The organism is Erythrobacter sp. K21-9 (assembly GCF_055808355.1).
Map to the genome: position 1 here is coordinate 1,773,269 of NZ_CM147866.1, position 450,192 is coordinate 2,223,460.

The window sequence follows — 450,192 nt, forward strand, 5'->3', positions numbered from 1 at the left end:
GAGGATGTCCGGTAAAACCCGAAGCCGCAGGCCGTGCTCCCGCTCTACCCGGGCGATGAAGTCGCGGTAGACGCGCGCAACGCCGGTGAGCGCGCTGTCCTCGTTCGCGTGATAACACCGGCTTGCCCGCGCGAGGTGCCAGACCTCCTTGGTGACGCCGTGCATGTACACTGCGAGGCTGACCCCGCCGTAACACACTAAAGCCAGTCGCAATTCCTTTTGGCGCATGAAATGTTCTGTGCCGGGGATAGCGCGGCTTTGCAATTGCGTTCCGCAAATGTTCCGGATAATGGCGGGTCATGGCGAAGAGCAAGAAGCGGTTTGTGTGTCAGTCCTGCGGCAGTGTCTCGCCGCGCTGGCAGGGGCAGTGTCCCGATTGTGCAGAATGGAACACGCTGGTCGAGGATGCGCCAGCGACGGTTTTTTCGCAGAAGCATGATCTATCGCGCGGCGGGCGGGGGATCGAATTTGTCCCGCTGAACCGGCAGACCGAATTGCCGGTGCGCAAGTCGACCGGCCTTGCCGAATTCGACCGCGCGCTTGGTGGAGGGCTCGTTCCGGGATCTGCTGTGCTTATGGGCGGCGATCCGGGTATCGGCAAATCGACCTTGCTGCTCCAGACGGCGGCAACCATCGCGCGCGGCGGCAACGATGTGGTCTATGTCAGCGGCGAAGAGGCTGCGGGGCAAGTCCGGCTCCGTGCGACAAGGCTGGGAGTGGCCGACGCGCCGATCCGTCTCGCCTCCGAAACCTCGGTGCGAGATATTCTCACGACGCTCGGCAATGGCACTCCGCCGGCCCTGCTGGTTATCGATTCGATCCAGACAATGCATTCGGACACGATCGAGGGTGCCCCCGGCACGGTTAGCCAGGTGCGCGGCTGCGCGCTCGAATTGATCCGTTACGCCAAGGAAAATGGCACCGCGCTTTTCCTCGTCGGACATGTGACCAAGGATGGCAACATCGCTGGCCCGCGTGTGCTGGAACACATGGTCGATGTGGTGATGAGCTTCGAGGGGGAGCGCAGCCACCAGTATCGCATCCTGCGCGCGCTTAAGAACCGCTTTGGCGCGGTCGATGAGATTGGCGTGTTCTCGATGGTGAGCGAGGGGCTGGAGGAAGTCTCGAACCCGTCAATGCTGTTTCTATCGGGGCGCGATCAGCCGCTTGCGGGCAGCGCGGTGTTCCCGGCGCTTGAAGGGACGCGCCCGGTGCTGGTCGAGATACAGGCGCTGATCGTGCGGCTGCAATCGGGCGCGACTCCGCGCCGCGCGGTTGTGGGGTGGGACAATGGCAGGCTCGCAATGCTGCTGGCGGTGCTCGAATCGCGCTGCGGGCTGAATTTCAGCTCGGCGGAGGTTTATCTCAACATCGCAGGCGGATACCGCTTGGCCGACCCCGCTGCCGACCTCGCGGTGGCAGCGGCGTTGATATCGGCGCTCGCCGACAAGCCGCTACCGGACAAGGCGGCGTGGTTCGGAGAGGTTTCGCTGGCCGGCGAAATTCGCCCCGTGGCGCATTCCGATCTGAGGCTGAAGGAAGCGGCGAAACTGGGTTTTACGCGCGGCTACGGCCCGTCCGATGCCAAGACCGGTTCGTCGGCGCTCGAATATCGAGGATTGGGACAACTCGCGAACCTCGTTGACCAGGTGATGGGCAGCGAATAATCCACGCCGCCATGAGTTTGTTCGACATAATCGTGCTTTTGCTCGTCGGCTTTGCAGCAATCGGCGGGTTCATCAGGGGCCTTGTACAGGAAGTTCTGTCACTTGCGGCGTGGATCCTGGCCGCGTTCGCGGTATATTATCTGCACGGGCCGCTAACCGATGCCCTACGCAATCTCTACGATACCGAGCAGACGACACCGATCCTTGCCTTTGCGCTGTTGCTGCTCATTCCCTACGCCGCCATGCGCGTCATCGCGAACAATGTTGGGGAGGCATCCCGCAATTCCATCCTTGGCCCGATCGACCGGGTGCTTGGGTTCGGATTCGGCGCGGTGAAAGGCGTCCTGATAGTGGTTTTCGCGTTTTCCATTGTGGCGATCGGGTTCGATTCAGTGTGGGGATACCAAGGCCGTCCGACATGGATCACGACCGCGCGCACCTATCCCGCAGTCGACACGTTCTCCCGCGAAATGGTCCAGATGATCGCGGAACGCCGGGCGCGTCTGCGCGGCGAAGCGGAAGCGGCGGAAGCAGCAGAAGCAGACAATTCGGGTGAATAGCCCGGTGGCAGATCAGACCGCTACGAAACTATACACCCCCCAATTGCTTGCACTCTCCGCTTCGCTAGCGGAGTACCCGCTTGATCCGGCGCTTCCCCTCAAAGCAGAAGGGCGCTCGCGCACATGCGGATCGTCGATCCTGGTCGCCGTCGCCGCCGGCGACGACGGCGCCATCACACGTATCGGGATGCAGGTTTCCGCCTGCGCCGTTGGCCAAAGCTCTGCAGCTATCCTCGCCCGCTCGGTACGAAGCGAAAGGCGCGAGCGATATCGAAGCGATGATCGCTCAGATCGAACGCTGGCTTGCAGGGGAGGGGGAGCTGCCCGACTGGCCGGGTTTCGATGCTCTCGCGCCAGCGCAGCCGCACACTGGCCGGCACGGCGCGCTCCTGTTGCCGTGGAAGGCGGTGCTGGAGGCGCTTTGCAGCGCGCAGCCCAGCGGCTAGGGCTATCGGCCTGACCGGCCTGGAAAACACGGGCGCAAGGGGTTTTGGGGAATATGGCAGAAGCACAGGCACTGGCCGCGCGCGAACCGACCGACAAGGAAATTCGTCTCGTCATCGGCGCATCGAGCGCGGGCACGATTTTCGAGTGGTACGATTTCTTCATCTACGGAACGCTTGCCTACATCCTCAAGGATGCGTTCTACGATGTCGATAACGACACGCTTGGCCTGCTGCTGGTCTGGTCCACATTCGCCGTCGGCTTTGCCTTCCGCCCGATCGGAGCGATCCTTTTCGGATTCCTTGGCGACAAGCTTGGGCGCAAATACACCTTCCTCGTCACAGTCACACTCATGGGTATCGCGACCGCTGGGGTTGGCTTCATCCCGACGGTCGAAACCATCGGAATAGCCGCGCCGATCATCGTGATACTTCTGCGGGTGATACAGGGCCTTGCGCTGGGCGGCGAATATGGCGGCGCTGCAATCTATGTCGCAGAGCATGCCCCGCCCGAAAAACGCGGTTTCTACACAAGCTTCATTCAAGCCAGCGTTGCGGGCGGTTTCGTGCTGTCGATCATCGTCGTCCTGGCCTGCCGCTTCCTGATCCCGGAAGACGACTTTGTAAGCTGGGGTTGGCGCGTGCCGTTCCTGCTGTCGATCCTGCTGCTCGTCATCTCGCTGTGGATGCGTCTGATGCTGTCCGAAAGCCCGGTCTTTCAGGCGATGAAGGCAGAGGGACAGATTGCAGGCAATCCGTTCGTCGAAAGCTTTACCTATCCCGGCAACAAGAAGCGTATCTTCGTCGCCCTGTTCGGTGTGACCGGTATCCTGACGACGATCTGGTACACAGCGTTCTTTTCCGGAATGAGCTTCCTGCGCGGGCCGATGCATGTCTCTGACCTGACCGTGGAACTGATCCTGCTGATCGCTGGCCTCATTTCGATGAGTTTCTACCTCGTCATAGGCAAATGGTCGGACAAAGTCGGGCGAAAGAAGCCGATCATCATCGGCGCGGTTGCAACCCTGTTTCTGCTGTTCCCGGCGTTCTGGGGGCTTGGCAATCTTGCAAATCCGGGTCTTGCCGATGTAGCCGAGCGGACGCCGATCACGGTCAGCGGGCCTGAATGCGTTACCGATCCGTTCGCCGACCTGTTCGACCGCGAGCAGACCGATTGCGGCAAAGTGCTTGAGACGCTGACCGCCTCGGGCGTGTCCTACACGCTGATCGAAGGCGGCGATTTGGCGCTGGCTGCGGGCAGCGAGGCGGTTGCTCTTGACCCGGCGTGGTTTGAAAGCGGCGCAGCGCGCACCGAAGGCATCCGCGCTGCGCTGAGCGCATATGGATATGACTTTTCCAAACAGCAGCCGAGCACGGCGAACGTTATCGGGATTATCGCAATCCTGCTCGGTCTCGGTATGTTGTCGGCGCTGACCTATGGATCGGTCGCGGCGCTGCTTTCGGAGATGTTTCCGCCGCGCATCCGCTATTCCTCCATGTCGATCCCGTATCACATTGGGGCGGGCTATCTCGGCGGGTTCCTGCCACTGATCGCAGGCGTGATCGTGGCGAGTACGGGCGATATCTATTCGGGTCTTTGGTATACGTGGGGAGTGGTTGCCTTCGGAATTCTAGTCGCATGGTGGGGGCTACCTGACGGTCCGCCGCGAGATTTTGCCGATGAAGTCGCCAGCTGAGGCCGCGATCAACGTTCCGCCGCCCACTCACCGTTTGCGGATCGATACAGAGGCGCTGGCGCATAACTGGCGCGCGCTCGATGCAATGTCGGGCAAGGCGAGCGCAGGTGCAGCGGTCAAGGCGAATTGCTATGGACTGGGCGTGGACATCTGCGTGCCGGTTCTGCGCGATGCGGGGTGCGCACACTTCTTCGTGGCCCATTGGAGCGAAGTTCCCCCCGTGCTCAACCATGTCGAGGCGCATCAGATCGCCGTGCTGCATGGTCCGATCAACGCCGAAGAAGCCGCGTACGCGATTGCGGTCGGTGTGCGTCCGGTAATCAATTCGGTCGCCCAAGCGCGGCGTTGGATCGATGCTGGCGGCGGGCTGTGTCACCTGATGATCGATACCGGGATCAACCGGCTCGGCGTGTCGCTCGATGAGCTTGTGCATGAAGTTGTCCAGTCGCTCGATATCGACCTGCTGATGTCGCATCTCGCTGCGGCTGATGAGGATGGCAATATGAATGCGCGCCAGCTGGCGGCCTTCCGCGACGCTACCCGGAAGGTGCAGCATCGCGGGCTGAGCCTGTCCAACAGTGCGGGCATTGCGCTGGGAGAGGATTTCGCTTTGGACGTGACGCGCCCAGGCCTCGCGCTGTATGGGGGTGTCCCGCGGCAAGAGCTTGCAGGGACAATCCGGCAGGTCGCGTATATCGAGGCAGCGATCATCCAAGTGCGCCGCATCGGTCCGGGCGACAGTGTCGGCTACAATTGCGAGTTCACGACAAGCGCCGACATGCGGGTCGGCACGGTCTCGCTCGGCTATGCCGACGGCTTCCTGCGCGCGCGCGGACCCGGCTTTGCGCTGAAGCACGGCGAGCGGGCGCTTCCGCTGCTGGGCAAGGTTTCGATGGACATGATCGTCGTCGATCTCGCATCCGCACCCGAACTGGGCGAGGGCGACTGGCTCGAAGTGCCGTTCGACTTACCCGATGCTGCGCGGCAAAGCTCTGTTTCTCAATATGAATTGCTTACCGTTTTGGGACAGCGTTTGCGCGGCAACTAACTCTATATTGCACTGCACATTGTGCAGGTGCTAATATGGGATGCATAATTTCACACAGGGATCGACACAGGACCACATGGCCAAGAAAAAAAGCGCCGAAGCGGGTGACAGCATCACCATCAAGAAATACGCCAACCGGCGTCTCTACAACACCAGCTCGTCCAGCTACATCACGCTGGAGGATCTGGCGAAGATGGTACGCGAGAATGTCGATTTCCAGGTGATCGATGCGAAGAGCGGCGATGATATTACGCACCAGATCCTGACCCAGATCATCATGGACGAAGAGGCGAGCGGAGAGCAGATGCTCCCGGTCAGTTTTCTGCGCCAGCTGATCGGCATGTATGGCAATTCGATGCAGACGCTGATGCCGTCCTACCTCGAAGCGAGCATGACGAATTTCCGCCAGAACCAGTCAAAGATCCGCGAAGCGTTTGAAAAGGGCATGTCGGCAAGCCCGCTCGCGGCGATCCATGAAACCAACATGGCGATGATGCGCGCCGCGGCAGAGACCTTCATTCCGGGTCAGAAGAAATCTGCGACCAAGCGCGCGCCGCCCACCGAAAGCCAGCCCGCCGCGTCGCAGGACGAAATCTCGGCCATGCGCGAGCAGATGGCGGCGATGCAAAAGAAGCTCGACGAACTCAGCAAATAGGGCATAGGCCCGGGCCAGCAGCGCACCGGCGCTTCTCCATTACAGCAGGATAACAACCGCACGTGTCCAACATCCGTCACGCCCTCAACGTGAAGCGCGAAGACGACTTCGCGAAATGGTATCAGGAAGTCATCAGCGCCGCCGACCTCGCCGAGGAATCCGGGGTGCGCGGGTGCATGGTGATCAAGCCTTGGGGCTACGGCATCTGGGAGCGTGTCCAGCGCCTGATGGATGACCGGATCAAAGCGGCGGGCGTCCAGAACACTTACTTCCCGATTTTCATCCCGCTCGCCAATTTCGAACGCGAGGCCGCGCATGTCGAAGGTTTTGCAAAGGAAATGGCGGTCGTCACGCATCACCGCCTGATCGCGGACGGGAAGGGCGGGCTGATCCCCGATCCCGAAGCCAAGCTGGAAGAGCCGCTCGTGGTGCGCCCCACCTCCGAAACGATTATCGGCGATGCGATGAGCCGGTGGATTCAGTCATGGCGCGACCTGCCGCTCATGCTCAACCAGTGGGGCAATGTCGTGCGCTGGGAAATGCGCACACGGATGTTCCTGCGCACCAGCGAGTTCCTATGGCAGGAAGGGCATACGGCCCACGCCACGCGGGAAGATGCGCTGGAGGAAACGCACCGCGCGCTCGAGATGTATCGGGCCTGCGTCGAAGAAGACCTCGCCGTGCCTGTAATCGCAGGCGAAAAGCCTGAAAACGAGCGCTTTCCGGGTGCGGATGAAACATGGTCGATCGAGGCGATGATGCAGGATGGCAAGGCGCTTCAGGCCGGGACATCGCACTATCTGGGCACCAATTTCGCCAAGGCGGCGAGCATTCAGTACCAGGACCGCGAAGGCGCGCAGCAGCATTGCCACACGACCAGCTGGGGCACATCGACTCGCCTTATCGGTGGGCTCGTGATGACGCATGGCGACGACGACGGGCTGCGCGTGCCCCGCGCGTTGCACCGCATCAGGTCGTCATCTTGCCGATGCTGCGCGACAAGCCTGAGGACGATGCACTGCTGGCCTATTGCGAAGAACTGCGCGCCGGACTTGCAGCGCACAGCGCGCTTGGCGAGCCTGTGCGCGTGCACCTCGACAAGACGCCGGGTAAAGCCTCGGCCAAGCGCTGGGACTGGGTACGCAAGGGCGCTCCGGTCATTCTCGAAGTCGGGCCGCGCGATATGGAAAACGGCAAGGTTGCTGCAATTCGCCGCGATGCTTTGTGGAACCCACAGAGCGGCAAGCTTGCCACGCAATTCCCTCTGCGCGACGAATTCGTCTCGGGCATCGGCGAGCTGCTCGAAGATATCCAAAAGAGCCTGTTTGTCGAAGCGCGCGACCGCCGCGATGCCAATATCACGCGCGGCGTGACCGATTGGGACGAGGTTGTGAACTTCTACAAGTCGAACGGCAAGTATCCGGGCTGGGTCGAAGTCCAGTGGGCGAAGCCGACCGGCAATGCGCTTGAACAGGTGGTGGAAAAGCTAAAAGGCGAAAAGCTGACCATCCGCAATGTCCCGCGCGAAAGCGAGCCCGCGGACGGATCCTGCATCTTCACCGGCGATCCGGCGAGTGAGCGCATACTCATCGCGCGCGCTTATTAGGCAGCGAACAGGGGGGGCAATATGCTGAGCGCAATCAAATACAACCTGTCGCATCTGACCGATTTTTCCGGACGCGATGGGCGGCAGACGTTCTGGTTCTACGTCCTGTTCCTCGTGGTGGTGCAATACGCAATTGGCCTCGCGCTATCGGTGCCGATGATGGTCAGCGTCATGTCCAAATCCTTCGAAGCCGCATCCAGCGGCGTGGATGAAGCGGCTTTTGCGGCTGACATGATGGCGGGTATGACCGGCTATATCGAGACGCAGATGTGGATCTCCGCAGTCATCGGGATCGTGATGATCGGCCTGATGGCGGCGGCATTTGTTCGTCGGCTGCATGATGCAGGCTTTACCGGCTTGATCGCACTCATCCCGATTGCAACGCAGCTGTTCGCCATGACCTACAGTTTTATCGTCATGGAAGACATATTGGCAGCGTTAGAAAACGGGATGGCCGAAGCCGGGCCTGACATGGGGATGAACTCGCTGGCGATACAGGCGGAAATTGCGCCGCTCAGCATTATTGGCTGGATCGGGTACCTCGTCGTGATCGGTTTCGGGGTACTCAAATCCCAAGACGGCCCCAACGGATATGGCGGCGCCCCCGTAAGCCATTGAGACTTTGGCCAAGCTGCAAGGTGACAGCGGGAGGCCACTCGTCCATAGGCGGCATCCATGGCCAAACAACACCACAAGCGTCCAAGCCAGCGGTACCGCAAGGCATGCCGAGCAAGGCGCAAGTCCTCGAATTCATCCAGTCCTCCGACACGCCCGCAGGCAAGCGTGAAATCGCGAAAGCCTTTGGCCTAAAGGGGCAGGAGAAAATCGCGCTCAAGAAATTGCTCAAGGACATGGCTGAAGAGGGCCTTATCGACGGCAAGAAGACCGCGTATCACCGCATGGGCGGCGTGCCCAAGGTGACCGTGCTGCGCGTCGTTGCGATCGAGGACGGCGAACCGATTGCCGAACCGGACAATTGGTCGCCCGATGCACCGGGCAAACCGCCGCGCATCACATTGAAGGAATTGAAAGGGAAGGGCGGAAAGCGTTCGCCTGCACTCAAGCGCGGGGACCGCGTTCTGGCGCGCACGGAAGAGCGTTCCGAAGAGCAAGGCGGTGGTTGGATCGCGCATCCGATGAAGAAGCTTCCCGCGCGCACCGAGGGCCTGCTCGGAGTCGTCGAGATCGACGGCGGTGGCAAGGCATGGCTCGCGCCGGTGGACAAACGTATCCGCCAATCCACCCCGATCAGCGATGTGGGCGAGGCGGAGGAAGGCCAGCTTGTCCTCGCCGAGCGAACGGGACGGAGCGAACGTTCAGGCGTGAAGGTGGTCGAGGTGATAGGCGACCCGCTCGCGCCCAAGAGCTTCAGCATGATCGCGATAGCCAAGCACGGCATTCCGCATGTCTTCCCCGAAGCCGTCCATGAAGAGGCGCGGCGCGCGGCCGAACTGCCGCTGTCCGAGGACAAGCGCGAGGATCTGCGCCACCTGCCCATCGTCGCCATCGACCCCGCCGATGCGCGCGACCATGACGATGCGATCTGGGCCGAGCCGGATCAGCAGGGCGGCTTCGACGCGCTGATCGCTATTGCCGATGTTTCCTATTACGTCCGGCCCGGGTCGGCGCTGGACAAGGAAGCGAGGAAGCGCGGCAACTCGGTCTATTTCCCAGACCGTGTCGTGCCGATGTTGCCGGAAATCCTGTCCGCTGACGTGTGCTCCTTGCGAGAAGACGAAGACCGCGCAGCGATGGCTTGCCACATCAAGATCGACGCGAGTGGTAATGTCACTGGCTTCCGCTTCACCCGCGCCATTGTCCGTATCCATCACAACATTCCCTACGAAGACGCGCAGGCGGCGGTCGATAAGGGCGATCCGCCCGAGTATCTCGCGAATCTGTGGGCCGCATGGAAATTGCTCGCCGATGCGCGAGCCAAGCGCGATCCGCTGGAGCTGGACCTGCCAGAGCGCCGGGTGATGCTCAACGATGAAGGTCAGATCACCGAGATCGCGGTGCGCGAACGGCTTGATGCGCACCGCGTGGTCGAGGATTTCATGATCGCCGCCAATGTTGCTGCGGCCAAGGCGCTGGAGGCGAAAACCTCTCCCGTTGTTTACCGCGTTCATGAAACGCCGAGCCGGGAAAAACTGGTCGCGCTGCGCGAATATATGGCGACAATGGGCAAGAAACTGGCGCTGGGTCAGGTGGTGACACCAGGCCTCTTCAACCGGATGCTCAAGGACGTCACCGACGAATCCGAAAAAGCGCAGGTGATGGAGGCGGTGCTGCGCAGCCAGACGCAGGCTTATTACGGCCCCGCCAATGCCGGGCATTTCGGTCTGGCGCTGGGATCATACGCGCATTTCACTTCGCCGATTCGGCGGTATGCCGATCTGCTGGTGCACCGCGCGTTGGTCGACGCCTACAGGTTGGAGCAGCCCAAGCCGTCCAACGGGCTTCCCGAGGCGTCTGGCCTTTCCGACAAGGACCGCGCGAGCCTGCAGGAAATCGCCGACGCGATCAGCACGACCGAGCGGCGCGCGATGGAGGCCGAACGAGATACGATCGATCGCTATGTCGCAGCATGGCTATCGGGCCGAGTCGGAGAGACCTTCGACACGCGCATTACGGGCGTGCAGGGGTTCGGTTTCTTCGCAACTATCGTGGGGCTGGGCGGAGACGGCCTTGTGCCGATCTCAACGCTTGGGGATGAGTATTTCCGCCATGACGAAGCCTCGCAGACACTCATCGGTGAGAAATCGGGCACAACCTATTCCTCAGGTGACCGGCTCAAGCTCAAGCTGGCCGAGGCGAATGCGCTGACCGGTGCGCTCAAATTCGTGCCGGTCGATGCGGACGGCAACGCAATCGAGACGCGCGGGCGGCGGCCCGAGGCGAGGAAGCGCGGTCCCGGTGGTCCGAAGAAGGGCAAATACCAGGGCGGAAAGCGCGGGCGGCAGGGCAATATCCGCCATCAGGGGCGGCGGAAATAGCGCTGTAACGGAACGGCGGGGCTAAGCGAACGTAGGTTTATAAAGGAGACCAACATGCTGAAGCCCGGACAGAAAGTTCCCGCCCTCGACCTGCCGCTGACCATCGATGCGCAGTACGACCTTGCCAAGCAATCGCCCGAAAACTTCACGCTTGCCGTGTTCTACCGGGGCAAGCATTGCCCGATCTGCAAGGGCTATCTGAAGGAGCTCGCCGGCAAGCTCGATGAATTCACCCAGCGCGGGATCAACGTCGTCGCCGTCTCGATGGATGCAAAGGACCGCGCGATGGTCGTGCACGAGGAATGGGACACGGGCGATGTTCCGCTCGCCTATGACATGAGCGAGGAAACCGCGCGCGAGTGGGGTCTCTACATCTCGCAAAAGCGCCCCGATAGCGACGAGCCCGAAACCTTCTCCGAGCCCGGCCTGTTCGTGATCCGCCCCGATGGCGAGCTGTATTTTGCCAGCGTGCAGAACGCGCCGTTTACCCGCCCGCCGCTCGATCAGCTGCTGCAAGGCCTCGATTACGTCATGAACAACGATTACCCGACGCGCGGTACGCTGACATAAAGGCGCTAGACCCCGTGGTCGCTCTTCGTCTCGTCGTAATTGGCAGGGATAATGTAGAGCGGGCAAGGGAGCTCGCCCGCATGCGCTGAAAAGTGCAGCACCAAAGGTCCCGGATTGCTTCCCTTCGCCGCGCCAAGGATCAATGCGGCGACTTCCTTGTGCCCTTCGAGGAATTCGCTGACGATCTTCTGGCCGTTTCCGATCTTCACTGAAATCGTCGGCATGATGCCGCTTTCAGCCAGAAGGTTGCCCGCGACGCCGTGCGCCAGCATCTCCGCCCGGTCGCGCGCCTCCTGCTCGATCGTCGCCTGCACCGCTCCGAACGCGCTCACATTCTGCTGACGCACCAGCGCGAGGATATGCACCGCGCCGTCCACCGCGACCGCGCGCCGCGCCGCGTATCGCAGCGCGGCCCGTGCTTCCTCGCTATCGTCTGTTACCACCAGAAACGTGCGCATCGCTGCCCTCCCGAAGCCCGCATGTGCGAGCTATCCTTTCAAATGGTTTCGTATGCAAGGCCTTGCCCCGCGCCTGTGGATTCGTCAGAGACACAAGGCACACGCCGAAAGGGAGATGGACAAGTCCATGGCCGTAGAAATCAAGATGCCCGCATTGTCACCCACGATGGAAGAGGGGACGCTGGCAAAATGGCTGGTGAAGGTCGGGGATACGATCAGCTCGGGCGATATCATGGCCGAGATCGAAACCGACAAGGCGACGATGGAATTCGAAGCCGTCGATGAGGGCGTTCTCGCAGCAATCACCATCGAAGAGGGCACGGAAAACGTGGCCGTCGGCGCGGTCATCGCGATGCTTGCCGAGGAGGGTGAGGATGTCGGCGATGTCAGCGCGCCGTCTGAAAGCTCCGCGCCTGCGCCGAGCCCGTCCTCTGAGCCGGCCTCCGCGGCCAAGGACGCTCCACCCGCGACGCCGACAGCGCGCAAGCTCGCCGAAGCCAATGGCGTCGATCTTGCCCAGATCGAAGGAACCGGACCCAGCGGCAAGATAACCAAGGGCGACGTCGAATCTGCACTGGGAGGCGGCGGCGCTGCATCCGTGACGGGAGCCAGCCCGACACCCGCACCCGCTCCAGCACCTTCTGCGGCATCATCCGGCGAACGTATCATCGCATCGCCGCTCGCCAAGCGGATTGCGGAGCAGAAAGGCATCGACCTCTCTGCCGTCAGCGGCACCGGACCCAATGGCCGCATCGTCAAGTCTGATGTGGAAGGCTTCGATCCTGCCAGCGCGCCCGCACCGGCGCAGGAAATAGCGAAGCCGGCAGCTCCGGCCCGCGCGCCTGCCGAAACTGAATTCGGTGCGCCATACGAGGAGGAGAAGCTCACCAATGTCCGCAAGGTCATCGCCCGCCGTCTGACGGAGAGCAAGCAGACCGTCCCGCATTATTACCTTGCGATGGACATCAACCTCGATCCGCTGATGGCGCTGCGCAAACAGCTCAACGCCTCGCTGGAGGCGGACGGGATCAAGCTGTCCGTGAACGACCTCATCATCAAGGCGCTGGCCCGCGCTCTGATCCGGGTGCCGCAGTGCAATGTCAGCTATCAGGGCGACGTGATGCACAAATATTCGCGCGCCGATATTTCGGTCGCGGTGGCCGCGCCAACCGGCCTTATCACCCCGGTAATCACATCAGCCGACACCAAGGGCCTCGCGCAGATTTCCAGGGAGATGAAGGAGCTCGCAGGCAAGGCGCGCGATGGAAAGCTGCAACCGCATGAATACCAGGGCGGCACGGCCTCGCTTTCCAACCTCGGCATGTTCGGGATCAAGCAGTTCGATGCTGTCATCAACCCGCCGCAAGGCATGATCCTGGCTGTTGGCGCAGGCGAGCAGCGTCCCTATATTGTGGATGGAGCCTTGCAGGCCGCGACCGTCATGACGGCAAGCGGCAGCTTTGACCACCGCGCCATAGACGGGGCGGACGGTGCGCAGCTGATGGAAGCCTTCAAGCAATTGTGCGAAAATCCGATGGGATTGGTGGTTTGACGAAAGACCGAAGTCGGTACTGGTTTGCGAAATTGGCGGCAGCGCTCGCGGTGACTGCCAGTTTGGCCGCTTGCGTGCCGGGCGATGATCGCGACGACACCGCACCGACAGCGCGCGCGATCGAGACCGGTACTCCGCAGCGCCCTGTGCAGATCGGTTTCGATGGGCCGCGCTTCGATGCCTGTGCCGGGTATGGCCGGGTGACCAACCTGAATGCCGATAGCGACCGTGAACTGCCTGTTCGCGCCGCGCCGTCTGGCAGCGCAGAAGAAGTAGATCGCCTCGGCGCTGGACGCGGCGTATCGATGTGCCAGCAAGTCGGCAACTGGATCGGCGTCGTCTACGCGCCAGCAGGTGAAGGCGAGAACCAAGGGCAAGGCGAAGATCGCTGCGGAACCGGATCTCCGGTGCCGAGTGTGCGCGTCTACGAAGGTCCGTGCAAATCGGGCTGGGTGAATGAAAACTTCATCGAGCTGATTGCGAGCTGACATTGGCTGTCGGCATCAAACCGCTCCCCTTGCTCGGCAGATCAATCATCATTGCCTTGGCAGCGGCGCTTGCTGCGTGGGCGCCCTTGGGGGTGTTTAACGCGCTGGACGGCGGGCTCAGCTTTGTGCTCCTGCCAATAGCGCTGCTCGGCAGCTTTGCGCTGGGCCTGCCGGTAGCGCTGCTATGCTTCTATTTTGCAGCGGGTCACATCAGCAAATCGCCGGGCACTCTCTTCATGATGGCAAATCTTGCCGGGATCATGTCGCTTCTGGCCGGATTTGTGGTTGCAGGCGAGATTGGCCTGATTTTCCTTGGTCTGCCGAGCCTCATAGCCGCGAACACCTTTGCGATACTGGGGTGGTTCTGGATCATCAGGCCGATGAAGGATAATCGGGCGCTGCCGGATGAACACTAATCGCTGTCCTACACGGCGGCGTGCTGGCATGGAGCGGGCTATGGCATCACGTCACGATACCTTTGCTCAGCGCCAGTTCAAGGCTTCGAAGGCGGCACGGAAAGTTTTGGCCCAGGACACTGTCTCATGTGTCTCATGGGATGCGGGTAAAAGAGGGGTAATCCAGTAATGTCAGCAAGTTATGACGTCATCGTGCTCGGCTCAGGCCCCGGCGGCTACGTATCGGCAATCCGGTGCGCTCAGCTTGGCCTGAAAACCGCAATTGTCGAGCGCGAGAACCTCGGCGGCATTTGCCTGAATTGGGGCTGCATCCCGACCAAGGCGATGCTGCGCTCGGCCGAGATCAAGCACTACATGGATCAGGCCAGCAGTTACGGCCTGAAGGTAGCGGGCACGATCGAGGCCGATCTGGACGCCATCGTGAAGCGCAGCCGCGGCGTCGCGAAGCAGCTCAACCAGGGCGTCGGCCACCTGATGAAGAAGAACAAGATCACCGTGCACATGGGGGAGGGGACGCTGACCGGCCCGACCTCACTCACGGTGAAGGGTGAAAAGGGTGAGGAGACACTCACCGCCAAGCACGTGATCGTCGCTACCGGAGCGCGCGCGCGCGACCTGCCGTTTGCGCCTGCCGACGGCAAGCGCGTGTGGACCTACCGCCATGCAATGGTCCCGCCGGAAATGCCCAGCAAGCTGCTGGTGATCGGATCGGGCGCAATCGGGATCGAGTTTGCAAGCTTCTACAACGATATGGGCGTCGATGTGACGGTCGTGGAAATGCTCGACCGGATCGTTCCGGTGGAGGATGCGGACGTCTCTACCTTCCTCGAGAAGAACCTCAAGAAACAGGGCATGACCATCATGACCGGCGCGGGCGTCGAAGACCTGAAGGTCGCCAGCAAGAGCGTGACCGCGACGATCAAGGACAAGGCGGGCAAGACCGAGAAAACCGATTTCAGCCATGTCATCGTTGCTATCGGCATTGTGCCGAACACTGAGAACATCGGTATCGACACCCTCGCCGAGATGGACCGCGGCTTCATCCAAATCGATCCGTATGGCCGCACCAAGAGCAAGGGGCTGTGGGCCATCGGCGATTGCACGCCGGGTCCGTGGCTCGCCCACAAGGCCAGCCACGAAGGCGTGACTTGCGCAGAGGCTATAGCGCAGGAGCTTGGCAACAAGGACGCCCACCCGCATCCGCTCAACCGCGATGCGATACCGGGCTGCACCTACTGTCATCCGCAAATCGCGAGCGTCGGCCTGACCGAAGCTAAGGCCAAGGACGCAGGATACGAGGTGAAGGTCGGCAACTTCCCCTTCATCGGCAACGGCAAGGCGATCGCGCTGGGCGAGGCCGAGGGCTTCATCAAGACCGTGTTCGATGCGAAGACCGGCGAGTTACTGGGCGCGCACATGGTCGGGGCCGAAGTCACCGAGCTTATCCAGGGCTACACGGTCGGCAAGACGCTCGAGACGACCGAGGCGGAACTGATGCAGACCGTCTTCCCGCATCCAACGCTATCGGAAATGATGCATGAAAGCGTGCTCGACGCCTATGGCCGCGCGCTGCACTATTGATTGATAGGCGAGGGGGCGAACGCCCTCAGCAGCGGATCAGGCGACCTTGCGGTTCTTGCTGTCGCCCACAGGCTTAGCTGACACCGTTGCGGACGGCCTGCCGAAGTAGAAGCCCTGGAAGCAGTTGCAGCCGAGTGCGCGCATCGCGTCGGCCTGACCGGGCGCTTCGATACCTTCGGCAGTGACGGTCATGTCGAGCGACTGGGCAAGCGATACGATGGCGGTGACGATGGCCTGGCTCTTGACCGAACCTGCCGTGGCCGCCTCGACGAATTCCTGGTCGATCTTGATCATGGAGAAGTGCATCTTCTCGATATAATTGAGCGAGGAATAGCCGCTGCCGAAATCGTCGAGCGCAAACGAGATGCCGATGTCGCTGAGGCTCTTGATGAGCTTTTCGAGGTCCTCGTCCATCTCCAGAACAATGCTCTCGGTCAATTCCAGCACAAGCCGGTCAGGCGAAAGCCCGCTGGCAGCCAGCGCTTCGACGACGGTGCCCAGAAAGCCTCGGTTCTTGAGCTGGAGGCCCGACACATTGACCGCAAGCTTCACGTCTTCAGGCCAGTTCATCGTTTCGACACAAGCGGTGCGCAGCAGCCATTCGCCCAGTCGCTCGATCAGCAGCGCTTCTTCGGCAATCGGAATAAAGTCGTCAGGCAGAATCTCACCGCGCGACGGATGATGCCACCGCATCAGCGCCTCGTAACCCAAGGTATTGGAGCCGGTGCTGTCCACGATGGGCTGGTACGAAACGCCGATTTCACCGCGTTCGAGAGCGTGCTTCAAATCCCGCTCAAGTTGCGCGCGCTCTTCAAGCTGGCCGCGCATTGCCATTCGGTAGGTGACATATGTACCGCGTCCCCGGCCCTTGGCTTCATAAAGCGCGAGGTCGGCATTCGTCATCAGGACACTTGTCGACGAGCCATCGCGGCCAATAGCAGCGATACCGATCGACGCGCCGATCGAGACATCCTTGCCGTCGATCTTGTAGACCTTGCTCACCTCGGCGATGATCGATGAGGCGATCTCGCCTGCCTCTTCCAGTGTGGCCGGATGCCGAAGGAATAGTCCGAATTCGTCTCCGCCAAGGCGCCCGATCACCGCGTCCTCTCCTGCAGCGGAGCGGAAGCGCTTGGCAACCTCGCTCAGGAGGGCATCGCCTGTTGCGTGGCCATAGACATCGTTCACTTGCTTGAAACGGTCGAGGTCGATGAGCATCAGCGCACCGGTCTTTCCATCACGGGCGCATTCTTCACCCTCGCGGTCGAGCAATTCGCGGAAATGGTCGCGGGCGAACAGCCGGGTAAGGCTGTCATGCCGCGTCACATAGGTCAGCTGTTCGTTTGCTTCCTTAATGGCAGCCCGGCTTCGGGATACCGTCCGCAGCACGATCAGCACGATTGTGAATGCGAAAATCACGAGTGCGACCAGCAGGGTAAGGAAGTAGTTATCGTTCTGAGCCGTCGCCAACCGCGCTTCGTTTGCTTCTGATTCAGCGGAAAGCTTGGAAATGCGAAGTTCGCGCGCTTCGGAATCGAACCGTTCGCCCAGCAGCGCATTGTTGGCCTGTGCGGAGAGATCTCGCGCCTGACTGTCCAGGCGGTTGAAGGCAGCCATATGCTCCGCCGCAAGGCGATACTGGGCGCTACCGAAGTATATTTTGTAGGCCGTCTCGTGGAAATCGCGGAAATACGGAGAGGTCTTGGCGAGATCCTGGCTTTGGAATGCGCGTCCCATATAGATTTGGGCTTGTTCGCTCTGGCCGCTCTGATATTCGATCTGCGCTTTCACCCCGTAGACAAACGGCAGCCAGTCCTGCGCTTCGCTATTTGCAAGTCGCAATCCTTGGTTGATGGTCTTTTCTGCCTCCTGAAGCTGACCATCAAGGAATTGAGTCGAGGCGATATTCGTGAGAATCCGCGCCTCAAGCATAGGGCTCAACATCTTGCCGGCCACGTTCAAAGCGAGCCTGAATTCTTCTTCGGCCTCATCGTACCGGCCAAGTTCTTTGAGCGCGTTGCCCCTGTTGTTGTGAGCCGAGAGTGACAGCGCGTTATCTTCTGGAAATGCAGCGGTAGCCTCGCGGTAATACCCCAGGACCCGCTCATAATCCCGGGCATCGGAATAGAGCGAGCCCATATTCTGTAGAACGATCGCACGGCTGCGGTCTTCGCCAAGTGCCTTGTAGCGATCATGGGCCTTCTGGAAGCTGCGTAAGGCCTCGCCGTAATCGCCCTTCGATGCGGCTATGCCGGCGAAGGACCGTAGAAGGTCAGCGTGCAGCTTGTGATTGCGATCAATCCGCGCCACTTCGACAAGTGCTTCTCCGATGATCTTTTCTGCATCGGGAGCGCGGTTGAGACGCATCAAAGCCTCGCCCTGAAGCCATTTGGCAGTGAGCTTGCCGATCTCCGGATTCTTGGCGCTGGTCGCTGCCTCTTTCTCGGCGGCCACCGCTGCATCCAGAGCAGCGGTCGAATCCGCCATCATTTGCGACTTGGCTGCGGCGATACTTTGCTCGAAAGGCGTGGTTTCTTCAGGCGCTTGCGCGCCCACCGACGCAGGGACGGCGATGAAGAGTGCGGACGCAAATATTGCGTATTTAGCTACCGTCCTCTTCATGAAAGTTCCCCAATGTCTTATCTAACCGAGGGGTCAGTCTCGGCGCAGTGCTACGCGTCTACACGGTGAACCTTTGCAAACAGTTTAAAACCGAAGACCGAAATTCGCACCGATCATAAGGCTTTCTTCCTCACCCGCTCCACCGGCGCTCACATAGCGACCGACAACACCGAGCTCCGATCCGGCAGTTACCGGCGTCGCGTAGACAATTTCAGCGGAATATCGGCGCTGGGTCGAAATCCCGATCGTCTGGGTGACCACCCCGCGTTCGCCCGTCAGGCGGTCTACGACCTGCTCACTGCGCAATTCCAGTTCGCCTTGCTCAACGGTCAGCGGCTGTCCGACCGAAACGCGAAGCACGTCGCGGCCATTCATCACACCGCGTTTATTAACTGTGAACTGACCCGCAGTGCTCATGACCTGCCCCGAGCTTGCAAGAAGCTGGCCTTCCGCAGTCTCGGTTCCGGCACCGGTCGCCGAAAGGTCGAACGACAATCCGTCGCCGAAATCAATATTGGCAGAGACCGTTACCGCGTCGGTCTGCGACCCATTGCCAAGCAGTGCGTCAACGGACGTCTGCGCGCCGAGCAGGGCGTCATCTTCACGCAGGCGCGTCCACCGAGCGTTGATCGAGACATTGGCGGTGATTGCCTGTTCGATACCGAAGGTCATTGCCTCGGCTTTACGTGCGCCCAGCTCGCGCTGAACCGAACGTTGCAAGTCGCTGATGCCCTGAAGGTCTTCCCAATCTTCGCGCTGAGCGCTGAAGCCAAAGCTGACCTTCGTCGCTGGCGCCGCATTGTAGCTAGCGCCTGCAAAGAGTTCGCCCGAGGCAAGTCCGAGGATCGGGTTCACGCCGCCTGTGCCCGGATCGTGATCGCTGATGAGGCCGAAGCGGTTACCTGCAAACGCCAGCGCGCCCTGACCATGGCCCAGAGTGAAGGACATATTGCCCTTCGGATTGGTCAGCGTCGCTGCATTGTGGACGGGACGCATGGCGCCTTCGTCGCTGAAACGCGGTTGGATGGCGTCGTAACGCATGGTCCACTGGCCGCTGGTCTCGGCCACGTTGGAGCGAACCTGCGACACCCCGAGGGTTCCGTCGCCATCCTTGTCCAGACCGCCGCTTAGCAGCCAGTTTGCGAACCGATCGCTGACAAAGTCTTGCAGGCGCTGGTATCCATTGCCGAGCGCATTGGTGCGCTTGCCATAGGTGAATGCCGACATCGGGATTGCAAAGTCGCGATGGGTATCGCCGATGTTTTCGTATCCGGTGAAGAACACGTTGCTTGTTTCCCACCAGTCAGGGACGCCGCCACCCAAAAGGTCGTGAGCAAGATAGGTCTTGCCGTACCAATAGCTGCCGCTCTGATAGTAGAGCTTGAAGTTCAAGGTGTTGAAATCGAGCGGCGACTGCGAAGCGGTCACATCGAGCAGACCCCAGCCATAGACCCCATCAGGGCCAGGTGCGCCAAGATCCTTGGCAGAGCGGAAGATAATTTCGGTCGTCTCGTGCGGATTCTGCGCGAGCCACGGCCAACGGTCATGGAGAAGGGAGACCGCGCCAGACACCAGCGGGGCTGAGAATGACGTTCCTGAACGACGGACTACTCCGCCCTGGCCGTCGGAGACGAGGATCATCTCACCCGGAGCCACCACTGTCCGCATGTAGAGTTCGTTGCCCGGTTTGCACACACCGAAATCGAGCAAACAGGCATTGCCGGGGCGGTTGGAGAACGACGAGATTTCGCCATCGAGGCCCAGGGAGCCGACGAAGATCATCGCGACCTCGTCCGCGTCGTTGAACTCGATACTGGTGTTCTGCGTGACGCCATCGTTACCGGCGGCGAATACGAACACGGTGTCGTTGTAGTGGTTGTCGACGTCCGAGCGGTAGAGAAACTGGGCTGTGCCATCAGTGAAGATCCAACCACTTTCGCCGAGCGAGAGGTTGACGACGCTGGCATTGTAATCATCAGCATTGAAGGTCTTCAAGGCGACGAAACCGTCTGCGACTGCACTCCAGCTCGCGCTTCCGCTGTCATCGAATGGGTTATAGGTCGCGATTTTTACGTCCGGCGCGATGCCCATCACGCCTTCGCCATCATGCGCGCCTGCGATCAGGCTTGCGACGCCCGCACCGTGGCCACCGACAGTCGTCTTTCCGCCGCCCGACCAGACAACATTGTCGCCAAGGTCGGAGTCAGCTGCAAAGCTGTCGTCAATCACGCCGATGACAGTCCTGTGCCCGCCGCCCTGGATTTGCGTGACAGCAGGAGTCCAATTGACAGCACCCATCCAGTGATCGACCGCATCGATGCCCGAATACTGGTTCAGGCTGTCATGCCAGTCGAGGAAGAAGGTCGCGCGATCGGCAGCTGAGAAGCCTGCGAACGACACCTTGTCGCTCATGTCGATCCCGTATTTCGAGAGGAATTCGGCTACGAAATCGTCGCGGAAATTGTTTCCGGTTTTCTTTGCATACGATTCGCCAAATTGCGCTTCAGCCGCGTCGATCAGATCTCCGAAAGCGGCGAGGATTTTGTTTGGAGTGCCGTCATATTCGAGGTGATAGCCACCATCTGACCTCTCGTATTTGAGCTGGTTCCAGACGGCATCGGTCGCTGAGATTTGCACCCCTGCGCTCTGCCAATAATCGCCATGTGCCTGAAGGGTCGCGGCATCGAACGCGCCGATGTCGCCATAAAATGCATCGATATTGCCCCAGAAAGCACCGATGTCACCGTAGAACGGGCTGATGTCTCCCCAGAAAGCATCAATGTCACCGTAGAACGGGCTGATGTCGCCCCAGAAAGCATCGATGTCACCGTAGAACGCGATAATGTCACCCCAAAATGCGTCGATGTCACCGTAGCGAGGATCAAGGCTCCGCGTGGTAACAACCCGGTCAACGAAGGCCGGGTTTGCGTCAGCGGTGGGGACCGGCAAGGAAAGCAGCCCATCAGTGGTCATGAGATCAAAGGCTTGTTCAGGCACCTCCAGCTGGTCCGCAGGTGCATCCAAAACCTCACCGGCAGCCTCGCTCACGATACCGGGCATTTCTAGCACGGTGTCGAATTCGATGGTCTGCGCGTCGCTGTTCAATTCAGGCAGGGCGATGGATGCCGCTTCATTCGCCTGCGCCGTGCTGGCGAGCGATATGGCGACGGCAAATGTCGCAGTGCTGATGGACAATGACTTCATGGCTTCAATCCAATGCGGTTGGGCGCAAGTAATGCACCGATCACGCATCGGGTTTAGCGGAGCAGGACCTTGAGTTACGTTTATTGGTACGGTTAATTTAGTAACAAATTTGAAGACTTTATGAATGCGTCTTTAGCGGTTTTCGCGAGACCCGAAGCAGCGCGGAAAGCCGCTTTCAATCCTTAAAATCGGGTAAAACGGACCGATAGCCGGCGGCCATGCCAAATATTACCGACTTAGGAATTTTGGCAAGAAATCGCCCGATGACGTCAGATGATCGGAGGCGATTCGGGTGTCAGAATCTATTCTAGGGAGATTGGCGGACAGGGTGGGATTCGAACCCACGAAGGGCTTGCACCCTTGCCGGTTTTCAAGACCGGTGCATTCAACCGCTCTGCCACCTGTCCGCTCGAGAAGCGCGCTAATCGTATGTCCTGCGCTTGTCACGCCTTTCGGTAAATTTTGTTCAGTACCGCAGCCGCCAAATCGCTGGCGAGGCATTTTGCGCTGGAGCGAAAATATCGGTTGTTGGGAATTCATGAAAAGTGTGAGAAATGAGTGTGATGATTACTCGCACCCTCTTCGCTGCGCTTGCGCTTGTCGCGCTCTCTGCTCCTGCAACCCCGGGTATCGCCCAGAGCCAGGCGGTGGATGGTATTTCATTCGACGCCTACATGGAGCTGCTTAAAGCGCGCGCGCGGGCAGAGGGGGTAAGCGAAGCCACGATCCAGCGCATGACGACCGGTCTGACACCGAATGACCGTGTGATCCGTCTTGATCGCGGTCAGCCCGGCTCGCCCGACCCGGCGCGGCTATCCGGCGCTCGCGCCGTATATCGCTACGCACGTGAACTCGGTTCGCATCGCCGGGGGCAGGGCTGTCTATCGCGAGAACCGCAGGCAACTTCGCGCGGCTGAAGAGAGATACGGCGTACCGGTCGAGATCATTGTCGCCATTTTCGGTCATGAGACGAGCTATGGCCGGATACGCGGTAATTTCGATCTCGCCCGCAGCCTTGCGACCCTCGCATGGGAAGGGCGCCGCAGAGAGCTTTTCTCGGGTGAATTCATAGCTTTGATGAAGGTTGCTGATAAAGGTTATTCAAGGAGCCAATTGGTCGGAAGCTATGCGGGCGCTTTTGGAAACCCGCAATTCCTTCCATCGGTCTACCTGCGCCTTGCCTCGGATGGCGATGGGGATGGCCGTGCAAACATCTTCACCAATCGGGCGGACACCTTTGCATCGATCGCGAATTACTTCCGTGATGCAGGTTGGCGCACGGGGCAGCCGTGGGGTGTGCGGACCTACGTGCCGAGCGGATTCGATGTGGATGCCTACAAGAGCGAACTCGAGGCGCAGGTTTGCCCCCGCGTGCATGAGCGGCACAGCCAGTGGAAGACCGTGCGCGAATGGCGTGAACTCGGCGTCCAGCCGCAGCGTCCTTTACCCGATGATACGCTCGTTTCCCTGTTTCAGCCGGACGGTCCGGGCGCACCGGCATGGCTGCTGACCGGGAATTACCGGGTCATCCTAGAATACAATTGCTCGAATTATTATGCCATGAGCGTGGGGCTGCTCGCCGACGAAATCGTGAAATAAAGGCGTTCCCTGCCTCGCCAAGCTGGCGCGCTGGGGTTATATCGCGCGAGTGATTTTCTCCTCTCTCAGATTGTTCGCGGTACGTGCTGGCGGCGATGTGCCTTTGCCTCGAAGGGAAGCCCGCCTTCGCGCAGGAAAGCGCACCTTTATCGCCGCCATCGGCTGAAGATGCGCCAATCGCCTTGCTTGTCGATGTAAGCTCCGGGCAGGTGCTGCATTCCCGCAATGCCGATCGGCGCTTCATCCCGGCTTCGATCACGAAGACGATGACGATCTTCCTCGCCTTCGAACTGATTGAAGAAGGGCTGCTCAATCCACGCCAGATTGTTACGCTTCAGCCCGATAGCTGGCGTGAGTGGAGCATGAAGGGATCGACGATGTTCCTTCCCGCTGATGCGCGTGTCACCGTCGATGACCTGATCGCCGGGATCGCGAATGTTTCGGCAAATGACGGCTCGATCGCGCTGGCAGAGGCATATGCAGGCTCGGTTGAGGCGTGGACCAATGCGATGAACGCGAAAGCGCGCGAAATCGGCATGGAGAACAGCCATTTCGGAACGCCCAATGGGTGGCCGGATCAGGGGCGAACATTCACCTCCGCCAGCGACCTTGCAATCCTCGCCGAGGCCATGATCCGCCGCCATCCTCAGAAGTTCGCGCGCTATGTCGGGCGGTCAGGCTTCACCTATAACGGCATCACGCAGCCGAACCGCGACCCGCTGCTCGGACGAGTGCAGGGCGCGGACGGCATAAAGACCGGCTTCACCAACGAGGCAGGGTACGGGTTTCTCGGGACCGTGCAGCGCGGTTCGCGGCGGCTAGTGCTCGTGGTTGCTGGATCGCGGCGCAGCGTGATCCGAAACCGCGCCGCTCGGCGATACGTCGAGTGGGGCTTTGGCGCCTTCGACCAAGAGCTGCTGTATGGCGGTGAAAATGTCATCACTTATGTCCGGGTCCAGGGGGGCTCGGCGCGCCGATTGCCTGTCACGGCGGGCCGCGAAGTGTCCGTGAACATGCCCAGCGGCAGCGCTGGCGAGCTTGATGTCCGGATCGTCTATGACGGACCGATCCGCGCCCCTGTCGCCGCGGGCGAACAGGTCGCCATGCTCGAAATCGCGGTTCCAGGAATGGATACCGCCCGCATACCCTTGATGGCGCGTGAGGACGTGGAGCAGGCCGGGTTCTTTGCGCGCATCTACAACGGAATCGCTGGGTGGTTCGGATGAACGAGGCAAGTAAGCGCGGCCAATTCATCGCTTTCGAAGGCGGCGAAGGAGCGGGCAAGTCCACCCAGACAAAATTGCTTGCAGATGCCTTGGCCGCGCGCGGCATTGCCGTCGATGTGACCCGCGAGCCGGGCGGAACAGCAGGCGCGGAGGCAATTCGGCAATTGCTGCTGGACCCGCCGGATAATTCGGACGGCAGAGGCTGGGGCGCAAAAGCGGAGGCCCTTCTGTTCGCAGCCGCACGCGCAGATCATGTCGAGCGCCGGATTCGCCCGGCGGTAGAAGCCGGAACCTGGATAATCTGCGACCGCTTTGTCGATTCAAGCCGTGCGTACCAGGGCGGGGCAGGGGGACTCGGCGATGAGGCCATACTCAAACTGCACGAATTCGGCAGCGACGGGCTCAGACCGGACCTCACGATCCTGTTGGAAGTTGACCCGGCGAAGTTGACCGAGAGATTGGCGATCCGGGACGGGACCGAAACCGATGCCATTGGCGGGCGCAGCTCCTCCTATCACCACAAGGTCGCATCCCGTTTCTCGATGCTTGCCGAGGCTAACCCCGATGGATTTGCACGAATTGATGGCAGCGGAGATGCGGACGCCGTTCACGGTGCAGTGATGGACGCGATCGGCCCGTTGATCGAGGCGTTTGCCGCGTGACCGAATGGCTCAATCACGATGAGGCCTGGAATCAATGGCGCCGCGCTTTGGCGAGCGACCGCATGCACCACGGGTGGATTCTCGCGGGCAAAAGCGGGCTGGGTAAGCGCGATTTCGCCCTTGCTGCAGCGCGTGAGCTGGTGGCCGAGGCCGGCGTGCACCAACCGGAAGGCGGTCACCCCGATATCCTCACCCTGACTCACCTTCCCAAGGACGATAAGGAAGAGAAGAAGCGCGACGAAGGCAAGCAATACCAGACCAAGCGCAACATCTCGGTAGGGCAAATCCGGGGGATGCAGAAACGCCTGACGACCCGGTACGACACTGGGCGCGCGCCGTGCGATCATAATCGATCCGGCGGACGATATGGAGCCAAGCGCGTCGAACGCGCTGCTCAAGAGCCTCGAAGAGCCGCCGCAAGGGACGTTCTTCCTGTTGGTGACGCACCGCCCTTCGCGCCTGCTCCCAACAATCCGGTCACGCTGCCGGTTGCTGCGATTTCCGACCCTCAGCGATGACCAGCTTGCAGATATGCTCAACCAGGACGCGAGCCTTCCCGGCGGCGACGCCCTCCATGCCGCGATCCGCGCAGCAGAAGGGTCGTTCGGTGCCGCCTTTCGCTTTGTCGAACAGGATATGGGGCCGCTTGCCGCTTTGATCGAGCGCCTGCTCACCGAAGGCGACCCGGCCTTTGGCGCGCGCGGAGAGCTTGCGCGCACGATCGGACCCCGCGCCGACAGGGACCGGATACAGGCGGTTCTGGAGCTGGCCCAGGCAATTGTCGCAGACCATGCCCGGCGAGCGCAATCGCCTGTACAATCCAAGGCATTCATCGAGGCTCACGGCGAGCTTGTCGCGCTCGCCGGACAAGCGCCCACCTACAACTTCGATACGGGGCTACTGGCGATGGAGATCGGAACCTTGCTTAGCTCCGCGAGCGCGGCTAGCGAGCACGCCAATGGCTGACCAAGACAACATCCCGTTCTACATCACTACGGCGATAAGCTATCCCAACGGACGGCCGCATATCGGCCATGCGTATGAGGCGATCACAACGGACGTGATGGCGCGGTTCCAGCGGTTGATGGGGCGTGACGTACGCTTCCAGACCGGCACTGACGAGCACGGCCTGAAAATGGCACGCAAGGCAGAGGAACAGGGCCGGAGCGCGCGCGATCTTGCTGACGAAATGTCGAGCTATTTCCAAGAGATGTGTGACGCACTTAACGTTTCATACGACCGCTTTATTCGCACCGTCGAAGATGATCACCACCGCGCGAGCCAGGCCATCTGGCAGCGCATGGAGGCCGCTGGCGATCTCTATCTCGACCGTTACGAAGGTTGGTATTCAGTCCGCGACGAAGCCTATTACGACGAAAGCGAGCTGGTCGAAGGGGAGGGGGCGCAAAACTTTCGCCCCAGGGCACTCCGGTCGAGTGGACAGTCGAGGAAAGCTGGTTTTTCCGGCTGTCGAAATATCAAGGCCGTTTGCTAGACCTCCTGCGCACTCCCGGATTTCTCGAACCTTCAAGCCGCCGCAATGAGATGATCGCCTTTGCCGAGCAGGGCCTGCGGGACTTGTCGGTCAGCCGGACTAGCTTCGATTGGGGCGTTAAAGTGCCGGGCAGCGATGACCACGTCATGTATGTCTGGGTCGACGCTTTGACGAATTACCTGACCGGCCTGGGCTTTCCCGACGATACGCGAGAAATGCGCGATTTCTGGCCGGCCGACCTACACATTATCGGCAAGGATATCGTGCGATTTCACACGATCTACTGGCCCGCATTCCTGATGAGTGCCGATTTGCCTCTGCCGAAAAAGGTTTTCGGGCATGGGTTCCTGCTCAACCGAGGGCAAAAGGAATCCAAGTCGCTTGGCAATGTCACCGATCCGCTGGCACTGGCGGAGACGTTTGGCGTCGATGCCTTGCGCTATTTCCTGCTGCGAGAGGTCGCGTACGGTCAAGACGGCAGCTATTCACCTGAGGCAATCGTAACGCGCGCCAATGCCGAGCTCGCAAATTCGTTTGGCAATCTGGCGCAGCGAACGCTGTCGATGATCGCGAAGAACATGGATGGCAAGCTGGAGCGTTTCGAACCAGCTGCGCCCGATGCAGAACTACTGAATACCGTCCGAACCGCCTGCGCGGACACGCTACCGGACGAATTCCAGAACCTCGCCTTCTCCGTCGGGATCGAGGCATGGCTGCGCGCGGTGTATGCGCGCAACCAATATGTCGACGAGCAGGCTCCGTGGACGCTCAAGAAGACCGATCCCGAGCGCATGAAAGTGGTGCTGCAAACGCTGTTCATAGCGCTGCGTGACCTTGGGATTGCGATCCAGCCGGTCGTTCCGGAAAAATCAGCAAGCCTGCTCGACCAACTCGGCATTCCGGAGACCGGGCGCACTTATGCAGCCATGCAGGACACCGATTGGTATCAGCGCCTTGTGGACACCGACTTCACCGTCGGCAAGCCCACACCGATATTCCCGCGCCTTGAATTGCCCGAAGAAGCCGAGGCCGAATGATGCTGGTCGATAGCCACTGCCACCTCGAATACAAAGGACTGGTCGAGGACCAGCAGGGCGCGCTTGCGCGAGCACGTGAGGCCGGGGTGGGGGCGTTCCTCAACATCTCGACAAAACTAGCCGAATGGCAGCAAGTGGTTGCAACCGCCAACCGCGAGGCGGACGTGTTCGCCAGCGTCGGCATCCATCCACACGAAGCGGACGGTCACGAGGATCTGGGCCGCAGCACATTGCTAACCGCTACCGAGAACCCCAAGGTTATCGGCATCGGCGAAACCGGACTCGACTATTATTACGAGCATTCGAACCGGGACACGCAGGCGAAATTGTTCCGTATGCACATCGATGTCGCGCGCGAGACTGGCCTTCCCGTCATCATCCACACCCGCGATGCAGAGGACGATACCTACCAGATTCTGGCCGAAGAGATGGAGAAGGGCTCGTTTCCGGCCCTGATCCACTGCTTCACCGCTTCGCCAGAGTTTGGGCGAAAGGTGCTTGACCTTGGGCTGACCATTTCGCTTTCGGGTATCGTAACGTTCAAAAACGCCAGGGACTTGCAGGAAACGGCGAAGAATATCCCGGCGGATAGGTTGCTCGTTGAAACCGACAGCCCGTTTCTGGCGCCTGTGCCGCATCGCGGCCGCCCGTGCGAACCGGCTTTCGTTGCCGACACTGCCAGATTTGTCGCGCAACTGCGTGAGACCGACGCCGAGACACTCGCCGAGCAGACCACCGCCAACTTCGCAAAGCTGTTCAGCAAGGCGCCGGTGTGAAGGTCGTCATGCTCGGGTCGGGCACGTCTACTGGCGTTCCGCGTGTCGGAGGCCCTGACGGGACCGGCGACTGGGGTGACTGCGACCCGAATGAGCCGCGCAATCGCCGCACGCGCGTCTCCATTCTGCTTGAAAGCGATGCTGGCGCGCGTTTGCTGATTGACACGTCGAGCGATTGCCGCGCGCAGTTGCTGGCCAACAGGATTCCCTCGATCGATGCGGTGTTCTGGACCCACGATCACGCCGATCATTGCCACGGCATCGATGATTTGCGGGTAATGCGATATGGCCGCGGCGGTCCGATACCCGGTTACGCCTCGACAGAGACCGTGCGGCGGTTGCGCCAGAGGTTCGGTTACGTCTTCGCCGGGCAGGATGGCTATCCGACGATTATCAGTCTCGACACACTTGAGCGGCTGCGGATTGTTGCAGGGTTCGGTGTCGAATGGTGCCAGATGGAGCACGGGCCTGGAGAAACAACGGGTTACCGCTTTGAAACCGATGGCAAGTCTATTGCTTACGCAACTGATTTTAGTGCAATTTCAGAAGAAATGGTAGAATTGTACGACAATGTCGATGTCCTGGTGACCGATTGCCTGCGCCGCGAACCGCATCCCACGCATGCACATTTGGCGATGGCGATCGAGCTTGGTGAGCGATGCGGTGCTAAACGGCTTATTTTGAGCCATCTCGACAAGAGCATGGATTATCAGACGCTTGTCGATGAAGTGCCCGATTTCGTGACCGTGGGCTATGACGGGTTGGAGGTGACTGCATGACGAACATGACGACGATTTCGATTGTGGCGATGCTTGGTTGGTTGATCCTGGCCGCCGGTGCACTTGCATCTTTCAAGCTTGGTTGGGCCAAGATGCTGCAAATGGCTTTGGTGTGGGTCGCAATTTTCGCTGGAGGCTTTGTCATCGCGAGCATCTTCATGTGACGCAAACAGTGCGAACACAAGGCGATCTATTTAACATAATATATATTATCATTCTCTAGGTGACGTATGAGCGAGGGTGCCCCTCACGCCGATAATCTATCTCAAATCGACCGCCTGCTCGCGATCATGGCGCGACTGCGCGATCCTGACGGCGGATGCGAATGGGATCTGGCTCAGGATTTCTCCAGCATCGCCCCGTACACGATCGAGGAAGCCTATGAGGTTGCGGACGCAATCGAGCGTGGCGATATGGCCGAATTGCAGGACGAGCTCGGCGACCTGCTCCTCCAGGTCGTATTCCATGCGCGCATGGCCGAGGAAGCCGGAGCCTTCGAATTCAAAGACGTAGCCAGATCGATCAGCAACAAGATGGAAACGCGCCACCCGCACATATTCGGCGATGAAGGCGGTGCAATGGGCGAAACGCGGTGGGAAAACCTCAAGGAAGCCGAACGTAGCGAAAAAGGCGCAACAAGCGCACTAGACGGCGTGGCACTGGCGCTTCCAGCTCTCATGCGAGCACAAAAGATCCAGAAACGTGCTGCGCGCACCGGTTTCGACTGGCCCGATCCAAGCGGGTCTGAGTCCAAGATCATAGAGGAGATAGAAGAAGTTAAGTCGGCTGGCTCGCAGACAGAGAAGATCGAGGAGGCAGGCGATCTCCTCTTTGCCGTCGTCAATTACGTCCGGGCACATGGAATCTCGGCAGAGGACGCGCTTCGCAGCGCAAACTCGAAGTTCGAACGGCGTTTCCGGGACATGGAAAACCTGGCCGATGGCGGTTTCGCAGAACTCGCTCTGGATGAGCAAGAGAAGCTGTGGCAGGCCGTAAAAGCCTCAGAAAAATAGCGTTTATTAGCTGGTTAAGCTCGCATATTGACCCAATTCCTTCGGATTGAGGCGGACGGTCAGACGGCGCAGCGGACCGTGCTCCCCTTCCCCTGCTTCTTCATCCTCCAACACGTCACCGTGCGCATGGAGCCACGCCAGGCGGCGGCCATCGCTTGCGGGAAGCGTTACAGTGACCTCTTTGGCTTTGACCGTGAGCAATTCGGCGACCTGTTCGGTAAAAGTCTCGATCCCGGCACCGCTCGCGGCCGAAATCAGCACCGCATCCTGCCCGATTGCGGCTTGGCGTAGTTCTGCTTCGCGCTCAGGGCCGAGCAGGTCTGCCTTATTCCAGACTTCAAGAATGGGAATCTCGCTCGTCCCGGTTTCGCGGTCCACTACGTCGAGATCGGCAAGCACGTCCATGACCTGCTTTTTCTGCGCCGCATGAGCCGGATTAGCCATATCGCGGACATGGCAGATGATATCGGCGCCGGTGACTTCTTCCAGAGTTGCCCGAAAAGCCGCGACGAGCTGCGTTGGAAGGTCGGAAATGAAACCCACCGTGTCCGAAAGGATCGCCTTTTCTACTCCTGGAAGGCTGATCGCACGCATGGTCGGGTCGAGCGTCGCGAACAGCAGGTCCTCTGCCATCACGTCTGCTCCGGTCAGCCGATTGAACAGCGTCGATTTTCCGGCATTGGTGTAGCCGACCAGAGCGATGACAGGCCACGGCGCCCTTCCCCGCCGCTCTCGGTGGAGGGTCCGCGTCTTGCGCACTTGTTCCAGTTCGCGGCGCAGACGGCTCATGCGCTGGCGGATCATCCGGCGGTCGGCCTCGATCTGGGTTTCACCAGGTCCGCCAAGGAAACCGAAGCCGCCGCGTTGCCGCTCAAGGTGGGTCCAGCTGCGCACAAGCCGGCTCTGCTGGTAATCTAGGTGAGCGAGTTCGACCTGCAAGCGGCCTTCCGCGGTGGCGGCGCGCTCTCCAAATATCTCGAGGATAAGCCCGGTCCGGTCGATGACTTTGCGCTTCAGCTTTTCTTCGAGATTGCGCTGCTGGATCGGAGACAGCGCACCGTCAACGATAACGAGCTCGCACTCATACTGTTCGCACCAGGTCGCGATCTTCTCGACTTGCCCTGATCCAAACAGGGTGTTCGGCTGCATCTGCCTAACCGCTAGAACCTCCGAGTGACCGATGACCACACCGATAGCGAGCGCGAGGCCCTGCGCCTCTTCAAGCCGCTCGCGTGCGTCCAGATCGTAACGCAGCGTGCGGATGTCAGGGTACAGCACGAGGGCCCGCGCACCGCGGGTCACCTCATCCATCAGGTCATCGTCGAAACTCAGTCTTCTGCCCCGTAATCCTCGGCGAAGGTGTCACTGTCATCGTCATCACTCAGATCAACAGGACTTGCTGGCTGAATGGTGGAGACTGCGTGCTTGTACGCGAGTTGCACCGCCCCGTCACGTTCCAGCAGCATGCAGAAGAGGTCGTAAGCGGCAAGCCGCCCTTGCAGCATCACGCCGTTCACCAGGAACATGGTGACCTGGACATGGCTGTCGCTGACCTTGCTGAGGAATACGTCCTGCAGCAGGCGCTGCTTCTTGTTTCCTGCTCTCGTCTGGAACTGTCCCGCGTCGATCGGTTGGCCGGGCATGATTGTCGAGATCGCGTGTTTGTAGACGAGCTGCGATTGACCGTCGCGCCGCAGGAGGATCGAGAAATTGTCAAACCACGTCACGATGCCTTGCAGCTTGACACCCTTGACCAGGAACATGGTCACTGGGGTCTTGTTCTTGCGTAGCAGGTTTAGGAATGCGTCTTGCAGGTTGCCCTGCCCGCCGCCATTGCCGCTGGCCTGTCCTCCACCTTGCCGGGGAGATTCGCCAGCGCCTTCGGCGCTTGAGGTTGGACGCGGAGAGAGAGTCCGCCCATTCGACATGTATCATGCTCCTGTATTATTGGCGGTACGTTATTACGGTCCGCGGATAAGGCAAATGCCAGCAGCCCACCCACTTGCAATACCTCATTGCCTATCATGGCGATTGGACGAGTTACCGGCAATGCCTGTTTTTTAACCCTTTAGGCAGGTTGCCGGCGCCTCTGCCTACTCCTTCCGAGCGCTTTCGCGTCGTTCCGCCATGCCCAGAAGCTTGAGCTTGCGGTGCAAGGCTGACCTTTCCATGCCGATAAAGGTCGCCGTCTTGGAAATGTTGCCAGAGAAGCGCCGGATCTGGATTGTCAGGTATTCCCGCTCGAAACTCTCGCGCGCCTCACGCAAGGGCACGCCCATCATGGCAGACAGCCCCTGCCCGGACGCGGCCAGTTTGCCGCCGGTGATCTCGACCGGAAGCATGTCGGTTTCGACCACGGTAAGGCGGTCGCGGGGGGTCATGATGATCGTACGCTCGATCACATTGCGCAATTGGCGGACGTTGCCGGGCCAGTCATACGCCTGCAGCGCCGCCATCGCCTCTTCGGAAATGCTCGGCGGAGCAAGGCCCTGATCGTTGGAGTAGCGGGTGAAGAAATGCTCGGCCAGCGCGGGTATATCGTCGCGACGCTCGCTCAGCGACGGGATGGTCACGGGTACCACATTGAGCCGATAGAACAGGTCTTCGCGGAACCGGTTTTCCTCCATTTCGACCGTCAGATCGCGAGTGGTCGAGGAGACGACGCGAACATCGACGCCGATCTGCCGTGTACCGCCGACCCGCACGAAGCTCTGCTCGGTGAGGACGCGGAGGATGCGGGCCTGCGTGGAGAGCGGCATGTCGGCAACTTCGTCGAGATACAGCGTACCTCCGTCTGCCATTTCTAGCAGCCCCGGTCGCACCTGCTTTCCATCAGATTCTTCGCCGAACAATTCCTGTTCGAACCGCTCCGGGGTGATGCGCGCGGAATTGACCAGCACGAAAGCGGCGTCGGCTCGACCACTCCAGGTGTGAAGCAGCCGCGCCGCAACTTCCTTGCCCGCACCCGCCGGCCCTGAGATGAGCACACGGCTGCCGGTGTTGGCGACGCGTTTCAAGGTGGCGCGCACGGCGTTGATCGCAGAGGAGTTGCCGGTAAACTCGGCGCTGCTCCAGCTGCTGTCGCGAAGCCGCGAATTTTCGCGGCGAAGCCGCTCGGTTTCGGTCGCGCGTTCGACCAGCAACAAGAGCCGCTCGGCCTCGAATGGCTTCTCGATGAAGTCCATCGCCCCGCGGCTGACAGCAGAAACCGCTGTGTCGATATTGCCGTGCCCGGAGAAGATGATCACCGGGAGGTCCGGCTCGCGCGTCTTGATCGCGTCGAGGAGTTCGAGCCCGTCCATGTCGCTGCCATGCAGCCACACATCAAGCAGGACGAGGCTGGGCCGCCTTTCGTCGATTGCCGCGAGCGCTCTGGTGCTGTCGGCAGCGGTGCGGCATTCATAACCTTCATCGCCGAGGACACCGGAGACGAGATCGCGGATATCGCGTTCATCGTCGACAATCAGGATTTCGAGCGCCATGCGAGGCTCCTTGGGGCGTTGGTTGGAAAAATGATGGTGAGCGCAGTCATGCCGGTTCGATGTCCGCAATCTGGGGGTCGCGCGCGAAGCGCAAGGTGACGCACGAGCCGCCATTGTCGGTGCTCGCAAAGCTCATATCGCCGCCATGCTCATCGACAATCTTGTTGACGATGGCGAGGCCGAGGCCGGTGCCTTTCTCACGCGTCGTCATATAGGGTTCGGTCAGGCGGTCGCGTTCTTGCGGCAGACCGATGCCGTTGTCTTCGACCGTGATCGAAAGCATGCTGTCGTCGCTGGTCATGGTTACCGCGATGCGTCCGGCATATTCGCCGCGCGTTTCCGCCGCGCGCGCCTCTACCGCCTCGACCGCATTCTTCAGGACGTTGGTCATGGCCTGCCCCAGCTGGTGGCGATCGCAGCGTATGGTGCGCTGGTCGAGTTTCTCTGCTGAAACTTTGAACTCGATCCCCGAATGCGCGACCTCTTGCAGGAACACCGCCTGCCGGACGAGGTCGACCGCGTCTTCGGAGCGGAAAACGGGCTTTGGCAGCCGTGCAAAGGAGGAGAATTCATCGACCATCTTGCGCAGGTCACCGACCTGGCGGACGATCGTGCTCGTGAGTTCGTCGAACAGCTCGCCATCTGCATCTTCGACCTGCTTGCGATAGCGTCGCTTCAGACGCTCGGTCGCAAGCTGAATCGGTGTGAGCGGGTTCTTGATTTCATGCGCGATACGGCGGGCAACGTCCGACCATGCGGCCTGCCGCTGGTCGAGCAATTGGCGCGTTATGTCTTCGAAGGTGATGACGTGACCGCTGCTTCCCGGCGCGACTTTTACCGCAAGTGTCAGCAATTCGGCGTCTTTTGCGTGGCTGACGATAGCGCGTTCCTGGCCCTCCCTGACCATCTGGCAAATCTCGGGCGAGAGCGTATCGAGCGACTTGCCGACAAGATCGCCCGATCCTTCCTGTGCAAGCAGCCCCTGTGCCGATTCGTTCATCAGCAGCACGCGGCTATCTTCATCGACCGAGATCACTCCCGCGCTCACGGACTCGAGCACCGCTTCCATGAATGCGCGGCGATCGTCGATTTGCCGGTTGGCACTCACCAACGCCTCGGTCTGCTTTTCAAGCTGCGCGGTCATGCGGTTGAAGGCGCGGTTGAGCAGGCCAATCTCGTCGGCGCCCTTGCGCCCTTCGACCCGCAGGGCGAAGTTACCCTGCCCCACCTTGCGAGCCGCGCCGACGAGATCGGTCAACGGCTCGACCTGCCGATCTGCAAAGCGCAGCGCGAACCACACGGCGACGCCAACGAGCAAAAGGCTCACCAGCACCAGCGCGATGTTAAAGCGGAGCTGGAGCGTTCCGGATTCATCGGTCAGAGTTTCATACGCCGATGCGACCGCCTGCGCCCGCGTCCACGAATTGAACATCGTCGCCTCGGTATTGCGCGCATTGTAAAGATAAATCCCGCTATCCCGATCGATTGCAGCGAGCGCGGCGATGCGTTCTGGGCTCCCGCGCACCACCACGAATTCTCCCTCGTCCAATTGCGGAAGCACGGATTCGCTGAACTCGATCGGTCGGTTGTCCGCGAGCAACTCATAAGTGGCTGCGGTGCGCAGGCTACCATCATCGAGACGCTGAAGAATTACACTTTCCGATATGTCGCGCGATTGCGCTTGGAAAGCGTAGAAATCAGCGAAATCCTGCTCGGTTATAGGCACGCGTTCGAGGATGACGCGCATGTCGCTGGCCATCGTGATGGTCTCGTCCTGAACCTCACGCTGGTTTGCATCGTAATAACTTTGCGCAAGCTCGTTCGCATTCTCCATCAGGCCGCGAGAATCGTCCGAATACCAGAAATCGACACCCGTCTGGAACAGGAACGCGGCGAAGCCTGAAACGAGCAAGGTCGGCACGGCGGCGACCATCGAAAAGAAGAACACGAGCCGTACATGCAGGCGCGCAGTGCTCCCAGCAGCGCGTTGGAGCGCAAGGCGGCGGCCAATCAGGATCAGCAAGCCCATAGCCGGGACGAGCACCGACATGAGGAGCAGCGACACTTCCATCGGGGACAGGATCTGCCCCTGCTCGGTCCCGCGTGAATAGGCGAGGTAATTGGCAACAATCGCCGCGATCAGCGAAACGACCGCGAGCACTTCGAACCACAGGTAGATATTGGCTCGCCTCGACGAGACGATGAACTGCCGCCACCACCGCGGGAATTGCCGCGGGGATTGAGCCTTGGCTGGTGACGCGGAGCTTGCCATCGTTGCCCACTTACAACGATAGTGTTGCTATTGTGCAAGCCTTAACTGCCCAATGGCCCCCGTTTGTGCGCTAAACCGGTCTTGCAAAGCGATCAGGTTCGATGCCGAGTTCGCCGATGCGTTTACGCAAGGTATTCCGGTTGATCCCAAGCAGCTTTGCAGCGCGCAGCTGGTTGCCGCTGGTTTTGCCCAAAGCATGTTCAATCAGCGGCTTCTCGAATGCCGCGATCGCCTGCGAATACACCGTTCCCGATGCAGGATTTTCCGTGCGAAGCCATGCGTTCAATGCTTGCGAAATTCCGCCTTCTGATGGCTTGCCCTGTTCCGCAATCGGCAGGGCCTCCTCGCCGATGATGTCCGAAAGCGACATTGTGTCGATCACGTCATCGCGAGCCATCAGGACCAGCCGGTAGATCACATTGCGCAGCTCGCGGACATTGCCGCGCCAATTGCGCTGCTCGAGCTTTTCCATCGCACCGGTCGACAATTGCCGCCGCGGTAGCCCGTCTTCGGCAGCCTGCGCCAGGAAATGCTGGGAAAGCACCTCGATATCCTCGCGGCGATCGCGCAAGGGCGGCAGCTCAATCGGGACGACGTTGAGCCGGTAATAGAGGTCTTCGCGGAATGTCCCTGCCGAGATCATAGGCACGAGGTCGCGGTTCGTCGCTGCCACGATGCGTACATCGACCGCGATTTCCTGCCGCCCGCCAACACGGCGGATCCGGCCTGATTGCAGCGCTCGTAATAGTCGGGTCTGCGCCTCTGCAGGCATGTCTCCGATCTCATCGAGGAAGAGCGTTCCGCCATTGGCTTGTTCGAACTTGCCGATGGCCTGCGCAATAGCACCGGTGAATGCGCCCTTTTCGTGACCAAACAGCTCGCTTTCGATAAGATCGGCGGGAATGGCTGCGGTGTTCACGGCGACGAAAGGCCCCGACCGGCGACTGCCAAGCTGGTGTATAGCTTCGGCCACCAGTTCCTTGCCGGTTCCGCTTTCCCCAGTGACGAGCACTGTCAGATCGTTGCGGAGCACCCGCGTGATCATCCGGTAGACGCCTTGCATCGCCTGGCTTCGGCCAACGAGCGGCATTCCGTCATCGCTAGCCTGGTCAGGCAAGTCGGCGACATTGCCCACGTCGCCGCAAGCCTGCTGCACTGCATGGACCAATTCATCGAGGTCAAACGGCTTGGGGAAATATTCGAATGCATCGCTGTCGCTGGCGCGCACTGCTGTATCGAGCGTATTTTGCGCCGACAGCACAATCACCGGCATGTGCGGCGCCGCATCGCGGGCAGTTTCAAGGCTGGCGAGACCGTCGCCATCTTCCAGCATCACGTCGGTCAGCATGACGTCGAATGTATGGTTGGCGAGCCAGCCATCGCGGGCCGCAACGCTTGAACAATGCTCGATTGCGTACCCCTCGTCCTCAAGCGCAGCGACAATTACGGTCGCGATGGCGCTGTCGTCTTCGACCAGCAGGACGCGGCGGGTATTTGTTGCAGACATCAGGACTGGCCTCCGCTGCCCGGGCTTTGAGGCAGGTGCAGGCGAAAATGGGTCAGACCCGCGCGGATGTCGCGTTCGTGACTGATACGGCCATTCATGTCGCGCACCAGTTTACGGACCAGCGCAAGGCCGAGGCCCTGCCCCGATTTCTTCGAAGACACGAACGGTTCGAACATGTGGTCGCGGAGCGCAGCGTCGATCCCGGCCCCATTGTCCGTCACCGTGATTTCAATCGGAAGTCGCACCGCTCGGCCAAGACGGATCGCGCTAAATGCAAGACCGCTGACGAACCGCGTCTGCACGGTCACCTTGCCCGGGTCGTCCGAGCCGGCGACAGCATCGCGCGCATTGGAGACAAGGTTGATCAGCACCTGCTCCAGCGCATCGCGGTTGACCAGGACCGGAGGAAGGGACGGATCGAATTCTTCACGGATTTGCACCTGCGGGCCGTCTGCGGCGCGGACCGTCGCAATGGCGCTGCGAATGGCTTCATGCGGATTGCATGGAGCGGCAGGTTCGCTGGTCGTGCTTCCGAGCTGCTGCATCCTGTCGATCAGGCGCGCAATCCTGTCGACCTCGTCGGTGATCATCCGTGCCAGCTTCTTGTCCTTGAGCGGCAGTTTGCGCGCGGCGAGTTGCCCGGCCCCGCGAATGGCCGAAAGCGGGTTTTTGATCTCGTGCGCGAGAATCGACGGAGCGCCAATCGTGGCGCCCAAGTCGGCATCGTTCGCCGTATCCTCGTGCGAAATCTCGGACAAGGTCACGACACGCCAGCCGGGATGGCTGCTCAGAGGGGACACGGTCAGGTTGACGCGCGTTTCCACTTCACCTGCATGAATGCGGATATCCCGCGCGACGAGAGCCGCATCATTGTTGGCCAATCGCTCCTCGACACGCTCGTCAATTCCGCCAAGGACATCGCTTATCGACTTTGTAGCGAGCCTTTTCGCGCTCTGGCCCAGAAGGTTTTCGGCAGCCTGATTGACTTGCGCGATCGCGCCTTCGCCGTCGATCAGGAGCATGGCGAAAACCAGCCCGGCGATCTGGTCGACCGCGGACGGCTTGTCGCTCATATGAACAGGTAGGTCAGCGCTGCTTGCATCTGGTCCTCCCGCGACCTCGGTTGAGGCCATGTCAGGCAGCCCGGCGGTGCAGAAACGGTTCGTAGAAACGCTCGATCTCGCCCAGCACTTCATCGGGATCGTCGATAAAGTTGGCCTTGTTCCGGAACTCGGCGGAACCGTGCATACCCTTTGTGTACCAGCCAAGATGTTTGCGCGCGATCTTGGTCCCGACATCGCGGCCATAGTGATCGAGCATGCGGTGATAGTGTTCGACCAGCGCGCTGTATTGCTCGTCAAAGCTGGGAGTAGAGATGCTTTCCCCGGTGCGCCACCAATGCATGACCTGGCCAAGCAACCACGGCTTGCCGTAGGCGCCGCGCCCGATCATGAGACCGTCTGCGCCCGATTGCTCAAGCGCTTTCGCAGCATCGTCGATCGTGCAGATGTCGCCGTTGACGATGACCGGGATGGAAACCGCGTCCTTTACCTTGCGGATGAAGGACCAGTCTGCGCTGCCCTTGTACATCTGGTTGCGGGTGCGTCCGTGAACAGTGATCATCTTCACGCCGAGATCCTCGGCAATCCGCGCCATTTCAGGGGCATTGAGGCTCGAGTGATCCCAGCCCATCCGCATCTTCACCGTGACCGGCACATCGACCGCCTTCACGGTCGCTTCCATCAGCTTCGTCGCCAATGGCACTTCGCGCATCAGGGCGGAGCCAGCGAACTGGCCGACGACCTTGCGCACCGGGCAACCGAAATTGATGTCGATGATTGCTGCGCCGTTGCCTTCCTGTAGTTTGGCAGCCTCTGACATACTGTCAGGATCGCAGCCAACCAGTTGCATGGAAACCGGTTCTTCGATTTGGTCCCACGCGGTCTTCTGAATCGACTGGCGCGTTTCGCGGATTGCCGCCTCGCTGGCGACCATTTCGGTAACGTTGAGGCCAGAGCCGTAGCGCCGCACCAAGGTTCGGAACGGCATATCGGTCACGCCCGTCATCGGCGCCAGTAAAACCGGCTCGGCAATTTCGACGGGGCCGATTGCAATCGGCTTGATGGCCGGAGGGGTTGGGAGCGTGGTCATTTCATGTGTGCCTAAATATTGGGCAGCGCATAGTGGATTGCGCATTGTGCGTCCAGACCCTAAGCGCGGGGCCGCTATGGCAGCCCCCACTCCCCTCCCCGCATTCTCCGCGATCATTGTCGCCGCAGGAAAAGGGCTGAGAGCCGGAGGCGGCACACCGAAGCAGTTTCGCGAAACCCGCGGCAAGCCTGTCCTGATGCATTCGGTCGAGGCTCTGAACGCCGCGGGGTGCGAACATATCGTCATCGTCGCTCCGCCGGGCCTGCATGAGGAATCCTTGGTTGCAGCGGGCTGTCCGGGCAATGCCGTAGCTGTGGATGGAGGTGCGACGCGCCAGCAATCGGTCAAGGCCGGGCTTGAGGCTCTCGCTGGCGTATCACCCGAGCGTGTTCTCATCCATGATGCGGCCCGCCCCGATCTGCCGCTTGCCGTGATCGAGCGGCTCATCGCTGCACTTAAAACGCATTCGGGCGCGATCCCGGTCCTCCCAGTGGTCGATAGTCTCGCAATTGCCAGCGCAGCGAATACAATGGCCGGAAAGGCGGACCGCGATGCGCTGCGCAGGGTCCAGACCCCGCAGGCGTTCCGCTATGGCGATATCCTTGCAGCGCACCAGGCGTGGACCACAGAGCCCGATGCGGGAGACGACGCGCAGGTGCTCGCGGCAAGTTCCGGTTCAGTAGCGCTCGTCGACGGTGACGAACAGTTGAGAAAGATCACCTTCGCTGAGGATTTCGCAGACACAATGACAACTCCGCAATTCCGTGTCGGCCAAGGATACGACGTCCACCGTCTGGAAACGGGCGAGGAGCTGTGGCTGTGCGGGATCAAGCTTGAGCATGACAAGGGCCTTGCGGGACATTCGGACGCCGATGTGGCGCTGCATGCGATAACCGACGCGGTGCTCGGTGCGATCGGCGCTGGCGACATTGGCGCGCATTTCCCGCCTGGCGATCCGCAATGGAAGGGCGCGCGTTCGGGCAAGTTCCTCGAACATGCCGTGACACTCGCCGCCGAAGCCGGATACAGGCTAGCCAATATCGATCTCACGATAATTTGCGAGGCGCCAAAGATCGGTCCGCACCGCCCGGCCATGCGGGCAGAGGTCGCGCGGCTCACAGGTCTTGCCGAAAATGCTGTAAGTATAAAAGCAACTACGACCGAAAGGCTGGGCTTTACCGGACGGGAGGAAGGTATCGCTGCACAAGCGATCATCGGCCTGACCGCGGTACGGTTGAAGGAACAGGATATGACCAAGCAGCTACTCCCCGCCGACATTGACGAACTCGCTGCGCAGGTGGTGGCCGAGAACAAGGCTGCTGGCCGCAAAATCGCGCTTGCGGAAAGCTGTACGGGCGGCCTTGTCGCGGCGGCGATTACCGAAATTGCCGGCTCGTCATCCGTGCTCGATCGCGGTTTTGTGACGTATTCCAACGAATCGAAGATGGAATCGCTGGGCGTTGCGCAGGACATTATCGAGACATTCGGAGCGGTTTCGATCGCCTGCGTTTGGGCAATGGCCGAGGGCGCCTTGAAGAACTCCAATGCTGACGTCGCGGTCGCGATCAGCGGCGTTGCAGGGCCGGGCGGCGGGACGCAACTCAAGCCTGTCGGGACGGTCGTGTTTGCGCGTGCCTATCGTAATCAGGACGGCGAGCCCGAGGGCGAACTGAAGCATTTCGATGGCAGCGACGAGGCAGAAACGGGCCTCAGCGAGCGTGCCTCGATCCGCCGTCAGGCAACAATTTGCGCGCTGGACCTGTTACTGCCGTAAAGATCGTTCGCGCGCTGCTCGAATGCGGCGACCATCTTGCGGAATGCACGCTCGAAATATTGTCCTGCAAGCGCCTGAAACACGCGGTTCTTGAACTCGAAATCGACGAAGAAATCGATCTCGCACGCGTGCTCGTCGATGGCGCGGAAGGTCCAGACATTGTCGAGATCTGACAAGGGGCCATCGACATAGTGCACGTCGATCTCGTTCGGGCGATCCTTGGTCACGCGCGAGGTGAATTTCTCGCGAATTGATTTGAACCCGACCACCATGTCGGCGACCATCTCGGTTTGACTGTCCGAGCGGACTCGCGTCGCGATCACCCACGGCAGGAACTCATTGTAACGCTTCACATCTGCGACCAGATCGAACATCTGCTCTGCGCTGTAGGGCAGCCTGCGGGTTTCGCGAATTCCGACCATCAGGCGTCCAGGCGGTCCCTCTTGCGCAGCTTTTCCTCGCGCGCGGCCTTCATCACCGCGAAGTCATCGCCGGCGTGATAGCTCGAGCGGGTGAGCGGGCTCGACGCGACTTGAAGGAACCCCTTGGCCCGCGCGATCGAGCCATAGGCGTTGAATGCTTTCGGTGTGACGAATTCTTCAACAACTGCATGTTTCGGTGTCGGCTGGAGGTATTGCCCCATCGTGATGAAATCGACTTCGGCGCTGCGCATGTCGTCCATCACCTGATGCACTTCGAGCCGCTGTTCGCCCAGGCCAAGCATGATGCCGGACTTGGTGAAGATCAGCGGATTGTGCGCCTTCACCTCTTCGAGCAGGCGAAGCGAGGCGTAGTAGCGCGCACCGGGGCGGATCGTCGGATAGAGGCGCGGGACTGTCTCGAGGTTGTGATTGTAAACATCTGGTCCGGCTTCACAAATTGCTTCCACGGCAGGGCGCATCTTGCCGCGGAAATCGGGAGTGAGGATTTCGATTGTCGTGTCCGGCGTATTGCGGCGCAGGGCCTCGATCACCTTGACGAACTGCCCTGCCCCGCCATCGGGCAGATCATCGCGGTCGACGCTCGTGATGACGATGTGCTTGAGCCCCATCTTGGCTGCAGCAATGGCGGTGTTTTCCGGCTCCATCGGATCAACGGCGCGCGGCATCCCGGTCTTGACGTTGCAGAACGCACAGGCACGCGTGCAGACATCGCCCAGGATCATCACGGTCGCGTGCTTCTGGGTCCAGCACTCACCGATATTCGGGCAGGCCGCTTCCTCGCAGACAGTGTTCAGATTGAGCTCGCGCATCAATCGGCGCGTCTCATGATAACCTTCGCTTACCGGCGCGCGAACACGGATCCAGTCCGGCTTGCGCTGGCGCGGCGGGCGGTTTTCATCCGGCTTGGTCTGCGGAGAGTTCGCAAGATCGTTCATGCGCGATCATTTAGGCGGCCTCAGCCTCTGCCGCAAGCCGCTCAGCAAGACTGCATGATCTATTCGGTGGTAGTCTCGGAGATATCGATGGGAATACGTTCACCGGTGATGGGCTCTGCTGGAGCAAGCTGGTCTTCCTCGCCGGCTTCCAGAGGCCGCATCTCGATTACGAAATCGCGCTCGTCGAGCGACATTACCCCGCCCTTCCCATCCGCGAGTTGCGCTGCGGCGGTGAGGAGGATGCTGACAGGATCGGGATCGATTGCCTCGACGGCGTTTGAAGCGGCTCGGCGTGCGATGCGTTCATCGGAGACGCTGCTGGTGACAGTGAAACGTTCGGTATGATGGCCGTCCATCGCGACCGTTACCTCGCCGCCCTTTGCGCGCAGGAGCGGCAAATAGCAGGGAGTGGTGCAGCTTTGCCCGTAATTCGTGCTTGCGGTCGCGCCCGTTGGGGCCGTCACAACATGAACTGTCTCCGAGGGGGCCAGACCATGTCCTTTGACGAACTGTTTTTGCGCGCATCCCGAAAGCGCGGCACTGACCAGACCCAAAACTGCAAGCGACCGATAATGCATGGAAAGCTCCCCTTTTCAACAGGATACAAAAGCGCCCTCTTGTTTGAACGTAAAATGAATTCCGGAAATACCTGTAAATGTTGACGGGACACGGGAAGCCTCGTTTATAGGCGGCGCCTGGACGCGGTCGTATCCGAGCACCAACCACGCCGGGCTTGCTGAGAGGGGACAGCCTTGTTCGAAACTGCGATCCAGACCTTCACTTCGCCGGTTGTTCTGTTTTTCGTCCTCGGGCTGCTCGCGGCCTTTGTCCGTTCCGATCTCGCCATTCCGGAAGCAATTGCCAAGGCGATGTCGCTTTACCTCATGGCGGCCATCGGCATCAAAGGCGGCGTGGCAGTTGCCAAATCGGGCATCGACGCGACTGTACTTTCCGCTTTGGGGGCCGGAATTGCGGCAGGGTTCCTCCTGCCTTTCTTCGCTTACGCTGTGCTCAAGACCTTCGGGAAGCTGGACCGCATCAATTCCGGCGCGGTCGCGGCGCATTACGGCTCGATCAGCGTCGTTACATTCGTAACAGCGGTGGAAATCCTTACCGGACAGGCGCGCGAACCGGGCGGTTACATGGTCGCGGTCATGGCCGCGATGGAAGCACCCGCCATCCTGTCCGGCCTATTGCTGGCGCGCGGTCTGGGCAGCTCGGATGAAGGCGGGCAGAGCACGGGCGAGATGTTCCATGAGGTGTTCACCAATTCCTCGATTGTCCTGCTGCTTGGTGCATTTGCGATCGGTATGATCGGCGGAGCGGAAGGTTTCGAACCTGTCAGCCCATTCTTCGAGGCCGGGTTCAAGGGCGTGTTGTGCATCTTCCTCCTCGACATGGGCCTGATCGCTGCACGCAGGGTCATGGATTCGCGCTCGATAACCTGGCGCTTGACGGCGATTGCGATCTTTCTTCCGCTGGTGAATGGAGCGGTGGGAACGGCGCTCGGCGTGGGCATCGGCCTCGATGCAGGCTCTGCCGCTGCACTCGGTGTCCTGTGCGCCAGTGCCAGCTATATCGCAGTACCCGCAGCGATGCGCCTCGCCCTGCCCGAGGCTGATCCGGGAATTTACCTCACGATGTCGCTCAGCATCACTTTCCCCTTTAACGTACTCATCAATATCGGCGTTATCAGCGCATTCGCCGTTTACCTGACAGGCAGCGGAGGGATCGCGCCATGATCGAAACAGTCATTCGCAAGCGGATTGAAATCCTCACCGACACGCAGCTTCAAAAGCGCGTGACCAATGCAATCGACAAGGCTGGCATCACAGGCTGGACCATCGTGCCGGTCACCAGCGGCAAGGGGCGCGAGGGACCTTGGCGTGAAGAGCGCGTTATGGGAACGGACAAGGTGTTCGTGCTGACAATAGCTGCGGAAGACAGGGCAATGGCCCTTGCCGAAGATCTCGCTCCCATGCTTACCAAATACGGCTTCATCCTCAGCATGTGGGACGTTGAGGTAATCCGGGGAGAGCGATTCTAGCATCAAGCGCGCTCACCGACCCGAGGGGGAGAACCAGATGCCCGAATTTGCCGAACTTCTGAAAGGCTATCGCCGTTTTCGCAAGGATGTCTATCCGCGTCAGCGCGAGCGTTTCGAACAGACTATCGCCGAAGGACAGCACCCCAAATTGATGGTGATTGGATGCAGCGACAGCCGCGTCGATCCAGCGCAGATTTTCGACGTTGATCCGGGCGAGATTTTCGTTGTTCGCAATGTCGCCGCACTCGTCCCGCCATTCGAGACTACGCCGGGCAAGCACGGTGTCTCGGCAGCGGTCGAGTTCGCGGTGCAAATGCTCGAGGTGAAACAGATCGTGGTCATGGGACACGGGCGGTGCGGCGGGTGCCAGGCGGCACTCAGCCAAAGCCTTGCTGATACACGTCCGGGCGATGGCGGCTTTATCGCTGGCTGGATCAAGCTGCTGGACAAGGCGCGATTGCCGGTCGTTGCAGAGCATGGCAGCGAAGGCAGGGACGCAGAGCTTGCGATGGAGTTCGCTGCGGTGCGCCAGAGTCTTGAGAACCTGCGCACTTTTCCGTGGGTGACCGACAAGGAGCGAACAGGACATCTCAAGCTACGCGGCGCACACTTCTCGATCTCCGAAGGCAAGCTCTATTCCCTCAACGAGCAAAGCGGCGAATTCGAAGTCATAGAATGATGTGGATCGGCGGCTTGCCCCGCCCTCGCCCGCTCTCCATAGAGGCCCGATGTCGACAACCGAACTCAAGAATATCGCCCTGCTGATCGATGCAGACAACACCTCGCCGCAAGGGATCGATCCGGTTCTCACCGTCATGGCCGAACTGGGGCAGGTGAACATCCGCCGCGCCTATGGCAATTTTGCGAAGGATAACCTGTCTCGCTGGGACAAGATCACCAACAAGTTCGGCATTCGCCCTCAGCAGCAATTCGATGTCTCGAAGGGCAAGAACGCGACCGACATGGCGATGACGATCGACGCGATCGACTTACTGTATCAGGGCAAGGTCGATGGTTTCGGGATAATGACCTCCGACAGCGATTTCACGCCGCTGGTTACGCGGCTGCGGCAAGATGGGATCCTGGTCTACGGTTTTGGCGAAAAGAAAACGCCGCCGGCATTTCAGGCGGTCTGCACTCGGTTTCTCTACATCGACGAGCTCATTGCCACCACTTCCGACGACAACGGCAAGCCAAAGGGCAAGCGCGGCTCAAAGGTTGATATGGTCGACCTGAACGAGCTGGTCCTTGCCGCTTACCGAGAGGCAAAGCGCGACGATGCGGGTTTTGCGAAACTGCAGCAGGTCGGGCAGATTGCCGGGAACCGCTCAAGTTTCGATGTGCGCAATTACGGTTTTAACAGCTTGTCGGAACTGTTTGGTTCACTTGAGAATTTCAAGCTCGAGCGCCGCGATGACAACCAGGTGTACGTCAAACGCCTGCATTGATCTGGCAGCGGGCCCATCACGAGCCCGATAGACAAAAAAGGCGCCGGAATTGCTCCCGGCGCCTTTTCGTTGAGATATGTTCAGCGATCAGTTTGTCGCGCCCATCAGCTCGCCAAGGCTGGCGGTGTTCGTTGCCGGAGCGCTCTTTTCATCGGCGTATGCGGTCCAGAGCTGCGCGATCGGAGCGCGCGACCCTTCGACTTTCGCGAGCGTTTCGCGCGCCGCGTCATATTGGCCAAGCGCGATCTGCGCCATGCCAAGGCGGGTCAACGCTTCGCCAGTATCGACGCCAGGCATCGTAAGCGCCTTTTCATAGAAGCGTGCCGCCTTTTCATATTCGCCGTAGCTGTAGAACGCCCCCGCAGCTGCAACGACGGTACGCAGCTGGGCGCCTGCCTTGCTGGCATCGGTTTCGAGAGCAGGCAGATCGGCCCGGTCACTCGCGATCCGGCCATTCGCTGTTGTCAGAGCGTCAGCCACGAAGATGTCGTCCCGGCTCACCGCGTCGCGGGCATATGCCTGGTCGATCACGTCCTTGACCTCTTTCGGAAGGCGGCGCGGGTCGGCAGCTTCTACGTAATAGATGTAGTCCTGCTTGTCCTGCAGCGCATCGACGGTGCGGGACAGGCGCAGCAGATCGAGCATCTGCGACCCTTCAAATGAATTCAGGTTGCGCGTGAGGTTGATCGCATCACGCCAGTTGGTGGCTGAAGGAAAGTCTCCGATCCAGAGCGTCGTGAAATCGTAAACCTGCGGAACGATCTCGTTGTTGTAGGCGACCGTAAGGCCGCGGCGGTACCACTGCTCTTCGACGGGTTGCCCTTGAGCCTTGCGCGATTTGATCGCCTGCTCGAGGAAGCTGAGCCCTTCGACGAATTCGTTTCCTGAGAAATAGCTTTCCGCCATCGCGATCTGCAAGTCGGCAGCCGAGATGTCCGGCGTCGAGAAGTTCGTGTTGATCGCGGCCTGCAGGTACTTACGCGCTTTGGGGTAATCCTGCATCGCGTTGGAAAGCTGATACGCGATGAAGTTGTAGCGGCCCACCTCCTCGATCGGCACCTTGCCGCTCGCCAGCATCATCTCCATGCCCATCAGTTGAAGCGGACGATCGCTCAGCTTGATGCCCGAATTGAAGATCAGACCGCCTGCGGCAATCTTTTCGTCAGCGGTTGTGGCAAGCGGCGCAAGCGCTTCAAGCTGCGGCTTGTAAGCGGCGACATCGGCGCCCTCTGCCTGCAACCCTTCATTGACGGGCTGATAGGCAGCGACGAACGCATCGGAGTAGCCCCCGCCCTCATCTTCCTTGTCTTTCTTCTTCTTGCGCTGTGCGTGCGCTTCGGTTGGGAAGACGGCGGTGGCGACAATTGCCGAACCCGTCGCCATGGCCACAGCCAAGGCGAGATTCGAGGTACGCTTGCGCATATTGAAAAGTGTCATTCGGGGTATCTCCTGCGGGTGTTATACGCCGCGCCTGCTTCGTTTGCGGTTCGCGGTCGGATTAATGCCTGATGCGCTTTGAACCTCTGCGCCCAGATTTGCAATTCTGGGTAGGTGAACCGGGCTGAACGGCCTTTGAATGGCATAATGAATACGAATTCAAACGGCCCACGTTCCCCCTGTCAGGTCAAGCCGGCATATTTGCGCGGCAAGTGTGGAAAAAGGGCTATTTGTTCCGCACATGTTCTCGCTCACGCATGGCGGTTTGGTATGCGAAACCCTACATTGACCGCATATCAAGATAACAATCAGAAACGGCCCTCACCTTGAGCGACGATAACGACACTATCGAGAACCCTCCCGCATCGCCAATAGGCGATTACGAACGCATCGATATCGTCGATGAGATGAAGACCAGCTACCTCGATTACGCCATGAGCGTGATCGTGGCGCGCGCACTTCCCGATGTGCGTGACGGGCTGAAACCGGTGCACCGGCGGATCCTCTATGCCAGCCAGGAAGGCGGCTTCGTCGCTGGCCGGCCCTATCGCAAGAGCGCCAAGATCGTCGGCGACGTGATGGGTAATTATCACCCGCACGGCGACAGCGCTATTTACGACGCGCTGGCCCGGATGACGCAAGATTGGTCGCTGCGCGTGCCGCTGATCGATGGCCAGGGGAATTTCGGGTCGATGGATCCCGACCCTCCCGCCTCGATGCGCTATACCGAGGCCCGGCTTGCACGGGTGGCCAACACGCTGCTCGATGATCTCGACAAGGATACCGTCGATTTCGCCGACAACTACGATGGCAGCACGCAGGAGCCGACGGTCCTTCCGGCGCGCTTCCCGAACCTTCTCGTCAATGGCGCGGGCGGAATTGCGGTCGGCATGGCGACCAACGTGCCGCCGCACAATCTTGGCGAAGTTATCGACGGCTGTCTCGCCTATATCGAAGACCCGACGATCACGACCGAGCAATTGTTCGAGATCATTCCCGGACCCGATTTCCCGACAGCGCCGCTGATCCTCGGCTCGAGCGGCGCGAAAGCCGCCTACACTACCGGGCGCGGTTCGATCCTGATGCGCTGCCGCCACGAAATCGAGGAAAAGCGCGGAGACCGACAGTCCATCGTCCTCACCTCGATCCCGTTCCAGGTCGGCAAGTCCGGCCTCGTCGAAAAGATCGCCGATGCAGCAAAGGAAAAGCGCATCGAGGGCATTTCAGACATCCGCGACGAAAGCTCACGCGAAGGCGTGCGCGTTGTCGTCGACCTGAAGCGCGATGCTTCACCCGAAGTCGTGCTCAACCAGATCTGGCGCTACACTCCGGCGCAGTCGAGCTTTCCGGCGAACATGCTCGCCATTCGCGGCGGACGCCCCGAAACGCTCTCACTGCGCGACATCATACAGAGCTTCATCGCTTTCCGCGAAGAGGTCATCACACGGCGCACCAAGTTCGAGCTGAACAAGGCGCGCGAGCGGGCTCACCTGTTGCTCGGTCTCGTTGTTGCAGTGTCGAACCTCGACGAAGTGGTCGCCATGATCCGCGGTGCGTCCAATCCCGCCGAAGCGCGGAGCAAATTGCTCGCCAAACAATGGCCAATCGGCAATATCGCGCAATATATCCGCCTCGTCGAAGCGATCGAGCCCAATGCCGAGGAAGCGGGCGGAACCTATACTCTGTCCGAGCGGCAGGTGAAGGCGATCCTCGAACTGCGCCTGCACCGCCTGACGGCACTGGGCCGCGACGAGATCGGCGATGAACTGAAAGAGCTTGCGATCCAGATCGAGGAACTGCTCTCGATCCTCGCCGACCGGGCGAAGCTTTACGGACTGATGCGCGAGGAGCTTGAGGAGATCAAGGCGACCTACGCGACCCCGCGTGTCTCGGAGATCGCACCCGCATGGGATGGGCTGGACGACGAAGACCTGATCGAGCGCGACGATATGGTCGTGACGGTTACGCTTGATGGCTACATCAAACGCACGCCGCTCTCGACCTTCCGCGCGCAAAACCGCGGCGGCAAAGGCCGCGCAGGCATGTCGACGAAGGATGCCGACGCGATTTCCGAGATGTTCGTCACGTCGACGCACAATCCGGTGCTGTTCTTCTCGACTGCAGGCAAGGTGTACCGGATCAAGGTCTGGAAACTGCCCGAAGGCGGTCCGACAACACGCGGGCGGCCTATCATTAACATGCTGCCAGCGCTTGACGATGGCGAGACGATCCGCACCGTCCTTCCGCTTCCCGAAGACGAGAGCGAGTGGGGCGCGCTGTCGGTGGTGTTTGCAACGGCCAAGGGCAGTACGCGCCGCAACTCGATGGATGCTTTCACGAACATCCCTTCGAACGGCAAGTTCGCGATGAAATTCGATGAGGACAGCGACGACCAGCTGATCGGCGTCCGGCTTGTCGCGGCGGGCGACGACGTCCTGCTTGCGTCGCGTCAGGGCAAGGCGATCCGCTTTGCAGCCGAGGACGTGCGCGAATTTACTTCCCGCACTTCCACCGGCGTTCGCGGCATGAAACTGGCCGAGGGCGACGAGGTTGTCTCACTTTCCACGCTCGGCGCGACCGGCACCACGCCCGAGGAACGCGAGCAATACCTCAAATTCGCACCGTGGAAGGGCGAGAAAGAAGGCGAGCCGGACCTGACCGAAGAGCGCTACGAAACGCTCAAGGAAAAGGAACAGTTCATCCTCACCGTCTGTTCCAACGGCTATGGCAAGGTGTCGAGCGCCTACGAATATCGGCGGATCGGACGCGGAGGCCAAGGCCTGATCAATATCGACAATATCGCGCGCAATGGTCCTGTCGTTGCAAGCTTCCCAGTGACTACCGGGGAGCAGCTGATGCTGGTGACCGATCAGGCGAAGCTGATCCGCATCGGCCTTGAAAGCCTGCGAGTGATCGGACGCAACAGCGCAGGCGTGCGCCTTTTCGATGTCGGCAAAGGCGAAACCATCGTCAGTGCGGTCAAGATCGACGAAACCGAGGAGCCCGAAAACGAGGCCGAAGAATTGATTGCCGAAGAAATGGTCGAGCGGCGCGGCGGCGGCGATGAGACCTCTCCGGATACAACTGCGCATTCGGACAAGAACATTGACGGTGAGCCGGGCGGCTAAACCGCCCCTCCTCCGCTGCTATCTAGCGGGGTGCTCGCCGCGCAATGTCTGCACAACGCCGGTCGCGATCATCAGCTGGCCCGCATAATAGAGCGGCCAGACCAGCACGTCAGGCAGGACGCCAAGATCGACCGGGCCCATTCGGCTGAAAATCAGCCAGTCGCTCGCGACGAAGAGGACCGCGCCAAGCCCGACGCGGTAGCGCGGAAACCGGCTCGTCCACGCAGCGGCCGCCATCGCGCCTAGGCCGCCGGCATAGCCTGCAATCACAGGATCATTGCTCAGCACATACGATACGCCCGGCACGCCAAACAAAAGGACCAGCGCGAGCATCCGCTGGCTTGGGCTCGTGACTTGCCGCCGATTCCTCATGTAGAGCGCGATCGCGACCAGGTGCGAGGCAAAGAACAGCGCCCCGCCCGCTTCGAATGAAAGCTCCAGCACGGTGTCCGCCGCTGCCGACAAAGCGAGCACCAGCACAAGAATTCCGCCATCGAGGCCGCGCGTGCGCTGAAAGGCGTAAACCGCCAGCAATCCGACCCCTGCGCCCTTGAGAAGAAACAGCCAAAGTTCGCCTATCGGGTTGTTCCACAAGAAGTAATTCGCGCACGAGGCCACCACGCTGGCGAGCAGCCACGGACGGTGTTCAATCAGTGCGCGCTTGGGCATCGCCCGTCCCCCTTCCAAATGCAGGTCTTGCCCTCCGGCTACCACGCAATTACCTCGCGCTCCATGAGCAACAGCAAAACTACCCACGACGTTCACATTATCGGCGGCGGGCTCGCAGGGTCGGAAGCCGCTTGGCAGCTGGCGCGGCGCGGTGTGAAAGTGCGCCTGTCGGAGATGCGCGGGAGCGGAGAGATGACGCCCGCGCACCAGACCGATGGGCTGGCTGAGCTGGTCTGTTCGAACAGTTTCCGCTCGGATGACGATACCAAGAACGCGGTCGGCCTGCTGCACCACGAGATGCGCGAGCTGGACAGTATCGTCATGCGCGCCGGCGAGGTTGCGCGCGTTCCGGCGGGAAGCGCAATGGCGGTGGACCGCGATGTCTTCAGCGCCGAAGTAGAGCGAACTCTGGCCGAGCATCCGAATGTCACTGTTGTGCGCGAGCGTATCGATACGCTGCCGGGCGACGGCCTGACCATCGTTGCGACCGGTCCATTGACCGCACAATCGCTGGCACAGAGCATTGTCGGCGCAACCGGTGAGGAACGGCTCGCCTTCTTCGATGCCATCGCCCCCATCGTGCACCGCGACAGCATCGACATGTCGAAATGCTGGGTGCAATCGCGCTGGAACAAGCGGACCGAAGCCTCGAACGAGGATGGCGATTACATCAACTGCCCAATGACGAAGGAGCAGTATCTCGAATTCCATCAAGGCTTGATCGACTCTGAAAAGTCCGATTTCAAGGAGTGGGAGAAGGACACGCCCTATTTCGATGGCTGCATGCCGATCGAGGTGATGGCCTCGCGCGGGGTCGAAACCTTGCGCTATGGCCCGATGAAGGGCGTCGGGCTGGATAATCCCTACGACACGAATGAAGAACATCCGCAGGGTCGCTGGCCCTATGCCGTGGTGCAGCTGCGGCAGGACAACAAGCTCGGCGCGCTGTGGAACATGGTCGGGTTCCAGACCAAGATGAAATACGGCGCGCAGGTTGAGCTGTTCCGCACGATCCCGGGCCTGGAAAACGCCGAATTCGCCCGGCTTGGCGGCCTGCATCGCAACACCTTCCTCAATTCGCCGCAAGTGCTTGACCGCCAGCTTCGCCTCAAGGCCGCGCCCCATATCCGATTTGCCGGGCAGGTCACCGGCTGCGAAGGCTATGTCGAGAGCGCCGCTATCGGGATGGTCGCAGGGATGATGACTGCAGGCGAACTGGCTGGTCGCGATTGGAGCCCCCTGCCCGCGACGACTGCGCTAGGCGCTCTGCTCAGCCATATCACGGGCGATGCGGAGGCTGCCACGTTCCAGCCCATGAACGTCAATTTCGGCCTGTTCCCGCCGCTTCACGAGGTGAAGAAGAAAGAGCGCAAGGAAGCCTACACCTCGCGCGCCAAGGGCGATCTGACAACCTGGCTTGCAGAGACGGGTGAGGCTGTCCCCGCCTGATTTCAGCAGCGGCAGCTTGGCCGTTTGGGCTTCGGCTCGGGCGCGCTGGTGGCAAATTCTGCCTGTGACAATTCGGCATTCCCATCCGCATCCATCTCGCCGAACCGCGTGACTGTGGTCACCGCCCATTCCTCGAAGGTCAGCAAGTTGTTGCCATCGACGTCGAGCTTGCGAAACCCGTCCGAGCGGCTCGAAAGCATCTCGTTGCGCGTGATCTTGCGGTCGCGGTTGCGATCATACCGGAAAAAACGCTTTTCCTCGCGCGTCAGCTCGCTCGCTTCGGGAGGCGTTGGGCCTTCCATTTCGCCCGGATCGGTGATCGGCAGTAATTCCGGCGGCGGAGCGAGCACCTCAGGTTCGGGAGGCGGAGGCGCGTTTGCCTCGACCCTAGCAGTGCCCTGCCACCAGAATACGCCCACGCCTGCAAATATCAGCCCAAGAAATACACCGAGTATCGTCTGGCGCACCAAGCCCCTCCCTTTTACGAATATTACGCGATTACACGTAATTAGGTACCAAGGATACCCGCTTTCAGAGCGGCCAGAGAAGCGCCTCTGCCTTCCATCAGCGGGCGTCCGCCACGCTTGAGAGCGCGGATCGCCAACGCATCGAGCACGGCAAGACCGCGCAAATTGCGCGGCAGCCTGCCTCCGGCGCCGGAATGGCTGAGCGCGGTGTCGACGATGAGCGCGCGCTCTTCGTCAGCGGTAACACGCGATGCCGCGTCCGCCAGCGCCCAGTGAATGCCCGCCGCTTGGGCGCGCTCTTTATCGGTCTCGCACAGGTCGGGCACCAGAGACAAAAACGCCCCGCCCCTGCCGCGCGCGAAATCGAGCAATTGGCCAGTGCCGAGCTCATCTGCGACGATCAGCACCTCCCACCCATCGACAACATCGACCAGACAGGTCTCGCGGCCGCGCCAGTGCTCTCCTATGGCATAGAGCACGGCATCGCCTGTCGGACGCTCTGCAACCGGACTTCCCAACATGTCGCGCCACCACGCAAGCCGCATCTGCCCGAGCATAGGTTCGGACGTGGCGGACACGATCCGCGCGAGCCGCTGGTCGAAAGCGAAGAGTGTGCCCATAGCGGCGCGCATTTCCGCTGGCGTATAGGCCAGCGCCAGTTCCAGCTCGGGCGACAATTTGTCGTCAGTTTCCTGCATCACGCTGCTGCTCAGGCACTCATTCGCGCCGTCCTGTCAAGAACGGGCAGCGGTTTCCCCGGCCAGCGGCCATTAAAATGCACGTTAACTTCCGGGTAACCATGAGGCTCAACAGAGTGAATACCACAGCTGCGCTACTGCGGTTCGATGCAACCAGGATTGCATTGATTTTATGAGGTTTCGTAAGGGCAAGATCCGCAATTTCGTTACCAAGCTGCGCGAAAACCGCAGCGGTAATGCTTTGATCATGGTGGCCACGGGCCTTCCGGTCCTGATCGGCGGGGCCGGTTTCGCGGTCGATACCGCACAATGGTACATGTGGAAGCGCGAGCTTCAGCACGCTGTCGATCAGGCGGCCTATGCCGGTGCCTACGCACGGGCCAATCCCGACATCGAGAGCACCTATCAAAACCGCGCCCAGCAGGAATACTATGCCAATGTCGCGAAAGTTGCGGGTTTCGATACCTCCCCGCAAATCACCCTCGCCGATTATGCCGGCGGCACTGACAACAGCGTGCTCGTGACTTCTACAGCTTCGAAGGAGCTGCCTTTCAGCAGCTTCCTGACCGGCGGTTCGGCTGCGACAGTTCGTGCAACCGCACAGGCCAGCTTCATGTCTGGCGGCCAATACAACGCTTGCCTGATCTCCCTGCGGGAAGATGGCACCGGAACTGCCATCGGCGGTAATTCGACAGTCAACGCAAAATGCGGTCTGGCCGCGTTGTCATGCTCCGAAAACGGACAAGACGCGATTGTCATCGATTCCAATGCTACGGTCGACACCGACTCAATCGCGGCTTGCGGTACTGTCGATGCAGAGAACAATGAAGACGTGGTCGCCGAAGGCGTCCGAGGTCTGTTCGACGCATACGAAGATTTGGTACCGCCGACAAATGATACGGACCGTGAATACAAGTGCACGGGAAAAGGCAAGAATAAACAAGCTTCTTTGCTGCCGGGTACATATTCGAGCCTGAGCGTGAAATGTCGCAAGGTGTTGAGCAGCGGCATCTACGTGATCGACGGCGGCGCGCTTGACCTCACAGGCAATTACGACGTGACTGGTAACGGGGTGATGTTTGTTCTGAAGAACGGCGCAAACATCAAGCTGGGTGGTTCCAGAAACGGGAACTCTCTCAACCTCACGCCGATGGACGCAGCCGATTTCGCGGGTACACCATACGCGTCTCAGGCTGATGAACTGTCCGATATCCTCGTGTTCGAGCATCGCGATAATAATTCCCAGCAAACGCATATGTTCAACGGCAACCAGAACTCGCTTATCGAAGGCCTGATCTATCTCCCGGATGGCGATATGCGCGTGAATGGTACTGCTGATGTTGCTGCACAATGCTTGCAGAATTCGGCTTACACCATCGATATTCGCGGCGGGGCGTATCTCGAAACTCTCTGCCCTATCGAAGATGTAACGGAAGTCGGTAACACGACCGCTGACGTAAGGCTGGTGGCGTGATCATGAAACAGCTCGTCCAAAAACTGATCGCCGACAATCGGGGGTCGATGGCTATCGAAACCGCGTTTGTTGCTCCGATGCTGATCGTCATGACACTCGGAACGTTCGAAGTGGGCACGATCGTAGCGCGGCAGCACGAATTGCAGTCGGCTGCGAATGAGGCCGAGATCATCATTATTGCCACCAATCGCGGCGTGACGGTCGAGGTTTCCGAGATTGAGGCCATCCTTGAGAATTCCGTTGGAGTGGCCGCCGACAGCCTGACTGTGGGTCAGGAATATCGCTGCGATCTGTCCAACGGCAAGATCAAGGACAAAGGCAACTGCCCAAGCAGCGCTACCGTGTCCGAATATTTCACGGTGTCGCTCACCGATACATACACTCCGACCTGGACCGCATTCGGCGTCGGTAAGGCCATCACCTTCTCTGTCGATCGCTCGGTGCAAATCTGATGATCCAAAAACTACGGACCATCCGACGCGCTTCGTTGCGCACCATTGACCGCGACGACAAGGGCGCCGCCGCCGTCGAATTCGCGCAGCTTGCGCCGATTTTCTTCCTATTGCTGTTTGGCGTACTGCAAGTGGGCGTCTACCTGCAGAACTATAATGCTGTGCAATCGCTCGCCTCTGACGGAGCGCGGTATGTCATGGTGGAATACCAAAAGGAAAATGCATTGACGGATGAACAGATCCGTACCGTTCTGCTGGGTGAGGCTGTGAATGCGCCGTATCTGCTCGATACGGATAAGCTGAACATCACCGTGGACCGCAGCGGCGCAAGTCGCGTGAGCGGTGCAACGGAGATCGACATCACGTTTACATACACGATGACTGATTTTCTTCCGATCGATCTGCCCGGCGGAACCATCCAGTATTCGCGTCCGGTCTGGGTTGTCACCTGACCGCCTGATCTGACCTACAAAAAGGGGCCGCGCCGGTAATGCCAGCGCGGCCCCTTTTTTGTTACCTCGACGGATTGCTTAGACGTAGCAGACCTTCTTCACCGCCTCGACAATGCGCTTCGCATCGATAAGCGCCAGCTTCTCGAGATTTGCGGCGTAGGGTAGCGGCACGTCTTCATTGCACACGCGCGTAACCGGCGCGTCGAGATCGTCGAAGCCTTCTTCCATGCAGATCGCAATGATTTCGCTCGCGATTGAACAGGTCGGCCAGCCCTCTTCCGCAATGACAAGCCGATTGGTCTTGGCGAGGCTGGTGAGCACTGCATCCTTATCCAGCGGACGCAGCGTTCGCAGGTCGATGACCTCCGCATCGATGCCCTCGTCCGCAAGTGCCTCTGCCGCCTCCAGAGCGAAACCGACGCCGATCGAATAGCTGACAATGGTGACGTCGGAGCCTTCGCGCATGGTCCGCGCCTTGCCGATGGGCAGGACATGGTCGTCGAGGTCAGGGACGTCGAAGCTCTTGCCGTAGACCAGCTCGTTTTCAAGGAACACGACCGGGTCTTCGGATCGGATCGCGGCTTTCATCAGGCCCTTCGCATCGGCGCTGTCATAGGGCGCAATGACGATAAGGCCGGGGACACTCGCGTACCACGGACCGTAATTCTGGCTGTGCTGCGCGCCGACGCGGCTTGCTGCGCCATTGGGTCCGCGAAAGACGATTGGACAGCGCATCTGGCCGCCGCTCATGTAATTGGTCTTGGCCGCCGAATTGATGATGTGGTCGATCGCCTGCATCGCGAAGTTGAATGTCATGAACTCGACAATCGGGCGCAGACCGCCCATCGCCGCGCCCGTACCGACACCGGCAAATCCGTATTCGGTAATCGGCGTATCGATCACGCGCTTGGGACCGAACTCGTCGAGCAGACCCTGCGTAACCTTGTAGGCACCCTGGTACTCGGCGACTTCCTCACCCATGACGAATACGCGAGGATCGGCGCGCATTTCCTCAGCCATTCCATCGCGCAGAGCTTCGCGCACCGTGGTGCTGGTAAAGCTGGTGCCCTCGGGGATGTCAGGGTCCGATTTCGGTTCGCTTTTCGGTTTCTCAGGCGCGCTGGTGCCGCCCGGTTCATCGCGGCCCTGATCCTTGCCCTCGCCTGGAACGGGGTCTGCAGGGGCAGGAGTGGGAGCGGGAGCGGCGCTTTCCTCGCCCTCGCCTTCGAGATGCGCAATAACAGTGCCAACCGCGACCTCTTCAGTGCCTTCCGCTATCAGGATCTTCGACAGAACGCCCTCATCGATGGCTTCGAATTCCATCGTAGCCTTGTCGGTTTCGATTTCGGCGATGATATCGCCCGGCTCGATGGCATCGCCTTCGGACTTGAGCCATTTGGCCAGAGTGCCCTCTTCCATGGTTGGCGAAAGCGCCGGCATCTTGAGTTCAATAGCCATGTATCAATACTCCCCCACCAAGACATCGGTGTAGAGTTCGTCGGGGCCAGGCTCGGGAGAATTCTCCGCAAAATCAGCGGATTCGGCGACGGTCTTGCGAATCTCCTTGTCGATGGCTTTCAGCTCATCCTCGCTTTTGCCCGCTTCGATCACGGTCTTTTTCAACCGCTCGATCGGATCATGATGATCGCGCTGGTCCTGCACCTCTTCGCGGGTGCGATACTTCGCGGGATCGGACATCGAATGCCCGCGGTAACGGTAGGTGTTGAGCTCCATCAACACCGGCCCCTTGCCTTCGCGCACGTGCTTGAAAGCGACCTCGGCCGCTGCGCGGACTTCGAGTACATCCATGCCATTCACATCCATGCCGGGAATGCGGAACGCAGTGCCGCGGCGGTGGAAGCGGGTTTCAGCGGACGAGCGCTTCGTCGCGGTCCCCATCGCGTATTGGTTATCCTCGACCACGAAGACGATCGGCAGGTTCCAGAGCGCGGCCATGTTGAACGTCTCGTAAACCTGCCCCTGGTTCGCCGCACCGTCACCGAAATAGGCAAGGCACAGTCCCCCGTCGTCGTTGTACTGATGCGCCAGAGCGAGCCCGCCGCCCAGCGCGACCTGCGCGCCGACAATGCCGTGACCGCCGTAGAATTTGTGCTCGGTGCTGAACATGTGCATCGAGCCGCCTTTCCCCTTGGAAATGCCAGCTTCGCGGCCCGTCAGCTCGGCCATGATGACCTTGGGGTCGATGCCGTAGGCGAGCATGTGGCCGTGATCGCGGTAGCCGGTGATGACGCTGTCCTTGTCCCCGTCCAGCGCGCTTTGCAGGCCGATGGCGACCGCTTCCTGACCGATGTAAAGGTGACAGAACCCGCCGATCAGGCCGAGGCCGTAAAGCTGGCCCGCCTTCTCCTCGAACCGGCGGATGAGCAGCATTTGCCGGTAGAATTCCATTATCTGGTCGATGTCGGTATCGAAGCTTTTGTTCGCGTCGAATTCCTCCTGCAGCGAATGCAAGATGAAATCGGGATCGTCGGTCGGTGCCAGAGGTGTGTTGTCAGCCGATGGTTTCTTTGCGGCGGCTTTCTTGGATGCAGGCTGTTTCGCCAAAGTGCGGTGTCCTCTCATCTGCTGGCGCGCGGCAATAAGAGGCATGCGCGCCGGATTTTCCATGGCCCCTATAGTCAGGTGTGCTGACCGGACGCAACGGAAAGCGCGCCCTTGCAGCTTAGTCGTTACAGGTTTTCCGGGCTCTTCAGGAGGGGATTGCTGGCGCGAATTCGTATGCGCACAAGCGAAGCCGGTGCGGTTACTCGTCCTCGACTGTGATCATGACCTCATCCGCGTGCAACACTCCAAGATTGCGGCGTACAAGCTCACTGGCGAGGTCGGGGTCGGCGGCCTGAGGGTCGAGCAGGTCCACCCGGTTGCGAAGCGCGTCGCGTGTCGCGCGCAATTCCTCGAGATGCGCCTGGCGCTGGTCGAGCGCCTGAACATTCTCGCTCCATGCGAGAAGTCCGGTCGGCCCGGCAATGGCAAACCCGGTCAGGACAAGCAGCGCACAAAGCGCGAAGCCCTGCCGCAAATGTTCCCGTGGTGGTCTACGCATCTCAACTTTCCCCAATGCAAAATCCACAGAATCATAGTTAACGCTCTGTATCAAGTCGAAACATGCTCGCCGGGCCGATTTTCTGGCCGAGCGGCGTCGGAACGAACCGGGCGCATCCCTCGTTATTGGGCCAAAAGCAGGAGGAACCCTCAGACATCATGCTCAACACCTTGCTCGACCAATTGAACGACATGGGCACCCAATTCGTGCGCGCCCTGCCCGGCATTGCCATCGCAGTGGTCATTCTGATCATCACCGCAATCGTCGCCCGGTTCACGGTCAAGATCGCCGACGGACTTATCGGGAAAACCGACATTCGTCCGTCGCTGCGCAACCTCATCGAAACGCTGGTAAAGCTGGCGACCTGGGTCATCGGTCTGATGATTGCCGCCATTGTCGTATTCCCCGAATTGACGCCTGCCAGCCTGATCGCAGGCCTCGGCATCGGCGCAGTCGCCATCGGGTTTGCGTTTCAGGACATCTTCGAAAACTTCCTCGCCGGAGTTCTCATCATGGTGCGCGAAAAGATGCGCATCGGGGACGTAATCGAATGCGAGGACATGATCGGCAAGGTTGAACATATCACCCTGCGCGAAACGCACCTTCGGTCGCTTTCGGGCGAGCTTACCGTCGTACCCAATTCCATCCTGTTCAAGAACCCGGTCGAGATCCTGACCGACAAGGAGCAGCGCCGCCACGATGTCGTAATCGGCGTGTCCTATGACACCGATCTGGACGAGGCAGCCGAAGTCATCCGCAAGGCGGTGTCCGCCGTGGACGAGGTCAACACCGAAAAGGGCCTCGATATCTTTGCGCAGGAATTCAATTCCTCCTCGGTCGATTTCCTCGTGCGCTGGTGGGCTGGCTCAACGCCACGCAGTGGCTGGGAAAGCAAGGACAAGGTCGTGCGCGCCATCAAGCGCGGGCTGGACGATGCCGGGATCGAGATTCCGTTCCCCTACATCACTCACACCTTCAAGGAGCGCATCCCGATGGGCGAAAATCCGGGCGAGCCAAGCACGGGTGGCTGATAGGTTGTTTCGTGCTACTCATCTTCTCATAGGGAGATGAGAATCATGAAAGTCCTGACATCCGACCCCGCCCGCTTCGCAAACCTGCCCGGATATTCCTTCGCGGAAAATTGGGTCACGATAGACTTGGGAGACGGGCATTCCGGCCGGATGCACTACATCGACGAAGGGCCAAGCGACGCGCCGCCCGTCCTGCTGTTTCATGGTGAACCCAGTTGGAGTTTTCTTTATCGCAAGATGATCCCGGTGCTGCTGGACGCTGGCTTTCGCTGCCTCGCGCCCGATCTCATCGGATTCGGCAAGAGCGACAAGCCCGACGATATCGGGTTCTACACATACGACCGCCATATCAGCTGGCTTAAACAATGGCGCGACGCCGTCGTGCCGCAGCCCGCGGCGCTGTTCTGTCAGGATTGGGGCGGGCTGCTGGGCCTGAGAATGGTTGGCGAAGAGCCTGACAAGTTCACCTGCGTCGTCGCCAGCAACACTTTCCTGCCAACTGGCGGGACGCCTTCACCCGCCTTCCTTGCGTGGCGGCATTTCGCCAAGACCTCGCCCGAGTTTCAGATTGGCGAATTGCTCCAGCGTGCCACCGCGACCGAGCGCACACCTGAGGAAGTCGCTGCCTACGACGCTCCCTTTCCCGACGAGCCAAGCAAGGCAGGAGCGCGCGCTTTCCCGGCACTCGTCCCGGTCGAAGACGGTATGGACGGCATCGAACAGAACAAGGCCGCATGGGAAGGTCTGTCCAAATTTGGCAAGCCATTTCTGACGCTGTTCGGAGAAGACGATCCGGTGACCGGCGGCCTTGCACAGCCGCTGATTGATCGGATCAAGGGCGCTGAGGGTATGCCGCATGCCATGCTCTCCACCTGCGGGCACTTTTGCCAGGAGGACCGACCGCAGGAACTGGCTCAGGGCGTGATCGACACCGCGAAAAAGGCTGGCTTCCTCGCTTGAGCAAAGCGGCGATCACCACAGCGCCGATCTACCTTAGCCGGGCGCAGGAATATGCGCTCGCGGTGACCGTCGCGGTGGTGACTGCGAACGCCTATTACATCCATCCTATCATCGGCGAGGTCGCGCGCGATTTCGGCGTTAGCGACGCGCGCATCGGGATTGTCCCTGCGCTCAACCAGTTGGCGCTGGCGCTCGGTATCCTGCTGCTCCTCCCGCTGGGCGACCGGTATTCGAACAAGCGGCTATGCATCGCCTTCGTGACCGCGCAGGCGATCTGCATGCTGGGAATGGCGCTGGCGGAGGGCTTTGCTGCCTTCACCCTCGCCTCGACCCTGCTGGGCTTTGTCACGATTGCACCGTATCTGATCCCCGCTTTCGCCTCCAAGCGGGTTGCGCCCGAACGTCTCGGACAGGTCACTGCGTTGCTGACGGCGGGCGTCATTTTCGGCATCCTCGTTGCGCGCGTCGGTGCGGGCGTCGTGGCCGAGCAATTCGGATGGCGGGCCGTTTACTGGTGCGCCTTTGCCATCATCGCGGGCGTGACGGTCTTTCTGCCGGTAACGATGCGCACTGAAACAGTGGCGACCAAGCAGCCGCAATCGGATTACGGCGCGCTGATCCGCTCGGTCTTCACGCTTGCCGCGCAGCACCGTGACACGATGGTATCTGCGGTCATCCAGGGCCTGAACTTCGGGGCCTTCACCGCCACTTGGCTGGCGCTGGCGCTGCATCTGACCAGCGCTGAACTCGGTTACGGCGTCGACACTGTCGGCTATCTCGCGGGGATCGCCGCAATCAGCATCATTTCGACACCGCGTCTTGGCCAGTGGGCGGATAAGGTGGGCGCACATCGGGCACGCGTCATAGCCGCGATTGTGCAGTTTATCGGTATCGCGCTGTTCTACCCGTTTGGCTTCGATGTCTGGACCCTGCTGGTGCCGCTGGTGATCGTAAACCTTGTAGGGCCGACGATCGACGTGACGGGACGCATGACCTTCCTGTCGCTCGAGCCGCAAATCCGCACCCGGCTCACCACCAGCTATATCGTGCTGATGTTCATCGGAGGCGCGATTGGCAGTATCTTGGGCACGGCGATCTATGATTGGGCCGGATGGGCGGGCACATGCGTGCTGCTGCTCGGAATGTCGGGAACGGTCGTCGCGCTGGCGGTGATCGCGCAGAGGATGTGGGGCGCGTCCCACGCTCATGTAGCGAAGCGATAGCGCAGAAAAGAACGCGCTCATGTAGCGAGGCGATAGCGCCAAAAATCTGGTGACCCCGGCGTGATTCGAACACGCGGCCCCCAGATTAGGAATCTGGTGCTCTATCCGGCTGAGCTACGGGGTCCCGCGACGCCCATAGCATTGGCGGGTTTCAAATCAATTGAGTTTGTCGGGCGGCGCCACCGGAAACGGCAGCGGTGCAACCGGTACGCCTTCGTCCACCAGCGATTTTGCTTCTTCGAGCGTCGCCTGCCCGTGAATCGGCGCTTCGTCACGCTCACCATAGTGCATTTCGCGCGATTGCTCGGCGAAGTCCTTGCCGACGAAGGTGCTGTTCTTGAGCGCTTTTTCCTGGGCTTTGGCGAGGGCTTGCATGGCCTCCTGCACCTCGTGCCGGCATTGGCGTGTTGGACACCGGCCTTGCATCGCCCGCATCGCCAGCATCTCTCGCAGCCTGCGCTGCGCTCTTCGCATTGCTCTTGACCGGGACTGCAGGCGCCATCGGCGCCTTGCTCACGGCTTCGTTGCCACATTCGGGACAGCTCAGCAGGCCGCTCGAACGCTGGTCCTCATAGTCAGAGGCAGAGCCGAACCACCCCTCGAACCGGTGGCCGTGCTCGCAATGGAGATCGAATACAATCATCGTGCCAACCTATTTGGGGATGTCGCGCTTGTTGGCAAGGCTGGGTAGCTGGCGGCGGACATCTTCGATCCGGGTGAGGTCAATCTCGCAAAACGCCAGGCCCGGCTCTTCGCCGCCCATGTCGAGCAGCACTTCGCCCCACGGATCGACGACCAGGCTGTGGCCGTAGGTTTCGCGCCCGTCCTCATGGCTGCCAACCTGAGCGGCGGCGATGACGAAAGCGCTCGCCTCGATGGCGCGGGCACGCTGCATGACATGCCAGTGCGCCGCACCGGTAGGACGGGTGAAGGCGGCGGGAATAGCAATAGCGTCGCATTGTGCCTGCCCCAGCGCCTCGAACAGCGCGGGAAACCTGAGGTCATAGCAAATCGTAAAGCCTAGCCGCCCGAGCGGCGTGTCAGGCTCGACCTGCACCGTCCTGCCCGGCGCATACGCCGCGCTTTCGCGCCAGCTCTCGCCTGTGGCAAGCTCGACATCGAACATGTGGATCTTGTCATACAGCACCGGCTCGCGGCCATTGGCGAAGAAATAGTGCGAACGGTTGACCCACTTCCCGTCCGCCAGCGCGGCAGGCATCGACCCCAGTGCAAGATCGGTCTGACCGCGTGTGGCAAGCTCCGCGAGGCGCTGCTGGAATCCGGCATAATGCTCGCCTGAAATGACAGCGCCAGCGCGCCCCGGTCCCGATCGAGCAGCAGCGACATTTCCGGTGTGAACAGGATATCGGCCCCGCCCGCCTGCGCATCGAGCATGGCTTGCTCGATCACGCCGAAATTGACCTCGGGGTCGATACCCGAAGTCATCTGGAGAACCGCGATTGTCGGCACGAGCGCCGTTACCCTGCAAGCAGGGCGTCGAGCTTGCCCTCGCGTTCGAGCGCGGCGAGTTCGTCCGATCCGCCGACATGCGTATCGCCGATGAAGATCTGCGGGACCGTCATCGCGCCGGGTGCGCGCTCACGCATTTCATCACGCTTGGGACCGCCCATGGTGATGTCGTATTCGTTGAACTCCACCCCCTTGGAAGAAAGCAGGCGCTTTGCACGCACGCAGAACGGGCAGGCAAACTTGCTGTAAACGTCGATTTTCGGAGTTTTCATCGGGTGTCCCTGTACCTCTTGAAAGGCGTATTCCTGGACCCAAATAGAGGGTGTCGCGGTGTTTCGCCAGTCTTGGGAGACATCAGCCGCGGCAAAACCGCAGGCGCTGCATGAGGCAGGTCTGCGAACATGTTCAGATTGCTCAAACAAGAGGATTTGCAAATTATGTCACGTCTCGATTTTACTCCATACCGCCGCAGCACGGTTGGCTTTGATCGCCTGTTCGACCTGCTTGAAAGCCAGGCGCGCACGAATTCCGGCGACAACTACCCGCCTTTCAACATCGCGCGCAGCGGTGAAGACAATTACCGTATCACCTTGGCCGTGGCCGGCTTCCGCCCGCAGGATATCGACATCACTGCACAGCAGAACCTGCTCGTCGTTCAGGGCAAGAAGCGCGATGACGTCGACGCGGGCGGCGAACTGCTGCATGTCGGCATCGCCAATCGCGGCTTCGAACGCCGCTTCGAACTTGCCGATTTCGTGCGCGTTGAAAGCGCCGATCTCGCAGACGGCCTGCTCATCATTGATCTCGTGCGCGAAGTGCCGGATGCGATGAAGCCCAAGAAGATCGCCGTGAATGGCGCACCGGCTCTTACCGCTGTTCCTGACAGCGATGATGAGGGCGATGAGAAGGCGAAAGGCGCCGCCTGATTGGCGGCCAGGCAATTCAGCCTAAACAGAAAATCTAGCCTGAAATATATGGGGGCGGATCGCAATGATCCGCCCCCGCGGCCATAAAGGCCGCCTCGTTGCGATGCTCACCGTCCGGGTCGCAGAAGACGGTCAACTTCGGTCCGAGCTCATTTATTGCAGAGGCAGTTGGACCGGAAGCGCAATCGCGCCCCTGACTCCGATACCTGCCGACCCCTGTTTTTGGCAGATTGGCGATACGAAAAGCCCGCCATCCATATTATGAGAACCTGTTATGGATCAGGGCCTAGTGCGCATTTGCACTATGGCGCAAGGGTAAACTTACTCTCTTGTAAAAACACGACAGTCTTGAATAAGCCCCCGAAAATCCAAAGCTTTTCCGAGCATTCAAAATTTACGTTTCAAAACAGAACCTTGCAATCAAGGCTTGCTGATTTTTCTGGAAAAATGCCGCTAGACGAGCCGTGAATGCGCCAGTGCCGCTTTTATGAATCCCGCAAAGAGCGGATGCGGATCGAAGGGCCGCGACTTCAATTCCGGGTGAAACTGAACGCCGACAAACCATGGATGGTCGGGACGCTCGACGATTTCTGGCAGCAAGCCGTCAGGCGACATACCCGAAAATACCAGACCCTGCTGCTCCAAGGGCTCGATATATTTCGAATTGACCTCATAGCGATGACGGTGACGTTCGGAGATGTCTTCCGCCCCGCCGTAAATCTGCGATACGTGGCTGTTGGCCCCCAGCTTGGCATCATAAGCGCCCAGACGCATTGTCCCGCCAAGGTCGCCGCCCTCTTCGCGCTGTTCCAATCCCTCTTCGCTCATCCATTCGGTAATGATACCGACGACCGGCTCTTGCGTATCGCCGAATTCCGTCGATGAGGCATCGCCATAGCCCGCCGACCGCGCGGCTTCGATGCAGGCCATCTGCATACCCAGGCAGATGCCGAAAAACGGCACCTTTCGTTGTCTTGCAAAGTGGACGCTGGCAATCTTGCCTTCGCTGCCGCGCTCGCCAAAGCCGCCAGGAACGAGGATGCCGTGAAGCGGCTCAAGCTCGGCGATGATCTCGCTCTCGTCACCTTCGAACAATTCGGCGTCGATCCACCTGATATTGACCTTGGCCCGGTTGGCGAGACCGCCGTGAATGAGCGCTTCGTTGAGGCTCTTGTAAGCATCGGGCAGGCCGACATATTTTCCGACGACGCCGATGGTTACTTCGCCTTCGGGATTGAAATATCGGTCGGTGACATCGTTCCACGCGGTCAGATCGGGCTCCGGTGCATCGGTGATACCGAAACCGCGCAGGACCTCTGCATCGAGACCTTCGAGATGGTATTGCAGCGGGACCGAATAGATCGACGGCGCATCGAGCGCGGGGATGACGGCTTCTTTGCGCACGTTGCAGAAATTTGCGATCTTCTGCCGCTCGCCATCGGGCAGCGGATGTTCGGCGCGGCACAGCAGCACGTCGGGCTTGATCCCGAGGCTGGCGAGCTCGCGCACGGAGTGCTGGGTCGGCTTGGTTTTGAGCTCGCCGGCTGCCGCGATGTAAGGCACCAGAGTGACGTGGACGCTGAGCGTCTGCATCGGCTCAAGCTCGTTACGCAGTTGCCGGATCGCTTCCATGAAAGGGAGCGATTCGATATCGCCCACCGTCCCGCCGATCTCGCACAGGATGAAATCGTGATCGTCCTGATCGGCGAGCGCGAACTCCTTGATTGCGTCGGTCACATGCGGAATCACCTGGACGGTCGCGCCGAGGTAATCGCCGCGCCGTTCCTTGGCGATGATGTCGCGGTAGACACGGCCCGACGTGATGTTGTCGCTCTGCCGCGCAGATACGCCTGTAAAGCGCTCATAATGGCCCAGATCGAGGTCGGTTTCGGCTCCGTCATCGGTCACAAAGACCTCGCCATGCTGATACGGGCTCATCGTGCCCGGATCGACATTGAGGTAGGGATCGAATTTCCGAATGCGGACCTTGTACCCGCGCGACTGAAGGAGGGCAGCAAGGCTTGCTGCCATGAGACCTTTGCCGAGCGAGGAAACCACGCCGCCGGTTATGAAAATGTACCGCGCCATGGGAGCCGAGCCTTAAGCGAGCAATTGGATTCGGGGCAAGCAAATAACGGCGCGCAGGCGCTCGCCATCCACAGCCATCGGGGAAAACGTCCGCAAGTCTGCGGGCAGCAGCCTATTCGGCGAGCGGGTCGCCGTCAGCCGGTGCGGCGGGATCGCCAGCAGGCGCGGCAACGCCGCCCCCGGTCGGCTCACCCAAGAGGTCGGGTCCCGCAGGTGCGCCGACATCGCGGTCGAGCGTCGTGCTGATCGCGCTGTTACCGGTCTCGTTCACGGCCACGGCGGCCAGAGCGATCGAGAGAGCCACGAAGGAAACCGCCAGCCACTTGGTCGCGCGCGTCAGGAAATCCGCTGCACCGCGCGCACCGAGCGCGGCATTGGGATTGCCGCCGATACCCAGTCCGCCCCCTTCGCTGCGCTGCATAAGGACGACTCCGACCAGAGCGGCGGCCACGATGGCTTGGAGGACGGTGAGAAAAAGGAACATGGCAAACGGGTCTCGATAGAAAGTGTGGGCGCTATTTAAGGCGCGCGTGGGCCGGCGGCAAGGGCAAGGCGGACAGCCTTACGCCTCGGCGGTTTCTCCGGCGGCAAGGGCAATGCCCATAAAGCTGTCTGCGGTAAGGCTGGCGCCCCCGACGAGAGCCCCGCCAACATCCGCCGTGCCGAGAATTTCCGCTGCGTTTTCAGGATTTACCGAGCCGCCGTAGAGGATGCGGATTTCGCTCCCGGCCTCGTCTCCGTACAGCTCGACCAGCAGCGCGCGGATCTCGCGGTGCATTTCGGCAATGTCGCTTATGGTCGCGGAATTGCCGGTGCCGATCGCCCAGATCGGTTCGTAGGCGATGGTGATGCGCTCATGAAGGTCTTCGAGGCCGTTCGCGCTTTGCGGGAGCGAGGCCTTAAGCTGATCCTTGACGAAGGTGACTGCATCACCCGCCTCGCGCGTCTCTGCGCTTTCGCCGCAGCACAGGATGACGCGCAGTCCGGCGGCAAGCGCTGCCTGTGCCTTGGCATTGACCAGCGCGTTGCTCTCGCCGTGGTTCTCGCGCCGCTCGCTATGGCCGAGGATGACGAACTTCGCACCCGCATCGGCGATCATCGATGCCGAGATATCCCCGGTATGCGCACCTTCCTCTTCATAATGGCAATCCTGCGCGCCAACGCCGATCTGTCCGGCTTCGCGGTGGACAGGGTGGATCAAGGTGTAAGGCGGTGCAATCGCGACCTCGACTTTCATGTGCCGCTGCGCCGCACGATCAATCGCGCGCGCCTCCGACAGCATGGCGCGCATGCCATGCATTTTCCAGTTACCAACGATGTAGGGCCGCTGCGGCATTGAACAATCCTAAGAAATCTCGCTTCGGTGCGAGATCCGAAGGACCCATTTAGGGTCGAGGGGCCGCGTCCGCTACCCGAGTAAAGAGATACAGTCAAAACGTGTCCGAACCTGTTGCCGCGAGGTCGCAGGGCCGATAAAGCGCTGTCCCAACCGTGCCGCCGCGCACTCCACCTTTGCCTCGCCAATGCGGGGGAATTGACCGCCGGGATAAGACCAGACCCATGATTTCGTTCTTCCGCAATTTCTTCCAGTCGAAAATCGGCCTGCCGATCTTTATCGGTTTCCTGATCATCGTGGCGCTCGCCTTTGCCGCGGTCGATATCACGGGCTCGACCTTTGGCGGCGTGTCTGGCGGCGACCGGGTGGCCGTAGTCGGCGATGATCGCATCACGACCTCAGAGCTGGTCAGCACCTCGAATTCGGCAATCCAGACGATCCGCCGGGAAAACCCGACTGTCACCATGCCTGAATTCGTCGAGCAAGGCGGTCTGGAGGAAGTGCTGCGCCAATTGATCGACCGTTATGCGCTGGGCGGTTACGCCGAGCAGAATGGCCTGCGTGCGGGCGAAAACCTCGTAAACAGCGAGATCCTGCAAATCAGCGCTTTCAGAGGAGCCACGGGCGATTTCGACCAGAATGTCTACCAGGCCGCGCTGCGTAATCAGGGTTTGACCGATGCGATCCTGCGGCGCGATCTCGCAGATGGCCTTCTCGCCCAGCAATTGCTGATCCCTGCCCTCGCCGCACCGCAAATGCCGGCCAAGGCTGCAAAGCAATATGCAGCACTGCTGCTTGAACGGCGTCAGGGCGATATTGCATTCATCCCGAGCTTCGCATTCGCGCCCGAAGGCGATCCCACTGATGAGCAGCTTGAAGAGTACTACAGCGAGAACCGCGCCCGCTTCACGCTGCCCGAACGCCGCACGATCCGTTACGCTCTTTTCGGCTCCGACAGCCTCGATGTAGACGTGACGCCGACCCCGGAAGAAATTCGCGCTTTCTACGCAGCCAACGAAGCACGTTTTGCCGCGAGCGAAACGCGGGACGTCTCCTCGTTCCTCGTCCCTACCGAAGATGCAGCGCGCTCGCTCGTGGAGCGCATTCGCGGTGGATTGTCACTGGAAGCGGCGGCGCGTCAGGCCGGCTTCAGCGTCTCGAGCGTCGATGGTCAGACGCGCGAACAGCTTTCGTCCGCCCTCAGCTTTGCAGTAGCGGAAAACGTGTTTGCCGCGGCTGAAGGCGCAATCGCAGAGCCAGCACAGAGCAATCTTGGCTGGTATGTCGCGCGCGTCGACAGTGTCACGCGGACCCCTGCCCGCACCATTGCCCAGGCAACACCCGAGATCACCGAAGAGCTTCGCGTCCAGAAACGTGCCGGAGCGCTTGCGGACCTGAGCGCCCGCATCGAAGAAGAAGTCGACAGCGGAACCGCGCTCGTCGATGTTGCGGATGCATACGGCCTCGAAGTCAGCACCACCCCGCCCGTCCTCGCCGACGTGCCGCATTTTCGGCCAGCAGGGCGGATCGCTCAATCCGGCATTGGCGCGCACGGTCGAAACCGCGTTCCAGATGGATGAGAGTCAGCCGCAACTGGCGGAAATCGTACCCGGGTCGCAGTTCGTGATTTTCGATGTCGCCAGCATCACCGAAGCAGCCGCACCGCCGCTTTCCGAAAACCGCCAGGAGGTCACTCTCGCATGGGGATTTGCCGAAGGTGCGAAAGCCGCTCGCGAAACAGCTGACCGCGTGCTTGAGAAAGTCCGCGCAAATACCGCACTTGGCGAAGCTATTTCGGCTGAGGATGCAAACCTGCCGCCGATTGACCGCATCGACCTCGAACGCCGACAGCTGTTCGCGCGTCAGGATCAGGCTCCGCCACCGCCTCTGGTGCTGCTGTTCAGCATGGCCGAAGGGTCGACCAAGCTTTACGAGGCGCCAAACGACATCGGCTGGTACATCGTCAGTCTCAACGAGATCGCCACCGAAGACATTCCGGAAGACAGCCCGCTGCTTGCGCAGGCTCAGCAGCAGCTTGCCTCGGCTCTCAGCGGTGAATATTCCGACCAGCTGACACGGGCAATCCGCGCGGAACTTGGTGTGGAGCGCAATGAAGACGCCATCGAGGCGGTTCGCCGCCAGCTGGTCGGTGAGACCAACTGACCAATGCGCCACCGCAGCCCCGCGTGACCCTGCCTGCATCCGAATACGCTTCGCTTGAGAATGCAGCCCCTGCTGCCAGCGCTCTGGCCGCTGGCAAGCCTGCCTTGGTGTGGCGGCGAATGGTTGCCGACAGCGATACGCCGGTGGGCGCGGCCCGCCGCCTGATTGTGCCGGGCCGCGGCGATTTCCTGCTCGAATCTGTCGAAGGCGGCGAGGTTCGCGGGCGCTATAGCCTACTGGGTCTCGACCCTGATCTAGTATTCCGGGCAAGCGCAAGCGAAGCGGTGATCAATCGCACTTGGCGCACTAACCGCGATGCCTTCGAGCTATGTGCCGGCGATGCACTCACGGAACTGCGCGCGCTCGCAAATGCGTGCCGCATCGACGTACCCGACGCGCTGCCACCCGCGCTTGCGTGCCTTGTCGGGTATTTCGGCTACGAAACCATCGGCCTCGTCGAGAGCCTGCCGCGCGCGGCGGCGAGCGAGCTGGCCCTGCCCGACATGCTGTTCGTGCGGCCCACGGTCATCCTGGTCTTCGATGGCCTCACCGATGAGCTGTTCTGCGTCGCTCCGCTATGGCCGCAGGACGTCGCCGGATCGGATCCGCAATTGGCCATCGCGGAGGCAGGCGAGCGGATCGACGAGACGATGCGCGCGCTCACCCGGCCTCGCCCTGCGGAACCGCACCTCGGCGTTCACGGCGCGGACCCCGAGCTTTCGCCGGTCATGGCCGAAGAGGATTACAAGGCGATGGTCGCCCGCGCGAAGGATTACATCGTTGCAGGCGACATCTTTCAGGTGGTTCTGGCGCAGCGTTTCACATGCCCGTTCGAGCTTCCGCCGCTGGAGCTTTACCGTGCGCTGCGCCGAGTGAACCCGTCGCCGTTCCTCTATTTCCTTGATCTGCCCGGTTTCGCGATTGTTGGCTCCAGCCCCGAAATCCTGGTGCGAGTGCGCGGCGGCGAGGTCACCATCCGGCCTATTGCCGGCACACGGCCAAGGGGCGCGAGCCAAGTGGAAGACCGCGCCAACGAAGTCAGCCTGCTCGCCGATCCCAAGGAGCTGGCAGAACACCTCATGCTGCTCGATCTGGGGCGCAATGACGTGGGCCGGGTTGCTGCACGGGGCAGCGTGGAGGTGACTGACAGCTTTACCATCGAGCGCTACAGCCATGTGATGCATATCGTCAGCAATGTGGTCGGCGCGCTCTCGGATGAAAAAGACGCACTCGATGCGCTGTTTGCCGGGTTTCCGGCGGGAACAGTCTCAGGGGCGCCGAAGATCCGTGCATGCGAGATCATCGCTGAACTAGAGCCCGAGACACGCGGCGCCTACGCGGGCGGCGTTGGCTATTTCGCACCCGACGGATCGGTCGACAGTTGCATCGTGCTGCGCACTGCCGTCGTGAAGGAGGGGATGATGCACGTTCAGGCAGGCGCGGGAATCGTCGCCGACAGCGATCCAGATTACGAATATGCCGAATGCCGCGCAAAGGCAGGCGCGCTGATCGCAGCAGCCCGCGAGGCTGTACGCGTGGCGCGCGAACCGGGCTTCGGACAGTGACCATGACTATGAAACGCTTCATCATCATCCCCATTGCCGCACTGGCACTCAGCGCTTGCAACCAGCAGCCCGAAGGCGAGCCGGTCATGCGCGCGCAGCTCGATCCAGATGGCGGGGTCACCGAAATCGTCGAAACGCCCGAAGGCCCAGTTGCGGTCCCCGCGCCAGAGGTGGCATCTGCCTGCGCCAGCGTCACCTTCGAGGAGGTGCCGCTCACCCACTGCATCGCCGACCCTGCCGAGCACCGGATTTCGGCTGCGCTTGCCCCTGCGAGCGGCGATGATTTCGGACGTTTCGCCGGCTTCGCAAGGACTCTCGAAGCGGACGCGGTCGAGTTTGCCATGAACGGGGGCATGTATGGCGATGACCTGAGAGCGATCGGATATTTCGTGCAGGACAGCGAGCGCCTCACGCAGCTCAACCGCGCCGATGGTTCGGGCAATTTTCACATGAAGCCCAACGGCGTATTCTTCGGATCGGACGGCGAGTGGCGCGTGCTCGACAGCGATACGTTCTTCCGCACCGTAGGGGATCGAGTCGCAATTCGGCGCGCAATCCGGCCCGATGCTTGTCATAGACGGCGAACTGCATCCGGAATTTCAGGAAAACGGCCCCTCGCGCGCGATCCGCAACGGCGTTGGCGTCGCTGCCGATGGCAAGGCGCATTTCGTGATATCGGACGCGCCTATCAGCTTTGGACAATTCGGGCGGTTCTTCCGTGACGAGCTCGAAACGCCCAACGCACTCTATCTCGACGGAAACGTCTCATCGCTCTGGAACCCGGCCACCGGACGCATGGACAATGGCCGCGTGGGACCGCTGCTGGTGGTGGAGAAGAAGTGATGCACCCCGGCAATATGCAGACCTACGAACGCACGCTCTATCCGGAGATCGAACCCTACGAATCCGGGATGCTGGACGTGGGCGAAGGGCATTCGCTCTATTACGAGCGTTGCGGGACGCCTGGCGCGAAACCGGCGGTGTTCCTCCACGGCGGTCCCGGTGGAGGGATGGCGCCTTCGCACCGGCGTCAGTGGGATCCCGATCTCTATGATGTGCTGCTGTTCGACCAGCGCGGCTGCGGCAAATCGCTGCCCTTTGCCGAAATCGAGCACAACGACACTGCCCGCATTGTCGCCGACATAGAGCGCCTGCGCACAATGTGCGGTCACGATCAATGGCAGGTGTTTGGCGGCAGTTGGGGCGCGACCCTCGCGCTTGCTTACGCGCAGGCTCACCCCGAGCGCACCAGCGAACTCGTCCTTCGCGGCGTGTTTCTCGCGCGCAAGCAGGAGCGCAGCTGGCTCTACGAATACGGCGCCAGCGAGATCATGGCCGAGCAATGGGATCTCGTTCTCCGGCCACATCCCGGCTGGCGAACGCGGCGACCTCGTGTCCGCCTATTACCAGCGGCTGACCAGCGATAACGAAGCCACGCGCCTCACCGCGGCGAAAGAGTGGTCGCTGTGGGAGGGCAGCGTCGCAACATTGCTGCCGAACGAAGCGCTGCTTGAAGAGTTCGCGGACCCATCCAAGGCAGTGCCGTTCGCGCGCATCTGCGCCAAGTTCTTCCTCGAGGACTTCTTTCTCGAGGAATCGCAATTGCTCAAACACGCAGATCGCCTCAAGGGCATTCCCGGCATCATCGTGCAGGGGCGCCACGACATCTGCGCGCCTCCCGGCGCGGCATGGGCGCTCAAGAAGGCGTGGCCCGAAGTCGATCTGCGCATTGTCCACGATGCCGGTCACAGCGCGAATGAGCCGGGTATCATCGACGGTCTGGTCAAAGCGACTGACGAACTCGGGGGCAAGACGCCGTGATACTCGTGATCGACAATTACGACAGCTTCACCTTCAACCTAGTTCACTACCTAATGGAATTGGGTACGGAGGTCCGCGTCGAGCGTAGCGATGCCCTGTCGGCGAGCGAGGCTCTGGCGACGAACGCCAGCGCGTTCCTGATCTCGCCTGGCCCCTGCACTCCGAATGAGGCCGGCATCAGCCTCGATCTCGTGGCGGCCTGCGCCGATGCCGGGAAACCCCTGCTCGGTGTGTGCCTTGGCCACCAGTCGATCGGGCAGCATTTCGGCGGGACAGTTGTGCGCGGCGGGTTGATGCACGGAAAAACCTCCCCGGTCACGCATGACGGCAGCGGCGTGTTCGCAGCCCTCCCCTCGCCCTTCACCGCGACACGCTATCACAGCCTCGAAGTGGTGGACGTGCCCGAAACCCTCGTCGCCAATGCCCATGCACATACCCCCGGCAGCGAGGATGCCAGCGTCATGGGTTTCCGCCACGAATCCCTCCCGATCCACGGCGTGCAGTTTCACCCGGAAAGCATCGCCACAGAGCACGGCCACGCCCTGCTCGCCAACTTCCTTAAGCTGTGCGGGATCGAAGCCCGTCTTCCCGAAAGGCTCGCATGATGAGCACCCTGCCCGACGTATCGACCCCGCTGAGCGAGACCGAGGCGGAGACAGCATTCGCCGCGCTGCTCGATGGCGCCCCCAGTGAGGAAGAGATCGAACACTTCCTGATCGCGCTGTCCGATCGCGGCGAGACCTCCGACGAGATCGCAGGTGCAGCCCGCGCCCTGCGTGCACGCCTGCTGCCGATTGTCGCGCCCGAAAACGCCATCGACGTCTGCGGAACGGGCGGAGACGGCCATCACACGCTCAACGTCTCGACCGCCGTCAGCCTCGTCGTCGCGGCTTGCGGCGCGCCTGTCGCCAAGCACGGGAACCGCGCGGCATCATCGAAGGCGGGCGCTGCCGACACGCTGGAGGCACTCGGCCTCGACATGGATGCCGCCGGACGCACTGCCGAAAAGACGCTGGCCGAAATCGGCATCTGCTTTCTGTTTGCAAAGAACCATCACCCGGCGATGGGGCGTATCCAACCGATCCGCCGGAAAATCGGCAAGCGCACAATCTTCAACCTCATGGGGCCGTTGTCCAATCCGGCAGGGGTCAAAAGCCAGCTGATCGGTATCGCGCGCCCGGCCTATGTCCCGATCTATGCGGGCGCGATGGCCAAGCTGGGAACGGGCCGCTCGCTGATCGTGTCGGGCGACGAGGGGCTCGACGAATTGTCGCTTGCAGGCGGCAATGAAGTTGCTGTCGTGACGGGCAACACGTTCGAGATGCACCGCCTCCATCCCTTTGACGCCGATATCCAGATTTCTCCGATAGAGGCAATCCGCGGCGACGACGCCAAGCACAACGCCGCCGCTTTGAAAGCGCTCTTGATGGGCGCCCCCGGGCCCTACCGTGACGCCGTAGCTTTCAACGCTGCTGGCGCGCTTGCGGTGGCGGGACGCGGCGATGGCTGGCCCGAGCGGGTCGCATTGGCGGTGGAAGCGATTGACAGCGGAGCGGCACTAAGAATGCTCGAACGCTGGATCGAACTGGCGACCTGATTTCATGAACAAGCTTGAAGAAATCTGCGCCGCCAAGCGCGATATCGTGGCCGCCCGCAAGGCGGTCATATCGCTCAGCCAAATGGAGGAGGCCGCCCGTACCCAGACTCGCCCGCGTGGGTTTGAGGATGCGCTGCGCCGCAAGGCCGAAACCGGGTTTGGCCTGATCGCCGAAATCAAGAAAGCGAGTCCTTCCAAGGGCTTGATCCGCGATGATTTCAAACCGGCTGAACATGCGCGCGATTACGAGGCGGGCGGCGCTGCGTGCCTCTCGGTCCTTACCGATGCGCCCTATTTCCAGGGGCACGAGGATTTTCTCATCGCAGCGCGGGCGGCCTGCAAATTGCCGGTGCTGCGCAAGGATTTCATGGTCGATCCGTGGCAATGCCTCGAAGCGCGCACGCTCGGATCGGATGCGATCCTGATCATTGTCGCGGCATTGGAAGACCGCGCGATGGCAGAGATCGAAGCCGCCGCGCTCGAGCACCGGATGGACGTGCTGGTCGAGGTCCATGACGAGGCCGAAATGGAGCGCGCGGGCAAGGTGCTCAAATCGCGCCTGATCGGGGTCAACAACCGCGACCTGAAAACCTTTACGACCTCGCTCGCCACCACCGAGCGGCTCGCCCCCCTGGCCCCGGAAGGCGCTCTACTGGTTGGTGAAAGCGGTATTTCCTCGCACGACGACCTGGAGCGCCTGGCGAAGGCTGGCGTGCGGACATTCCTCGTCGGAGAGAGCCTCATGCGCGCCGGGGATATAACCGCCGCAACCCGCACCCTGATCGAGGGATAGGCGCGCTCCTGACGCTGAACTTAAGCTCAGGCTGTCCTACAGCGGCGTGTTCTGCCATTGTTGCGGCCATGACCTGCATCGCCTCGATCGTACCCCCAAAAGGCATATTTTCGCGACCTCGCTCAGGGACCGGTTTTTACCCCCTGGACACTGTCTCATGTGTCTCATGGACCAGCGGAGGAAACCCATGAACGACCTCACCCATCTCGATGAAAGCGGCGCGGCGCGCATGGTCGATGTTGGCGGGAAAGACGCATCGCAGCGCCTCGCCATCGCTTCGGGCCGAATCGCGATGTCGGCTAAAGCGCTGGAGGCGATCCGCGCGGGCGACGCGCCCAAAGGCGATGTGCTCGGGACTGCGCGGATTGCCGGGATCATGGCTGCCAAGCGCACCGGCGAGCTGATCCCGCTGTGCCATCCTCTGGGGCTCGAGTCGGTTGCGCTGGACTTCGGGTTCGAGGAGCGCGCGATCACAGCGACAGCCACTGCCTCACTCACCGGGAAAACCGGAGTCGAGATGGAGGCGATGGTCGCGGTCTCCACCGCGCTGCTCACGATTTACGATATGGCGAAGGCGATCGACAAAGGCATGGTGATCGGGGACGTCCGCCTCGTCGAAAAGCGCGGCGGTAAATCGGGCACCTGGAAAGCGCAGGGCGAGTGAGCCCGATGCTCTCGCTGGAGGAGGCGCAGGAACGCCTGCTGGCACTCGCACCGCTTGGAACGACGGAACAGGTGCCTGCCGATGCGCTCGGGACGGCACGCTATCTCGCGCAAGACCTCTACGCACGTCGCACACAGCCACCGGTACCGATCTCTCCGCAATGGATGGCTATGCGATATGCGGCGCGGGCCCTTGGTCCAAAGTCGGGGAAAGCCGCGCGGGAACGCCCTTTGGCGGGACGCTGGAGCCGGGGCAATGCACCCGTAGCTCGACCGGGGCGCACATGCCCGCCGGCGCGGACAGGGTGCTGATCCAAGAAAACGCGGTCGTCGATGGGGATTTGGTGAGCCTTGCAGCCGGCGAAGACCTCCCGTCACCGCAGCGCCACGTCCGGAAGAGGGGCTTCGACTTCGTGGATGGTGACCGGGTTCTGGCCGCCGGAACGCTGCTGGGCCCGGCGCAGATCGCACTCGCGCTCGCATCAGGCCAGGGCACACTGCCTGTGCTGACCGCGCCCCGCATTGCCGTGCTCGACAGCGGCGATGAGCTGGTGCGCGACCCAAGACAATGCGGCCCCGACCAGATCCCGGCCAGCAATGGCGCAATGATTGCAGCGATGCTGCACCCGCTGTCCGGCAAGGCTACGAGGCTGGGACCGGTTCCTGACGATGAGACGGCGCTCGCTGCGGCTCTGGCGAAGGCGGAGGATCACGACATCCTGATCACCTCCGGCGGGGCTTCAGTCGGCGATCACGACCTGGTGCAGCAGGCGCTCAAGGACTGGGGCGCGGACCTCGCTTTCTGGAAGGTGGCGATCAAGCCGGGGAAACCGCTGATGGTGGCGACTCGGGGTAAGCAAGTGATCCTCGGCCTGCCCGGCAATCCGGTATCGAGCTACGTGACATGCTTCCTGTTCGCGCTCCCGCTGATACGGGCGGCGATGGGTGCAGCGAGCCCGCTACCCGCCGCGCACCATGTCAGTGCCTCCGAAGCCCTGCCTGCCAACGGTCCGCGCCGCGAGTTCCTGCGCGGCGTCAGCGATGGCGCGCAGGTACGCAGGGCCGCGTCGCAGGATCTCGAGCGCGCTGCTCGCGCTGGCCTCGGCAAACTGCCTGATCGACCGCCCGGCAGGCGCACCGGACATCGCACCGGGCGAGCGCGTGGCCGTCTACAACCTCCAAAATGGCTGAATCCTGCGGGCTTCAAAGCGGGGCGTCGCTTGACAGGATGAATCGAGTTGCCTATTCGTTCCTCATTCGTTCACCATAAAGGCGGACGATGAGCGCTGACAAAGCACCGCCGATGCGGGTGCCTCTTGAAGCGCGTGAGTTTGGCACTGCGGCGTGGTTATCCGCTCCGGGAACGTGCGTATCAGGGAGTAACCCCATGCTGACTGCAAAGCAGCACGAATTGATCCAGTTCATCCAGAAACGCCTGGATGAAACCGGCATATCGCCAAGTTTCGAAGAGATGAAGGACGCGCTCGATCTCAAGAGCAAGTCCGGCGTGCACCGCCTGATTTCCGCTCTGGAAGAACGCGGCTTCATCCGCCGTCTGCCCAATAGGGCGCGGGCGCTTGAGGTGATCAAGCAACCCGAGGACGCTACCCCGACGCCGAGGGCAACGGTATCGGCTAACGATGCAGTAGCGTCCGCTTCGAAAGTGATGAAGAACGCGCCAGAGCCCGCCAATGACGTGATCGAGATCCCGCTTCACGGCAGGATCGCAGCCGGCGCACCGATCGAGGCGCTCGAAGGGCAAAATTCGCTACCCGTCCCGGCAGCCTTGCTTGGACCGGGCGAACACTATGCTCTTGAGGTATCCGGGGATTCGATGATCGAGGCCGGCATCTTCGACGGAGACTTCGCCCTCGTCCGCCGCACCGACAGCGCGCGGGATGGCGAGATCGTCGTCGCCTTGGTACGCGGTGAGGAAGCGACGCTCAAATACCTCCACAAGGAGGGCAGCAGCGTGCGCCTCGACCCGGCCAATGCCAGCTATGATCCGCAGGTCTACGGCGCATCCGAAGTGCAGGTCCAGGGCAAGCTTGCGGGACTGCTGCGGCGTTATCACTGATCGGTAAGCACGGGGGAGCGGCTAGGGCTGCTCCCCGCGCCACCAACCATGCCCGCCCTGCCCTGCGGCAACACTTGAAATGCGCTCGTTCGTCAGGTCGAGCGCAAGCCCGCCGGTCTGGACCAACAAACGCCGGTCGGCTTTTAGCCAACGCGGCTTGCAGGACCTCGGCAGGAACCGGTCGGCGACGACGATGTCAGCCCGCTCGCAAGCGGCTGCCAGTGCGCGCTCTTCCACAAGGTCACGGTTGCGGGCCAGAAGCATCACCCAGTCGCGCCCTCCGCGCTGGATGTTGATGAGGCAGAATTCGCTAGAGCAATCGGCACCGGGCCACCGGACCAACGGGATCGGGGCGCTCGTGACGCTCGCCAATTCGAGCAGGTTGTCCCGCGAGTACGAGGACCGGCTATCTCGAAGCGAGAGCAGCTGACGCCCCCCGACCGGGGTATCGATTGTTATCCCGACATGGCGGCCTTCACGCCCGATCAGAACATCAGGTATCGGTGTGAGGATCAGCTGCATCGTCGCGATTGAAGCGGGCAGCAATCCCCAGAGCCGCGCCTTCCCATTCCAAAGGGCAAGCCAAAGCGCGCCGCCCACAAACAGGGCTATCGTGCTCATCCCCATCTGCGGCATCAGCTTCACCGATCCCGGCTGCGAAGCGGTGAGATGTGCGAGCACCAGCAGCGAATCGAGCGATCGCTGGACAAGCCACCATGCTGGCGCTCCCGCTCCCACGAGATCGAGCGCAAGTGCCAACGCAATCAGCGGCATGGAAATGAACGTCACCAGCGGGATGGCGAATACATTGGCAAACGCTCCGTAGAGCCCGGCGCGATGGAAGTGGAACAGCACTATCGGCATGAGCGCGATCTCGATCAGAAGCCCTGTCAGGAAAAGCATGACCACCCGCCTCCCCGTACGGTTTACCCAAGGTTCCTCGCGCGGTGCCAAAAAGGCTTTCGCAGGTGATGACGAATGGAAGGCAACAATGGCCAGAACGGCAGAAAAGCTCATCTGAAAGCTCGGCCCGACGATGCTCTCCGGCCACAACAGGAGGACGAACATCGCAGCCGCAGCGACCATCCGCAGCGAAAGCGCGTCGCGTCCCAGCGCGAGCGCAATCAGCACGAGCATCGCGGCGGCGCAACTGCGCACAGTCGGCACCTCGGCCCCGGTCAGCAGCGTATACCCAATCCCGGCCAGCGCGCCGACAGCAGCAGCGGCCACCGGCAACCGTACCCTCAACGCCACCGCTGGAAAAAGCGCCAGAAACTTGAGTGCCAGAATGTATGCCGCCGCGATCACCGCACTCACATGCAATCCGCTGATCGAAAGCAAGTGGGTAAGCCCCGCATCGCGCATCGCATCCTCGTCAGCCTCGGCGATGGAGCCCCGATCGCCGCTCGCGAAGGCGGCTGCGATGGTGCCTGCCGATCCGTCGACACGCTCACGAACGTGGGAAGACAGCGCTCGCTGGATAGCGGCAATGCCTCCGGCAGGCGGAGCGGCCTCTACCAACTCGATAGTGCCGACGACGCTGCCCGTTGCAGCAACGCCCTTGAACCACGCCGCTCGCGCAAAATCGTACGCACCGGGAAGCATGGGGCTGGCCGGCGGCATGAGGCGGACACGGGCCCGGATCACTGCACCTTCAATCAACTCTGCCGATCGCCCACTTTCGAGGCCTGGCGTATCTAGCGGTACGTTGATCCGTATCTTCCGGCTTTCCCCGGTTTCGGCGTCTCGCACCGCCAATGTGAGCCTCAGCCGGTTGCGTGAGGGCTGGTCCTCGCGCTCGAGGACATAGCCCTGCACCCGCTCTACCACTGGTCGCTCGATTGGCTCGGCACCGACCATTTCGGACCGCACCCATATCACGGCTATCCCGGCAGCGAACATCAGGCCGCATGCAATCAGAGCGCTGCGCAAATGGCCGCGTTCCTCATCGCCGCGCCACAACGCGATGGCGGCGAGCGCTATCAGCACTCCGGTGACGATAGCGGCGACCCATTGCCACGGTGAATTCAGCCCGAACCAGACAAGAATGCCGGCTCCGAACACCACCGAAAGCCACGGCGCCCGGTCAAACCCGTACCGTCGCGAGAAAACCTTCTGCGGTCTGGGCAAGTTTGCGAGGGATGCTGGACAAGACTGCGCCCCTTTGCCAAGGGCGCTGCATTGCAACATTATCGGCGACCGGGACATTCGATGCTCCGTCGCCCAAAGGCACTAACGGCGCATAGCGCATTGTGCTCCCCTTCGCTCCCGTTGGGTGAATTGAAAAGGAATTTGAACGACATGGCAAGCGAAAGTGCAAATGCCCGCGGCGCAGTGGTCACGCGTTTCGCGCCCTCGCCAACAGGCTTCCTGCATATTGGCGGTGCCCGGACCGCGCTCTTCAACTGGCTGTATGCTCGCCATCATGGTGGACGCGCGCTGCTCAGGATCGAGGATACCGACAAGAAGCGCTCCACGCAGGAAGCGATCGACGCGATCATGGACGGACTGGACTGGCTCGGGCTCGATTATGATGAAGCACCGATCTTTCAGTCGGACCGTGCAGAACGCCATGCCGAGGTCGCGCACAAGCTGCTTGCGGCACGGCCAAGCCTATAAATGTTTCGCGACGCCCGAAGAGCTTGAAACCATGCGCAGCGAGCAGCGCGCAAACAAACAGCCCATGCGCTACGATGGGCGCTGGCGCGACCGGGACCCGTCAGAAGCGCCTGCAAATGCGCCCTTCACCGTACGTTTGAAAACAGCGCAGGAAGGCGAGACGACCATTGCGGACGAGGTCCAGGGCGACGTTTCCGTGCGCAATGAAGAGATCGACGACTACATCATCCTGCGCGCCGACGGCACGCCGACATACATGCTCGCCGCCGTTGTCGACGATCACGACATGGGCGTCACGCATGTCATTCGGGGCGATGACCACCTCAACAACGCGTTTCGCCAACTTCCGATCTATCACGCCATGGACACTATCGAAGGCAGTTGGGCGGAGCCGGTCTACGCGCACATTCCGTTGATCCACGGCTCGGACGGGGCGAAACTGTCCAAGCGTCACGGCGCGCTTGGCGTCGATGCCTATCGCGACGAAATTGGTATCCTGTCCGATGCGCTCTTCAATTACCTGCTACGGCTTGGTTGGGGACACGGCGACCGCGAGGAAATCTCTCGCCAAGAAGCGATTGAATTGTTCGATTTGTCCGGCGTCGGAAAGAGCCCTTCGCGCTTCGACATGAAGAAGCTCGAAAACCTGAACGGACATTACATCCGCGAAGCCGATGATGCGATGTTGGCCGAATTGGTCGCCCCCGAGATCGGGGAAGACGTCGATAGGACGCTGTTGGCAAAGGCTATGCCGGTCCTCAAAACCCGAGCCAGGAATACGCACGAACTTGCTGAAGGAGCGGCGTTTTTGTTTGCTTCGCGACCACTCGCCATGACCGAAAAAGCGGCCAAACTGCTTGATGACGAAGGGCGCGCACGGTTGTCAGCCATTTCGGACGCTCTCTACCGCGAAAAGAACTGGACAATCGAGGCTCTCGAAGCCACTACCAAGTCACTTGCAGAGGAACTTGAATTGGGCCTTGGCAAACTTGCGCAGCCAATGCGCGCTGCGCTCACCGGGACGACCACGTCTCCCGGAATTTTCGACGTTCTGGTCCTTCTTGGACGGGAAGAAGCCCTCGCCCGGCTCGACGCACAAGCTGCGTGAGCGGGTTCAAAGGGCAGGAATAGAGCAGGAGACACATCTTGGCTGATCAAAACGCCAAACTTGATATCGGCGGCGAGACCCACGAATTTCCCGTGCTCCAGGGCAGCACCGGACCCGACGTGGTCGATATCCGCAAACTGTACGGTCAGACCGGCAAGTTCACATTCGACCCGGGCTACAAATCGACCGCAAGCTGCGAAAGCGCGTTGACCTATATCGATGGGCAGGAGGGCGTGCTCCTCCACCGCGGCTATCCGATTGGCCAGCTGGCAGAGAATTCCAGCTTCATGGAGGTTTCCTACCTGCTGCTGAACGGCGAGCTGCCGAGCAACGCAGAGCTGGACGACTTCACCTACACCATCACCCGCCACACGATGCTGCATGACCAACTGCGCCAGTTTTACCAAGGCTTTCGCCGCGATGCGCACCCGATGGCGATCATGTGCGGTGTGGTTGGCGCGCTCTCGGCGTTCTACCATGACAGCACCGACATCTCCGATCCCGAGCACCGCAAGATCAGCTCGCACCGCCTGATCGCCAAGATGCCGACGATTGCCGCTGCCGCGTACAAGTATTCGGTCGGTCAGCCGATGATGCAGCCGGACAACTCGCTGAGCTACACCGGCAACTTCCTGCGCATGACTTTCGGCGTTCCGGCGGAGCCCTATGAGGTCATCCCCGAAGTCGAACGTGCGATGGACCGGATTTTCATCCTCCACGCCGATCACGAGCAGAACGCATCGACCTCGACCGTACGACTTGCCGGCTCATCGGGAGCGAACCCTTTTGCCTGTATCGCTGCCGGTATTGCCTGCCTCTGGGGCCCTGCGCACGGCGGCGCCAACGAAGCGGCGCTCAACATGCTCCGCGAAATCGGCACTCCGGACAAGATTCCGCACTATATCGAGCGGGCCAAGGACAAGAACGATCCATTCCGCCTGATGGGCTTTGGCCACCGCGTCTACAAGAACTACGATCCGCGTGCGACTGTCATGCAGAAGACAGTGCGCGAGGTGTTCGACGCGCTGAAGGTCAAGGATCCGGTCTTCGAAACTGCGCTGCAACTGGAAGAGATCGCTCTGAACGATCCGTATTTCCAGGAGAAGAAGCTGTTCCCGAACGTGGATTTCTATTCCGGCATCATCCTGTCGGCGATCGGCTTCCCCACGACCATGTTTACCGCGCTCTTCGCGCTGGCTCGCACCGTGGGCTGGGTGGCGCAATGGAACGAGATGATCTCCGATCCAGGCCAGGTTATCGTACCGTCCACGTCAGCTTTACACCGGTCCGACCGAGCGCGATTACGTGCCGCTCAGCGACCGGTAAACAAGAGGCGAGGTCAATATGGGGCGGTCCCTGATCAGGCTTGCACTGCAGGCTATCGGGGCCGCCCTGATTGTATCTGGCCTCCTCTGGGCGTTGCAGGGTCTGGGAATCGTCATGTGGCCGGCGGAAAGCTTCATGCTCGCCCGGCGCGAATGGGCGCTGTACGGCGCGATCACCGCCGCCATCGGAGCTGCATTGCTAATGATCTCGCACCGGATGGCTCCGCGCGATTGATGCTCAGTCCTAGGCTGCCGGAAGCGTCAGCGTGAAGGTCGCGCCCTCGCCCGATTTGCCAACCGGCGCTGGTTCGACACCAAGCTCGCCGCTCATCGCGAGCGCAAGACGGCGCGAAATATATAGGCCAAGGCCCGAACCGGCATCCTTTCCCCCGTCACTATCGCGCCCGAGGCGTTCGAATTTCCCGAAAATCTTCGCGGCCTGCTCCGCCGATACGCCGTGCCCCTCGTCGGAGACGGAAACGCTTACCGATCCGTTTTCGGCCTCAGTCGTGGTCACCTTTACGGTGCTACCTTCCGGCGAGTAGGCGATCGCATTGCCGATCAGGTTGATCAGGATTTGCAGGACCCTGCGAAACTCGGCTCGCGCGACAGGACCATTGCCTTCACCTGGAAGGTCGAGTGAAATGGCGCGGGATTGGGCGCGAACACCGAGGATACCCGCTGCCCGCCGCGCCGCGTCGCTCAAATTGACTTTTTCGCTGATGGTCGAGAACCCGGGGCTTTCGACGACTTCGAGATCGGCCAAGTCATCGAGCATGCCCGACAGGTGCTGGCCCGCAGTGGCAATGTTGCCCGCATATTCGCTGTATTCAGACCGAAGCGGCCCCGCCAGCTTCGCGCGAATTGTCTCGGCATTGGCAATGATCCGGGCGATCGGTTGGCGCAGGACCGGCGTCAGCGCACTGCCGATCAGGCTCGAATAGGGGCTACCGCCGCCTTCGCCTGTTGACGAACCGTCTTGGGCCAAGGGCTCATCCGCCACCAGCAGCAGCTCGAAACCACGCGGCGCAGTACCCGCCGGACCAATGGGTAAAAGCCGCGCGCGCCAGGTTCGCTCCGATCCCGGTATCTCGCACTGTGCACCGTCGAGCAGCCGCCAATGCAGCGGCTGTTGATGCGCAACGCCGTGCAGGGTGACATAGTCAGTCCAGACTTTGCCCGGCCTTTGCTCCACCGCTGCGTGGAGTTCCTGTGCATCGACGACTTCTGCCGTGAGCAGCCGCAATTTCTGATCCGCATCGAGGCGCGCGGTAATCTCGGCAGCGGCACGGTCGATGATGTCGAGCCGCTCGGCAACGTCGCGGGTCGAGCCGGTTTCGGCTGCGCTGCGCTGCCAGTTTTCTACGAGCAGCTCGCAGCCCCCGCCTTCGCTTTCATCGAGTGGATGCACCCGCACAAATCCGCTCACGACGTCGGCACCGTCGAAGGCGCTGAATTCGCGCGCGATCTTGAGGCCCATTTCGCGGCCCTGCTGAACGAGGTCGAGCAATTCCGGCACCGCCAGTGGACCCGGTACCACACCGCCGCAATTTTCCTGCAGCTCCGCCAACGCATTATCCGCGCTGAGCAGCCGGTCGCGCTCATCCGTAATACCGCGCGCGGCAAGGGTGGCTTCGGGGCGTTCCATCACCGGTCTAGTCACCCAGCATCACGCGCATTGGAATTGGTAAGCAGGACACTGGCCCGTTCTGGGGCAATCGAGCCGATATCGTTCGGCAATCTCTCGGCAGGCTCGAGCATCACGAACTGGCGCTCGATCCCGTCCGCATCTAGACCGACAGCGCGCAGGCTCAATGCGAGGCGCGCAGCCTGGTGTTCATGGCACGCGAGAATGGCAAGCTCACGCGGCTGCTTGCTAAGCGCAGACAATGCGCTGGTGAAAAGCGCAAATCCGGCATGATCGAGTTCAAGTGCAGCAAGGGCACCGCCGCGCATGGACGAGATCAATCGCGCAAGCAGGCCAACCCGGCTCGCGCCTTCGTCATATTGGGACTTTAGCGATTTGATCGCCGGGGCGAGCGCTGGATCGGCGCGGTCATGCCCTTCCCAGCGTTTCAGAACGGCGTGAAACAGTTCAGCTGGCAATTCCGAAAGCGGCAGATCCATCCGGCGCTGGCTTTGTACGAAGCGCGATTGGGCCGCCAGTGCGTTCATCGCGAGCTCGCCGGTCGCAGCGTGATCGGATGCGATCAATTCCTGGAGCAGCGGGCTAAGTATCGGATCGAGCGAACAGCGATGTTCAAGCCGTTCTGCCAGATGCCCTTCCATCGCAAGAGCATAGCAATAGCTCAGGACGATGCTGTCGCTCGCCAGGCGATCGGAGAGACGGTCAATTTGCTTTGGATCGGCATCCCCTCGCGCCGCCCCTGCCTTGGCCGAAAGCAACTGAGAGGCGAGCGAGGAGAGCATCCCGCGCAGCCGGGCAACGATGGCATCGCTTACAAGCGACTGGCCTGAGCTTGCGAGCATATGGGACAGGACGGGCGGAACTCCGCGCAGGGCGCGGTCACCGCGGCAAAGCTCGTCTTTGAGCATCGCCTCGACCGCGGGCACCCTTGCCGTATCGCCGGAGCGATGATCATTTGCATCTGTCGCAATCTTGCCCATTCGGCCGCCTATACACAGACTTGGTTAAGGCCGCGTTAGCCTAGTCCCGGCTCGAGCGCAGCAGCAACTGCGCCAGTGCCGCCAAACCCAAGATCGCGGTTCCCTCTGCCAAAACCCCCAAAACCGCGCACAAAGCGAGGATCGCGAAGTGCAGCGTGTAATCCTGCCAGAACGCGGCGCGCCTCGCACTCGCAGTATGACTGGCAAGATGCATCATGCCAATGGCGAAGAGTGGCAGCGCAAATAGCGCAAAATGTGTTTCATCGCCGCGCAGCGCGAGAACCAGAGTAGGGATCGCAGCTAACGCACTTAAAGCTTTGTTTGTTAGTGGTAATGTAGGTTTTCCTTCACGGTACCGAACAACGCTTTCCTGAGCGATCCCCAAGAATGGCCGAGCGATGCGGCAAATGCCGCTATGGCAGCGGCAGCGACGCCTGCGGCTGCGAAACCAAAGGCAGCGAGCAATGCTGCGGCGAGGAAAATCACGATTGCAGCCGCCGAGCTTGCGATCCCTCCTTGCACAATCCCCTTGGGCGCAAGCGTTCGGGTCAACCGCGCTGCCAGCGCATCGAACGGTGCCGTCCACGGCACAATCTCGGTTTTTTCCTTGATAAGTGCGCTTTGCCGGTCGGCGATGGACGCCTGATTGCTCGCCAAAAGCCAATCGCCCTCCCTTAATCGGTAGAAAGGCAGCGCAGCTGTCGGCGTGCGCCCCTGCAACGCTATCCGCAGCAACAGCGATAGTATCTCTCCGTCCGGCGGAAGGTCGGCAAGCTTCTGCGCATGGGCCGCTCGCATGGCCAAGACACCGGCCCAGCTGCGATCCGCATCGATGCGCTCGAAGTCCTCCGGATAGACGCTCGCGAGGGCGTGGTCGGATGGCACTGTCACCACGGCCTTTGCAGGGCCATGTGCTGGCAGCAGCAATTCCCTGGTGATCTCTTCGTTCACCAGCAGGCCGTCAGCGAGGACGACCAGCAGATCGTCGGCCCGCAGCAGGGCAACCAATTGCAGCGAGCTGCGTACGGTATGAAATTCGTGCCCGAGCGCCTCTACATGTTGCTGGAGCTCAAGAATTTCGGCTGAGGTGCTGTCGCATAGGCAGATGATCCGCTCACAGCCAAGGCTGCGCACCAATTCTGCCTGCCAAACAATCACGCTGCGCCCGCCCAAGGTTAGCCCCGCGCGCAAGCCACCATCCTCGGTTCGTTTACGGGCCGACAGGACGGCAGTTAGCAACGGACAGACCTTTCGAAACAGATCTGTGAGCTACGCGCTTTCTGGCTCGCGCTTCAAGTCAAGCGAGCGCAATTTGCTGCGATTTTTGCGAGGCTGGGCGCAAATTTCGCCGATCTCAGCTGGAAAACTGACCAAGCACGGTTTCGATTTCACGGATCGCTGCTGGTTCGCCCGGTGCGGAACTGAGTGCCTGCTCTGCAGCAACCAGCAAATCTTCAGCATGAAAACTCGCCGCAAGTCCCTTCAGCCGCATGGCGGCCACGTTCCAGTTACCATCGCAGCGCGAGCGCTTGAGCAGGTCAAGCTGTTTGCTGGCGCTCTCGAAAAATGCTCCGCGAAGTTCGCGAATCAAGGCAGCATCGTCTCCCGCGGCAGCCGCCAAAGTCGCGTCCAGAGCTCCGTTTTCATAAGCCATATTAGGAGCATTAGCCCCTACAAGGTTAAAGCAGGGTTTATCCTGACCCTTCCTGTGGTATCAATTGCCCATGACCGCAGGAAACCACATCATTCGCGCAGTCCGCACCAAAGCCGATGGCAGCGACGTCGAAACCGTTGAAGAGGAGCTCGAAATGGCACCTCCACCGCTTGAGCTGGAAGACGAGATCGCACCGGTTTTTGAAACCTATGATGATGATCTTGTATCGGCTCCGCCTCGGTTCAAATGGCTTGTGCCCGCGATTGCGTCCCTTGTGGTATTTGCCTGGACCGCCCTCTATCTCTGGGCGATGAGGGCGGAATTGCTCGGTGCGGCCAATTCCTCGCCTGCACAGTGGACAAGCTGGATCATCGATTGGTCCGTACCCGTGCTTCTTGTCGGCGTTGCCTGGCTGATCGCGATGCGCAATTCCCGGTCCGAAGCGCGGCGCTTTGCCGACACTGCCGCCATGCTCAGCCATGAAAGCGCTCAGCTGGAACAGCGTCTGCATGTCGTCAATCGCGAGCTGAGCGTGGCGCGCGAATTCCTGGGGTCGCAGTCGCTTGAGCTTGAATCCCTTGGCCGGATCGCAAGCGAAAAGCTTTCCTCGCATGCGGCTGAACTGCAGCAATTAATCCGCGACAATGGCGCACAGGTCGACAGGATCGGCAATGCTAGTGATACCGCGCTCAGCAATATGACCAAGTTGCGCGATGATTTGCCGGTGGTCGCCAATTCGGCGCGAGATGCCTCCAACCAGATCGGCAATGCGGGACGGACCGCGAATGAACAGCTCGACAAGCTGATTGCCGGATTTGAACGCCTGAACGAATTCGGTTCCGCTAGCGAGAACCAGGTCAAGGCGCTTGGCCAGCGGGTCGGAGGCACACTCTCGGGTTTCGAGGCGCAGCTCGCTCAGATCGAAAGCCTTGTTACCGAGCGGTTCGAAACGTTGCAGAATCAAGCGGGCGCCTATCGCAGCGAGATTGCCAGCGCGGAAGAACAGACGCTGGGTGCACTGAATGATCGGATTACCCTGCTTCAGGCAGAAACCAAGGCTGTCTCGGCGACGCTCCGCGAGGCCGAAGTCGAGGCGATGGAGCAACTTCATACGTCGAAAGAACGACTTTACGACCAGGTCGGGAAAACCGTCGAATCGCTCGACGAGCTTGACCAGCAAGCGGTGGCCGCCGCTCGCAAGCGCATCAAGGAATTGAACGAAGAGGCCGGCCGTTTCGACGACCTTCTTGCACAGCGGGATCGGCGTTTCATCGAAGAGATGGAACGGCGCCAGGCAGAATTCGAGACACGCGAAGCTCAGGCCAGTGAACTTCTGGCGCAGCGCCTTGCCGGCCTCGATGAAGCGATTGCCGAACGGCGGGAAGCGCAAACGGCAGAAACCGCCAAGCTTGTCGCGCACAGCCAAGATATGACCGAGCAGCTCGACAACCTGGGCGCCCTGATCGGTCGAGATCAGCGAACAAGGTGATCAGACTCGCATTACGCTGACCGATGGAATGAGCGCCCTCGACAAGCAGCTCGAGGAAAAGCGCACGGCACTCGCCGAAACCGAAGCGCAGCTATCGCGGCTTACCGATGCCGGAGTTCGCCTGCTCGAAATCATCCAGTCGAGCGCTCAGCACAGCCGCGAAGAGCTGCCCGATGCGATCAAGGACGCAGCCAACGACCTCGGCGATGTCGAAAGGCGTGCGGCTGCTCTCAGCGGCGTAATGTTCCGTACCAGCCAGCACGGCAATGATCTCAGTACGTATCTCACGAAAACGCAGGAGACCATCAGCGAGACCGACACATCGATCGATGCACTTCAGGCAAAATTGAGCGAGCAATCCGAGGAAACTTTGGCAAAATTGCAGGGTCTGCGCTCCGGATTCGCCAAGCTGTCGGACGAAGGCCGGACACTCGGCGAAGACACGCAGGACACACTGCGCGAAGCCCTTGCCAGCCTGGAGGCTGCCACCCAATCCGCCTTTGCCGCGCTTGACGAAGGCGCGCGTGAAAAGGTCGGTGCACTGGCTGAGAGCATTAGCGGGGAAGCTGTCGAGGCGCTTGAGCGCTCGCTACGCAACCAAAGCGCCGAGACTGTCGGCAAGCTCGAACAGGCCGCGGCGCATGCGTCAGGTGTCGGGCGCGAAGCGGCGGTGCAACTACGCGACCAGCTCGCAAAAGTGAACGAACTGACGGGCAACCTCGAACAGCGCGTCATGCGGGCGCGCGAACTTGCCGAGGAACAGGTGAACAACGACTTTGCTCGACGAATGGCGCTGATCACCGACAGCCTGAATTCCAATGCCATCGACATCACAGCCGCAATCTCGCACGACGTGACCGATACAGCGTGGGATGCCTATCTGAAGGGTGATCGCGGTATTTTCACGCGCCGCGCCGTGCGCTTGGTCGATAGCGGGGAAGCGCGCGAGATCGCAGAGCTTTACCAGACCGACGAGATCGTTCAAGGCGAACGTCTCTCGTTACATCCACGATTTCGAGAAGATGCTTCGCTCCATGCTCTCCACGCGGGACGGCAATGCCCTGGGTGTCACCGTCTTGGGATCGGACATGGGCAAGCTCTACGTCGTGCTCGCTCAGGCAATCGAGCGTTTCCGCGACTAATCGCGCGGGCCGAGCTGGCTCGGGGGTTCGGGAAGAATGTCGAGCGTATCGACCCCGACCCAGCCATATTCGTAGTTCAGCACGAATGCGCTTGTCAGCAGCGCCGATATAATGGTCGCGCGAATGGCGAGTTTGCCCGGGCGAAAGCTGACCGGTGCGCTTTCGGCCTGACCGGGGACCTTTTTGACCCCTGCCTCGTCAGCGGTGCGTACGCCGAAGGGCAGCATCAGGAATGCGGTGATGACCCAGATCAGGAAATAGATCGCGAGTATCGACGTCCACTGCATCAGCGCCGTCCATCCTTCACCCGGCCCGGCATGATGACGCGCACTTGCGGGCTCTTTCCGGACCAACGGCGTGCAGCGCGGCGCGCAGCGAGACGTGCCGCTTCATGCACTGCCGCAGGGTCCTGCGCGCTTTTGCCTTTCAGCTTGCCGATAGCCTTGAGGATATCCTCCTGCGTTTCCTCGATAAAATCGGGCATGTCTTCATCGAGCGGTAGTCCGATGGCCTCGATCGCGGGCGCTTCGCCCCGGTAGAGGGCGACCACTATCACACCTTCATGCGCGATACGGCGGCGCATCGTCACCGCCTCTCCGTCTGCCGGAGTGATGATATCGCCGTCGAGCACGAGGCGGCCATTGCGAACCTGTGCGAGGCGACCGGGCTCACCCGGAGCGAGCCGAACGATATCCCCGTTCGACTGCACGACATTCTGCGGAATGCCGGCGTCCTTACCTACACGCGCTTGTTCGCGCATGTGGCGAATTTCGCCGTGGACCGGCACGAGCACCTCGGGCTGGAGCCATTCGTACAGCGCCTCCAGCTCCGGGCGGCCCGGATGACCGGAAACGTGGATGCCCGCCTGACGGTCGGTCACCATCGTGATCCCGCGCGCGGCCAGCATGTTCTGGATCTTGCCAATCGCGATCTCGTTACCGGGTATCTGGCGTGACGAGAAAAGCACCACGTCACCGCCGGTCAATTCGATCGGATGGTTCTGGTCGGCAATGCGGGACAAGGCGGCGCGGGGCTCCCCTTGCCCGCCCGTCGCAAGGATCAGAACCTCGCCGCGCGGCAGCCGCATCGCCGCATCGAAATCGACCGTCGGGGGAAAATCCTCAAGGTAACCGTTGTCCTGTGCGACTTCGATTATCCGGTCGAGCGAGCGCCCGGCAACGCAGACCTGCCGCCCGGTTTCGCGCGCAACTTCGCCAAGGGTCTGCAGCCGTGCGACATTGCTTGCGAAGGTCGTGACCAGCGCGCGCTTTCCGCTGTGCCTTGCGACCTCTTCCATCAGGGCCTGATGCACGCCCCCTTCGGAGCCCGACGGGTTCGGGTTGAAGACATTGGTGGAATCGCACACGAGCGCGCGCGCCCTCTTCGCCGATTTCGCGCAATTCTTCTTCGGTTGTTGGCTCACCTATGATGGGATCTTCGTCGAGCTTCCAGTCACCGGTGTGGAAGACGCGTCCATAGGGTGTGTCGATCAGCAGGGCGTTGCCCTCTGCAATCGAGTGCGCCAGCGGGATGTAGGTTACGGAGAACGGACCGATGTCGATTTGACCGTGATCCTCCTCGATGATGTTGAGCTTGACTTTGCCGAGCAGGCCCGCCTCTTCGAGCTTGCGCGCCACAAGGTCGGCCGTGAACGGCGTCGCGTAAAGCGGCACGCCGAGCTCCCCTGCAAAGTACGGGACCGCTCCAATGTGGTCTTCATGCGCGTGCGTCAGCACGATGCCAAGCAGATCGCGGGTGCGATCTTCAATGAATTCCAGATCGGCAAAGACGAGGTCGACCCCGGGATATTCGTTTCCGGAGAAGGTCATACCAAGGTCAACCATCAGCCATTTGCCATCGCAACCATAGAGATTGACGTTCATGCCAATCTCGCCAGAGCCGCCAAGGGCGAGGAAGAGGAGTTCTTTTTCGGGTTTGAAGTTCTTTTTCACTTAGTTTTGTAAATCTTTGTATTTGAGTGATAATCAGCTTGATGCCTGCTCTGCCAGAATGGCGAGCCCCTCTATCGTGAGGTCGGCATCGACATGATCGAAAATCTCGGTCGCATCGTCGAACAAAATGGCTAGCCCGCCAGTTGCGACCACTTTTGCTGGACGGCCGATTTCGGATTTCATCCGCTCGACGATGCCTTCCATCATGGCCACATAGCCCCAGAACACACCTATCAGCATCTGATCCTCGGTGTTGCGCCCGATCACACTCTTGGAGTCGGGAGCGCGGATCGCAATGCGCGGTAGCTTTGCCGTCTTGCCCACCAAAGCATCGAGCGAAAGGTTGATCCCCGGCGCGATCGAGCCGCCCTTGTACGTGCCGTTGAAATCGATCGCCTCGAACTTGGTCGCTGTGCCAAAATCGATAACGATCAGGTCGCCTCCATACTTGCGGTGCGCGGCAAGGATATTCAAGGCCCGGTCCGCGCCCAACGAGCTGGGCTGGTCGACGTCGATCTCGAATTGCCATGCCGTCTTGCCCTCGCCCGCCTTTAGCGGGGTGATGCCAAAATACTTCTGTGCAAGAACGCTGAGGTTGTGATCGGCGCGCGGCACGACCGATGCGAAAACGATCTGCGTGATGTCATCGCGGCTCACCCCTTCGATGGAGAGCAATTGCAGCAGCCACACTGCATATTCGTCGCCCGTGCGGCGCGGATCGCTGGCGATGCGCCACCGCGCCCGCGCATCAAAGCCGCCCTTTCCGTTCGGTTCGAACAGTGCAAAGACGACGTTGGTGTTTCCTACATCGGCGGCAAGCAACATTGCGGCCTCTCCCTAGCTTATGTCACCGGCGCGAATGACACGTTCCGCGCCGTCCGCCAAGCGCAGGCGCAATGCCCCGTCACTTTCATCGAGGCCCGCAAAAGTACCTTCGACGAATTCACCGTCTGCGTCATGCACTTTCACCGGTGTGCCCTGCGCGTGAACCGAGTGCCTCAGGAAACGCTGCAGCATTTCCGGCAAGCTCTGCGCACGCCAGCGCGCAAATTGATCCGCGAATGCGCCGGCCAGCTGGCTTGCGAAAACGTCCGATGGGGGCGGCGACATCACGTCAGCGATTGCAGCGGTCTTTCGCTCGTCAAGCGTGGGTGCCTGCGCCAGGTTTACACCAATCCCGACGATGACCTTGCCAGCGACCATTTCAAGCAGGATGCCCGACAGCTTTCCGCCTTCGAGCAGTACGTCGTTCGGCCATTTCAATTCGAGCTTGCCGGCGCCGCCAAGAACCTCGCGAACGGCGTGAAATACCGACAGCGCGGCCACAAAGGACAGGGTCGCGGGCGGGTGGTCCCCGTCCTTCAATGCGACGATCGTGGATCCCATGAAATTGCCGGCGCCATCGAACCATTCGCGGCCCTGTCGCCCTCTCCCCGCAGACTGCCGCTCCGCAACGAGCCAGGCACCTTTGGGCAAGGTCTCACTATTTCGGACCGCATCGGCGAGGTCGGCATTGGTCGACCCTGTCTCGGGGACGATGGTGATTGGAGACGCCGGGTTCAAACTGCCAGGAACAGCGAAGCCGCCGCCTTGTCGGCCAGATCTGTCAGTGACGGCGTCAGCAGGTAGCCGAGCGGAGAGATGATTGCAGCCGTGAGGAAGAGCAGCACCCAGTGCGCCCCGCCGCTCTTGCCAGTTACGACATCGGCCGGTTCATCGAAGAACATGACCTTCACGAACTTGATATAGTAGAATGCACCGATCACGCTCGCCGCGATGGCGATTGCGCCGAAAGCTATCAGTCCTGCCTCGACAGTCGCCTGGAACACAACGAACTTGCTGTAGAAGCCAAGCAGCGGCGGAATGCCTGCGAGGCTGAACATGAACAGCAGCAGGCACCATGCGATGGCGGGCTGAGTCACCGATAGACCGCGAATGTCGGCAAAGGTCTCGAACAGATCGCCCTCATCGTCACGCAGCATCAGCAGCGCGACGAAGGCTCCGATACTCATCGCAACATAGATGAAAATATAGACAAGCATCGCGCTCGCTCCGGCCGCATTGGCGACCGCGAGGCCGAGCAGGATGAAGCCAACATTGTTGATCGAGGAATAGGCGAGCAGGCGCTTGAGGTTTTCCTGTCCGATCGCGCCCAATGCCCCGAAAATGATCGATGCGAGCGCTGCAAACATGACGATTTGCTGCCACGCCAGTTCTTGCTCGCCGAACACATCGAAAACCACGCGAGCGGTCAGGGCAACAGCCGCGACTTTGGGTGCGGTGGCAAAAAAGGTTGTGACGGGCGTCGGGGCGCCTTCATACACGTCAGGCGTCCACATATGGAACGGCACCGCGGCGATCTTGAAGGCCAGTCCTGCGAGGACGAAGATCAGCCCGAACAGCGCGCCGGTTGCCAGCTCCCCGGTAAGCCCTGCGCGGACAGTCGCGAAATCGGTCCCGCCGGTGAAGCCATAAAGCAGGCTCATTCCGTAAAGCAGAATGCCCGATGCCAGCGCTCCTAGAACGAAGTATTTCAGACCCGCCTCTGCCGAGCGTGTGTTACGTCGCAGGATCGCCGCGAGGACGTAGGATGCAAGACTGTTCAATTCGAGGCCGAGATACAGCGTCATGAAATCGCTTGCCGAAACCATGATGCTCATTCCGAGCACGGCGAACAGGATCAGCACCGGATATTCGGCGCGCAATCCGCGTTCGCTGCCCGCAGCCGCGCTGTTGAAGAAGGCTGGCGCGACCATCAGACAGGCGATGGCTGCGAGATAGATCAGCGCCTTGGCAAAAAGCGCAAAGCTGTCGACGCGCATCAGGCCGCCAAATGCAATCGTCTCTGGTCCGTCGGTCCCGAAATGGAGGCCCGGCACAAGCATGAAGCCCGCACCGAACAGAGCCGTGACAGCAGCAATAGCGACAAAGCGCGCTGCCTTGTCGCCGCCCCACGCGGCCACCATCAGCAAGGCAAGTCCTGCGCCGGTGAGCAGCAATTCAGGCGCGATCAACGCGAAGGAAGCTGGAAAGTCCATCAGTGCTCTCCCCCTTCATAGGCAATCGCATTCGCTGCCTCTACGCGGGGAGCACCATCTGCAAGCTGGCTATCATTTGCCGGAGCGGCTGAGGCGATCCGTGCATCGAGTGCGGCAATGTCCGCGCGCATCGGTGCAAGGAAACTCTCGGGATAGACCCCCATCCAGAGGACAGCGGCGGCAATCGGCGCCATCATCGCCCACTCACGCGGCGAAATGTCAGGCATGGCCGCGGCGTCTTCATTCTTTTGCGCGCCAAACGCGACGCGGCGATAGAGATAGAGCATGTAGGCAGCGCCCAGAATGATGCCGGTGGTGCAAACGAACGCCACCCAGGTCGAGGTCTGGTAGATGCCCGCCAGCGCGAGGAATTCACCGATGAAATTGCTGGTCCCCGGCAGTCCGACACTGGCCATCGTGAACAGCAGGAAGAAAGTCGCATAATACGGCATGTTGATGGAGAGCCCGCCATAGCGGTCGATCTCGCGGGTATGCAGCCGATCGTAGATAACGCCGACGCACAGGAACAGCGCGCCCGAGACGAGCCCATGACCGAGCATGATCATCATTGCTCCCTCAAGACCCTGCACATTGAATGCGAACAGGCCCGCCGTCACCAGCGCCATGTGTGCGACAGAGGAATATGCGATCAGCTTCTTCATATCCTGCTGCACCAGCGCAACGAGCGAGGTGTAGACCACCGCCACCATCGACAGCGCGAAGATCAGCCACGCAAGCTCACCGCTTGCATCCGGGAACATCGGAAGGCTGAAACGGATGAATCCGTAGCCGCCCAGCTTGAGCAGCGCGCCAGCAAGGATCACGGAGCCCGCAGTCGGCGCCTGGACGTGCGCGTCGGGGAGCCAGGTATGCACCGGCCACATCGGCATCTTCACCGCAAAACTCGCGAAAAAAGCGAGGAACAGCCAGAACTGCGCCGCGACCGGGAAATCATATTGCATCAGCGTCGGGATGTCGGACGTGCCCGCCTCGGCCACCATCCAGAACATCGCGATCAGCATCAGGACCGATCCGAGCAGCGTGTAGAGGAAGAATTTGTAGCTCGCGTAAATCCGGTTATCGCCTCCCCACACGCCGATAATCAGGTACATCGGGATCAGGCCAGCCTCGAAGAAGATGTAGAACAGGAACAGGTCCTGCGCCGCGAACACGCCGATCATCAGCACTTCCATGAACAGGAATGCACTCATGTATTCGCCGACACGCTTGGTTATCGAAGTCCAGCTCGCCAGAATGCAGATCGGCATCAGGAATACGCTGAGCATGATCAGCATCAGCGCAATACCGTCGATGCCCAGTGCGTAGGAGAAGCCCGCGAACAGCTCGGCCCGTTCGGTGAACTGCCACTGCGCGCCGCCAATGTCGTAATTGGCCCAGAGCAGCGCGCCCAGCGCAAAGGTCGCCAGCGTCGCCGCGAGTGCAATGCCGCGCGCTGCCCCGCCGCCAATGAACAGGCACAGGATGGCGCCCACGAGAGGCACCAGCATCATCGTGGTGAGGATCGGAAAGCCGTCCATTAGAGGAGAACCCAGGTAATTGCCGCGATCAGGCCAAGCAGCATGATCAGCGCGTAAGTGTAGAGATAGCCTGACTGAATCGTCTTGGCCGCGCCCGAGCTGCGCTCGACCACCCAAGCGATACCGTTGGGGCCAAAGCGGTCGATCGTGCCGATATCGCCCAGTTTCCAGAACTGGCGGCCGAGCCAGAAGGCCGGCTTCACAAAGATGCGGTCATAGAGCTCGTCGAAGTACCACTTGTTGTAGACGAAGCGGTGCAGCCACGGGAACGTGGCGACGAATTTCGCCGGAATCTCCGGCTTTGCGATGTAGGCGAGATATGCTCCCACGAAGCCGGTGATCATGACCATGGTCGCGGTGAGCTTCACCCACAGCGGCACGGCGTGAAGCGCGTGGATAAGGTTCTCGTTGAAGTAGACCGAGCCACCCCAGAACGCACCGTTCACGGCATCGGCTGCCCCGTCGATGAACGGATATTTGTAGACGTAGCCCGCAAAGACCGCGCCGATCATCAGCAGCACCAGCGGGACGAGCATCGACCACGGGCTTTCATGCGGCTTGTACCCGCCGGTCGTGTCCTCGCCTGCATCTTGCGGGGTCTTGTGAACGCTGTGCTGGATGTGCTCGCTCTCGATCCAGCGCGGTTTGCCCCAGAAGGTGAGGAACATCAGACGCCAGCTGTAAAAGCTTGTGAGCAGCGCGGCGACCGCGCCCGCCCAGAAGGCGAACTGCGAAATGCCGGTGCCGCGCGCCCATGCCGCCTCGAGAATTGCGTCTTTCGAGTAGAAGCCTGCAAAACCAAAGACGCCGAGCACACCAACGCCGGTGATCGCGAGCGTGCCCGCCATCATCGCCCAGAAGGTTATCGGGATCCGCTTCCTGAGGTCGCCGTAATACCGCATGTCCTGCTCGTGGTGCATCGCGTGGATGACCGAGCCTGCGCCAAGGAACAGCAGCGCCTTGAAGAATGCGTGGGTGAACAGGTGGAACATGGCGACGCCGTAAGCTCCGACGCCAGCAGCGAAGAACATGTAGCCAAGCTGCGAGCAGGTCGAATAGGCGATCACGCGCTTGATGTCCCACTGCGTCGTCCCGATGGTTGCTGCAAAGAAACAGGTCGCAGCACCCACTACGGTCACAATGGCGAGCGCTGTCGGTGCGGTCTCGAACATTGGCGACAGGCGGCAGACCATGAACACGCCTGCAGTCACCATCGTTGCCGCATGGATCAGCGCGGAGACCGGCGTCGGCCCTTCCATCGCGTCGGGCAACCAGGTGTGGAGGAACAGCTGCGCCGACTTACCCATCGCACCGATGAACAACAGGATGCACAGTATATCCATTGTATAGAGGCGCATTCCGAGGAAGCCGATCGTCGTGCCCGACATCGCAGGCGCGGCCTCGAGGATTTCTGTGATCGAGGTCGTCTGGAACACCAGGAACGTGCCGAAGATACCGAGCATGAAGCCAAGATCGCCCACGCGATTCACCACGAAAGCCTTGATCGCGGCGGCGCTGGCGCTCGGTTTCTTGAACCAGAAGCCGATCAGCAGGTACGAGGCCAGCCCCACCCCTTCCCATCCGAAGAACATCTGGACGAGATTGTCGGCTGTCACGAGCATCAGCATCGCGAAGGTGAAAAGCGAAAGATACGCAAAGAAGCGCGGCTGATCCTCGTCCTCCTCCATGTACCCCCACGAATAGAGGTGCACGAGCGCAGAAACCGAGTTGATGACGACCAGCATCACGGCGGTCAGCGCATCGACGCGCAGCGCCCAGTCGAACGTCATGTCGCCGGACTGCACCCATTTGAGTACGGGCACGACTTCTGCGGTCGCGCCTCCGCCGAGGAAGCCGAGGAAAATAGGCCAGCTCAGCGCAGCCGAGACGAACAGCGCGCCGGTCGTGATCGACTTGGCGAACACGCTGGGCGCGTTCTTGTTGACCAGCCCCGCGATGATCGACGCGAGCAGCGGCAGGAAGACGATAAGGAGGATCTGGGTCTGCACCGGTGCTTATCCCTTCATCCGGTTCACATCGTCGACCGCGATTGTGCCGCGACCTCGGAAATAGATGACGAGGATCGCGAGCCCGATGGCCGCTTCAGCCGCTGCAACAGTCAGCACCAGCATCGCGAAAACTTGGCCAACGAGGTCGTTCATGAACGCGCTGAATGCGACGAGATTGATGTTCACCGCGAGCAGGATAAGTTCGATCGCCATCAGAATGACAATCACGTTCTTGCGATTGAGGAAGATACCCAACACGCCGAGCACGAACAGGATCGCGCCGACGACGAGGTAATGCTCTACGCCGATCATAGCTCGACCCCCTGCCCGGTTTCCGGGTTCTTCATGACGGTTGCCTCTTCGGGACGGCGCGCGATCTGCTTGCCAACATCCTGACGGCCGCGCGCACCCGGCTTGGGCGGTTGGAAGGTCAGGACGATGGCGCCAATCATGGCGACCAGCAGGATGATGCCGGCGATTTCGAACAGCAGGATGTATCGGCCATAGAGCAGGCCGCCGATTGCCTCGATATTACTCTGCCCAACACCTTGAGTTGCGGCGCCATCGGGCGTGCCGAGTTCCAGCCCGCCCGCATTGTACGCGCCGATGCCCAGGAACAGCTCTGCCAGCAGGATCGCGGCAATCGCAATTCCGAGCGGGAAATTCTTGATGAAGCCTGCGCGCATGGCGGCGAAATCGATGTCGAGCATCATGACCACGAACAGGAACAGCACCGCGACCGCCCCCACATAAACGATCACCAGCAGCATCGCGATGAACTCTGCTCCGACGAGCACCATCAGGCCCGCCGCGTTGAAAAAGGCGAGGATCAGCCACAGGACGCTGTGCACCGGGTTGCGCGACATGATGACCATGACCGCGCTTGCGATGACGAGCCCTGCGAACAGGTAGAAGGCTATTGCTTGAATCATGAGTCTGAGATTTTCTGCCCCTAGCGCGCGCCCTTAACGGTAGGGTGCGTCGGCTTCAAGATTGGCCGCGATGGCCCGTTCCCATTTGTCACCATTCGCGAGCAGCTTGGCCTTGTCATAAAGCAGTTCCTCGCGGGTTTCGGTGGCGTATTCGAAGTTCGGTCCCTCGACCACGGCATCGACCGGGCAGGCTTCCTGGCAGAACCCGCAATAGATGCATTTCGTCATGTCGATGTCGTAACGCGTGGTGCGGCGGCTGCCGTCCTCGCGCGGTTCACTCTCGATGGTGATTGCCTGCGCCGGGCAGACAGCCTCGCACAGCTTGCAGGCAATGCAGCGTTCCTCGCCATTGGGATACCGGCGCAGCGCATGCTCGCCGCGAAAACGCGGGGACAGGGGCGATTTCTCGAAGGGATAGTTGATCGTCACCTTGGGCTTGAAGAAATACTTCAAGGTCAGCGCGTGCGCCTTGAGGAATTCCCACAGGGTGAACGATTTGAGGAGCTGGGTTGCGGTGGTCATGAGAAATGCCCTGTGGCCATAAGGTAGCCGGAAATAAGAGCCACAAAGATCAGGCTCATTGGAAGGAACACTTTCCAGCCAAGCCGCATCAGCTGGTCGTAGCGGTACCGCGGCACGGTCGCCCAGATCCAGCTGAACATGAAGAAGAACATGAAGGTCTTGAGCAGGAACCACACAATCCCCGGCACCCAATACAGCGGCGCCCATTCAACAGGCGGCAGCCACCCGCCCATGAATAGCAGCGTGCACAGCGAGCACATCAGCAGGATGTTGGCGTACTCACCAAGCCAGAACAGCGCAAAGCTCATGCTGGAATATTCAGTCTGATACCCGGCGACGAGTTCGGATTCCGCCTCGGTCAGGTCGAACGGCGCGCGTGCGGTCTCTGCCAGCGCCGAGATGAAGAACACCACGAACATCGGGAACAGCAGCGGATTGATGAAGAAGCCATTGATAAAGCCGAGGCCGTGGCCCTTCTGTGCCATCACGATGCCGCTCATGTTGAACGTGCCCGCAAACAGCACGACGCACACCAGCACAAAGCCGATGGAAACCTCGTAGGAGATCATCTGCGCTGCCGCGCGCATGGCGGAGAAGAACGGGTATTTTGAGTTCGAAGCCCACCCGCTCATCACCACGCCGTAGACGCCGAGCGAGCTGATCGCGAGGATGTAGAGCAGGCCGACATTGATGTCCGACACCACTACTCCCGCATCGAACGGGATCACCGCCCACGCGGCAAGCGCTACGGTGAAGGTAATGATCGGCGCGAGCAGGAAGATGCCCTTGTTTGCAGCCGACGGGATGATGGTTTCTTGCAGGAAAACCTTCAAGCCATCAGCAAAACTCTGCAGCAAGCCAAAAGGGCCAACCACATTAGGTCCGCGCCGCATCATGATCGCGCCCAGCACTTTGCGGTCGACATAGATCACCATCGCGACCGAGAACATGACGAGCAGCGAGATCGTGATGATCCCGACCAGCGTAGCTGCGGTCCAGGCCCACTCGTAGGAGAGGCCGAGGTTCTGGAAGAATTCGGTCACTCGCCCGGACCTTTCATCTTGTCGTAGATGGCAATCAGGATCTGAAGCAGAGCGCCGTTGGCCGCGACATAGATTGTTTCCGTGGCAGCGCTATAGAGTGCGACACTCTTCTGGTAGGTCTCGAGGTTCGCAAAGCTTGCGTCAGGATAGGACATCGCTTTGAGCCCCATCCAGGAATTGGCAAGGTTCCACGCGAACAGCAGCGCTGCAAATCCATAGAACACAAAGGGCAATCGCCTGAGAAACTGGGGAAGCTGGCTCATTCCGCAGCCTCCTTGATCTCATCCGCGTGAAGCAGTTCAGCCGAGCATTGCTGCATCACCGCGCTCGCACGGGCTATCGGGTTGGTGAGGTAGAAGTCCGCGATCGGATAGGCGCTGATCGAGCCTTCTGCCTTGGCGCTGCTATCGGCCTTGGGAATCGCGCCGTAATCGGCCAGCCCTTCTTCGCCAAGTGCCGGGACTGCCTTGATCATGGCCGCTTGCAATTCAGCAAAGCTGTCAAAACCCACATTCACGCCCAGCGCATCGGCCAATGCGCGCAGGATCGTCCAGTCCTCGCGCGCATCACCCGGTGCAAAGACTGCCTTTTCGGCAAATTGCGCGCGGCCTTCAGTGTTGACGTATGTGCCGTCTTTTTCGGCATAGCTCGCCGCTGGCAGGATGATATCCGCCATATGCGCGCCTTTATCTCCGTGGTGGCCGATATAGACCTTGAGGCTGTCAGCGAACGGTTCATAATCCATCTCGTCCGCGCCTAGGCTCAGCAGCACTTTGGGAGCCTTTGCAGCGATGTCCGCCATGCCGCCTTCAACGGTAAAATCGAGCATCAGCGAGCCCATTCGCGCTGCGCTCATGTGCAGAACATTGAACCCGTTCCAACCGTCTTTGACGAGGCCAAACTTGTCGGCGAGCTTGAGCGCCGGTGCGAGCGCACCCTTCGCCAGCGCTGCACCGCCAAGGATGACGTACCGGACGCTCCGCATCCTTCATCGCATCGCCCAAAGACTTGGGCGCGCGGTTTAAAACCTTGAGGTCCTCACCAAGGAATTCAGCCGGATAGGTCGTCTCCCATTCCGGACCGACCACGAATACCTTCGCCCCGGCCTTCACAGCCTTGCGAATGCGAGCATTTACGAGCGCGGCTTCCCAGCGGATGTGCGAGCCGACAATCAGGATCGCGTCTGCGGTTTCGATCCCGGCCAGTGTCGAGTTGAAATTGACCGCTGCGATATTGCTGACGTCATATGTCATGCCGGTCTGACGCGCTTCAACCTGAGTGGAGCCGCATGCCTTCAGCAAGGTCTTGGCGGCAAACATCGTCTCGCAATCGACCATGTCGCCCGCGACGGCAGCAATGGACGATTTTTTACCTTCAAGCTGCGCAGCAATGGCGTCAAACGCCTCGTTCCATTGCGCGGCCTGCAACTTGCCGCCCTTGCGCATGAACACCTTGTCGAGGCGGCGCTTGGACAGGCCATCGACCTGATAGCGTCCCTTATCTGACAGCCATTCCTCGTTGACGTCATCATTGATGCGCGGAAGTGCGCGCATGACTTCGCGGCCCTTCGAATGCAGCGAGATGTTCGCGCCCACCGCGTCCGATACGTCGATGCTGAGCGTGCGCTTCAGCTCCCACGGACGCGCTTCGAACGCATAGGGCCGCGACGTCAGAGCGCCGACCGGGCAAAGGTCGATAACGTTGGCCGAAAGCTCGTGTGCAGCCGCCTGTTCGAGATAGGTCGTGATCTGCATGTCCTCGCCGCGATACAGCGCGCCGATTTCGTCCACGCCCGCGATCTCTTCCGAGAAACGCGCGCAGCGGGTGCAGTGGATGCAGCGGGTCATGATCGTCTTGATCAGCGGACCCATATATTTCTCGGTCACCGCGCGCTTGTTCGCGTTATAGCGGGAATCGCCGCGACCATAGGCGACCGCCTGGTCCTGCAAATCGCACTCGCCGCCCTGATCGCAGATCGGGCAATCGAGCGGGTGGTTGATGAGCAGGAATTCCATCACGCCTTCACGGGCCTTTTTGACCATCGGCGTGTCGGTGCGGATTTCCTGATTATCGGCCACGGGCAGCGCGCAGGAGGCCTGCGGCTTTGGCGGCCCCGGCTTCACTTCGACCAGACACATGCGGCAATTGCCCGCGATGGACAGGCGCTCGTGATAGCAGAAACGCGGGATTTCCTTACCTGCAAGCTCACACGCCTGCAGCACTGTGGCGCCTGCCGGGACTTCGATTTCTTCGCCGTCTACGGTGACTTTAGGCATTGGGCACCTCAGATTTCTCGCTACGATCTCGAACGAGCCAAGCAGTCAATGCAAGAGCTACACTAGGCAAAAAAACGAGAACAACTACGGGCACGACGCCAACCAAGTCATTCCGTGTACCTACGGTAAATGCCAAAAAGATCATAAAGACTGTAAGGATAGTTCCTCCGACAGCCCACGCGCCGGCTAAAATGACGCATAAATCGTTTACAAGCTTATTCACTCCGCCGCCTCCGCGAATTTCGCGTTGTGTTCGTGAATGCGTTTCTCGAGCTCGGGGCGGAAGTGGCGGATGAGGCCCTGGATCGGCCATGCCGCCGCATCGCCCAGCGCGCAAATCGTGTGGCCTTCGACCTGCTTGGTCACTTCGTGCAGCATGTCGATTTCCTCGATCGCGGCGTCGCCGGTGCGCAGGCGCTCCATCATGCGCCACATCCACCCGGTGCCTTCACGGCAGGGTGTGCACTGGCCGCAGCTTTCATGCTTGTAGAAATACGAGATGCGGCTGATCGCGCGCACGATATCGGTCGATTTGTCCATCACGATAACCGCTGCCGTGCCGAGGCCCGATCCGAGTTCCTTCAGCCCGTCGAAATCCATCGGCGCGTCCATGATCTCCTTGGCCGGGACAAGGGGAACCGAGGATCCGCCGGGGATCACTGCGAGCAGATTGTCCCAGCCACCGCGAATACCGCCGCAATGCTTCTCGATCAGCTCGCGAAAGGGGATACTCATCTCTTCTTCGACGACGCAGGGCTGCTGAACATGGCCGCTAATCTGGAACAGCTTGGTCCCGTGATTGCCCTCGCGTCCGAAGCCGGCAAACCAGTCGCCGCCGCGCCGCAGGATCGTCGGGACGACCGCAATGCTCTCGACATTGTTGACCGTGGTCGGGCAGCCATAAAGGCCCGCGCCTGCCGGGAAAGGCGGCTTTAGGCGCGGCTGTCCCTTTTTGCCTTCGAGGCTTTCGATCATCGCGGTTTCTTCGCCGCAGATATAAGCGCCCGCGCCGCGGTGCATGAAGACGTCGAAATCGTAGCCCGAACCGCTGGCATTCTTGCCGATCAACCCAGCGTCATAAGCCTCGTCGATGGCCTTTTGCAGCGTTTCCGCCTCGCGGATATATTCGCCGCGAATGTAGATATAAGCGGCGCGTGCGCGCATCGCGAAACCGGCGACGAGCGCGCCTTCGATCAGCTTGTGCGGATCGTGGCGGATGATCTCGCGGTCCTTGCACGAACCCGGTTCGGATTCGTCGGCATTGATGACCAGAAAGCTCGGGCGGCCATCCTTGCTCGACTTAGGCATGAACGACCATTTGAGGCCGGTCGGAAAACCTGCCCCGCCCCGCCCGCGCAGGCCCGACGCCTTCATCTCTTCGATGATCGCGTCTTGACCACGCTCGATCAGCGCCTTGGTGTTGTCCCAATCGCCCCGCGCCTGCGCCGCCTTCAGGCCCCAGTCCTGGAAGCCATAGACGTTTGTGAAGATGCGATCCTTATCGGCCAGCATCACTCGTTTCCTTCTTCCTTGCCAGACGAAGCTGACGCAGACACAATATCTGGCAGAGCAGGCCCGCACCCATGAGGGCGATGCCCGATTCCCTGTCGCCAGTCGCGGCGAGATACGCCCCGGCAAAAAAGCCGGCGAGGCCCGCTACGGCCAGAGCTATTGTCGTGCCGTTCATCACCACTCACCTCGGTAATCGTGGTTGGCATCGACCATTTCCTTGAGCGTGGTCGGGCCGCCCTTGGGCTCGGACGTGCGCCGCCCCGGCTCTTGCGTGCCCACCTTGGGTTGCTCACCCTTGGCCAGCGAGTCGAGCACGGCGTCGAGCCTCTCGACGGTCAGGTCCTCGTAATTGTCGTCGTTGATCTGCACCATCGGCGCGGTCGCGCAATTCCCCATGCATTCGACTTCGGTGAGGGTCCACAGGCCGTCTTCGGAGACTTCGCCCTTCGCCATGCCGCGCGATTTGCATGCAGCGATGATGTCGTCCGAGCCGCGCAGCATGCACGGCGTCGTGCCGCAGACCTGCACATGGAATTTTCCGACAGGCTTCATGTTGTACATGAAGTAGAACGTCGCGACTTCGAGCGCGCGGATCACCGGCATGTCGAGATATTGCGCGACATATTCGATCACCGGCAGCGGCAGCCAGCCCTGCATATCGGTTTCCTCGCCGACCTGCCGCTGCGCAAGGTCGAGCAGCGGCATCACCGCCGATTTCTGGCGTCCTTCAGGATACTTGGCGATGTGCCAGTCCGCCTTGGCGCGGTTTTCCTTCGTCCATTCGAAGGAACCCCAGCGCTCGCGCAGTTCGGGCGTATCGGGTGCGGGAGTACGGTCAGCCATTGCTCGCCGATACCTTTCGATAAAGCGCGTCGCCACTCTTGGCGTGTTCCAGACGTATGCGGCGATGTCCCAATGCTAAAAGAAGAGGCGCGAAAACGAAGACAAAAATTCCGGGAAGCACTTTCAGACTTGCCTCGAAATTTTGGAAGAACGCGATTGCGTATGTAAAACCAAAGAACGCGGCGAAGCCGAAGCCAATAATTTCCCAAGCCGCCTTCGGTTTTCTCGTTTGGTAGCGGCGATGAGCAAATCGCCAAAATGTTTGTCGAAGACTCACCGGTCGCACTCCCCGAACACAACGTCGATCGCGCCCAGGATCGCGGTCGCGTCGGGCAGCATGTGGCCCTTGCTCATGAAGTCCATCGCCTGGAGGTGGCTGAAGGCGGTCGGGCGGATCTTGCAGCGGTATGGCTTGTTGGTGCCATCGCTGACGAGGTAAACACCGAACTCGCCCTTGGGGCTTTCGGTTGCGACGTAGACTTCGCCTTCGGGCACGTGGAAGCCTTCGGTATAAAGCTTGAAGTGGTGGATCAGGCTTTCCATCGACTGCTTCATCTCGCCGCGTTTGGGCGGGACGATCTTGTTGTCGCTGCTGGCAACCGGCCCCTCAGGCATATCGCGCAGGCACTGCTTGATGATCTTGGCGCTTTCGCGCACTTCCTTCACGCGCACCATGAAGCGGTCGTAGCAGTCCGAATTTGTGCCGACCGGGATGTCGAAGTCCATGCGATCATAAACATCGTAAGGCTGCGATTTGCGTAAATCCCACGGAATGCCGGCGGCACGTATCATCGGACCGCTAAAGCCCCATGCGACCGCATCCTCGCGGCTGACCACGGCGATATCCACATTGCGCTGTTTGAAAATGCGGTTGTCCATGACAAGGCTCATCGCGTCGTCGAACAGCTGGAAGAACCGGTTGTCGAGCCAGTCGCCAATATCGACCAGCAGCTTCTCCGGAACGTCCTGGTGCACGCCGCCGGGCCGGAACCAGGCCGAGTGCATCCGCGCACCGGAAGCCCGCTCGAAGAAATTCATGCAATCTTCGCGCAGGTCCATGATCCACAGGTTCGGGGTGAATGCGCCGACGTCAAGCACGTGCGCGCCCATGTTGAGCATGTGGTTGCAGATGCGAGTCAGCTCGGCGAACAACACGCGAAGGTATTGCGCGCGCTCGGGCACTTCGAGGTTCAGCAGCTTCTCGATCGCGAGCACATAGGAGTGCTCCTGACACAGCGGCGAGCAGTAATCGAGGCGGTCGAAATATGGCAGCGCCTGCAAGTAAGTCTTCTGCTCGATCAGCTTTTCCGTGCCGCGATGAAGCAGACCGACATGCGGGTCGATCCGCTCGATGACCTCGCCGTCAAGCTCCATGACCATGCGCAACACGCCGTGCGCCGCAGGATGCTGAGGGCCGAAATTGATCGTGTAATTGGTGATGACATTGCCATCGGTGGTGGGCGATTCTTCGATCTGCATAACGTTTACTCGCCCTCCTCTTTGTCTTGCTTGATCTCCACCTCAACCATATCGGGCGGAACTGCATCGGTGCCCTCTTCGGCCAGTTCCTCGGCCTTTTCGCCCGCGCCGGTGTCGGCAGGCGTTTCGGTCACCTTGGGCTTGTCGACATCGGGAGGGCCATCGGCCTTCTCGTCACCGGGCAGCACGTAGTCGGAACCTTCCCACGGCGAGAGGAAATCGAAGGTGCGCATGTCCTGCGGCAGTTCGACCGGCTCATAGACGACGCGCTTTTCCTCTTCGGAATACCGCAGCTCGGTGTAGCCGGTCATCGGGAAGTCCTTGCGGAAGGGATGTCCTTCGAAGCCGTAATCGGTGAGAATGCGGCGCAAGTCCTTGTTGCCCGCAAACGTCACACCGTACATGTCGAACACTTCGCGCTCGAGCCAGCCCGCGTTCGGCCATAAAGTTGTAACGGTCGGAACCGGTGTCGCTTCATCTGTCGAACATTTGACGATGATGCGGTGGTTCTTGGTCAGCGAAAGCAGCATGTAAACGACTTCGAACCGCTCTGCGCGATCCGGATAGTCGGCGCCTGCGATTTCCATGAGCTGCTGGTATTTATGGTCGTCCCGCAAGGTGCGCAAAACGTCTTCGATGGCGTCGCGCTGCACGGTGAAGATGATCTCGCCATGCTTTTCCTGCGCGTCGACAACCCACACGCTGATGCTCTCGCTAAGCGCGTCGATCACGCCATCGTTCGAGGCGTACTTTGGGGCAGAGTGATGGACGGCCATATTAGCGTTCAATCGTCCCGGCACGGCGGATCTTCCGCTGCAGCTGCATCACTCCATATAGGAGAGCTTCGGCAGTCGGAGGGCATCCCGGCACATAGATATCAACCGGCACGATCCGGTCGCAGCCGCGCACGACGCTGTAGCTGTAGTGATAATAGCCGCCGCCATTGGCGCAGCTTCCCATGCTGATCACGTATTTTGGATCGGACATCTGGTCGTAGACCTTGCGCAGCGCCGGGGCCATCTTGTTGCAGAGCGTGCCCGCGACGATCATCAGGTCCGACTGGCGCGGGGATGCGCGCGGGGCCGCGCCGAAACGCTCCATGTCGTAGCGCGGCATGTTGGCGTGGATCATTTCCACAGCGCAGCGCGCCAGGCCAAAGGTCATCCACCACAAGCTACCGGTGCGCGCCCACTGGAACACGTCCTCGGTCGAAGTGACTAGGAAGCCCTTGTCATTCACCTCTGTCTGGAGCGCGTTGAAATAGTCCGCGTCGGGCTGCTTTACCTCACCGCCGCGTGCGGTAGGCATGTTTGCGGTACCGCCTCGCCCGCGCTGATCGGCACGGTGGGCGGCACGATTATCGTGGGGTTCTGTGAGTTGCTCATTCCCAGTCCAGAGCCCCTTTCTTCCATTCATAGGCAAGACCGACGGCGAGGATAAACAGGAACGTCATCATTCCGATCCAGCCCACCCACTGCGTCTCACCAAGGCTGACCGCCCAGGGAAACAGAAAGGCTGCCTCAAGGTCGAAGATGATGAAGCTGATCGCGACGAGGTAGAACCGGACGTCGAACTGGCTGCGCGCGTCCTCGAACGCGGGAAAGCCGCACTCGTATTCGCTGAGCTTGTCCGCGCCCGGATTGTGCGATCCGGTCAGGCGCGAGACGCCCATCGGCAGGAACACGAACAGGCATGACAAGCCGAAGGCGATGATGATGAAGATCAGTATCGGGAGATACTGGCTGAGGTCGATCACAGCGATTTCCAAGCTAATTTATCCCTAGCGCCCGCGTCTAGGCGTGTCGTTTACAGCGCGCAAGGGTGCGACTCGGGCAAATCAGCGCATAATTGTTGCAGAAAATCGAACGCAACCCGCGCCGCCGGGCTATTCGAGGGGAAGCCGCCTGATTTCGGTCGGAATCGCTGGTTTGTCAGCGACCGGCTCGCCTTTGACATAGCGGTCCCATTGTCCGGTCGCGACGTAATATAGCGCTCCGCCAACAATCGAACCACCCAGAGGCTCGGTCCATTCTGGGTGCGCTTGCTCAAGGATGCGATGGCCCACCACGCGCATTCCATCCTCCGAAAGCTTGAATGCGCTGATCCGCATCGGGCTGGTGCCATTTTGCATCGCGATGAGCTCATTACCATGAAGCCATAACCCATCGACCCCGTCGAGGATCGCCGGGATATCGCTGGCTAGCCGCGATACAACGCGTGTCTCCAGATCGACAATTGCGATGCCATAGCGGTAATCGCTGACATAAAGTTCCGAGCCATCCTCGCTCGGGGCAAGCCCCTGAGGCGAGCGCAGTGTGCCGGGTGCGATCAATGTATCGAGCCGTTCGGCATCGGGCGCGGCGAGGTAAATGCCGCCGCCCAGCGGATCGCTGGCATACACTGTGCCATCCCCTCCCAGCGCGAGATCGGAAAGCGTCACACCCTGCGGCGCGCTCACATACATTGTGTCCTTGTCGGATCTTTGCAAACCGATCAGGCCATTGAAGCGTTTTGTTCCGCCTTCTGACTCGTCGATATTGGATGATGCAAACCAGCCAATCTGGCGCTCCTCGTCCGAGACCACGCCGCTCAGATCATTCGCGCGCGAAATGTCTAGCCGTTCCCAGTTCGTCGAGATCGAGCGAAGCGAATGCGGTCTGCTCGGTAATCGAGGTTACAACGAGAAATCCTTCGGCACCGGGAGAAACGACGCTTTCCACCAGACCCGCGCCCGCCGGAACCTTGGCGATGACTTCGCTTGCTTCGATAACTTCCGCCTCAGCGCGAAGCCGCTCCGCAATACGTCCGGGATCAACGTCTTCCAGCAGCTTGGGGATTTGTTGCTGCGTCACTTCTCCGAAGACATAGCCGCGCTCGTAAAGCCACTCGAGCGTTGCCATGACCTTGTCGGGTTCACCGGCGGCAAGGTAGGGCTGGAGCATCCGCAGCCGCACATTTCCGCTATCGGGAAAGTCACGGGCAAGTTGCTCCAACCCTTCAGGATCGCGGATTTTCCCGGTTTCGGCATCGACCGCGCGCCAAGATGTTACCTCTTCCGGCGCCCTGTCAGTCGCTGCAACCGGCGCTCCAACGGCAAGTGCAAACGGTGACAGGAAGACGGCAAGCTGCGCCTTCATTTCATCATGCCTGCCGCCGCCTTTTCAGTGGCCTTGCCATAGGGCGGCTTGAACCCGCCCAGCTTGGCCACATCGATCTTTGGCTGGTGGTAAACGGCGCGGGCGTGGCTGAATTCGCGGAAGCCTTCGATGGCGTGATAGCTGCCAATGCCCGACGGTCCGACACCGCCGAACGGAAGGTCTTCCATCGAGACATGGAAGATGACGTCATTGGTGGTGACCCCGCCCGAAATGGTGCGGGTGAGCGCGCGCTCCTGTTCATCCTTGTCCTGACCGAAGTAATAAAGGCCCAGCGGACGGTCGTGTTCGTTGACGTAGTCCACCGCCTGATCGACCGCCTTGTAGGTCTTCACTGGCAGGACCGGTCCGAAGATTTCCTCCTGCATCACCTTCATGTCGTCATTGACATTGCGGATGATATTGAGCGGCATCTTGCGCTGGTTCGCGTTCGAGAAATCCTCGTTTCCGGGATTGACCTCGATCACGTCCGCACCCTTGTCCCGCGCATCCTCGACGAGGCCTTGCAGCCGTTCGAAGTGGCGGTCGGACACGATGGAAGCGTAATCGTCGTTTTCCAGCAGCGTCGGATACATGTTCGCAACACCGTTCGAAACACCGGCAACTGCCTCGTCTTCCTTGTCTTCGGGCACATACATGTAGTCGGGCGAAAGGCAGATCTGCCCCGCGTTCATCATCTTGCCCAAAGCAATCCGTTCGCCAGCCCTCTCGAAATCGGCGCTGCGGCCCAGGATGACCGGCGATTTTCCACCAAGTTCGAGCGTGACCGGTACGAGATTTTCCGCCGCCGCCTGCATCACGCGCCGTCCGGTTTCGGTCGAGCCGGTGAAGACGAGGTGATCGAAGGGCAGCGATGAGAATGCGGCTGCGACTTCCGGCCCTCCGGTGACGACGGCAACCTCATCGGGGGTGAAATATTCCTCGACCAGTTCGGCCATCAGCAAACTGGTGCGCTCGGTAAATTCGCTCGGCTTGATCATCGCGCGGTTGCCCGCAGCAAGCACCTGCATCAACGGCGAAAATGCCAGGTTGACCGGGAAATTCCACGGAGAAAGAATGCCGATCACGCCCTTGGGTTCATAGCGAACCTCGGCCTTTGCCCCAAGCAGGCCGAGCGGGAACTGAACCGGGCGCTTCTCGGTCTTGGCCCACTTGTCCATGTTCTTGAGCGCGTGTTTGCCCGCGCCGACCGTCCCGGCAATATCAGTGAGCATGCTCTGTTCGATAGCGCGGTTGCCAAAATCCGCGCTCATCGCCTTGCACAGGTTTTCGGAATGCTCCTTCAGCAGGGCCATCGCCCGCTTGATCCGGTCCTTGCGCATTCCCATCGTCTCGGGACGCGAGGCGGTAAAGGCATCGCGCTGGCGTTTGAGAATTGCTTCGAGCTCATCGCGGCGGTCATCGGCCATTGTTTTTTCTCCCAAAGGGCATGCGTTTTGATTTGCGACCCACCCTTGCGCAATCCAGCGCGCCTGACAAGCGTTAGACCAATTCAGGAGCCAGTCGTGATTGCACTCGCCACAGCGCAGCATTACATCGCTTGGGCAACATTTTCTCTTCTCAGCGAAGGACGCCTTCCATGACCCAATTTTCCGCCGCCGACCCGATCGTGATCCTCTCCTACGCCCGCGCGCCGATTGGCGGTATGCAGGGCGCGCTGTCGGATGTTTCTGCAACCGATCTGGGCGCGACTGCGGTGAAGGCGGCGGTCGAGCGTTCGGGCGTTGAGGGCAAGGACTTCGACCGCGCCTATATGGGCTGCGTGTTGCCCGCAGGACTGGGCCAGGCCCCTGCCCGCCAGGCCGTGATAAAGGGCGGCCTGCCGGAATCGGTCCAGGCCACCACAGTCAACAAGGTTTGCGGCAGCGGAATGCAGACGGTCATCATGGGCGCCGAAGCGCTCGCCAGCGGGACCATCGACATGGTCGTTGCAGGCGGCATGGAAAGCATGACCAACGCGCCGTATCTGCTCAAGAAGCACCGCTCGGGCGCGCGGATCGGACATGACACGGCCTATGACCACATGTTCCTCGACGGGCTTGAAGATGCCTACGAGGAGGGCCGTGCGATGGGTGCCTTCGCGCAGGACACCGCCAACGAATATCAGCTCACCCGCGAAGACATGGACGAATATTCGATCGAATCGCTCCGCCGCGCCAATGCCGCCATTGAAAGCGGCGCATTCGCCGATGAAGTCGTCCCGGTGAGCTACTCGACCCGCAAGGGCGACGTGACGGTGGAAACGGACGAACAGCCCGGTCGCGGCCGCCCGGACAAGATTCCGACCCTGCGCGCCGCCTTTGCCAAGGACGGGACGATCACCGCTGCCACCTCAAGCTCGATCTCTGACGGCGCAGCGGCAGTCGTCCTCACCCGCGAGAGCGTGGCGAAGGAACGCGGCGCCAAGCCGGTGGCGAAGATCGTCGCGATGGCAGCCCATGCCCGCGAGCCGAAGGACTTTACCGTCGCCCCTGTGGGAGCCATCGAAAAGGTGCTCGAGAACGCAGGCTGGAGCGTCGAGGATGTCGATCTGTGGGAAGTGAACGAGGCGTTCGCGTGCGTTTCGATGTTCGCCATGCGCGACATCGGCATTCCGCATGACAAGATCAACGTAAACGGCGGCGCAACGGCGCTGGGCCACCCTATAGGCGCATCGGGCGCGCGCATCATCGTAACTCTGCTCAACGCCCTCAAACATCAGGGCAAGACGCGCGGCGTGGCAAGCCTGTGTATCGGCGGCGGCGAGGCGACGGCTGTGGCCGTGGAGCTGGTATAGGTTGCTGCGAGCGATTGGCGCTGCGGGCGCTGTTGCCCTTTTCGGATGCAGTCCGGAAACTCCAGAAGTTTCGGAAGCATCTGACATGTCGCTTGTGCCGGAAGCGGGAGAAGCCACATTCCAAATGGGTCCAGGTCTGTACGCAATCGGTAATGCCGAAACCGTATACGCCCGGACGCGGCTGAACGCTGATGGCACTTATATCGACATGACCGCCGATGGCGATGAAGTGGGCGGCGGCACATGGACCACGCGCGGCGAGTTCATTTGCTTCGATCCAGTCGGTGATGGCGAGGATCAGGCGGAGCGCTGCTGGACCAATCGCGATCTACGCCCGGATGGAAGCTTCATGACATTCCGCGATGACGGCAGCGAAAGCTACAGGGTCACCCCGATCGGCGAATAGGTGAGCGGGGTTAAGGCTCGCCCGCACCCCAAAGGCGCGTCTGGTCGACCCACCCGGTCCGTCCGGTCACATCTATCTCGCACATGTTTTCGCGGCAGCGCAGCAGCGTACCGACGACGCCGGGCTCGGCTCTCCAGCGTAGCGCGGATGATCGGTCAGCGGTCTCGCGCATGTCGGCAGGGCCATCCCCGATGATAATCGCGCCGCGCGTCGGGGTGAGCTGGCTCGATGCGATCCAGCCCTGCTCGCCCTCGGGATCTTCGACCAAGCGCCAGCTTTCGCGCACCCGCACGACCTTTACCGGCAGTCCCTGCCGCTTGTAGACCCATTCGATCGGGTATTCCTGGCTCGGTCCGACGCGCATATTGACTTCATCGAAGCGGATCGCGGCCCAATACGGAACCTCGCGCGTCTGCGCCTGCGCCGGTGCAGGCACGACCGCGTTGGCGAAAAGAACTGTCACATAAAATGCGGCAAACAAGCGGAGAGCGATCATGCGGCGTTGATAGCGCGCGGTCATGGCCCGCTTCAAGCGTGCAAAAGGTCGTTAGCGCAATATCTTTATTTCCCTGCGTGCCCGCCGCATCTTGACCGCCTGCCCCCTCTCGCCTTAGCCCGCTTTCATGGCCGCAACACACACTCCGCCGCACTTCCCTTCCGGTAAGCCAAAGGTCGTGGTGACCCGCCACCTTATGCCGAGCGTCGAGGCGCGGATGAGCGAGCTTTACGAGGCAACGCTCAACACCGATGATACGCCGATGAGCCGCGATGAGCTGATCGCGGCGATGCAGGATTGCGATGTGCTGGTCCCGACCGTCACCGACCGGATCGACGCCGACATGATCGCAGCGGCAGGCGACCGGCTCAAACTGATCGCAAATTTCGGCGCGGGCACTGAACATATCGACCTCGCCGCCGCCGCGAAGCGCAAAATAATGGTCACGAACACACCGGGCGTGTTCACCGACGACACCGCCGATATAGCGATGGCCGGGATTATCGGAGTGCCGCGCCGCATTCGTGAGGGCACTGCACTCGTGCGCCGAGGCGAGTGGACCGGATGGGCGCCGTCGGGCCTGCTGGGGCGCAAGCTGGGCGGCAAGGTGCTCGGCATTGTCGGGATGGGCCGGATCGGACAGGCGGTCGCACACCGTGCGCGCGCATTCGGGCTCGAGGTCGCGTATTACAACCGAAAGCCGCTGCCGCAAGCGCTCGAACAGATGCTGGGCGCGCGTTATGTCGATGACCTTGATCGGCTTATTTCAGAGGCAGAACATCCTCACCCTCCACTGCCCGCTGACCGAAGATACGCGCGGCCTTATGGATGAACGCCGGTTCGCGCTGATGAAGGACGGCGCAAGCCTGATCAACACCGCGCGCGGCGAGTTGATCGACCAGGAGGCTCTGATTGCGGCGCTCTACGATGGCAAGCTCGCCGGGGCGGGCCTCGACGTCTATCCCGACGAACCCCATGTCGACGAGCGATTGCTAAAGCATCCTAACGTCATGACCCTCCCGCACATAGGCAGCGCCACGAGCCGAAGGCCGCGAGGCATCAGGCGAAAAGGTGATCGCGAATATCCAGTTCTGGACCGACGGGCACAGGCCGCCGGATCAGGTGCTCACAGCGTTGATATAGCGACGATTTGAGGGCGCGAAGCTACGGATTCTCGCAGCAGCTGGCGCGTCATCGTTTCATCGGTAACAACAAATAATGGGGATGGACTGACGCATCCGTAACGATGATGTAATCGGCTTCTGCATAAGGAAGTTTGGGGTCACGAACCCACAGTCCCTCAATGCAAATCTGCCCGTGCTTCGGCACCAGATCATGCTTACCAACGCGAATGCCTACTCGTCCATGGCGCGGCAGGTGCGCGCTTGAATAAAGGACGTCGCCTTCATCGGACAGCTCGCCGCAAACTCTGACAATCTGGTCCCGAAATTCCTCTGGAGAAACGCGTATCGCCCCGATTGTCACTGAGGATGAACCTTGTGCAAGTAAGGCAAAAACTATCGAAAGCATAGCGAGACCATATCATTTAACGCGGCATTGAGCGTCCGCAACTGGGTCGGCAAGGAGCCCCGCAATCCACGGTCAAATTGTGGTGAATGAGTTCCTTCAATGTCAGAGTGTAGTCGGGCGAGCAGGACCAGTCTGCTCCAACCGATAATCCGAGTGTCCGATTATCTCAAAGATTGTCCTGTTGAGGCATGCCCAGGACATGAAAACCGCCATCCACGCGAATGATTTCGCCGGTGGTCCAGGCCCCGGCATCTGAGCACAGATACACCGCCGTCCCACCCACCGCTTCCAGCGTCGCATTGGCGCGCAAGGGTGCGTTCGCCTCGGTATGTTTCCAGGTCCTGCGCGCTCCGCCGATGGCAGAGCCGGCGAGCGTTTTCATCGGACCGGGACTTACGGCGTTGACGCGAATACCTTCGGGACCGAGGTCATCGGCCAGATACCGCACCGCCGCTTCCAGCGCGGCCTTGGCCACACCCATCACGTTGTAGTTCGGAGTGACGCGATTGGAGCCCATGTAGCTCAGCGTCAGCAACGTGCCGCCATGCTCGACCATCATCGGATGCGAGCGGCGCGCCACTTCGATGAAGCTGTACGCGGATATGTCGAGAGAGTTCTTGAAGTTCTCTCTTGACGTATCGAGGATGCGGCCCGTCAGCTCAGCCTTGTCGGAATAAGCGATGGCGTGGATCACGAAATCCAGCCTGCCCCACCGTTCCTGAAGCGCGTCAAACGCAGCGTCCAGCGAGGCGTTGTCGGTGACGTCGACATCGAGCATGAAATCCGAGCCAACGCTTTCCGCCAGCGGACGCAGCCGTTTGCCAAAAGCTTCACCCTGGTAAGTGAAAGCCAGCTCTGCACCCGCCTCGGAGCGCGCTTTTGCGATGCCCCAAGCGATCGACCGGTCATTGGCCACGCCCATAACAAGGCCGCGTTTTCCTGCAAGAACGCCCATTTCAGTCACCTCGCTCTTCGGTACGTTGATCCGCGCTCGCACTCATCCGTGAAATTTGGACAACAGCATCGTGCCATTGGTGCCGCCAAATCCGAAGGAATTGGTCATCACCGTATCAAGACCTGCATTTTCCACGATCTCGGTCGCAATCTCTTCAGGCTTCAGCGCCGGATCGAGGGTTTCGACATTGATCGAGGGAATGATGAAATCATGCTCGAGCGCCAGAAGGCAATAGATCGCCTCCTGCGCACCGGTAGCTCCCTGGCTGTGGCCGGTCATCGACTTGGTGGAGCTGACCGGCGGCGTCGAACCTTCGCCGAACACCCGGCGCACTGCCTCGATCTCGCCGACATCGCCGACCGGCGTCGAAGTGCCGTGGGCGTTGATATAACTGACCTTGCGATCTTTGCTGAGCGACTTGAGAGCCCCTCGCATGGCGCGCTCGCCGCCCTCGCCGGAAGGTGCGACCATGTCGGCGCCATCGGACGTGGCGCAGAAACCGGTGACTTCGGCGTAGATCTTCGCCCCTCGCGCCTGCGCATGTTCGAGGCTTTCAAGCACTACCATCGCGCCGCCGCCGCCGATGACAAAACCATCGCGGTCGGCGTCAAAGGCGCGGGAGGCGCGCGCCGGCGTGTCATTGTATTTGCTCGACATCGCCCCCATCGCGTCGAACAGGCACGACAATGTCCAGTCCAGCTCTTCACCGCCGCCGCCAAACATCACGTCCTGCTGGCCCAGCGCAATCTGCTGCGCCGCCATGCCGATGCAATGCAGCGAGGTGGAGCAGGCCGAGGTGATCGAGAAGTTCATGCCCTTGATCTGGTACGCCGTGGCGAGGTTTGCGCTCACTGTAGAGGACATGCACTTGGGCACGGCAAAGGGCCCGACACGCTTGGTTGCGCCGGTCTTGAGCACCGTCTGGTGCGCCGCCAGCATCGCCGAAGTCGACGGGCCACCCGATCCGGCAATCACCCCGGTCATCGGGTTGACGACGTCTTTCTCCTCAAGCCCGGCATCGGCTATGGCTTGCCCCATGGCGATGTGCGCATAGGCCGCTCCGGGTCCCATGAAGCGCAAGGTGCGCTTGTCCACGTGCTCAGAAACATCCAGATCCACCGCACCCGCAATCTGCGAACGGAACCCGTGTTCGGCCATGTCATCATTGAAAGTGATGCCGGATTTGCCCGCTTTAAGCGATGCCAGCACCTCAGCTGAATTGTTGCCGATCGAGGAAACGATCCCCAGACCTGTAATGACGACGCGACGCATAATCCCCTTTTCCGCCCCAATCCTGTTTCGGTCCCAAGGCCCAATCAGGCCTCGGACAGGGCGACTTTCATATCTTTGACTTGATAGATGACCTCACCATCGGCCTCAACACGGCCATCGGCCACGCCCATGGTCAAACGCCGGGTTTGCACGGCCTTGGTGAAATCGACGTAATAGGTGAGCATCTTGCGGTCAGGCCTGACCATACCGGTAAGCTTGACCTCACCCACGCCCAGAGCATAGCCGCGCCCTTGCCAGCCACGCCAGCCAAGGTTGAAGCCGGTTAGCTGCCACAGGCCGTCAAGACCAAGACAGCCGGGCATGATCGGATTACCGGGAAAGTGGCATTCGAAGAACCAGAGATCAGTCTTGATATCAAACTCTGCGACCACATGCCCCTTGCCATCAGGACCGCCATCGCCGGAAATATCGGTGATCCGGTCCATCATCAGCATCGGCGGCTCTGGCAATTGCGCGTTGCCGGGGCCGAACAATTCGCCGCGCGCGCATTTCAACAGATCATCACGGTCAAAACTGGTTGGATAATCTGTCATCCCCGGCGGTGCTCCTAACGTCTTGGCCATTTGGTCGAGGCAGCGCTAGCAGCCCGCATTGACGAGGAAAAGAGCGCATGGACTTTTGGTTGATAAGTGTGCGGTGCTCGCGGGTGGTTCGGCCACATGGGCAAAGATAAGCGAAGGCTTGATCGAGAGTGCAACGACGTGGCGGTTCACTGCGATCGCTGAAGTTCAAGTTCGCTCATGAGGGACGGGATCTAACCGTTGCTACAGGCTGCAATTTCTCCAGGCTGCGATCGCTCTTCGCCGCGCTCGAAGCGGGCGAAATATCCGCGAATGTCGGGTCGTTCGATGAATTCGACAAGACGGTAGCCGACTGCTTCGAATTCGCAGAACAGCAGCTTGGGCGGGATTCCGTGACGGTCCGTAGGCCGGTCGACATCGACGACGATCACCTGCCCGTCCTCCACGAGTGCGGGCCATAACCGCCACAGGAAGGCGTATGGTTCGGTCACCTCGTGGTACATGTGGACGAGGAATATCCGGTCGAAACTGTCCGCGGGCAATTGCGGATCATCGGCCTCGCCCAATTTGATCGAGATGTTTTCTAGCCGTTCGCGTTCGACCCGGCGGCCAAGACGCTGGAGAGCTTCGCGGCTGATGTCTTGCGCAAGGACGCGGCCATCGCTGCCGACCCGTTCGGCGAGACGGACCGTATAGTACCCCTCGCCCGCGCCAATATCGGCGACGGTCGTGCCTTCCTCGATATTGGCGAGGTCCATGACGACCTGCGCCTCGTTGCGTTCATCGCGCGCGTCTTCGTTGGAGAACTGGTTGGAAACCACCTCGGCGACAGGCCTGTCCGGCAATGGAAATTCGAGCGCGCTATCCGGGCGGTCGGCAGGCGGCGCCAGCTGGTCGCATCCTGCCAGCAGAGGTAAGGCGATGATCAGGGACAGGCCTGCAAGCCGCATCATTCGACGTCCTCGATCTCGACCGTCTCCCCGGTCACGCGCTGGGCGAGCGCGGCGGAAATGAACTCGTCAATCTCGCCGTCGAGCACCTTGTCCGGCGAGCTGGACGTAACGCCGGTGCGAAGGTCTTTGACCATTTGATACGGCTGGAGGACGTAGGAGCGGATCTGGTGCCCCCAGCCAATATCGCTCTTTTCCTGATACTCGCCCGAAGCAGCCGCTTCGCGTTCGGCCATCTCGCGTTCGAACAGGCGCGCTTTCAGCATGTTCATCGCGGTTGCGCGGTTCTTGTGCTGACTGCGGTCGTTCTGACTGGCAACGACGATCCCGGAGGGCTGGTGGGTGATCCGGACGGCGGAATCGGTCGTATTCACGTGCTGGCCGCCTGCGCCGCTCGCGCGGTAGGTATCGACCTTGAGGTCGGACGGGTCGATCTCGATCTCGATATCGTCGTCGATCACCGGGTATACCCAAACGCTGGAGAAACTGGTGTGGCGTTTTGCAGCGCTGTCATAGGGGCTGATGCGGACAAGCCGGTGGACGCCGCTTTCGGTTTTCGAATAGCCGTAGGCTCCCTCGCCCTTGATCAGCAAGGTTGCCGACTTGATCCCGGCCTGATCGCCAGCCTGGTATTCGACCGTTTCGATCTTGAAACCTCGGCGCTCGGCCCAGCGGCCATACATGCGGAACAGCATTTCCGCCCAGTCCTGACTCTCTGTCCCGCCGGCCCCGGCATGGATTTCAAGGTAGGTGTCATTGCCATCGGCTTCGCCTGACAGCAGCGCCTGAACCTTGTCCGCATCGGCGCGGCTTGCGAGCCGATCCAAGGTTTTGAGGCCATCATTGACGACGCCCTCCTCGCCCTCGGCCTCGCCCATCTCGATGAACTCGATCGCATCGGCCATTTCGGCGGAGATTTCGCGCACAGTATTTACCGCCGTCTCCAGCGTCTTCTGTTCACGGCTGATCGCCTGCGCCTCTTTCGGATTGTCCCAAAGGGTCGGGTCCTGGACACGCGCATCCAGCTCGTCGAGGCGGCGCAGGGCGCGCTCCCAATCGAGCGATTGACGTACCAGATCGAGAGCAGCCTCGATCCGGTCGATATTGGCTTGGGCCTCGGCCCGCATACGCTTGTCCTTCAATTCACGTCTTGCCGCACCGCTTAACGCGAGGCGTGCGATTGTAAAGCATGGGCGCCTGTCCGCTCCCCGGCGTCGTCCTATCCGGCGTACATTCTATTTGGAGAGAGCTTTGACCGCCGCAAGGGTGCGCGACACATGCTCGCGGTAATCGCCGCTGGTATAAACATAGGCCACGCGTCCATCGGGCGCGATGACATAGGAGGTGCGGCTCGCAAGCCCGGATGTGCCGAGCGCGACATCATAGGCTTTGATGAGACGTGCGCTTGCTACCCCGACTGCATATGCATCGCGGCATTCTTCGCGGCTGAAGCGCTTGAGGGTGTCGATCGTGTCCGCCGACATTCCGACGACGCTTGCCCCGGCGGCGCGGAATTGCGGCATCGCTTCGGCAAAGGCGTTCGCCTCCAGCGTGCAGCCCTGAGTGAAGGCCTTGGGATAGAAATAGAGTACCACCGGCCCGCTTGCGAGAGCCGCGCGCAATGAGAATCCGAACTCTTCCCCGGCCAGAGCGGCGCGTGTCGTAAAGCTCGGTGCGGCCTCGCCGACAGGCAATTCGGCCGAGGCTGACGAAGCGTAGCCGAGCGCGAGCATTGCTGCGGCGGCGGCGATGGTTTTGATAATGCGTGTCATGCGGTGCCAACCAATCGGTTATGCGCGCGGTTCCTGCCGCGCTCAGTAAATGCCGCCGCGCTCTTCGACGAAGTCGCTAGGCTGCCCGTCATTGGTTTCAACGACGCGGCCCCTTCCGCCTTCGCGTCCTGCCCGGATCAGCTCGAGGATCTCATCGCGTTTTGCAGCGATCTCGTCCTGACGGGTGGAGCGTGACGGCTCCGTGTCGGGCTTGAACGCTTCCCAGATGATGGCAGCTTGGGGATCGTCAGTCGGCCAGCCATCGAACACGCGCTTGCCGGAGCGCCGGTCGATACGGACCATGCGCGCGCCGGGCGGCGCAATCGCAGGCTCGTCGCTCCAGCGGTCCTTCGTTGCCTGCACGAATTGCTTGAAGATGGGTGCCGCGGTGTTTCCGCCCTGCACCCATCCGCCAAGATTACGCGGCGTGTCGTGGCCGATATACACACCGGCGACGAACTCCGGAGACCCGCCCACGAACCAGGCATTGGTAGGGCCGGTGGTAGTCCCGGTCTTGCCGAACAGGGGCAGGTCAAGATCGCGTAGCCGCGTCGCTGTGCCGCGCTGGACGACGCCTTCGAGCATATGGACAACCTGGAATGCGGTGCGCGGATCGAGCGCTTCGCGGCCCATCTGGCCGGGACGCGGCATGGCCTCACCATCCCATTCGCGCATATCGCAGCCCTGACACTGGCGCTTGTCCGCGCGCCATATGACCTTGCCGCGTCGATCCTGAACGTAGTCGATGACGGTCGGTTCATGCAGGCGGCCATGATTGGCGAGCGCGGCATAGGCGTTGACCATCCGCTCGACCGATGTGCTGCCTGACCCGAGTGCCGAAGCATAGAATGGCTGGTGGTCGCCGATATCGACCGCCTTGAAGGTTTCCACGACGTTCTCGATCCCCGCTTCGGATGCGATATGGACCGTCATCAGGTTGCGGCTTTGCTCAAGGCCGAAGCGCATTGGATAGACCCCGCCCCCGCGGCTGCCGCCAAAGTTGGAAAAGCACTTGTTCCCGAGCCGCGCGCCCTGCCAGACGCAAAATTCCTGATCGGGCACTTCGGTCGCGGGCGTCATGCCGTTTGCAAGGCCAGTTGCGTAGACAAACGGCTTGATCGTCGAGCCGGGCTGGCGCTCGGCCTGTGTCGCGCGGTTAAAGTCCGTGAGGCGGTGATCGAACCCGCCCTGCATCGCGAGAATTCGCCCGGTCTGCACCGATTCAACCAGGAACCCTCCCGACACTTCGGGAATGGTCGCAACGCGGTAGCCATTCCCGCTTGGGCGCACAGCGATCACGTCGCCTGCCTTCAGGGCGTTGGGAAGACCTGACAGCGGCTTTTCGTCGCCATTCGAGAAACCGATCGTCGCGCTCGAACCGCTGCGCTGGGTCACAACGCCGACGCGCCAGTCTTCATAGCGGATCGCGAGATAGGAACTGGAAAGCTGCCCTGCCCAATTCCCTTCGCTGACATCGATCGTCGCGATCGGTCCGGTCCACCCGCGATTGCCGTGATAGCGCATCAGGCCGGAGCGAAGTGCGTCGCGCGCAGCCTCCTGCAATTCCGGGTCGAGCGAGGTGCGCACCCACAATCCGCCCGCGTAGACGCTGTTGCTGCCTTCCTCTGCCGTCTCGCCGAATTCGTCGATGAGCTTGCGCCGCACTTCCTCGAGGAAATAGCCGGCATCGACCGAACGTTCGCTGCGCTGCTGCACCAGGCCGAGCGGCATGGCTGCGGCGGCGCTGCGCTCCGCTTCGGTAATGTAGCCGTTCTCTTCCATCTGCGAGAGCACGAAATCGCGGCGAGTCAGCGCGGCGTCTTCCTGTCCCGAGCGCCCATAACGCTCCGGCGCTTTGGGCAGGATCGCGAGGAAGGCCATTTCATGAAGGTCGAGCTCGCCCACATCCTTGTCGAAATAGGCGCGCGAGGCCGCCTGCACGCCGAAACTGCGGCGGCAGAGCGGGATTTCGTTGAGGTACAGCTCGAGGATTTCCTGCTTGCTCAGCACACCCTCGATGCGGGTGGCGAGGATCATTTCCTTGAGCTTGCGCGTGACCGAGTATTCGTCGCCCAGCAGAAGGATCTTCGCCAGCTGCTGAGTGATCGTGGATCCGCCGACCGCGCGGTCGCCCGAGCCATATTTCGTGGCGTAGTCCATTACCGCGTTGGCCGTGCCGGTAAGATCGACCCCGCCGTGGCTGTAAAACGTCTTGTCCTCGGCCGACAGATAGGCGCCGATAAGCCGCTCGGGAAAGTCGGGATATTGCAGCTGAACGCGGCGTTCGCGGGCGTAGGAATGGACGATCTCGCCATCGATCCCGCGCACGACCGTAGGCAGCGGGGTCTCGTAATCGAGCAGGCTTTCGGCATCTGGCAAATCGCTCGCCAGCCACACGAACAGCGCGATCCACGCAAGGACGCCAAAGCCGATCACGACCGCCGCCGCCTTGAACAGCAGGCTGCCGCGCCATTTCTCCGCAAACCACGCCGCCGTCCCGCTCAGGTCGCGGTTCACCCGGTAGCGGAAGTATTGCAGCAGGTCGGTGGTTTCAGCGTCATTCATTTCGCGCGGCAGTTAGCACGGGTCGCAGCATACTTGCCAGCGACTTTGGAGCGGAAGTTTGCGCATCTGACCAAATGGATGCTGAACAGATCATGGATCGCTCCGGCGTGCGAAATAGATCCGGATCGCCTGCGCCAGCACTTCGGCATATTGCTGGCGGCCTTCCTCGGTTGAGAGACGCGCGCGATCGCTTTCGTTGGTCACAAATCCGCTTTCGAACAGCACCGAAGGCACATCGGGCGCGCGCAGCACCGCCAGCGATGCCGAACGCCGCGCGGTGGGGTGGAACGCGATGATGCCCTCGCCTTCGCGGATGATGAGAGAGGCGACCTCTGCCGCCTCTTCCCGCGTGCGCGCCTGCGACAGTTCGACGAGGATGGCGCTGACTTCCTCGCTCTGCCCCTCGATTTCGATGCCATTGACGCGGTCCGCATTGTTCTCGCGAGCGGCAAACAGCGCCGCCGCCTCGCTCGATGCTGCGTTGGAGAGAGTGTAAATGCTCGCGCCCGACACATTGCTGTAATCGCCGCCCGAATCGGCATGGATCGACAGGAAAAGGTCGGCGCCGAGCTGGCGCGCGATTTCTGGGCGATAGTCGAGCGGGACGAGGCTATCCCCATCTCTCGTCATCGCCACACGGATGCCGCCTGCGTCGATCAGGATCGCGCGAACAGCATCGGCGATGGCGAGCACCACGTCCTTTTCGCGGATGTCCTGCCCGACCGCGCCATAATCGCGCCCCCCATGCCCGGCATCGATGACCACGAGCGGGCGCGCCGGGTCGTCCGGCCCCTGCACCTGGGGAAGGCGAAAGTCGGGCGTTTCGGGTTCGACCAGAAAACTGAGGACATAATCACGACCCCATTCAGGCACCGGGATCTTCAAGCCCAATGCATACGCCATCCCCAGCACGAGGGCGGGAACGGCCAGGATCAGCAAAAGGAGCGTTCGAATGCTCATTGCGGAAAGTGCTTAGGATGTTGCGCCATGGCAGTGCAATAGAGTTGCAGGACGAAACCCACGGTGCTAGCACCAGATCACTGAATTATCGGTCGCCTACACGGTAACTTAACCTCTGACGCCGATTTTTCTCCCGCATGGTTCCAACCGGCCATCCGCCAACCGGGACCACTCAACAGGTTGATGCAGTGACGAGACGGATCTCCTCGCAAATGATGTCGCAGCGCGCTTATGGCGCCGGCATTCATGCGAGCTGTAGCGCGGACATCCTCCGCACGTCTTTCTCAGCAGACACGAATATCGCAGGCTCCTCGGCTTTCCGGCGAGATGCGAATGCAACAATCGGCGCGCTCATACAGCGCGTCATTTCATCACATAAATTGCGTCCCTCCCACCGGCTCAAGGCCGCGCGAGCGCCCTTGGCATTGCGAGCGGACGTCTGGAGAATATTTAATGGCAACGCGCATGCTAATCGATGCGCGCCACTCGGAAGAAACCCGGGTGGCGGTGCTCAAGGGAAACCGGATTGAGGAATTCGATTTCGAATCTGCCGAACACAAGCAGATCAAAGGCAATATCTACCTCGCCAAGGTTACTCGGGTAGAACCATCACTACAGGCTGCTTTCGTCGATTTCGGCGGCAATCGGCACGGGTTCCTCGCATTCAGCGAAATCCACCCTGACTATTACCAAATTCCGCAATCCGACCGCGAAGCTCTGCTCGCCGAAGAGGCCGAAGCTGCCGAAGAGGAAGCACGCCTCCGCGACGAGGAAGAAGCCGAAGGCATCGCACCCGGCGAAGAATACGACGCCGAGGACGAAAGCGCCGAAGCGCTTGCGGAAGACCTCGCCGAAGACGGTCTGGAAGAGATCGACACCAGCGAGAAAGAGAAAGTCGCCACCATTGAAGACGGCACGTCGGATGATTCCGACGATGATGATGATGAGGAGGACGACGATGATTCGTCCGACGATGAAAGCTCCGACGACGACAGCGACAACAAGTCCCGCCGCGGACGGGGCCGGGGCCGCGGGCGTCGCCGCCAGGGCGGCAAAGGCCCGAAAGGCAACAAGGGCGGCAAAGGCCGCAGCCGCGCCAAGGAAGTCGACGAGGTTCGCGCCAAGCGCATGGCGCTGCGTCGCCGCTACAAGATCCAGGACGTCATCAATCGCCGCCAGGTCCTGCTGGTGCAGGTCGTAAAGGAAGAGCGCGGAAACAAGGGCGCAGCCCTTACCACCTATCTCAGCCTTGCTGGCCGTTATACCGTGCTGATGCCCAACAGCTCGCATGGCGGCGGGATCAGCCGCAAGATCAATTCCACCAGCGACCGCAAGCGTCTGAAGCAGGTCGTCTCCGACCTCTCGCTGCCCAAGACGATGGGCCTGATCGTTCGCACCGCCGGCCTCAGCCGCACCAAGACCGAGATCAAGAGAGACTTCGATTACCTGGCGCGGCTCTGGGATGAAATTCGGCAGAAGACGCTGTCATCCACCGCGCCCAGCCTCGTCCATTCGGACAGCGACCTGATCAAGCGCGCGATCCGCGACATCTACAATCGCGAGATCGAGGAAGTCATTGTCGAGGGCGAGGAAGGCTACAAATCGGCCAAATCGTTCATGAAGATGCTGATGCCCAGCCATGCACGCCGGGTGAAAGCGTACAGCGATCCGGTTCCGATGTTCCAGCGTTACGGCGCGGAGGATCAGCTGCGGGCGATGTACGATCCGATGGTGCAGCTCAAGTCGGGCGGCTACCTCATCATCAACCCGACCGAAGCACTGGTGTCGATCGACATCAACTCGGGCCGCTCGACCAAAGAGCACGGTATCGAGCAGACTGCTTTGCACACCAACCTCGAGGCGGCGCGTGAAATCGCTCGCCAGCTAAGGTTGCGGGACATGGCAGGGCTCGTCGTGATCGACTTCATCGACATGGAATACAATTCCAATGTCCGCAAAGTTGAAAAGGCGATGAAGGACGCGCTCAAATCCGACCGCGCGCGCATCCAGGTGGGCCGCATCTCCGGCTTTGGCCTGATGGAAATGAGCCGCCAGCGCCTGCGCACCGGCGTGCTGGAGGCGACCACCCGCGAGTGCCCGCATTGCGATGGCACCGGTCTTGTCCGTACGGCTTCGTCTGCCGGTCTTTCGGCGTTACGTCTCATCGAAGACGAAGCGGCCAAGGGCAAAGGCACGATCATCAAGCTTGCGGCCAGCACCGAGGCGGCAGTCTACATGCTCAACGAAAAGCGCGCCGAGCTGGTCGAGATCGAGCAGCGTTACGGCGTCACCATCGAAGTTATCCCCGAAGGCGAGGACGAAGGCGCCAAAATGACCGTGTCGAGCGCAGGTCCGCGCCCGACCGAAGCGCCAAAGTTCGAACCGATCATCGACGAAGATGACGACGAGGACGACATTCCCGAAGAGGACAACTCCGAGGACGATGACGATCAGCCGAAGAAGAAGCGTCGCCGCCGCCGCCGCGGTGGCCGGGGCCGAGGCAAGAAGCGCGACGACAATGGCGCGGAAGGCTCAGAGGACAGCTCCGACGATTCGCAGGATGATAATTCCTCCGGTCGCGGCGAAGCCAACGATGACGACGACGATGGCGAAAAGCCCAAGCGGCGTCGCCGCCGCGGTGGTCGCGGTCGGCGAAAATCGGGCGACGACACCGTAACTGAGGCAGACGCCGAAAATCTCGAAGAGGTTTCCGAGCAGGTCAAGGAAGACATGACCGTCGTTGCCGGACCGGATGATGCGCCCGAGACCGCTGCAGCGATGGCTGCCGATGATGAGGACGCGCCCGCTGAGCCGCCTGCCGAAAAGCCGAAGCGTAAACGGGCTCCGCGCAAGAAGAAGGCGGACGATACCGAGGGCAAGGCCACCGAGGACAAGGCGTCAGAAGACGAGGCTCCGACGGAAGAAAAGCCCAAGCGCAAACGCGCGCCGCGCAAGAAAAAGGCCGAAGAGCCAGCGGCAGACACTGCCGACGCTCCCACCGAAGAAAAGCCGAAACGCAAGTCGCGGGCCAAGCCGAAGGCGGAAGAAACTGCCTCGGCCAAGACAGCCGAAGCGACGCCCGATGCACCTGCCGGGGACGAGTCCGAGGACGCCTCGGCGGGCCCGAGGAAGCGTGGCTGGTGGCAGCGGACTTTCGGCGAATAATGCGCTGATTTGATGGGATAAGGCGCGCAAGGTCCGGGTGATTACATCCCCGCCTTGCGCGCCACTCCCCACTCGTTCCAACCGGCAAATCTAGGGGTCTTCGGCAGGTAGCCCTGCCCCAGTGGCTCCACCTCAAATCCTGCACCGCGAAACGCCGATCCGATCGGGCGCGTCAGGTGGCATCCGCCCGCGATGCGTTTCCATGCAGGCTCGATCCGGGCCTGCCACTTGGCAATTCCGGCGTCGGGCGCGCGTCCGTGCTCCAGAAACAGCGCCTTCCCACCGGGCCGCAAGATGCGCCGCATTTCAGCGAGGACCCGGTTGGGGTCTTCGACCGAGCACAAGGTGAAGGTGCACACCACGCTGTCGAAGGATCGATCGGGAAACGGAATATCCTCGCCGACACCTTGCCTGATATCGGCGGGCCAGCCCTTCGCCTGAGCAGAAGCGCGGGCCTCATCGAGCAGCTTGTCATGCGGATCGATCCCGGCATAGCTGGTGATCGCGTCCTTATCGTAGAATTGCTGGTTGATGCCGCCACCGCATCCCAGTTCGAACACGTCTCCCTGGGCGAGCGGCACCAATTGAGAGCGGCGCTTCATCACCTGTCCCTGACTGCGCGCGCAGGTAACTAGACGCGGCATGATGTGCGCGTCGTACCAAGTTTTCAAACCCATCCCGGCACTCTCCCACGGCCGCCCCACCGGTACGAAGGTCAAGTTTACGTCAAACGGTCCGCGTGCCAAGCCCCAATAATTCCCCGAGCGCGCGCGTAGCCGCTTCGAAATCGGCCAGCATCGTACGGCGCACCTCGGCAATCTCCATCGCCGCAAAGCGGCTGATCATGGGCATGCTGATACCGACTCGCAGCGTCCCTCCCCACCCTTGAGCCGTGCGCACGCACTTTACCGGCTGGCCAAGACGGATACCGTATTCGAGCGCCAGCTTGCGGTGCACGGCCTGCGCGTCGTCAAATGTCTCCATTCCCGGCAGGAGGCTCATGTCGAGCGTGATGAGCGTGCGCATCTCCAGTGGGCGCTCGGCCACCTTCGCTTGCATTCCCGGCGCATGTGGCAGCACCCGCAGCGCGCCCAGAGGTTCGATCAATGCTTCTTGCAGCGCGCTGTCGAACAGATCAAGGATGGCTTCGACCGTCCCGACCGGAATACGCTGGAAACGCTCCAGTTCGAACACCGCTGCCTCAAGCCGCAAGGCCAACGAAGCATTCATGCTATCGGGCAGAGCAGCACGGCCGGGCCAGCGCTCAGGCCATTCGGCGCGGCGAAATATGGTGGCAAACCCGCTCGGCAAATCGGCGGCTTCAGCCATGATGCTCTCGGGAACGAGCGCGAACCCGCTGAACGGCGGGGCACCCATGAATTTCGATCCCGTGAGCAGCACGATGCAATCGCGCGCCGCGTAATCGGAAAGAGCCGTGCTGGTTATGCGCGCCTGGCAGGCGTCGATGACGAAGGTCACCGCGTCGCCGAACTCTCTGCGCATGGCATCGATATCGGACAGCGAGGGCAGGACGAGGCCGGTTTTCGAACCGTGCACACCGTGGACAAGCGCATGCTTTCCCAGCGCCTGCGCCGTGCGGATTTCCGCCTGCATCGAAGCTGTAATCTCGTCGCTGGTCCGCGCTACTCCCTCACCGCAGCGAACCGGCACGTCGACCATGCTGACCGGGCCGCAACCCGCTACGGGTGCGGCAGGCTCGACTTGGTGGCCCAGCGCGGTTTCGTTTGCGAAGTAACAGCCATTGGCCGAGTGGATGCACCCGCTGCCAATCTCGTCGGCGCCCAGCAGGATGTTGTGGACGCCCTTCGGCGCTTTGCTCACGGTCGCAGCCAGACCTGCATATTCAAGGTCGGTGCCGGAGGGTGCGAACACGATTCCCGTGCTATCCGGCAAACCGTAAGCACTGCAGATGCGCCCGCGCAGTCCGTCCAGCGCGGCTTGATATTCGCCCGGAGTGCCAACGGGAGCCAGCGCCAGCAGATGCTCGAAAGCGCCGGACGAAATGTCGCTCACCGTCGATGACGAATATGCGGTCACACTGCGTGGATGCGGCGCGGAGAGGTATTTGTTCAGCCCGGTCGCGGGATCGAGTGTGATGCGCGCATCGCCGCCCGCACACAGCGCCGCGATCAGGCGCGCCTCACGCTCGGCGATTTCGAACCCCGGCAAGGGTCGATCGAGCGCTGCCATAAGATTGATCTCTGAAATGGTCCGTCCATCCTGAAGGGAGCGAAACAAAATTTGCGCTGGCGCGCTTTCAGCGGTCAGCCTATGGCCCGCGCCTTACCAGATCGAGCCGCTTTGACCATGCAAGACACGACCACTTCACCCGATTTGAAGCCACTCCGAATTCCGCAGGAAGCCAAGGAGCGGCTCAACATATTGTTTATTGCCAAGAATGCGCTGTGGGAGGGCGAGATCCACCCTGAGGATGGCAACCACGCGATGTATCACCGCGAGATGCGCGAAGTGCTCGAAGGCCTTGGCCTTAAGCTCACCCTCGCGGAATCGCACGACATCCTGTTCGATCCGCCGAAAGATATCGACTTTGTTTTTCCGCTCCTGAACCGAGCGGGGTTCTTCAACTCGGAAATGCTCGTACCATTGCTATGCGAGCGCGCGGGTATCGCCTATCTCGGCGCGAACCCGATCCTGCGCGGTCTTTCCGATGACAAGCACCTTGCCAAGCGCGCCGCCGCCGATGCGGGCGTGCCCACCGCCCCCTGGGCCGTGTACCGCAAGGGCGCGCCGATCACGGAGGACAAATGTCCGAAGGCCGAGCGCTACGTCATCAAGCCGAACAACTCCTCCGCCAGCTGGGGCGTCGAGGATGCGCATGACTGGGACGGCGTGAAGGCAGCGGTGAAGCGCATTCACGAAGACCCGGCCAATGGCGGGCAGGACGCGATTGTCGAACCCTTCCTCGAAGGGTCCGATGTCGAGGTGCCGGTCGTCACCGTCGATGGCGAGCCGCAAATCCTGCCAATGCTGATCTTCCGGCAGGCCGATCCCTCGCATCTGCGGACCTATTACGAAAAGCGCGACCTCGTGGATCGCAGCCAGAAATACTCGCTCGACCCGTTCGATAACGAGGAAATGGCTGCGCGGATCACCGAGCTGACGGCGAAGGTCTGGGAAGAGTACCGTCCGTTCGATTATGGCCGGTTCGAGTTTCGCGTAAACGAAGCGACAGGTGAAGTGACGTTTCTGGAGCTCAACCTGAACTGCAATCTGTGGTCGCAGAAAGTTTTCGGCGTCGCAGCCAGAATGGCGGGTTGGTCGCAGGAAGACCTGATCGAGACACTGCTGGCCGAGGGGCTGCACAGGCACGGGCTGCTCTAACGGTTATCGCTCGGCTGCGCCTATTCGATACGTCCGTAATCGGGTGGTGAGCGGACTATCATGGTCCCTGGTTCGTGCTCAGTCAGGCCTTCACCAGAATCTAATCACGCTCCACAAAGATATCTAACGGAAGGACCGCAGTTACTCCGAGATTCGGAACATCGACGAGCTGCGCAATCCGCAAATCAACAGCGACGCTCGTGATAATATAGGCTTGCGCCTGATCGTAGCCATACTCTGTCATGATGTAGTCAATCATTGCGGCAAGTGCATTGCGTGCGGCAAGATTGATATCGCCTGACAGGTTGCTCAGCTCCGCCACTTTGGGGGATTCAAGATAGGCCAGGTTCGCGGGAACGCTCCCTTCCTCCTTGAGCGGAAAACCAGTTACTGCGTAGAAGCGCTCCGATGGAATGCCGAGCGCCGACGCTGAACCTTCAAGGTGCGGACCACGAGACAAATCAGGTGGGTTGTCCACAACGCGGGCGGTCACTGTAAGGGTGCCGCCCATCTCGATAGCTGTGCCAGAAACCTCTCCATCGCCCTGAGCATAGTGGAAATCTCCAACCGCCAGGCCGCAGCCATCTACCAGGCATGGCAGATACAATGTCGAGCCCGTGGTGAGATAGCGGATATCCATATTGCCGCCATTCTCGCGTGGGGGAACCGTCCGCAGGCATTCCAGTGGCTTTGTACCCTCGGGTCCGCACAGTTCGGCAGGCTTCGCTTCGACTGGGTCCGGGGGCAGGACGGAACCTCCGGCTTCAAGAAGCTGGTTCTCTCGTTCGAGTATGTCGGCATGGAGGCTTGCGTCCGGCAACGTAGTCATAACGCCGGGGAAACTGGCATTCGGGATCCGTACGCCTGGCAACGCATCGCTCTCCGCGTATCCTTCGTTCAAACGCCAAACGATAAATCGTCCGTCGGTAGCGAATTGATCGCCGCCGAAACCGAAAGGTGTAACATCGGTCCAGCCGACTTCGGCAGGTTCGAGCGCTTCGATAGTGATTGCAAGGACGTCACCGGCCTTTGCTCCGCGAACATGAATTGGCCCGGTGAGCGCATGAGCAATGCCCACACCGTCCCTCGGCCTGTACTTCGCGCTTGACGATACGTCAGGGTCGAGTGTGAGATCGAATGCGTCTCGGGTAACGAACACGATTGATTCGCCTTGATCTGCTTCTGCAATCATTGGAACTTCGGGATGCAGACGGTTCATACACGCAGGATCTTCGGCGCAGCTCACACTGGTATCGCCAACTATGGTTTGAGCAGAAGCAGGTCCCGACATTGCAAACGTGGCAGTGACGCCGAACAATGCGCAGCGAACAAGGTCAATTCTCATAGTGATACCCCCGATGGAAACGCTGCTGGTAGCAAATGCATGCCAGACTGTCATGCAAGCACCGCTCGAGAACGAATTGCTTGGCCGGAAGCGGTCGCCGGCAGAATGTCCGGCACACACTCACGCATTATCAGGCGGGCACAACCTGTCCTGCAAAGTCGAATACCTTCCCGCTGTCCTCGGGCTCGAGACCTGCGAGCACATCGAGCAGGCTGGTAGCCGCCTCACCGGGTTCAGTTAGCTGGCCATCTGGAAGGTTCGACTGGAATGGCTCGGACAGCTCGCTGTCCACTGTGCCGGGGTGCAAGCCGACCACCGCGCCGTGTTTGTGCGTGCGGCCTATTTCCAGCGCGAAATTCTTGATCAGCATGTTGAGCGCAGCCTTCGACGCGCGGTAGGAGTGCCATCCGCCGAGCCCGTTGTCCGAAATCGAGCCGACCCTTGCACTCAGCGCTGCGAACACGAACCGCTCATCACGCGGCAGCAGTGGCAGCACATGCTTGGCGATGATCGCCGGACCGACCGTGTTGAGGGCAAAGACCTCGCCCATCGCTGACGGATCGAGGCGCTTGTACGTCCTCTCCGGGCCAGTGCCATCAGGCAGGGTCAGGACACCACTCGCTATTATCACGCATTGCGGCGGCCTGTCCTTCATCAGCGAGGCCGCCGCCTCGATCGATTCCTCGTCCTTGAGGTCGAACGCGAACGGCCTGAACCCGTTGGTTGACGGCGCGATACCATCGCGCGATCCGGCATAGACATGCTCGCATCCGTTTGCCGACAGCCGCTCGCACAAGGCTCGCCCGATCCCGCCGGTGCTTCCGAATACAGCAGCGGTCTTCGGCCAGCCTTCCGGTGATTTTCCTACATTGCTCATGCAGGATAGAGTGCGGCAATGGTCTCAAGGTTCCGCTTTTTGTCTGCATCGGTGAAGCCACCGGGTGGCGAATGGTTTTTTGCTCCAGGACACTGTCTCATGTGTCTCATGGCCGGGGGTGCTGAAAGATGCTCAACAGCAATCCCAAACGACGCAACACCGGCTCCCTTGCCTCGCGCACGCAAGCCGCTAGATAGGTCCCAAGCAGAAACGGGAATACACTGACATGGCGACCTTCACCCTCCCCAAGAACTCGACGATCCGCAAGGACGGCAAGGTGCACAAGGCCGCCGATGCGGGCCGCGTGAAGTCGTTCAAGGTGTATCGCTACGATCCCGATACGGCCAAGAACCCGCGCTATGACAAGTTCGAGATCGACCTCGACGAATGCGGTCCCATGGTGCTGGACGCGCTGTTCAAGATCAAGAACGAGGTCGATCCCACGCTGACCTTCCGCCGGTCTTGCCGTGAGGGCATCTGCGGTTCGTGCGCGATGAACATGAACGGCAAGAACGGCCTCGCCTGCACCACAGCAATCGAAGACCTGAAAGGCGAGATCCGCATAACGCCGCTGCCGCATATGGACGTGATCAAGGATCTGGTGCCTGACTTCACCCACTTCTACGCGCAATACGCCTCGATCCGCCCGTGGCTGCAAACCGTCAGCCCGACGCCATCGGGCAAGGAGCGGCTTCAGACACCCGAGCAGCGCGAACAGCTTGATGGACTGTATGAATGCATCCTGTGCGCATGCTGCTCGACGGCCTGCCCGTCCTACTGGTGGAATTCGGACAAGTTTCTGGGTCCGGCGATCTTGCTGCAGGCCTACCGCTGGCTCGCCGATAGCCGCGACGAGATGACCGGGGAGCGGCTTGATGCCCTGGAGGACCCCTTCCGGCTGTATCGCTGTCACACGATCATGAACTGCGCCAATGTCTGCCCCAAGGGCCTCAGCCCGGCCAAGGCGATCGCCGAAACGAAGAAGATGATGGCGGAGCGTGCCATTTGAGGTCTTGCGCGGCACTGCTGGGGCTCACGTTGATGGCCACAGTCGCAAGCGCACACCCTGGCGGCGAAGAGCTTCCCTGGAACGCGGACGATCTCTGGGTTTTGGCCGGGCTTGATGAGGAAAAAGGCGAAATGACATTCGTCGCGCTTGGCCGCGTCAGCCGTGCTGGTAACGCGGCCAAAGTGGAGACGCTGAGAGTGCACCGCGATGTCGATGAACGATTTGGCACAGATCAGGCGCACTATCACATGCTAGTCGACTGCCAGACCCGCGACTGGACGCGCCTCTCGTTCAGGGGATATCGGCCCGATGGCAGCGCAGGACGGCTGCTGACTCGCGATATCGGCCCGCGCTCTGCACCGCAGGGCGGCAGCCTGCGCCGCGCTTTCGATTTGGCCTGCACTGCTGAAAACGGCGAAGAGACGACAATTGCAGCGCCCTACGCATTTGCCAGGCAGCAGCTGAGCGCAGAATGATCGATGGGTGAAACAAGGGCACACGATTTCAAGGATGATGTTTTCGATCATCTACCCGATCCGGAAAATCCGGGCTGGCATCATTGGAACCTCAAGGACGATACGCTGTTCAATGGGGCAGTGATGGGCAAGCTTATCACACGCCGTGAAGGCGACAAATGCCGCCTGCGCATGTTCCCGAAGCGGCACCATGAGAATCTCCAGGGCATCATCCACGGTGCCGTGACCTTGGGCTTGATCGACATTTCAATGTTCACGACGATGCATGTGATCGGATCGGGCAATGCGGGGCCTTCGGTGACGTTGGAGCTGTCGACCCAGTTCGTCGGCGCGGGTGATCCCGAAAGGCCGCTCGATGCCGTCACCGAGATCGTGCGCGAAACGGGCCGAATGCTGTTCCTGCGCGGAGAATGCGTCCAGGGCGACGACATCGTAACCAGCTATTCGGGGATCGTGCGCAAGATGAAACCGCGGCCTGTAAAGCTGCCTGAATGAGCGGCCTCCTGGCGCGCTATGAGAAGCTGATCGCTTCGGGTGAATTGCGCGCAGACCCTGATCAGCGCCGCGCCGCCGAGCGGCTCGATATGCTGCAAGGTGAACTTGAAACCGAACCGTCAGGAGGGTTCTTCGGCCAGTTGTTCGGGCGGAAAAAGGAGCGACCGGAGGGCGTCTACATGTGGGGCGGCGTCGGGCGCGGCAAGTCGATGCTGATGGACCTGTTCCACGAGACGTTGGAGATCGAAGAGAAACGCCGCTCGCATTTCCATGCCTTCATGCAGGAGGTCCACGCAGGAATGCGCGATGCGCGCAAGAACATGAGCGGCGATCCAATTCCCCCAGTGGCCGAAAGGATCGCGGCGAATGTAAGGTGCCTCGCCTTCGATGAGATGGTCGTGAACAACTCGGCAGATGCGATGATCATGAGCCGGCTGTTTACGCAGCTGATCTGTAAGCAAGGCGTCTCGGTCGTGACCACGTCCAACCGGCCTCCGAATGACCTCTACAAGGACGGGCTTAACAGGGAACACTTCCTGCCTTTCATCGAGCTGATTGAAAGCGAACTCGATGTCGTCGGACTGAACGGCCCGACCGATTACCGCCTCGACCGGATCGGCGATCTGGCAACGTGGCACACGCCGCTCGGCAATTCGGCGACGCAGAAAGTGCGCGAGGCCTTCTTTCGCCTTACTGACTTCGCTCCCGAAGATGCCGACCATGTCCCGTCCGAAACACTCGCGGTAGGAGCGAACCGGACCATCCACGTGCCCAAATCACTCAAGGGCGTCGGGGTATTCAGTTTCAAGCGGTTATGTGCAGAGGCGCGGGGCGCGCCGGATTACCTTGCAATCGCGCAGGCATATCACACCGTCATCATCGTCGGCATTCCGATCATGGACACGGACAAACGTAACGAAGCAGCCCGCTTCGTTACTCTTATCGACGCGCTCTACGAACACCGGGTCAAGCTGTTCGCCACCGCGGCTGCCCTGCCCGATGAGCTATATGTCAGCGGAGATGGAAGCTTCGAATTCGAGCGCACCGCGAGCCGGCTCAACGAAATGCAGAGCGACGAGTACCTGGCGCTCGGCCACGGCACCGATTACTGAGCGTCAGGCGACCGCGATGCGTTCGGCAAGCCGCGCCTGCGCAGCCACGAGGCGGTTCATGACCTTGAGGTCCTGCTCACGCAGCTGAAGCGCGGTGTCGGCCCACATTTCGGTAATGCGGTTCAATTCGGCGAGTTCGAGCTGCCAGACTTCCTTGATCGCCCGCCGCGAGCCAACCAGACCTGCATGCCGCCGCTCAGACTTCTTGATGAAGTCCCGTGTCGCATTCAATCCATCGCCGGGTTCGGCCAGAGCATGGACGATACCGAGATCGTACATTTGTTCGGCCGTGAAAGTTTCATTGGAGACGATGATCCGGTCCGCCATCGCACTGCCCAGCTTGCGCGACAGCAGCGCATGCGCGCCCATACCCGGATAAAGGCCGAACATGATCTCAGGCAGGCCGAACGTCGCGTGTCGCTCCGCCACGATATAATCGAACGACAACAGCGCCTCGAAACCGCCGCCAAGCGCGGCACCCTGCACGAGGCCGACAGTAAGCATCGGTATTTCGAGCGTGCGGATATTGCGGTCCAGGATGGCGCAGCAGCGATGCCCGTATTCAACCAGTCCGTCGCGATCGCGCTCCCTGATCAAGCGCTGGAAAAGATCTAGATCGCCGCCGAAACAGAAGACGTCGTCGCACCGGCTTCCCAGCACAAGGTATCGCAGCGGAACCTTGTCCTTCCCGAACGCTTCGCCGATCAGCCGCTGCCAGCTTTCGAAGTCGTTGAGCATCGCCGGAGTAAAGCTCGGACCGCCCTTCGGGATTCATGTAGGTCCAAAGCGTTGCGGTCGTATCTTCATACAACACGTCAAGCCCTTGAAGATCGAAAATTGCTGCAGGAATTTCGGAATGTACCGCGCTTTCGGCGTACAATTCCTCATCCGCGGTCAATGGAACCGCCCTACCAGCGCCGCTATCCATAACGCACTACTCCGAGACAACCCTGTTGTGGCCGACTTGTTTTACCCTCACCGGCACTCGAATGGCCTTTTGGCTCCATTAATGACGAAGCTAGGCGAGAGCGGAGTCGCTTGGCAATCAGATATTTACGTAAAATTAGCCATCCGAGTCTCGAAATGGGTCAAACGATGCCAATTTGTCACGCATTGTTGCGTGGGCCTCATTCCGTGATCTGAAGGCGATTGAGCGACTTTTCGAGCATCAATAACTGCCACAGCACACGCGAATTGTCGCTTCGCCCGGAAATATGGTTTTCAGACAATTTCTTCAGCGAATTCGGGTCGAACCACCCGCTCTGGGAGAGTGCAGAGCTGCTCGAAATCGACCTCGCAGTCCCGGCAAGCGGTCCTCGCAACCATTCTGCAATCGGCGTGACAAACCCTTGCTTGGGCCGATAGAGGATATCTCCGGGCAGATACCGCTCCATGCATTTCTTGAGCAGGTATTTGCCGGTGCCGCCCTTCACGCGCATTTTTTCAGGAAGCCTCGCTGCAAATTCGACCAAGCGATGATCGAGGAGCGGTTCGCGTGCCTCGAGGCTCACAGCCATGCTGGTGCGATCGACTTTCGTAAGGATATCGCCCGGCAGCCAAAATTTCAGATCGGAATATTGCGCCCGGTCCAGCCCGCTGCGCGACGGGGCATCGCGCATCAGCGAAATAAGTTCATCTTCCGCGCGGAAACCCGAAAGCCGATTTTGAAATTCCGCAGAATAGAATTCACGCCTGTGATCATGAGCGGTGACCGACAGCGCGCGGGCATATCCCTCGTCCCCGCTCGCAGCGAGAGCGAGAAGCGTGGTCTTGGCGCGCAATGGCCTCGGCGCCCAGTCGGCTTTTGGCCACAGCTGACCCAGCCTCCCAAATATGGCTCCGCGCAATCCTGAAGGCAGAACCGCGCGCAGGCGTTCTTCATTGTGATGGAACACCTGCCGGCGGTAACCGGCAAAGGCTTCGTCGGCGCCGTCTCCCGAAAGCGCCACCGTCACATGCTCGCGCGCAAGCTCGCATACGCGCCAGGTCGGCAGCGCAGACGCGTCGGCGAACGGCTCGTCGAACATGGCGGCGACGTGGTCGATGGCAGAAAAATCGTCCTGGCCGACCGTGCGAGAGGAATGGTTGGTCCCGAACCTGTCCGCCACCGTCTGCGCGTAGCTGGTCTCATCGAGGTCAGCAATATCGAACCCAATCGAGCAGGTGCGAACAGGATCAACGCTCGCCTCGCTCATCAGCGCCACGACGCTCGAGGAATCGACACCGCCCGAAAGAAACGCACCCAGCGGCACATCGGACACCATCCGCGATTGTACCGCTTCGCGCAGGAGGTGGATGAGCTGCGCGGAGAGATCGGCTTCGCTGCCCTTTTCGCGCTCGCTGAAATCGATGTCCCACCACTTCTTGGGAGGCTCGATCCCCCTGCCCTGCTCGAGCAGCAGGAAATGTCCCGCAGGCAGTTTTTCGACACCGGCCAGGATCGAGCGCGTGTCCGGGACGTAACCCCACGCCAGATACGCATCGAGCGCGGCAGGATCGATTTTGCGGCGGAGCAGGGGATGCGCCAGCAGTCCCTTCAATTCCGAGGCAAAGGCGAGACTGCCATCCGAAAGCTGGGCCATGAAGAGCGGCTTCACTCCAAACCGGTCGCGCGCAATGAAAAGCTGCCGCTTGTCGAGATCGTAGAGCGCGAAGACGAACATGCCGTCGAGCTTTTCGAGGCGCGCCGTTCCCCAGCGCTGCCATGCGGCAAGAATGACCTCGGTGTCGCCCTGTGTGCGGAATTGTGCGCCGCCCTGTTCGAGTTCGCGGCGCAATTCGCGGAAATTGTAGATCTCGCCGTTGAAGGCGATCACCGCCCGGCTGTCGGCGGACTGCATTGGCTGGGGCGAGCCCTCAAGGTCGATGATCGACAGCCTGCGGTGCCCCAGACCCACGCCGCGATCCGTCCAGACGCCGGAGCCATCAGGACCGCGGTGCACCAGTGCATCGCACATGCGCTCGACCCGGACAGGATCGACCGGCTTGGGCGTTTCAGCATGAAAGATTCCGGCGATCCCGCACATGATGCGCTGCGCGGCCTGGCCGATTGGCAGAGGGGCGACAATCACCGCGAGCATGGCGGCTGCGAATATCAGCGCGGCCAGCGCACCGGCGACCGCGCCAAGGCTCGCATTTGCGCTCTCGGCCCGCGCCAACCATTGCCACTCCTGAAGGTCTTCGCGGGTCCAGCCGTATTCATCGGGTTCTCGCTCGAAGAACTTCCAGGCACCGGCGATCAGGATTGCCACGACCAGAGCAAAGAATATCCATCCATAAAAGATGTGGTCGAAACCTGCGGCGAATTCGACACCTTGGCTTTGCGCAATGAAAATCGTACCCCACGCGCGCACCCCGTTGGCGAGGATCGGTACGATTATGGCAGCGGCGATAAATGCGGCCCTGCGGCTCCAGCTGCTAAACCGGGTAAAGCACACCAGCACGGCGAGCGTGACCATCGCGATCAGGAACTTCACGCCCGAGCGCGCCTCTGCGACAATGAATAGGCCGACAGGTGTTTCGATATAGATACCATCGACGACAGCCGGAATGCCGCTCGCATGGGTCAGTGCAATGGCAATATCGGCGGTGATCAATTGCAGGGCCGGGATCATCTCGTCGCCAAACGGTACGAGGAAGGCTGCAAATGCGATCGGCAGCGCAAGCATGAGTGAAACGCGCAGGCCAAGGACAGCGACCACTGCGCCCTGCAATGCTCCCACTGCCCCGGCATGTGCGATCAGGTTGATCTCTGTCACACGCCCGATGAGCCACAGTGCAAGTCCCCCGGCTGTCAGAAGCAGGCCCGGCACCCAAGGCTCTGGCGTGACCTTCCCGATCGCATCAAGGCGCAGCCAGACGAGCCAGCCGATGATAGCCGGGACAAGCAGAATGTGTGTGTAGGTGTCGATGTTCCACCATTGGTGAACCATCTCGCCCCATTCGCGCGAGGTGATGACGATCATAGCTGCGGCAACCAGCCCGAGCAGCGTCAGGGTTCCGCGCCAGATTTGCGCGGTTTGCTCAGCGACTGGCTGAGGGTTGAATTCACCGGTGTCCGGGAAAAGCTCAGGCGGCATCGCGCGCCTCGTGGGTCTCGCCCGTAACAAGCCTGTCAAGCGGGGCGAGCGTGGCATCCCATGAATGGTTCGCAAGCACGAAGCGGCGCGCTGCCTTGCCCATCTCGGTCTTAGCGGCTCGAACGTTGAAGAGCGCTTCTGCGCGGCGGCACATAACCGCCGGATCGGCCTGTGCGATCAGCCACTCGGCTCCATCGCGCGCAGCGATGCCGGTCGCGGCTTCCGGTGTCAGGATGACAGGACGCTCCATCGCCATCGCCTCCAGCACCTTGTTCTGCACTCCTCGCGCAATCAACAGCGGCGCGAGAACGCAGTCTGCTGCGGCGAAGAATGGCCTCACATCGGGAACTTCTCCCCATACGGTCAGCCCCGCAGCGTCCCTGTAACCGAGAAGCCTGGCCGTTGGTGAGCGCCCGACGATATGGAATTCGGCAGCCGGAAACCTTGCGCGGATGGCCGGGAAAAAGTTCTCGATTGCCCAGAGAACTGCTTGCTCATTGGGACGGTAGTCCATCTGCCCGGTGAAAAGGAAATGCGGCCCCGGACGTGCGGCCATATCGGGATGCGCCATAACCTGCGCCGGATCGAAGAAAGCTGCATCGATGCCGTTGCCGATCACCTCGACATTTGCACTGGAAGGCGAGTTGATACGGCTGCGAAACAGATCGGCTTCCCCCTCGCTGATCAGGATCGTCGCATCGGCGCGCTGTGCCAGACGCTGTTCCTCGCGGGCAAGCAGCCTCGCTTCGCGCGCATTGAGCCACACTCGCTCGCCCGCCTCGGCATAGCTTTGAAACTTTGCGCTATCGACATCGCACAGGTCGATCAGGACCCGGCCTGCGAATGCTTCAGGTACGTACTGACCCATCTGTCCGGAAAAGATCACAATTGTCTCGATATCGCGCGCGGCTATCGTTTCTTTCACCCATTTCGCGAGACGAGCGCTGCGAAACGCTGTCAAGCTCACGGGCTGGCCTGAAAGGACCGCCTCTGCGCCAGCGAGCACAAGCGGCTTCGTCCGGTCGACGATGATGTGTGACGCAGCGATCTCGTTCAGATCAGCGTTCCCGGCCCTGTCCTCGTCATTCTCTGCAAAACAGCCGACATGGATCCGGTTCATGCTCGCCAGTTTCTTCAGCAGATGATGCGCGCGGATCTTGTCGCCGCGATTGGGCGGGAACGGCACCCGGTGCGCAAGGAACAGGATTTCGCCCACGGCTCTGTCCCTCAAGCGAGCCCGCGCGCGATCCAGGGACCGGCGGCGTTGGCGATTGGCAGGGGCAGCTTCTTCCATATCTCGATCTTGCGGCTGTATCTGTCGCTGGTCGGATCGATATCGCGCGCTTCCCGGCCCGGCGCAGACCACGAAGCATAAGTCAGCGGCTCCGGATCGAAGCCCCAGTTCTTCTTGAAATTGTAGGGGCCACTGCCCGTTTTCGAGCGACCAAAATCGAACCGCCGCATGCCCTTACGCCGGGCGTGGAGCATCAGTTTGTAATACATGAGCTCGTTCGCGCGTTCACCGCGCGCCGCGCGGGTTCCCCCACCCCAGAACGGCATGACCGCGCCATCGTGATAGAACGACAGAACGCTAGCGATCGGCTCATCGCCGCGCGTGACGGTCAGGATGTCGCTCGACCCCGGAAAGCTCTCGATCATCGCTCGGAACAGCGACTTTGGGAAAACCGGAGTGCCGAGGTTGCGAACGCTTTCGCTGTAGACGGCGTAATGCGCTGCGAGGTCTGCGCTATCTGCGCCAATTTGCACTTCGAGACCGTTATTGAGGCCCTTGCGCACTTCGGCGCGGGCCTTGCGCGGGATTGCCAGCAATTCCGCTTCGTCATCGCCTGCAAGCGCGCGTTCGAACCCGCAATGCTTGTGATCCTGCACGTTCCAATCTTCGGGTGCCGGACCGCCTCTCAATTCTATACTTGCGAAGCCGTGCCGTGCGGCGTGGTCCCGGGCTTTCTGTGCGAGTGCAGACGAGGCTTCGGGTGTTTCAGCGCAAATACCCCCACCAACGCCGAACCCGCTTGAAACGAGCGCCTTGCCGAAGATCATGGAGCGCACTTCGGTCAGCGGGAGCCATCCGGTTATGACGCCCAATTGCTCGCTGATGAAACCGCCCGCGCGCTGGCCAGTCCCGGCCTCCACGCCGAGCAGCCAGGCTGGCCTGTGAAACACACTCGCGCCGCGCTCGCATACAAAGGACTCGATGCGGTCAGCGGTTTTTGCGTCCCCCAAGTCTACTTCAACGACCCGGTGTGCGGAATCGACTGGAGCGTTCATGCGGCGATCTCTCCGGGCGGACTGACCGCCGACCAATGCGCCGCCCGCGGCGCCTCCGTCTGGGCAATCTGATCCATCCGGCCCCAATTGAATTCACGAACGAGGTCGCCGAGCTTGCCTGCCATCTTGCCGAGCCCGGTGTAATGCCGCAGCTTCGAGCGCAGCGGCGCACCCTTTACCCGCGGCTGATCCGGATCGATTTCCCAGGGATGAAAGTAGAATATCGCGGGCCGCTGATCGTGCGAATTCACTTGCGCGATCGCCCAGCGCGAAAAGGCGTAAGGCAGCACCCGGAAAAACCCGCCGCCGCCTGCCGCGACCCGCTTTCCGTGCAGGATTGCGGTCGTGACCGGTATCTCGATAAGGCCGGACGATGCGAGCGGGCGAAACGCGAAGCGCGGCGCTTCGGGCCATCCATAGTGGTCGTGAGAGATCGGCGCGACGCTCGATGAGTAGGCATAGCCTTGGTCGGCCAATTCCTCGAAAGCCCACGGGGTGCGGGCATCGATGGAGAAGCTTGGCGCGCGGTACCCGGTCACAGCTTGCCCCGCAGCATCTTCAAGGATGGCCCTCGCCTTGCGGATATCCTCGGCAAATGCCTTGTGGCCAAAATTGAATACGCGGGCATGGTCATAGCCGTGGCTTGCAATTTCATGCCCGGCATCGGCAATACGGCGGATAAGGCCCGGATGACGCTCCGCAATCCAGCCCAGCGTGAAGAAAGTCGCCTTCGCATCGGATTCGGCAAACAGATCGATGATGCGAGAGACATTGGCTTCGACGCGGCGCGTCATACCGTCCCAGTCACCGCGCTCGATCACATTCTCGAACGCGCCAACCTGGAACCAGTCCTCGATATCGACCGAGAGGCCGTTGATGAGATTGCCTTTCGGCATGATCAGGCGGCCTCGCGCGACGTATCGTCCTCGAGCCATTCGATAAGCATGGTCAGGACATGGCGAAGCGATTGCTCCTGCTCTTCCAAGCGCTTCTCGATCCGGTCCACCGCCGCGTTCAAATCGGCCTGAGCGGCGTCGTCCATTACTTCACCGGACACGCCCGGAGCGGAGCCGATCGCCTGCAGCTCTGCGATGGCGGCGGCCAGCTCGGCGGTTCGGTTGTCGCGCTCTGCCAACATGGCAGCGACGTCGCTCGCCGGGACGTGCTCGACAGTGTCGACTGCGGGGGTTGGCGCAGGCTCGGTATCAACCGAGGGCTCGACTTCCGGCTCTGCCGCTCCGTTCTCGGTGTCGGCTGCCATTTCATCGATCACGGCACCGAGCATTTCGGTCGTGATCACGTCGCTCTCTTCAATTGCGCCAAGCAGCATGAGCCGGTTCATCGCCTGATTCACCCGGCGCGGAATGCCGCCCGTATGTTCGAACAGCGCAGGCAGCAGCCCTTCACCGAGCGATGGGCGACCGTCCCAGCCTACATGCGCGAGCCGGTGGGATACGTAATCCTCAAGCTCATCCGCATCGAGCGCTTCGAGATGGTGAGATGCGATGATCCGCTGGCGTAGCTGGTCGAGATCGCCATGCCTTGCGAGAGTGCCGCGAAATTCGGGCTGGCCAAGCAACAGGCTTTGCAGGAGCGGATGCGAACCGAGCTGGAAATTCGACAGCATCCGAAGCTCCTCAAGCGCGGAAATGTCGAGGCACTGGCACTCATCCACGACCAGCAGGCAGCGTCGGCCTTCGCGCGCTTCGTCCTGCAGGAACCGCTCGATTGCGCCCAATGCGCTGGCCTTGTCCTTGCCATCGATATCAAGACCGAATGCCTGCGCGACGACATGGACGATTTCTTCCCCGTCGAGTGCGGAGGTCACGATCTGTGCGACGGTCAGTTCTTGCGGATTGATCCGCTGCATCAGGTATTCGACCAGCGTTGACTTACCCGCGCCGACCTCGCCCGTGATCACGATAAAGCCTTCACCCTGATTGAGGCCATATCCGAGATACGACATCGCCTTCTTGTGCGTCGCGCTCTCGAAGTAGAACTCCGGATCGGGGGTCAGCTGGAAAGGGCGTCCGTTAAAGCCGTAAAATTGCTCGTACATGAGTGTCAGCTCCGTCCGTCAGAAATCATAGCGCAGGCCAAGCAGCGCGGTTGCGGTGGCGAAATCTTCTGCAGTGAATTCGCTATCGAGGTAATCGACCGCGATTGCGGCCCTTGCGGAAAGTTTCTCGGTCAGCGCGCGGTTGTATGCAGCGGCCACACCAAAAGCGGTCGCGTCGCCATTGCCCGCCCCGCTATCGAACCAGTTGATGTAGGCGCTCGCCGCGATAGTGGCGCTTTGGCCAAGCGGGCGGGAAACGCCGCCATTGATGTAATAGCTTTCGTCGACGATGCCGTCCGCGATTTCGAGCACCGTGCCGGGTGCGCCGATGAATTCGCGGCGATCGTATCCGGCGCCAATTGCTGCGCTCAGCCGTCCGATCTGGCGCTGATAGCTGGCGTTCACACCCCGACCGCGGAAGGCTGCGGAACGCACTGACCCGAACGAGTTGATCAGGCCCGATCCGTCATCACCCGTGACCAGACCGCCGAAATCGCCAGTAACCGGATTGCGCTGCGCCTCGAAATTCGCAGGCAGGCTGGCGAGCGCGTTATTCAATTGGCCACCAAAGCCGGTGATGCCATCGTAGACCGAGATATTGAGCGCGCTGCGCTCGTTCGGTGCGTAGCTGAAATTGCCGTAATAGGTGGTGGAATCGTAACGCCTGCCGATAGTTGCCGACAACGATGTGCGCGAACTTGGCCGCCACAACACGCCGACATCCCACAGCAGCCCATCGACATCGAACGCGATCCGGCGCGGTGACGATTTGTCTGTGACAAGCCGTCCGTTGGCGCCGATCACGGGATCGCCATTGGTATCGCGCAAGGCATCGCGGCTCGACACCTCGACATCCTCATATCCGACCCCTCCAACCAAGGCGATTGACGGTGTGACGGGAACAGTCACATCGCCGCGCACGTACAGATCGCGCACACGCTGATCGAGGTTCGATATATCTTCCTGATAGGCTCCGGCGGTCACGGCGAGGCCAACCGGGAGCGGATCGCCCACCCGCGTGGCCGCTCGTACCTGTCCGTTATAGGTCACGCTGTCATCGAAGATGTCGACCGGGTCGCCGTTTGCATCGAACAGGGCATTGTCGGTTTCGAACCGGTTGTATCCGATACGCGCATTACCCGTGATGCCTACCGCACCAACCTGCGTGGCAAGGCTCGGCCCGGCGTAGAGGCTGTAGATCTGGCTCTCGGCATCCTCGCTTACGAGAGGATTCGGTGAGACAGCGCCGCCGCCATCGATCCGTGTCCGGCTTGCAAGGGCCCCTGCTTCCAACGTGACGGCGCGGGGGACCACCGACACGTATCCGCGTGCGATGCCGCTCACGGTGTCGGTATCGACTCTGTCGCCGTAGCCGATATTGCGCTCATACCGCACCGACACCGACGCGCCGCTGTTACGGCCTTGCGCGTTCACATCGACGCCTGCGGCAATCTGGGTGAAAGTAACGACATCGTCGCCCGGAGAAAGTTGGGCCGAAAGGACCTGATTGACCTCGATGTATGGCTGGATGCGGACATTGCGCGGATCGCCCTCACCTTGCTGGGCAAGCGCCGGCACAGCCAGAACGCTGGCGGTCAGTCCGATCAGGTTGGAAAGGACACGCAGTAACATCAGCCGAGCCCGGTCCCGTAATACTCGCCGAAGCGGCGCCCGGTTGGACTGAACCGAATGGCGTTGAGCAGCAGCTTCGTGTTGGGACAGGCCGACAGGAGTTGGCGTGCATCTTCAAGCGCTGCGCGGCTTGTCTCGTCTGCACGAACAACCAGCACCGCCTGGCCGACATGCGCGGCCAGCTCGGCAGCGGGTGAGGCGGCGAGCGCTGGCGGCGTGTCGAAGATGACGAAACGGTTAGGCGCGCCGCGTGTAAGACGGTCCAGGATTTCCCCGGTCCGCGCACTCGCGAGCAGCTCGGCATCGTGCGATCCGGTCGAGCCTGCGGGCAGGACGAAGAGACCATCGATGTCGGTCTTCACTGCCAGCGTCTCCGGACGGACAGCTGGATCGGCAAGCGCGTCCATCAGCCCCTTGTCAGCGTCGATCCCAAGTCGCCCGGCAATGGAAGGCCGGATCACGTCTGCGTCAACCAACAGCACCTCGACATCGCGCTCGACCGCGAGGGCAATAGCGAGGTTGATAGCGCAATAGGTCTTGCCCTCACCCTGATGCGGCGAGCAGATCAGGATGCGCCGCTGCTTGTGTTCATCATGAGCGCGCCCGTCAGCAATCAGGTCGCGCTTTACGATCCGGAATTCTTCCATAAGACCCGTCACAGGCTCCTCCGGCACGATCAGACCGGCATTGTCCAACTGCTCCCGATCGACTTCCTGGTACGGCCCGGTAAGCGCGACAGCGGGCTCAGGCGCGGGAACTCTTGCGACAGGCTTGGCAGTCTCCGGCGCAGGCTCGGTCTCAGGCGCGTCCGCAACTGGCGCATTTTCACGCCTTTTGGGCTCCGGCAAGTCGCCCGGCACTTTCGCGGCGCCAATGGATTCGAGCCCGAAAGTCTTGTTTGCACGCTCCAGCAGTGATGCAGGCTTTGCGTTCTTCCGGTCGATCTTGCTTTGGTCCGTCATGTCCTGCTGCTCCTCACGCGACCGTCCCGACCGACACGATCTCGATCGCCAGCAGGATTACAAAAACACCGACCAACGCAGCGCTGGCCCCGGCGAATTGCTTGAGCCGGCGCTGCTCGATGGCGCGAGCGGCATCGGAAATCGTCAGCGAAATCGTACCGATGACCGGCATATCGAAGGTTCGCTCAAGCTTTTGCGCGGTGGCGAAAGTCGATTTGAGCTGACCCATGCCGTATGCAGCGCCAGCACCCGCGCCAACGCCGACGATCAGCACGCCGAGCAGCAAGAGCGGACGATTGGGCGCGGTCGGTTTGACCGGCACCACGGGCGGATCGATCAGGTCGAACTTGTACTGGCTGGTCTGGTCGACGACATTGCCGCGCGTCCGGATTTCCTCGCGGTCCTGAAGCCGGTCTTCGTAATTCTTGCGCAGCACCTCGTAATCTCGGCTGATCCGGTTGGCTTCAGCCGCGACCTCCGGTTCGGACGCCTGGCTCGCCATCAGCGAGGCGACTTGTGATTGCAGCGCCGCGCGGCGCGCCTGCAGCGATTCCACGCTGGCCTGCCGGTCGGTGCGGATCGCAAGCAGCGATGAATAGGCCGGGTTCGGCGCGCCTCCGGCATTGTCGGGTCCCGCGTCCTCGACCTGCTGGCGCAGGATTGCGACCTGCCTGCTGGTAGAGCGCACATCGGGATGCTCGTCTTTCAGTCCGCGCGCGCGCAGCTCGGCTAGTTGCGACTGGGCCTGCATCAAGGCCGCGCCTGGCCCAACCGAATTCTGCCCGCCGACGATGGTTCGGGGTGTGCTGGCCAGCTGGCCATTGATCGCAGCCAGCGCGCTGGACGCGGCGGCAAGATCAGCATCAATATCGCGCAGCTCAGTGCGCGCCTGCTGTATCTTGGTGGCCAAGGTGGCAGAGCCGCCGACCAGTTCGGGATATTGCGCTTCGAAGGCCAGGCGGCGCTGCTCTAGCCGCTTCCAGCTCGGCTTTACGCTCGTCGAGCTGGTCATCGAGCTCTGCAATCGCCTTGCTGATTTCGGCGCGATTTCCGGAAATGTGCTCTTCGCGGAAGATGTCGAGCAGCTTTTGCACGACATTTCGTGCGAGCACGGCATTTTCCGCGTCGGAGAAATCGCTCTTGCCCACCGTTGCGATGATTTCGAACAAATTGTCCTGCTGGCTGGTAACCTGAACATGGTCTGCCAGGTCGGCAACGGCAGCATCCATCTGCGCCGTCTCGACGACTTCTTCGCCCAGCTTGGTGGAGCTGATCACCTTCTTGAGGTTCTTGGTGCTGACGAGCGTCTGGCGCACGCGCATTATTTCCTCGCGGCCATCGCCTGCAATGCCGAGCTGTTCGGACAGAACGTCGTCCACGTCGACATAGATGCGAGCCCGCGATTCGTAGGAATTCGGCACCATCGACACGGCGAGCCAGCCAAGCAGACATACCCCCCACGCAACGCCGACCGCGATCCAGCGGCGATGCCAGACCGAATAGAGCGCTGTGCGCAATTCTTCGAAGATCTCGTTCATGCGTAGTCAGGGCCGCTTAGAAGCGGCTCTCTGGAATGATGATGACGTCGCCCGGTTTCAGCATGACATTGGCGCTGCTGTCCCCGCGCTTGAGCAAGTCGGCGAGGCGCAGGCGATATTCCTGCTGGTCATTCTCCGCGCCCTCATACCGCAGGAGCTTGGCGCGATTGCCCGCGGCAAATTCGCCAAGCCCGCCGACCGCAATCATCGCATCGAGCACGGTCATGTTGGCGCGGAATGGCAGAGATGCCGGCTGTTCTGTCGAGCCAACGATGCGGATCTGCTGTTCGAATGTGCTCACGAATTCGTTAACGATCACCGATACGATCGGCTGCTCGATATATTGCTCAAGCTCGGTACCGATATCGTTTTGTAGCTGTGTAGGCGTCTTGCCGACCGCGGCCATGTCCCGGACCAGCGGCATGGTGATCCGGCCATCGGGACGGACCTGGATTTTCTCCGCGCTCAACTCGGGATTGCGCCAGACGTGGATGGTGATCTCGTCGAGCGGACCGATAATGTATTCCTCGCTCGGTGCCTCGGGCGCTGCCGTGTAGGTAGCCGGCGGCAGTTCCGGGCCTCCTGCGGTGCAAGCGGCGAGCGCAAATGGTGCAAGTGCTATCCCGGCAAAGCGGGAGAGGGTCGGCGTGTGGTGCATCGATACGTATCCTTGGCCTGGCTCTCGCGAGACCCCGGGAATGGATGCAGGAGCGACCTGAGAATCCCGGACACGCGAATGACCCGTTTCCAGTGCCCGAATTAGGTGAACAATGTGTTAGCCATAGCGTGCGATTTGGTACCCCATCCCGCCTTGGGACAGCGACCTGCCAACCGTTAACGAGCCGCTATACCAGAACCTCTGCCGCAGGTCCGTGACCAAGGAACTCTGCGGGCGAAGCTGTCGCTCCGTAAGCCCCGGCGCAAAACACCGCGACCAGATCGCCAATTTCGGCGCGCGGCAGGTGCGCAAGGTCAGCCAGACGATCCAGCGGCGTGCAAAGGCGGTACCGACGATATTCACGACCTCGCTCGGCTCCGCATCGAAATGAGTGGCGATCGCGACCGGGTAATTGCGCCGGACAACCGTGCCGAAATTGCCTGACGCGGCAAGCTGGTGATGCAGGCCGCCATCTGTGACGAGATAGGTCATCCCGTGGCTTTCCTTGCGGTCGATCACGCGGCACAGATACACGCCCGCTTCGCCCACGAGATAGCGGCCCAGTTCAACGCAAAGCTCGGTTTCGGAAAGGCTTTCGGGAAGGTCGGCGACACGCTCGTGCAGCGCCGCGCCCACCGCAGACAGGTCTAGGGGTTCGTCGCCCGGAAAATACGGAATGCCAAAGCCCCCGCCCATGTTGAGCTTCGGTAAGGGCGATCCGACTTTCTGAGAGATTTCATCACCCAATTTCAGCACGTTGGACTGCGCTTCTATGATCGCATCTGCACTCAGGGCCTGGCTGCCGGTGAAGATATGAAGCCCGCGCCACTGTGCACCTTCGTTGATGAGGAATTTCGCCAGATTGGGCACCTTGTCGGCATCCACGCCGAACGGCTTTGCGCCTCCGCCCATCTTCATGCCAGACCCCTTCAGCTCGAAATCGGGGTTCACGCGCACGGCAATCCGCACCGCCTTGCCAATGCGCTGGCCGATGGCGAGCGCTCGCTCACCCTCGCCCGAAGATCTGCAATTGAGCGTCACCCCGGCAGAAATCGCTGCCTCCAGTTCATCGTCGCGCTTTCCCGGACCGGCAAAGCTGATCCGCGTCGGGTCGATCCCGGCCTGCTGCGCGTACCCAAGCTCTCCGGACGACGCGATGTCGAAGCCATCGACCAGAGGCTCCATATGCTCGAGCACAGCCTGATGCGGATTGGCCTTGATCGCGTAATTGATACCGATCCGCTCGGGCAAGGCCTCTCGCATCTGCCGCACGCGCGCAGTTAGCAAGTCCTTCGAATACACGAACAAGGGCGTCCCGCCTGCCGCAGCGACAAGCTCGCTCGCCGTCCTGCCCGCAACCACAAGCTCCCCGTTCAGCGCAGTGTAAGCGGCAGGGATCGGTCCGACCGGCTTCGACTTCACGCCGCGCCTCCTTCGCTCAGTTCATTCAAGAGCGCCGTGCGGTCGATCTTGCCATTGGGATTGAGCGGCATTGAAGCGCGCCAATGGATTGACTGTGGTTGCATGAAATTGGGAAGCTCCTGCTTGAGCATTTTGGCAAGTCTTGCCCGCTCTTCAGTATCGCTTAACCCGCGAACGACCAGGTGAACAGCGTGGCCCAGCCGCTCGTCCGGCAGCCCGAGGGCCACGGCCTCGACTACCAGATCGGTCGCGATAGCCGCGTCTTCGATTTCCTGCGGGCTGATGCGATTGCCCGCGCTCTTGATCATCGCGTCACGTCGGCCAACAAAATAGAGTAAGCCATCGGCATCGCGCCGAACCCTGTCACCGGACCACACAGCAGTGCCGCCATACTCCGATTGCGCAGGCGCGGGTTTGAAGCGCACCGCCGTTCTCTCGGGATCCTGCCAATACCCCTGCGCCACCAGCGGACCGCAATGGACAAGCTCACCTTCTACGCCGGGAGCAACGACCTCACCGTCATCATCGATTACGAGAATCTCTACGAATGGTATGGCCTGACCCATTGATGTTGGATGGTTTTCAACCAGAGCTGGGTCCAGGAATGTCGAACGGAACGCTTCGGTCAGGCCATACATCGGATAGAGATCCGCCTGCGGAAAAATGCCGTGCAAATCACGCACCAGATCGGTCGTGAGCGCGCCGCCGCTGTTTGTCAGACGCCGCAAAGGAGAGCTCGCCTCGGCAGACCAATCCACTTCGGTAAGCTGCACCCACAGGGGGGAACTGCGGCGAGTGTCGTGATGCGATGCTTTGCGCAGGCCTTCGCAACGTCTCGCGGAAAGAGGAAATCGAGCGGCACGATGGCCCCGCCTGCATACCATGTCGAAAGCAGCTGGTTCTGACCGTAATCGAATGACAGCGGCAGTACTGCAAGGGTCACATCGTCTCGCGCCATCTTCAGATAATGCGCGACGCTCACTGCGCCGAGCCACAGATTGGTATGGCTCAGCATCACACCCTTGGGCCGTCCGGTCGAACCGCTGGTGTAGAGGATAGCTGCCAGATCGCCGGGGTCAGCGCGCGAGGGCCCATGCTCCAGCGCGGCCTCATAAGCCTCGGCGAGCGCCTCGCTTTCCTCGAAAGTGCGGCACTTGGAGGACAAATCGCCGTCTTCCAGCGAAGCGAGCCGCGCCTTCGTGCCGATGACAATCGAAGCGCCACTGTCAGACAGGATATGCGCCGCCTGCGCGCGTTTCAGCAGGGGATTGATCGGAACATGGACCAGTCCCGCCCTCGCCGCTGCAAGGGGCAAGAGGCAGGTCAGCTCGCCCTTGGCCGCCCAGCTGGCCACCCGAGCGCCATGTTCAGGAATTTCGCGGGCAAGCCACCCGGCAAGCCGGTCCACACGCACTCTTAACTCATCGTGGTTAAGCACTTCATCGCGTAGCACCAGCGCGCGGGCATCGCCGTATTCCCCTTCAACCGCCAATTCGGCAAGGTGATCGAGCGGGCGCGGCGTGGGATCAAGCGGGATCTGGGTTGCGGTCATGAATTCCGGTGGAGCACGTTTGTGTGATCGAAGCGAGGTATCACGGCAGCGTTAACGTCTTGCAAGACCTGTCTTTGCAAGCCGAAGCCGTGCGCGGGCAATCACCCTTCTCCCGGCCCGAATGGTTCGAGCTTATCGCCACAACCGGGCAAGAGCCGCTTGTCGTTACCGCCAGCGCGGATGATGTAGTCGCCGCACTCGTTCTCACCGACGATGATGGCCATCTGAAATCGCTGCGCAACTGGTACAGTTTCACCTGGCGCCAGATGGCACCGGAAGGCGGCCGTGGCGATAATTTACTGCGCGCAATTGCGCAGAAACTGAAAGATCGCGCCTACCGGGTTTCCTTCGAGCCTGTCCCCGGTGAGGATGGATCGGCGGACAGACTGGCCGCGGCGTTCAAGGCTGCGGGCTGGCACGTGCGCGCGGAAGAATGCGATACGAACCACATCCTCGATGTGAACGGACGCTCCTTCGCCGAATATTGGGCTTCGCGTCCCGGACCCTTGCGCACAACCCTCGGACGCAAGGCCGGCAAGGTCGCGACGACGATCACCGACACGTTCGATCCCGCCGCGTGGGACGATTATGAGCGCGTCTATGCCGAAAGCTGGAAGCCTGCCGAGGATCACCCGCAGATGCTACGCGATTTCGCCCGCGCCGAGGGCGGCGCAGGTCGCCTGCGGCTGGGCCTTGCCCATGCGGAGGGGAAGCCTGTCGCCGCGCAGTTCTGGACTGCCGAAAACGGGACCGCGTACATCCATAAACTGGCCCACTTGGACAGTCACAAGCACCTCTCTGCCGGCACCACGTTAAGCGCCGCGATGTTCGCGCAAGTCATTGACGTCGACAAGGTATCGCGGATCGATTTCGGCACCGGCGATGAGCGCTACAAAGCGGACTGGATGGAGGCGGCACGGCCACGCTACCGGATTAAAGGGTTCAACCTCTCCAAACCGCGCGGTTGGCTTTCTTTCGCCAAATCCGGCCTGCAGCGCCTGACCCGTTAACGCACGCACGCTTGCGCGCAGGCGGGCGGCTGGCTAAGGCCGCGGCCCTAGAGACAGGCGCGAGGCGTCAACTACGCAGCGCCGGGGCGCGCATTGCTCAAGACGAGGGATGAACTTGATGGGCACCAATCCGGTAAGCACCGATGAGCCTGATGCCGCAGATCAGGCGGCTGAAGTCTCGGGCGCGTCAGGTTTAGGTCCAAGCCGCGCGGCAATCGACACCAAGCTAAAGGCAATCATTGTCGACGTGCTTGGGATCGATGCGGATTTGGCTGAGGAATTTGGCGACCAAACCGGCTTGTTCGGCCACCTCCCCGAGCTGGATTCGATGGCGGTCGCTGGGCTGCTCACCGAAATGGAAGATCGGCTCGGCATCGTGATCGATGACGACGATGTCGATGGCGAAATGCTGGAGACATATGGCGGCCTGCTCGGATTCGCTGAATCCAAGATCGTCGCAGGCTGATCGCTCTGCGCAGGTGACAGGATCGTGATAGGCACCTGGCCCGCGCCCACTATCGGCGGAAAAACAACCGAAGAGCTGTTGTTGTCATTCGATAAGGGTCGATCGGTGCGCCTGCTCGTCATTCCGGCACTCTTCGATGAGGCGAACAAGCTGCGGCGGTTTACAGCCGAAGTCATGCGCCGCCTGGACGAGGCGGGTATCGACTGCTTCCTGCCGGACCTGCCCGGCATGAATGAAAGTCTCGCACCGCTTGAGGCTCAGACGCTTGCATTCTGGCGCGAGGCAGCGGGCGCAGCCGCGCACAGCCTTGCCGCAACCCATGTTCTTTCCATGCGCGGCGGTGCGCTGCTGGCGCCCGATAACCTGCCCGGCTTTCGCTACGCACCTCAGACCGGTGAGAAACAGCTTCGTAACATGCTGCGGGCGCAACTCGTCGGCTCGCGCGAGGCGGGAGCGGATGAAACGAGCACCGCACTGGCGGAGAAGGGCCGAATCTCCGGAATTGCCCTTGCAGGCTGGTCAATCGGCCCTGAAATGTATCGGCAACTCGAACAGGCGGATGCAACGCGCACGGAACAATATGTCGATATCAGCCAGGACATGATCGGCGGCGCAGGGCTTTGGCTGCGCGCGGAGCCGGGCCACAACCCGGAACAAGCCGACGCCTTGGCGATGGCAATCCTTGAAGATCTGGACCGCCCGAAATGAGCAGGTTGCACTTCGATTTCGGATGCGGTCGGCTCAAACTGGCAGGCACGCTCGACACCGCACCCGGCACGACCGGGCTTCTCATCGTGACCGGCGGCAATGAAATCCGCTCCGGCGCGTTTTCGGGGCAATCGCGGCTCGCGGCCCGCATCGCAACAGCGGGCTTTCCGGTGTTCCGCTTCGACCGGCGCGGTGTCGGAGACAGCGAGGGCGAAAATCGCGGATTTCGCAAGAGCGCGCGGGACATCGAGGCCGCGCTTGAAGCGTTCCGGGCTATGGCTCCGCAGATGAACCGGGTGATCGGCTTTGGCAATTGCGACGCTGCCTCGGCTCTGATGCTGTTCGAAGGCAAAGGCTTCGACGGTCTGGTGCTCTCGAACCCGTGGACGTTCGACGCGCAATCCGGACCGAGCGGCAACACCGATAGCCTCCCCCACCGGCGACGATCCGGGCGCGCTATGCCGGGAAGCTGAGAAATCCCCGCGAGCTGGCGCGGCTAGCAAAGGGTGAGGTCGACCTCGGCAAACTCGCGCGCGGCCTGGCAAAGTCGCTCAAGCAAGAGGGAGAAGCGTCCTCCCTGACCAGCGAGATGAAGGCCGGGCTTGCGCAGTTCACCGGGCCATCTCGCATATTGCTCGCCGCGAAAGATCGCACAGCCCAGATGTTCGAGCAGCAATGGGACGCAGGTGATGAGCGGATCATGCGCTGCGAAGGCGCCAATCATGCATATGCCGAGCCCGAGCGCGCCGCATGGCTTGAACATCGCATCCTCGAAGCCCTGCGCGCTTGAGTGTCAGCGCTCGAACAGGCTCACCAGCTCGACATGGGTGGACCAGCGAAACTGGCCGACCGGGCGCAACCTGGCGAGCTTGAAGCCTGCCGCCGATAATTGCGCGGCGTCGCGCGCCCAGCTGGACGGATTGCAGCTGACATAGATCACCCGCGAAAGGTCGCTGGCAGCGATCTCGCCGATCTGCGCGCGCGCGCCAGCTCTCGGAGGATCCAGCAATACCGCATCGAACCGGCTCAGCTCTGCGGCTTGCAGCGGATTGCGGAACAGGTCGCGGTGCATCGCCACGACAGTGCCGCCGGTCCGCGCTGCGGCGGCTTTTGAGGCCAGATGCGATGCCTGATCGGCTTCGACAGCGAGCACCTTGCGCTCCTCGCGCAGCGCGAACGCAAATGTGCCGAGGCCCGAAAACAGGTCGGCTACCATACGCGCATCACCGACCCACTCGGTAGCGTCGGCGATCATCCGCGCCTCGGCATCCGCAGTTGCCTGCAAGAACGCGCCCGTAGGCATCGGGACGGGGATGCCCGAGAGTGTAATCGAGGCAGGCTCAGGCTCCCAGACGGTTTCGGCTCCGTAGCCCTGATCGAGCGACAGGCGCGCCAACCGATGGTCGCGCGCAAAATCCAGCGAAGCTTCGGTCGCCTCCAGCCCTTCCAGCGCGAAGTTTGAAAGGCTGAGGTCGATTCCTTGATCACACAGGACAAGCTGGGCATCGACAGCGCCCTTTTTCGGGCCGTGATCGGCGATGAAGTTGCGTAGAGGCGAAATCAGCTCGGCCAGTTGCGGCGCGATCACATGACATTCGGAAAGATCGACAATCTTGTGCGAGCCAGCCTCGCGAAAACCGAGCGCTGCGCTCTTGTGTGCGCGCATACCGTGCAAGGTTGCGCGGCGCCGTGCTCCGGGCGGAGAAAGGTGTTCCGGCAGCAATTCGCCGACAGCAAGGTCCTGCCCGCGCGCCGCGTTTACGACCCGGTCGCGCACGAAATCTGCAAGCGCCCGTTCGTCAGCGTGTTGTAACTCGCAGCCACCGCATGTCCCGAAATGGCGGCACGGCGGCGCTGTGTGGTGCGCACCTGTCTCGATGATTGTTTTGCCATCGACCAAGTCGCCGGGCAGCGCTCCGCGCACGTGGTTTCCGCTTGCGGTCACTCCATCGCCCTTGGCGGCGAGGCGAACGATTGTTTCTGGCTGCGTCACAGGCAGGCGGCGTAGGCGTTGGCGATCGATTCGGCGAGCTGTGATGCGGTGAAGGGCGCAGTTATTCGGCGCGCAGCAGCACCATGAAGCCACACCGCCTCACTTGCGGCCTCGAACGGTTCGCGCCCGGCAGCCATGCGGCTAACGGCTATTCCGGCCAGCACATCCCCGCTGCCCGCGACCGAAAGCCAGCTCGGCGCGGGCGGCGCCAGCGCGAGCCGCCCATCGGGCGCTGCAATGACGGTGTTTGGCCCCTTGGCGCAGATCACGATGCCGCTCGCCTTGGCAACCGACTTGGCCTGCGCGATACGACCGTCCGCGATGACCGCAAAGGTCCGGCACAGAGCCGCCAATTCTCCATCGTGCGGAGTGGCAAGGATATTGGCGCCTGCATGCAGCAATTCAGGTTTGAGGATAGTGAGGGCGTCAGCATCCAGAACGGTCCGCTGCGATGCACCAAGAGCCTTGGCGAGCCGGTCTCTTGCTTCATCGCCCCTCCCCAGCCCCGGCCCGATCAGAACCGCGGCAATTCGCTCGTCGGCTAGCGCGTCGATGAGTGGAGCGTCGTCGATCACCAGATCGGGATTTGCCGCAGGGTGCGATTGCCCCGAAAAAAGCTTCACATAACCCGCGCCGCCCCGCTGCGCTGCTTGCGCTGCGAGAAGTGATGCACCGGGCATTTCGCCGCCGACTATAGCCGCAAGGCCGCGCGTATATTTGTGCGCATCTGAGGCGGGAACGTCCAGCGATGGCTTGGAGATTAGCTGCGCCGCTTTGTCGGCGGAGCCTACACCGATTGGAACTAGTTGCCTTGTCCCCATTATGCTGCGCGCCGGGAGGAGCCAATGCGCGAACTTCCATGCGCCAAGGGCAAGGGTTGCGTCGAACTGCGGCAACCGTTCATTGAGCATCTCGCCGCTATCGCTCTCGACGCCCGAGGGCAGATCGACCGCTATTCGGATCGAATGGCGCGCCGCCAGATCGCGCAGCAACAGCGAGTGCTCCCCCGAGAGCGGGCGCGACAGGCCCGACCCGAACATGCAGTCTACGAAAACCTCGCCATCGACGCCGCCTCCAGAGGTCGAGACTGCCCCGCCCCATGCCTCACGGGCAGACGCCGCCGCATCCGTAGAGGGAGGCATCGGCGCGACCACCCGGACCGCATTGCCGAATTCGCGCATCCGGCGAGCGATGACATAGCCATCGCCGCCATTGTTGCCGGGTCCGCACAGTACCGTAACAGAGCGTCCCGCGGCGATACGCCTGATCCACTCCGCCGCGCCGCCTGCGGCGATCTCCATTAGCTCGGAGACGGTTGTTCCGGTCTCGAGGATCGCCTCCTCTGCAGCCTGCATCTGGGCGACAGTGAGGATCTGGGCATCACTCATTGCTGCTGCCGCGCACCTTTGCGCGGTCAAGCTGATAGCGTTCGGCAGCAATCGCGAATTCGAACACTTCGTTTTCATCACCGAACGCGAGGGCGTTCACCGGGTCCGCTCCATCTATCGCCTCGATTACCGGACCTCCGGATCCCGCCATGACGACAAAGCGGCGAAAGCCCCCGTCGGGGCGGTAAATGGCAAATTTGTCCGGCCCGATGATTTCGAGCGTACACACATTCGAAAAATCAGCCCCTGGCCCGATAGCGCGCGCAATTGTCTCGCCTTCTGGCTTGCCGCTCTCGGGCCCGCAGCCGGCAAGTGCGGCAATAGCAATCGCCGGCGCGCTAAATATCCGCAAAGACATGGGTCTCGCTCGTCGCGCCCGGATGGGTGAGCGCGCCCTTGCTCGCCGGACCAACATTCTGCGCATAGCGCCACAGAGCGCCCGACTGGTAGTCGTTGGTGCGCGGCTGCCATTCCTTGCGGCGGTCTGCCAGCACAGCGTCATCGACATAGAGATCGATGGTCCCTGCCTCAGCATCGATGCTGATCATGTCGCCGTCCTCGACCAGCGCAATCGGTCCGCCATCGGATGCCTCTGGACCGACATGGCCGATGCAGAAGCCCCGCGTCGCACCCGAAAAGCGCCCGTCGGTGATCAGCGCGACCTTCTCGCCCATCCCCTGCCCGTACAGGGCCGCAGTCGTAGAGAGCATCTCGCGCATTCCGGGACCGCCCTTCGGCCCTTCGTAGCGGATGATGATGACGCAGCCTTCGGCAATGTCGCGGTTCTCGACCGCTTCGAATGCGTCTTCCTCGCAATCGAATACGCGCGCAGGGCCGGTGAATTGGAGCCGCTCCATGCCCGCAACCTTTACAATGGCTCCATCAGGCGCGAGCGAGCCTTTGAGGCCGACGACACCGCCGGTCGGGGTGATCGGTGCCTTCACATCGTAGAACACCTTCTGTTCGGGATTCCACGTGATTTCCTCGATATTTTCACCCAGCGTCTTGCCTGTGACAGTCATGGGTTCGGGATCGAGGAAGCCGCCGTCGAGCAGTGTTTTCATGCCCATGTAGACGCCGCCCGCTTCGTGCATGTCCTTCGCGACGTATTTCCCGCCGGGTTTGAGGTCGGCGATGTAAGGGGTCGATTTGAAAATTTCGGCGACGTCGAACAGGTCGAATTCGATCCCCGCCTCGCTCGCCATCGCGGGCAGGTGCAGCGCCGCATTGGTCGATCCGCCGGTCGCAGCAACAACGCGCGCCGCATTTTCGAACGCGGCCTTGGTGCAGATATCGCGGGGCCTGAGGTTGATCTCGAGCAACTTCATCACCTGACGCCCAGCCGCGCGTGCAATTTCTTCGCGTGATTTATAAGGAGCAGGTGACATGTTGCTGTTCGGCAGAGACAATCCGATAGCTTCGCCTACGCATGCCATGGTGTTGGCGGTGAACTGGCCGCCGCACGCTCCGTGGCCGGGACAGGCTACTTTTTCCAGCTCGATCAATTCCTGAAGCGGGCAATTTCCGGCGGCGTGCTGGCCAACCGCCTCGAACACATCGACCACGGTCACGTCCTTGCCGTGAAAAGTCCCCGGTAGGATCGATCCGCCATAGACGAAGATGCTGGGTACGTTCAGCCGCAGCATCGACATCATCATGCCCGGCAGGCTCTTGTCGCATCCAGCAAAGCCGACCAGCGCGTCATAGCAGTGGCCGCGCACCGAAAGCTCGACCGAATCCGCAATGACCTCGCGGCTGACAAGCGAGCTTTTCATGCCTTGGTGGCCCATCGCGATACCGTCGGTCACGGTGATGGTGTTGAAGCGGCGCGGTGTGCCGCCGCCCTCGATCACGCCTTCGCGGCAGATATTCGCTTGCGGGTCGAGTGTCGTGTTGCACGGCGCGCTGTCATTGCCGGCGCTCGCCACCGCGACGAAGGGACGCGCGATTTCTTCCTCGGTCATCCCCATCGCATAGTAATAGGACCGATGCGGCGCGCGCTCAGGACCGACCGAGACATGCCGGCTGGGCAGTTTGGATTTGTCGAATGGCGAAGACATATTGTTTCCCGTACGCAAAGTTTCGGGAAACAGCACTGCCGCTAGTCGAGCGCGAGCGCAACCCTTCCGCAGACATCCGCGATCATCGCGGCAAAGCGCGATTGCTGAGCACGGGTCATGATGAGGTCCTGCCGCACCTCGATCGCGCAATAATAGCGGTCATGCGCCTCTGCATGGCGGTTCATGGTCGCATTCAATTCCTTGCCCGAATACGGCTCATTATCGCCGACAGTCAGTCCAAGCTCGCCAAACAGGCGGATCGCGTGGCGTGCGGCCCGGTCATCCTCGTTATACAGCAGCGCGATTTCCCATGGCCGCTCATCGCCCCCATTCTGCAATTTCGGCGTAAAGCTGTGGAGCGAGATGATCAGTTCGGGCGCGGATTCCTCAAGCCATTTTTCGAGCGCTTCGTGATAAGGGCGGTAATATTTCGCGAGCCGCGCTTCGACGTCGGCGCCGATATTGCCGGGCACCAGATGGCCGTCGCTTTCGGTCGGGACAACGGCGGGATGGTCTTCCTCGCGGTGCATATCGACGACGAGGCGGCTGACCTGTGCCAAGTGCGCCGGGATGTTGTGACGGCGCGCCATCCGACCAGCTACGCCCGCGACGCCAATGTCATAGGCAACGTGCTGCTCGAGCAATTCGGAAGGGATGCCCAGCGGAATGTCCTCGGGCACGAAGTTGGTGGCATGATCGGCCACACAGACCAAGCCGCCGCGTTTCAGTTCGCCCACCTGGCGGTATGGAATTCCGTCGATCATCGCAGGTTTCCTGTCATCTGCCACCAATGCGGGTGGCTTGCCGCGATCCGGTGCGCAGCGTCATCGCGGGCAACAGCGTCCTCGTATAACGCGAAGCATGTGGCCCCTGATCCCGACATTTCAAACATCCACGGCCCGGTTCGTTCCAACTCGCCGAGGACCTCAGCGATTGCAGGACAGATCGAAATCGCCGGTTCACGCAGGTCGTTGCGGCCTGACTCAGCAATTTGGCGCGCGGTTCCGGACGGCAGCGCGCCGCGATCTTCGCCGTCCCATGCCTTGAACACAGGCCCCGTCGACAGCGGGATCATCGGGTTCACGAGCAGAACCGCCATGCCCGCCATGTCATTCTCGACCTGCTCCAATTCAGTCCCTGTTCCGCGCCCGATCGCCATCTCGCTGCGCGCGCACGAGGGCACATCCGCGCCAAGCTTTTCCGCGCGCTCCTGCCAGTCATCGGGAAGTCCGTGCGCCTGCTCGACAATGCGAAACACCGCTCCCGCATCGGCAGAGCCGCCACCAAGCCCGGCTGCAACAGGGAGGGTCTTTTCCAGCGTGATATCCAGCCCGCCGACACGCGGAAGCGACGTCAGCGCGCGCATCACCAGATTATCGAACGGATCGTCGAGCGCCTGTGCAAACTGTCCGATTGTCGTGAGCGTATCGCGTTCTGCGGGCTTGGCAATGAGCGTGTCGCCTGCATCGACAAACGCAAACAGCGTCTCAAGCTCGTGATAGCCGTCATCGCGCTTCCCGCGAACATGCAGCGCGAGGTTGATCTTCGCGTAAGCGGTTTCGGTTCTACTCACTTGTCGCCGCTTTTCTTTGCGAAATTCCTGAATGGGTCTTTTGCAATCCATCGGGAAATCGCCGCAGCGCCGAAGATAAAACCAACCAATAAAATCACCCGATCAATGCGGGTCAAAACCGATTTTACCTGCTCATTCGCAAATCCAGCAAACAAACAAGCCAGCAGAAATATCGCCCAAGCCAGGGTGGCGCTGATCTGACTGCGAGTAGGCATCCTGGCGTTATGGATCACATATTCGGATAATTAGGCCCGCCGCCGCCTTCGGGCGTGGTCCAATTTATGTTCTGGTTCGGGTCCTTGATGTCGCAGGTCTTGCAGTGGACGCAGTTCTGCGAATTGATCACGAATTTCGGCTCCGCGCCCTCTTCGGTCACCCATTCATAGACACCCGCCGGGCAATAGCGCGTCGAGGGTCCGCCGAAGACTTCAAGCTCGCTGTTCTTTTGCAGCGCCAGGTCCTCGACTTGAAGGTGGTTGGGCTGGTCCTCGGCATGGTTGGTGTAGCTGTAGGCGACATTGGTGAGCCGGTCGAAGCTGATCTCGCCATCGGGCTTGGGATAGTCGATCTTCGGATAAAGATCGGCGCGGCCCGTCATGGTATAATCGCGGTGGTGATCCATGCTGATCGGCAGGCCGATCTTGAGCGTGCGCATCCACATGTCCACGCCGCCAAGCAATGTGCCGAGATCACCGCCATATTTTGCAATCGCCGGCTCTGCATTCTGCACCAGCTTCAGCTCGTCTGCGATCCAGCTGGAGCGCACGGCGCTGTCATAGTCCGAAAGCTCGGTCTTCTCATGGCCCTCTGCGATTGCCGCAGCGATGCTTTCAGCGGCCAGCATACCGCTCTTCATGGCGGTATGACTGCCCTTGATCCGCGGGACATTTACAAATCCTGCCGCGCAGCCGATCAGCGCGCCGCCGGGGAAAGCAAGCTTCGGCACCGACTGCCAACCGCCTTCATTGATTGCGCGCGCGCCGTAGGCAACGCGTTTGCCGCCTTCGAGATATTCGCGGATCGCGGGGTGCTGCTTCCAGCGCTGGAATTCCTGGTAGGGCGAGACCCACGGGTTCTTGTAATCGAGCGCGGTTACGAAACCGAGCGCAACCTGCCCGCCAGCCTGGTGATAGAGGAAGCCGCCGCCCCAGCTATCGCTTTCGGTGAGCGGCCAGCCCTGCGTATGGATCACGCGGCCCGGCTCGTGTTTCTTGGGATCGATGTCCCACAATTCCTTGATGCCGAGGCCGTAGACCTGCGGCTGGCAATTCGCCTCAAGGTCGAACTTCGCCTTCATCTGCTTGGTAAGGTTGCCGCGCGCGCCTTCTGCAAAAAGCGTGTATTTCGCATGGATCTCCATCCCAGGCTGGTAGTCGCCCTTTTGCGAGCCATCAGCAGCGATGCCCATGTCCTGCGTAACGACGCCGCTGACATTGCCATCATCGTCATACATCACATCGCTGGCCGGAAAGCCCGGGAAGACCATCACGCCCAGCCCCTCGGCCTGTTCGCCAAGCCAGCGCGTCATGTTGCCAAGCGACCCAGTGTAGCAACCGTGATTGCTCATCAGCGGCGGCATGATCAGGTGCGGCAGCGAAGTCTTCCCGCCTTTGGTCAGCACCCAGTGCCAGTTATCCGTCACCGGCGTCTCCGCCATCGGGCAATCCATGTCGCGCCAGTCGGGAAACAGCTCGTTAAGCGCCTTGGGATCGACCACCGCGCCGGACAGAATGTGCGCGCCGATTTCGGACCCTTTTTCGAGCACGACAACTTCGAGCTCTTCATTGATCTGTTTCAGCCGGATCGCTGCGGAGAGGCCTGCAGGGCCGCCGCCGACGATAACGACATCGCAAGGCATTGATTCACGTTCGGACATACGCTTTTCTTTTTCCCGGATTGCTCGCGTTTCTCTATGTATTCCACTTGCTAACTGGGGTCTGCGCAGTCAAGACTTGCATTGGATAGGATGGACACCGCACCCCCCTCTTTCACCCGCGATCTGGACGCCGCCATGGACTGGTGGCGCGATGCCGGTGTGGACCTCGATTTCAGCGATGACGCTACGGCTTGGTTGAGCGATGAGGACCAGACGGGCGCGACCGCATCGTCTGAGCCAAAGCCAGCTGGCGGCGCAGGGCCCCGCTCATCGACATCTGCCAAAAATGAGGCACCGGCCTCGCCGGCCACTCCTCGCGCGGACCTGCTTGGCGATTCGCCGCCAGCAACGCTTGAAGAATTTCGCACCTTCTGGATGGAGGCGCCGGGGCTCGACGGGGTCGGGCCGCGCGGCCGTATTCCGCCGCGCGGTGCCAGCGGCGCGGAAGTCATGATCCTGGTGGTCGATCCCGAAGAAGCGGATCGCACGTCACTGCTGAGCGGCCCGCAAGGCCAGCTGCTTGCAAATATGCTTGCAGCGATGGGGATCGGGGAAAGCAGCGCATACATCGCCTCGGCCCTGCCCCGGCACACGCCTATGGCCGATACTGAAGCGATTGCAGCTGGCGGAATGGATGCAGTCACGGCGCTGCACATCCAGCTCGCTGCGCCCAAACGGATCGTGGCGCTTGGCAAGAGTATTCTGCCGCTGATCGGCCACGACCGGGCGCAAGACATTACATCTTTACGCGAAATCAACCATGAGACCTCAAGCGTACCTGCACTGGTGAGCGAAGGCATCGAAAGCATGATGTCGATGCCGCGGCTCAAGGCCCGGTTCTGGCGGAGATGGATTGAATGGTCGCGGCAAAATTGAGAGCGAACTGGCTGAAATCCCTGGGGCTTCTTGTCGGAGGAGCAACAGCGACCGCCCTTCCCGCAGCCGCCTCCGCGCAAAGCCAGAGCATGGCCGCGCATTATTCCCGGCAGGCCGAAAACAGCGCGCAGCTTCCGGCGGTCCTCTCCAACAGCGAACGCGAGCTGTACCGCAATGTCTTCCGTGCCATCGACCGCAAGGAATGGAGCCGCGTCGAGGAACTGCTCGAGGACCAGCAAGGCACCCTGCTCTACCAGGTCGCGCTGGCCGAATACTTCACCCACGCCGACAGCCCGAAAGTCAGTGCCGAGCAGCTTGAAGACTGGTTTGCGCTCGGCATTCACCTTCCGCAGGCAGAGCAGCTTGGCCGTATGGCCGCCAAGCGAGGCCTCGAGGAATTGCCGCAATTGCCGGTTGCACAGCGCTTCAGCCGGCAGCCGGCAGCATCCAAGCGCATTCGTCCGCGTTCGATAATCGATGCCTCGATGTCCTCGCAGACCCGCTCGGCCATTCTCGACCGGATCAAGAATGACGATCCCGCCGGAGCACATGCTCTGCTTGTGGAGATCGACCCTGACTTGAGCGCCGAAGCCCGCGCCGAATGGCGCCAGCGGGTGGCGTGGAGCTATTACATCGAGAACAACGACGCGACCGCACTTGCGCTTGCTCAGACCGTTTCCGAGGGCAGCGGTGCTTGGGTTGCCGAAGGCGAGTGGGTTGCCGGTCTTGCAGCATGGCGGCTTGGCGATTGCGCGCTCGCCGCGACTTCGTTCGCGCAGGCAGCCGCGCGGTCGACCAATGTCGAGCTGACCTCTGCCGCGCACTATTGGGCGCACCGGGCGCTGATCCGTTGCCGCCAGCCCGGCGCGGCGCAGGATCATCTGACCGCTGCTGCCCGGTACGATGAAACGCTCTACGGCCTGCTCGCTTCCGATCAGCTTGGCATCGACCTGCCCCAGGCTGCGACGCCGCAGCCATTCTCCGCAGACGACTGGCGCGCCCTTCAAAGCACTCAGAACGTGCGCGTCTCCGCCGCTCTGGTCGAGATCGGAAGGCCGGGCCTCGCCGATGAAGTGCTGCGTTACCAGGCACGTGTTGGCGCTCCTTCCCAATACCCGGCGCTGTCGCGGTTGGCGCGCGAGCTTGGCCTGCCTTCCACCCAGCTGTTCATGGCGCACAACGCCCCGCGCGGGATGCGCAGCGACCGCGCCTTGCGCTTTCCCGTGGCGCGCTGGCAGCCTGCCACCGGCTGGCGCGTGGACCCGGCGCTTGCCTTTGCCCACGCCTTGCAGGAATCCAACTTTCGCGCCGGCGCCGTCAGCCCGGCGAATGCGCGCGGGCTCATGCAGATCACTCCCATCACCGTCCGCCAGCGCGCCCCGCGTCTCAACATGAGCGCCCGCTACGTCAACTTGAACGACCCGGAGGTGAACCTCGCTTTCGGCCAGCGTAACCTTGAAATGCTGCGCGACACTCCGGCCACGCGCGACAACCTCCTCAAGATCATGGCCGCTTACAATGCCGGCCTAACTCCGATCACCCGCTGGAATTACGAGATCCGCGACCAGAACGATCCGCTGCTCTGGATGGAATCGATCCCGTATTGGGAGACACGCGGCTATGTCTCCATCGTCCTGCGCAATTACTGGATGTACGAGCGCGCGGCGGGCGTTCCCAGCCCGAGCCGCCGGGCGCTCGCGCAAGGGCTCTGGCCAGCCTTTCCCGATATGGCTAGATCGAGGTCTGCCCGTCTGGAACAGTAAAGGATCATCCGCATGGCGATCGACGAGAACAAGACCTTCACGCCGATCAACATCGCGGTCCTGACCGTTTCCGACACCCGCACTGCCGATAATGACACCTCCGGCGATATCTTTGCCGAGAGGATTGTCTCGGCAGGCCACACCCTTTCCGCCCGCGAAATCGTCAAAGACGATGCAAACCTTCTCGCCAAGCAGATCGATAGCTGGATCGACGACCCGCAAATCGACGCCATCGTCAGCACAGGCGGCACCGGCCTGACCGAGCCGCGATGTCACTCCCGAGGCGCTTTCACGCATTGATGGTGCGCGCGACATACCCGGCTTTGGCGAGCTGTTCCGCTGGCTCAGCTTCAAGACCATTGGAACCAGCACGGTCCAGTCACGCGCCTGCGCCGTAGTCGCGCGCGGCACATATATCTTCGCGCTGCCCGGCTCGAACGGCGCGGTGAAAGACGGGTGGGACGGAATCCTTGCCGAGCAGCTCGACAGCCGCAACCGGTACCGTGCAATTTCGTAGAGCTGATGCCGCGCCTGCGCGAAGGGTGACACTTTATCCAACATGTCATGCGTATCCTACACCGTGTTTTCCATATATTTCAGACTGTTGGCCTTGTTGGATACGGGTGACACTTTTCCAACTTTGAGGCTCCTTTTCGGGCGAATTCTCGGCTGCAATCATGCCCCTGCCCTGCCGAGAAACCTGCCTGTAGGAAAGTGAAACCGCCCGCGATTCCAGCGTGACAAGCGCCGCAATGTTCCATATATGTTCCTTCCATGCGCGCACCTCCCAACCCGGATCATCCCGATTACGTGAGCGGTCGAGGAGCCGCTTCGGCTGAAGTCCCAACGCGCTTCGGTCTTGCGAGCCGTGAAACGGATGCGGACTGGCGCGATCATGTCGAGGCTCTCGATGGCCCGCCTGTAAAACTGCGAACCTCCGTGACCGAGGAAAACCCCAAGACCATCCTCAGCTTCAACAAATCGCCCGACGTGCCGTTCGACCGATCAATCAACGCCTATCGCGGTTGCGAGCATGGCTGCGTCTATTGCTTTGCCCGCCCGACTCACGCCTATCACGATCTGTCACCCGGTCTTGATTTCGAGACAAAGCTGTTTGCGAAGCCCGATGCGGCAAGGCTGCTGCGTGAAACACTCGCAAAGCGCAGATACCGCCCCGCACCGATTGCGATGGGGACCAACACCGATCCGTATCAACCGATCGAGCGCGATTACCGGATTACCCGCAAAGTGCTCGAAGTGTGTCTGGAAACGCGCCATCCGGTCACGATCACGACCAAGTCGGACCGGGTGACGCGCGATCTTGACCTGCTGACCGAGATGGCGCGCGCGGATCTTGTTGCGGTGGCGATATCGGTGACGACGTTCGACCCGCTATTGTCGGCCAAGCTTGAGCCGCGCAGCGCCTCGCCTGCCAAGCGTTTGAAGGCGCTGGAGAAACTCGTGGAGGCGGGCGTGCCGGTCCACTGCTCGGTCTCCCCCATCATCCCGGCCATCACCGACGAGTTCATGGAAGGCATCATTGAGCGCGCGGGCGCCATCGGCGTGCGCAGCGCAGGCTGGATACCGCTGCGCCTGCCCCACGAAGTCGCGCCGCTGTTCCGCAAATGGCTGGACGTCCACTACCCCGACCGCGCGAGCAAGGTGATGAGCATCGTGCGCTCGATCCGCGACGGGAAGGACAACGATCCGAACTTCTTCAGCCGTATGAAGCCGAGCGGTGTCTGGGCCGATTTGTTCAGAGCGAGGTTTCGGGTGGCGTGCAAGAAGGCGGGGATTGGAACCGGCAAGCAATCGCCAAAGTTCGCACTGGATTGCTCACAATTCAGACCGCCCGAAGTAGGAGGGCAGATGCGGTTGTTGTAATGTATGAAATGGGGTGGAAAGCTGCCACTCAATCAACAGGCAGGCAATGGCTTCCCGACCTCGAAGTCAACCGATCCATGATGTCCGCCATCTGAGATTCTGAGAGAGTATCTTACTCGCTCGGAAAGAGGCCTTGGAGGCTGCTGCACATCCCAACCCGAAATCTGTTGGCCGTAAGCGATGACTCTTCGTGGCGCCCTATCGTCGAAGTCCTCATACGCTAAGCCCGTTGCCCACATCACGGCCTCTTCGTAGGGTCGGCTGTCAGCAACTCTGACATAGAGTTCGTCAGGGCGCGGTTGATAATCGCGAAGCCACCCATCGATTGGAACTATTCTGAAGCCAACAGCATCGCCGAGTTGGCAAACCTCCACCTCGAAGTTCTCAAGCGTGCAACCGCTCAGCGACGAAGCCACGAACATAGAAAACAGCGCAGAAGATAGGCGAACCACACACCTCTCTTACTAAGTGCCTGCAATGTCCGCAATCGGGTCGACCGCCGACCTCTATCCAAAACTCCCGCCAGCTTCACCCGGCGCGAACCGCATCAGCCGGCTGTCGAGCAGCGCAGCAGTCCGGTTCACCACGGCTCGCTGGTAATCCGCATCCTTGATCATCTCGAAGAAAGCGCCCGCATTGGGATATTGCGCGACGAAGCCATCGTGCCACACCTTTTCGTCCGGCTCCGGACCGGTGACCATTGTCTGGAACGCGCCGCGCCACACGATGGAGCCGCCGACGCGGGCGAAGATCGGGCCGGAGGTCTTGCCGTATTCCTCGTATGCCCGCCGGCTAGGTCCAGCCCTTGCCTGCATGTTCGTGGCCGTGCGGGTATTCGGCGTCTTCGCGATATCGTAGCAGGTTAAGCATGTGGATCGGCTCATCGCGCGGCAGATCCTTGAACGCCTGAAAATTGGCGGGCGAAGGGTCGATATACGCCTTGCTCACGGCCTCACGCCTCAAGCTTGTAGTCGGAGATCCGGTCGCGCAGGTCTTTCTTGGAAATCTTGCCGGTCGCCGTGTGCGGGATGTCGTCGACGAACTCGATCGCGTCGGGCATCCACCATTTGGCGATCTGCGGTTTGAGGTGTTCGAGAATGTCGTCCGCCGAGCAATCCGCGCCTTGCTTCTTCACAACGAACAGCACCGGGCGCTCGTCCCATTTGGGGTGATACATGCCGACGCAGGCCGCTTCGGCGACCGCGTCGTGACCGACAGCGGCGTTTTCAAGCTCGACCGAGCTGATCCACTCGCCGCCCGACTTGATTACATCCTTGGTGCGGTCGGTAAGTTGCAGTGTGCCGTCAGGATGGATGATGCCGACATCGCCGGTGTCGAACCAGCCTTCATTGTTCACCGCGTCCTGTTCGGCCTTGAAGTAGCGCTTGATGATCCACGGTCCGCGAATCTGGAGCGCGCCGGAGGTCTTGCCATCGCGCGGCAATTCGGTCGCCATGTCGTCGAGGTCCACGGTGCGCAGCTCCACGCCGAAGATCGGGCGGCCCTGCATCGCAGTTGTCTCGACCTTTTCCTCGAAGGAAAGCTCGTCCCAGTTCCACGTCGGCCCGCCGACCGTGCCAATGGGCGAGGTTTCGGTCATGCCCCAGGCGTGCTGGACGCGTGTGCCGTTCTTCATCAGCCGCTCGATCATGAATTTCGGGCAGGCCGATCCGCCGATTGTGGCGGCCTTGAGCGGCGGCAGGTCCAGACCTTCGGCATCGCAATACTGGAAGTGTGCAAGCCAGACGGTCGGCACGCCCGCGCTGTCCGTGACCTTTTCGCGCAGCATCAGCTCATGCAGAACTGCGGGGTCATTGACTGCGGAGAACACGAACTTGATCCCCGCCATCGCACCGGCATAGGGCAAGCCCCAGCTCGCCGCGTGGAACATCGGGACCACGGGCAGCATGACGGAGGCGCTGGAGAAATTGAACGCGGCAGGCTGCAATCCGGCGAGCGCGTGCATCATGGTTGAGCGATGCTCGTATTGCACACCCTTGGGATTGCCCGTCGTGCCGGAAGTGTAGCAGATCATGCACGGATCGGTTTCGGGGCCGGTATGCCACTCGTAATCCCCGTCATGCTCCCCGATCCAGTCCTCGAACGCCGGTGCGTGCTCGCCGGAATCGTAGCAGATGTAATGCTCGACAGTGGTCCAGCGGTCCCGCATCTTGTCGACGATCGGCTGGAAGGCCGCGTCGTAGCAGAGCACCTTATCCTCGGCGTGGTTGACGATGTATTCGAGCTGATCCTCGAACAGGCGCGGGTTCACGGTGTGAAGAACTCCGCCCATGCCCGCGACGCCGTACCAGCTGACGAGATGGCGCGAGTGGTTCATGGCGAGGCTCGCGACCTTGTCCCCCGGTTTCAGACCAAGAGCCTTGAGCGCCTGCGCCATTTTCAGCGCATCGCGGCGAATGCCCGCCCAGTCGGTGCGCGTCTCGGTGCCATCGGCCCAGTGAGTCACGATTTCGCGTGTTCCGGCTTCGCGGGCCGCGTGGTCGATCACGCTGGTAATCCGCATCGACCATTCCTGCATCGCGCCAAGCTTGGTTCCGGTCATGGTTCTCTCTCCAATAGCCTGATCAGAATATATCGAGCGCATTCATGCCCATCTGTGCGGGGCTTGGCAATTCTTCTAAACGCCCGAAGCGAGGCAGCAGCTGGCGGGCAGCAAAAAGGGGGCGAAAGTGCCCCCTTTCCCGAATGGTATTGCGGGGCCCGCTAGAGCACGAAATATCCCACGACTTCCCAGCCATCTTCACCGATCAGCATCACAACCGTTTCCAGCGCCAGTTCATCGCGGCTCGGCAAAGTCGGTCTGGAATTGCAGCACCTCGTAGTCCCCTTCGGGCGCATTCGGGAGCGTGCTGGCGCGCTGGACTGTTACGAGCTTTCGTTCGTTGACCGCGCCGAGCGGCTGGCGGACCGGTTGTACAGTCTCGGCCCATTCGGCCTCGCTGACCTGCGATTGGAAGTACGCGCCCGCAGCATCCCAGCTTCCATCCCAGTCGCCTGCATCGACGAATTTCAAAAACCTCTCGGCGCGGGGCAGCGATTCCGCCTCTGCGGGAGCGTCCTGCGATGTGCTGGCGGTGTCCGGCCCAGATGCGACATTCGCCGATGAGGCTCCGTCATTGGACATGTAGACAACGCCGATGATTGCGGCTGCGATTGCGATAGACATGATAAGCATTCCTCCTGCGAGCCATGTCAGGCCAAACGGTCCCTTAGGCTCTGTGTGGTTGAGGTCTGCATTATCCAATTGAGCGCCGCCCGGAGCGATCCCGAAAGATGTGTGCGCAGACTTTTGGGGGTCCGTGCCCTCGGCCATACCCAAAATTCTAGCGGCCTCGCGGCTGCTCGATACACCCAGTTTGCGGCGAGCATTGCGCAACCGGTCGTTGATCGTATGGACCGAAAGATCGAGCTGCGCCGCGCTCGATTTCGCATCGTGCCCCGCGAGCAGCAGGCTCAGCGCCTCCTTCTCCTTATCGGTCAGATCGGCGACGCTTCCGCTCATCAGGCGACAAGTTTGAGATTGGCGCGGCCCCGCAGCGGCGCAAGCTCGACATTCTCGATGCCCTCGATGTCGGCAAGCCGTTCGGCCAGAGCGCCGCTGAGCACGAAATTGCGGCCCAATCGCACCATCGCTTCTTCATCGGAGCCAAGGATCAGGCGCACGAGCACTTCGCCCGGCGATGCGTCACCGGTGGCCAGTTCCAGCTTGAGATCGGTCAGCGCCTGCTCGCTCAGGATATCGGCTCGCAGCAGCATCGGCGTGCTGCCGCTTACCGCTGCCAAGGGGCGCGCGCCGCGCACGGTGAGGCGCGGGGGCTCGCTCGGATTGGGCGAATCGAGCTCGACGTTGAGCAGGACGCAGGTGCCCTCCGCCGCCCAGCGCTCGAATTCGGGGATGAGCGCTTCCTCGAAACACGCCGAGGAAAACTGGCCCGAAGCATCGGAGAAATCCGCGCGAACGAATTCCGCGCCGCGCTTGGTCCGGGCCTTGTTCATGCCCTCGACCATCGCAGCCATCACCGCAGTGCCTTTGCCGCCGGGAGGCGCGCCCGCTTCCATCAGGTTCTGGTAGGTCCGCGCGCCCTGAGCCGAAGCGACCTCGCGGAATTGCTGCACCGGATGAGCGGAGAAGTAGAAGCCGAAATTCTCGCGCTCCTTCGCCATCTGCTCGGTGCGCGGCCATTCTTCCGCCGGTTGCAGGCGCAATTCTTCCTCGGGCGCATTCTCGCCGCCGAACAGGCCGCCCTGCCCGCTGGTCCGCTCCCGCATCGCTGCATCTGCAATCGCCAGCAGCATGTCGGCATTGGCAAACAGCAGCGCGCGGTTTGGTTCGAGCCCGTCCAGCGCCCCGGCACAGATCAGCCCTTCGAGCTGGCGGCGGTTCATCGAGCCTTGCGGGAGCCGTTCGAAGAAGTCCTTGAGGCTTTCAAACCGCCCGCTGGCCTCGCGTTCGGCGACGATGGCTTCCATCGCCTTTTCGCCCACGTTCCTGATGCCCGCGAGCGCATAGCGCACGCCGTATCCGTGATCGGTTTGCTCGACCGTAAATCGCGCTTCGGAGGCGTTGATGTCGGGCGCGAGAACCTCGACTCCGCCTTCGCTTTCCTTGGCTCCGGGCGCTTTGTAGCGTCTCGCATCGTCGACAAAGATGTTGAGCTTTTCCGACTGGTGGAGGTCGAAACACATCGAGGCGGCGAAGAATTCTTCCGGGTAATGCGCCTTCAGCCACGCAGTCTGGTACGCAAGCAGCGCATAGGCAGCGGCGTGCGATTTGTTGAAGCCGTAGCCTGCAAACTTGTCGATCAAGTCGAACAGCTCGTTGGCCTGGCGTTTCTCGATGCCGGAGACGTCCTTACACCCCTCGACAAAGCGGACGCGCTGGACGTCCATTTCCGCCTGAACCTTCTTGCCCATGGCGCGGCGCAGCAGGTCGGCGTCGCCGAGCGAATATCCGGCGAGGATCTGCGCGGCCTGCATCACCTGTTCCTGGTAGACGAAGATGCCGTAGGTTTCGGCCAGAATGCCTTCGAGTTTTTCGTGCGGGTACTCGATTGGCACTTCGCCCGCCTTGCGCTGGCCGAACAGCGGAATGTTGTCCATCGGACCGGGGCGATAGAGCGAGACGAGCGCGATGATGTCGCCGAAATTGGAGGGCTTCACCGCCTTCAGCGTGCGCCGCATCCCTTCGGATTCCAGCTGGAAAACGCCGACCGTGTTACCATCCTGCATGAGGTCATAGACGGCTGTATCGTCGAGCGGCAGCGTGCCGAGGTCGATCTCGATCCCGCGCAATTCGAGCAAATCGGTCGCCTTGCGCAGCACCGACAGCGTCTTCAGCCCGAGAAAGTCGAATTTGACGAGGCCGGAGCTTTCGACATTCTTCATGTCGTACTGCGTCACCGGCATGTCGGATCGCGGATCGCGGTAGAGTGGCACGAGCTGCGCCAGCGGCCGGTCCTCGATCACCACACCTGCGGCGTGAGTGGAGGAGTTGCGCGGCAATCCTTCGAGCTGCATCGCCAGATCGACGAGCCGCTTTACCTCGTTGTCGTTGGTGTATTCGCGCTTGAAATCCGCCGCACCGTTGAGGGCGCGCGGCAGGGTCCACGGATCGGTCGGGTGGTTCGGGACCATCTTGGTCAGGCGGTCCACCTGCCCGTAGCTCATCTGCAGAATACGCCCGCAATCGCGCAGCACCGCGCGCGCTTTCAGCTTACCGAAGGTGATGATCTGCGCGACGTGATCGGCGCCGTATTTCTGCTGCACATAGCGGATGACTTCGCCGCGGCGCGTTTCGCAGAAGTCGATATCGAAGTCGGGCATCGAGACGCGTTCCGGGTTGAGAAACCGCTCGAACAGCAGCCCGAGCTGGATCGGATCGAGATCGGTGATCGTCAGCGCCCAGGCGACAATCGAGCCTGCACCCGATCCGCGCCCCGGCCCCACCGGAATGCCTTGATCCTTCGCCCATTTGATGAAGTCGGCAACGATTAGGAAGTAGCCGGGAAAGCCCATCCCCACGATGATGCCGATTTCGTAGTCGAGCCGGTCGAAATAGACCTTGCGCTCTTCGTCGGTCATTGCGCCGTAGGGGGCCAGTCGCTCCTCGAGCCCCGCGCGCGATTGCTCCGCCAGCATTTTCGCCTCGCCTTCGAGGTCGCCCGCAAGGCTCGGCAGGATCGGATCGCGGTAGGGCGGCGCGTAGGCACAGCGCTGCGCGATGACCAGCGTGTTGGCGACAGCCTCGGGCAGGTCCGCGAACAGCTCCTCCATCATCGCAGCCGATTTGACGAAGCTTTGCGCGTTCGAGCGCGGGCGGTCCTCGTTTTCGACATAGGTCGAATTGGCGATGCACAGCATGGCGTCGTGCGCCTTGTGCATGTGCGGCTCGGCGAAATTGGCGGGGTTTGTCGCGACCAGCGGGATGCCGCGCGCATAGGCCATGTCGATCAGCGCGTCTTCCGCGCGCTCGCACGCCGTGTCGCCGCAGCGTGCCAGCTCGATATAGAGCCTGCCGGGGAAAAGCCGCTGCAGCCTGTCGCACACGGCTTCGGCGGCAGGGACCTGACCCTCCGCGAGCAGCCGGGTCAGCGCACCCTCACCCGCACCGGTCAGCGCAATCAGGCCATCGGTATGCCCCTCTAGATCGCCAAGCGCGACATGCGGATCCAGTTCCAACGGTACCGGTCGAGGTGCGCTTTGGAGACGAGGTGGCACAGATTGTCGTACCCCGCCTCGTCCTGGGCATAGAGCGGCAGGTAATCGACCTGCTTGCCCTCATCGTCACGCGCCACACCGAGCAAGGTGCCGATAATCGGCTGCACACCCTCACCCTTGCACCCGCCCGCAAACATGACCGCGCCGTAGAGTCCATTGCGATCGCAGTTTGCGATGGCAGGAAAGCCCCGCTCCTTGGCCAGCTTCGCAATGCCTTTGGGGTCGATGGCTCCTTCGAGCATCGAGTAGGATGAAAGCACGCGCAGAGGAACAAAGGGAGCGAAAGCCATCATGCAAATTTACGGCTTCACCGCGCGCATTCAAGTTGGCTCATCGAGCGATTGGGGATAAGCTTGGGGGCATCTGGAAACGTCGACTGGAATCCTGGCATGACCGAGATGATCGAAGTTCAGAACGTCAACACTCCCGGCAAGAGCAGCCGGGTAAACGCAGCAAAGTATTCCGACATGCTGACTGCCTTCGAAAAGGCTCTGCCCGGCAGCGCGCCGGGCCTTACGCAATCCGAGGTTCGTGAGGCGGTGAAGCCCTATCTCTCCAACGAGCTTTTTCCCGGCGGAAAGACGTGCGGCTGGTGGGTAAAAACCGTTCAGCTCGATCTCGAGGCCAAGGGCAAGCTCGTGCGCGAAAACACCAAGCCTTTGCGCTGGCACTGGAAGTAGGCCATTTCAGATCAGCTTCGCCACATCCTTGGCGATCAACTTGGGCGTGTCCTGCGGGCCGTAGCGCTTCACGACGTTGCCCTCGCGGTCGATCAGGAATTTGGTGAAGTTCCACTTGATCGAAGTCGAACCCATCAGGCCCTTTTTCTCCGACTTCATCCAGTCGAACAGAGGGGACGCATCGGGGCCGTTTACATCGACCTTTTCCATCAGCGGAAAGGTCACGCCGAAATTGACCTTGCAGAACTCCGCAATCTCGTCGGCATTGCCCGGTTCCTGTCCGCCAAACTGGTTGCAGGGAAAGCCAAGCACTTCGAAATCCTCGTCCTTGAACTGCTGGAACAGCTTTTCGAGGCCGTCATATTGCGGGGTAAAGCCGCATTTGCTCGCCGTGTTGACGACCAGCAGGACCTTGCCCTTCTTGGTGGCGAGGTCGAGCTCTTCGCCCCGGTTGGTGGTGACGGTGAAATCGGCGATATTGGTCATGCGCAGTCCTTGAAGTTCAGGGCGCAGCCTTGCGCCGGTAAGTCAGATCGAAGCTCGTTTGCCACGTCTTGCCATGATCCGTCGAGCCTTCTCCGAATTGCCGCACGCTGCCATCCTCTTGCAGCGAGTAGGTCATGCGGGTGAGAACGTCGGCGCCGCCGGGTCCGACACCGTCCCAGTATCCGGTCAGCACCATGTCGCCTTCAACCGGTCCGCCTGCAAAATCGACACGCTTGCCATCGCTGCCGGTCCAGACCTGCTCCCAGCGTCCCGAGCGGTGATTGAGCATGCTCATACTCGTCCCGCCGCCGCCGCGCAGGGGCATCCAGGTCTCCCGGACAACGCATCCGCTGGCGATCCGCTCGATCCGGCTGTCGGCGACCTTGGTATCGCGGTACGGTGGGATAGACGTCCCACTCGCCCACCCACAAATCGAAGGCAGCGTGCATTTCGCTCGCGCAAGCGGGGGCGGTGGTGTTGGAGCCGGTGCAGCAGCATCGGGCGTAGCGGCGGCTTGCAGCGCGAGAATAAGCGGCGTGATGATCATGGACAGTCCCTCCCTTGGCCTAGTGAGATCCTATCCTGCGCAAAGCGCCGGGGGAGCGGCAATCGTCGAACGACCAACGGTCATCTTTTGCGGGCGTTGGCGTAAGGCTGGCCTAGACCTTTGAGGGAAAGTCGTCCCGTGCGGCGAGTTGAGCAGCCTCGACCGCAGAATATTCCCGGTCGCCGGCCTTCTCGATCACGTATTGCGATCGCTTCTCTTCGGGCAGCATCATGAGGTGGCGGATCATCTCGGCAAATGTACCGCGCCGCAGCGCCTTCATGTCGCCTAATACACCGTCGCCATCGTTGATGCGGTGGATCGCGGCGTGGTCGCCCCACGCAGTTTCCCCGCTTCTTACCGGCGTTCCTTTAAACGTGCTTGGATGGTCTGACATAAAATCCTCCTTTGCCGAATTAACGGTCAAAACGGAGGATGGGTCCGAACTAGCTGAGTACGCCGTCATGCAGACGGACCACACGGTCCATCCGGCTTGCGAGGCGCTCATTGTGTGTCGCAACAAGGGCAGCGCTGCCCTCTCCGCGCACCAGTTCGAGAAATTGCCCAAGCACTGTGTCCGAGGTCGTCTCGTCGAGGTTGCCGGTTGGCTCATCCGCGAGCACGAGGGTCGGCTGGTTGGCGAGCGCCCGGGCGACCGCGACGCGCTGCTGCTCGCCGCCCGACAGCTGGCTGGGCCGGTGCGTCAGGCGGTGACCGAGGCCGAGGCTTGAGAGCAGGATCTGCGCGCGCTCAAGCGCTGCACCGCGCGAGGCGCCGGCAATCATCTGCGGCATGACGACATTCTCGGTCGCGTCGAAATCGGGCAGCAAGTGGTGGAACTGGTAGACAAAGCCGAGATGCTCGCGCCGCAGCCTCGTTCGCTGATCGGTTGGAAGCGTCTCCGCTGCTTCGCCTGCGATGGCGATGGAGCCTTCGAAGCCGCCCTCCAGCAAGCCGACCGCCTGAAGCATGGTCGATTTGCCCGAGCCCGATGGCCCCAGAAGTGCAACGATCTCACCGGGCTGGATATCGAGATCCACGCCGCGCAGCACATCGATGCGCTGGCCGCCCTGCTCGAAGCTGCGCTTCAGTCCGCGCAGAGAGACAATCGGTCCGCCACTATTCATAGCGCAGCACCTGCACCGGATCGGTGTTCGACGCCTTGAGCGCGGGATAGAGCGTCGCGAGGAAACTCAGCACGATGCCGAGCGCGGTGATGCCGATGATTTCCCACGGATCGACCCGGACGGGCAGCGATGTGAGGAACCGGACGCTCGGGTCCCAGATCTCCACACCGGTCAGGAACGCGATCCCGTCCACGATCGGATTGCGGAAATAGAGCAGCAGGAAGCCCAGAATAAGCCCGGTGACCGTCCCGATCGCTCCAATCGTGGTCCCGGTGGTCACGAAAATCTTGAGCAGGCTTCGCCGGGTTGCCCCCATCGTTCGCATGATCGCGATATCGCGGGTCTTGGCGCGGACCAGCATCACGAGGCTCGAAAGGATGTTAAAAGACGCGACCAGCACCATGAAACTCAGGACAAAGAACATCGCAACGCGCTCGACTTCAAGCGCTTCGAACAGGGTCGAGTTGATTTCCTTCCAATCGGCGATCGCCGCACGGTCGACCAGCGCAACCCGCACCGGCTCGAGAATCTCGCCGACATTGTCGGGATCGGTCACCGTGACCTCTATCAGCCCGACCGTATCGCCCAGCAGCAACAACGTTTGCGCGTCCTGCATCGGCATGATGACGAATGTCTCATCGAAATCGTACAGGCCGATCTCGAAGATTGCGCCGACTTCGTATCCGACCTGGCGGATCGAGGTGCCAAACGGCGTGACCCGCCCCTGCGGATTGATGATCGTGATCGTATCCCCGACCCGCGCGCCGATATTGGCTGCGAGCCGCGAGCCGATAGCGACCTTGCCGCTGCCCGGCTGGATATCGGCGATATCACCGAGCAGCACCTGATCACCGATATCGGCAATGTCTTCGGCAGTGTTGCCGCGCACGAAAATCGCAACTGCGCGTCCGTTGAAGCTCGCCAGCAGCGGCTGCTCGATCAGCGGAGAGGCATTCACTACGCCTTCGGTCGAGCGCACCTGTTCCAGCGTGCTTTCCCAGTTGTCGAGCTTTCCGCCGTAGGCCTGAACGACCGCGTGGCCGTTCAGCCCCGCAAACTTGTCCAGCATCTCTCCACGAAAGCCGCCCATCACGCTCATCACGAGGACCAGCATGGCGACCGACAGCATCACCACTCCGACCGAAATCCCGGCGACGAGCGCAATGAATGCCTCGCCCTTGCCCGGCCAGAGATAGCGCTTCGCAATCATTCGTTCGAAAGGTGTAAGCATGAAAAAGTCGCGCTGGCCGGTTGCTGCTGAACGCAGGCTGTAGGCGGGAGGCCTCCTGTGCACAATCCGGATGGGCCACGATATTGTGAGTAAAGCGCGGCTGGCTCGCGATCCTCGCCCAGGGCTGGCCGGGCTGCTGGCAAAAATGGGGGCACAGGCCGCCTCACCGCCCTTGTAATTGATCCGTAACATCGCCATTGAGCGGGCACTTCAGCAGACAGCGCAGCGGACAGGTCTGGCGATGGCACATACGCTCTCCAATATTACGCACCCATACCTGGATGCAGATGGCGACAAGCTGCGCGAGGAATGCGGTGTGTTCGGCGCGATCAATGCCGCCGATGCGTCCGCTGCGACCGCGCTGGGCCTCCACGCGCTCCAACACCGCGGACAGGAAGCGGTTGGCATCACCAGTTTTGACGGGACCGAATTCTTTTCGCGGCGCGGGCTAGGCCATGTGGCCGACAACTTCTCCTCATCCGAGGCGATTGCCGAACTGCCCGGCCACATGTCGGCGGGCCACGTGCGTTATTCGACCACCGGCGGATCGGGCCTGCGCAATGTGCAGCCGCTCTATGCCGAGCTGGCCAGCGGCGGGTTCGCGGTTGCGCATAACGGCAACATCTCGAACGCGCAGGCGCTGCGCAAGGATCTGGTGAACAAGGGGTCGATATTTCAGTCCACCTCGGACACCGAGGTCATTATCCATCTTGTCGCCACTAGCCGCTATCCCACCATTGCCGACCGCCTGATCGACGCGCTGCGCCTGGTCGAGGGGGCCTACGCACTGATCGTGATGACGCCAGAGGGCATGATTGCCTGCCGCGACCCGCTGGGCATTCGTCCGCTCGTCATGGGCCGGATGGGGGATGCGGTGGTGTTCGCCAGCGAAAGCGTCGCTTTCGACGTGATCGGCGCGGAGCTGATCCGCGAGGTCGAACCGGGCGAGATGCTGCAGGTCGATTTTTCGGGCGAGATCAAGAGCGTTCACCCGTTCGGCAATCCTAGCCCGCGTCCCTGCATCTTCGAGCACGTCTACTTCAGCCGTCCCGACAGCATTTTCGCCGGGCAAAGCGTCTACGAAGCTCGCAAGGCTATCGGCACAGAGCTTGCCATCGAAGCGCCGTGCGACGTCGACCTCGTGGTCCCCGTGCCCGATAGCGGCGTTCCGGCGGCCATCGGCTACGCTCAGGAATCAGGCGTGCCTTTCGAACTCGGCATCATCCGTTCGCACTATGTCGGGCGCACTTTCATCCAGCCATCGGACAGCGCGCGCCATTCGGGCGTAAAGCGCAAGCACAACGCCAATCGCGGACTTGTAGCGGGCAAGCGCATTGTCCTGATCGACGATTCCATCGTGCGCGGCACGACCAGCATGAAAATTGTCGAGATGATGCGCGAGGCAGGCGCGAGCGAAGTGCATTTCCGCGTCGCCAGCCCGCCGACGGCGCATAGCTGTTTCTACGGGGTCGATACGCCGGAGCGCTCGAAACTGCTCGCCGCGCGCATGGAGCTTGAACCGATGCGCGAATTCATCAAGGCGGACAGCCTCGCATTCATCTCGATCGACGGCCTCTACCGCGCGGTCGGCTCGAAAGGTCGCAACAAATCCTGCCCTCAATTCTGCGATGCCTGCTTTACCGGTGATTACCCGACATCGCTGACCGACCTGGGCGGAGACGAACAGAAGTCCGCCGAACTGCCATTCGCAGATCACGTCCCTGGCGGATCAAGGGCTGCCTGAACCATGACAGACACGAAACCGTTCGAAGGGCAGACCGCCCTCGTCACTGGCGCGAGCCGAGGAATTGGCGCTGCAACCGCAGTCGCGCTTGCCAGGGAGGGCGCGCACGTCATCCTTGTTGCGCGCAAGGTGAAGGCGCTGGAAGAGGTCGAGGACAAGATCCACGCCGCTGGCGGCACGTCGACCATCGCGCCGCTCGACCTGACCGAACCGGAGGCCGTCAGCAGGCTAGCAGCAGCCATTGCAGGGCGTTGGGAAACGCTCGATATCCTATGCCTTTCAGCGGCTTATTTGCCGGAGTTAACACCGGTTTCGCAGTTCGACCCCAAGCTTTATAACAAGGCGATCATGACCAATGTCGTCGCCACGCAGGCGCTGCTTTCGGCTTTCGATCCGCTGCTGCGCCGCGCAAAGAATGGGCGCATCATTGGCTTGACGAGCAGCGTCGGTGCCGGTCCGCGCGCATTCTGGGGGGCCTATGGCTCGACCAAGGCGGCATTCGACAACCTGCTGGAAACCTATGCAGCGGAAGTCGAAAAGCTCAGCCCGCTGCGAGTCGCCATCGTCGACCCGGGGGCCACGCGCACCGAGATGCGGGCCCGCGCCTATCCGGGAGAGAACCCGGAGACAGTCAAACCGCCGGAAAAGGTTGCCGAACGCCTCGTCGCCTTGCTCCAGGAAGATTTTACGACCGGCCACCGAGAGCGTATAGAGGGCTGATCGGCATCGAACGGCTTGCGGGCGAACGTTCACACCGGGCGGCGCACCTCAACCCTAACGATGCATTAACCATTGTCTGCAAGACAGTGGAAACACCGGCTGGTCAATGTCGCTCACTGACCAAACTCATAAAAGACCGACCGGCGAAGAGACCAACCGCTGATTGAATGAGGTTTTGTAAGGCCATGCCGAGCGAACACGACACATACCGGGTTGCAGCGCAAGAAGATCGCTGCGCACCGCGTACCAAGCTTACGATCCCCGCTACCCTGCGGGCGTCGGGTGGCCGCGCTTTTCAAAGCGTGGTGCACGATCTGTCGATCTCCGGCTTTTCAGCCGCGTCGATCAACCGGATGCATGAAGGTCAGGTTTGCTGGCTGACTTTGCCGGGTCTCGAATCGCTTCAGTCCGAAGTGGTCTGGTGGGACAATTGCATCGTCGGCTGCGCGTTCACCGAGCTGCTCAGCCCGATCGTGCATGACAACATCCTGCAGCGTTACAGCAATACCGGGATCATTCGCACCGCCATCTGACGGCTGGCGCCACGACTGTCAGTCACTGGCCGCAGCGATTTTCTCGACCACAGCGCGCGCCTTTGCGCGATTCTCGCTGGATGTCGCTTGCGGCCAGTTGCTGATCATGGCGACGACCAGATCCTTTTCCGGAACGATGGTGATCGCTTGTCCAAAGATGCCTTGCGCGCCGTAATTGCCGCCGGGAAATGTCCACCACTGATAGCCGTAACCAAATCCGCTATCGCCGAAATCGACCAGCGAATCGCCCGCCTCGGCAAACCAGCCATCGGGGACGGTCCCCGCTCCGCCTTCAAGCGCGAACTGACCCATTCGGGCATAGTCCGACAGACGCAGCGACAGGCAGCAGCCCCCGATATTCCCGCCGCGCGGATCGACCATCCAGAACAAGCCGCCTGCAAAGCCTGCAGGCTCGACAATTTTTTCCTGCGCATATTCCGCCAGCGGCAAGCCGACTGCATTTTCGACAAGCAAGCCGATCAGGTTCGTCTCGCCGGTCTTGTAGACCCATTTCTCTCCCGGCTCGGCCTCGCGCTCGAGGGTCTTCATCTGGGCGACAATCGCATCCTCGCCATATTCGACCACATAGCGGTTCATCTGCGCCACATCGCTTTCGGGATCGGTGTAATCCTCATCCCACGCCACGCCGCTGGTCATCGTCGCGATCTGCCGCACCGTCACGCCGTCATAGGCCGATCCGGCAAGCTCGGGAATGTAGGTGGTGACAGGATCGTCAAGGCTGGCGATGAACCCGTCGGCCAGGGCCGCGCCGAGCAGGGTCGAGGTAAAGCTTTTCGCGACTGAAAAGCTGGTCCAGCGGTCGTCTGCGCCAAGGCCAAGGCCGTAGTTCTCATACCGCTTCTTGCCGTCCTGCAGGACCATGATACCGACCGCGTTCGTGTCCGCCATCAATGCGGCGAGATCGGCCTGTATCTCAGCGCTCAGAGGTTCGCCCGCAGGTAGCGCGCGCGTCTGAGAAGCGGCAGGAACTTCGTGGCCCGCAAACCAGCTTTCCATGTCGCGAAAGCGTGCCGAACGCTGCGCATCGTCCCAGAACAGCACCTGCAGATCGGACTGGTCCCGCTCCGGCGGTGCGATGAGCTGGACCGGTTCGAGCTGCGGCGCTGTAGTCGCCAGATCGGCAATTCCGGTCCCGGTGCACGCGCCGAGCGTGAGGGCGGCAATTCCCGCAAGAGCCATGCTGCGCAGTTTCATCGTCTCGTCTCCCCCTCGCCCGATTGGCGATCAATCCTTTACGAGTGTCACCTGATGGACGTCGATATTGCCTGAGAGGAAACCGCCCTCACAGTATGAAAGGTAATAGCGCCACAACCGGATAAAGCGCTCATCGAAATCGTCCGGCAGGCGCCCTTCGGAGAGAGCGCGGTCGAAGTTCGCGCGCCAAATCCGCAAAGTGTCGGCGTAATCGCGCGCGAAGTCCGTCTGGTCGGTCCACCTCAGCCCGCGCGCCTCGGCCAATTCACGGAATTCCGAGGTCTTGATGAGCATCCCGCCGGGGAATACATATGCCTGGATGAAATCGTACCGACCCTGCGTAAGTCTCGAACAGGTCGCCCGCCATCGAAATATATTGCACCGCCGCGCGGCCGCCGGGTTTCAGATTTCGCGCGACGCAGTCCATGAAATCCGGCCAGTATTCGCGGCCCAGCGCCTCCACCATTTCAACGCTCGCAATGGCATCGAATTGGCCCGACGTGTCGCGGTAATCCTGCTTGCGGAAGTCTATCTGTGCGTTCGAGTGCGAGCGGGCATAGGCAAGTTGCTCATCAGACAGGCTGATCGCGGTGACATGCGCCCCGCCCTCTGCCAGCTTCCGCGCCATCGAGCCCCAACCGCAGCCGATTTCAAGCACGCTATCGGGATGCCCAAGCCGCGAGGCGATCGCAGCAAGTTTGCGGTCTTGCGATGCGGCCAGGTCATCGTCGGCCAGCCCAAGGCCGCTCGAATAAGTCATGCTCGGATCGAGCCACGCGCCGTAGAAATCGTTGCCGAGGTCGTAATGCGCGGCAATGTTGCGTACCGAGCCGGCCTTGCTGTTCTGGTTGAAGCGGTGTGCAAGCGCTGCGATCCAGCGAAACGGACCAATGCTGCGCGCGGTATTGCCGAGCGAACGGGCATTTGCACCCAGCAGCGCGAACAGGTGTGCGTGGTTGTCCGCCTCCCACTCGCCTGCTTCGTAGGCCTGGTACCAGCCCACCGACCCATTGGTCGCGAGCCGGATCAGCGCGCGCCAGTCTTTCAGGTGGATCTCAACGTCGAACCCCGGAGCGCGCCCGCCAAGAACGCGCGTAGTGCCATCGGGCAGGTGCGAAGTGAGCGAGCCTGCCTCCAGCCCCGCATCCACGCGGTCGAGCATGGTTTTGAAACCCGGAGCAAACAGCTTTGCCAGGAGGCCCGGCTCCGGCGCGAAACGCGCGCCGCCGGCCAGCAATGGCTCTCCTCTCATCCCTTGCGCGGTCATGGCGATGTCTTAATCGCAGCCGCGCGCGCGGGGCAAGGTTCTTGGCATGATGCTACCCGTTTTTCATGGCCTTATAGGCATCGAGAGCGCGCTCCCGACCTTGCTTGTGGCCGATCAGCTTACCGGGATAGTCACCGCGCCTTTCGTCGGGCGGATCGTGGATGTCGCTATCGGACAGATCAGCCAGCTCGGGCACATATTCGCGGATATAGCCCGCTGCGCCGAACTTTTCCGACTGGCTGAGCGGGGCCATGATGCGCACGAACATGTTGGAATCGACGCCCGTCCCTGAAACCCACTGCCAGTTGGTCGCGTTGGAGGCGTAATCGGCATCGACCAGCGTATCCCAGAACCATTTTTCGCCCTGCCGCCAGTCGATCAGCAGATGTTTGATGAGGAAGCTGGCTGTAATCATGCGCACGCGGTTGTGCATCCATCCCGTCTGCCATAGCTGGCGCATTCCGGCATCGACGATCGGGTAGCCGGTGCGGCCCTTCTCCCATGCGCGCAGGTCGCTTGCGGCGCTATCGTCCTTGTCCGGATCGCGCCACTTGATCCGGTCGTAATCCTCGCGGTAATTCTCGCTCGGATAGGCGGGGAATTGCGCGATCACGTTCTGCGCATAATCGCGCCAGACCAGCTCGCTTTCATAGGTTTCCCAGCCATCGGAGCGCTTGTGCTTGAGCGTATGCCATATCTGGATTGGAGATATCTCGCCGAAGTGCAGGTGCGGCGATAGGCGCGATGAGCCATCGACCGAGGGCAGGTTTCGGTCTTCGTCGTAATCCGCGACATCGTCTTCCCATTCGGAAAGGCGGTCCTGCGCGGCGTCTTCTCCGACCCGCCAGAACGCCTCGATACCGCCCGACCAGTCGGGCTTTGTCGGAAGCAGGTTCCAGTCGGACAGGTCATCGCTTTGCGGCCAGCTGTCCGGTGAGGACAGCGTTTCAGGCTCCGGGACGCAGTCGCGCGGAGGGAATTTGGCTTTGCTCGATTTGTAGAACGGCGTGTAAATTTTGTACGGATCGCCCGATCCGGTGGTGATGAAGCCCGGCGGGAAGATGTAATTTCCGTCGTAGAGTTGCAGATCGAGCTTTTCGTCCAGCTTGCCCTGCGCCTTGCGCCACCACGGCTCGTAATGACGGTTGGCGTGGATTGTTTTGGCCCCGACCTCCTCGGCGACCTTGCACAACTCCTTCACCGCATCGCCGCGCCGCAGGATTACCCGCGAATTGCGTTTGCCAAAGCTATTGCCGAGACTTTCCAGCGAATGGTGCAGCCACCACCGCGACGCGCCGCCATAGGCATGGTGATCGGCTGCTTCATCATCGAGCACGTACACGGCCACGACCGGACCTTGCGCAGCGGCGGAGGAAAGGGCGGGATTATCGGCCATGCGCAGATCACGCCGCAGCCAGACGATTTGTGGTTCGCTCATGGGTGATGAAGCGCGCTAATCGGCGGGGAGTTCCTCGCATTCGACATCGGGCAGCGCGATGGAGAAACGGTCGCGGGCGCGAGGGTCGTAAAACCGGGCGTCGTATAAAATCACTGAGCCGTCTTCGGCGCGGGTTGCAAAAGGTGCGCGCGACCAGAACAGGAAGGCTTGAAGCTGGGTATCATCCTGATCCAGTTGTTCGCCGGACGGCCACCCGCATCGCATTGATGGGTCAACAATTGGCCGATTCTCGCATTGCAAATATGGGGTCTTGGCTTCTTCCAATTCATCCTCGGGCCAGTTGCGACCGATACGGATCACCTCTCTTTCCCAGAAATAGAATGGAACCGGGCTAGAGATCCGTCCAATCCCGGGGCCATCGTAAAGCGTCAGCCTGAGTGTGGGAGCATGGCTGATCATCCAGTTCATCCCGATGTAGGCGAGGCCAACAACGATCCCGATCTTCGCAGGTCGCATCCAATTTCCATCGCGCTTTTCTTTCCGAGCGGACCACCACCAAGTGAGGCCCAGCAGCGCCCACAGCCACACATCGATGATGAACAGCGTATCGCCGTAGAACCATTGGCTCGAAAACGGCTCGAGGAAACGAACGCCGTAAACGTTGAGCCAGTCGAGCGCCGGGTGGCTTAGACATGCGATAAAGGACAGTGCGAAAAGCCAACCGAAATGCACCGGCAGACGATCCTTGGGCCGCTTGCCGCGCTTGTCCTGCCAGCGGTCATAGCCCCACAGCAGTCCGGCGAGGATCAGCGGCAACAGCACCATTGCTGGCGGCCCGTGGGTGATCCCGCGCCGAAAGCCGAGATGTTCGACCCCTTCCAGCCAGAAGAAGCGCGCCGCATCCACATCGGGTATATTCGCGCCGATAATCAGCGCGGGCATTGCCAGCCCGGTCTTTTTCTTGAGGCCCGCCTGCCCCATCACTGCGCCGACAAGGCTGTGCGTCAGATTGTCCATGCTGGCCGCCTAACCGCGCCTTGCGCTCAATGCGAGTAGAAATGCAGCGCAAGCCGTCCTATCGAGCGGTCAATGCAATTGGAGAGCCCAGCACCATGACCGACACTTCCCCCTATATCCGTCCCGACATGCAGGCATTCATCGATGCTCTCGAAGCGATGGACGGACTCAAGATTGCAGACATGACGCTGGAGGAAGCGCGCGGATCGTATCTGGCGCTTCACGCGATGGCCGACAAACCGGCGCGCGAGCTTGCGCTGGTCCGCAATCTCAGCTGCCCCGGCCCGGCAGGCGATATCCCGCTTCGGCTTTATGACGCGCGCGAAACACGCGAACCCGGTCCGGTCATCGTATTTTTCCACGGCGGCGGGTTCGTGATCGGCGACCTTGAAACCCATAACGCGCTCTGCACCGAAATCGCGGCGCTGGCCGATCTGCCGGTCGTCGCGGTCGATTATCGGCGCGCACCCGAGGCTCCTTTTCCGGCGGCAATCGAAGATTGCGAGGCAGCGGCGCGTTGGATCGCGGGCAATCCAGCAGATCTTGGGCGCGTGGCCACCGGGCTTGTCACCATCGGAGACAGTGCAGGCGGCACTGCGACGATCGTGACCGGACAGCTGCTCGCAGAAAAGCCCGCCGATGTGCCGGTTGTCCTGCAAGTTCCGCTGTTCCCGCTCGCCAGCGATGCCATGGGATCAGCGAGCCTCGACGAGTTCGACGATGGATATGTGCTGACGAAAGCGGCGGTCGAATACTTCGACGCGCAATACGCGCCCGACCGCAGCGATGCCCGCGGCATTCCAATCCTCGGCGATCACTCGCATGCGCCGCCAACCGTGCTCGTCACAGCCAGCCTCGATCCGATCCGCGATTCAGGCCGCGACTACGCCAAGGCGCTAGCCGAAGCGGGCCGCGACTTCGTGTTTCTTGAAATGAAAGGCGTCACCCACAGCTTCACCAATCTGCGCCAGGCCGTCCCAAGCGCGCAAGGCGATCTGGAGCGTGTGGTCGCGGCGATGAACCTGATGCTGGAGCGCAGCTGACATGGCGAAGGACGCACAGGAACTGCCCTACCGCCAATGCGCCGGCTTCATGCTCGTAAACCACGAGAAGCGTGTCTTTGTCGGTGAGCGGATCAATCCGCGCACGCATGGTTTCTGGCAGATGCCGCAGGGCGGAATCGATCCCGGAGAAGACCCTCAGACCGCCGCCCTGCGCGAGCTTGAGGAGGAAACCGGCATCGGAGCTGACCTCGTGGAGATCGTAGCGCCCGCCTCCAAACCTATGCACTATGACCTGCCGCCAGACCTGATTGGCAATGTCTGGAAGGGCAAATATCGCGGACAGGTCCAGCATTGGTATCTGGGCCGGTTTCGGGGCGAGGAATCGCATATCGACCTTGAAACGCACGATCCGGCCGAATTTCGCGCCTACAAATGGGTTCAGCCCGAAGTGCTCCCGGACCTTATCGTTCCGTTCAAGCGCGAGGTCTATGCAGCGCTCGTCACGGAGTTCGCGCCGCTTATCTAGGCGGCCCTCCGCTCAGTCGTCGAAACGGAACGTGATCCGCGGCCGGTCATCCTTGGCGCGCGCCGCGATAAAGGACGGAAGCGCCTCGATCCGGTCGAACCATGCCGAGATGTTCGGATATTTGCCCTCGAACGATCCTTTGTCGCGCGCGGCATACATCGGGTAGACGAGCGTGATATCCGCCCCCGTCAGATTGTTGCCGCCGAAATAGGGCTGCTTGCCCAGATCCTTGTCCATCTGTTCGAACAGCGCATCCATGCGCGGATTGACGAACAGTTTGCGGACCTGCCCGAAAATCGCCTTAAGCAGCGCGCTGATCGGCCACGGAGTGCGCGTTTCAAGCAGGTTGAGCACCATCGCCACTCCCTGAATCGACATCAGCGAGCCTTGCGCTGCGTGGAACCAGAACAAGTGCCGCGCCCGGTCAGGATGCCCGGCTGATGGCCGCAAATCGCTATCCGGGTAGGAATCGAGCACGTAATCGATGATCGCATTGCTTTCCGCCAGCACCAGATCGCCCTCGGTGACGACCGGCGCTGTGCCCAGCGGGGACAGCGCCTTGTAATCGTCAGGCGCGAGATTGGTCTCGGGATCGCGGTTGTAGCTTTTCAGCTCGTATTCCGCGCCCAAGGCTTCGAGCAGCCACAGGATGCGGAAGCTCTGCGAATATTCGAGATGGTGGAGCGTCAGCATGAGCGTGGTGGCTCCCCTGTTGAGCTATCAGTTGCTGGTCGGCCCGGCTTCGACGGTTTCGGCGGCGAGCCTTGCCGGAGGACCGGCTTCGATCACACCCTGAAGCGCAACCGTTTCCGGGCAGTTTGCCCCGCACAGACTTTCAAGCCGGGCTAGATTGCGCTTGGCCTTTTCCAGAGCGCCCTTTTCGACCAAGGCTTCGCCTTCGCCGGAAATCGCTGCGAAATTATCGGGGTCGCGCACCAGCGCTTCGCGGTAAAACCGGATCGCCTTGCCTTGCAGCCCGTCCTGCCGTGCCGCTTCTGCAAGTTCGAGGAAAATCGGCGTGTAGCCCGGATCGACCGCCAGAGCGGCTTCGTATGCGTCGATGGCGGCCTGCGTGTCGCCAGCGGTCAGCAGTGCGCGGCCTTCCAGGATAAGAGCCGCGGCGCGCGGATCGGCATCGCGGTCCTGCGCGGTCGTTACACTCGCTGTCGTAGCCAGAAAAAGCGACAAGGCAGCGGCGACGGGCGCGAAACGCATAAATTGCTCCTTAAATGCAGCGGGCCGGAAGGTGGCGGGCTGAGCCATACCCGTGTTCGCTATCACTTTGAACGCAGAATGGCGACAAAAAATCCGTCCGTGCCGTGGTGATACGGATCAAGGCGCGTGCCCTGCCCGCGCGGCATTCCGAGAGGAATGTCGACCGTTTCTGCCAGCCAATCCGGATTTCCGGCCAGAAACGCAGCAATTCTGTCAGGCCCCTCAGCGTCGAGCAGCGAGCAGGTGATGAACGCGGTGCGCCCGCCCGGCTTGGTCAGCTGCGCGGCGATACCCAGCAACCGGTCCTGCAAGGCGCTGTATTTGCCGAGCAGCTCAGGCGTCAGGCGCCACTTTGCTTCGGGCTTGCGCCGCCATGTGCCCGTGCCTGAACAGGGTGCGTCGACCAGCACGAGATCAGCCGTGCCGACATGCTCCGACAGCGCGTCAAGTTCGGCATTGGGATTCATCAGCAGCGTCTCGATAATCCCCGCCCCTGCCCGCTCGGCGCGCGGCGACAGCTTCGAAAGCCGTCCGCGATCGGTATCGCTGGCAACCAGCTTGCCCTCATTCTGCATCGCAGCTGCCAGCGAGAGGGTCTTGCCGCCTGCGCCTGCGCAAAGGTCGATAACGGTCTCACCCGGCTTCGCGGCAGCGGCAAGGCAGGCAAGCTGGCTCCCGTGATCCTGCACCTCGATCTTGCCGTCGCGGTATTCCTGCCATTGTTCGGCGGAGGTCCCGGCCGGCAGGCGCAGAGCCTGAGGCGCGGCGAGATGCTCGCCCGGCTCGGGCAGTTTCAGCCCTTCGCGGTCGGCTTTCAGGGTGTTGACGCGGATGTCGAGCGGAGCGCGTTCGAGCAGGCTACTGGCCGCATTGCCTTCGATAGCTGATGCGGCGAGAGCCTCAATCAGCCATGCGGGAGCTATTCCGGCTTGCGCGACCGGCTCGCCTTCGTGGATCGGTTTCGGGCCGTGCCCTTGCCCATCGAACAATTCGGCAAGCGCCGGGTCAGCCTGCGCCAGAGCGAGCATCGCCGCCCTGCCGTTCTGCGGGATTTCACCGCAATGGCGGATGGCGCTGTAGACAAGCTCGCGAACGGCGCGGCGGTCTTTCGACCCTGCATAGCGGCGCTGCTTGAAATACTTGGCGATCAACCGGTCGGCGGGCGCACCCTCGCGCCGTGCCGCGTCGATCACTTCATCGAGCAGCTCGATCGCCGCCTGGACCCTCGCCGAGGGGGTCACGTGCGCGCGACTTCGCGAAACATACGCATGTTGGGTTCGAGTGGTTCCATATCCTAACGCGTCGGGTAATTCGGCGCTTCGCGGGTGATCGCGACGTCGTGGACGTGGCTTTCCGAGAGGCCTGCATTTGTGATCCGGACGAAATTCGCGTTCTTGCGCAGATCCTCGATCGTTGCCGAGCCGGTGTATCCCATCGCGGCTTTGACCCCTCCGACGAGCTGGTGGACCACATTGGCAGCGGGCCCCTTGAAGGGAACCTGCCCCTCGATCCCTTCAGGCACGAGTTTCATGGCGGAGACGTCTTGCTGGAAATAGCGGTCCGCACTGCCGCGCGCCATGGCGCCGACACTGCCCATCCCGCGATACGCCTTGTAGCTGCGCCCCTGGTAAAGGAATGTTTCTCCGGGGCTTTCGGCAGTCCCTGCAAGCATCGAGCCGACCATGACGGTGCTGGCCCCGGCAGCGAGCGCCTTTGCCGCGTCGCCGCTGGTGCGCAGTCCGCCGTCGGCGATAATCGGCACGCCCGATTTGGATGCCTCGCTTGCGCTGTCCATGATCGCGGTGAGTTGCGGCACGCCGACGCCAGCGACCACTCGGGTGGTGCAGATCGAGCCGGGTCCGATCCCGACTTTCACTGCATCCGCCCCCGCATCGATCAGCGCGCGGGTGGCCTCCGCTGTGGCGACGTTGCCCGCAACCACCTGCACCGAATTGGACAGCTTCTTCACCCGTTCGACCGCGCGTGCGACATCGACGTTGTGCCCGTGGGCGGTATCGATGATCACGACGTCCACCTCGGCATCGATCAGCGCCTCGGAGCGTTCGAAGCCGGTGTCGCCAACGGTCGTCGCCGCAGCCACGCGAAGACGGCCTGCGCTGTCCTTGGTCGCGCTCGGATAATTGACCGCTTTCTCGATATCCTTGACTGTGATGAGGCCAATACATTTGTAATCATCGTCGACGACGATGAGCTTTTCGATACGGCGCTGGTGCAGCAATCGCCGCGCGTCTTCCTGAGAGGTGCCAAGCGGAACCGTGACAAGGTTCTCGGTCGTCATCAATTCGCGCACAGGCTGAGCCGGGTTTTCAGCGAAGCGCACATCGCGGTTCGTCAGCATCCCGACGAGCTTGCCATTGCCGTCGGTCACCGGGATGCCGCTGATCCGGTGCTGATCCATCAGCGCCTGCGCATCGCCGAGGACCGCGTCGGGGCCAATCGTAATCGGATTGACGACCATGCCGCTTTCAAACCGCTTGACCGCGCGCACCGCCGCGCACTGGTCCGGCAGTTCCAGATTGCGGTGGAGGACGCCGATCCCGCCCATCTGCGCCATTGCGATGGCCATGTCCGCCTCGGTCACGGTGTCCATCGCAGCCGACAGGATGGGAATGTTGAGCCCGATCTCGCGGGTCAGCTTCGTCTTGGTGTCGGCCATGCTGGGCAGGACGTTGCTTTCTGCCGGGCGAAGCAGCACATCATCGAATGTGAGACCGAGGGGGATGTCCATATGCGCCACTTTCACTAGTCAGGCTGACCGCCCATCCGGCGGAAGAATCGTGGCGGCCCATTTAGGCGCGCTTTTGCCTGAGCGCTAGGGCCTGCGCAGCGCCTATCGACGTTATTCTGTGCCAGTAGGCGAATAGTGGGCGGTGTCGGCGAACCGGCGTACCAGCTCCTCGTGCAGCAACAGGTCGTCGATTGCCCCGCCCAGCTCGATCGCATCCAGTTCATCGCCTGCCCGGTGGTAGTTGCCGGAGAGATAGGGACCGAGCACGATTTCGGAGCTGAATGCGCTCGACAGGAACACCGCCGGGATGCCTTCCTGCAGCAAGGCCCAGCCATCCTGGCGCTGCACGAACCGTTCGGCGAATTCGCGATTGCCAAGCTCGCGGCCAGCCTTCTCCATCACCTCGAGGATCAGCGGATCGAGTGCGGTGCGCCCTTCCCCGACAAAGCCCACAGCGCTGCCCGCCGGAGCGACCGCGACCGTATCGAAATTAAACGCGGCAACAATGCTGCCGAGCGGTATCGGTGGTTCTTCTGTGAACGCTTTGGCCCCGAGCAGGCCCGATTCCTCTGCACTGGTCGCGATGACGTAAATGTCGCGTTCGTGGGGGCCGGACGTGGCAAGCCTGCGCGCCACTTCGAGGACGCTTGCAATTCCGCTCGCATTGTCGACCGCACCGTTGCAAATCCGGTCCTCATTATCGGCTGCGCCGCATTCGCCCAGATGGTCCCAATGCGCCATCAGCAGGACCGACCCGGAGTTCGCAACCGATCCGGGGATCTTTCCAATCACGTTGTAGCTGGTGAATTCGGTTCTGTTCGAATTGGCCTCGACCGTAGCGGTCGCATCCAGAAGCAGGGGTTTGAAGTCATCGGCTTGCGCCTCCTCCGCCAACCGGGTCCAGCTTTCCTCGCCCAGAGCCTCTGCCATTGCGGCGTGCGTGGTAAATCCGCTCAAGGCCGCCGTGTCCTCGCTCGCAAGCGATATCCTTTCGCGGACATATTCGCGGCTGACGTCGGCAAAGGCTTCGTTGTCGGCAACCACAGTTATGATTGCGGCTGGCCTGTGTTCGAAGAGGATCGCGCGCCGGCTTGGGCTGACGCCGGGTTCGCCGAGCATAACCGCCACTTTTCCGGCGATGTCTTCGGCAATGACCTTGTCGGCTTCCCTGCCCACAAAGACGACTTCCGCACTTTCGACGAGTTCGCGTCTGCGTCCGGTAAAGGCCGCTGCGGTTGCAGGGTCAAGCTCCACGACCCGGCGTCCAACGCGCATTTCGATCCGGCTCGTGAAGGGTTTGGTTCTAGCGAGATTGACCGGCGCGCGCCAGGCGCTGCCCGGATCGTTGGTGCCCGATACCAGGCCCGCCGCCATCATGCGCTCCGTGATGTAGGTGAGTGTCCGCTCTTCACCGAGCGCGCCGGGCTTGCGCCCGCCAAATTCGTCGCTCGCGAGGACAGCGATATCGCGCCTCAGGCTCTGCTCTATCGCCGCGCGTTCCTCAGCAGGGACGCTCGCGATGGGCGCGCCTGTGCACCCGGCGAGCATCATCGCCGCCGCAATCGCCAGCCCCCGTTTCGCCCCCGTTTGGATCATTCGGCAGTCCACCCCCCGTCGATACTCCAGTTCGCCCCGGTGACGTTGCCCGCCTCTTCGCGGCACAAGAACGTGGCGAGTGCGCCAACCTCCTCCGGCTGCACGAATTTCTTTGTCGGCTGCTTGGCGAGCAGGACGTCGTTGATAACCTCTTCGCGCGAAAGCCCGCGCGCGGCCATCGTGTCCGGGATCTGCCCCTCGATCAGCGGGGTCCAGACATAGCCCGGACTGATGCAATTGGCGGTGACCCCCGTCTGCGCAAGTTCCAGAGCGATGGTCTTGGTGAAGCCTGCAATCGCGCGCTTGCTGGCATTGTAAGCGCTCTTGAATGGCGAGGCGGTCAGGGAATGCGCGCTCGCAGTGTTGATGATGCGCCCCCAGCCTTTTTCCTTCATTGCCGGCACCGCAAGCCGCGAGGTGTGAAACGCCGCCGTCAGATTTAGCGCGATGATCGCGTCCCATTTGTCGACCGGGAAATCCTCCACCGGGGAAACGTGCTGCATCCCGGCATTGTTGACGAGGATGTCGATCTCTCCCGCCTCCGCCATCATTGCCTCGATCGCGACCGGGTCGAGCAGGTTTGCACCGCTGAAATCGGCGTCCATCTCAGCACGCAGTTTTTCGATCTCACCTGCGTCGCCAAGACCGTTGAGCACGATGTGCGCCCCCTCTGCGCGCAAGGCCCGGGCAATGGCAAGTCCGATGCCCGAAGTGGACCCGGTGATCAGTGCGCGTTTGCCTTTGAGGAACATCGGTAACTTCCGTGAATTGTTTGATTATCGAGCTTTCGCTGCTTGCGTGATCGGTGTCCAGACATTTTGGACAGCCACTTTGGTCAAACCGTTCGAGATGCGCGCACGCCTGCGGGTAATGCTGAAACGACCGGGGAGAACATCAGATGCGGCTTAATCCATTCGACACTTCGAAGATCAAGGTGCGCGGAGGAGGTGGCGGCGGGATGCGCCGGGCCGGCGGCGTCGGGTGCGGCACGCTCGTCATCGCGATCATCGGCGCGCTCGTGTTCGGGCTCGACCCGATGCAGACCATCGGCATGGTCGAAGGCGCGCAGCAGCAAACCGCTCCGCAGACGCAGCAGGCCAATGTCAGCGAAGAGCAATTGTGCAGCAGCAGCACCTACGCGACCGAGGCGCGCAATGCCCTCCAAAGCCTCAACGAGACCTGGCAGCCGGAATTTGCACGCGCCAATGTCGCCTTTCAGCAACCCGAACTTGTCCTCTACCCGTCGGGCCGCGTGGCGACCCAGGGCTGCGGGACGGCCTCATCGGCGGCAGGCCCGTTTTATTGCCCGGCTGACCTCGGCATCTACATCGACACCTCGTTTTACGACCAGCTTGCGCAGATGGCAGGCACAGGCGGCGATTTCGCGCGGCTCTACGTCATCGCGCACGAATATGGCCATCACATCCAGAACCTGACCGGGCTTGCCGGACAAGTCCGCAGCCTCCAGCAGCGCAATCCCTCACAGTCGAACGACTTGCAGGTGCGCATGGAGCTTCAGGCGGATTGCTATGCCGGGGTATGGGCAGGCAAGAACCGTAACCGGATCGAACGCGGGGACATGGAAGAAGGCCTGCGAGCCGCCAGCGCAATCGGCGACGACACGCTCCAGCGCCGCTCGGGCCAGCGTATCAACCCCGAAAACTTCACGCACGGAACCAGTGAACAACGCATGACGGCGCTGCGGCGCGGTCTCGAATCGGCCGATGACAGCGTGTGCGATGCATATTTCGACATGCGGTAGGGCGGCGGGGACCATGCTCCCCTCGCCCATCTCATTATGAAAAGGGCCGGAGCGGCGTCTCAACCGCTCCGGCCCCTTTTTTCATGCGGTAACCAGTGGCAGGCCGGTCAGCCGTCGCCGTGACGCTCGTTCCAGGTCTCTATCTGACGATCCAGCTCTTCAAGGACATCGCGGCGCATTTCGCCCTCGATCTCCGAGTTTTCGGCGATTGCAGCGCGGGCCTCTTTCAAACCCTTGAGCGCGTGAGCCATGACCCGCGACTGGCAGAGGTAAACCTTGCGGATTTCTCCCTCGGCCTCTTCGACTTCCGCGACCTCATCGGAATTGCCGCGGCATTCCATCTTCACAACGGTACGTCCTTCGAGGCCCTCGGCAGTCTCGATCTCGATCTTGGCCTGCTCGACCTCTTTCATGGCCATCCTGATTTCTGCGTCGGCATCGGCCAGATCTTCGCGAAGTTCGGCCATGATTGCTGCCCTCTCTTCTTCGCTCAATCGCTCGCCATTCCGGTAGACGCTGATCTTGCGGGTCTTGGTTTTGGTCGTGCGTTTTTCACCCTTCTCGGCCTCGCGGTCGGCACGCATTTCCTCGGTAACGTCGTCTGTCACTTCGACATCGATATCCGGATCGATTTCAGCGATTGCCTGAGCAGCAATGACAGGGGCCGGCGGCGCAGGCGGCGCCGGAGGTGCAGGCGGAGCCGGAGGCGCGATGCTGACTGTCGGAGCGGCTGGCGGTTCGGGCGCTTCGGGAGCGATACTTTCCGCATAGGTGATCGACGCGGTCAGCGGCAGCGCGAGCACGGCGGCGCCTATCAGCAGCCTGCCGCTAAGACGGCGGTGCGACGGGGTGTCGGACATATTCAAATTCCTCAAACGGTGGATGATGGACTTGTCGCCAAGGACCGGACAGGCCATCGGCGCAGCGAGTGCGACATTGGGGCCAGCAGCCGTGCTGGCGATCAGGTTCGCGTAAGTCGCGCGCTCTTCGGCAGGTTTCTCGGCCACGACGCGCGCATCGCATGCGGCTTCCTGGTCGCGGCGCAGCGCGAGCCAGCCATAACGACCCAGCGGGTTGAACCAGTGAAGCGCGAACAGCGGCTGGACGATCATGTTGACCAGCAAATCCTTTGCGCGGTGATGAGATAGCTCATGCGCCAGCGCCAGATCGCGCGCCTTCAGATCGTCCTGCGCCATGAAGCCAGGCGGCAGGGCAATGACCGGATCGAGCACGCCGAACGCAAGCGGCGCCTGCGTACCCGGGGTTTCGATCAGCCGGATATTGCCCGCCCGGCCAACCTCGCGCGCTCCTTCGAGTAATTCGCGGCGAAGCTCGAAATATTTGCCGAAGCGCATCCACAAGAAGATGGCAGCGCCGATCAGCCACACCGCGCATCCGATCTCAACCCAGGGGGCTGCCTCTAGAAAGGATAACGAGGTAATCGGCGTGAACTGATCGGTCGCTGCCAATCCTGCTTCAGGGGATGAACCGGAACTCGCAAGAGTCGCAACTGGAGTCTCGGAACCCTGATGCAGGATTATGACGGGTGCCTCGACGGCAGGCTCGGCGGATTGCGGGGCCGCAGATTGCGGAGCCAGCCAATGAGGCAGAGTGATGGTGGGCAGGATCAGGCGCAGGACCGGCAGGGCCCAAAGCGCATACGCGATCTGTGGGCCGAACCATCGTGCAACCGGACGCCGCACGAGGAGGACCAATGCGATCAGGGCAGCGGTCCAGACGAGCGTATCAAAGAGCCACTGGGTCATTGTTTCAGCTCCTTCAGCAGAGCTTCGATTTCAGCGAGATCGTCTTCGCTCAAGGCCTCGGATTCGGCGAGATGCGCCACCAGCGAGGCGGCTTTACCTCCAAACAGCCGGTCGACGAGGCGGCGGGATCTCGCCGCCGACATAATCGGACCGAACCATCAAGGGGCTGTAGAGAAAGCGCCGACCGTCGGGCCGCGTCTCGATCGCCTGTTTGTGGACCAGACGGGAAAGCAGAGTCTTGACCGTCGGCAGACTCCAGCCCCGCGTTGCGCAGACGGCCTCGCAAACTTCCGCCGCCGAAAGCGTACCGCGATCCCAGAGCACTTCCATGACGGCGCGCTCCGCTTCGCTTATCCTTTCGGGCGAATTTTCACCGGACTTGTTCAAGACGGCCTCCCAACTGCTTGATTACACCTGTAGTCACATCGACTACGTTTGTAAACATTAAGCCTGGATGAATACGGCCCCAGACCCCTTGTTCTTCTGCCAGCGAACGATATCACCGGATGAATGACATTGAAGACCCTTCCCCTCCTCCCGCTTGCCGTAGCGGCACTATCCTGTCTCACCGTGCCAGCAGCAGCCCAGCCGATCCTGCCGCAGACCGCGCCAGTGGTTCTCAATCCGGACGACAGCGCGGCTGAAACGGTCGGCGATCTCGTCTTTCTCGGCGGGGTGGAGCTGGAACCGGGCGAGGCCGAGGTGGGCGGGATTTCCGGCCTCGAATGGTCCGATGGCAATCTGCACGCGGTCACGGATGACGGGCGCTGGCTGCGCATTACCCCCGATGAAATCAATGGCCGTCTGGTCGATCTGATTGCGCTCGAGACAGGTCCCCTGCTCGATTTGAAGGGCAAGAAGCTGAGGAAAAAGCGCGAGGCCGATGCCGAAGCGCTGGCTCTCGTCGCCGACGGATCATGGCTGGTTGCATTCGAGCATGATCACCGAATCTGGCGATATCCGTCGCTGAGCGAGACGCCGCAGGCCGCCGAACTTCCAATCGCAGACCTCGCATTCGGGGCGAGCGACAATAGCGGGCTGGAAGCGCTCGCATTGTCCGGCGAAGGCCTGATCGCGCGCGGCGAATGGACCGGCAGCGACACGCCGAACTGCATGAGAGAGCGCGGCGCAGGCATCGTCAGTTTCGAGCTTGGCGCGCCCGCCCCGCTCGATGCGCGCGGCGGCGCGCCCACCGATGCGGGCTGCGCCAGCGACGGCACGTGCTACGTCCTGTTCCGCAGCTATTCGCGCGAAGCTGGCAGTGCGGTCGGGGTCGTTGCGCTCGCCCCGGATGGCAGCACAGCGACAGTCGCAGCGCTGCTCCCGCCGCTCACCCTCGACAATTTCGAAGGGTTGGCCGTGCGCGAGGAAAGCGGACGCACATATCTCTACATCGCTTCGGATGACAATTTTTCAGACGCCCAGCGAACCTTGATCCTCAAATTCGAAGTCCGATCCGCGCGCAAGGACGTTCCGCTTGAAGCGCCGCCGACAAGCGCTGCACCGGAAGCCGTATACGAAACGGTGAGCGTGGTGCTTGAGACCGAGATGGGCGATATCACAGTGGCGCTTGAAACCGAGCGCGCGCCGATCACCGCCGCCAATTTCCTGCGCTATGTCGATGAGGACCGCTTCGATGGTACCGTGTTCTACCGCGCCATGGCGCTCGACCGCGAACCACGCCCCAACGGGTTGATCCAGGGCGGGACGCAGTTCGACCCGAAACGCATCCTGGACGGTATTCAGCATGAGCCCACCAATGTGACCGGGCTGAGCCACACCAGCGGCGCGCTCTCGATGGCGATGGGCGAACCCGGCTCGGCCAATGGCGATTTTTCGATCATGCTGCAGGACCAGACCGGTCTCGATGCGAAGCCCGAATCCGAAGACCCGGTCTGGAAAAACGGATATGCCGTGTTCGGCTATGTGACCGAAGGGATGGACGTCGTCGCAGCCATACATGCCGCGCCAACCGATCCGGAAAAGGGCGAAGGCTGGATGAAAGGGCAGATGCTGGCCGATCCTGTCAGGATCATCGACGTGCGCCGCGCCGATCAGCCGGCGCAGTAGCCGCTATTCCCCGAGCGCGGGCCGGCCCACCGGCGCGCTGGCCACCTGCGGCATCCTCGCCTCCAGGTCGCCAAGCCATTGCTCGGCATTGGTGCCTATCGATACTTGCGGAAGCGAAGCGGTCAGGCGGCTTTTCGTTTCCCACCCTGCAATCTGCCGGGTCGCTTCGCGGGCCGCATCGCCAAGGCTCTGCGGTTTTCGCAAAGCGCGATTGATCAGCGCGTCGCCGTAAAACGTCCAGTCATTCTCGGCCTCGCAACCGAACGAGGTGCGCTGGGCCGCCGCTGCCGTCAGTATGGCCGTATCGGGACTTGCCAGCTCAGGAATGAACACGCCGGAATAGCATGCGCTGATGATCAGCAGGCGGCGCTCTATGCCCAGATCTTCGAGCACTTCCTTCAACCGCTGAGGCGAAAAGATGCCGTAGCCGCTATCGCCGTAATGGTTGACCAGCCCGATCTGGACTCCGTGGCTGGTGGTGTAGAGGACCAGCACATCCTCTTCCGGGTCCATCATCTCCGCGATGTGCGCGAGGCTCAGGATGAGAGAACGGATCGATCCGCGCGGCAGATCATCGCGCGCGCCATCAGGTCCGGCCAGCGTAAGCGCGCGCCCCGCGCCATCATAGCGCCGCGAAAGCACCCTGCCTGCCTCGCGCGCCTCGCGGGCAAAGACCGGGTCGCTGTCCAGCGCCACCGTGACGACAAAAGCGTCCACCTGGCCCGGACGCTGCGGTGCAATTTCATCGAGCGCTTTCACAAGCCGCCGTTTTTGCTCGAGCATTTCCCTTGCAGGGATGCCGCGTTGAAGGTGCGGCGCAAGCTCGAGGCTCCTGATCGCTTCCGCACGATTGGCGCCTGTCGAAAGGTTGGGAAACGGCTCGGTGTGTTCGGGCGGTTGGTTGGGATTGTCCGCGCTATCCTGCGCCGCAGCAGCGGCGGCCAAAAGGGCGGTGCACAGGAGCCATGCAGAAGCGCGTTCGAACATGCTCGCGAAGCTGCCTCCGCGCCCTCCCCCCGTCAAGCAAAAGGAGATCAGATCAGCCGCGAGCGCTGGTCCGGCGTCAGGAGCGCGCAAGCCTCATCGGTTTTTCCGAACCAGCGGTAGCGATTGCGCGCGACGAGGTCATATGCCCAGTCGCGGATAGGTCGCGGCACGATCTGGAAAATCAGGCCAAGGCGCCAGATCCCGCCAAGCGTCCGCGCGACCTCGAAATAGCCGGTGCTCTTGGTGAAAGCCTTGCCACCGCGGAGGAAAACGTAGCTTTCGTCCCAGTCGATTCCGAAATGCTTGCACAGCGCCGCACCCGGCTCGGTCTGCGCCGAGGTAAAGGCAATCCGCGCAGCCTTGTCATGCTTCATGATGAAAGAGACGCCGCTGGAACACAGAACGCAATGCTGATCGAAGATAAACAGCGGCCTGCTGTCATCGAAATCGGGTACGGCTGGATCGATGCGGTAGGAGGGTTCTGTCTGGGTCATTGGTCGATCCATTTCACATCAAGATCTGCTGTAGCGCCGCGATATTCCTGAAGGGTGATTACCCCGAGGCATGGCCTTGCCCCGCTCGAGAAACTTTCACCCTGCGCCATTCGCTGTGCAATCCGGATAACGGGAATGCAAGGGAGGTAGGGACCGTGTCCGTTGCGGGCGATGATGTAATGTCGGCTGACCATGGCCATGCCATCGCCCGATACACCTCCGATTTCCATGAAGAACGCGCTCTCACCTTTGCCCAGCCAGTTGAACAGCTTGGACACCCGCACGAGATTGGGCGCAAGCCGGTCGAGGCGGGGGAGCAAACCGACACGCCTCAGTGCCCCCATCAGGGCAGTGCCGAAATGCAGTGCGGTGATCTCATGGCCGGCCCAGAACGAATGGTCTTTGAGCGCAGGATAGCGGTCCTTGAACAGGGCGAGGTCCGGCACATTGCCGCGCCCGAACCATCTTGCGCCGAGCTCCGGAATCGCGACCCTTCGAAGGCCGCTCCAACCGATAACTTCGCGCATTCGCCCGCCGCGCATTTCCGTGAATGGCTGCCCGACATAGCGCAGCACTGCCGCGACCGTGCCTGCGCCGCGATTGGCCTGCTCCGCTCCGCTTATCCCGTACCGAGCCGAGTGGACTTGCGCCATCTCTCCTGCCGCTTCGTCGAGATATGCGGCGGTCAGCGCGGGGACTGAACTCGCCCCGGCGAGAACTGCCACGCCTGCCGCGCAAGCGCGCTCGTCGAGCGCTCTTATCCCCGCCACGAACTCTCGAGCATCGGCGATGTCGCAATAATGTGCGCCGCAGCGAATTGCGGCCTCGGCGACGCCATATCCCTGATCGTTATACGGTCCGACCATGTTGATGACGAGGTCAGGTCGCAGGTCGGCCATGGCCTCTGGCGGACCCGCGATATCGAACACTCCGGCTTCAGCCGAGTTGGCAGCGTCGAGGTCAGCGGCGAAACGCTGTGCCTTCGCGAGGTTTCGACCCGCAATCACCAGCTGGATCGCCGGGTCGGACGCGAGACTGCGCGCGACGTAGCTACCGAAATTGCCGTAGCCGCCGATAATCGCCACGCGCAGCATTTGGGCGGTGCTCCTAGTACACTCGCGCTTTCGGCTCGATATAGGTCGCGTCTTCGGTCAGGGTGTATTCGTGGACCGGGCGGTAATCGATGCGGATGTTCGATCCGCTTCCGCCCCAGCCTTCGAACCATGCAACAGTATGCTTCATCCATTCGGCGTCGTTGCGGTCGGGGAAATCCTCATGCGCGCGCGCGCCGCGGCTTTCCTTGCGGTTCGCGGTACCGAAGCCATCGTGACATTGGCCTGCGCCATGAGATTGTCGAGCTCGAGCGTTTCGATAAGGTCGCTGTTCCAGATGAGCGACTGGTCGGTGACGTGAATGTCCTCCATCCGCTTGTTCTGGGTGGCGAGTTTTTGCACGCCCTCGTCCATCAGCTTGGTATCGCGGAACACGGCGGCGCGCGCCTGCATCGCCTTTTGCATGTCGGCACGGATCGCAGCCGTGGGCGAACCGCCCTGCGCGTAGCGGAAGTGATCCACCCGGCCGAGCGAGAAATCCGCGCTGTCGGCGGGCAGTTCAGGCTGGCTCGCGCCCGGCGTCAGATTATCCTTCAGGTGGATGCCGGTCGCGCGGCCAAACACCACGAGGTCGATCAGCGAATTCGAGCCGAGACGGTTCGCACCGTGGACCGAAACGCAGGCCGCTTCGCCGACTGCATAAAGCCCTGGTACGACCGCATCGGGATTGCCGTCAGGCCCGATGGTCACGACCTCGCCGTGATAGTTACACGGGATACCGCCCATGTTGTAATGAACGGTAGGCGTCACTGGCAGGGCTTCACGGGTCAGGTCGACACCGGCAAAGATCTTGCCGCTTTCGGTGATGCCGGGCAGTCGCTCCGCGAGCACCTTGGGGTCGATGTGATCGAGATGCAGGTGGATGTGATCGCCATCCGGCCCCACACCGCGCCCCTCGCGCATTTCGAGCGCCATCGAGCGGCTGACGACGTCGCGCGATGCGAGGTCCTTTGCCGAGGGGGCATAGCGTTCCATGAAACGCTCGCCTTCGGAATTCGTGAGATAGCCGCCCTCTCCGCGCGCGCCCTCGGTGATGAGCACGCCTGCCCCGTAGATACCGGTCGGGTGGAACTGCACGAATTCCATGTCCTGCAAGGGCAGGCCCGCGCGCAGCACCATGCCGCCGCCATCGCCGGTGCAGGTGTGCGCGGACGTGGCGGTGAAGTAGCAGCGGCCATAACCGCCGGTTGCCAGAACGACCGATTGCGCACGGAAGCGGTGGATGGTGCCATCATCGAGACACATCGCCATCACGCCGACGCATTTCTTCACGCCGTCCACTTCGGCCATTATCAGGTCGAGCGCGAAATACTCGATGAAGAAATCGGCGTCATATTTCAGGCTCTGCTGATAAAGCGCGTGCAGCATTGCGCGCCCCGTACGGTCGGCTGCGGCACAGGTGCGCTGGACCGGTGGCCCCTCGCCCATGTTCTGCATGTGCCCGCCGAACGGACGCTGGTAGATCGTGCCGTCTTCATTGCGCGAGAACGGGACGCCTGCATGCTCCAGTTCGTACACGGCCTGCGGGGCCTCGCGCGCGAGATATTCGATCGCGTCCTGGTCGCCCAGCCAGTCCGACCCCTTCACGGTGTCGTACATGTGCCAGGTCCAGTGATCGGGCGTGTTGTTGCCGAGGCTCGCCGCGATACCGCCCTGTGCGGCCACGGTGTGCGAACGGGTCGGAAAAACCTTGGAGATATTGGCGGTGCGCAGGCCGGCTTCCGCCGCGCCCATGGTCGCGCGCAGGCCAGAACCGCCTGCGCCCACCACGACCACGTCGTATGTGTGATCGATGATCTTGTAGGCGCCTTTTTGAGCACCGTTGGATTCGCTGGTAGCCATCAGGCCTGACCTCCAAATGCGAGACTGGCAACGCTGAATACCGAGAAGGTTCCGCCAGCAATAACTGCGATGTTGAGCGCTGAAAGCAGCGCGAATTTCGTGCCGTAATTGTGGACGTAATCCTCAATCAGGACCTGCAGGCCCAGCCGGGCGCGCCAGAACAGGCTGACCACGAGCAGGATCATCGCCGTCGCCGAAACCGGCTGCGCCAGCCACGAACTGACCGAGGCGTGGCTGTAATCGTTCATGAGCACGAAGCTGATGATCAGCCAGCTCATCAGGACAAGGTTGCTGATCGCGGTGAAGCGGTGAACCAGCCAGTGATGCGCCCCGTCATGCGAGGGGCCAAGTCCGCGAACGCGGCCGATGGAAGTGCCGTTACCCATGCCTGTTCCCCTCAACCCAGCAGCACGGCGGCCCAGAAGGCGCCGGTCAGAATGATTGCGATGACAGGCGAAGCGACGGACCAGAAGCGGTTCGTGTCGAGCTCATAGCCCGCACCGATATCGAGTACGAAGTGCCGCAGGCCGCTCATCATGTGAGTGAAGAACGCCCATGACAGGCCGACGAGGACGACCCAGCCAACCGGCGAGGTCATCACGTTCGTGAATGTCTCATACGCTTGCGCGCCGGCGGCAATGGCCCCTAGCCACCATACAAGGACGAACAGTCCGACCAGCGCGAGCCCGTCTCCGGTCGCTCGGTGCAGGATCGATACCAGCATGTGAGGTCCCCACCGCCAGATCTGGAGGTGCGGAGAAAGCGGTCTTTGGTTCATGACTATCCCGTTCGAACTCTGATTGCCCACCCCACTTAGCGGTCCTGTCGCATGAGGCAAGCCGAGAGCGCTCGACTTCGATTGCAAAGTTTCGGATAGAGCGTTGCATGAGTTTCATTTTAATCACCGGATCGAGCCGCGGGATCGGCGCTGCGGCCAAGGCCGCGCTTGCCGCGCGCGGGATCGACATCGTCGGCCATCAGACCAGCGAAGGTTATCCCGGCAACATCGCAGCAGACTTCACCGATGCGGGCGCAGCGCAGGCCCTGTGGGAGGAGGCGCTCGATCGTTCGGGCGGCGATATCAGCGCCGTCGTCAACAATGCCGGCCTGTTCGACGCGAATCCGCTGGAGCGCTCCGACATAGAATGGCTCGATGCGTGGGAAGACACCGTGCGCATAAACCTGACCGCCGCAGCGCAGCTCAGCCGATTTGCGATCCGCCACTGGCAATCGCGCAGGGCCGATGCGGACGGCGCGCGCGGCAGGCTCGTCCATGTCGCAAGCCGCGCGGCATATCGGGGGGACAGCCCGGCGCACTGGCACTATGCTGCGGCAAAGGGCGGGATGGTCGCCATGCACAAGACCATCGCCCGCGCTTATGCCAGCCAAGGGATCCTGAGCTTCGCGATCACGCCCGGCTTCACCGATACCAGCATGGCGGGCGACTATCTCGACAGCAGGGGCGGCGCGGGTCTGCTCGCTGACATCCCGCTTGGGCGCGTGGCAGAGCCGGAAGAAATCGCGCGTATCATCGAGTTTTGCGCGCTCGACGCCCCGCCCAGCATGACCGGCGCGGTCATCGACGCCAATGGAGCCAGCTTTGTACGGTAGAATTCTTCTCGCGGGCGCACCGCTCTTGCTGGCTGGTTGCGCTGCTGCAACCGGCGCTCACTCGGCAATCACTGCCCTTGAGATTCCGGCAGACCAGCAAGCATTTCTCGACGCGCGCGAGCCATGGGATGAATGGGACAAACCCGCGCCGCCATTCAAAATTCACGCGAACACATACTATGTCGGAACGTGCGGGATTGCCTCGATCTTGATCAGGAATGACGACGAGTATGTCCTCATCGATACCGGCACGGAGAATGGCGCTGAAATTGTCCTTTCAAATCTCCGCGCACTCGGCGTCGCCCCCTCTGACATTGATACGATCAAAATAAGTCACGAGCACTTTGATCATGTTGGCGGAATTGCTCGGATCGAAGCCGAGACGGGCGCGGTAATAGTCAGCTCCGAACCGGCGATTGACGTGTTGTTTTCGGGAACACCAAGCGCAAACGACCCACAGAGCAATTCCGGACATCCGCGATTTACGCCGCCACAAGGGCCGATTGTCACAATCATTCAGAAGAATGCCGCGGTTGTCGGAACCCGGAAAATGAGTCCGATTTTCACGCCGGGGCACTCACCCGGCGCACTCAGTTGGCAATGGCACGATTGTGAAGGCGATAAATGCCATTGGATTGTCTACGCAGACAGCCTGTCACCGGTCAGCGATGACGACTATCGTTTTTCAGACCACCCTGGTTACCTCGCTCAATATCGCGCCGGGCTGGAACGGCTTCGCGAAGTCGATTGCGATATCTTGCTAACCCCTCACCCATCTCACAGCAAAATGCTGGCGCGTATAGAGACAGGCACACTCGTTGCCGGAATGAGCTGCGCCGAATACGCCGATGGCAAAGCGCGCGATCTCGATACGCGGCTCGCCAAAGAGGCCTCAGGCGAATGAGCACCGCTTGGAAACTCACCGCTTTCGCGCCCAAGCGTGTGGTTCAGGCCGCCTTGCTCGCGCATGATGAAATCGAAGAGTGGGACTTTGACCTCGTCATTTCAGGGCGTGAGATTAATGAGGACCGACCGCAAGAATGGGTGCTGGAAGGATGGTATCCGCGCAAACCGGTAGCCGCACAGACAAGAGCGATCGCGCAATTGTTCGAGGGCAAGCCGCCGAAAATCACGTCGGAAAAACTGCCTGACCAAGACTGGCTGACCCTCAGCCAGCAGGGCACGCCTCCGATCCGTGCAGGCCGGTTTCATGTTCACACGCCCGACTTTCCGCCTGCCGAGGGCGCGATCAACTTCGCAATTCCCGCCAGTCAGGCGTTTGGGACGGGACAGCACGAAACCAGTGCCGGTTGCCTCGAAATGCTGGGTGCGATGAAGGGGAGCGGCGCGCATTACCGCGCAATTGCCGATATCGGAACCGGGACCGGATTGCTCGGCTTTGCCGCGATGGCTCTGTGGCCGCAGGCCCAAGTCACCGCCTCCGACATCGACCCGGTTTGCGCCGGGGTGGTCGAGGACAATGCGAGGCTCAATTCGGCCGAGCTGGGCAGCGGGCGCGGCGCGATGACGATGGTGATCGCAGGCGGCATGGACGATCCGCTGATCCAGGCGCGCGGCCCCTATGACCTGCTGATCGCCAATATCCTCGCCGGGCCGCTGGTGGAACTGGCACCTGATTTCGCCGCTTCGGTGTCGCCAAAGGGCAGCGTCCTGCTTGCAGGGCTGCTCGCCGGTGAGCAGGAACACGCCGTTTGCCGCGCCTACAGGCTGGCAGGGTTCCGCCTCTCTGCCCGTCTTGAGCGCGGAGACTGGGCAATCCTATGGTTCCGGCGGCGTCATGTCCGGTAAACGGCCTTGGGTGAGGCGCAGCGCATGGGCGCTTGCCGCCGTGCTCCTCGGCCTCCCCCTGCTCTTTGCGCTCTCCGCCTGGATAGGGTCGTCAGTGCCGCGCAATTCCAATTGGACCGAGGCGGAAGATGGCGTCGAGATCCTGATTGGCGAGAACGGCATCCACACCGAAATCGTGATGCCCGTTACGACCGAGATCATCGACTGGCGCGGGCAATTCGCGCTCGGCGATATTCAATCACCGCTAAAGCCGTACACCCATGTCGCGGTGAGCTGGGGCGAGCGGGCGTTCTTCCTTGAAACACCGACCTGGGCCGATCTCGACCTGGGTACGGCGGCCAATGCCCTTACCGGAGGCGACGGGCTGCTGCATGTTGCATGGTATGTGCGCCCGGCCCCTTCCACTGACTTCCGCCCGCTGCGCATCAGCCGTGAAGAATACCGCGCGCTCACCCGGCAAATCACGGAGCAGCTGGCGCCCGAGCAAAGCCGCGCTATTTATGCAGGCTATAGCCGTCACGATGTGTTTTACGATGCTGTCGGCGTCTATCACCTTGGCAATACCTGCAACCAGTGGACGAGCGACCGGCTTGCTGCGGCGGGCATTCAGACCGGCCTGTGGACCCCGCTACCCGGCGGTGTCATGAAATGGGTTCCAGCTCTGGGTGGAGACTAGATTTCTGCAAGTTCCCTGCGGCGACGTTCGAGCAGCAATCGCTCAGCACGCTGGCGGGCCAAGTGCAAGCGCACGGTCGAAAGCCTCGCGCGCTGCATCGATCTGTCCCGACCGGGCCAGCAGGCTCGCCCGCGCTGCATAATATGGCCGGGCGTTCTGAAGCTTTTGTGTCGGAACCTGCTCCAGCGCATCGAGACCCGCATGCGAACCCTCTACTTCTGCAAGGGCAATCGCGCGGTTGATCTGCACCACCGGCGAGGGCCTCATTGCCAACAGCGCATCGTATAGTTTGACGATGGATACCCAGTCGGTCTCACCGCCATGAGCCCTCCTCGCATGGGTCAGCTGGATCGCGGCCATGATCTGGTACGGACCGGTCCGCCGGATCAAGGCAGCTGCATCGAGCCAGCGGCAAGCGGCCTCAATTGCTGCCATGTCCCACAGCGCCGTGTCCTGCTGCGATAGCGGGATCATCTCGCCCTGCTCTCCCACCCGCGCGCCCTCCCGCGACCGCGCCAGGGCAACAAGAGCCGCAAGGCCGAGCGCTTCAGGTTCTTCGGGCAGCAGTTCTGCGATCATCGACGCAAGACGCGCAATTTCTGCCGAAAGCTCGGGATCGGTCTCTCCAGCCGCATCCTGATAGGCGGCGGTATAGGCCAGTTCGATGGTGAGCAGCACCGCTTCGAGCCGCTCCGGCCAGAATTTGCGCATTGGCAGTTCGAGCGGAATTCCCGCCTCTCTAACCTTCGCCTTGGCCCGTGTGATCCGCTGAAACATTGTCTGCTCGCTGGTCACGAACACCTTCGCAATAGTGCGCACCGGCAGGCCGCAAATCACCTTCAGCGACAGCGCCGCGCGTGTGCCGATTTCGAGCGCGGGGTGGCAGCAGATGAAAATCAGGCGCAGCCGTTCATCCGGGATGGCGTCTGGCATGGCGATTATCTCGGCCATTTCGCGGTTCCCTTCCTCGATTATCGCCAGACTTTGTGCCGCGCGCGCTTCCGCATCCCGCCGCCTGATCGCATCGATCGCCTTGCGCTTGCCTGCGATTATGAGCCACGCGGTGATATTCCGGGGCGGCTCGGCGAGTTCCAGACACGCGCTCACCGCCTCGGCAAATTTCTCCTCGGCCAGATCAAGGTCCCGCAAGTGCGCGGCCAGGGCGGCAATCACCCGTGGCCGCGCATCCATGCAGTCGCGCGCAAGGCCGCAGGCCTCGATCACTCCTCGTCGGGCCAGATCGGGCGCACTTCGACCCCGCCATTGCCCGGGACCGGAATCTTGCGCGCCCATTCAAGAGCGCCGTCGAGATCATCCGCCTCGACGATGTAATACCCGCCCAGTTCCTCATGCGTTTCGGCAAATGGCCCATCATGCAAAACGCTCTTGCCGTCGGTGTATTTCAGCGTGGTCGCTGTGTCCGAACCTTTCAGCCGATTGCCCGACCATTCGCCCCCGCTCGCCATCAGATCCTCGATCAGCTTCATGTGACCGGCAAGCGTCGCCTCCATTCGCGCTGCGCCCGCTTCACCCTCGTAAATGCTCTCATCCTCGTTGATCAGCAGCATATATTGCATCGTCACTCTCCGTCATCTGCCACGCCGACATGGCGAGGCTCCGACATGGTGACGGATGAGGCAAGGCGGATTCGACACGGGCGGTGAAATTTCTTTTGGAACGCGCGGCGCGCCCGCCCTTTGATCGGATGAAACTCCATTATCGAAGGACCAGCACAATGACCAAGACCCTGCTCATCACCGGCGCATCGTCCGGAATAGGCGCTGCAACCGCCAGAGCCGCCGCCGATGCCGGCTGGAACGTCGCATTATGCGCGCGGTCGGGCGGCAAGCTGGAAGTGCTGTCAAAGGAGATCGGCGATGCCGCGCTCGCGATCACCTGCGATGTGACCAAACGCGAGGAAATAGCGGGTGCGCTGGAGCAAACCGCCGATTATTTCGGCGGCGTCGATGCGGTCTATGCCAATGCCGGCATGGGCGCGGAGCAGGCGGGCATTGAAAACGGCGATCCGGAGGAATGGCATGACATGATCCACGTCAACATTCTCGCCGTCCTGTATGCCGCGCACGCCGCTATCCCGCACCTAAAGGAGACCAAGGGGCATTTCGTCGTCACCGGCTCGAAAGCGGGCCGCGATACCTTCAAGGGATCGGTCTATTCGGCGACGAAGTGGTTCGTGCACGGCTTTGGCGAGAACCTGGCAGAGGAAATGCGCGAATGGGGCGGCCGCGCGACCGTGATCGCTCCCGGAATGGTCGACACGGCGTTCTTCGATGAGCCAAAGCCGACCAAGATCCAGCCCGAAGACGTCGCAGGCGCGGTCATCTACGCACTCAGCCAGCCCAAGACCGCCGCAGTGCGCGAAATCTACATCATGCCGAACGACTAGCTTGCAGGATTGGCCTGCGCGGTCGTGGTTCTTTCATGGAACGCTGCGACCGCGCGGGTCACTTCCTGCATCATTTCCATCCGCTCAGACGTCGGCTCGCGCGTTCGGCCAATCATGACAGCAACCGCATATTCGGACCCATCCGGCGCAATAAGCAGGCCGACATCGTTGTATCCCGATTGCTCACCATCGAAGAACTGGCCGGTTCCGGTCTTGTGCTCGATCCTCCAGCCCGCGGGCAAGCCGCCTTTGAGCCGCCGCGGGCCGCTTCGTGTCCTTGACAACACATCGCGCAGGAAGCTGGTCGATGGCTCAGACAGCAGCTCTCCGCGCGCAAGCTTGGCCATTGCGGCGGCGATACCAAGTGCACTTGCGCCGTCGATCGGATCGGCAAGGTAAGCCTCGAACGCATCGCGCCGAAGGTTATCGGGCACGCGGTCGCGCGCTTTGTAGAATTCGTCGCGGTAGGAATAGAGCTGGTTCCAGCGCAGACCTGCAATCGCGCTCTGCTTTGTGCGTTCGTCCGCGCCAAACCGGACCGAGCCGAGCCCAGCATCGTCCAGCCATTGCTGTACAATGTCCGCCCCGCCAATGCGGCGCAGCACGCGGTCGTTGGCCGTGTTGTCACTGCTCGCAAGAGCGCGCTCGATCAGGTCGCCGTAATCGCTTGAAAAGCTGCCGCGTGTGCGGACGAGCGCCCTGAGAGGTTGGTAAAACAGCGTCAGGTCCGCGCGCCTGATCGTGACCGGCTCCGTCAATTCCAGTTCGCCTGAATCCACCTGCGAAAGCGCCGCCATCGCCACCCAAAGCTTGCTCACGCTTTGCTGCGGGAGGGCAACCTCGCCGTTGAAATCGTAAGCGTACCCGGTCTCTACATCTGTCACGGCAATGCCAACCTGACCGGAGAGCGAGCCGCCGATCAGCGCCAGTTCCTGCTCGAAAGCCTGTTCTTGCGCGCTCATCACGCGTACTGGGGCGGCCTCCCCGATCGGAACCGAGACGGTCTGCGGCACGGAGCTCGGCGCGGCCGTGGTAAAGGCGATAGCGACAGCCAAAACCGGTATAAAGATCAATAGGAAGCGGAAAAATGTTGCCATGCTAAAGTAACCGCCGACCGCATAAAGGTTTCCTCGGTTTCGCGGCCAGCACAGCCATCGCAATCACGCTGAGCCCGCGGCGTCCAACGCGTCTTCCAGTGCGTCCAGAGCATTGCGCGTGAAGGCATCCATATTGGCGATGCGGTCGTCGCTTTCGGTTTCGATGAGAGCCCATATTTCCGGCCCCGGTCCTGCGATCGCCGCGACACTGCGGCCCGATGCGACACCCATCGGATGCTTGCTCGATCCGGCTCGATCCGCTCTCCGCTATGCCCCAATCCGCGCCCATCCGGTCCCGGATAGCGCGGGCCTGGAGCATGGCATATTCGTCGGTGACCGAGCGCATGCCTTCATAGGCATCGCGCGGAAGATCGAACAGGACATCACGCGCCTTTAAGGAATAGACGATCCCGCCGCCGACATAGAATTTGAGCGCGCCTGGAACTGTAAGCAGGCACGCCGCGATCAGCCCGCCGGTCGCCCCATCGGCCACCGCGATTTTCTCGCCGCGCGCGCGCAAGGCATCCGCGATGCGGACCGCTTGGGGGTTGAGTTCGCGCAGCAAGTCCATCAGCCCGCTTCCGCCACTATTTTCGCCCAGCCTGCCTCGTCGATTGTCTCGATGCCGAGCTCCTGCGCCTTCTTCAGCTTCGATCCCGCTCCCGGTCCCGCAACCAGCAGGTCCGTCCTGGCGCTCACGGACCCTGCCGCCTTCGCGCCCAGCCTTTCGGCCTGCGCCTTGGCCTCGTCACGGCTCATGGTTTCGAGCTTGCCGGTGAACACCACCGTCTTTCCTGCAACCGGGCTATCGAGCGTTTCGACTTCGTAGCGCGGCGGGTTTACGAGGCTCAAAAGGTCCTCCCAAACCTCGACATTCTTGGGTTCATGAAAAAAGTCGCCAAGCGCCTCGACCACGCTCGGCCCGATACCGTCTATGCTGGTGAGCTCGCTCGCCGCATCTTCATCGCCTTCCCGCGCCTTTTCAGCCACTTCGCGCAGTTTCGGCAGCTCGTGGAGATGCTTCATCAGGTCGCGCGCCGTCACTTCGCCAACATGACGGATGCCGAGGCCGAACAGCAGCCGCGCGGCGTCTGGTTCATGGTTACTATCCACAGCGGCCAACAGGTTATCCACAGACCGCTCCTGCCAGCCTTCGAGCGCGAGAATGTCCTCGCGGCGCTCTTTCAGGCGGAAGATATCTGCCGGGCTTTCAAGCCATCCCAGCGCAAAGAACTGGGCGATGGTCTTGGACCCGAAGCCGTCAATGTCGAGCGCCTTGCGACTGACGAAATGTTCAAGCCTTTGAGTGCGTTGTGCGGGACAGAAGAGACCGCCCGTGCAGCGCACATCGACCTCGCCTTCTTCCGAAACCGCCTCGCTGCCGCATTCGGGGCAAGCACTGGGAAAGACGAAGGGTTCGCGCTCCACTTCCCGCGTAAGGTTATCCACAACCTGTGGAATGACGTCGCCCGCGCGCTGGACGACGATGCGGTCGCCGGGCCGCACGCCAAGCCGCTCGATCTCGTCGCGATTGTGCAGGGTCACGTTGGTGACGGTCACCCCGCCCACCAGTACCGGAGCAAGCCTGCCGACCGGCGTCAGCTTGCCGGTTCGCCCAACCTGTATGTCGATAGCTTCAAGCGTCGTCTCGGCGCGTTCTGCCGGGAATTTGTGCGCGAGCGCCCAGCGCGGGGCCTTCGCGACAAAGCCGAGCCGCTGCTGGTAATCGAGCCGGTCGACCTTGTAGACCACGCCGTCGATCTCGTAGCCGAGGTCGGGTCGCTGCCGCCCTATTTCTTCGTAATGCGCGATCATCGCATCGACGCTGTCGGTGACGGTGAGGAAAGGTGATAGCGGGAAGCCCCAAGCTTCGATCATGCGCATCATCTCATGCTGCGCCTTGCATGGGACATTCGAAGCCGCGCCCCAGCCATAGGCCCAGAACTTGAGCGGGCGCTGCGCCGTAACGCTCGCATCTTTCTGGCGCAGCGATCCGGCAGCGGCATTGCGCGGATTGGCGAACAGCTTGCCGCCCGCCTCTTCCTGCGCGGCGTTGAGCGCGGCAAAATCAGCCTTCGACATATAGACTTCGCCGCGCACCTCGAAGACCTCGGGCACACCGGCAGGCAGCTGCTGCGGAATGTCGGCAATATGCGCGGCATTGGGCGTCACATCCTCGCCCACCTGCCCATCTCCGCGCGTCGCGGCGCGGACAAGCTTGCCACTCTCGTAACGCAGCGAGCAGGACAGCCCGTCGATCTTGTCCTCGGCGGTGATTGCGACCGGATCGCTTTCCTCCAGGCTGAGGAAGCGGCGGATGCGCTGCGTCCACTCCTCCACCTCCTCGCGGTTGAAGGCGTTGTCGAGGCTCATCATACGAACCTCGTGCGCGACCTTCGACAGCGGCGAAGCGGCAACCGCGTGCCCGACCTTCATGGACACCGAATCCTCGCGGATCAGATGCGGGAACGCCTCCTCAAGCTCGGCATTGCGGCGGACCAGCGCGTCATATTCCGGATCGGAAATCTCTGGCGAATCTTCGGCATGATAGAGCCGGTCATGCTTGGCGATCGCCTTGGCAAGGCGCATCAATTCGTTCGCGGCTTCGGCTTCGGTGAGGTTAAGAGTATCGCTCATCTTTTGCCCTTAAGCCGCAGTCAGCACTGTGACCACAAGATTTCTGGACACCGCGAAACCAAGGCTTTCGTAGAGGCCTATCGCGGCTCCATTGTCGGCGTAGGAGTGGAGGAACGGCGTATCGCCTCTGGCGCGCTGGGCGGCCATCACGTGCGCAATCAAACGCCTCGCCATGCCCCGCCCCCGGTATTCGGGCCAAGTGCAAACACCGCTCACTTCGGCGAAACCGTCAGCGGGTCGCATCCGTTCACCCGCCATGGCCGCAAGGCTTTCGCAGTCGCGGATACCGAAAAACTGACCATATCGATGCGTCCGCTCGGCCCAGGGACCCGGTTTCGTAGCGAGCGCAAGTTCGGTCATTTCCGGCACGTCTTCGTCTGAGAGCGGAACGATGGTGTCATCTGCTCGCCTTTCCAAGCCATCACCTGCGGCAACCATTTGTACCAAGCGGGCCGTCCTTGCGATTTTCGTGCCTGAAGGTGCCGGCCATTCGCCGGGTTCGACAAGCCATATTGCATCGGCTTGCCGGACAATTCTCGCCAGATCCGATTGTGCAGTCTCGCTCTGGTCTTGCGCAGCCGCAAAAGGTCCATAGCGCGGATCGATCCGCACGGCACTTCCGGTGGCCTGGGCCAAATGCGATTGCGGTCCATTCAGCATGGACCAGACGGGGCGTTGCAGCGAGGCGTCGCTCACACTCCCTCCAGCAGCCGGTCCGCCTGCGCCCTTGCCTCCGGCGTGACGTCCGCACTCGAAGGGTTCCGCGCGAGCTCTTCGTGCCGTCCGGATTTAGCCAGCAGCGCGTTGCCGATCTGCATTTTCATTTCGACTGAAGCCTTGCTTGCAACACCTGCCCGATAGCGATCGTCACCCCCGCACAACAGGCTTCGTTTCCACCCTTGTGCCAAACCCGGCGATGTGTGCGCGCGCTTTGCCGATTGCGGCTTGGACTGATGGGAGTTGCAGGCTGTTGGCATGGTCGGTCTTGGTCTGCCAGACCTCGGTGATCCAAATCGAGTTCTCGTCCGCCAGATCCTCACCGATCATATAGGCGATGTTCCCGGGCATATCCTTCGTCCCTTCCAGCAACGCCGCGATCACTTCTTCGCGCTTGCCGTACCGCAGTCTTCATCTGCGCGATCAGTCCGTATGCTTCTTCCATCTTCTCAATCCTTCCGAGCCCCGATGTTGCGCAACCCGCCAGTAATGAGACCGCAGCAAATCCCACGAATTCGCGTCTATCCACTACACCCGCTCCAGCAACCGATCCGCCTGTGCGCGCGCTTCCGGCGTAACTTCCGCACCCGAAAGCATCCGCGCAATCTCTTCCTGCCGTCCGGAATCGTCAAGCAAGACCACGCTGGTTTTGGTCACCGTCCCGCTCGACGCTTTCGCGATCAGGTAGTGCGTGACCCCGCGCGCCGCGACTTGCGGGCTGTGCGTGACTGCCAGCAACTGCCCTTCATCCGCTGCGAGCCGTGCGAGGCGCTCGCCGATGGCCGAGGCTACCGCACCGCCGACACCGCGATCGATCTCGTCAAAGATGATGGTCGCCGCGCCGCCTTTTTCCGCAAGCGCAACCTTGAGCGCGAGGATGAAGCGCGACAGCTCGCCGCCCGATGCGATCTTGGCGAGGGGCGCGAAGTCTGCACCCGGATTGGTCGCGATCAGGAACTCGCATGCATCCATGCCGTGTGCGCCCCACTTGTCCTCTGGCAGGGTGCCGATGGAGGTGAGAAACCGGGCAGCATCAAGCTTCAACGGAGCCAGTTCTGCGGCGACCGCCTTGTCGAGCTTTTTGGCCGCCTTGATCCGCGCGTCGTGCGCTTTCTCACCGCCTTCATGTAGGCTTCGCGCGCCTCTTTCGCCGCGGCTTCAAGCGCATCGAGCTGCGCCTCCCCGCCTTCGATTGCGTCCAGTTTCGAGCGCATCTCGCGCATCAGATCCGGCAAGTGATCGACCTCGCAGCGGTGCTTGCGGGCAAGCGCGCGCAGTTCGAACAGCCGCGTTTCCGCCTGATCAAGCGCCTCGGGATCGTGCACGAGCGCCTGCGCTGCGGCCTCCAGCTTGTCCTCCGCTTCGCCTGCCTCGATCACCGCGCGGTCGAGCGCTGCCAAAGCATCGACCAGCATCGGGTGTTGCTCTGCGATCCGGTCGAGCCTGCGCGCCGCCACCCGGAGCGAGGCGAGCGGGGAATCCGATCCGTCCCAGATGTGGCGGAGTTCTTCGAGCTCGCCCGAAAGCTTTTCGGCCTTCTGCATATCGGTGCGCGCCGAAGCGAGGCGCACTTCCTCACCCGCCTGCGGTTCGAGCGCGGTCAGCTCCGCGAGATGCGCGATCAGCAAGTCCTGGTCGGCCTTGGCCTGTTCGACATCGGAGCGCGCTTCGGCCAGCTGTGCCTCGGTCTTCGCCCAGCGCGCCCAATGCCGCGCCAGTCCCGGGAGGTCCGTTCCGGCATACCGGTCCAGCAGCGCCCGGTGTCCGCGCGGGTTCACAAGACCGCGATCATCGTGCTGGCCATGCAACTCCACCAGCGCGGGCGCGAGGATGCGGAGCAGGGCCACGCTGGTGGGCTGATCGTTGATAAAGGCTTTCGACCCGCCATCGGCCTTGACTTGCCGGCGGATCAGCAGCGGCTCTCCGGGTTCGAGCTCGATATCGGCATCGTCCAGCGCCTCGGCCATGGCGTCGGGTAGGTTGGCGAATTCAAAGCTCGCGGTGACGCTGGCCTTCTCTTCGCCCGCGCGCACCAGCGCCGTTTCCGCGCGGTCGCCCAGCACGAGGCCCAGAGCGTCCAGCAGGATCGACTTGCCCGCCCCCGTCTCACCCGTCAGCACGCCGAGACCGCGCCCGAAATCGAGATCGAGCGCTTCGATGAGAACGATGTTTCGGATCGAGAGCCGGGTTAGCATTACGCCGCAGCTTTAACCCAAGTCCGCAGGCTCGTCACCCGAGGCGCGGGGTAATCCCCACAGGTCAGCTGGGCTGGACGTCGCTCGCATGGTCTCCGACCAGCTCGAAGGCTTTCTCGTACCACTCGCTGCCCGGATAGTTCGCGCCCAGCACCGCGGCGTACTTCACCGCTTCCTGTCGCAGACCAACCGCAAGGCTGCTTTCGGTGAGGCGGTACAGCGCCTCGGGCGTGTGGCTGGTGGTGTCGAAGTTCTCGACCACGTTGCGGAACCGGATCGCCGATGCGAGCCACTGGCCCGAACGCTGGTAGAACCGCCCGATCTCCATCTCCTTGCCCGCAAGGTGATCGTCGACCAGGTCCAGTTTCAGCCGCGCATCGGCGGCATATTCGGTTTGCGGGAAGCGCCGGTTCACCTCGCGCAAGGCCGTCTTCGCCTGCTCGGTGATCTTCTGGTCGCGGTTCACATCGCTGATCTGCTCGTAATAGCTCAGCGCGATCAGGTAATACGCATAGGGCGCATCCTTGTTACCCGGGTGGATCGAGAGGAACCGCTGCGCGTTCTGGATCGCCTTGTTGTAATCGCGCGCGATGTAATAGCTGAACGCGCTCATCAGCTGCGCCCGCCGCGCCCAGGGCGAGTACGGGTGCTGCCGCTCCACCTCGTCGAACAGCGCCGCCGCCAGCAGCGTGTTGCCCCGGTCGAGCCGCCGCTGCGCCTCTCCGTAAAGCGATTCGACGTCCCGCGCGACGTACGCCACGTCCTCATCGGCAGAGCCGCCCGCGCAGGCGGTGGTGGCGGCAATGGTAGCGCCCAGCAGGGCAGCGCGAAGCATCGATGTGCGGATGGTGCGTGTCATGAGGCGCGGTATAGCCAGCACGGCCCTGAACGCCAAGTGAAGTTGAACGCGTTTTCCTACTTCGCGATTTTGTGCTTCCCAACGATCCGTTGCGCGGCAATCGCAAGGCCCCCGTCCGCAGGTCCGTCATGGCCGAGGGAGGCGCGGACCGCCAAAGGCCAAAACACCCGCCCGATGCCGTGCGGAAAGGATACCATGACCCGTAGAACAGACCCCCGCACCCAGCGCCTGCCCGTCAAATACGGCGATCTCCCCGATTTCACCCCCGTCCCCAGTCAGACCAACCGATCCGACGGCTGGACCCCGCAGCGCCAGCACGACTTCATCGAAGCGCTCGCCGACACCGGCAGCGTCGAGGCGGCCTGCAAACACGTCGATATGAGCACCGCCGGCGCCTACCGCATCCGCCGCCTGCCCGAGGGCGAAAGCTTTGCCAGGGCGTGGGAAGCCGCGCTCGATCTGGGCGCGCGACGGCTCGAGGATGTCGCAATGGATCGCGCCTTGAACGGCGTGGAGGAACCCTTTTACGCCTATGGCAACGTTGTCGGCACGCGAAAGCGCTATAACGACCGCCTGCTCATGTTCATGCTGAGGAACCGCGCACCCGAACGCTTTGGCAATTCGGTGTCGAAAGGCGGCGGTTCGCTGAAGGGCCTCAACGCCATCGGCAAGATGGAAAAACGGCGGCTCAAGAAGAAATGGCGCAAGGAATGGGAGGCCGAGCGCGAGGCCGCCCTCCCCAGCCTTGAAGAAACCCGCGCCGGGATCGACCGAAAAGTGGAAGGCCTCCGGATCGAGCTCGAGCACCGCCGCCAGCGCGAATGGGAAACGCTGTCCGAGGACACGCGCGAGGCTTGGCAGCACTACGAAGCGCTAAAGGCGCGCGACATGGAACGGCTCTCCGCCGAGGAGGACGCCCGGCGGAAGACGCCCTCGGGCCCAAGGGAAACGATCAACGCCATCCCGCCGCCGGAGAAGGTCGTGGAGCCGAAGGTGCGGAAGACGATCCACAAGCTTACGGATGAGAGTTGGGAGTGAGTGCCCGCAGGCGGGGCGCCGCCCCTACGCGCCCAGAGCGGGAGTTTGCGAAGCGAGCGACAGGGTAGAAGCTAGAGGCTGTAACTCCGGCGATCAGTTTGAAAAGCCGAGTCCATTTGACGAAGCCCAATATTTTAAAGACGGTTTGAGCGAGCAAAAATTAGATCGGCGAGTGAAGCCAAGTGTCGTGCGATCAAGACTTGTCGTCGAGCATTCCATCTAATTGCTCAGAGATTGGAACAGCCTTTTTTCTCGCAACATCCTTTTTGTACTGAGCTAAAATTCGAGCCTCGACGGCTCTGCACCATTTGGCACTCTTAAGATTAGTCTTGTAATCAAAAACCTCTTCGTCGTCCGCAGCAATTTCAGCGTTCAGATCATTTGCTGCTGCGACTGCAAGCCCCGCAAACGTGCTTACGAAAGCCTCGAGGTTACCACCCTCGACTACTCGATCGAGATTAGCAATTACTTTTCCACCCAATGGATCGGAGCGAATAATCGAGGCGACAGTATATGCAATGAAGTACCGAGTTAAGGTGTAGTGCGAGAAAGGTTTGTTTTCTAGCTCATCAAGTGCAGGAATGATCGAATTGAAGCACTCCCAAAGTGCCAAGACCCTAGCACCTGTGACATTTGGCCGCCCGAAAATGTCTGAGTGCAACTCATCCATAATCTTATACTTTTGGTGACAACTCCACGGTTGCTCAAGATCGACGGCCAAAAGGACCAAGCCGGCCTTTTCGTTGGAAATTATCTGCTTGCCTTTGTTATTCTCGCCTTGTTTGATCTCATAGGCGACTTTTCCGCCTGAAACTTCGTAAACTTCGACTTTCAAGCGCTGCTGAAGGTTATGGTTCGACTTTAGATCACGCGCCTTGATCGCGTTTTGATTGTTGCTGTTGCGCGTTATTTTTTGAGACAATGCGACGTCGCCTTTGACCTCAATTAGCTTCACTAGAATTTTCAGATCATCAGAAAGCTTAGATCTCTCAGCGAGCAGCGACGTTAGGCTCTGCGCTCCATTAACAACGACATAGTCCTTGATGTGAATCTTTTCGTCGTTTTCGTCTGTAATTTCTGAGCAAAGAACGTTTATGCCGTTGTGGTAAAGAGGAAAATTAGCGTGTTCTGCCTTGCTGCGCACGCTTTCGCGAAGGCTCTTATTGACTTTGGTGTTGCCCAAAGAAAGCCGTACATTTTGCTCAAATAGCTTACCGTCAGAAATGCCCGACATTTTGACAATGTTCAATGCAGGAGCGAGAAATATTCGCGCGGTAGCGCCTCCAGCGTCATAGTCGATTACGTCGCTATCCGAGACATCGAACCAGTATTCTTCTTCGACGCCACCGTCGACTTCAAGATCGATATATTCGGAAGCTATCCGCTCCGCATCGTATAGTTCGATCGAATCAACCTTATTCAGAAACGAAAGTGCATCGTCGTTAGCTGGAACGTTGGTGAGGAACACCCCTCTAATCTCGAATCCAACGTCAACGTTCTTGGCAATTGCATTTCGAATTAGTGCCTGCTTGAGTCTCTCGTTTTGTGTTTCTTCGATGAGCTGTCCAATCTTCTCACCAGAAGAGAACTGCTCCAGAGTCCCAACGAACTCTTTCAAGTCAGTATCGCCAAGAGTCGCATTCGCATTGGTCTTGGTCTTAGCTTGGACAATATAGATCGTTTCGCCAACGTCGTCAGAAAAAATGGCATCTACGCCTTTGTCGTGTTTCGCATCGACTGCAGCGTCATCTGCCTGAAACTCATCTAAGCGAAGCATATGTTCGAGAAACCACCTAAGAAAGCGGCCTGAAAAATCAGAAGCGCGATGTTCGTAGTGTTTCAAGTGCCCTGACGACAAAGCGATATGATGTAGATCGTTCAATTCCATTTCAGCTTCCCTTTTGCCATCCACTCCTATCAGGGCAAAATAAGAAAGAAATATGTTAATTTGTCGAATAACTATTTTTAGCTGAAAGAAATCAGTTCTAGTTCCGAAATAGTCCGTTACACCGCAAGGTACGCCACACGCCGTTCCGCGATTGCTGGCGCAATCGCTCCATGCGCCGCGTGACGTGAGACGGGTTCCGCATTGCGGACCCGCTGGCCGGAATTACAGCCTCTAGCTTCCAAGCCTCCGGTCGCTTCGCGATCCTCGGCTTAGGCGCGGGGCTTCATTCCTCCCCCATCCGCAGCGCAGCGATAAACGCCTCCTGCGGGATACTCACGTTCCCGTACTCGCGCATCTTCGCTTTCCCCTTCTTCTGCTTTTCCAGCAGTTTCTTCTTCCGGGAAATATCGCCGCCATAGCATTTGGCGGTAACGTCCTTGCGCATCGCGGCGATTGTTTCGCGGGCGATGATCTTGCCGCCGATTGCGGCTTGCACGGGGATCTTGAACAGGTGGCGCGGGATCAGGTCTTTTAGCCGTTCGCACATGCCGCGTCCGCGCTCTTCCGCTACGCCTGCGTGGACGATCAGCGACAGCGCGTCGACCGGCTCTGCGTTGACGAGGATGTTCATCTTCACAAGGTCGCCTTCGCGCAGGCCGATCTGTTCGTAATCGAAGCTGGCATAGCCCCGGCTGATGCTTTTCAGGCGGTCGTAGAAATCGAACACGACCTCATTCAGCGGCAGCTCGTATGTAACCTGCGCGCGTCCGCCGACATAGGTGAGGTCGGTCTGGATGCCGCGCCGGTCCTGGCACAGCTTCAGGATCGAGCCGAGATATTCGTCGGGGGTGTAGATCACCGCCTTGATCCACGGTTCCTCTATCATGTCGATGCGGTTGATGTCGGGCCAGTCGGACGGGTTGTGGAGCATGATCTCCTTTGCATCCTCGGTCTTCGACTTGCTGAGTTGCAGGCGGTAGACGACCGAAGGCGCGGTGGTGATCAGGTCGAGGTCGTATTCGCGGCTGAGGCGCTCCTGAATGATCTCGAGGTGCAGCAGGCCGAGGAACCCGCAGCGAAAGCCGAAGCCCAACGCGGCGGAGGATTCCATCTCGAAGCTGAAGCTGGCATCGTTGAGGCGCAGTTTGCCGATGCTTTCGCGCAGCTTCTCGAAATCTGCCGCGTCGACCGGGAACAGTCCGCAGAACACCACCGGCTGCACTTCCTTGTAGCCGGGCAGCGCTTCGGTCGCGCCGTTCTTTACGGTCGTGATCGTGTCACCGACGCGGGCCTGTTCGACCTCCTTGATCTGCGCGGTGATGAAGCCGATCTCGCCGGGGCCGAGTTCGGTCAGGTCCACGCGCTTGGGCGTGAAGCAGCCGACGCGGTCGACAAGGTGCTGCGCGCCGCCCTGCATGAACTTGATGTTCTGGCCCTTGCCCAGCACGCCCTCGATCACGCGGACGAGGATCACGACCCCGAGATAAGGGTCGTACCAGCTGTCCACGAGAGAGGCCTTGAGCGGCTTGTCGCGCTCGCCCTTCGGCGGGGGGATTTTCCTGACGACCGCTTCGAGCACGTCCTCGATGCCGATGCCGGTCTTGGCGGAGGTCATCACGGCCTCTGAGGCGTCGAGGCCGATGACCTCCTCGATCTCGTCCTGCACGCGCTCGGGTTCGGCGGCGGGAAGGTCGACCTTGTTGATGACGGGGACGATTTCGTGGTCGTGCTCGATCGACTGGTAGACATTGGCGAGCGTCTGCGCCTCGACGCCCTGCGCAGCGTCTACGACCAGCAGCGCGCCTTCACATGCGGCGAGGCTGCGCGAGACTTCGTAGGCGAAATCGACGTGGCCGGGTGTGTCCATGAGGTTGAGCTGGTAGGTCTCGCCGTCCTTGGCCGTGTAGTTGAGCCGGACGGTCTGCGCCTTGATAGTGATGCCGCGCTCACGTTCGATGTCCATGTTGTCGAGCACCTGCTCGGACATCTCGCGCGCGGTCAGGCCGCCAGTGAACTGGATCAGCCGGTCGGCGAGCGTGGATTTGCCGTGATCGATGTGCGCAATAATGCTGAAATTGCGAATTTTGGAGAGGTCAGTCATTTGACCGCGCATTTAGCGGGCCATGCGCGTTATGTCATTCGAGAAAAACGCAACACCCTGAAACGAACGCTCAAGCCGCCTCGTGCACGGCTCCGGGGGCGTAACCGAATTGCGGGATGCTTGCGCCGTGACCGAGAAGGCCGCCCTCCATGCCCTTGTAATTGCCGGGTGAAAGCGCTGCCAGCGGCGCGCCAGCTGATGCAAGAGCATAGGGCGAGACCCGGTTGCGTGTGCACAGCCCGCCCGACCCATCGTCGATCAGCGATTGTTCGAATTCCAGGCCCTGTGTGTCGGCACTGCTGCGGATCACTGTCGCGACGGCCAGCTGCCCGCCGCCAAGATCGACCACGAACTGCGCGCCCTTCGGCACATCGGCAAGGCCCTGGATCAGGGCGCCGCTCTTTGACAGGTTTCGCAATGTGACTTCGTAGGAGTGGTCGTCGTGTATCACCTGGATCTTGCGATACACCGTCCGGCGGCGCGCGCGTTTCAGCCGGTCTGCGCTCGGATCGATCTTCCAGCCACTACCCAGCAATTCACTTTCTGCGTCTTCGCGCGTGACCGGATCAGAGAAGATCGGTCCCTGCACCCGGCGCACTCCGCAATCAACAAGCGCGGCGAGCAGATCGTTCGATTCGATCCCGTTGGCAACCGTGTCCATGTCCAATGCGTCGGATAGGGCAACGATTGCGCGGATCAAGCCAAGTTCCCGGCTGTCATGGCGATCGGCTTCGGCGATCAGCTTCTCGTCGATCTTGATCGAATCGAAGGGCGCGCGCCGCAGGTAGGAGAGCGAGGAATAACCGCTACCGAATTCATCAAGCGTCAGGCGCACTCCCAGCTTGAACAGCTGGGCGAGCGTGCGGTCGACGTACCGAAGTGTCGCCGAAGAAGACGGCTTCGTTGATTTCCAGCTCGAGGCGGCTCGGCGGGCATGTCTGCCGCCTGCAGTGCAGCGGTCAGATCATCGACAAAATCAGCCGCGCCGAACAGAGGGACCGGGACGTTGACTGCAACGCGAATGGATTCCGGCCAGTAAGCGGCGTGGCTGCAAGCCTCCGCAATGGCCCAGCTGCCAACTTCGATGACCTGGCTGGAGCCTTCAAGGATGGAGGCAAATTCCTCTTCGTCGATTTCGCCGCGCTGTTCATGGTTCCAGCAGATATGCGCCTCGAGAGCCTGGACTTCACGGCTTTTGGCATCGACGATCGGTTCGTATTTCAGGAACAGCTGCTTCTGCTCGACCGCCTTGCCCAGGTCAGCTTCGAGCCGGCGGCGGAAAATGGCTTCGTTTTCGAGGTCGCCGGAGAAGAACCGGTATTGCCCGCGTCCGCCATTCTTGGCCGCGTAAAGCGCAAGGTCGGTACGAACGTACGATCTCATCGCGGGTCACGCCGTCATGCGGCGCAATGGCGATACCGACCGAACAACCGATTACGCAGCGCCCCTCATCTAGCGAATAGGGCTGCTTCAGCATCGTGATGATCCGCATGGCGATTTCGCCGAGGACGCCGCGATCATCGACGTCGGGGATCATGACCTGAAACTCGTCTCCGCCGAGGCGCCCGATTTCGCAATCACGCTCGATCGAGCGCTTCAGCCGAACGGCGACCTGCTTGAGCAATTCGTCACCTGCTGCATGCCCCAGCGTGTCGTTGACCTGCTTGAACTTGTCGAGATCGAGCATGAGGATCGCGCAATTGCGCTTTGCAGCCTTGAAAGCCGTCAGCGTCGTGTCGATCAGGTGCGCCATGCGGTGCCGGTTGGAAAGGCCGGTCAGGGAATCGAATTTTGCAAGCCGCTGGGTCTCGGCCTCGCGGTGATGTTCTTCGGTGATGTCGGCACCGGTGCCGCGAAAGCCCTGGAATCGGCCCTTCGCATCCTCGACCGGCTGGCCCGAAAGCCGCAGCACTGCGCCATCGGGCTGCTTGGCGGCGTGAACTGCAATCCCGGAGAAAGCCTTGTGCGACCCGAGCCTCAGTGAGAGCGAGGTCGTGCGCCCCTGCCCTTCTATCGGTTCGAAGACGGTGTGAATGGCATGGCCGAGCAGCTCGTTGAGCGGCATTTCGAGCCGTTCGGCTATCGCAGCGCTCAGGTAGGTCAGGTTGCCATCAGCATCGCAGGCCCAGAACCAGCCGAGACCCGACTGCTCCAGTTCGTCAAGCATCGCCAGCTTCTCGCCGTCGGACAGCGCAGAAGCCGCGCTGCCCCGGCGACCCCGAAGCAAACCACCGCTTTTCGAAGACAAGAAACCCTTTAGGGGCACCTGCGGCATTCCTCCAACATAATGGCGCAGACCCATCTGCACCTATCACATGTGTAAATCCGGTTGGTTATTTTTGTCCTAATGCCAAGACTTAAAATTGACTTAGGAGCTGCCGTTTCTGCGGGCGCACAGGCGCTACGCGTTAGTCCCGGTCAGGCGAGCTCAGATCGACTTCGATGAAGGCCTTCTTGCCGGTATTAAGCCCCCCGGTGACGGCGGCGACGTCGACATCGCTCAATGCCTGGAGCGGACGGCCAGCGGCCTCAATCTGGTAGGGTGAGACCCTGTGACGGGTGCAAAGGCCATCGGCGCCGTCGCTAATGAGCGCAGTTTCAAACTCCAGCCCCTGCGATACACCTTGCGAACGGCGAACCTTGGCCACAACCAACTGCCCGCCGCCCAAATCGAGCACGACTTCGGTGTCCACCGGCACATCCAGCAGGCCTTCGATCTTCGCCCCGGTCTTCGAGAGGTTGCGAAGGAAAACCTGATAGCGGCTGTCCTCGTGAATCAGGCCGATCTTGCGGAATTCGGTTCTTCGGTCGGAGCGATACTTTTCCGGGCCTCGCGGTTCGAAGATCAGCTCGCCGGAATCCAGCCGCTCCGTGATGAAGCTGGCGGGCTGCGCGCGGGCGAACAGCGCACCCTGTAGGTGGGATGCGCCCTGCCCGACTATAGCCGCTAGCTCATCTTTCGTTTCGACACCTTCGGCGACGGTCGTCATGTTCAGCGCCCGAGCGAGGCTGACAACTGCGGAGACGATCGCACCATTGTTGTTGCCCTCTTCGGTGCAACCGCGAACAAAGCTCTGATCGATCTTGATCTTGTCGAACGGCGCATCGCGCAAGTAGCTGAGCGAGGAATAGCCGGTGCCGAAATCGTCGAGCGCCAGCCGCGCGCCGATCTCCTTCAGCTCCCGGAAGATCCGAAGGGCGCGATCGATATCGCCAACAAAGACGCTTTCGGTGATCTCCAGCTCGATGCGAGCGGGCTGCACGCCCGATTTCTTGAGCGCTCGCTGGACAATCTCGATCAGATTGTCAGAGGCAAACTGGACCGCGGAGACATTGATCGCCGCACCGACACCTTCTGGCCAGCGAGCGACCTGATCGCAAACCTCGTAGATCGCCCACTCGCCAAGCTCTCGGATGATGCCAACTTCCTCGGCCACCGGGATAAAATCGGCGGGTGAGACCATGCCGCGTTCGGGATGGTTCCAGCGCATCAGGGCCTCGACGCATACGACCTTGTGCTCGTCTGCGGTGACGATCGGCTGGTAGTGCATTTCCAGCTCTTCCTTGATCAGAGCGTCGCGCAAGTCTTCCTCGATCATGTGCCAATGGCTGGCCTGGTCGCGCAAATCGCTGGAATAAAAACGGAATTGCCCGCGTCCACCGCCTTTGGCTGCATACAGCGCCAGGTCGGCAGCCTTGACCAGCTCTTCGCTTTCGATCCCGTCGAACGGCGCAATGGCCATGCCGACAGAGCAGCCGATGACTGCGCGCATACCATTGATGGAATAGGGCTGTGAAAGCATCTGGATGACCCGCTCGGCAATATCGCTGAGGACCTGCCGGTCTTCGATATCGGGCAGGATCACCTGGAACTCATCGCCCCCGATCCGGCCAATCTCTCCCTGATCGCCGATAATTCGATTGAGCCGTGCGGCAACCTGCTTAAGCAGCTCATCTCCTGCCGGGTGACCCATCGTATCATTGACCTGCTTGAACCGGTCGAGGTCCAGCAGCATCGTTGCGCAGCTACGCTTCGCAGTCTGGAAGGAACTGAGCGTCGACGAAAGCTTGTGCGAGATCCGATGCCTGTTGGCGAGCCCGGTGAGGGAATCGTAACGCGAAAGTTTCTCCGCATCGCGCTGGCTCGCAATGCTGGCAGTTACGTCGCGCGCAATGCCGTGATAGCCGCTGAAATCCTCGCTTTCGCCAATTCTCGGGGCGCCGGAGATTTCCCACCAGAACGTGCGATCCTCACCTTCAATCTTGACCACAGTCGGGCGCAGCGAATTGCGCGCGGCGAGCTGGAATTTCAGCGGCCGTTGCGGGGATGAGCCATCGTAGTCGTCGTCTTGGAAAAGGTCGGTCAGCTGCTTGCCCATGACATCCGCACCATGAGGCACCACACGCTCTATTGCGGGCTCCGACAGATAGATCAGGCGCCCGGCGCCATCGCTGGCCCAGAACCAGCCGAGATCTGACTTTTCCAAGCTGTCGAGCAAGGCGGCGCGGCGGGCAACATCGGACGAGTGAATAGGGGCCAGGGGCGTTTCCTCGCCGCCTGCCCTGGCAATTTTCGTCGATGCACCTGTAAGGCGTGCGAGCAGTCGCCCCATATTCAGTGTTCCCCAAATTCTTTTCTTTTCGAATGGCTCCTTACACGGGCATTGGTTGAGGAATGGATAAGACCGGTTAACCTTGGCATGGCCCACCGACGGGAACTGCGCGGCGCGCTTGAAACTTGTATAATCAACAGGCATGTCGAACAGCATAAGTCAGGCACGCGCAGCTCAACCGCGCGGCGAAAGGGGACCAGATGGCAGAAGGCACCGTAAAGCTCGAAAACGAAGCGGCTCAATCCACCAATGCGTTGGGACCATTGATCGGTGTTGCGCGAGAGGATTTTGTTGGTGCGGTCGCACTGTTGTTGCGGGAAACGGCGTCGGATCCGAACCGGCTTTTCAAACACGCGCGCTCGCTAACCGAAGACATGGTCAAGATCATGACCGGTAAAAGCGAGCTTGCGCCCGACCCCAAGGACAAACGGTTTCAGGACCCGGCATGGCAGTTCAACCCGTTCTTCCGTGCCGGTGCGCAATATTACCTCGCCGTGCAGAAAGGTATGCGCGGCTGGCTCGAGGATCTCGAACTGGACGACCTTGAGCGCAATCGTGCCAATTTCATCGCCAATATCATCCTCGATGGTCTTGCGCCGACGAACACGCTGGCCGGCAACCCGATAGCGCAGAAACAGCTGATCAATTCCGGCGGTCTCTCACTGATCAAGGGCCTCCAGAACGCCTACAACGACCTCGTCCATAACAAGGGCATGGTGAGCCAGGTCGACAAGCGCCCCTTCAAACTGGGCGAGAATATCGCGACCTCCAAGGGCTCCGTTGTCTACCGCACCGAGATGTTCGAACTGGTGCAATATGCGCCAACGACGGATGAAGTGTACGAAATCCCGCAACTGACGATCCCGCCGCAGATCAACAAGATGTATATCAACGACCTCTCGCCCGAGAAGTCCGTGATCAAGTGGCAAGTCGATAACGGCATCCAGACCTTCGTGATTTCATGGCGCAATCCTTCGAAGGAGCAGGGTCACTGGGACATGGCCGATTACATCAAGGCATGCGAGGAAGCGCTCGAAGCTGTGTCCCAGATATCCGGATCGAAAACAGTCAACGTGTCGGCAGGCTGTTCCGGCGGACAGACCGCTTCTGTCCTTGCCTCCAAACTTGCGGCCACGGGCAATGACATTCTCGGCGCGCTGACGCTGATGGTGTGCGTGCTTCACCCGAAACCGACCGATATCGAAGCAGGCTCGCTCGTCAGTGAAAATGGGATGAGACTCGCTCGTCAGCGCGCTGCCAAGAAGGGCGTAATCAAGGCCGACGATCTCGCGCGCGGGTTTGCATGGCTGCGCCCCAACGATCTCATCTGGAACTATGTGATCAACAATTACCTGCTGGGCATGGATCCACCGGCATTCGACGTCCTCTATTGGAACGCCGATGCGACCAATCTTTCAGCGAGCCTGATGGGCGATTTCCTTACGCTGTTCGAAACGCTCGCCTTCACCAAAAAGGGCGAGGTAGAGATGGCCGATCACAAGGTCGACCTGTCCAAGGTGACGTCCGACATGTTCATCCTTGGCGGTGTCACCGACCACATCACCCCGTGGAAGGCGACCTACCGCTCGACCCAGCTGTTCGGATCGAAGGACGTCACCTATGTCCTAAGCCAATCGGGCCACATGCAGGCGATCCTCAACCCTCCGGGCAACCCGAAAGCAAAATATTTCGTCCAGAAGAAGAAGGGCAAGCTTCCCGCCACCGCCGATGAGTGGCTGCAGGGGACCGAAGAGGTGCAAGGCAGCTGGTGGCCGTACTGGATGGAATGGATCCAGGAACGCTCCGGCGAAAAGAAGGCCGCGCCAAAGAAACTGGGGAGCACCAAGCACAAGCCGCTGGACCCCGCCCCCGGACTCTACGTAGTGGAAGAAGTCTGATAGAGGCATCTGCGAAATAGCGCAGTTTACAGTTTATGGGAGGCAGCACCGTGAGGGATCTACGATGCTGCCTCCCACCCGCTTATCAGCGGGACGAAAGGACAAGAATTCAGTGTCGGATGCAATGAAAGACGCCGTCGTTTCGATGGAGCAGGTCGGCGGACGGACGCTACGGGTTGCTACATGGCGGCTCGATAAACAGTCCGATCATCTGCCCATCCTGTTCTTCAACGGCATCGGCGCAAATATCGAGGCTGTCGCCCCGCTGGCCGACGAAATGCCGGACCGCGGATTCATCATGTTCGATATGCCCGGAACCGGCGAGATCGCCCGATCCGGTGATCCCCTACAACCCCTTCACCATGAGCTGGACGGCAGCCGAGCTGCTCGGACGTCACGGCATCGGCGAAGTTGACGTCATGGGCGTATCCTGGGGCGGCGCGATGGCGCAGCATTTCGCGATCCAGCATCCGGGCCGGACCCGGCGGCTGATCCTCGTGGCGACCACGGCGGGCATGTTGATGGTTCCCGGCAACCCGGCGGCCTTCACCAAGATGGCCAATCCGCGCCGCTATATCGACCCGGAATTCATGAACGAGCATTTTGCGACGCTCTATGGCGGCGTCGATGCCGACGGAGCCGAGCACCACAAGGACAGTCATATCGGCCGTCTGAAGCCGCCCTCCCCGCGCGGATATGTGTATCAGCTGCTGTGCATGCTCGGCTGGACCAGCCTGCCTGCGCTGCCGTTCCTGAAGAAGGAAACGCTGATCATGATGGGCGGTGACGACCAGATTGTCCTGCCGATCAATGGACGCATTCTGGCTTCGGTCATTCCGAATTCGCGGCTGGAAATGATCGAGGGCGGCGGGCACCTCTTCCTCCTGACGCGCGCGGACGAGAGCATTGCCGAAATCCGCGCATTTCTCGACGCACCAGAGACTGCTGACGAAGCGCGCCGGACCGGAGCAGTCGCGGCCTGATCCTCTCAATTTCGCCCGCTGGACAGGGGTGCTGGGATAGGACATTCTCTTTGCCGTAATTGGAGAGAGAACATGCCAGCATTTGACCTCATCATTCGCGGCGGCACGATCGTCGACGGAACCGGCGCATCGCGCTTCACAGGCGATGTGGCAATCAAGGACGGATTGATCGCGCAGGTCGGTGACGTGCGCGGCGATGCTGATGAAGAGATCGACGCCAGCGGCAAGATCGTCGCCCCCGGCTTCGTCGACATCCACACGCATTATGATGGACAGGCTACCTGGGACCAGGAAATGGCCCCGTCGAGCTGGCACGGCGTCACCACGGTCGTGATGGGAAATTGCGGCGTCGGCTTTGCCCCTGCCAAGCCTGATCGCCACGAATGGCTCATCAGCCTGATGGAAGGCGTAGAAGACATTCCCGGCACGGCACTCGCTGAAGGGATCACATGGGATTGGGAGACCTTTCCCGAATACCTAGATGCGCTGGAGAAATTGCCGCGCACGGTCGATGTCGGCGCGCATGTCCCTCACGGCGCGGTTCGCGCCTATGTCCTGGGTGATCTTGAGCAGCCCGGCGCGGTCCCGACCGATGACGATATCGCCGCGATGAGCGCAATCGTCGAGGAAGGCGTGCGGGCAGGCGCTCTTGGCTTTTCAACCTCGCGCACGGTCCTGCACAAATCGGTCGATGGGGAACTGGTCCCCGGCACCACCGCAACTCCGGAAGAACTCGTCGCCATTGGCAAAGCGATGGGCCGTGCGAAAGATGCGGGCGGTCATGCCGTGTTCGAAATGTCAAGCGACCTGCAGCGCGACTGGAACGAGTTCGAATGGATGGGTAAACTCAGCCGCGAGGCGGGCATCCCCGTGACCTTCGCCGCGCTCGAATCCATCGCCAAGGAAATGCCGCTGGCCGAGCAGATCGAGACGATGCGCGCGGAAAACGACAATGGCGCAAACATAGTCGCGCAGATCGCGCTGCGCGGCAACGGGATCATCATGGCGTGGCAGGGGACGGTGAACCCATTCGCCTTCCGGCACGAGCTGGCAGGCGATCAAGGACCTGCCGTGGAAGGAGCAGAAGGCAAAACTGCTCGACCCCGCGTTCAAGAAACAGCTCTTGTCGGAGGCCAACGATTATTCCGAAGCGCCGATGGACATTATCGGCGTCGTGATGGTCATTACCCAGGGATGGGCACTGCAATACGAGATGGACCCGGATTTCGATTATGAGCCGGACGAGAGCGCAAGCGTCAATGCCCGCGCGGCAGCGGCTGGCGTGGACCCGCAGGAATACGCCTACGACATGCTGTGCCGCGAGGACGGACAAGGCTTTATATACCTGCCGATACTCAATTACGCTGACGGCAATCTCGACTTCCTCCATCCGCTCCAGCACGCTGACGACACGGTCAATTCGCTGTCGGATGGCGGCGCGCATTGTGGGACTATCTGCGATGCCGCCTCGCCCACCTTCATGCTCGAACACTGGGTCAAATCCCGCAAACGCGGTGAGCGGATCAGTCTCGAAAACGCGATAAAGCGCCAGTGCCGCGACACCGCTGTGCTTTACGGGCTGGAGGATCGCGGCGTCATCGCACCGGGCTATCTCGCCGACATCAACGTGATCGACATGGACGCTATCAAGCTTGGGCGGCCGTGGCTTGCATTCGACCTTCCAGCAGGCGGCAAGCGGCTTCTGCAAAAGGCGACGGGCTATGTCTGTACGATCAAGAACGGCGCCGTCACCTTCCGACATGGCAAGTGGACCGGTGAGACGCCCGGCGGACTGATCCGAGGCCCGCAGCACGCCGCGCTGGCAGAAGCCGCCGAATGACCGCGTATGAGCCTGCGGTCGGCGACTGGGCGGTCATAACCGGCGCAGGCCGCGGGATCGGGCGCTGGCTCGCCCTGCACTTTGCAGCCAAGGGGATGCGGATCTGCGCGCTCGACATCGACGCCTACGAAGCGGAGGAAACCGCGCGGCTATGCGGCGAAGGCTCGCGCGGGCGCGGCTGCGATGTGTCCGACCGTGAAGAGACGCTCGGCGTGGCGGAAAAGCTCATTGCCCAAGGGGTTGAGCCTTCGCTCCTGTGGATCAATGCAGGCGTCGGCACTGCCGATACGGTCAGCGCGGCGAAAGAGCGCGCGCTCGACTGGCTGATGGGCGTCAATGTCATGGGGCCGATCCACACCGCGCAGGCGTGGCTGCCATCACTGAAGGCGCGCGAGGGCAACCGCCATATCGGCATCACAGCAAGCTCGGCATCGGTCACACCGGTCAGCGGGCCTTTCACGCTTTATGCGACGACCAAGCAAATGACCGCCGCCATCGCCGAAGCGCTCACAGCGGAGCTGGCCGCAGACGATATTGGCGTCACGACCCTGTGCCCTGGCATCCTCAACACCCAGATCTGGAACGCGGCACAGGCGCGTCCCGACCGGTTTGGAGGGGCGCGTTCGGCTCCGGAGGAAGCTGGCGATCTCTGGCGCTCTCAGCCCGGTCCCGAAGTGCTCGAAGAGGGTTTGGATACCGTGCTTTCGCGCGGCGGGGGATGGTGCATCGTCCCGACGGAGGAAAGCACCGAAAGCGCCATGGAGGCCCGCCACCGCGCACAGCACCACGGGTTCTTCCACTACGCGCTCAAGCAGGCAGAGACTGCGAACTAAGGCTCGATCACGATGCCCTTCGCCGGATCGACTGTCCCGCCGATCATTTCGAGATAGACGTCCCGAGCTGCTGCCAGGCCCTGATGTTTCTCGATTGCGACCGTGCCCTCGGCGTCGGCGAGGAAGCCGTGCCACGCCTTTGCCATCAGCTTGCCGCCTTCTTCCGGGCCGTGCTCCTTGAAGAATGCCACCGCATGATCGGGCGCAAAGAAGAGCGTCGGTTTGGGTCCGGGAAGCCCGCGATCATCGGTCATTCCGCCGCTGCCGCGTTCCTCGATATGGGTCGCGCCGACCAAGCACGAATATTTGAGAGTATTGGCGTAGTGCTCGTGAAGCTTGGCCAGAAGGCCTGCATTGCCTGCAAAATCGACCGTCACACTGTCAGCGATCGGCATCATGCCGACCTCGTCATAGGTATAGACCTTGTCATACAGACCCGCGCCCTCGACAAATTCGACATTGCCCGCCGATGTCAGGCCAATGCGCTTGATGCCCGGCGAATTCTGCTTGGCCACGCTGGCGAGCCCCATCGCGGTTTTGGATGACGCACTCGTCAGGATGACCTGCGATGCCTCGAACCAGTCCTGATTGCGCAGGAAATACTCGATCAGGAAGCCGGTCTTGAACAGCGGCCCGAAGATCATCCGCTCCGCCTCGCGCGCGGGATCGTGCTCGGGGTCGGCTGCAAGCCGCGCATACTGGTTGTAGATCGGGCTCATCGGCTGGCGGTAATCGGTCGCGTCCATGAAGCTGGACGCCGAGACATGGCCGGGCCGCACATCGAGATGCGTCGCCATCGGCAGATAACCATAGACCCGCTCTCCCTCGGCGATCTCTCCATGCTTGCTTTCGATCACCTTGGCATGGCCCCACATCGGCACGATGCCGAGCCCATCAGGGGCAGGGAAGAAATTCCAATAGCCGAAACCGTCGCCGACCACCGCGTAAGTGATGTTGTTCGCAGTGACGGAAAAGCTCTCGATTTCCAGCCGCACTGCGCCGTCAACAAGCTCAGGCAGCTCGACATGGACGAGGTCGGCGTGGGTGAGTTCATCCTTGCGAACGTGGACTTGCTGGATTGTCATCGTGCGGGGTCTCCTGTTTGTCCGTGCATCCCTAACCGATCACGGCTCGCTTTCCCACCGTGTTGCGATGATCGAATCGCGCTTTTCGAGCCTGGCCAGCCATGCAGACAGATGATCGCACTGGGCAAGACCCATTTCGCCCTGCGGTGTCAGCTGCAAGCCGCGGATCACCGGATAGAAAAACACATCGGCCATGGTGAAGCCTTGGGCGGTCCACGCACCGTCCGTCGCCAGCTGCGCCTCGACATATCCAAGTGCGAGACTGATCTGAGGCAGGGCGCGTTCGATTTTCTCGCGTTCGAGCGGAAATCCTGCGACCCGGTGCATGATCCACGGCATGACAAGGCCGTTTTCGAACAGGGGAAACAGGTAGTTGTTGGCGAGCGCGATCCATTTGTCGCTGATGGCCCGCGCGGCGGGTTCGGCAGGTTGCAGCCCGCCGTCGTTGTGCGCGTTGTCGATATAGTTCGCGATCGCCACGCTCTCGATCAGCGTCAGTCCGTCGATCTCGACAACAGGGACCTTCCCGAACGGATGGCGGTTCTGGGGCGAGCGTGCAGGAGTGGCGATCGTTTCGTGGCTTATTCCCGCTTCTTCACACGCGATCTGAACAATGCGCGTGTAGGTCGATATGACCGTTCCGAAGATACGAACTTGGGGTGAGCCGCCAGCGCTCAACGTCCCTGCTCCGGCGCGCCGAAAGCGCCATCGCTCGCCAGAGCGAGCTTTCGGGCCAGTTTCTCACTGATGTGCAAAGTGTCACGAGAACTGGTCCCCCACCGTATCTCGCATTTGCGGCCAAGCGGCCCGCGCACCGGCTCCGTTCGGAAGCGATCCCAGGGGAGAAAGGCAGAACGGGCGAATGGTGCTAGAACCCGAGACACCCGAATGCGAATGCCTTCATCGCAAACCTCAAAAGCAGTCACGCCACTCAAACGGTAGAAATTGCCAAAATCTGCGGTGCAGAAGGCTATCACGCGTTTCGGTCGAGCATCCTTGCGATCAGGAAACTCGCGAGCAAACCGATTAAACCCAGCAAGTTCAGCCATGAGAGTTCCGATCCCCAGCCAAACAAGCAGGACGAATATCAGGATTGATACGGTGGCGAGAGGCCCTTGATTCACACCCGCATCGGCATCAGCACGTAGAGCGCGGGACTCTTTTCGTCCTGCCGGATGAGAGTCGGCGCGCCGGGGTCGGCGAGGTGCAGTTCGACCTCGTCGGCATCGATCTGGTCGAGGATGTCCTTCAGGTAATTCGCGTTGAAGCCGATTTCGAAGCCTTCCGACTTGTAATCCGCCATCAGTTCCTCGGTCGCGGTGCCGTTGTCGGGCGAGGTCACGGACAAGGTTACCTTATCGGTATCGAGGCCCATCTTGACCGCGCGGGTCTTCTCTGTCGCGATGGTCGCGACGCGGTCCACACCTTGGAAGAACAACTTGGGATCAACCTTGAGCAGCTTGTCATTACCGGTCGGGATCACGCGGCTGTAATCGGGGAACGTCCCGTCAATCAGCTTGCTGGTGAGCACCACCCCGCCCTCGCCGCCGAGCGTGAAGCGGATCTTGCTGGCGGAAAGGTCGATCTGGACATTGCCGTCGAGCGCTTCGTCGAGCAGCTTGCGCAGCTCCGCCACGCCCTTGCGCGGGACGATGACGTCGGGCATTCCTTCGGCCCCGTCAGGGCGCGCGAGCGTGAAGCGCGCGAGGCGGTGGCCATCGGTCGCCGCAGCCTTGAGCACCGGCTCGTCATCATCGGTGACATGCAGGAAGATGCCGTTGAGGTAATAGCGCGTTTCCTCGGTCGAAATGGCGAACCGGGTGCGGTCGATCATCTCGGCCAGAGTGCGTGCAGGCAATTCGAACGAGGTCGGCAGGTCGCCTTCGACGATCACCGGAAAATCGTCACGTGGCAAAGTAGGCAGCTTGAACCGGCTGCGGCCCGCCTTGATCTCCATGCGGTTCTCTGCCGTTTCGAGACTGACCTGGCTGCCTTCGGGAAGCTTGCGGGCGATATCGAACAGCAGATGCGCCGAGACAGTGATCGCGCCGGGCTTTTCGACCGAGGCCGCGCTCATCGTTTCAACAACTTGCAAGTCGAGATCGGTCGCCATCACCTTGACGCTGCCGCCATCGCTCGCGTCGATCAGCACGTTCGACAGGATCGGGATCGTGTTACGGCGCTCTACCACCGATTGGACGTGAGAGAGACACCGCAGAAGCGTCGCGCGTTCGATGGTAGCTTTCATCGCTTGGACCTTACCCTAGACTGAGAGCGCAAGCGGGTTGGAATCACCGCCCATGCCGAAAATTCCCGAAAACCTTAGCGTGGTGGTCTATGCGGGCAAGCCGTGAGACCGCCTATGGCGGATTCCTTTGGGGATAAGGGGATACAGGAGCGATCCGGGGATCAGCTCAGCATCGCCATTCCGCCATTCACATGCAGCGTCTGTCCGGTTACATATCCCGCCTCGCGGCTGGCGAGATATGCGCACGCAGCGCCGATATCGTCGCCCTCGCCCATCTTGCCCGCCGGAATCTTGGCGTTGATTGCATCTGTCTGTTTCTCGTCGAGTTGCGCGGTCATCGCAGTACGGATGAAGCCGGGCGCAACGCAATTGGCGGTGATCCCGCGCGAGGCAACTTCCTGCGCGAAGCTCTTGGTCATGCCGGTCAGGCCCGCTTTTGCCGCGGTGTAGTTCATCTGGCCCGGGTTGCCAGTTGCCCCGACCACGCTCGTGATGTTCACGATGCGGCCAAAGCGCGCTTTCATCATCGGGCGCGCGCTTGCGCGCATGAGCCGGAATGCCGCCTCCAGGTTGATGCGGATCACGTCGTCCCACTCCTCGTCCTTCATCCGCATGACGAGATTGTCGCGCGTGATGCCGGCATTGTTCACGAGGATGTCGATGCCGCCCAGCGTATCGAGAGTTGCCGGGATCAGCTCCTCGACCTGTACGGTGTCTGAGAGGTTGCAGGTGATCTCGACATGGTCCCCGCCAACTTCGTCCATCAACTGGTCACGAAAGGCGCGGAGCTTGTCGCCATTGGAACCTGAAAGCGCGACGCGCGCGCCTTGTTTGGCGAGCGCGATTGCAATCGCCGAACCGATCCCGCCACTCGCGCCGGTTACCAGCGCGTTCATACCCTTGAGAGAGAACATTATCCGATTTCCTTTGCGAATGTTTCGAGGTCTTCCATCGTGATCAGGCTGGTTGTCGATGCGTCCTTGTCGATGCGTCCGATCATGGGGCCCAGCACCTTGCCACCGAGCTCGGCGAAACTTTCCACGCCATCCGCCCGCATGGCAAGCACGCTTTCGCGCCAGCGCACACGGCCCGTTACCTGCTCGACCAAGAGATTTCGCTCCTCATCCGGATCGCCGACCTTCGCGGCGGTAACATTGGCGAAGAGTGGCAACGCCAAGGCTCCGGGAGGGGTTTCGGCAAGCGCCTCGGCCATGCGGTCGACCGCGGGCTGCATAATCGAACAGTGAAACGGTGCAGAGACCGGCAGCAGGATGCCGCGCTTGATCCCGTGATCCTTGACCATGCCAACAGCGCGCTCGATCGCGCCCTTGTGGCCGGAGATCACGACCTGTGTCGGATCGTTGTCATTGGCAATCTCGCAAACTTCGCCCTCGGCAGCAGCGGCAGCGAGCGCGCTTGCCTTTTCAACATCGGCCCCAAGCAGCGCCGCCATGGCGCCCTCGCCCACAGGCACAGCGTCCTGCATGGCCTGGCCGCGCAGTTTGAGCAGTCGTGCGGTGGTCGAAAGATCGAACGCGCCGACCGCGCACAACGCGGTATATTCGCCGAGCGAGTGCCCCGCCACGCAAGATCCGGCATCGGCCAGCTTCACGCCAAAATCGCTTTCAAGCACCCGCAGCGTCGCGATGGCGTTCGCCATGATCGCGGGCTGCGCGTTCTCGGTGAGGGTCAACTGGTCTTCCGGTCCCTCGCGCATAATTGTGGAGAGCTTTTGCGACAGCGCCTCGTCAACTTCCTGAAAAACCTCACGCGCCGCCGCACTTGCATCGGCGAGGTCGGCGCCCATGCCGACCTTTTGGCTGCCCTGACCCGGAAATACGAATGCGCGCATCGTCTGCCCTTTTTATCGTGTTCTTCTGCCGAGAGCTCTGCGTCCCGCCATTAAATTTGCAACTCGCGGTTACGTAGCCTCGGGCGGACTCGCAAGCCCGAACGGGACGACCCTGTTGGCAGAAGTGTGCCCGATCTCGGCGCGGCCCAGATAGGGGACGCCAATTCTCCCGCACCAGAAACGGGCGATCTCTTCCTCGTTCTGCCCGAAATCCACGTAGTTTTCAGGAATATCGGTAATCGCTCCCAGCCTCAGGCCGGCAATCCGGGGAAGGCTGCCGGCGAGATGGAAGAACAGGCGGTCGATCGAATAAAGGTGCTCGCTCACCTCCTCCACCATAACGACATGGCCGCTGAGGTCAGGCATCAAGGGCGTGTTGGAGATCATCGCGAGGGTAATCAGGTTGAACGCAACCGCAGGGGTTTTGCCATCAAGCGAAGGCTCCAGCCCGCTATTGTCCCCATTCAGCCATTGGAGCACCCGGCGCACCGCCTTGCGCCCGTTCTCCGACCGCGCGCTCACCGGCATGGAGCCGTGCGCGCATTGGCCGATGCCGTGCCGGTAAAGTGCCGCCAGCAGGTATCCGCAATCGGAAAAACCGACATAGGTTTTCGACCGAGCCGCTTCGTTCATGCGTGCAACTGCAGCTTCGGCAATGCGGTTCGACCCGTATCCGCCCTTCGCAAACCAAACCGCATCGAAGGCCGGATCGTTGGAGCAATCGAGCAGCGCGGTCAGCCGGGTCAGGTCATCACCGGCAAAATGTCCGTCACGGGCAAAGCACTGTTCGTGGAACGTGACCCGCGTCCCTGCGAATTCAGCCGCGACCAATTCTTCCAGCGCGCGGGCGTGATCGCGCGTAATCGGCGTAGCGGGCGCACAAACGGCGATATTCGTCATGCGATACCCCTATGTCGCTTGTCAGCGTTCGCGCAAGCCAATAACCTGATTCGAATGGACGATGGGGTAAACGGGCCGGACCTAGAAGGTCGGCCATTTTTCTTTTGCGGGATAGGCGGTTCGGGCATGCTCCCGCTCGCGCAGATCGCTCACGGATCAGGACACGATGTTGCAGGCTCCGACCGCAGCAGGGATCAGGGGCGCACGCCTGAGAAGTTCGAATGGCTGTCCGAAAATGGGTTCGACCTGTTTCCACAAGATGGCAGCGGGATCACCTCCGACCGGCAAATCTTGATCGCCTCTGCCGCCATCGAGAATACTGTCCCTGAAATCGCCAAGGCGCGCGAACTTGGCAACGACCGGATGAGCCGCGCCGAATTGCTGTCCGCGCTGTTCAACGAAGCGGGCTATTCCTTCGCGGTCGGCGGGACTTCTGGCAAATCCACCGTGACCGGGATGATCGCATGGATCCTCCATCAGGGCGATTACGATCCCACGGTCATGAACGGCGCGGTGATGAAGAACTTCGTCAGCGCCGATAACCCGTTTGCGAGCGCGCGGGTCGGCAATCCGTCAATTTTCGTCAGCGAAGTCGATGAGAGCGACGGCTCGATTGCGCTTTACCGCCCTACCATAGGAGTGCTGCTGAATGTGAGCCTCGACCACAAGAGCATCGAGGAACTGCGCGTCCTGTTCGGAGATTACCTCATGCGTTCGGGCTGCGCGGTCATCAATTTCGACAATGAGCGCGCGCGGGAACTGGCGGACCGGGCGCTGCAAAGTATCAGCTTCGGGATCGAGGCAAAGGATGCCGACATCACGGTCGAGGCGGGTTCGATCGAGCACTCGCCATTCGGCGTGAGCGCGGCGATTATCGACAATATCAACCGGGAAACTGCTCCGCTCAGCCTGCCGATGCCGGGCACTCACAACCTGTCCAATGCGCTCGCCGCGATTGCCGCGGTCAATGCTGCGGGGGTGAGCGTCGCCAAGGCGGCCTATGCGCTCGGTTCGTTCAAGGGGCTTGCCCGCCGTTTCGATGTGGTCGGGACCACGGATACCGGCACGACCGTGATCGACGATTTCGGGCACAATCCGGAAAAATGCGCGGCGACCCTACGCACGCTCAAATCCACCCCGGGCCGCGTCATCGCCTTCTTCCAGCCGCACGGATACGGCCCACTGCGACAAATGGGCGATGAGTTGGCGGAAACATTCGCGGCCGAGCTTGATCCGAGCGACATCACCATCATGTGCGATCCGGTCTATTTCGGCGGCACGGTCGATCGCAGCGAAGGCAGCGAGCGGATAATCGAATTGATCCGGCAGGCAGGCGGCACGGCAGAGCACATCCCCTCCCGCGAAGAATGCGGCAAACGCATTGCCGAGCTTTCGCAGGAGGGTGACCGCATCGTGATAATGGGCGCGCGCGACGACACGCTCAGCGAGTTTGCCCGCACCGTCTTCGATGCCGTGTCATGAGCCTGTTCGATCGCGCGAAACGCCATGCATGGCGAATGGCCGTGGCGACGATGCTCGCGATCCTGTTCGTGCTTGCCGTAGACCTCGTTTACGGCCATTCGACCATCGCCTTTGCGGCGGCGATCATTGGCCTGATATGGCTGAACATGCCGATGTTGCGCTTCAACTGCCCGCGCTGCGGCTACAACATCTTCTTCCGCGGAATCGTGGTGATCCCCTGGCCACGTAGGGAATGCGGAAAGTGCGGGCTTGAGCTGGACGCACCGGAACCTCCCTGAGCGCGGCGCGCGTGACTTCCCAAAATCGCTGATGGAGCGTGCCCGGGAAGATCGCTAATCCTTGCCGACATGATAGCTCCTCGCGATTTTTCGATGGACACCCTGCTCAGGGCCTGTGCGACCCGGCTTTCGCAGCGCGAGGCCACAGTCGATGGTGATCAGCGGCTGACCTATGCCCAGCTAGAAGCGCGGGTGGAGCGGCTCGCCCGCTGGTTGCTGGAAAAGGGTATTCGACCCGGCGACCGTGTTGCAATCCTGCTGACCGATGGCGCGCCCTACCTCACTGTGCTGCTCGCCTGCGGACGGATCGGGGCGATTGCCGTTCTGCTCAATTGGCGGCTGGCTCCCGGCGAGATCACCTGGATTGCAGGCAATGCGGAGCCCGCGCTGACTTTCGTCAATCCGCGCTTTGCCAACTTGCTGGCAGAGGCAGATGCCGGCGAATTGGTCGACGTCGATGAACGTCACGATCGGAACGGCCAATTTGAAGCGATTGTGAGCACGGATCAGCCTGCGCAAACGATGCCACAGCTCGCCCCGGATCGCCCGCTCTACATGATGTATACGAGCGGCACGACGGGCAAGCCGAAGGGGTGTCTGCAAGCCGGCAGCGCGGTCGCATCCTCGGCGATGGGGTTTTGCGTGCGGCGCGGTTTCACGCATTCCGAGCGACTGCTCTCGATCAACCCGATGTTCCATGTCGTCGGCATGCAGCAGGTCGCGGCGATGCTGGCCTGCGGAGGGACGAGCGTCTTTGCCGGACGCGATGATGAGAGCGCCGCCGTGCTCGACCTGATCCACCGCGAAGGTTGCACCACGACCAGTGCTTTTCCGCAGATATCTTTCCAGTGGTTCGAGATGGACGCTGTGCGCGGCGGAACAATGCCGCTCACCAACTACACTGGTGGCGCAGGCATGGGGCGCCCGCAGATTTACGAGACATTCGAAAAGGCATGGGACTGCCGCGTCGTGGGCGGATACGGACAGACCGAGGTCTGCGGGTTTGCGACCTTCATCGATTACGACGACATGTGCGAGAATCCGCGCTCGATCGGCTGGCCGATGCCGCATGTTGAAATGACAATCCTCGACCCTGACGGCAAAGAGCTTGCGCCGGGTGAGGAAGGCGAGATCTGCCTGCGCGGTCCCTCGGTGATGCTGGGCTACTGGCGTAACGAGGAAGCGACCGAGGCCGCATTGGGCCACGGCTGGCTGCGCACCGGCGACCTCGGCACGATGGATGAAAACGGGCTCGGATATTTGCTCGGCAGGGCCAAGGAATTGATCAAGACCGGCGGCGAAAACGTTTACCCGGTACGAGGTCGATGCGGTGTTCGCGAACATGCCCGAAGTCGCGGACGTTGGCTGTGCAGGCGTTCCCGACGGAAAGTGGGGCGAGGCGGTCAAGGCGTTCGTCGTATTGAAGCCGGGCGAGAGCCTGTCGCGTGAGGAGATCACAGCGCGTTTCAAGGAACAGATCGCCGGATACAAGCGTCCGCGGTATATCGAATTTGTCGATCGGATCCCGCGCGATCCGCTTGGTAAATTGCTGCGGCGCGAGTTATCCGAACGTCCTGTCTCGCCGGATCAAGCCGCCTAGGCTTCGAGAGCTTTTTGCCCTTCTTCCTCCCGCGCGAAAGCGCGCTGGAAAGCATCCCGTGCAGTCATCCGCTCGCGGTAAGCCTGCAAGGAAGGCGGCACGCGTTCATCGAGCCCCACGTTTTTCGCGAGGATGAGAGCATAGGCGATGCAGATATCGGCTACGGTGAAGCGGTCCGCACACAGATAATCGCGTCCCTCAAGCCGCTGCTCGACCTTGACGAGGCGCTTCTCGAACCACGTAGCATAGGCCTCGCCCGCCTCGGCCCAACCCTTCTCTTTCTCGAAGATTGCAAAGCGCATGTAGACGGTCTGCGGAAAGGTGATGGTCGCATCGGCGTGATACGTGAAGTCGCAATACTCGGCGTAATCTGGCTCGCCCGGAGCGATAGCAAGGTCGGTATAGCCTTTGCGGGTGGCAAGGTAGTGCGCGATGGCGCAGCTCTCCGTCAGGCGCGACTCTCCGTCGACCAGAAGCGGGACCGTGCCCAGCGGATTGATTTGCTTATAGTCCGGCGCGAGATAGCGCGGCGGGAATGGCAATACTTTCAGATCGACATCGACGCCCGCTTCTTCTGCTGCCCATGTCGCCCGAAGCCCTCGCGAACGGGCGCAGGTGTAAAGGACCGGGCGATCCGCCATCAGTGGGCAGCCTCCGCAGTCTCTGCGCCGTGTCCTACTTTCAGCACCTTGTGCAGGACAAAGGCGATCACGATGCCGAGAATCAGACCGATGATCGCCGAGATCGCGGCGTAGGTTACCCATCCGAGAATTCCTGAAAGGGCTCCGGTTGCACCCTTCACGGCGTATTCCGCACCATGAGCGAAATCGTAAAGCAGGTCGAAACCGATCTCATGCGTTCCATGGATGATAATTCCGCCGCCCACCCAGAGCATTGCCACCGTCCCGACGAACGAAAGCGCGATCAACAACTTGGGCACGAAGGCGACCAGACCTTCGCCAAAGTTGCGCTGTGCGACGTTGTCGGATTTTGCCAAAGCGAGCCCGATATCATCAAGCTTCACGATGATCGCCACCGTCCCGTAAACCACCACCGTCACGACGATGCCCACAAGAGCAAGCGCGAGCCCGCGCTCCCACCATGTTGGCAAGTCGAGTTCATTGAGAACGATCGCCATGATCTCTGCCGACAGGATAAGATCGGTCCGGATCGCCCCGGAAATCCGCTGCTTTTCGAATGCGACTGGATCCGCGATCTTATCGTCGACCGTCTTGCCGTGCTTTTCGGCGCCAAGTTTTTCGAGGACTTTTTCGGCGCCCTCGTAACACAGGAACGCGCCGCCCAGCATGAGTATGAAGATTATCAGTCCCGGTAAGAATTCGGACAGTAGTATCGCACCCGGCAGCAGCAGCACCAGCTTGTTGAACAGGCTGCCCTTCGTAATCGCCCATATGATCGGCAGTTCGCGCGCCGGAGATAAGCCGGTGACATAGCTGGGCGTAACCGCCGCATCGTCGATAACGACTCCGGCCGTTTTGGACCCGGCCTTGCCTGCAGCAACAGCAATATCATCGTACCGATGCTGCTGCGGCGCGGGCGATGACCGCGACATCATCAAGCAGTGCGACTAGTCCTGATGGCAAGGCAATTCCCCTAGTGACGTTTCCTATCCTAACTGCCGCCTGCCCTGCTCGTTCCAAGACGACAAGCCTTGCATTAAACCGCAAACCCGCTAAATGCGCGCCTTCGCTGTTTCAGAACGGTGAAAAGAAGAAAGCCGGAGGGGCCCCGTCATCCGGGCGGACAAGCCAGCGATCGGCAGCAATTGAAAGGAACGCGAGATGGCTCATTACGAGCATATCTTTCTCGCGCGTCAGGACCTCTCGCAGGCCCAGGTAGACGCGTTGGCGGCCACGGCGACCGAAATCGTCGAAGCGAACGAAGGCAAGGTCACCAAGACCGAAACATGGGGCCTCAAGACCCTCGCCTACAAAATCGACCGCAACCGCAAGGCACACTTCGTGATGCTCAACATCGATGCCCCTGGCACCGTTGTCGAGGAACTCGAGCGCCAGACCCGTATCAACGAAGACGTCATTCGCTACATGACCATCCGTGTCGAAGAGCACGAAGATGGCCCCAGCGTGATGATGCGCAAGAACGAGCGCGATCGTAAGCGCCGTTCCGACCGGGAGGACCGTGACTGATGGCACGCCCATTTTTCCGCCGCCGCAAGTCCTGCCCGTTTTCGGGTAACGACGCCCCCAAGATCGATTACAAGGACGTGCGCCTGCTTCAGGGCTTCATGTCCGAGCGTGGCAAGATCGTGCCTTCGCGCATCACCGCCGTTTCTGCCAAGAAGCAGCGTGAACTCGCCAAGGCAATCAAGCGCGCGCGCCACATCGGCCTGCTTCCGTACATCGTCAAGTAAGAGGAGAATACATCATGGATATCATTCTTCTCCAGCGTATCGAGAAGCTCGGCACCATCGGTGACGTCGTTACCGTGAAAGATGGCTACGCCCGCAACTTCCTTCTTCCGCAGAAGAAAGCCCTGCGCGCCAACGAAGCCAACAAGAAGGTGTTCGAAGCCAATCGTGAGCGTCTCGAAAAAGAGAACGCAGAGCGCCGCACAGAAGCCGAGAAGATCGGCGAAAAGGTCGAAGGCGCAGAGGTTATCCTCATCCGTGCCGCGTCCAATGCCGGCCAGCTTTATGGTTCAGTCAATGTCCGCGACATGGTCGCTGGTCTGACTGCGCAAGGCCACGACATCGACAAGAAGCAGGTCATCATGGGCGCGCCGATCAAGACGATCGGCATGCACGATGTGACCGTTGCCCTGCACCCTGAGGTCCACGTGACTGTCAAAGCCAACGTCGCCCGCTCGGACGACGAGGCCGAGCTGCAGACGCAAGGCGTCGATGTTCTCGCCCAGCTGTTCGAGGAAGAGCAGAAGGAAATCGAGGAACAGGCCGAGGCAAACCGCACCGACCCCAATCTCGAGCCGGGTGAAATTCCGGTCGAAATGCTCGAAGAAGGCGTTGCGACACCGGAAGGCACCACCGAGACCGAAGCTCTCGTCGAAGCCACCGATCACAAGACCGACGACGACGCGTAAGCGACCTCGTTACCAAACACGAAGGGCGCGGCGTCGAAAGACTGCCGCGCCCTTTTTGTAACAGGGACCTGCATTGCAAGCTGCAGGTGTCTTTGAAACATACGAAATGAACCGCTAGGCAGAATACATGAAACCAATCGCCACCATCCTCGAAGAATTGCAGCAGCATTACAGCGACGCCGTGAAGACCCTTCGCGAAGACGTGATCGCATTCGGGCGCGATGGCACCGTGCCGCCTCAGCGTAAGCGCGAAGACGGAAGCTATGCCTATCCGCAGCTGACCCTGCATTATTCGGGCAATGGCGACCCGCTGGATCGCAGCCGCGCATTCGGCAGGCTGGAAATGCCCGGCACTTACACAACCACGGTGACGCGGCCCGACCTTTTCGGCGATTACCTGGCAGAACAGCTTGAGCTTATCGCGAACGAATACGACATCGAGGTCGAAGTGGGCCGTTCGCGGCAGGAAATCCCGTTTCCCTATGTGCTCGACGGAGAAGCAGGCGCGGCCATGTCGGGCATAGCGCCGCAGGACATCGCGCAGCACTTCCCCTCGACAGACCTGTCGCTCATCGGGGATGAGCTCGCCGATGGCATCGAATTCGACGAGCACGAAGCCATGCCGCTGTCGTTGTTCGACGGTTTGCGCACCGATTACTCGCTCGCCCGTCTGGCCCATTACACCGGCACGCGGGTGGAGGATTTCCAGGACTTCATCCTGTTCACCAACTATCACCGCTATGTTGATGAATTCGTGAACTGGGGTGCGCAGCAGCTCTGTTCGGAGGACGATGGCAGCGGTTATACCGGCCTGACCGGCGCGGGCGGGCTCAACATCGAGGATTGCACCGACAACGCGCAGGAGCAGCTCAACGATACAGCGTGGCGCAGGCACCAGATGCCAGCCTACCACCTCATCCGGGAGGACGGGAAAGGCATCACGCTGGTCAATATCGGCGTCGGCCCTTCCAACGCGAAGACAATCTGCGATCACCTCGCAGTGCTGCGACCGCATGCATGGATGATGATCGGACATTGCGGCGGCGTCCGTTCCAGCCAGAAGATCGGCGATTTCGTGCTCGCCCACGCCTATTTGCGCGACGACCACGTTCTCGATGCCGTGCTCCCGCCGGAAATTCCGATCCCGCCGATCGCCGAAGTGCAGCTGGCGCTCGCCAGCGCAGCGGAGGAAGTTTCGGGCGCACAAGGCGCGAATATCAAGCAGCGGATGCGCACCGGTACCGTCGTCACGACCGATGACCGAAACTGGGAGCTGCATTACTCGAGCTCGGCCAAGAGATTCTCGCACAGCCGGGCCATCGCGGTGGAGATGGAAAGCGCCACAATCGCCGCGCAAGGGTACCGATTCCGCGTTCCCTACGGCACGCTTCTGTGCGTTTCGGACAAGCCCTTGCACGGCGAGATCAAGCTACCGGGGCAAGCAAACAAGTTCTACGAGGAGGCGATCGCTGCCCACCTGCAGATCGGCCTCGAAGCCTGTAAACGCCTGCGTGACGAAGGCGACAGGCTGCACAGCCGCAAGCTTCGCGCCTTTAATGAGCCGCCCTTCCGCTAACGACACGCGGCAGAACGCCGCGGCACTCGTATTTGTACGCAGCCCGAGGGGCGGCGACTGATAACCAAAATGAGCGACATGTATGCTCATGTTTTGGCTGATTTTCTCGTCTCGTCCCGCAGTGGATACCGTAGGACCAAGTCAATCAAGCCTGCGCGCGCGCAGAGTTGTCCGCGCGCCATGATGAACAGTATCAGCGACCTTCGCCGCTTCGCTATGTGGCTGATCGCCCTCGGCGGATGGGCAGCAACAGGCCTGTTGACTGTAGTGATCATGACCGTCGGCGGCAGTGCGCTCCTCATTGTGCTTAGCGCGTTGGTGAACGTACCACTGACGATCAACCTGGTTTTCAAGCGAACCGATCGGTTGTTTCGCGTCATCGCAGGGATGGCAGCAGCTTTTCAAGCCGTGCTGCTGTGCATGTCGGCGATCGGCATGCAATGGCACGCCGAAACGCACCTGCTCTTTCTGATTGCACTCGTCACCCTGATGCTGCTGTGTGATTACCTGCCGATGGTCATCGCGAGCTCGATCATCATTGCGCACGACGCAATCCTGTCTGCCGGCCTGTCCGGGATGAACCACGGAGTCGACGGATCCGGTTTGGTCGTTGGCCTCCACACCGCAATCATCGTTGCAATAACCGCTCTGCTCTGTGCGCTCACCGTCGGATTAAATCGAATTTTCGGCAACATCGAAGACGCTCGCCGGAAAAGCGAACGGCAGGCGGATTTGCTGGAAGAGCAAGCAGGTGAGCTGCAAGCGGCCCTTCACCGTGTCGAGCTGGAACGCCAGGCAAAGGAGAAAGTCGAAGCAGAGGAGGCCGAACAGCGCAGGAAGGACTTTGCGCGCTTTTCCAAGGAGTTTGAAAACTCGGTTGCGGGCGTGATCGCTTCCGTGGCCAGCACGGCCAATGTCCTCGAGCAGGCCACGAAGGAAATGGACCGAATCTCTCATGAAACCGGTGACCGCGCCAGCGAGGTGGCAGACGCTGCCGAGAGTGCATCGCACGCATCGCAAACCGTCGCACACGGCGTGATGGAGCTCTCCAGCTCGATCTCGAACATCGCGGCGAATGTCGAGCAGCAAAAGCAACTCACGTCACAAGCGACCGCGCGCTCGTCATCGGGCGGAAAGGCGGTCGAATCGCTTTCTAGCCATTCCGACACGATCGAAGACGCGACCCAGTCCATCGTAAAGATCGCCGAACGGACCAACCTCCTGTCCCTCAATGCCGCGATCGAGGCTGCCTCGGCAGGGCCATCGGGCCGGGGTTTCCAGATTGTTGCGCAAGAAGTGAAGGTCCTTGCCGACCAGGCGAGCGATTGCGCGTCAGAGATCGAAAACATCCTGTCGGGAGTGCGCGACGGCACTATCGAGGCCGAAGGCAGTTTTTCGAAAATTGAAGATGTAATCTCCGAGCTCGATAAGGCAGCAGCGGCGATCCGTTGGGACGTCGACGATCAGCGCAAGTCCGCCGATACAATCTCCAATTACGCCCGGACCGCCGCCGACGAAGTCGGGTCAATGGCCGAGCGCAGCCGCTCGCTCGCCAGCAGCGCAGAAACGACCAGGAAACTCTCCAGCGAGCTTGATCGCGCAGCTGATGCCCTGATCGCCAATGTCCGGAGCCTTGAGGACACAACGGCTACTTTCGTCGACAAACTGAAGGCCGCGTGACCTTCAGCCGGCTGCGGTTGCCTCGATCTCTATCATGATGTCCGGATCATAAAGGCGTGTCACGCCCAGAAGCGTTGCGGCGATCTGCGCACCCGCCTCTGCGTGGATCGGCATGATCTGCTCGGCTGCTGCCATGAAAGCATCGACGTCTGTCGTGTAGAAATTAAGCCGCACGAGGTTTTGGGGCGTCATGCCCGCCGCCTCCAATGCCTCTACCAGACACTGCCACGCAGCCTTGTACTGCGCGACCAGATCGCCCGGATGCATGGCCGATCCATCGGGCGCGGTCGAGGTCTGCCCTGAAAAATAAACCGTGCGGGTTGATCCGCTGACCTCGACTGCATGATTAAGGCCGAAGCCTTGCAGCCACGGCGTCGGATTGTGCGATGTGATTTGCATGTCTTCCCCTCTTCGTCTGCCCGTCATCCCTTACCCTTGGTCTTGGTATCTCCCGGCTTTGCCTTTGCTTCCATGAACTCGATTATCTGGCCCGCAATATCCTTGCCGGTGGCATTCTCAATGCCTTCGAGGCCGGGCGAGGAATTCACCTCCATGATGACCGGCCCATGATTGCTTCGCAACAGGTCCACACCGCAAACGTTCAGCCCCATCGCCTTGGCCGCGCGGACAGCTGTCGAGCGTTCCTCGGGCGTGATCTTGATCAGCTGAGCGCTGCCGCCGCGGTGCAGGTTCGAGCGGAATTCACCCTCTGCGCCCTGCCGCTTCATCGCCGCCACGACCTTGCCGCCGACGACGAGACAGCGGATGTCCGATCCGCCCGCTTCCTTGATGAATTCCTGCACCATGATGTTCACGTTTGCGCCGCGAAACGCCTCGATGATCGAAGCCCCGCCCTTGAGCGTCTCGGCAAGGACCACTCCGATACCTTGCGCGCCCTCCAGCAGCTTGATCACCACCGGCGGACCATTGACCGCCTTGATGATCTCTTCTGCCTGCTTGGGATCATTGGCATAGGCCGTAAGTGGCAGGCCCAAGCCATATTTCGCCATGATCTGCGTCGAGCGCAGCTTGTCGCGGCTGCGGCCAATGGCAACGGATTCATTAAGCGACCACACACCGCCCATCTCGAATTGGCGCAAGACCGCAAGCCCGTAATTGGTGATCGAAGCACCGATGCGCGGAATAACCGCGTCATAACCGGAGAGCGTTTCTCCGCGATACATGATGGTTGGCCGGTGGCTGGCGATATTCACCGTGCAGCGCGTCGTGTTGAGAATATCCAATTCATGACCGCGCGCCTCCGCTCCCTCTTTCAGCCGCTTGTGCGAATAGAGGTTCGGATTGCGGGCGAGCATTGCAATTTTCATAGGGAGGGCACTTTCAAGAGTTGGAAATTCTAGTCGTCGGCTTCTGTGGTGACTGAAGCCAGGAATGGCCGCTATCGACCATGAAATGGCGGCGGAGAGCCGTTCGTCCGATCAGCATCGGGAATTGCATGTCGGACCGGTCCGCAAGGCTGAATTCTGCGCGAAACTCTATATCGCCGATACGGAGCGGCGTTTTGATGACGAACCGTTGCTGCGTTTCACCATTAGAGCTGGTTATGCCGCGCGTGTCGACCTGCACAGCCTCGCATTCATGCGCTTCGCCGTCCCAGTCGACCGAGAAGCGGACAAAGGGTTTGCCCGCGCGATCGAATTGCTCGAGCACATGACCGTGCAGCGAAGACGTACGCGCGCCCGTGTCGATCTTTGCCGGTATGCCGGAGAGGCCAAGCGCGGGCAGGTCGACGAGTTCACGCCAACCGACTGCAGGAAGCAGCTTGCGACCGGTCAAGGAAGGATGGCCATGCCGTCCCCGCCCTCACCCGTGGGGAGGCGGCGAAGCACTTTGCCGGTCGCGTAATCGACCTCCGCGACGGTATTGCTTGCGGTTTCGGCGACGTAAATCTTCGACCCGTCATCGGACCACAGGATGGTGACCTGAAACCGGTCCTGCGCCTCTTCGGATCCGGATACGGCAATGCTGCGCACAACTTTGGCGGCGGAAAGATCGATCACGGTCAGGCCGCCATCGGCGAGGTCGGAGGTGACCGCGACGTCGCCTTGCGGCCGGATTGCGAGCCGCAGCGGGAATGCGCCGGTTTCGATGGTATTGCGCACCTCCATCGTCATCGGATCAAGCTCGAACGCCTGGTTCGATCCGCGCGCCGACACCCATAGCGCCTTACCATCGGGCGAGAGCGCGATGCCTTCGGGCTCCTCTCCGACGGTGACCGAAAGCGGCGCTCGCTTCGCTTTCAGATCGACCCGCGTGACCGTTCGCGAGCCGAGATCGGTCGTCCACGCGATATCCGCATCGGGAGAAACAACCAGCATGTGGCTGCCTTCCTTGCCTGTGGAATATTCGAATGCCTGCCTCTCACCGAGCGTACCGGTGGATCCAGAACACAGACTTACGGCCTTCCGCGGTGGCGTAGATGTCGCCGGTCGGGTGCCAGACTATGCCGTGCGGACGCGCGTTCGCCCCAAGGTCGATACTCGCGACACGAGACAGGTCGCCGGTAGCAAAGATATCGACCGTAGTTCCGCCATAGCAGGCGAGCGCGACATGCTTGCCATCGGGTGACGTCGCCAGTTCATGCGGGTTCGTGCAGCTATCGAGGCGCAGCAACTCTTCGCCAGTTTCGAGGTCGATTTTCGACAAGGTGTTGCCGCGCTTGTTGGCAACGAACAGGGTCGGACGATCCTCACCATTTGCCGCCGCCTGTGACGCGGTGGAAGCCTCACCGCCCGGCGCGCATGCCATGACCGCCATTAGTGCAGGCAGGAGAACGTTCCGGGCAGCAAGATGCCTCATTACCAACCCTCTTCCTGGCCAGCGTTCTGCTCGTCCAGCCATTCCTTCAGCGGGGCAAAATACTCGACCATCGCCGCGCCGGACATCTGGCGCTCACCTGTAAAGGCTTCGAGTGCGTCGGGCCACGGCTTGGATGCGCCGAGTTCGAGCATCGCGTTCAGGTTCTTGCCGACTTCTTCGTTGCCGTAGAACGAACAGCGGTGCAGCGGCCCTTCCCATCCGGCCTGATCACAGGCGGCCTTATAGAACTGAAATTGCAGCAGCCGCGCAAGGAAGTAGCGCGTATACGACACGTTGCCCGGCACATGATATTTCGCGCCCGGATCGAAGGCATCGGCTGGACGCTCAACCGGCGGGACAATGCCCTGATATTCGGTGCGCAGATCGGTCCATGCGGTGTTGTAATCCTCCGGCGCGACCGATCCGTCGAACAGGCTCCAGCGATAACGGTCGACCAGCAGGCCGAACGGGAGGAAGGCGACCTTGTCCATCGCCTGACGCAGCAGCAGGCCGATATCCTTGTCAGCGCTAGGCACCTGCTCGGGTTCGAGCATGTCGATCTGCACAAGGTAATCGGGCGTAATCGATAGCGCGATCATATCCCCTATAGCTTCATGGAAACCGTCATTCGCGCCGTTCAGGTGCAAATAGTCCTGCTGGTTGTAAGCGCGTTGGTAGTAATTGTGGCCAAGCTCGTGGTGAATGGTGATAAAGTCATCCGCGTTCTGCTTGATGCACATCTTGATGCGCAGGTCGTCGATATTGTCGAGGTTCCACGCGCTTGCATGGCAGACAACTTCGCGGTCGCGCGGTTTGGTGAACTGGCTGCGCTCCCAGAAAGTTTCGGGCAACGGCTCGAAGCCGAGCGAGGAGAAAAAGTCCTCGCCCACGCGGGTCATCTGCACCGCGTCGAGTTCTTTCTGCTCGATCAGGTTGGTGAGGTCATACCCAATGTCCCCTGCGCCTTCGGGCGCCACAAGCGGATAGATATTGCCCCATTCCTGCGCCCACATGTTGCCGAGCAGATCAGCGCGGATCGGGCCGGTGGCGGGCTGCACTTCGTCGCCGTGCTTCTCATTGAGCTTGCGGCGGACATAGGTGTGCAGCGCGACATAGAGCGGTTTGACTTCCTGCCACATCCGCTCCGTATCGGCGGCGAATGCCTCGGGCGTCATATCATAACCGGAGCGCCACATCGTCCCGACATTGTCGAAGCCGAGCTCGGCCGCGCCTTCATTGGCGATGGCGAGCATGCGAGTGTAATCCTCCCGCATCGGCGCGCCGACATTGTCGTGCCAGCTCGCCCACATTTCGGCGAGCTCTGCCGGTGTCCGCTCGATATTGCCCATTTCCGCTTCGATGTCGGAGCCGTTGATCGGCTCACCGTTCAGCGTGCCTTTGCCCTGTCCGTAATCCGATCCAAGCTTGGTCGCGATGTTCGACAGCTCTTCGGCAGCGCCGTCGCGCGATGGGGCGGGCATCGAAATGCCGTTGCGCAGCATGTCGAGCTTGCGCGCGACTTCGGGGTCCAGCCCTTCGATCTGCGCATACTTGGCCGCTTCGTTGGCATAACCAACGCTCTTTAGGGTCGCCTCCGCGCCGTATTTCGCCGCTAGCGTGTTGCTGTCGTGGTTGATGTAGGTCGCGTTCAGCCACGAAATATGCGCGAACGTGTTGGAAAATTCGAGCATGTCAGCCTCGGCAGCGGCGATGAAATCGGCCGCGCCCTCAGGCGTCAGGGGAAACTCTGTTGCGGCAGCTTCTTCTGCTGCATGGTCGGCCCCGTGGCCATCAGCCAGTGCAGGAGCGGAAGCGAGCGAAACGGCAAGCGCCGCGAATGAAGTTGTGAGCGCGCGTGGTGCGAATTTCATGTGAGTTGCGATCCTCTACGATTGTGTTGGTCTGCGATGGGTAGCTGATTGGACCTGTGGCCCACCTGAATCAAGCGGTGTTCGTCGATTTCCCTGCGGGGCTTACCCCTTGCAGGTATTCTACAATCGCGCTGCCAAGCTCCGGCTTGGTTGCGCTGTCGAGATGTCCGCCCGGGACAGTCTGGTAGATCGCATCAGGCAACAGCCGCGCCAACTCCTCCGCCGATCCGTTGTCGTCATCCTTCTCGCCGCACAGCACGAGCGCCGGCACGTCGATATTCGCAAGCATTGCGGGGTCGAGGTCTTCGAACGCATCGAGGAGCAATCGCGCGGCCACGCGGTCAACCCCTTGCGATTTGAGGAATTGGCGAGAGAGATAGGCAGGATCGCCGCGCTCGATCGTGTCGAACTCGTCGATGACGCGCTTGAAAAAAGCAGAGCGCCGCTGCCATTCGGACAGCCCTGCAACGCCCATGCCGCAAGCAATCAGGTGGCGCGGATGCAGGACGCCGGTCGCGCAGGCGTGGATCGCGGTGCGCGCGCCGAGCGAGAAGCCGACAAGATCATACTCCCCGTCGGACAATCCGGCGTAATCGACCAGCGCCGCCGCGTCTCTCACCAGCACTCCAGCGGGATAGGCCGATGGCTCGCGCGGTGATGCGCTTTGGCCGTGGACCCGGAAATCGAGCATGATCGCCTCGAAACCGGCCTGCGCCAACTTCTCGGCATGCCCCCACCTGATCCAGTTCATGTCGGCGCTTGAGAACAGGCCGTGGAGCAGGACAACCGGGCGGCCTTCGCCGATGCGGTGCACCGCAAGCTCGGTGCCGTCAAAGGACGAGAATGTCGTTTGCACCGGTTCGCTCATGTCAACAATTCCATCCATTCTTCCGGCGTCTGCGGTTGTTTGCTCCACTGCGGCACGCCGGGCGGAAGCACGACCCAGCCTTGTTTGCTGCTCGTCCAGATATGCGCGACCGGCTCTATCTCTGCCGCGTTATCGAGTGAGCCACCCTTGATGGTCACGATGCCGGGCCGGTTTTCTCCAGCGTGGTAGACGCGGCTGCCGCAGGCCTTGCAAAAATGGCAGATCGTATGAGAGCCGCTATCGGTGGGGCGACGCCACGAGGCCGTGTCTCCCTCGATTTGGAGACTATCGAGCAATACCGGCACGGAGATGCCGAACGCACTGGCGGATTGTTTCTGACATTCGCGGCAATGGCATGCATAAGGGACAAGGCGGTCAGTATCGACGCGATACCGCACCGCTCCGCATTGGCAGCCGCCCGTGAAACTCACCGCTTTGCGAGCCCTTTTTGCTCCATGCGCCATTTGGCCATTTCGATCCGATCCTGACCGAAAAACGGCTCGTTTTCGAACACCAGCGTCGGGACGCCCCAATGCCCTGCTGCCTCGAGTGCGGTCTGGTTCGCAGCGATTTCCTCGTCGAGTGCGTCGCCCTGCTCGCTCACTTCGGCGTCCAGCTCGGCGAGGTCCAGCCCGGCACGCTGCGCTGCGCCCGCAAGGTGATCGCCCTCATTCCAGTTTTGCGCGCCGCCCCAGATAAGCGCGGCTGCCTCATGCGCAAAGTCGAGGCCCTTGCCGCGCCGATTTGCCGCCTGACCCAGCCGCGTGATCCGTTCGATATATGGCTGCTCAGGCGCGATTGCGCGCGTCGCCATGTCCTGAATGATGGGATCGGGACGCGGCGCGCCGAAGGGAATGCCGTGGAATTGCGCCACGCGGACCATGTCGCGCATCGTGTATCCGATCCAGTTGGGATGATTGCGCTCGAAGAAATCGGGCTGGCGCACCGCGAGCGGATAGACCGGCTTCAAGACGATATCGAGGTCGAATTCCTCCGTCATCGCCCGGTATCTGCCCACCGAAAGGTAAGAATACGGCGAACGAAAGCTGAAATAGAGATCGGCTGAAAAGGTCATTTCGCTATCTTAGAGAACTAGTCGCCAGCGCCAAGCTCTACCGATTTCGTCGTCCTCGACGCAGCCATGACGAGCAAAACCGTTGGCTAGCAGCACTCCGGTAGACGGATTATCCTGCGGGAGCGTGTCTGCAATCACGCATTGCGCGCCCGCTTCACGCGCAACATCGACGAGAAACGCAGCTGCGGCCTTGGCCAATCCCTTCCCCTCATGCTCGGTGAATGTCAGATAACCGATCTCTACCTCGCCGTCTGGATTTGGCGCCCCCTTGAAGGATCCGAAGACTACGGCGTGACCATCCTTCCAACCGAGATAGGCGCACCAAGGAGGGAGCTGTTCGCTCTCTGCAACTTCCGCGATAGCTTGTGAGAAGTCACCCGCTTCTTGCGGGCCGGGCAGCCCCTTGCCCTTGGCAATCGGTCGAAATTCGAGCGCTGCACCTTTCACCGGAAAAAGCACTGAGTGCCAGCGTAGAGGCTGGACAGGTTGTCACCTTCGAAAAAGCCGCCGATCCGGTCGCCGATCGCGAATTCCTCGCCGAGGGTGCTTTCCTCGATCATGGCGAAACCGTCGGTCGCTTCGATCTCGCTGCGCGGCGCGCCGATCGCAATATTACCCGTGAGGCTGATCGTCTCAGTCGTATCGTCCCAAAACCAGCCGACCAGACTGCCATTCTGGAAATTGACAGTAAGGCCGCCGGGGAAGGACGAGTATTGCATCGCTCCAGCGCCGCATTCCGGGTTTTCGCCGGCATCTCCTGGCTTGCCAAGCGCTCTGGCTAGCGAGGCTTCGACCTCGGCCTGCCCGGCAGCAAAATAGAATGCTTCCGGCCCGGCAGTCAGGCCGTCGGGCTTGAGCAACACTTCGTTCGCATCGACCGTTTGCGCACTCGGACGCAGCTGCGCCTGTTCGGCAGGGCTCGGGACATTTCCGCTATCGCAAGCGGCCAGCGCAAGAGCCGCGCCAGTCAGCAGGAAAATGCGCATGATCCCTATCCTTTCTTCAAATGCCGCCGCCCCAGCAATTCGGCGATCTGCACCGCATTGAGCGCCGCGCCCTTGCGCAAATTATCGGACACGCACCACAACGTCAGTCCGTGCTCAACCGTGGGATCATCGCGCACGCGGCTGATATAGGTCGCACTGTCGCCGGCGCATTCCACCGGAGTGACATAGCCTTCGTCCTCGCGCTTATCGACGAGCATGATGCCCGGTGCCTCGCGCAGGATGTCCTGCGCCTGTTCAGCGGAGAGCTCTTTCTCGAACTCGATATTCACCGCCTCGGCATGGCCTACGAAGACCGGCACACGTACGCATGTGGCGTTAAGCTTAATCTTGGGGTCGAGGATCTTTTTGGTCTCGACCACCATCTTCCATTCTTCCTTGGTCGATCCATCGTCGAGGAAGACGTCGATATGCGGGATCACGTTGAAGGCGATCTGCTTGGTGAACTTGCTCGGCTCCACCGGATCGCCAACGAAGATTGCCCGGCTCTGTTCGAACAGTTCGTCCATGCCCGCCTTGCCCGCGCCCGACACCGATTGGTAGGTCGAGACGACCACGCGCTTGATCCCGGCAGCCTTGTGCAGGGGCGCGAGCGCGACAACGAGCTGCGCGGTCGAGCAATTGGGGTTGGCGATAATGTTGCGCTTCGAATAGCCATCGATCGCATCCGGGTTCACCTCCGGTACGATGAGCGGCACATCGGGCTCCATGCGGTAGAGCGAGGAATTGTCGATCACGACGCAGCCTGCAGCTGCCGCCTTGGGCGCGTATTCCTTGGCCGGGCCGCTGCCCGCTGCGAACAGGGCAATGTCCCATCCTGCCCAGTCGAAATGCTCGATATTCTTGCATTTGAGCATCTTTCCGGTGTCGCCGAATTCAACCTCGGTCCCCTGGCTGCGTCCTGAAGCGACCGCAGCCACCTCATCGCAGGGAAACTCGCGCTCGGCGAGGATCTGCATCATTTCGCGCCCGACATTTCCGGTCGCGCCGACGACTGCTACACGGTAGCCCAAATCACATTCTCCGTTTCAAAACTGTTTGCGCCACTCGCTGGCGACACTAGCGTGCCAGCACAAGGGGAAAAACGTGAGCGCAGATACACTGGACTGGCGTGCGAAAGCCAAGCATTTTGACTACCAGGGGCTTCAAATCGCCTATTGGACCGGCGGAAATACGAATGCACGCCCGCTGGTGCTTGTGCACGGCTTCCCAACCTGTGCGTGGGATTGGGCACGCATATGGGACGCGCTTGGCGAAAAACATCATCTGATTGCCTGTGACATGCTGGGCTTTGGCCTATCGGACAAACCACGAGGCGAATACTCGATCCACGGACAGTCCGATATTCACGAGAGCCTGCTGGCCGAACTTGGCATTACTGAATTTGACGCCCTGGTGCATGATTACGGCGTGTCTGTAGGACAGGAGTTACTAGCCCGGCAGCAAGAGGGGTCGGGCGTCGCGGGTCTCGGTCAAGTGGTATACCTGAATGGCGGTATCTTCCCCGAACAGCACCGCCCGCGCCCGATCCAGAAACTCGGCGTATCACCGCTCGGCTTCCTCGTCGGACTGCTGATGAATCGCAAAAGTTTTGGCCGGAGTTTCTCGGAAGTCTTCGGACCCGACACACAGCCAACAGAGGCAGAGCTAGACGAGTTCTGGGAGTTCATCAGCTACAAGGGCGGCAACCCCATCACGCACAAGCTGCTGCACTATATCGCGGACCGAATGACACATAAGGAACGTTGGGAGGCGACACTGGTGAGCGCGCAGGACCGGATTGGCCTGATCAACGGAGCGCTCGATCCGGTATCCGGAAGACATGCCTATGAAAAATGGCGCGAAGTGCTTCCCGGCGCTCGCCATCATCTGATCCCGAGGGTCGGTCACTATCCGCAGGTTGAGGCCGCTGATGAAGTCGCTTCCAAAGCGCTCGAGTGGCTGGCCAGTTGATTACTCCGGCGGTTTCACGCCGTGGCTTTCAAGAAAGCGGAAGATCGTGTTCCAAAGATGCGGCGAGATATTCTCGCCCGCCACACGGTGCGTGTATCCGGGATAGAGCATCATCTCGAACGGCACGTTGCCTTCCTGCAGCACGCTGATGAGTTCAGACGAGTTTTCAAACACCACATTGTCGTCCGCCATGCCGTGGATCAGCAGCAGCGGATCGCTGATCTTGGTCGCATCGGGGATCGCGCTTGCGGCTTCGTAAGCCTCCGGCACTTCGCGCGGATCGCCCATGAAGCGTTCTGTGTAATGCGTGTCGTAAAGCTCCCACTTGGTCACCGGCGCGCCGGAAATACCCGCAGCATACAGTCCCGGATCGGCCTGTAGCTGTTTCAGCGTCATGTAACCGCCATAGGACCAGCCATAGAGCGCGATCTTGTCAGAATCGACGAAGTCGAGCGTCTTGAGGAACTCCGCGCCGATCTTCTGGTCACGCACCTCGACCGCGCCCATCGCCCGGTAGAGCGGTTGTTCGAAGTCCACGCCGCGATTGGCCGTGCCGCGATTGTCGAGCGCGAAGTAGATGTAGCCCTTGTCGACAATCGCCTGCGCAAGCGCGCCCTGCCAGCCCTTGTCCACGATCTGCGGTCCAGGACCGGAATAGTGGTAATAGAACACCGGGTATTTCTTGCCCGGCTCCATCTCGGGCTTGAGCATCATCCAGTGCAACGGCGTTCCGTCTTCGGCCGCCACTGTGCCGTATTCGGGTGTTACATGGCTGGCGAGATAGGGCGCGTAGGGATGCTCGGCATTGAGTGCGTTCTGCTCGATCCAGGTAAGGCGCTCGCCATGGGTGTTGGCGAGATAGCTCTGCGCAGGCTGCCCTACGTTTGACCGGGTGATGTAAAGCGACCGCGCTTTGTTATCCATGATCGCAGAATGCACATATCCGGGCTCCGTTAGTCGATCGACGCAATGGGGGTCGCATGACATATCAAGCGCATAGACATGCTGCTCGAGGATGCCGTCAGCGTTGCCCTGAAAATATACTCGACCGGCATCTCCATCGTATCCGAGCAGTTTCGTCACCACCCAATCCCCATTCGTCAGCTGGAACCACTGACCGTCCCTGAAGACGTATAGGTGCCCGTATCCATCGCGTTCCGACCACCACAGCAGGCTGCCATCCTTCAGGAAGCGGTAATTGTCGCTGAGGTTGATCCAGTAATCCTCGCGCGCGGCGGTTTCGGTGAAGAGAACCTCGCTCTCACCTGTCGCTGGATCGACTTTCAACATATCGAGCACTGTCTGCTCGCGGTTCTGGCGCTGGATATACAGGAAGTCGTCCGGCCCCCAATCGACGCGAGCGATGTAGATGTCGGTGCTTTCGCCCAGATCGACCTTCACGCGGTTCTCGCCGTCCGGGTCCATCACGAAAAGCTCGACAAGCGCATTATCCGATCCCGCAACCGGATAACGCTGGTCGAAAACCTTGGTCCCGGTCGCGCCGATTGCAGCGCGGGTGACAATCCCGACCGGGCTTTCATCCGTGCGCTGCACCGCGATGCGAAGGTCATTGGGCTCCCACCAATAGCCGTCCATCCGGCTCATCTCTTCTTGCGCAACGAATTCGGCTTCGCCCCAGCGGATCGTATCCTCTTCTCTAGGGGTGATAGGAACGGCGTCCTCACCCACCTTCCCGACCCACAATTGCCGGTCGCGCACGAAGGAGACGTAGCCGCCCTTGCTTGAAAGCTTGGGGTTGAGTTCGCTTTCCTCGGTGTCGGTCAAGCGCGTAACCTCACCGTCGAGTTTGGCGAAATACAAGTCGCCGTCGAGCGGGACGAGCACGCCCGACCCGTCGCTAGCCCACTGGTAGCTGATTATGCCTTTGAGATTGCCGACACGCGCACGCTCGCGCTGCATTTTCTCGTCTTCGGACAATTCGCGGCCCGTGCCCAAGGCCTCGCTATCGACCAGCATCGACCACTCGCCCGAGCTGACCTCGAAGCCCCACAGGTCGTACCGCTCGCGGTCGTCTTCGCGGTTGCGCAGCAGCGTGAGATATCGTCCGTCCGGGGAAAGCTTGGCTGCACGCGGCGTGGGGCCTTCGAGCGACGGAGAAGCAAAGACGCGCTCGAAAGTCAGTTCGGGCTGATCGGTCATCGCGTGATCGTCCGCGCTGGCAGGAACGGACAACACGGCAGCTGCAGCGGCAAGGATCGGTAGACGCATTTCAAAGAGGGCCCCTTCAATTCCGGTGAATTGCCCGCTCCCCTCGCAATCAAGCGCCTCATTTGCAAGACCGCATACCAAAAAGGGCGGCTCCCACAGGAACCGCCCTTTGAATTTCGCTGGTGCGAGATTTACGCCTTGGGCGCATTTTCCCGGCGTTCGGCGATACGCGCACGCTTACCGGTGCGGTCGCGCAGATAGTAAAGCTTCGCACGGCGCACGACACCGCGGCGGACCACGGTGATGCTGTCCACGATCGGTGCGTAAACCGGGAATACACGCTCGACGCCTTCACCGAAGCTCATCTTGCGTACGGTGAAATTGGAGCCCATTCCGCGGTTCGAACGCGCTATGACCACGCCTTCGAAGTTCTGGATACGCTCGCGGTTGCCTTCGGTAACTTTCACGCCGACGCGAACGGTGTCGCCTGCGCGGAAGTCCGGAATTTCTTTTTCGACCTTGCCGATTTCTTCGGCTTCGATTTGCTGGATCAGGTTCACTGGTCCGTTTCCTTTTTCTTTCGCCGCGCGCCAGAGGCAGACTGGTCCCGAACGCTCGAATAGCGTTCCCAAAGGTCCGGCCTGCGTAACCTAGTGTCGGTTTCCGCCTGAGCCTTGCGCCAAGCATCAACCTTCGCATGATCCCCAGATCGCAGCACTTCGGGGATCGTGCGCCCTTCCCATTCCTGAGGTCGGGTATATTGCGGGTATTCGAGAAGCCCGTCTTCGAAGCTTTCCTCTGTCCCGCTAGAAGCCGCGCCCATTACTCCGGGAAGCAGCCGAATGCAAGCGTCAAGTACGGCAATCGCCGCCGTTTCACCGCCGGAAAGGACGATGTCGGCAAGGCTGACCTGCTCGATCTGAGGCCGCGCTTCAAACAAGCGTTCATCAAAGCCCTCAAACCGGTACCGCAAAGCAGGGTGACGCCGGGGCCTTGTGCGATCTCGCGGATGCGCGCTTGGGTGATCGGTTTCCCGCGCGGCGTCATGGCGAGGATCGGGCGTTCATCGGCCACGCTATCAACTGCCGCGCCGAGGATATCCGCCTTGAGCACCATCCCCGCCCCGCCGCCAGCGGGCGTGTCATCGACGGTGCGGTGTTTGTCAGTAGCGAAGTCGCGCGGGTTCACGGTCGCGCAGTTCCAATCCCCCCGCTCCAGCGCCTTGCCCGCCAGCGAAGTACCGAGCGGCCCGGGAAACATCTCTGGGTAGAGCGTGAGGATGGTGGCGGCGAAGCTCAAAATTCCTCTCCAGTGAGGGAGGGAACCAAGGTGTGAGTATCGCGAGCCGATCGGGTGGAACCCGTATCCACGACACCTCTTCCATTTAGTAGTGGGTTCATGGCTGAGCTTCTCAACGGGAAGAATAAGAGCCTCAATCGACCACTCTTTGCGCGACCAAGTTCGACAACGCGGACAAAATGGCGAAAATCATGATGAGAAAAGGAGCAATGATGAAAATACCTGCCTTGTTCCACGGATACAAACCGTCCCAGGCAGAAGCGATCCAGACCACCACAAGCGCAGTGGGTATCAACAGATAGGCGAAAGAATCTCGAATTCGCTGAGAGTTGGTCATTTTCCGAACGACCACATTCAGGAAAGCGGAAAGCGCCATTACAAGCATGGCTGCAAGTAAGATCGAGAACCAAAAGTTCATCGGTCAACAATCTTGGGGTTTTCGCCCCAATTCACCCCATCCTTCGCCCGCGTATCGACGCTTAGTTCAAACACATCGGGTCGGGAATAGTGGCCATCTGTATCGAGGCTCGCGAGGTTATGACCGATCTCTGACAAATCCAATTCGGCACGCAAAATCTCCTCACCGTCACCCGCCTGCGCAACCACGCGCGCATCGGGTGCGGCGATCATCGATCCGCCACGATTGAGCACGTCGCTCTCGAGGGCATTGAACAGCTCCTCGGCCTCCGGTGAACCGCCAACCCGCTCCAACCCGTCGAACAAATCATCGCGGTGCTGCACAAGCCCTGCGGCCAGCACAAAGCACCGTCCCTCCATCGCGTAGTGCCGTGAGGCCAGCGCATATTCCTCGCGCACGGTCGGCCATGCGGCGACATGCACGCTCTCGCCGAGATTATGCATCGCCGCGCGGGCGAGCGGCATCCAGTGCTCCCAGCAGATCAGGTTACCCGCCCGGCCCCATTCGGCCTCGTGGACGTCCAGTGTCGAGCCATCGCCCCGCATCCAGATCAGCCGCTCGCCATGAGTAGGCACCAGCTTGCGGTGGTCGAGCGGCGACTCGCCGGGGCGGAAGAGCAGTTGGTTGTTGTAGAGGCTCTGACGCAGCCGCTCATGCGCGCCGATGGAGATGCAAGCACCACTCTCGTCGCACAGCTCCTGCAAAGGCAGCAGCCGCTCGTCGCCGGGCACAATTGCTTGATCCAGCATGATCGCGTGGAGCGCCTTTGTCCCCGGATGGTCCCACAGCGCCGCTCCCGGAGCCTCATCGAGCCACAGCGGATAGCCGCCCAGAAACGTCTCGCCGAAGGCCACGAACTGCGCGCCGCCCTCGATCGCCTCGCGCGCAAGCCGCGTCGCCTTCTCGATCCCGCCCGTAATGTCGAGCGGGATCGGAGCGGCTTGGCAGATTGCGACGTTGAGCGCTTTCATGCGCTCAGTCCTCTGCGAATTCGGCTGCGATCACAAGTTTTGTCTCGTCCCATTCGATCACGGCATCGCCGGTCATGGGGACCATAAAGGTTTTCATGCCCTTTTCAGGCACGGGGTCTTTGTTGATTTCGATTATGTCGCTTGCGCCGAAATTCTCGACGGCAGTGACCATGCCAACCGCATCGCCGCTGTCCGTAACCACAGTCAAGCCGATCAGGTCGGCGTAGTAGAATTCGCCTTCTTCCAAAGGGGGCAAGTCTTCGCGCGACACGGTCAGCACCGTCCCGCGCCGCTTCTCGGCATCGTTTCGATCGGAAATTTCGGCGAACCGCGCAACCGCGCCGCCCTTGTTGTCCGAGCGGACCTTTTTCAGCGTCAACGTATCATCGTTGAAGCTGGTATGCGCGGCGAGAGCCTCGACGCCCTCCCCGAACAGTTTGAGGCGAACCTCGCCAGAAACACCATGCGCGCCGGTAATCGCGGCAAGTTCCACGGTCCGGCGCGCATCGTTGTTTTCGGGCATGTGAGCGGTTTACTCGCTCTTTTCTTCAGCCGCGCCGCCTTCGGCAGCCTGTTCGGCCATCGCGGTCTTGTCTTCATCGGTGGCGTCAGCCGGGGTTTCTTCCTCGACCGCGTCTGCCACAGCTTCAGCGGTTTCTTCGGTCTTGACCGAGCCGGTTGCTTCATTTTCGGTCGCTTCCGCTGCGGTTTCTTCTTCCGCAGGTGCTGCCTTGGCTTCTTCTTCAGCGGCCTTCGCAGCTTCTTCGGCTTCCTTCAGCTTTTCAGCCTTTTCCTCAGCGCGCTCGGTCGCCTTTTCGCCGGGCTTGCCCTTATTCGGATTGTTGCGAGCTTCGCGCTCCATGATGCCTGCAGCGTCGAAGAAGCGCAGGACGCGGTCGGACGGCTTGGCGCCGACGCCGATCCAGTACTTCGCGCGGTCTTCGTCGAGCTTCACGCGGTTCTCGTCATCCTTGGCGAGCAGCGGGTTATAGGTCCCGATCTGCTCAAGATACTTACCGTCGCGCGGGCTGCGCGAATCGGAGACGACAATGCGATAATAAGGACGCTTCTTTGCGCCGCCGCGCGAAAGCCGGATTGCTACTGCCATTTGAAATTACCTTTCGAGTTTAAATTTCTGAATTCGTGTAGTTTGTTACGTTTACTTCTTCGGGCCGGGGCCGCCGAGACCAGGTAGCCCGCCGGGCATTCCGCCGCCCGGGCCACCAAGGCCGGGCATCCCGCCACCGGGACCGCCCATTCCCCCGCCGCCAAACATCGCTGCGAGGCCCTTCAGCCCACCCATCTTCTTGATCTGCTTCATCGCGCGGCCCATTTCCTGGTGCATCTTGAGCAGCTTGTTCACAGTCTGAACGTCGGTGCCGCTGCCAGCCGCCACGCGTTTCTTGCGTTTGGCGTTCATCACACCAGGATGCGCGCGTTCCTTGGCCGTCATCGATCCGATGATCGCATCCATGTGAACCAGCACCTTGTCATCCATGTTCGACGCAGCCATCGCGGCTTTCGCCTTTTTCATGCCTGGCATCATGCCAGCGAGCATCCCGAGGCCGCCCATATTCTGCATCTGCTTCAGCTGCATGCGCAGGTCGTTAAGGTCGAATTTGCCCTTCTCGAAATTCTTCGCGAGCTGCTCGGCTTCTTCTTCCTTGATCGTCGCAGCCGCTTTTTCGACGAGGCTGACGACGTCGCCCATGCCGAGGATACGGTCGGCCACGCTGCCGGGCCGGAAGGTTTCGATTGCGTCGAGCTTTTCGCCCGTGCCCGCAAACTTGATCGGCTTACCCGTAACCGCACGCATGGAAAGCGCCGCACCGCCGCGGGCATCGCCGTCCATCCGGGTGAGCACAACGCCGGTCAGCGGAACTTCACTCGTGAAGCTCTGCGCGACATTGACCGCGTCCTGACCGGTGAGCGAGTCGACCACCAGCAGCACTTCGGTCGGCGCAGAGACGCCGGAAACGGCTTTCATCTCGGCCATCAGCGCTTCATCGACATGCAGGCGACCTGCGGTGTCGAGCAGCAGAACGTCGAAATTCTGGAGCCTCGCCGAATCCATCGCGCGCCGCGCAATATCGACCGGTTGCTGACCAGCCACAATCGGCAGCGTCGCGATATCGACCTGCTCGCCCAGCACCGCCAGTTGCTCCTGCGCAGCCGGACGGTTTACGTCGAGCGATGCCATCATGGCTTTTTTGCCATGCTTCTCGCGGATCAGTTTACCCAGCTTTGCGGTCGTCGTGGTCTTACCCGAGCCCTGTAGGCCGACCATCATGATGACCACCGGCGGCTTGGCTTCGAGGATCAGGCCCTCACCCGCAATCGCGCCATGCGGATCTTCGGGATCGCCGCCTAGCGTCCTAATGAGCTCGTCATGAACGATCTTGACGACCTGCTGTCCCGGACTGACGGCCTTGAGGACTTCCTGACCGACTGCCTTTTCAGTGACAGCGTCGATGAACCGGCGCGCGACCGGGAGCGCAACATCTGCCTCCAGCAGCGCAATGCGCACCTCGCGCATGGCATCGCGGACATCCTGTTCCTTGAGCACGCCACGGCCCTTGAGCTTGTCAAAGACGCCGCCAAGGCGGTCGGACAGATTGTCAAACATCGTCTTCAACTCCTCTGTGCCAACATCGACACGGACTAAACGCGAAAAACGCCGGCGAACGAAACCTCGTTGGCCAGCGTGCGGTGTTTGTCTGTCTGGTCGCTTCCCGAAAGAAAAAGTGGAAACCACTTTTCTGGGAAACTCCCGGGCGGAAAACCCGACTTAATATTGGTTCGATGGTGGAGCCTAGCGGGATCGAACCGCTGACCTCAACACTGCCAGTGTTGCGCTCTCCCAGCTGAGCTAAGGCCCCATTTCATCGATATGTGACCCTATCAAATATAGGGCCCAAACCCTGCTCTCGCAAGGAGGTGGCCCTCTAAGACCGCCCCCCGCGAAACGCAAGAATTAATTATCGTCGTCGTCGTCGTCGCCTTTGCCCTTGGCTACGCCAAGATCATCGTCGCCCCCGAGATCGACATCGTTATCAGGCGAGTCTTCCTCGTCGTCGATGTTCTCGATGTCTTTCAGCTCATCGTCCTCATCGTCGGCAAGATCGCTGTCCGCTTCGCCTTCCTTCTTCTTCTTTTCGGCGTCATCGAACGGGATCGGCTGCTTCGATTTGAGCACCGGCTCGGGATACCATTCCTCGCCGCATTCGATGCAGGTCACCGGTTCATCATTGCCGAGGTCATAGAAGCGTTCCCCGCATTTGGGGCAGGAACGCTTGGTGCCCCATTCTGGCTTAGCCATTCTCACTAAATCCTTAGTCTTGCCCGCTCACATGGCAGGCGCGGTAAATTCGTATTTTATTGGGACCGGGTGCTACCGGAATCAAGATCGCGGCGCGCCTTGCCAGATGCACGGGGCACTGTCAAAGCAGCGCGTCTCGAACGCCGACCTAATCACGGACCTTCGCAATTGCCAGCCCATACATTCCATCCTTCCAATCCGCTGACCGGGGCATTGCGCGTTCCGGGTGACAAATCGATCAGCCACCGCGCTCTGATGTTCTCCTCGCTCGCGGTTGGCGAAAGCACCATAGAAGGCCTGCTGGAGGGCGAGGACGTACTGGCGACAGCGGCGGCGATGCGGCAATTGGGTGCCGAGATCGAGCGCGGCAACGATGGCATCTGGCACGTCCACGGCGCAGGCGTCGGCAGCCTGCTTGAGCCCAGGCAAGCGCTCGACATGGGCAATTCCGGGACATCCACGCGCCTGCTGATGGGCTTGCTAGCGAGCCACGGTTTCAGCGCGACGTTTGTCGGCGATGCGAGCCTCTCAGGCCGACCGATGAACCGCGTGATCGAACCGCTAAGCCAGATGGGCGCGAGTTTCGAGGCATCGACCGGCGGCACCCTCCCCTTGATGCTCCGCGGCGCACAACATGCGGTTCCGATCAGGTATCGCCTTCCCGTCGCGAGCGCACAGGTAAAAAGCGCAGTATTGCTGGCGGGCCTGAACACACCGGGTATCACCAGCGTCATTGAGCCGGTCGCGACCCGCGATCATACCGAGCGGATGCTGGCAGGCTTCGGCGCGCAGCTGGACATCGGCGAGCAGGACGGCGAGCGACTGATCTCGATCCACGGAGAGGCGGACCTGAGGCCGCAGCACGTCGTAGTTCCGGGCGATCCTTCTTCGGCGGCGTTCTTCATGGTCGCCGCTTTGATCGTGCCCGGCAGCGACATCACGATCAAGAATGTCGGCATGAACGAAACTCGGGCTGGAATCGTCCGGGCTTTGCGCCAGATGGGCGGCTCGATCGAGGAGCTGAACGCCCGCGAGGTGGGCGGTGAGCCGGTCGCGGACCTGCGGGTGCGTCACTCGGCGCTTTCCGGAGCCGATATTAACCCGGCTCTCGCGCCCAGCATGATCGACGAGTTTCCGGTCCTCTTCGTTGCCGCTGCTCTGGCAGAAGGAACGACGCGGACCACCGGCCTCGAAGAGCTCCGCGTCAAGGAGAGCGACCGGATCGCGGCGATGGCCAAGGCGCTGACGCTGGCAGGCGCGCGGGTCGAGGAGAATGAGGACGGTCTCACCATCCACGGTACCGGCGGCGAGCCCCTGCGCGGCACACCAGAAGCCGCAAGCGCTGAAACCAAGCTCGACCACCGCATAGCGATGAGCATGGCCGTTGCGGGCCTTGTGAGCCGAGACGGGGTTCGCATTGACGATACCGCGCCTATCGCGACCAGTTTCCCTACGTTCATGGATCTGCTGGCCGGAGCAGCAGGATGACGACACCTCTCGACTGGGCCAGCATTGTCGGATTTTTCGGCACTGCCTGCATCATCGGCGCCTATGCCTATCTCACGTATGTCGAGAAGCCGAACCCGTATGTCCTCCATGGAACAAACCTGACCGGAGCCGCGCTGCTTACGGTCTCGCTGATGGTCCATACGAACTGGCCAAGCCTTGTGCTCGAAGGGTTCTGGGCCGCGATCGCGATATTCGGGCTGGTGAAAGCCTTCCGCGCGCGCAAGGCCCTCGACAAGACCCATGACAAAGCGCCGACATGATACGACGCCGCATCTTTGCCGCATTGATCCTGTTCGGCTTCGCCATTGGATCGGCGTTGTTCTGGAACGATGGCGCGATGGACTGGGTACTGGTCGGCATAAACCTGGTCGCCGCATTGCTCGGCCTGCTCGTTCTGCATTTCCGCTGGCGTTCAAAGGAACGCCGCCCGCTTTCCCCTGAAAAAGCTCAGGACATATTCTCATGATTATCGCTGTCGATGGCCCGACCGCTTCGGGAAAAGGCACAATTGCCAAGAAACTCGCTGAGCATTTCGGAGTGCCGCATCTCGATACCGGGCTGCTTTACCGCGCGGTCGGCCAGCAAGTTTGGCTCAATGGCGGCGATCCAGAGATCGAAGCCGACGCCCTTGCCGCGCGCGATTTCGATGATGAGTTGCTCGGAGATGACATCCTTCGCTCCGAGGAAGTCGGCGGATTGGCGAGCCGGGTCTCGGTGCATCCCGCGGTTCGCCAGGCGCTGTTCGAGCGGCAACGCGCGTTTGCTATGCAGCCCGGCGGTTCGCTGCTTGACGGACGCGATATCGGCACGGTCATCGCGCCAGATGCCGACGTGAAGCTGTTCATTACCGCCAGCGCGCAGGAGCGCGCGCGGCGGCGATGGCTCGAAATGACGGATCGCGGCATCGAAGCCCAGCTTGCCGATGTGGAAGCCGACATCGCGCGGCGCGATGCCCGCGATATCAATCGTACCGACGCGCCGCTGAAGGCAGCGCCGGACGCGCTGATCATCGACACGACGGAATTTAACCGGCAGCAGGCATTCGATGCTGTGCTCGAGGCTGTCGAAGAAGCTCTCCGGTCGGGCTGAATTCTATTCGCCGCCCCAACCGCTGGCATCCGGGTCGGAGGCTGCATCGTCGCCCCAGCCATCCTGCTCATTCGTGACCCGCTGGGTGGCCATATCAGCCCGGCGCTCAACGAAATCCTCATCGACGGCAAAGCCATCACTCTGCATTTTGGGCAGGTTTTTCAGCGTCGCGACACTCATTTGCTTTCCAAGTTGCGTCCCGTCAATTGGCTCACCGGTCAGTATCTGGCGAACATGCGCCGCGATCTCGAGCTCGACCATTCCAGCAGCACTCTCGGCGAGTGCCGACCCGTCTTCGCCGCATTCGGGAGTGATGCGGGTAGCGTTTTCGTCGATCGCTTCGAACAGGACCCGGCAAGACGAAGCGAATGTTCCTGCGTGGGACAGCCGAACACGAATGCCTTCTTCCGCAGCGCCAGCCGAACGCATTGTCCGGGTCTGCGAGCCGGACTTCCATTCGGATTGCGCGCTGCTGATGCGCGCTTTCGCATCCGCGACGGAAATTGCGTAAGTGTTTTCGTCAGCACCGCCTGAACACCCTGCGAGCGCAATGGCTGGCAGCGCGAGGGCGATGGATGTGGTGAGCCGCTTGCTAATCATATGCTGAACCCTCGTTCCGAAACCGATGCCTGCCAATACCGTGCCGTGGTTAGGAAATGCTTATCGGCTCGCCTGTCACGGGGCATTTCCCTTGCTTTTGCCGGGTTGTTGCACTAGGCGCGCGTCCGTTCTCGCAATCTTTTTCGGTTGAGAGAGCCTTTGCGGCGGCATCCGGCCTCGCAGAGACGTCGGCCTCTTGCCCTGCTAGCCCTCGCAATGGTGCGTGGGAGGCAGTTTAAGACCCCGGAAAACCGGTGGCCGGTAGCAAACAGTAAACAGGAATTTTTCCTATATGGCGACCTCGCCCAACCCAACGCGCGACGATTTCGAAGCGCTTCTCAACGAACAACTCGGCGGCGCCGGCAACGAAGGCTTTGAAGGCCGCGTTGTCAAAGGCACCGTAACCTCGATCGAAGCCGGCATGGCCGTGATCGACGTCGGCCTCAAATCCGAAGGCCGCGTGAACCTCAAGGAATTTGCCCGCGGCGAAGACGAGCACGGTCTCGAAGTCGGCAGCGAAGTCGAGGTCTATGTCGACCGCGTCGAAAACGCCGATGGCGAAGCAATGCTCAGCCGCGACCGCGCCCGCCGCGAAGCCGCATGGGACAAACTTGAAAACGAATTCGGCGAAGGCAAGCGCGTCGAAGGCCGTATCTTCTACCGGGTCAAGGGTGGCTTCACCGTCGACCTCGACGGCGCAGTAGCCTTCCTCCCCGGCAGCCAGGTGGATATCCGCCCCGTGCGCGATGTCACCCCGCTGATGGACATGCCGCAGCCGTTCCAGATCCTCAAAATGGACCGCCGCCGCGGTAACATCGTGGTCTCGCGCCGTGCTGTCCTCGAAGAAACGCGCGCCGAACAGCGCAGCGAGCTGATCGACAAGCTGGCCGAAGGTCAGGTCATCGACGGTGTGGTCAAGAACATCACCGATTACGGTGCGTTCGTGGACCTCGGCGGTATCGACGGCCTGCTGCACGTCACCGACATGAGCTACAAGCGCGTCAACCACCCAAGCGAGATCATCGAAATTGGCCAGACCGTCACGGTCCAGATCGTGCGCATCAATGCCGATACGCAGCGCATCAGCCTTGGCATGAAGCAGCTCGAAAGCGATCCGTGGGACGGTGTCGCAGCGAAGTATCCAATGGGTGCCAAGCTGACCGGAACCGTGACCAATATCACCGAATACGGTGCATTCGTCGAACTGGAGCCGGGCATCGAAGGCCTCGTCCACGTCAGCGAAATGAGCTGGACCAAGAAGAATGTCCACCCTGGCAAGATCGTCTCGACCTCCCAGGAAGTCGAAGTCATGGTCCTCGAAGTCGACAGCGAAAAGCGCCGCATTTCGCTTGGCCTCAAACAGGCTCAGGGCAACCCCTGGGACGAGTTCGCGGAGAAGTATCCGGTGGGCGCCGAAGTCGAAGGCGAAGTCAAGAACGCCACCGAATTCGGTCTGTTCGTCGGCCTCGACGGCGATGTCGATGGCATGGTCCACATGTCGGATATCGCATGGGGCATCTCGGGCGAAGACGCATTGGCGCTCCACCGCAAGGGTGAGCAGGTCAAGGCCGTCGTTCTCGACGTCGATGTCGAGAAGGAACGCATCAGCCTCGGCATGAAGCAGCTCGAAAAGGGCGCTCCAAGTGCAGAAGGTGCCGATGCCAGCGCACTGCGCAAGGGCCAGACCGTCACCGTCACTGTCCTCGAAGTCCGCGATGGCGGTCTCGAAGTGCAGGTTGGCGACGACGGCGCAACCGGCTTCATCAAGCGCAGCGACCTCGACCGCGACCGCGACGAACAGCGTCCCGACCGTTTCCAGGTCGGCAGCAAGGTCGACGCGATGGTCACCGGGTTCGACCGCTCGAAGAAGCCGAACTTCTCGATCAAGGCGCGTCAGATCGCCGAAGAGAAAGAAGCAGTGCAGCAGTTCGGTTCGTCCGACAGCGGCGCATCGCTCGGCGACATCCTTGGCGAAGCGCTCAAGAAGGGCGACGATTGATCGCATCAGCGACCGAATGACCGACCGCTTCGTCGCTTAAAGAAGCGGTAGGACAAATAAGAAGGCCCGCCCTCCCCTCGGAGTGGCGGGCCTTTTCTATTGCATCTCAGGAGCGTAGACTGCGCAGCAACATAGCGCCGACAAAGAGCCTAAGAGGCATTCCATGACGATCCAGATCCACCAGTTTCCCTGCCTGTCCGACAATTACGGTTTCCTCGTCCATAATTCGGTGACCGATGAAACCGCCGCCATCGATACGCCCGATGCAAAGGAGTATCTCAAGCAGGCAGCGGATAAGGGCTGGACCATCACGCATATCTGGAACACCCACTGGCACCCCGATCATGCCGGTGGCAACAAGGCTATTGTCGAGGCAACCGGAGCGCGCGCGCTTGCCCCGAAGGAGGTCGAGAAACTCTCGCCCGTCGACCGGGTGGTCAAGCATGGTGACAGCGTGAACCTCGGCGAACACCGCGCCGACATTATCGACGTCTCGGGCCACACCAACGGCCACATCGCCTATCACATCGTCGAGGAAGGCGTAGCGTTCGTGGGCGATGCCGTGTTCGCACTCGGTTGCGGGAGGATGTTCGAAGGCGAGCCCAAGCAGTTCTGGACCAGTCTCGAGCGGATCAAGCGCATGTCGACTGCCACGACCCTCTATTGCGCGCATGAATACACGCAGGCAAATGCAAAATTCGCGCTGCATGCCGATCCGGACAATGCAGCGCTCCGGAAATATGTTGCCGAGATCGATGAAAAACGCGCGCGCGGTGAGCCAACCGTGCCGACTGTCCTGAAGCGCGAGCTCGAGACCAACCCGTTTCTGCGCGCAGACGACCCTGCGATGATGGAAAGGTGGGGCGGGAGCGAACCGCACGAGACCTTCGCCGCCCTGCGCGAAGCCAAGGACAACTTCTGAGCTCTATGCAGGCGTTACGGGTTGAAAAGCTGAGCGCCGACCTCAGCGGGGTTTCACTGGTCGATGCACCAAGCCCTACGTGCGGGCCCGGCGATGTGCTGGTCCGTGTCCGCGCCGCTTCACTCAACTATCCTGACCTGCTGATGACGCGCGGCGAATACCAGTTTAAACCCGAACCTCCTTTCACCTGCGGGCTGGAGCTCGCCGGCGAAGTGATCGAGGCCGATCCCGAGAGCGGTCTTGCTCCGGGCGACAGGGTCATGGGCGGCAACAAAACTGGCGCCTTCGCCGAGCTTGCGAGCATCGCCGCCCGCAGTTTGTCGCGTATTCCGCAAGGCGTGGGCTTCGCATCCGCCGCAGCGATGGGCGCTGCCTATTCGACCGCCTACACAGGGCTTGTCGAATTATGCGGCCTGCAAGCCGATCAATGGGTGCTCGTGCACGGCGCAAGCGGCGGCGTCGGGCTCGCCGCTGTCGACCTCGCCAAGGCGAAGGGCGCCAAGGTCATCGCTGCCACTGGAATCGAGGCGAAGCGCAACCGGATCAAGGCGCTTTATGAACCTGATGCCGTCATTCTTTCAGAGGGCCGTTTTCGCAAGCAGGTCAGCGAGATTACAGGCGGACGATTGGCTGATATCGTGTTTGATCCGGTCGGGGGCGATATCTTTGACGAATCCACCCGCTGCGTGGCTTTTGGCGGAAAGCTGGTAGTGGTCGGCTTCACAAGCGGACGCATCGCCGAAATTGCGACGAACATCCCGCTGATAAAGGGCTTTTCGGTCGTTGGCCTGCGCGCCGGAGAATATGCGCGGCGTTTTCCCGAGCGTGGCGCCGCCATCAATGCCGAGATTGCCCGGCTCGCCGAGGAAGGCCAGATCACCCCCGCTATCGACCGCGTGCTGCCTCTGAGCCGCTGGCGCGAAGGGTTCGAGGCTATGGCGAACCGTGAGCTTGTCGGCAAAGTGGTGTTCGAGCCGGGGTCCTGATCGGCAAGCGGCTGAACGTAAGAAAGGCGGCCCCCGCTCTACGCAGGCAGGACCGCCCTTCCCCTCTCCGACTGAGAAACTCGTAAAAGCTTAGAGCGAGGAGATGACCTCGTCCGCCAGCTGCGCGTCCGCTTCGCTGGTGTGGCGCTCTGCAATCAGCTTGCGTGAGGCGCTGGCAGCAGCTTCGACAGCCTTGGCCTTCACGCCTGCGATCGCTTCACGCTCGGCTGCTGCGATTTTGTCTTCGGCCATGCGCTGACGGCGCGCGACCATCGCTTCGCTGTCGGCTTCGGCTTTCTCGAGGATGGCGTCGGCTTCGCGCTGCGCGCCTTCCATCATCTTTTCCGCGTCTTCTTCGGCGGTGGCGATCTTGGCCGCGTATTCATCGCGAAGCGTTTCCGCTTCGGCGCGCAGGCTCTTGGCCTCGTCAAGCTGCTGTTTGATCTCGGCGATTTTCTTGTCGAGACCGCCGGTGATCAGGCCCGGAACCTTCTTCCAGAGGAACACCCCGATAAGCACGAGCATCGCCAGCGAGACCCACTGGTAATCCTGCACACCGAATGCTGACGGTGCGGCGTAACCTTCTTCGGTTGCAGCGAGAATGGTGAGCACTTCAGGCATTTGTCAGCGCCTTCTTGACCGCGGAACGAGCGGTGCGTTTGTCGACCTTGCCGCCAGCGAGCCGGGAGACGATGTCCTGCGTGGCTTCGGCAGCAACGTCCTCGATTTCAGCCATGGCATTGGTGCGCGCGGTTTCGATTTCTGCCTCTGCCTCGGCCAGCTTTGCGTCAAGGCTTTCCTGCGACTTCGCCAACTTGGCTTCGGTCTTGGCCGCCGCTTCGGCTTTCGCCTCAGCGATCTTGGCCTGGGCTGCGGCGCGGTTTTCGTTCTCACGCACCCGCCATGCCTCCTCCTGCTCATCAGCCGCATCACGCGCACCTTGAGCTGCAGCGAGATCATCGGCGATCTGTTTGTCGCGCAGTTCGACCGTACCCATGACCTTTGGCACCATCCCGCGTCCAATCAGGAAGAAGGTGATGCCGAAGAACACCAGCAGCCAGAAAATCTGGCTGGACCAGGTATCGAGTAATTGGGCTATCTGAGGCATGAGCCGGGTCCGGAATTGCGGTCAGGGTAAGGATCGACGGGCTGGCAGAGCGCATTGTGCCCGGCCAGCCCGTAAAATCAAATTCGCTTAGGCGACGAAGATCAGGATCATCGCGACGACGAACGCCAGCAGGCCGAGAAGTTCGGCTGCGGCGAAGCCGATGAACAGGCGGCCCTGCTGGCCGTCTGCCGCTCCCGGATTGCGCAGTGCGCTTTCAAGGAACGAACCAAAGACGTTGCCCACGCCGATGGCTGCCATACCGGCACCGATTGCTGCGAGGCCTGCGCCGACGAGCTTGGCTGCTTCTGCTTCCATTTTACTAACTCCTTAGGAAATCAAAACTGTTGGATTGGAATGGTGTGAAATTCAGTGAAGGTGCTCGGCGTCGTTGATGTAGAGCGACGTGAGCAATGCAAAGACATATGCCTGGATGCCTGCGACGAGGATTTCCAGCGCGCTGATTGCAATCATCAGAGCAAAGCTTGGAATGGCAACAATCAGGCTGGTTCCGACGCCCGCATTCAGACCATCGATAACGAAGCTCGAAAGCACTTTCAGCAGGACATGTCCGGCCATCATGGCAACGAAAAGACGCAGCGCGAGGCTGAACGGGCGGATCATGAACGAAAAGAACTCGATCAATGCGATCGGCAGGATCATCGGTACGGGCGTGCCGTGCGGCACGAACAGCGTGAAGAATTTGATCCCGTGCTTCCAGAACCCGACTACAAGCACGATCGAAAAGCTGATGACGGCAAGAACGCCGGTCACGGTGAAATGGCTGGTAAAGGTGAACGGGTGAAGGCCCAGTACGCCGATAGGGAGCAGGCCCAGCAGGTTGGCGAACAGGATGAACATAAACAGGCTGAAGATATAGGACACATATTTGCGCCCTTCCTTGCCCACATTGGCTTCCAGCATGTCGTCGATGAAGCCGGTGAAGCTTTCCACCGCCATCTGCCAGCGTCCCGGCACCAGCTCACGCTTCATGCCGCCGGCGACGAACGCCCACAGCAGGATGACCGTGATGGCCATCCACAGCGCGGAATTGGTGAACGCGATGTTGAAACCCGCCAGTTCCCAATTGGCCGAGCCGAACATCGGCTCGATCTGGAACTGTTTCATCGGATCGACTTTGCCCTGTTCGGCTGCCACTATCTGTCGGTCCCTAATACATTATGCGAAACGCGCCCTTTGTCGCGATCCTATTCCGGATCGTCAGGACGCGCATTCGCCGCTCGAATAATGTTCCTGAAGGCCACGCCTATCCCTACGAACAGGCCGACCAACAGACCCCATGGCAAGGTTCCGACAAGCGCATCAAACGCCCAGCCGATGACCAAGCCTCCGAAGATTCCGCCAAGCAGATCCGCCAGTACCCGGTTGCCGCTGCGATAATTCGCATCAGCCCCTTTGACCTTCGTACCGGTTGCGTTCATCTTCGCGCTCGCGCGCGGCTTTCAGCCGCCCTTCGAGCGCATCGATCCGCGCATCCTCTGCGATGGATTCTCGTGCGGGCTTTTCTTCGCTCATGCCTGCTTCCAATTAGGGGTTGCGAGGCACACGCATAGAAGTGCCCGCCAAGGGCGACGCTCCCTTAGAAGGGGGCATACCCAAGTCAACCGTGGGGCGATTGTATTTGACGCATTAAGCCTTGCGAAAATGGACCGGAGGGCCTGCCCTCGCCCGATGCCGCGCGAGTGCCCTTACGGACAGCGCGGATCGCGCATTGGTGCTGCGCTGGTGCGGGTCTGCCAGCTGCCATCGGGCGCCTGGTATTTCTCGCCCGGTGCGGTGCGGGTGATCGCCTGGCAACCGGCTGAGAAGGCGAACTCCTCAAGCGTCGACTTCGTTTCCTGGGCCTTTCGCGCATAGACCGCGCGCCGCTTGATATTGATGTCGTTCACGAGGTCGCGCAGCTGCGGCGTCGCTTCGCCGACAATCCCGAGATAGCCATCGGCCTGTTCGCCGACAGTGCCATTGGCGCGCGCGGCGGCATAGGCCGGGTCGCGCTGGGCCTGGGCAGGCATAGCGAAAGCGGTCAGGGCAGCGGCACTTGCGGCTGCCGCCAGAATGAGATTGCGCGTCTTAGTCATTACAATTCAACCCCTTGCGTGGTCATGTTCGCGGATCAAAAGATGTCCGCATTTTCGTCAATCGTCTCGGCCGCATCTTCGGCGAGCCGGTAAAGCACCTCTGCCCGGATATTGATGTTGAGCTCGATCACGATCGGCTCGTCGGGTGCAGTCACGTTGATGCACCCGCCCAGCAGGGCCGCTGAGACCACCAATAGTCCGGTCCTGACCATCATTCCGTGTACCCCCAGCCTCGCGCGCTCATGGCAATCGTTTCTGGCAGCACCACGGATTCCGGTCAATTTCGCTTCTGTCATGGCGTATTGTCGCTTTCTGCAGGTTGAACGGGCAGTTCATCGCCGCGCCGGGCTTCCGGAGCGGTCGGGATATCGGTTTCTGGACCGGGATCTTGCGGGACCGGTGCCGTGCGGCGCTCGATTATATCCAGAGCGCCCTGTCCCAAGATACGCTCCTCCACCCCTTCGGCGAATGCCGTGGGATCGGACCAGCCCCGCGCAATCAGGGCAAGCTGCGAGAAATTCTCCGACCGGACATTGATGTTGAAGCGGATCGGGAGCTTGGCCAGCCGCTTTGTCACGAAGTTTTGGCTCGCGCCCTCGCCCTGCCGCACCCCGTCGATCTGGAATTTCGTAATAATTTCTCCGGCCACGTTGCCATCGAGGGTGATCGCCATCTGGCGGAAATCGAGCGAGCGCAGCGACTGAAACGCGTAATTGCCCATCGCACCAAGGTCTTCGTAGGTCAGCTCACCCACGTAGGCTACGTTGCCGCCCGGCGGGCGAGAAATGAGCAGGCCGCCCGCTATGACGCCATTGCCTTCGTCGTCGAAGGTGATCGGGACTGTCCCGTCGAACGTCCCCTCGGCATCGAGATTGGAGAGTTCCATCTGCGCAATGAAGCTCGCCGCGTCGAGAGCAATCATCTCAAACACATAGCTTTGCCCGCCCGGAGCGCCGTAATTGATCGTGATGGGCCGCAGGATCAGCGTCCCGCCCATGAACGGCCAGCGCGCATCGTTCACCGCGATCATCTCTCCGTCCGTCATCGAATAGCGAACCTCGCCAGCAAGCACCTCGACGCCTGGATTGATCGAACCGATCTTGAGCACCTGATCCGGTGCGGTTGTGAGACCGAGCAGATCGGTGAATTCCACTGTGCCGCTGATCCCGTCCAGCGGCCCGAATGCGGCTGCAATATCGAGATCATTGGTGGAGAAATCGCCGGTACTGGTGACATCGTCTCCGTTCCAGCGAATCGTGCCCTCCCCCGTGACGACGCCATCGGCATTGGCCACAACGCCCTTGGCAAGCTGGGTAAGGTCCTCTGGCTGCAACTGCACGTCGAAGACGACGCTGGGCACGTCGATCCCTGCCTGACCGGTACCGCTGCCAAGATCGTGAACGACGTCCACGCGCGTCACGAGTCGCTCTGTGCCAGGGTTCAGCAAGTCCGCCTGTGCCGCGATATCTTCGCCGGTCAATATCATTGTCGCTCCGCGCGCGATCAGCGGCTCGAACCGGGCTTCCCCTTCAATTCGCTCTGTCAGCACAAAGGAGCCGTCGTCGATGACCAGAGTGCCATCGCGGTATGCCCAGCGCCCGCTCAGCTCCGATAGATCGAGCGGCACGGGATCGAGCATCGCGGTGGCCCCGGCGAACGCTCCGCCAAGCTCGCCGCCAAGCTCTCCGGTGACGTCCTGCGCCGTGAGGCGGACCGCGCTGCCTTCTTCGCCGATCGTGGCTTGCACACCGGCTAAATCGAAACCGCCAGGATAAGTGAACGCAGCGCTGGCGGCTCTCAATCGCGTCGGCGAATCGCCAAGCTTCCCGCTCAGCTCGATCCCGCGTGTGACCGCATCGATCTGCAGCGCGTCATCGTAGCGCACCAACGCGCCCGAGCGCGGGCACAGCGCCAGCGACTGACCGCGCAGCGAGAGATCGTAGAATTCGAGTGAATTGAAGCGGACCTCGCTGCAACGGCGGCCCATGCTGAGGCCGCCGGATGCGCTCCACGTTCCGGCAAGCGGCACTTGCAGACCCCTCACCGTGCCGCCGGGAATGGCTCCGCCCGCAGTGGCCACGCCGCTGAACCGAACCAATCCCCCCGATTCCTGACGCAGCTGAAATCGCGGGATCGCGATGCGGTCCTGCCCGGCGGTATATTCGGCCATCGTCATGCGCAGCGCGAGAGCGCCGCCCCGGGTGCGCTCCATCCGGCCATTGATCTGCGGGAGGCCCGATCCGCCAGTGACGAAGTTGCCGGTAAGCTGGGTCGCTTGCCCGCTATTCGTCCAGTTGAGGCGGGAGAGCGCCATGATCGTGGCGCCCGCGCCGCTGCGCAGGCGCGCCTCTGGCACGGCGACGGTCATGCCGGATTCGCCGCTCCGCACGGTTACATCGGCTGCAAACCCGCCTCCCGCCGCAGCGCGCGAAAAATTGCGTTCGAACTTGGCGAGCAACGGGGCGACAAGCGCGCCTTCGGCGGCGGATCGTGCGCTATCCAATGCCTGCGTCGTGCCGGGCGCCAATTCAAGGTCCTCGCCCGCTATGTCGGCGTCCCATTCGCTGCGCGCAAAGTCCGCGTCGCTGCGGAGCGATCCGTCCAGGCGAAGTTGCGAGAGCCTCCCATAGACCGAGCCGATCCGGCTGGCGGCAAGGTCGTGACGAACATTGAGCCCGTCTCCATCCCATCGAAGTCCGGCTTCCCCCGTAAGGCGGTACGAGCGTGTTGCCATCATAGTCAGCATCCGCTGCGGAGAGGTTCGCCGTCCCGTCAATGGCCGAAAAGTCGCCCGATATCGAAAAATCGGCGCCGACATCCGCCGAAGCAAGGCTCACGCCCTCGCAGACCAGACCGCGCATCCGTGCAGGCCCTGCGAACGTGATATTTCCACCTTGAGTAGCGACTTCACCAAAGACGGTAGCCATCTGCGCCGAGCAATCCTCATTGCCAAATCCGGGCGCGGTCGCCGCTAGCGTGCCGGCAAAACCGCTTTGCAGTGGTCCGCTGCCTTCCAGCTTTATCGCGACCGCTCCCAGATCGCTCTCGATCAGCGCGCGGCCATCGACGATCCCGAGGTCCATTTCCGGCAACCCCGCCGCCTCTTCGCTTTCACCAAAGATCAGCGGATCGAGCTCTCCGAAGCTCAATTCTCCGTCGATAAACGTACCGTACAGTCGCGGGCTCGCCAGTTCCACGCCTTCGACTGTGGGGGTGCGAAAACCGTAATCGAGATTGATGGTGACCCGATCGGCGGTGAAATCGGGCTGGTCAGGATCGCCGATGACGAGGTTGGCGATTACCTGCCGCTGTGGGTCGATCGAGACAATATCGTAGGTCGCATCGACATCGTATCCCGACAACAGATCGTCGATCACGTTGCCGGCGATGCGTTCGCGCGCGAGCCAGGCTGCGAAGAAACCGATTGCGAGGATAATCAGCAGGATGAGGCTGATCCGCCAGCGCCAACGGCTGGGCCACAGGCCTCGCTTTGTGCCAAGGGCGGTCTCGCTGGTTTCGGAAGGCAGATCGGCTGCGACCATTGTTCGCCCCACTTGCGCGCATCGCCTGCCAAAGGCAATGAAGATCAAAGGGAATTTCGAAGCAGACAGTCTATGAGGGGGCAGCTTGCCAGAAGCTGACGAGAGTTTCGACTTCGGTCACGAGAGCACTTCAAACACGGTGCACGCATCTGATTCAGGCAAGCAGGCCGGGATCGGTCACCGTGCGCGCTTGCGGGAAAGGATGCTCAAGGGCGGTGCTGAGGCGCTCGCGGATTACGAAGTGCTGGAATACCTGCTGTTCGCCGGGATGCGCCAGGGCGATACCAAGCCGGTGGCCAAAGCGCTGCTGAAGCATTTCGGATCGCTCGCGGCGGTCCTGAATGCCGATCCCAAGGCGCTCCAGCGGGTCAAGGGCGTGGGCGAGACCAGCGCGGCGGCTCTCAAGAGCGTCGCGATCGCGGCGCGGCGCATGGCCCGCAGCGAAGTTGCGCAGAAACCTGTCCTGTCAAGCTGGCAGGCGCTGATCGATTACCTCGCCATCGATATGGCCCACCTCACAGTCGAACGCGCGCGGGTGCTCTATCTCGACGCGAAAAACCGGCTCATCGACGATCACCACGTCGGCGACGGTTCGATCGACGAGGCCGCGATCCACCCGCGCGAAGTGATCCGCCGGGCAATGGATGTCGGCGCAAGCGCGCTCATCCTCGTCCACAATCACCCCAGCGGCAGCCCCGAGCCGAGCCGGGCCGACATCCAGATCACGCAAAAGATCGCCGAGGCTGGAAGGCTGCTTGGCGTGACTGTCCACGATCACGTCATCGTCGGGCGCGAGGGTCATGTCAGCCTTCGCGCCAAGGGCCTCATCTAACCTACACCTGCTTTTCGGTGATCAGCCGTACACCCGAGTGCTGCGCGAAGAAATTCCACATCCAGTTCACGACCACCGTCACCCGGTTTCGCATCCCCGTGAGGAAGCCGACATGCACAATCCCCCACAGCCACCAGGCGCTGTTGCCCGACAGCTTGAGCGAGCCGAAATCCGCAACCGCCGATTTGCGCCCGATCGTCGCGAGACTGCCCTGGTGCTTGTAGGCGAATGGTCCGGGGCACTCATTGTCCAGCAATTCCGCCTCTACAACGCGTGAAACATAGACTCCGGCCTGCTTGGCCGCGGGGGCTAGGCCCGGCACGGGTTTGCCGTCCCAACCATTGCTGCCCGCCGTGTCGCCAATGGCAAACACATCCTCGAGCACGCCGTCCGCCGTTTTGACGCGAAGGTAGTCATTCACCTGCACCCGGCCCGACCGATCGCTTTCCGCGCCAAGCCACTTGGCAGCGGGTGATGCTGCAACGCCTGCCGCCCACAGGACGGTTTCGGTATCGATCCGCGCTTCATCGCCGATTTCGACATGATCCCTTGCGATTTTCGTGACCCGGTTGCCGGTGCGGATTTCGACGCCCAGCTTTTCCAGCGAAGCAGCCGCTTTTTCCGAAAGCTCATCGGGGAAAGCCGGGAGGATGCGCGGACCGGACTGGACCAGGATCACGCGCGCACTGGCCGGATCGACCGTGCGGAATTCCCGCGCGACATTGATGCGGGCAAGCTCGGCAATCGCACCTGCAAGCTCGACCCCGGTTGGTCCCGCTCCGACGATCACGAATGTGAGCAGGCGCTCGATCCGCTCGCTATCGTCGCACGCTTCGGCCTGCTCAAAGGCGTTGAGGATCGTACCGCGCACTGCCACGCCATCCTCGATGGTCTTGAGACCGGGAGCAAACGCGCCCCATTCATCCTTGCCGAAATAACTGTGCGTTGCGCCGGTGGCGAGCACCAGCTTGTCGAACTTCAAACTCTGATCGTCGCCGTATGTAATCGTCTTCGCAGCGGCATCGATGGCGCTCACCTTGCCTTTCAGGACGCGGACATTGCCGTCGGCGCGGAACAGGCTGCGGATCGGCGTCGCGATGTCGTACCGGGTTCAGCGTCGCGGTGGCGATTTGATAGAGCAGCGGCTGGAACAGATGGTAATTGCGCTTGTCGATGAGGGTGATTCTGACAGGCAGGCGCTTCAGGCGCTCGACCGCCGCCAGACCGCCAAAGCCCGCTCCCACCACAACGACGTGCGGCCAGTCATCGGGGATTTCGGAATAGTCCCGGTCGAAGAGGATGTTGTGCTCCATCCATACGCCGATCATCCGGTCGAGTGAGAAAATCCCCGCGCCGCGCGCCTCGTAGATAGCGAGCAGCAGGAAAGGGAACAGGGTCACATTCGGATGCACACCAGCGATCATGGTGAAACCGATGACGATCACGAGGACGTAGGACACGATGCTCGCGGCGAAACCAACCAGGATCAGCACTCCGAAAACCACCGCGAGCCATTCCGGCATCCCGGTGAAGATGCTCGTAGGAAGCCAGGTCGCCAGCGTTATCGAGGGTTCGAACAGTTCGGCATAGGCAAACAACGCGGTGGCGAGCCATACTCGCGTGAGCATCATGACTACGGGGGCAATGTTATGGCGCAGCCACTCGCCAGCGATTATGGTCGGCCGGGCAAGCGGCATGGCGCTCTGTTTCAGCCCGGATGCCAGCACCCGGTCGAGCGAGAACGCCGCCGGGCCGTGGACCACGTACCAAATGAGGATTGCCGCCACCATCAGGTTGCTCGTCGTGGGAACGTAGACGGCCTGGCTGATGATCGTCAGCGCGGCCATCGCAAGTGCTGCGGGCCGCGTGAAGAAACCGGCGAGCAGCAGGACCGGCCCGACAAGCTCGATCGCCAGCCCGGTTGCCGCCGCATCAACGGGCGCCATCCAGGGGACGGGGTATTCGTTCGCCGCGAGGTAGACCGCCGTGTCCCAGTCGCTCGCCTTGACGAGGCCGGAGCGCAGGAACCACACGGCGACAAAGAACCGTATGGCAATATCGGTGAACGGCCAGAACAGCTCTGCCCCGCCCGAATACCACTTGGCCCAGCGCCGCAAGGTTACCCGGACAAAGGGCGACAGGCGCTCTTCCTGCAGCAGCTCTCGCGGCTGGTCGGGAGTTGCCTGAACCGTGCCTGCCATGATCAATTTCCTCCTGCACACAGGTTCGCGTGGCCCCGGAATTGGTTACAGCCTGTTTGCACGCCCTTGCCAAGCGCGCGCTCTGCCAATAGCCGCGCCTTCACACGTTCTTTCATCACTCCGGTCGAGGAATTCCACGATGGTCCCGCGTTATGCCCGTCCCGCCATGTCCGCCCTGTGGGAGCCGGAAGCAAAGTTTCGCATCTGGTTCGAGATCGAGGCCCATGCGACGCAGAAACTTGGCGAGATGGGTGTCGTGCCCGAAAGCGCGGGCAAGGCGCTGTGGGATTGGTGGGCGACCGATCCGGTGATCGACGTCGAGGCCATCGACGCCATCGAGGCGGTGACCAAGCATGACGTCATCGCATTTCTGACATGGGTGGCCGAGCAAGTAGGCGATGAGGCGCGCTTCATGCATCAGGGCATGACCTCATCTGACGTGCTCGATACGACGCTGTCGGTTCAGCTGGCGCGCGCCTCGGACATATTGCTCGAAGACCTCGACGCGTTGCTGGCTGCGATCAAGAAACGCGCAGAAGAGCACAAATACACGCCCACCATCGGGCGTAGCCACGGTATCCATGCCGAGCCGGTGACCTTCGGCCTCAAACTCGCGCAGGCCTATGCCGAGTTTGCCCGCTGCCGCGACCGCCTAGTGGCCGCGCGTGCAGAGATCGCGACGTGCGCGGTTTCCGGCGCGGTCGGTACGTTTGCCAATATCGACCCGGACGTTGAAGCCTATGTCGCCGAGCAGCTTGGCCTGACGCCAGAGCCGGTCAGCACGCAAGTAATCCCGCGCGACCGCCATGCGATGTACTTCGCAACGCTGGCCGTGATCGCCGGTTCGATCGAGCGGCTCGCAGTCGAGATCCGCCATCTCCAGCGCACCGAAGTGCTGGAGGCGGAGGAATATTTCTCGCCGGGGCAAAAGGGTTCGAGCGCTATGCCGCACAAGCGCAACCCGATCCTCACCGAAAACCTCACCGGTCAGGCGCGCATGATCCGCGCCTACGCCCTGCCGGCGCTCGAGAACGTGGCGCTGTGGCATGAGCGCGATATCTCGCATTCCTCGGTGGAGCGCTTCATTGGCCCCGATGCGACGATCACGCTCGATTTCTCGCTCGCGCGGCTAACCGGAATAATCGAGAAACTGCTGATCTATCCTGAGCGGATGCAGGCCAATCTCGATGCGATGGGCGGGCTCGTTCATTCGCAGCGCGCGCTGCTCGCGCTTACGCAGGCGGGAGTGAGCCGCGAGGACGCATACCGGCTTGTTCAGCGCAACGCGATGAAGGTGTGGGAATCCTCCGGCGCGGTGTCTCTGCTCGACCTGCTCAAGGCCGATACCGACGTCACCGCCGCGTTGTCGCAGGCCGAGCTCGAGGAGAAATTCGACCTCGCCTACCATTTCAAGCACGTCGATACGATTTTCGACCGGGTGTTCGGATAAGTCTCACATAAACTTCACCAAACCGCCCGTCGCTAGACTTGCGCGGCAAATGCCTTAGGGTTCGCCATGTCTTGTACGGGAAATAAAGGGGGCGCTGCCCATGCAGATCGTTCGCACCATCGTCTGGGTCCTGATCCTGTTCGCGATCCTGGCCTTTTCCTTTTTCAATTGGGAATCGGTCGAGGTGACACTGTGGGACAACCTCGTCCTTGAAACACGCATCCCGGCGCTGGTCATTATTGCGTTCCTGCTCGGCTTGGTGCCGATGTGGTTGTATCACCGCAGCGTAAAATGGAGCCTCAACCGGCGCATCCGCAGCCTTGAGAACTCGGTCAAATCCAATGCGCTATCGAAACGGCACGAGCCGACTTCGGCGTCGCCAGTCGCTGCGACCACGGCCAGGCCTGTGGAAAAGGCTGCGGAAAACTCTGCGGATAAGCCGGTAAGCGCCGGGGACAAATTGACGCCAACCGACGGAGATAGCAGCGGAAAATGAGCAATCCGGTCTATCTCGCGCTCGACCTCCCGCAGATTGAGCCTGCCAAGGCGCTGCTCGACAGGGTAAAGGCTCATATTGGCGGCGTGAAGCTCGGCCTTGAATTCTTCTGCGCGCATGGCGGGCACGGGGTGCACGAGATCGCGCATATGGGACTGCCGATCTTCCTCGACCTCAAATTTCACGACATCCCCAACACCGTCGCTGCCGCGATGCAGGCGGTTCACGTCTACGAACCATCCATCGTGACCGTCCACGCAAGCGGCGGGCGCGCGATGATGGAGGACGCGAAGGCTGCGGCGGCTGAGGGCTGCAAGGTGGTCGCGGTGACGATGCTCACCAGCCTCGATGAAAGCGACCTGTCACAGGCCGGCGTCGGCGGCACGCCGCACGACCACGTGATGCGCCTCGCCGATCTGGCGCACAATGCCGGGCTCGACGGGATCGTGTGCTCGGGAGAGGAAGTGGGCAGTGTACGCAAGCAGTGGAAAGACGGCTTTTTCGTCGTCCCCGGCCTGCGCCCCGGAGGGAACGGCTCCAATTCTCTCGGGGCAGACCAGAAGCGAGTGGTGACCCCGCGCAAGGCCCGCGATGACGGAGCGAGCGCGCTTGTCATCGACCGCCCAATCAGCCGCGCAGACGATCCGGAGGCTGCGGCGCGCGCAATCGAAGCGACGCTTTAATTCATGACCATTCAGATCAAGATCTGCGGGCTGTCCACGCCCGAAACCATTGCGGCGGCTGTCGAGGCCGGAGCGACGCATGTGGGCCTCGTCCACTATGAGCCGAGCCCGCGGCACGTTTCCATTGAAGAAGCTGCCCGCTTGCGAGCGGCCATCCCCCCGCATGTCAAAGCCGTCGTGCTGACCGTAAATGCCGACGTGCAGACAACCGCCACGATCCTCGAAAAGGTCAGACCAGACGTCATCCAGTTCCACGGCAGCGAGACGCCCGACTGGATCAAGCTGGTGCGCGACCAGGTCAGGGTCGAAGCGTGGAAGGCGCTGGGCGTAAAGGATACAGAAACGCTCGCAAAATCCGCTCGCTACGAAGGTGCGGTTGATCGATTGCTGTTCGATGCGCCAGCTACGGCTCTGCCCGGCGGCAATGGCGAGGTGTTCCGCTGGGAAGTGCTCAAGGGCTTCGACCACCGCATCGCGTGGGGCCTCGCGGGCGGCCTGACGCCTGACAATGTGGCCGATGCGATCCGAGAGACGGGAACAACCCTTGTCGATACATCGTCTGGTGTAGAGAGCGCGCCGGGCGTGAAGGACGTGGACAAGATCGCGGCCTTCTGCAAAGCCGCTCTCGAAGCGTAATCCCCCTTTCGAGCCTGCCTTTATGAACTCACCCAATTCCTTCCGCACGCAGCCAGATGAGCGCGGCCACTTCGGCGATTATGGCGGGCGCTATGTTGCTGAAACGCTGATGCCACTGATCCTCGATCTGGAGCGTGAATATCGCGCCGCGCAGGCCGATCCCGCGTTCGCGGCGGAATTCGACGACCTGATGAAGCATTATGTGGGCCGGCCCTCCCCGCTGTATTTTGCCGAGCGACTTACAGAGGCATTGGGCGGCGCACAGGTATGGTTCAAGCGCGACGAGCTCAACCACACCGGCGCGCACAAGATCAACAATTGCATCGGTCAAATCCTGCTCGCGAAACGCATGGGCAAGACCCGCATCATCGCGGAAACCGGTGCCGGTCAGCACGGCGTTGCCACCGCAACCGTTTGCGCGCGCTTTGGCCTGCCCTGCGTGATCTATATGGGCGCAGAGGACGTGAAGCGGCAATCGCCCAATGTCTTTCGCATGAAGCTGCTTGGCGCGGAAGTGGTCCCCGTCCACAGCGGCGGCGCAACACTAAAAGACGCCATGAACGAAGGGCTACGCGATTGGGTCGCGAACGTGCACGACACGTTTTACATCATCGGTACGTACCGCTGGCCCGCATCCCTATCCGGAGATGGTGCGCAACTTCCAGAGCGTGATCGGTACCGAAGCACGCGCGCAAATGCTTGATCGGGTGGGCCGCCTGCCCGACCTGTTGATCGCCTGTATCGGCGGCGGATCAAACGCGTTGGGCCTGTTCCACCCGTTCCTAGACGATGCAGATGTCAAAATGCTCGGCGTCGAAGCGGCGGGATACGGCCTGGACGGCGATGAGCACGCCGGCAAGCCTGCTCGGCGGCGCGCCCGGCGCGCTCCACGGCAACAAGACCTATCTCTTGCAGGATGAAGACGGACAGATCACCGAAGGCCACTCGATCAGTGCAGGTCTCGATTATCCCGGTATCGGCCCCGAGCACGCATGGCTGAAAGAGTCGGGCCGCGTGGAATACACCGCCGTCACCGACGAAGAAGCGCTCGAAGGCTTCCAGCTGCTGTGCCGCACCGAGGGCATCATCCCCGCGCTTGAGCCGTCACATGCGATTGCTGCGGTGGCCGACCGCGCGAGGCAGATGAGCGAAGACGAGATCATCCTGATGAATCTCTGCGGACGCGGCGACAAGGACATCTTCACCGTGGCTGAAAAGCTGGGAGTGGAGATGTGAGCAAGCACTGCTGCGACATGATGCAGTATCATGCTGAATCCACTTGCGTGCAGCACTCAGATCGTTTCGACTGCCCAGACTGTATGATCCATCAAAGTGATCAAGATGGGAGCTACGGCCTCATTATTCTTAACGAAGCTGGAGGCGGAGTAATCTCGATAAGATTCTGCCCGTGGTGCGGCACAAAGTTGCAAAAGGCATCTCCGCTCAATTGGGAAGAAGTGGTGTGAAGCGCATCGATTCTGCCTTTGCCAAGCCCCACCCAGCCTTCGTTGCCTTCATCACTGCTGGCGATGGCGACACGGCGGCCAATCTCGATTCGCTGGTCGCGGGCGGTGCCGATGTGATCGAATTGGGCATGCCCTTCACCGATCCGATGGCCGATGGACCGGCGATTCAGGCGGCGAATCTGCGCAGTCTTGGCGCAGGGACTACCACGCAGGCCGTCCTCCTGATGGCGAATGAATTTCGCGCTCGGCATCCCGACGTGCCGCTGGTGCTGATGGGCTATGCCAACCCGATGATCCGGCGCGGGCCTCAATGGTTTGCCGAGCACGCGCGCGGTGCGGGCGTCGATGGCGTTATCTGCGTCGATATTCCGCCAGAGGAAGACGATGCGCTCGGCCCTGCCCTGCGCGCGGAAGGCATTGCCCCCATCCGCCTCGCCACACCTACAACCGACGCCGCGCGCTTGCCACAGGTGCTCGCTGGGTCGGAGGGCTTCGTCTATTATGTCTCGGTCGCCGGCATCACGGGCAAGCAGCAGGCCGCCGCCGCATCGATCGAAGAGAATGTCGCTCGTATCAAGCAATCGACCGACCTGCCGGTAGCGGTCGGCTTTGGCGTGCGCACTCCCGAGCAGGCAGCCGAAATCGCACGTGTCGCTGACGGCGTTGTAGTCGGATCGGCTTTCATCGACCTTGTCGCGGAATTTGGCAACGAGGCCCCGGCCAAGCTAAAAGAGCTGACAACAGCAATGGTCAGCGCCATCGCAAGCGCGCGCTCCTGAGGAATTACAAACAATGAACTGGTTCACCCGTGTCCGCAATTCGCTCGGCTTTGGCGAGGAAAAGAAGACCTCGGAAAAAGACCTCTGGATCAAGTGCAAGTCCTGCCAGGAAATGCTCTTCGTGCAGGAATACGAGGACAATCTGCATGTTTGCCCGCGGTGCGAGCATCACGGACGGATCAGCGCCGATGAGCGCCTCGCCTTGCTGCTCGACGAGGGGTTTGACCTGCTGCCGCAACCGCAGGTCACCGAAGACCCGCTGAAGTTCAAGGATTCCAAGAAATACACCGACCGCCTGAAAGCCGCGCGCGCCAATAACCCGCATGACGACGCCTTCAGCGTCGGATCGGGCGCGATCGACGGACGTCCGGCAGTGGTCGGCGTGCAGGATTTCGGCTTCATGGGAGGATCGATGGGTATGGCGGTCGGCATGGCGTTCTGCGCCGGGGCCGAGCGCGCGATCGCTCGCAAATACCCTTACATCGTCGTCACCGCAGCGGGCGGTGCGCGGATGCAGGAGGGCATTTTGAGCCTCATGCAAATGCCGCGCGCTACCGTGATGACGCGGCGCCTGAAGGCTGCTGGTCTGCCTTATATCGTGGTGCTCACAGACCCGACCACTGGCGGCGTGACGGCCAGCTATGCGATGCTAGGCGATGTGCATATTGCAGAACCCGATGCGCTGATCGGCTTTGCGGGCCAGCGCGTGATCCAGGACACGATCTCGCGAGCAGCTTCCCGAAGGCTTCCAGCGCGCCGAATACCTGCACAAGCACGGCATGGTCGACATGGTCGTCCACCGCAGCGAGCTCAAGGAGACGCTCGGCAGCGTGATCGATTACCTCCAGCCAAAGGCCGCGGCCTGAACAGCCGCAAGTCCTCGCCATGAGAGACAGGGGCAAATCCGACGATCCGCGTGTTCAGGCGCAGCTGGATCGGCTGAGCGGCCTTAGCATCCAGCGCGACACGCTGGGGCTTGATGCGATCCACAAGCTGCTCTCGCGGCTGCGCGATCCGCACAAGCGCCTTCCGCCGGTGTTCCATGTCGCCGGGACCAACGGTAAAGGCTCCACCTGCGCGTTTCTGCGCGCGGTGCTGGAGGCCGAAGGGCACAGCGTCCATGTGACCACCTCGCCGCATCTGGTGCGGTATAATGAGCGGTTTCGGGTCGCGGGCGAACTGATCGAAGACGCGCGGCTCGCCAAGCTGCTCGAACAAGTGTTCGATGCCGCCGAGGGACTGGACTGCAGCTTTTTCGAAATAACCATCGCCGCCGCCTTCACCGAATTCGCACGTGTGCCTGCCGATGTCTGCGTGGTCGAGGTGGGTCTGGGCGGAAGGCTCGATGCGACGAACGTACTTGAGCCTGATGTGCTGGCCGCCTGCGGGATCGCAGCTTTGGGCATCGATCACGAGCGCTTCCTGCTGGCCCCAGAGGATGGCGTGCCGGAGGAACCGATGGCGCGGATCGCATTCGAGAAGGCAGGGATAGCCAAACAGGGTGTGCCCATGGCGACGCTCGGCACCGCCTATCCTGCCGGCGCGCGCGAGGCCATTGCCGAAGTTGCCGATAAAGCGGGCGCGCTGCTTTTTCCCTTCGGCGAGAGTTGGTCAATCGACCTTCATGAAGGCGGCGAATATCGCGATGATACCCGGCGCGTTGCGCTGCCGGTGCTCGGCATTCCAGGGCGGCATCAGTACCTCAATGCCGGGCTGGCGCTGGCGATGATCGAGCATCAGAACCGTATTGAAGTGAGCGAGCAGGCGATGCGGGAAGGTCTTGGCAAGGCTCACTGGCCCGGACGGTTGCACCGCCTCGCCGCAGGCCCGCTGACGGGCCTCGTCCCCGGCGCAGCGATGTGGCTCGACGGGGGACACAACCCGAGCGCGGGGCGCGCCATCGCCGAGAGCCTTACCGGTCCGCTTCATCTCGTCATGGGGATGCTCGACAACAAGGACCCGCGCGCGCTGCTTGATCCGCTCGGGGACCGGGTGTGCAGCCTTACGATCGTCCCGGTTCCGGGCCACGATGCGCATCCTGCGGAAGCCTTCGGTTCAGGCGCGAAGCCTGCTCCCGATCTCGAAAACGCGCTTCTCAATGTCTCCTCCGACGGCATCCCGATCCTCATCGCAGGCTCGCTGTATCTCGCGGGCGAAGCGCTGCGGCTCAACGACGAAATCCCCGACTGATTATTCGGCTGGCTGTGCGGCCGGCTCTGGCGTGACCACGCCCGATTTCGCTCCGAACTTGCTCTCGCGCATCCATTCGGCGAGGCACAGCGCCACGGCTACCAGCCCGATGAAGGTGGTGAGCACGAAGACATAGAAATAGCCTTGATCCTCGATCATCTCGCCCAGCGCGCCGCGTCCGAGTGTCCCGATCAGCAATGTCAGCGAGGACAGCAGCGCATATTGCACGGCGGCATATTTCTTCGACACGATGGAGGACAGCCACGCGATATAGGCTGCGCCCGCAATGCCGATTGCCAGGTTTTCGAACATGATCGTGAAGGTGAGGCGCGGCAGTCCCTCGGACCCGAACGGCGCGATGAAGTTGATGAGAGCGCTGAATCCCACCGCGTCGCTCGCCGCCTGCATGTACATCCCGCCAATCGCGAGGTCGGCGTAAAGCAGGTTGGTGAGCGCAGCGAGCAGTGCGCCTATGGTCAGTGTCAGCATTCGGCCCAGAACCGTCAGCATATATCCGCCTAGCGCCAGCCCGGCGATGATCGCACCGACGCCAAAGAATTTGGAGGCGAAAGCAACCTCGTCATTGGTGTAGTTCAATTCACCGAGATAGAACGGATAGGCGAACGTGCCCCAGATCGCGTCGCAAATGCGGTAGGTAAGCACCAGCGCGAGGATCAGGACAAGGCTCCACCCGAGCCGTCCTACGAACTCCACTAGCGGAACCAGCAGCGCGCGGTAAAGGTGGTCGAGCGCGCCAAAGCTCATGGCGCTCGTGTCTTCGCCCACGGCGATAACGTCGCGTCCGTCTTTCTTGCGCTTGTGCAGGCGCGCGGCGATAATTGCAGGCAGGATGATCGTGGCCGCGATGATGAGCGGACCCATCTTGGCGGTGAATTCGGTAGGATCGGGGCGCCCTTCGGGGCCGAGGGGGAACATGCCGAGCACCCAGTTGAAATCGAGCACGCGTTCGCTTCCAAGCACGGCGAATTCGTAAACCGGCAACATCGGGACATACCCGCCGAGCGCGCGCACCATGAATATGCCGAGGATGAGCAGCGCCCATCCCCACAGCGCGATCACCTGCCACAGGAACTTGTTGCGCACGTCGGAGCGGACTTCGCCCGCTTTGTAGAATTCGGCGAAATCCTCTGCACTCGGGCCGATGGTGGTTGCCGCTTCGCGCTGTGTGTCAGGCGCGAACAAACCCGCTGCACCAATGGCAAGCATGATCGCTCCCATCAGCATGTAGGTTTCCGGCCAGCCGATGCGCGCAGCGAGGATCAGGCCGAATGCGCCGCCTACAAGCGCGGCGAGCCGAAATCCCATTTGGGTGACAGTCGAGAGGATATCGAGGGTCGCCTTTTCGTCGGCGACGTCGATGCGCCATGCGTTGATGGCTATATCCTGCGTCGCACTTGCAAGCGCGCCGATCCCTGCCAGCAGCGAGAACCACCCAAGCTGCGACTTTGGCTCCAATACACTAAGCGTTACAAGGATCGCGCCAAGGATCAGCTGCATCGGCACGATCCACTGCTTACGCTTACCCAGGCGGCGGAAGGCGGGGATATCGACCTTGTCGACGAGCGGCGACCAGATGAACTGGAACGCGTAGGCCAGACCGATGAGCGAGAAGACGCCCATCGTCTCCAGATCGACCTCGGCCTCGCTCAGCCACGCGTAAAGCGTACCCAAAAACAGCGAGAACGGCAGGCCACTGGCAAACCCGAACAGCGCCATATACCCGGTCTTCGGCTGCCTCATCGCCCGCGCGACTTCTGCCCATCCCGGTTTCTCTGCTTTCGCCTGCGACATTCACGACCTTTCAGCGCGTCCAATTTTCTGCAACACTAGCTGCGGATGAGAGGAATAGGAACGCTGCGATGAACGCGCCCACAACGCCATCAACAGATCAGACTGCCAATAGTGCCGAAAAGCTGCGCCCGACAGACGGGCAACTGGCGCTGGCAGAGAACATCCGCACCGGTATCGTGCGCGAAACCGACCGGATCGATACGGTCCCGGCAAGCCGCTATACCGACCCTGCGCATTTCGAGGCGGAGAAATCCGCGCTCTTCGACCGCCTGCCGCAGGTGCTGTGCCCCTCGGCCCTGCTGCCCGAGCCCGGCATGGCCGTGCCGCACGATACGACGGGCCGCCCGCTGCTGATCACGCGCGACAAGGCGGGCAAGGCGCACGTGTTCCTCAATGTCTGCCAGCACCGCGGCACGCGCCTGGTCGAGGGCGAGGACGTGCAATGCGCCGCGAAACTGGTCTGCCCCTATCACGCGTGGACCTACAACCTCGATGGCGGGCTGGTCGGCCTTCCCCGCCCAGAAACCTTCCCCGATCTCGATAAGAGCCAGTATGGTCTCAAGGAACTTCCCAGCTGCGAGGCGGGCGGGCTCATCTGGTTTTCGCCGAAAGAGAGCGCGGACTTTGCCGATGCCGAGACCTTGGGTGCGGATTTCAGCGCATTCGGGATGGACCGCAGCCACCTTTTTCGGCGCAAGACCCATACAGTCAAAGGCAATTGGAAGCTCATCATGGATGCCTTCCTCGAAAGCTATCACGTCACGCGCCTGCATTCGAACACGATCGGACCGTTCTTCAAGGACGGGATCACAAGCGGCGACAGCGTCGGCCCGCACATGCGCTCGGCCGTCGGCAGGCTCGAAGAGGTCGAGGGTGTCGATTTCACCGATATGGAGGCACTGCGGCGGGTCGTGACGTTCGCCTACCAATTGCTGCCGGCAACGATCATCGTCCCCTCCCCCGACTACATCAATGTCATGGTTCTGATGCCGCAGGCACACGACCTGACGCTGGTAGAAGACTTCATGCTGATCCCCGAAGTTCCCTCGTCGGACAAGGCGCGCGACCACTGGGAGCGCAGCTGGACCTTGCTCGATGGCGGGGTGTTTGCGAGCGAGGATTTTCGTGCAGCAGAACTTGGCCAGCAAGGTCTCGAAAGCGGCGCGGTGAGCGAAATCACGCTCGGAACGCTCGAAGGCGGGATCGCGCGATTCGACGAGACGGTGCAGGATTTCTTGCGGGAAACAGGTTGAGCGCCTAGGCGGCGCCCATAATGCCAACCAACCCGAAACAATCCGACGACCGCCCTGAGGGCGACCGTATCGCAAAGCTGCTCGCGCGCGCAGGTGTAGCCAGCCGCCGCGAGATCGAGCGCATGATCGCCGACGGCCGTATCACCATCGACGGCAAGCCGGTAGAAACGCCCGCGACTTTCCTCACCAGCCTCAAGGGCGTGAGCGTCGATGGCAAACCGGTCGCCGGGCCGGAACCGACGCAGCTATACGCCTTTCACAAGCCCACAGGCCTCATCACAGCAGAACGTGACATGGCCGGTCGCCCGACGATCTATGCCGCGCTTGTGAATGCCCTGCCCAAGGACACGCCGCGCCTGATGCCTATTGGTAGGCTCGACCTCAATACAGAAGGGCTCTTGCTGCTCACCAATGATGGCGGGCTGAAACGGCAAATGGAACTGCCCGCAACAGCCATCCCGCGCACCTACCGCGCACGCGCGTTTGGCGAAGTGTCGCAGGAACAGCTCGAGGCGCTGATCGAAGGCATAGAGATCGACGGCGCGCGCTACGGATCGATCGACGCCAACATGGAGCGCGCATCCGGACGCAATCAGTGGATCGAGATGACAATCACCGAAGGCAAGAACCGCGAGGTGCGCCGGGTGCTCGAACATCTCGGTCTCAAGGTGAACCGCCTCATCCGCACCGCTTATGGCCCGTTCCAGCTTGGCGAGCTTCCGCGCGGGCAAGCCAGCCGCATTCGCAAGGGCGACCTCGACCGATCTCGTCAGCTCCATGAAGCGAGCGCAACGTTCGTGAGAATAATTGCAGGAGAATGGCGCGGACGGAAATTGTCTGCACCCAAAGGCGACGCGACCCGGCCAACTGCGGACCGCACCCGCGAGACGTTGTTCTCGATGCTCACCAGCAGGCTCGGCAGTTTCGAGGATTTGCGCATCGCGGACCTGTTTGCTGGGGCAGGCGCGCTCGGGCTTGAAGCGTTGTCGCGCGGGGCGGCGCATTGCCTGTTCGTCGAGCACGACCGCGCGGCGCTCGACACTATCCGCGCGAACATAGCCACGTTCGATGCGCGCTCGCGAACCGAAGTTGAGTCGATGTCCGTCATGCACCTGCGCGCGGCGCGCGAACCGTATGACCTGTTGCTGCTGGATCCGCCTTACCAGACCGGCGCAGGCGCAGTGGCGCTCGACCGGTTGAAGCGGCTAGGCTGGATCGGCCCGGCCACGTGGATGGCAGTGGAGACTGCTGCGGATGAGAATGTCGATGTAAGCGGTTTGAGGATCCAATCAGAACGCCGGGTCGGTAAGGGCAAGTTGACCTTGCTTCGCATGACCGACCCGGACGCTGCGCCCGAAGGACCTCCCGTCATTGGCAGCTGAAGTTGCTGTCTTTTGTCAGCCGTCCGGAGGAGGTGGGGGCATTGCATCGGCGGCATCGCCGCTCTGGTTCGCGCTGTTTTTGATCATGTCCCAGGCCGCATCGCGTTCAGGCCCGGTCATCGCCGTTATGGCAATCTTGTCCTCGTCGGTCAGCCGCCAGAACAGCATTTGCTGATCCGGCTCGAGCGACCAGTAATACTCCTGCGTCGCGGGAGGCCATGCGTCGTAGCCGACCTGCTGCTCGGGCGGCCATGCATCATATTCGGCTTGCTGATCTGCTGACATCGAAGGCGTCGGTGGAGGAGCCTCTGGCGCAACCTGGTCGATCGGTGCCTCACCGGGCGGCGGCGCTTCTTCCTGCGCTGTTCCGGGGGCGGCCACTATCAGGCCAAATGTCGCCAGCGCTACTCCGGCAAGATAGTAATGTGATCTTCGCATGGAATTCTCCTCAAGAATTATTCCAAGCGAGACGAACGCGGCTTCTTCGTATTAAGCCGAAACGGGATATCCCCTCCGTTTCGGTGATTCTTGTATGAGAGCATTTGTCGGCTGCGGATAGAGCCGCCGAAGGCAGATGCCTCACCCGCCGCACAGCCGGGCGAGAGCCGTTAGCAAAATCGGACGGGCCGAAAAATATCATTGCGCGTCAAGTCTTTCCGCGCACGAAAAAGGGCGGCAAAAGCCGCCCTCATCCAAATTCATTCAGGTCGTTATGCCTTGCGATGGATCAGTCCATCTTGCTGGCAGGCTTGCCCGGCCAGTAATCGAGCGGGCGGTTGCCCCAGTTCAGACCGGCGGCGCGCGGGTTGATGCAGGCGTCCTGATTGCCGTTCATGCAGACATCGTAGACCTTGCCCGAAATGCGGACCTTGGTCGCTTTGCCCTTGTTGTTGCGCTCGACGATCACCGGCGTTTCGGCCTTGGTCGAACCGTCGTTCATCGTGGTTTTGTCGTTCTGGGCGAGCGTTGGTGCGGCGACGCCCAAGGTTGCGAGCGAGGCGGCAGTAATTGCAGATGCGATGAGATTCTTCATGTTTTTCAACTTTCTATTCTGTGTCCGTTTGGAAAATCAATGAAGAAACCCGCGTTTCGGTTCCGAAAAACTGGATGCGCCAGACGAACCGTGCATCATCATCGACCAGTCGATAAGCGCGCCTGAGCGCTTGCGGAGCATGTCAGCGTTCCCTACTTGTTCGTCTGACTTCCATGACTGATATCGTCCCCTCCCCATCCGCCGATGATGCCAGCATCCCGCCTTACGCCGCGCGCCTGAACTTGCCGCAGCAACAAGCCGTGCTGACCACCGAGGGACCGGTGCTGATGCTGGCGGGCGCCGGCACGGGCAAGACTGCGGCGCTGACCGCGCGCCTCGCGCACCTTGTGGCCACGCGCCGCGCCTATCCCAGCCAGATCCTTTGCGTGACCTTCACGAACAAGGCCGCGCGCGAGATGCGTGAGCGGGTGGCAGGCCATCTCGGCGTGCAGTCGGAGGGGATACCGTGGCTCGGCACTTTCCACTCGATTTGCGCCAAGATGCTGCGCCGCCATGCAGAGCTGGTCGGCCTGCAAAGCAATTACACGATTATCGACACTGACGATCAGCTGCGGCTGCTCAAGCAGCTGATTGCCGATAGCGATCTCGACGAAAAGCGCTGGCCCGCGCGCCAGCTTGCCGGATTGATCGACCGCTGGAAAAACCGCGGGCTCAATCCCGAGGATCTCGACGCAGTTGAGAACGAAAGCTACGCCAATGGTCGCGGTCAGGCGATGTACCGCCTTTATCAGGACCGCCTGAAGGCGCTGAATGCGTGCGATTTCGGCGACCTGCTGCTGCACATGTTGAATATCTTCAGGAAGCACACCGATGTGCTGGAAGATTATCAGCGGCGCTTTCGCTACATCCTCGTCGACGAATACCAGGACACCAACGCGGTCCAGTATCTTTGGCTGCGGCTGCTCGCGCAGGCGCACAAGAATATCTGTGTGGTCGGCGATGACGACCAGTCGATCTATTCATGGCGCGGGGCCGAGGTCGCCAATATCCTGCGCTTCGAGAAGGACTTTCCCGGCGCGCATGTCGTTCGGTTGGAGCAGAATTACCGCTCGACACCGCACATTCTCGGCGCAGCGTCAGGGCTGATCCGGGCAAATTCCGAGCGGCACGAAAAATCGCTCTGGACCGATGCCAACGGCGGCGACAAGGTCAAGGTCATCGGCGTGTGGGACGCGCCCGAAGAAGCGCGGCGGGTCGGCGAAGAGATCGAGCGGCTGGAGGGCGAAGGCGCCAGCCTCGACCAGGTCGCGATCCTCGTGCGCGCGCAATACCAGACGCGCGAATTCGAGGATCGCTTCATTCAGATCGGGGTCAATTACCGGATAATCGGGGGTTTCCGCTTTTACGAGCGCGCCGAGATCCGCGATGCACTCGCTTATCTCCGGGTAATCGCGCAGCCGCAGGACGATCTTGCCTTCGAACGTATCTACAACCAGCCCAAGCGCGGGCTCGGCGCAAAGACGCTCGAAAAGATGCATCAGCATGCGCGGCGCACTGGGCTACCCCTCGCCGCCGCCTCGCTTGAGCTGGCCGATAGCGACGAATTGCCCAAGCGCGCGGCGAACACGATCGGCGGACTGATGCGGCAATTCCTCGGCTGGCGTGAAGCGGCCGAGACCATGACCCCGTCCGACTTGCTGCGGCTCGTCCTGGAAGAAACCGGCTATAACGACATGCTCGCCAATGATCGCAGCTCCGAAAGCGCGGGCCGCGCGGAGAACCTCTCCGAACTGGCGCGCGCGATGGAAGAATACGAGACGCTCGGCGACTTCCTCGAACATGTCAGCCTGGTAATGGACAATGATCGCGGCGACGAGGAAGAGACCGTCACGATCATGACGATCCACGCCGCCAAGGGCCTCGAATTCGACAATGTTTTCTGCGTCGGGTGGGAGGAAGGCGTGTTCCCCTCGCAGCGGGCTATCGACGAAGGCGGGCTCGCCAGCCTCGAGGAAGAACGCCGCCTCGCCTATGTCGCAATCACGCGCGCGAAACGCCGCTGCACGATCCTGCACGCCGCGAACCGGCGCATTTACGGCCAGTGGATCAGCTCGATCCCCTCCCGCTTCATCGAGGAATTACCCGAGGAGCATATCGAGCAGGAAACCACCATGACCGGCGGTAAAAGCCTGTGGCAGGCGAACTGGAGCGAAAACGACGATCCCTTCGCACACGTCGCCCGCGACCGCCCTGACCGCGCTCAGTCGCGCGGCCCCGGCTGGCAACGCGCGGTCGCCACCGGTTATGAAACGAAGCAGCAGCGCCTGCGCGAACCCGGTACCGCTCAGCCGCCAGCTTCGCCGCAAAGCCCCGCAGCGACATCGCTATCGGCGCAATGGTCCACCACGACAAATTCGGCACCGGCTGCGTCACCGATCAGGAAGGCAACAAGCTGGAAATCGAGTTCGAGGATCACGGTACGAAGCGTGTGATCGACAGCTTCGTTAAGGTGATTACCTGAGAGAAAGCTCCGGTCGATGTTCATCAAGGCAGGGCAAGTCCCCGGTTCGCCTCTAGGAAGATCATCGATGAATCGAGATAAAGACCTCATCCGCAAATTGCTGTTGGCGATCGAAACGAAGCCGGATGGTCGGCCCATGTCGCTCGAAGACTTCGTGATCGACCACCATTCCGTCGATCAGATCAACTCGCACCTCGCGCTGATGGACGAGGCCGGATTGATCGCTTGCGAATGCCTTCACAGCAGTTCCAACAGAAGCCGTGTCACTAAAGTGGTCCAGATCTTCGGGATCACCTGGAAGGGCCACGAGTGGCTTGATGCGATCCGGAACCGTGAGGTCTGGCTGGCCGCACAAGAAGCCGCGCGTGTAGTGGGTGATCCGCCTTTCGAACTGCTGATCGAAATGGCGAAGCGGAACTTTCTTTCTCGCCTTCACGATGCCGCCTGAACTGAGCCGCTCATCGGAATGGTGCCACTGCCGTGCGCAAAAATTAACCCAACCATGACTACACTCTCTCAAGCGCAATTCGCGCAGGGAGCTAGGTCTATGAAATTCGTATTGCTGGAATCGCGCGGTGGTAATTACCTTGTTGCCGCGCAGAATGTTGCTTGGCTGCGGACCGGCGAGAACGGTCAAACCAATGTCGGCATGATGGGCGGAAACCCGTTGCTCGTGACCGGCACGATCGAGGAGGTCGCGGCCAAGATTACCGGCAGCGAATAATCCGTCCCTAGCCTTTGAAACCTACATCCAGAAAGCCCGGCTTGGGGCCGTTCCACTCGCCCTGCGCGACCGGCTCATCGTCCTGATCGCGGTCGCGTCCCTTGCGGGGTGAGCGCGGCTTGCTTTCTCGCTGGGGCTGAACGTCCGACTTGCTCTTGCGAGGAGCGCGTTCGCGCTTTGGTTCTGCCTGAGCCTCATCACGGGCTGGATCGCTGTCCGTATCGTCGCTTTTCTTCCGGCGGCTGCGGCTCTTCTTTTCCTCGGCAGGCTGGTCTTTGTCGTCCGCTTTCTTCGCAGATGTACCCGCCAGCTCGACCCGAACGTCATCCTTTCCGAAGACGTCGATCTTGTTGCCGGTCAGCTTCTCGACATTCTCGATAGCTTCGGCGTCTTCATCGGCGACCAGCGTAAAGGCGCGGCCCTTGGCCCCTGCCCTGCCGGTACGGCCAATGCGGTGGACATAATCGTCCGGATGCCACGGCGTATCGAAATTGAAGACGTGGCTCACGCCCTTGATATCGAGCCCGCGCGCAGCGACGTCGGAGGCGACGAGGATGTTGACATCGCCCGCCTTGAACCTTTCGAGTTCCTTGAGGCGCGATGACTGATCCATATCGCCGTGGATTTCACTGCTGCGAAAACCATCGCGCTGCAATTGCTTGTTGAGTTCGCGCACGGTCGTCTTGCGGTTGGCAAAGATGATCGCGGTTTCGACCTGATCGTTTTGCAGCAGCCACTTGAGGGTGTCGCGCTTCTGGCGCGCCTTCACCGGCACCTTGAATGCGGTGATATCCTTGTTGGTCGAGGCGGCGCGGGTCGTCTCGATCCGCTTGGGATTGTTCAGGAATTTCTTCGCCAGTTTCTCGATCGGCGGCGGCATGGTTGCCGAAAACAGCATGGTCTGGCGCGTTTCGGGCAACTTGTCGCAGATAAACTCGATATCGGGGATGAAGCCCATGTCGAGCATCCGATCCGCCTCGTCGATCACCAGCAGCTCGCAGCCATTAAGCAGGATCTTGCCCCGTTCGAACAGGTCCATCAGGCGGCCCGGTGTCGCGATCAAAACGTCGACGCCTTCATTCAGCGTCTTCAACTGGTCGCCCATCTGCACGCCGCCAATAAGCAGCGCCATTTTCAGGTCGTGGTTCTTGCCGTATTTTTCAAAGTTCTCGGCCACCTGCGCAGCGAGTTCGCGCGTGGGCTCAAGGATCAGCGAGCGCGGCATCAGCGCGCGGCGGCGGCCAGCGGCCATAACGTCGATCATCGGCAGCACGAAACTGGCGGTTTTACCCGTGCCCGTCTGGGCGATGCCGATCAGGTCCTTCATCATCAGGACCGCGGGGATCGCGTCGGCCTGGATGGCGGTCGGCTCGGTATAGCCCGCATCTTCTACGGCTTTAAGTAATTCGGGCGAAAGGCCGAGATCGGCGAAAGTCATGCGTAAGGTAATGTCCGGATAGGGGCATCATCGGGATGCCACGTGTTTTCAGCCATATGCGCGAAACACCGCCACAGGCGAAGCGCCTCTGCGCAAAATTGCCGGGAAAGTCAAGAAAACGCGCGTGCAAACGCGCGTCGCTGCGAAGGGGGATGGTCGCGGCCTAGTTCTCGATCGCTACGAGCTGGCGCATCCGTTCGACCTCGCATTTGGCACCGCTGCGCGATTGCAGCTTGTCACGGTCGATGCAGAGATTGCCGTCATCGTTCTTCTCGATATAAAAACCGGAGTAGAAATCGCGGGCGCGGCGCGCCTTCTCGAGATTGACCGAGATGATGCGGGCATCGCGCAGGAACAGCAGCAGGCGGCTGCCGCTCCCGGTCTGAACGCCGGAAATTCCGCCAACCGCAACGCACTTGTCCATCTCGCGCTCTTCGTAGCGGGTGTTGAGCGCGCGCTGGGGCAATTGCGCGAGAAGCTCGTTACGATTGCGCGATTGCTGCGGGGAAATTCGCACGATCACTCGCCTTTCGATGCGGATCTGGCGAAGCACCTGGCCTCCGCGAAATGCATCGAGCGGCGCGGTCGAGGTTGGCTCGGTCGGATAGCGGGCCGGCAGCGGAATACCCTTTGCCGCGGTTTCTGGCTGCTGCTTTTCTACGGCGGGGCCGGGATGAGCGCTCGCCCCGGCCAACGCGCTCGCACCTGCAAGCTCGCTGCCCTGACCGAGCACGGTCAGCAGCATTGCAAGCGGTGTCGCTAGGGCCAGCAAGCTCGGCATGGGCTAAGAAATTCCTCCTGTCCGGCACGTATCGGTACGGGGACGCAGTCGCAGACGGTCGCTGGCCTTCCTAGCGCGAACGATTGAACGCTGGCTTAACTGGGGAGCCGGTGCGCCGCAATTGACTGGCACAATAGTGCCCGCCTGTGGCATAGCCGCAACAATGGCTACGACACTCTCCCGAAGCGATAATTTCCTTGGCCAAGCGCGCGACCTGCTTGGCCCGAAAGGGTTTACCGACGATCCCGATGCGCTTGATCCGTGGGTCACCGACTGGCGCGGGCGCTATACCGGGCGCGCGGTAGCGCTCGCCTCGCCCGCCTCGACTGAGGAGGTGGCTGCGCTTGTCCGGCTGTGCGCCGACCACCGCATCCCGATTGTGCCCCAGGGCGGCAATAGCGGTATGGCAGGCGGAGCGACGCCGGATGACAGCGGCAAGGCGATCCTGCTGTCGCTGCGGCGCATGAATGCGATCCGTTCGATGGATGCCGAGGCAGGCCAGTGCGTGTGCGAGGCGGGTGTGATCCTCCAGACCCTGCACGAGGCGGTGGAGACGCAGGACATGCGCTTTCCCCTGACGCTGGGCGGCAAGGGTTCGGCGACCATTGGCGGGCTCGTCTCGACCAATGCGGGCGGCACGCAGGTGCTGCGCCACGGGACGATGCGCGCGCAGGTTCTGGGGCTGGAAGCGGTGCTGGCCGATGGCAGCGTGTTCGGCGGCCTCACCGCGCTCAAGAAGGACAATCGCGGGTTCGATCTCAAGCAATTGCTGATCGGATCGGAAGGAACGCTCGGCATCGTGACGGCAGCGACCTTGCGCCTCCTGCCCGCAGCATCGGCGCGGGCTACTGCGTGGATCGGCCTGCCGACGATCACGGGAGCCCGCACTCTGCTGCGCCATGTGACGCGCGCCATGGGCGATGCTCTTGAGGGATTCGAAGTGGTGCCGGACCATTGCCTCGACAGCGTGCTCGATCACCTGCCCGATGCCCGTTCGCCGCTGTCGCAGCGCCATAGCTGGAACGCGCTGGTCGAATGCGTCGCAAGCGAAGGCGACAGCGCCGCGCTGCGCGAACGGCTGGAAACAGTTCTGGCTAGCGCGATGGACGCAGGCCTGCTCGAAGACGCCGTGATTGCATCGAGCGAGAGCCAGTCGGAGGACTTCTGGCTCTTGCGCGATTCGATCTCCGCTGCCGAGCGCGCACTGGGCCCGGCGATGCAGCACGATATCTCGGTACCCGTCGACGCAATGCCCGAATTCATCCTCGCTGCGATCCCAGATATCGAAAGCGCATTTCCAGGTACGCATGGCGTCGCTTTCGGGCATCTGGGTGACGGTAATGTGCATTTCCACATCCTCGCGCCCGCCGGAGCGACACCCGGCGAATGGGAGGATGGCCCCGGCAAGGCGATCAGCGCGAGGGTCTACGACCTCGTCACCGAATGGGGCGGATCGATCAGCGCAGAGCACGGCATCGGGCAGATGAAGGTCGGCGAACTGGGCCGGCTGGGCGATCCGGTCGCGCTCGACATGATGCGGCGGGTGAAGCAGGCGCTCGACCCGCAAGACCTGCTCAATCCGGGCAAGCTGGTGCCCGCCAGCAGCAGCTGACCGAGCGCGGCTTGCACCGCAGGCTTCAAGCGCCTAAAGCGCAGCGCGATCGGCCTGTTCGGGCTTCCCGACGGCCGCCCAATTCAATTTCACTCGAATATTTCGGAGATACTACATGGCCAGCGCGCCGCAGCCGCAACTTCCGCTGTTTTACAAAGACTTGCTTCCTCTCAACAGCCGCGATCACGGCGAGTGGAAGGTCGGTCCGTTCGAGAATGCAGACTTTCTCGCCGAAACGCATGCAATCCCGCTGACGGTCGATGAATTCGTCGATGCCCAGCGCGACTACCCGATCGTGTTCACCGCTGGCGACAACCCGCTACCGATCGCGCTGATGGGCCTCAACGAGGGCGTCAACACCTTCATCGGCGACGATGGCAAGCTTATCAGCCGCGTCTACGTCCCGGCCTATGTCCGCCGCTATCCATTCCTGCTCGCCAAGCTGCAGCAGGACAGCGAAGACATGTCGCTCTGCTTCGATCCGTCCGCGGGCGTCGTGGGCAAGCGTGACGAAGGCAATGTCCTGTTCGAAGACGGCGGCGAGCCGACCCAGTACACCAAGGACGTGCTCGAATTCTGCCGCAAGTTCGAGGAATCGGGCCAGCGCACCAAGGCGTTTCTCGAAGAGCTGAAGAAGCTCGACATCCTGATGGACGGCGAAATCGCCATCACCCGCAGCGATGTGCCGGACAAGCCGTTCGTCTATCGCGGCTTCCGGATGGTCGATGAGAACAAGCTGCGCGAACTTCCAGCTGAATCGGTCGAGGCGCTGAACAAGAACGGCATGAACATGCTGATCCACGCGCACCTGTTCTCGCTGAACCTGATGCGGACAGTGTTCGAGCGTCAGTCGGCACAGGGCAAGGTGCCCGCGCCGGCTGAGAACGCCGACGCTTCGGCCTGATAAGCGGCGTTCAATTGGTTCAGCGCACTTGCGGCGCAGAACGTGACAAAAAATTCGCGGCGGGGCACCTCTTGAAGGCGCCCCGCCGCGATCTTATTTTAGGGTTGTAAGCGGCGTACCCCCCTCATCTGCCGCTTGCAGGCTGCGCCCGAGAGGTGCAGCACTCCCTGAACCTTGGCCACCTCGTGCGCTTTGCCGCGCGAGGTGGTTTTTTCATGTTAATCAATGGATTGCATTAGTATCGTCGAGCAGGTGTGAGCTATTCGACCGCCTGCGCCAATTGCCCTTTCGCGCCGAGATGCGCGGTTTCAGCGCCAAGTTCTCGCACCAGGCCCGCCAGCATCTTAGCCAGTGGCTCCAGCTGCTCGCTCGGCTCGGACAGATCCGTATCGAGATAAGCCCCGCGGCAAACCTCGACCTGCAAGGCGTGAAGGCCCCGCGAGGGCGCGGCATGACGATCGAGTACATAGCCGCCGGAATAGGGGCGGTTGTGCGCCGCCGGGCAGCCCTGTTGTTCAAGGAACCGGAATGACCGCGCGATCAGGCTGTTCTGACACGACGCTCCAAAGCGATCACCCAGGACTATCTGCGGCGCAGCCTGCTGGCCGTTCTGCCGGCGCAAAGGCGGCATCGAATGCAGGTCAACGAGCAGCGCCGCGCCCCATTCGGCCCGTATTCGCTCAAGCTCCGTCGCCAGAAACGTATGATACGGCCTGTGGATGCGGTCGACCCGCCGATCGAGCTCGTCGCGCGGCAGTTTGTCGCGCCAGATTTCTCCGAAGCCCGGCAAGCGGCGCGGCACCAGCCCCAGCCCGCTGCGAGCGCGGTGATCTCGACCCTGCAAGCGCCGGAACCGGTTTGGACGCGCGGCGCCTCGGCCCCGCGATCATCTCCCAGTCGACATCGTCGTGAGCGCGGTTGAGGTCAATCATCGCGCGCGGGGCATGAGCAACCATCAATCCGGTGCCGGTGGCCTTGGCAATTTCGACCGCCAGCCGGTCGACATAGCGATCCTCCAGCCGCAATTGGCTAAGATCGGCATCGCGCATCTGGGCAAGCGTTTCGGAGGGATAGACCCGCCCCGCATGGGGCACCGCGATCAAGACCGGAAGCGGCATGGATTTGGGCGCGACATGAGTAAATGCCGGGCCGAACAATCCGCTGGACGCCTCGCCCGACACTGCTCCGCCTTTCCTCGTGCGGAGCGAACGGCCAGCGGTCTGGCGCGTCGATGATGGCTCTGATGCGCCGGGATGCGTGGAACTGCTCATGCACAATGGTTGCTGCCCGCTTTCGCGCGGCCTGTCAAAGCTGTAATTTGATGGCGTATCCAAGCTGAACGTTCGCGCGATTAGGCCTTTGTATTTGCGGTAATTAACCCCGCCGCTTCGGCAGAAATCGCGAGGCCGTCTCAAAATCGATCAATCGCACGTTCTGACAGGATTTCTTAAGCTCAAGCTGCTATGAAAATTGCCATGACAGCGAATCCAACTCCGCGAATCCTACTGGCCGAGGATGAAGAAGCCATGCGCGTTTACCTTGAGCGTGCACTGACCAAGGCTGGCTACGAAGTGTTCTCGGTCGACCGCGGGACCGAAGCGATACCGCTGCTCGAGGCGGAGCATTTCGATCTGCTGCTGTCGGATATCGTGATGCCGGAAATGGACGGGATCGAGCTGGCGCAGCGCTGCGCCGAAATCTCGCCGCGCACGAAGGTCATGTTCATCACCGGCTTTGCAGCCGTTTCGCTGCGCGCCAGCCGCGAACAGCCGCATGCCAAGGTGTTGTCGAAACCGTTTCACCTGCGCGACCTCGTGCTCGAGGTAGAGCGCGTGTTCGAGGATCAGCGTGAGGCCAGTCTCTAAATAGGCCAGTCTCTGGACCTGACCTTCAGATTGAACCGCAGATCGGCTACAATCGGATTTCGGGTGCGCTTAACGCTTGCACCTTTTTCAGCGGCACGTTAATGGGCCGCTCCCGTTCAGGAATTGAACGGCAAAACCGATGGCTTGGGCGTATAGCTCAGTGGTAGAGCACTGTATTGACATTGCAGGGGTCGGAAGTTCAACTCTTCCTACGCCCACCATCGTTTTCCCCTCGATATCGACTTTACCACTGACCTGATCCGGCGATCGGGGCAGACGCTTCGCGCCTTTGCGCAAAGCCTCTTGCGGTATTTGCAAGGGAATTTCGGCACTTCCTCCGGCTCGGTCCGTTAGGGAGCCATGACATCTCAAATACTTCTATTCGGCGCGACCGGCGATACCGGGCGCAAGGTTCTCGACCAGGCGCTTGAGCGCGGGCACAAGGTGCGCGCAGCCGAGCGCGATTTTCCCGACAATTTCTGCGACCATCCCGGTTTCGAGGCGCGCACGGCAAACCTGCTCGACAGCGGCATGGCAGACTTGATGGACGGCGTGGACTGCGTGATTTCGGCAGTCGGCCTTCCGCGCGATCCGCAGACGCTGATCAACCCTCCCCCACTTTACACCGAAGGCGCGGTCAACGTCGTGAAGGCCATGCGCGAGGCGAAGGTGAAACGCTACGTGACGATTTCCGCCGCCTTCGCCGATCCCGATGCGACCGTGCCGCTGTGGTTCAAGGCCGCGACCGCACCGCTCGACCGAATTTTCCGCCAGATGGGAGAGATGGAGCGGGTGCTGCGCGTCTGCGACGATATCGACTGGACCGCAGTACGGCCCGGCTGGCTGCTCAACCGGGAGCGCACCGGGGATTTCGAGGTTTCGCTGACCGACTTGCCAGCCGGAACGCTGCGCACGCGCCGCGCCGACCTTGCCCAATTCCTGCTCGATTGCGCGCTTGACGGGCTGCATGTGCACGAAACACCCTTCATCGCGCGCAAAGAAAGCATCGCGCTCGAAACGCCGCCTGCTCTCGTCGAGGAATTCTGGCCGTTCTAGGCCGCGTGCCGCGCTTTCCTACATCGGCCCGGGATGCTTTAAATGTCGGCATGAGCCGCGCCGGAGCCATACTTTCCTGCTGTCACGACAAGGCACTCGCGCCGGGCCAGCTTTTCTTCCCCTGGACACTGTCTCATGTGTCTCATGGCACCTGTGCAGATAGGCCCTTTGCAAAGCCGAGGCGCTTGCACCCGGCGATGCCTCTGCTAGAGCGCGCGGGAGGGATCACAACAGACATCCTATCGAAACACGAAGTCCAGAAGGGATGAAGCGCTAGCCATGCAGAAAATCAAAGTAGCAAACCCGGTCGTCGAGCTTGATGGCGACGAAATGACCAAGATCATCTGGCAATGGATCCGCGAACGCCTGATTCTGCCCTATCTCGATATCGACCTCAAATACTACGACCTGTCGATCGAGAAACGCGACGAGACCGACGACCAGATCACCGTCGATGCAGCCAACGCGATCAAGCAGCACGGCGTGGGTGTGAAATGCGCCACGATCACCCCGGACGAAGCGCGCGTCGAAGAGTTCGACCTCAAGAAGATGTGGCGCTCGCCCAACGGCACGATCCGCAACATCCTTGGCGGCGTGGTCTTCCGCGAGCCGATCGTCATCGACAACGTCCCGCGCCTCGTGCCGGGCTGGACCGACCCGATCGTGGTCGGCCGTCACGCCTTCGGCGACCAGTACCGCGCGACCGACACGCTGATCCCGGGGCCGGGCAAGCTGCGCCTCGTGTTTGAGGGCGAAGATGGCAAGAAGATCGACCTCGACGTGTACGAATTCCAGTCCTCGGGCGTCGCAATGGCGATGTACAACCTCGACGACAGCATCCGCGACTTCGCGCGCGCCTGCATGAATTACGGCCTCGACCGGAAATGGCCGGTCTACCTCTCGACCAAGAACACCATCATGAAAAAATACGATGGGCGCTTCAAAGACCTGTTCGAGGAAGTCTACGACGCGGAATTCGCGGAACGGTTCGATGCCGCCGGCATCACCTACGAACACCGCCTCATCGACGATATGGTCGCCTCTGCACTCAAGTGGAGCGGTAAGTTCGTGTGGGCCTGCAAGAATTATGACGGCGACGTCCAGTCGGATACGGTTGCGCAGGGCTTCGGCTCGCTCGGCCTGATGACCTCGGTGCTGATGACGCCCGATGGCAAGACCGTCGAAGCGGAAGCCGCGCACGGCACCGTCACTCGCCACTATCGGCAGCACGAACAGGGCAAGGCGACCTCGACCAATCCGATCGCGTCGATCTTCGCATGGACGCGCGGCCTGATGTACCGGGGCAAGTTCGACGATACGCCTGACGTTGTGAAGTTCGCCGAGACACTCGAGCGGGTCTGTATCCAGACGGTCGAGAACGGCCAGATGACAAAGGATCTCGCGCTGCTGATCGGTCCGGGTCAGAATTGGCAAACGACCGAGCAGTTCTTCGAATCCATCGTCAACAACCTCGAACAAGAGATGGCTAACTGGAGCTGACGCCATCGGAACCAGCGCTTCAAACCCGCGTAACACAGGGGCGGCCTTCTCTCGGGGAAGGTCGCCCTTTGCATCTGGACAGGGACGTTTCACCCCATGACCGAAACACTCCGCCCCGCAAAGCAAACCAGGGCCCGCCTCGAAGTGCGCCAGGCCAAGCTCAAGGACGTGCGCGCCATCGGCGACCTGGTGCGCCGCGCCTATGCCGACCTGCCCGCCTACACGCAGGGCGAGATCAGGGGTCAGATCAACAACTACGCTGACGGGTGCTTTATCGCGAAGCTTGACGGCAAGATCGTCGGCTATTGCGCTTCGATGCGGCTTGATGAGCATGTCGCCCTTGGTGACCACACCTGGGACGAGGTGACCGGCAACGGGTTCGGATCGCGTCACGATCCGACCGGCGACTGGCTCTACGGGTACGAGATGTGCGTGGATCCCGGTGTGCGCGGAACGCGGCTCGGGCGCAGGCTTTACGAGGAACGCCGTGCGCTGGCTGAAAGGCTCGACCTGAAAGGCATCGTGTTCGGCGGACGGATGCCGGGCCTTGCCAAGGCGATGCGCCGCAAGACCAACCGCGCCGATACGCCCGAGGAATACCTCCAGAAGGTCATCGACACCAAGATTCACGATCCCGTGCTGCGCTTCCAGCTTGCCAACGGTTTCGAGCCTCACGGCATTCTTCGCGATTACTTGCCTGAAGACAAGCAGTCGAAGGCGTTTGCGGTGCGCATGATCTGGCGCAATCCCTATGTCGATATCGATTCCCCGCCCAAGCACCGATTGCCGCGCGACGTGGAAAGCGTGCGGATCGCGACCTGCCAGCTTCAAGCCCGCGCGGTCGCCGATTTCGGCGAGTTCATGAAGCAGGTGGAATACTTCGTCGATGTCGCGGCGGACTATGAAAGCGACTTCATCGTGTTCCCCGAATTGTTCACGCTGATGCTGCTGAGTGCCGAGGACGAGGAGCTAAATCCGCTCCAATCCATCGAGTGCCTGAGCGAATACACGCCAAAGATCCGCAAGCGCCTGTCCGAGATGGCGCTCAGCTACAACATCAACATCATCGGTGGTTCGCACCCGACCCGGATGCCCGATGGCGACATCCACAACGTCGCCTATGTCTGCCTGCGCGACGGATCGATCCACGCGCAGGAGAAGATTCACCCCACCCCGAATGAAGCGTATTGGTGGAACATCAAGGGCGGTGACAGCATCGATGCGATCCCGACCGATTGCGGGCCCATCGGCGCGCTCATCTGCTATGACAGCGAGTTCCCGGAGCTCGCCCGCCGCTTGGTCGATGAAGGCGCACGCATCATCTTCGTGCCGTTCTGCACTGACAGCCGCCAGGGATACATGCGGGTGCGGTATTGCGCGCAGGCCCGCGCAATCGAGAACCAGTGCTACGTCGTCATGTCGGGCAATGTCGGCAACCTGCCGAACGTCGCCAACATGGACATCCAGTACGCTCAAAGTTGCATTCTCACCCCTTGCGACTTCCCGTTTGCGCGCGACGGCATCGCTGCCGAAGCCAGCGAGAACGTCGAAACGCTCACGATCAGCGATGTGAACCTGGCTGACCTCAGCTGGGCGCGCGCGGAAGGCACGGTGCAGAACCTGCATGACCGGCGCTTCGACCTTTACCGCATCGAATGGGACAAACGAGTGGGCAACATCTCGGACCCGCTCGGCCTCCCTCCTGAGGATCATGAGGGCCCCGCGCGGCCAATCGGTCCACATTCGCCCGGCGGCGGATGACATGACCTTGCGCGCGGGGTAAGCCCCAACAATGGCAGGCGAACTCTCAATGTCCCCGGTGATGCAGGACGCGCTCGTGATCCTCGGCGCGGCAGGCATCGTGATACCGGTATTCGCCCGTTTCCGGATCACCCCGATTATCGGCTTTATTCTGATCGGAGTGCTGGTGGGTCCGTTTGGCCTCGGCACATTGGTCAACGAAATTCCGTGGCTGCAATACGTCACGATCTCGGACCCCGAACGATTGCAACCCTTCGCGGATTTCGGGATCATCCTGCTGCTGTTCGCCATCGGGCTTGAACTGTCATTCAACCGCCTGTGGCAATTGCGCAGGTTGGTGTTCGGTCTCGGCTCGCTCGAGCTGCTGATCATCGGCAGCATCTCCGCGGCATTTTTCGGCTATTACAGCGGCATGGAGACGACCGCCGCAGTCGCGCTGGGCTTCGCGCTCGCTTTCTCCTCGACCGCGATCGTGCTGCCGATCTCCGGCACGAAATCACCAGTGGGGCGGGCCGCACTATCCATGCTGCTGTTCGAGGATATCATGATCGTCCCGATCATCTTCATCCTCGGCGCGCTCGCTCCGAATGCGGACGGCGAAGGCTGGACGGCGATCACCGATACATTGTGGCAAGGCGGCCTCGTCATCCTGCTCCTGCTGGTCCTGGGCCGCTTCGCCTTGCCCCGGTTGTTTTCTCAAGCCGCCCGAACGAAGAGCCCGGAGCTGTTTCTCGCAGCATCCTTGCTGGTGGTCATCGGGGCCAGCCTCGCGACCGCAGCGACCGGCCTGTCGCCGATCGTGGGCGCGCTCATTGCCGGCCTGCTCATCGCCGAGACCGAGTATCACACCGAAGTCGAGAGCATCATGGAGCCGTTCAAGGGCCTCGCGCTCGGTATCTTCCTGATCACCATCGGGATGAGCATCAACATCCTGTCGATCATAGCCGACTGGACCACCATTGCTCTGGCAGTGGTCGGCGCGCTCGTGTTCAAGGCCGTCGTCACCGGGTCGCTGCTGCGGATGATGGGCGCGCGGCGCAGCACTGCGGCGGAAACGGGTGTATTGATGGCCAGCCCGAGCGAAACGACACTCATCGTGCTCGCCGCAGCTACCAGCGCCCTCGTGATCGACACCGAGACAGCGCAGTTCTGGCAGATCGTCACCGCTATCGGGCTGACCGTGACACCGCTGCTTGCAAAACTCGGCAGGTCCATCGCACGCCGGGTCGAAGCTGCGCCGGAACTGCCCGAGGAAGACCAGGAGGAAGCTCGAACCATCATCATTGGCGGAGGCCGCGTCGGGAGACTTGTTGCAGATATGATGACTGCGCACGAACAGGCCTATGTCCTGCTCGATTCCGACCCTGACATCATCGATCGGGCAAGACGCGGCGGATACCGGGCCGTGTTCGGGGATGCAGCGCGGGGAGACTCGCTCGACCGCCTCGGCATCGAACAAGCGCCGGCGCTGGTGCTGACAATGGACGAGCCGGTGCTCGCACAGCGCCTTGTTTCGAAACTTCGCGGTGAGCATCCGGACCTCCTCATTGTCGCCCGTGCGCGCGACACGGATCATGCCGCATCGCTCTACCGTGCGGGGGCCACCCACGCCGTGCCGGAAAATCTCGAAAGCTCGCTACAGCTCTCCGAAGCGGTGCTGGTCGATATCGGTGTCGCGATGGGGCCGGTGATCGCCTCGATCCACGAAAAGCGCGATGAATTCCGCGAACAGCTTGAGCGAGATGGCGGATTATCCGAGAAACCTAAGCTGCGGTCCTCTTAGCTGACCGATCGAAGCCAAGCGGCATTGATCGATTTCTCGAACCTTTTCGAGCGCTAATGCGTTGAAGGGGAAAGGAGAACCGAAATGGCCGATAATATCGATCCGACCAAACCCATTCCGAACGACGAGAAATTCAAGCCGCAGAACGTCAAGGGACCGCTCAAGGATCAGGCACCCACTTCGAGCGGTCGCGGCCAGCCCGGCGACACCGACGGTAACGATGTGCCACAGGGCAGCGACGGGGTGACCAAGGAAACCCCTGACGCGTAAAATCAGCTCTCTAGCGCAGCCTTGATCGCAGCAATGGCCTCGTCGGCCTTGCTGCCGTCAGGTCCGCCACCTTGAGCCATGTCCGGGCGACCGCCGCCGCCTTTACCGCCCAGCGCTTCGACGCCGGTGCGGACTAACTCAACCGCGCTAAATTGGTCGGTAAGATCGTCGGTCACGGCAGCCGCGATACTCGCTTTGCCGTCATTGACCGCGATAATCGCCGCGATGCCCGACCCTAGCCGCTTCTTCGCTTCATCGAGCAGCGGGCGCAGTTCCTTCGGGCTAAGTCCCTCGATCACCTGAGCGCTGAACTTTACCCCGCCGATTTCCTCGTCGCTTGCGGCGGAGGCGCTTGAACCATCTCCACCATCTCCGAGAGCCAGAGCTTTCTTTGCGTCAGCAAGCTCCCTTTCGAGCCGCTTGCGCTCGGCGAGAAGCGCGGAGACACGCTCGGGCACTTCCTCGGGTGTCGCGCGAATTGCGCTGGCCGCGGCCTTCAAGGCGTCTTCGCGTTCCACCAACCATTCGCGCGCTGCCTCGCCGGTCAACGCCTCGATCCGGCGGACACCGGAAGAGACGGCGCTCTCCGATACGATGCGAAAGATTCCGATATCGCCAGTCGCTTTCACATGCGTTCCGCCGCAGAGCTCGACCGAGTAGTTTTTCCCGCCTTCGCTCGCACGTCCCATAGAAAGCACCCGAACTTCATCGCCATACTTTTCACCGAACAGCGCAAGCGCCCCCGCTTCGACCGCGTCATCGGGGCTCATCAGACGCGTCGACACCGGTTCGTTTGCGCGGATTTCGGCATTCACCTCTGCTTCGATCGCCGCAATGTCGCTGTGGGACAATGCCTTGGGATGGGAAAAGTCGAACCGCAGACGGTCCTCAGCAACCAGTGATCCTTTCTGGGTCACATGACCGCCAAGCTGGTTGCGCAGCGCCGCATGAACGAGATGCGTCGCCGAATGGTTTGCGCGAATTTGGCTCCGGCGATCGGTATCGACTTCGAGGTGAACGGTGTCGCCAACCGACACTTCGCCTTTTGAAACGTGGGCATGGTGAGCGCGCAAGCGGCCAAGCGGTTTGCTCGTATCGCTCACAGTCGCTGCAAAACCAGCGGGTGTCTTGATCGAGCCCGTGTCACCCGTCTGACCGCCGCTCTCTCCGTAGAACGGGGTCTGATTGGTCAAGATAACCACGTCGTCGCCTGCAGACGCTGTTTGCACCTCCGCGCCGTCCTTGACGATGGCGACAACACTGCCCTCGCCTGATGTGGCCGCGTATCCCGTAAACTCGCTTGCTCCTTCGCGCTCGGCAATGTCGAACCAGATCTCGCCTGAAGCCGCTTCACCAGAGCCTTTCCACGCCGCCCGCGCAGCCTCTTTCTGCCGGGTCATGGCTGCATCAAAGCCGCCGCGATCAACTCCGATTCCGCGCGCGCGCAGCGCATCTTCGGTCAGGTCGTATGGAAAGCCGAAAGTGTCGTAAAGCTTGAATGCGGTCTCGCCATCAAGCTCCCCGCCCTCTTCCATTTCGCCCGTTGCTTCATCGAGCAGTTTCAGCCCTTTATCGAGCGTCCGTCGGAACTGCGTTTCCTCGCGTTCGAGCACTTCCTCGATCAGCGCCTGACCGCGCGCGAGTTCCGGATAGGCCAACCCCATTTCGGAAACGAGACTTGGTACGAGGCGGTGCATCAACGGCTCGCCCGCGCCGAGCAGGTGGGCATGGCGCATGGCGCGGCGCATGATCCTGCGAAGGACATAACCGCGCCCCTCATTAGATGGCAGGACACCGTCAGCCATCAGGAAACTCGTGGATCGCAGGTGATCGGCAATGACCCGGTGGCTGGCTGCTTGCGCGCCCTCGGCTTTCACATCGGTCATTTGCTCAGATGCCGTGATCAAAGTCCTGAATGTGTCTGTATCGTAATTATCGTGCACGCCCTGCATCACCGCAGCAACGCGCTCGAGCCCCATGCCCGTGTCGATCGAAGGATGAGGAAGATCGCGGCGTGTCCCGTCTTCCTTTTGATCGAACTGCATGAACACCAGGTTCCAGATTTCGACGAAGCGATCGCCATCTTCGTTCGGGCTTCCGGGAGGCCCTCCTTCGATGTGCTCACCGTGATCATAAAAGATTTCGGAGCACGGGCCGCACGGCCCGGTTTCGCCCATCGACCAGAAGTTGTCGTTGGTCGCGATGCGGATGATGCGGTCCTGGGGCAGGCCCGATATCTTGCGCCAGAGATCGAACGCCTCATCATCGGTGTGATAGATCGTCGCGGTCAGCCTGTCTGCCGGCAGGCCCCATTCCTTCGTCAGAAGGTTCCACGCGTTTTCGATCGCCTGCTCTTTGAAATAGTCGCCGAACGAGAAATTGCCGAGCATTTCAAAGAACGTGTGATGGCGCGCCGTGTAACCGACATTGTCGAGATCGTTGTGCTTGCCGCCTGCACGCACACATTTCTGGGACGACACCGCGCGCGGGGCGGGCGGCGTTTCCAGGCCGGTAAAGGCGTTCTTGAATGGCACCATGCCCGCGTTAACGAACATGAGCGTCGGGTCATTATACGGCACCAGCGGCGCGCTGGGCACCTGCGCGTGATCTTGCCCCCCGAAGAAATCGAGGAAGGATCGGCGAATGTCGTTGGTCGAGGTGAAGCCACTGGAAGTCATAGAGCGCAATTAAGCAATGCAGCGGCAGGCGACAAGCGGATAAAACCGTCCCGATTATAGATCCGAATCGTGTCGCCAAATTGTGGTGCGGCGATGGGTGAGTTTTCACATATGGCTCGGCTGGATACACCTCGGCGCGTTCCTGGGCCACCTTGACTGGCGCTGCGCGATGATGGCGAACCTTCGGCGAGGCACAGAAAAGCCGGCGCTGCCTACGAACGTGAGGTCCGTAGCGCGCCGGCTATCCGGTTTTCCGGGCGCTGCAGCGATCGCAGCTTCAGCCCGCTTGAGGGTCAGATACCGTTACTCCGCGTCCGGTCCCGTCATCATCTCCTCGGCAACCTCGTCGGTGCGGCCGCGAATGGCGGCTTCCAACCGGTCGCAAACTTCTGGATTTTCCTTGAGGTAGACCTTGGCGTTCTCGCGGCCTTGGCCGATGCGGACGCTGTCGTAGGAATACCAGCTACCCGACTTTTCGACGATCCCGGCCTTGACGCCAAGATCGAGGATCTCGCCGATCTTCGAAATACCTTCGCCGTACATGATGTCGAATTCGACCTGCTTGAACGGCGGCGCAACCTTGTTCTTGACCACTTTGACGCGGGTTGAGTTTCCAACCACTTCATCACGGTCCTTGATCTGGCCGGTACGGCGAATGTCGAGACGAACCGAAGCATAGAACTTGAGAGCGTTGCCACCCGTCGTCGTCTCTGGATTGCCGTACATCACGCCGATCTTCATGCGCAGCTGGTTGATGAAGATCACCATGCATTTGGAACGGTTGATCGACCCGGTCAGCTTGCGCAGCGATTGGGACATCAGTCGCGCCTGAAGGCCGACATGGGCGTCGCCCATCTCACCTTCGATTTCAGCACGGGGGACAAGTGCCGCGACCGAGTCGACCACCAACACGTCAATCGCGTTCGAACGCACGAGAGTGTCGGTAATTTCGAGTGCCTGTTCGCCCGTGTCGGGCTGCGAGACGATCAGTTCATCGATGTCCACGCCCAGTTTGCGAGCGTATACCGGATCAAGCGCATGTTCGGCGTCGACGAACGCAGCGGTGCCGCCAGCCTTCTGCGCCTCGGCAATGACATGCAGTGCCAAGGTCGTCTTGCCCGAGCTTTCCGGCCCATAAACTTCTACAACGCGGCCTTTTGGCAGGCCGCCAATGCCAAGGGCGATATCCAGCCCCAGCGACCCGGTCGAAATAGACTCGACCTCCATTGCTTCTTTTGAGCCCAGCTTCATTGCCGAACCCTTGCCGAATGCCCGATCGATTTGAGCAAGTGCGGCGTCGAGCGCCTTTTGACGGTCCACGTCTTTTTCCTTCTCTACCAGCTTGAGATTAGTAGCCATCGCACGCTCTCCTTCACTTGCCTAGATGCGATCAGGAATTATCGACCGCCCCCTTGTTGGAATAGCATGTATCGCATTTGTTCTCATAGAACAAGAGTGGAACAAAACTTTTTTGAACGGCGCCGCATCGAGGCGATTCCTGCGAGTGAGGCTAATCTGCCTTCGGGTTGGTTGCCCGCAAGACGCCGCCAACCTTTTCACCGATCTGCTTCACGCTGAACGGCTTGGCGATGAAGTGCATGTTGTCGATGTCGATCTCGCTGCGCAGCTGCTCCTCGGCATAGCCCGACATGAACAGGACCGGCATTTCGGGCAGCAGGACGCGAATCTCCCGCACCATCGCCGGCCCGTCCATGCCTGGCATCACGACATCGCTGACCACGAGGTCGAATTCGCCGCCCTCCTCGATGGCTTCGAGCCCTTCCTCACCGCCGGGACAGGCGGTGACTTCGTAGCCGGCGCGCGCGAGCGCCCGTTCCGCCACGGCACGGACCATGTCTTCGTCCTCCACCAGCAGGATCTTGCCTCCCGCCGACCAGTCCGATGAGACCGGTGCGGGAACCTCGCGCCGCTTGGGCGCTTCGCCGCGGTGGACCGGAAAATAGACGGTGAACCGCGCGCCAACCGTTTTGCCCGACCCATCGGCGACATTGTCGGCAAAAATAAAGCCGCCCGACTGCTTGACGATCCCATATGCGGTGGACAGGCCGAGGCCTGTTCCCTTGCCCTGTTCCTTGGTCGTGAAGAACGGTTCGAACAGTTTCGGCAGAACCTTCTGCGGGATGCCGCCGCCTGTGTCCTGAACAATCAGCACGGTGTAATCGGCTGTCGGCAGGATTTCCGAGCCAAGCCGCATCACTTCCTTCGCCTCGATACTGCGCGTCAGGAGTGATATCCGCCCCGCCCCGCTGCCGCTCGACTGGATCGCATCGCGCGCATTCACGGCGAGGTTCATGATGACCTGCTCAAGCTGCTGGGGATCTGCGCGGACCGGGCCAAGGTCGCGGTCGTGCTGGACGTAATAAGTGATCTTCTCTCCTAGCAGCCGCTTGATGAGCGGGCCTACTTCGCTGACCACATCGGGCAATTGCAGGATTTCCGGGCGCAGCGTCTGCTGGCGCGAGAATGCCAGTAATTGCCGGGTCAGAGATGCGGCGCGATCTCGAATTCGCCCTGATCTGCTGGATATCATCGTAATCGCTGTCGCCGGGAGTGTGACGAAGGAGCATCAGGTCGCAGGTGCCGATAATCGCGGTCAGCACATTGTTGAAATCGTGCGCGACGCCGCCTGCGAGCTGGCCAACAGCCTGCATTTTCGTGGCTTGGGCAACCTGCCGCTTGAGCTGGTTTTCCTCGCTCGAATCGGCGAGGCTGATCAACACCGCCGCCTCACCTAGGCCGCGCACTCCGGCGAGCCCGATCGAAACCGGCTCCTCGGGCTGTGCAACCAGGCGAACGGCCATATCGCCGCTAGTCGCGGGGCCTCGGCCATGCCTGCGCACTGCATCCGACAAAGCCGCCTTGTCCTCGCGCACGGCAAGGTCGGTAGGAAATGCTGGCAAACCGCGGCCTTCGCGGTCGACCGAACGCAGAAAAGCGTCATTGGCGAACAGGAACCGCCCATCGCGGTCAGTCATGGCGAGGCCAAGCGGCAATTGCGCCAGCAATGCATCGAGCTGCGCAACGCCAGCCTGCGAAGAGCCATCCCAGCCGCTGCCGATGCCGACGCCGCTATCGATCATTAGCATCAGCGTCGCACCTGAGTCCGGTCCTGCATCGCGCGCTGTCACCGGGTCCTGCAACGGCACATCGACAAGCGTTTGCGGCGTCCCACCACGGCCCTCTCGCGCAAAGTAAATCCGGTCGCGGTCGTCGGAGCGCAGGAAGGACACGAAATCCTGACCGACAAGGGTTGCCGAAGGATCGCCCGCCGCACGCTCTGCGAAACCGGAGCTTACCGACCGCACCATGCCGGTCGCTGTGGTGATTGCGGTCTCGATGCCCGCGCGGCTCAGCATCTTGCCAAATGGTCCGGACAGGTCGAGATCATCCAATGTCTTGGATGCTTCGCCAGCCAGTCTGGTGAAACGCCAGATAAGGTGGTCGTCGGAACGGCCCGCGCGCGTGACTGACACCTTCCATTTTTCGGTGGTCGAGGCAGTCTGAAGTTCTTCCAACGCCCCGGTCCCGTCGCGCCAAGCTTCCCGCGCGAGCCGTGTCATTGCTTCGAGTTCAGGGCGCTCGAGAGGAAGCGACGGCGGCGCGCTGCCGATACCGAATGCCGCAATGAATTGCGTATTGGCGCAGACCAGCCGGTTGGCGCGATCTGTAATTGCAACGGCGCCGCTGTCGCCGCCCGCACCCTCGATCGCGGCGAGAGTTACCGACCAGTCCGGCGCGGCAATCGTCATCGCCTCTGGTTCGGCGCGCATTCGGTCGAAGGCGAACACGCCGGCGAGCAGCACGGCAAGACCCAACGCAAACGCAAGTGTGACCAGACCGTTGGCAGTCACAGCGAACAGCAGCGCGGCGCTGACAATGACAGCCGCGACCAATCCGCCAATCAGCAAGGGGCTGCTTCCCGCCAGACCACCCTCGGCGCCGGAAGTGTGTCCCAATTGCATGTCGGTGAAGCTTTTCAAGCGAGCCTTGTCCCTGATGGCGTTTGCGTGATCAGCCCTTAATTCGCATTGAGCCTCTGGTCGAGCCGGGCTTCCATGCGTTTCAGACGTTTTGCCCGGCGGCGAGTAATGATGACGCGCCACACCGCGCTCGAAACGAGGTAACCCGCGGCAGCGGAAAGGACTGCCAGCACGATGAAACCGAATGCAGTGACGCCGGCCAGTTCGAAAAACTCCGACAGCCAGCTCCAAGCACCGCTTTCAAGCTGTTCATTGGCGTAACCCGAGGTCGCCGCATCGATCTGCAATACAAAGCCGCCGACGCGGTTTGCAACGACCACCCATACAGGGATCGTGAATGGATTGGTCACGAAGGTCACCAACGCAGCCAGCGGCACATTGGCGCGCGATGGCAAAGCAAGGAATGCGGCAAGGAAAATCTGGCCGATCGGGATGATAAAAGCGGAAAACAGGCCGAGCGCCACTCCGCGCGGGACCGAGCGACGCGTAAAGCGCCACAGTTCCGGCGACAGGAACCGGTGACCAATCGGAGCAAGATATTTGTTGCGCGCCATCTGCTCGCGTGTCGGCATGTACTTGCGGATAAGGTCCGCAGCCCACGTCTTCCTACGAGGTTTTCTGGAGCGATGCTGAGTCATAACGAGCTGCCGCCTCTGCGCTTCGCTCTGCGCAAAGGCAAGCGGTTGTCGTCAAGGGGCAGGCCAGCTTCCATGAATGTCCATATGGGTAGCATTGGCGGTGTGACCAGTCTGTGAATTGACGCAAATTCTTGCTGGAGCGTACCGCGCGTCTCAGCCGCGATCCCTGATCAACCTGGCCTTGTCTCGTTTCCAGTCGCGCTCCTTGATCGTCGCACGCTTGTCATGGGCCTGCTTGCCTTTGGCCAAAGCCAGCTCGACTTTCGCCCGGCCCTGCGAATTGAAGTACACAGAGAGCGGCACCAGGGTCATACCCTTGCGCTCGACCGCGCCGAACAGTTTACCGATCTCGCGTGAATTCAAGAGCAGCTTGCGCGGACGGCGCGGTTCGTGGTTCTGGCGATTGCCGTGGCTGTATTCCGGGATATTGGAATTGATCAGCCAGACCTCGCCGTCCTTCACCTCGGCATAGCTTTCCGTGATGGTCGCCTCGCCTGCACGCAGAGCCTTCACTTCCGTCCCCTGCAGCGCAAGCCCAGCCTCGAATTTGTCTTCGATATGATAATCGAACCTGGCGCGGCGATTTTCCGCGACGGTCTTCTGCTTGTCGAACGCTTTGGGTTTGGGCTTTACCATGGTGGGCGCCAGATAGGCGTTGTTTGTAGTTTCGCAAAGTCCTGTGCATCTACGAGCTTGATTTTGGTCAAGGTCTGGTGATGATGTGCATCATCGCAAGCTATTCAAAAGCGTATATTTAACGGGGTCCACATTTCATGCGTTTGTTATTTGTCGCCGCACTCGCGGCCTCATCTCTGTTTGCGCCTGCCATTTCCGCGCAGGCGCCAGAGCCGCTCCCAATCTCCGAATACGGCAAACTTCCCGATGTCGAAAAGGCGGTGCTTTCGCCAAGCGGACGGCGAATCGCACTTCTCACCACGATCAAGGGCAAGCGGGTAATTGTCACGATCGAGGATCAGACGAAGGCGATCCGGACGGTGGAAGTCGGTGACATGAAGATCCGCTATCTCCAGTGGATTGGTGATGAGCGCTTGCTGCTCGTATCAAGCCAGACCGAAGATCTCGGCTACAATTTTACCACCGACAAGGCCGAGTTCTATATCGTACCGTGTCCTGCCCATGGCTCCGGAGGCCGAAGGTGGATTGATCTTCGGCAATACACGCAACCTGATCGATGCGATCGTCGGCGATTACGGAATTCGCAAGATCGATGGGCGGTATTACGGATATTACGGCGCGATCGAGCTCGAGCGAAGTGGGCGCATGGATTACAAATTCAAGCACGGAAGGCCGTATCTCTACCGAGTCGACTTGCAGGACATGTCACACAAGCGAATAGCAACAGCTGCCCGCCCGGGGCACGACAATGACTGGCTGATCGACGCCAGTGGCAATGTCGCAGCCGAACTTGATGTAGACGATAGCAATGGCAAGTGGCGGCTGCGCGGGATGGACAAAGCAATTATCGCCGAAGGTGAGGAAAGCGGCGAGCCGCGTCTGGCTCGTCGGACTGGGTTACGATGGAACGAGCGTCATCTATGGGCAGCGCGAACAGAAAGGGACGCGCTGGTACGAAATCCCGTTGGCAGGAGGCGAGCCCCAGCCATTCCTCGATGATACCGATGTCGATCGGCTGTTTTTCGACGATACGACCGGCCACCTGATGGGATACCTCGAGGGAGGCGACGAACCGCGTCCCGTCTTTCAAGACAAGAATCACGAAAAATCCGCTGCCGCCGCGCGCGGAGCATTCGGTGATCTCAGGGTCCGTCTTGCCGACTGGACCAGCGACTTGCAGCATGTCATCGCGCGCACCAGCGGCAATCTCGACAGCGGCTCATGGTTTGCGGTCGACCTTGCCAATGGCAGAGCCAACGCTTTCGCTTATGAAAGAATGGCAATCGGCCCGGAACGGGTCGGTCCGATTTCCACATTCGAATATACTGCAAGCGACGGAATGGAGATGGACGGCATCCTCACCTTGCCGCCGGGTCGCGAGGCCAAAAACTTGCCCGTCATAGTGCTTCCACACGGCGGACCGCATAGCCACGATACGGCTTCGTTCGACTGGTGGGCACAAGCATTCGCATCGCGCGGATACGCGGTTTTTCAACCGAATTTTCGCGGCTCTACAAACCGTAACCAGTCCTTTCGCCTGGCAGGCTATGGGGAATGGGGCCGAAAGATGCAGACCGACAAGTCCGACGGCTTGGCTGCCCTTGCCGAAACCGGTGTGATCGATCCGAAACGCGCCTGTATCGTCGGGGCCAGCTATGGCGGCTATGCCGCATTGGCAGGCGTGACCTTGCAGCAGGACATCTATCGCTGCGCTGTGGCCGTGGCGCCGGTGAGCGACATCAAGGACATGTATCAGCAGGATTACCGCGCGACGGGCAACGACCGCACGACCAAGGTCGCTCTTCTAGAGCAGCTCGGCCCGCGCGATGGCTGGGACGACGTTTCGCCGCTGCGCGCCGCAGAACGCGCTAGTGCGCCTATCATGCTGATCCACGGCAAAGACGATGTTGTCGTACCATTCAGCCACTCGGTGAAGATGGCCGACAAGCTTAAAGATCACGGCAAGCCGCACGTGATGGTAACGCTCGAAGGCGAAGATCATTGGCTTTCGCTTTCGAAGACTCGCGAGCTTATGCTCGAATCCGCAGTGAGCTTCGTCGAACGACACAATCCGCCGGACTGAGACCGCGCCGGACAGAGTTATTGGCTCGACCGGGTCATCGGGATCGGTGTAGATGAATGCCGACGCGCTAAAGTTGCGGCGTCGATGGAGTATATCTAATGCATGAACCGGTATCGGCTTCATTCCATATCGCCGGGCGCGAGGTCGCACCCGCTACTGTGCAAGACATTTCGATACCGGTGACCACGATGGCGACGGGCTACAACTCCCACCTCGCCATCAGAGTCTTTCACGGATCGAAGCCCGGTCCGGCCATATTCGTGAGCGGCGCTATTCATGGTGACGAGATTATCGGGACCGCGATCATCCAGCGTATCGCGCGCGAGATCGATCCGGAGAAGCTCTGCGGCACGGTCATGCTGGTTCCGGTCACCAACATCTTCGGTTTCATCAGCCACACGCGCTACCTGCCCGACCGCCGTGATCTCAACCGGTCATTCCCGGGTTTTGCCAACGGCTCGTTAGCAGGACAGCTGGCACACGTGTTTTTCAGTGAAGTCGTGAGCAAGTGCTCGCTCGGTATCGATATCCACTCTGCCGCCGTTCATCGCTACAATCTGCCACAAGTCCGGATCGCGGCGGGCAATAAGCAGTTGGTCGAGCTCGCCATGGCTTTCGGCGCGCCGGTGATCATCGAAAGCCCCTTGCGCGATGGCTCGCTGCGAGCGCTCGCAAAAGAAGAGGGCGTCGAGATGATCCTGCTCGAAGCGGGCGAAGCGCTTCGTTTCGACGATCTCTCGATCGAAACCGGCACCGCTGGCGTCCTGCGCGTGCTCGCGCATCTCGGCATGATCGAGGCAGATGACGGTCTGGCTGAAGTCGGCATCCCCGCCCGCGCCAACAAAACACAATGGGTCCGCTCGGCTCGCGGCGGGGTCGCACATATGGCAAAGACATCTGGCGATCCGGTGCACACTGGCGACCTGCTCGCAACGGTTGCCGGCTTGTTCGGTGAAGATCCCGAAGGCGTCTACGCGCCGATCGACGGGATCGTGATTGGCCACGCTACCCTTCCGGTCGTGCATCAGGGTGATGCGCTGTTCCATATCGCCAGCATCGCCAACCCCGAACGCGTCGGCGCGCGGATCGAAGGAATAACCGAGGCAATCCTTGCCAGCGAACCAGAAGGTTTTGCCGAAGTATTGCTCGACGAAGATGAGGTAATCTAGTCGTCGATCAACCCGGCGTGGACCAAGGCCTCGTCCACAGCCTTGCGCGAGGCTTCACTGGCATTGGTGATCGGCAGGCGCACATCCGGCTCGAAGCCTTCGTGAACGCGGCTGAGCGCGTATTTCACCGGGCCGGGTGAAGCATCCGAGAACATCGCGTAATGCAGCGGGAACAGGCGGTCGTTGAGCTCGCGCGCCTTTGCCAGATCATTGGCCGCAATTGCTGCGTGAAACTCCGCGCACAGAGCCGGGGCGACATTGGCAGTCACGGAGATGGCACCCTTGCCCCCCGCCGCTGCATGAGGAAGCCACAACTCGTCATTGCCCGATAGCTGACAAAATTCGCGCCCGATGCCCATGCGGTGGTCCGCCACGCGGGACAGATCACCGCTGGCGTCCTTGATTGCGATGATGCGGTCCGGAAATTTCTTCACCAGAGCGACGACCGTGTCGTCTTCGATATCGGTCACGGTCCGGCTCGGCACATTATAAAGGACAATAGGCAGCTCGCAGTTTTCGGCGAGATAGCTGAAATGCGCCATCAGTCCGTCCTGGCTAGGCCGATTGTAATATGGCGCCACGCAAAGTCCGGCAGATGCGCCGGCCTTCTTTGCGAAGTTCATGTGCAGGGCTGCATTCATCGTGTCGTTGCTGCCGCACCCGGCGATGACCGGAACGCGCCCCGCCGCCTGTTCGATACACACTTCGATCACACGGTGATGCTCGGCATTGGAGAGCGTCGATGCCTCACCGGTTGTGCCGCAGGGAACCAAACCGGCGCTGCCTTGCTCTATCTGCCAGTCAACGAGTTTCCGAAAGGTCGCCTCGTCGAACGATCCGTCGCGAAAAGGAGTCGCCAGAGCGGGAATTGATCCGCTGAACATTGTTTATCTTCCTGTGTGAACCAATATTCTTACAAAACGGGGCACTTTCATTATCGACGAGCCCCTTGTTAAGCGCCTGATAAGGAGCCGACCCGCACGATGTCCAGCATGGCCTTCAATTTGCATTCCTCCCCCTTCGCCCTTGCCGCAATCCTGACAACCAGTTTTGCGGCATTCACAGCTCCCGTTTCTGCGCAAATGAGCAGCGATGCGCGCAGCGCCAATCTCGTTGCCCAGCAGCCGGTGCAGATCGATGCTGCGATTGCCAGATGGGAGCGATTGCAGGCCGACGATGAGCGAAGCTTCAGCGATTATGCCGGGTTCGTGCTCGCCTATCCGGAGTTCCCTCGCTCCAATATCCTGCGGATCAGGGCAGAGAATCGGCTGGACGAAGAGGCTCCTTCGCAGTCGCAAATCCTCAGTTTCTTCGATGCGCAACCGCCTCTTACCAATGCCGGGCGCGCGCGCTATGCGTTGGCCCTCAGTGGTGCGCAGCGGCCAGAGGCGCTTGAAATCGCTCGCTCTGCTTGGCGCGGCGGGACGATGAGCGATCCGTCGGAAGTGTATCTGATCGGACTTTTCGGTTCGCAGTTCACCGATGAAGATCATGCGGCGCGCATGGATGCGCTGCTGTGGCAGAGCAATGCAGAGGCAGCGACCCGGCAGTTAATCAATATCTCCCAAAGCGATCGGCAAATGGCGATGGCGCGGCTCGCGCTAATCCGCGGATCGACGCCGATGGAAGCGGGTCTCACGATCCCTGCCAATGCGATGCGCAATGCGGGATATGTGTTCAACCTGCTCAATTATTACCGCGCAAAGCGTGAGACGAACGCTGCGATCCAGCTACTTGCCAATCGCCAGACATTCTCCGCACCCGCAGTAGATGCTGAGGAGATGCTCGGCGATATTCTCGCGGTCGCCAAGGCCGCCAGCGCTTCGGACACGGTTCGCATTGCGAGCAAGATCGACGACCTGTTCGAGCCGGGACAAGATATCTCTCAAGGTTCATTCCGCTTGCGCGACCGCTACACCGACCTGATGTGGATGGGCGGTACCAATGCTCTTTGGCGCCTGCGGGATGGCGCACGTGCAGCCCCGATGTTCGAGCGATACGGCAAAGCAGCGCGCACTCCGCTGACACGGGCGAAAGGTTTCTACTGGGCGGGCCGCGCAGCGCGGCAGGCCGGAATGGAGGCCGAGGCGGTCAACTATTTCGAAATGGCGGCCGCCTATCCGCATTACTATTACGGCCAGCTGGCACTCGGCGCGATGGGCAAACCGATGCCCGAATTCAAGGCGCTGCCTCCGCTCCAGGTTGATGCCGCCACGCGGGCCGAATTCGAGCAGGACCCGCTGGTCAAGGCAATCCGCACCATCGCTTCCAACCGCCGCGATTGGCGGACCGAGCGCCGGTTCTTCCAGGCGATCGGCGAAAGCGCGGAGACGCCCGAGGAATTGCTGCTCGTGAACAATCTCGCGGCCGAGACCGGGCTTGAAGAGATGGCCGTCGTCGTCGGTATGGAAGCAGGCGCGAACGGGATCGTCGGGTTCGAGCGGGTTGGCTTTCCCATCGTCGATGTGCCGCGCGTCAACGACTGGACGATGGTTCATGCGATCAGCCGTCAGGAAAGCGAGTTTGACCGCTTCAGGGTGAGCCATGCGGGCGCGCGCGGTGTCATGCAGTTGATGCCGGGAACTGCGCGCGAACAGGCGGGCAAGCTGGGCGTCCAGTACATGTCGGCGAACCTGATCGAATCGCCGAGCTACAATATCCGTCTCGGAGATGCGTATTTCGCTCGGATGATGAATTATTACGGCGGCGCTTATCCGCTCGCCGTGGGCGCCTACAACGCCGGTCCTGGCCGCGTAAACCAGTGGCTGCGCTTGAACGGCGATCCGCGCAAGGGCGAGATCGATTGGGTAACCTGGGTCGAGAAGATCCCCGCAAATTTCGAAACGCGCTATTACATCATGCGCGTGATCGGGAATGCGGTAAGCTATTCGCACATGTACCCGGACGAGGCAGGCTTGCCGCGTACGGTCGATACATTCCTCCCCTGACAGTAATAGATGGCAAGCAAGCCCGGCCCTCCCATCACGCCAAAGGGCATGGCTGCGCTGAAAGCGCGCTATGACCACCTGCTCGGCAAGGAGCGGCCCGAAATCGTCGAGATCGTAAGCTGGGCAGCCGGCAACGGCGACCGCAGTGAAAATGGCGACTACCTTTATGGCCGCAAGCGGATGCGCGAAATAGACCGCGAACTCGGCTATCTCGCGCGAAGGATGAAGGCGCTGCGAGTGGTCGATCCAGCGAACCAGCCGGACCGGACGCGCGTTTTCTTTGGCGCGCGCGTGGAACTTGCGGGCGAAGATGATGAGCGCAAGACCCTATTGCTCGTCGGAGATGACGAACAGGATGCGAGCGAAGGGCGGATCGGCTGGAATTCTCCCATGGCGAAAGCTCTTAAAGGCGCCTGCGTCGGGGATTTGCGCGTCGTAAGGCTTCCCGGCGGAGCAAAGGAGTGGGAAGTGATGGCAATCGACTATGCGTAAACTGGCCCCACTCATTGCGCTTGCTGCGCTCGCCGCGCCGACGTCTGCGAAAGACAGCCTCGGCGTCTATTCCGACTGGGCCGCGTTTCGCGATGATGATGCGCAGCGCTGCTATGCGATAACCAAGGCCAACAACCGGGACACGGGCATCGCGTACGCGACAATCGCGACATGGCCGCGCCAGAACATCCGCAACCAGGTGCATTTGCGGTTATCTCGCGAGGCACCTGCAAGCGGGCGCGTTCGCCTCCGCGTCGACCGCGCCAGTTTCAACCTGGTGGCGCAAGGCCGCAATGCGTGGGCCGAAGACCGGCAGATGGACGCGGCGATTGTCGCCGCCCTGCGCTCGGCCAATTCGATGCGCGTGAACGTGCGCGGCTACACCGATCGCTATGACCTGTCAGGCGTCGCGACCGCAATGGACGCGGCAGTGGTCGGCTGTTCGCGCATCGGCTGACTGGTCAAATCGGCTGCGGCGCATTATATGCCCGCTAAATCATGGCAGATACTGAACTCATGTCGATCCCCGGTCAGGTGGATCCCGTCCCCGTCGCGCGTGACATCACGCCGCGCGCCGATGGCCGTATCGACCTGATTGGCTTGTCGAAATCGCGCATCCGCGAATTGTTTGCAGACGCTGGCCTCGATGCCAGACAGGCCAAGCTGCGCGCGAAGCAGGTCTATCACTGGCTGTATCACCGCGGCGTCACCGATTTCGAGGCGATGACCGACATCGCCAAGACCATGCGCCCGTGGCTGACTGAGCGCTTTGTCATTGGCCGCCCGGACGTGGTCGAGGCTCAGCATTCGAATGACGGAACGCGCAAATGGCTGCTTCAGACCGCCGATGGTCACGATTTCGAGATGGTGTTCATTCCCGATGCCGATCGCGGAACGCTTTGCATCTCGAGCCAGGTTGGATGTACGCTCAATTGCACCTTCTGCCATACCGGCACGATGCGGCTGGTGCGCAACCTGACCCCGGGTGAAATCGTCGGTCAGGTCATGCTTGCGCGCGATGCGCTCGGCGAATGGCCCAAGGGCCGCATGGACGGGCTCGAGGACTCCGAAGATACGGGCCACTATACCGCCGACGGTACCGCCTGCTCACCAACATCGTTTTGATGGGCATGGGCGAGCCGCTCTACAATTTCGACAATGTCCGCGATGCGATGAAGCTGGTGATGGACGGCGACGGGCTCGCCCTGTCGAAGCGCCGTATCACGCTTTCGACCAGCGGCGTTGTGCCGATGATGGAGCGGTGCAGCGAGGAAATCGGCGTAAATCTCGCCATCAGCCTGCACGCGGTGACAAAGCCTGTCCGCGATGAGATCGTTCCGCTCAATCGGAAATACGGGATAGACGAGCTGCTTCAGGCGTGCGCCGATTATCCCAAGGCCTCCAACGCACGCCGCATAACGTTCGAATACGTGATGCTGAAGGACAAGAACGACAGCGACGACGATGCGCGCGAGCTTGTCCGCTTGCTCAAGCAGTATGAGCTGCCTGCCAAGGTCAACCTGATCCCGTTCAATCCATGGCCCGGCGCGGAATATGAGTGCTCGGACCCTGACCGGATCAGGAGTTTCTCAAACATCGTTTTCGAAGGTGGCATCAGTGCCCCGGTCAGGACACCGCGCGGACGCGACATCGATGCGGCGTGCGGACAGCTCAAGACCTCGGCGCAGAAAAAGAGCCGGGCCGAGCGCGACCGCGAGGCAGCGGCAGCAACCGGCGCATGACCATCGATCCGGCGACCTACGACTTCTATGAAAGCCAGGCGCCGCATTTTTCACTGAGCACCGCAATCAGTCACAGCCGGCACCTCGATGCGTTTCTCGACAAGGTGAGCATCGATGCCAGGGTTCTGGAACTTGGCTGCGGCGCGGGACGCGATGCGGCACGAATAATCGAACGCGGTTTCGACCTCGATGCGACCGACGGCATCCCGGCGATGGTTGCCAAGGCCAATGAGCGGCACGATGTAGGCGCACGGCTGATGCGCTTCGATGAGTTGGACGCCAGCGAAGCCTATGATGCAGTATGGGCGCATGCCTGCCTGCTGCACTGCCCGCGAAGCGAGCTGCCCGGTATCCTCGCGCTTATCCATCGTTCGCTGAGACCCGGCGGGATACACTACGCAAGCTTCAAGCTGGGTGACGGAGAAGGCCGAGACCTGCTGGGCCGGCTGCACAACTTTCCCGATGCCGAATGGATCAGGGCTCAATACGAAGACGCGAATTTCTCCACCTTGGAGGAGGAAATCTTCCCCGGCAAAGGATCGGACGGGACGATGCGGGACTGGTTTGCCCTTACCGTAAGGAAATCATGAAGCGCACCGTCACCGCGATTTGCACAGGCACAGCCCGCCCCTTCAACGGCGCGGAAACCAGCGCGATAACCAAACGTCCGCGTGAGGGTGTGGTGCAAATCCTCGAAGACGGGTTTGCGCCAGACGAGCAGGCCGATCGCCGCGTTCACGGCGGACCGGAAATGGCGGTTCATCTCTATCCGCTCGATCATCACGCATTCTGGCGCGAGCAACTCGGGACCATCGATTTGCTGGATGAGCCAGGTGCATTTGGATCGAACCTGGCCGTTAACGGCCTAACCGAAGGCGTTGTCCATATTGGTGACCGCTTCCGGCTCGGGACAGCGCTGCTCGAAATCAGCCAACCGCGCCAGCCGTGCTGGAAGATCGAGCATCGCTTCGGCTCAGTGACCACATCGAAGGGGATGGTGGCAACAATCATCGGTTCGGGACGCTGCGGTTGGTATTTCCGGGTGATCGAAATCGGGGAGACCGAGGCTGGCGATATCCTCGAGCGAGTTGAAATCGGGCATGAGCAATGGACGGTTGCACGCACATTCGCCGCGCTGGTTGCAGGAAAGGCCAGCAATGAGGATCTGAAAGAGCTCTCGGCGCTCCCCCGCCTCGCGCCGAAACTGCGCGATCGCGCCAAATCCAAAATGGCCTGAAATTTCATCTCGTCGCACGTTTTCAACGGCTCGACCACGCGATGGGATTCCCAACAAGCCGTTCATCTTAGGTTCGCCTTACCTGAACCAAATGGTGTTTACCCAATCAAGGGAAAGGCACTCGATCATGAAGATTCTTACAGCACTGGTTTCCGCAGCCGCACTTTCCACTGTCGCTGCTCCCGCACAAGCCGCAGAGATCGCACCAGCGATAGCTGCACCCACTTTCAGCATTGCCGGCACGTCGACGGCGGATATGGCGAAAGACCCGCCGCCCCACGCACGTGCGTACGGTCGCCGCGGCAAGGACCGCTATTACGATAGCTACGATCGCTATGACGACCGTGATCATGCCTATGATCGCCGGGGTCGCTATATCGAACCGCGCCGCGCGCGCCGTGGTGACCGAGTGTGGCAAGGCCGCGATGGTCGTTATTACTGCGAACGCGGCAATGGCACGACAGGTCTGATCATCGGTGCCGCTGGCGGCGCGCTGCTTGGCCGCGCTATCGACACACGCGGTGATCGTACAGTTGGCACCCTGCTTGGCGGTGCACTCGGCGCAGTCCTTGGCCGCGAGATCGATCGCGGCGGCGCACGCTGCCGCTAATCCGGCTGACTGGTGAAAGGTATTACGGCGCTGCCGGCCAGATTGGTCGGCAGCGCCTTTTTCATTTGCGCCGCACATCCAGTGCCAATTGAACCGGGCCGCGAGGGCTGTTAGGCCTTTGCGCAATGACCCTTCCCGCTGTCCTGATTACCGGCGGCGCCACCCGTATCGGCGCCGAAATCGCACGGGGCTTTGCCGAGGCAGGCTGGCATGTCGTCATCCATTACAATTCGTCTTCAGCACCGGCCCGGGCGCTGGCAGAATCGCTGCCCTCTGCCGAAATCGTCCAATGCGACCTATGCGATGACGATGCTGCGGCAGCGATGATCGAAGAGCTTGCGCAGCGCATCGATGATTGGCGCTGCCTCATAAATTCCGCCTCGATATTCAACTATGACAGTGCAACCTTTCTCGATCCGGCGACGAACCGGGAGACGATGCAAGTCAATGCCCTCGCCCCCGCCCGAATGGCGCAGACATATCTCGCGCATGCTGCGAGCGAAGCACAGCGCTGCGTGATCCAGATCACCGACATGAAGCTGGCCAATCCCAACCCGGATTTCTTCAGCTACACGATGTCCAAGCATGCGCTGGCCTCCACCATCGGGATGCTGGCGAAAAGCGCCGGGCGGCCTGGTGACAGGGTTTACGGCATCGCCCCGGGTGCCATCCTCGCCAGCCACGACCAGAGCGAGGAAGAAACCGAGGTCTCGCACCGGCTTAATCTGCTGCAGCGAAAGACCGGTGCGAGTGAGATCGTGGATGCCGCGCTTTTCCTCTCCAGCGGGCTCATGCGCAGCGGACAAACGTTATACATCGACAGCGGGCAGCACTTGCTGAACCAGGATCGCGACGTGATCTGGCTGGCCCGCGAGCAGGCTAGGGCGCGCCGGGCGTCGGCATGAAACGGCACGCCCTCACGACCCGTCTCTGGCACTGGATGAACGCGGTCGCGCTGGTCATCCTGTTCATGTCGGGCCTCAATATATCGAATGCGCATCGTTACCTTTACTGGGGTGATTACGGCTTTGATCCGGTACGATGCGTGGACCAGCGTCATGCGCTTTCCCGGCTGGTCGACCCTCCCGCAGCATTACGACCTCGCCGCCGCACGCGATTGGCACAGCCTCGGCGCGTGGATGTTTGCCGTGCCGCTGCTGCTGATCTGGATCGCCATGCTGGTGAACGGCCATTTCTGGCGTGATATCCGGGCATCGCGGCGCGAGTGGAGCCTGTCCGCAATCACCGGCGATATCGCGGCCCACCTGCACGGCAAGTTCGACAGCCATCAATCCAAGTACAACGTCCTTCAAAAGCTCGCATATGGCCTTGTCTACGGTGTGCTGTTGCCGATGATGATCTTGACCGGCCTAGCGATCAGCCCCGGTTTCGAGCCTGCTGCACCGTGGCTGGTGGATATGCTTGGTGGACGGCAATCAGCGCGCAGCCTGCACTTTATTTTTGCATGGGCGCTGTTCGGTTTCTTCATCGTGCATATCGTGATGCTGTTGGTGTCTCAGCCTCTTCAGAGGCTCCGCGAGATGATAACCGGCGGGCGCAATCAGGAGAACGGAAATGGCTGATATTCGGCGGCGCAGCCTGCTCGCGGGCCTAGCCGCACTTGGCACCGGAGCCTGCGCAAAGATCGCGGACAGCGGGACGGGGCAAGGCCTGTTCGACACCGCCGAAGACTGGCACCGCGCCGCCCAAAGGGCACTTGCCGGACGGCAGCGGCTAGCTCCCGAATTTACCCGCGATGACCTTTCGCCGGATTTCAAGGGCAACGGCTCTCTGACCGTCGATACGCCCGCATATCGCTCCCAGCTCGCTAATGGTTTTGCCGGCTGGCGTCTTGACGTCACCGGCCTTGTCGACACACCGCTTAGCCTGTCCATGGACGATGTGCGCGCGCTCCCTCAACGCACGCAGATCACCCGGCATGACTGTGTCGAGGGTTGGAGCGCGATCGGAGAATGGACCGGGCCGCAGCTTTCACTGCTGCTCGACCAGGCGAGGGTTAGGCCGGAGGCGAATTTCATCGTGTTTCGCTGTGCCGACAATCTGTATGGCCGCGATTATTATGAGAGCGTCGATATGGTCGATGCCTATCATCCGCAGACAATCATCGCTCACCTGCTGAATGGCAATCCTATTCCGGAGAAGAACGGCGCGCCCTTGCGGATGCGGATCGAACGCCAGCTAGGCTACAAACACGCCAAATACCTCACCGGCATAGAAGCGGTTGCAGACCTCGCCGACATTGGCGATGGCAAAGGCGGTTTCTGGGAGGATTACGGCAATTACCAATGGTACGCCGGCATCTGACGTGGAGGGTCAATCGGGCGGATATATCCGCTGCATTGCCGCCCAATCCTTCGCGATCACTTCTTCGAGCACATCCATGTCCACATCGGCGAGCTTGTTGATATAGAGGCAGCTCTTGCCGGTCTTGTATTTGCCCAGCCGCGACAAGGCTTCTTCCCGCTCTTTTGCAGCGATATCATCGCAATATCCTCCCATGAGGTAGAGCGAATGTCTGGCCTTTCGCGGACTGAAGCCGCTGCGCATCCAGTGCACTTTTCGCCCGCTGTCGTAGACGGTGCGATATTCGCCGTAGCCAATGATGCTCGGTCCCCAAAGGCGCGGCTCTTCCCCGGTTACCTTCTGGAACAGCGCGTCGAGGCGGCGCGCATCCTCGCGCTTTGCCTCCGGTTCCACCGCAAGGATGAATTCATCAACCGGCGCATCTGTCTGAGCCATTTTCAGTTCTGTCATGGGAACGAGACTAACCTATCGTTGACAGAAGCAAAAGGCGTGGCTTTGTTCCGTGCGAGGGGTCTGATCATAGACGCGAGTATTCAATGAGTAAGACTTTACTGGATAAATTCCTCAGCCGCGGTGTGAAGCGTGGCAGGCTTGGCGTGGTGTTTGCAGATGGCTCCGCGGACACATTTGGAGAGCCTGCCGAAGGCTTTCCCGAAATCGTGATCCGCTTCACCGACAGCGCCGTGCCGCGCGACATAATCATGGACCCGCGACTGGGTGCAGCAGAGGCGTTCATGGATGGGCGACTGGTTATCGAGGAAGGCGATGTCATGGGCCTCGTCACGCTCCTGCGCGCCAACAATCCGTGGGACAAGGGCGGTGATATCGGCCCTCCGAAACTCCTGCGCCGGATCGTCAATCGTGCCACCTGGGCTGCTGAAAAGGTAAACAATGCGGTGAGCGCCAAGAGCAACGTTGCGCACCACTATGATATCGGCAACGATCTCTACGCGCTGATGCTGGACGATGACCATTGGCAATATAGCTGCGCCTATTGGCCATCGGACGATATGACGCTTGCCAAAGCGCAGGCCGCAAAACTGGCTCACATCGCAGCCAAACTCGCGATCTCGCCCCGGGGACAAGGTGCTGGACATCGGCTGCGGATGGGGCGGCATGGCGATTTACCTCGCCGAGAACTACGATGTGCATGTCACCGGTATCACCCTCTCGGAAGAGCAGGCACAGCTCGCCCGTACGCGCGCGGAGAAGGCCGGAGTGGCCGAGAAGGTCAGCATCGAGCTCGTCGATTACCGCGATTTCGCCGCTGCGGGCCGCAAGTTCAACCGGATCGTCTCGGTCGGCATGTTCGAACATGTCGGCCAGCCGCAATTCGAGGCGTTCTTCGAAGCCTGCGCCAACCTGCTGACCGATGACGGCACCATGTTGCTCCACACGATCGGGCGCATGGGAAGGCCCGGAGCGACCGACGCGTTCACCCGCAAATACATCTTTCCGGGAGGCTATATCCCCGCGCTATCGGAAACGGTCGCTGCCTCGGAGAAATTTCGCCTGATCGCCACCGATGTCGAAAGCTTGCGGCTCCATTATGGCAAAACGATCCGCCAGTGGTATGCCAATTGCGAAGCCAACCGTGACGCCATCATCGCCATGTATGACGAGCGCTTTTACCGGATGTGGACCTTCTACCTCGCGGGCGCTGCCACGGTGTTCGAATATGGCAGCATGTGCAATTACCAGATCCAGTATGCTCGCAATCGCCATGCCTTGCCGATCACGCGCAGCTATATCGAGGCGGAGGAAAAGCGTCTGTTAGGAGGCTGACCCTTCGGCAATATCCTTGCGCTTCATGAACCGGTAGATCGGGCCGAAGCCCAGGAAAGCGGCTCCAATAAAGGGGAATGCGACAACCCACAGGCGGATGCCGGAGAGGCTTTCCGGGCTGGCGATACTGATCGCAGCGGTCATCGCGAGGCCGATACAGATCAATAGGACCCCTATCACGACCCGGACCTTAGGCACGGTGCGCCCTCCCCTGATCGGCCCGAATGACCTTTCATGCCGTGCAAAGATCGCAATCATCGGCAAGAGCGCGAGAATATAGAGGGCAAACCAGATCGACCGCGTAACCCACCACTCAGATGTGCCCGGAAAGATATCGAGCCCTATTCCGCCCGCGAGCCACGCGAACACCATAACCAGCACGAACGCGGTAAGGTGCCAGAGATAAACGGTCATGATCATCCCGTTCATCAGAACTGTGGCAGTCCAGACGCCGAGGCCCTCGAGCATTTTGCGGCCGATTGGCTCGAGCGCCAGCACGAGGCCCGTCTGCATGACGCCGAGCGTCAGCAAACCGATTGTCGGCGGCATCGAATTGGTGATCTCGGCGCCCGGAACACCGATCATGGCGACGGGGTACGGCCCGTAGGCGGTCAGGCCGATCAACACGGCGAGCGCCGCTGCGAACCATATGAGCGCCTTTGAAGGAGCCGAGAAAACCCCGTCCTTCCACGCAAATCCCAACTGGTGGATCCCCACCCAGACGAACAGGAAGTTGATGAAATTGATGTAAGGAACGCCCTGCGACAGGGTCAGCCAGTCGACCGCTATCGCAGCAGCGGCAAGCGCGGCAAAGCTCACCAATCCGAACCGTTTCCACGCACGATAGGTAAGCGGGGTGAGCGCGGTGACGAGCAGATACACTGCTAGGAACCACACCGGTATCAGCGCCAGCTCGGTCGCCATGCGCACCTGCGCCCGGTCCATACCGAGCTGCGTCATCCCAACCGCAAGAGCCGCCCAAAGCAGCAGGACCGGGAAAACCGGTGTTACAAGCCTCTGGACCCGGCTCGCGAACCAATCACGATAAATACCGGTCGTGCCCACTTCGGCCTTGCGCAACTGGGCCTGCCAGCTCACTCCATTGGAATAGCCTCCGACGAGGAAGAAGATCGGCATCACCTGGAAGCCCCATGTAAGCCACTGCGACCAAGGGAGGATGCCGAGCAGGTGCCCGCCCTGAACATCACCCTGCGCGTCGATATAAGGCGCAGCGACCAGCCAATGGCCGATCACGACCGCCATGATCGACAGCGCGCGCAGAAAGTCGACCCAGCGATTGCGCTCTGGCGGGGCCAGCTGCGCCATCTCGTTCGCCTTGCTCCACATGGACAACATTCATTCCCCCCTCGTGCTGCGGTACGCGCGAATATCGTCGCTCCCGGGCAAGCGAACAAGCAAGACCCGCAATTCTTCGGGGACAATCCACGCGGATTTGAGTGATTGCCACCGGGGATGCGCGCTGGTAGCCGCCTGCACCGAAACCCCGGAGACGCTTCGTAATGACGATAAGTAAACGCCAAGATATGAAACGCGTCGTGCTCGCCTATTCCGGCGGGCTCGATACCAGCGTGATCGCGAAATGGCTGACCGTGGAACGTGGCCTCGAAGTGGTCACCTTCACCGCCGACTTGGGCCAGGGCGAGGAGATCGAACCGGCCCGTGACAAGGCGCGGGCGATGGGCATCCCGGACGAGCATATCTTCATCGAGGACCTGCGCGAGGAATTCGTGCGCGATTACGTCTTCCCGATGATGCGTGCAAATGCCCGCTACGAAGGTGACTACCTGCTCGGTACATCTATTGCGCGTCCGCTTATTTCAAAACGCCTGGTGGAGATTGCGCACGAGACCGGCGCGGATGCCATCGCTCACGGTGCGACCGGCAAAGGGAATGACCAGGTGCGCTTCGAGCTAAGCGCCTATGCGCTCGACCCGAATATCGAAGTCATCGCCCCATGGCGCGAATGGGATTTGACGAGCCGCACCGCGCTGATCGAATGGGCCGAGGCGCACCAGATAGCCGTGCCCAAGGACAAGCGCGGCGAAGCGCCGTTTTCGACCGATGCAAACCTGCTGCACACCTCCTCGGAGGGCAAGGTGCTTGAGGATCCATGGGAGGAGACGCCCGACTACGTCTATTCCCGCACTGATCACCCAGAGGACGCGCCGGACACCCCCGAATATATAGAGATCGGTTTCGAGCAGGGTGACGGCGTCTCGCTGAATGGCGAGGAGATGTCGCCCGCAGCGTTGCTCACCGCGCTCAACGATTTGGGCCGCACACACGGTATCGGCCGGCTCGACCTCGTCGAGAACCGCTTCGTCGGCATGAAATCGCGCGGCATGTACGAAACGCCCGGAGGCGAGATTTACGCCCGCGCACATCGCGGCATCGAACAGATAACGCTGGATCGCGGCGCCGCGCACCTGAAAGACGAGCTGATGCCGAAATATGCGGAGCTCATTTACAATGGCTTCTGGTTCAGTCCCGAGCGCGAGATGCTGCAGGCGGCAATCGATCTTAGCCAGGAGAAAGTGTCAGGCACAGTGCGCCTGAAGCTTTACAAAGGGCAGGCCAGCGTGGTCGGTCGCCAGAGCCCGCACTCGCTCTATTCCGAGGCGCATGTGACGTTCGAAGACGATGCCGGTGCCTACGATCAGCACGATGCCGAAGGCTTCATCAAGCTCAACGCCCTGCGTTTGAAGCTCTTGGCCAAGCGCGACTCATAACACGCGCGTCCCTAAAGCTCGCGAAATTGAGGGATTGGGGTCGATTCGTTTCGAGTCGAGCGATGCGCGCAGCTCGGATTGGAGCGCAGTTGGCTGCCAATCGAGCGCGAAATGCTGTGTTTCGTTCCCGGCAAAAGCGCAATTGCGACGAGATCGATGACTTATCCACCGCCGTCCACAAGTGATCTGGGCAAAAGTGGAAAACTCACTCTTGCCAGCCTTGCGAATAATCGGATTCGGGGTCACTTTGATCATGTCTTCGGAACAAGAAGGCATTGAGAAACGGCCCGCAAGGCGCTGAATTTCAACGGCTTTGAATTCCAAGGATGCGGTGGCGACTGTCCACGCGCTGTCCGAGAGACGAGGTGCAGGAGGCTTCGGCCAAATGCAAGTCGGATCGTTTGAGGAAAGTGCGAAACGACGTCATCGGTAAGGACTGAAGATTTGGTCACTGGTCGAGGAAGCAGAAGGGTCAAACCGGAAGCAGCTGTTTGAGATCAAGGACAATACAGATCATCAGTCTCGGCTTTGCCCAAGGAGAAGCCGCGAAAACGGAAGGTTTCGGCTGGAAGGGATCGCAGCGGATCGCAAGCAAGGTCGGATGCCGGCGCGAGCGCCGGTGACAGAACGCGGGCCCTCGGGCGCGCGGAAAGACATCGGGCGCCAAGTGCAACCGGGACGAAAGCATCTTCGGATGCGGACGAAACGGAAGACCACGCGCTGGTGAGAGTGGGGTCGGCAGCAATGCCGGCCCCATTTGCTTTGGGCGTTTCAATGTCAATATGTCTGAACTTGGCGCGTCCATCTCTTCCCTCCGACCCCGCATTTCCTCAATTGATCGCACGTTATGCTCGCTTCGCACCGCCCGGATGCGCGGAAATTTGCGCGTGAAGTATGGCGATGCCAATAGTGCGTGTGATGGGAGTAGGAAACCGAGAGCGCCGCGGGGGTCGATCGCGTCCCGTATGGAGCCTGCACATCGCGGCAGCACTGGCCGCATCGTCTGGGAATGCGCCGGCTTTCGCTGACGATCCCGAACCCGGAGCAACCGCGTCCACCGCCCTCGCCGACCAGGCCCGGCCCAGCGACCCGCCGCTCATCGACGAGTTCGCCCCGTTCGTTGGCGCGCGCCCCGACCTTCAAGTCCCGCCGACCGCCGTCGACCTGTCCGCATTCGAGCCGCCTATCGAGGACCCGGTTCTGCGGTCGCTCGGCACCGGAGTCGCCTCCTATTACGGCAGGCGTTTCCACGGGCGCCGCACCGCCAATGGCGAGCGCTTCAACATGAACGCCATGACTGCGGCTCACAAGACGCTGCCCTTCGGTACCAAGGTCCGGGTGACCAACCCGCGCAACGGGCGCAGCGTCATAGTGCGCATCAACGACCGCGGCCCGTTCACACGCGGGCGCACCATCGACCTCTCCCGCGCCGCCGCCACGCGCATCGGCATGATCGCGCGCGGCCACGCGCGGGTGGAGATCGACGTCGTGCGTTAGCTCGCGGCGCTAGCTGTTCCCCAGCTGCCCGCGTATCGCACCTTGCGGGTTCGCCGCCGTGTGCACGTTGATGTAGTAGCGCTTCTGGTTCCTGGCGATGTCCTTCAGCAGCTCTGCCTCGACGATCACGCACACATCGGCGCTATCGTCTTCCGGCATCTCCAGCGTCACGACCGGCGGGCCGTTCTTGCCCTCGCCGCCCTTGTGGATATGCGCCGCTGTCACGTCATCGACGCCGTACAGGTCGAGCATGTAGCATAGCCGCCCTGCCTCCATGTCGATCTCGGCGCTGAAGTCGCCGCCTGCGTCTTCGCCCGCCCCTTTGTGGCCGACCTCGTATTCGCCGAACAGCGAGGTTCCGATGAAGACGAAGTGATCGTCGGCCAGCACCGGCGCGGCGGCAAAGGCAGCGCCGCCCAGCAGCGCGATTGCAGTCCGTTTGAGTGTGATCATAGTCCCTCTCCTTTCTCAAAGGAGACCTCAGAATACACCTCTCAGGACGTCTTCGGAAGGGGCAGCCACGCACCGCCGTGAGACACATGAGACAGTGTCCAGGGGCAAAATACCGATCACCCCTCGCAGCGCTCCTCCCCCGCCTCCATTTCGCCGATTTCCGGCAGGGCGCGCAGATCCTCGATCCCGAAGTCGAAGCCGTCGACCGCCTCTCGCGCGCGCCGGTTCGAGGCGAGCCGGTCGAGCCGCCCGAGATGCGCAAGCAGCAGGCGCGAATCGTAGCGCCGCCGGGTCGCAACCTCCTCCCCGTGGTAGAACACGGTCTCCTCCACCCCGTTGATCGCCCGGTCGGCCAGCACCGCCTCGACATGCACGCGTGCCAGCAGCAGCGCCGCGTCCCACAATGTCTCGAAGTCGATGCAGGCCTGCCGCGCGCGGTAGACCGTCGCACGCGAAACCCCCGCCCGCTTCGCCGCCGCCTGTACATTGCCCGAGGTCGCAAGCGCCCGCAAGAACGCCTCCTGCGCCTCTCGGTCAAAGGCGGTGTGCTGGCGGGTCTGAGCGAGGCTCGCGGTTACGGGGATAAGGTCTGGCATAAGAGGCTCCGGATTTCTGGGAGCCGGCTCAGGTATGCGGATTTAGCCGAGTAGGAAAATGCTAAGGGGTTACGCTGGGTCGCAGGGATGATGCGGAGAGGTTTGAGCGGGGGAGCGGGAGTTTTTGTTTGCGCAGCCCATCCGGGCCGCGATGTCCTCGCGCCTTCGGCGCTGCGGGCGGGCGGTCGCCCTTGCGGCGCTTCGCGCCGTGCTCCGCAGCTCACCCAAGGTGTAGCGCCAAGCGTCCGGGCACTAAACCGATGGCTTGGAATGGTGCGAGCCGCAGGCTCGCCAGCGCGCGACCGCGCGCCGCCGCTTATGCGGCGAAGCCAAGCAGCGCGGATGCGCTGCGCCCGGCGCCTGAGGGCGTCCAACAAACAACTCCTCTTCACCTCTTGGTGAAACCTAAGAGGCTCGCACCCGCAACCAAACACAATTTCTCAATAATGCCGAGTAGAAGCAGCCTCCCCCTCATCCTCCCGGTTCGGCAGAACACGGTAGCCGAGCAGGATCATCTCGTTGCGAGCCTGCTGGATACGAATTTCAGGCGAGGTCGAGGGGCCACCTCCGATACGCCCGGCATCGACATGCCGCTCCCACTCGCGCTGATGATCGAGCGCTTCGCGGTGGATGTGACGGTGCGGCTCACGGGAGATGGGCGGAAGGTGCGAGGTCTTGGGCATGGTGGGAGTCCTTAATTTTGCGCAGCAGATCAGTGCTGCGATTTCCTTGCTCACGCGGCCTGAAAGCCGCAGCGCTGCGGGCGCTCGGTCGGGCTTGCGGCCCTGGGGGCCGATTGCACCCTTTCCCGTACGCAGTCTGTAGTGAGTAGGAAAACCCTTACTTCGTCCGTAATGGACCTCAGGCAAAGCATATTCTTCTTTAGATTCTGCGCCTCAGATTTGGCATTTGCACCCCCACACAACCCGGAAAGGACGGAGAAAAAATTCATTTCCTACTTGAACAGTTAGGATTTAGCACCAATTGATTTGAAACAATAGGGGAACATCGATGGCAGAAGACAATGGCGAGCAAAATGAAGCTAAAAGGGAAAAGTCGAAGTCCGCGAAATCTGGTCGCGGAGGTGTTTCGAAACGAACGCACCCAACTTTTCCACTGAGAGATGCCCTTCCAGTTGGTCAATCGATAAAAGAAAACAATGCGGGCAATCCATGGCCGCCGAGCCAAGTCGCTAAATCTCTTGGCTATGGTGAAAAATCTAGCAATGTGGATTTGCTTTTTCGATCATCTGCACTTTACGGCATAACAACAGGCACGCGGGCAGCCTCTGCAATTTCTTTGGAGAAAATTGGCCGAGAACTCCTCTATGCCCCAAGTCCCCAAAAGGAGCTCGAGGCCAAGCGAAAAGCGTTTTTGAACGTCGAAATATTTTCAAAAGTACTCGAGTACTATAAGGGCAATAACTTGCCTGCGATGGAGTTTCTGTCGAACACATTGCAGAGTGAATTCTCGATACCGCCGGAGTACCATGAGGAGTTTAAGAAACTCTTCGAAGATAACTGCAACTTCGTCGAGATTGGCAATGAATGGCATGGCCTATCTACTGCCGGAAAGTCTACACGACAAACGCGAAAGGTCGATGCTCCAGATGTCATCTCATTTTCGGCAGAGAACAATCCAGACGGACTGAAGTGCTTCGTAATAATGCCCTTCTCGGAGCGCCTTTCTGATCGACCCAAGGGCTTTTTCGACGAAGTATTTGAGAGTCTGATCAAACCAGCCGCTGAAGCATCTGGCTTTGACGTATATACCGCGAATAAAGACGGGAGTGACGTCATTCAGTCTACGATAATAAACGAATTGATGGACGCTGACTTGGTCGTGGCCGACCTTACAGATCATAACCCCAATGTGCTTTTCGAACTTGGTCTGCGCATGGCAGAAGAAAAGCCAGTGGCGATCATAAAGACTGAAGATACCGGTGGCATTTTCGACGTCGACAATATGTTGCGGGTCTTCGAATACAGTCAATGCTTATGGCCAAGCTCACTCAAAAGGGATTTGCCGAGCCTCGAGGGTCACTTAAAAGCTACGTGGGATGCTAGGGAGTCAACCCGGACCTATATCTCGATCCTTCGTGCGCACGGAAAGGCTCGCCAATAGCCTTGGCCTCACTGGCCTCGAGGGTACCAACCCTTGGAATTCCTGATCGGAAGCTCGATGCCATTAGCTTTCAAGTGAGCCTCAAACACTGGCTCATACAAAGGTCCGATTCCGTCCCAATTACTTTCGTAGCAGGAGTGGCACATACTCTTCTGGTATGACCTGATGACTTTACCATCGTAAACGTGAGGTCCCATTTGGAATTCACGTCCACACAGGTCGCAATTGAAAATAAACTTTTGGCTCACTCCGCCGCCTCGCGCGCAGCGCCAGCCCCACCCTTCCCCAACATCCCCTTCAGATACCCTCCGGTAAACGACCGCTCCACCTGCGCCACATCCTCCGGCGTGCCTTCCGCGACAATCTCGCCGCCGCGCACGCCGCCTTCGGGCCCGAGGTCCACGATCCAGTCGGCGGTCTTGATCACGTCGAGATTGTGCTCGATCACCACCACGCTGTTCCCCTGCTCCACCAGCCGGTGCAGCACTTCGAGGAGTTTGCGCACATCCTCGAAATGCAGGCCCGTCGTCGGTTCGTCGAGGATGTAGAGCGTCTGTCCGGTGGAGCGTTTGGACAGCTCCTTGGCCAGTTTCACGCGCTGCGCCTCGCCGCCTGACAGCGTCGTCGCCTGCTGGCCGACCTTGACGTAGCCCAGCCCCACCTCGTTCAGCATCCGCATCTTGTCGCGGATCGGGGGAACGGCCTTGAAGAAGCTTTCCGCGTCCTCGATCGTCATGTCGAGCACGTCGGCGATGGACAGCCCCTTGAATTTCACCTCCAGCGTTTCGCGGTTGTAGCGTTTGCCGCCGCATTCCTCGCACGTGACGTAGACATCGGGGAGGAAGTGCATCTCGATCTTGATCAGACCGTCGCCTTTGCACTGTTCGCAGCGCCCGCCCTTCACATTGAAGGAGAAGCGCCCCGGCTTGTACCCGCGCGCCTGGCTTTCGGGGAGGCCTGCGAACCAGTCGCGGATATTGGTGAAGGCGCCGGTGTAGGTCGCGGGGTTGGAGCGCGGGGTGCGGTCGATGGGCGACTGGTCGATCTCGATCACCTTGTCGCAATATTCGAGGCCTTCGATCGCGTCGTGCTTGCCCGCGATGATGCGCGCGCCGTTGAGCACGCGCGCGGCGGAGGCATAGAGCGTGTCGATGGTGAAGGACGACTTGCCCGAGCCGGAAACCCCGGTGATGCAGGTGAACGTGCCGAGCGGGATGGAGGCGGTGACGGATTTGAGGTTGTTCGCCTCCGCACCCTTCACCGTCAGCTGGTGGCCGTTGCCCCGGCGGCGGTGCGCGGGAACTTCGATCTCGCGCCTGCCGGTGAGGTAGTCGGCGGTGAGCGACTTCTTCGCCTTCATGATCTGCTTGAGCGTGCCCTGCGCCACCACCTCGCCGCCGCGCACGCCTGCGCCGGGGCCGAGGTCGACGATGTGGTCGGCCTGCCGGATCGCGTCCTCGTCATGCTCGACCACGATCACGGTGTTGCCGAGATCGCGCAGGCGCTTGAGGGTTTCGAGCAGCCGGTCATTGTCGCGCTGGTGCAGGCCGATGCTGGGCTCGTCGAGCACATACAGCGCGCCCGACAGCCCGCTTCCGATCTGGCTCGCGAGGCGAATGCGCTGGCTTTCCCCGCCTGACAGCGTCCCGCTGGTCCGGTCGAGGTTGAGGTAGTCCAGCCCGACATTGTCGAGGAAACCCAGCCGCTCGTTGATCTCTTTAAGGATAGCCTTGGCGATCTGCGATTGCTGGTCGGTCAGCTTGTCATCGAGGGCAAGGAACCAGTCCTTCGCATCCGAGACGCTCATCTTTACCGGGGTGGCGATATCCGTGCCCGCGACCTTTACCGCGAGCGATTTCTCGTTGAGGCGCTTGCCCCCACACGTCTCGCAAGGCTGCGCGGTCTGGAACTTGGCCAGTTCCTCCTGCATCCACGCGCTTTCGGTCTGCATCATCCGGCGGTTGAGGTTGCCGACGACGCCCTCGAACGGCTTGTTGACCGTGTAGGTCTTGCGTCCGTCCTTGAACGTCAACGCGACCGGCATCCCGCCTGTCCCGTGCAGGATGATGAGCCGCTGGTCGGGCTCCAGATCTTTCCACGGGGTGGTGATGTCGAAATCGTAGGCCTTCGCCAGGCTGGAGAGCACCTGCATGTAATAGGGCGATGGCGGGTTGGACTTCGCCCACGGCGCAATCGCCCCCTGCTTTAAGGTCAGAGCCTCGTTCGGGACCACCAGCTGCTCATCGAACAGCTGCTTCTCTCCGATCCCGTCACAGGTCGGACATGCGCCCTGCGGCGAGTTGAAGGAGAACAGCCGCGGTTCGATCTCCTCGATGGTGAAGCCGCTCACCGGACAAGCGAACTTTTCGGAGAACACGATGCGGTTGGCGGGAATCCCCGCCCCCTTCATCGCTCCGCCGCCATCGGCCTCATCCTCGCGACCCGGCACAACTCCGTCTGCCAGATCGACGTAAGCGAGCCCTTCAGCCAGCTTCAAAGCCGTCTCGAACGAGTCCGCCAGCCGCGTCTCCAGCCCTTGCTTCACCGCGAGCCGGTCGACCACCACTTCGATGTCGTGCTTGAACTTCTTGTCGAGCGCAGGCGCTTCTTCAATCGGATAAAGCTCGCCGTCGATCCGCACACGAGTAAAGCCCGCCTTCTGCCATTCGGCCAGTTCCTTGCGGTATTCACCCTTGCGCCCGCGTACGACCGGCGCGAGCAGATACAGCCGCGTGGCCTCGGGCAGTTCCATCACCCGGTCGACCATGTTGGAGACGCTTTGCGCCTCGATCGGCTTTCCGGTGGCGGGCGAATAGGGAATGCCTACCCGCGCCCACAACAGCCGCATGTAATCGTAAATTTCAGTTACCGTTGCCACGGTCGAGCGAGGATTGCGGCTCGTGGTTTTCTGCTCGATCGAAATGGCGGGAGAGAGCCCGTCAATATGTTCGACATCGGGCTTTTGCATCATCTCCAGAAACTGGCGCGCATAGGCGCTCAGCGATTCAACATAACGCCGCTGCCCCTCGGCATAGATCGTATCGAACGCAAGCGAGGATTTGCCGCTGCCTGAAAGGCCCGTGACCACGATCAGCGCATCGCGCGGCAGGTCGATATCGACGCCTTTGAGATTGTGCTCGCGAGCACCGCGGACTGAGATTTTCGTTAGGGCCATGCCTGGTGTTTGTTCCGGAAATGTTCACAGTGTCAAGAGCGCGCCGACAAGTCTCGGAAATGCCACCCGCTTTGGTTGAGCGAGCGGTGCGCGCGATGGTTCCATTCAGATAGGCGCTCGGCGGCGGATTTCCATGCACGCGACCGCGAGAGCAGTTATGGTTTACAACCCCTATAATTGAGCGCACATCTCGGTGTTGAAGCCGGAGCGGGTCGCTCAAGCATCCGGCTGGCATCGGTCACGGGGGTCCGGTTGCTCGACGCGGCCTGGAAGATCACCAAGTCACTCCCCTTCGAACCGCGGGATCGCATCAACGCAGCAGAGCGCGTGCCGCGCCATCCGCTTGCCATCGCCGGTTTCGCGGGCATCGGCAGCGAGCGGGGAATCCTCCGGCTCATCCGTAATCGTCATGTCCGGCGCGACCTTGTGGGTCAGCGCTTTTGGAAAACATTCGGCAGCCGTGCTCCCCGGCTCGCCATCGACGATCAGCGCGAGGATTTTGCCGGGATTGCGGTGCGTCTTGAACCACGCAATCTCGCGGTTGACCCATTGGGACTTGGCCGAGTTGGGCGAGCAGACGACGATCAGGAACGCCGAATCCGCCAGCGCCGCTTCGACAGCCGCACCGATGCTCGCCCCGGCTGCCTCCTCCTCGCGGTCCTTGAACAGCGGATGAAGGCGCGCCGGGACAGGGCCATGCGCCTTGTCCTTGCCAATCAGCGCCCTGGGCGTGCGGTAGGTCTCAATCGCGTGCTGGAGCCACTGGCCCCACTTCGCATCGGCCCAGCTGTAGCTGATGAAGGCCTTGTAGCGATAATCGCCGGGCGACGTGCCTCGCTGTTCGCTCATATCAACCTCCCTTCAGCTGATATCAGGACCCTGCATGTTTGCTCGGGCACCCACCGCGCGACACCGCTGGATAGCTTACGCTTTTTCGTGAGAGGGGCAAATGGATCGCTGCCGGATGGCGGCCGAGACCGGCAAACGTTGCATAAATGCGCCGGAGCGAACCCTTCATGCGGCGAACGGGAGGCCCTTTATCTCCTCTTCGGGCTAGAGCGTGCTAAGGATGTTGGCGGTGGGAAATATGAGGGGTTGTTTCATGCCAAATTTCGTTTCCGCCAAATCACTCGCCATCTCCGCTGTATTCAGCGCTGTTGCCGCAATTGGCCTTGCCGGCGCAGCCACGCCAGCTACCGCCTCGTCATGCAATCCCGACGATTGCGGCAAGGGCAATCTGAGCGCTGAAGAACTTGCCCGCGACCGGGCCGAAATCCGGCGACTCAACCGCGAGCAGCTGCGCTACGTGAACCGCCGCGATGCCGAATATGCCAAAGGCTGGGCTGCCACGCGCAATCACAAGGCGGAAATGGACGATTACGAGCGCCGGATGGCCGCGTGGCGCGACGCGGTGCGCCGCTGCCGCAATGGCGATTATCGCTACTGCGCGCGCTGACAGAACCGCAAAATCAGGAATTCTTAACCATACCTCTCGGGCGCGGTACCGCTTGGACCGTGCCTGAGGGACGATGAAGTGTGGACCTTGTTCCCCAGTTCACCCGTTGATTTAATGAACTGAAAACAAATGGTTTTCGTTTTGCGGAGCGTAATTTTACCGCGGAATTGGAAACCGGACAGAACAAGGCGAGCACCGGTCTGCAGCGCGGCATCACAGCATACTGCGATTTTTGAAGTCGGTGACTCCAAGGAGAACCGACAATCCAGACTGCCACTACAAGAATTCCGAGCCCCGCCCTTTCCACCACCCAGCTTCCCGCATCCAGGATTTCCGCAGAAACAGTTTCTGCTCGCGAGCCCGGTACGCCTGCCCCCAAGGACCCCACTTGGCTTCGCAAGAGGCGATTTCTGAGGCATTTCCGCGAGCGTTGGGCCAAGCGCCGGGAACGCCGCCGCGGTCCCTCATATTCGACCAGCACGACCGCCCTGACGCGCGCCAACGGGCTGACACGTCCACCGAAAGGAAAACGCAAGCGCACAGCGATGGCACTCGGTGTAAGCGCGGTTGCCCTCTCGGGAACCTCCCAGCTTGCGATGAGCGCGTCTCCCATTGCTGCACAGTCGCAGATGGCTGAAATCGAGGACGCTGCCGAATATGACCTCGTCGATCCAACGGAGCGCCGCGATGCAAGCGAGCTGACCGCAAGTGATGCCCTTATAGAGGCGATGATCGAGGAAGAGGGTGTGCGCTATGACGTCTACCGCGACGTTGCAGGCTACCCAACCGTGGGTGTCGGGCACTTGCTGCTTCCGGAAGACAATCTGCGCCTCGGCGACACCATTACGCATGAACAGGCGCTCGAGTTTCTCGAAAGCGATATCGCCAAGGCGGAAGACATCGTAAAACGCCTGGTCGGTGAGCTGCCAATCAACCAGCACGAATTCGATGCACTGGTCGACCTTGCCTTTAACGTTGGCGAAGGAAACCTCTCGGAGCGAAAAAGCCCCCGATTGAACAGCGCCATCGAATCGGGCGACTATGAACGTATTGCCGAGGAGCTCAATTACACTTCCGCAGGCAGCAAGGTTGCGAAGGGACTCGTGTACCGCAGCGAACGCCGCCAACGGATCTTCCTGTCGAGCGATTATCGCGATCCGCGTGAAGTTTAATCGGTCCCTCCGGGGGAGCCCTACAGGAAACCTGTAGTTCCACTTAGTGCATATTACCGTAGGGTCGAAGGCCTCTTAGCAAGGTTTGCCAAGACGCCTTTCGGGTCGCACCAAAGGGTCGCCGTAGTGGCAGCTCAAGAGATACAGAGCGCGCCGTCCCCCTACCCCGGGGCGGCGCGTTTCTTGTGTGCGGGCTATCGGGTCGAGTGCGCGCCGGTGATATCTGCAGCGGCGTCTGCGGCTATCAGCGCGCGTGCTCCAGGCTCTCCGATCCAGCGGGTTTCGACATCCCAGCCGCGCAGGATCGTGCCCGGATCGAGAGCGACATCGGGCGCGCCATCGGCGATCATGCGGCCTTCCCTCAGCGCAATCACCCGGTCAGCATGGTTCATCGCCAGCGCTAGGTCGTGGAGAACGATGACAACGCCCTGCCCCTGCGCCGCGCAGTCCTTCAAATGGGCAACAAGGTTCAACTGGTGCGCGAGGTCGAGCGCAGCGAGCGGTTCGTCCGCGAGTATCCAGTTCGGCTCTCCGGCAAGCACGCGGGCGAGCAGCACGCGCGCGCGCTCGCCTCCCGATAGCTGGCTGGCGGGACGGCGGCGCAAGTGGTCAAGCGACAATGCGGTGATGGCGGCCTCGATCGCTTCCTCGCCCCGGTCGCGGTGTGGCAGGCGTCCCAGCGCGACCAGGTTCTGCGTCGCCACGTCCCAGGCAATCTCGACGCTTTGCGGCAGGAAGCCGAGCAGGCGCGCTCGCTGTGCAAGCGGCAAGTCGGCGAGCGCTTCATCGCCAAGCGAAACTTTCCCCTCCGCCGGGTCGAGCAATCCGGCAAGCGCCAGCAGCAGGCTCGATTTGCCTGCCCCGTTCGGCCCGACAATCGCCGTGATGGTGCCCGGCGCAAGGCTCGCCGAAACATCATCGAGGACCCGCACTCCGCCGCGATCGAGCGCCAGCGCGTTTGCCGAAAGCATCATAGCCGCCCCCGTCGCATTCTCAGGAGGAGCCAGAGGAAGAACGGCGCGCCTATCAGCGACAGCACAATGCCGAGCCGCAATTCGGTCACCAAGGGCAGCACCCGCACAGCGCTATCGGCGAGCAGCACGAGGCATGCACCCGCAAGCGCGCTTGGCAGGATCAGGCTCGATGGCAGCCGGTCGGTGAATGGGCGGACAAGGTGCGGCACGATCAGACCGACAAAGCCGATGATCCCTGCCACCGCAACGCCTGCGCCCACGGTCAGGCCCACACCGGCGACAAGCAGCCCAAGCAAGCGGTGCGGATCGACTCCCATCGAGCGCGCGGCATCCTCACCCAATGTAAGCGCATCGAGTGACCGCGCGGCCAGCGCGAGGACAAATATCCCGGCGATGATCAGAGGGGCGGCGATTGTGACTTCACGCCATGATCGGTCGGTCAGCGCGCCATTGAGCCACAATACGATCTCGCTCAGGGCAAAGGGATTGGGCGCAAGGGTGATAGCGAGCGCCGTGAGCGCACCTGCGAGGCTCGCGATCATCAGGCCCGCGAGGGTAAAGAGCGCAAGACCTCCGCCTGCGCCCGAAGGTGTGCGGCCCGCGATCAGCGCCAGCAACGCCATCGCCAGACCGGCTCCGGCGAGCGCGAATGCGGGCAGGCTCCATGCCGCGATTGCAGGGGGTAGCAAAGCGCCCACCCAGAAGCTCGCAACCGCTCCCAGCGCCGCCATTGGGGCAATGCCGAACAGGCCCGGATCCGCCAGCGGATTGCGCAGATATCCCTGCATCGCAGCTCCAGCCGCGCCCAGCCCCGCGCCTATAGTAATGGCCAGCACCGCCCTCGGGAGGCGCAGCTCCATCAGGATTATCCCAGCATTCGGCGTGGCGGCAGGGTCGATCCAGACCCGGCCTGCAAGCAGCGAAAGCGGCGCCAGCACCGCGAGCAGCGCGGCGAATATCAGGCTCGCGCGGTTCATTTGACACCAGTTTCTATCGAGGTGCGCAGTTCCTGCAAGCGTTCCCCGAGGGCAATCAGCGAAGGGCCGCCGCAATAAAAAAGCGAGGGATCGAGCGCTGCAATCCTCGTGTCATCAAGCGCGGCGAGCGCGGGATGCCTTTGGCCGGTACTCGTGCCCGCGACAAGAACGAGGTCGGGCGGATCGGCGAGCAGGCGTTCAAGCGACACGTAATCCCCTTGCACAAACCGGCGCGCAGAACCCCGGGCCTCGCCGCCGCGTGTAAAACCGGCCTGCGCGAGAACCTGCGTCACCAGCGCGCCCTCGCCCGCGACGATCTGGCCCGATTGCCACAGCAACGTCTCGACATCGCCGTGCTCCTTGCGTTCGCGCGTCAGGCGGGCCTGCGATTGCTCGATCCGTTCGATTAGCGCGGCTGCGCGCGCACGTTCACCGCTCAGTGCCGCCAGCCGCTCGATCTGCGCAAAGCTTTCCTGCGGGCTGCCGGGATTGCCAAAGGTCTCGACCCGCACCCCCAGCCGCTCGAACGCGGCCTTGGTGGCGGGCGCGATGAAAGTCGATGCGAGGACGATATCCGGTTCCAGCGCGAAGACTTCCTCGGCAGTGCCGCCGGTAAAGGCATATCTGGCGGCAACGCCGGGCGCGAGCGAACTCGACGCAGGATCGCTGCTGTAATGCGATAGTGCGAGGATTTGCTCGGGCTGCGCTACCTCTACGAGGACCGCATCGCTACACGGATTGAGGCTGACAAAGGTGGGTCCGCCTGCCCCTGTCTGCGAGGCGTGACTTTCAGCCACCTTCCCGCACCCAGCGAGCGATAGGGCGGCCAGGCACAGGGCGAACAGGCGGGTGGACCCGGCGGATGTGGCTTGCAGTTTCAGCGGCATGACCCCTCTTCGCCGCGATAAGGGTGCGCGCCGCGATGGGCAAGCCGTGTCTGGAACCGGGCGCCTGGCCTGCGTTAACACGCCCACCGCGAGTGTCTGTATCCGGGACGCCGCGCCCGGCGCGCTCGCCAGTCCCCGCCATCACGCCTACGCGCAAAGGCGCGCCATGAAACCGACAGACATCCTCACCGCGATCCGCAACTTGTACGCCAGCCGCGCTCCCGCCAGCGCTGGCTCGATCCACGCGCGTATTGCGGCCCTCCTTGCAGTGTTGACCGTCCCAGCCATCGCTGCGCCGGGGGAATTCGGAGCGTTGGCAGGATCGGCTCCGGCTGAATCGGAGCAGACGGCGCGCAACCTTGCAGCCGTCTCTCCAATGCCGTTCGAGCAGGCCGGCAAGAGCTTTCCAGGCTCGGCGTTCTTCTACCTCGCTGACCCACCCGAGCGGTCGCTTGTCGCGCTGCCACCTGCGGGCCCGCTCGACACCGATGCACAGGGCGGGCAGCAGCTCGGCTCGCTCATTGATGCAGGGCCGCCCGCGCGGCCGTTTTTCTCCGCGTCAACGGGTATGGCCCGCGACCGGGCGCTGGAATGCCTTGCACAGGCGGTCTGGTACGAAGCTGCCAGCGAAAGCGAGGCCGGACAGCGCGCTGTGGCGCAGGTGGTGCTGAACCGCGTAGCTCATCCGGCTTGGCCCGGTAGCGTGTGCGGAGTGGTTTACCAGGGATCGCAGCGCAGGACCGGCTGCCAGTTCACCTTCACTTGCGACGGCAGCCTTCGCCGCGCAGCGAGCGGTTCAAGCTGGCACCGCGCCCGCGAAGTTGCCGCCCGTGCGCTTTCGGGAAGTGTCTACTCCGCCATAGGTCACGCAACGCATTACCATACGCTGTGGGTCGATCCAAAGTGGGCAAGCTCGCTCGACGTGATCGGCACGATTGGCGCTCACCGGTTCTATCGCAATCGCGGCTCTGGAGGCGAGAAGGCCGCGTTCACCGCACGCTATCGCGGTGCCGAACCCAGCGTGCGGGGCCAAATTGCCGCACCAGCAGCACCCGAGCTCGCGCCGCTGACTTCCGTCATTCCCAGCGCCATTCCTGTGACCGAGAATGAAGGTGATCCCGTCGCGGCAGCGCCGGTGACGGCAAAGCCGCAATACGGCTCGGTCGGCGAGGTGAAACAGGAATATGCGCGCGCGGGTCAGTGGAAAGCCGCAGAGCCCCGCCCGGCTAGGGGAGACACATCGGCAGCGGCTGAGAAACCCGAATAGATTCAGCGTCCCAGGGGGTAAGTTAACTCCTTGGAAACCGTGTCAGCGAACCAAGCCTTAGCGCCCGGTGCCTATAGCTGCCGCCTCGCAGAAACACGAAGCGCGACCTGCCTGAAACTCCGCCACGGCTCCCCGCCATGCATCAGGTCGTTACGCGCTCAAGCCAGGATAAAAATCCCATGTCGATCCGATTTGCCGCCCCGAAATCCCCAGGGCGTTCTCCGGCGTGCTCGCCTGTTGCCCGCGCGATGGCGCGGCGCGCGGTTGAATGCGCTGCCAATGACAATGGCGACACGGGAGAATCCGACCAGATGCTGCGCGCAGCCCTGCGCCATTTCGCGGCGCATGGCCTCGGCGCAGCCCGCGCGGCCCGCGACGAGGCCGAGAAGGCATTCTTTGCCGGTGATCGCCAATCCTATGACTGGTGGCTTGGCGTCACGCGCACGCTGGACAAGCGCATGGCCCTTGAAGCGGGCTATGCTATGCCCGCATCCGATCTTGGTTAGCGAGCGCGTTTCGCAACACCGCACCACCGCGCAGAATCCGCAGAATTCTGCTGATTATCTCGGTAAGCATCGCGTTAACCTGTGCTTGACGTATCTAGGTTAATCCAGACGCGCTATGAAAGCGTTGAGGACACTCGCGAGACTTCGCACGCTGCGTTTGGAGCGTGACCGTTCGGACAAGCTGTCCGCGCGGGTGCGGCGATTGCTCGTCAAGACACTCTACACACAGCCCGGCAGCCTGGCGATCGGCGCGCTCAACGGCGTTGCGGCCACGGCGGTTGCAGCCTGGCTTTCGGACTCGCCCGAATTGTGGATCGGCAGCGCTGTGTTGACCATCATCGCGGTAGCCCGGGTCACCGCCGCGCTGGGGATATCGCCGGATTCCAAGAATACCAGCACTCAGACTTTGGAAGTTATTTATGAGGTCGGCGCATTCAGCTACGCGTTCGCAATCGGTGCGATCGCCGCGCTCACCATCTGGCTGGGCGCGAGCGCCGAAGTCGAAGTGCTGATGGTCGCCAATGCGGTGTGTTACGGCGTTGCCGTCGCCGCGAGAAATGCCGGGCGGCCAAGCATCGCGATCGGACAGCTTACCCTCGTTTGCCTGCCGATCATGTTCGTCGCTCTGGCGACGGGGACGCTGGCCTATCTCACCCTGTTTGTCACCATGGCCCTGCTGCTGCCCGCCATGGCCTCCATCACCATGAACATCTTCAAGGTGCTGCGCGATTCCATCTCGTCTGCCGAAACCAGTGCGAAACTGGCCGAAAAGATGAAGGTCCTCGCCCGCACCGACGTCGTCACCGGGCTCGCCAACCGCGCCGGCCTGAACCATGCCATGGTCGAGACGATGATGCAGATCGACGAGGACCAGAACCTTGCACTGTTCTGGATCGATCTCGACCGGTTCAAGGAGGTCAACGACCTGCTCGGACATCCCGTCGGTGACCGCGTGCTCAGCGAAATCGCGCGCCGGCTCACGGAAATCTGTCCGGTAGATTCGACCGTCTCACGCTTTGGCGGGGACGAGTTCGTCGTGTTTACTCCGGTGGAAGACCGCAAGCAGGCAGAGCTTCTTGCAAGCGAGATCCACTGCGAGATCATGCGCCCGGTCCGGATCGATGGCGACCGGCTCGAAATCCGCGCTTCGCTCGGCGTTGCGCTGCTCCCGGAGGACGGCGCGGACAGCGATACCCTGATGCAATGCGCCGACCTGGCGCTCTATCATGCCAAGGTCGGGGGACGCGCGCAGACGCAATTCTTCGATCGCTCAATGACCCGCGACCTCGTCAGGCGACGCGAAATCGAGGACGAGTTGCGCGCTGCCCTGCAACGCGATGAGCTCTCGATCTTCTTCCAGCCGATCATCGATCTGGAGACTGGACGCATCCGGTCTTTCGAAGCTCTCGTCCGCTGGTTCCATCCGGAAAAGGGCGAATTGAAGCCAGACGAATTCATTCCAGTGGCCGAAGAGACCGGGGTGATCGTCACGCTCGGCAACTGGATCACCGCGCAGGCGGCCCGCGTTGCAGCGCAGTGGCCAGAGGACATTACCGTCGCGGTCAACCTCTCACCGCTACAGATCAGAGCGCCGGGCGCTGCACTTGGCATTCGCAACGCACTGCGCGAAGCCGGGCTCGATCCTCACCGGCTCGAATTCGAGGTCACCGAAAGCCTGTTCATCGAAGACAATCACGCGACGGCAAACTTCATCCAGGAATTGTCGATGATCGGAGTGAAGTTCGCCCTTGATGATTTCGGGACGGGTTATTCATCGCTCGGTTACATCAACAAGTATCCGTTCAGCAAGATCAAGGTCGACCGCAGCTTCGTGTCCGGCGCGAATGTCGGGCGCAAGAGCGATGCGATCATCCGCGCAGTGGCAGAAATGGGATCGACCCTCGAAATGGATATCGTCGCCGAAGGGCTCGAGACGATCGAGCAGGTCAAGGCGGTACGCGAGGCCGGCTGTACGCTTGGTCAGGGCTTCTATTTCAGCCGCGCTGTGCCCGACTACCTCGCCGCGATGCTGCTGGCACAGGAACGCGATGGCGATACCCAACAGGTGATCGTCTAGGGCGCTGCCCCTCGGGCCCAGCTGGCCGAGACATACCGATGCAATACGGGCCGCGATTGCAGCTGCGGCATCGTTGACCAACACGCTCCCGACAGCAACTCATGCTGCCTTATTGCAATTGCGAACTATGTGCAAAGATAGTTGGAAGCTTCACCCTTTTGCCGGTTGCAATCGCGCTTTCACCCGCCTACCGCGCCCCTAACGCATCCGGATGTCATCGCCACTAGGGACGGGGCTCGCGCGTTCGGATTGAGGCTTTCCTTTTCGTCCCATGATTCCAGGGAAGGATATCTCGAATATGGCCAAGAACGCAGGACGCAGGAAGATCGCGCTCATCGGCTCCGGCATGATCGGCGGTACGCTCGCCCACCTCGCCGCGAAGAAGGAAATGGGCGATATCGTCCTGTTCGACATTGCCGAGGGTATGCCGCAGGGCAAGGCGCTTGACTTGTCGCAGTGCGGCCCGATCGAAGGCTTCGACGCGAAGATCACCGGTTCAAACGACTACGCCGACATCGCAGGCGCGGACGTTATCATCGTTACCGCCGGCGTCCCGCGCAAACCAGGCATGAGCCGCGACGATCTGCTCGGCATCAACCTGAAAGTGATGAAAGCGGTCGGCGAAGGCATCAAGAACAACGCGCCCGACGCATTCGTGATCTGCATCACCAATCCGCTCGATGCGATGGTCTGGGCGCTGCGCGAATTTTCCGGCCTGCCGCATAACAAGGTCGTTGGCATGGCGGGTGTGCTCGACAGCGCGCGTTTCGCGACCTTCCTCGCATGGGAGTTCGATTGCTCGGTGAAGGACGTGAACGCCTTTGTGCTGGGCGGCCACGGCGACACTATGGTCCCGGTCAAGAGCTACACCACGATCAACGGCATCCCGGTTGACGACTACGCCAAGATCAAGGGCGTCCCCGCAGAGCGCCTCGACGAGATCGTGGACCGCACCCGCAAGGGCGGCGGCGAGATCGTCGGCCTGCTCGGCAACGGCTCGGCCTATTACGCCCCCGCCACCAGCGCGATCAGCATGGCCGAAGCCTATCTCGGCGACCAGAAGCGCATCCTGCCGTGTGCGAGCTACGTCGAAGGCAAGTACGGCCTCGATGGCCTCTATGTCGGCGTGCCCACCGTGATCGGCGCGGGCGGTACCGAGGAAGTCATCGAGATCGAGCTGTCAGACGAGGAGAAGTCCAACCTCAAGGTCAGCACCGACGCCGTTGAGGAACTGCTCGAAGCGTGCAAGGGGCTGGATGAGAGCCTGAAATGAGCGCCGATCTAGTTGTCTTCGACCCTGCAGAAGCGCCGCGTGACGGTGAGGCTTGGCGCGAATGGTACGAACGGATAAATGAAGACGATCATCCTGAAGAGGGCGAGTTTGACCGATTGAGTCCCGCTCTCCGCTCTTGGTACGACGCCATGACCAAGGATTATCCTGACTTCATTCGCACTGACAACGAGCACCCTAATGGGATGGATTATGGCCTTATGGGCTCCGCAATTCATTGCGTGATGCCGCGAGGCCCGGGCGATATTGGTGAAGCCGATAAACTGAGCAACCGACTTGTAAAGGAGCTCGGACTTGGCACGTACGATATGATGTCAGACGATGGGCGCGAAGGTCGCCACATCGTCTTTCCTGACGGCCCGCTTCCGGACGTCCCGAAACCACCATCCTTCTTCTCAAAACTCTTTGGGAAAGGAAAGGGCTGAAGTGTCGATGCTCATAAGCCAAGAACTCAAGGTTATTGCCGGTCGGTGATGCGGACCCCGCTCGCCTTTCTTGCCCTCGCCGCTCTCTTCACCGCCCCCGCCTCTGCGCGCGAGGTCGATCGGCAGGAAGTCGCCGAAGTGTTTGCGACCGACGTACCGCAAGAGCGGCGGCTTTACTGCCGCGACACGCAAGTGTTCACGCTCGCGGATGGGAGGGAATACCGCGCATGTGTCGATTGGCGCGCGCAGAACCGCACCCGCGTGGTGCGCACCTATGCTGCGCTCGATGGGCCGGAAACCGATGTCGATGCAAATCTCGATCTTGCGCGGGCCTGTTTCGACATTGCCGTTGCAAGCCAGAACGATCCCCATCGCGCCTCGTTCGATGAAAACGCATTCCTTGCCGGAGCGCGCGCGCATTTCGAACTTTGTGCGCGTAGCCGAAATCTTGAGCGCCGCGGCGAATACAGCCTGCGTATTTACGACAACGCAGTCTGGCTCGGCGTACCGATAACCCAATATTCGAAAAGACGGAGTTTCTGAATGTCCATCCTCGTAAACAAAGACACCAAGGTCATCACCCAAGGTATGACCGGTGACACCGGCACGTTCCACACGCAGCAGGCGCTCGATTACGGGACGCAGATGGTTGCGGGTGTAACCCCCGGTAAGGGCGGCACAACGCATATCGGCCTGCCCAACTTCAACACCGTGCGCGAGGCCAAGGAAGCCACCGGCGCAACCGCGTCTTGCATCTACGTTCCCCCGCCCTTTGCAGCGGATGCGATCTGCGAGGCCATCGATGCCGAGATGGAATTGATCATCTGCATCACCGAGGGCATTCCGGTGCTCGACATGGTCAAGGCCAAGGCCGCGCTGACGGGCAGCAAGTCGCGGCTGATCGGCCCGAACTGTCCCGGCGCGCTGACGCCTGAAGAATGCAAGATCGGGATCATGCCCGGCAGCATCTTCAAGAAGGGCAGCGTCGGCGTTGTCTCCCGCTCGGGCACGCTGACTTACGAAGCCGTCCACCAGACCACGCAGGTCGGCCTCGGCCAGACCACGGCGGTCGGCATTGGCGGCGATCCGGTGAATGGCACGAACTTCATCGACGTGCTCGACCTGTTTCTGGACGATCCAGAAACCAAATCGATCATCATGATCGGCGAGATTGGCGGCAGCGCCGAGGAAGAAGCGGCAGAATATCTCAAGCAGGAAGCCGCCAAGGGCCGCAGCAAGCCGACCGTCGGCTTCATCGCCGACCGCACAGCGCCTCCGGGCCGCCGCATGGGCCATGCCGGTGCGATTGTGTCCGGCGGCAAGGGCGGCGCTGATGACAAGATCGCGGCGATGGAAGATGCGGGCATTCGCGTCTCGCCCTCGCCGTCCGAGCTTGGCACGACGCTTGACGCGATGCTCAAAGAACTGGCGTAACTCCCCTCCTCCTGGAGAACCCACATGGGTCAAGAACCGAACGATTTTCTGCCGCAGATGTCCGATCAGGAAGGCCCCCAGCCGGGGCCGTCCTGGGGCAATCCCAAATGGCTCGATCAGGTCAGCGATTCCGGCGCGGACCTGACCACGGCCCTCGATCCGACGCAGATGCGCGTCGTCGTCGAAAAGGCGGCGAAATCGGCAGGCAAGGCGCTCGATCCCAAAGCGATCGAAGAGGCTGCGGCCAATTCGATTGCGGCAATGACGCTGGTGCGGCTCTACCGTGTGCGCGGACACATGTCGGCGGACCTGGATCCGCTGGGTCTTTCCAACAAGCGCGAACAGCCTGAAGACCTGACGCTCGCTTTCCACGGCCTTGCGGGCAAGGAAGCGCAGGAAGTCTATGTCGGCGGCGTGCTCGGCCTCGAATGGACGACTGTGCGCGAACTGCATGACCGGCTCGTCGCGGTCTATTGCGGCAAGGTCGGCCTCGAATACATGCACATCGCCGATACCGAAGAACGGCGCTTCCTGCAGGACAAATTCGAAAGCCCTGGGGAAACGATCCAGTTCACACCCGAAGGCAAGAAAGCGATCCTCGCAGCGGTGCTGCGCGGCGAGCAATACGAGGAATTTCTCGGCAAGAAATATGTCGGGACCAAGCGGTTCGGCCTCGATGGCGGCGAATCCATGATCCCTGCGCTGGAGGCGGTGATCAAGCATGGCGGCAGCGCGGGCGCGCGCGAGATCATCTACGGCATGGCACACCGCGGACGGCTCAACGTCCTCGCGAATGTCATGGAGAAACCGTACAAGGTGATCTTCCACGAATTTTCCGGCGGATCGGCCAACCCCGAAGATGTCGGTGGATCGGGCGACGTGAAGTACCACCTCGGTACCAGCACCGACCGGACGTTCGACGACATTGAAGTCCACATGTCGCTCGTCCCCAACCCCTCGCACCTCGAGACGGTCAACCCGGTCGTGCTCGGCAAGACGCGGGCGCAGCAGGCCTTCCGCGAGGGTAAGAAGCGCGAACAGGTGCTGCCGGTGCTGATCCACGGCGATGCTGCTTTCGCTGGTCAGGGCGTCGTGTGGGAGAGCCTCTCGCTGTCCGGCGTACCGGGCTACGATACCGGCGGCTGCCTCCACTTCATCATCAACAACCAGATCGGCTTCACCACCAGCCCCAATTTCGCGCGCTCCTCGCCCTACCCAAGCGATGTTGCCAAGGGCGTCATGGCGCCGATCCTGCACGTCAATGGCGACGACCCCGAAGCTGTGACCTTTGCGCGCAAGCTGGCGGTCGAATACCGCCAGAAATTCGGGCGCGACGTCGTGATCGACATGTGGTGCTATCGCCGCTTCGGCCACAATGAAGGCGACGAGCCGAAATTCACCCAGCCGCTGATGTACGATGTCATTCGCAAGCATCCCAAGGTCTCGGCAATCTATGCCGAGCGCCTGATGAAACAGGGCGTCATCGACGCAAAGCACCGCGACGAGGTCTCCGCCGAATTCGTGTCACTGCTCGATGAAGAATTCGAGGCGGCCAAGAGCTACAATCCCAATGAAGCGGACTGGTTCGGCGGACGCTGGGCGGGCCTGAACAAGCCGGTCGATCCGGAAACCGCGCGCCGCAATATCGAAACTGCTATCGAGCCCAAGATGTTCGAAAGCCTTGGCCGTGTGCTGACCGATGTTCCCGATGACGTGAACATCCACAAGACGCTTGGCCGCGCGCTGAAGGCCAAGGGCGAGATGTTCTCCAGCGGCGAAGGCTTCGACTGGGCCACTGCCGAAGCGCTCGCTTTCGGCAGCCTCGTGATGGAAGGTTACGGTGTGCGCCTGTCCGGTCAGGACAGCGGGCGCGGCACCTTCTCGCAGCGTCACGCGGTGTGGGTCGACCAGACCGATGAACGCAAATACATCCCCTTGAGCACCCTGCCGCACGGCAAGTTCGAAGTGCACGATTCCACTTTGTCGGAATACGGCGCGCTCGGTTTCGAATACGGGTTTGCGATGGCCGATCCCAAGACTCTCACGTTGTGGGAGGCGCAATTCGGCGACTTCGCAAATGGCGCGCAGATCATGATCGACCAGTACATCGCATCGGGCGAGGTGAAGTGGCTGCGCGCGAACGGCCTCGTCATGCTGCTGCCGCATGGATACGAAGGACAGGGACCGGAGCACTCCTCCGCCCGACTCGAACGCTTCCTGCAGCTGTGCGCGAACGACAATATACAGGTCTGCAATATCACGACCCCGGCGAATTACTTCCACGTTCTGCGCCGCCAGATGCTGCGCCCGTTCCGCAAGCCGCTTGTCATCATGACGCCCAAGTCGCTGCTGCGGCACCCTCTGGCGAAAAGCCCGCGCGAGGAGTTCCAGGGGGAGCATCACTTCATGCGGATCAAATCCGACATGACGGAAATCCCGGACGAAAAGATCAAGCGGCTCATCCTGTGCTCGGGCAAGGTAGCCTACGACCTGATGGAAAAGCGCGATGAGGAAGGGATCGACGACATCTCGATCGTCCGCATCGAGCAACTTTACCCCTTCCCCGGCGAACCGCTGACGGTACGCCTGAAACGCATGACCAATCTCGAAGAGATCGTGTGGTGTCAGGAAGAGCCGAAAAACAACGGCGCATGGTTCTTTGTCGATCGCCTGATCGAACTGGCGGCGCGCGATGCGGGCTTCGACGGGATGCGTCCAGTCTACGCCGGGCGCGAGGTGGCAGCCTCCCCCGCCACCGGCCTCGCCAAGCGGCACAAGGCGCAGCAGGAAGGGCTCGTTTCCGTCGCGCTCGACCTCGCCAATGTCGGCAAGACCAAGAATCGCAAACCCAAGCGGCGCGGCGGCGCTGCCAAAGCCTATTCCTGAGGATAAACCCTTCGAAAGGGATCAATAATCATGAGCACTGAAATCACCGTCCCGGCTCTCGGAGAATCCGTAACCGAGGGTTCAATCGGCGAATGGCTGAAACAGCCCGGCGATGCTGTCGCCGCCGATGAACCGATCGCCAGCCTCGAAACCGACAAGGTCGCTGTGGATGTCCCCTCGCCTGTCGCCGGCGTCCTGTCCGCGCACAAGGCCGAGGTTGGAGACACGGTCGAAGTGGGTGCGGTTATCGCCATCATCGAAGAAGGCGCAACCGCTGCGGCAACCGGCGAAGAGGCGGGCCGCAAGGAGCAGCAGGCTGAAGCAGGTGAGGACAAGCGCGAGAAGGCAAGTGAAGACCTCGCCGCCGCCGCGCAGACGCTCTCTCCAGCCGTGCGCCGCGCCGTGCTCGAACACGGCGTCGATCCCTCGACCATCAAAGGTTCCGGCAAGGATGGCCGGCTGACCAAGGAAGACGTGCTCGAAGCAGCCAAGGCCAAGGGCGATCCCGCACCTGCGCCCTCCCCCGCACAGACGCCGAGCCCCGCTCCGGCGGCGACGACGGGCGAGCGCAAGGAAGAGCGCGTCAAGATGACCCGCATGCGCCAGACCATCGCCAAGCGTCTGAAGGGCGCGCAGGAAGAAGCGGCTTTGCTCACCACCTTCAACGATTGCGACATGAGCGCGGTCATCGAGGCGCGCGGCAAGTACAAGGACATGTTCGCCAAGAAGCACGACATCAAGCTCGGCTTCATGGGCTTCTTCGCCAAGGCCGCGTGCCTCGCGCTGAAGGACGTGCCGAGCGTCAATGCGTACATCGAAGGCGACGAGATCGTCTATCACGATTACGTCGATATCTCGGTCGCTGTTTCCGCCCCGAACGGCCTCGTCGTCCCGGTCATCCGCGACGCCGACAAGAAGGGCTTTGCCCGGATCGAGAAGGACATTGCCGACTTCGGCAGCCGCGCCAAGGAAGGCACGCTGACGATGGCCGACATGACCGGCGGCACGTTCACGATCTCCAATGGCGGCGTATTCGGATCGCTGATGTCGACCCCGATCATCAACCCGCCGCAAAGCGCCGTGCTGGGCCTTCACCGCATCGAAGACCGCCCGGTCGCGGTGAACGGCGAAGTCGTAATCCGCCCGATGATGTATATCGCGCTGTCCTATGACCACCGCCTGATCGACGGGCGCGAGGCGGTGACTGCGCTCAAGATCATCAAGGAAGCGATTGAAGATCCCACCCGGATGCTGATCGATTTGTGATCAGCACAAGACCAGTTGAATCAATGATTTCCGGTCCCACCTCGTAAGGGATCATGGAGCTACAAAATGGCTGAATACGACTACGACGTCCTTGTTATCGGTGCCGGTCCCGGCGGTTATGTCGCGGCGATCCGCGCGGCGCAATTGGGGCTGAAGACCGCTTGTGCGGAAGGGCGCGCGACGCTTGGCGGGACGTGCCTCAATGTCGGCTGCATCCCGTCCAAGGCGATGCTGCGCGCATCCGAATTCTTCGACGCGGCAGCCAATGGCACGATGGCGGAGATGGGCGTGGACGTGACGCCGAAGCTCAATCTCGACCAGATGCACGCTCAGAGGATCGATGCGGTCAAGGGCCTGACCGGCGGGATCGAGTTCCTCTTCAAGAAGAACAAGATCGACTGGAAAAAAGGCTACGCCTCTTTTCAGGATGCGCACACGGTCAAGATCGGTGACGAAACCGTCACGGCCAAGGACATCGTGATCGCGACCGGTTCATCGGTCACCCCGCTGCCCGGTGTAGAGGTCGATAATTCCAAGCATATCGTGGTCGATTCGACTGGCGCGCTTGAACTTCCGAAAGTGCCGAAACAGATGGTCGTCATCGGCGGCGGCGTGATCGGGCTGGAGCTTGGCTCGGTCTGGCGGCGTCTGGGCGCAGAAGTCACCTGCATCGAATTCCTCGACGAAATTCTGCCCGGCCTGGACGGCGATATCCGCAAGGAATCCCGCAAGATCTTCAAGAAGCAGGGCATCGAATTCAAGCTTGCCACCAAGGTCATCGGAGTGACTGTAAAGGGCAAGAAAGCGACCCTGACAATGGAACCAGCCGCTGGCGGCGACGAGGAGACGATGGAGGTCGATTGCGTCCTCGTATCCATTGGCCGCAAACCCAATACCGAAGGCCTCGGCCTCGACGCCATTGGGCTGGAGCCCAACCAGCGCGGCCAGATCGAGATCGAACACGACTTCAGCACCAAAGTGGACGGCGTGTGGGCCATCGGCGACTGTGTCCCCGGCCCGATGCTCGCCCACAAGGCCGAAGATGAAGGGATCGCGGTTGCGGAAAACATCGCGGGCCAGACCGGGATCGTGAACCACAACGTAATCCCGAATGTCGTCTACACCTGGCCCGAAATCGCGGGCGTCGGCCTCACCACCGAACAGGCCATCGAGCAGGCGGGCGGCGACAAGAAGGCGGTCAAGGTCGGCAAATTCCCGATGATGGCAAACAGCCGCGCCAAGACCAATCACGAACCAGACGGCTTTGTGAAAGTCATCGCTGACGCGGAAACCGACCGCGTTCTGGGCGTATGGTGCATAGCGAGCGTCGCAGGCACCATGATTGCCGAGGCAGGGATCGCGATGGAATTCGGCGCAACCTCCGAAGACATCGCCTACACCTGCCACGCCCACCCGACCCACGCCGAAGCCATGAAGGAAGCGGCCATGGGCGTGCGCGGCAAGGCCATTCATGTCTGATCCGATGGCCCGCTCGGTAGCCATTGTTGGAGCGGGCCAGATCGGATTTGCAGCGAGTTGCAACTTCGCCCACGAGGGTTGCGAAGTCACCGTCCATTCACGCAGTCGGCCAAGCTGGCTGAGCGCGGAGCGCGAGCGCTTTGAACCCTACCTTATTGGCGAACATGCCGCGCCAGAGGCGGATGTCGTCGTCGATACTTTGGCATTCGATTGCGAGGATGTCGCGCGTTACGACCCTGACATGGTCGGTCGCCTGATCGTGATCTCATCGGCCAGCGTGTACAGCGACAGCGATGGAAGGACGCTGGACGAGGCAGCGCAAATCGGCTTCCCTGAATTTGGCGGCCCCATCAGCGAAGACCAACTGACTGTTGCCGCCGGGCCAGAAACCTACTCGACCCGCAAGGTTCGCATGGAGCAAGAGGCGCTGGAATTGTTCGGCGAGCGGACAGCGATCTTGCGCCCTTGCGCTGTGCATGGCCCCTTTAGCAAGCGCGCGCGCGAATGGTGGTTCGTCAAGCGCATGCTCGATGGCCGCAAGCGGATACCCCTTATCCATAGCGGCGAGAGCATTTTTCATACCACGTCGGCGGATTCGATAGGCCAGGTCGCCGTGGCTGTCTCGAATTGCGACATCGGAGGCGTGTTCAATATTGGCGATGACGCTCCTCCTTCGGTGAGCGAGATTGGCCAAGTCATTGCCAATGCGCTCGACCAAGAACCTGAATTTGTGCCTATCGAAGGGGAGAAGGTCTGGTGGGCCGAACCCCATGGTCGGTCCCACGTCCCTTCATTGTCTCAAGCGCTCGTTTGAAGGATTCGGGATTTGCGGGTGAGCGCAGCTATGCAGAGACCGCAGCCGAGGCAGTCAAATGGCTGGGTGACCTTAATCCTGCCGATTGGCGTGCCGCGCTTCCTCAGCTCGCTGCGTATCCGTGGGACCTGTTCGATTACGAAGCCGAAGACCGCTTTCTCGCTTCACTGTAAGCCGCTACGCTAACCTCGAAGGGGTTACGGGTGGCACAATCAAACTGGATCAGACATTATTGGCTGGCACTCGCCGCTGCGGTGACGCTTACCCTTACCGGCTGCTCCTTGTTCGAGCAGGTTATCGAGCCGCCGCCGGCGTGCCGACGATCCGATCGAGGTCCCTGGCGGCAGTTCCACGTTCTCCGCCAACATTGCCATCGACCTCGGCGATCTGAGGCGCGCGCTGGAACGCGAGGTGCCCACCCGGTTGTGGTCGATTGATGAGGCAGACGCGGAATGCATCCCGCCGCAGCGCACCGAAGTCATCGGCATTGCGCTTAAATCGCCGACCATTCGCTGCGATTTGAAGGGACGCGTGACGCGCGGGCGGCTTACGATTTCGGGCAGTGGGCAAGACCTTGTCATTACCATGCCGATCCGCGCGCAGGTGACCGCGGGCGATATTGGCGGTGTCATCCGGCAAAAGACCGCCAATGCGAAGGCCAATGTTACAGCACGGGTGCGCCTGTCGGTTGAGCCGGATTGGGCGGTCAGGGGCCGCGTCGCGATACGCTATGGCTGGAGGCAGCCTCCGACTGTCAGGCTGCTGGGCCGCGATCTCACTTTCGCTGACGAGGCCGATGAGCGGCTCCAATCGGTCGTACGCACGCTCGAACGGACACTGGAGCGCGAACTTGCCAGGCTGGACCTGCGCCGCGAGCTCGAACCCCTGTGGGAGCAAGGCTTTGCTGTCTTGTCGCTCAATCGGAAAAACCCGCCAGTGTGGCTGCGATTAACACCTCAGGCGCTCAGCTACGATGGCTATTCGGCCTCGCGAAATACGTTGTTGGTGAATATGCAGCTCGCTGCACGGACCGAGATCTTTGTCGGCGAGGCACCTCCAGCGCCAGCCGCGCAGCCCCTCCCCGATAGCGCCGGAGGCCTCGCCGAAAAACCGGGCCTATCACTTACCCTGCCCGTCGTGGCGCGATATTCGGAGCTTGAGGGCGTCATAAAGCGCGCATTGGCAAAACGCGCAGAGCGCCCCTTCCCGGTGCCCCAGTTGGGCGACCGGATGGTCGAACTGCGCTCTGTCACAGCCTACGGTACGGACGGGAACAGGGTCGCGGTCGGTGTGCAATTCGATGCGTGGGAGCCGGGCAATGAGAATGATCCGGCGCGCGGCACCGTTTGGCTCACCGCCCTCCCGAAAAACGCGCCGAATTCACGCGAGGTGCAGTTCCTCGATCCGCAATATCAGGCCGAAACGAGCCGGTTTACGACCAATGTCCTGCTCGAAATTGCGAAAACTCAGGATTTTTCTGCCGTGATAGAAGACGCGCTTACACAGAATTTCGAAGGGGATTATCGCGGTCTGGTGGACAAGGTGGAAACGGCGCTTGCGCAGCAGCGCATTGGCGACTTTGCAGTTCAAACGGATCTCACCCAGATTTCCACGGGCACTCTTGCAGCCTATGGCGAAGGGCTCTTCCTTCCGGTATCGGCGGAAGGGGACGCGCAGATTCGATATGCCCCGCGCTGATGGCGGTCGGGGACGCGTAGTGGGGAAAGACGACGACATTGGCTTATCCGCAACTGACGAACAAACCTGGCGCGCTCGATACCGCCGCTGCGATCCGCGCAGGTGACCTGAGCCCGCTGGAAGCGGTCGATGCAGCGATGGTCCGGATCGAGCATTTCGACGCCGAGATCAACGCGCTCGCCGTGCCGGACTTCGACCGGGCCTGCGAAACCGCCAAGGCGATGTCGGAACAGGCACCCGGCGAAGACCAGCCGCTGTTCGGCGTCCCGATGACGGTCAAGGAAAGCTTCGATGTCGAAGGATTGCAAACCTGTTGGGGGCACGAGCGGCTGACCGACTATATCGCCCCGCGCGATAGCGAGCTCGTGCAACGATTGAAGGCCGCCGGCGCGATCATCATCGGCAAGACCAACGTTCCGGTGGACCTGTCCGACTGGCAGAGCTTCAACCCGGTCTATGGCCGCACCAGTAATCCGCACGACACGGCCCGCTCGCCCGGAGGATCGTCCGGAGGCAGCGCCGCTGCCGTCGCGAGCGGCATGGTGCCGTGCGAATTCGGCACAGATATCGGAGGATCGGTCCGCGTGCCCGCGCATTTCTGCGGTATCTGGGGGCACAAGACGACATGGGGCCTCATCAGCAAGCGCGGGCACGATCATCCGCAAATGGCAAAGAGAAAAGGCTTCACCGCCGCGCATGACGGAGCGCTTTCAATTGCCGGGCCGCTCGCCCGCAACGCCGCCGATCTGGCGCTGCTTACGCAGCTGGGCGCGGTCGTCCCGCTGCGCCGGAGCGAAAAGCGCCTGCGCGATTGCCGGATCCTTGCCATCACCGAATACCCCGGCAGTCCGGTTGATGCCAGCGTAGCTGAACCTACCGATGAAGCGATCGAGCACTTGCAGCGCAGCGGGATAGCGATCGACCGGACGAGCGACCTGATCCCCGACCTCGCCCGGCAGCAGGCGGACTATCTGCGAATGCTCAATATCGCGATGGCGCGCGGGGCGCCCTCCCCCGACGGAAAACGAGCGAGTGCTTCGGACTGGTTCGACCTGCTCGATGCGCAGGCCGCCAACGAATTTGCGTGGAGCCATTTGTTCGAGACCTACGATTTCGTACTCGCCCCGCCAGCGCCCGTCCTCGCTGTCCCGCATCTCGATGGTTCGGTCTTCGATGCGACGGTCCGCATCAACGGGCAGGATCTACCGGCAGGCGGCGCGCTCGCGTGGGCGGGCCTTGCGACCTTCCCCAATCTGCCCTCGACAGTCTTGCCGATTGGTCAGAGCAATTATGAAGGCGCGGCGCTGCCGTGCGGGATGCAGGTCATCGGTCCGCGCTGGAGCGACCTCGATTGCATCGCTGCGGCGGATGCGCTCGCCGCGATATTGCACGGTTGATCGCGATGGCCCGGATGATGCGAAAACTCGCCAAATGGCATATCTGGCTCGGCTGGCTGGTCGGCGTGCCGGTCGTGATGTGGACCGCCACCGGGCTGTTCATGGTCGCCAAACCGATCGAGGAAGTGCGCGGCAACCATTTACGGGTCGAAGCAAGCGACACGGAAAACGCCCTGCCGCCCGGCAATCCTGCTCCCATCGCGTTTCAGCTGGAAAACACACCGCCGATCCGGTCCTTTGAAACGAGGTTACAGCGCGGGCGTCCCGTAACTTTCGTCACCTACGTGAATGGGCGCACCGAGCGATTCGATGCGAAAGACGGCACACGGATCAAGCCGCTTGCCGCAGAAGATGTCCGGGCCATCGTGGCGGCGGAAATCGTCGGCAGGGATAAGGTCGAGAGCGTAACATTCTTCGAGGCAGAGGACGTCCCATTCGATTTCCGCCGACCGTTGCCCGTCTGGCAAGTTGCGCTCGAAGACGGCGCGCATGTCTATATCGGTCGTGACACCGGAGCGATCGAGGCCGTGCGAACACGCTGGTGGCGCTGGTTCGATTTCATGTGGGGGCTGCACATCATGGACCTTTCCGAGCGGGAGGACACGAGCCATCCGATCCTGATCCTGTTCGCGGCGCTCGCCCTGACTGGATCGCTGTTCGGCTCGATCCTCATGTTTCGGCGACGCAAATCGCGCGTAAATACTCCGCGATCGACGGCCAAAGCGTAATGGACGAGGCTGTCCTCACACCGATCCTCGATATACTCGACATCGTCGGGATTGCGATCTTCGCGCTATCGGGCGCGGTGATCGCAGCAAAGGAACGGCAGACATTCGTCACCATGGCGTTCTTTGCGTTGGTAACCGGAGTTGGCGGAGGGACAGTGCGCGACCTGTTGATCGACGCGCCGGTGTTCTGGATCACCGACCCGTGGGTTGCGGCAGTCTGCCTTTCTACCGCTCTCATCGCCTGGTTCACACCGCTGGCGCTGTGGCAAGGCAAGGTGTTCGATCTTGCGGACGGCGTCGGCCTAGCCGCCTATGCGGTGCTCGGAAGCGCCAAGGCGCTTGCTTATGGCATCCCGCCGGTTCCGGCAGCGTTGATGGGGATCATCACCGGATGTGTGGGCGGCATCATCCGCGATGTCGTCGCCGGACGGCCCTCGGTGATCATGCAGCCTGAGCTCTATGTCACAGCCGCCGCATTGAGCGCGTCGCTGACCGTGGCCGGCATGACTTTGGTGCCATTGCTTGAACCAGGGATCGTCATTGCGGATGCGTGGGTGTGGGGCACGGCGTTCATCGCAGGGCTCGCGCTGCGCGCCATTGCCATCCAATGGCAATTGGGCCTGCCAAGTTACGGGAAGGCGGAGGAAGCCGCCGATGCAGCCTCCTCGCCATCAACCGAGGAATCTTAGCCGCCGAGATCGGCGTCGATGCTCTCACCCGTTTCCTGGCCCGGCAGCGGACCGCCCGGATAGGCAGGGAGCGGTTCTTCGGGGGCGACTCCCGTGCTCGCCTGCGCAGCATTGGCCTGACGCGCGGCAATGTAGCTTGCATCGCTCCACTGCTTGTCGTCTCCGCGTGCCCGCACGGTTTCTCCCGGATCGTATGATGACCCTCGGAAGCCTCCATAATCGATGTCGGCAACGCGGTCGTCATTGTCGATCTGGCAGGTAAAACCTTCACCGTTGAAGAGCGCCCCAGTGACTAGCCAGCCCTGCGAGGTGCGGTCCACTCCGTCGACGGTATCGACGCGAACATCGCGCTCGATCTGGCGCGCGCACTGGTTGACTGCATTATCGAGGCCCGATGCGGAAGAATTGTAGCCCCTGCGATCATCGCGGCGATCATAGTCACGGTCCCGGCGGTCGTAATCACGATACCGGTCACGTTCGACGATCACGACATCGCGCTCACGCTCGCGTCGGTTGTTGTTTGCAGCGCTTGCGACTGCGGCAATCCCGCCCAGGATCAGCACACCCGCCAGCACATCGCCAGTGCGCACACCGCGATGTCTGCGCCAGCCCCGGCGCCAACCGCGGCGGCCCCAGCGGCGCCATTCGCCCGCTTCCAGATCGCCGTCATAGGCACTGTGGTCGAAATCGGTGAAGATGGAGCTGCCGACGATTGGCGCTGCCGGAAGGTCGGCGGCGGCGGCCGGTGTGGCGGTCATCGAAACGGCTGCGACGAGGCCTGCAAGAGCCCCCGTACGGGTCTTGGAAAGCATAAATGCTCCCTCCTGTTAGAATTGAGCGCCCACCATTCGCCCCGGAATGCAAAAGCCATAGGCGGCTCAGGCTTTCGGATGCCTGAACCGCCTATGAACTTGGGTTGGTGGAGAAGTCACGGGGCGGCGGGAGGACCGCCCCGTCACCGTGTGCTTTGCGATCAACGCAGGCCGCGAAGATTGCGGAAGTCGACGTAAGGGCGTTGGCCCCGACCGACGAAACAGGTGAAGCGTCCGCGGTCGAAATCACGGCGGCCATATCCGCGCCCGCCTTCAACCTGAATGCGGCCCTTAACGCGGAACCCGTCACGGGTCCGGTCCACATCTCGGATTTGCGTTACGTCTGCGTAGCGGTAGCCGCCAAACCGGCGCGCCTGGCGCTCGGCTGCACGGACACAGCGCTCGACCGCACGGCGGCCATTGTTGTACCCGCGATTGTAGCGCGCGCGATGGTTATAACCGCGATAGTCGCGGTCACGGTAGCGTCGGTCGCGGTAACGTCTGTCGTCACGGTCATTGTCGAAAGCGCCGGCAATTGCGGCGATCCCTCCGATAATGACAGCACCGGCGATCACATCGCCTGCATCGATACCGCCGCGATCACGGTAGCGGTTGTCGTCAGCCATTGCGGGGCTCGCGGTCGCCAGGGCCATCGCGCCAGCCGCGACAGTCCCGAGCGTGCCTTTGGCGAGGGTCTTTTTCAGATTCGTCATTGGGTCGTATCCTCGGGGTTGGCCGGTGCGGGGTTGCGCCGACTAGATGCCCCTTATGGACAGTCCGCCCTTATGCGAGCCTGAAGCGCCCTTGCAGCGTTTGTTCAGATAAATATGACTTAACCTGAACAAATGTAACATGGGGTCGCAAACCGTAAAATCCAGTATGAACGCCTGTCAGAGCGCTCGCTCCGACCCATCGCAAAAGAAAAGGGCTGGCAGATCGCTCCGCCAGCCCTTCGAATATCGTGTCGGGGAAAGACTTAAGCGTCTTCGTCCTCGTATTCGTCGCTCATGACCGGACCGCTATCCTGGCCCTTGGCGTCTTCGTCGCGCTCGACGAATTCGATGATCGCCATTTGCGCGCTGTCACTGCCGCGATAGCCGGCCTTGATGATGCGGGTGTAGCCCCCATCGCGGTCGGAGTAGCGGTCGGCCAGAACGTCGAAGAGCTTCTTGAGCTGGGTCTCGTCCTGGAGACGGCTCATCGCAAGACGACGGTTCGAAAGACCGCCACGTTTAGCCAGCGTGATCAGCTTCTCGACATAGGGGCGCAGTTCCTTCGCCTTGGGAAGCGTGGTGTGGATCTGCTCGTGCTTGATGAGCGCGGCTGCCATGTTGCGGAAGAGAGCCGTACGGTGGCCCGACTTGCGTGAAAGCTTACGCTGAGAAATTCCGTGACGCATTGTATTTCCTTCAGTTCGATTGGGGCCCGTATCAGGTAGCCCAAAGCTGGCGGCGGTTAGGGCCCGCCGCCGATGCCCTGATTAACCCAGCAGCTCTTGTTCGAGCTTCTTGGCCATTTCTTCGATGTTCTCCGGCGGCCAGCCCGGGATGTCCATGCCGAGGCGCAGACCCATGCTGGAGAGAACTTCCTTAATCTCGTTGAGCGACTTGCGGCCGAAGTTCGGCGTGCGCAGCATCTCGGCTTCGGTCTTCTGGACCAAGTCACCGATATAAATGATGTTGTCGTTCTTGAGGCAGTTTGCCGAACGCACCGAAAGCTCCAGCTCGTCGACCTTCTTGAGAAGATAGCGGTTGAGCTGGTTGGCGTCGTCTTCCTGCGGCTGAGCAGCCTGACCGATCATGGCCGACTGCGGCTGCGGGATGCCATCTTCGAAATGGACGAACAGCGTTAGCTGATCCTGGAGGATGCGCGCGGCATAGGCCACGGCGTCTTCCGGGGTGACGGTGCCATCGGTTTCGACGGTCAGCGAAAGCTTGTCGTAGTCCAGTTCCTGGCCAACGCGGGCGTTCTCGACCTTGTAGCTCACCTGACGAACAGGCGAATACAGCGAGTCGACCGGGATCAGACCGATCGGCGCATCGGCCGGGCGGTTCTGAACGGCAGGCGAGTAGCCTTTGCCGACGTCTGCGGTCAGTTCCATGTTGAGCGTCGCGCCTTCATCGAGGTGGCACAGGACGAGGTCCTTGTTCATGACTTCAATGTCGCCAGAAACGGCGATATCGCCAGCCTTCACTTCCGCGGGGCCGGTCATGGAAAGCTGGAGACGCTTGGGCCCTTCGCCTTCCATTTTGAGAGCGATCTGCTTCACGTTGAGGACGATGTCGGTCACGTCTTCGCGCACGCCGGCGAGCGACGAGAATTCGTGGAGCACGTTCTCGATCTTGATCGAGGTGATCGAAGCACCCTGAAGCGAGCTCAGGAGCACGCGGCGCAGGGCATTGCCGAGCGTCAGGCCAAAGCCGCGCTCGAGAGGTTCGGCAACAAAAGTTACCTTGCGCTGCTTGTCACCGCTTTCCTTGATCTCGAGGGTGTTGGGTTTCTTGAGTTCCTGCCAGTTCTTCGTGTTGACGGACATGGATTTCCCCTAATGCGCTTGGAGCGGGTTTAAAATGTGTGCGGACCGGGGCGCCTGTAACAGCGCGTCCGGTCCGAGAAAGTCTCGGCGGCCAGATCAGCCGCCGGGCAGGTTCGGATCAGACGCCTGGGTTAGACCCTGCGCCGCTTCGACGGACGGACGCCGTTATGCGGGATCGGCGTCACATCGCGGATCGACGTGATGTTGAAGCCAACAGCGGCGAGACCGCGCAAAGCGCTCTCACGGCCCGAACCCGGGCCTTTCACTTCGACTTCGAGAGTACGGACACCGTGTTCGGCGGCCTTCTTGCCGGCATCGTCTGCAGCGACCTGCGCGGCATACGGTGTCGATTTACGGCTACCTTTGAAGCCCATGCTCCCGGCGCTGGACCAGCTGATCGCGTTGCCCTGTGCATCGGTGATGGTGATCATGGTGTTGTTGAAGCTGGCGTTGATATGCGCAACGCCGCTGCTGATGTTCTTTCTGTCGCGGCGTCTTACTTTACCGCCCGGTTCGCGTGCCATTTCTCGTATTCCTTATTGAATGCGGATGAAGGAAAAAACGTTAGGTCGAGACCTGACGCTTACTTCTTCTTCCCTGCGATCGGCTTGGCCTTGCCCTTGCGGGTGCGGGCATTGGTGTGCGTGCGCTGTCCGCGAACGGGCAGGCCGTTACGGTGACGCAAGCCGCGATAGGTACGCAGGTCCATCAGGCGCTTGATATTCATCGCGGTGTTGCGGCGAAGGTCGCCTTCCACCGTGTGATCTTCGTCGATGGTTTCGCGAGATCCGCAGCACTTCCTCATCGGTGAGGTCCTGCGCGCGGGCACTGTGATCGATGCCAAGTTTGTCGGCGATCCGGACAGCCGTCGTGCGACCAATCCCGTGAATGTAGGTAAGCGCGATAATAACACGCTTGTTGGTGGGGATATTTACCCCGGCAATACGAGCCACTTAATTCTCCATGCTCCACAGAGGTTTATGACAGGTGATGCCATTGCCTCTATCTCAACGCTCAATTCACCGACACGTCGTTATCCAAAAGCGGGCCTGTTGGTACCGGCGCAGTGCACCAGACTCCAAACAGCAAAGGCCCGGATGGCACGCACTTGGAAAGGCGTTGCCTGCCGGACCGGGTCGCCAGGGTATTATTCGGCGTGTCGAATGAGCCGCGCGCTTACGGTGATTCTCGATGACAGTCAACACCGGGCGCACGCATAATTGACCGAGCCGCCAATATGGGCAGCGGCGCGGGTCTTTCAAGAGCATGAATACACTGCCGCGATCCGCCAGTCAAAAGCGGGGCGGCGCGCGCTATAAACGTCTCAGCGAGAGGCCGGATCAGCCGTCGCTAAGATCACCGAATGCATCGTCGACCGAGGGCTCGACCGCTTCCGCTTCGACTTCGGCTTCGCTTTCCGGTTCAGCATCTTCCGGCTCTGGCTCTGACTCAGGCTCAGGTTCAGGTTCAGGTTCAGGTTCAGGTTCGTTGACCTCCACCCGCCCCAGCAATTCCGCCAGACCATCCAGTTGCTGGGTCATCACGCCGTCGACAGCCTTGGAAATCACTGGCACTTCGTACCGCATCCTGCCTGCAACATTGTATTCGAACACAATCCGCGTGCCCTCGTCCACTTCGCTGATTGCAATTGTCAAAATCCCGGTCACAGGTTCACTCTGCAAGGGACCCAGAGCGCCGGTCATGCGCAGCGCGCTTTCCGGATAAGCCTGGATAACGCGCATGTGCTCGACACTGCCCTCCAGAGTGATCCGGTCGGCATCCTCAACCTCGGGAATCTTTTCGCAAAAGCATCCGCCAGCCTGCGGCTTGAGCGTGAGGTTCGCCGAATCGGCTGACCAGGTGTGCGCAGCGTTCCACCAGGTAGAGGGCGAGATCAGCGCCAGCCAGACCTCCTTGGGTGTCGCCTCGACAACCGCCATATCGCGGGTGATGAAGCCCGATGCGTCCTGCTCGGTGACTTCGGCGGCGGCAGGCGCACCGACCATGCAGGCGGCGAACGCAGCGGCGGCGGTAGCAATGAAACGCATGACCCAATTCTCCCTTTGGGCAATGCTTATGCGATTGAACCGGCGAGCGAAAGGCCCTGCCCGCAAAGCACGTCTATGTCAGGATGGCGTCGATCGCGGAGGCAACTTCTTCGATTCCGGCCATGCCGTCGACGCGGGTCACTATGCCGCGCGCTTCGTAACCGGGGAGGATCGGCGCGGTCTTGGCGCGGTACTCATCCATGCGGGTGCGCACGGTTTCTTCGTTATCGTCGGGACGGCGCTTGAACTCGGTCGAGCCGCATACATCGCACACACCCTCTCTGGCGGGCGGATTGGCGGTGTCGTGGTAGAGCGCACCGCACTTGGCACAGCTGAACCGGCCCGTAATGCGCTCAACCAAGGCATCGACATCGACCCCTAGCTCGATCACGTAATCGAGGGTGCGTCCGTGCTTGGCGAGAATGCGGTCAAGGTCTTCGGCCTGTGCCGCGGTGCGAGGATAGCCATCAAAAATGGCGCCTGTGCCTGCATCCATCGCGGCGAGGTTGGCGTCGATCAATTCCGATACGATCTCGTCAGAGACAAGCTCTCCGCGGTCCATTACCGCTTTCGCCTTCAGGCCGACCGGAGTCCCGCCTTTCACGGCTGCTCGGAGCATGTCGCCGGTCGAAAGCTGGACCATCGAATGGCGCTCTACCAGACCTGCGCTCTGCGTGCCCTTCCCTGCTCCGGGAGGACCAAGAAGAATGATGTTCACCGACGAACCCCCAATGTGGCGCGGCATGGCAGCCGCGCGGTCAAACAGTCAGCCGCGACCATGCTTTAACGCATGCGGCCTTTCAACTTAGCCTTCTTGATGAGATCGCCGTACTGGTGTGCCAGCAGGTGCGACTGGACCTGGCTCAGCGTATCGACCGTCACGTTGACGACGATCAACAGGCTGGTCCCACCGAGGAACAGCGGAATACCGGTCTGGGCGATCATGTATTCCGGGATCACGCAGACGAGCGTCAGATAGATCGCGCCGACAACTGTGATCCGGGTCAGGACATATTCGAGGTAATCGGCGGTCCGCTTGCCCGGACGAATGCCGGGAATGAAGCCGCCGCCCTTCTTCAGGTCCTCGGCGCGCTCTTCGGGATTGAAGACCACCGCGGTGTAAAAGAAGGTGAAGAAGATGATGCCGAGCCCGTACAGCGTCATGTAGATCGGCTGTCCGTGCGCGAGGTATTGGTTCAGCGTCACGATCACGCCGCCAAAGGTGCTCTCGGTATCGACCGAGTTACCGGCGAACTGTGAGATCGTGAGCGGCAGAAGCAACAGCGAGCTCGCGAAGATCGGAGGGATGACGCCAGCGGTGTTCAGCTTTAGCGGCAGGTACGAATTGTCCTGCTGCATCATGCCGTTCTGGGTCGCGCGCTTGGGATACTTTACCAGCAGTCGCCGCTGTGCCCGCTCAACGAAGGAGATCAGCAGGATCAGCACCACGACCATGATCATAAAGCCGATGATGATGCCCGGCGAAATGGATCCGGTGCGGTCGCCTTCGAAAAGGTTGGTGGCAAAGGTCGGGAACTGGGCGACGATGCCCGCCATGATGATAAGCGAGACGCCGTTTCCGATCCCGCGCGAGGTGATCTGCTCACCCAGCCACAGCAGGAACATCGTGCCGCCGATAAGGCTGATGACCGCGCCGATGCGGAACATGTAGCCCGGCTCGACCACGGCCCCGATGCCTGTCTGGCCCGCAAAACTTTCAAGTCCGACAGCAAGGAAATACCCTTGGATAGCGCACAGGAACACCGTGCCATACCGGGTATACTGATTGAGTTTCTGCCGTCCGGTCGCACCCTCTTTCTTGAGCGCGGAGAGCGTCGGGTGCAGCGCCGAAGCCATCTGAACGACGATCGAGGCTGTAATATAGGGCATCACGCCAAGCGCGATGAGGCTCATCCGCTCAAGGCTGCCGCCGGAGAACATGTTGAACATGTCGAGCACGCCGCCCCTGCCCAGATCGGCGAGATCCTGCAAGGCAGTCGGGTTGACGCCCGGCAGCGGCACATAGCTGAGGAAGCGGAAAACGATCAGCGCACCGATCGTGAACCAGATGCGCTGGCGCAGCTCTGTCGCCTTGGCGAAATTGCCAAGGTTCATGTTGCTGGCGATATTATCGGCGCGTGATGCCATTGTACTTGATTAATCCTGGTCTTGCGCCGGCCCGTCCCGGCTCAGAACGGATAGATAGGGAGCAGGAGGCCAGTTGTCGAACCCCCTGCCCACGCTTTTCTCGTATTATTTCTTGGCGTCGGCCTTGGCGGCTTTCACTTCGGCATTCGTCGGAGCGGTCACTTCTACGCTGCCGCCAGCCTTTTCGACGGCTGCAATCGCGCCCTTGGTCGCGCCGGTGACGACGAACTTGACCTTGGCCTTGATCTCGCCCTTGCCGAGCAGACGAACTCCGTCCTTGCCGCCGCGAACCAGTCCGGATGCACGCAGTGCCTCTTCGGTGACGTCCTTCTTGCCGTCGAGCTTCTTGGCGTCGATCCATTTCTGGACCATGCCAATGTTCACTTCTGCGTAGTCCTTGCCGAACGGATTGTTGAAGCCGCGCTTTGGCAGGCGCATGTGAAGCGGCATCTGGCCGCCTTCAAAGCCTTTGATCGCGACGCCCGAACGGCTCTTCTGGCCCTTCTGGCCGCGGCCCGAGGTCTTACCCTTGCCGGAGCCGATCCCACGGCCCACACGCATGCGCTCTTTACGGGCGCCTTCATTATCACGGATGTCGTTGAGTTTCATGTTGCACTCGCTTTCGCTTTTGTTCGCGCTGATGTGATGGACCCCGGGGCCCGAATGGAAGGCGCGCGCATAGCGGCCACAGAGGTGCATTGCAACCATATTGCGGTGCAAAATTTGCCGGGCGATGGATCGGGCCAATGCTTGTGTTCCAGACCAATGCCCCTAGGCTCGACAACTGCATTGGGGGAAATACATATGATCAAGACAAAAATTCTGGTCGGAGCGGCGGCAATCGCTCTGACCCTGACCGGCTGTGAGCAATTGTTGGGCGAATCAGGCGAATCCGCATCGTCCGAAGTCAGCGCGGAATGGGCAGCATTTTCCGACAGTTTTATCGAAGACTACTTCGAGCAAATCCCGTTCTGGGCAGTGAATGCAGGTCGTCACGAATATGACGGCCAATTGCCCGACTGGAGCCCGGAGGGTGTGGCCGAGCAGGTCGCCTTCTTCGAAGAGGTGCTCGCCGAGGCCGAGGCGATGGACGATCTCTCGCCGGCAGAACAGTTGCAGCGCGATCAGCTGGTGCTGGTGGCCAAGGATATGCTGTTCAAACTGACCGAGGAAGGCGCGCTCGCCAATCCGGATTTCTATTCATGGGCGCTGGACCCCAGCGTCTATATCGCGCGGCCCTATGCCAGCGCGGAGGAGCGCATGAAGGCGCTGATCATTTTCGCCGATAGCACAGCAGTGGCCGCCGGGCAGATCAAGGCGAATATGCCGCTACCCTTGCCCAAGACTTTTGTGAAATATGCTGATGCGGGATACAACGGCTATGCCGAATTCTATCGCGGAGATGCGCGCGCCGCCTTTGCCGAGGTCGATGATCCGGAGCTGCAGCAACAGCTAGTCGAGGCCACCGAGCGCGCGGCTGCGGCGATGGAAGATCTGGCCGACCACGCGACCAGTCAGCCGGGCATTGATGGCGGGTTCGAACTGGGTGCGGAACGGTTCCTGAAAATGAACCTGACGGGCGAAGGCATCGATGTCTCGCTGGAAGAGTTGAAGAGGATCGGCCAAGCCGATCTTGAACGCAATCAAGCCGCGCTGAAGGCAGTTTGCGAAAGCTATGCCCCCGGCGCTTCGATGGCCGACTGCATGCTCAAAATGCAAGCCGACAAGCCCGAAGACGGCCCCGTAGTCGAGGCGCGCAACCAACTGCCTATGCTGCGCGAATTCATGGTCGGCGAGGACCTGGTTTCCATTCCGGGGTCCGAACAGGCGCTGGTCGAGGAGGCACCTCCGTACAACGCCCAAAACTCAGCCTATATCGACATACCGGGCCCGTTCGAGGAAGGGATGCCGTCGGTCTACTATATCGCCCCGCCCGACCCCGCTTGGGACGAGGCAACCCAGCAAGCCTCGATTCCAAGCCGCGCGGACCTATTGTTCATATCCGTCCACGAAATCTGGCCGGGCCATTTCCTGCAATTCCTCCATTCCAACCGCTCCGACAATTTGCTCAGCCGGGTGTTCGTGACTTATGGCCTCGCCGAAGGATGGGCACATTACACCGAAGAGATGATGTTGGACGCTGGCTTGGGTGAAGGCGATCCGGCCATCACGATCGGTCAGCTTTCCAACGCCTTGCTGCGGAACTGCCGCTATCTTTCCTCGATAGGGCTACACACCGGAGGGATGACGGTCGGAGAGAGCGTCGAATTCTTCAAGGACGAATGCTATCAGGACGAAGGAACGGCATTGCGGCAAGCGGCTCGCGGAACCTATGATCCGCGCTATCTCAACTACACCCTCAACAAACTGATGATCCGCAAACTGCGCGAGGATTGGACGGCCACACGCGGCGGGCGCGAGGCATGGAAGGACTTTCACGATACCTTCTTGTCTTATGGTGGACTTCCCGTCCCCTTCATCCGGCAGGCGATGATGGGTGAGAACGAACCTCGCAGCGTGTTCTGAACCTGCTTCACATCGCGACATGCAAAAAGCCCCGGCCTTGCGACCGGGGCTTTTTAAGTTTCAAACCGGTTGAACGGTTGAGTTCTAGTCGACCACCTCGACGAGATGCGGGATCTTGGCGATCGCGCCGCGAACTTCAGGGGTATCCTGACGCTCGACGACCTTGTGCATCTTGTTGAGCCCAAGACCGATGAGGATCTTGCGCTGGCTTTCGGGACGACGGATCGGTGAACCGATCTGCTTGATCTTTACAGTCTTCTTGGCAGCCATTGATCTTACTCCACAACTGCTGCGGCGTCGGCTTCTGCCTCGGCCTTGTCAGCGCCGCCGCGACCCAAAAGGTCGGCGACTTTCTTGCCGCGACGCTGCGCAACCGACTTTGGCGAAGTCTGGTTGACGAGCGCATCGAAAGTGGCGCGGATCATATTGTACGGGTTCGACGTGCCGACCGACTTGGTCACAACGTCGGCAACGCCGAGGCTTTCGAACACGGCACGCATCGGACCACCGGCGATGATGCCGGTACCCGGAGGCGCTGTGCGGATCGTGACCTTGCCCGCGCCGAACCGGCCGTTTGCATCATGGTGCAGCGCGCGGCCTTCCTTGAGCGCAACGCGGATCATGTGCTTGCGAGCCGCAGCGGTGGCCTTGGTGATCGCCTCGGGCACTTCGCGGGCCTTGCCCTTGCCGAAGCCTACGCGGCCCTGGCCGTCACCGACGACGACGAGTGCGGCAAAGCCGAAACGCTTACCACCCTTGACCGTCTTGGAGACGCGGTTGATGTGCACCAGCTTTTCGATGATGCCGTCATCTTCTTCCTGACGACCGCCACGACGATTATCGCGGCCACCACGGCCACGGCCACCGCCGCCACCGCGATTGTCACCGCCGCGTCCACGGCCACGGCCCTGTTGCTTGGGCTGTTCCGTCGGAGCAGTGGTCGGTTGAGCGGTAGGCTCGGCAGCAGCAGACTGATTGTCGGCAGCTTCCGAAGGTGTTTCGGCGACTGCCGGAGCCGCAGCAGCTTGTTCAGCCGCCGCATCGGTGCCTTCGGGCATCGTCGCAGCGGCCTTCGCCGCAGCCACTTCAACCGTTTCGGTCACTTCCGGAGCCGTCTTCTCGGCTTCGTTTTCTGGTTTCTTTTCGTCAGCCATTCTTAGAACTCCAGCCCGCCTTCACGGGCGGCATCGGCCAGCGCCTTGACGCGGCCATGGAACAGGAACCCGCCGCGATCGAACACGACAGTGGTCACGCCAGCTTTCTTGGCGGCAGCAGCGATGTCCTTACCGACCTTGACGGCGGCATCGACATTCGCACCCGAGGACTTCACGCCCAGGGTCGATGCGGCGGCCACGGTGCGGCCTTCGGCATCGTTGATGATCTGCGCGTAGATGTGGCGGCCAGTGCGGTGCACCGACAGGCGCGGCTTGTCACCGGAGCGAGCGCGGAGCGCGCTGCGGACACGGCGACGACGACGTTCAAAGAGAGAGAGCTTTGCCATCTTACTTCTTCTTCCCTTCCTTGCGGAAGACATACTCGCCGCGATACTTGATACCTTTGCCCTTATAAGGCTCAGGCTTACGAAACTCGCGGATCTCGGCGGCAAACTGGCCAACGGCCTGCTTGTCGATGCCGGAAATCTCGACGGTCGTCTGATCGGGCGTTTTCACTTCGATGCCTTCCGGCACCGGGAGATCGACATCGTGGCTGAAGCCGAGTTCCAGCTTCAGGGTCTTGCCCTGCGCCTTCGCACGGTAACCAACGCCGGAAATCTCGAGCGTTTTGGAAAACCCTTCGGTCACACCTTCGACCAGATTCGACACCAGCGTGCGCTGCATGCCCCAATAGGAGCGCGCCTGCTTGCTGTCATTGGCCGGATTGACCTGGATCTCGTCGCCCTCGACCTTGTAGTCGATGAGGTCGGACAGACCCAGGGTCAGAGTGCCCTTGGGGCCCTTCACGCTCAGCGTGCCGTTTTCGATATTGGCCGTCACCCCGCTGGGGATCGGGACCGCCTTTTTACCAATGCGGCTCATCAGAAGACCTCCGCAAGCACTTCGCCGCCGACATTGCCTTCACGCGCTTCGTTGTCCGAAAGCACGCCGCGAGGGGTCGAGACGATGGTGATGCCAAGGCCGTTGCGCACTACGGGGAGCTCTTTCGAACCCGAATAGACGCGGCGGCCCGGCTTGGAAACGCGGCTTACGTGCTTGATAGCAGGTTCGCCTTCGAAATATTTCAGTTCGATCCGCAGCGCCTTGTGCTTGCCGGTTTCGTCTTCGCTGTAGCCACGGATGTAGCCTTCGCGCTGAAGAACCTCGAGCACGTTTGCACGGAGCTTGGAAGCGGGCGAGAGGACGGAATCCTTCTTTGCCTGCTGTCCGTTACGGATGCGGGTGAGCATATCACCCAGTGGATCGGTCATAGCCATTCGTCAGATCCTCACCAGCTCGACTTGGTCAGGCCTGGAATCAGACCCTTGTTGCCGAGGTTGCGCAGTTCGATACGATTGATGCCGAACTTGCGATAATAGCCGCGCGGGCGGCCGGTGGTGGAACAGCGGTTGCGCACCCGGGTCGGGTTCGCATTGCGCGGTATTTCAGCCATCTTGAGGCGGGCGATCAGACGCTCGCTCTCGTCAAGGCTCTTGTCATCTGCAATCGCCTTCAGCTTCTCGTACTTCGCTGCGTACTGTTTAACGAGCTTCTTGCGACGCTCATTCTTGTTGATGGAACTCAGTTTCGCCATTGGACTTAAGCTCTCTTGCTTTCTGTTACTGTCGAGAAACGGCTCACGCCGCTTCCTTCTGTTCGCTCTTGGCCTCGCCCTGGAAAGGGAAGCCGAAAAGACGCAGCAATTCGCGCGCCTCTTCATCGGTGTTCGCGGTGGTGGTCACGATAATGTCCATGCCGCGAACTTTTTCGATCTTGTCGTAGCTGATCTCGGGGAACACGATCTGTTCCTTGAGACCCATCGCATAATTGCCGCGCCCGTCGAACGACTTGGCGTTCAGTCCGCGAAAGTCACGGATGCGTGGCATTGCGATGGTTACGAGACGATCCATGAATTCGTACATGCGGTCGCGGCGCAGGGTTACCTTGCAGCCGATCGGCATGCCTTCGCGCAGCTTAAACTGTGCGATCGACTTCTTCGCCTTCGTAATGACAGGCTTCTGACCAGCGATCAGAGCCATTTCTTCAGCTGCGGTCTGGACCTTCTTCTTGTCCTGGCTCGCTTCGCCCACGCCCATGTTGAGCGTGACCTTTTCGAGGCGCGGGACTTGAAGACGGTTGGTGTAACCGAACTTCTCGGTCATCGCCTTGACGATCTCGTCGTCATAGCGTGACTTCATGCGTGGAGTGTAATCAGCCATCGATGGTCTCCCCACTCTTTACTGCGATACGCACCTTCTTGCCGTCCTTCTCTTCGAAGCGGACACGGGTGGGCGAGATCGTCCTTGGGATCAGCCACAGCAACCTTGGCGATGTGCATCGGGGCCGGGAAACGGTCGATGCCACCCTGCGGGTTCTGCTGGCTCGGCTTGCGGTGACGGGTCATCACGTTGATGCCTTCGACAATGATCTTGCCGTCTTTCGGCATGACCTGCTGGACAGTGCCGGTGCGGCCCTTGTCCTTGCCCGAAAGCACGACGACCTTGTCGCCCTTCTTGATCTTAGCGGCACCCATTTTAGAGGACCTCCGGTGCGAGCGAGATGATCTTCATGAAACCACGGCTGCGCAGTTCGCGCACGACCGGGCCAAAGATACGCGTGCCGATCGGCTCTTCGCTCTTGTTCACGAGGACCGCTGCGTTGCTGTCAAAGCGGATCACGCTGCCATCGGGACGACGAACGTCCTTCTTGGTGCGAACGATCACGGCGCGATGTACGTCGCCCTTTTTGACCTTTGCGCGCGGTTGGGCTTCCTTCACGGAAACCACGATCACGTCGCCAACGGAAGCAAACCGGCGCTTCGACCCGCCCAGCACTTTAATGCACTGGACGCGCTTTGCGCCGCTATTGTCCGCGACGTCGAGATTGGATTGCATCTGGATCATTGATCCGTTCCTTCTCTTGGCTTTCCGGGACTTTGGCCAGAGGCCAGCCCGGGAGTTCCTACGTCAAATTACTCGGCACCACCGGGTGTGGCTTCAGCGACTTCGAGGTCGGCCTCGATTGCCTGTGTACCGCCTGCAACAACCCGGTCCTTAACAGCCCAGGTCTTGGTCTTGGAGATCGGTTTGGTCTCCTCGATGCGGACGATGTCACCCATGGTGAATTCGTTCTTCTCATCGTGAGCGTGATACTTCTTCGAACGACGGATAATCTTCCCGTAGAGCGGGTGCTTCACCTTGCGTTCGACCAGCACGGTCACGGTCTTGTCGGTCTTGTCGGAGGTGACAGTCCCGATCAGGATACGTTTCGGCATTGTCTACTCCTTACGCCTTTTCAGCGGCGGCTTTGGCCGCGCGCTCGTTTTGCAGCGTCTTGATCTGCGCGATATTGCGGCGCACTTCGCGAATGCGCGAAGGCTTTTCCAGCTGGTTGGTCGCTGACTGGAAACGCAGGTTGTACTGCTCACGCTTCAGCTCGGTCAGCTCGGTGGAGAGCTGGTCGTCGGTCTTCGTGCGAAGATCTTCGATGTCGGCCATCATTCGCCTCCCAGGTGGCTGGTGTCACCCAGACGGGCGACGACTTTCGTCTTGATCGGAAGCTTCATCGCGGCGCGCTCGAAAGCGGCTGCGGCAATCGGTCCCGAAACACCATCGAGTTCGAACAGGATACGGCCCGGCTTGACCCGAGCTGCCCAGTATTCGACCGAGCCCTTGCCCTTACCCTGACGAACTTCGGCAGGCTTCTTGGACACGGGAACGTCCGGGAAGACGCGGATCCAGAGACGACCCTGACGCTTCATGTGACGCGTGATCGCGCGGCGAGCCGCTTCGATCTGGCGTGCGGTGATCCGCTCGGGTTCAAGAGCTTTGAGACCGTAGGAGCCAAAGTTCAGCGTAGTGCCGCCCTTTGCTTCGCCCTTGATCCGGCCCTTGAAGGCCTTGCGGTACTTGGTTTTCTTCGGTTGCAGCATGGCTTTTTCCTAATCCTGCAATCAGCGAGCCGGACGAACGCCGGAGGTCTGCGATTCCATCATCAGGCGGTCCTGTGCGGTCGGATCGTGAGCGAGAATTTCGCCCTTGAAGACCCACACTTTGATGCCGATGATGCCATACGCAGTCAGCGCTTCGGTTTCAGCGTAATCGATGTTCGCGCGGAGAGTGTGAAGAGGCACACGGCCCTCACGGTACTGCTCGACACGGGCGATTTCAGCGCCGCCAAGGCGGCTCGCCGCATACGATCTTGATGCCTTCGGCACCAAGGCGCATGGCCGACTGCATGGCGCGCTTCATCGCGCGGCGGAATGCCACACGGCGAACGAGCTGGTCGGCGATCCCCTGAGCGACGAGCTTGGCATCGATTTCCGGCTTGCGGATTTCGACGATGTTCAGCTTCACTTCGCTGTCGGTCATCGTGGCAAGCTTCTGGCGCAGCTTTTCGATGTCTGCGCCTTTCTTGCCAATAATGACACCGGGGCGAGCCGCGTAGATCGAGATGCGGCACAGCTTTGCCGGACGCTCGATCACAACCTTCGAGATCGCTGCCTGTGTCAGGTTCTCGACGATATACTTGCGGATCTTGATGTCTTCGCTGAGCAGCGCGGCATAGTCACGCCCTTCGGCGTACCAGCGGCTGTCCCAGGTGCGGTTGATCTGCAGGCGCAGACCGATCGGATTGCTCTTCTGACCCATCTTACGCCTCTTCTTCTTCCTGTTCGCGAACCACGATGCGCAGCTTGCTGAACGGCTTCAGGATACGAGTCGACTTGCCGCGACCACGAGTGTGGAACCGCTTCATGGTGATCGACTTGCCAACCGAAGCCTCGGCAACGACGAGAGCGTCGACGTCGAGATCGTGGTTGTTTTCCGCATTGGCGATCGCCGATGCGAGAACCTTGGTCGCGTCCTTGGCCATCGCCTTCTTCGAGAAGGAGAGGATGTTCAGAGCCTCTTCGGCCTTCTTGCCGCGGATCAATTGCGCAACGAGATTGAGCTTCTGAGCCGAACCGCGAATCTGCGTGCCGACGGCCAGGGCCTCATTATCCGCAACGCGGCGTGGTGATTTTGCCTTGCTCATTAGCGCTTGCCCTTCTTGTCGGACGCGTGGCCGGGGAAGCTGCGCGTAGGCGCGAATTCACCGAGCTTGTGACCGACCATTTCTTCCGAAACCGAGACGGGAATGAATTTGTGTCCATTATAAACGTTGAAGGTCAGCCCAACGAACTGCGGCAGAATGGTGGAGCGGCGCGACCATGTCTTGATCGGCTTGCTGCTGCCAGCTTCCTGTGCGTCCTCTGCCTTCTTGAGCAGGCTGAGCTCGACAAACGGACCTTTCCATACGGAACGTGCCATCGTGTCTTACCTCTTCTTTTTCGCGTGACGCGAACGGATGATCATTTTGTCCGTCTGCTTGTTCTTACGGGTGCGGGCGCCCTTGGTCGGCTTGCCCCACGGAGTAACCGGATGACGGCCACCGCTGGTGCGGCCTTCACCGCCACCATGCGGGTGATCGACCGGGTTCTTGGCGACGCCGCGGGTCAGCGGACGACGGCCCTTCCAACGGGTGCGGCCAGCCTTGCCGAAATTCTGGTTCTGGTTGTCGGGGTTCGAGACCGCTCCAACCGTACCCATGCAATCGGAACGCAGGTAACGCTGCTCACCCGAGTTCAGGCGAACAATGACCATGCCGCGGTCACGGTCGACGATCTGGACATAGGTGCCTGCGCTGCGAGCGATCTGCCCGCCTTTGCCCGGCTTCATCTCCACATTGTGGCAGATCGTGCCGACCGGCATCTGACCTAGAAGCATCGCATTGCCCGGCTTCGTGTCGACCTTTTCACCGGCGACAACCGTGTCACCGACAGCGAGACGCTGCGGGCACAGGATGTAAGCCAGTTCGCCGTCTTCGTATTTCAGAAGCGCGATGAAGGCGGTGCGATTTGGGTCGTACTCGATCCGCTCGACGGTAGCGGGAACATCCCACTTCCGGCGCTTGAAATCGATGAAGCGATACTTTTGCTTGTGACCGCCGGCGATGCCACGCGAGGTGACATGACCCTTGTTGTTCCGGCCGCCGGTCTTGCGCTTGCCTTCCGTGAGCGACTTGACCGGTCCACCTTTGTGGAGACCGGACTTGTCGACCAGGATGAGGCCGCGGCGCGCGGGGCTCGTTGGTTTGTAGTTCTTGAGTGCCATGATCCGCCTCAGATACCGCTGGTGATGTCGATCATCTCGCCGTCAGCGAGCCTCACAACAGCCTTTTTGAAGTCCGAACGCTTGTAGGGCTTGCCCCGCCAGCGCTTCGTCTTGCCCTTGGTGAGAATGGTGTTCACCGCGACGACCTTCTTGTCGTAGATCGCCTCAACCGCTTCCTTGATCTGCGGCTTGGTTGCGTCATTCGCCACCTTGAAGACCACCGCGTTGCTCTCCGAAGCCATTGTCGACTTTTCGGTGATGTGCGGGGCCAGGATCACGTCGTAGTGACGCGAGTCGATGTCTTGCTTTTTAGCCATTGAAGCGCGCCTCCAGCTTTTCGACCGCGTCCTTGGTGAGGACCAGCGTATCGTGATTGAGGATGTCGTAAACGTTGGCGCCGGCAGCAGGCATCACATTGATGCCTGGAAGATTGCCAGCAGCCTTCTTGAAGCCGTCGTCAACGCTTTCGCCGTCGATCACGAGCACCTTGCCGGCAAAGCCGTGCTTGGCGAGGTGACCCTTGAGCGTCTGCGTCTTCGCTTCTTTCAGTGTCAGGCTGTCGAGGACCACCAGGCCATCTTTCGCCTTGCTCGAAAGCGCCATCTTCAGACCGAGAGCGCGGATCTTCTTGTTCAGCGACTGCTCGAAGTCACGCTTGCGCGCGCCGTGAGCCTTACCGCCGCCGATGAAGATCGGAGCGCCGCGATCGCCGTGGCGAGCGCCGCCCGAACCCTTTTGCGGGCCGTGCTTCTTACCGGTGCGAGCAACGTCGGAGCGCTCACGCGTGGGACGTGCAGTGGCACGGCGGTTTTCGAGCTGCCAGGTGACAACGCGGTGCAGGATGTCTGCGCGCGGCTCGACACCGAACACGGCATCGTTCAGCTCGATGTCGCCCGACGCCTTCCCGTCGATTTTCTGGACCTTCACCTTCATGGCTTAGTCTTCCTTCTTCTCGTCGCCAGCGGGAGCGTCGGCTGCCGGGGCGCAATCGCCTGCGGCTGCTTCTTCACCCTGCGACGGGGTTTCGATGGTCTCGTCTTTCGGAGCCTCGGTTTCGGTCTGCGGCGCCGCCGTTTCGACGACGGCTGCCGGGAATGGCAGGTCATCGGCTGCAGCAAGCTTGATCGCATCGCGAACCAGCAGCCAGCCATTCTTCGAGCCAGGGACCGAGCCCTTTACGAAGATGAGACCACGGTCGGCGTCGGTACGAACCACTTCGAGGTTCATCTGGGTACGCTGGCGATCACCCATGTGACCGGCCATCTTCTTGCCCTTGAACACGCGGCCCGGATCCTGGCGGTTACCCGTGGAGCCGTGCGAACGGTGAGAGATCGAGACACCGTGGGTGGCACGAAGGCCGCCGAAGCCCCAACGCTTCATGGCGCCGGCAAAGCCTTTACCCTGCGTGTGACCGGTGATGTCGACCTTCTGGCCGGCAACGAAGTGGTCGGCACTGATCAGCGCACCAACGGGCGGAAGCCCTTCTTCGCTTTCGACGCGAAATTCTGCGACGCGCTTCTTCAGCCCGACACCGGCCTTGCCGAAATGTTCACGCTGCGGCTTCGCCACGTTTTTCTGTTTTGCTTCGCCTGCACCAAGCTGGACAGCGAAGTAGCCGTCCGTATCTTCGGTGCGGTGCGAGACGACCTGGCAATCTTCCAGCGCGAGCACGGTTACGGGCACGTGCCGTCCGTCCTCCTGGAAGAGGCGGGTCATCCCTACCTTCTTTGCGATCACGCCTGTGCGCATCGTCAATAACTCCTACACAGAGGCACCAAAGGACCATCCCAAGGTGCTTGCCAGCCCAAATTGTCATGCATCGCCCCGTCCGGGCTGAGTGCCGCCCTGCACGCTTCGTGCAGTTTGGCGAGACGGGGGACGCAGCCCGGTTGAAACCGGCGGTATCCCAATGTCTTGCCGATCCGGTGTCAGATCGGCGGGGCCGTTGGAGCCCCGAAATTTCCTGGCAGCTTTACGTCCACCAGAAGGACGGCAACCCCGACTCAAGTCCGGGGTTGAAGGCAAACCCGCTTATGCGAGCTTGATTTCGACGTTCACGCCGGCAGCCAGGTCGAGCTTCATCAGAGCGTCGACGGTCTGGGCATTGGGCTGCACGATATCGAGCAGCCGCTTGTAGGTGCGCACCTCGAACTGCTCGCGCGACTTCTTGTCGATGTGCGGGCCGCGGTTCACGGTGAACTTCTCGATACGCGTCGGCATGGGAATGGGGCCACGAATAAGAGCACCCGTACGACGCGCTGTGTCTGCAATCTCGCCAGTGGCCTGATCGAGAACGCGATGGTCGAACGCCTTGAGGCGAATACGGATATTCTGTGCTTCCATTACCTATACCGATGCGAAAGAGCCAAGGAGCGTTTTACCGCTCCCAAAAATAAAAGGCCCACCCTGTTTCCCCGGTTACCCGGACGGGAGGCCCCATGAATTTCGTTGCAACGGAAACGAATCCCCGTTGGCTTGGTCGCGCATATACGTAGACAGTTGGATTCTGGCAACCCCGAAAGCCCACGAATTTCACGCTATTTGCGTTCGGAGCACATTCCCGCTTGCGGCAACACTCCCCTCACATAAATTGGGGCCCGGCTCTCATGTGAGAACCGGGCCCCGAATTTCGTGCGCTCCTGAAGGGAGCAGCAGCTTACTTGGTGATCTTCGCAACCACGCCCGAGCCAACGGTGCGATCGCCTTCGCGGATTGCGAAGCGCAGACCTTCGTCCATGGCGATCGGTGCGATCAGCTTGACGTTGATCGTCACGTTGTCGCCCGGCATCACCATTTCGGTGCCATCGGGAAGGATCACTTCGCCGGTGACGTCGGTGGTGCGGAAGTAGAACTGCGGGCGGTAGTTGGCGAAGAACGGCGTATGACGGCCACCTTCGTCCTTCGACAGCACGTAGACTTCTGCGCTGAATTCGGTGTGCGGATTGACCGAACCCGGCTTTGCGAGAACCTGGCCACGCTCGACATCTTCACGGTAGACGCCGCGAACCAGCGCTCCAATGTTGTCGCCTGCTTCGCCGCGATCAAGCAGCTTGCGGAACATTTCGACGCCGGTGACGGTCGTCTTTGCGGTGTCCTTGATGCCGACGATTTCGACTTCGTCGCCGACGTTCACAACACCTGTTTCGACACGGCCGGTAACAACCGTACCGCGGCCCGAAATCGAGAACACGTCTTCGATCGGCATGAGGAAATCCTTGTCAACCGGACGATCCGGCTGCGGGATGTGCTCGTCGACGGCCTTCATCAGCTCGACGATCGAGTTCTTGCCGATTTCGTCGTCACGACCTTCGAGAGCGGCCAGAGCCGAGCCCTTGACGATCGGAATGTTGTCACCGTCGAAATCGTAGCTCGAAAGCAGTTCGCGGACTTCCAGTTCGACGAGTTCGAGGATTTCCTCGTCGTCGACCTGATCGACCTTGTTCATGTAGACGACAAGCGCCGGAACACCGACCTGACGAGCGAGCAGGATGTGCTCGCGGGTCTGCGGCATGGGGCCGTCAGCAGCGTTCACAACAAGGATCGCGCCGTCCATCTGGGCAGCACCGGTGATCATGTTCTTCACGTAGTCGGCGTGACCCGGGCAATCGACGTGCGCATAGTGACGCGCATCGGTTTCGTATTCGACGTGTGCGGTCGAGATGGTGATCCCGCGCTCACGCTCTTCCGGAGCCTTGTCGATGTTTGCGAAATCGACAGCTGCGCCGCCATAGACTTCCGCCATCACCTTGGTGATAGCCGCGGTCAGCGTCGTCTTGCCATGGTCAACGTGACCGATGGTGCCGATGTTGCAGTGCGGCTTGTTCCGCTCAAATTTTTCCTTCGCCATTTTTCAAATAACCTCGTTTTGAAATTGATATTTCTGCGGGAGAAAGGCGGCGCCCGCTGAATCAGGCGCCGCCACTAGACCGACTTGCCTGCTTAGGCAAGCTTCTCCTTAACCTCTTGCGCCACTGTCGACGGCACTTCGTCATAGTGGCTGAACTGCATCGTGTACTGGGCACGGCCTTGCGAGAAGGAGCGCAGTTCATTCACGTAGCCGAACATGTTTGCCAGCGGGACCATCGCTTCGACTGCAATGGCGTTGCCACGCACGTCTTGACCCTGGACCTGTCCACGGCGCTTGTTGAGATCGCCGATGACGTCGCCGAGGTAGTCCTCGGGGGTCACGACTTCAACCTTCATCACCGGCTCGAGCAGCTTGATACCGGCCTTCTGAGCCGCTTCACGCATTGCACCGCGGCCCGTGATCTCGAACGCAACCGTGCTCGAGTCGACATCGTGGTACTTGCCGTCGATCAGGCGGATCGTGAAATCGATGATCGGGAAGCCGACGAGGAAGCCGCTTTCAGCCTGCTCGCGCATGCCCTTTTCCACAGACGGGATGTATTCGCGCGGAATGTTACCGCCCTTGATCTCGTCTTCGAACACGACGCCCTGGCCGCGCTCGCCTGGCGAGACAACAACCTTGGCTTCACCGAACTGACCCGAACCACCCGACTGTTTCTTGTGAGTGTAGGTCACTTCGACTTCGCGGCCGAGAGATTCACGGTAGGCCACCTGCGGCGCACCGACATTGGCTTCGACCTTGAATTCGCGCTTCATCCGGTCAACGAGGATGTCGAGGTGAAGCTCGCCCATGCCCTTGATGATCGTCTGGCCCGATTCGTGATCGGTCGTGACGCGGAAGCTCGGATCTTCTGCAGCCAGGCGGTTGAGCGCAACGCCCATCTTTTCCTGGTCGGCCTTGGTCTTGGGTTCGACCGACAGCTCGATGACGGGATCGGGGAATTCCATGCGCTCAAGGATGATCGGATTGGACGGATCGCAAAGCGTATCGCCCGTCGTCGTTTCCTTGAGGCCTGCAATCGCCACGATATCGCCGGCAAACGCCTCATCGATGTCCTCGCGGTTATTCGAGTGCATCAAGAGCATACGGCCGATCTTTTCCTTCTTGTCTTTCACCGAGTTCATGACCGTGCCTTTCGACAGCTGGCCCGAATAGATGCGGGTAAAGGTCAGCGAGCCCACGAACGGGTCGTTCATGATCTTGAACGCCAGTGCGGAGAACGGCGCGCTGTCCTCGGACGGACGGGATGCCTCTTCGTCGCTATCGGGCAGCGCGCCCTTGATCGCGGGAACGTCGAGCGGCGAAGGCATGTAGTCGACCACTGCATCGAGCAGCGGCTGAACGCCCTTGTTCTTGAACGCCGAACCACACAGCACGGGAACGAACGCGCGCTCCATCGTGCCCTTGCGGATGAGCCGCTTGAGCGTTGCCGCGTCCGGAATTTCGCCTTCGAGGTACGATTCCATGACATCGTCGTCCTGTTCGACAACGGTCTCGATCAACTGCTCGCGATATTCAGCAGCCTTGTCGGCAAGGTCGGCCGGGATATCGACGTACTTGAACTCGGCACCGAGACCATCGTTTTCCCACACGATCCCGCGATTGTTCACGAGGTCGACCACGCCCTGAAGGTCGCTTTCCGCGCCGATCGGGAGATATAGAACCAGCGGCGTCGCGCCGAGACGGTCGATGATCGACTGTACACAGTAATAGAAATCCGCGCCGGTCCGGTCCAGCTTGTTGATGAAGCACATGCGCGGAACGCCGTACTTGTCGGCCTGGCGCCATACGGTTTCGGACTGCGGCTCAACTCCGGCCACGCCGTCGAACACGGCGACTGCGCCATCGAGCACGCGCAGCGAGCGTTCGACTTCGATCGTGAAGTCGACGTGTCCGGGCGTGTCGATGATGTTGATGCGGTGCTTGGGACCTTCGCCATCTTCGGCGGACCAGAAGGTCGTGGTCGCAGCCGAGGTGATCGTGATCCCGCGCTCCTGCTCCTGCTCCATCCAGTCCATCGTCGCGGCACCATCGTGCACTTCGCCGATCTTGTAGGACTTTCCGGTGTAGTACAGAATACGCTCGGTCGTGGTGGTCTTGCCGGCATCGATGTGAGCCATGATGCCGATATTACGATAGCGCTCCAGCGGATACTCGCGGGCCATAATCTATTCCTTAAACGTCTTGGGGGCCGCCAGCTAAGCGGGTCGGCACCCCATATAGTGACGATTGTGACGGGCGAAAGACGCAGCCGAAGCCCCGGCCCCGCCCATCCACAATCTTACCAGCGGTAGTGCGAGAACGCGCGGTTCGCGTCCGCCATGCGGTGCGTGTCCTCGCGCTTCTTCACAGCGTTGCCGCGGTTGTTCGAAGCATCCATCAGCTCGCCCGAAAGGCGCGCGCTCATGGTGGTTTCGGGACGGCTCGCGTGCAGCCGAGATCAACCAGCGGATCGCGAGCGCCTGGGCGCGCTCGGGGCGAACCTCGACCGGCACCTGGTACGTCGCACCACCAACGCGGCGGCTGCGCACTTCGACCTGCGGAGCGACATTGCTGAGCGCATCGTGGAACAGCTGGACCGGATCGGTCTTCGCCTTGGTTTCCACAGTTTCGAGCGCGCTGTACACGATACCTTCTGCAACGGCCTTCTTACCGTCCAGCATCAGGTTGTTCATGAACTTCGAAAGGACCTGATCACCGAACTTGGGATCGGGAAGGATAACCCGCTTTTCGGGCCTACGACGACGTGACATTTTGCATAACTCCTTCGGAGTGCGCCTCAACATCCGTCGAGGCTTGGCGGCTCCAGCCCTCTCCCCCACCCGGCCACCCAAAGGATACCTCGTGAGGTGTCCGGGTGGGGAAGAGGACTGGCCCCGCGTTGAACTCTAATCCGGCTCCGGTCTGCTCCCCCACCCTTCTGCCCATATGGATAACTTCCGGGTGGAAGGGTGGGGGAGCGGGCCGGTGCCGTAGCTGAAGGCGGATGCCTTCAGCGCACCATTATTTGGGCCGCTTGGCGCCGTACTTCGAGCGGGACTGCTTGCGGTCCTTGACACCCTGCGTATCGAGCACGCCGCGAAGGACGTGGTAACGAACGCCGGGAAGGTCGCGAACACGGCCGCCGCGGATGAGCACGACGGAGTGCTCCTGCAGGTTGTGGCCTTCGCCCGGGATGTAGGAGATGACTTCGCGCTGGTTCGTCAGGCGCACCTTGGCAACCTTACGCAGAGCGGAGTTCGGCTTCTTCGGAGTCGTGGTATAGACGCGGGTGCAAACGCCGCGCTTTTGCGGGTTCGCTTCCATCGCAGGGACCTTGGACTTGGCCTTCTGCGGAGTGCGGCCCTTGCGGACCAGCTGGTTGATCGTCGGCATATGAGTCTTTCTCTTCACCGTATGGAGGTGACACCAAGACCGATTTGCATGGAGGAAGCTTGCTCAAACCGCCCGCGCTGCGCATCTGCCAAAGCAGAGGGCACGGAGCCGATTGACCAAGCTGAAACGCTCCACCCAGATCGGGCCCTTCGGCCACCGGGTTACTTTGACGGATGCCCCACTAAAGCGTGCCTTCGTGAGAAGGATCGCCCCAATAGAAAAGGCCTTGCTTGTGACAGCAAGACCTGCGGGACAGGACCGGCAATGTTCAGCTCTATTGTCAGAGGGGACTCGTGAGAGGCCGATCTGATGGGGCGCACTTAGCGATGGGCAGGGGGTTGGTCAAGGTCTGACAGACCAATCGCTCCCACATCATTCAAGAGGGATTTGTATCCAGTTGGTGCGGTCCTCTCACTCTGACCACGCAGAAACCATTGCACATATTCGTTGAAGGGAGACTCGCTCGAAACCTGCCTTATTGCGTCGCGCTTTGTAAGACTGAAGATTCCTCGAAGCTCTCCAATGACGAGATCGGCTTCGTTCCACTGAGAATCGCCGAAATCACTCCCAAAGCCGTATTCCCAACGTCGGCCCGCCTCTTTGTCGTTACCGCCAATACCGGCACAGATAAGTTCCGTTAGATAAACGCCTTCAAGCGGCTCATTGGCAGTGATTGCAAGACAGGTTTGCAGCCGATCAAAAAAGCGAAAAACGCTTCGGGGAGCGATTTCCCTGAATTCCAATAGGCGAGTGATCATTTCACTTTTTGACAGTTCTTTTCTGTTAGACCTCAGTTTTGGGAATTCCAGTCTCTCTCCATCTGGTAATTTCTTGAATAGTTGCTCAACAAGAGCGGAGAGAGTTGGAAATGGTAGGCTGATTTTCCTATCAATGAATCGATCGAGATATGAGGCGCCATCAAACCGATCTCCGTAAAGCCCCGAAACCGCCTTCCCAAGCTGTTCCGAGTTAACGCCCAGCACAAAAACAACGCCCGGCACGGCAAATAGGTGCTTTACCTCCTCCAAGAACTTAATCGCATACGAAGGTCGGCATCGGTCAAGTTCATCAACGATCAGGAAAATTGGAGGTCCACAATCTGTTGACGAAATGGCTCTGACCAAAGCATCCAAAGACCTCAACATATCCTTCATCGCTTTTCGGCCCGCTTCGAACTCCGCAAGCCGTGATGCTAGAAGTTGGTTTGTCCGGATAGCCTGAAGCTCTTCCTCCATATCCTCAACGGCATCAGCCACCGCTTCATTAATGTCTTCTTTGACTTCCTCTAATTGCTCTTCACTGGTATCCGACCAAACTTCGGAAATACCGTCTACAGCCGCTCCAGTAAGTGCGACCTGAGCACCTCTCTTAAGTAAGCCCTTACTCCCGATCCAAAGAACGCGACCTGTCTTGTTCGCAAAATCGGCCCACTTCTGTTTGATGGATGGGTCTGATCGAACGAGCGGCTCTACAGAGATCTTGATGACCGAAGCGAGTGCGACCAACGGCTCGTCAAGCAGATCGTCTGACCAAGCGTCGATATACGCGACAGGATGGGAACCTCTTAATTCGAGTTCTAATCCTTTAAGAAAGAACGTCTTCCCAATACCATACTCTGCATCAACGCCGACCACGAGCGATCGCTTATCATCCAATAAGGTTCCATGCTCAGATACGGTCTCGGCGTAAGCGATAAGATCCTGAGCCAGTTGCCTCCGATCAAATAAATCCTGATCCCAAGAATCCATCGTGCTTTGTACTCCTATGCTTATGGCACAGAACGAGTCCGAGTCGACAAAAATTTCCCGAGAATCATAACCCTAGTGCACTGCGCACGGCTATTTTCTCAAGGTCTTCTCGCTTTCCTACCAACAGAATTTCTGCAATCTGGTCGTGGCTATGCCCAAGCCACCTTCCCCGTCCGACACCCGGCACCAGACTCTTTGTGTGCGGCAAGCGCCTCCACGCTTGCGATATCCTCGCGCCAATACGCTTGGTGCCTCATCGCTAGCTCGCGCCAGAACGGCGGCACAGCCGCCGCAAGGGCGACCGCCCGCCCGCAGGCCCGCGAGGGCCGAGGATTTCGCGCGCCGGATGGCGTGCGGACAAAAAAGACTCAAAACCTTTCCTCTTGGTCATGCCCTCAAGGCCAGCGCGTGTCTCAGCCGTGTACTGACCAAGCCAAACGCTCCCAGCGCAACCGGGATGACTCTTTTGTTTGCGCCCTCAAACGCCGGGCGCGACGCATCCGCGTCGCTTGGCTTCGCCGCATAAGCGGCGGCGCGCGGTCGCGCGCTGGCTCGCCTGCGGCTCGCACCATTCCCGGCCACATGGCATTTTCCTACTTCGCGGGAATGTGCATACTCCCATTGAGCCATGACCAAGCTCACCAACCATCGCGCCACTCCCCGCCAAGCAACCTCCGCCGTCGCCTACTCCGCCGAGCCGCCTGCGCTTTCCGATCCGCTGCTCGGTTTCGAGCCGGTTCCGCACAAGGCACCGCGTCGCAACTCGATCACGCCCGATCTCCAGCGCGCCTTCATCGCGCATCTCGCCGCCACCGGGATCGTCACCGCCGCCGCCAAGCATATCGGCAAGAGCATGGAGGCGCTCTACAAGCTGCGTGCGCGGCCCGGGGCGGAGGGCTTTCGCGCCGCATGGGACGCGGCTATCGACCGGGGTGTCTCGCGCCTCGAGGCAACCGCCCTCACCCGCGCGATTCAAGGCGAGGAGCGCATGGTCGTCTCCGCCGGCAAGGTGCTCGGCACCGAGACCCGGCATAACGAGGCGCTCGTCACCTTCTTCCTGCGCAGCCGCCTGCCCCATCGCTATGGCAGCGGAGCGCTCGTCCCCGGTCATCCCGCCTACGAAGCGCTCAAGGAGCAGCTGCGCGCAGAGTGGCAGGCCGAGCAATACGAGGCGCGCAACAGCGAGGAAAACCGCGCGGCAAACCTCGAGTTCTTCACCGACCTGCGCGAACGCTGGCGCCGCGAATGGGAGGCGGAGCGGCATGCTGAAAAGACGAAGCGACGCGTTTTGAGCAAGTCAGAGTAAATCCTTCGCCGCGGATCACTTCTCAGCCAGCCGATGCGCTCGGATATTTAGCTAACATCTCTAATATAGTCGGAGAATGTTCCATCATGCTTGGAGTTTACTGAACAGAATCGCCAATCGCATGATTTTCTGCAATACTTGCCGTGTCCGGGTCGCGCTGAAATCCATAGAGGGAGCGGATTCATGGCTGGACGATCTATACTGGTAAGGCTTGCGGTTTTGGCATTGGCAGCGGCATTCCTCGGTACGACCGGGCCCGCCAGCGCGCAGGCCGATCTGCGACCGGGCATACGCTTGTTGCAGGCGGAGGCCCGGGCCGGCGAAGAGGTCGAGGCCCGAGTGGTTGCGACAAATGTCGGCAGTGAGCCAAACGGCGATGCCTTCTCGATCGACATGTTCGTCACACGCGAGACGATCCCGACAACGCGGGCGCGCTTTTCGGAGAGCTATTTCGATGGGGTCCTGCTGCGCGGCGGCAGAGCCGGTGTGCGGCGGCGGCTCGCGCGGGGCGACAGCTTTGGCTATGCCGAAAAGGCGCAATTGCCAGCCGACATGGTGAGCGGAACGTACAGGCTATGCGTGCGGGTCGATCTCGCTTGAAACCATTGCCGAGCGCAATGAGGACAACAATACGATTTGCGTGCCGCTCAGGGTGGTCGGTCAACCGCAGCTCGCCGCTCCGCCGGAGGCAATCGAGGAGTCTCAGATGGCGACGACCTCTCCCGCAACTGACGCGCCCCAGCCGGACGGAAACGCGGTTACAATGCTGCCCGACGGGCGGATCGAGCGCCGCGATCCCGACGGCTCCATACAGCGGCTGGATCCCGTGACAGGAGCCATATCAATCGTGCTGCCGGACGGGACGGAAGCCTACCCATATATCCAGGTCCAGTCGACCGACCTTCCAGCGCTCCCGAGCGGCCTTAGAGGTTGGGGCGATGGCCTAGCCGAGGCGCTACTTGGACTGCTCGCCGCCGGTTTCAGCGACAGCGAGATGGGAATCTATCGCCAACGTGAGGAAGGTTTGAGCTATTACGAGAAGGTTCGCTCGCGATTGTTGGCGCTCAATTTCATCCTCGAACGGGGCTATTGATATGCGGCGTGCACATTTCCCGATCCGTACCGCGCCCCTAGCCTGTGCGCTCATGCTCGCCACGACCAGCTCGGCTGCGCCGCCCGACGAGCCGGCGACCGAACAAGAAACTGGCGAGGATGGCGCAGAGGACTTCATGGCGGAGATGGACGAATATTTCGCCACTAACGAAGACAAGGTGCTGATGCCCGAAGTCGTCGATCCGCAAATCCTCGATGAGGCGGGTCAGGCAGCGATGCGCGATGCGATCCGCGGCTACTACGAATACCGCACCAATGGCTACCGCCACCGCTCGAACGTGTTTGAATGGCAGCTGTTCTCCTCGAAGCTGATCTTCGCAATCGTGGTGCTGCTCGTGAGCGCCGGCGTGTTTTTCTCATGGATGCAGTTTCGCGCCGGCATGGGCGGACCAACCGCGTCACGGCGCAGACGGAACAGTGTAGAGGAAATCGAAGCGGGAACAGTCGAGATCGGCGAGGACGCAGAGCAGGTCACGACGATCAGCATTTCCGAAAAGGGCCTGCAATTGTCATCCCCTATCCTCGGGGTCATCATCCTGTTTATTTCACTGGCGTTTCTCTACCTCTATCTGGTTTATGTTTACCCGATCGAGGAGATTTTCTGAGCAGCTCTCAGCCCTCATATTCGCGGGCGAGCAAGCCGTAGCGATACACATCGCACAGGCCGATATGGGTGGTCTCGTGCTCGCGGAAATGCGCCTCGCGCGTGAAGCCGAGCGCATCGAGCAGGCGGATCGAGGGGGTGTTGCGGGTGTCGACCTCGGCGATGAGCTTGCGCGTGCGGTTTGCGAACAGGTGCGAGACGAGAGCGGAGGTGCATTCGCGCGCGACGCCTTTGCCCTGCCACTCACTGCAGACGATGTAGCCAATCTCCTCGACGCGCGGTTCGTGCGCCGGGTAGGCAACGAACCGTCCAGCCACGGCTCCGCTCGCATTCTGGGCGATCCAGGTGCGGTCGGGCCAGTCGGGATCGGAAAGCCAGCCCCACAGCTCCGCCTCGCTGCCGAACTCGGGGCGGGTGAGATAGGTGCATTGCTCGGCGTCGGAGAGGGTGGGCAACAGTGCGGCGGCGTCCTCCCGGCGCATCGGGCGCAAAGTGAACCGCTCGGAATGGAGGGTTTCGACCTCAACCATCGGTGAGGAACGCGACGAGCGCTTTCACCTTCTTCGATCGCCATTGCGGGGTCGGTGCGACGAGCCAGTATGCGCGGCGGCTTTCCTCCGGATCGCCCTGCGCGATCAGCGCGCCGCTATCGAGCGCGCCGGCGACCAGCGGCCCGGGCAGCACGGTGCGACCCATTCCGGCGAGCGCGGAAGAGAGCGCCTGCCCCGCGCTTCCGGCCCTGATGCACGGCTTGACCCCATCGGGCAGCGAAGCGCCGGGCCAGTCGATCCACGCATCGCGGTGCTCAGGTGCGGCGACGGTGACACGCTCGGCAGGGGCCAGCTGCGCGCCTTGGAGCTCTCCCGGTCCGTCCACCAGACGGATCGCGAGGTCGAGGTTCGCCTCGGTAAAGTCGGCATTCTCATCGGCGACGAAGCTGTACAGAACTCCGGGCGTATCGGCCTGGAACACGGCAAGGCGCGGGGCGAGCCACTCGGCGTAAAAGTCGCGCGGGGCGGCAATTGTATAGCGATCCGAAGACTGCCCGGCCTGCATCGCCTGCACGCTTTCCTCGAACCGCAGGAACCCTTCGCGCAGCGCATCGAGCCCCGCCCCGCCTTCCGGGGTCAGTTCCAGCCCCTTGCTCGTGCGGCGGAACAGCACCACGCCGAGATGGTCCTCAAGCGCGCGGATCTGCTGACCGACCGCCGCGGGGGTCACCGCCAGCTCATCGGCGGCGCGAGTAAAGGACAGGTGGCGCGCTGCAGCGTCGTAAACGCGCAGGGCGTTGAGGGGGAGATGGGTGCGTTTCATGCCCCTGCCGCTTTAACGCGGCGCGCGGCTATCGCAAGTCACGGGGCATCGGAAGCGACCGGATCAGCGGTCGCCCTCGGCCGTCTCCGGAGCGTTGAGCGGGAAGAACGGGATGCGCACTTCGACAGGCGAACCGTCGCCGCGCAGGAAAGTGTAGAACCCTTCCATCGAGCCATGCGGCGTCGTGAGCGGACAGCCGGAGACGTAATCGTGGCTTTCGCCCGGCTGTAGCATCGGCTGTTCGCCGACCACGCCTTCGCCATCGACATGGTTTACCATGCCGCGCGCATCGGTGATGCGCCAATGGCGGGTGCGCAATTGAAGCGGTTCGTGCGAGCCGTTCTCGATACGGATATGATAAACCCAGAACCACTTGCCAGCCTCCGGATGGGATTGCTCAGGCAGGAAGTTGACAGCGACCCGGACGGTGATCCCATCGGTGACGGCAGCGTGTTGGAACAGCTCTTTCATAGCTCACTCAAGGTAACGATTCTCATCGAGGTCACAAGAGCAGCAACGCGGTTAATCCCCGCTGTATCCCGCAAATAGCGGTAAACGGCCCATGGGAGAGCCGCTCAATCGGAAGAATTGGGAGCGTCGTCGCCCAATCCGAGCACTTCGCGGGCCGACCGAACCGAAGCTTCTTCTGCGGTCTCGCAGCCCTGCCCCTTGAGATAGCCCTTCAAGTAGCTACGCCGCGCGACCCCGGCGTAAATTGCCGCTTCCCACCGCGCCTCCTGTGCCTTTGCCCCGGAAATCTGACGGACCATCCCGCGAAACGGGATCAGCCCGCCCAAGACGTTGCCGCCAGTCTTGAGGCCCCTATTGAGCAAACCGTCCTTGTCAGGTTCCTGATCCGCATCCGGTCCCAGCACTTCGTCCAGCTCCGCAATTGCGCCGCGCAGCATCGCACAATCGGCAAGACTGACGGTGTCATATGGCTGGTCCTGTGCCAGGACCAGAATTGCGGGAATATCCTTGCTTCGCAGGTTCAGATCGCTGAGCGGCTGGGTCACCGCATCGATAACATCCTCGCCCACGCTGTCATTTTTTTCGCCGTTTTGTGCCTGTGCGGGCGCGCACAGTATCGCCAGTGCGAGCGTGAGTGCGATCGTGGCACCTGATACGGTCTTGAGTGCGGCCCACAGAGCGGGCCACGCCGATTCGGATTGCTCCACCTTCAATGCGCTGCCTCCCACCCGATCAGCTGGCGGCTTGCAACAGGCTCGCGCGCTCCGCTGCCGTTTTCATCTCGCGGCCCTTGTCGACCTTGGCCTGGGCCTTGTCGAAGGACTTCTGCGCGTCGGCCTGGCGCTTTTGCGCCTTACCCAGATCCGTCTTACCCTCGCCGCGGCGCTCATCGTATTTCGCCCAATCGGAAGCAGCGTCATTGACCTGGCGCGCCCATTTGTGGGCCTCATCAGCATTACTGAAATAGGGGCGAGCCGTCAGGCTTTCGAACGACGCGCGGGCGTTTTCCGCCTGTGCTTGCGAATTGTCCCGAAGGTTCTGTGCGTTCACGACTTCGGCGCTATGCTTCACCAGCTCGCGCTTGGCCTTGGCGATTTCCTGCAAACCTTCCGCTTCAAGCTTGTTCCCCTTGCTCCAGTCCTTCTGGTATTTCGCGGAAACCGTGATTTCAGGGACAGCTTGCCGGTCCTGCGCTCCGGCAAAAGCGGGCGCAGCCAGTACGCTGAGGGCAAGGCCGGTAGCGAGGTAAAATGTCTTCACGTGTTCTCTCCAGTCAAATGTGAAAGCAGCGACTAGACGACGTATTCACTTTAATAAAACGCGATTGTCAGAAGCTTCAATCCGTATTATCCGAATTGAATGGATATCGTGACGTTTCAGACATTCCTGGCCGCCGCCGCCACGGGAAGCTTCGCTGGGGCCGCGCAGCGCGTTAACGCGAGCCCTTCAAGCGTGACCGAGCGTATCAAGCAGCTGGAGCACCGGCTCGGCGCAGCCTTGTTCGTGCGCGACAAGCGCGGATGCCAGCTGACACCGGCGGGAGAGAGATTTGCCAGTTCGGCGCGGCGAGCCGTGCGGGCGTGGGAGACTGCCCGCCATGAGGTGCGGCTGCCCGAACGCTATCAGCGCTCGCTTTCCTTTGGCGGACAATACCTCTTGTGGGATCGGCTCCTGCTTGGCTGGCTGGCCGCCGTTCGTGCCGAGATGCCTGACCTTGCGCTGCGCGTGACGGTACCGGGGCGTGGGCGCGGCTTAATCGCGAACTGGCCGAAGGTGAACTCGATATGGTGGTTGTCCATGATCCCGTGTTTCACCGCGACATCAGTGCGAAAAAGCTGTTCGATGACCGCCTGATCCTCGTGACCGCTGGCGATCCCGCCAATTGGGAGGAAGATTTTGTCCCGATCGAATGGGGGCGCTCCATCGGGCTTGAGATCGCGTCCATTCTGGGTGTGAGGCCTAACGCGGGACTGGCGCTGGATCTCGGCCAGCGATCAGCAGATTGGCTGATTCAAAATCGGATGGCGGGATACATGCCCGCGCATCTGGTTATGCCTATGGTGAAAGAAGGGACGCTGTATACGGTCGAGGAAACGCCCAGCTTCGAATTCCCGGCCTATGTCTGCTGGCGTGAGGGAATGGACCCTGCATTGGCGCTGGAAATCGTGGCTACGCTAAAGCAAGCGAACCTTCCGGAGTGAAAAGCGAGCGGCGAACGGGGTGACTATCCTTTCGCCAGTTCTTCTTCGATCTGGTCCAGCCTTTCCTTGCCGAAGAACATCTCGAAACTGTCCTCGTCTGCGCCGCTGGTCCCCACGAACATGGTCGGAATACCGAACGCCCCGCGCTCCACCGCACGGTCGGTGTTGGCGGCGAGGCCTTGCTTCACCTCGTCGGTTTGCGCGCGTGCAAACAGGTCCTGAGCGTCGAAGCCGCCAGCCGCAATGACCGCGCCCAAAGCTTCGGGATCGGAGATGTCGACGCCCTCCTCCCAGATTGCAGGCAGCAGGCTCTCGGCAAATTGCACGCCGCGCCCGTCCTGATCGGCGGCGTAGAGCATCCGCTGGAGCAGGATCGAATTGAACGGGAATTGCGGATGCAGCTTGTACTTGCCGAGATTGTGCCTCGCGATGAAGCGCTGCATTTCGAGCATAGAATACTCGACCTTGCCCTTCACGTCCTTGTCACGGATCATTGGCGGCGCATTGCCCGTGATCCGGTGCATTCCGGCGAGGAACACCGGCACGACATCGAGCTCGGCCCCGGTGCGCCTGATGAGATCGCGCAGCGGCCACCAGACGAGATAGGCGTTGGGACTGACGAAATCGAAAACCAGCTCCACGCGGTTGGCCATGTTTGCTCTCCCAAAATCATGAGTTGGCTCGCATGACCCATCCTGCTTGGCAAGCCCAAACGCAGCGACGCGCCTGAAAGGCGTATGAGCGAGGACATGGCACCCCGGATGGGGTGCTCAACCGATCAATGCGGCGCCAGGCCAAGCTCCAGGCCGGTGCGATCCTCCAGCGCGAAGCGGTCGAACAGGTCCGCGCTTGCTGCGTTCAGTCCGACGACACGGGTGTGGCGGTCGTTGCGGCGCATCCTCTCGACGACCTTTTCAAGCGCGCCGATAGCGGAGATGTCCCAGAAATGCGCCTTGCTGACGTCGATCACCACGTGATGTGCGGCGTCCTCATACTGGTTTTCCGGACCAAGCATCTGCATGAATTTGTCACCGCTGGCGAAGAAGATTTCGCCGGTAACGGAATAGACCGCGCTGTGCGGGCGGCGCACACGCTCGACGGTGAACATGTTGCGCACCTTGCCGGCGAAGAAGATACCCGACAGCAGCACGCCCACCAGCACACCGAGCGCAAGGTCGTGCGTCCACACGACCACAACAACGGTTGCGATCATCACCGCCGAGCTGGTCGGGGGATGGCGGCGAAGGTTGGGGATCGAATTCCAGCTGAACGTCCCGATGCTGACCATGATCATGACCGCGACCAGCGCCGGCATCGGAACCTGTCCGACATACGAGCCGAGCACGGTGAGCAGGAACAGCAGGAATGCGCCAGCGGTGAAGGTCGAAAGCCGCCCTCGGCCTCCGCTGGCTACGTTGATCACCGACTGCCCGATCATCGCGCAGCCGCCCATGCCGCCAAAGAATGCCGCCGCAATATTCGCGATGCCCTGCCCGGCGCTTTCGCGCTGCTTGTTGCTGTCGGTGTGCGTCATGTCGTCGACGATCTGTGCGGTGAGCAGGCTTTCAAGCAGACCCACAGCCGCCATCGTCAGCGAGTAGGGCGCGATGATCTGAAGCGTCTCCCACGTAAGGGGGACGTCGGGAATGGCAAAGAACGGCAGGCCATCGGGCAGCTCGCCCTCGCCCGCGACATTGTTGACCGGCAGGCCCCAGAACACCGCCGCCGCGGTCAGCAGCACGATTGCAACCAGCGGGCTCGGCACGGCCTTTGTCACGCGCGGCAGCAGGTAGATGATGCCAAGGCCGATTGCGACCATCGCATAGGTGTAAAGGTTCACCCCGTCTTGCGAGGGATCGAGCTGCGGGATCTGCGCCAGGAAAATCAGGATCGCAAGCGCGTTGACGAACCCGGTGATGACGCTGCGGCTGACGAATTGCATCAGCAGGTCGAGCCTGAGCAGCGCTGCAATCCCTTGGAAAATACCCATCAGGATGGTGGCGGCGAACAGGTATTCGACACCGTGATCGCGCACCAGCGGGATAACGACGACTGCCACCGCTGCGGTTGCAGCCGAGATCATGCCCGGACGCCCGCCCGTCAGTGCGATCACCATCGCGATCACGACCGAGGCGTACAGGCCGACGCTCGGATCGACCCCCGCGATCAGCGCAAATCCGATCGCTTCGGGTATCAGCGCGAGCGCAACGACGATCCCTGCAAGGATGTCCGCTTTGGGTTGGCCAAGCCAGTCACGCCGCAGCGTGGCCGCAAAAGAGCGGTCTGCATTCATATTCAGGTTCCAGATATGGCCCGCCAGCGGGCGTGCAGGGCAAAGCCTGCATGGGAGAGTTGGCCCCGCCCTAGAGATCTATGCTGCATTGCACAAGTCGCAGGGGCGCTGCGAGCATCAAACATGGTTAAAACCGCATTACCCGCACTTGCTCGGGTCTCGTTAGGAGTGAGATGCGATACCCTGTCGTGACTGCGGCGGCCAAAACCCAATGGTCCTGCAATTCAATGGGGGTGGCCCCCTACTGATCGTCGTTCCAAACGACCCCCAAGAGAATACGCACGAAGCGGGGTCGGTGTGCATGAAGCCGGGATTGCCCTCAACAGGGTGACCCGGCTTTTTTGTTTGTGGCGTTTAGCCGCAGCTAGGCCAACAAGAAAGTGAGGTTGCGGCGATCTCATGCGATATGACCGGTTTCGAGGTCAGAAAGAGCCGATCGCGCATCTACAATTGGGTGGGGAGCGGTCATCGATGGGGACCAAACCTGAGAGCTATTTCTTTCTGCGCAGCTGGATGCATTCGAGCAACTAAGTCCGCATCGTAGCCGCCAAGTCTCGACCACATTGCAGCAATCGATTCACCTAGAGATTCAGCTACCTTCTGGTCTTCGCTGGCATTGCTCGCCGCATCGATGAGGAGAGGGAGAACTTCATCAAATGCTTCTAAGTCCATTGCCGCGTCATCGCGCTCATGCGCTGGAAGGGAATGGTCCAAAAGGACTGAAATCAGACCTTGCGGCTGCTTCACGCGTCTAGACATTTTTTCAGACTACAAGATCGCACGGTCGTCCGCTATCGGCTCGGAAGCGGACCGGTACCGCTCGCAGTAAGATTTGCTAAATCCCCGCCGCGTTTAGCGCGCGGTCCATGTCCTCGGTCAGATCGGCGATATCCTCCAGCCCGACATTGATGCGCAGCAACCCTTCGCTCACGCCCATTTCCGCGCGTGTCTCTTCGCCCATATTGGCGTGCGTCGTGCTTGCCGGGTGGCACATCAGGCTCTTGGAATCGCCGATATTGTTGGATATGTCGATCAGCTCCATTGCATCGAGGATCGCAAACGCCCGCTCGCGCGTGCCGACATCGAAGGCGAAGATCGGGCCGGTTGCGTCCATCTGGGCGACTGCCAATTCATGGCGCGCATGGCTCGGCAGGCCCGGGTGGCGCATGTGGCCGCTTGCCTTGAGGATGCGAGGCTCAAGAAACTCGCCAAGCGCAACCGCACTGCGGCTTTGATGGTGCGCCCGCAATGACAGCGTTTCCAGCCCCTTGTGCACAACCCACGCATTGAACGGCGAGATGTTGGGGCCGGTGTTGCGCTGAAAGGGGAGCAATACCTCGTCGATCCATTCCGCGCTGCCGCAAATGGCTCCGGCGAGCACCCTGCCCTGACCGTCCATCAGCTTGGTCGCGCTATAGGCCACCACATCCGCGCCGAATTCCATCGGGCGCTGCAAGGCGGGCGAGGCAAAAGCGTTGTCCACCACGGTGGTAATCCCATGCGCCTTGGCCAGGTCGCAGACAAATTGCAGGTCAACCACGTCGAGCGTCGGATTGGCCGGGGTTTCGAAGAAGAACACCTTGGTGTTCGGCTGGATCGCCTGCTCCCATTGCGCGTTGTCGGCGCTGTCGATGATACTCGTCTCGATCCCGAAACGCGGCAGCAGATGATCGACCAGCCAGCGGCACGATCCGAACGCGGCCCGCGCGGCAACGCAGTGATCTCCGGTGGAAAGCTGGCTAAGCAAGGATGCGGTCATCGCCGCCATGCCGCTTGCCTGAGCGCGGCACGCCTCTGCCCCCTCAAGCAGTGCGATCCGTTCTTCCAGCATCGCAACGGTCGGATTCTGCAGGCGCGAATAGGTCATGCCTTGCGCATCGCCCGCGAACCGGTCGGCCACGGTTTGCGCGTCGTCATAGGTGTAGCCCGAGGTGAGGAACATCGCCTCGCTCGTCTCGCCATGCTCGCTGCGCCACGTGCCGCCGCGCACGGCCTGCGTGGCAGGGCGCCAGTTGCGCGTCGCGGCGCGGTCCATTCCGGTCGTTTTCTTCATGATCGCACGATTAGGGCGGTTAGAGGCCGCTCGCAACAAGACCTTCGCTGGCTGTGCGTTCATGGCCAACCACGCTCAGCATCAAAGTGCCCTCTAGCAGCGTCATCAGGTACCGCGCCCCGCCCGCCGGGTCGGGATCGTCTGCCGGCATCAGCGTCTCCAGCCAGGCGAGCTGCTTGGTCATCATCTTATCCGCCGCCTCGCGGTAACCGGGCACGCCGCGCGCCGCGCCTGCGACGATTTCCCACCACAGCACCATGAAAGGCTGCATTCCGGGCTGGCGCCCCTGTTCAAGGATACGCTCGAAACACTCCTTGCGCGTCGAAGGCAGGTCGCCCCCCAGCGCCATTTCGAGGGCGTTGGAATAGACCCCGGCAATATATTCGAGCAGGTCGGTGACAAGCTGCTGCTTGTTGCCGAAGTGGTAGATGAGCATCCGGTCGCTCGTATGTGCAGCCTTTGCGAGGGGGCGCAGGCTCGCTCCGCCCAGTCCGTGTTCGAGCACGTGGGCGGCCAGCTTGGGCAGCAGCGTTTCGCGGGATAGGGACGGGCTTGTCATTTTTCTCTTGTAGCGAGTGCTACGCTGGGTTACCAGTGCGTGTAGCAACCGCTACACTCAAGCTCGGAGACCGATCCATGGACATGCTGCAAACCCTCTTCGTCATTATCATATTATTCGGCGCGGCGGCCCTGATCTATATTCTCGTTGCCAAGCCAACAACCGGCAATGCGACCATCGCGGCCATGCTCTCTGGAGGTTTCGGCGCCTACACCGCCGTGCAGATATGGCAGGAAGGCGTGGTCATGTTCTGGACCAATCACACCGTCAACATGACCGGTATCCAGGTCTGGTGGGATCTGGTGATGTGCGTGATGATCGCGCTGTTCTTCATCGCGCCGCGAGCGCGCGCGGCTGGGATGAACGTGCCGCTTTGGGCGCTATTCGTAGGTTCTACCGCCAGCATCGGCCTGCTCGCCATGTGCGCGCGGCTGTTCTGGCTGGAGCGCGGAGAAGCAGCAGCGGCAAAACCCTCGCCCGCGTAAACGCTCTTGCCGCCCGCACGGCGCTTTCCTAAGCGCTGGCGGGATATGTCCGAGGCCCCAGCCACTCCTGCACCCGCAATCCATCATGAACCGGCCTTGCCGCCGGAGCATCCGCGCGATCCATGGCTGTGGTGCCTCGCAATCCCGCTGGTCTTCGGCGCGTTTGCGGCGATTCGGCTGACACTCCCCAGCGCGCCCTATTTCGATGAGGTGCATTACCTCCCGGCGGCGCGCGAATTGCTCAGCGGGGGCGAGTATCTCAACCGCGAGCATCCCTTGCTCGGCAAGGAGCTGATCGCGCTGGGCATTGCGATACTGGGCGACAACCCGCTGGGCTGGCGGATTATGCCGCTGATCGCTGGGGTTCTTGCACTCGGGTGCGCCATGCGGGCGATCTGGCGCGCGAGCCATGACCGTTTCGCGAGCATCGCCTTCGGAGTGTTGCTGGCGACCGGCTTTCACCTGTTCGTGCATGCCCGCATCGCCATGCTCGACATCTTCATGGCCGCATTCATCGCGCTGGCCGCATGGCAATTCGCAGCAGCCATCCGCGAACCCGAGCGCGGACGCATCCGGCTCGCGCTCACCGGCATCGCGGTCGGCTGCGCGATGGCATCGAAATGGAACGCCGTGCCGCTCGCAATGGTCCCCGGAGTGACATTCTTCGCCGCACGTCTTTCCGCCGGGCGCAGGCGGCTGTTCACCAGCAGGCGCGGCATCCCCGTGCCGGGCATCTCGCTGGCCGAGGCGTTCGTGTGGCTCGGCGTGCTGCCGCTGATCGTCTACGCGGCGACCTTCGCGCCGGGCTATTGGCTTGCCGAGCCGCTGCGTCCGTCGCCGCTGGCCGAGAGCGGTCTGTTCGCATTTCACCAGGAGATCCTCGACCTGCAACGCCAGGTGCTCGCCCCGCATTCCTATCAGAGCACGTGGCCGCAATGGGTGCTGAACACGCGCGGAATCTGGTATCTCTACGAGTTCACCGACAACGCGCAGCGCGGCGTGTTGCTGATCGGCAATCCGCTTACGATGCTGCTGGGCCTGTTTGCTCTGGCGTGGTGCCTCATCACCGGGCTTCACCGCACCAATTGGGCGAAGCTGGCGATGGTGGCGGGTTACGGCGCCAGCCTCGGCTTGTGGTTGATCGCGCCGAAGCCCGTGCAGTTCTATTACCACTATTTCATCCCGAGCTGTTTTCTTTTGGGCGCGCTCGCGCTGAGCCTGTCCGACATCTATCGCAGCGAAAGATATCGCTGGGTGAGCTACGCAGTGCTGGCCGGATCGGTGCTGGTGTTTTCGGTGTTTTTCAAGATCCTGACCGCCGGCGAACTCGAAGGCCCGATGAGCTTTGCCAAGTGGACCTGGATTGCGGGGTGGAGGTGATGAGGGGCTTTGTGGCACTGCTTTTATTATCGACCACTCCGGACAATGACAGGTTCAACTGTCCTGAGCCGGAAGGAGCGCTGACGGTTGATAAGGATACACTCTTTCGCGCCTACCCTTCCCATGTCGACCGCATTTTTTCGGCACCTTTGGTCGTGGATTATCGGTGCGAGGTAGACAGCAACGGCGCGTTTTCTAAGTGCGCCTTTGCTGCCCGACAGAACTTATCAGACCGTCAAAGGCGGATTCTGGGCCGCATGATGCCACGAGTTATGCTTGCGATTTCAACAGACGTGCCAAACCAAGCCTGTGTCGCGAGCAAAATTCGCTTCGATTTTGGAAAGGGCCCGGATGACCTAGAATCTGCCCCAGACGAAGCGGCTCGATAGCGCGTAATTCCAGACCGACCCGATCAGGATACCGGCCAGCGCGGCGAGCGCCCAGAACAGGCCCTGGCTTTCCAGCAAGGTCGCGACCGCGACGTTGGCAAAGCCGCCCACCGCGCACGTCGCGCAGAACCCGGCCCAGCCGCGCAGCAGCGCGCCCCACCCCTTCAGCCGCTTGTCGCGGTAGGTCAGCCAGTTGTTGAGCCAGAAATTGAAGCTCATCGCGACAAGCACGGCCAGCGTCTGCGCTTTCCAGAACGTCACCGTCATGCCGGGAAACAGCGCTGTCAGCACCGCGTAGTGGACGATCACACCAAGCCCGCCGACCGTGCCGAACAGCGCAAAGCGGGTCGGGATCACGCGGCCCAGCGTCTTGTCGTAGAGCCCGGCCAGAAAATCGAACAGGATCGCCCGGTCGAGCTTGCTTTCCCCTTCGCGGCGCGCGGCAAAATTGAGCGGAAATTCCTTGACCCGCATCGGCCCATCAGAGGTTGCCAGCAGGTCGAGCAAGATCTTGAACCCGATCCCCGACAGGCGCGGTGCGAGCGCCCTTGCCTGCGATGTTCGCAGCATGAAATATCCGCTCATCGGATCGCTCAGTTTGACGCCGGTGATCATGCGCGCGACGCGGTTGGCCAGGCCGGAAAGCCGTTCGCGTTCGGGCGCGGCCCAGTCCCTGGTGCTCGCCCCTTCGGCAAACCGGCTGGCGACGCAGATTTCCGCTTCTTCCGCTTTTAGGGCATCGAGCATTTGCGGGAGCAGCGCCGGATCGTGCTGGTGGTCGGCGTCCATCACCGCGACATACGGAGCGGCTGTCGCGCAAAAGCCCTCGATTGCAGCGCTCGACAATCCGCGCCGCCCGATCCGCTGGATGACCCGCACGCGGCGGTCTGTGCGCGCGAGTTCGCGCCCTTCGTCGGCTGTTCCGTCCTTGCTGTCATCATCGACGATCAGGACTTCCCAGCCGTCCGATCCCAGCGCCTTTGCGATCCGCTCGACCAGCGGCCCGAGATTGCCGCGCTCGTTCAGCGTCGGCAGGATGATCGCAAGCTCAAGCGGCATGATTGCTCGCCAGAATCAAAGGCGCTCGCGCACCGCTGCGCCGATTTCCTCGCAGCCATGTGTCCCGCCCAGATCGCCGCCGCGAATACCGTCTGCCAGCGCCGTTTCGACAGCGGCTTCGATGCGCGCTGCCTCTGCCTCGCGCCCGAAGGAATGGCGCAGCATCATGGCGACCGAGAGGATCGTCGCCATCGGATTGGCCTTGCCCTGCCCGGCAATATCGGGCGCGCTGCCGTGAATCGGTTCATAAAGTCCGAAGGTGCCATGACCGGTCTGGCGATCTCCCATCGAGGCGCTTGGCAACAGTCCGATCGAACCGACCGCAGCGCTGGCGAGGTCGGACAGGATATCGCCGAACAGATTGCCGGTGAGGATCACGCCGAACTGCGCCGGATTGCTGATGATCTGCATCGCGGCGTTGTCGACATACATGTGGCTGAGCGCGATATCCGGGTGCGCGCCTGCCGCCTCGATCACCGTGTCGCGCCAGACCTGGCTGGTTTCGAGCACGTTGGCCTTGTCCACGCTGCACAGGCGGCCATCGCCCGTTTTCGCGGCGCGCAGCGCAACATCGGCAATGCGGCGGACCTCGCTCTGGGAATAGGACATCATGTCCCACCCTTCTCGCTCACCGCTGTCATTCTGGCGGATGCCTTTATCGCCGAAATAGACATCTCCGGTGAGCTCGCGCACGATCAGGACGTCGAGATCGCGCGCAATCTCGGGCTTGAGCGGCGAGAGATGCTCCAACCCCTCGAACACCTTGGCGGGCCGAAGATTGGCGAACAGTCTCAATTCCTTGCGCAGGCCAAGCACCGCCTGTTCGGGCCGGAGCGCACGTTCGAGCCCGTCGCAGGACGGATCGCCAACCGCACCGAACAGCACGGCATCGGCTTCGCGCGCCATCGTCAGCGTCTCTTGGGGAAGCGGGTGGCCGTGGCGCTTGTACGCGATGCCGCCCACGTCGCCTTCGAACAGGGTCAGGCCCGGCAGGTCCAGCGCCTCGAGCACCTTGACCGCCTCGCGCGTGACCTCCGGTCCGATCCCGTCTCCGGGCAATATCGCAATTTTCATGCGCATCTCACTCCACCATCCGCACCAGCCGCTCACCGAGTGCCACGCGAGCGGCCATAACATCGCTTTTGGTGTCGGCAAGCAGGTAGCGCGCTATCGGCCTGTGAAGCGCGCGAAACGCTTCGATTTGCGGCGCGAGATCGGCGCCCATGTCGGGTTTCGCCCCGCCATAGCCAAGCTCGCGCAGCAGCATCGCTTCATACGTCACCATCGCGCCCAGCCAGCCGCGCGCCGAGGGGGCCTGGCAGACCGCCGTCAGCAGCCCATCGAGCGCCTGATAGAGCGAGGGATAGGGATTGCGCTCGGGCAAGGTGCTAGCGGTGAGCGCGCAGGCCCAGGTGATTGCGGCGGCGGGCAGCGGCTCGGTCATCCACGGTCCGCGGCTTTCCTCCAGCTCCAGCCGGGCGAACGGCAACTGGCTGTCGGACCTGGCGCGCAATTCAGCCTCGACCCGGTTGCCGGGGATCATCACCGGGCGCAATTGCCGTCCGCGCCCGCCCGCGACATAGCCCGCAACAAGCCCGTATTGCTCGGTCAGAAGCCGCGCGATCGCAGCCGTTTCGCCGTGCGGCCGCGATGCGACCAGGATGGCCGGCGCTCTAAGATGCACGCCTGAATGCTTTGGCCAGGATCATTCGCCGTCCGTCAGGCCAAGCTGCTGTTCGATGAATTCGGCCTGCTTGCGGTAATAGAACAGCTGGTTGGAAAGCTTGCGCCAACCGTGCCCCTCGTCCGGGATGCGGATAAAGGGCGCCTCCACCCCGTTCGCGCGCAGCGTCTTCACCATGACCTCGGTTTCGTAGATGTCGATGCGCGGGTCCATCACGCCGTGCGAATAAAGCACCGGCACGCGGATCTGGTCGGCTTTGCGGATCGGCGAGTTGACCGTGTAATATTCGCGCCAGCGGTCTTCAGTGATGTCGCCATATTCGATCCGGTCGGATGCCTTGAGCGAAGGGGACGCAATCTCGAGCGCAGTCACCCAATCGGCCACTCCGTAGAGCGAGATACCGGCAGCAAACTCGCCCGGATATTCGGCCAGCACCGCATTCACGGCATAGCCGCCATACGATCCGCCCACCACAGCAGCGCGTTCGCCGTCGATCAGGCCATCAGCCGCCAGGGCATTCTTGAGATCGACGAGATCGCGTACCGAATCGAGCCGTTTCTCCCGGTCGTCCAGCGCCGAATAGGTGCGGCCCAGCCCGGTGCTGCCGCGCACGTTAGGTTCGAATACGGCAACCCCGCGCGCAGCGTGATATTGCGCCACCGCATCGAAGCTCGCCTGAGATTGCCCTGACGGTCCGCCATGCACCGAGAACAGCACCGGCGGCGCGGCGGCGCCTGTTTCGGCACCTTCCGGCAGATACAGCAGCCCCTGCAATTCGACCCCATCGCGGGCCGTATACCGCACCACTTGCGGACGGATAAGCCGATCCGCGTCCAGCCCGGCGAGGTTCGAGGCAAACACTCTCACCGCCGTGCCTTCGACCGGATTGGTCATCCACAGATCGCCGGGTGTTTTCCAGCCATTGACGCGGATCAGAAGCTGGCCATCGCCCTCGCAATCGAGCGTGTAGGTGCCCTCGGGCATCTCCGGCATCTCAATCGCCTGTTCCTCGATGACGTGCCAGCCATGCAGGCTGTCGAACCCATCGTCATTCTCGGTCCAGTAGAGATATTGGTCATTGGCGCCGCACAGCTCGATATTCTCGACATCGGCCTCCGGTTCGAAGGCGGTGAAGAAATCGCCGGTCTCTATATCGATCCGGGTCAGCGAGCCGAACTCGCGATCCTTGTTGGTCGAGAGATACACTGCGCTGGAATCCGATGTCCATTCGAAACCGCCAAGCGTGTGGCTGGCGCGGTCCTCGACGGTCGGTTTCGAGAGCGTCGTCATCTCCTTGGTGACGAGATCAAGCAGGTAGAGGTTGTCCGCGTCCTCGCCGACGGTTTCGGTCACGATCGCATATTTACCGTCCGGCGAGATCGAACGGGCGAGCAGCCCCAGTTCGCTTTCGACAATCAACTCGCTCTCGCCGTCCAGCGTGCCGCGATAGATGTCGAACACGCCCGTCCCGCGCGCGGTGGAGGCATAGACATAGCTGCCATCGCTCGCGAAATCGCCGAACACGCGGAAATCGCCCGCGGCTGCGGCAAGCACTTCGGCCTCGCTCATACCGTCCGGCGTCAGCGCGAAATAACCGGGCTGTTCGTTGCCGTCCCGGTCCGCCGAATAGAACAGGCGCGATCCATCGGGTGTCCAGATCGGAGCGCGCACGCCGGTCTTGAAAGTTATCTGCCGTGGCTGGCCTCCGGCGGCGGGCATCACCCACAGCTCGCTCTGGCCGGTGACGTCCCAGGCGAAAGCGATGGTTTCGCCATCGGGTGAGAGGTTTGCCGCACTCGGCCCCGATGCGAGGAGATAGCGTGCTATGTCCGCAGGATATTCACCCGCGCGGTAGATGGTGATGTCATCACCCTCCGGCTCCATCGCCTCGATCGACAGATCCGCGCCTTTCTCCCCGCCGAATTTCTGTTCGTTTGCCTGCGCGGCCAGCGATGCGGGCAAGGCTGCGATCGCCCCGATGGCGACGGCGGAAAGAAATCTGGTGCGGATCATGGATACCTCAAGGCTTGGCGGGAAAGTTCACCGCCAGCCTAAAGGATGCAGATGTTTGTGCAATCCTGCGTCAGGCAGGCGCGCGCGATTTACTTGCCGGAAAGTTTCGCTTCGAGCTCGGCAACTTTCGCCTCAAGGGCGTCGGCCTGCTGCCGGGCCTTTTGCGCCATTGCCTTGACCGTGTCGAATTCCTCGCGGCTAACGAAGTCCATGCCTCCCATGGCTTCGCGCAGGCGTTCGCGCGCACCCTCTCGGGCCTCGCGCGTCATGCCGGCCATGGTGCCGGCGGCACTATTTGCGAGTTTGACGAAGTCGGCGATGATCGGGTTTTCGCTTTGCATGGCCGCTATTTGGTGAAGCGGGTGCGGTTTGTCCAGACCGTTATCTAAAGCGTGATTTCGACCGCAGCCCCGCCATCGGTGTCGCTGCCGCCATCGGGATTTGCGGCAATGAACTGGTAATTGAGCGCGGTCGCGAAACAGGCCCACGCCAGATACGGCACCAGCAGCACGGCGGCGAGGCGGCGCACCCTCCAGAAAAGCGCGATCACGACGACCAGGCTCGCCGCGGCATAGCCCAGCACGTAAAGCGCGGTGTTCATGTCCTGCATTCCGAAGAACACTGGCGTCCATGCAAGCGTGCCCACGAAATGCAGCGCGAACGCGATCAGTGCGATGCCCCGGCCCCGCGCACCCCAGGCGCTCGCGATCAAGGCAAGCGAAAGGCCGATCATCACCCACAGCACTGTCCAGACAATGCCGAACAGCGCGGGAGGCGGGTAAATCTCGGGTTTCGTCAGTCCCTGATACCACTGGGTCGATGGGCTGCCCATTTGCCCGGAGAGAAATCCGAGCAGCACGATCAGCGGAACGAGGAACAGCGCCCACCGCAGGAAGCTTGCGCGCAATTGCGATTTCGAAGCCAGAATGTTCATACACCCTCCTGTTGGACGCGGGCTTTTCAGCCTGCGCTCGTGCCGCCCCGCAATCGCTCGTCGCGATTCTGCGTATCCTGTATGCAAGTGCGCGATACACGCTGGCACCCATAGAGCCAATTTACCCACACCTTGAGCCGTCCACAGGCACAGAAATGGCGCAAATCCGCGATTTCAGAGCCAGCGGATGAAAGGCGTGTGTGTTTCGCAGGTCTTATGATAGCTTCGCCACATTCTTGCCGCGATTCGGGCCGCACCCCGGCAGGAATTCATCCACCCTTGCGTCCCACCTTCAAGTCAGGGCTCGATGCGAGCCTATTTTGGGGAACGATTTAATGAAAAAGACAAACTTCGCTTCGATGCTCGCTGTCGCTGGCGGTCTTGCAGTCGCTACCTCGGCATGCTCGGCTCCCGCTGAAGAAGCCGATACCGCCGCCGACGAAACCTCCATGAGCGCCGAAGCTGCCGCTGAAGAAGTAGCAGAAGCTGCCTGCGAAGCTGCTGAAGAGGTGGCTTGCTGTGCCGCTGAAGGCTGCTGCGCTGCCAAGGAAGACGGCTGCTGCGCCGCTGAAGGCTGCTGCGGCGCTGCATAAGCCTCGCACAAACGCTTAAACGCATTCGGCTGATGGCAACTCTGGTTGCTGTCGGTACGTTTTGCTTTCTACTCCTTACACCATGAACCAGATCGAAGCCGCGCAGACCGTTATCGAAACCATCACGCAGATGGCGCAGGAACAGCGCCCGCTGATGCTGCGTGTCGTGCCTGAAGAAGGCGCGAAATTCTGGAAGCACTATCCGGAAAAGGACGCGCGCGATGCGGCCTGCCAATCGCGGTGGTATTACCATGTCCACGCCGCCGGCCAGCGGGACAAGGATGAGCACGGCCACTTCCACCTCTTCCTCCACCGTACGCAATTGCCCGAGGGGCTGGAGCCCAAGGTCTGGCCGCCACAGGGAGAGGACGCAAAGGCGCATGTCACGCACCTGATCGGCCTGTCGATCGACACGCTCGGCATTCCGCGCGCATGGTTCACCGTGAACCGCTATGTCACGAACGAATTTCTCTATCCAGCCGACGTGATGATCGAGCATCTGCCCGCATTCAATGTCGACACGACCAAGGAAGACGTCCTCGTAAACCGCTTCGTCACCGCCATGGTCGCGCTCTACCGCGAGGAGATCGCCGACCTGCTGAGGCAGCGCGATGCCCGCCACGAAGAGCTGGCCGCCGAACATGGCGAAAAGGGCTATGAGAAAGAAAGCGGCACCGAAGTGCTGTCGCAAATCCCGATCGACCTCGACGAGAAGATCGGCAGTCTGGAGATGGCCTGAGCCTCAGCTCCGTATTGCGCTGATCAGGAACTCGACATTGCCTTGAGGGCCGGTGATCGGGCTTTCGACAATCCCTTCGATGTCCCAGCCAAGCCCTTCCAGCCACTCACGAACTTCACCGCAAACGCGCTCGTGCAGCGCCGGATTGCGGACCACACCACCTTTCCCCACCTCTTCGCGCGCCACTTCGAATTGCGGCTTGATCAGCGCAACCAGCTGGCAGTGCGGAGCTGCAAGTTCGAGCGGACGCTCGAGCACTTTGGCAAGGCTGATAAAGCTCGCATCACACACCACCCAGTTCACCGGGCGGTCGATCTGTTCGGCGGTCAGGATGCGCGCGCTCGTTTGCTCGTGGACGGTCACCCGCTCATCCTGACGCAGTTTCCACGCCAGCTGGTTCGTGCCGCTATCGACCGCGAAGACATGCTCCGCACCCTTGCTCAGCAGCACATCGGTAAAGCCGCCGGTCGAGCTGCCGACATCCATCGCCACCGCGCCTGCCGGATCGAGGGCGAAATGGCTGAGCGCGTGCGCCAGCTTGATCCCGCCGCGGCTGACCCAAGGATGATCGCGTCCGCGCACCTCGATCGGAGCATCTGCGGCCAGTTGCTGCCCCGGCTTTTCGATCTTCGTTTCGCCGCTAAAGACCGTGCCCGCCATGATCAGCGCCTGCGCGCGGGTGCGGCTTTCCACGAGCTCGCGCTCGACCAGCAGGTGATCGGCGCGCTTTTTCGGATGCTTTGCTGTTTTCGTCATGGACCCGAAAGGCGTTAGCGCGCATTTAAGTCCCATGAAAGCAATCTACTTACATGCCGCCGGCGCAATTGCGCTGACCTTTTCCATCGCCGCCTGTGTTCCATCGGTCGATATTCCCACTCGGGTCGGCACGACCGCGCCCGTTCCGGCGCCGACAGCGGCGCCAACCCCCGTCGCTGCGCCTGCTCCTACGCCCACTCCCACACCCACTTCGGCACCGACGCCAGCACCAGTACCGACCGTGCAGGAGCCGGCTTACGAAAATTATCTCGACGCCCCGCAAACGCCGGGCACGTGGAGCTATGTAAGTGAACCCGGCGAGACCCTTGCCCTGTTCGGCACAAGCACGGCCAGCACCGTCCTGATCGTTCGCTGCGACCGGGCGAGCGGAAATATGGGGATCGCCCGTGTGCTGGACACCGCCGCGACAGCGCCGCGCGTCATGCGCATTCAGACAGAAACCACCGAGCGATCCTTGCAAGCGACTGCGATGCAAGGCGGCAGGCCCGTGGTCGGCGCGGTCATGTCGGCTTCCGATCCGCTGCTCGACGCAATGGCCATCACCAAGGGACGCTTTGCCGTCGAGACCGAAGGACTGCCAACACTGTACGTGCCGGCATGGGTCGAAGTGAGCCGTGTCATCGAGGATTGCCGCTAGAGCGCGAGGCGCGCAGCCACCGATTCTTTTCGGACTTTCCACAGTAACGGCGAAATTCACCCGCAAACTGGCGCTGGAATCAGAAACGCCCGGGGCATCCCCTCGGGCGTATCAATGCTCATCCAGAGCGAAGGCGATCTATACTGACGTGGGAAAAGTTTTTTTCAAGTCTTGTGTTCGCGGCGCTTAAGACTCAATTATGTGCTTGAGGTTAGCGGCGAACGCGAACTTCGGCCCCCGGTGATACGGTGCGGTCTTGGCTTTCAAGCGCGAAAGGAGGTGATCCGATGTCTCATGGTTCAGTAGCGAGGTCGGTGAAGATCCCTACGGAGCATATTCGGTAGCATTTCCTAACCGAGTAAGGTTTCGTGAGCGGCACTTCCGGCCGCTGACCATGAAAGGGCGGTTCCCCGACGGGCGGAGCCGCCCTTTTCATTTGTTTTGTGCTCTTGGGCACCGGGCGCAAGCAGCACACTCCTCCCTTGCCCCCCACGCCGCACAATACTATCCGCCCAACCATGGAATTCACACGCATCCCCCACCCTTCGCCGACGCCCGACGATGTGCGCGAGGCAGCCATTGCCGATCCGGGCTTCGGCACGGTGTTCACCGACCACATGGTCACAATCGACTATGATGAAGCGAAGGGCGGCTGGCAGACCCCGCAGATCGGTCCGCGAGAAGCGATCGCGATGGACCCGGCCTCCAGCGTGCTCCACTACGCGCAGGAAATCTTCGAAGGCATGAAAGCCTTCGCCCACGCCGATGGCGGCCTTGCGCTGTTCCGGCCCGAGGCGAATGCGGCACGATTCAACGCCAGCGCGCGGCGCATGGCGATGCCGGAACTGCCGGAAGAAACCTTCCTCGCCGCCGTCCGCGAAGTCGTGAGCCAAGACGCCAGGTGGATGCCGCCGATCGAAGGCGGCTCGCTCTATATTCGCCCGTTCATGTTCGCATCCGAAGCGTTTCTCGGCGTGCGTCCGGCAAAACAATACAAGTTCGTCGTGATCCTGTGCTCTTCGGGCAATTATTTCAAAGGCGGCGTGAACCCGGTGAAAATCTGGGTGAGCCAGGATTACGTCCGCGCAGCACCCGGCGGAACCGGCGCGGCCAAGACCGGCGGCAACTACGCCGCCAGCCTCGTCCCTCAGGCCGAGGCGATTGCGAAGGGCTGCGATCAGGTCGTGTTCCTCGATGCGACCGAAAAGAAGTGGGTCGAGGAACTGGGCGGCATGAACCTGTTTTTCGTGCGCGCCGATGGCAGCGTCATCACACCGCCGCTCACCGGCACGATCCTGCCTGGCATCACCCGTGATAGCCTGATCGCGATGCTGCGCGAGGAAGGCCTGGACGTGCGCGAGGAGCCCTATTCGATCTCGCAATGGCGCGAAGAAGCCGAAAGCGGAGAGCTTCTGGAAACGCTCGCCTGCGGCACCGCAGCGGTGGTCACCCCCGTCGGCACAGTGGCGTCCCCTGCGGGCGAGTTCACCATCGGAACCGGCGGCATCGGCCAGATGGCGCAGAAGATGCGCGAGCGGCTGGAGGATCTGCAGCACGGCAAGGTCGAGGACCAGCACGGCTGGGTGATGCGGATTTGAGGCAACTACTCGCCTCTTTTTGCTTCGCTTCGGCCATCGTCGGCACCCACGGCGCTGCGAACGCGGAGGACGACGCATTCAATCTGAATGAGGCAGTGCTTGAAGAAGCGTTCCATCCGGAAAGATTCTTTCAAGGCAGGTTCAATTTCAAACCGATCCTAATCATCCAGTATCTCGGTGATGATTGGGATTACCCTATCTACTCGATTGCGCTCTTTAGCGGCTGTCATGCCGATGACCCTGAAGGTGAACCTTCCTGTCGGAACAGGCTTGAGGCACGCATGGTGCGCGCACCATATGATGGCGAGCCGGAACGCCCGCGCTGGCGCGGGACCAAGCTGCTCGGTGATCTGGCGAAGCGCGGTATTTCAAATCGTGAACAGCTTCAGGGCGCGCTCGACGGGGGAGCGGTCGAATGGTTTGAAACTGACCTTGCTGACTGTCCTTCCGCCTTGGCTAAGGCGCGCGCAGCCGATGATATTCCTTGGTTTGGCGAACCCTTGGTGAAAGAACCTTCCGATGAAATCGCACTTGTCATTCATTACGACACGATCGAAATGCGATTCCGCCCGAACTACTTCACTGACTTTCAGTATAACGGGCACATAGCCGACCACTTGCCGAGCGGTTGGGCGAGAGATTTCGCTGCAGCGCTCGAACCGTGCTGGCAAGCTTCTTCAGCGACACCGCCCTGGCGCCGAACGCCGATTGACGAGACCGACGACGAATGAGCACCGAAATTGCAGTCGCAGCGCTCTACCAGTTTACCCCATTCGATGACCCAGCCGCGATAAAGGCCCCGCTTTACCAGGTCTGCGACGCTCACGGCATTGGCGGCACGATCCTGCTCGCCAAGGAAGGGATCAACGGCACCATCGCGGGGTCGCGCGAAGGCATCGACGCTGTGCTCACGCACATTCGCGCCCTGCCCGGGTGCGCCGATCTCGAGGTCAAGTTCTCGACCGCCAAATCCATGCCGTTCAACCGGATGAAGGTGCGGCTGAAGCGCGAGATCGTCACGATGGGCCAGCCCGATATCGACCCGCGCGAGAGCGTCGGGCGCTATGTTGCGCCGGAGGACTGGAACGACCTCATCAACGATCCAGACACCGTCGTGATCGACACGCGCAACGATTACGAGGTCGCCATCGGCACCTTCAAGGGCGCAACCGACCCCCAAACGCAAAGCTTCGGCGAATTTCCGCAGTGGTTTCGCGAGCACCGCGATCAATTGCTCGAAGGCAAAAAGAAGGTCGCGATGTTCTGCACCGGGGGCATTCGCTGCGAGAAATCGACCAGTTTCCTGCGCTCGGAAGGAATCGAGGATGTGTTCCACCTCAAGGGCGGCATCCTCAAATATCTCGAAACCGTGCCCGAGGACGCGAGCCTGTGGCAGGGCGAATGCTTCGTTTTCGATGAGCGGGTTGCGGTGAAGCACGATCTTCAAATCGGCGATTACCAGCTGTGCCGTGCCTGCCGCCGACCGGTCAGCACCGAGGATATGGACAGCGAGCATTTCGAGGAAGGCATCAGCTGCCCGCATTGCATCCATGAGCGCACCGACGAACAGCGCGAGCGCTACCGCGAACGCCAGAAACAGGCGCGCCTGGCAAAGGAGCGCGGCGAAACCCATGTCGGAACGCTGCCCCGCTCGGGCGATTGAGTTGGCATGAGCGCACGCGGTCTGTCTTCTCTGCCGGTCCTCTACAGCTTCCGGCGCTGCCCCTATGCGATGCGGGCGCGCATGGCGCTGTGGGTGGCGGGGATCACGGTGGAGCTGCGCGAAGTCAAGCTGTCGAACAAGCCGCCAGAGCTCGCCGAAGCCTCATCCAAGGCGACCGTGCCAGTGCTGGTTCTTCCCAATAGCGAAGTGATCGACGAAAGCATCGCAATCATGCGCTGGGCGCTCGGACAGAATGACCCCGAAGGCTGGCTTGCTGGCGACGACAAGGCTCTGATCGAGCGCAATGATGGCCCGTTCAAGCACCACCTCGACCGCTACAAATATCCCAACCGGTATGAAGACGAGCCGGATCACGGAGCTGTCGATCACCGCGCCGCGGGGTACGAAATCCTGCGCGACCTAGATCTGCGCTTGACCGGTCCGGCCAATCTGCACGACGAACAGCGGCGCCTCGCTGACGTCGCGCTGTTTCCCTTCATCCGCCAGTTCGCCAACACCGACCGCGACTGGTTCGACGCGCAGCCGGTTCCGCATGTGCAAGCCTGGCTCGAACGCCACCTCGCATCGGGCCTGTTCAAAGCCATCATGCCAAAATTCACTCCGTGGAAAGCCGGCGACGAACCGATTGCCTTCGGACTTCCGGTAAGCCAGCCTTAACCTTTCCGCAGCAAAGTGGAGCGCATGTCGGCGCTGGCTCCCGTCCACTCGATCTCTGTTGATGAAGATCACTCCATCCTGCACTTCGCGGTCGGCGGGTTCTGGACACTCGATGCGATGGAGGTCTTTCTCGCGGACTTGACCAAAGCAGGCGCACCGTTCCTCAAGTCGCGAAGCCCCTTCAGCGCGCTTGGCGATCTGCGCGATTTCGTCCCGCAAGACCGCGAGACAGCAGAAGCCATCCGGGCCTCCTTGCTCGCCGGGCAAAAGAACGGATTACACCGGTTTGCTGTCGTTTCGAGCGCAGCGCTTGTGATGCTGCAATATCGCCGAATAACAGATGGCATCGACGTCGAGTTTTTCGATACACCGGAAGACGCCGAAAACTGGCTGCGACAGGCCGGCTGATCACTCGGGCGTCGGCGCCAATCCATCCTGAAACGCATCGATCAACCAGCTTGCCGCAGGGCCCGGCTGGTCGTCACGCCGCCACAAGGCGCTGAGCGGGTAAGCTGCACCGGGCTTTTCAGGCAAGTCGAGTTCGACCAGCAGCCCCGCTGCAATATCCTCGGCCACCTGATGGCGCGGCATGTTGCCCCAGCCCAGTCCCTCCTTGAGCAGCGCATGCTTCGCGCCGAGATCGCCCAGCCGCCATGTCAGCGGGCTGAGCACGGAAAATTCGCGGCCCTCGGTAAGGTCCGAGCGGTCGGCGAGCACAAGTTGCAGGTGCTTGCGGCTTTCGCCGGGCGGGACATCCGTGGCGGCCAACGGATAATCGGGCGCGGCGACGGGGATGAGATCAACATCGCCCACGACCTGCCGCTCGAGCGACGGATTGTCTCCGATTACCGGACCGCCAATGGCTAGCTGTGCGCGGTCATCGATCAGGCATTCTGCAACCGCGCCAAGCCCTTCGATATTGAGCGTCAGGGCCACGGTCGGAAACATGCGGCGAAACTTGCGCAGCACCTGTGCAGTGACATCGCTGGGGACCATCACGTCGAGGACCAGCCCGACGCTGCTCTCCAGCCCGGCATGCAGGCTTCGCGTCTTGGCGAGCAGCGCATCGACGCGGTCGGTGACCGAGCGCGCTTCGGCAAGCAGCCCCTCGCCCGCTTCGGTCAGCACTGGCTTGCGCGAGCCCTCTCGCTCGAACAGAGTGACCGCCAGCTGCGCCTCCAATTGCGCAATACCGTAGCTGATGGCAGACACCGCCCTGCCAGAGCTGCGCGCCGCCGCGCCAAAGCTGCCCTCCTCCGCCACGGCGAGGAAAATGCGCAATTGATCGAGGGTGGGTTCGCCGAGCTTCATGGCACTATGTTCAGATAATCCGAACATTTTGGCAAGTTTTATCGCAGTTATCTTAAGGTCCGAATGAACCTATCTCCGGTCTCAACACAGCAAGCCCGCCCTTTCGAGCTTGCACTAGAAGGAGAAAGACCATGATCGAACTTCGTCCCTTTGGCAGCCTTGGCTCAGCCAATCACGGCTGGCTCGATGCGCATCATCACTTCTCATTCGCGAGCTATCACGATCCCTCGCGCGTGAATTGGGGCAATCTGCGGGTCTGGAATGACGACATTATCGCTCCGGGTACGGGCTTTCCCACTCACCCGCACAGCGACATGGAAATCATCACCTACGTCCGCAAAGGCGCCATCACCCACCGCGACAGCATGGGTAATGAGGGCCGCACCGAAGCGGGCGACATGCAGGTCATGAGCGCAGGCAACGGCGTGCAGCACTCGGAATACAACCGCGAAGACGAGGAGACGGAGATTTTCCAGATCTGGATCATCCCCGATGAACGCGGCGGTGAACCGACCTGGGGCGCCAAGGAGTTTCCCAAGGACGACCGTGCCGGTCAGTTCGTGCCGCTTGCGACTGCCACGTCCAATGACAATGACCGTGCAGAAGGCGCATTGCCGATCCGCACCGATGCCCGCGTACTGGGCGCGACCATAAAGGCAGGGGAAAGCGTGACCTACACGCCGCGCAGCTCCGACCGTCATCTCTACCTGGTCCCTGCCACCGGCGCGGTGAGGGTCGAGGACGTGGAAGCGAAAGCGCGCGACGGTGTTGCCATCACTCAGCTCGAGCAGGTGACGATCACCGCGCTCGAAGACAGCGAAGTCGTGCTCGTCGACGCTGCCTGACCATTGACCGGAGCCAGCCGGGCATCCCCCTCTCCGGGGTCCGGCTGGCCCCACCCCGTTTCCCCCATCCAAGGAGTATCAAATCATGTCCCATATCTTACACATCACCGCTTCGATCCGCGGCGCTGAAAGTGTCTCGAACGGCATCGGCACCAAGCTGGTCGAAAACCTCATAGAGCGTGACGGCGCGAGCGTTACGACCCGCGATCTTGCGCAGAACGACATTCCCTTCGTCAGTGCAGAGCGCTTTGCAGCGAACCTCGCGCCCTATGCCGAGCGTTCGCCCGAGCAGCAGGAGCTGGCCAGCATTTCCGATACGCTGATCGAGGAGCTGCAGGCTGCCGACACGATCGTCATCAGCAGCCCGGTCTATAATTTCGGGGTTCCTGCGACGGTCAAGGCGTGGGCAGACCTCGTCGCGCGCGCCGGGACGACTTTCAAATACACGGAGAACGGCCCGGTTGGCCTGCTCGAGGGCAAGAAAGCCTATATCACCGCCGCATCAGGCGGGACGCCAATCGGCAGCGACATGGATTTCATGTCGAGCTGGCTCACATTCTTCCTCGGCTTCCTCGGCATCACGGACGTTGAAGTCATCGCCGCGGACGGGATCATGGGCCGCGACGGCGACGCGAAGATCGCTGCTGCGCATGACCGCGCTGAAAGGCTCGCCGCGTAAGCATCCCGCGCGCTCACCCTAAGGAGAACCGACATGAACACTGAAACCGCAGATACGATCGGCATTGGGCAAGCAAGCCTCGTCTCTCGGGACGCGCTTGCGCTCGTCGCCCGCTTGCTTCTGGCCGCACTCTTCATCCTCGCCGGGATCAACAAACTCGGCGCGATGGAAGGCACGGTGGGCTATATCGCTTCGGTCGGGCTTCCCCTTCCCGAGATGGTCTATTTTGGCACTGTCGCGCTGGAGATCGCCGGCGGGCTGATGCTCGCGGCCGGACTGAAGGCCCGCTATGCTGCCGGAGCGCTCGGGATCTTTACCGTGCTGACGGCGGTCATATTCCACACCGATTTCTCGCAGCAGGTCGAAATGACGATGTTCCTCAAGAACCTCGCGATTGCAGGCGGAATGTTCGCGGTCGCCGCGTTCGGTCCGGGCCGCTTTTCACTGGACCGCGGCTGAGCCGGTCAAGCCCGAAAGGGTCGCCGATGACCGGGGCGCCTTGATGCGCTCCGGCCATTTGCCACTAGTCGGAAGTCAGCGTTCCTTCCGGCAGGCTCGCGCGCAATTCCTCGGTCCAGACATCGGCGACCGCATCGGACGGCGCGCGCCAGTCTCCGCGCGGGGAAAGCGCCCCGCCCGAGCTGACCTTGGGGCCGTTGGGCAGCGCGCTGCGCTTGAACTGGCTGAAGCCGAAAAACCGCTTGAGGAAAGCTTCCAGCCAACTGGCGATGGTCTTGAGGTCGTATTCGTTCTTGCGCGCCTCCGGGAAGCCTTCTGGCCATTGGCCGGCCTTCGCATCCTTCCACGCATGGTAAGCGAGGAAAGCGATCTTGCCCGGCCTCTGGCCGTAGCGGATCGTGTGGTGGAGGAAGAAATCGTTGAGCTCATAGGGGCCAACACGCTCCTCGGTGCTCTGGATTTCTCCGTTTTCGCCAGCAGGGACCAGTTCGGGGGATATCTCCGTATCGAGTATCGCGCCTAGGACTTCGCTGCATGCGGGCACGAATTGCTCGGTGCCGATAGTCCAGCGGATGAGGTACTGGATAAGCGTCTTGGGCACGCCTGCATTCACGCCGTAATGGCTCATGTGATCGCCCACACCATATGTGCACCAGCCGAGCGCCAGTTCCGACAGGTCGCCGGTGCCGATGACAAAGCCGCTGTGCTGCCCGGCGAGGCGGAACAGGTAATCGGTGCGCAGGCCAGCCTGCACATTCTCGAAAGTCACATCGTAATGCGCCTCCCCATCGGCGTAGGGGTGGCCGATATCTTCGAGCATCAGCTTGGCTGCGGGCCTGATGTCGATTTCCTCGGCAGTGATCTCCATCGCTTCCATCAGCTTCCACGCATTGGACTTGGTGGAATCCGACGTGCCGAAGCCGGGCATGGTGTAACCGCGAATAGTGGTTCGCGGCAGGCCGAGCCGGTCGCGCGCCTTGGCCGCGACGATCAGCGCATGGGTGCTGTCCAGCCCGCCGGAAATGCCGATAACGAGGCTCTTGGGCTTGGTCGCCTGGATGCGGCGCATCAGCGCATCGACCTGAATGTTGAAAGCCTCGTAGCAATCCTCGTCGAGCGTCTTGGCGTTGTTCGGCACGAACGGGAAGCGCCGCAGCGGGCGCATCAGGCCGATATCGCCGGCTGCATTGGCGTGTTCGAACACGATGCGGCGGAAGCTGTCCTCGGGCCGGTCATGCGCTTCGGCAGCGTCAGAGAAGGTCTGGTTGCGCATACGCTCGCCCGCGATCCGGTCAGTGTCGATATCGACGATGCAAAGCTCGGGGTGGAGATCGAACCGCGCGCTTTCGGCCATCAACTCACCGAGTTCGTAAACGACACCCTGCCCGTCCCATGCAAGGTCGGTCGTGCTCTCCCCGTGGCCGCTGGCCGAATACACGTAGGCGCAGATCGAGCGCGACGAACAGGAGCGGCAATGCAAATGCCGGTCGTCCGCGCGCCCAATGGTGATCGGAGACGCGGAGAGGTTGCACAGGATATGCGCGCCGGCTAGCGCGGCAAGAGTGCCGGGCGGATTGGGCGCCCAGAAATCCTCGCAGATCTCGACCCCGAATGTGAAGCCCGGCAGGTTGGACGCGGCAAAGACCTGGTCGGTCCCGAACGGCACCTCTTCTCCGGCAACCGCGATCCACAAATCCTGGCAGTTGCGGCCATGCGCGAAATAGCGCTTCTCGTAGAATTCGCGGTAATTGGGCAGGTAGCTCTTGGGGATCACGCCGAGCAGCTCACCGCCCGCGATCACCAGCGCGCAATTGTAGATCTTGGAATTGCGGCGCAGCGGCGCGCCCACGACCAGCACCGGAGTGAGGTCCGCAGAGGCCTCGATCACTTCGCTTACCGCCTGCTCGACCCGGTCCAGCAGCGCGTTCTGCAAATGCAGGTCGTCGATGGCGTAGGATGACAGGCACAGTTCGGGATAGACCAGCAGGTCGACATGGCATTCATGCGCGCGCTCGGCCTCGGAAATCACGCCCGCCGTGTTGTAGGCCACGTCGCCGGTGCGCGCGCGGGGTCGAGGTTGCGACACGGACAAAGCCATGTGCGTGCATATCGTAGAAGCGATGCGAAGTGTCGGCCATGCGTGGTCAGGCTCCCCATTGGTGCTGCAATAGCCCTCTAGCGGCTAACGCGCGGTCTTCCTAGGCGGCTAGCAATTGCCCGGCTGGCGGGCCTTCGTCGAGGAGATCGAGCAAGCCGCGTTCGGTCCGGGTAAGCCACTTGGTCGATCGCGGCAGGCGCAGGCTCTCGCGCCATCCGCGCTGGCCCGACACGCGCTCGATCACGGCGGGGTGGATGTAGCTTTTGCGGGCGGTCGCAGGCGTGTTGCCGAGGCGCTGCGACACATCATCGAGAATGGCGCTGATGGTCAGGTCATCCTCCGCCTGCACCAACGCCTCATAGGCAAAGACGCTGGCATGCCACGTGCGAAAATGCTTGGCGGAAAAGTCATCGCCCATCGTCTCCCGAATATAGGCGTTCACCGCGTCGGACGTGACGGGATGGGCAGTGCCTGCATCATCCTCGAACCGGAACAGATGCCGGTTGGCACCATTTCCGGGCAGATCCTTCATCGTGCGAACCGCCTTGGCGAGGCGGTACGTCGGTGAGCTCGACTTTGCGCTCCCTGCCGCCCTTGCCATTGAAACTGAGGTGGAGCGTCCGCGCTCCGACGTCGGCATGCTTGCGGCGCAGGGTGGTCGCTCCAAAGCTGTCATTGGCCTCGGTATATTGCTCGTTACCGACCCTGATAGCGCTGAGGTCCAGCAGGCGGACGACGCAGGCCGCGGCGCGCGTCTCGGTCATTTCCGACTGGGCCAGATCGTCATCGATCCGCGCGCGGATCAGCGGGAGCTTGCGGCCAAAACCGGCGCAGCGATCAAACTTGTCGCCTTCGCGCATCCGGCGGAATTCGGGGTGATAACGGTATTGCTTGCGCCCGCGATTATCGTAGCCGGTGGCCAGGATGTGCCCATTGGGTGCGGGGCAGAACCACTCGTCGGTATAGGCTGGCGGCAAGGCGACCGCATTCAACCGGCGGCGCTCGGCGGGATCGCGGATCAGCTTTCCCTCCGGATCGTAATAGGCATAGCCGGTGCCCGCGCCCTTGCGCGTGATGCCCGGCAGGCTGTCATCGACATAGATAAGCTTTTCCATCTCAAAGGAAATGCGCCAGCCATCCTGCGGGTTCCGGCTTGCGCTTTGACCGGTGAAGCGCCAACTCACCTCGCAAGGGTCAGATTGACAGACAATCCCTCCAGCTAGGAGACACGAAGAATGGCCGATCCCACCTACACCCCGCCCGAAGTCTGGAGCGCCGACACCGTCTCCGGCGAGTCGCTTTGCCAGCATCAACCGCCCGACATCGGGCGCGCGCGAAGACAAGGACTTACCCTCGGGCGACAATCCGTTCCAGCTGCATTCGCTCGCCACGCCCAACGGCGTGAAGGTGACGATCATGCTCGAGGAATTGCTCGAAAAGGGCCATTCAGGCGCGGAATACGATGCGTACACCGTGAACATCGGCGAAGGCGAACAGTTCACCAGCGGCTTTGTCGAGATTAACCCGAACTCCAAGATCCCTGCCCTGATCGATGCGAGCGGCGATGAGCCGTTTCGCATATTCGAGAGCGGCGCGATCCTGGTCCACCTGGCCGAGAAATTCGGCGAGTTTCTGCCCACCGATCCGGCGGCGCGCGCCGAAGTGCTCAGCTGGGTGTTCTGGCAGGTCGGCACCGGCCCCTTCATTGGCGGCGGCTTTGGCCATTTCTACGCCTATGCGCCGGAGAAATACGAATATCCGATCAACCGCTACGCGATGGAAACCAAGCGCATCTTCGACGTTGCAGACAAACGGCTGGGCAAGACGCGGTTCCTCGCAGGCGACGAATACAGCATCGCCGACATGGCAAACTTCCCGTGGCTTGCCCCCTTCGTGTTCGGCAAGATCTACAACGAGGCGAAGACGTTCCTGTCGATCGATGAATATGAAAACGTTGCGCGCTGGGTGCATGAAATCAACGCGCGCCCTGCGGTGAAGCGCGGTACGGATCGTGAACAAGGTCTGGGGCGATGATGAAGCCACGCAAATGCGCGAGCGCCATTCCGCCGCTGACTTCGAAGGAAAGAAGCTGGACTGACGAATTGCCGAGGACGAGCAGGGGCCGGATGCGCTTGACTTGTAACGCCGCCTCCCGTCCTCTCGGGCGATGAGAGGTATCCGCATTGACTGAAGCGCGCAGGGAACGTGTCGGGCTGGGCGAAAAGCTTGGCTATGGCATCGGCGATCTTGCCGCCGGGCTGATCCTGAATTTCTTCGGGTTCTTCCTGCTGTTCTATTTCGTCGATCTCGGCGGACTTGCGCCGGCTGCCATCGGCCTGATGCTGCTTCTGACCAAGCTGATCGATGCTTTCACCGACCCGATGATGGGCGCGATTGCAGATCGCACCCGCGCGCGCTGGGGCAGATACCGCCCCTATCTGCTGTTCGGCCCGGTACCGCTCGGGATAGCGATCGTCCTGATTTTCGCGGCACCCGAAGGGTTGAGCAACACATGGCTAATCGTCTGGGCCTATGCGACGTACACCCTCTCCATGTTGGCCTTTACAGCGGTCAACATCCCCTATGGAGGGCTGCTGGGCGTTATCTCGCCGGTGTCGGAAACGCGCGCTAGCGTCACCGCCTATCGAATGTTCTTCTCTGCACTGGGAGGCATATTGGTCGGCGCTCTTGGCACAACGCTCGTGAGGGAACTTGGCGGGGGAGACGATGCGCTCGGCATCTTGCTGACCATATCCTGCATCGCCGCTGTATCGGTGTTCTGTTTGCTCGTCACATTCGCCACGACGAAGGAGCGCATTCCGTTCGCCGACACCAATGGCTCGCTGTCCGGCGACCTCAAGGTGCTCGTGCGCACCGGCCCCTGGATCGCGGTCGCGATTGCCGCGATCCTGGGAGTGACGGCCATCGCCGCACGGGCGGGCAGCGCACTGTTTTTCTTCAAATATGTCGTGGGCGACGATGGATCGCCGGTGTTCCTGTTTCTCGACCGCCCGGCCCTGTTCCTGACCGCGCTCGCCTTCGGACAGATTACCGGCGTGATCGTGGGCAATTTGCTGCAAAAAAGCTTCGAGAAAGCGCATCTCCTGATCGCTGCAGGGGCGCTCAAGGCGGTGATGATAACCGTGTTCTACTTCCTGCCGCTCGATGCGATTGGGTTGCAAACGTTTGTACAATATCTCGTCGGGATCGGCTTCGGAATGTTGATGGTGCTGTCCTATTCGATGTTCACCGACATCGCGGAGTTCATCGACTGGAAGTCCGGCCGCCAGATGACGGCATTGGTGATCGCCGCTTCGGTCTTTGCTGTGAAGGCAGGCATCGCATTCGGGTCGGCCATCCCGGGCTTCACGCTCGACCTGACCGGCTTCGTGAATGGAGAAGTGCAGAACGAGACGGCGCTGATGGGCATCCAGATTGCGTTCGCCGTGATACCGGCGGGCGTCATGATCCCGGCCATAATCGCGCTGTTGTTCTACGGCATCAATCGGCAGGTCATCACCAAGGTCGAACTCGACCTTTCAGCGCGCCGCACCGCGCCAGCGTGAACTTTGCGCAGATTACAGCGCTGCTGCCTCTTCACATCCGCGCCAGACGCGTTATATGCGCGCCATCTGCTGGGGTGTAGCCAAGTGGTAAGGCACTGGTTTTTGGTACCGGCATGCGCAGGTTCGAGATCCTGCCACCCCAGCCAGATAATTTTCATATATTGGACCGCGCTACCGCTTCGCTGCTTGAGCGCACATAACCGCGCTACCGCTTCGCTGCTTGAGCGCACATAACCGCGCTACCGCTTCGCTGCTTGAGCGCACATAACCGCGCTACCGCTTCGCTGCTTGAGCGCAGATATCAGCTCCCCGCAGACGGCTTGCCCGATGCCTGCATGGACTGCCCTGTCACCCACGCGCTGGCAGGCGACACAAGATACAGCACCAGCGCCGCAATATCGCGCGGTGTGCCCAGCCGCCCTGCAGGCAGAGCCAGTTGCTCGAGCAGCGGCCCGAAATCCTCGTCCGTCATATCGAGCGCTTTTTTCACGGTATCGGTTGGTACAGAATCCTGGCAGGATCGAATTGACCCGCGTTTTCGGGCCCAACTCCATCGAGAGCGTGCGGGTGAGCATGTTCACGCCCGATTTGGCGGCGCTGTAATGCGCGCTGCCGGGAAACGGCTCGACCGCAGCGAGCGAGGAGATATTCACCATCGCGCTGCCCTCCCCGAAATACGGCACGGCGGCCTGGACGCTGTAAAAGATCGAGGACAAGTTGACCGCCAGCGTCTTGTCCCATTCGGCGGGATCGAGCTCGGCAAGCGGCGCGGAGACAAGCGAACCGCCGGCATTGTTCACCCATATATCGAGCTGGCCGAACTCCTCGACCGCGCGCGCGGCGAGCGCCATCATGTCCTCTCTGCTCGACACGTCGGTCTTGAGCGTGATCGCCCGGCCGCCATGATTGCTCGCATTGATCAGATCGGCGGTGTGCTCGATCTGGTCGGTCGAGCGTGCAGCGCACACGACATTCGCGCCCGCTTCGGCGAGCAGCGTCGCAATGCCCTCCCCGATACCGCGTCCCGCGCCGGTGACGACGGCGGTCTTTCCCGAAAGATCGAACAGGTCCTGCATAACTTGTCTCCCCGATTGCGTGTCCGGGGATAGGTCCGGCGGCCTGCGCCAGTCCACTAGCTGTTATGCGGGAGCAAGCACCTTTTCAGCGAGCGAAACGCCCGACAGCCATGCGCCCTCGACCCGTGGGGAATGCAGATAGTCACCCGCAATGCCGATCGAAGCGTCCTCGTCGAAACGCGCCGCTTCGCCTTCCACCGGCTCTGCCATCGAATACAGCCACCGGTGCGCGGCAAGATGGATCGGGGCGACGCATTTTGCGCCGGTCTGGGCAAAGAAATCGTCGAGCAGCAGCGGCCCGACCTCTTCCTTCGAATGATCGAGCAATTCGCGGCTGCGCGCAGGACTGGCATGGATGACCCAGCATTCCTCACCCGCGCGCGATGGCTTGGCGGAGTTGCGCGCTGCCCAGGATATCGCGGCATTCGGACCGCGCACCGTGTCGTTTTCAATGTCGAGCGGATCGGCAAATCCTGCCATCACGGCCCAGCATGGAGCCGAACTGGCCCCCGCCGCGACAGCCGCGAATTCGGGCGCCACATCTTGTAGCAAAACTTCCGCCTGTTCGGCAGGAATGGCGACCAGCACAGTCTTGGCGGTAAAAACTTTCTCGCCTGCCTCAATGCGCCACTCGTCTGCATCGCGGCGCAGGGTCTCGGCGCGCGTGTTCCAGTGCACATTGAGGCTTTGTGCCATGCCCCTGATCGGACCGTTCATACCCGGAATGCCGACAAAGGCATCGTCTCCCGCGGCTTTCCACGGAGCGACCACTCCAAGCTCCAGCCACTCCTCCACGGCGGTTCGAAATTCGCCATGTCGGGCGGTGAAGTATTGCGCCCCGTGATCGAAGGAGACGACTTCGCCGCCGATCTCGGTGCGCCGGGCAGCCATCCGGCCACCGGGCCCGCGCCCCTTGTCGATGACGTTGATGAGCAGTCCGGCCTCGGCCAATCGGGTCGCGCAGGCGAGCCCGGCCATACCAGCACCGACTACGCAGATGTCGCTGTGATGATGTCCCATAGCCGCCCAACGCGCGACTTGTGCCGAAGTTTCATCGCGCGGCGCGCGGCGTTATCAGGGCGCGCTGCGTGGGGGCCTGGCCTCCGCGAGAATGAGCGAAAACAGCCCCTTGCTGTCGAGCCAGCGGGCCTGCGGTTCCCATCCCGCGGCAAGCAGCAGCATGTTGGAGGTGCGGCGGTTGAACTTGTGGCTGTTCTCGGTGTGGATCGTCTCGCCAGCCTTCATCGCAAACCGCATCTCGCACACAGAAAATTCGATGTCGCGCCCCGTGACCAGGTGCATTTCTATCCGTGCAAAATCATCGCTCCAGCGCGCTTCGTGCGTGAGCGCGCCGAGCGGGATGTCGCCGCCCAGCTCTCGGTTGATCCGGAGAACGAGATTGTAATTGAACTCGGCGGTGACCCCGGCGGCGTCGTCATAGGCGGCGACGAGCACGTCCTCATCCTTGATCAGGTCCATCCCGATCAGCAATTGCGAGCCCGTGCCAAGCGTCTCGCGCATGTTGCGCAGCAGGTCGACAGCCGTGCGGGCAATCATGTTGCCGATGGTCGAACCAGGAAAAAAGCCGAGATTTGGCAGATCGTCGACCTCGCCGGGAAGCTCGACCTTGCGCATGAAATCGGCCTCGACCGGATAGACCGGCAGTCCGGGAAACTTGGCGGCAAGATCGCGCGCGGCGGCGCGCAGGAAGTCGCCGGAAATGTCGAGCGGAACGTACGCCGCCGGGTCGATGGCGGAAAGCAGGAGCGGCGTCTTGACCGAACTACCCGAGCCGAACTCGACGACAGCGCGGCCCGGCCCGATCATCGCGGCAAAATCCTCACCGCGCTCGCGCAGGATCTCGGTCTCGGCGCGGGTCGGGTAATATTCCGGCAGCTGAGTGATATCCTCGAACAGCTGCGATCCGGCATCGTCGTAGAGCCACCGCGCGGGTATCGCCTTTTGCGGCTGCGAGAGACCTTCCAGCACGTCTGCGCGAAAGGCCGTATCCACGCCCTCTTCATCGTGTTCGACCAGCTTCAGGCCCTTTTGCGTCGTCATCGTCTCAAACGTCCTTTGCGAGCCGGAGGCCGGTGAACTGCCAGCGCTGGTGCGGGTAAAAGAAATTGCGATAGGAAGCGCGCGAATGCCCGCGCACGCTCGCGCAGCTGGCGCCTTTCAGCACGAACTGTCCGCTCATGAACTTGCCATTATATTCGCCCACTGCGCCTGCTGCCGGCTGGAAGCGCGGAAACGGCAGGTAGGCGGAGCGGGTGAACTGCCAGCAATCGCCAAACAGCGCCTCGCCGCCTTGGGGCAGCGGCGCCTCGGCGCGGTCGAGCTGGTTACCGGCGGCGGGATCGTGCGCGGGGGCTTGCCCCTCCTGACCGCGCGCGATCGCTTCCCATTCGAATTCGGTCGGCAGCCGCGCACCCGCCCATGTCGCAAAGGCATCGGCCTCATAATAGGAGATGTTAGTGACCGGAGCATCGGGATCGCGGTCTTGCCAGCCCTGATGCGTGAACGCCCGCTCACCGCGCCAATAGAGCGGCGCATCAATGCCGTGCTCCTTTACCCAGCCCCAGCCATCGGAGAGCCACAGGGCGGCATTGTCATAACCGCCATCGGCGATAAACTCCGCCCACTCGCTATTGCTGACGAGCCTTCGCGCAAGGGCAAACGGTTCAAGCAGGACGCGGTGGCGCGGCCCTTCATTGTCGAATGCAAAGCCGCCCGGTTCCGCGCCGATCAGAGCTACGCCGCCGGGATGCGAATGCCACAGCGCCGACTGCTTGCCAGCGGACATCGCAGCTTCGGGCGCGCCTTCGAACATGGCCGGGCCGATGGGGTTCTGGAACAGCGCATGCTTGATATCGGTCAGCAACAATTCGATGTGCTGCTGCTCGTGCGCAATGCCGAGCGCGATCAGGCCCGCGTGATCCGGGTCCGCGATCAGCGGCGCCATCGCCGCATCGACCGCAGCGCGCCAGCCGAGGATTTCGTCAAGGCTGGGCCGCGAGAGCAATCCGCGCGAAAAACGCGCAATACGCTCCCCCTCTGTCTCGTAATACGAATTGAACAGAAACGGATAGCTCTCGTCGAACAGCGTATAGCCCGGCGCATGGTCGCGCAGCAGGAACGTCTCCCAGAACCAATTGGTGTGCGCCAGATGCCATTTCGCGGGCGAGGCGTCTTCCATTGACTGGATCGTGGCGTCGGCATCGCTCAGCGGCTGAACGAGCGCCTCGGTCAGGCTGCGCGTCCGCGCAAATCCTGCCGCCAGTCCCTCGCTGTCCTGAGTGATTGCCTGCTCGTGCCGCTCGTGCTGAGGCACTGCCTTCTCCTGTTTCGCCGACGCGTAATCTGCCGACAGCACGGGCTTTCATGGCCTATCAGGATGACAATTGGAAGGCGTGCCAGTGACTTATTGACGCCCCATGATGGGGCAGTCCCATAACACACCGTGTTTCCGGGGCATTTCGGCGAAAGCGGTCAGGCTGCGAGCCGCACCTGATTTCTGCCGGCGTCTTTCGCCTGGTATAAAGCGCCATCTGCGCGCGCAAACAGCGATAGCGAGGTATCTCCCGAGAGCAGCTCGGCAATTCCGGCGCTTATCGTCACGGGCGGCACACCGTCTGTCGCGCTCTCGGTCCCGATACACTGACGCAGCCGTTCGGACATGGAGCGCGCGGACATTTCACCGGCCCCCGGCACGACCCAGACGAATTCCTCGCCGCCGACACGCGCAACCACATCGCCTTCGCGGCCCTGAGAGGACGCGATGCGAGCTACGGTCTGCAACACCTTGTCCCCTGCGATATGGCCATAGGTGTCGTTAACCGATTTGAACCGGTCGATATCGAATATGATCAGGGCAAGCTGGCTGGCATTGCGCCGCGCGTCGACAATCAGGGCATCGAGTTGCTTCATCAGGCTGCGGCGATTGGCCAGGCCGGTCAGTGCGTCGGTGTCCGCCAACCTGCGCGCGACGTTTGCCTCGCGCATCGCTTCGTTTCGCGAGGCCTCGAGCTCGCGCTCCTTTTCGACCTGGTCAGTTACATCGTGCACGACCGCAACCACGCGCACCGGTCCGCCAGCGTCATCGTGCAGGTTGCAGGCCTCCACCGAAAGCGACCGGGGGCAGCCGTCGAAGCCGTAGATATCGAAATGCAGCTTGTACGTATCTTCTGCACCGAGCCGCTCCGTCACGGAGCCGGTCAGATCGATGCCGTTTGCGAACAGGAGCGTCTCGACATCGCCTTCCATGAGCGGTTCGTCATCGGGCACACCGAAAAGCCTCCGCAGCCCGTTCGACCATTCCTGCTCGCCGGTCGCAGGTTCGTATTGCCAGATACCCAGCCCCGCAATGCTTTCGGTCAGCCGGACAGTGCGGACCAGCTCATCCGAGCGCGCCGCTTGCTGCATTGCCTGTTGGCGATGGAAGCGCGCCTCTTTCCGCGCGAGGACCAGCGCGACGATCGTGGCGGCGACGACAATGATCAGGACGATGCACACCAGCATCAACGTATCGCTGCCGATCACGCGTCCCAGCACACTGCCATCCGAGCGGAATTGCACTCGGTCGAGATTGGGCGCGGTTGCGCTAATGGGTGAATAGCCGCCAAGCATTGTGGCAGCGTCTTAAGTGCGCTCCCCTTAATCGAGCGCGGAGCAGAGCCTCGGTTAATTACGTAACCCGGCTGAGGACTAACGGATTTCTTTCCGCCGCGCGCGCATCAGGCCGCGTCGGCCTGCTCCTCGTTGATTTCCGAATTCAGGGTTTCGGCGATGAGGAATGCCAGCTCCAGCGATTGCTCCGCATTGAGACGCGGATCGCAATGCGTGTGATAACGATCGCCGAGCACATCGTCGGTAATCGCGACCGCACCGCCGACGCATTCGGTCACGTCCTGCCCGGTCATCTCGATGTGGATGCCGCCCGGATGCGTGCCTTCTGCCCGGTGTACCGCGAAGAAGCCCTTCACCTCGTTGAGGATACGATCGAAAGGCCGGGTTTTGTATCCGCTTTCCGATTTGATGACGTTGCCGTGCATCGGATCGCAGCTCCACACCACCGGGTGCCCCTCGCGCTTCACCGCGCGAACGAGTTTCGGCAGGCCGTCCTCGACCTTGTCATGCCCGAACCGGCTGATGAGCGTGATCCGCCCCGCCTCACGCGAGGGATTGAGCACATCGAGCAATTCGAGCAGCGCATCGGGCTCGAGCGAGGGGCCGCATTTCATGCCCAGCGGATTGCCGATGCCGCGCGCCCATTCGATGTGTGCGCTGCCGGGAAAGCGCGTGCGATCGCCGATCCACAGCATGTGCGCGCTGGTCGCGTACCAATCTCCGGTCAGCGAATCCTGCCGCGTGAGCGCTTGCTCATAGGGTAGCAGCAGCCCTTCGTGGCTGGTGTAGAAGCTGGTTCCCTGCAGCTGCGGAACGGTCGCAGGATCGACCCCGCACGCCTCCATGAAATCGAGCGACTCGCCGATCCTGTCGGCCATCTTGGCAAACTTGTCGGTCCACGGTGTGCGGCCCATGAAATCGAGCGTCCACTGGTGAACCTGCTGGAGGTTGGCGTATCCGCCGCCTGCAAATGCGCGCAGCAGGTTGAGCGTCGCCGCCGCCTGGCTGTAGGCGCGCACCATCCGGTCGGGATCGTTGCGGCGCTGCGCGGCGTCGAACTCGATGCCGTTGATATTGTCGCCGAGATAGCTCGGCAGTGTCACATCGCCCTTGGTCTCGGTCGGTGAAGAGCGCGGCTTGGCGAATTGCCCGGCCATGCGGCCAACCTTCACCACCGGCCGCTTGCTCGCGAAAGTCAGCACGACCGCCATTTGCAACAGCACGCGGAACGTGTCGCGGATGTTGTTCGGGTGAAACTCGGCAAAGCTCTCAGCGCAGTCACCACCTTGCAGCAGGAACGCCTTGCCATTCGCCACGTCACCAAGGTCGGATTTGAGCGCGCGCGCTTCCCCGGCAAAAACCAGCGGTGGATAGGAGGAAAGCGTCTGTTCGGCAGCGGCGAGTTCTGCCGCGTCCTCATAGTGCGGCAAGTGCCGCGCTTCGTGAGCTTTCCAGCTTTCCGGTTTCCAGTTCTGAGCCATTTCGAATTCTTCTAGCCTGATTGAGAGCGCGCGCCGCTATATTGCGCGCACATCATGTGTAAAGCGCGAAAGCGGTTTGCGACAACATTATTTCACGCACCATCCGATCGCATTGGCGCAACCTCAACGACCGATGATTTCTGGCTGGGTCCGTGCCGGCGCTACCACGGCGCCAGGCATTGCCAGTTCAGGTGCCTCGGCAAGCTCTTGACCTTCAGGGATAACTGCCAGTTTCAGCGGTGTGCCTTGAGCAAAATAGCGATCTGCGAGAAATTGCATGATCTGCGGAGTGGTTTGCGAAAAGTCCGACAATAAAGAGCGCAGCAGCTCGACCCGCTGGGGATCGGTGCTAGCCCCTTCGAGGTTGTAGAGCCAGAACTGGTTGCCGGTCGAAGCGCGCCGGATCAGCTGTCCAAGCGGCTCGGTCACGCGCGACAATTCGTCTGCGGTCGGAGGATTGGCGGCAAGGTCCTTTGCAATACGGTCCGCTTCGGCAAAGAAAATCGGCACGAAATCCGGCTCCAGCTGGGCAAGCGCGGTGATCGTGCCCCCTGCAGGAAGATCGGTCGGCCATTTGGAGAAGACCTGCGGGGAATAGCTCGCCCCGGCGCGTTCACGCAGCGCCTCCAGCAGGCGGTTGTTGAACAGCTGGGTGAGGATTTCGAGCTGGCGCGATTCGCGAATGCTCGCCATCCCGCCGCCGCTGCGCCATGCGATGACCGCTGCGGCCTGGTTCTCATCGCCACGGTGATTGAGGATTATGGGTTCTTCATCGACCTCCGGGAAGCCCGGAACGCGCGCGGCCACGTCCTCAGGGATCGGTTCGCGTTCGGGCAGCGCGCCAAAGGTCAGACGCAGCTTTTCAACGATCTCGTCGCGGTCGAATTCACCGAACACCAGCACTTCGACCGGCCCCTGCTTCAGCAGCGGCTCCCATGCTTCGCGGAACCCCTCGGGCGTCACCGTCTCGAGCGCTTCGGGCGAAGGCGTGGCAAAACGCGGGTCCTTGTCGGTGACAAGATATTCGAGGTCGCGGCTCAATATGCCGCCGGGACTGGTCGAAAAGGTGTTGTAGGCCAGCTCGCCCGCCGCCTTCGAGCGGATGACCGGGTCAGCATCCCAGCGCGGCATTCCGAGCTTGGCAGCGAACAGGTACAGCTGGTCGGCCACATCGCTGGAGCGGGTCTGCGCGGTGAAGGTGAACACCGCGTCGTCGATCGCGAAATCGAACCCTAGCTTGCGCCCGGTTGCGAGCCGGTCGATCTCGTTCTGGCCAAGTTCTCCAAGGCCCGATCCGACCAGCGCCATCTCGCCCATCGGAGCATAGACAGCCGTTTTCTCTGTGAATGCGCGGTAGCCAGCACCAAAGCGCACGCGAACAGTCACCCGGCCCGGCTCGGCGTTGTTCGACCACAGCAGCGCCCGTACTCCATTGTCGAAGTTGACCTGCTCGACTTCGAGCACGCCCAGTGGCCGCTCCTCGACAATAGTGCCGGGCTCGCCAATGGGAGGAAGCTCGTCGAAGGAGATGGTCTGCGCCGCGAGCCGCGCCGACCCGTCGACTTCGACTTCGCTCGCCAGTGCCAGCTTGAGCCGGTCGGCATCGGCTTCGCCGACAGACGGTGTGACATAGACCGAGCGCACGACGTCGCCTTCGAAAAGCTTTTGCGTCCGGTCGAGCACTTCGTCCGGGTTCAGCCGGTCCTTCATCCCGCGAAAAACGTCGAGGACAGTCTGCGAGGAGGCAACCGTCTCGCGAATATCGACCGCGTTGACGAGATTGTCGGCAAGGCGGCTGCCCGCCTCCACGCTGGCCTGTTCGACCTGGTTGACGAACACGACATCGAATTCGGCAACTTCGCGGTCGATTTCTTCCTGCGTCGGCGGATTGGTGATCGCATCCTGGATCACGCTGCGCACATCGGCGAGCGCGGCCTCCCAATCATTTGTCAGCGGCGCGAATGTCACGAAGGTCGCATCGGTCGAGCGCGAGATATCGTCTTGCTGGACCTGCGCGTAGAGATAGGAGCCTCCGGCGCGTGCGCGTTGTTCAAGCCTGCGATTGATGAGCGCCTGCGCGACCGCATCAAGCAGCAGGCCTTCATTGTAGACAATCGTGTCCTGCACCTTACGCCACGTACCGCATTACCGCGTAGGTCAGGCTGCGCGGCAGGTCGGGCTCGACGCCCACGGCCAGCTCGCCAATCGGCCAGCCGCTGCCCGCTGCGGTTTCGGTGCCATTGGGGGCGACCGGATCACCAAAATCGGGCGCTTCTGCCGCTTCGCCGGTTCCTTCCCAATCGCCGAACCATTGCTCGACCAATCCTGCCAGGATGCGCGGATCGGCGTCTCCGGCAACCACGATCACGGTGTTCTCGGGACGATACCAGCGATTGTAAAAGTCCTGGATTTGCGGCGCATTGGCCGCTTGCAGCGTCTCCACCGTGCCGATCGGGTTGCGCGTCGCAAGGCGCTGTCCGGAAAAGAATGTGCGGCGCGTAAGGTCCGCGACACGCTGCGAAGCCCCGCCGCGCTCGCGTTTCTCGGCAAGCACGATGGGACGCTCGGCCGCCACGTTTTCTTCGCTCAACACCGGCTCGCGAATCATGCCGGACAGTAGCCTGAAACTTTCAGCGAGCTTGGCGCGGTCGATGTTGGGAATGTCGAGCTTATAGGCGGTATGCGTCGGGCTCGTCTCGGCATTGGCATCGCTTCCGAAGGTCGCGCCCAGCCGCTGCCACGCGGCAATCGCCTCGGCCTGACCCAAGTATTTGCTCTCCCGGAACAGCAGGTGCTCGAGCAGGTGGGCATAGCCCTGCTCCCACTCGCGCTCGTGCAGCGATCCTGCATCGACCCGCACCCGGATCGACACCTGACGCGGCGGGACGCCATTGCGGCGCACCGCATAGCGCAGGCCGTTATCCATCTCGCCGAACAGCCATTGCTCATCGACCGGGACATCGCTGCCTTCGTAAAGCCAAGGAACTTCATCGCCGGTCTGCAGCGCCTGAGGTTCGGGAATCGCCGGTTCCGGAATCGCCGGATCGACCGCGACCTCCTGTGCGGCGGCTGGAGACAGCAGCGCAAATGGCGCGGCGACGAATGAAAGGGTGGCTGCAACCCTGAAAAGAACGTTCATGCCGCCTTTATAGGCCTGCAAGGTCTGAAGGGATAGTGAATGTGTGCTTGCACCCGGCCTCGCAAAGCTTGCTTGCCGCCTGCCTGCGCGCCTCCTATCTTGGGTCCATGTTCATAGAAACCGAAACGACGCCTAACCCGTCGAGCCTGAAATTCCTCCCTGGCCAGACGGTCATGCCCAGCGGCACGCGCGAGTTTGCTTCGCCCGAAGCCGCCGAGGCCAGCCCCCTTGCGCAGGCCATTTTCGACACCGGAGAAGTCGTGAACGTCTTCTTCGGGTGGGACTTCGTGACCGTCACCGCAGCCCCCGGCTCGCAATGGTCTGCGCTGAAGCCGCAAGTCGTGTCGATCCTGCTTGATCATTTCGTTTCCGAAGCGCCGCTGTTTGCTGGCGGCAGCGCCGACGGGATCAGCGTCCCGGCAGAAGAGGCCGAAATGGCGGTCGAGGACAAGGAAGAGGACGCCGAAACCATTGCGGCCATTCACGAACTCCTCGAAACCCGCGTCCGGCCTGCTGTTGCAGGCGATGGCGGCGACATTGCCTATCGCGGATTTTCCGACGGCGTTGTCTACCTGACATTGCAAGGCGCCTGCGCGGGGTGCCCGTCCAGCACCGCAACGCTCAAACACGGCATCGAGAGCCTGCTGAAACATTATGTCCCCGAAGTCGTTGAAGTGAGAGCAGCTTAGACCTCTCACCAGATTCAGGGACTTTCATGACAACACAGTATCACGACCACGTCCTGTCCGACGCCGCGCTCGGACAGCTCTTCAACGATGCGCGCACCTATAATGGCTGGCTCGACAAGGATGTGTCGGACGATCAGCTTCACGCGATCTGGGACCTGCTCAAGATGGCGCCCACTTCGGCCAATATGCAGCCGGTGCGGATCGTGTGGGTGAAATCGGATGAACAGAAGGCGAAGCTCGCCGAGTGCGCCTCCGATGGGAACAAGGACAAGATCGAGGCGGCACCCGTTACTGCCGTGATCGGCTACGACATCGATTTCCACGAAGAATTGCCGTGGCTGTTCCCGCACACCGATGCGAAAAGCTGGTTCGAAGGCGACGAGGAAGGGCGCAAGGAAGGCGCGTTCCGCAATTCCTCGCTGCAAGGCGCCTACCTGATCCTCGCCGCGCGCGCGGTGGGCCTCGATTGCGGCCCGATGTCGGGCTTCGACGCCGACAAGGTCAACGACGCATTTTTCGGCGACCACCCGCGCCACCGCGTGAATTTCATCTGCTCGGTCGGCTACGGCGATCCGGAGACTATCTTCGATCGCAGCCCGCGTCCCGACTTCGACAAATTCAATTCGATAGTCTGATCCAAAACACGCACTTGCAGGGCGGCGCAGCCTGAGGCAGTGCCGACCCATGCGCGAACTCGCAATTGAAACCGCCACCGAGGCTTGTTCGGTCGCCCTTTTCGAGGATGGCGAACTCATCGCGCACGACCATAAGGTGCTCGGTCGCGGCCATGCCGAACGCCTTGTGCCGATGATCGCCGGGTTGCCGGACAAGGGCCGCGCAGACCGCATCCTCGTCTCGCTCGGACCGGGAAGCTTTACCGGAGTGCGGATCGGCATAGCGACAGCGCGGGCGCTTGGCTTTGCGTGGGGCGCGCATGTTTGCGGATACCCGACGCTGGCGCTGGTCGCGACGATCGCGCGTGCGGATCACCCCTCGCAAGCTGTTACGGTGTGCATGAATGGCGGTCACGGCGAATGGTTCGTGCAGGACTTCGCAGCGGACGGGCAGCCGGTCGAAGAACTGGCGTCCCTGGCGATCGGGGAGGCTGCGAAACGCGGCAATCGACCGATAATCGCAGGAAACCGCGCCCCGGAAAAAGCGACCGCCAGCGGGCCAGGCCATGTCGCGATGGACATCTTGCCCGATGCGCAATTCGCGCTCGATGTGCCCCGCGCTCTCCTGACGACCGACGTCGCTCCGATCTACGGCCGCGCACCGGATGCAAAGCCGCAATCAGGTCAGGTTCCCGCGTGAGCACGACAATCGACATAGTCGACAAGATCATGACGGTGATGGACGCCGCTTTCGATCCCGCTTTTGGCGAGGCATGGAACCGGCGGCAGATTGCCGATGCGCTCGCCATGCCCAGCACGCGCGCTGATCGTGGATCGCGGCGGACAAGTCCTCGAATGCAGCACGTTCGGTGAGCCAGCTGGCTTTGTCCTGACCCGTCACGCAGCGGGCGAAGAAGAATTGCTGCTGATTGCGGTCGTGCCCGAACACCGCAAGCGCGGGCTGGGCAAACGCCTGATCGACCATCTTTTTACCGCCGCCCGCTCTCGCGGGACCACTCGCATCTTCCTCGAGATGCGCCGGGGCAATCCGGCGATCCAGCTTTACCACAAGGCCGGGTTCGAGCCGATCGGGGAACGGCCCAACTATTATCGGCTCGCAGACGGAAGTCGAGTGGACGCAATTACTTTCGGATGTTCGATCTAGTCTATGTGACAACATCTCAATTTGGCACGATTCCAGTTCGCCGGGTTGCAATGATTGCAGACGTAAGCCATGAGCAACAAATCGGAAAATAATATTCCGAGACACAATAAATTGGGGAACTCATGGAAGACTTGGATATCCAAATGAAAGAAACGCTGATCACACTGACCAGCGATATCGTTGCCGCACATGTGAGCAATAATGATGTGAACGTGGACGACGTGCCGTCGCTCATCACGAATGTTTATTCGGCGTTGTCAGGTCTCGGCAGCGACGAAGCAGCCGAAGAGCCGCGTCCAGAACCGGCGGTTACCATCCGGTCGTCGATCAAGAAGGATCACATCGTCTGCCTCGATTGCGGCAAGAAGATGAAGATGCTCAAGCGGCACCTTTCGACCGAACACGGCATGACGCCGGAAGAATACAAGGCTCGCTGGGAATTGTCTGCTGACTACCCGCTTGTCGCACCCAACTACGCCGAAACCCGGCGCGACCTGGCCAAGAAGATCGGCCTCGGGCGCAAGCCGGGCAGCGGACGCGGTCGCAAGAAAAAATGATCCATGCCTGTCGCCTCGCCATCCGTCATTGGGGGTGAGGCGCCAAGCCAACTTGAGCAAGGCGCCCTGTCTCGTCTAAGAGGCGGGGTGCTTTCTTTTGGGGCTGCGGAAAGGTGACCGCGATGCAGCCCGTTGTGGTGACGGAGCTGTGCTTGAACCAGAAAATCGATCTTGAACAATTGTGCGCCGAAAAAGGCCTGCGGATCACCGAACAGCGCCGCGTGATCGCAAAAGTCCTGTCTGAAAGCGACGATCACCCCGATGTCGAACTGCTGCACGAACGCGCCTCGGCAATCGATCCCAAGATCTCGATCGCAACCGTATACCGCACCGTGCGCCTGTTCGAAGAGGCCGGCATCCTCGACCGCCATGATTTCGGCGATGGCCGATCACGCTATGAACCCGTCCCCGAGGCGCATCACGATCATCTGATCGACGTCGAGACCGGAAAGGTTGTCGAATTCGTCGATCCGGAAGTGGAATCGCTCCAGCGCCAGATCGCCGAACGGCTCGGCTACCGGCTCGTCGATCACCGGATGGAGTTATACGGCGTCAGGCTCTCTCGGGATGACTGACAATCCGGTACGAGTACGGGGTCGATGCGTCCAGCAGCAAAGTCTGGGACCTGAGGGTCGCGGCGGCGCGCGGAGAGCAGACCCCGATTTCTGCCGGCGGATGGGCGCGCATCACGGTCAGGGCTCTGGGTCTGGCGCTGCTGATGCTGGTCTTCGTGCCCCTGCACTATCTTTACCGCGCCTTTGCCTATGGCTCGCCCTTCCCCATGTGGTTCTTGCGGTTTGCCGCGCGAGATCTCCGGGGCGAAGGTGCACACCCATGGAACGCACCTGAAGCGCGATGTCTTTTATGTGGCGAACCATGTGTCGTGGCTCGACATTCTCGCGCTGGCCGGCGCAAGCGGGACAGCTTTTGTCGCCAAGGCCGAGCTTGCGACAGCGCCGCTGGTCGGCTGGCTCGCATCGCTCAATCGCACGGTGTTCGTGAAGCGCGAGAATCGCCTTGGAGTGGCCGAGCAGATCAACGCCTTGAAAGAAGCCCTGTCGGACAATTGGTCGGTCACGGTCTTCCCGGAAGGCACAACCACCGATGGCCATTCGCTGCTGCCTTTCAAGACAAGCATGCTGTCCGTGCTCGAGCCGCCGCCGCCCGGCGTGATGGTTCAGCCGGTCTTTCTGGATTACGGGCAGGTGGCGGAATGGATTGGCTGGGTCGGCGATGAAACCGGGCTCAACAACGCCAAGCGGGTTCTCGCGCGAAGGGGAACGTTCCCGCTGCATATTCACTTCCTCGAGCCGTTCAGCCCCGAAGACTACCGCGGCCGCAAGGCCATAGGCGCCGAATCGCGCCGCCGGATCGAAGATGCACTGTGCGAAGCGCTGGGCAAGCCGCTGCGCACTTTCGAGCATGACGTCCCGCCGATCCGCTATTCGGCCAGCACCGCCGCCAAAGTACCGAGCGAGACCGAAACCTAAGCTCTAAAGCCCGGCGCGAACGAGCCAGTCGTGGAACAGGCGCACCGGACGCGCTTCCAACGCAGTCGGCTTGCAGACGAACCAGTAGCTATAGGGGCTTTCGACAGTTTCGCTCGACAGGTCGGTCAGGCGATTATCGGCTGCGCGGCGCATATGGTCGTCGTGCATGATCGCAATGCCGAGGCCCTGAGCGGCGGCCTCCAGCATCAACTGCCCTGAATCGTAGTGGTCTATCGCAGCCGGTTCGAGGTCGCCGACCTTGTGCGCTTTCTTCCACGCCTCGAAGCTTTCGGGCAGTTCGTTGTGGATAAGAAAGGTCTGCTTCGCCAACCCCTCGCCGCTCACTTCCTCGCCGACTGATCGCGCAACATCCTTGCTGCAAATCGCGTGGACGAGATTGTGGTCGAGCCGCACCGCATGGAGACCCGAGGCCGGACCGCGCGACAGGATGATTGCCGCATCCAGCGTATCGCCCACACGGTCTTCAAGATGCGGGCCGGTGTCGATGTCGATATGCAGCAGCGGGTGACGCTTGCGCAGCTCGCCAAGGCGGGGAAACAGGCGCTGGCTGCCGAACAGCGGCAAGACGCCGAGGCGCAGCCGCAGGAGCGAGATATTGTCCGACTGGCTTTCCACCGCGCGGGCGAGCGATTCCAGGTGCGGATTGACCGCCTCGTAAAATGCCTGCCCCTCATCGGTGAGCTGCATCGACTGGCGCGCACGGGTGAACAGCTTCTTGCCAACGAACTCTTCGAGGTTCGTGATCCGGCGCGAAAGCGCGGACGGGCTGAGGCCGATTTCCTCGGCAGCTGCACGCGCCGATCCGAGCCGGACGGTGCGCATGAACGCTTCCAATGCGCGCAGGGGGGCAAACGACGTGACGGCATCAAAAATTCTCCTTGCTGAAAGGAGATACGCGACCGCTATCGATTGGATGCAAAAAATCGAAGAAAAATTGAAAATTATCTGAAGTGCGTGCGTTTATTGCAATTCATTCGCATCTTCGGAGGGTGCCGGTCCGTGAAGCCGCAAGCGCTTAACATGCGTTTCATCCGCCGCTGTTACTTCAATTCGCCAGCCGCTGGGATGTTCCACGACCGCACCAACCGGAGGGACCTGTTCGGCGAGGACAAAGGTAAGCCCGCCGAGCGTGTCGACCGATTCCTCGACTTCTGCAAGGCGCGGATCGACCGTTTCGGCGACATCGTCCAGCTCCGCGCGGGCATCGCAATCCCACATGCCCTCTCCAATGGGGACGATCAGCGCCTCGGGGGTTTCGTCGTGCTCGTCCTCGATCTCGCCGACGATCTCCTCGACCAGGTCTTCGATCGTGATGATCCCGTCGGTCCCTGAAAATTCGTCGAGCACGATTGCGAGGTGGACCCGCCGCGAACGCATATCGGCCAGCACGTCGAGCGCGCCGCGCGATTGCGGCACATAGAGCGGCTGGCGCATCAGGACGGTCCAGTCGCGCGGGGGCTTCTTGCCGTTGGCGAGGTAGGGGAACACATCCTTGATGTGGATCATGCCGACCACATCGTCGAGTTTGTCGCGGTAGACAGGCAGGCGCGAATGGCCGTTCTCGCTGAATGCCTCGACCAGTTCCTCCCAGCTGATCGACGCATCCACGCCGATGATCTCGCCGCGCGGCACGGCTACGTCGTCGGCGTCATGTTCGCTGAAATGGAGTAGGTTCCGCAGCATCTGGCGTTCAACGGGCGACAGGTCGCCATTGCCGGCGCCGGTATCGTCCGAAGTCTCGCCTTCGTTCTCGTCCTCGTGCTCGTCGATAGCTTCTTCGAGCTGCGCGCGAAGGCTGCGATCGCCGTCACCGGCTCCGACGATTTTCTTGAGAGCGAGCCAAAGCCCGCTGCTACTCTCCGCGTCTCCGGCGGGGGATGGGGAATCGGGCATTGTCTTTTGCGGGGCCCTTAAATCTGCGCGCTTGTCATATTCGATCCTCATATGGGTCCGCGATACCCAATTTTGCAAGTATCTGCGTTTCGAGAGCTTCCATCGCTTCGGCTTCCTCGTCGGAGTGAACATGGTCGTGGCCGGCCAGATGGAGCATACCGTGGACAATCAGGTGCGCCGCGTGGTCTGCGAGGCCGATGCTCTTTTCCTCCGCTTCACGAGCGCACGTCTCGTGCGCCAAGGCGATGTCGCCAAGCATCACCGGCGGACCGTCAGGAAGCAGTTCAAGCAATTCGGTGCGCTCCAACATCGGAAAGCTGAGGACATTGGTCGGCTTGTCGCGCTCGCGCCATTCGCGGTTGAGAGCGTGGACCTCGGCGTCGGTTGTGAACAGAACGCTTGCAAGCAGGCGCGGATTGGCAAGCTCGCTCGCCGCATCGCCTGCCGCATCGGTGACGCGCGCTGCCAGAGCTTCCCACTCCCCCGCAGGCCAATCCTCGATGTCGATGTCGAGATCCACCTAGGCGGCTGGCCCCTCATACGCTTCGACAATGCGGCCTACGATCGGGTGGCGGACCACGTCGACCGCGGTGAAACGGATTGTGCCGAAGCCGTCCACATCCTCCAGCTTGCCCACAGCATCGGCGAGACCGCTCATGCTGTCACCGCCAGGGATATCGACCTGTCTTGGATCGCCGCAGATCACCATCCGGCTGTTCTGGCCGAACCGGGTGAGGAACATTTTCATCTGCTCGCGCGTGGTATTCTGCGCCTCGTCCAGGATCACGAAGGCATCGGCCAGCGTACGTCCGCGCATAAAGGCGATCGGCGCAATCTCGATCTCGCCGCTTTCGATCCGGCGCTCGACCTGTTCGGGCGGCATGCAATCGTAGAGCGCGTCGTAGAGCGGGCGCAGGTACGGATCGACCTTGTCCTTCATATCGCCGGGCAGGAAGCCGAGCTTTTCCCCTGCCTCCACCGCCGGTCGCGAGAGGATCAGGCGCTGCACGCTGCCGGTGATCAGCTGGCTGACCGCCTGCGCAACCGCCAGATAGGTCTTGCCCGT

General features: G+C 61.2%; 430 protein-coding genes, 5 tRNA genes and 43 pseudogenes (2 of these 478 only partly in view). 206 read left to right on the plus strand and 272 right to left on the minus strand.

The features are described 5' to 3' along the window. Nucleotides 1–228, minus strand: a pseudogene (locus AC0L39_RS08985) (patatin-like protein) (it extends 2,099 nt beyond the left edge of the window). A 71-nt stretch (nt 229–299) separates the two neighbouring features. Between AC0L39_RS08985 and radA the strand changes: the two are divergent. The 10 genes and pseudogenes from radA (at nt 300) to AC0L39_RS09035 (ending at nt 11,242) form a co-directional block, all read left to right on the plus strand. Further along, a complete protein-coding gene (gene radA, locus AC0L39_RS08990) occupies nt 300–1,667 on the plus strand; it encodes a DNA repair protein RadA (RefSeq protein ID WP_473257256.1) in 1,368 nt (455 codons plus the stop codon). An 11-nt stretch (nt 1,668–1,678) separates the two neighbouring features. Next, on the plus strand, nt 1,679–2,227 hold the full coding sequence (locus tag AC0L39_RS08995; protein ID WP_473257258.1) for a CvpA family protein: 549 nt from the start codon (nt 1,679–1,681) through the stop codon (nt 2,225–2,227). A 209-nt stretch (nt 2,228–2,436) separates the two neighbouring features. Further along, nucleotides 2,437–2,673: a hypothetical protein gene (locus AC0L39_RS09000; protein ID WP_473257259.1), complete on the plus strand. Its 237-nt coding sequence runs from the start codon at nt 2,437–2,439 to the stop codon at nt 2,671–2,673. A gap of 53 nt (nt 2,674–2,726) precedes the next feature. Next, nucleotides 2,727–4,367, plus strand: a complete 1,641-nt coding sequence (locus tag AC0L39_RS09005; protein ID WP_473257261.1) for an MFS transporter — start codon at nt 2,727–2,729, stop codon at nt 4,365–4,367. Beyond that, nucleotides 4,351–5,415, plus strand: coding sequence for an alanine racemase (alr, locus tag AC0L39_RS09010; RefSeq protein ID WP_473257263.1), 1,065 nt, complete (start codon nt 4,351–4,353; stop codon nt 5,413–5,415). The genes AC0L39_RS09005 and alr overlap by 17 nt, the downstream gene beginning before the upstream one ends. 76 nt (nt 5,416–5,491) lie before the next feature. Further along, nucleotides 5,492–6,070, plus strand: coding sequence for a polyhydroxyalkanoate synthesis repressor PhaR (gene phaR, locus AC0L39_RS09015; RefSeq protein WP_473257265.1), 579 nt, complete (start codon nt 5,492–5,494; stop codon nt 6,068–6,070). 62 nt (nt 6,071–6,132) lie between these two features. Beyond that, nucleotides 6,133–7,676: pseudogene (gene proS, locus AC0L39_RS09020) on the plus strand (proline--tRNA ligase). Nucleotides 7,677–7,697: 21 nt separating this feature from the next. Continuing rightward, the gene (locus AC0L39_RS09025; protein ID WP_473257267.1) at nt 7,698–8,294 is read left to right on the plus strand and encodes a DUF805 domain-containing protein; all 597 of its coding nucleotides are present in this window, start codon (nt 7,698–7,700) and stop codon (nt 8,292–8,294) included. A 104-nt stretch (nt 8,295–8,398) separates the two neighbouring features. Further along, on the plus strand, nt 8,399–10,672 hold the full coding sequence (gene rnr, locus AC0L39_RS09030; RefSeq protein WP_473257268.1) for a ribonuclease R: 2,274 nt from the start codon (nt 8,399–8,401) through the stop codon (nt 10,670–10,672). A 54-nt stretch (nt 10,673–10,726) separates the two neighbouring features. Next, the gene (locus tag AC0L39_RS09035) at nt 10,727–11,242 is read left to right on the plus strand and encodes a peroxiredoxin-like family protein (RefSeq protein ID WP_473257270.1); all 516 of its coding nucleotides are present in this window, start codon (nt 10,727–10,729) and stop codon (nt 11,240–11,242) included. Nucleotides 11,243–11,247: 5 nt separating this feature from the next. Here the strand turns inward: AC0L39_RS09035 and AC0L39_RS09040 are convergent, their stop codons facing one another. Then, nucleotides 11,248–11,700, minus strand: a complete 453-nt coding sequence (locus AC0L39_RS09040) for a universal stress protein (protein ID WP_473257272.1) — start codon at nt 11,698–11,700, stop codon at nt 11,248–11,250. A gap of 127 nt (nt 11,701–11,827) precedes the next feature. Here AC0L39_RS09040 and AC0L39_RS09045 point away from each other — a divergent pair, with 127 nt between their 5' ends. The 4 genes from AC0L39_RS09045 to lpdA (AC0L39_RS09060) all read left to right on the plus strand — a co-directional run bounded on the left by AC0L39_RS09045 (nt 11,828) and on the right by lpdA (AC0L39_RS09060) (nt 15,737). Beyond that, nucleotides 11,828–13,252: a 2-oxo acid dehydrogenase subunit E2 gene (locus tag AC0L39_RS09045; RefSeq protein WP_473257274.1), complete on the plus strand. Its 1,425-nt coding sequence runs from the start codon at nt 11,828–11,830 to the stop codon at nt 13,250–13,252. Next, nucleotides 13,249–13,740, plus strand: coding sequence for a hypothetical protein (locus AC0L39_RS09050; RefSeq protein ID WP_473257275.1), 492 nt, complete (start codon nt 13,249–13,251; stop codon nt 13,738–13,740). The genes AC0L39_RS09045 and AC0L39_RS09050 overlap by 4 nt, the downstream gene beginning before the upstream one ends. 2 nt (nt 13,741–13,742) lie before the next feature. Then, on the plus strand, nt 13,743–14,156 hold the full coding sequence (locus AC0L39_RS09055) for a hypothetical protein (protein ID WP_473257277.1): 414 nt from the start codon (nt 13,743–13,745) through the stop codon (nt 14,154–14,156). A 168-nt stretch (nt 14,157–14,324) separates the two neighbouring features. Beyond that, nucleotides 14,325–15,737, plus strand: a complete 1,413-nt coding sequence (gene lpdA, locus AC0L39_RS09060; RefSeq protein WP_473257278.1) for a dihydrolipoyl dehydrogenase — start codon at nt 14,325–14,327, stop codon at nt 15,735–15,737. Between the two features lie 36 nt (nt 15,738–15,773). Here lpdA (AC0L39_RS09060) and AC0L39_RS09065 read toward each other — a convergent pair whose 3' ends face one another. The 3 genes from AC0L39_RS09065 to AC0L39_RS09075 all read right to left on the minus strand — a co-directional run bounded on the left by AC0L39_RS09065 (nt 15,774) and on the right by AC0L39_RS09075 (nt 21,970). Then, complete coding sequence (locus AC0L39_RS09065) at nt 15,774–18,359, minus strand: putative bifunctional diguanylate cyclase/phosphodiesterase (RefSeq protein ID WP_473257280.1); 2,586 nt, start codon at nt 18,357–18,359, stop codon at nt 15,774–15,776. A gap of 84 nt (nt 18,360–18,443) precedes the next feature. Next, nucleotides 18,444–21,563, minus strand: coding sequence for a S8 family peptidase (locus AC0L39_RS09070; protein ID WP_473257282.1), 3,120 nt, complete (start codon nt 21,561–21,563; stop codon nt 18,444–18,446). A 317-nt stretch (nt 21,564–21,880) separates the two neighbouring features. Further along, nucleotides 21,881–21,970 (minus strand) — tRNA-Ser (locus tag AC0L39_RS09075). A gap of 156 nt (nt 21,971–22,126) precedes the next feature. Here AC0L39_RS09075 and AC0L39_RS09080 point away from each other — a divergent pair. The 11 genes and pseudogenes from AC0L39_RS09080 to mazG all read left to right on the plus strand — a co-directional run bounded on the left by AC0L39_RS09080 (nt 22,127) and on the right by mazG (nt 30,150). Continuing rightward, a pseudogene (locus tag AC0L39_RS09080) lies at nt 22,127–23,162 on the plus strand (lytic murein transglycosylase). Between the two features lie 95 nt (nt 23,163–23,257). After that, nucleotides 23,258–24,388 (plus strand): D-alanyl-D-alanine carboxypeptidase family protein, encoded by a 1,131-nt coding sequence (locus AC0L39_RS09085; RefSeq protein ID WP_473257284.1) that lies wholly within the window; start codon nt 23,258–23,260, stop codon nt 24,386–24,388. Next, nucleotides 24,385–25,050, plus strand: coding sequence for a dTMP kinase (gene tmk / locus AC0L39_RS09090; RefSeq protein WP_473257285.1), 666 nt, complete (start codon nt 24,385–24,387; stop codon nt 25,048–25,050). Before AC0L39_RS09085 ends, tmk begins: the two co-directional genes overlap by 4 nt. A gap of 62 nt (nt 25,051–25,112) precedes the next feature. Continuing rightward, nucleotides 25,113–25,304: pseudogene (locus tag AC0L39_RS09095) on the plus strand (DNA polymerase III subunit delta'); the annotation flags it as partial. Between the two features lie 112 nt (nt 25,305–25,416). Further along, nucleotides 25,417–25,500, plus strand: a pseudogene (locus AC0L39_RS09100) (hypothetical protein); the annotation flags it as partial. A gap of 81 nt (nt 25,501–25,581) precedes the next feature. Beyond that, complete coding sequence (locus tag AC0L39_RS09105; protein WP_473262479.1) at nt 25,582–26,016, plus strand: hypothetical protein; 435 nt, start codon at nt 25,582–25,584, stop codon at nt 26,014–26,016. After that, a pseudogene (gene metG, locus AC0L39_RS09110) lies at nt 26,009–27,582 on the plus strand (methionine--tRNA ligase). Before AC0L39_RS09105 ends, metG begins: the two are co-directional and overlap by 8 nt. Next, nucleotides 27,582–28,358, plus strand: a complete 777-nt coding sequence (locus AC0L39_RS09115) for a TatD family hydrolase (protein ID WP_473262332.1) — start codon at nt 27,582–27,584, stop codon at nt 28,356–28,358. Before metG ends, AC0L39_RS09115 begins: the two are co-directional and overlap by 1 nt. Then, a complete protein-coding gene (locus tag AC0L39_RS09120; protein ID WP_473257287.1) occupies nt 28,355–29,137 on the plus strand; it encodes an MBL fold metallo-hydrolase in 783 nt (260 codons plus the stop codon). The genes AC0L39_RS09115 and AC0L39_RS09120 overlap by 4 nt, the downstream gene beginning before the upstream one ends. Continuing rightward, a complete protein-coding gene (locus tag AC0L39_RS09125; protein ID WP_473257289.1) occupies nt 29,134–29,301 on the plus strand; it encodes a hypothetical protein in 168 nt (55 codons plus the stop codon). The genes AC0L39_RS09120 and AC0L39_RS09125 overlap by 4 nt, the downstream gene beginning before the upstream one ends. A 66-nt stretch (nt 29,302–29,367) precedes the next feature. Beyond that, nucleotides 29,368–30,150, plus strand: coding sequence for a nucleoside triphosphate pyrophosphohydrolase (mazG, locus tag AC0L39_RS09130; protein WP_473257292.1), 783 nt, complete (start codon nt 29,368–29,370; stop codon nt 30,148–30,150). Nucleotides 30,151–30,156: 6 nt separating this feature from the next. On the opposite strand, the gene hflX is transcribed toward mazG, so the two are convergent. The 7 genes from hflX to dusB all read right to left on the minus strand — a co-directional run bounded on the left by hflX (nt 30,157) and on the right by dusB (nt 39,562). Beyond that, nucleotides 30,157–31,461: a GTPase HflX gene (gene hflX, locus AC0L39_RS09135; RefSeq protein WP_473257294.1), complete on the minus strand. Its 1,305-nt coding sequence runs from the start codon at nt 31,459–31,461 to the stop codon at nt 30,157–30,159. Between the two features lie 17 nt (nt 31,462–31,478). Beyond that, nucleotides 31,479–32,078: an RNA chaperone Hfq gene (gene hfq / locus AC0L39_RS09140; RefSeq protein ID WP_473257296.1), complete on the minus strand. Its 600-nt coding sequence runs from the start codon at nt 32,076–32,078 to the stop codon at nt 31,479–31,481. A gap of 165 nt (nt 32,079–32,243) precedes the next feature. Beyond that, entirely contained in the window at nt 32,244–33,632 is a 1,389-nt protein-coding gene (gene ntrX, locus AC0L39_RS09145) for a nitrogen assimilation response regulator NtrX (protein ID WP_473257297.1), read from the minus strand. Nucleotides 33,633–33,678: 46 nt separating this feature from the next. Then, nucleotides 33,679–35,904, minus strand: coding sequence for a sensor histidine kinase (locus tag AC0L39_RS09150; RefSeq protein WP_473257299.1), 2,226 nt, complete (start codon nt 35,902–35,904; stop codon nt 33,679–33,681). A 70-nt stretch (nt 35,905–35,974) separates the two neighbouring features. Beyond that, a complete protein-coding gene (locus tag AC0L39_RS09155) occupies nt 35,975–37,411 on the minus strand; it encodes a sigma-54-dependent transcriptional regulator (RefSeq protein WP_473257301.1) in 1,437 nt (478 codons plus the stop codon). Next, nucleotides 37,411–38,484 carry a two-component system sensor histidine kinase NtrB gene (locus AC0L39_RS09160; protein WP_473257303.1) on the minus strand — a complete coding sequence of 358 codons (1,074 nt, stop codon included), beginning with the start codon at nt 38,482–38,484 and terminating at the stop codon, nt 37,411–37,413. Before AC0L39_RS09160 ends, AC0L39_RS09155 begins: the two co-directional genes overlap by 1 nt. Before the next feature lie 61 nt (nt 38,485–38,545). Beyond that, the gene (dusB, locus tag AC0L39_RS09165) at nt 38,546–39,562 is read right to left on the minus strand and encodes a tRNA dihydrouridine synthase DusB (RefSeq protein ID WP_473257305.1); all 1,017 of its coding nucleotides are present in this window, start codon (nt 39,560–39,562) and stop codon (nt 38,546–38,548) included. A gap of 76 nt (nt 39,563–39,638) precedes the next feature. On the opposite strand from dusB, the pseudogene AC0L39_RS09170 reads away from it, so the two are divergent. Further along, a pseudogene (locus AC0L39_RS09170) lies at nt 39,639–40,784 on the plus strand (bifunctional 2-C-methyl-D-erythritol 4-phosphate cytidylyltransferase/2-C-methyl-D-erythritol 2,4-cyclodiphosphate synthase); the annotation flags it as partial. Between the two features lie 27 nt (nt 40,785–40,811). Further along, nucleotides 40,812–41,336, plus strand: a complete 525-nt coding sequence (locus AC0L39_RS09175) for a CinA family protein (RefSeq protein WP_473262333.1) — start codon at nt 40,812–40,814, stop codon at nt 41,334–41,336. Here AC0L39_RS09175 and AC0L39_RS09180 read toward each other — a convergent pair. Genes AC0L39_RS09180 through AC0L39_RS09190 form a run of 3 tightly spaced genes read right to left on the minus strand, consistent with a single transcriptional unit; the run spans nt 41,297 to nt 43,178 of the window. Further along, nucleotides 41,297–41,758 carry a type II toxin-antitoxin system RatA family toxin gene (locus AC0L39_RS09180; protein WP_473257306.1) on the minus strand — a complete coding sequence of 154 codons (462 nt, stop codon included), beginning with the start codon at nt 41,756–41,758 and terminating at the stop codon, nt 41,297–41,299. The two genes, AC0L39_RS09175 and AC0L39_RS09180, sit on opposite strands and share 40 nt — an antisense overlap. Continuing rightward, on the minus strand, nt 41,758–42,714 hold the full coding sequence (gene lipA, locus AC0L39_RS09185; protein WP_473257308.1) for a lipoyl synthase: 957 nt from the start codon (nt 42,712–42,714) through the stop codon (nt 41,758–41,760). Before lipA ends, AC0L39_RS09180 begins: the two co-directional genes overlap by 1 nt. 59 nt (nt 42,715–42,773) lie before the next feature. Continuing rightward, on the minus strand, nt 42,774–43,178 hold the full coding sequence (locus AC0L39_RS09190; protein ID WP_473257309.1) for a hypothetical protein: 405 nt from the start codon (nt 43,176–43,178) through the stop codon (nt 42,774–42,776). A gap of 288 nt (nt 43,179–43,466) precedes the next feature. Between AC0L39_RS09190 and AC0L39_RS09195 the strand changes: the two genes are divergently transcribed. Genes AC0L39_RS09195 through AC0L39_RS09210 form a run of 4 tightly spaced genes read left to right on the plus strand, consistent with a single transcriptional unit; the run spans nt 43,467 to nt 46,209 of the window. Continuing rightward, complete coding sequence (locus AC0L39_RS09195) at nt 43,467–44,456, plus strand: sodium-dependent bicarbonate transport family permease (protein ID WP_473257311.1); 990 nt, start codon at nt 43,467–43,469, stop codon at nt 44,454–44,456. Beyond that, nucleotides 44,453–44,761, plus strand: a complete 309-nt coding sequence (locus AC0L39_RS09200) for a P-II family nitrogen regulator (protein ID WP_473257313.1) — start codon at nt 44,453–44,455, stop codon at nt 44,759–44,761. The genes AC0L39_RS09195 and AC0L39_RS09200 overlap by 4 nt, the downstream gene beginning before the upstream one ends. Nucleotides 44,762–44,798: 37 nt before the next feature. Continuing rightward, nucleotides 44,799–45,440 carry a carbonic anhydrase gene (locus tag AC0L39_RS09205; RefSeq protein ID WP_473257315.1) on the plus strand — a complete coding sequence of 214 codons (642 nt, stop codon included), beginning with the start codon at nt 44,799–44,801 and terminating at the stop codon, nt 45,438–45,440. A 49-nt stretch (nt 45,441–45,489) separates the two neighbouring features. Continuing rightward, nucleotides 45,490–46,209, plus strand: coding sequence for an NYN domain-containing protein (locus tag AC0L39_RS09210; RefSeq protein ID WP_473257317.1), 720 nt, complete (start codon nt 45,490–45,492; stop codon nt 46,207–46,209). 87 nt (nt 46,210–46,296) lie between these two features. Here AC0L39_RS09210 and AC0L39_RS09215 read toward each other — a convergent pair whose 3' ends face one another. After that, complete coding sequence (locus AC0L39_RS09215; RefSeq protein WP_473257319.1) at nt 46,297–47,646, minus strand: tetratricopeptide repeat protein; 1,350 nt, start codon at nt 47,644–47,646, stop codon at nt 46,297–46,299. A gap of 326 nt (nt 47,647–47,972) precedes the next feature. On the opposite strand from AC0L39_RS09215, the gene gyrA reads away from it, so the two are divergent. Continuing rightward, on the plus strand, nt 47,973–50,774 hold the full coding sequence (gene gyrA, locus AC0L39_RS09220; RefSeq protein WP_473257320.1) for a DNA gyrase subunit A: 2,802 nt from the start codon (nt 47,973–47,975) through the stop codon (nt 50,772–50,774). An 18-nt stretch (nt 50,775–50,792) separates the two neighbouring features. On the opposite strand, the gene AC0L39_RS09225 is transcribed toward gyrA, so the two are convergent. Next, on the minus strand, nt 50,793–51,443 hold the full coding sequence (locus AC0L39_RS09225) for a lysoplasmalogenase family protein (protein WP_473257322.1): 651 nt from the start codon (nt 51,441–51,443) through the stop codon (nt 50,793–50,795). Between the two features lie 63 nt (nt 51,444–51,506). Here AC0L39_RS09225 and trmFO point away from each other — a divergent pair, with 63 nt between their 5' ends. Then, a complete protein-coding gene (trmFO, locus tag AC0L39_RS09230) occupies nt 51,507–52,892 on the plus strand; it encodes a methylenetetrahydrofolate--tRNA-(uracil(54)-C(5))-methyltransferase (FADH(2)-oxidizing) TrmFO (RefSeq protein WP_473257323.1) in 1,386 nt (461 codons plus the stop codon). Nucleotides 52,893–52,894: 2 nt separating this feature from the next. Here the strand turns inward: trmFO and AC0L39_RS09235 are convergent, their stop codons facing one another. Both AC0L39_RS09235 and AC0L39_RS09240 read right to left on the minus strand, forming a co-directional pair. Next, nucleotides 52,895–53,359 (minus strand): EF-hand domain-containing protein, encoded by a 465-nt coding sequence (locus AC0L39_RS09235; RefSeq protein WP_473257325.1) that lies wholly within the window; start codon nt 53,357–53,359, stop codon nt 52,895–52,897. 41 nt (nt 53,360–53,400) lie between these two features. After that, nucleotides 53,401–54,057, minus strand: a complete 657-nt coding sequence (locus tag AC0L39_RS09240; protein ID WP_473257327.1) for a squalene/phytoene synthase family protein — start codon at nt 54,055–54,057, stop codon at nt 53,401–53,403. Between the two features lie 172 nt (nt 54,058–54,229). On the opposite strand from AC0L39_RS09240, the gene AC0L39_RS09245 reads away from it, so the two are divergent. Genes AC0L39_RS09245 through AC0L39_RS09255 form a run of 3 tightly spaced genes read left to right on the plus strand, consistent with a single transcriptional unit; the run spans nt 54,230 to nt 56,435 of the window. After that, complete coding sequence (locus AC0L39_RS09245) at nt 54,230–55,531, plus strand: TadE/TadG family type IV pilus assembly protein (RefSeq protein WP_473257329.1); 1,302 nt, start codon at nt 54,230–54,232, stop codon at nt 55,529–55,531. Between the two features lie 2 nt (nt 55,532–55,533). Then, complete coding sequence (locus AC0L39_RS09250; protein ID WP_473257332.1) at nt 55,534–55,983, plus strand: TadE/TadG family type IV pilus assembly protein; 450 nt, start codon at nt 55,534–55,536, stop codon at nt 55,981–55,983. 35 nt (nt 55,984–56,018) lie between these two features. After that, a complete protein-coding gene (locus AC0L39_RS09255; RefSeq protein WP_473257334.1) occupies nt 56,019–56,435 on the plus strand; it encodes a TadE/TadG family type IV pilus assembly protein in 417 nt (138 codons plus the stop codon). Nucleotides 56,436–56,513: 78 nt separating this feature from the next. Here the strand turns inward: AC0L39_RS09255 and AC0L39_RS09260 are convergent, their stop codons facing one another. From AC0L39_RS09260 to AC0L39_RS09270, 3 genes are all read right to left on the minus strand, one after another. Beyond that, complete coding sequence (locus AC0L39_RS09260) at nt 56,514–57,893, minus strand: pyruvate dehydrogenase complex E1 component subunit beta (RefSeq protein WP_473257336.1); 1,380 nt, start codon at nt 57,891–57,893, stop codon at nt 56,514–56,516. Nucleotides 57,894–57,896: 3 nt separating this feature from the next. Further along, on the minus strand, nt 57,897–59,045 hold the full coding sequence (gene pdhA, locus AC0L39_RS09265) for a pyruvate dehydrogenase (acetyl-transferring) E1 component subunit alpha (RefSeq protein ID WP_473257338.1): 1,149 nt from the start codon (nt 59,043–59,045) through the stop codon (nt 57,897–57,899). A 154-nt stretch (nt 59,046–59,199) separates the two neighbouring features. Then, nucleotides 59,200–59,499: an FtsB family cell division protein gene (locus AC0L39_RS09270; RefSeq protein ID WP_473257340.1), complete on the minus strand. Its 300-nt coding sequence runs from the start codon at nt 59,497–59,499 to the stop codon at nt 59,200–59,202. A gap of 158 nt (nt 59,500–59,657) precedes the next feature. Between AC0L39_RS09270 and AC0L39_RS09275 the strand changes: the two genes are divergently transcribed. From AC0L39_RS09275 to AC0L39_RS09285, 3 genes are read left to right on the plus strand one after another with little or no spacing between them, the layout of a single operon-like run. Beyond that, a complete protein-coding gene (locus tag AC0L39_RS09275; protein ID WP_473257342.1) occupies nt 59,658–60,530 on the plus strand; it encodes a mechanosensitive ion channel family protein in 873 nt (290 codons plus the stop codon). A gap of 45 nt (nt 60,531–60,575) precedes the next feature. Further along, on the plus strand, nt 60,576–61,490 hold the full coding sequence (locus tag AC0L39_RS09280; RefSeq protein WP_473257343.1) for a haloalkane dehalogenase: 915 nt from the start codon (nt 60,576–60,578) through the stop codon (nt 61,488–61,490). After that, nucleotides 61,487–62,713 carry an MFS transporter gene (locus AC0L39_RS09285; protein ID WP_473257345.1) on the plus strand — a complete coding sequence of 409 codons (1,227 nt, stop codon included), beginning with the start codon at nt 61,487–61,489 and terminating at the stop codon, nt 62,711–62,713. The genes AC0L39_RS09280 and AC0L39_RS09285 overlap by 4 nt, the downstream gene beginning before the upstream one ends. A gap of 47 nt (nt 62,714–62,760) precedes the next feature. On the opposite strand, the gene AC0L39_RS09290 is transcribed toward AC0L39_RS09285, so the two are convergent. The 4 genes and pseudogenes from AC0L39_RS09290 to grxC form a co-directional block, all read right to left on the minus strand. Then, nucleotides 62,761–62,837: transfer RNA gene (locus AC0L39_RS09290), tRNA-Arg, on the minus strand. 32 nt (nt 62,838–62,869) lie between these two features. After that, a pseudogene (locus tag AC0L39_RS09295) lies at nt 62,870–63,356 on the minus strand (DUF1178 family protein). A 9-nt stretch (nt 63,357–63,365) separates the two neighbouring features. After that, nucleotides 63,366–64,159, minus strand: a pseudogene (locus tag AC0L39_RS09300) (carbon-nitrogen hydrolase family protein). A gap of 32 nt (nt 64,160–64,191) precedes the next feature. Further along, on the minus strand, nt 64,192–64,455 hold the full coding sequence (gene grxC / locus AC0L39_RS09305) for a glutaredoxin 3 (protein ID WP_473257347.1): 264 nt from the start codon (nt 64,453–64,455) through the stop codon (nt 64,192–64,194). A gap of 165 nt (nt 64,456–64,620) precedes the next feature. Between grxC and AC0L39_RS09310 the strand changes: the two genes are divergently transcribed. Further along, nucleotides 64,621–65,109 (plus strand): Hsp20 family protein, encoded by a 489-nt coding sequence (locus tag AC0L39_RS09310; RefSeq protein ID WP_473257349.1) that lies wholly within the window; start codon nt 64,621–64,623, stop codon nt 65,107–65,109. A 453-nt stretch (nt 65,110–65,562) separates the two neighbouring features. On the opposite strand, the gene AC0L39_RS09315 is transcribed toward AC0L39_RS09310, so the two are convergent. The 3 genes from AC0L39_RS09315 to tpiA form a co-directional block, all read right to left on the minus strand. Beyond that, nucleotides 65,563–67,197, minus strand: coding sequence for a CTP synthase (locus AC0L39_RS09315; protein ID WP_473257351.1), 1,635 nt, complete (start codon nt 67,195–67,197; stop codon nt 65,563–65,565). 112 nt (nt 67,198–67,309) lie between these two features. Beyond that, nucleotides 67,310–67,681, minus strand: a complete 372-nt coding sequence (gene secG / locus AC0L39_RS09320; RefSeq protein WP_473257353.1) for a preprotein translocase subunit SecG — start codon at nt 67,679–67,681, stop codon at nt 67,310–67,312. Between the two features lie 78 nt (nt 67,682–67,759). After that, nucleotides 67,760–68,533, minus strand: a complete 774-nt coding sequence (gene tpiA, locus AC0L39_RS09325; protein WP_473257355.1) for a triose-phosphate isomerase — start codon at nt 68,531–68,533, stop codon at nt 67,760–67,762. A gap of 224 nt (nt 68,534–68,757) precedes the next feature. Here tpiA and AC0L39_RS09330 point away from each other — a divergent pair, with 224 nt between their 5' ends. The 13 genes and pseudogenes from AC0L39_RS09330 (at nt 68,758) to lexA (ending at nt 79,212) form a co-directional block, all read left to right on the plus strand. Further along, complete coding sequence (locus AC0L39_RS09330) at nt 68,758–70,113, plus strand: peptidylprolyl isomerase (protein ID WP_473257357.1); 1,356 nt, start codon at nt 68,758–68,760, stop codon at nt 70,111–70,113. Continuing rightward, nucleotides 70,106–70,696 carry a hypothetical protein gene (locus AC0L39_RS09335; protein ID WP_473257358.1) on the plus strand — a complete coding sequence of 197 codons (591 nt, stop codon included), beginning with the start codon at nt 70,106–70,108 and terminating at the stop codon, nt 70,694–70,696. Before AC0L39_RS09330 ends, AC0L39_RS09335 begins: the two co-directional genes overlap by 8 nt. A 119-nt stretch (nt 70,697–70,815) precedes the next feature. Beyond that, the gene (gene trpE / locus AC0L39_RS09340; protein WP_473262334.1) at nt 70,816–72,261 is read left to right on the plus strand and encodes an anthranilate synthase component I; all 1,446 of its coding nucleotides are present in this window, start codon (nt 70,816–70,818) and stop codon (nt 72,259–72,261) included. A gap of 2 nt (nt 72,262–72,263) precedes the next feature. Beyond that, nucleotides 72,264–72,983 (plus strand): hypothetical protein, encoded by a 720-nt coding sequence (locus tag AC0L39_RS09345; RefSeq protein WP_473257359.1) that lies wholly within the window; start codon nt 72,264–72,266, stop codon nt 72,981–72,983. Then, nucleotides 72,871–73,104: pseudogene (locus tag AC0L39_RS09350) on the plus strand (phosphodiester glycosidase family protein); the annotation flags it as partial. The gene AC0L39_RS09345 and the pseudogene AC0L39_RS09350, both read left to right, overlap by 113 nt. Continuing rightward, a complete protein-coding gene (locus AC0L39_RS09355) occupies nt 73,104–73,688 on the plus strand; it encodes an alpha/beta fold hydrolase (protein WP_473257361.1) in 585 nt (194 codons plus the stop codon). The pseudogene AC0L39_RS09350 and the gene AC0L39_RS09355, both read left to right, overlap by 1 nt. Then, on the plus strand, nt 73,654–74,082 hold the full coding sequence (locus AC0L39_RS09360) for an alpha/beta hydrolase family protein (RefSeq protein ID WP_473257363.1): 429 nt from the start codon (nt 73,654–73,656) through the stop codon (nt 74,080–74,082). The genes AC0L39_RS09355 and AC0L39_RS09360 overlap by 35 nt, the downstream gene beginning before the upstream one ends. Next, nucleotides 74,079–74,687: an anthranilate synthase component II gene (locus AC0L39_RS09365; protein ID WP_473257365.1), complete on the plus strand. Its 609-nt coding sequence runs from the start codon at nt 74,079–74,081 to the stop codon at nt 74,685–74,687. Before AC0L39_RS09360 ends, AC0L39_RS09365 begins: the two co-directional genes overlap by 4 nt. Then, nucleotides 74,687–75,679: an anthranilate phosphoribosyltransferase gene (trpD, locus tag AC0L39_RS09370; RefSeq protein ID WP_473262336.1), complete on the plus strand. Its 993-nt coding sequence runs from the start codon at nt 74,687–74,689 to the stop codon at nt 75,677–75,679. The genes AC0L39_RS09365 and trpD overlap by 1 nt, the downstream gene beginning before the upstream one ends. A gap of 4 nt (nt 75,680–75,683) precedes the next feature. Next, complete coding sequence (gene trpC / locus AC0L39_RS09375; RefSeq protein WP_473257366.1) at nt 75,684–76,472, plus strand: indole-3-glycerol phosphate synthase TrpC; 789 nt, start codon at nt 75,684–75,686, stop codon at nt 76,470–76,472. 187 nt (nt 76,473–76,659) lie between these two features. Then, complete coding sequence (gene moaC / locus AC0L39_RS09380; RefSeq protein ID WP_473257368.1) at nt 76,660–77,136, plus strand: cyclic pyranopterin monophosphate synthase MoaC; 477 nt, start codon at nt 76,660–76,662, stop codon at nt 77,134–77,136. A gap of 160 nt (nt 77,137–77,296) precedes the next feature. After that, nucleotides 77,297–78,367, plus strand: a complete 1,071-nt coding sequence (locus tag AC0L39_RS09385) for a molybdopterin molybdotransferase MoeA (protein ID WP_473257369.1) — start codon at nt 77,297–77,299, stop codon at nt 78,365–78,367. Nucleotides 78,368–78,522: 155 nt separating this feature from the next. Further along, entirely contained in the window at nt 78,523–79,212 is a 690-nt protein-coding gene (gene lexA, locus AC0L39_RS09390) for a transcriptional repressor LexA (protein ID WP_473257370.1), read from the plus strand. Between the two features lie 21 nt (nt 79,213–79,233). Here lexA and AC0L39_RS09395 read toward each other — a convergent pair whose 3' ends face one another. Further along, a complete protein-coding gene (locus AC0L39_RS09395) occupies nt 79,234–81,279 on the minus strand; it encodes a ComEC/Rec2 family competence protein (RefSeq protein ID WP_473257372.1) in 2,046 nt (681 codons plus the stop codon). Between the two features lie 234 nt (nt 81,280–81,513). Between AC0L39_RS09395 and gltX the strand changes: the two are divergent. The 3 genes and pseudogenes from gltX to AC0L39_RS09410 all read left to right on the plus strand — a co-directional run bounded on the left by gltX (nt 81,514) and on the right by AC0L39_RS09410 (nt 84,499). Beyond that, nucleotides 81,514–82,939, plus strand: a pseudogene (gene gltX / locus AC0L39_RS09400) (glutamate--tRNA ligase). 38 nt (nt 82,940–82,977) lie between these two features. Beyond that, nucleotides 82,978–84,265 (plus strand): annotated as a pseudogene (locus tag AC0L39_RS09405) (citrate synthase). An 18-nt stretch (nt 84,266–84,283) separates the two neighbouring features. Next, nucleotides 84,284–84,499, plus strand: a complete 216-nt coding sequence (locus tag AC0L39_RS09410) for a hypothetical protein (RefSeq protein ID WP_473257374.1) — start codon at nt 84,284–84,286, stop codon at nt 84,497–84,499. Nucleotides 84,500–84,508: 9 nt separating this feature from the next. Here the strand turns inward: AC0L39_RS09410 and AC0L39_RS09415 are convergent, their stop codons facing one another. The 4 genes from AC0L39_RS09415 to AC0L39_RS09430 form a co-directional block, all read right to left on the minus strand. Beyond that, nucleotides 84,509–85,912 carry a sensor histidine kinase gene (locus tag AC0L39_RS09415; protein ID WP_473257376.1) on the minus strand — a complete coding sequence of 468 codons (1,404 nt, stop codon included), beginning with the start codon at nt 85,910–85,912 and terminating at the stop codon, nt 84,509–84,511. An 11-nt stretch (nt 85,913–85,923) separates the two neighbouring features. Beyond that, complete coding sequence (locus AC0L39_RS09420) at nt 85,924–86,892, minus strand: hypothetical protein (RefSeq protein ID WP_473257377.1); 969 nt, start codon at nt 86,890–86,892, stop codon at nt 85,924–85,926. A gap of 324 nt (nt 86,893–87,216) precedes the next feature. Then, the gene (locus tag AC0L39_RS09425) at nt 87,217–88,050 is read right to left on the minus strand and encodes a hypothetical protein (protein ID WP_473257379.1); all 834 of its coding nucleotides are present in this window, start codon (nt 88,048–88,050) and stop codon (nt 87,217–87,219) included. A 196-nt stretch (nt 88,051–88,246) separates the two neighbouring features. Beyond that, a complete protein-coding gene (locus tag AC0L39_RS09430) occupies nt 88,247–88,546 on the minus strand; it encodes an Hpt domain-containing protein (RefSeq protein ID WP_473257381.1) in 300 nt (99 codons plus the stop codon). 70 nt (nt 88,547–88,616) lie between these two features. On the opposite strand from AC0L39_RS09430, the gene AC0L39_RS09435 reads away from it, so the two are divergent. Beyond that, nucleotides 88,617–90,035: a hypothetical protein gene (locus tag AC0L39_RS09435; RefSeq protein WP_473257383.1), complete on the plus strand. Its 1,419-nt coding sequence runs from the start codon at nt 88,617–88,619 to the stop codon at nt 90,033–90,035. A 91-nt stretch (nt 90,036–90,126) separates the two neighbouring features. On the opposite strand, the gene AC0L39_RS09440 is transcribed toward AC0L39_RS09435, so the two are convergent. After that, nucleotides 90,127–90,528 (minus strand): hypothetical protein, encoded by a 402-nt coding sequence (locus AC0L39_RS09440; RefSeq protein WP_473262480.1) that lies wholly within the window; start codon nt 90,526–90,528, stop codon nt 90,127–90,129. 111 nt (nt 90,529–90,639) lie between these two features. Here AC0L39_RS09440 and AC0L39_RS09445 point away from each other — a divergent pair. Further along, nucleotides 90,640–91,177: pseudogene (locus AC0L39_RS09445) on the plus strand (ATPase); the annotation flags it as partial. On the opposite strand, the gene AC0L39_RS09450 reads toward AC0L39_RS09445, so the two are convergent. From AC0L39_RS09450 to AC0L39_RS09565, 24 genes and pseudogenes are all read right to left on the minus strand, one after another. After that, on the minus strand, nt 91,174–91,464 hold the full coding sequence (locus tag AC0L39_RS09450; protein ID WP_473257385.1) for a DUF1467 family protein: 291 nt from the start codon (nt 91,462–91,464) through the stop codon (nt 91,174–91,176). The pseudogene AC0L39_RS09445 and the gene AC0L39_RS09450 overlap by 4 nt on opposite strands. Then, nucleotides 91,464–93,060, minus strand: a pseudogene (locus tag AC0L39_RS09455) (ribonuclease J). The gene AC0L39_RS09450 and the pseudogene AC0L39_RS09455 overlap by 1 nt, the downstream one beginning before the upstream one ends. Nucleotides 93,061–93,162: 102 nt before the next feature. Then, nucleotides 93,163–93,954: a type III pantothenate kinase gene (locus AC0L39_RS09460; RefSeq protein ID WP_473257387.1), complete on the minus strand. Its 792-nt coding sequence runs from the start codon at nt 93,952–93,954 to the stop codon at nt 93,163–93,165. Nucleotides 93,955–93,966: 12 nt separating this feature from the next. Next, a complete protein-coding gene (locus AC0L39_RS09465; RefSeq protein ID WP_473257389.1) occupies nt 93,967–94,692 on the minus strand; it encodes a biotin--[acetyl-CoA-carboxylase] ligase in 726 nt (241 codons plus the stop codon). Further along, nucleotides 94,689–96,167, minus strand: a complete 1,479-nt coding sequence (nuoN, locus tag AC0L39_RS09470) for an NADH-quinone oxidoreductase subunit NuoN (protein ID WP_473257391.1) — start codon at nt 96,165–96,167, stop codon at nt 94,689–94,691. Before nuoN ends, AC0L39_RS09465 begins: the two co-directional genes overlap by 4 nt. Beyond that, nucleotides 96,167–97,705, minus strand: coding sequence for an NADH-quinone oxidoreductase subunit M (locus AC0L39_RS09475; protein ID WP_473257394.1), 1,539 nt, complete (start codon nt 97,703–97,705; stop codon nt 96,167–96,169). The genes nuoN and AC0L39_RS09475 overlap by 1 nt, the downstream gene beginning before the upstream one ends. Continuing rightward, nucleotides 97,705–99,714 carry an NADH-quinone oxidoreductase subunit L gene (gene nuoL, locus AC0L39_RS09480; protein ID WP_473257396.1) on the minus strand — a complete coding sequence of 670 codons (2,010 nt, stop codon included), beginning with the start codon at nt 99,712–99,714 and terminating at the stop codon, nt 97,705–97,707. Before nuoL ends, AC0L39_RS09475 begins: the two co-directional genes overlap by 1 nt. Before the next feature lie 6 nt (nt 99,715–99,720). Then, complete coding sequence (gene nuoK / locus AC0L39_RS09485) at nt 99,721–100,026, minus strand: NADH-quinone oxidoreductase subunit NuoK (RefSeq protein ID WP_473257397.1); 306 nt, start codon at nt 100,024–100,026, stop codon at nt 99,721–99,723. Continuing rightward, nucleotides 100,023–100,646: an NADH-quinone oxidoreductase subunit J gene (locus AC0L39_RS09490; RefSeq protein ID WP_473257399.1), complete on the minus strand. Its 624-nt coding sequence runs from the start codon at nt 100,644–100,646 to the stop codon at nt 100,023–100,025. The genes nuoK and AC0L39_RS09490 overlap by 4 nt, the downstream gene beginning before the upstream one ends. Before the next feature lie 33 nt (nt 100,647–100,679). Beyond that, the gene (gene nuoI / locus AC0L39_RS09495; RefSeq protein WP_247159176.1) at nt 100,680–101,168 is read right to left on the minus strand and encodes an NADH-quinone oxidoreductase subunit NuoI; all 489 of its coding nucleotides are present in this window, start codon (nt 101,166–101,168) and stop codon (nt 100,680–100,682) included. Then, nucleotides 101,165–102,211: an NADH-quinone oxidoreductase subunit NuoH gene (gene nuoH, locus AC0L39_RS09500; RefSeq protein ID WP_473257402.1), complete on the minus strand. Its 1,047-nt coding sequence runs from the start codon at nt 102,209–102,211 to the stop codon at nt 101,165–101,167. Before nuoH ends, nuoI begins: the two co-directional genes overlap by 4 nt. Then, complete coding sequence (locus AC0L39_RS09505) at nt 102,208–102,474, minus strand: hypothetical protein (protein WP_473257403.1); 267 nt, start codon at nt 102,472–102,474, stop codon at nt 102,208–102,210. Before AC0L39_RS09505 ends, nuoH begins: the two co-directional genes overlap by 4 nt. Beyond that, a pseudogene (gene nuoG, locus AC0L39_RS09510) lies at nt 102,471–104,487 on the minus strand (NADH-quinone oxidoreductase subunit NuoG). Before nuoG ends, AC0L39_RS09505 begins: the two are co-directional and overlap by 4 nt. A gap of 219 nt (nt 104,488–104,706) precedes the next feature. Further along, a complete protein-coding gene (gene nuoF / locus AC0L39_RS09515) occupies nt 104,707–105,999 on the minus strand; it encodes an NADH-quinone oxidoreductase subunit NuoF (RefSeq protein WP_473257405.1) in 1,293 nt (430 codons plus the stop codon). Continuing rightward, on the minus strand, nt 105,986–106,174 hold the full coding sequence (locus tag AC0L39_RS09520) for a hypothetical protein (protein WP_473257406.1): 189 nt from the start codon (nt 106,172–106,174) through the stop codon (nt 105,986–105,988). The genes nuoF and AC0L39_RS09520 overlap by 14 nt, the downstream gene beginning before the upstream one ends. Then, on the minus strand, nt 106,174–106,842 hold the full coding sequence (gene nuoE, locus AC0L39_RS09525; RefSeq protein ID WP_473257408.1) for an NADH-quinone oxidoreductase subunit NuoE: 669 nt from the start codon (nt 106,840–106,842) through the stop codon (nt 106,174–106,176). The genes AC0L39_RS09520 and nuoE overlap by 1 nt, the downstream gene beginning before the upstream one ends. After that, the gene (locus AC0L39_RS09530) at nt 106,835–107,119 is read right to left on the minus strand and encodes a hypothetical protein (protein ID WP_473257410.1); all 285 of its coding nucleotides are present in this window, start codon (nt 107,117–107,119) and stop codon (nt 106,835–106,837) included. The genes nuoE and AC0L39_RS09530 overlap by 8 nt, the downstream gene beginning before the upstream one ends. Beyond that, complete coding sequence (locus AC0L39_RS09535; protein ID WP_473257412.1) at nt 107,116–108,321, minus strand: NADH-quinone oxidoreductase subunit D; 1,206 nt, start codon at nt 108,319–108,321, stop codon at nt 107,116–107,118. The genes AC0L39_RS09530 and AC0L39_RS09535 overlap by 4 nt, the downstream gene beginning before the upstream one ends. A 5-nt stretch (nt 108,322–108,326) precedes the next feature. After that, entirely contained in the window at nt 108,327–109,097 is a 771-nt protein-coding gene (locus tag AC0L39_RS09540; protein ID WP_473257414.1) for an NADH-quinone oxidoreductase subunit C, read from the minus strand. 1 nt (nt 109,098) lies between these two features. Beyond that, on the minus strand, nt 109,099–109,629 hold the full coding sequence (locus AC0L39_RS09545) for a NuoB/complex I 20 kDa subunit family protein (RefSeq protein ID WP_473257415.1): 531 nt from the start codon (nt 109,627–109,629) through the stop codon (nt 109,099–109,101). A 73-nt stretch (nt 109,630–109,702) separates the two neighbouring features. Further along, the gene (locus tag AC0L39_RS09550; RefSeq protein WP_473262337.1) at nt 109,703–110,077 is read right to left on the minus strand and encodes an NADH-quinone oxidoreductase subunit A; all 375 of its coding nucleotides are present in this window, start codon (nt 110,075–110,077) and stop codon (nt 109,703–109,705) included. Between the two features lie 129 nt (nt 110,078–110,206). Then, nucleotides 110,207–110,905 (minus strand): hypothetical protein, encoded by a 699-nt coding sequence (locus tag AC0L39_RS09555; protein WP_473257417.1) that lies wholly within the window; start codon nt 110,903–110,905, stop codon nt 110,207–110,209. Between the two features lie 10 nt (nt 110,906–110,915). After that, on the minus strand, nt 110,916–111,458 hold the full coding sequence (locus AC0L39_RS09560; RefSeq protein WP_473257419.1) for a hypothetical protein: 543 nt from the start codon (nt 111,456–111,458) through the stop codon (nt 110,916–110,918). Then, nucleotides 111,455–112,885: a coniferyl aldehyde dehydrogenase gene (locus tag AC0L39_RS09565; RefSeq protein ID WP_473257421.1), complete on the minus strand. Its 1,431-nt coding sequence runs from the start codon at nt 112,883–112,885 to the stop codon at nt 111,455–111,457. The genes AC0L39_RS09560 and AC0L39_RS09565 overlap by 4 nt, the downstream gene beginning before the upstream one ends. 170 nt (nt 112,886–113,055) lie before the next feature. On the opposite strand from AC0L39_RS09565, the gene AC0L39_RS09570 reads away from it, so the two are divergent. Both AC0L39_RS09570 and AC0L39_RS09575 read left to right on the plus strand, forming a co-directional pair. Beyond that, nucleotides 113,056–114,252, plus strand: coding sequence for a thiolase family protein (locus AC0L39_RS09570; protein ID WP_473257423.1), 1,197 nt, complete (start codon nt 113,056–113,058; stop codon nt 114,250–114,252). 124 nt (nt 114,253–114,376) lie between these two features. After that, nucleotides 114,377–114,658 carry a hypothetical protein gene (locus tag AC0L39_RS09575; RefSeq protein WP_473257426.1) on the plus strand — a complete coding sequence of 94 codons (282 nt, stop codon included), beginning with the start codon at nt 114,377–114,379 and terminating at the stop codon, nt 114,656–114,658. Between the two features lie 10 nt (nt 114,659–114,668). Here AC0L39_RS09575 and AC0L39_RS09580 read toward each other — a convergent pair whose 3' ends face one another. Beyond that, nucleotides 114,669–115,178, minus strand: a complete 510-nt coding sequence (locus tag AC0L39_RS09580; RefSeq protein ID WP_473257428.1) for an SH3 domain-containing protein — start codon at nt 115,176–115,178, stop codon at nt 114,669–114,671. Nucleotides 115,179–115,281: 103 nt separating this feature from the next. On the opposite strand from AC0L39_RS09580, the pseudogene AC0L39_RS09585 reads away from it, so the two are divergent. After that, nucleotides 115,282–116,297, plus strand: a pseudogene (locus tag AC0L39_RS09585) (2-hydroxyacid dehydrogenase). Nucleotides 116,298–116,345: 48 nt separating this feature from the next. Here the strand turns inward: AC0L39_RS09585 and AC0L39_RS09590 are convergent. The 9 genes from AC0L39_RS09590 to AC0L39_RS09630 all read right to left on the minus strand — a co-directional run bounded on the left by AC0L39_RS09590 (nt 116,346) and on the right by AC0L39_RS09630 (nt 125,700). Next, nucleotides 116,346–116,684, minus strand: a complete 339-nt coding sequence (locus AC0L39_RS09590; protein WP_473257430.1) for a hypothetical protein — start codon at nt 116,682–116,684, stop codon at nt 116,346–116,348. 166 nt (nt 116,685–116,850) lie between these two features. Then, nucleotides 116,851–117,639 (minus strand): enoyl-ACP reductase FabI, encoded by a 789-nt coding sequence (locus AC0L39_RS09595; RefSeq protein ID WP_473257433.1) that lies wholly within the window; start codon nt 117,637–117,639, stop codon nt 116,851–116,853. 42 nt (nt 117,640–117,681) lie between these two features. Next, nucleotides 117,682–118,911, minus strand: coding sequence for a beta-ketoacyl synthase N-terminal-like domain-containing protein (locus AC0L39_RS09600; protein WP_473257434.1), 1,230 nt, complete (start codon nt 118,909–118,911; stop codon nt 117,682–117,684). A gap of 44 nt (nt 118,912–118,955) precedes the next feature. Then, complete coding sequence (gene fabA / locus AC0L39_RS09605) at nt 118,956–119,465, minus strand: bifunctional 3-hydroxydecanoyl-ACP dehydratase/trans-2-decenoyl-ACP isomerase (protein WP_473257436.1); 510 nt, start codon at nt 119,463–119,465, stop codon at nt 118,956–118,958. Nucleotides 119,466–119,686: 221 nt separating this feature from the next. Beyond that, nucleotides 119,687–120,406 (minus strand): class I SAM-dependent methyltransferase, encoded by a 720-nt coding sequence (locus tag AC0L39_RS09610; protein ID WP_473257438.1) that lies wholly within the window; start codon nt 120,404–120,406, stop codon nt 119,687–119,689. Then, on the minus strand, nt 120,403–121,530 hold the full coding sequence (gene prfB, locus AC0L39_RS09615) for a peptide chain release factor 2 (RefSeq protein WP_473262339.1): 1,128 nt from the start codon (nt 121,528–121,530) through the stop codon (nt 120,403–120,405). Before prfB ends, AC0L39_RS09610 begins: the two co-directional genes overlap by 4 nt. Before the next feature lie 108 nt (nt 121,531–121,638). Further along, the gene (locus AC0L39_RS09620; protein WP_473257440.1) at nt 121,639–122,175 is read right to left on the minus strand and encodes a peroxiredoxin; all 537 of its coding nucleotides are present in this window, start codon (nt 122,173–122,175) and stop codon (nt 121,639–121,641) included. 42 nt (nt 122,176–122,217) lie between these two features. Then, on the minus strand, nt 122,218–124,740 hold the full coding sequence (locus AC0L39_RS09625) for a penicillin-binding protein 1A (protein WP_473257441.1): 2,523 nt from the start codon (nt 124,738–124,740) through the stop codon (nt 122,218–122,220). A gap of 90 nt (nt 124,741–124,830) precedes the next feature. Next, the gene (locus tag AC0L39_RS09630; protein WP_473257443.1) at nt 124,831–125,700 is read right to left on the minus strand and encodes an N-acetylmuramoyl-L-alanine amidase family protein; all 870 of its coding nucleotides are present in this window, start codon (nt 125,698–125,700) and stop codon (nt 124,831–124,833) included. Between the two features lie 453 nt (nt 125,701–126,153). Here AC0L39_RS09630 and AC0L39_RS09635 point away from each other — a divergent pair, with 453 nt between their 5' ends. Continuing rightward, nucleotides 126,154–128,865, plus strand: coding sequence for an Rne/Rng family ribonuclease (locus AC0L39_RS09635; protein ID WP_473257444.1), 2,712 nt, complete (start codon nt 126,154–126,156; stop codon nt 128,863–128,865). A 41-nt stretch (nt 128,866–128,906) separates the two neighbouring features. Here AC0L39_RS09635 and AC0L39_RS09640 read toward each other — a convergent pair whose 3' ends face one another. Together AC0L39_RS09640 and AC0L39_RS09645 are read right to left on the minus strand one after the other, a co-directional pair. Further along, nucleotides 128,907–129,542 carry a class I SAM-dependent methyltransferase gene (locus tag AC0L39_RS09640; RefSeq protein WP_473257446.1) on the minus strand — a complete coding sequence of 212 codons (636 nt, stop codon included), beginning with the start codon at nt 129,540–129,542 and terminating at the stop codon, nt 128,907–128,909. A gap of 49 nt (nt 129,543–129,591) precedes the next feature. Beyond that, nucleotides 129,592–131,076: a hypothetical protein gene (locus tag AC0L39_RS09645; protein WP_473257448.1), complete on the minus strand. Its 1,485-nt coding sequence runs from the start codon at nt 131,074–131,076 to the stop codon at nt 129,592–129,594. 117 nt (nt 131,077–131,193) lie between these two features. Between AC0L39_RS09645 and AC0L39_RS09650 the strand changes: the two genes are divergently transcribed. After that, nucleotides 131,194–132,228 (plus strand): D-alanine--D-alanine ligase family protein, encoded by a 1,035-nt coding sequence (locus tag AC0L39_RS09650; protein ID WP_473257451.1) that lies wholly within the window; start codon nt 131,194–131,196, stop codon nt 132,226–132,228. Between the two features lie 100 nt (nt 132,229–132,328). Here the strand turns inward: AC0L39_RS09650 and AC0L39_RS09655 are convergent, their stop codons facing one another. Together AC0L39_RS09655 and AC0L39_RS09660 are read right to left on the minus strand one after the other, a co-directional pair. Continuing rightward, entirely contained in the window at nt 132,329–133,627 is a 1,299-nt protein-coding gene (locus AC0L39_RS09655) for an acetamidase/formamidase family protein (RefSeq protein ID WP_473257452.1), read from the minus strand. Between the two features lie 76 nt (nt 133,628–133,703). Further along, the gene (locus tag AC0L39_RS09660) at nt 133,704–134,450 is read right to left on the minus strand and encodes an SDR family NAD(P)-dependent oxidoreductase (protein ID WP_473257454.1); all 747 of its coding nucleotides are present in this window, start codon (nt 134,448–134,450) and stop codon (nt 133,704–133,706) included. A gap of 226 nt (nt 134,451–134,676) precedes the next feature. Between AC0L39_RS09660 and AC0L39_RS09665 the strand changes: the two genes are divergently transcribed. Genes AC0L39_RS09665 through zapE form a run of 4 tightly spaced genes read left to right on the plus strand, consistent with a single transcriptional unit; the run spans nt 134,677 to nt 137,542 of the window. Continuing rightward, entirely contained in the window at nt 134,677–135,459 is a 783-nt protein-coding gene (locus tag AC0L39_RS09665; protein WP_473257455.1) for a succinate dehydrogenase iron-sulfur subunit, read from the plus strand. A 32-nt stretch (nt 135,460–135,491) separates the two neighbouring features. Then, nucleotides 135,492–135,935: a hypothetical protein gene (locus tag AC0L39_RS09670; protein ID WP_473257457.1), complete on the plus strand. Its 444-nt coding sequence runs from the start codon at nt 135,492–135,494 to the stop codon at nt 135,933–135,935. A gap of 3 nt (nt 135,936–135,938) precedes the next feature. Next, nucleotides 135,939–136,430, plus strand: coding sequence for a PaaI family thioesterase (locus tag AC0L39_RS09675; protein WP_473257458.1), 492 nt, complete (start codon nt 135,939–135,941; stop codon nt 136,428–136,430). Beyond that, nucleotides 136,427–137,542 carry a cell division protein ZapE gene (zapE, locus tag AC0L39_RS09680; RefSeq protein ID WP_473257460.1) on the plus strand — a complete coding sequence of 372 codons (1,116 nt, stop codon included), beginning with the start codon at nt 136,427–136,429 and terminating at the stop codon, nt 137,540–137,542. Before AC0L39_RS09675 ends, zapE begins: the two co-directional genes overlap by 4 nt. 3 nt (nt 137,543–137,545) lie before the next feature. Here zapE and AC0L39_RS09685 read toward each other — a convergent pair whose 3' ends face one another. The 13 genes and pseudogenes from AC0L39_RS09685 to AC0L39_RS09745 all read right to left on the minus strand — a co-directional run bounded on the left by AC0L39_RS09685 (nt 137,546) and on the right by AC0L39_RS09745 (nt 153,733). Beyond that, on the minus strand, nt 137,546–138,280 hold the full coding sequence (locus tag AC0L39_RS09685) for a crotonase/enoyl-CoA hydratase family protein (protein WP_473257462.1): 735 nt from the start codon (nt 138,278–138,280) through the stop codon (nt 137,546–137,548). A gap of 389 nt (nt 138,281–138,669) precedes the next feature. After that, nucleotides 138,670–140,568: an XrtA/PEP-CTERM system amidotransferase gene (locus AC0L39_RS09690; RefSeq protein ID WP_473262341.1), complete on the minus strand. Its 1,899-nt coding sequence runs from the start codon at nt 140,566–140,568 to the stop codon at nt 138,670–138,672. 246 nt (nt 140,569–140,814) lie between these two features. After that, nucleotides 140,815–141,678, minus strand: a pseudogene (gene xrtA / locus AC0L39_RS09695) (exosortase A); the annotation flags it as partial. After that, nucleotides 141,611–142,837 carry a TIGR03087 family PEP-CTERM/XrtA system glycosyltransferase gene (locus tag AC0L39_RS09700; protein WP_473257464.1) on the minus strand — a complete coding sequence of 409 codons (1,227 nt, stop codon included), beginning with the start codon at nt 142,835–142,837 and terminating at the stop codon, nt 141,611–141,613. The gene AC0L39_RS09700 and the pseudogene xrtA, both read right to left, overlap by 68 nt. 11 nt (nt 142,838–142,848) lie before the next feature. Continuing rightward, complete coding sequence (locus tag AC0L39_RS09705; protein WP_473257466.1) at nt 142,849–143,910, minus strand: FemAB family XrtA/PEP-CTERM system-associated protein; 1,062 nt, start codon at nt 143,908–143,910, stop codon at nt 142,849–142,851. Next, a complete protein-coding gene (locus AC0L39_RS09710; protein ID WP_473257468.1) occupies nt 143,907–144,806 on the minus strand; it encodes an XrtA system polysaccharide deacetylase in 900 nt (299 codons plus the stop codon). Before AC0L39_RS09710 ends, AC0L39_RS09705 begins: the two co-directional genes overlap by 4 nt. Before the next feature lie 2 nt (nt 144,807–144,808). Further along, on the minus strand, nt 144,809–145,969 hold the full coding sequence (locus AC0L39_RS09715) for an XrtA/PEP-CTERM system-associated ATPase (protein WP_473257470.1): 1,161 nt from the start codon (nt 145,967–145,969) through the stop codon (nt 144,809–144,811). 18 nt (nt 145,970–145,987) lie between these two features. Continuing rightward, a complete protein-coding gene (locus AC0L39_RS09720) occupies nt 145,988–147,601 on the minus strand; it encodes a porin family protein (protein ID WP_473257472.1) in 1,614 nt (537 codons plus the stop codon). Further along, entirely contained in the window at nt 147,601–148,563 is a 963-nt protein-coding gene (locus tag AC0L39_RS09725; protein ID WP_473257474.1) for an AAA family ATPase, read from the minus strand. The genes AC0L39_RS09720 and AC0L39_RS09725 overlap by 1 nt, the downstream gene beginning before the upstream one ends. 878 nt (nt 148,564–149,441) lie before the next feature. Next, nucleotides 149,442–150,101, minus strand: a complete 660-nt coding sequence (locus AC0L39_RS09730; protein ID WP_473257476.1) for a Wzz/FepE/Etk N-terminal domain-containing protein — start codon at nt 150,099–150,101, stop codon at nt 149,442–149,444. Between the two features lie 16 nt (nt 150,102–150,117). Then, nucleotides 150,118–150,759: an XrtA/PEP-CTERM system exopolysaccharide export protein gene (locus AC0L39_RS09735; protein ID WP_473257478.1), complete on the minus strand. Its 642-nt coding sequence runs from the start codon at nt 150,757–150,759 to the stop codon at nt 150,118–150,120. A 187-nt stretch (nt 150,760–150,946) separates the two neighbouring features. Next, nucleotides 150,947–152,181: pseudogene (locus AC0L39_RS09740) on the minus strand (pyridoxal-dependent decarboxylase, exosortase A system-associated). Next, nucleotides 152,178–153,733, minus strand: a pseudogene (locus tag AC0L39_RS09745) (acyl-CoA ligase (AMP-forming), exosortase A system-associated). Before AC0L39_RS09745 ends, AC0L39_RS09740 begins: the two co-directional pseudogenes overlap by 4 nt. Nucleotides 153,734–153,756: 23 nt before the next feature. On the opposite strand from AC0L39_RS09745, the gene AC0L39_RS09750 reads away from it, so the two are divergent. The 5 genes from AC0L39_RS09750 to AC0L39_RS09770 all read left to right on the plus strand — a co-directional run bounded on the left by AC0L39_RS09750 (nt 153,757) and on the right by AC0L39_RS09770 (nt 156,707). Next, on the plus strand, nt 153,757–154,743 hold the full coding sequence (locus AC0L39_RS09750) for a GNAT family N-acetyltransferase (protein ID WP_473257480.1): 987 nt from the start codon (nt 153,757–153,759) through the stop codon (nt 154,741–154,743). 118 nt (nt 154,744–154,861) lie between these two features. Next, complete coding sequence (locus AC0L39_RS09755) at nt 154,862–155,209, plus strand: phosphopantetheine-binding protein (protein ID WP_473262343.1); 348 nt, start codon at nt 154,862–154,864, stop codon at nt 155,207–155,209. Between the two features lie 24 nt (nt 155,210–155,233). Continuing rightward, nucleotides 155,234–155,917: a hypothetical protein gene (locus tag AC0L39_RS09760; RefSeq protein ID WP_473257482.1), complete on the plus strand. Its 684-nt coding sequence runs from the start codon at nt 155,234–155,236 to the stop codon at nt 155,915–155,917. Further along, entirely contained in the window at nt 155,914–156,390 is a 477-nt protein-coding gene (locus tag AC0L39_RS09765) for a serine aminopeptidase domain-containing protein (RefSeq protein ID WP_473257483.1), read from the plus strand. The genes AC0L39_RS09760 and AC0L39_RS09765 overlap by 4 nt, the downstream gene beginning before the upstream one ends. Nucleotides 156,391–156,506: 116 nt before the next feature. After that, nucleotides 156,507–156,707 (plus strand): hypothetical protein, encoded by a 201-nt coding sequence (locus AC0L39_RS09770; protein WP_473257485.1) that lies wholly within the window; start codon nt 156,507–156,509, stop codon nt 156,705–156,707. Between the two features lie 3 nt (nt 156,708–156,710). Here the strand turns inward: AC0L39_RS09770 and AC0L39_RS09775 are convergent, their stop codons facing one another. Genes AC0L39_RS09775 through AC0L39_RS09810 form a run of 8 tightly spaced genes read right to left on the minus strand, consistent with a single transcriptional unit; the run spans nt 156,711 to nt 164,807 of the window. Then, nucleotides 156,711–157,910 (minus strand): class I SAM-dependent RNA methyltransferase, encoded by a 1,200-nt coding sequence (locus tag AC0L39_RS09775; protein WP_473257486.1) that lies wholly within the window; start codon nt 157,908–157,910, stop codon nt 156,711–156,713. Continuing rightward, the gene (locus tag AC0L39_RS09780) at nt 157,907–159,298 is read right to left on the minus strand and encodes an NAD(P)H-hydrate dehydratase (RefSeq protein WP_473257488.1); all 1,392 of its coding nucleotides are present in this window, start codon (nt 159,296–159,298) and stop codon (nt 157,907–157,909) included. Before AC0L39_RS09780 ends, AC0L39_RS09775 begins: the two co-directional genes overlap by 4 nt. Beyond that, nucleotides 159,291–159,656 carry a hypothetical protein gene (locus AC0L39_RS09785; protein WP_473257490.1) on the minus strand — a complete coding sequence of 122 codons (366 nt, stop codon included), beginning with the start codon at nt 159,654–159,656 and terminating at the stop codon, nt 159,291–159,293. Before AC0L39_RS09785 ends, AC0L39_RS09780 begins: the two co-directional genes overlap by 8 nt. Continuing rightward, on the minus strand, nt 159,637–161,358 hold the full coding sequence (ilvD, locus tag AC0L39_RS09790) for a dihydroxy-acid dehydratase (RefSeq protein ID WP_473257492.1): 1,722 nt from the start codon (nt 161,356–161,358) through the stop codon (nt 159,637–159,639). Before ilvD ends, AC0L39_RS09785 begins: the two co-directional genes overlap by 20 nt. A 41-nt stretch (nt 161,359–161,399) precedes the next feature. Continuing rightward, nucleotides 161,400–162,122 (minus strand): N-formylglutamate amidohydrolase, encoded by a 723-nt coding sequence (locus AC0L39_RS09795; protein WP_473257493.1) that lies wholly within the window; start codon nt 162,120–162,122, stop codon nt 161,400–161,402. Then, entirely contained in the window at nt 162,119–162,931 is an 813-nt protein-coding gene (locus AC0L39_RS09800; RefSeq protein ID WP_473257495.1) for a 4-(cytidine 5'-diphospho)-2-C-methyl-D-erythritol kinase, read from the minus strand. Before AC0L39_RS09800 ends, AC0L39_RS09795 begins: the two co-directional genes overlap by 4 nt. Further along, complete coding sequence (locus AC0L39_RS09805) at nt 162,928–163,146, minus strand: hypothetical protein (protein WP_473257497.1); 219 nt, start codon at nt 163,144–163,146, stop codon at nt 162,928–162,930. Before AC0L39_RS09805 ends, AC0L39_RS09800 begins: the two co-directional genes overlap by 4 nt. Nucleotides 163,147–163,160: 14 nt before the next feature. Then, nucleotides 163,161–164,807, minus strand: coding sequence for an electron transfer flavoprotein-ubiquinone oxidoreductase (locus AC0L39_RS09810; RefSeq protein WP_473257500.1), 1,647 nt, complete (start codon nt 164,805–164,807; stop codon nt 163,161–163,163). A 90-nt stretch (nt 164,808–164,897) separates the two neighbouring features. Here AC0L39_RS09810 and AC0L39_RS09815 point away from each other — a divergent pair, with 90 nt between their 5' ends. From AC0L39_RS09815 to AC0L39_RS09830, 4 genes and pseudogenes are all read left to right on the plus strand, one after another. Next, nucleotides 164,898–165,683: a uracil-DNA glycosylase family protein gene (locus AC0L39_RS09815; RefSeq protein WP_473257502.1), complete on the plus strand. Its 786-nt coding sequence runs from the start codon at nt 164,898–164,900 to the stop codon at nt 165,681–165,683. Further along, nucleotides 165,665–167,446, plus strand: coding sequence for a lytic transglycosylase domain-containing protein (locus AC0L39_RS09820; RefSeq protein ID WP_473257503.1), 1,782 nt, complete (start codon nt 165,665–165,667; stop codon nt 167,444–167,446). The genes AC0L39_RS09815 and AC0L39_RS09820 overlap by 19 nt, the downstream gene beginning before the upstream one ends. A 12-nt stretch (nt 167,447–167,458) precedes the next feature. Continuing rightward, nucleotides 167,459–167,992 (plus strand): annotated as a pseudogene (gene moaB, locus AC0L39_RS09825) (molybdenum cofactor biosynthesis protein B). A 228-nt stretch (nt 167,993–168,220) separates the two neighbouring features. Continuing rightward, nucleotides 168,221–169,330, plus strand: a complete 1,110-nt coding sequence (locus AC0L39_RS09830; RefSeq protein ID WP_473257505.1) for a PA0069 family radical SAM protein — start codon at nt 168,221–168,223, stop codon at nt 169,328–169,330. Between the two features lie 506 nt (nt 169,331–169,836). Here the strand turns inward: AC0L39_RS09830 and AC0L39_RS09835 are convergent. The 4 genes and pseudogenes from AC0L39_RS09835 to dnaE form a co-directional block, all read right to left on the minus strand. Beyond that, nucleotides 169,837–170,278: pseudogene (locus AC0L39_RS09835) on the minus strand (DUF1330 domain-containing protein). A 4-nt stretch (nt 170,279–170,282) separates the two neighbouring features. Beyond that, on the minus strand, nt 170,283–171,893 hold the full coding sequence (locus tag AC0L39_RS09840; RefSeq protein WP_473257507.1) for a long-chain fatty acid--CoA ligase: 1,611 nt from the start codon (nt 171,891–171,893) through the stop codon (nt 170,283–170,285). A gap of 234 nt (nt 171,894–172,127) precedes the next feature. Further along, nucleotides 172,128–172,853: a DUF4019 domain-containing protein gene (locus AC0L39_RS09845; protein ID WP_473257509.1), complete on the minus strand. Its 726-nt coding sequence runs from the start codon at nt 172,851–172,853 to the stop codon at nt 172,128–172,130. Next, nucleotides 172,853–176,358, minus strand: a pseudogene (dnaE, locus tag AC0L39_RS09850) (DNA polymerase III subunit alpha). The gene AC0L39_RS09845 and the pseudogene dnaE overlap by 1 nt, the downstream one beginning before the upstream one ends. Nucleotides 176,359–176,457: 99 nt before the next feature. Between dnaE and AC0L39_RS09855 the strand changes: the two are divergent. After that, the gene (locus AC0L39_RS09855; RefSeq protein ID WP_473257511.1) at nt 176,458–176,748 is read left to right on the plus strand and encodes a DUF6958 family protein; all 291 of its coding nucleotides are present in this window, start codon (nt 176,458–176,460) and stop codon (nt 176,746–176,748) included. Between the two features lie 6 nt (nt 176,749–176,754). Here the strand turns inward: AC0L39_RS09855 and AC0L39_RS09860 are convergent, their stop codons facing one another. The 5 genes from AC0L39_RS09860 to AC0L39_RS09880 form a co-directional block, all read right to left on the minus strand. Beyond that, nucleotides 176,755–177,234 carry a glutathione peroxidase gene (locus tag AC0L39_RS09860; protein ID WP_473257513.1) on the minus strand — a complete coding sequence of 160 codons (480 nt, stop codon included), beginning with the start codon at nt 177,232–177,234 and terminating at the stop codon, nt 176,755–176,757. Between the two features lie 16 nt (nt 177,235–177,250). Continuing rightward, nucleotides 177,251–177,781: a hypothetical protein gene (locus AC0L39_RS09865; protein WP_473257515.1), complete on the minus strand. Its 531-nt coding sequence runs from the start codon at nt 177,779–177,781 to the stop codon at nt 177,251–177,253. A 112-nt stretch (nt 177,782–177,893) separates the two neighbouring features. Beyond that, nucleotides 177,894–178,175 carry a hypothetical protein gene (locus AC0L39_RS09870; protein WP_473257517.1) on the minus strand — a complete coding sequence of 94 codons (282 nt, stop codon included), beginning with the start codon at nt 178,173–178,175 and terminating at the stop codon, nt 177,894–177,896. A gap of 49 nt (nt 178,176–178,224) precedes the next feature. Then, entirely contained in the window at nt 178,225–178,905 is a 681-nt protein-coding gene (locus AC0L39_RS09875) for an ABC transporter ATP-binding protein (RefSeq protein WP_473257518.1), read from the minus strand. Next, nucleotides 178,898–180,136: a lipoprotein-releasing ABC transporter permease subunit gene (locus tag AC0L39_RS09880; protein ID WP_473257519.1), complete on the minus strand. Its 1,239-nt coding sequence runs from the start codon at nt 180,134–180,136 to the stop codon at nt 178,898–178,900. Before AC0L39_RS09880 ends, AC0L39_RS09875 begins: the two co-directional genes overlap by 8 nt. A gap of 241 nt (nt 180,137–180,377) precedes the next feature. Here AC0L39_RS09880 and purF point away from each other — a divergent pair, with 241 nt between their 5' ends. The 3 genes from purF to AC0L39_RS09895 all read left to right on the plus strand — a co-directional run bounded on the left by purF (nt 180,378) and on the right by AC0L39_RS09895 (nt 183,133). After that, a complete protein-coding gene (purF, locus tag AC0L39_RS09885; RefSeq protein ID WP_473257521.1) occupies nt 180,378–181,880 on the plus strand; it encodes an amidophosphoribosyltransferase in 1,503 nt (500 codons plus the stop codon). A 3-nt stretch (nt 181,881–181,883) separates the two neighbouring features. Continuing rightward, entirely contained in the window at nt 181,884–182,600 is a 717-nt protein-coding gene (locus tag AC0L39_RS09890) for an SDR family NAD(P)-dependent oxidoreductase (protein WP_473257523.1), read from the plus strand. A 185-nt stretch (nt 182,601–182,785) separates the two neighbouring features. Then, nucleotides 182,786–183,133, plus strand: coding sequence for a PilZ domain-containing protein (locus AC0L39_RS09895; protein WP_473257525.1), 348 nt, complete (start codon nt 182,786–182,788; stop codon nt 183,131–183,133). 18 nt (nt 183,134–183,151) lie between these two features. On the opposite strand, the gene AC0L39_RS09900 is transcribed toward AC0L39_RS09895, so the two are convergent. The 5 genes from AC0L39_RS09900 to AC0L39_RS09920 are packed head-to-tail and all read right to left on the minus strand — an operon-like array spanning nt 183,152 to nt 188,031. Continuing rightward, entirely contained in the window at nt 183,152–184,348 is a 1,197-nt protein-coding gene (locus AC0L39_RS09900; protein WP_473257526.1) for a serine hydrolase domain-containing protein, read from the minus strand. Nucleotides 184,349–184,378: 30 nt separating this feature from the next. Beyond that, on the minus strand, nt 184,379–184,642 hold the full coding sequence (locus tag AC0L39_RS09905) for a class I SAM-dependent methyltransferase (RefSeq protein ID WP_473257527.1): 264 nt from the start codon (nt 184,640–184,642) through the stop codon (nt 184,379–184,381). Then, nucleotides 184,614–185,615 carry an SAM-dependent methyltransferase gene (locus AC0L39_RS09910; protein WP_473257529.1) on the minus strand — a complete coding sequence of 334 codons (1,002 nt, stop codon included), beginning with the start codon at nt 185,613–185,615 and terminating at the stop codon, nt 184,614–184,616. Before AC0L39_RS09910 ends, AC0L39_RS09905 begins: the two co-directional genes overlap by 29 nt. Nucleotides 185,616–185,667: 52 nt before the next feature. Beyond that, the gene (locus AC0L39_RS09915; protein ID WP_473257530.1) at nt 185,668–187,053 is read right to left on the minus strand and encodes a cryptochrome/photolyase family protein; all 1,386 of its coding nucleotides are present in this window, start codon (nt 187,051–187,053) and stop codon (nt 185,668–185,670) included. A gap of 15 nt (nt 187,054–187,068) precedes the next feature. Next, nucleotides 187,069–188,031: a metal-dependent hydrolase gene (locus AC0L39_RS09920; protein WP_473257531.1), complete on the minus strand. Its 963-nt coding sequence runs from the start codon at nt 188,029–188,031 to the stop codon at nt 187,069–187,071. 95 nt (nt 188,032–188,126) lie between these two features. Here AC0L39_RS09920 and AC0L39_RS09925 point away from each other — a divergent pair, with 95 nt between their 5' ends. Beyond that, nucleotides 188,127–189,074, plus strand: a complete 948-nt coding sequence (locus AC0L39_RS09925) for an alpha/beta hydrolase (RefSeq protein WP_473257533.1) — start codon at nt 188,127–188,129, stop codon at nt 189,072–189,074. Between the two features lies 1 nt (nt 189,075). Further along, nucleotides 189,076–189,561: an RNA pyrophosphohydrolase gene (locus tag AC0L39_RS09930; protein ID WP_473257534.1), complete on the plus strand. Its 486-nt coding sequence runs from the start codon at nt 189,076–189,078 to the stop codon at nt 189,559–189,561. 12 nt (nt 189,562–189,573) lie between these two features. On the opposite strand, the gene AC0L39_RS09935 is transcribed toward AC0L39_RS09930, so the two are convergent. The 6 genes from AC0L39_RS09935 to AC0L39_RS09960 form a co-directional block, all read right to left on the minus strand. Beyond that, nucleotides 189,574–190,254: a glutathione S-transferase family protein gene (locus AC0L39_RS09935; protein WP_473257536.1), complete on the minus strand. Its 681-nt coding sequence runs from the start codon at nt 190,252–190,254 to the stop codon at nt 189,574–189,576. A 27-nt stretch (nt 190,255–190,281) separates the two neighbouring features. After that, entirely contained in the window at nt 190,282–190,776 is a 495-nt protein-coding gene (locus AC0L39_RS09940; RefSeq protein WP_473257537.1) for a tetratricopeptide repeat protein, read from the minus strand. 62 nt (nt 190,777–190,838) lie between these two features. Next, a complete protein-coding gene (locus AC0L39_RS09945) occupies nt 190,839–192,017 on the minus strand; it encodes an RsmB/NOP family class I SAM-dependent RNA methyltransferase (protein WP_473257538.1) in 1,179 nt (392 codons plus the stop codon). A 53-nt stretch (nt 192,018–192,070) separates the two neighbouring features. Beyond that, nucleotides 192,071–193,525 (minus strand): IMP dehydrogenase, encoded by a 1,455-nt coding sequence (gene guaB, locus AC0L39_RS09950; protein WP_473257540.1) that lies wholly within the window; start codon nt 193,523–193,525, stop codon nt 192,071–192,073. 111 nt (nt 193,526–193,636) lie between these two features. Further along, the gene (locus AC0L39_RS09955) at nt 193,637–195,121 is read right to left on the minus strand and encodes a M28 family metallopeptidase (RefSeq protein ID WP_473257542.1); all 1,485 of its coding nucleotides are present in this window, start codon (nt 195,119–195,121) and stop codon (nt 193,637–193,639) included. Continuing rightward, entirely contained in the window at nt 195,118–195,873 is a 756-nt protein-coding gene (locus AC0L39_RS09960) for a 3-hydroxybutyrate dehydrogenase (RefSeq protein ID WP_473257544.1), read from the minus strand. The genes AC0L39_RS09955 and AC0L39_RS09960 overlap by 4 nt, the downstream gene beginning before the upstream one ends. Before the next feature lie 146 nt (nt 195,874–196,019). On the opposite strand from AC0L39_RS09960, the gene ypfJ reads away from it, so the two are divergent. Beyond that, nucleotides 196,020–196,883: a KPN_02809 family neutral zinc metallopeptidase gene (gene ypfJ / locus AC0L39_RS09965; protein ID WP_473257546.1), complete on the plus strand. Its 864-nt coding sequence runs from the start codon at nt 196,020–196,022 to the stop codon at nt 196,881–196,883. A 107-nt stretch (nt 196,884–196,990) separates the two neighbouring features. Here ypfJ and AC0L39_RS09970 read toward each other — a convergent pair whose 3' ends face one another. Together AC0L39_RS09970 and AC0L39_RS09975 are read right to left on the minus strand one after the other, a co-directional pair. Further along, the gene (locus AC0L39_RS09970) at nt 196,991–198,649 is read right to left on the minus strand and encodes a M56 family metallopeptidase (protein ID WP_473257548.1); all 1,659 of its coding nucleotides are present in this window, start codon (nt 198,647–198,649) and stop codon (nt 196,991–196,993) included. Continuing rightward, a pseudogene (locus AC0L39_RS09975) lies at nt 198,646–198,979 on the minus strand (BlaI/MecI/CopY family transcriptional regulator). The gene AC0L39_RS09970 and the pseudogene AC0L39_RS09975 overlap by 4 nt, the downstream one beginning before the upstream one ends. Before the next feature lie 180 nt (nt 198,980–199,159). Here AC0L39_RS09975 and AC0L39_RS09980 point away from each other — a divergent pair. Next, a complete protein-coding gene (locus AC0L39_RS09980; protein WP_473257550.1) occupies nt 199,160–200,719 on the plus strand; it encodes an esterase-like activity of phytase family protein in 1,560 nt (519 codons plus the stop codon). A 3-nt stretch (nt 200,720–200,722) separates the two neighbouring features. Here the strand turns inward: AC0L39_RS09980 and AC0L39_RS09985 are convergent, their stop codons facing one another. The 6 genes and pseudogenes from AC0L39_RS09985 to sdhC form a co-directional block, all read right to left on the minus strand. Next, the gene (locus AC0L39_RS09985; protein ID WP_473257552.1) at nt 200,723–201,706 is read right to left on the minus strand and encodes a C13 family peptidase; all 984 of its coding nucleotides are present in this window, start codon (nt 201,704–201,706) and stop codon (nt 200,723–200,725) included. A gap of 47 nt (nt 201,707–201,753) precedes the next feature. Further along, on the minus strand, nt 201,754–202,200 hold the full coding sequence (locus tag AC0L39_RS09990) for a thiol-disulfide oxidoreductase DCC family protein (RefSeq protein WP_473257554.1): 447 nt from the start codon (nt 202,198–202,200) through the stop codon (nt 201,754–201,756). Next, entirely contained in the window at nt 202,197–203,294 is a 1,098-nt protein-coding gene (locus tag AC0L39_RS09995) for a saccharopine dehydrogenase family protein (RefSeq protein WP_473257556.1), read from the minus strand. The genes AC0L39_RS09990 and AC0L39_RS09995 overlap by 4 nt, the downstream gene beginning before the upstream one ends. A gap of 13 nt (nt 203,295–203,307) precedes the next feature. Beyond that, nucleotides 203,308–205,154: pseudogene (gene sdhA, locus AC0L39_RS10000) on the minus strand (succinate dehydrogenase flavoprotein subunit). Next, nucleotides 205,154–205,540 carry a succinate dehydrogenase, hydrophobic membrane anchor protein gene (sdhD, locus tag AC0L39_RS10005; protein ID WP_473257558.1) on the minus strand — a complete coding sequence of 129 codons (387 nt, stop codon included), beginning with the start codon at nt 205,538–205,540 and terminating at the stop codon, nt 205,154–205,156. The pseudogene sdhA and the gene sdhD overlap by 1 nt, the downstream one beginning before the upstream one ends. Nucleotides 205,541–205,551: 11 nt before the next feature. Further along, nucleotides 205,552–205,878 carry a succinate dehydrogenase, cytochrome b556 subunit gene (sdhC, locus tag AC0L39_RS10010; RefSeq protein WP_473257560.1) on the minus strand — a complete coding sequence of 109 codons (327 nt, stop codon included), beginning with the start codon at nt 205,876–205,878 and terminating at the stop codon, nt 205,552–205,554. Nucleotides 205,879–206,039: 161 nt separating this feature from the next. Here sdhC and AC0L39_RS10015 point away from each other — a divergent pair, with 161 nt between their 5' ends. The 4 genes from AC0L39_RS10015 to AC0L39_RS10030 are packed head-to-tail and all read left to right on the plus strand — an operon-like array spanning nt 206,040 to nt 209,250. Then, on the plus strand, nt 206,040–206,765 hold the full coding sequence (locus tag AC0L39_RS10015; RefSeq protein WP_473257562.1) for an SDR family NAD(P)-dependent oxidoreductase: 726 nt from the start codon (nt 206,040–206,042) through the stop codon (nt 206,763–206,765). After that, nucleotides 206,755–207,669, plus strand: coding sequence for an MBL fold metallo-hydrolase (locus AC0L39_RS10020; RefSeq protein ID WP_473257564.1), 915 nt, complete (start codon nt 206,755–206,757; stop codon nt 207,667–207,669). The genes AC0L39_RS10015 and AC0L39_RS10020 overlap by 11 nt, the downstream gene beginning before the upstream one ends. Continuing rightward, nucleotides 207,666–208,574, plus strand: coding sequence for a 50S ribosomal protein L11 methyltransferase (locus AC0L39_RS10025; RefSeq protein ID WP_473257567.1), 909 nt, complete (start codon nt 207,666–207,668; stop codon nt 208,572–208,574). Before AC0L39_RS10020 ends, AC0L39_RS10025 begins: the two co-directional genes overlap by 4 nt. 10 nt (nt 208,575–208,584) lie before the next feature. After that, entirely contained in the window at nt 208,585–209,250 is a 666-nt protein-coding gene (locus tag AC0L39_RS10030; RefSeq protein WP_473257569.1) for a DUF2459 domain-containing protein, read from the plus strand. 42 nt (nt 209,251–209,292) lie between these two features. On the opposite strand, the gene AC0L39_RS10035 is transcribed toward AC0L39_RS10030, so the two are convergent. Then, nucleotides 209,293–210,474, minus strand: coding sequence for an RNA polymerase sigma factor (locus AC0L39_RS10035; RefSeq protein WP_473257571.1), 1,182 nt, complete (start codon nt 210,472–210,474; stop codon nt 209,293–209,295). After that, nucleotides 210,471–210,827, minus strand: coding sequence for a YciI family protein (locus tag AC0L39_RS10040; RefSeq protein ID WP_473257573.1), 357 nt, complete (start codon nt 210,825–210,827; stop codon nt 210,471–210,473). Before AC0L39_RS10040 ends, AC0L39_RS10035 begins: the two co-directional genes overlap by 4 nt. A gap of 158 nt (nt 210,828–210,985) precedes the next feature. On the opposite strand from AC0L39_RS10040, the gene AC0L39_RS10045 reads away from it, so the two are divergent. Then, entirely contained in the window at nt 210,986–211,657 is a 672-nt protein-coding gene (locus tag AC0L39_RS10045) for an SDR family oxidoreductase (RefSeq protein ID WP_473257575.1), read from the plus strand. Here the strand turns inward: AC0L39_RS10045 and AC0L39_RS10050 are convergent. From AC0L39_RS10050 to AC0L39_RS10085, 8 genes and pseudogenes are all read right to left on the minus strand, one after another. After that, complete coding sequence (locus tag AC0L39_RS10050) at nt 211,654–212,619, minus strand: serine hydrolase (protein ID WP_473262345.1); 966 nt, start codon at nt 212,617–212,619, stop codon at nt 211,654–211,656. The two genes, AC0L39_RS10045 and AC0L39_RS10050, sit on opposite strands and share 4 nt — an antisense overlap. A gap of 136 nt (nt 212,620–212,755) precedes the next feature. Beyond that, a complete protein-coding gene (locus tag AC0L39_RS10055) occupies nt 212,756–213,325 on the minus strand; it encodes a CinA family protein (protein WP_473257577.1) in 570 nt (189 codons plus the stop codon). Next, nucleotides 213,325–215,391 carry an NAD-dependent DNA ligase LigA gene (ligA, locus tag AC0L39_RS10060; protein ID WP_473257579.1) on the minus strand — a complete coding sequence of 689 codons (2,067 nt, stop codon included), beginning with the start codon at nt 215,389–215,391 and terminating at the stop codon, nt 213,325–213,327. The genes AC0L39_RS10055 and ligA overlap by 1 nt, the downstream gene beginning before the upstream one ends. 9 nt (nt 215,392–215,400) lie before the next feature. Next, on the minus strand, nt 215,401–215,808 hold the full coding sequence (locus AC0L39_RS10065) for a GNAT family N-acetyltransferase (RefSeq protein ID WP_473257580.1): 408 nt from the start codon (nt 215,806–215,808) through the stop codon (nt 215,401–215,403). A 275-nt stretch (nt 215,809–216,083) separates the two neighbouring features. Further along, nucleotides 216,084–216,215: a hypothetical protein gene (locus AC0L39_RS10070; protein ID WP_473257582.1), complete on the minus strand. Its 132-nt coding sequence runs from the start codon at nt 216,213–216,215 to the stop codon at nt 216,084–216,086. A 43-nt stretch (nt 216,216–216,258) separates the two neighbouring features. Then, nucleotides 216,259–216,492 (minus strand): putative quinol monooxygenase, encoded by a 234-nt coding sequence (locus AC0L39_RS10075; RefSeq protein ID WP_473257584.1) that lies wholly within the window; start codon nt 216,490–216,492, stop codon nt 216,259–216,261. A gap of 144 nt (nt 216,493–216,636) precedes the next feature. Continuing rightward, a pseudogene (gene recN, locus AC0L39_RS10080) lies at nt 216,637–218,303 on the minus strand (DNA repair protein RecN). A 64-nt stretch (nt 218,304–218,367) separates the two neighbouring features. Continuing rightward, nucleotides 218,368–219,162, minus strand: coding sequence for an outer membrane protein assembly factor BamD (locus AC0L39_RS10085; protein WP_473257586.1), 795 nt, complete (start codon nt 219,160–219,162; stop codon nt 218,368–218,370). 195 nt (nt 219,163–219,357) lie between these two features. Here AC0L39_RS10085 and AC0L39_RS10090 point away from each other — a divergent pair, with 195 nt between their 5' ends. Next, nucleotides 219,358–220,200: a hypothetical protein gene (locus AC0L39_RS10090; RefSeq protein ID WP_473257587.1), complete on the plus strand. Its 843-nt coding sequence runs from the start codon at nt 219,358–219,360 to the stop codon at nt 220,198–220,200. A gap of 193 nt (nt 220,201–220,393) precedes the next feature. Here the strand turns inward: AC0L39_RS10090 and AC0L39_RS10095 are convergent, their stop codons facing one another. The 6 genes from AC0L39_RS10095 to AC0L39_RS10120 all read right to left on the minus strand — a co-directional run bounded on the left by AC0L39_RS10095 (nt 220,394) and on the right by AC0L39_RS10120 (nt 228,802). Next, the gene (locus AC0L39_RS10095) at nt 220,394–222,088 is read right to left on the minus strand and encodes an AIPR family protein (RefSeq protein WP_473257588.1); all 1,695 of its coding nucleotides are present in this window, start codon (nt 222,086–222,088) and stop codon (nt 220,394–220,396) included. A gap of 283 nt (nt 222,089–222,371) precedes the next feature. Next, nucleotides 222,372–224,189: a translation elongation factor 4 gene (lepA, locus tag AC0L39_RS10100; RefSeq protein ID WP_473257590.1), complete on the minus strand. Its 1,818-nt coding sequence runs from the start codon at nt 224,187–224,189 to the stop codon at nt 222,372–222,374. 70 nt (nt 224,190–224,259) lie between these two features. Further along, a complete protein-coding gene (locus tag AC0L39_RS10105; protein WP_473257591.1) occupies nt 224,260–225,024 on the minus strand; it encodes an EAL domain-containing protein in 765 nt (254 codons plus the stop codon). After that, complete coding sequence (locus tag AC0L39_RS10110) at nt 225,015–225,473, minus strand: EAL domain-containing protein (protein ID WP_473262347.1); 459 nt, start codon at nt 225,471–225,473, stop codon at nt 225,015–225,017. The genes AC0L39_RS10105 and AC0L39_RS10110 overlap by 10 nt, the downstream gene beginning before the upstream one ends. Continuing rightward, nucleotides 225,448–226,356, minus strand: coding sequence for a diguanylate cyclase domain-containing protein (locus AC0L39_RS10115; protein ID WP_473257592.1), 909 nt, complete (start codon nt 226,354–226,356; stop codon nt 225,448–225,450). The genes AC0L39_RS10110 and AC0L39_RS10115 overlap by 26 nt, the downstream gene beginning before the upstream one ends. 241 nt (nt 226,357–226,597) lie before the next feature. Continuing rightward, on the minus strand, nt 226,598–228,802 hold the full coding sequence (locus AC0L39_RS10120) for a putative bifunctional diguanylate cyclase/phosphodiesterase (RefSeq protein ID WP_473257594.1): 2,205 nt from the start codon (nt 228,800–228,802) through the stop codon (nt 226,598–226,600). A gap of 200 nt (nt 228,803–229,002) precedes the next feature. On the opposite strand from AC0L39_RS10120, the gene AC0L39_RS10125 reads away from it, so the two are divergent. From AC0L39_RS10125 to AC0L39_RS10145, 5 genes and pseudogenes are all read left to right on the plus strand, one after another. Next, entirely contained in the window at nt 229,003–230,700 is a 1,698-nt protein-coding gene (locus tag AC0L39_RS10125; RefSeq protein WP_473257596.1) for an alpha/beta fold hydrolase, read from the plus strand. Between the two features lie 124 nt (nt 230,701–230,824). Further along, nucleotides 230,825–231,115, plus strand: coding sequence for a hypothetical protein (locus AC0L39_RS10130; protein WP_473257598.1), 291 nt, complete (start codon nt 230,825–230,827; stop codon nt 231,113–231,115). After that, complete coding sequence (locus AC0L39_RS10135; RefSeq protein ID WP_473257600.1) at nt 231,063–231,683, plus strand: alpha/beta fold hydrolase; 621 nt, start codon at nt 231,063–231,065, stop codon at nt 231,681–231,683. The genes AC0L39_RS10130 and AC0L39_RS10135 overlap by 53 nt, the downstream gene beginning before the upstream one ends. Before the next feature lie 72 nt (nt 231,684–231,755). Beyond that, nucleotides 231,756–233,523, plus strand: a pseudogene (locus tag AC0L39_RS10140) (N-acyl-D-amino-acid deacylase family protein). After that, the gene (locus AC0L39_RS10145) at nt 233,520–234,356 is read left to right on the plus strand and encodes an SDR family NAD(P)-dependent oxidoreductase (RefSeq protein WP_473257602.1); all 837 of its coding nucleotides are present in this window, start codon (nt 233,520–233,522) and stop codon (nt 234,354–234,356) included. The pseudogene AC0L39_RS10140 and the gene AC0L39_RS10145 overlap by 4 nt, the downstream one beginning before the upstream one ends. On the opposite strand, the gene AC0L39_RS10150 is transcribed toward AC0L39_RS10145, so the two are convergent. The 7 genes from AC0L39_RS10150 to AC0L39_RS10180 all read right to left on the minus strand — a co-directional run bounded on the left by AC0L39_RS10150 (nt 234,353) and on the right by AC0L39_RS10180 (nt 240,441). After that, nucleotides 234,353–235,441: a DUF2855 family protein gene (locus AC0L39_RS10150; protein ID WP_473257604.1), complete on the minus strand. Its 1,089-nt coding sequence runs from the start codon at nt 235,439–235,441 to the stop codon at nt 234,353–234,355. The two genes, AC0L39_RS10145 and AC0L39_RS10150, sit on opposite strands and share 4 nt — an antisense overlap. 39 nt (nt 235,442–235,480) lie before the next feature. Next, on the minus strand, nt 235,481–236,119 hold the full coding sequence (locus AC0L39_RS10155; RefSeq protein WP_473257605.1) for a glutathione S-transferase family protein: 639 nt from the start codon (nt 236,117–236,119) through the stop codon (nt 235,481–235,483). After that, a complete protein-coding gene (locus AC0L39_RS10160; protein WP_473257606.1) occupies nt 236,116–236,490 on the minus strand; it encodes a hypothetical protein in 375 nt (124 codons plus the stop codon). The genes AC0L39_RS10155 and AC0L39_RS10160 overlap by 4 nt, the downstream gene beginning before the upstream one ends. Nucleotides 236,491–236,561: 71 nt before the next feature. After that, nucleotides 236,562–237,689, minus strand: coding sequence for a DNA polymerase III subunit beta (gene dnaN / locus AC0L39_RS10165; protein ID WP_473257608.1), 1,128 nt, complete (start codon nt 237,687–237,689; stop codon nt 236,562–236,564). A 161-nt stretch (nt 237,690–237,850) separates the two neighbouring features. Then, nucleotides 237,851–238,603 carry a 3-oxoacyl-[acyl-carrier-protein] reductase gene (gene fabG / locus AC0L39_RS10170; protein WP_473257610.1) on the minus strand — a complete coding sequence of 251 codons (753 nt, stop codon included), beginning with the start codon at nt 238,601–238,603 and terminating at the stop codon, nt 237,851–237,853. Next, nucleotides 238,603–239,541, minus strand: coding sequence for an ACP S-malonyltransferase (fabD, locus tag AC0L39_RS10175; RefSeq protein WP_473257612.1), 939 nt, complete (start codon nt 239,539–239,541; stop codon nt 238,603–238,605). Before fabD ends, fabG begins: the two co-directional genes overlap by 1 nt. 69 nt (nt 239,542–239,610) lie before the next feature. Next, nucleotides 239,611–240,441: an LD-carboxypeptidase gene (locus AC0L39_RS10180; protein ID WP_473257614.1), complete on the minus strand. Its 831-nt coding sequence runs from the start codon at nt 240,439–240,441 to the stop codon at nt 239,611–239,613. Between the two features lie 54 nt (nt 240,442–240,495). Between AC0L39_RS10180 and AC0L39_RS10185 the strand changes: the two genes are divergently transcribed. From AC0L39_RS10185 to AC0L39_RS10200, 4 genes are all read left to right on the plus strand, one after another. Continuing rightward, a complete protein-coding gene (locus AC0L39_RS10185) occupies nt 240,496–241,923 on the plus strand; it encodes a Mur ligase family protein (protein ID WP_473257616.1) in 1,428 nt (475 codons plus the stop codon). Further along, on the plus strand, nt 241,920–242,201 hold the full coding sequence (locus AC0L39_RS10190; protein ID WP_473257618.1) for a hypothetical protein: 282 nt from the start codon (nt 241,920–241,922) through the stop codon (nt 242,199–242,201). The genes AC0L39_RS10185 and AC0L39_RS10190 overlap by 4 nt, the downstream gene beginning before the upstream one ends. Nucleotides 242,202–242,294: 93 nt before the next feature. After that, on the plus strand, nt 242,295–243,650 hold the full coding sequence (locus AC0L39_RS10195) for a class I adenylate-forming enzyme family protein (protein WP_473257620.1): 1,356 nt from the start codon (nt 242,295–242,297) through the stop codon (nt 243,648–243,650). Further along, the gene (locus AC0L39_RS10200) at nt 243,544–243,801 is read left to right on the plus strand and encodes an AMP-binding enzyme (RefSeq protein WP_473257622.1); all 258 of its coding nucleotides are present in this window, start codon (nt 243,544–243,546) and stop codon (nt 243,799–243,801) included. Before AC0L39_RS10195 ends, AC0L39_RS10200 begins: the two co-directional genes overlap by 107 nt. Here AC0L39_RS10200 and AC0L39_RS10205 read toward each other — a convergent pair. Both AC0L39_RS10205 and AC0L39_RS10210 read right to left on the minus strand, forming a co-directional pair. Continuing rightward, entirely contained in the window at nt 243,798–244,442 is a 645-nt protein-coding gene (locus AC0L39_RS10205; RefSeq protein WP_473257624.1) for a glutathione S-transferase family protein, read from the minus strand. The two genes, AC0L39_RS10200 and AC0L39_RS10205, sit on opposite strands and share 4 nt — an antisense overlap. Then, a pseudogene (locus tag AC0L39_RS10210) lies at nt 244,442–245,405 on the minus strand (DUF808 domain-containing protein). The gene AC0L39_RS10205 and the pseudogene AC0L39_RS10210 overlap by 1 nt, the downstream one beginning before the upstream one ends. A gap of 198 nt (nt 245,406–245,603) precedes the next feature. Between AC0L39_RS10210 and rpsF the strand changes: the two are divergent. The 5 genes from rpsF to AC0L39_RS10235 all read left to right on the plus strand — a co-directional run bounded on the left by rpsF (nt 245,604) and on the right by AC0L39_RS10235 (nt 250,135). After that, nucleotides 245,604–245,969: a 30S ribosomal protein S6 gene (gene rpsF, locus AC0L39_RS10215; RefSeq protein ID WP_218317395.1), complete on the plus strand. Its 366-nt coding sequence runs from the start codon at nt 245,604–245,606 to the stop codon at nt 245,967–245,969. Continuing rightward, nucleotides 245,969–246,193 (plus strand): 30S ribosomal protein S18, encoded by a 225-nt coding sequence (gene rpsR / locus AC0L39_RS10220; protein WP_034904833.1) that lies wholly within the window; start codon nt 245,969–245,971, stop codon nt 246,191–246,193. Before rpsF ends, rpsR begins: the two co-directional genes overlap by 1 nt. A 14-nt stretch (nt 246,194–246,207) precedes the next feature. Continuing rightward, nucleotides 246,208–246,879, plus strand: a complete 672-nt coding sequence (gene rplI / locus AC0L39_RS10225) for a 50S ribosomal protein L9 (protein ID WP_473257626.1) — start codon at nt 246,208–246,210, stop codon at nt 246,877–246,879. Between the two features lie 127 nt (nt 246,880–247,006). Then, a complete protein-coding gene (locus tag AC0L39_RS10230) occupies nt 247,007–248,455 on the plus strand; it encodes an AMP nucleosidase (protein ID WP_473257628.1) in 1,449 nt (482 codons plus the stop codon). Between the two features lie 180 nt (nt 248,456–248,635). After that, nucleotides 248,636–250,135, plus strand: coding sequence for a methyl-accepting chemotaxis protein (locus tag AC0L39_RS10235; RefSeq protein WP_473257630.1), 1,500 nt, complete (start codon nt 248,636–248,638; stop codon nt 250,133–250,135). 3 nt (nt 250,136–250,138) lie between these two features. On the opposite strand, the gene AC0L39_RS10240 is transcribed toward AC0L39_RS10235, so the two are convergent. The 12 genes from AC0L39_RS10240 to AC0L39_RS10295 all read right to left on the minus strand — a co-directional run bounded on the left by AC0L39_RS10240 (nt 250,139) and on the right by AC0L39_RS10295 (nt 258,786). After that, nucleotides 250,139–250,534, minus strand: coding sequence for a RidA family protein (locus tag AC0L39_RS10240; protein ID WP_473257631.1), 396 nt, complete (start codon nt 250,532–250,534; stop codon nt 250,139–250,141). A 23-nt stretch (nt 250,535–250,557) separates the two neighbouring features. Further along, nucleotides 250,558–251,463 (minus strand): 30S ribosomal protein S6--L-glutamate ligase, encoded by a 906-nt coding sequence (gene rimK / locus AC0L39_RS10245; protein ID WP_473257632.1) that lies wholly within the window; start codon nt 251,461–251,463, stop codon nt 250,558–250,560. Nucleotides 251,464–251,476: 13 nt separating this feature from the next. Continuing rightward, nucleotides 251,477–251,932 (minus strand): ATP-dependent zinc protease family protein, encoded by a 456-nt coding sequence (locus AC0L39_RS10250; protein WP_473257634.1) that lies wholly within the window; start codon nt 251,930–251,932, stop codon nt 251,477–251,479. Next, nucleotides 251,929–252,474 carry a YncE family protein gene (locus AC0L39_RS10255; RefSeq protein ID WP_473257636.1) on the minus strand — a complete coding sequence of 182 codons (546 nt, stop codon included), beginning with the start codon at nt 252,472–252,474 and terminating at the stop codon, nt 251,929–251,931. The genes AC0L39_RS10250 and AC0L39_RS10255 overlap by 4 nt, the downstream gene beginning before the upstream one ends. A gap of 43 nt (nt 252,475–252,517) precedes the next feature. Further along, nucleotides 252,518–252,955, minus strand: coding sequence for a YncE family protein (locus tag AC0L39_RS10260; RefSeq protein ID WP_473257638.1), 438 nt, complete (start codon nt 252,953–252,955; stop codon nt 252,518–252,520). Further along, the gene (locus AC0L39_RS10265) at nt 252,955–254,826 is read right to left on the minus strand and encodes a M2 family metallopeptidase (RefSeq protein WP_473257640.1); all 1,872 of its coding nucleotides are present in this window, start codon (nt 254,824–254,826) and stop codon (nt 252,955–252,957) included. The genes AC0L39_RS10260 and AC0L39_RS10265 overlap by 1 nt, the downstream gene beginning before the upstream one ends. 70 nt (nt 254,827–254,896) lie before the next feature. Further along, nucleotides 254,897–255,694, minus strand: a complete 798-nt coding sequence (locus AC0L39_RS10270; RefSeq protein WP_473257642.1) for an alpha/beta fold hydrolase — start codon at nt 255,692–255,694, stop codon at nt 254,897–254,899. Further along, nucleotides 255,691–256,125, minus strand: coding sequence for a GFA family protein (locus tag AC0L39_RS10275; RefSeq protein ID WP_473257644.1), 435 nt, complete (start codon nt 256,123–256,125; stop codon nt 255,691–255,693). The genes AC0L39_RS10270 and AC0L39_RS10275 overlap by 4 nt, the downstream gene beginning before the upstream one ends. Then, nucleotides 256,122–256,769, minus strand: a complete 648-nt coding sequence (locus AC0L39_RS10280; RefSeq protein WP_473257646.1) for a DsbA family protein — start codon at nt 256,767–256,769, stop codon at nt 256,122–256,124. Before AC0L39_RS10280 ends, AC0L39_RS10275 begins: the two co-directional genes overlap by 4 nt. Before the next feature lie 9 nt (nt 256,770–256,778). After that, nucleotides 256,779–257,228 (minus strand): GNAT family N-acetyltransferase, encoded by a 450-nt coding sequence (locus AC0L39_RS10285; protein WP_473257647.1) that lies wholly within the window; start codon nt 257,226–257,228, stop codon nt 256,779–256,781. Next, nucleotides 257,213–257,755, minus strand: a complete 543-nt coding sequence (locus AC0L39_RS10290; protein WP_473257649.1) for an aspartate-semialdehyde dehydrogenase — start codon at nt 257,753–257,755, stop codon at nt 257,213–257,215. Before AC0L39_RS10290 ends, AC0L39_RS10285 begins: the two co-directional genes overlap by 16 nt. A gap of 5 nt (nt 257,756–257,760) precedes the next feature. Beyond that, complete coding sequence (locus tag AC0L39_RS10295; protein ID WP_473257650.1) at nt 257,761–258,786, minus strand: aspartate-semialdehyde dehydrogenase; 1,026 nt, start codon at nt 258,784–258,786, stop codon at nt 257,761–257,763. 73 nt (nt 258,787–258,859) lie between these two features. On the opposite strand from AC0L39_RS10295, the gene AC0L39_RS10300 reads away from it, so the two are divergent. Continuing rightward, on the plus strand, nt 258,860–259,726 hold the full coding sequence (locus AC0L39_RS10300; protein ID WP_473257652.1) for an alpha/beta fold hydrolase: 867 nt from the start codon (nt 258,860–258,862) through the stop codon (nt 259,724–259,726). Here AC0L39_RS10300 and AC0L39_RS10305 read toward each other — a convergent pair whose 3' ends face one another. The 10 genes and pseudogenes from AC0L39_RS10305 to AC0L39_RS10350 all read right to left on the minus strand — a co-directional run bounded on the left by AC0L39_RS10305 (nt 259,727) and on the right by AC0L39_RS10350 (nt 267,902). Continuing rightward, nucleotides 259,727–261,955 (minus strand): S9 family peptidase, encoded by a 2,229-nt coding sequence (locus AC0L39_RS10305; protein ID WP_473257654.1) that lies wholly within the window; start codon nt 261,953–261,955, stop codon nt 259,727–259,729. A gap of 131 nt (nt 261,956–262,086) precedes the next feature. Beyond that, the gene (gene rplS, locus AC0L39_RS10310) at nt 262,087–262,455 is read right to left on the minus strand and encodes a 50S ribosomal protein L19 (RefSeq protein WP_473257656.1); all 369 of its coding nucleotides are present in this window, start codon (nt 262,453–262,455) and stop codon (nt 262,087–262,089) included. After that, a pseudogene (trmD, locus tag AC0L39_RS10315) lies at nt 262,452–263,194 on the minus strand (tRNA (guanosine(37)-N1)-methyltransferase TrmD). Before trmD ends, rplS begins: the two are co-directional and overlap by 4 nt. Nucleotides 263,195–263,327: 133 nt before the next feature. Next, a complete protein-coding gene (locus AC0L39_RS10320) occupies nt 263,328–263,612 on the minus strand; it encodes a hypothetical protein (RefSeq protein ID WP_473257658.1) in 285 nt (94 codons plus the stop codon). After that, nucleotides 263,609–264,583: a carbon-nitrogen hydrolase family protein gene (locus AC0L39_RS10325; RefSeq protein ID WP_473257659.1), complete on the minus strand. Its 975-nt coding sequence runs from the start codon at nt 264,581–264,583 to the stop codon at nt 263,609–263,611. Before AC0L39_RS10325 ends, AC0L39_RS10320 begins: the two co-directional genes overlap by 4 nt. A 4-nt stretch (nt 264,584–264,587) precedes the next feature. Next, nucleotides 264,588–265,106, minus strand: coding sequence for a ribosome maturation factor RimM (rimM, locus tag AC0L39_RS10330; protein WP_473257661.1), 519 nt, complete (start codon nt 265,104–265,106; stop codon nt 264,588–264,590). Between the two features lie 9 nt (nt 265,107–265,115). Further along, the gene (gene rpsP, locus AC0L39_RS10335) at nt 265,116–265,691 is read right to left on the minus strand and encodes a 30S ribosomal protein S16 (protein WP_473257663.1); all 576 of its coding nucleotides are present in this window, start codon (nt 265,689–265,691) and stop codon (nt 265,116–265,118) included. 51 nt (nt 265,692–265,742) lie between these two features. Further along, nucleotides 265,743–267,209: a signal recognition particle protein gene (gene ffh / locus AC0L39_RS10340; RefSeq protein ID WP_473257665.1), complete on the minus strand. Its 1,467-nt coding sequence runs from the start codon at nt 267,207–267,209 to the stop codon at nt 265,743–265,745. Between the two features lie 177 nt (nt 267,210–267,386). Further along, a tRNA-Ala gene (locus tag AC0L39_RS10345) sits at nt 267,387–267,462 on the minus strand. Nucleotides 267,463–267,557: 95 nt separating this feature from the next. Continuing rightward, on the minus strand, nt 267,558–267,902 hold the full coding sequence (locus AC0L39_RS10350) for a TIGR02300 family protein (RefSeq protein WP_473257667.1): 345 nt from the start codon (nt 267,900–267,902) through the stop codon (nt 267,558–267,560). Between the two features lie 168 nt (nt 267,903–268,070). On the opposite strand from AC0L39_RS10350, the gene aroA reads away from it, so the two are divergent. Genes aroA through cmk form a run of 4 tightly spaced genes read left to right on the plus strand, consistent with a single transcriptional unit; the run spans nt 268,071 to nt 270,500 of the window. Further along, entirely contained in the window at nt 268,071–269,390 is a 1,320-nt protein-coding gene (aroA, locus tag AC0L39_RS10355) for a 3-phosphoshikimate 1-carboxyvinyltransferase (RefSeq protein WP_473257669.1), read from the plus strand. Next, a complete protein-coding gene (locus AC0L39_RS10360; protein WP_473257670.1) occupies nt 269,387–269,671 on the plus strand; it encodes a CBU_0592 family membrane protein in 285 nt (94 codons plus the stop codon). The genes aroA and AC0L39_RS10360 overlap by 4 nt, the downstream gene beginning before the upstream one ends. Beyond that, on the plus strand, nt 269,668–269,877 hold the full coding sequence (locus AC0L39_RS10365; protein WP_473257672.1) for a hypothetical protein: 210 nt from the start codon (nt 269,668–269,670) through the stop codon (nt 269,875–269,877). Before AC0L39_RS10360 ends, AC0L39_RS10365 begins: the two co-directional genes overlap by 4 nt. Then, nucleotides 269,874–270,500: a (d)CMP kinase gene (cmk, locus tag AC0L39_RS10370; RefSeq protein ID WP_473257673.1), complete on the plus strand. Its 627-nt coding sequence runs from the start codon at nt 269,874–269,876 to the stop codon at nt 270,498–270,500. Before AC0L39_RS10365 ends, cmk begins: the two co-directional genes overlap by 4 nt. A 3-nt stretch (nt 270,501–270,503) precedes the next feature. Here cmk and AC0L39_RS10375 read toward each other — a convergent pair whose 3' ends face one another. After that, the gene (locus tag AC0L39_RS10375; RefSeq protein WP_473257674.1) at nt 270,504–271,100 is read right to left on the minus strand and encodes a hypothetical protein; all 597 of its coding nucleotides are present in this window, start codon (nt 271,098–271,100) and stop codon (nt 270,504–270,506) included. A 292-nt stretch (nt 271,101–271,392) separates the two neighbouring features. Here AC0L39_RS10375 and rpsA point away from each other — a divergent pair, with 292 nt between their 5' ends. From rpsA to AC0L39_RS10390, 3 genes are all read left to right on the plus strand, one after another. Then, nucleotides 271,393–273,099 carry a 30S ribosomal protein S1 gene (gene rpsA / locus AC0L39_RS10380; RefSeq protein WP_473257676.1) on the plus strand — a complete coding sequence of 569 codons (1,707 nt, stop codon included), beginning with the start codon at nt 271,393–271,395 and terminating at the stop codon, nt 273,097–273,099. A 163-nt stretch (nt 273,100–273,262) separates the two neighbouring features. Beyond that, nucleotides 273,263–274,021: a hydroxyacylglutathione hydrolase gene (gene gloB / locus AC0L39_RS10385; RefSeq protein WP_473257678.1), complete on the plus strand. Its 759-nt coding sequence runs from the start codon at nt 273,263–273,265 to the stop codon at nt 274,019–274,021. Nucleotides 274,022–274,026: 5 nt separating this feature from the next. Then, nucleotides 274,027–275,007 carry an NADPH:quinone oxidoreductase family protein gene (locus AC0L39_RS10390; protein WP_473257680.1) on the plus strand — a complete coding sequence of 327 codons (981 nt, stop codon included), beginning with the start codon at nt 274,027–274,029 and terminating at the stop codon, nt 275,005–275,007. A gap of 90 nt (nt 275,008–275,097) precedes the next feature. Here AC0L39_RS10390 and AC0L39_RS10395 read toward each other — a convergent pair whose 3' ends face one another. The 9 genes and pseudogenes from AC0L39_RS10395 to AC0L39_RS10435 all read right to left on the minus strand — a co-directional run. Next, on the minus strand, nt 275,098–275,628 hold the full coding sequence (locus AC0L39_RS10395) for a F0F1 ATP synthase subunit B family protein (RefSeq protein ID WP_473257682.1): 531 nt from the start codon (nt 275,626–275,628) through the stop codon (nt 275,098–275,100). Then, nucleotides 275,621–276,115, minus strand: a complete 495-nt coding sequence (locus AC0L39_RS10400) for a F0F1 ATP synthase subunit B family protein (RefSeq protein WP_473257684.1) — start codon at nt 276,113–276,115, stop codon at nt 275,621–275,623. Before AC0L39_RS10400 ends, AC0L39_RS10395 begins: the two co-directional genes overlap by 8 nt. A gap of 87 nt (nt 276,116–276,202) precedes the next feature. Next, on the minus strand, nt 276,203–276,430 hold the full coding sequence (locus AC0L39_RS10405; protein WP_027442220.1) for a F0F1 ATP synthase subunit C: 228 nt from the start codon (nt 276,428–276,430) through the stop codon (nt 276,203–276,205). A gap of 51 nt (nt 276,431–276,481) precedes the next feature. Then, the gene (locus AC0L39_RS10410; protein ID WP_473262348.1) at nt 276,482–277,240 is read right to left on the minus strand and encodes a F0F1 ATP synthase subunit A; all 759 of its coding nucleotides are present in this window, start codon (nt 277,238–277,240) and stop codon (nt 276,482–276,484) included. 80 nt (nt 277,241–277,320) lie between these two features. Continuing rightward, a pseudogene (locus AC0L39_RS10415) lies at nt 277,321–277,648 on the minus strand (AtpZ/AtpI family protein). A gap of 173 nt (nt 277,649–277,821) precedes the next feature. Next, nucleotides 277,822–278,211, minus strand: coding sequence for a YdbL family probable chaperone protein (locus tag AC0L39_RS10420; protein ID WP_473257686.1), 390 nt, complete (start codon nt 278,209–278,211; stop codon nt 277,822–277,824). 35 nt (nt 278,212–278,246) lie between these two features. Next, nucleotides 278,247–278,426 (minus strand): YnbE family lipoprotein, encoded by a 180-nt coding sequence (locus AC0L39_RS10425; RefSeq protein ID WP_473257688.1) that lies wholly within the window; start codon nt 278,424–278,426, stop codon nt 278,247–278,249. Between the two features lie 77 nt (nt 278,427–278,503). After that, complete coding sequence (locus tag AC0L39_RS10430) at nt 278,504–280,948, minus strand: intermembrane phospholipid transport protein YdbH family protein (RefSeq protein ID WP_473257691.1); 2,445 nt, start codon at nt 280,946–280,948, stop codon at nt 278,504–278,506. Between the two features lie 79 nt (nt 280,949–281,027). Continuing rightward, nucleotides 281,028–281,753: pseudogene (locus tag AC0L39_RS10435) on the minus strand (intermembrane phospholipid transport protein YdbH family protein); the annotation flags it as partial. Nucleotides 281,754–281,892: 139 nt separating this feature from the next. On the opposite strand from AC0L39_RS10435, the gene radC reads away from it, so the two are divergent. Next, entirely contained in the window at nt 281,893–282,585 is a 693-nt protein-coding gene (radC, locus tag AC0L39_RS10440; RefSeq protein WP_473257694.1) for a RadC family protein, read from the plus strand. A 1-nt stretch (nt 282,586) separates the two neighbouring features. Here radC and AC0L39_RS10445 read toward each other — a convergent pair whose 3' ends face one another. Further along, the gene (locus tag AC0L39_RS10445) at nt 282,587–283,621 is read right to left on the minus strand and encodes an NAD(P)/FAD-dependent oxidoreductase (protein WP_473257696.1); all 1,035 of its coding nucleotides are present in this window, start codon (nt 283,619–283,621) and stop codon (nt 282,587–282,589) included. Beyond that, nucleotides 283,506–284,786: a DoxX family membrane protein gene (locus AC0L39_RS10450; protein WP_473257698.1), complete on the minus strand. Its 1,281-nt coding sequence runs from the start codon at nt 284,784–284,786 to the stop codon at nt 283,506–283,508. The genes AC0L39_RS10445 and AC0L39_RS10450 overlap by 116 nt, the downstream gene beginning before the upstream one ends. A gap of 139 nt (nt 284,787–284,925) precedes the next feature. On the opposite strand from AC0L39_RS10450, the gene purB reads away from it, so the two are divergent. From purB to AC0L39_RS10495, 9 genes and pseudogenes are all read left to right on the plus strand, one after another. Beyond that, nucleotides 284,926–286,236, plus strand: coding sequence for an adenylosuccinate lyase (purB, locus tag AC0L39_RS10455; protein ID WP_473257700.1), 1,311 nt, complete (start codon nt 284,926–284,928; stop codon nt 286,234–286,236). A 100-nt stretch (nt 286,237–286,336) separates the two neighbouring features. After that, nucleotides 286,337–286,732: a hypothetical protein gene (locus AC0L39_RS10460; protein ID WP_473257701.1), complete on the plus strand. Its 396-nt coding sequence runs from the start codon at nt 286,337–286,339 to the stop codon at nt 286,730–286,732. Then, entirely contained in the window at nt 286,729–287,415 is a 687-nt protein-coding gene (gene pyrF / locus AC0L39_RS10465; protein ID WP_473257702.1) for an orotidine-5'-phosphate decarboxylase, read from the plus strand. Before AC0L39_RS10460 ends, pyrF begins: the two co-directional genes overlap by 4 nt. A 3-nt stretch (nt 287,416–287,418) precedes the next feature. Beyond that, nucleotides 287,419–288,051 carry a phosphoribosylanthranilate isomerase gene (locus AC0L39_RS10470; RefSeq protein ID WP_473257704.1) on the plus strand — a complete coding sequence of 211 codons (633 nt, stop codon included), beginning with the start codon at nt 287,419–287,421 and terminating at the stop codon, nt 288,049–288,051. A 22-nt stretch (nt 288,052–288,073) separates the two neighbouring features. Then, nucleotides 288,074–289,287, plus strand: a pseudogene (gene trpB / locus AC0L39_RS10475) (tryptophan synthase subunit beta). Nucleotides 289,288–289,307: 20 nt separating this feature from the next. Then, nucleotides 289,308–289,517, plus strand: a complete 210-nt coding sequence (locus AC0L39_RS10480; RefSeq protein WP_473262350.1) for a DUF6980 family protein — start codon at nt 289,308–289,310, stop codon at nt 289,515–289,517. Next, the gene (gene trpA / locus AC0L39_RS10485) at nt 289,514–290,296 is read left to right on the plus strand and encodes a tryptophan synthase subunit alpha (protein ID WP_473257707.1); all 783 of its coding nucleotides are present in this window, start codon (nt 289,514–289,516) and stop codon (nt 290,294–290,296) included. The genes AC0L39_RS10480 and trpA overlap by 4 nt, the downstream gene beginning before the upstream one ends. Nucleotides 290,297–290,309: 13 nt before the next feature. Next, nucleotides 290,310–291,162 (plus strand): annotated as a pseudogene (gene accD / locus AC0L39_RS10490) (acetyl-CoA carboxylase, carboxyltransferase subunit beta). A gap of 19 nt (nt 291,163–291,181) precedes the next feature. Next, entirely contained in the window at nt 291,182–292,486 is a 1,305-nt protein-coding gene (locus AC0L39_RS10495) for a bifunctional folylpolyglutamate synthase/dihydrofolate synthase (RefSeq protein ID WP_473257708.1), read from the plus strand. On the opposite strand, the gene AC0L39_RS10500 is transcribed toward AC0L39_RS10495, so the two are convergent. Further along, nucleotides 292,487–294,298, minus strand: a complete 1,812-nt coding sequence (locus AC0L39_RS10500) for an AmpG family muropeptide MFS transporter (RefSeq protein WP_473257711.1) — start codon at nt 294,296–294,298, stop codon at nt 292,487–292,489. It abuts the gene before it with no gap. Nucleotides 294,299–294,366: 68 nt separating this feature from the next. Between AC0L39_RS10500 and AC0L39_RS10505 the strand changes: the two genes are divergently transcribed. From AC0L39_RS10505 to rsmD, 3 genes and pseudogenes are all read left to right on the plus strand, one after another. Continuing rightward, nucleotides 294,367–295,551 carry an aromatic ring-hydroxylating oxygenase subunit alpha gene (locus AC0L39_RS10505; RefSeq protein ID WP_473257712.1) on the plus strand — a complete coding sequence of 395 codons (1,185 nt, stop codon included), beginning with the start codon at nt 294,367–294,369 and terminating at the stop codon, nt 295,549–295,551. A gap of 20 nt (nt 295,552–295,571) precedes the next feature. Further along, nucleotides 295,572–296,321, plus strand: a pseudogene (locus AC0L39_RS10510) (pseudouridine synthase); the annotation flags it as partial. 27 nt (nt 296,322–296,348) lie between these two features. Next, nucleotides 296,349–296,933 carry a 16S rRNA (guanine(966)-N(2))-methyltransferase RsmD gene (gene rsmD, locus AC0L39_RS10515; RefSeq protein WP_473262352.1) on the plus strand — a complete coding sequence of 195 codons (585 nt, stop codon included), beginning with the start codon at nt 296,349–296,351 and terminating at the stop codon, nt 296,931–296,933. A gap of 15 nt (nt 296,934–296,948) precedes the next feature. On the opposite strand, the gene AC0L39_RS10520 is transcribed toward rsmD, so the two are convergent. Next, complete coding sequence (locus tag AC0L39_RS10520) at nt 296,949–297,371, minus strand: hypothetical protein (RefSeq protein WP_473257714.1); 423 nt, start codon at nt 297,369–297,371, stop codon at nt 296,949–296,951. A 289-nt stretch (nt 297,372–297,660) separates the two neighbouring features. Further along, nucleotides 297,661–297,966: a hypothetical protein gene (locus AC0L39_RS10525; RefSeq protein WP_473257716.1), complete on the minus strand. Its 306-nt coding sequence runs from the start codon at nt 297,964–297,966 to the stop codon at nt 297,661–297,663. 173 nt (nt 297,967–298,139) lie between these two features. Between AC0L39_RS10525 and AC0L39_RS10530 the strand changes: the two are divergent. The 3 genes and pseudogenes from AC0L39_RS10530 (at nt 298,140) to AC0L39_RS10540 (ending at nt 301,172) form a co-directional block, all read left to right on the plus strand. Then, nucleotides 298,140–300,448 (plus strand): annotated as a pseudogene (locus AC0L39_RS10530) (ATP-dependent helicase). A 16-nt stretch (nt 300,449–300,464) separates the two neighbouring features. Beyond that, the gene (locus AC0L39_RS10535; RefSeq protein WP_473257717.1) at nt 300,465–300,896 is read left to right on the plus strand and encodes a DUF2513 domain-containing protein; all 432 of its coding nucleotides are present in this window, start codon (nt 300,465–300,467) and stop codon (nt 300,894–300,896) included. A gap of 99 nt (nt 300,897–300,995) precedes the next feature. Beyond that, on the plus strand, nt 300,996–301,172 hold the full coding sequence (locus tag AC0L39_RS10540; RefSeq protein ID WP_473257719.1) for a hypothetical protein: 177 nt from the start codon (nt 300,996–300,998) through the stop codon (nt 301,170–301,172). A gap of 7 nt (nt 301,173–301,179) precedes the next feature. Here AC0L39_RS10540 and AC0L39_RS10545 read toward each other — a convergent pair whose 3' ends face one another. Next, the gene (locus AC0L39_RS10545) at nt 301,180–302,610 is read right to left on the minus strand and encodes a DEAD/DEAH box helicase (RefSeq protein ID WP_473257721.1); all 1,431 of its coding nucleotides are present in this window, start codon (nt 302,608–302,610) and stop codon (nt 301,180–301,182) included. 163 nt (nt 302,611–302,773) lie between these two features. Beyond that, nucleotides 302,774–303,391, minus strand: a complete 618-nt coding sequence (locus AC0L39_RS10550) for a hypothetical protein (RefSeq protein ID WP_473257723.1) — start codon at nt 303,389–303,391, stop codon at nt 302,774–302,776. Between the two features lie 163 nt (nt 303,392–303,554). On the opposite strand from AC0L39_RS10550, the gene AC0L39_RS10555 reads away from it, so the two are divergent. Then, complete coding sequence (locus AC0L39_RS10555) at nt 303,555–305,003, plus strand: FAD-binding oxidoreductase (RefSeq protein WP_473257725.1); 1,449 nt, start codon at nt 303,555–303,557, stop codon at nt 305,001–305,003. Between the two features lie 115 nt (nt 305,004–305,118). After that, nucleotides 305,119–305,907 (plus strand): SapC family protein, encoded by a 789-nt coding sequence (locus AC0L39_RS10560; RefSeq protein ID WP_473257727.1) that lies wholly within the window; start codon nt 305,119–305,121, stop codon nt 305,905–305,907. A 259-nt stretch (nt 305,908–306,166) separates the two neighbouring features. On the opposite strand, the gene AC0L39_RS10565 is transcribed toward AC0L39_RS10560, so the two are convergent. Beyond that, the gene (locus AC0L39_RS10565; RefSeq protein WP_473257729.1) at nt 306,167–306,697 is read right to left on the minus strand and encodes an N-formylglutamate amidohydrolase; all 531 of its coding nucleotides are present in this window, start codon (nt 306,695–306,697) and stop codon (nt 306,167–306,169) included. Then, nucleotides 306,588–306,956: an N-formylglutamate amidohydrolase gene (locus AC0L39_RS10570; RefSeq protein ID WP_473262354.1), complete on the minus strand. Its 369-nt coding sequence runs from the start codon at nt 306,954–306,956 to the stop codon at nt 306,588–306,590. Before AC0L39_RS10570 ends, AC0L39_RS10565 begins: the two co-directional genes overlap by 110 nt. Here AC0L39_RS10570 and AC0L39_RS10575 point away from each other — a divergent pair. The 8 genes from AC0L39_RS10575 (at nt 306,852) to AC0L39_RS10610 (ending at nt 314,142) form a co-directional block, all read left to right on the plus strand. Then, nucleotides 306,852–307,142 (plus strand): hypothetical protein, encoded by a 291-nt coding sequence (locus AC0L39_RS10575; protein ID WP_473262482.1) that lies wholly within the window; start codon nt 306,852–306,854, stop codon nt 307,140–307,142. The genes AC0L39_RS10570 and AC0L39_RS10575 overlap by 105 nt on opposite strands. A 240-nt stretch (nt 307,143–307,382) precedes the next feature. Continuing rightward, nucleotides 307,383–307,772 (plus strand): cell cycle two-component system response regulator CpdR, encoded by a 390-nt coding sequence (gene cpdR / locus AC0L39_RS10580; RefSeq protein WP_473257730.1) that lies wholly within the window; start codon nt 307,383–307,385, stop codon nt 307,770–307,772. Nucleotides 307,773–307,918: 146 nt separating this feature from the next. Further along, nucleotides 307,919–307,993 (plus strand) — tRNA-Val (locus AC0L39_RS10585). Nucleotides 307,994–308,132: 139 nt separating this feature from the next. Further along, on the plus strand, nt 308,133–308,828 hold the full coding sequence (locus AC0L39_RS10590) for an NAD(P)-dependent oxidoreductase (RefSeq protein WP_473257731.1): 696 nt from the start codon (nt 308,133–308,135) through the stop codon (nt 308,826–308,828). Between the two features lie 279 nt (nt 308,829–309,107). Further along, nucleotides 309,108–310,328 (plus strand): NADP-dependent isocitrate dehydrogenase, encoded by a 1,221-nt coding sequence (locus AC0L39_RS10595; protein ID WP_473257733.1) that lies wholly within the window; start codon nt 309,108–309,110, stop codon nt 310,326–310,328. Between the two features lie 96 nt (nt 310,329–310,424). Next, entirely contained in the window at nt 310,425–312,089 is a 1,665-nt protein-coding gene (locus AC0L39_RS10600) for a GNAT family N-acetyltransferase (protein WP_473257735.1), read from the plus strand. A 31-nt stretch (nt 312,090–312,120) separates the two neighbouring features. Continuing rightward, the gene (locus AC0L39_RS10605; RefSeq protein ID WP_473257737.1) at nt 312,121–313,872 is read left to right on the plus strand and encodes a cation:proton antiporter domain-containing protein; all 1,752 of its coding nucleotides are present in this window, start codon (nt 312,121–312,123) and stop codon (nt 313,870–313,872) included. A gap of 84 nt (nt 313,873–313,956) precedes the next feature. After that, nucleotides 313,957–314,142 (plus strand): hypothetical protein, encoded by a 186-nt coding sequence (locus tag AC0L39_RS10610; protein WP_473257739.1) that lies wholly within the window; start codon nt 313,957–313,959, stop codon nt 314,140–314,142. Between the two features lie 2 nt (nt 314,143–314,144). On the opposite strand, the gene alaS is transcribed toward AC0L39_RS10610, so the two are convergent. The 6 genes from alaS to smpB form a co-directional block, all read right to left on the minus strand. Next, complete coding sequence (gene alaS / locus AC0L39_RS10615) at nt 314,145–316,820, minus strand: alanine--tRNA ligase (protein ID WP_473257741.1); 2,676 nt, start codon at nt 316,818–316,820, stop codon at nt 314,145–314,147. 303 nt (nt 316,821–317,123) lie between these two features. Next, nucleotides 317,124–318,179 (minus strand): recombinase RecA, encoded by a 1,056-nt coding sequence (gene recA, locus AC0L39_RS10620; RefSeq protein ID WP_473257742.1) that lies wholly within the window; start codon nt 318,177–318,179, stop codon nt 317,124–317,126. 151 nt (nt 318,180–318,330) lie between these two features. After that, nucleotides 318,331–319,257, minus strand: coding sequence for a response regulator (locus AC0L39_RS10625; RefSeq protein ID WP_473262355.1), 927 nt, complete (start codon nt 319,255–319,257; stop codon nt 318,331–318,333). Then, complete coding sequence (locus AC0L39_RS10630; protein WP_473257744.1) at nt 319,145–320,821, minus strand: PAS domain-containing protein; 1,677 nt, start codon at nt 320,819–320,821, stop codon at nt 319,145–319,147. Before AC0L39_RS10630 ends, AC0L39_RS10625 begins: the two co-directional genes overlap by 113 nt. A gap of 38 nt (nt 320,822–320,859) precedes the next feature. Beyond that, complete coding sequence (locus AC0L39_RS10635) at nt 320,860–321,375, minus strand: DUF2062 domain-containing protein (protein WP_473257746.1); 516 nt, start codon at nt 321,373–321,375, stop codon at nt 320,860–320,862. Nucleotides 321,376–321,612: 237 nt separating this feature from the next. Next, on the minus strand, nt 321,613–322,095 hold the full coding sequence (gene smpB / locus AC0L39_RS10640) for an SsrA-binding protein SmpB (protein WP_473257747.1): 483 nt from the start codon (nt 322,093–322,095) through the stop codon (nt 321,613–321,615). Between the two features lie 137 nt (nt 322,096–322,232). On the opposite strand from smpB, the gene AC0L39_RS10645 reads away from it, so the two are divergent. From AC0L39_RS10645 to AC0L39_RS10655, 3 genes are all read left to right on the plus strand, one after another. Beyond that, nucleotides 322,233–322,847, plus strand: a complete 615-nt coding sequence (locus AC0L39_RS10645) for a hypothetical protein (RefSeq protein WP_473257749.1) — start codon at nt 322,233–322,235, stop codon at nt 322,845–322,847. 104 nt (nt 322,848–322,951) lie between these two features. Then, nucleotides 322,952–324,178: an alpha/beta hydrolase family protein gene (locus tag AC0L39_RS10650; RefSeq protein ID WP_473257750.1), complete on the plus strand. Its 1,227-nt coding sequence runs from the start codon at nt 322,952–322,954 to the stop codon at nt 324,176–324,178. A 98-nt stretch (nt 324,179–324,276) separates the two neighbouring features. Continuing rightward, nucleotides 324,277–325,347: a succinylglutamate desuccinylase/aspartoacylase family protein gene (locus tag AC0L39_RS10655; protein WP_473257751.1), complete on the plus strand. Its 1,071-nt coding sequence runs from the start codon at nt 324,277–324,279 to the stop codon at nt 325,345–325,347. On the opposite strand, the gene dapA is transcribed toward AC0L39_RS10655, so the two are convergent. Beyond that, nucleotides 325,344–326,231, minus strand: a complete 888-nt coding sequence (gene dapA, locus AC0L39_RS10660) for a 4-hydroxy-tetrahydrodipicolinate synthase (RefSeq protein WP_473257753.1) — start codon at nt 326,229–326,231, stop codon at nt 325,344–325,346. The two genes, AC0L39_RS10655 and dapA, sit on opposite strands and share 4 nt — an antisense overlap. Nucleotides 326,232–326,330: 99 nt before the next feature. Here dapA and AC0L39_RS10665 point away from each other — a divergent pair, with 99 nt between their 5' ends. The 11 genes from AC0L39_RS10665 (at nt 326,331) to AC0L39_RS10715 (ending at nt 334,701) form a co-directional block, all read left to right on the plus strand. Then, nucleotides 326,331–328,295, plus strand: a complete 1,965-nt coding sequence (locus tag AC0L39_RS10665) for a lytic transglycosylase domain-containing protein (protein WP_473257754.1) — start codon at nt 326,331–326,333, stop codon at nt 328,293–328,295. A gap of 9 nt (nt 328,296–328,304) precedes the next feature. After that, entirely contained in the window at nt 328,305–328,787 is a 483-nt protein-coding gene (greB, locus tag AC0L39_RS10670) for a transcription elongation factor GreB (RefSeq protein ID WP_473257756.1), read from the plus strand. Continuing rightward, nucleotides 328,780–329,244: a hypothetical protein gene (locus AC0L39_RS10675; RefSeq protein ID WP_473257757.1), complete on the plus strand. Its 465-nt coding sequence runs from the start codon at nt 328,780–328,782 to the stop codon at nt 329,242–329,244. Before greB ends, AC0L39_RS10675 begins: the two co-directional genes overlap by 8 nt. A gap of 41 nt (nt 329,245–329,285) precedes the next feature. Then, on the plus strand, nt 329,286–329,912 hold the full coding sequence (locus AC0L39_RS10680) for a hypothetical protein (protein WP_473257758.1): 627 nt from the start codon (nt 329,286–329,288) through the stop codon (nt 329,910–329,912). Continuing rightward, nucleotides 329,819–330,529: a 23S rRNA (adenine(2503)-C(2))-methyltransferase RlmN gene (gene rlmN, locus AC0L39_RS10685; RefSeq protein ID WP_473257759.1), complete on the plus strand. Its 711-nt coding sequence runs from the start codon at nt 329,819–329,821 to the stop codon at nt 330,527–330,529. The genes AC0L39_RS10680 and rlmN overlap by 94 nt, the downstream gene beginning before the upstream one ends. Continuing rightward, nucleotides 330,526–331,119: a class I SAM-dependent methyltransferase gene (locus AC0L39_RS10690; RefSeq protein ID WP_473257761.1), complete on the plus strand. Its 594-nt coding sequence runs from the start codon at nt 330,526–330,528 to the stop codon at nt 331,117–331,119. Before rlmN ends, AC0L39_RS10690 begins: the two co-directional genes overlap by 4 nt. Then, nucleotides 331,116–331,766 carry an MOSC domain-containing protein gene (locus tag AC0L39_RS10695; RefSeq protein WP_473257763.1) on the plus strand — a complete coding sequence of 217 codons (651 nt, stop codon included), beginning with the start codon at nt 331,116–331,118 and terminating at the stop codon, nt 331,764–331,766. Before AC0L39_RS10690 ends, AC0L39_RS10695 begins: the two co-directional genes overlap by 4 nt. 127 nt (nt 331,767–331,893) lie before the next feature. Then, entirely contained in the window at nt 331,894–332,376 is a 483-nt protein-coding gene (locus AC0L39_RS10700) for a glycine zipper 2TM domain-containing protein (RefSeq protein WP_473257765.1), read from the plus strand. Between the two features lie 125 nt (nt 332,377–332,501). Continuing rightward, the gene (locus AC0L39_RS10705) at nt 332,502–333,281 is read left to right on the plus strand and encodes an SDR family oxidoreductase (RefSeq protein ID WP_473257766.1); all 780 of its coding nucleotides are present in this window, start codon (nt 332,502–332,504) and stop codon (nt 333,279–333,281) included. 87 nt (nt 333,282–333,368) lie between these two features. Further along, nucleotides 333,369–333,959, plus strand: a complete 591-nt coding sequence (locus AC0L39_RS10710; RefSeq protein WP_473257768.1) for a cytochrome b/b6 domain-containing protein — start codon at nt 333,369–333,371, stop codon at nt 333,957–333,959. Continuing rightward, complete coding sequence (locus AC0L39_RS10715) at nt 333,952–334,701, plus strand: molybdopterin-dependent oxidoreductase (RefSeq protein ID WP_473257769.1); 750 nt, start codon at nt 333,952–333,954, stop codon at nt 334,699–334,701. Before AC0L39_RS10710 ends, AC0L39_RS10715 begins: the two co-directional genes overlap by 8 nt. Nucleotides 334,702–334,710: 9 nt before the next feature. Here AC0L39_RS10715 and AC0L39_RS10720 read toward each other — a convergent pair whose 3' ends face one another. Continuing rightward, nucleotides 334,711–335,136, minus strand: a complete 426-nt coding sequence (locus tag AC0L39_RS10720; RefSeq protein ID WP_473257770.1) for a DUF1801 domain-containing protein — start codon at nt 335,134–335,136, stop codon at nt 334,711–334,713. Between the two features lie 101 nt (nt 335,137–335,237). On the opposite strand from AC0L39_RS10720, the pseudogene AC0L39_RS10725 reads away from it, so the two are divergent. Further along, nucleotides 335,238–336,486: pseudogene (locus AC0L39_RS10725) on the plus strand (class I SAM-dependent methyltransferase). Here the strand turns inward: AC0L39_RS10725 and AC0L39_RS10730 are convergent. Continuing rightward, nucleotides 336,475–337,812 carry an acyltransferase family protein gene (locus AC0L39_RS10730; RefSeq protein ID WP_473257772.1) on the minus strand — a complete coding sequence of 446 codons (1,338 nt, stop codon included), beginning with the start codon at nt 337,810–337,812 and terminating at the stop codon, nt 336,475–336,477. The pseudogene AC0L39_RS10725 and the gene AC0L39_RS10730 sit on opposite strands and share 12 nt — an antisense overlap. Nucleotides 337,813–338,006: 194 nt before the next feature. Between AC0L39_RS10730 and AC0L39_RS10735 the strand changes: the two genes are divergently transcribed. Both AC0L39_RS10735 and AC0L39_RS10740 read left to right on the plus strand, forming a co-directional pair. After that, complete coding sequence (locus AC0L39_RS10735) at nt 338,007–339,236, plus strand: argininosuccinate synthase (RefSeq protein WP_473257774.1); 1,230 nt, start codon at nt 338,007–338,009, stop codon at nt 339,234–339,236. Nucleotides 339,237–340,130: 894 nt separating this feature from the next. Next, the gene (locus AC0L39_RS10740) at nt 340,131–340,733 is read left to right on the plus strand and encodes a septal ring lytic transglycosylase RlpA family protein (RefSeq protein ID WP_473257776.1); all 603 of its coding nucleotides are present in this window, start codon (nt 340,131–340,133) and stop codon (nt 340,731–340,733) included. A 9-nt stretch (nt 340,734–340,742) separates the two neighbouring features. Here the strand turns inward: AC0L39_RS10740 and AC0L39_RS10745 are convergent, their stop codons facing one another. From AC0L39_RS10745 to AC0L39_RS10755, 3 genes are all read right to left on the minus strand, one after another. Further along, nucleotides 340,743–341,186: a CHRD domain-containing protein gene (locus AC0L39_RS10745; RefSeq protein WP_473257778.1), complete on the minus strand. Its 444-nt coding sequence runs from the start codon at nt 341,184–341,186 to the stop codon at nt 340,743–340,745. Between the two features lie 116 nt (nt 341,187–341,302). Next, the gene (locus AC0L39_RS10750) at nt 341,303–341,782 is read right to left on the minus strand and encodes a hypothetical protein (RefSeq protein ID WP_473257779.1); all 480 of its coding nucleotides are present in this window, start codon (nt 341,780–341,782) and stop codon (nt 341,303–341,305) included. Nucleotides 341,783–342,222: 440 nt separating this feature from the next. Then, a complete protein-coding gene (locus AC0L39_RS10755; RefSeq protein WP_473257780.1) occupies nt 342,223–342,465 on the minus strand; it encodes a hypothetical protein in 243 nt (80 codons plus the stop codon). A gap of 328 nt (nt 342,466–342,793) precedes the next feature. Here AC0L39_RS10755 and AC0L39_RS10760 point away from each other — a divergent pair, with 328 nt between their 5' ends. Further along, the gene (locus AC0L39_RS10760) at nt 342,794–343,906 is read left to right on the plus strand and encodes a hypothetical protein (protein WP_473257781.1); all 1,113 of its coding nucleotides are present in this window, start codon (nt 342,794–342,796) and stop codon (nt 343,904–343,906) included. 244 nt (nt 343,907–344,150) lie between these two features. Here AC0L39_RS10760 and uvrA read toward each other — a convergent pair whose 3' ends face one another. Both uvrA and AC0L39_RS10770 read right to left on the minus strand, forming a co-directional pair. Then, nucleotides 344,151–347,081, minus strand: coding sequence for an excinuclease ABC subunit UvrA (gene uvrA / locus AC0L39_RS10765; protein ID WP_473257782.1), 2,931 nt, complete (start codon nt 347,079–347,081; stop codon nt 344,151–344,153). Between the two features lie 282 nt (nt 347,082–347,363). After that, nucleotides 347,364–347,930, minus strand: coding sequence for a toll/interleukin-1 receptor domain-containing protein (locus tag AC0L39_RS10770; RefSeq protein ID WP_473257784.1), 567 nt, complete (start codon nt 347,928–347,930; stop codon nt 347,364–347,366). A 253-nt stretch (nt 347,931–348,183) separates the two neighbouring features. On the opposite strand from AC0L39_RS10770, the gene AC0L39_RS10775 reads away from it, so the two are divergent. Both AC0L39_RS10775 and AC0L39_RS10780 read left to right on the plus strand, forming a co-directional pair. Further along, nucleotides 348,184–348,537 carry a hypothetical protein gene (locus tag AC0L39_RS10775; protein ID WP_473257785.1) on the plus strand — a complete coding sequence of 118 codons (354 nt, stop codon included), beginning with the start codon at nt 348,184–348,186 and terminating at the stop codon, nt 348,535–348,537. A 545-nt stretch (nt 348,538–349,082) separates the two neighbouring features. After that, nucleotides 349,083–349,709 carry a lysozyme gene (locus tag AC0L39_RS10780; RefSeq protein WP_473257787.1) on the plus strand — a complete coding sequence of 209 codons (627 nt, stop codon included), beginning with the start codon at nt 349,083–349,085 and terminating at the stop codon, nt 349,707–349,709. Between the two features lie 194 nt (nt 349,710–349,903). On the opposite strand, the gene AC0L39_RS10785 is transcribed toward AC0L39_RS10780, so the two are convergent. From AC0L39_RS10785 to AC0L39_RS10795, 3 genes are read right to left on the minus strand one after another with little or no spacing between them, the layout of a single operon-like run. Next, entirely contained in the window at nt 349,904–350,680 is a 777-nt protein-coding gene (locus AC0L39_RS10785; protein WP_473262356.1) for an ABC transporter ATP-binding protein, read from the minus strand. Continuing rightward, the gene (locus tag AC0L39_RS10790; RefSeq protein WP_473257788.1) at nt 350,680–351,660 is read right to left on the minus strand and encodes a FecCD family ABC transporter permease; all 981 of its coding nucleotides are present in this window, start codon (nt 351,658–351,660) and stop codon (nt 350,680–350,682) included. The genes AC0L39_RS10785 and AC0L39_RS10790 overlap by 1 nt, the downstream gene beginning before the upstream one ends. Then, nucleotides 351,657–352,547: an ABC transporter substrate-binding protein gene (locus tag AC0L39_RS10795; RefSeq protein ID WP_473257790.1), complete on the minus strand. Its 891-nt coding sequence runs from the start codon at nt 352,545–352,547 to the stop codon at nt 351,657–351,659. Before AC0L39_RS10795 ends, AC0L39_RS10790 begins: the two co-directional genes overlap by 4 nt. 166 nt (nt 352,548–352,713) lie before the next feature. On the opposite strand from AC0L39_RS10795, the gene AC0L39_RS10800 reads away from it, so the two are divergent. From AC0L39_RS10800 to AC0L39_RS10875, 16 genes are all read left to right on the plus strand, one after another. Continuing rightward, nucleotides 352,714–353,814 (plus strand): cell wall hydrolase, encoded by a 1,101-nt coding sequence (locus AC0L39_RS10800; protein ID WP_473257791.1) that lies wholly within the window; start codon nt 352,714–352,716, stop codon nt 353,812–353,814. 179 nt (nt 353,815–353,993) lie between these two features. Beyond that, the gene (locus tag AC0L39_RS10805; RefSeq protein ID WP_473257793.1) at nt 353,994–354,320 is read left to right on the plus strand and encodes a hypothetical protein; all 327 of its coding nucleotides are present in this window, start codon (nt 353,994–353,996) and stop codon (nt 354,318–354,320) included. A gap of 115 nt (nt 354,321–354,435) precedes the next feature. Further along, nucleotides 354,436–356,397 carry a putative bifunctional diguanylate cyclase/phosphodiesterase gene (locus AC0L39_RS10810; RefSeq protein WP_473257794.1) on the plus strand — a complete coding sequence of 654 codons (1,962 nt, stop codon included), beginning with the start codon at nt 354,436–354,438 and terminating at the stop codon, nt 356,395–356,397. Between the two features lie 298 nt (nt 356,398–356,695). Next, nucleotides 356,696–357,670 (plus strand): malate dehydrogenase, encoded by a 975-nt coding sequence (gene mdh / locus AC0L39_RS10815; protein ID WP_473257795.1) that lies wholly within the window; start codon nt 356,696–356,698, stop codon nt 357,668–357,670. After that, nucleotides 357,667–358,113, plus strand: coding sequence for a hypothetical protein (locus AC0L39_RS10820; protein ID WP_473257797.1), 447 nt, complete (start codon nt 357,667–357,669; stop codon nt 358,111–358,113). The genes mdh and AC0L39_RS10820 overlap by 4 nt, the downstream gene beginning before the upstream one ends. 48 nt (nt 358,114–358,161) lie before the next feature. After that, nucleotides 358,162–358,656 (plus strand): hypothetical protein, encoded by a 495-nt coding sequence (locus AC0L39_RS10825; RefSeq protein WP_473257799.1) that lies wholly within the window; start codon nt 358,162–358,164, stop codon nt 358,654–358,656. Continuing rightward, nucleotides 358,657–359,547 carry a succinate--CoA ligase subunit alpha gene (sucD, locus tag AC0L39_RS10830; protein ID WP_473257801.1) on the plus strand — a complete coding sequence of 297 codons (891 nt, stop codon included), beginning with the start codon at nt 358,657–358,659 and terminating at the stop codon, nt 359,545–359,547. A 24-nt stretch (nt 359,548–359,571) separates the two neighbouring features. Then, entirely contained in the window at nt 359,572–362,433 is a 2,862-nt protein-coding gene (locus tag AC0L39_RS10835) for a 2-oxoglutarate dehydrogenase E1 component (protein ID WP_473257802.1), read from the plus strand. 30 nt (nt 362,434–362,463) lie between these two features. Continuing rightward, nucleotides 362,464–363,699, plus strand: coding sequence for a 2-oxoglutarate dehydrogenase complex dihydrolipoyllysine-residue succinyltransferase (odhB, locus tag AC0L39_RS10840; protein WP_473257804.1), 1,236 nt, complete (start codon nt 362,464–362,466; stop codon nt 363,697–363,699). A gap of 66 nt (nt 363,700–363,765) precedes the next feature. Next, nucleotides 363,766–365,178 carry a dihydrolipoyl dehydrogenase gene (lpdA, locus tag AC0L39_RS10845; protein ID WP_473257805.1) on the plus strand — a complete coding sequence of 471 codons (1,413 nt, stop codon included), beginning with the start codon at nt 363,766–363,768 and terminating at the stop codon, nt 365,176–365,178. Continuing rightward, nucleotides 365,171–365,992, plus strand: a complete 822-nt coding sequence (locus AC0L39_RS10850) for a Rossmann-fold NAD(P)-binding domain-containing protein (RefSeq protein ID WP_473257807.1) — start codon at nt 365,171–365,173, stop codon at nt 365,990–365,992. The genes lpdA (AC0L39_RS10845) and AC0L39_RS10850 overlap by 8 nt, the downstream gene beginning before the upstream one ends. Beyond that, nucleotides 365,989–366,165 carry a hypothetical protein gene (locus tag AC0L39_RS10855; RefSeq protein ID WP_473257808.1) on the plus strand — a complete coding sequence of 59 codons (177 nt, stop codon included), beginning with the start codon at nt 365,989–365,991 and terminating at the stop codon, nt 366,163–366,165. The genes AC0L39_RS10850 and AC0L39_RS10855 overlap by 4 nt, the downstream gene beginning before the upstream one ends. A gap of 226 nt (nt 366,166–366,391) precedes the next feature. Next, complete coding sequence (locus AC0L39_RS10860; RefSeq protein ID WP_473262359.1) at nt 366,392–367,690, plus strand: DUF4403 family protein; 1,299 nt, start codon at nt 366,392–366,394, stop codon at nt 367,688–367,690. Nucleotides 367,691–367,728: 38 nt separating this feature from the next. Beyond that, on the plus strand, nt 367,729–369,087 hold the full coding sequence (locus AC0L39_RS10865; protein ID WP_473257809.1) for an amidase family protein: 1,359 nt from the start codon (nt 367,729–367,731) through the stop codon (nt 369,085–369,087). A gap of 14 nt (nt 369,088–369,101) precedes the next feature. Further along, entirely contained in the window at nt 369,102–369,815 is a 714-nt protein-coding gene (locus AC0L39_RS10870; protein ID WP_473257810.1) for a PepSY domain-containing protein, read from the plus strand. Beyond that, complete coding sequence (locus AC0L39_RS10875) at nt 369,815–370,504, plus strand: trimeric intracellular cation channel family protein (RefSeq protein ID WP_473257812.1); 690 nt, start codon at nt 369,815–369,817, stop codon at nt 370,502–370,504. The genes AC0L39_RS10870 and AC0L39_RS10875 overlap by 1 nt, the downstream gene beginning before the upstream one ends. On the opposite strand, the gene AC0L39_RS10880 is transcribed toward AC0L39_RS10875, so the two are convergent. From AC0L39_RS10880 to rplO, 10 genes and pseudogenes are all read right to left on the minus strand, one after another. Next, nucleotides 370,501–371,316 (minus strand): hypothetical protein, encoded by an 816-nt coding sequence (locus AC0L39_RS10880; protein WP_473257813.1) that lies wholly within the window; start codon nt 371,314–371,316, stop codon nt 370,501–370,503. The two genes, AC0L39_RS10875 and AC0L39_RS10880, sit on opposite strands and share 4 nt — an antisense overlap. A gap of 161 nt (nt 371,317–371,477) precedes the next feature. Continuing rightward, nucleotides 371,478–372,029 carry a hypothetical protein gene (locus AC0L39_RS10885; protein WP_473257815.1) on the minus strand — a complete coding sequence of 184 codons (552 nt, stop codon included), beginning with the start codon at nt 372,027–372,029 and terminating at the stop codon, nt 371,478–371,480. Between the two features lie 263 nt (nt 372,030–372,292). Then, nucleotides 372,293–372,715 carry a 50S ribosomal protein L17 gene (rplQ, locus tag AC0L39_RS10890; protein ID WP_473257817.1) on the minus strand — a complete coding sequence of 141 codons (423 nt, stop codon included), beginning with the start codon at nt 372,713–372,715 and terminating at the stop codon, nt 372,293–372,295. A gap of 81 nt (nt 372,716–372,796) precedes the next feature. Then, nucleotides 372,797–373,852, minus strand: coding sequence for a DNA-directed RNA polymerase subunit alpha (locus tag AC0L39_RS10895; protein WP_473257819.1), 1,056 nt, complete (start codon nt 373,850–373,852; stop codon nt 372,797–372,799). 131 nt (nt 373,853–373,983) lie between these two features. Continuing rightward, complete coding sequence (gene rpsK, locus AC0L39_RS10900) at nt 373,984–374,376, minus strand: 30S ribosomal protein S11 (protein WP_247158879.1); 393 nt, start codon at nt 374,374–374,376, stop codon at nt 373,984–373,986. Between the two features lie 59 nt (nt 374,377–374,435). Beyond that, a pseudogene (gene rpsM / locus AC0L39_RS10905) lies at nt 374,436–374,805 on the minus strand (30S ribosomal protein S13). Nucleotides 374,806–375,192: 387 nt separating this feature from the next. Next, entirely contained in the window at nt 375,193–375,900 is a 708-nt protein-coding gene (locus AC0L39_RS10910) for an SRPBCC family protein (protein WP_473257821.1), read from the minus strand. 73 nt (nt 375,901–375,973) lie between these two features. Then, nucleotides 375,974–376,618 carry an adenylate kinase gene (locus AC0L39_RS10915; RefSeq protein ID WP_473257822.1) on the minus strand — a complete coding sequence of 215 codons (645 nt, stop codon included), beginning with the start codon at nt 376,616–376,618 and terminating at the stop codon, nt 375,974–375,976. Between the two features lie 65 nt (nt 376,619–376,683). After that, nucleotides 376,684–378,048, minus strand: coding sequence for a preprotein translocase subunit SecY (gene secY / locus AC0L39_RS10920; protein WP_473257824.1), 1,365 nt, complete (start codon nt 378,046–378,048; stop codon nt 376,684–376,686). A gap of 105 nt (nt 378,049–378,153) precedes the next feature. Next, a complete protein-coding gene (gene rplO / locus AC0L39_RS10925) occupies nt 378,154–378,657 on the minus strand; it encodes a 50S ribosomal protein L15 (protein WP_473257826.1) in 504 nt (167 codons plus the stop codon). 195 nt (nt 378,658–378,852) lie between these two features. On the opposite strand from rplO, the gene AC0L39_RS10930 reads away from it, so the two are divergent. Further along, complete coding sequence (locus AC0L39_RS10930; protein WP_473257828.1) at nt 378,853–380,574, plus strand: DUF885 domain-containing protein; 1,722 nt, start codon at nt 378,853–378,855, stop codon at nt 380,572–380,574. A gap of 84 nt (nt 380,575–380,658) precedes the next feature. Here the strand turns inward: AC0L39_RS10930 and rpmD are convergent, their stop codons facing one another. The 25 genes and pseudogenes from rpmD to AC0L39_RS11055 all read right to left on the minus strand — a co-directional run bounded on the left by rpmD (nt 380,659) and on the right by AC0L39_RS11055 (nt 396,871). Further along, complete coding sequence (gene rpmD, locus AC0L39_RS10935) at nt 380,659–380,844, minus strand: 50S ribosomal protein L30 (RefSeq protein WP_152434960.1); 186 nt, start codon at nt 380,842–380,844, stop codon at nt 380,659–380,661. Between the two features lie 5 nt (nt 380,845–380,849). Beyond that, nucleotides 380,850–381,728 (minus strand): 30S ribosomal protein S5, encoded by an 879-nt coding sequence (gene rpsE, locus AC0L39_RS10940; RefSeq protein ID WP_473257830.1) that lies wholly within the window; start codon nt 381,726–381,728, stop codon nt 380,850–380,852. Nucleotides 381,729–381,730: 2 nt separating this feature from the next. Then, nucleotides 381,731–382,075, minus strand: a complete 345-nt coding sequence (gene rplR, locus AC0L39_RS10945) for a 50S ribosomal protein L18 (protein WP_473257832.1) — start codon at nt 382,073–382,075, stop codon at nt 381,731–381,733. Nucleotide 382,076: 1 nt separating this feature from the next. Continuing rightward, nucleotides 382,077–382,610: a 50S ribosomal protein L6 gene (gene rplF, locus AC0L39_RS10950; protein ID WP_473257834.1), complete on the minus strand. Its 534-nt coding sequence runs from the start codon at nt 382,608–382,610 to the stop codon at nt 382,077–382,079. After that, nucleotides 382,610–383,005: a 30S ribosomal protein S8 gene (gene rpsH, locus AC0L39_RS10955; protein WP_473257836.1), complete on the minus strand. Its 396-nt coding sequence runs from the start codon at nt 383,003–383,005 to the stop codon at nt 382,610–382,612. Before rpsH ends, rplF begins: the two co-directional genes overlap by 1 nt. An 11-nt stretch (nt 383,006–383,016) precedes the next feature. Beyond that, on the minus strand, nt 383,017–383,322 hold the full coding sequence (gene rpsN / locus AC0L39_RS10960) for a 30S ribosomal protein S14 (RefSeq protein ID WP_473257837.1): 306 nt from the start codon (nt 383,320–383,322) through the stop codon (nt 383,017–383,019). A gap of 43 nt (nt 383,323–383,365) precedes the next feature. Beyond that, nucleotides 383,366–383,947: a 50S ribosomal protein L5 gene (rplE, locus tag AC0L39_RS10965; protein WP_473257839.1), complete on the minus strand. Its 582-nt coding sequence runs from the start codon at nt 383,945–383,947 to the stop codon at nt 383,366–383,368. Beyond that, nucleotides 383,940–384,261 (minus strand): annotated as a pseudogene (gene rplX, locus AC0L39_RS10970) (50S ribosomal protein L24). Before rplX ends, rplE begins: the two are co-directional and overlap by 8 nt. Before the next feature lies 1 nt (nt 384,262). Beyond that, nucleotides 384,263–384,631 carry a 50S ribosomal protein L14 gene (rplN, locus tag AC0L39_RS10975; protein WP_473257841.1) on the minus strand — a complete coding sequence of 123 codons (369 nt, stop codon included), beginning with the start codon at nt 384,629–384,631 and terminating at the stop codon, nt 384,263–384,265. A gap of 68 nt (nt 384,632–384,699) precedes the next feature. After that, a complete protein-coding gene (gene rpsQ / locus AC0L39_RS10980) occupies nt 384,700–385,002 on the minus strand; it encodes a 30S ribosomal protein S17 (protein WP_473257843.1) in 303 nt (100 codons plus the stop codon). A 10-nt stretch (nt 385,003–385,012) separates the two neighbouring features. After that, entirely contained in the window at nt 385,013–385,225 is a 213-nt protein-coding gene (rpmC, locus tag AC0L39_RS10985; protein WP_473257845.1) for a 50S ribosomal protein L29, read from the minus strand. Further along, nucleotides 385,225–385,659 carry a 50S ribosomal protein L16 gene (gene rplP, locus AC0L39_RS10990; protein WP_390587304.1) on the minus strand — a complete coding sequence of 145 codons (435 nt, stop codon included), beginning with the start codon at nt 385,657–385,659 and terminating at the stop codon, nt 385,225–385,227. Before rplP ends, rpmC begins: the two co-directional genes overlap by 1 nt. 21 nt (nt 385,660–385,680) lie before the next feature. Then, nucleotides 385,681–386,377: pseudogene (rpsC, locus tag AC0L39_RS10995) on the minus strand (30S ribosomal protein S3). A 1-nt stretch (nt 386,378) separates the two neighbouring features. Continuing rightward, nucleotides 386,379–386,762 (minus strand): 50S ribosomal protein L22, encoded by a 384-nt coding sequence (gene rplV, locus AC0L39_RS11000; protein WP_473257846.1) that lies wholly within the window; start codon nt 386,760–386,762, stop codon nt 386,379–386,381. Next, nucleotides 386,762–387,037 (minus strand): 30S ribosomal protein S19, encoded by a 276-nt coding sequence (gene rpsS, locus AC0L39_RS11005; protein ID WP_473257848.1) that lies wholly within the window; start codon nt 387,035–387,037, stop codon nt 386,762–386,764. Before rpsS ends, rplV begins: the two co-directional genes overlap by 1 nt. A 6-nt stretch (nt 387,038–387,043) precedes the next feature. Beyond that, on the minus strand, nt 387,044–387,880 hold the full coding sequence (gene rplB, locus AC0L39_RS11010; protein WP_473257850.1) for a 50S ribosomal protein L2: 837 nt from the start codon (nt 387,878–387,880) through the stop codon (nt 387,044–387,046). Nucleotides 387,881–387,888: 8 nt separating this feature from the next. Beyond that, nucleotides 387,889–388,197, minus strand: a complete 309-nt coding sequence (locus AC0L39_RS11015; protein ID WP_473257852.1) for a 50S ribosomal protein L23 — start codon at nt 388,195–388,197, stop codon at nt 387,889–387,891. Further along, complete coding sequence (gene rplD, locus AC0L39_RS11020; RefSeq protein ID WP_473257853.1) at nt 388,190–388,813, minus strand: 50S ribosomal protein L4; 624 nt, start codon at nt 388,811–388,813, stop codon at nt 388,190–388,192. The genes AC0L39_RS11015 and rplD overlap by 8 nt, the downstream gene beginning before the upstream one ends. Before the next feature lie 3 nt (nt 388,814–388,816). Beyond that, nucleotides 388,817–389,629 carry a 50S ribosomal protein L3 gene (gene rplC / locus AC0L39_RS11025; RefSeq protein WP_473262361.1) on the minus strand — a complete coding sequence of 271 codons (813 nt, stop codon included), beginning with the start codon at nt 389,627–389,629 and terminating at the stop codon, nt 388,817–388,819. Between the two features lie 282 nt (nt 389,630–389,911). Next, the gene (gene rpsJ / locus AC0L39_RS11030; protein WP_006831877.1) at nt 389,912–390,223 is read right to left on the minus strand and encodes a 30S ribosomal protein S10; all 312 of its coding nucleotides are present in this window, start codon (nt 390,221–390,223) and stop codon (nt 389,912–389,914) included. A 313-nt stretch (nt 390,224–390,536) separates the two neighbouring features. Next, nucleotides 390,537–391,727 carry an elongation factor Tu gene (gene tuf / locus AC0L39_RS11035; protein ID WP_473257856.1) on the minus strand — a complete coding sequence of 397 codons (1,191 nt, stop codon included), beginning with the start codon at nt 391,725–391,727 and terminating at the stop codon, nt 390,537–390,539. Nucleotides 391,728–391,819: 92 nt separating this feature from the next. Next, the gene (gene fusA, locus AC0L39_RS11040) at nt 391,820–393,913 is read right to left on the minus strand and encodes an elongation factor G (protein WP_473257858.1); all 2,094 of its coding nucleotides are present in this window, start codon (nt 393,911–393,913) and stop codon (nt 391,820–391,822) included. A 116-nt stretch (nt 393,914–394,029) separates the two neighbouring features. Beyond that, nucleotides 394,030–394,501: pseudogene (gene rpsG / locus AC0L39_RS11045) on the minus strand (30S ribosomal protein S7). A gap of 250 nt (nt 394,502–394,751) precedes the next feature. Beyond that, a complete protein-coding gene (rpsL, locus tag AC0L39_RS11050) occupies nt 394,752–395,123 on the minus strand; it encodes a 30S ribosomal protein S12 (RefSeq protein ID WP_067108793.1) in 372 nt (123 codons plus the stop codon). Between the two features lie 320 nt (nt 395,124–395,443). Then, on the minus strand, nt 395,444–396,871 hold the full coding sequence (locus tag AC0L39_RS11055) for a KAP family P-loop NTPase fold protein (RefSeq protein WP_473257862.1): 1,428 nt from the start codon (nt 396,869–396,871) through the stop codon (nt 395,444–395,446). 628 nt (nt 396,872–397,499) lie between these two features. Here AC0L39_RS11055 and AC0L39_RS11060 point away from each other — a divergent pair. The 4 genes from AC0L39_RS11060 to AC0L39_RS11075 all read left to right on the plus strand — a co-directional run bounded on the left by AC0L39_RS11060 (nt 397,500) and on the right by AC0L39_RS11075 (nt 399,895). Beyond that, nucleotides 397,500–398,177, plus strand: a complete 678-nt coding sequence (locus AC0L39_RS11060; protein ID WP_473257865.1) for a hypothetical protein — start codon at nt 397,500–397,502, stop codon at nt 398,175–398,177. A 183-nt stretch (nt 398,178–398,360) separates the two neighbouring features. Next, nucleotides 398,361–398,777, plus strand: a complete 417-nt coding sequence (locus tag AC0L39_RS11065) for a hypothetical protein (protein WP_473257866.1) — start codon at nt 398,361–398,363, stop codon at nt 398,775–398,777. A gap of 106 nt (nt 398,778–398,883) precedes the next feature. After that, nucleotides 398,884–399,270: a hypothetical protein gene (locus AC0L39_RS11070; protein ID WP_473257869.1), complete on the plus strand. Its 387-nt coding sequence runs from the start codon at nt 398,884–398,886 to the stop codon at nt 399,268–399,270. 1 nt (nt 399,271) lies between these two features. After that, the gene (locus AC0L39_RS11075; RefSeq protein WP_473257870.1) at nt 399,272–399,895 is read left to right on the plus strand and encodes a hypothetical protein; all 624 of its coding nucleotides are present in this window, start codon (nt 399,272–399,274) and stop codon (nt 399,893–399,895) included. A 7-nt stretch (nt 399,896–399,902) separates the two neighbouring features. Here AC0L39_RS11075 and AC0L39_RS11080 read toward each other — a convergent pair whose 3' ends face one another. The 5 genes from AC0L39_RS11080 to AC0L39_RS11100 form a co-directional block, all read right to left on the minus strand. Continuing rightward, complete coding sequence (locus tag AC0L39_RS11080) at nt 399,903–400,424, minus strand: GNAT family N-acetyltransferase (RefSeq protein ID WP_473257872.1); 522 nt, start codon at nt 400,422–400,424, stop codon at nt 399,903–399,905. Next, complete coding sequence (locus AC0L39_RS11085) at nt 400,417–401,208, minus strand: LysR family transcriptional regulator (protein WP_473257873.1); 792 nt, start codon at nt 401,206–401,208, stop codon at nt 400,417–400,419. Before AC0L39_RS11085 ends, AC0L39_RS11080 begins: the two co-directional genes overlap by 8 nt. Nucleotides 401,209–401,271: 63 nt before the next feature. After that, entirely contained in the window at nt 401,272–401,679 is a 408-nt protein-coding gene (apaG, locus tag AC0L39_RS11090) for a Co2+/Mg2+ efflux protein ApaG (RefSeq protein ID WP_473257874.1), read from the minus strand. A gap of 104 nt (nt 401,680–401,783) precedes the next feature. Then, nucleotides 401,784–402,392 carry a hypothetical protein gene (locus AC0L39_RS11095; protein ID WP_473257876.1) on the minus strand — a complete coding sequence of 203 codons (609 nt, stop codon included), beginning with the start codon at nt 402,390–402,392 and terminating at the stop codon, nt 401,784–401,786. A 19-nt stretch (nt 402,393–402,411) separates the two neighbouring features. Beyond that, complete coding sequence (locus AC0L39_RS11100) at nt 402,412–402,939, minus strand: hypothetical protein (protein ID WP_473257877.1); 528 nt, start codon at nt 402,937–402,939, stop codon at nt 402,412–402,414. 108 nt (nt 402,940–403,047) lie between these two features. Here AC0L39_RS11100 and AC0L39_RS11105 point away from each other — a divergent pair, with 108 nt between their 5' ends. Together AC0L39_RS11105 and AC0L39_RS11110 are read left to right on the plus strand one after the other, a co-directional pair. Further along, a complete protein-coding gene (locus AC0L39_RS11105) occupies nt 403,048–403,533 on the plus strand; it encodes a LysR family transcriptional regulator (protein WP_473257879.1) in 486 nt (161 codons plus the stop codon). After that, nucleotides 403,464–403,880, plus strand: coding sequence for a hypothetical protein (locus AC0L39_RS11110; RefSeq protein WP_473257880.1), 417 nt, complete (start codon nt 403,464–403,466; stop codon nt 403,878–403,880). The genes AC0L39_RS11105 and AC0L39_RS11110 overlap by 70 nt, the downstream gene beginning before the upstream one ends. Before the next feature lie 23 nt (nt 403,881–403,903). Here the strand turns inward: AC0L39_RS11110 and AC0L39_RS11115 are convergent, their stop codons facing one another. The 5 genes from AC0L39_RS11115 to AC0L39_RS11135 form a co-directional block, all read right to left on the minus strand. Next, nucleotides 403,904–404,533: a DsbA family protein gene (locus AC0L39_RS11115; RefSeq protein ID WP_473257882.1), complete on the minus strand. Its 630-nt coding sequence runs from the start codon at nt 404,531–404,533 to the stop codon at nt 403,904–403,906. A 125-nt stretch (nt 404,534–404,658) separates the two neighbouring features. Further along, nucleotides 404,659–406,173, minus strand: coding sequence for a SulP family inorganic anion transporter (locus tag AC0L39_RS11120; RefSeq protein WP_473257884.1), 1,515 nt, complete (start codon nt 406,171–406,173; stop codon nt 404,659–404,661). Nucleotides 406,174–406,638: 465 nt separating this feature from the next. Further along, the gene (locus AC0L39_RS11125; RefSeq protein WP_473257886.1) at nt 406,639–406,920 is read right to left on the minus strand and encodes a hypothetical protein; all 282 of its coding nucleotides are present in this window, start codon (nt 406,918–406,920) and stop codon (nt 406,639–406,641) included. Nucleotides 406,921–407,008: 88 nt separating this feature from the next. After that, complete coding sequence (locus AC0L39_RS11130) at nt 407,009–408,226, minus strand: trans-sulfuration enzyme family protein (protein WP_473257887.1); 1,218 nt, start codon at nt 408,224–408,226, stop codon at nt 407,009–407,011. A gap of 19 nt (nt 408,227–408,245) precedes the next feature. Further along, on the minus strand, nt 408,246–408,785 hold the full coding sequence (locus tag AC0L39_RS11135) for a TetR/AcrR family transcriptional regulator (RefSeq protein ID WP_473257889.1): 540 nt from the start codon (nt 408,783–408,785) through the stop codon (nt 408,246–408,248). A 77-nt stretch (nt 408,786–408,862) separates the two neighbouring features. Here AC0L39_RS11135 and AC0L39_RS11140 point away from each other — a divergent pair, with 77 nt between their 5' ends. After that, nucleotides 408,863–409,270: a hypothetical protein gene (locus AC0L39_RS11140; protein ID WP_473257890.1), complete on the plus strand. Its 408-nt coding sequence runs from the start codon at nt 408,863–408,865 to the stop codon at nt 409,268–409,270. 45 nt (nt 409,271–409,315) lie between these two features. Further along, nucleotides 409,316–410,650, plus strand: coding sequence for a phospholipid carrier-dependent glycosyltransferase (locus AC0L39_RS11145; protein ID WP_473257891.1), 1,335 nt, complete (start codon nt 409,316–409,318; stop codon nt 410,648–410,650). 356 nt (nt 410,651–411,006) lie between these two features. Here AC0L39_RS11145 and AC0L39_RS11150 read toward each other — a convergent pair whose 3' ends face one another. The 6 genes from AC0L39_RS11150 to AC0L39_RS11175 form a co-directional block, all read right to left on the minus strand. After that, entirely contained in the window at nt 411,007–412,098 is a 1,092-nt protein-coding gene (locus AC0L39_RS11150; protein WP_473257893.1) for a glycosyltransferase family 2 protein, read from the minus strand. Between the two features lie 15 nt (nt 412,099–412,113). After that, nucleotides 412,114–413,172 carry a 3-isopropylmalate dehydrogenase gene (leuB, locus tag AC0L39_RS11155; RefSeq protein WP_473257894.1) on the minus strand — a complete coding sequence of 353 codons (1,059 nt, stop codon included), beginning with the start codon at nt 413,170–413,172 and terminating at the stop codon, nt 412,114–412,116. A 7-nt stretch (nt 413,173–413,179) separates the two neighbouring features. Then, on the minus strand, nt 413,180–413,782 hold the full coding sequence (recO, locus tag AC0L39_RS11160) for a DNA repair protein RecO (protein ID WP_473257895.1): 603 nt from the start codon (nt 413,780–413,782) through the stop codon (nt 413,180–413,182). Nucleotides 413,783–413,803: 21 nt separating this feature from the next. After that, the gene (locus AC0L39_RS11165) at nt 413,804–415,795 is read right to left on the minus strand and encodes a S9 family peptidase (protein WP_473257897.1); all 1,992 of its coding nucleotides are present in this window, start codon (nt 415,793–415,795) and stop codon (nt 413,804–413,806) included. A gap of 89 nt (nt 415,796–415,884) precedes the next feature. Then, nucleotides 415,885–416,136: an accessory factor UbiK family protein gene (locus AC0L39_RS11170; protein ID WP_473257899.1), complete on the minus strand. Its 252-nt coding sequence runs from the start codon at nt 416,134–416,136 to the stop codon at nt 415,885–415,887. A 44-nt stretch (nt 416,137–416,180) separates the two neighbouring features. Beyond that, nucleotides 416,181–416,729: a TspO/MBR family protein gene (locus AC0L39_RS11175; RefSeq protein WP_473257900.1), complete on the minus strand. Its 549-nt coding sequence runs from the start codon at nt 416,727–416,729 to the stop codon at nt 416,181–416,183. A 335-nt stretch (nt 416,730–417,064) separates the two neighbouring features. On the opposite strand from AC0L39_RS11175, the gene AC0L39_RS11180 reads away from it, so the two are divergent. Beyond that, nucleotides 417,065–417,322, plus strand: coding sequence for a hypothetical protein (locus tag AC0L39_RS11180; protein WP_473257902.1), 258 nt, complete (start codon nt 417,065–417,067; stop codon nt 417,320–417,322). Nucleotides 417,323–417,383: 61 nt separating this feature from the next. After that, nucleotides 417,384–418,061, plus strand: a complete 678-nt coding sequence (locus AC0L39_RS11185) for a DUF6969 family protein (RefSeq protein WP_473257904.1) — start codon at nt 417,384–417,386, stop codon at nt 418,059–418,061. A 3-nt stretch (nt 418,062–418,064) separates the two neighbouring features. Here the strand turns inward: AC0L39_RS11185 and AC0L39_RS11190 are convergent, their stop codons facing one another. Further along, complete coding sequence (locus tag AC0L39_RS11190; protein ID WP_473257905.1) at nt 418,065–418,817, minus strand: TlyA family RNA methyltransferase; 753 nt, start codon at nt 418,815–418,817, stop codon at nt 418,065–418,067. Between the two features lie 34 nt (nt 418,818–418,851). On the opposite strand from AC0L39_RS11190, the gene AC0L39_RS11195 reads away from it, so the two are divergent. From AC0L39_RS11195 to AC0L39_RS11220, 6 genes are all read left to right on the plus strand, one after another. Further along, complete coding sequence (locus tag AC0L39_RS11195) at nt 418,852–419,475, plus strand: hypothetical protein (protein ID WP_473257908.1); 624 nt, start codon at nt 418,852–418,854, stop codon at nt 419,473–419,475. Nucleotides 419,476–419,993: 518 nt separating this feature from the next. After that, nucleotides 419,994–421,073, plus strand: coding sequence for a branched-chain amino acid aminotransferase (locus tag AC0L39_RS11200; protein WP_473257909.1), 1,080 nt, complete (start codon nt 419,994–419,996; stop codon nt 421,071–421,073). Nucleotides 421,074–421,168: 95 nt separating this feature from the next. After that, complete coding sequence (locus tag AC0L39_RS11205) at nt 421,169–421,804, plus strand: hypothetical protein (RefSeq protein ID WP_473257912.1); 636 nt, start codon at nt 421,169–421,171, stop codon at nt 421,802–421,804. Continuing rightward, on the plus strand, nt 421,801–422,736 hold the full coding sequence (trhO, locus tag AC0L39_RS11210) for an oxygen-dependent tRNA uridine(34) hydroxylase TrhO (RefSeq protein ID WP_473257913.1): 936 nt from the start codon (nt 421,801–421,803) through the stop codon (nt 422,734–422,736). The genes AC0L39_RS11205 and trhO overlap by 4 nt, the downstream gene beginning before the upstream one ends. A gap of 6 nt (nt 422,737–422,742) precedes the next feature. Further along, nucleotides 422,743–423,414, plus strand: a complete 672-nt coding sequence (locus AC0L39_RS11215) for a glutathione S-transferase (RefSeq protein WP_473257915.1) — start codon at nt 422,743–422,745, stop codon at nt 423,412–423,414. 24 nt (nt 423,415–423,438) lie between these two features. Continuing rightward, complete coding sequence (locus AC0L39_RS11220; protein ID WP_473257917.1) at nt 423,439–423,822, plus strand: hypothetical protein; 384 nt, start codon at nt 423,439–423,441, stop codon at nt 423,820–423,822. Here AC0L39_RS11220 and AC0L39_RS11225 read toward each other — a convergent pair whose 3' ends face one another. After that, nucleotides 423,823–424,725, minus strand: coding sequence for a LysR family transcriptional regulator (locus tag AC0L39_RS11225; RefSeq protein ID WP_473257918.1), 903 nt, complete (start codon nt 424,723–424,725; stop codon nt 423,823–423,825). Between the two features lie 131 nt (nt 424,726–424,856). Here AC0L39_RS11225 and AC0L39_RS11230 point away from each other — a divergent pair, with 131 nt between their 5' ends. The 3 genes from AC0L39_RS11230 to AC0L39_RS11240 all read left to right on the plus strand — a co-directional run bounded on the left by AC0L39_RS11230 (nt 424,857) and on the right by AC0L39_RS11240 (nt 426,708). Next, nucleotides 424,857–425,570 (plus strand): pirin family protein, encoded by a 714-nt coding sequence (locus AC0L39_RS11230; protein WP_473257920.1) that lies wholly within the window; start codon nt 424,857–424,859, stop codon nt 425,568–425,570. An 85-nt stretch (nt 425,571–425,655) separates the two neighbouring features. Then, the gene (locus tag AC0L39_RS11235; RefSeq protein WP_473257922.1) at nt 425,656–426,249 is read left to right on the plus strand and encodes an FMN-dependent NADH-azoreductase; all 594 of its coding nucleotides are present in this window, start codon (nt 425,656–425,658) and stop codon (nt 426,247–426,249) included. 33 nt (nt 426,250–426,282) lie between these two features. After that, nucleotides 426,283–426,708, plus strand: a complete 426-nt coding sequence (locus AC0L39_RS11240; protein WP_473257924.1) for a DoxX family protein — start codon at nt 426,283–426,285, stop codon at nt 426,706–426,708. Nucleotides 426,709–426,772: 64 nt separating this feature from the next. On the opposite strand, the pseudogene AC0L39_RS11245 reads toward AC0L39_RS11240, so the two are convergent. Together AC0L39_RS11245 and AC0L39_RS11250 are read right to left on the minus strand one after the other, a co-directional pair. After that, a pseudogene (locus AC0L39_RS11245) lies at nt 426,773–428,846 on the minus strand (NAD(+) synthase). A gap of 60 nt (nt 428,847–428,906) precedes the next feature. Beyond that, nucleotides 428,907–429,921 (minus strand): annotated as a pseudogene (locus AC0L39_RS11250) (DNA topoisomerase IB). A gap of 120 nt (nt 429,922–430,041) precedes the next feature. Between AC0L39_RS11250 and yghU the strand changes: the two are divergent. From yghU to AC0L39_RS11265, 3 genes and pseudogenes are all read left to right on the plus strand, one after another. Further along, a pseudogene (gene yghU, locus AC0L39_RS11255) lies at nt 430,042–430,904 on the plus strand (glutathione-dependent disulfide-bond oxidoreductase). A gap of 85 nt (nt 430,905–430,989) precedes the next feature. Then, complete coding sequence (locus AC0L39_RS11260; RefSeq protein WP_473257926.1) at nt 430,990–432,372, plus strand: MFS transporter; 1,383 nt, start codon at nt 430,990–430,992, stop codon at nt 432,370–432,372. A gap of 70 nt (nt 432,373–432,442) precedes the next feature. Beyond that, a tRNA-Gln gene (locus AC0L39_RS11265) sits at nt 432,443–432,518 on the plus strand. 93 nt (nt 432,519–432,611) lie between these two features. Here the strand turns inward: AC0L39_RS11265 and AC0L39_RS11270 are convergent. From AC0L39_RS11270 to AC0L39_RS11305, 8 genes are all read right to left on the minus strand, one after another. Next, nucleotides 432,612–433,448 (minus strand): SDR family NAD(P)-dependent oxidoreductase, encoded by an 837-nt coding sequence (locus AC0L39_RS11270; RefSeq protein ID WP_473257928.1) that lies wholly within the window; start codon nt 433,446–433,448, stop codon nt 432,612–432,614. 63 nt (nt 433,449–433,511) lie between these two features. After that, nucleotides 433,512–434,468, minus strand: a complete 957-nt coding sequence (locus AC0L39_RS11275) for an NAD(P)/FAD-dependent oxidoreductase (RefSeq protein ID WP_473257929.1) — start codon at nt 434,466–434,468, stop codon at nt 433,512–433,514. Nucleotides 434,469–434,522: 54 nt separating this feature from the next. After that, the gene (gene egtD, locus AC0L39_RS11280) at nt 434,523–435,509 is read right to left on the minus strand and encodes an L-histidine N(alpha)-methyltransferase (protein WP_473257931.1); all 987 of its coding nucleotides are present in this window, start codon (nt 435,507–435,509) and stop codon (nt 434,523–434,525) included. Nucleotides 435,510–435,513: 4 nt separating this feature from the next. Continuing rightward, nucleotides 435,514–436,782, minus strand: a complete 1,269-nt coding sequence (gene egtB / locus AC0L39_RS11285) for an ergothioneine biosynthesis protein EgtB (RefSeq protein WP_473257933.1) — start codon at nt 436,780–436,782, stop codon at nt 435,514–435,516. A gap of 158 nt (nt 436,783–436,940) precedes the next feature. Then, nucleotides 436,941–438,077 (minus strand): GGDEF domain-containing protein, encoded by a 1,137-nt coding sequence (locus tag AC0L39_RS11290; RefSeq protein ID WP_473257935.1) that lies wholly within the window; start codon nt 438,075–438,077, stop codon nt 436,941–436,943. A gap of 107 nt (nt 438,078–438,184) precedes the next feature. After that, nucleotides 438,185–439,558, minus strand: coding sequence for a class II 3-deoxy-7-phosphoheptulonate synthase (locus AC0L39_RS11295; protein WP_473257936.1), 1,374 nt, complete (start codon nt 439,556–439,558; stop codon nt 438,185–438,187). Between the two features lie 123 nt (nt 439,559–439,681). Continuing rightward, entirely contained in the window at nt 439,682–441,685 is a 2,004-nt protein-coding gene (locus AC0L39_RS11300; RefSeq protein WP_473257938.1) for a M16 family metallopeptidase, read from the minus strand. A gap of 1 nt (nt 441,686) precedes the next feature. Beyond that, the gene (locus AC0L39_RS11305) at nt 441,687–442,697 is read right to left on the minus strand and encodes a M16 family metallopeptidase (protein WP_473257939.1); all 1,011 of its coding nucleotides are present in this window, start codon (nt 442,695–442,697) and stop codon (nt 441,687–441,689) included. A 107-nt stretch (nt 442,698–442,804) separates the two neighbouring features. On the opposite strand from AC0L39_RS11305, the gene AC0L39_RS11310 reads away from it, so the two are divergent. The 8 genes and pseudogenes from AC0L39_RS11310 (at nt 442,805) to AC0L39_RS11345 (ending at nt 447,212) form a co-directional block, all read left to right on the plus strand. Further along, nucleotides 442,805–443,386 carry a NifU family protein gene (locus AC0L39_RS11310; RefSeq protein WP_473257941.1) on the plus strand — a complete coding sequence of 194 codons (582 nt, stop codon included), beginning with the start codon at nt 442,805–442,807 and terminating at the stop codon, nt 443,384–443,386. 26 nt (nt 443,387–443,412) lie between these two features. After that, entirely contained in the window at nt 443,413–444,021 is a 609-nt protein-coding gene (locus AC0L39_RS11315) for a malonic semialdehyde reductase (protein ID WP_473257942.1), read from the plus strand. 49 nt (nt 444,022–444,070) lie between these two features. Then, nucleotides 444,071–444,700 (plus strand): tRNA (adenosine(37)-N6)-threonylcarbamoyltransferase complex dimerization subunit type 1 TsaB, encoded by a 630-nt coding sequence (gene tsaB, locus AC0L39_RS11320; protein ID WP_473257944.1) that lies wholly within the window; start codon nt 444,071–444,073, stop codon nt 444,698–444,700. After that, on the plus strand, nt 444,697–444,873 hold the full coding sequence (locus AC0L39_RS11325; protein WP_473257945.1) for a hypothetical protein: 177 nt from the start codon (nt 444,697–444,699) through the stop codon (nt 444,871–444,873). Before tsaB ends, AC0L39_RS11325 begins: the two co-directional genes overlap by 4 nt. Next, nucleotides 444,830–445,165 carry a GNAT family N-acetyltransferase gene (locus AC0L39_RS11330; protein WP_473257946.1) on the plus strand — a complete coding sequence of 112 codons (336 nt, stop codon included), beginning with the start codon at nt 444,830–444,832 and terminating at the stop codon, nt 445,163–445,165. The genes AC0L39_RS11325 and AC0L39_RS11330 overlap by 44 nt, the downstream gene beginning before the upstream one ends. Nucleotides 445,166–445,287: 122 nt before the next feature. Further along, nucleotides 445,288–445,722 carry a Ros/MucR family transcriptional regulator gene (locus AC0L39_RS11335; RefSeq protein ID WP_473257948.1) on the plus strand — a complete coding sequence of 145 codons (435 nt, stop codon included), beginning with the start codon at nt 445,288–445,290 and terminating at the stop codon, nt 445,720–445,722. 152 nt (nt 445,723–445,874) lie between these two features. Continuing rightward, nucleotides 445,875–446,297 carry a Fur family transcriptional regulator gene (locus tag AC0L39_RS11340; RefSeq protein WP_473257950.1) on the plus strand — a complete coding sequence of 141 codons (423 nt, stop codon included), beginning with the start codon at nt 445,875–445,877 and terminating at the stop codon, nt 446,295–446,297. 143 nt (nt 446,298–446,440) lie between these two features. Continuing rightward, nucleotides 446,441–447,212: pseudogene (locus AC0L39_RS11345) on the plus strand (lysophospholipid acyltransferase family protein). Between the two features lie 3 nt (nt 447,213–447,215). On the opposite strand, the gene AC0L39_RS11350 reads toward AC0L39_RS11345, so the two are convergent. Then, the gene (locus AC0L39_RS11350) at nt 447,216–448,055 is read right to left on the minus strand and encodes a LysR family transcriptional regulator (protein ID WP_473257952.1); all 840 of its coding nucleotides are present in this window, start codon (nt 448,053–448,055) and stop codon (nt 447,216–447,218) included. Between AC0L39_RS11350 and AC0L39_RS11355 the strand changes: the two genes are divergently transcribed. Then, nucleotides 448,054–448,182: a hypothetical protein gene (locus AC0L39_RS11355; RefSeq protein ID WP_473257954.1), complete on the plus strand. Its 129-nt coding sequence runs from the start codon at nt 448,054–448,056 to the stop codon at nt 448,180–448,182. The two genes, AC0L39_RS11350 and AC0L39_RS11355, sit on opposite strands and share 2 nt — an antisense overlap. A gap of 11 nt (nt 448,183–448,193) precedes the next feature. On the opposite strand, the gene AC0L39_RS11360 is transcribed toward AC0L39_RS11355, so the two are convergent. The 3 genes in view from AC0L39_RS11360 to AC0L39_RS11370 are tightly spaced (at most 34 nt apart) and all read right to left on the minus strand, a layout consistent with a single transcriptional unit that may run on beyond the window. Further along, complete coding sequence (locus AC0L39_RS11360; RefSeq protein WP_473257956.1) at nt 448,194–449,126, minus strand: hemolysin family protein; 933 nt, start codon at nt 449,124–449,126, stop codon at nt 448,194–448,196. Nucleotides 449,127–449,160: 34 nt separating this feature from the next. Continuing rightward, nucleotides 449,161–449,646 (minus strand): rRNA maturation RNase YbeY, encoded by a 486-nt coding sequence (gene ybeY / locus AC0L39_RS11365; protein WP_473257957.1) that lies wholly within the window; start codon nt 449,644–449,646, stop codon nt 449,161–449,163. After that, nucleotides 449,647–450,192, minus strand: the 3' portion of a protein-coding gene (locus tag AC0L39_RS11370) for a PhoH family protein (RefSeq protein WP_473257959.1). 498 nt of this gene lie beyond the right edge of the window; the window shows 546 of its 1,044 coding nt (coding positions 499–1,044); its start codon lies off the right edge, out of view; its stop codon occupies nt 449,647–449,649.

What these genes read in the sequence shown, in the direction of transcription:
- radA (WP_473257256.1), top strand. Translation starts at nt 300, where the DNA reads ATGGCGAAGAGCAAGAAGCGGTTTGTGTGTCAGTCCTGCGGCAGTGTC.
- AC0L39_RS08995 (WP_473257258.1), top strand. Translation starts at nt 1,679, where the DNA reads ATGAGTTTGTTCGACATAATCGTGCTTTTGCTCGTCGGCTTTGCAGCA.
- AC0L39_RS09005 (WP_473257261.1), top strand. Translation starts at nt 2,727, where the DNA reads ATGGCAGAAGCACAGGCACTGGCCGCGCGCGAACCGACCGACAAGGAA.
- alr (WP_473257263.1), top strand. Translation starts at nt 4,351, where the DNA reads ATGAAGTCGCCAGCTGAGGCCGCGATCAACGTTCCGCCGCCCACTCAC.
- phaR (WP_473257265.1), top strand. Translation starts at nt 5,492, where the DNA reads ATGGCCAAGAAAAAAAGCGCCGAAGCGGGTGACAGCATCACCATCAAG.
- AC0L39_RS09025 (WP_473257267.1), top strand. Translation starts at nt 7,698, where the DNA reads ATGCTGAGCGCAATCAAATACAACCTGTCGCATCTGACCGATTTTTCC.
- rnr (WP_473257268.1), top strand. Translation starts at nt 8,399, where the DNA reads ATGCCGAGCAAGGCGCAAGTCCTCGAATTCATCCAGTCCTCCGACACG.
- AC0L39_RS09035 (WP_473257270.1), top strand. Translation starts at nt 10,727, where the DNA reads ATGCTGAAGCCCGGACAGAAAGTTCCCGCCCTCGACCTGCCGCTGACC.
- AC0L39_RS09040 (WP_473257272.1), bottom strand. Translation starts at nt 11,700, where the DNA reads ATGCGCACGTTTCTGGTGGTAACAGACGATAGCGAGGAAGCACGGGCC.
- AC0L39_RS09045 (WP_473257274.1), top strand. Translation starts at nt 11,828, where the DNA reads ATGGCCGTAGAAATCAAGATGCCCGCATTGTCACCCACGATGGAAGAG.
- lpdA (WP_473257278.1), top strand. Translation starts at nt 14,325, where the DNA reads ATGTCAGCAAGTTATGACGTCATCGTGCTCGGCTCAGGCCCCGGCGGC.
- AC0L39_RS09065 (WP_473257280.1), bottom strand. Translation starts at nt 18,359, where the DNA reads ATGAAGAGGACGGTAGCTAAATACGCAATATTTGCGTCCGCACTCTTC.
- AC0L39_RS09070 (WP_473257282.1), bottom strand. Translation starts at nt 21,563, where the DNA reads ATGAAGTCATTGTCCATCAGCACTGCGACATTTGCCGTCGCCATATCG.
- AC0L39_RS09085 (WP_473257284.1), top strand. Translation starts at nt 23,258, where the DNA reads ATGTGCCTTTGCCTCGAAGGGAAGCCCGCCTTCGCGCAGGAAAGCGCA.
- tmk (WP_473257285.1), top strand. Translation starts at nt 24,385, where the DNA reads ATGAACGAGGCAAGTAAGCGCGGCCAATTCATCGCTTTCGAAGGCGGC.
- AC0L39_RS09105 (WP_473262479.1), top strand. Translation starts at nt 25,582, where the DNA reads ATGCTCAACCAGGACGCGAGCCTTCCCGGCGGCGACGCCCTCCATGCC.
- AC0L39_RS09115 (WP_473262332.1), top strand. Translation starts at nt 27,582, where the DNA reads ATGCTGGTCGATAGCCACTGCCACCTCGAATACAAAGGACTGGTCGAG.
- AC0L39_RS09125 (WP_473257289.1), top strand. Translation starts at nt 29,134, where the DNA reads ATGACGAACATGACGACGATTTCGATTGTGGCGATGCTTGGTTGGTTG.
- mazG (WP_473257292.1), top strand. Translation starts at nt 29,368, where the DNA reads ATGAGCGAGGGTGCCCCTCACGCCGATAATCTATCTCAAATCGACCGC.
- hflX (WP_473257294.1), bottom strand. Translation starts at nt 31,461, where the DNA reads ATGGATGAGGTGACCCGCGGTGCGCGGGCCCTCGTGCTGTACCCTGAC.
- hfq (WP_473257296.1), bottom strand. Translation starts at nt 32,078, where the DNA reads ATGTCGAATGGGCGGACTCTCTCTCCGCGTCCAACCTCAAGCGCCGAA.
- ntrX (WP_473257297.1), bottom strand. Translation starts at nt 33,632, where the DNA reads ATGGCGCTCGAAATCCTGATTGTCGACGATGAACGCGATATCCGCGAT.
- AC0L39_RS09150 (WP_473257299.1), bottom strand. Translation starts at nt 35,904, where the DNA reads ATGGCAAGCTCCGCGTCACCAGCCAAGGCTCAATCCCCGCGGCAATTC.
- AC0L39_RS09155 (WP_473257301.1), bottom strand. Translation starts at nt 37,411, where the DNA reads ATGTCTGCAACAAATACCCGCCGCGTCCTGCTGGTCGAAGACGACAGC.
- AC0L39_RS09160 (WP_473257303.1), bottom strand. Translation starts at nt 38,484, where the DNA reads ATGAGCGACAAGCCGTCCGCGGTCGACCAGATCGCCGGGCTGGTTTTC.
- dusB (WP_473257305.1), bottom strand. Translation starts at nt 39,562, where the DNA reads ATGACCACGCTCCCAACCCCTCCGGCCATCAAGCCGATTGCAATCGGC.
- AC0L39_RS09175 (WP_473262333.1), top strand. Translation starts at nt 40,812, where the DNA reads ATGACCAAGCAGCTACTCCCCGCCGACATTGACGAACTCGCTGCGCAG.
- AC0L39_RS09180 (WP_473257306.1), bottom strand. Translation starts at nt 41,758, where the DNA reads ATGGTCGGAATTCGCGAAACCCGCAGGCTGCCCTACAGCGCAGAGCAG.
- lipA (WP_473257308.1), bottom strand. Translation starts at nt 42,714, where the DNA reads ATGAACGATCTTGCGAACTCTCCGCAGACCAAGCCGGATGAAAACCGC.
- AC0L39_RS09200 (WP_473257313.1), top strand. Translation starts at nt 44,453, where the DNA reads ATGATCGAAACAGTCATTCGCAAGCGGATTGAAATCCTCACCGACACG.
- AC0L39_RS09205 (WP_473257315.1), top strand. Translation starts at nt 44,799, where the DNA reads ATGCCCGAATTTGCCGAACTTCTGAAAGGCTATCGCCGTTTTCGCAAG.
- AC0L39_RS09210 (WP_473257317.1), top strand. Translation starts at nt 45,490, where the DNA reads ATGTCGACAACCGAACTCAAGAATATCGCCCTGCTGATCGATGCAGAC.
- AC0L39_RS09215 (WP_473257319.1), bottom strand. Translation starts at nt 47,646, where the DNA reads ATGACACTTTTCAATATGCGCAAGCGTACCTCGAATCTCGCCTTGGCT.
- AC0L39_RS09225 (WP_473257322.1), bottom strand. Translation starts at nt 51,443, where the DNA reads ATGCCCAAGCGCGCACTGATTGAACACCGTCCGTGGCTGCTCGCCAGC.
- trmFO (WP_473257323.1), top strand. Translation starts at nt 51,507, where the DNA reads ATGAGCAACAGCAAAACTACCCACGACGTTCACATTATCGGCGGCGGG.
- AC0L39_RS09240 (WP_473257327.1), bottom strand. Translation starts at nt 54,057, where the DNA reads ATGCAGGAAACTGACGACAAATTGTCGCCCGAGCTGGAACTGGCGCTG.
- AC0L39_RS09245 (WP_473257329.1), top strand. Translation starts at nt 54,230, where the DNA reads ATGAGGTTTCGTAAGGGCAAGATCCGCAATTTCGTTACCAAGCTGCGC.
- AC0L39_RS09250 (WP_473257332.1), top strand. Translation starts at nt 55,534, where the DNA reads ATGAAACAGCTCGTCCAAAAACTGATCGCCGACAATCGGGGGTCGATG.
- AC0L39_RS09260 (WP_473257336.1), bottom strand. Translation starts at nt 57,893, where the DNA reads ATGGCTATTGAACTCAAGATGCCGGCGCTTTCGCCAACCATGGAAGAG.
- pdhA (WP_473257338.1), bottom strand. Translation starts at nt 59,045, where the DNA reads ATGCCTCTTATTGCCGCGCGCCAGCAGATGAGAGGACACCGCACTTTG.
- AC0L39_RS09270 (WP_473257340.1), bottom strand. Translation starts at nt 59,499, where the DNA reads ATGCGTAGACCACCACGGGAACATTTGCGGCAGGGCTTCGCGCTTTGT.
- AC0L39_RS09275 (WP_473257342.1), top strand. Translation starts at nt 59,658, where the DNA reads ATGCTCAACACCTTGCTCGACCAATTGAACGACATGGGCACCCAATTC.
- AC0L39_RS09280 (WP_473257343.1), top strand. Translation starts at nt 60,576, where the DNA reads ATGAAAGTCCTGACATCCGACCCCGCCCGCTTCGCAAACCTGCCCGGA.
- grxC (WP_473257347.1), bottom strand. Translation starts at nt 64,455, where the DNA reads ATGAAAACTCCGAAAATCGACGTTTACAGCAAGTTTGCCTGCCCGTTC.
- AC0L39_RS09310 (WP_473257349.1), top strand. Translation starts at nt 64,621, where the DNA reads ATGTCACGTCTCGATTTTACTCCATACCGCCGCAGCACGGTTGGCTTT.
- AC0L39_RS09315 (WP_473257351.1), bottom strand. Translation starts at nt 67,197, where the DNA reads ATGGCGCGGTACATTTTCATAACCGGCGGCGTGGTTTCCTCGCTCGGC.
- secG (WP_473257353.1), bottom strand. Translation starts at nt 67,681, where the DNA reads ATGTTCCTTTTTCTCACCGTCCTCCAAGCCATCGTGGCCGCCGCTCTG.
- tpiA (WP_473257355.1), bottom strand. Translation starts at nt 68,533, where the DNA reads ATGCCGCAGCGGCCCTACATCGTTGGTAACTGGAAAATGCATGGCATG.
- AC0L39_RS09330 (WP_473257357.1), top strand. Translation starts at nt 68,758, where the DNA reads ATGATTTCGTTCTTCCGCAATTTCTTCCAGTCGAAAATCGGCCTGCCG.
- AC0L39_RS09335 (WP_473257358.1), top strand. Translation starts at nt 70,106, where the DNA reads ATGGATGAGAGTCAGCCGCAACTGGCGGAAATCGTACCCGGGTCGCAG.
- trpE (WP_473262334.1), top strand. Translation starts at nt 70,816, where the DNA reads ATGGTTGCCGACAGCGATACGCCGGTGGGCGCGGCCCGCCGCCTGATT.
- AC0L39_RS09345 (WP_473257359.1), top strand. Translation starts at nt 72,264, where the DNA reads ATGACTATGAAACGCTTCATCATCATCCCCATTGCCGCACTGGCACTC.
- AC0L39_RS09355 (WP_473257361.1), top strand. Translation starts at nt 73,104, where the DNA reads ATGCACCCCGGCAATATGCAGACCTACGAACGCACGCTCTATCCGGAG.
- trpD (WP_473262336.1), top strand. Translation starts at nt 74,687, where the DNA reads ATGAGCACCCTGCCCGACGTATCGACCCCGCTGAGCGAGACCGAGGCG.
- trpC (WP_473257366.1), top strand. Translation starts at nt 75,684, where the DNA reads ATGAACAAGCTTGAAGAAATCTGCGCCGCCAAGCGCGATATCGTGGCC.
- moaC (WP_473257368.1), top strand. Translation starts at nt 76,660, where the DNA reads ATGAACGACCTCACCCATCTCGATGAAAGCGGCGCGGCGCGCATGGTC.
- AC0L39_RS09385 (WP_473257369.1), top strand. Translation starts at nt 77,297, where the DNA reads ATGGATGGCTATGCGATATGCGGCGCGGGCCCTTGGTCCAAAGTCGGG.
- lexA (WP_473257370.1), top strand. Translation starts at nt 78,523, where the DNA reads ATGCTGACTGCAAAGCAGCACGAATTGATCCAGTTCATCCAGAAACGC.
- AC0L39_RS09410 (WP_473257374.1), top strand. Translation starts at nt 84,284, where the DNA reads ATGGGGCGGTCCCTGATCAGGCTTGCACTGCAGGCTATCGGGGCCGCC.
- AC0L39_RS09415 (WP_473257376.1), bottom strand. Translation starts at nt 85,912, where the DNA reads ATGGAACGCCCCGAAGCCACCCTTGCCGCGCGCGGTATTACGGATGAG.
- AC0L39_RS09420 (WP_473257377.1), bottom strand. Translation starts at nt 86,892, where the DNA reads ATGGGCAAGATTGCGACAGATGCAAATGATCATCGCTCCGGCGATACG.
- AC0L39_RS09430 (WP_473257381.1), bottom strand. Translation starts at nt 88,546, where the DNA reads ATGGCTTATGAAAACGGAGCTCTGGACGCGACTTTGGCGGCTGCCGCG.
- AC0L39_RS09435 (WP_473257383.1), top strand. Translation starts at nt 88,617, where the DNA reads ATGACCGCAGGAAACCACATCATTCGCGCAGTCCGCACCAAAGCCGAT.
- AC0L39_RS09450 (WP_473257385.1), bottom strand. Translation starts at nt 91,464, where the DNA reads ATGCAGTGGACGTCGATACTCGCGATCTATTTCCTGATCTGGGTCATC.
- AC0L39_RS09460 (WP_473257387.1), bottom strand. Translation starts at nt 93,954, where the DNA reads ATGTTGCTTGCCGCCGATGTAGGAAACACCAACGTCGTCTTTGCACTG.
- nuoN (WP_473257391.1), bottom strand. Translation starts at nt 96,167, where the DNA reads ATGGACTTTCCAGCTTCCTTCGCGTTGATCGCGCCTGAATTGCTGCTC.
- AC0L39_RS09475 (WP_473257394.1), bottom strand. Translation starts at nt 97,705, where the DNA reads ATGGACGGCTTTCCGATCCTCACCACGATGATGCTGGTGCCTCTCGTG.
- nuoK (WP_473257397.1), bottom strand. Translation starts at nt 100,026, where the DNA reads ATGATCGGCGTAGAGCATTACCTCGTCGTCGGCGCGATCCTGTTCGTG.
- AC0L39_RS09490 (WP_473257399.1), bottom strand. Translation starts at nt 100,646, where the DNA reads ATGATTCAAGCAATAGCCTTCTACCTGTTCGCAGGGCTCGTCATCGCA.
- nuoI (WP_247159176.1), bottom strand. Translation starts at nt 101,168, where the DNA reads ATGACCACCGCAACCCAGCTCCTCAAATCGTTCACCCTGTGGGAATTC.
- AC0L39_RS09505 (WP_473257403.1), bottom strand. Translation starts at nt 102,474, where the DNA reads ATGAGCCAGCTTCCCCAGTTTCTCAGGCGATTGCCCTTTGTGTTCTAT.
- nuoF (WP_473257405.1), bottom strand. Translation starts at nt 105,999, where the DNA reads ATGCTGGCCGATAAGGATCGCATCTTCACAAACGTCTATGGCTTCCAG.
- AC0L39_RS09520 (WP_473257406.1), bottom strand. Translation starts at nt 106,174, where the DNA reads ATGAACGGCACGACAATAGCTCTGGCCGTAGCGGGCCTCGCCGGCTTT.
- nuoE (WP_473257408.1), bottom strand. Translation starts at nt 106,842, where the DNA reads ATGGCTGACCGTACTCCCGCACCCGATACGCCCGAACTGCGCGAGCGC.
- AC0L39_RS09535 (WP_473257412.1), bottom strand. Translation starts at nt 108,321, where the DNA reads ATGCAGATCGAAGAATCGCCCACCACCGATGGCAATGTCATCACCAAT.
- AC0L39_RS09540 (WP_473257414.1), bottom strand. Translation starts at nt 109,097, where the DNA reads ATGGCCGTCCATCACTCTGCCCCAAAGTACGCCTCGAACGATGGCGTG.
- AC0L39_RS09545 (WP_473257415.1), bottom strand. Translation starts at nt 109,629, where the DNA reads ATGCCTACCGCACGCGGCGGTGAGGTAAAGCAGCCCGACGCGGACTAT.
- AC0L39_RS09560 (WP_473257419.1), bottom strand. Translation starts at nt 111,458, where the DNA reads ATGAAGGCGCAGCTTGCCGTCTTCCTGTCACCGTTTGCACTTGCCGTT.
- AC0L39_RS09565 (WP_473257421.1), bottom strand. Translation starts at nt 112,885, where the DNA reads ATGGCCGATGACCGCCGCGATGAGCTCGAAGCAATTCTCAAACGCCAG.
- AC0L39_RS09570 (WP_473257423.1), top strand. Translation starts at nt 113,056, where the DNA reads ATGACCCAATTTTCCGCCGCCGACCCGATCGTGATCCTCTCCTACGCC.
- AC0L39_RS09575 (WP_473257426.1), top strand. Translation starts at nt 114,377, where the DNA reads ATGGGTCCAGGTCTGTACGCAATCGGTAATGCCGAAACCGTATACGCC.
- AC0L39_RS09580 (WP_473257428.1), bottom strand. Translation starts at nt 115,178, where the DNA reads ATGACCGCGCGCTATCAACGCCGCATGATCGCTCTCCGCTTGTTTGCC.
- AC0L39_RS09590 (WP_473257430.1), bottom strand. Translation starts at nt 116,684, where the DNA reads ATGCTTTCGATAGTTTTTGCCTTACTTGCACAAGGTTCATCCTCAGTG.
- AC0L39_RS09595 (WP_473257433.1), bottom strand. Translation starts at nt 117,639, where the DNA reads ATGGGCGTTCTTGCAGGAAAACGCGGCCTTGTTATGGGCGTGGCCAAT.
- AC0L39_RS09600 (WP_473257434.1), bottom strand. Translation starts at nt 118,911, where the DNA reads ATGCGTCGCGTCGTCATTACAGGTCTGGGGATCGTTTCCTCGATCGGC.
- fabA (WP_473257436.1), bottom strand. Translation starts at nt 119,465, where the DNA reads ATGACAGATTATCCAACCAGTTTTGACCGTGATGATCTGTTGAAATGC.
- AC0L39_RS09610 (WP_473257438.1), bottom strand. Translation starts at nt 120,406, where the DNA reads ATGATGCGGCTTGCAGGCCTGTCCCTGATCATCGCCTTACCTCTGCTG.
- prfB (WP_473262339.1), bottom strand. Translation starts at nt 121,530, where the DNA reads ATGCGGGCCGAGGCCCAAGCCAATATCGACCGGATCGAGGCTGCTCTC.
- AC0L39_RS09620 (WP_473257440.1), bottom strand. Translation starts at nt 122,175, where the DNA reads ATGACACGCATTATCAAAACCATCGCCGCCGCCGCAGCAATGCTCGCG.
- AC0L39_RS09625 (WP_473257441.1), bottom strand. Translation starts at nt 124,740, where the DNA reads ATGAATGACGCTGAAACCACCGACCTGCTGCAATACTTCCGCTACCGG.
- AC0L39_RS09630 (WP_473257443.1), bottom strand. Translation starts at nt 125,700, where the DNA reads ATGAGCATTCGAACGCTCCTTTTGCTGATCCTGGCCGTTCCCGCCCTC.
- AC0L39_RS09635 (WP_473257444.1), top strand. Translation starts at nt 126,154, where the DNA reads ATGGCAACGCGCATGCTAATCGATGCGCGCCACTCGGAAGAAACCCGG.
- AC0L39_RS09640 (WP_473257446.1), bottom strand. Translation starts at nt 129,542, where the DNA reads ATGGGTTTGAAAACTTGGTACGACGCGCACATCATGCCGCGTCTAGTT.
- AC0L39_RS09645 (WP_473257448.1), bottom strand. Translation starts at nt 131,076, where the DNA reads ATGGCAGCGCTCGATCGACCCTTGCCGGGGTTCGAAATCGCCGAGCGT.
- AC0L39_RS09650 (WP_473257451.1), top strand. Translation starts at nt 131,194, where the DNA reads ATGCAAGACACGACCACTTCACCCGATTTGAAGCCACTCCGAATTCCG.
- AC0L39_RS09655 (WP_473257452.1), bottom strand. Translation starts at nt 133,627, where the DNA reads ATGACAGTCTGGCATGCATTTGCTACCAGCAGCGTTTCCATCGGGGGT.
- AC0L39_RS09660 (WP_473257454.1), bottom strand. Translation starts at nt 134,450, where the DNA reads ATGAGCAATGTAGGAAAATCACCGGAAGGCTGGCCGAAGACCGCTGCT.
- AC0L39_RS09665 (WP_473257455.1), top strand. Translation starts at nt 134,677, where the DNA reads ATGGCGACCTTCACCCTCCCCAAGAACTCGACGATCCGCAAGGACGGC.
- AC0L39_RS09670 (WP_473257457.1), top strand. Translation starts at nt 135,492, where the DNA reads ATGGCCACAGTCGCAAGCGCACACCCTGGCGGCGAAGAGCTTCCCTGG.
- AC0L39_RS09675 (WP_473257458.1), top strand. Translation starts at nt 135,939, where the DNA reads ATGGGTGAAACAAGGGCACACGATTTCAAGGATGATGTTTTCGATCAT.
- zapE (WP_473257460.1), top strand. Translation starts at nt 136,427, where the DNA reads ATGAGCGGCCTCCTGGCGCGCTATGAGAAGCTGATCGCTTCGGGTGAA.
- AC0L39_RS09685 (WP_473257462.1), bottom strand. Translation starts at nt 138,280, where the DNA reads ATGCTCAACGACTTCGAAAGCTGGCAGCGGCTGATCGGCGAAGCGTTC.
- AC0L39_RS09690 (WP_473262341.1), bottom strand. Translation starts at nt 140,568, where the DNA reads ATGTGCGGGATCGCCGGAATCTTTCATGCTGAAACGCCCAAGCCGGTC.
- AC0L39_RS09705 (WP_473257466.1), bottom strand. Translation starts at nt 143,910, where the DNA reads ATGAACGCTCCAGTCGATTCCGCACACCGGGTCGTTGAAGTAGACTTG.
- AC0L39_RS09710 (WP_473257468.1), bottom strand. Translation starts at nt 144,806, where the DNA reads ATGCCGAAAGGCAATCTCATCAACGGCCTCTCGGTCGATATCGAGGAC.
- AC0L39_RS09715 (WP_473257470.1), bottom strand. Translation starts at nt 145,969, where the DNA reads ATGTACGAGCAATTTTACGGCTTTAACGGACGCCCTTTCCAGCTGACC.
- AC0L39_RS09720 (WP_473257472.1), bottom strand. Translation starts at nt 147,601, where the DNA reads ATGTTACTGCGTGTCCTTTCCAACCTGATCGGACTGACCGCCAGCGTT.
- AC0L39_RS09725 (WP_473257474.1), bottom strand. Translation starts at nt 148,563, where the DNA reads ATGACGGACCAAAGCAAGATCGACCGGAAGAACGCAAAGCCTGCATCA.
- AC0L39_RS09730 (WP_473257476.1), bottom strand. Translation starts at nt 150,101, where the DNA reads ATGAACGAGATCTTCGAAGAATTGCGCACAGCGCTCTATTCGGTCTGG.
- AC0L39_RS09735 (WP_473257478.1), bottom strand. Translation starts at nt 150,759, where the DNA reads ATGCACCACACGCCGACCCTCTCCCGCTTTGCCGGGATAGCACTTGCA.
- AC0L39_RS09755 (WP_473262343.1), top strand. Translation starts at nt 154,862, where the DNA reads ATGGGCACCAATCCGGTAAGCACCGATGAGCCTGATGCCGCAGATCAG.
- AC0L39_RS09765 (WP_473257483.1), top strand. Translation starts at nt 155,914, where the DNA reads ATGAGCAGGTTGCACTTCGATTTCGGATGCGGTCGGCTCAAACTGGCA.
- AC0L39_RS09770 (WP_473257485.1), top strand. Translation starts at nt 156,507, where the DNA reads ATGAAGGCCGGGCTTGCGCAGTTCACCGGGCCATCTCGCATATTGCTC.
- AC0L39_RS09780 (WP_473257488.1), bottom strand. Translation starts at nt 159,298, where the DNA reads ATGAGTGATGCCCAGATCCTCACTGTCGCCCAGATGCAGGCTGCAGAG.
- AC0L39_RS09785 (WP_473257490.1), bottom strand. Translation starts at nt 159,656, where the DNA reads ATGTCTTTGCGGATATTTAGCGCGCCGGCGATTGCTATTGCCGCACTT.
- ilvD (WP_473257492.1), bottom strand. Translation starts at nt 161,358, where the DNA reads ATGTCTTCGCCATTCGACAAATCCAAACTGCCCAGCCGGCATGTCTCG.
- AC0L39_RS09795 (WP_473257493.1), bottom strand. Translation starts at nt 162,122, where the DNA reads ATGATCGACGGAATTCCATACCGCCAGGTGGGCGAACTGAAACGCGGC.
- AC0L39_RS09805 (WP_473257497.1), bottom strand. Translation starts at nt 163,146, where the DNA reads ATGCCTACTCGCAGTCAGATCAGCGCCACCCTGGCTTGGGCGATATTT.
- AC0L39_RS09810 (WP_473257500.1), bottom strand. Translation starts at nt 164,807, where the DNA reads ATGTCCGAACGTGAATCAATGCCTTGCGATGTCGTTATCGTCGGCGGC.
- AC0L39_RS09815 (WP_473257502.1), top strand. Translation starts at nt 164,898, where the DNA reads ATGGACACCGCACCCCCCTCTTTCACCCGCGATCTGGACGCCGCCATG.
- AC0L39_RS09820 (WP_473257503.1), top strand. Translation starts at nt 165,665, where the DNA reads ATGGTCGCGGCAAAATTGAGAGCGAACTGGCTGAAATCCCTGGGGCTT.
- AC0L39_RS09830 (WP_473257505.1), top strand. Translation starts at nt 168,221, where the DNA reads ATGCGCGCACCTCCCAACCCGGATCATCCCGATTACGTGAGCGGTCGA.
- AC0L39_RS09840 (WP_473257507.1), bottom strand. Translation starts at nt 171,893, where the DNA reads ATGACCGGAACCAAGCTTGGCGCGATGCAGGAATGGTCGATGCGGATT.
- AC0L39_RS09845 (WP_473257509.1), bottom strand. Translation starts at nt 172,853, where the DNA reads ATGAGCGGAAGCGTCGCCGATCTGACCGATAAGGAGAAGGAGGCGCTG.
- AC0L39_RS09855 (WP_473257511.1), top strand. Translation starts at nt 176,458, where the DNA reads ATGACCGAGATGATCGAAGTTCAGAACGTCAACACTCCCGGCAAGAGC.
- AC0L39_RS09860 (WP_473257513.1), bottom strand. Translation starts at nt 177,234, where the DNA reads ATGACCAATATCGCCGATTTCACCGTCACCACCAACCGGGGCGAAGAG.
- AC0L39_RS09865 (WP_473257515.1), bottom strand. Translation starts at nt 177,781, where the DNA reads ATGATCATCACGCCGCTTATTCTCGCGCTGCAAGCCGCCGCTACGCCC.
- AC0L39_RS09870 (WP_473257517.1), bottom strand. Translation starts at nt 178,175, where the DNA reads ATGTCAGACCATCCAAGCACGTTTAAAGGAACGCCGGTAAGAAGCGGG.
- AC0L39_RS09875 (WP_473257518.1), bottom strand. Translation starts at nt 178,905, where the DNA reads ATGAATAGTGGCGGACCGATTGTCTCTCTGCGCGGACTGAAGCGCAGC.
- AC0L39_RS09880 (WP_473257519.1), bottom strand. Translation starts at nt 180,136, where the DNA reads ATGCTTACACCTTTCGAACGAATGATTGCGAAGCGCTATCTCTGGCCG.
- purF (WP_473257521.1), top strand. Translation starts at nt 180,378, where the DNA reads ATGGCACATACGCTCTCCAATATTACGCACCCATACCTGGATGCAGAT.
- AC0L39_RS09890 (WP_473257523.1), top strand. Translation starts at nt 181,884, where the DNA reads ATGACAGACACGAAACCGTTCGAAGGGCAGACCGCCCTCGTCACTGGC.
- AC0L39_RS09895 (WP_473257525.1), top strand. Translation starts at nt 182,786, where the DNA reads ATGCCGAGCGAACACGACACATACCGGGTTGCAGCGCAAGAAGATCGC.
- AC0L39_RS09900 (WP_473257526.1), bottom strand. Translation starts at nt 184,348, where the DNA reads ATGAAACTGCGCAGCATGGCTCTTGCGGGAATTGCCGCCCTCACGCTC.
- AC0L39_RS09905 (WP_473257527.1), bottom strand. Translation starts at nt 184,642, where the DNA reads ATGCTCATCAAGACCTCGGAATTCCGTGAATTGGCCGAGGCGCGCGGG.
- AC0L39_RS09910 (WP_473257529.1), bottom strand. Translation starts at nt 185,615, where the DNA reads ATGACCGCGCAAGGGATGAGAGGAGAGCCATTGCTGGCCGGCGGCGCG.
- AC0L39_RS09915 (WP_473257530.1), bottom strand. Translation starts at nt 187,053, where the DNA reads ATGAGCGAACCACAAATCGTCTGGCTGCGGCGTGATCTGCGCATGGCC.
- AC0L39_RS09920 (WP_473257531.1), bottom strand. Translation starts at nt 188,031, where the DNA reads ATGGACAATCTGACGCACAGCCTTGTCGGCGCAGTGATGGGGCAGGCG.
- AC0L39_RS09925 (WP_473257533.1), top strand. Translation starts at nt 188,127, where the DNA reads ATGACCGACACTTCCCCCTATATCCGTCCCGACATGCAGGCATTCATC.
- AC0L39_RS09930 (WP_473257534.1), top strand. Translation starts at nt 189,076, where the DNA reads ATGGCGAAGGACGCACAGGAACTGCCCTACCGCCAATGCGCCGGCTTC.
- AC0L39_RS09935 (WP_473257536.1), bottom strand. Translation starts at nt 190,254, where the DNA reads ATGCTGACGCTCCACCATCTCGAATATTCGCAGAGCTTCCGCATCCTG.
- AC0L39_RS09940 (WP_473257537.1), bottom strand. Translation starts at nt 190,776, where the DNA reads ATGCGTTTCGCGCCCGTCGCCGCTGCCTTGTCGCTTTTTCTGGCTACG.
- guaB (WP_473257540.1), bottom strand. Translation starts at nt 193,525, where the DNA reads ATGGACATCCCCCTCGGTCTCACATTCGATGATGTGCTGCTTCGCCCG.
- AC0L39_RS09955 (WP_473257542.1), bottom strand. Translation starts at nt 195,121, where the DNA reads ATGATCCAAACGGGGGCGAAACGGGGGCTGGCGATTGCGGCGGCGATG.
- AC0L39_RS09960 (WP_473257544.1), bottom strand. Translation starts at nt 195,873, where the DNA reads ATGTTCCTCAAAGGCAAACGCGCACTGATCACCGGGTCCACTTCGGGC.
- ypfJ (WP_473257546.1), top strand. Translation starts at nt 196,020, where the DNA reads ATGCGGCTTAATCCATTCGACACTTCGAAGATCAAGGTGCGCGGAGGA.
- AC0L39_RS09970 (WP_473257548.1), bottom strand. Translation starts at nt 198,649, where the DNA reads ATGACCCAGTGGCTCTTTGATACGCTCGTCTGGACCGCTGCCCTGATC.
- AC0L39_RS09980 (WP_473257550.1), top strand. Translation starts at nt 199,160, where the DNA reads ATGACATTGAAGACCCTTCCCCTCCTCCCGCTTGCCGTAGCGGCACTA.
- AC0L39_RS09985 (WP_473257552.1), bottom strand. Translation starts at nt 201,706, where the DNA reads ATGTTCGAACGCGCTTCTGCATGGCTCCTGTGCACCGCCCTTTTGGCC.
- AC0L39_RS09990 (WP_473257554.1), bottom strand. Translation starts at nt 202,200, where the DNA reads ATGACCCAGACAGAACCCTCCTACCGCATCGATCCAGCCGTACCCGAT.
- AC0L39_RS09995 (WP_473257556.1), bottom strand. Translation starts at nt 203,294, where the DNA reads ATGCTGCGCGTGGCGATTATCGGCGGCTACGGCAATTTCGGTAGCTAC.
- sdhD (WP_473257558.1), bottom strand. Translation starts at nt 205,540, where the DNA reads ATGGGTAACGGCACTTCCATCGGCCGCGTTCGCGGACTTGGCCCCTCG.
- sdhC (WP_473257560.1), bottom strand. Translation starts at nt 205,878, where the DNA reads ATGCTGGTATCGATCCTGCACCGAGCGACCGGAGACGGGCTCGCGCTG.
- AC0L39_RS10015 (WP_473257562.1), top strand. Translation starts at nt 206,040, where the DNA reads ATGAGTTTCATTTTAATCACCGGATCGAGCCGCGGGATCGGCGCTGCG.
- AC0L39_RS10025 (WP_473257567.1), top strand. Translation starts at nt 207,666, where the DNA reads ATGAGCACCGCTTGGAAACTCACCGCTTTCGCGCCCAAGCGTGTGGTT.
- AC0L39_RS10040 (WP_473257573.1), bottom strand. Translation starts at nt 210,827, where the DNA reads ATGCAATATATGCTGCTGATCAACGAGGATGAGAGCATTTACGAGGGT.
- AC0L39_RS10045 (WP_473257575.1), top strand. Translation starts at nt 210,986, where the DNA reads ATGACCAAGACCCTGCTCATCACCGGCGCATCGTCCGGAATAGGCGCT.
- AC0L39_RS10050 (WP_473262345.1), bottom strand. Translation starts at nt 212,619, where the DNA reads ATGAGCGCGCAAGAACAGGCTTTCGAGCAGGAACTGGCGCTGATCGGC.
- AC0L39_RS10055 (WP_473257577.1), bottom strand. Translation starts at nt 213,325, where the DNA reads ATGGACTTGCTGCGCGAACTCAACCCCCAAGCGGTCCGCATCGCGGAT.
- ligA (WP_473257579.1), bottom strand. Translation starts at nt 215,391, where the DNA reads ATGAGCGATACTCTTAACCTCACCGAAGCCGAAGCCGCGAACGAATTG.
- AC0L39_RS10070 (WP_473257582.1), bottom strand. Translation starts at nt 216,215, where the DNA reads ATGAAAATGCAGATCGGCAACGCGCTGCTGGCTAAATCCGGACGGCAC.
- AC0L39_RS10085 (WP_473257586.1), bottom strand. Translation starts at nt 219,162, where the DNA reads ATGACACGCACCATCCGCACATCGATGCTTCGCGCTGCCCTGCTGGGC.
- AC0L39_RS10090 (WP_473257587.1), top strand. Translation starts at nt 219,358, where the DNA reads ATGACCCGTAGAACAGACCCCCGCACCCAGCGCCTGCCCGTCAAATAC.
- AC0L39_RS10095 (WP_473257588.1), bottom strand. Translation starts at nt 222,088, where the DNA reads ATGGAATTGAACGATCTACATCATATCGCTTTGTCGTCAGGGCACTTG.
- lepA (WP_473257590.1), bottom strand. Translation starts at nt 224,189, where the DNA reads ATGACTGACCTCTCCAAAATTCGCAATTTCAGCATTATTGCGCACATC.
- AC0L39_RS10115 (WP_473257592.1), bottom strand. Translation starts at nt 226,356, where the DNA reads ATGCTTGACGAACTGGAGCAGTCGGGTCTCGGCTGGTTCTGGGCCTGC.
- AC0L39_RS10120 (WP_473257594.1), bottom strand. Translation starts at nt 228,802, where the DNA reads ATGGGGCGACTGCTCGCACGCCTTACAGGTGCATCGACGAAAATTGCC.
- AC0L39_RS10125 (WP_473257596.1), top strand. Translation starts at nt 229,003, where the DNA reads ATGGCAGAAGGCACCGTAAAGCTCGAAAACGAAGCGGCTCAATCCACC.
- AC0L39_RS10130 (WP_473257598.1), top strand. Translation starts at nt 230,825, where the DNA reads ATGAAAGACGCCGTCGTTTCGATGGAGCAGGTCGGCGGACGGACGCTA.
- AC0L39_RS10135 (WP_473257600.1), top strand. Translation starts at nt 231,063, where the DNA reads ATGAGCTGGACGGCAGCCGAGCTGCTCGGACGTCACGGCATCGGCGAA.
- AC0L39_RS10145 (WP_473257602.1), top strand. Translation starts at nt 233,520, where the DNA reads ATGACCGCGTATGAGCCTGCGGTCGGCGACTGGGCGGTCATAACCGGC.
- AC0L39_RS10150 (WP_473257604.1), bottom strand. Translation starts at nt 235,441, where the DNA reads ATGACAATCCAGCAAGTCCACGTTCGCAAGGATGAACTCACCCACGCC.
- AC0L39_RS10160 (WP_473257606.1), bottom strand. Translation starts at nt 236,490, where the DNA reads ATGGCTGAACTTGCTGGGTTTAATCGGTTTGCTCGCGAGTTTCCTGAT.
- dnaN (WP_473257608.1), bottom strand. Translation starts at nt 237,689, where the DNA reads ATGAAAGCTACCATCGAACGCGCGACGCTTCTGCGGTGTCTCTCTCAC.
- fabG (WP_473257610.1), bottom strand. Translation starts at nt 238,603, where the DNA reads ATGTTCTCTCTCAAGGGTATGAACGCGCTGGTAACCGGCGCGAGTGGC.
- fabD (WP_473257612.1), bottom strand. Translation starts at nt 239,541, where the DNA reads ATGCGCGCATTCGTATTTCCGGGTCAGGGCAGCCAAAAGGTCGGCATG.
- AC0L39_RS10180 (WP_473257614.1), bottom strand. Translation starts at nt 240,441, where the DNA reads ATGACGAATATCGCCGTTTGTGCGCCCGCTACGCCGATTACGCGCGAT.
- AC0L39_RS10185 (WP_473257616.1), top strand. Translation starts at nt 240,496, where the DNA reads ATGGACGATGGGGTAAACGGGCCGGACCTAGAAGGTCGGCCATTTTTC.
- AC0L39_RS10190 (WP_473257618.1), top strand. Translation starts at nt 241,920, where the DNA reads ATGAGCCTGTTCGATCGCGCGAAACGCCATGCATGGCGAATGGCCGTG.
- AC0L39_RS10195 (WP_473257620.1), top strand. Translation starts at nt 242,295, where the DNA reads ATGGACACCCTGCTCAGGGCCTGTGCGACCCGGCTTTCGCAGCGCGAG.
- AC0L39_RS10200 (WP_473257622.1), top strand. Translation starts at nt 243,544, where the DNA reads ATGCCCGAAGTCGCGGACGTTGGCTGTGCAGGCGTTCCCGACGGAAAG.
- AC0L39_RS10205 (WP_473257624.1), bottom strand. Translation starts at nt 244,442, where the DNA reads ATGGCGGATCGCCCGGTCCTTTACACCTGCGCCCGTTCGCGAGGGCTT.
- rpsF (WP_218317395.1), top strand. Translation starts at nt 245,604, where the DNA reads ATGGCTCATTACGAGCATATCTTTCTCGCGCGTCAGGACCTCTCGCAG.
- rpsR (WP_034904833.1), top strand. Translation starts at nt 245,969, where the DNA reads ATGGCACGCCCATTTTTCCGCCGCCGCAAGTCCTGCCCGTTTTCGGGT.
- rplI (WP_473257626.1), top strand. Translation starts at nt 246,208, where the DNA reads ATGGATATCATTCTTCTCCAGCGTATCGAGAAGCTCGGCACCATCGGT.
- AC0L39_RS10230 (WP_473257628.1), top strand. Translation starts at nt 247,007, where the DNA reads ATGAAACCAATCGCCACCATCCTCGAAGAATTGCAGCAGCATTACAGC.
- AC0L39_RS10235 (WP_473257630.1), top strand. Translation starts at nt 248,636, where the DNA reads ATGATGAACAGTATCAGCGACCTTCGCCGCTTCGCTATGTGGCTGATC.
- AC0L39_RS10240 (WP_473257631.1), bottom strand. Translation starts at nt 250,534, where the DNA reads ATGCAAATCACATCGCACAATCCGACGCCGTGGCTGCAAGGCTTCGGC.
- rimK (WP_473257632.1), bottom strand. Translation starts at nt 251,463, where the DNA reads ATGAAAATTGCAATGCTCGCCCGCAATCCGAACCTCTATTCGCACAAG.
- AC0L39_RS10255 (WP_473257636.1), bottom strand. Translation starts at nt 252,474, where the DNA reads ATGCTGGTTGTTTCTCCCGATGCGGATATCGCGTGGACGACCGATCTC.
- AC0L39_RS10260 (WP_473257638.1), bottom strand. Translation starts at nt 252,955, where the DNA reads ATGAGGCATCTTGCTGCCCGGAACGTTCTCCTGCCTGCACTAATGGCG.
- AC0L39_RS10265 (WP_473257640.1), bottom strand. Translation starts at nt 254,826, where the DNA reads ATGAAATTCGCACCACGCGCGCTCACAACTTCATTCGCGGCGCTTGCC.
- AC0L39_RS10270 (WP_473257642.1), bottom strand. Translation starts at nt 255,694, where the DNA reads ATGAGCGAACCGGTGCAAACGACATTCTCGTCCTTTGACGGCACCGAG.
- AC0L39_RS10280 (WP_473257646.1), bottom strand. Translation starts at nt 256,769, where the DNA reads ATGACCTTTTCAGCCGATCTCTATTTCAGCTTTCGTTCGCCGTATTCT.
- AC0L39_RS10290 (WP_473257649.1), bottom strand. Translation starts at nt 257,755, where the DNA reads ATGCGCATTTTCCTGCTGACTGGCGCGGCTCTTGCGCTGGCCGCTTGC.
- AC0L39_RS10305 (WP_473257654.1), bottom strand. Translation starts at nt 261,955, where the DNA reads ATGCGTCTACCGATCCTTGCCGCTGCAGCTGCCGTGTTGTCCGTTCCT.
- AC0L39_RS10320 (WP_473257658.1), bottom strand. Translation starts at nt 263,612, where the DNA reads ATGAACTTTTGGTTCTCGATCTTACTTGCAGCCATGCTTGTAATGGCG.
- AC0L39_RS10325 (WP_473257659.1), bottom strand. Translation starts at nt 264,583, where the DNA reads ATGAAAGCGCTCAACGTCGCAATCTGCCAAGCCGCTCCGATCCCGCTC.
- rimM (WP_473257661.1), bottom strand. Translation starts at nt 265,106, where the DNA reads ATGCCCGAAAACAACGATGCGCGCCGGACCGTGGAACTTGCCGCGATT.
- rpsP (WP_473257663.1), bottom strand. Translation starts at nt 265,691, where the DNA reads ATGGCAGTAGCAATCCGGCTTTCGCGCGGCGGCGCAAAGAAGCGTCCT.
- ffh (WP_473257665.1), bottom strand. Translation starts at nt 267,209, where the DNA reads ATGTTTGACAATCTGTCCGACCGCCTTGGCGGCGTCTTTGACAAGCTC.
- AC0L39_RS10350 (WP_473257667.1), bottom strand. Translation starts at nt 267,902, where the DNA reads ATGGCTAAGCCAGAATGGGGCACCAAGCGTTCCTGCCCCAAATGCGGG.
- AC0L39_RS10360 (WP_473257670.1), top strand. Translation starts at nt 269,387, where the DNA reads ATGACGACACCTCTCGACTGGGCCAGCATTGTCGGATTTTTCGGCACT.
- AC0L39_RS10365 (WP_473257672.1), top strand. Translation starts at nt 269,668, where the DNA reads ATGATACGACGCCGCATCTTTGCCGCATTGATCCTGTTCGGCTTCGCC.
- cmk (WP_473257673.1), top strand. Translation starts at nt 269,874, where the DNA reads ATGATTATCGCTGTCGATGGCCCGACCGCTTCGGGAAAAGGCACAATT.
- AC0L39_RS10375 (WP_473257674.1), bottom strand. Translation starts at nt 271,100, where the DNA reads ATGATTAGCAAGCGGCTCACCACATCCATCGCCCTCGCGCTGCCAGCC.
- rpsA (WP_473257676.1), top strand. Translation starts at nt 271,393, where the DNA reads ATGGCGACCTCGCCCAACCCAACGCGCGACGATTTCGAAGCGCTTCTC.
- gloB (WP_473257678.1), top strand. Translation starts at nt 273,263, where the DNA reads ATGACGATCCAGATCCACCAGTTTCCCTGCCTGTCCGACAATTACGGT.
- AC0L39_RS10390 (WP_473257680.1), top strand. Translation starts at nt 274,027, where the DNA reads ATGCAGGCGTTACGGGTTGAAAAGCTGAGCGCCGACCTCAGCGGGGTT.
- AC0L39_RS10395 (WP_473257682.1), bottom strand. Translation starts at nt 275,628, where the DNA reads ATGCCTGAAGTGCTCACCATTCTCGCTGCAACCGAAGAAGGTTACGCC.
- AC0L39_RS10400 (WP_473257684.1), bottom strand. Translation starts at nt 276,115, where the DNA reads ATGCCTCAGATAGCCCAATTACTCGATACCTGGTCCAGCCAGATTTTC.
- AC0L39_RS10405 (WP_027442220.1), bottom strand. Translation starts at nt 276,430, where the DNA reads ATGGAAGCAGAAGCAGCCAAGCTCGTCGGCGCAGGCCTCGCAGCAATC.
- AC0L39_RS10410 (WP_473262348.1), bottom strand. Translation starts at nt 277,240, where the DNA reads ATGAAACAGTTCCAGATCGAGCCGATGTTCGGCTCGGCCAATTGGGAA.
- AC0L39_RS10420 (WP_473257686.1), bottom strand. Translation starts at nt 278,211, where the DNA reads ATGACTAAGACGCGCAATCTCATTCTGGCGGCAGCCGCAAGTGCCGCT.
- AC0L39_RS10425 (WP_473257688.1), bottom strand. Translation starts at nt 278,426, where the DNA reads ATGATGGTCAGGACCGGACTATTGGTGGTCTCAGCGGCCCTGCTGGGC.
- AC0L39_RS10430 (WP_473257691.1), bottom strand. Translation starts at nt 280,948, where the DNA reads ATGATGGCAACACGCTCGTACCGCCTTACGGGGGAAGCCGGACTTCGA.
- AC0L39_RS10450 (WP_473257698.1), bottom strand. Translation starts at nt 284,786, where the DNA reads ATGGCAGGCACGGTTCAGGCAACTCCCGACCAGCCGCGAGAGCTGCTG.
- purB (WP_473257700.1), top strand. Translation starts at nt 284,926, where the DNA reads ATGGTCCCGCGTTATGCCCGTCCCGCCATGTCCGCCCTGTGGGAGCCG.
- AC0L39_RS10460 (WP_473257701.1), top strand. Translation starts at nt 286,337, where the DNA reads ATGCAGATCGTTCGCACCATCGTCTGGGTCCTGATCCTGTTCGCGATC.
- pyrF (WP_473257702.1), top strand. Translation starts at nt 286,729, where the DNA reads ATGAGCAATCCGGTCTATCTCGCGCTCGACCTCCCGCAGATTGAGCCT.
- AC0L39_RS10470 (WP_473257704.1), top strand. Translation starts at nt 287,419, where the DNA reads ATGACCATTCAGATCAAGATCTGCGGGCTGTCCACGCCCGAAACCATT.
- AC0L39_RS10480 (WP_473262350.1), top strand. Translation starts at nt 289,308, where the DNA reads ATGCAGTATCATGCTGAATCCACTTGCGTGCAGCACTCAGATCGTTTC.
- AC0L39_RS10495 (WP_473257708.1), top strand. Translation starts at nt 291,182, where the DNA reads ATGAGAGACAGGGGCAAATCCGACGATCCGCGTGTTCAGGCGCAGCTG.
- AC0L39_RS10500 (WP_473257711.1), bottom strand. Translation starts at nt 294,298, where the DNA reads ATGTCGCAGGCGAAAGCAGAGAAACCGGGATGGGCAGAAGTCGCGCGG.
- AC0L39_RS10505 (WP_473257712.1), top strand. Translation starts at nt 294,367, where the DNA reads ATGAACGCGCCCACAACGCCATCAACAGATCAGACTGCCAATAGTGCC.
- AC0L39_RS10520 (WP_473257714.1), bottom strand. Translation starts at nt 297,371, where the DNA reads ATGCGAAGATCACATTACTATCTTGCCGGAGTAGCGCTGGCGACATTT.
- AC0L39_RS10525 (WP_473257716.1), bottom strand. Translation starts at nt 297,966, where the DNA reads ATGAAGAATCTCATCGCATCTGCAATTACTGCCGCCTCGCTCGCAACC.
- AC0L39_RS10535 (WP_473257717.1), top strand. Translation starts at nt 300,465, where the DNA reads ATGTTCATCAAGGCAGGGCAAGTCCCCGGTTCGCCTCTAGGAAGATCA.
- AC0L39_RS10540 (WP_473257719.1), top strand. Translation starts at nt 300,996, where the DNA reads ATGAAATTCGTATTGCTGGAATCGCGCGGTGGTAATTACCTTGTTGCC.
- AC0L39_RS10545 (WP_473257721.1), bottom strand. Translation starts at nt 302,610, where the DNA reads ATGACTTTCGCCGATCTCGGCCTTTCGCCCGAATTACTTAAAGCCGTA.
- AC0L39_RS10550 (WP_473257723.1), bottom strand. Translation starts at nt 303,391, where the DNA reads ATGCCGAGCTTGCTGGCCCTAGCGACACCGCTTGCAATGCTGCTGACC.
- AC0L39_RS10555 (WP_473257725.1), top strand. Translation starts at nt 303,555, where the DNA reads ATGGCTACGACACTCTCCCGAAGCGATAATTTCCTTGGCCAAGCGCGC.
- AC0L39_RS10560 (WP_473257727.1), top strand. Translation starts at nt 305,119, where the DNA reads ATGGCCAGCGCGCCGCAGCCGCAACTTCCGCTGTTTTACAAAGACTTG.
- AC0L39_RS10575 (WP_473262482.1), top strand. Translation starts at nt 306,852, where the DNA reads ATGAGCAACCATCAATCCGGTGCCGGTGGCCTTGGCAATTTCGACCGC.
- AC0L39_RS10570 (WP_473262354.1), bottom strand. Translation starts at nt 306,956, where the DNA reads ATGCGCGATGCCGATCTTAGCCAATTGCGGCTGGAGGATCGCTATGTC.
- cpdR (WP_473257730.1), top strand. Translation starts at nt 307,383, where the DNA reads ATGACAGCGAATCCAACTCCGCGAATCCTACTGGCCGAGGATGAAGAA.
- AC0L39_RS10590 (WP_473257731.1), top strand. Translation starts at nt 308,133, where the DNA reads ATGACATCTCAAATACTTCTATTCGGCGCGACCGGCGATACCGGGCGC.
- AC0L39_RS10595 (WP_473257733.1), top strand. Translation starts at nt 309,108, where the DNA reads ATGCAGAAAATCAAAGTAGCAAACCCGGTCGTCGAGCTTGATGGCGAC.
- AC0L39_RS10600 (WP_473257735.1), top strand. Translation starts at nt 310,425, where the DNA reads ATGACCGAAACACTCCGCCCCGCAAAGCAAACCAGGGCCCGCCTCGAA.
- AC0L39_RS10605 (WP_473257737.1), top strand. Translation starts at nt 312,121, where the DNA reads ATGGCAGGCGAACTCTCAATGTCCCCGGTGATGCAGGACGCGCTCGTG.
- AC0L39_RS10610 (WP_473257739.1), top strand. Translation starts at nt 313,957, where the DNA reads ATGGCCGATAATATCGATCCGACCAAACCCATTCCGAACGACGAGAAA.
- alaS (WP_473257741.1), bottom strand. Translation starts at nt 316,820, where the DNA reads ATGACTTCCAGTGGCTTCACCTCGACCAACGACATTCGCCGATCCTTC.
- recA (WP_473257742.1), bottom strand. Translation starts at nt 318,179, where the DNA reads ATGGCTACTAATCTCAAGCTGGTAGAGAAGGAAAAAGACGTGGACCGT.
- AC0L39_RS10635 (WP_473257746.1), bottom strand. Translation starts at nt 321,375, where the DNA reads ATGGCGCGCAACAAATATCTTGCTCCGATTGGTCACCGGTTCCTGTCG.
- smpB (WP_473257747.1), bottom strand. Translation starts at nt 322,095, where the DNA reads ATGGTAAAGCCCAAACCCAAAGCGTTCGACAAGCAGAAGACCGTCGCG.
- AC0L39_RS10645 (WP_473257749.1), top strand. Translation starts at nt 322,233, where the DNA reads ATGCGTTTGTTATTTGTCGCCGCACTCGCGGCCTCATCTCTGTTTGCG.
- AC0L39_RS10655 (WP_473257751.1), top strand. Translation starts at nt 324,277, where the DNA reads ATGCATGAACCGGTATCGGCTTCATTCCATATCGCCGGGCGCGAGGTC.
- dapA (WP_473257753.1), bottom strand. Translation starts at nt 326,231, where the DNA reads ATGTTCAGCGGATCAATTCCCGCTCTGGCGACTCCTTTTCGCGACGGA.
- AC0L39_RS10665 (WP_473257754.1), top strand. Translation starts at nt 326,331, where the DNA reads ATGTCCAGCATGGCCTTCAATTTGCATTCCTCCCCCTTCGCCCTTGCC.
- greB (WP_473257756.1), top strand. Translation starts at nt 328,305, where the DNA reads ATGGCAAGCAAGCCCGGCCCTCCCATCACGCCAAAGGGCATGGCTGCG.
- AC0L39_RS10675 (WP_473257757.1), top strand. Translation starts at nt 328,780, where the DNA reads ATGCGTAAACTGGCCCCACTCATTGCGCTTGCTGCGCTCGCCGCGCCG.
- AC0L39_RS10680 (WP_473257758.1), top strand. Translation starts at nt 329,286, where the DNA reads ATGGCAGATACTGAACTCATGTCGATCCCCGGTCAGGTGGATCCCGTC.
- rlmN (WP_473257759.1), top strand. Translation starts at nt 329,819, where the DNA reads ATGGCCCAAGGGCCGCATGGACGGGCTCGAGGACTCCGAAGATACGGG.
- AC0L39_RS10690 (WP_473257761.1), top strand. Translation starts at nt 330,526, where the DNA reads ATGACCATCGATCCGGCGACCTACGACTTCTATGAAAGCCAGGCGCCG.
- AC0L39_RS10695 (WP_473257763.1), top strand. Translation starts at nt 331,116, where the DNA reads ATGAAGCGCACCGTCACCGCGATTTGCACAGGCACAGCCCGCCCCTTC.
- AC0L39_RS10700 (WP_473257765.1), top strand. Translation starts at nt 331,894, where the DNA reads ATGAAGATTCTTACAGCACTGGTTTCCGCAGCCGCACTTTCCACTGTC.
- AC0L39_RS10705 (WP_473257766.1), top strand. Translation starts at nt 332,502, where the DNA reads ATGACCCTTCCCGCTGTCCTGATTACCGGCGGCGCCACCCGTATCGGC.
- AC0L39_RS10710 (WP_473257768.1), top strand. Translation starts at nt 333,369, where the DNA reads ATGCGCATCGTTACCTTTACTGGGGTGATTACGGCTTTGATCCGGTAC.
- AC0L39_RS10715 (WP_473257769.1), top strand. Translation starts at nt 333,952, where the DNA reads ATGGCTGATATTCGGCGGCGCAGCCTGCTCGCGGGCCTAGCCGCACTT.
- AC0L39_RS10720 (WP_473257770.1), bottom strand. Translation starts at nt 335,136, where the DNA reads ATGGCTCAGACAGATGCGCCGGTTGATGAATTCATCCTTGCGGTGGAA.
- AC0L39_RS10730 (WP_473257772.1), bottom strand. Translation starts at nt 337,812, where the DNA reads ATGGCGCAGCTGGCCCCGCCAGAGCGCAATCGCTGGGTCGACTTTCTG.
- AC0L39_RS10735 (WP_473257774.1), top strand. Translation starts at nt 338,007, where the DNA reads ATGACGATAAGTAAACGCCAAGATATGAAACGCGTCGTGCTCGCCTAT.
- AC0L39_RS10740 (WP_473257776.1), top strand. Translation starts at nt 340,131, where the DNA reads ATGGCGATGCCAATAGTGCGTGTGATGGGAGTAGGAAACCGAGAGCGC.
- AC0L39_RS10745 (WP_473257778.1), bottom strand. Translation starts at nt 341,186, where the DNA reads ATGATCACACTCAAACGGACTGCAATCGCGCTGCTGGGCGGCGCTGCC.
- AC0L39_RS10750 (WP_473257779.1), bottom strand. Translation starts at nt 341,782, where the DNA reads ATGCCAGACCTTATCCCCGTAACCGCGAGCCTCGCTCAGACCCGCCAG.
- AC0L39_RS10755 (WP_473257780.1), bottom strand. Translation starts at nt 342,465, where the DNA reads ATGCCCAAGACCTCGCACCTTCCGCCCATCTCCCGTGAGCCGCACCGT.
- AC0L39_RS10760 (WP_473257781.1), top strand. Translation starts at nt 342,794, where the DNA reads ATGGCAGAAGACAATGGCGAGCAAAATGAAGCTAAAAGGGAAAAGTCG.
- uvrA (WP_473257782.1), bottom strand. Translation starts at nt 347,081, where the DNA reads ATGGCCCTAACGAAAATCTCAGTCCGCGGTGCTCGCGAGCACAATCTC.
- AC0L39_RS10770 (WP_473257784.1), bottom strand. Translation starts at nt 347,930, where the DNA reads ATGAGCGAACAGCGAGGCACGTCGCCCGGCGATTATCGCTACAAGGCC.
- AC0L39_RS10775 (WP_473257785.1), top strand. Translation starts at nt 348,184, where the DNA reads ATGCCAAATTTCGTTTCCGCCAAATCACTCGCCATCTCCGCTGTATTC.
- AC0L39_RS10780 (WP_473257787.1), top strand. Translation starts at nt 349,083, where the DNA reads ATGGCACTCGGTGTAAGCGCGGTTGCCCTCTCGGGAACCTCCCAGCTT.
- AC0L39_RS10785 (WP_473262356.1), bottom strand. Translation starts at nt 350,680, where the DNA reads ATGCTTTCGGCAAACGCGCTGGCGCTCGATCGCGGCGGAGTGCGGGTC.
- AC0L39_RS10790 (WP_473257788.1), bottom strand. Translation starts at nt 351,660, where the DNA reads ATGAACCGCGCGAGCCTGATATTCGCCGCGCTGCTCGCGGTGCTGGCG.
- AC0L39_RS10795 (WP_473257790.1), bottom strand. Translation starts at nt 352,547, where the DNA reads ATGCCGCTGAAACTGCAAGCCACATCCGCCGGGTCCACCCGCCTGTTC.
- AC0L39_RS10800 (WP_473257791.1), top strand. Translation starts at nt 352,714, where the DNA reads ATGAAACCGACAGACATCCTCACCGCGATCCGCAACTTGTACGCCAGC.
- AC0L39_RS10805 (WP_473257793.1), top strand. Translation starts at nt 353,994, where the DNA reads ATGTCGATCCGATTTGCCGCCCCGAAATCCCCAGGGCGTTCTCCGGCG.
- AC0L39_RS10810 (WP_473257794.1), top strand. Translation starts at nt 354,436, where the DNA reads ATGAAAGCGTTGAGGACACTCGCGAGACTTCGCACGCTGCGTTTGGAG.
- mdh (WP_473257795.1), top strand. Translation starts at nt 356,696, where the DNA reads ATGGCCAAGAACGCAGGACGCAGGAAGATCGCGCTCATCGGCTCCGGC.
- AC0L39_RS10820 (WP_473257797.1), top strand. Translation starts at nt 357,667, where the DNA reads ATGAGCGCCGATCTAGTTGTCTTCGACCCTGCAGAAGCGCCGCGTGAC.
- AC0L39_RS10825 (WP_473257799.1), top strand. Translation starts at nt 358,162, where the DNA reads ATGCGGACCCCGCTCGCCTTTCTTGCCCTCGCCGCTCTCTTCACCGCC.
- sucD (WP_473257801.1), top strand. Translation starts at nt 358,657, where the DNA reads ATGTCCATCCTCGTAAACAAAGACACCAAGGTCATCACCCAAGGTATG.
- AC0L39_RS10835 (WP_473257802.1), top strand. Translation starts at nt 359,572, where the DNA reads ATGGGTCAAGAACCGAACGATTTTCTGCCGCAGATGTCCGATCAGGAA.
- odhB (WP_473257804.1), top strand. Translation starts at nt 362,464, where the DNA reads ATGAGCACTGAAATCACCGTCCCGGCTCTCGGAGAATCCGTAACCGAG.
- lpdA (WP_473257805.1), top strand. Translation starts at nt 363,766, where the DNA reads ATGGCTGAATACGACTACGACGTCCTTGTTATCGGTGCCGGTCCCGGC.
- AC0L39_RS10850 (WP_473257807.1), top strand. Translation starts at nt 365,171, where the DNA reads ATGTCTGATCCGATGGCCCGCTCGGTAGCCATTGTTGGAGCGGGCCAG.
- AC0L39_RS10870 (WP_473257810.1), top strand. Translation starts at nt 369,102, where the DNA reads ATGATGCGAAAACTCGCCAAATGGCATATCTGGCTCGGCTGGCTGGTC.
- AC0L39_RS10875 (WP_473257812.1), top strand. Translation starts at nt 369,815, where the DNA reads ATGGACGAGGCTGTCCTCACACCGATCCTCGATATACTCGACATCGTC.
- AC0L39_RS10880 (WP_473257813.1), bottom strand. Translation starts at nt 371,316, where the DNA reads ATGCTTTCCAAGACCCGTACGGGGGCTCTTGCAGGCCTCGTCGCAGCC.
- AC0L39_RS10885 (WP_473257815.1), bottom strand. Translation starts at nt 372,029, where the DNA reads ATGACGAATCTGAAAAAGACCCTCGCCAAAGGCACGCTCGGGACTGTC.
- rplQ (WP_473257817.1), bottom strand. Translation starts at nt 372,715, where the DNA reads ATGCGTCACGGAATTTCTCAGCGTAAGCTTTCACGCAAGTCGGGCCAC.
- AC0L39_RS10895 (WP_473257819.1), bottom strand. Translation starts at nt 373,852, where the DNA reads ATGTCCGTCAACACGAAGAACTGGCAGGAACTCAAGAAACCCAACACC.
- rpsK (WP_247158879.1), bottom strand. Translation starts at nt 374,376, where the DNA reads ATGGCACGCGAACCGGGCGGTAAAGTAAGACGCCGCGACAGAAAGAAC.
- AC0L39_RS10910 (WP_473257821.1), bottom strand. Translation starts at nt 375,900, where the DNA reads ATGCGTTTCATTGCTACCGCCGCCGCTGCGTTCGCCGCCTGCATGGTC.
- secY (WP_473257824.1), bottom strand. Translation starts at nt 378,048, where the DNA reads ATGGCATCACGCGCCGATAATATCGCCAGCAACATGAACCTTGGCAAT.
- rplO (WP_473257826.1), bottom strand. Translation starts at nt 378,657, where the DNA reads ATGAAACTCAACGACATCCGTGATAATGAAGGCGCCCGTAAAGAGCGC.
- AC0L39_RS10930 (WP_473257828.1), top strand. Translation starts at nt 378,853, where the DNA reads ATGATCAAGACAAAAATTCTGGTCGGAGCGGCGGCAATCGCTCTGACC.
- rpmD (WP_152434960.1), bottom strand. Translation starts at nt 380,844, where the DNA reads ATGGCTGCCAAGAAGACTGTAAAGATCAAGCAGATCGGTTCACCGATC.
- rpsE (WP_473257830.1), bottom strand. Translation starts at nt 381,728, where the DNA reads ATGGCTGACGAAAAGAAACCAGAAAACGAAGCCGAGAAGACGGCTCCG.
- rplR (WP_473257832.1), bottom strand. Translation starts at nt 382,075, where the DNA reads ATGGCAAAGCTCTCTCTCTTTGAACGTCGTCGTCGCCGTGTCCGCAGC.
- rplF (WP_473257834.1), bottom strand. Translation starts at nt 382,610, where the DNA reads ATGAGCCGCATTGGTAAAAAGGCGGTCCCGATCCCCAGCGGGGTGACG.
- rpsH (WP_473257836.1), bottom strand. Translation starts at nt 383,005, where the DNA reads ATGGCTATGACCGATCCACTGGGTGATATGCTCACCCGCATCCGTAAC.
- rpsN (WP_473257837.1), bottom strand. Translation starts at nt 383,322, where the DNA reads ATGGCGAAACTGAGTTCCATCAACAAGAATGAGCGTCGCAAGAAGCTC.
- rplE (WP_473257839.1), bottom strand. Translation starts at nt 383,947, where the DNA reads ATGGCTGATTACACTCCACGCATGAAGTCACGCTATGACGACGAGATC.
- rplN (WP_473257841.1), bottom strand. Translation starts at nt 384,631, where the DNA reads ATGATCCAGATGCAATCCAATCTCGACGTCGCGGACAATAGCGGCGCA.
- rpsQ (WP_473257843.1), bottom strand. Translation starts at nt 385,002, where the DNA reads ATGCCGAAACGTATCCTGATCGGGACTGTCACCTCCGACAAGACCGAC.
- rpmC (WP_473257845.1), bottom strand. Translation starts at nt 385,225, where the DNA reads ATGGCCGACATCGAAGATCTTCGCACGAAGACCGACGACCAGCTCTCC.
- rplP (WP_390587304.1), bottom strand. Translation starts at nt 385,659, where the DNA reads ATGCTGCAACCGAAGAAAACCAAGTACCGCAAGGCCTTCAAGGGCCGG.
- rplV (WP_473257846.1), bottom strand. Translation starts at nt 386,762, where the DNA reads ATGAGCAAGGCAAAATCACCACGCCGCGTTGCGGATAATGAGGCCCTG.
- rpsS (WP_473257848.1), bottom strand. Translation starts at nt 387,037, where the DNA reads ATGGCACGTTCCGTATGGAAAGGTCCGTTTGTCGAGCTCAGCCTGCTC.
- rplB (WP_473257850.1), bottom strand. Translation starts at nt 387,880, where the DNA reads ATGGCACTCAAGAACTACAAACCAACGAGCCCCGCGCGCCGCGGCCTC.
- AC0L39_RS11015 (WP_473257852.1), bottom strand. Translation starts at nt 388,197, where the DNA reads ATGGCTAAAAAGCAAGACATCGACTCGCGTCACTACGACGTGATCCTG.
- rplD (WP_473257853.1), bottom strand. Translation starts at nt 388,813, where the DNA reads ATGAAGGTGAAGGTCCAGAAAATCGACGGGAAGGCGTCGGGCGACATC.
- rplC (WP_473262361.1), bottom strand. Translation starts at nt 389,629, where the DNA reads ATGCGCACAGGCGTGATCGCAAAGAAGGTAGGGATGACCCGCCTCTTC.
- rpsJ (WP_006831877.1), bottom strand. Translation starts at nt 390,223, where the DNA reads ATGGAAGCACAGAATATCCGTATTCGCCTCAAGGCGTTCGACCATCGC.
- tuf (WP_473257856.1), bottom strand. Translation starts at nt 391,727, where the DNA reads ATGGCGAAGGAAAAATTTGAGCGGAACAAGCCGCACTGCAACATCGGC.
- fusA (WP_473257858.1), bottom strand. Translation starts at nt 393,913, where the DNA reads ATGGCCCGCGAGTATCCGCTGGAGCGCTATCGTAATATCGGCATCATG.
- rpsL (WP_067108793.1), bottom strand. Translation starts at nt 395,123, where the DNA reads ATGCCGACGATCAACCAGCTGGTCCGCAAGGGCCGCACTCCGCAGAAG.
- AC0L39_RS11055 (WP_473257862.1), bottom strand. Translation starts at nt 396,871, where the DNA reads ATGGATTCTTGGGATCAGGATTTATTTGATCGGAGGCAACTGGCTCAG.
- AC0L39_RS11060 (WP_473257865.1), top strand. Translation starts at nt 397,500, where the DNA reads ATGACCAAGCTCACCAACCATCGCGCCACTCCCCGCCAAGCAACCTCC.
- AC0L39_RS11065 (WP_473257866.1), top strand. Translation starts at nt 398,361, where the DNA reads ATGGCTGGACGATCTATACTGGTAAGGCTTGCGGTTTTGGCATTGGCA.
- AC0L39_RS11070 (WP_473257869.1), top strand. Translation starts at nt 398,884, where the DNA reads ATGGCGACGACCTCTCCCGCAACTGACGCGCCCCAGCCGGACGGAAAC.
- AC0L39_RS11075 (WP_473257870.1), top strand. Translation starts at nt 399,272, where the DNA reads ATGCGGCGTGCACATTTCCCGATCCGTACCGCGCCCCTAGCCTGTGCG.
- AC0L39_RS11080 (WP_473257872.1), bottom strand. Translation starts at nt 400,424, where the DNA reads ATGGTTGAGGTCGAAACCCTCCATTCCGAGCGGTTCACTTTGCGCCCG.
- AC0L39_RS11085 (WP_473257873.1), bottom strand. Translation starts at nt 401,208, where the DNA reads ATGAAACGCACCCATCTCCCCCTCAACGCCCTGCGCGTTTACGACGCT.
- apaG (WP_473257874.1), bottom strand. Translation starts at nt 401,679, where the DNA reads ATGAAAGAGCTGTTCCAACACGCTGCCGTCACCGATGGGATCACCGTC.
- AC0L39_RS11110 (WP_473257880.1), top strand. Translation starts at nt 403,464, where the DNA reads ATGGTGGTTGTCCATGATCCCGTGTTTCACCGCGACATCAGTGCGAAA.
- AC0L39_RS11115 (WP_473257882.1), bottom strand. Translation starts at nt 404,533, where the DNA reads ATGGCCAACCGCGTGGAGCTGGTTTTCGATTTCGTCAGTCCCAACGCC.
- AC0L39_RS11120 (WP_473257884.1), bottom strand. Translation starts at nt 406,173, where the DNA reads ATGAATGCAGACCGCTCTTTTGCGGCCACGCTGCGGCGTGACTGGCTT.
- AC0L39_RS11130 (WP_473257887.1), bottom strand. Translation starts at nt 408,226, where the DNA reads ATGAAGAAAACGACCGGAATGGACCGCGCCGCGACGCGCAACTGGCGC.
- AC0L39_RS11135 (WP_473257889.1), bottom strand. Translation starts at nt 408,785, where the DNA reads ATGACAAGCCCGTCCCTATCCCGCGAAACGCTGCTGCCCAAGCTGGCC.
- AC0L39_RS11140 (WP_473257890.1), top strand. Translation starts at nt 408,863, where the DNA reads ATGGACATGCTGCAAACCCTCTTCGTCATTATCATATTATTCGGCGCG.
- AC0L39_RS11145 (WP_473257891.1), top strand. Translation starts at nt 409,316, where the DNA reads ATGTCCGAGGCCCCAGCCACTCCTGCACCCGCAATCCATCATGAACCG.
- AC0L39_RS11150 (WP_473257893.1), bottom strand. Translation starts at nt 412,098, where the DNA reads ATGCCGCTTGAGCTTGCGATCATCCTGCCGACGCTGAACGAGCGCGGC.
- leuB (WP_473257894.1), bottom strand. Translation starts at nt 413,172, where the DNA reads ATGAAAATTGCGATATTGCCCGGAGACGGGATCGGACCGGAGGTCACG.
- AC0L39_RS11165 (WP_473257897.1), bottom strand. Translation starts at nt 415,795, where the DNA reads ATGATCCGCACCAGATTTCTTTCCGCCGTCGCCATCGGGGCGATCGCA.
- AC0L39_RS11170 (WP_473257899.1), bottom strand. Translation starts at nt 416,136, where the DNA reads ATGCAAAGCGAAAACCCGATCATCGCCGACTTCGTCAAACTCGCAAAT.
- AC0L39_RS11175 (WP_473257900.1), bottom strand. Translation starts at nt 416,729, where the DNA reads ATGAACATTCTGGCTTCGAAATCGCAATTGCGCGCAAGCTTCCTGCGG.
- AC0L39_RS11180 (WP_473257902.1), top strand. Translation starts at nt 417,065, where the DNA reads ATGAAAAAGACAAACTTCGCTTCGATGCTCGCTGTCGCTGGCGGTCTT.
- AC0L39_RS11190 (WP_473257905.1), bottom strand. Translation starts at nt 418,817, where the DNA reads ATGACGAAAACAGCAAAGCATCCGAAAAAGCGCGCCGATCACCTGCTG.
- AC0L39_RS11195 (WP_473257908.1), top strand. Translation starts at nt 418,852, where the DNA reads ATGAAAGCAATCTACTTACATGCCGCCGGCGCAATTGCGCTGACCTTT.
- AC0L39_RS11200 (WP_473257909.1), top strand. Translation starts at nt 419,994, where the DNA reads ATGGAATTCACACGCATCCCCCACCCTTCGCCGACGCCCGACGATGTG.
- trhO (WP_473257913.1), top strand. Translation starts at nt 421,801, where the DNA reads ATGAGCACCGAAATTGCAGTCGCAGCGCTCTACCAGTTTACCCCATTC.
- AC0L39_RS11215 (WP_473257915.1), top strand. Translation starts at nt 422,743, where the DNA reads ATGAGCGCACGCGGTCTGTCTTCTCTGCCGGTCCTCTACAGCTTCCGG.
- AC0L39_RS11220 (WP_473257917.1), top strand. Translation starts at nt 423,439, where the DNA reads ATGTCGGCGCTGGCTCCCGTCCACTCGATCTCTGTTGATGAAGATCAC.
- AC0L39_RS11225 (WP_473257918.1), bottom strand. Translation starts at nt 424,725, where the DNA reads ATGAAGCTCGGCGAACCCACCCTCGATCAATTGCGCATTTTCCTCGCC.
- AC0L39_RS11230 (WP_473257920.1), top strand. Translation starts at nt 424,857, where the DNA reads ATGATCGAACTTCGTCCCTTTGGCAGCCTTGGCTCAGCCAATCACGGC.
- AC0L39_RS11235 (WP_473257922.1), top strand. Translation starts at nt 425,656, where the DNA reads ATGTCCCATATCTTACACATCACCGCTTCGATCCGCGGCGCTGAAAGT.
- AC0L39_RS11240 (WP_473257924.1), top strand. Translation starts at nt 426,283, where the DNA reads ATGAACACTGAAACCGCAGATACGATCGGCATTGGGCAAGCAAGCCTC.
- AC0L39_RS11270 (WP_473257928.1), bottom strand. Translation starts at nt 433,448, where the DNA reads ATGCAGGACCTGTTCGATCTTTCGGGAAAGACCGCCGTCGTCACCGGC.
- AC0L39_RS11275 (WP_473257929.1), bottom strand. Translation starts at nt 434,468, where the DNA reads ATGGGACATCATCACAGCGACATCTGCGTAGTCGGTGCTGGTATGGCC.
- egtD (WP_473257931.1), bottom strand. Translation starts at nt 435,509, where the DNA reads ATGACGACGCAAAAGGGCCTGAAGCTGGTCGAACACGATGAAGAGGGC.
- AC0L39_RS11290 (WP_473257935.1), bottom strand. Translation starts at nt 438,077, where the DNA reads ATGCTTGGCGGCTATTCACCCATTAGCGCAACCGCGCCCAATCTCGAC.
- AC0L39_RS11295 (WP_473257936.1), bottom strand. Translation starts at nt 439,558, where the DNA reads ATGGCTCAGAACTGGAAACCGGAAAGCTGGAAAGCTCACGAAGCGCGG.
- AC0L39_RS11305 (WP_473257939.1), bottom strand. Translation starts at nt 442,697, where the DNA reads ATGAACGTTCTTTTCAGGGTTGCAGCCACCCTTTCATTCGTCGCCGCG.
- AC0L39_RS11310 (WP_473257941.1), top strand. Translation starts at nt 442,805, where the DNA reads ATGTTCATAGAAACCGAAACGACGCCTAACCCGTCGAGCCTGAAATTC.
- AC0L39_RS11315 (WP_473257942.1), top strand. Translation starts at nt 443,413, where the DNA reads ATGACAACACAGTATCACGACCACGTCCTGTCCGACGCCGCGCTCGGA.
- tsaB (WP_473257944.1), top strand. Translation starts at nt 444,071, where the DNA reads ATGCGCGAACTCGCAATTGAAACCGCCACCGAGGCTTGTTCGGTCGCC.
- AC0L39_RS11335 (WP_473257948.1), top strand. Translation starts at nt 445,288, where the DNA reads ATGGAAGACTTGGATATCCAAATGAAAGAAACGCTGATCACACTGACC.
- AC0L39_RS11355 (WP_473257954.1), top strand. Translation starts at nt 448,054, where the DNA reads ATGAACGCTTCCAATGCGCGCAGGGGGGCAAACGACGTGACGGCATCA.
- AC0L39_RS11350 (WP_473257952.1), bottom strand. Translation starts at nt 448,055, where the DNA reads ATGCGCACCGTCCGGCTCGGATCGGCGCGTGCAGCTGCCGAGGAAATC.
- AC0L39_RS11360 (WP_473257956.1), bottom strand. Translation starts at nt 449,126, where the DNA reads ATGCCCGATTCCCCATCCCCCGCCGGAGACGCGGAGAGTAGCAGCGGG.